Source organism: Micromonospora sp. NPDC048868, assembly GCF_043198195.1.
Lineage (GTDB): Bacteria > Actinomycetota > Actinomycetes > Mycobacteriales > Micromonosporaceae > Micromonospora > Micromonospora reichwaldensis.
Window position 1 is genome coordinate 1 of record NZ_JBICUN010000004.1, and the last position, 450,857, is coordinate 450,857.

Consider the following 450,857-nt stretch of genomic DNA (forward strand, 5'->3'; position numbering starts at 1 on the left):
GGGGGCGTGACCCCGGGGGGGGCGCTGGGGCGGGGCGTCGGCCTCTACGTCCTTGATGTTCCCATTTTTTGCCCCTTCGACGCCCCGGCCCCCCGGCCCGGCGCGCCGGCCGGGGGCCACGACACTGATCGGTTGCTTACTTCTCGATGACCGCGAGGACGTCGCGGGCGGAGAGCACCAGGTACTCCTCGCCGGCGTACTTAACCTCGGTGCCGCCGTACTTCGAGTAGAGGACGGTGTCGCCGACCTTCACGTCGACCGGCACGCGGTTGCCCTTGTCGTCGATCCGGCCCGGGCCGACAGCGAGGACGGTGCCCTCCTGCGGCTTCTCCTTGGCGGTGTCGGGGATCACGATGCCGGAGGCGGTGGTGGTCTCGGCCTCGTTCGCCTGGACCACGATGCGGTCCTCGAGCGGCTTGATCGCAACCTTGGTCGCGGTAGTCACGGGCATACCCTCCCGGGTACTTGGTTTCGTTACCGGCCGGCATGCCGACCAGCGTCAATCTGCCACATGCCACCGGGCGGGGCCGTCGTCGCGGGTGCCGGTCCGCCTGGCGTTCAGCGCCCGGACCATGGGGCCCGGAAGCTGGCACCCTCGGGGTGAGAGTGCTAATCGCAGGTTATTCCTCGGCTAGCACTCCGTCAAGGAGAGTGCCAACCCGCCGGCCGGCGCGTCGGGTCCGCCGACCACAATGACCGGGTGAATCTCGACCAGTTCGCCGCCCTGCGTACGCCCGAGGGGTCGGCCGCGCTCGCCGCCGCCGCGCGGGTGGCCGGCGGCGATCCGCTGACCGCGGCGGCCGCGCTCCGCTCAACGGGGCTGCCGGCCGGCCTGGCGTCGGCCGCCCTCACCCAGGCCGAGCTGCGCCGCCGGGCGGTCGGCAAGTTCGGGCCGGCGGCGGCCGGGATGTTCCTCACCCGGGCCGGGCTGGAGCAGGCCACGCGGGGCGTCGTCGCGGCACGGCGGGCCGAGCGGCTGCGGGCCGCCGGGGTGCGCGTCCTCGCCGACCTCGGCTGCGGCCTCGGCGCGGACGCGCTCGCCGCCGCCCGCGCCGGCATCCGGGTGTACGGCGTGGAGGCCGACCCGCTGACCGCCGCGATGGCCGCCGCGAACGCCGAGGCGGCCGGGCTGGCCGAGGTGTTCACGGTGGAGTGCGGTGACGCCACGGCGTTCGACGTGGACCGGGTCGACGGGGTGTTCTGCGACCCGGCGCGCCGGAAGGCGGGCACCGGGCGGCGGATCTTCGACCCGAACGCCTACTCGCCGCCATGGGACTTCGTCGTCGGGCTGGCGGAGCGGGTGCCGCACACCGTCGTGAAGGTGGCGCCCGGCATCGACCACGCGCTGGTCCCGGCGGGCGCCGAGGCGGAGTGGGTGAGCGTCGACGGCGACCTGGTCGAGGCGGCCCTGTGGTGCGGCGAACTGGCGCAGGTCCCCCGCCGCGCCACCCTGCTGCGCGGCAAGGAAGGGCCCCCTGTCGACGCTTCCGGTAGCGGAAGGGTCCCCTGCCGTCAGGTGACGGGCTCCGGGGACGCCGAAGCAGCGGTCGGCCCGGCGCGCCGCTTCCTGTACGACCCCGACCCGGCGGTGGTCCGCGCGCACCTGGTCGCGGAGCTGGCCGAGACGCTGGGCGCGACGCTGGCCGACCCGAGCATCGCCTACCTCTACGCGGACGCGCCGACGCCGACGCCGTTCGCCCGCTGCCTGGAGGTCACCGACGTGCTGCCGTTCTCGCTCAAGCGGCTGCGGGCGCTGCTGCGGGAGCGCCGGGTCGGCCGGGTGGAGATCCTCAAGCGCGGGTCCGCGTTGGAGCCGGAGAAGCTGCGCCGGGACCTGCGGCTGACCGGGGACCAGGCGGCCAGCCTGGTGCTGACCCGGGTCGCCGGGGCGCCGACGGTGCTGGTCTGCCGGCCGGTCGGGTAGCGCGCGGAGGCGGCCGGGCGGCGGGCCCGTACCCGTGCCGGCAGCGTCCGGCCTTTTCGACTCGCGGGTCGTACGGGGTCGGGTTAGCTTGACCGTCATGGCGGGACAGGGCACTCCGGCGACCGCGCTGCTGACGAAGCGGAAGATCACCCACAGCACCCATCCGTACGACGTCTCCCCGGACGCGCCCCACTACGGCGCGCTCGTCGCGGCGGCCCTGGGGGTGCCGCCGGAGCGGGTCTTCAAGTCGTTGGTCGCCGAGGTCGACGGCGCGCTGACGGTGGCGGTCGTGCCGGTCACCGGCGAGCTGGACCTCAAGGCGCTCGCCGCGGCGGTCGGGGGCAAGCGGGCCGCCATGGCCGACCGGGCGGTCGCCGAACGGGCCACCGGCTACGTGCGCGGCGGGATCAGCCCGCTCGGCCAGCGCCGGCGGCTGCCCACGGTGCTCGATTCGTCGGCGCTCGACCATCCCACCGTCTACGTCTCGGCGGGCCGGCGCGGGCTCCAGCTCCAGCTCGCCCCGCAGGACCTCGTCGCCCTCACCGGGGCGGTCACGGCCCCGCTGTCGGCCCGCTGAGCTGCGCCGCTCCCGTCGTCTGCGGGAGAGCGCTCCCCGGTGGACGACGGCCGGGTGTCAGGGACGTTGCTGAATTGTTACTGCCGACAACAAACTCGCCACCTCGGCGCTCTTGTGCCCACGGCGCGAATCGGAATACGTTGCCGGACACAACAAACCAACATCATCCCCCACCCCCGAAAGGACCCTGCTGATGCGCAAGGGCTTCCTCACCTTCGCCGCCGTGGGCCTGCTGGCCGCCGGCGGCCTGACCGCCTGCGGCGACGACTCCGGTTCCGATGCCGGCGGCTCCACCGAGAAGAAGCCGAAGATCGGCGTGATCCTGCCGGACAGCAAGTCCTCCGCCCGCTGGGAGGGCGCGGACCGCAAGTTCCTGGAGGAGGCGTTCAAGGCCGCCGGCGTCGACTACGACATCCAGAACGCCCAGGGCGACAAGACGGCGTTCCAGACCATCGCCGACCAGATGATCACCAACGGCGTGACCGCCCTGATGATCGTCAACCTGGACTCCGGCACCGGCAAGGCCGTGCTCGACAAGGCGAAGTCCCAGGGCGTGGCGACCATCGACTACGACCGGCTCACGCTGGGCGGCTCGGCCACCTACTACGTCAGCTTCGACAACGAGGTCGTCGGCAAGCTCCAGGGCGAGGGCCTGAGCAAGTGCCTGACCGACAAGGGCGCCAAGAACCCGGTGGTGGCGTACCTCAACGGCTCGCCGACCGACAACAACGCCACCCTGTTCAAGAACGGGTACGACTCGGTGCTCAAGCCGAAGTTCGACTCGAAGGAGTACACCAAGGGCCCGGACCAGAACGTTCCGGAGTGGGACAACGCCCAGGCGGCCACCATCTTCGAGCAGATGCTGACCCAGACCGGCGGCAAGATCGACGGCGTGCTCGCCGCCAACGACGGCCTCGGCAACGCGGCCATCTCGGTGCTGAAGAAGAACAAGCTCAACGGCAAGGTCCCGGTGACCGGCCAGGACGCCACCCCGCAGGGCCTGCAGAACATCCTCTCCGGCGACCAGTGCATGACCGTCTACAAGGCGATCAAGGAGGAGGCGAAGGCCGCCTCGGACCTGGCCATCGCGGTCGCCAAGGGTGAGAAGAAGGAGACCGGCCAGACGGTCAAGGACCCGGAGGGCGGCCGGGACGTCCCGTCGGTCCTGCTGACCCCGAAGCTGATCTTCAAGGAGAACGTCAAGGACGTCATCGCCGACGGCTTCGTCACCAAGGACGAGGTCTGCGCCGGGGCGTACGCCAAGCTCTGCGCCGACGCCGGCATCAGCTGACCCGTACCCGATTCCACGCGCACGCCGCCCGGCACGGACCTGTGCCGGGCGGCGGTTCGCGCCGGACGGGATCCGAGACCTCCCCTCCACCTGAAGGAGCCCCCGTGTCCGCAACCCCCCTGCTGGAACTACGCGGGATCGACAAGAGCTTCGGTCCCGTCCAGGTCCTGCGCGACGTCGCCTTCACCGCCCACGCGGGCGAGGTGACCGCGCTGGTCGGCGACAACGGCGCCGGCAAGTCGACCCTCGTCAAGTGCATCAGCGGCATCCACCCCACCGACGCCGGCGAGTTCCGCTTCGACGGCCGGCCGGTGAGCATCAACAGCCCCCGCGACGCCGCCGCGCTCGGCATCGAGGTCGTCTACCAGGACCTCGCGCTCTGCGACAACCTCGACATCGTGCAGAACATGTTCCTCGGCCGGGAGAAGCGCAGCGGCATCGTGCTCGACGAGCCGACCATGGAGCAGATGGCCGCCGACACCCTCGCCGGGTTGAGCGTGCGGACCGTGAAGTCGCTGCGCCAGCACGTCTCCAGCCTCTCCGGCGGCCAGCGCCAGACCGTCGCGATCGCCAAGGCCGTGCTCTGGAACAGCAAGCTCGTCATCCTCGACGAGCCGACCGCCGCGCTCGGCGTCGCGCAGACCGCCCAGGTGCTCGAACTGGTCCGGCGGCTCGCCGACAACGGCCTCGCCGTGGTGCTCATCTCGCACAACATGAACGACGTCTTCGCCGTCTCCGACCGGATCGCCGCGCTCTACCTCGGCCAGATGGTCGCCCAGGTGAAGACCACCGACATCACCCACTCACAGGTCGTCGAGCTGATCACCGCCGGCCGCTCCGGCGGGCTCGGGCTCGCCGCCGAGCCGGCCAACGGCGGCAACGGGCACGGCGCGGAGCCGACCGAGAGCAACGCAGGAGGCGTCCGATGACCACCACCGTCGTGCAGAAGGACGGCCCGGGGGCCGTCACACCGCCGCCCACCCTCGGCAGCCACGTCCGCAACTACGTCAGCCGGGTACGGGGCGGCGACATCGGTGCGCTGCCCGCCGTACTCGGACTGGTCGTGCTCTGCACGGTCTTCTCGATCATGCGGCCGTCGTTCCTCACCGCCGGCAACTTCGCCAACCTGTTCACCCAGGGCGCCGCGGTCACGCTGATCGCCATGGGGCTGGTCTTCGTCCTGCTGCTCGGCGAGATCGACCTCTCCGCCGGCTTCGCCAGCGGGGTCTGCGCCGCCATCCTCGCCAACGTCGTCACCGTCCTCGGCTACCCGTGGTACGTGGCCGTGCTCGCCGCCATCGTCACCGGCGTGGCGATCGGCACCACCCTCGGCTTCCTGGTGGCGAAGATCGGCATCCCGTCGTTCGTGGTGACCCTCGCCGGGTTCCTCGCCTTCCAGGGCATCGTGCTGATGCTCATGGAGGAGGGCACAAACATCTCGGTCCGCGACGACGTGCTGGTCGCCATCGCCAACCGCAACCTCTCCCCCGTACTCGGCTGGGTGCTGGCCGCCGTGGCGGTCGCCGGCTACGCGGCCGTGCAACTGCTCCGGCACCGTACGCGGGCCGCCCGGGGCCTGGTGACCGACCCGATCGCGGTGGTGTTCGCCCGGATCGGCGGGTTGGCGCTCATCCTCGGCGCGGCGGTCTTCATCCTCAACCTGGAGCGCAGCCGCAACATCGTGATCAGCTCCCTCAAGGGCGTGCCGATCGTGGTGCCGATCATCGCCGTGCTGCTGGTCTTCTGGACCTTCGTGCTCCAGCGCACCAGCTACGGCCGGCACGTCTACGCGGTGGGCGGCAACAAGGAGGCGGCCCGCCGGGCGGGCATCAACGTGGACCGCATCCGCATCTCGGTCTTCGTGATCTGCTCCTCGATGGCCGCCGTCGGCGGCATCGTCGCCGCCAGCCGGGCCAACTCGGTGGACCCCAACACGGGTGGCAGTAACGTACTGCTCTACGCGGTCGGCGCGGCCGTCATCGGAGGCACCAGCCTCTTCGGCGGCAAGGGCCGGGTGCTGGACGCCGTCCTCGGTGGCGCGGTCGTCGCGGTCATCGACAACGGGATGGGCCTGATGGGATACAGCTCGGGGGTGAAGTACGTGGTCACCGGCGTGGTGCTGCTGCTCGCCGCGAGCGTGGACGCGTTCTCCCGCCGGCGTTCCACCGCCACCGGCAACCGCTGACCGCGCGGCACCGGAAGTGACGACGGCGATGCGCGCAGGACCGAGCCAGGACGAGATCCGCCGGCAGAACCTGGGCGCGTTGCTGCGGTACGTGCACGTGCACGGGGCCACCACCCGTGCCGAGCTCACCACCACGCTGGGGCTCAACCGCAGCACCATCGGCGCGCTGACCGCCGACCTGGCCGGCGCCGGGCTGGTCAGCGAGGGGACGCCGAAGGAGACCGGCCGGGCCGGGCGGCCGTCGCTGGTCGTCCGGCCCGAGTCGGACCGGGTGCACGCGTACGCGTACAGCATCGAGGTGGACCGGCTGCGCGCCGCGCGGATCGGTCTCGGCGGCGCGGTGCTCGACCGCCGGGAGCTGGACCGCCCCCGGGGCCTGACCGCCGCGGAGGCCGCCCCGCTGCTGGCCGGGGCGGTCAAGGAGATGCAGCAGAGCGCGCCGGCGGACGCCGTCTGCGTCGGCGCGGGCGTCGCGGTCTGCGGCATGGTCCGCCGCGACGACGGGCTGGTCCGGCTGGGCCCGACCACCGGATGGGTGGACGAGCCGATCGGCGCGGCACTCGGCGCCGAGCTGGGCTGCGACGTGCCGGTCACGGTCGGCAACGTGGCCGACGTGGCGGCCTTCGCCGAGCACGCCCGGGGCGCGGCGGCCGGCTGCGACAACGTCATCTACCTGTACGGGGACGTGGGCGTCGGCGCCGGCATCATCGCCGGTGGGCGCCGGCTGACCGGGCACGGCGGCTACGGCGGCGAGGTCGGCCACATGGTGGTCGTCCGCGACGGCGCGCCCTGCGAGTGCGGCTCCCGGGGCTGCTGGGAGACCGAGATCGGCGAGCACGCGCTGCTGCGCGCGGCCGGCCACTCCGACGCGCGGGGCCGCGACGCGCTGCTGGCCGTCTTCGACGCCGCCGACCGGGGCGACCTGCGGGCGCAGACGGCGGTACGCCAGGCCGGCGACTGGCTCGGCTTCGGAGTGGCCAACCTGGTGAACATCTTCAACCCGGAGATGGTCATCTTCGGCGGCGGCATGCGGGACCTCTACCTCGCGGCGGCGGCCCAGGTCCGCAGCCGGCTCAACTCGATGGCCCTGCCCGCCTGCCTGGAGCACGTCCGGCTGCGCACACCGAAGCTCGGGGACGACGCGGCGCTGATCGGCGCCGCCGAACTGGCCTTCGAACGCCTGCTGGCGGACCCCCTCGACGTCGGCTGACCGGCCCCGCCCGTGCCGTGCCGTGCCGTGCGGTGCCGTGCGGTGCCGTTCGGTTCCGTGCCGTGCCGTGCCGTGCCGGCGGATGGTGGACAGGTGCCGGCGCCGGCGGCCGGTCCGGTGAACCGATCGGTCGGTCCTTCCGTACCAGTGCGCGGACGGGCGAAGGCGGAGGCGTCGCCCGGCCCGGACTCGTTTCGGACCGGACCGAGGAGACACCACGGACATGACACCGCTCAGATCCGCCCGTCGCCGACAGGGACACCGCAGCAGTCGCCTGGCGGCGCTGCTCGTCACGATCGCCGCCGGGCTCGGGGTGCTGCCCGGCGTGGCCGTCGCCGCACCGGGCGGTCAACAGCTCAACGCGGCCGACGCCGCCCTGCTCAACGGGGTACGCCTGGCCGGGCTCTGGGAGATGCCGGCCGGGCAGCTGGCCGCCGACAAGGGGCAGAGCGCGAAGGTACGCGAGATCGGCGCCGGCATCGCCACCGAGCACGAGGAACTGGACCGGCTCACGGTCGAGGCGGCCAACAAGCTCGGGGCGAGCATCCCGAGCGACCCGACGGCCGAGCAGAAGGGCTGGCTGACGGAGATGCAGAACGCCTCCGGCGCCCGCTTCGACCAGATCTTCGTCACCCGGCTCCGGGTCGCCCACGGCAAGATCTTCCCGGTCATCGGGGCGGTCCGCGCCAGCACCCGCGACCCGGTGATCCGCAAGCTCGCCGACGACGCCAACCGGTTCGTCCTGCACCACATGCAGATGCTGGAGAGCACTGGGCTGGTGCGCTGGCCGGAACTGCCGCCGGCCGCCCTGCCCGCCCCCGGCGACGACGGCCTGCTCGCCGCCGCCTCCGCCAACTCCGGCCCGCCGATGGGAGTCAGCAGCACGGTGGTCTGGCTGGTCTTCCTCGCCGCGCTCGGCACGGGAGGCGTCGCCACGTACCGCATCCTGCGCCGCACCTGACCACGGCGTCCTCCGGCGGCCACGGCCGGGAGGCCGTCGAACCGCAGGGGATTCTGGCGCCCTGGCGGCCTGGCGGCTGGCGGCTGGCGTGCGGAGGCTTGGCGGTGTGGCAGCCTGGCACCTCGGCGGCCTGGCACCTCGGCGGTGTGGCGGCTGGGCGGTGTGGCTGCCTGGCTGTCGCGGCCCTGCTGCTGCCGTCCTTCTGTTCGCAGCCCGGCCACCGACGTTACTTTCGGTAATCGCCAGGGGTGTCACACCGTCGCCACCGGGCACTCGCCTCGCACCCTTTGCTCTGCAGCCATCCACGCACCAGCTACGGACGGTGGCTGGTGCATCTGCGGCTGCAGAGCAAAGGGCGCGTGAGCACAATCGGCCGGCTCGGTGATCGAGAGAAGAAATCGCTGGTCAGCGGACTAAGCGCTGAATCGTGGCCGCTTGCGCTTGAAAGCCGGACAGATTCGACTACCGTGCGTGACATTTTCGGCCCCTCACGAGCATCATCACGATGAGTTATCAGCGGCAGGGTCCGCGCAGCAGTCGGCCGCGTGCCGGCACGCCGGTGCGGCCCGCAGGCCCGCGCGACCCGCGCACCCGGCAGGCCCGCACACCCGCACGCCCCGGCTGCCCGCACGCCCCGGCTGCCCGCACGCCCCGGCACGCCCGCACGCCCGGCCCGCACGCCCGGTGCGACGGCCGGGCACGGCTACTCGTTGACCTCCGGGCCCAGCAGGCGGATCTCCTCGATGTCGAGGACGGCCTGCAGCTCCCGCAGGACGATGTCGTCGATCTCGTTCGTGTCCCGCAGCCTGGTGATCTCGCGCCGCTTGTGTTCGAGCACGGCCAGCCGCAGTCGCCGGTCGAGGTCCCGGGCCTGCTCCGCCGACCGGATCTCCTCGTCGGTGGAGCGGATGTCGTCGAGGTGCTGCTCGTAGTCCGCCCGGATCCGGTCGACCGCGTCCGGCGCCGCGCCGAGCCGGTCCGCGACCTCGGGCAGCACCGCCAGCGCGGCCTCGGTGGCCCGCACCCGGGCCAGCCGCAGCTCGCCGACCCGCCGGGTGTCGCCGACCAGGCCCGCCCACCCGACGACGGCGGGCAGCGTGGTGCCCTGGATCAGCATCGTCAGCAGGATGACCACGGCGGTGGCGAAGATGATCAGATCACGCTCGTGCACACGGGTGCCGGTGGGCGTGGTCACCGGCACCGCGAGGGCAGCCGCGAGAGAAACCGCGCCCCGGAACCCCGCCCACCCGGCCGCCGTCCGCACCCGCCAGTCGACCCGCTCGTCCTGCTCCGCCGCCCGGCGGTCGACGACCAGGAAGGCGAACGCCGCCAGGTGGACCCACACCATCCGGGTCAGCACGACCACGCCTGTCACCACCACCGCGATGGCCATCGCCCGCATCGCCGACAGGCTGGTCACGTCGCGCAGGGCGCGCGGGATCTGCATCCCCAGGAGCACGAAGAGCCCGCCGTTGATCAGGAACGTGGCGAGGTCCCAGAAGCCGTACGCCAGCACCCGGGAGCGGGCCCGGATGACCCGGGGGGCGGCGTACGCCAGCACGAGACCCGCGACCACCACCGCCAGGACGCCACTGGCGTGCACGAGCTCGGCGAGGAGGAACGCGACGAACGGCGTGAGGACGCTCAGCGCGCCCTCGCGCAGCGGATCGTCGAGCCGACGCCGGAGCAGGATCACCGCCCAGCCGACCAGCAGGCCGGCAACCACGCCACCGGTCGACGCGAGGACGAACCGCTCGGTCAGCCCGAGCAGCCCCGGCTCGGTGCCGCCCACGATCAGGCCCAACCCGACGGAGAAGAGCACCAGCGCGGTGCCGTCGTTGATCAGGCTCTCCGCGTGCAGGGTGGTCAGGATCCGGCGCGGCATCCGTTTGGCCAGGCCGGCGACCGCCGCCGCGTCGGTCGGCGCGAGCACCGCGCCGAGCACCCAGGCGGCGGCCGGGTCCACGCCGAACCGCTGCACGACGAGCGACACCGCCACCATCGTCGCCACCACCAGCCCCACCGCGAGCAACGCGATCGCGAGCAGGTTCTTGCGGATCTCGCGCAGGCTGGTGGTGATGCTCTCCTTGTAGAGGATCGCCGGCAGGAACAGCAGCAGCACCACGTCGGGCTCCAGCACCACGTGGGACAGCGGCGGCAGGAGCGCGAGCAGCGCGCCCATCGTGATGAGCAGGACCGGGGGCGCCACGCTGTACCGTCCGCCGAGGGTCGTGCCGACCAGCACCGTGACGCCCAGCACCACGATCAGTTCGAGACCGCCCACGCCGCACCCCCGTCACCGCCGACGGCACGGTGACGGGTACGCGCCGGTCGCCTGCCGCTCCACCATCGTGGTACGGCGGTCCGGCGCGGCACCCTCGAACAGGGAAACAGGCACCGCCCGCCGGCATCGACGGCGACGGCCCCGGACACGGCGCGCCGCGCGGCGCGTCAGGAGCCGGTGCCGTGCCAGGAGCGCCAGAGGGCCGCGTAGGAGCCGTCGGCTGCGACCAGTTCGTCGTGCGAGCCGATCTCGGCGATCCGGCCGTCCTCCACCACCGCCACCCGGTCGGCGTCGTGCGCCGAGAAGAGGCGGTGCGCGATGGCCACGACCGTACGGCCCTGGAGGACGGCCGCGAGGGACCGCTCCAGGTGCCGGGCGGCGCGGGGGTCGATCAGCGAGGTGGCCTCGTCCAGCACCAGGGTGTGCGGGTCGGCCAGCACCAGCCTCGCCAGCGCGAGCTGCTGCGCCTGCGCGGGCGACAGCGGGTGCCCGCCGGCACCGACCACGGTGTCCAGCCCGTCCGGCAGCCCGTCGGCCCACTCCAACGCGTCGACGGCGGCCAGCGCCGACCGCACGGCCGCCTCGTCGGCGCCCGGTCGCACCATCGCCACGTTCTCCCGCAGCGTGCCGATGAAGACGTGGTGCTCCTGGGTGACCAGGGCGACGTGCGTACGCAGCTCGGACAGGGGCAGCTCGTCGAGTCGCCGACCGGCCACCGTGACCGAGCCGGTACGGGGCGCGTGCACCCCGGCGAGCAGCCGGCCGAGCGTGGACTTGCCGGCGCCCGAGGGGCCCACCATGGCCAGCTTCTCCCCCGGCTCCGGCAGCAGGGTCACCCCGTGCAGCACGTCCCGGCCCTCCCGGTACGCGTACCGGACGTCCCGGGCGGCGAGCCGCCGCTCCCGGAGTGGCGGAGGATCGGGCGGGCCCGCAGGACCCGCGGCGGGCCGGGTCGGGGAGCCGGCCGGCGGGTCGGCGTCGGCCACCCCGAGCAGGCGCGCCATGGAGGCGCCGCCGACCTGCAACTCGTCCAGCCAGGAGAGCAGCCGGTCGACCGGGTCGATCAACGCCTGCACGTAGAGCGTCGCGGCGGTGACCTCGCCGAGGCTCACCCAGCCCTTCAGGTAAAACCAGCCGCCGATGATCAACGTGGCCACCACCGGCAGCACGTAGCCGATCTCGGCGATCGGGAAGAACACCGTGCGCAGCCGCAGGGTGTAACGCTCGGCCGCGTACGACCGGCGGATGTCGGCGTCGGTGCGGGCCCGGCGGCGCGCCTGCTGCCGCAGCGCCTCCGTGGTCCGCGAACCCTCGACGGTCTCGCTGATGCCGTCGGTGATGTCGGAGTAGGCGGCGTTCTCCCGCAGGTAGCCGGCGGGGGCGCGGCGCAGGTACCAGCGGGTGCCGGCCCACAGCAGCGGCACCGCGAGCAGGCAGGGCAGCGCGAACAGCGGATCGACGAGGAGCAGCGCGCCGACGATGAAGCAGCCGGTGACGATCGCGATCAGCGTCTCCGGCACCGCGAACCGGACCGTCCGCGACAGCGCCGAGACGTCCCGGGACGTCCGGGTGAGCAGGTCGCCCGTGCCGGCCCGCTCCACGGTGGCCAGCGGCAGCGCCAGGATCCGGTCGACGAACTCCTCGCGCAGCTCGGCCAGCACCCGCTCGCCGAGCCGGGCCGACGCCAGGTGGGCGAAGCGGACCAGCACCGACTGCACCAGCACGAACCCGGCGATCAGCAGGGCGATGCGGTCCACGGTGACGCCGGACGTGCCCCGGGAGATCCCCTCCACCAGGTCGCCGAGCAGCCACGGCGCGACCAGGCCGGCCGCGGCGGCCAGCGCGTGCAGGCCGAGCGCGGCCCCGAGCGCCCTCGGATGCCGGCGGGCCAGCGTGCGGGCGTAGCGGCGCACCTGGCGCCCGTCGGCGACCGGCAGTGCGGTGGCCATCAGTCCTCCCCTCGGCTGACCGTCGCCCGGTAGCGCGGCTCGCCGTCGAGCAGTGCGGTGTGCGTCCCCTCGGCCACCACCTTGCCGTCCTCCACGAAGATCACGTGGTCGGCGCGGTGCAGCACGAGCGGGCTGGTGGTGCAGACCAGGGTGGTCCGGCCCGCCCGGGCGGCGCCGAGCCGGTCCGCGATGCGGGCCTCGGTGTGCGCGTCCACGGCGCTGGTCGGCTCCACAAGCAGCAGGATCTCCGGGTCGGCGACCAGTGCCCGGGCCAGCCGCAGCCGCTGCTGCTGGCCGCCGGAGAACTCCCGGCCGCGCTCGGCGACCGCGCTGTCCAGCCCCGCCGGCAGGGCCTCGACGATGTCGGTCGCGCTCGCCGCCGTCAGCGCCGCCGCGACCGTCGCGTCGTCGACCCGGTCGTGCGGGTCCAGCTCCGCGCGGAGCGGGCCGGTGAACAGGTGCGCGTCGTTGTCGGCCACCAGGATCCGCTCCCGCACCGTCGCCAGCGCCACCTCCCGCAGCGGTACGCCGTGCAGCGTGGCGTCCGAGTCGACGTACCGGCCGAGGCGGTCCACGACCGCCGCCGCGTCCTCGGGGGCGGTGGCGGCGAGCGCGGTGAACCGGCCCGGCCGTATCGTCACGCCGGAGGCCACGTCGACCAGCTCGCCGGGGCCGTCCGGCAGGGCGGCCGGGCGGGCCGGGTCGAGCAGTTCCGGGGTGAGTCGCAGCAGCCGCACCACCCGCCGGGCGGCGACGTGCCCCCGGGTCAGCTTGTCCACCGCCTCGGTGAGCTGCCGCAGCGGGCTGACCAGGAACGCCGTGTAGCCGTAGAACGCCACCAGCTCACCGGCGCTGATCTCGCCGCGCAGCGCGAACCGGGCGCCCAGCCAGGTGACCAGCACCAGGAACGCCCCCGGGAGCAGCACCTGGGCCGCCTCCAGCAGCGACTCGATGCGGGCCACCCGCAGGCCGTCGGCGCGCAGCGCCTGCGACCGCGACCGGTAGCGGGCGGAGAGCATCGGCTCGCCGCCGACGCCGCGCAGCACCCGCAGCCCGGAGACGATGTCGCCGGCCCGGGCGGTCAGCGCCCCCTCCGAGTCCCGGTACGCCTGCTGCTGCCGGTGCAGCGGCCGGATGAGCAGCCCGACGACCGCCATCAGCAGCGGCACGCCGAGCACCACGACCAGCCCGAGCGGCACGGAGGCGCCGAGCAGGATCACCCCGACGGTCGCGATGGCGACGATCGCGCCGGTGCCCCGGGCGGTGATGTCGATCGCCGCACCGATCTGGCTGATGTCGGCCGTACCGATGCTCACCACCTCGCCGGCGGAGACCCGGCGGGGCAGCGCGGCGCCGAGCCGGTTCGCCGCGCCCACGGTCAACTGCACCGTCCGGTACGCCCCGGCGAGGAAGTTGTGCACCGCGCAGTAGTGCCGCAGGATCCCCGCGGCGGCCTGGAACACGCCCAGCCCGAGCAGCACCAGCCCCCAGGTGAGCAGCGCCTCCTCGTCGCGGCGGGTGAGCCCGTCGACGGCCCGGCCGACGGCCGCCGGCACCAGCGCCTGGGCGACCATCCAGACGACGCCCAGCAGGATGCCGACGGTGAGCAGCGCCTTGTGCCGCCCGGCCAGCCACACGAGGTAGCGGGTCGCCGAGCGGATGTCGGGTACGCCGGGGTCACCGGCCGGTGAGAAACGCATGGCCCACCGACGCTAGGTGGCGGGCCGGTCACCCCGCCAACCAATTACCGCCTCGGCGTGCCGCGGCTCACGTGTCCTCCGCCGTCGCCCGGCCGGCCCGGCCTCAGCGGTCGACCTGCGTGAAGTCCCAGGAGTGCGGCGGGCGGGCCAGCAGCGTCGCCGGCGGCTCCGGCAGCGGACGCGGGTTGCTGCGCCACTTGGAGATGACCACCACCCGGTGGTCGGTGGAGGAGAACACCTCGCTGGACAGGTGCATCGGGTCGTGCTCGAACTCCGGCAGGGCGGTGTCACACACCCAGGTGATCAGGTCCGCGGCGCCGTACGGCTCCGCCCGCGCCTCCCACATCCGCACGATCACGTCAGCCATCCTCGGGTTCAGACGCTGACTGTCGTCAGCGGCATGGCGGAGTCGGCGGGCAGGTCCAGCCGGCTCGGCGCGACACCCGAGGCGACCAGGTGCGAGCCGAGGGCGGCGACCATCGCGCCGTTGTCCGTGCAGAGCCCGGGGCGGGGCACCCGGACCCGGATGCCGTACGCGGCGGCGCGGTCCTCGGCCATCACCCGCAGCCGGGAGTTGGCCGCCACGCCCCCGCCGATCACCAGCGTCTCGACGCCGGTGGTCCGGCAGGCGTCCAGCGCCTTGCGTACCAGCACGTCGCAGACCGCCTCCTGGAAGGACGCGGCCACGTCGGCGACGGGCACCGGCTCGCCGGCACGCTGCCGCGCCTCGACCCACCGGGCCACCGCCGTCTTGAGCCCCGAGAAGGAGAAGTCGTAACGGTGGGCGGCGAGGTCCTTGGGGGCGGTCAGGCCGCGCGGGAAGCCGATGGCGGCCGGGTCGCCGGCCCGGGCCTCCCGGTCGATGTACGGGCCGCCGGGGAACGGCAGCCCGAGCAGCCGGGCCACCTTGTCGAACGCCTCGCCGGCCGCGTCGTCGATGGTGGCGCCGAGCGGGGTGACGCCCCGGGCCAGGTCGTCGACGAGCAGCAGGGAGGAGTGCCCGCCGGAGACCAGCAGGGCGATCGCCGGCTCGGGCAGCGGGCCGTGTTCCAGGGTGTCCACGGCGACGTGCGCGGCCAGGTGGTTGACGCCGTAGACCGGCTTCTCGGCGGCGAGCGCGTAGCCCTTCGCGGCGGCCACCCCCACCAGCAGCGCGCCGGCCAGCCCCGGCCCGGAGGTGACCGCGATCGCGTCGATGTCGGCGAGGGTCACCCCCGCCTCCTTCAACGCCCGGTCCATTGTCGGCACGATGGCCTCCAGGTGGGCCCGGCTGGCCACCTCGGGCACCACGCCGCCGAAGCGGGCGTGCTGCTCGACGCTGGAGGCGAGCGCGTCGGCCAGCAGGGTGTGCCCGCGCACGATGCCGACCCCGGTCTCGTCGCAGGAGGTCTCGATGCCGAGGATCAGGGGTTCGTCAGTCATCGCTCACATCCTGCGTGCGCTGCATGACCAGCGCGTCGGTGTTGCTCGGTTGGTAGTAGCCGCGCCGCACGCCGATCGGCTCGAAGCCGTACGTCGCGTAGAGCTTCTGGGCGGGGGCGTTGTCCGCCGCGACCTCCAGCAGGACGCTGCGGAGGCCGAGCCGGGCGGCCTCGGCGAGCAGCGCCTCCAACAGGATCCGCCCGACGCCGCGCCGCTGGGCGTCCCGGCGCACCGCGACGTTCTGCACCCACGCCTCGTCGGGCGGAGCCACGGCGAGCCCGGCGTAGCCGAGCAGGTCGCCGTCGTCGCCGGTGGCGACCAGGTAGAAGTGCCCGTTGGCCAGCTCGTTCCAGAACATCGCCGCCGACCACTGCTCGGCGCCGAACAGGTCCGCCTCGATCGGCAGCACCTCGTCGACGTGCCACCACCGGAACCGCTCCAGCCGAACCGTCACGGCAGCACCGGCTTGCGGGCCGTCGCCGCCACGGCGTCCGGGCGGCGCAGGTAGAGCGGGGTGAGCGCCTCCGAGGGGGCGCCGGCCCGGATGCGCTCGGCGGCCAGGGTCGCCAGCACGGCCGCGTCCGGGTAGCGGGGCTCGTCCCGCACGGGCAGGCCGAGCGCGTCCGCGTACCGGTGCGCGCCGTCGCCGACCGCGGCCGTGACGGCCAGGCCGCGGGCGCGCTCGGCGGCGACCGCCGGCACGGACACCTCCGGGCCGACGATCCGCTGGCCCGCGCCGTCGTAGACCGCCCAGTAGATCTCCCGGCGGCGCGCGTCGCTCGCCGCCAGCACCGGCTCGCCGGCGGCCGCCGGGTGACCGATGGCGTCCAGCGAGCAGACACCGTACGTCGGGACGCCCAGCACCTGGCCGATGGTGGCGGCGGTGACCAGCCCCACCCGCAGCCCGGTGAACGGGCCGGGGCCGAGGCCGGCGACGATCGCGCCCAGGTCGGCCGGGCGGGCACCCGCCTCGGTGAGCACGGCGTCGACCTGCGGCGCGAGCAGTTCACCGTGGGCGCGGGCGTCGACCGTGCAGCGGTACGCGCGGGTCGCGACACCGTCCGCCGCGACCTCCACCAGCGCCGCGGTCACCGCGGGGGTCGAGCTGTCCACCACCAGTACGAGCACGGTGAGCCAGCCTAGTCGCCCCCGTGGTCACCCCCGGTCACGCCCCGGCCAGGTGGGACGAGCGGCGAGGCCGGTGGCGCGGGCGGGCCGGCGAGCGGTTGACGGCAGGGCCGGCGGGCGGGACGGGCGGGCGGGGTCAACTCGGGGTGCGGAACTTGCGCAGGAAGGCCGGCGGGCGGGACGGGCGGGCGGGGTCAACTCGGGGTGCGGAACTTGCGCAGGAAGGCCGGCAGCAGCCAGGGGCGCCGCCCGCTGACGCGCACCTTGCCGGTGAGCAACGCCCGGGGGCGGCTGACCCGACCGAACATCATCAGGTTGAGCGTGCCGGGATCGTGGTGGATCCGGGCGTCGGCCCGTGCTCCGGGATCGGCGAACGTCATCCGCCCCCGGTGCAGCAGGAGCCGGACCGGGGCCGCGTACGCCGAGCGGAACTCGACCACGACGGGGCGTTCGCTCGGCGGCGCGCCGCCGTCGATGAGCCGCCCGTAGCCGTGCCGGACCACGCCGGCCACGAACAGCTCCATGAACAGCGCGGCGTCCCGGCCGGGGAGCGACCACGGCCGCCCGGCGACGCGGGCGACGTCGTGACCGTGGATGAGCAGCTCGTTGACCAGGTGCGCGCAGAGGCCGGCGAGGGGCACCCGGGCCCCGCCGAGCCAGGGCACCGTCTCGTCGGGGCGCTGCCCCTCGCAGACGGCCAGGAGCCGCCCGACGTCGGCCCGCAACCGGTCGGCCAGGGCCTGCGGCTCGCGCTCGGTGAGGTGCCGCAGCAGCACGTCGTTGAAGTCCGCCACCGTGTCGACGGTGACGTCCGGGAGCTGCCGGTGCAGACCCGGCACCGGCAGGGGCGGATGGTCCGGGTCCACGAGGCACGCGTAGTACCACGCCAGGGAGCCCACGTGGGCCAGCGTGTCGGCCACCGACCAGTGGGCGGTGGCCATGGCCCCGGGTGGGGTGGCGCGGACCAGGTCGAGGAAGCGGTCGGTCTGCTCCGCCAGCGCCGTCCGCGCCACCCGCCACCGCTGTTCGCTGACCGTCGCCGCCATCGCCGCCTCCCGGCTCGCGTCGCTGCTCGGCGAGGTCGGCACCGCCACGGCGTACGCGCCGACCGACCGCTCGCAGCACAGGCTACAACGGACGGTCACCGCCCGGTGACCGCGAAAGTGCGCAGCTGTCAGCCGGCGGAGCGCTCCCAGTCGACCGTGGGCAGGCCGGCGTCGGCGAGCGCCTTGTTGGCCGCGCTGAACGGGCGGCTGCCCAGGAAGCCGCGCGGGTTCATCGGGCTGGGGTGCCCGGCCTCCAGCACCACGTGCCGCGGGTTGGTGACCAGCGCCGCCTTCTTGCGCGCGTAGCCGCCCCAGAGCAGGAAGACCACGCGGGAGTCCAGCGCGTCGAGCGCCCGGATGGTGGCGTCGGTGAACTCCTCCCAGCCGCGGTTGGCGTGCGAGCCCGGCGTGGCCTCGCGGACGGTGAGCACGGCGTTGAGCAGCAGCACGCCCTGCGCCGCCCAGCCGCTCAGGTTGCCGCTGCGCGGCTTCGGCACGCCGAGGTCCTCGCCCAGCTCCTTGAAGACGTTGCGCAGCGACGGGGGCACGCTCACGCCCTCCCGGACGCTGAAGCTGAGCCCGTGCGCCTGGCCCGCCTTGTGGTAGGGGTCCTGCCCGAGGATCAGCACCCGGCAGTCGGCCGGCGCGCAGAGCCGGTAGGCCGAGAAGAGGTCCTCGACCGGCGGGAAGACGGTGCGGGTCGCGTACTGGCCCGCGACGAACTCGGCCAGCGCGGCGGTGCGGGCCGGGTCGAGGTGCGGGGTGAGCACGGCACGCCAGTCCTCCGGCAGCAGCGCCAGCAGGTCCAGGGTGGGGGCGTCGTCGGGCATCGGCAACCTTTCGCCTGTCGGGTCCGTCCCGCGCACTCTAGGCAGCCGGTACGACAGCGCTCACCCGAGGGCGGTCAGGCGCTGCGCCCAGTCGCCGCCGACCGGCTCCAGCTCGACCACCCGGGTGTCGTCGTCGCGCCGGTCGACGCGTACCCGCAGGTGGGCGTCGACGAGCTGCTCGACCAGGCCCTCGCCCCACTCGACAACGGTCACCGACTCGTCCACCGAGGCGTCCAGGTCGAGGTCGTCGATCTCGGCGCGCGGGTCGGCGGCGTCCCCCAGCCGGTACGCGTCGGCGTGCACCAGCGCCACCGTGCCGCCCCGGGCCGGGTCGGGCCGGTGCACCCGGGCGATCACGAAGGTGGGCGAGGTGACATCCCCGAGCACCCCGAGCCCGGCCCCGAGGCCCCGGGTCAGCGCGGTCTTGCCGGCGCCGAGCGGCCCGGTCAGCAGCAGCAGGTCGCCGGCGCGCAGCAGCCCGGCCAGCCGCCGCCCGAACTCGTGGGTGTCGTCGACGGTCGGCAGCTTCACGACGTGGCTCACAACGCCTCCAGGAACCGCAGCAGCGCCGCGTTGACCTCGTCGGCGTGCTCCAGCATCACCACGTGCCCGCTGTCGGAGATCTTGACGAACTCGGCGTGCGGCAGTCGCCGGACGATCTCCTCGGAGTGCGTCACGGGGGTGATCATGTCCTTGTCGCCGACGACCACCAGCACGGGGGTGTCCGCCAGCGCGGCGAGCGCCGGGAACCGGGAGTGCGTGGCCAGCGTCCGCAGGTAGCGCGTCACCGTGTCGGCGGAGGTGCGGGAGTTCATCGTCTCGACGTACGACACCAGGGCCGGGCTGGGCTGGCGGGTGCCGAAGCCGTACTTGCGGGTGAGCAGCCAGGCCACGTTGGTGGTGGATCTGCGCGCCCGGTCGATCACCGGGCCGCCGTAGCGGGTGACGTTGCCGACCATGTGCAGCACCGGCGCGCCGACCCGGCCGAGCAGGGCGGGCGCGACCAGCTTGGTCTCGGCGATCAGGCCGCCCGAGGTGGCCATCAGCACGGTGCCCACGACCCGGTCGCCGAACAGCTCCGGAAACAGTTCGGCGAACGCCATGATGGTCATTCCGCCCATCGAGTGGCCGACCAGCACCAGCGGCCCCTCCGGGGCGGTCCGGTCGATCACCTCGCGCAGCGTCCGGCCGAGGGCGGTCAGGTCGTACTCGCCGGTCTCCAGCCGCCCCGACCGGCCGTGCCCTGGCTGGTCGTAGGCGACGATCCGGTGCTCGCCCCGCTCGGCGAGCAGCTTGCGCTGGAAGTGGAAGGTGCCCATGTCGAGGCAGAAGCCGTGCACCAGCACCACGGTCGGGTTGCCGGGCACGGGCCGGGTCGGCTCCACCACCTCGACGTGGATGTCGGTGCCGTCGGGCATCTTCAGCCGGAAGGAGTCGTCGTACCGCTGCTCGCCGAAGACCTCTCCGGCGTACCGGTCGGTGGGGTCGGCCTTGAGCTTGCGGACCAGGGCGCGTTCGGTGGCGACGCCGGCCGCGAGCCCGGCGGCGGCGACCCCGACGGCGGCCAACGCGCCGATTGCCGCCTTGGCGTGTCCGGTACGCGGCAGCGGGATGCGGGAACGGGTCGTCACGGGCGCTCGCCGTCGTAGACGCGGGGCACCCGGGTGCTGCCGAACCGCGTGACGATCTCGTAGTTGATGGTGCCGACCGCCTCGGCCCAGTCGTCGGCGGTGGGCCCGCCGTCGGCCCCGCTGCCGAAGAGGGTGACCTCGTCGCCGGCGGCCACCGGGTCGTCGCCGCAGTCGAGCACGAACTGGTCCATGCAGACCCGGCCCGAGATCGTCCGGCGCTTGCCGCCGAGCTGCACCGGGCCGCTGTTGGAGGCGTGCCGGGGCACCCCGTCGGCGTAGCCGAGCGGCACCACCGCGAGGTTCGCCGCCCGCTCGGTGGTGTAGGTGTGCCCGTACGAGACGCCGGAGCCGGCGGGGACGCGCTTGGCGAGCATCACCCGGGCGCGGGCGGTCATCGCCGGGCGCAGCCCGTAGCGCTCGCCGGCCACCGGGGAGAGGCCGTAGACGGCCAGCCCCGGCCGGACCAGGTCGAAGTGGGTGTCCGGCCGGGTCAGGGTGGCCGCCGAGTTGGCCAGGTGCCGGTAGCGCGGCCGCAGGCCGGCCTGCTCGGCCATGCCCAGCCCCTCGTGGAAGACGGCGATCTGACGGTCGATGGTCGGGTGGCCGGGCGAGTCCGCGTACACGAAGTGGCTCCACACCCCGACCACCTCGACCAGGCCGTCGGCCTGCGCCTTGGCGGCGGCGTCGAGCAGGGCCGGCCAGTCGGCGACGGTCGCGCCACCCCGGGCCAGCCCGGTGTCGATCTTGAGGTGCAGCCGGGCCGGCCGACCGGCGGCGCGGCCCGCCGCGACCATCTCGTCGAGCTGGGGCAGGCTGGCGACGCCGAGGTCGACCCCGGCGGCGACGCCCTCGTGCAGCGGCAGCCCGGGCGCGAGGAGCCAGGCCAGCACCGGCACGGTGATCCCGGCCCGGCGCAGCGTGAGCGCCTCGTCGAGCGTGCAGACCCCCAGCCAGTCGGCTCCGGCGTCGAGGGCGGCGCGGGCGGCCGGGATCATGCCGTGGCCGTAGCCGTCGCCCTTCACCACCGCCATCAGCTCGGCGGCGGTGCCGGACCTCAGCCGGCTCACGTTCTCGCGGATCGCGTCCAGGTCCACGCGTACCTCGGCCTGCCACATGCCCCCAGCCTACTTTCCACGCCGATCCCCTCGGCCGAGGCCGGCGCAGCCGGTGCCGCCGGCACAGGAGCCACCGCCAGCGTGGCCGGTGCCGCCGGTTCAGCCGAGGCGGGCGAGGACCGGGCGGAGGGCGTCGGCCACGTCGGGCGCCGTCACCGGCCCGCCCCGGGCCGCCTCCCGGCCGGCCAGCCCGTGCAGGTACGCGGCGGCGGCCGCCGCCCGCTCCGGGGGCAGCCCGGCGGCGAGCAGCGAGCCGAGCAGCCCGGCCAGCACGTCGCCGGTGCCGCCGGTGGCCAGCGCCGGGGTGCCGGTCGGGTTGACGTACGCCCGGCCGTCCGGCGTGCCGATCACCGTGCGGTCGCCCTTGAGCAGCACCACCGCGTTCATCCAGGCGGCCAGCCGCAGGGTGGCGGCCACCCGGTCGGCGCCCGGTTCCTCCCCGCAGAGCCGGGTGAACTCGCGGTCGTGCGGGGTGACCACGATCGGGGCGTCCCGCGTGCGCAGCCGGCCGGCGAGCGAGCCGTCGACCAGCAGCGTCAACGCGTCGGCGTCGAGCACCACAGGCACCGGGGCGGCGAGCACCGCCCGCAGTTCCCCGGCGGCCTCCTCGCCGGTGCCGAGGCCGGAACCGCAGACCCACGCCTGCACCCGCCCGGCGTCGGCGACCCGGCCGGTCGCGATCACCGACGGGTGCCGGCGCAGCACGTCGGCCCGGGCCGAGCCGGCGTAGCGGACCAGGCCGGTCGGGCCGGCCAGCGCCCCCGCGACGGAGAGCACGGCCGCGCCAGGGTAGGTCGCTGAGCCGGTCGCGACGCCCACCACGCCCCGGCTGTACTTCTCCGAGGCCGGGCCGAGCCGGGGCCACCAGTCGACGACGTCCGACCACTCGGTCACGCCCAACGCCGGGCTGCCCCGCAGCCACGGCTCCAGCCCGATGTCGACCAGCTCCACCTCACCGGCGAGCGCGGCGGCCGGGCCCACCACCAGGGCGGGCTTCAGCGCGCCGAACGCCACCGTCACGTCGGCCCGCACCGCGCTGGGGCGGCCCGACGCGGTCAACGGCACTCCCCCGGTGTCGACCGCGACCCCGCTGGGCACGTCCACGGCGACCACGGCGGCCGGTGCGCCGTCGCGCCCCCGGTGCCGCACGAGGCTGGCGGCGAGCTGGTCGGCGGTGTCCCGCAGCCCGCCGCGCCCGCCGATCCCCACGATGCCGTCCAGCACCAGGTCGACGGTCCCCGGCGGCCGGTCGACGACCCGCCCGCCCGCGGCCCGCAGCGCGGCCAGCCCCTCCGCGTGCGCCCGGCCGGGGGCCAGCAGCAGCGCCGACACGGCGGCACCCCGCCGGGCCAGGTGCGCGCCCGCGAGGAGCGTGTCGCCGCCGTTGTCGCCCGAGCCGACCAGCAGCAGCACCCGCGCGGCGTAGACGCCGCCCCGGTCGGCCAGCAGCAGCGCGCAGCGGCGGGCCAGCCCGGCCGCCGCGCGCTTCATCAGCGTCCCGGGCGGCAGCGTGGCCATCAGGCCCGCCTCCGCAGCGCGTACGTCCGCGACCCGCCAGACCGATCTCATGCCACCCCGTCCCGTCCGACTCCCGGCGCGCCGCGACCCGGCACGCCCCCGATCACCGCTCCGCGACCACCATCGCCGAGGCGATCCCGCCGTCGTGCGACAACGAGAGATGCCAGCGGTTGACCCCGCGCTCGGTGGCCGCCGCCGCGACCGTGCCGGAGACGGTCAGCCAGGGCCGGCCGTCCGGGTCCGGCACGACCTCGCAGTCGTGCCAGCTCAGGCCGGCCGGGGCGCCGAGCGCCTTGGCGACCGCCTCCTTGGCCGCGAAGCGGGCGGCCAGCGACTCGGGCGAGCGCGGGTTGCCGGAGCGGGTGCACCGCTCGGCCTCCGTGAAGAGCCGGTCGGCGAGCAGCGGTGTCCGTGCCAGGGCCTTGGCGAACCGCTCGACGAGGACGACGTCGATGCCGACAGCGACGATCACCCGCTCACCCTACCGGCGCGGGCGGCCGCAGATTAGCCCTCGGCGCCGCGCGCGGCAACGCCTGTGGACGACGCGGCCGTACGCGGGCGGGCCGTCGTCCACAGGCCACGCGCGGGGGTGTGGACGACGCCTAGCGTCGCGGCCGTCGATGTTTTCGCGAGGCGGGGGGCCGAGGATGACCGATCAGCCGTTGACCGTACGACCGGACGCGCTGCGCCGGGCCGCGCGGGGGCTCGACGACGACGCGTACCGGCTGGCGCACGGGCTGGCCGGGGCGTCCGGGCTGGTGGTGCCGGCCCCGGAGTGGTCGACCGGGGCGGCGTCGGCCGGGCTGGAGTCGGCCGTGCACGCCTGGTTCGGCGGGCTCGGCGCCCGGGTGGCCCACACGGCCGGGGCGGTCCGTTCCGCCGCCGAGGCGTACGAGGCGGTGGACGACCGGGCGGCCGGCCGCCTCACCGCGCTGCCCCGGTGAACGCGCCGGCACCCCCGGCGCCGGGGCGGTCGGCCCCGGCCGGGCACGCGGCGCGCCCGGTCCCGCCGGCGCCCCCGGCACGCCCGGCGTCCCCGGCACGCCCTACGCCGCCGACGCGCCCGGCGCACCCCGCCGACCGCGCGGCGGACGTCGGCTACCGGCAACTGTGGGCCGCCGATCCCGACGCGTGGCGGGCGGCCGGGGTGGCCTGGCGGGGGCTGACCGGCCCGGTGGCGCGGCGGGCCGACGAGCTGGCCGCCGGCGCGGCGGTGCTGCGGTCCGGCTGGTCGGGCGGGGCCGGCGTCGCCGCCGACGCCCGGCTCGCGGCCCTGCGCACCGAGCTGACCGCCGTCTCCCCCGCCCTGATCGAGGCAGACCAGGTGCTGGCCGAGTTCGCCGGCCGGCTGGCCGCCGCCAAGGCCCGGCTCGCCGCCGCGGTGGCCCGCGCCGACGCGGCCGGACTGCTGGTCGACCGGCAGGGCCGGGTCACCGCCGACCCCGCCCGCGCACCGGCGACCGCACGCCCCGGGACGGGCGCGTCCGGGGCCGGCGCACCCGTGGTCCGCACGCCCGGGGCCGGGACGACCGGGGCCGGCGCGTCCGGAGCCGGAGCGCGCGGGGCCGGCGCACCCGGGGCCGGCGCGGGCGGAGCCAGCGCGGCCGGGGCGGGCGGAGCCGGGGCGGGAGAGGTGGGTGCGGCGATCCGGGCGGCGCTGGAGCTGGCCGGTGCGGCCGACCGGGAGGCCGCCGGCCGGCTGGACGCGCTGGCCGGCGCCGCCCGCGCGGGCTGGGCCGAGCGGCCGCCGCCCGGCCGCCCGAAGGCCGGCGCCGACCCGGCCTCGGTGCGGGCCTGGTGGGCCGGGCTCACCTCCGCGCAGCGCCGGTGGCTCGTCGCGCACGAGCCGGGGCTCCTCGGCCGCCTCGACGGGGTGCCGGTGGCCGCCCGCGACCAGGCCAACCGGCTGCTGCTCGGGGCGCGGCGGGAGGAACTGCTGGCCGCGCGGCGACGGCTGCTGGAGCGGGTGCCGCGCGGGCCGGTCGAGCTGGCCGGGCTGTCGCGGATCGGGAAGTCCCTGGCCGGGCTGGACGCGCTGGCCGCCCGCCTGGCGGGCGACGAGCAGCCCCGGGCGTACCTGCTGGGGCTGGGCACGGGCGGCGAGGGACAGGCGGTGGTGGCGCTGGGCAACCCCGACCGGTCGGCCCGGGTGCTGACCTACGTGCCGGGGATGACCGCCGGACTGCACGACGTGCCTGGCGAGTTGGGTCGCGCGGCCCGGGTGCTGGCCCGCTGCGCCGCCCTCGCCCCCGAGGAGGAGGCCGCCGCGGTGCTCTGGCTGGACTACGACGCCCCCGACTTCCTGCACGAGGCGGCGTGGCCGGGCCAGGCCCAGAACGCCGGCCCGGCGCTGCACCGGTTCCAGGAGGGGCTGCGGGAGACCCACGACGGGCCGCCGGGCCGGCAGACCGTGCTCGGGCACAGCTACGGCTCGCTGGTGGTCGGCACGGCCGCCCGCGACCACGGGCTGGCCGCCGACGCGCTGGTCTTCGTCGGCTCGCCCGGGGTGGGGGTCGCGCACGCGGGCGAGCTGGGCGTGCCGCCCGGGCAGGTCTGGGCGAGCACCGCGCCGGACGACGTGATCCGGTGGGCCCGGTCGCCGGACGAGCTGGCCCGCCGGTCCCTGCTGGGCGCGTCGCCGGTCGGCCCGGCGATCGGGGCGCTGCTCGGCGCGCCGGAGCGGGAGCTGTGGTTCGGGCAGGACCCGTCCCACCCGGGCTTCGGCGGGCGTACGTTCCCCAGCGGCCGGCACGGCCACACGGGCTACTGGGCGCCCGACAACCCGGCCCTCGACGGGATGGCCCGGGTGGTGCTCGGCCGCTGACCCGCGCAACGCGGCGGGCCCCGCCCACCGGCGCGGTGGACGGGGCCCGTCGTCGGGCGGCGCGACTACTCGACCGTGACCGACTTCGCCAGGTTGCGGGGCTGGTCCACGTCGTGCCCCCGGGCGGCGGCGATCTCGGCCGCCAGGACCTGCAACGGCACGGTGGTGACCAGCGGCGCGAGCAACGTCGGCGTACGCGGCACGTAGATCAGGTGGTCGGCGTAACGGACGACCGCCTCGTCGCCCTCCTCCGCGATCACGATGGTCCGGGCGCCGCGCGCGCGTACCTCCTGGATGTTGGAGACCACCTTGTCGTGCAGCATGCCCCGGCCGACCGGGGACGGCACGATGCAGATGACCGGGGTGCCCTTGTCGATGAGCGCGATCGGGCCGTGCTTCAGCTCGCCGGCGGCGAAGCCCTCGGCGTGCATGTACGCCAGCTCCTTGAGCTTGAGCGCGCCCTCCAGGGCCACCGGATAGCCCACGTGCCGACCGATGAAGAGCACGGTCGGCTCGGCCTTCAGGTCGCGGGCCAGCTCGCGGACGGGCTCGATCCGCTCCAGCAGCTCGCGCAGCTTGCCCGGCATCTCCTGGAGCTGGGCGACCACGGCGGCCACCTCGTCGGCGAACTTGATGCCGCGCACCTGGGCCAGGTGCAGGCCGATCAGGTAGCAGGCGACGAGCTGGGTGAGGAACGCCTTGGTGGACGCGACGGCGATCTCCGGCCCGCCGTGGGTGTAGAGGACCGCGTCGGACTCCCGGGGGATGGTGGAGCCGTTGGTGTTACAGATGGCCAGGACGCGGGCCTTCTGCTCCTTCGCGTGCCGCAGCGCCATCAGGGTGTCCATCGTCTCGCCGGACTGCGAGATCACCACGATCAGCGTGGACCGGTCGAGGACCGGGTCGCGGTAGCGGAACTCACTGGCCAGCTCCACCTCGCACGGGATCCGGGTCCAGTGCTCGATGGCGTACTTGGCGACCAGGCCGGAGTGGTACGCGGTGCCGCAGGCGACGATGAAGATCTTGTCGACGTCGCGCAGGTCCTGGTCGCTGAGGCGGACCTCGTCGAGCATGATCTCGCCGGAGTCGGTGAGCCGGCCGAGCAGCGTGTCCGCGATGGCCTGCGGCTGCTCCTCGATCTCCTTGAGCATGAACCAGTCGTAGCCGCCCTTCTCGGCGGCGGAGGAGTCCCAGTCGATGTGGAAGTCCTTGCCCCTCGCGGGCTCGCCGGCGAAGTCGGTGATCTCGATGGTGTCGCCGGTGATCAGGACGATCTGGTCCTGGCCCAGCTCCACCGCCTCCCGGGTGTGCTCGATGAACGCGGCCACGTCGCTGGCCAGGTAGTTCTCCCCTTCGCCCCGCCCGACGACGAGCGGCGAGTTGCGGCGGGCGCCGACGACCGCGCCGGGCACTGCGGCGTCGACGGCGAGCAGCGTGAACGCGCCCTCCAGCCGCTGGCAGACCACCCGCATGCCGGCGGCGAGCAGCTGCGGCCCGTCGGGGTGGCCGGCGGCGCGCAGGTCGGCCAGCGCGGCGGAGAGCAGGTGCGCGGCGCACTCGGTGTCGGTGTCGCTGGTGAACTGGACGCCGTCGGCCTCCAGCTCGGCGCGCAGCTTGGCGAAGTTCTCGATGATGCCGTTGTGGATCACGGCGACGCGGCCGTCGGGGGCCAGGTGCGGGTGGGCGTTGCGGTCGGTCGGGCCGCCGTGGGTGGCCCAGCGGGTGTGCCCGATGCCGGTGGTGCCGTCGCCGATGCCGATCGGGCTGGCCGCGCAGGACGTGGGATCCTCGGCGGCCCGCTCGGAGAGCACCTTCTCCAGGTTGGCCAGCTTGCCGGCCTTCTTCTCGGTCAGCAGCGCGCCGTCGCAGACGATGGCGACGCCGGCCGAGTCGTAGCCGCGGTATTCCAGCCGCCGCAGTCCGTCGAGCACGATGCCGAGCGCCGGGCGCGCGCCGGCGTAACCAACGATTCCACACATGTCCCGCAGCCTAACCTAGTTCCACTCATCGCGCGTGCGCGAAAGCCGGGTAAACGATCACCCAACTTGAGCGATCGGAGGGGAAGCGGCACTCTCCGTGACATAGCTCCGCCGGGCGACGGTGCTGCCGGCGACGGTCGCGGGCGGTCGGGGCCGCCCTCGGCGGGGGTTGAAGCCGCGCCGGGAGTCCGTAGGCTGGCGGGCGTGACGACCGCCGACGTGGATCCGCTGGTGGCCCGGATGCGCCCGTTCGGGACGACCGTCTTCGCCGAGATGTCCGCCCTCGCCGTGCGCACCGGCGCGGTCAACCTCGGTCAGGGCTTCCCCGACACCGACGGGCCGCCGGAGATGCTGGCCGCCGCCGCGGAGGCGCTGCGCACCGGGCAGAACCAGTACCCGCCGGGCCCGGGCGTCCCGGCGTTGCGCGCGGCGGTGGCGGCGCACCAGCGCCGGTTCTGGGGGCTGGAGTACGACCCGGACGGCGAGATCGTGGTGACGGCGGGCGCCACCGAGGCGATCGCGGCGACGATCCTCGGGCTCTGCGAGCCGGGCGACGAGGTCGTCTGCTTCGAGCCCTACTACGACTCGTACGCCGCCTCGATCGCGCTGGCCGGCGCGGTCCGGCGCCCGGTCACGCTGCGCCCCGCCGCCGACGGCCGGTACGCCTTCGACCCCGACGCCCTGCGCGCCGCGTTCGGCCCGCGCACCCGGCTCGTGCTGCTCAACTCCCCGCACAACCCGACCGGCAAGGTGTTCACCCCCGACGAGCTGGCCCTGGTCGCCGAGCTGTGCCGGGAGCACGGCGCGTACGCGGTGACCGACGAGGTGTACGAGCACCTGGTCTTCACCGACGCGTCCACCCCGCACGTCCCGCTGGCCACGCTGCCCGGCATGCGGGAGCGGACGCTGCGCATCTCGTCGGCCGGCAAGACGTTCTCCTGCACGGGCTGGAAGGTCGGCTGGGTGAGCGGGCCGGCGGCGCTGGTCTCGGCGGTGCTGCGGGTGAAGCAGTTCCTGACCTTCGTCAACGCCGCACCGCTCCAGCCGGCGGTCGCGGTGGCGCTGGCCCTGCCGGACGACTACTTCGCCGACTTCCGCGACGGCATGCAGGCCCGCCGCGACCAGCTCGTCGGCGGGCTCACCGACGCCGGGTTCGAGGTGCTCGCGCCGGAGGGCACGTACTTCGTCACCGCCGACGTCAGCGCGTTGGGTGGGCGGGACGGGGTGGAGTTCTGCCGGTCCCTGCCCGAGCGGTGCGGGGTGGTCGCCGTGCCGACGCAGGTCTTCTACGACGACGCCGAGGCCGGTCGGCACCTGATCCGCTTCGCCTTCTGCAAGCGCCCCGAGGTGCTGACCGAGGCCGTCACCCGGCTGCGTCGGCTGTCCGCGACCTGAGCCTCCCGGCGGCCGGCCGCGCTCGACGCCGTCCGCGCCGGGCCGGATCGGGTCGGGTCGGGTCGTACGCCTGAGCGTCAGCCGGCCGCCCGGGTCGGGCCGGTCCCCCGCTCCGGCGACGCCGCCTCGGAGCGGGGTGCCCGGAGCCGGGCGAGCGCCGCGCCGCCGTCGGCGAGCAGCACCTGCTCGGCGTCGTCGACGAAGGCCAGGTCCGCCTCGACGTGTCGACTCGCCGCCGAGAGCAGCAGGCCGACCACGGGGTCGTCGGCCCGGCGGCGCAGCCCGTCGAGGTTGCGCAGCTCACGCATCAGGTGACCGCGCTGGTTGCCGAGCACCGTGCGCACCGTGGCCGGCTCGCCGGAGCGGGCCGAGGCGGTCACCTTGAGGAAGAAGTCGTCCCGGAACCCGCCGCTGCGCGGGCTGGGCTCGCCGAGCCAGCGCGCCAGCTCGGCCCGGCCCTCCGGGGTGATCTCGTAGACCACCCGGTCGGGCTTGACCGGCTGGGGCTGCCGTTCGGCCACCACCAGGCCGTCGCGGGAGAGCCGGTCGAGGATCTGGTAGAGGTGCCCGATGTTGAGCGGTCCCCACTGCGGGCCGACCGCCTCCTCGAAGGCGCCCTTCAGCTCGTAGCCGTAGCTGGGGCCGCCGGCGAGCAGGGCCAGGACCGCGTGCTGTATCGCCACCGTCTACTCCGATCCGACCCGGGGGCTGACCGCCGCCGGGCCTTGCATTGTCACAATGTATCGCGCACAGTGTGCTCAGCACACGGGGAGGCGCGACATGCTCGACATCATCTGGAGACAGCTTCGCGGCCGTGCGGGACGGTCGGTGGCGCTGCTGCTCGGCGTACTGGTGGCGACCACCGGGTTCGTCGTGCTGACCGGCGCCACCACCACCTCCCGCCTCGACGTCACGGGCTCCGTCGAGCGGAACACCGACGCCGCCTACGACATCCTGGTCCGCCCGAAGGGCACGCGTACCCCGCTGGAGGCCGAACGCCGGCTGGTCCAGCCCAACTACCTCTCCGGCCTCTTCGGCGGCATCACCACCGCGCAGTACGACCAGGTGAAGGCGGTCACCGGGGTGGACGTCGCCGCCCCCATCGCGATGCTCGGCTACTCCACCGCCCCGGTGCCGACCCCGCTGGACCTGACCGACGCCGTCGACCGCTCGCTCGACCGGCAGGTCATCCGGATCGACCCGCGCTTCGTCGCCGAGCGCGGCCTGTCCGGCGCGCCGGGCCGGCCCCGCTTCGTGTACGTCACCACCCACCCGCTGATCTACCCCCGCACCGACGTCGCCCAGTCCAGCGACTCCACCCCGTACACCGACGGGCGAAGCTATCCGTGGGCCGCGTGCGGGTGGGCCGCGCCCCGCGAGGTGCTGCCCGACGGCCGCACCCAGGCCGTCTGCGACCCCCGCTCCACCCTGGGCAGCCCGGGCGCGTACTCCGAGCGCCAGGAGTGGTCGCTGGTGGCCGTACGGCTGCTCCCGGACGGCCGGTTCGAGGCCGGCGGGGGCGTCCTCGCCGACGGCGGGACGGAATCCTCGTCCACCTCGGACCGTTTGCGGATCGCGGTCAGTCTGACGGTGCCGCTCCTGCTCGCCGCCGTCGACCCGGCCGCCGAGGACCGCCTCGTGGGTCTCGGCGGCGCGCTGGTCGACGGGCGCGCGCTGGGTCAGGACGACGCCGTCGCCGTCAAACGGACGGGCGGGGCGGAGATGCACTCCGTGCCGGTGCTCGCCACCAGCAGCCCCTTCGTCGACGAGGAACTGCGTGCCAGCTTCACCCGGCTGCCCGCCGCCCGCCCGGCCGGGGTCGGGCTCGCCGAGCTGGAACAGGCCCTGGGGCGTGGTCCCGTCCTCCCCGCCGGGGAGGCTCACCACGACGTCGCCGCTGGCTGGCGTACCCGGCTCGCCACGGGTCTCTCCCCGGACGGCTGCTGCTTCGGCCAGCTCCAGACGATGGTGCAGGCCGGCCCGACGCGCTACGACCGGCTGCCCGACGGCACGCTGCGGGTCGGCGTCCTTCCCGCGGCCGATCCAGCGGTCTACGGCGACCAGGCCACGTTCAACCCCTACCCGCGTCCCTGGCTGGCCGAGGACACCGGGGCACGGTCGCTGCGCAGGCTTGCGCTGGAGAAGGCCGTGCCCGGCACCCTGTACCGGAGCTGGCGGGCCGTGGGGGTCTTCGACCCGGCGAAGCTGACCGGCTTCAGCGACGTCGGGCGGGTGCCGCTGGAGACGTACGAGCCGCCGTCGGCGCAGGGCGCGGACGCCCGCAGCCGCGACGCCCTGGGCGGGCGCCCGCTGGAGCCGGGCGGCAACCCGGCCGGCCACCTCTCCGCCCCGCCGCTGCTGCTGACCAGCCTCGCCAGCGTGCCGAAGCTGCTGGCGGGCGGCGGCAGTCCGCAGCTCGCCGCCCCGATCAGCGCGATCCGGGTCCGGGTCGCCGACGTGGGCGGCTACAGCGACCGCGCCGCCGAGCAGGTCAGGCTGGTCGCCGAGCGGATCGCCCAGGTCACCGGGCTCGACGTCGACATCACCCTCGGCTCGTCCCCCGCCCCGCAGGCCGTGGAGCTGCCCGCCGGGTCGTTCGGCCGGCCGGCGCTGCGGCTGACCGAGGAGTGGTCGGCGCTCGGGGTCGCCTCGGTGATCACGAAGGCGGTGGACCGCAAGAGCGTCGCGCTGTTCGTACTGGTGCTGGTGGTCTGCGCGCTCTTCCTCGGCAACGCGGTCGCCGCCGCCGTCCGGGACCGCCGGTCCGAGCTGGCGGTGCTCGCCTGCCTGGGCTGGCCCGCCCGGCGGATCGGCGCGCTGATCCTCGGCGAGGTGGCCGCCCTCGGGCTGGCCGCCGGTCTGCTCGCCCTGGCGCTGGCCGTCCCGCTCGGCGCCGCGCTCGGCATCGACGTGGGATGGCGGCGGGCGCTGCTGGCCGTACCGGTGGCACTGCTGCTGGCGCTGGTCGCCGGCCTGACGCCGGCCCTGCGGGCCGCGCGCGCCCACCCGGCCGCCGCGCTGCGCCCGGCGGTGGCGACGGCCCGGTGGGTACGCCGGCCGCGCACCCTGGTCGGCCTGGCCCTGGCCAACCTGGCCCGTACGCCCGGCCGCACCCTGCTCGGGGCCGGCGCGCTGGCCATCGGGGTGGCCGCGCTGACCCTGGTCGCCGCCGCCGGGTACGCGTTCCGGGGTGCCATCGTCGGCAGCCTGCTCGGCGACACGGTGTCGCTGAGCGTGCGGGGCGCGGACACCATGGCCGCCGTCGCGACGGTGCTGCTCGGTGCCGCCGCGGTCGCCGACGTGCTCTACCTGAACATCCGGGACCGGGCCGCCGAGCTGGCCACCCTGCGCGCGGTCGGCTGGAGCGACGCCGCGCTGGGCCGCCTCATCGCCTACGAGGGGCTGGCCCTGGGCCTGCTCGGCGCGGTCACCGGCGCCGGCCTCGGGCTGGCCGGGGCGGCCTGGCTGGTCGGCGCCCTGCCCGGCACGTTGGTCGCGGTCGCCGCGTCGGTGGCGGCGGCCGGTGTCCTGGTCACCTCGGTGGCCGCCCTGGTCCCGGCCGCGCTGCTGCGCCGGCTGCCGACCGCCCGACTGCTCGCGGAGGAGTGACGATGGAGACGACGACGGGCAGCACGGTCCGGGTCGCCGGGCTGGTCCGGCGCTTCGGGGCCGGCCCGCAGCAGGTGACGGCGGTCGACGACGTGTCCCTGGAGATCCCGGCGGGGGCGGTGGTGGCGCTGACCGGGCCCAGCGGATCCGGAAAGTCGACGCTGCTGCACATGATCGGCGCGATCGAGCAGGTGGACGCCGGCACGATCACCGTGGACGAGCAGGAGATCACCGCGCTCGGCCGGTCGGCCCTGACCCGGTACCGGCAGCGGGTCGGCTTCGTCTTCCAGCGCTACCACCTGCTGCCCGCGCTCACCGTGCTGGACAACGTGGTCGTGCCGGTGCTGCCCCGCCGGGGGCGGGCCGACCACGCCGCCCGGGCCCGGGAGCTGCTCGACGCGGTCGGCCTGGCCGGGCGGGAGCGGGCCCTGCCGGCCCAGCTCTCCGGCGGCCAGCAGCAGCGGGTCGCGATCGCCCGGGCGCTCATGGGCTCCCCCGGGCTGCTGCTCGCCGACGAGCCGACCGGCAACCTCGACTCGACCACCGGCGGGCAGATCCTCGACCTGCTGCTGGACCTGCGCGACCGGCACGGCATGACGGTCCTGCTCGCCACCCACGAACGGGCGGTGGCCGCCCGGTGCGACCGGCTGATCCGCCTCGGCGACGGGCGGATCGTCGAGGACGTGGACCTCACCGACGGCGAGGACCCGGCGGCCACCTTCCAGCGGGCCGCCGGCCTGCGCCTGTAGACCGGCCGGCCGGAACGGGCACCGTGGCCGGTCCCGAACGTCGGCGGGTGCGTGGCCGGTCCCGGACGTCGACGGTGCGTGGCCGGTTTCGGACGTCGGCGGTGCTGACGCGGGGGCTGCGCGGCATTCGGCCGCCGGACCGGTCCGGGAAAGGCGTCGGCCCGGGCCGCCGATGGCGGGCCCGGGCCGACGCGAAAGGTCAGGCGGTCGGGCTGGCGGTGCGGACCTGCTCGGCGATGCGCTCGGCGACGCTTCGGGCGACCTGCTCGGTGGCGGCCTCGACCATGACCCGGACCAGCGGTTCGGTGCCGGACGGGCGCAGCAGCACCCGGCCGGTCTCGCCCAGCTCCGCCTCGGCCCGCTCGACCTCGGCCCGGACGGCGGGTGCGGCCGCGCCGACCGTACGGTCGCCGACGGGGACGTTGATCAGCACCTGCGGCAGCCTGGTCACCACGCCGGCCAGCTCCGCGAGGGACTTGCCGGTGGCGGCCAGCCGGGACATCAGGTGCAGCCCGGTCAGCACGCCGTCGCCCGTGGTCGCGTACGCGGGCATCACGATGTGCCCGCTCTGCTCGCCGCCCAGCGCGAGGCCGGACGCGCGCAGCTCCTCCAGCACGTACCGGTCGCCGACCTTGGTCTCCAGGAGGCGGATGCCCTGCGCGGACATGGCCAGCCGCAGGCCGAGGTTGCTCATCACCGTGGCGACCAGGGTGTCGTCGGTGAGCGTGCCGGCCTCCCGCATCGCGAGCGCGAGGATCGCCATCACCTGGTCGCCGTCGACCTCGTCGCCGTCGGCGGTCACCGCGACGCAGCGGTCGGCGTCGCCGTCGTGGGCGATGCCGAGGTGCGCGCCGTGCTCGACCACCGCGGCCCGCAGGGCCTCGAGGTGGTTGGAGCCGCACTCGTCGTTGATGTTGAGGCCGTCCGGCTCGGCGTAGATGGCGACGACCTCGGCCCCGGCCTCCCGGTACACCACCGGCGCCACCTCGGCCGCCGCGCCGTTGGCGCAGTCGACCACGACCTTGAGCCCGTCGAGGCGGTGCGGCAGGGTGCCGATCAGGTGCTGCACGTAGTGGTCCGCGCCGTCGAGCAGGTCGTGCACCCGGCCGACGCCGGCGCCGACCGGCCGCTCCCAGGCGGTGGTGGCGTTCGCCTCGACGGCCGCCTCGATCCGCATCTCGATCTCGTCCGGCAGCTTGTGCCCGCCGGCGGCGAAGAGCTTGATCCCGTTGTCGGGCATCGGGTTGTGCGAGGCGGAGAGCATCACGCCGAGGTCGGCCTTGGCCTCGGCGGTGAGGAACGCCACGGCCGGGGTGGGCAGCACGCCCACCCGGACCACGTTGGCGCCGGCGCTGGTGAGCCCGGCGACCACGGCGGCCTCCAGCATCTCGCCGCTGGCCCGGGTGTCCCGCCCGACCACGGCCAGCGGGGGATGGCTCCGGTCCGACTCGGCGAGCGTGTGGGCGGCGGCGACCGCCACCGCCAGCGCCAACTCAGGCGTGAGATCCGCGTTCGCCCGCCCGCGTACGCCGTCCGTGCCGAACAACCGGCCCATACCCGCCAACCTCCGATGAAACGGTCCAGGAAAGGCGAACGGCCGGGCCACCTCCCGTCGAGGGGAGGTGAACCCGGCCGTCCGTCAGAAGTACAACGCGCCGCTGATGATCAGCGCTTCGAGTACTGGGGAGCCTTACGGGCCTTCTTGAGGCCGTACTTCTTGCTTTCCTTGACCCGGGCGTCCCGGGTGAGGAAGCCGGCCTTCTTCAGCGCCGGACGGTCGTCCGGCTCGCTGACGATCAGGGCCCGGGCGATGGCCAGGCGCAGCGCGCCGGCCTGACCGGTGGTGCCGCCGCCACGCAGGTTGGCGATGACGTCGAAGGCCTCCGGCTTCTCGGCGGTGACCAGCGGGTCCTTGATCAGCTGCTGGTGCACCTTGCTCGGGAAGTAGGCCTCAAGGTCACGGCCGTTGCACGTGATCTTGCCGCTGCCGGGGACGATGCGCACCCGGACGATGGCCTCCTTGCGCCGACCCACGGTCTGGATCGGGCGGTCACCACGCGGCGCGCGGGCGACGGGCGCCGGCGCCTCGGTGGCCTCCTCGGGGGCAACCTCGGTCTCGGTGATGTCGGTCATGCTGTTTCCTTCGCCCGCGCTCACTGCGCGATCTGCTTGATCTCGAACGGCACCGGCTGCTGCGCGCCGTGCGGGTGCTCGGCACCGGCGTAGACCTTCAGCTTCTTGATGAGCTGACGGCCGAGCTTGTTGTGCGGGAGCATGCCCTTGACGGCCAGCTCGATGGCCCGCTCGGGACGCTTGGTCAGCAGCTCGTCGTAGCCGACCTGCTTCAGACCACCCGGGTAGCCGGAGTGGCGGTAGGCGACCTTGGTGTGACGCTTGTTGCCGGTCAGCGCGACCTTGCCCGCGTTCACGATGACGACGAAGTCGCCCGTGTCGACGTGCGGCGCGAAAGTCGGCTTGTGCTTGCCGCGCAGCAGCGTGGCGGCGTGGGTGGCCAGGCGGCCCAGCACGACATCAGAGGCGTCGATGACGTGCCACTGACGCTCGATCTCACCCGGCTTCGGGCTGTACGTACGCACAGGTATACCTTGTCTCGTCGTCGGTCTGGGGTCGCGCGCCGAGGTTACCGGGCGCGCACGAACGACCAAGCGTACCTTAGGCGGCACGCCTCTGGATGTCGTACAACAGCAGGCAACGATACCCGCCGCCCCGTCGGCAGGTCAAAACGGGGTACCGCCCCCGCCTGGCCCCCCGAGGATACATGGCGGGGGTCACACGCCGGTCAGCCGGCGGGGGCCCGGCCGCAGGTACACCAGCCAGGTCACCCCGAAACAGAGCGCGTACGCGACGATGAAGGCGACGTACGCCGCGTCCGCGCTGCCCCCGGTCAGGAACGACTGCCGGAAGGCGATGTTCACCAGCACCCCGCCGGAGGCCCCGACAGCCCCGGCGATGCCGATCACCGAGCCGGTCATCCGCCCGGCCCGGCGCTGCGCCGCCACCGCCTCCCGCCGACCGGCGTCCACCTCCGCCGTCGCCCGGGCCCGGAAGATCGCCGGGATCATCTTGTAGGTCGAGCCGTTGCCGATCCCGGAGAAGACGAAGAGCGACAGGAAGCCGAGCAGGTAGAGCCCGAACGACCGCTCCCGGGCGGCGTGGAGCACCAGCGAGGCGCCGGCCGCCATCGCGACGAAGTTCCAGAAGGTCACCCGGGCCCCGCCGAGGCGGTCGGCGAGGTGCCCGCCGACCGGCCGGACCAGCGAGCCGACCAGCGGGCCGAGGAAGGTGAGCCAGGCGGCGTCGACCGGGGTCGGGAAGCGCTCGGCGAACTGGAGCTGGAGCACCTGGCCGAAGGCGAAGCAGAAGCCGATGAACGAGCCGAAGGTGCCGACGTAGAGCAGCGACATGATCCAGGTGTGCGGGTCGCGGGCCGCCTCGCGCAGCGCGCCGGGCTCGTTGCGCGCCCCGGAGATGTCGTCCAACCCGCGCGCCGCGGCGAGCGCGGCCAGCACGATCAGCGGCAGGTAGACCGCCGGCACCAGCCGGGGGTACGCGGCCCCCGCCGTCGCCAGCACCGCCAGGCCGACCAGCTGCACCGCCGGCACGCCGAGGTTGCCGCCGCCGGCGTTGAGCCCGAGCGCCCGGCCCTTGAGCCGGGACGGATAGAACAGGTTGATGTTCGCCATCGAGGAGGCGAAGTTGCCCCCGCCGACGCCGGTCAGGCAGGCCAGCACCATCAGGGTGGAGTAGGAGACGCCGGGCTCCAGCAGCACCGTCATCGGCACGGCCGGGACGAGCAGCAGCAGTGCGCTGACGATCGTCCAGGTCCGCCCGCCGAAGCGCGCCACGGCCAGCGTGTAGGGCAGCCGCAGCGCCGCCCCGAGGGCAGCCGGCACGGCGGTGAGCAGGAACTTCCCCGCCGGGTCGATGCCGTACTCGGGGCCGAGGAAGAGCACCGTCACCGACCAGAGGCTCCACACGGAGAAGCCCACGTGCTCGGCGAAGATCGAGACCCAGAGGTTGCGGCGGGCGACCGGCGCCCCGGTCGTACGCCAGAACTCGGGGTCCTCGGGCCGCCAGTCGTCGATGCGGTGCCGGCGGCCGGCGGCCGGCGCAACGGCCTCGGCCGGGGGTGTGGTGGGGGCCAGTGTGCTCACGGCGACTCCTCCTCGTCGGGTGCGACCTGGAGGAACGCTAGGAATCGGGCGTTACCCGACGGTGCCCGTCGCGGGTCGGGCGGGAAACGGAGACCGCACCGGGGGCGGATGCCGCCGGTGAGATGTCAGAGTTCCTGGAGGATGCGCAGTGCCCGGCCGACCCTGAGCATGGTCCCGGTGTCGGCGACGTCCACGCACTCGGTGAACCACTTCTTCATCGGCGAGGAGATCCGGTCGGGCATCACCACGTACGTGCCCATCGGCACCGCCAGGGGCGAGTCGCGCAGCAGCGCCTCCTCGACCACCTCCACCACGATCACGATCGGCACGTCGGTGGAGTTGTAGACGTCGGAGCTGATCACCAGTCCGAGCCGTTCCCGGGCGCCGTCGATGCGCCAGACCTCGCCCCTACGCAGCACGCGGGCGCCCGCCGAAGAGCGCGTCGTCGACCATGCCCACCTCGCGGGCGTCGGCGAGGGCGGCGGCTTCGAGGTCGAGCCCGGCCCGGCCGACGGCGGCGGCGTGCGCGGTGAAGACCTCGCGCAGCGCCTTCTCCCGGGCCGCCTGGTCCATCCACGCCGACAGGGAGAGCCCTTCGCGCTTGGCGAACCGCCGGGCCTCCTCGATCGTCTCGTCCGAGAACGACAGGGTCACCTTGGCAGTCATGCCGTGGAGACTACCCACCGGTATGACCGGCAGTCATCCCGTCGGCCCCGACTATTTGCGACGGCCGCCGAACACGGCAAACCGCCACTGCTTGAAGAAGCAGTCGACGTCGACCAGGCCGGCCTCGGCCAGCCAGCGGCACTGCGCGGCGACCGGCGCCGGCCGGTCGTACGCCATCCGGCCCTCGGCGGCGGCGATCTCGTCGGCGTCGGAGCCCAGCGCCGCGACCTGCCCCAGCCACACCTCGTGGTAGCGCCGGTCCAGCGCGGGGGTGGGGCCGGCGACCTGCTCGGCGTTGACGAAGACGCCGCCGGGGGCCAACGCCGCCGGCACCCGCCGGTAGAGCTCGCGCTTGCCCGCGTCGTCGAGGTGGTGGATGGCCAGCGCGCTGACCACGGCGTCGTAGCGGCCGGCGGGCAACTCCCCCGCCAGGTCGGCCCGGACCGTCCGGTGCGCGACACCGCGGGACCGCAGGTGGTCGGCGGCGACGGCGAGCATGGCCGGCGCGGCGTCGACCAGGGTCAGCCGGACCCCCGGCACCGCCGCCGCGAGCAGCAGCGACAGCAGCCCGGTGCCCGCGCCAAGGTCCAGCACCTCCGGGGTACGCCCCGAGGCGAGCGCGGCCCGCAGCGGCGGCGCGGCCACCTCGACGGCGGTGCCGTAGAAGGCGTCGAAGCAGGGCACCAGGCGCCGTCGGGCCTCGTCGTAGCTGCCCGCCACCGCGTCGAAGGCCTCGGCCACGTCCATCGCGCCTCCCAAATAACAGGATTGTTGTCCCATATTGTAAACGCCAGCCGGCCCGGTGCCCGCGTGCGGTGTGAGCGGCTCTTGACAGGACCGAAACAGACGGGACCCGGACCGGAAATCGCCCCCCGGCACGCTTTGCCGACATGACAGACGGTGCACACGCGGCGACCGGACCGGGGCGGACGCCCCGGGAGGTGGCGACGCACTGCCCGTACTGCGCCCTCCAGTGCGGGATGACGCTGCGCGAGGAGGCGGGCCGGGCCACGGTGCTCCCCCGCCAGTTCCCCACCAACCGGGGCAGCCTCTGCCAGAAGGGCTGGACCGCCGCCGAGCTGCTCGACCACCCCGAGCGGCTGACCACCCCGCTGCTGCGCGACCCGGCCAGCGGCGAGCTGCGCCCGGCGAGCTGGGCCGCCGCCCTCGACCGGATCGTCACCGGCCTGCGCACCGTCCAGCAGGGACACGGCCGCGACGCGGTCGCCGTCTTCGGCGGCGGCGGGCTCACCAACGAGAAGGCGTACGCGCTGGGGAAGTTCGCCCGGGTGTCGCTGCGCACGAAGCACATCGACTACAACGGACGGTTCTGCATGTCCTCGGCGGCGGCGGCCGGGATGCGCGCCTTCGGCATCGACCGGGGCCTGCCGTTCCCGCTGGCCGACCTGGGCCGGGCCGACACGCTGCTGCTGGTCGGCGCGAACCCCGCAGAGACCATGCCCCCGCTGGTGCGCTGGCTGACCGCGCAGCGCGAGCGCGGCGGCCGGCTGATCGTGGTCGACCCCCGGGTCACCGCCACCGCCCGCCAGGCCGACCTGCACCTGCAACCCCTGCCCGGCACCGACCTGGCGGTGGCGAACGCGCTGCTGCACATCGCGCTCACCGAGGGTTGGGTCGACAGGGAGTACGTGGCCGCCCGTACCACCGGATTCGACGCGGTCCGTCGCGGCGTGGCCGGCTGGTGGCCGGCCCGCGCCGAGGCGCTCTCCGGGGTGCCGGTGGCCGACCTGGAGGCGACCGCCCGGGCCCTCGGCACCGCCGAACGCGTGATCATCCTGACCGCGCGCGGCGCCGAGCAGCACGCCAAGGGCGTCGACACCGTCACCGCCTTCGTCAACCTGGCGCTCGCCCTCGGGCTGCCCGGCCGCCCCGGCTCCGGCTACGGCTGCCTGACCGGGCAGGGCAACGGGCAGGGCGGGCGGGAGCACGGGCAGAAGGCCGACCAGCTCCCCGGCTACCGCAGGATCGACGATCCGGCCGCCCGGGAACACGTCGCCGGGGTCTGGGGGGTGCCGGCCGACGAGCTGCCCGGGCCGGGCGTGCCGGCGTACGAGCTGCTGGACTCGCTGGGCACGCCCGCCGGGCCGAAGGCGCTGCTGGTCTTCGGCTCCAACCCGGTGGTCTCCGCGCCCCGGGCCGCCCGGATCGAGGGCCGACTCCGCGATCTCGACCTGCTGGTGGTCGCCGACTTCCTGCTCTCCGAGACCGCCGCGCTGGCCGACGTGGTGCTCCCCACCGCCCAGTGGGCCGAGGAGGACGGCACGATGACCAACCTGGAGGGCCGGGTGCTGCGCCGCCGCGCACTGCGCCCGCCGCCGCCCGGCGTCCGTACCGACCTGGAGATCCTCGCCGACCTCACCGCCCGCCTCCAGGTGCAAGGAAGGGCTGGGGCGGACGCCGGCGACCCGCGGGTCGTGTTCGCGGAGCTGCGGCGGGCCTCGGCGGGCGGGACCGCCGACTACGCCGGGGTGAGCTGGGAGCGGATCGACGAACGCGACGGGGTGTTCTGGCCCTGCCCGGCCGAGGACGGCCCGGACACCCCCCGGCTCTTCGCCGACCGCTTCCCCACCCCCGACGGGCGGGCCCGGTTCCACGCCGTGGAGCACCGGCCGGCGGCCGAGGAGGTGTGCGCCGAGTACCCGCTGCACTTCACCACCGGCCGGGTCCTCGCGCAGTACCAGTCGGGCACCCAGACCCGCCGGGTCGCCGCGCTGCGCCGGGCCGCCCCGGACGCGTTCGTCGAGCTGCACCCCGACCTGGCCGGGCGGCTCGGCATCGGCGACGGCGAGCCGGTGCGGGTGGTCTCCCGGCGGGGCGAGTTCTGCGCGCCCGCCCGGCTCAGCACCGCCATCCGGCCGGACACCGTCTTCGCGCCGTTCCACTGGGGCGGCGCCGCGCGGGCCAACTCGGTCACCAACGACGCCGTCGACCCGGTCTCCGGGATGCCGGAGTTCAAGATCTGCGCCGTCCGACTGGAGAGGGTGGACGAGCCGTGAGCGAGAGTGTCGTGATCGTCGGCAACGGGATGGCCGGTTCGCGGCTGGCCGGCGAGCTGCACGCCCGGGGCGGGGACCGGAAGGTCACCGTGCTCGGCGCGGAGCCGCACCGGGCGTACAACCGGATCATGCTCTCCACCCTGCTGGCGGGCAAGATCGGCGAGCCGGACGTGGAGCTGGCCGAGGCCGCCGGGCAGGGCGTCGACCTGCGTACGGGGGTGACGGTCACCGCCGTCGACCGCGCCGCCGGCACGGTCCACACCGACGACGGCGACCGCATCGCGTACGACCATCTGGTGCTCGCCACCGGCAGCCGGGCCGTGGTGCCGCCGCTGCCCGGGCTGGACGGGCCCGGGCTGCCGGAGCGGGTGGTGCCGTTCCGCACGCTTGACGACTGCCGCCGGATCCTCGCCGTGGCCGGCGGCGCGCGCAGCGCCCTGGTGCTCGGCGGCGGGCTGCTCGGGCTGGAGGCGGCGCGCGGGCTCGCCGCCCGGGGCCTCGACGTGGGCGTGGTGCACCCGGTGCCGTACCTGATGGAGCGGCAACTCGACCCGGCCGGCGCGGCCGTCCTGGCCGGCACGCTCGCGGGCCTCGGGGTGACCACCCACCTGGCCGTGTCGGCCACCGGGGTGGTCGCGGACGCCGACGGGGTACGCCTCGACCTGGCCGACGGCCGCTCACTCACCGCCGACCTGCTGGTCCTCTCCTGCGGGGTACGCCCCGACACCGCCCTCGCCCGCGCGGCCGGGCTGGCCGTGGAGCGGGGCGTGCTGGTCGACGACCGGCTGCGCACCAGCGACCCACGGATCTCGGCGATCGGCGACTGCGCCCAGCACGACGGCAACCTCACCGGGCTGGTCGCCCCGGCCTGGGCGCAGGCTCGGGTGGTGGCGCAGGTGCTCACCGGGGAGGAACCGCAGGCCCGCTACCGGCCCCGGCCGGCGGTGACCCGGCTCAAGGCGGCCGGCATCGACCTCGCCGCCATGGGCGACCCGGGCCACGGCGGGACCGGCGAGGAGCTGACCTTCGCCGACCCGTCCCGGGGCACGTACGCCCGGCTGCGCATCCACGACGAGCGGCTGACGGCCGCGATCCTGCTCGGCGACAACCCGGCGGTCGGCACGGTCATCCAGCTCTTCGACCGGGGCCAGCCGGTGCCGGCCGACCGGCGCTCGCTGCTGCTCGGCCGGGCGTTCGGCGCGGCGGCAGCGGCGCCGGCCGCGACGCCGGCCCTGATGCCGGACGCGGCGACCGTCTGCCAGTGCAACGACGTCAGCAAGGGAGCGCTGGTGGGCTGCTGGCTGGCCGGGGCCCGGACCGTCGACGCCGTGGTCGACGCGACCCGGGCCGGCACGGGGTGCGGCGGCTGCCGGGACGCGGTCGCCGGCATCGTCGGCTGGCTGTCCGAGGTGGATTCGGCGGAGGTGGCGTCATGAGCGAGCGAAGCGAGCGAATCATCAGGCTCAGTGCGGTGAAGCTTCATGACGGCACGCAGCGGAGCGGAGGGCCGTCATGAGCGAGCGAATCAGCAGGCTGGTGGTCGTCGGCAACGGGATGGTGGGGCAGCGCTTCGTGGACGCGCTCCGCGCCCGCGACCCCGAGGGGCGGTGGCGGGTCACCGTGCTCGCCGAGGAGAGCCGCCCGGCGTACGACCGGGTGCGGCTCTCGGCGTTCTTCGACGGGGTCGGCGCCGAGGAGCTGAACCTGCACACCCCCGACGACGGGGTGGAGCTGCGCCTCGGCGAGCCGGCCACGGAGATCGACCGGGAGCGGCGGCTGGTGCGCACCGCGACCGGCGAGCACCCGTACGACGCCCTGGTGCTCGCCACCGGCTCGTCCGCGTTCGTGCCGCCGGTGGACGGTGCGGCCCTGCCCGGGGTCTTCGTCTACCGGACGCTTGACGACCTGGAGGCGATCCGGGAGCACGCGCGCGGCCGGCGCACCGGGGCGGTGATCGGCGGCGGGCTGCTCGGGCTGGAGGCGGCGAACGCGCTGCGGCTGCTCGGGCTGGACACCAGCGTGGTGGAGTTCGCGCCGCGGCTGATGCCGGTGCAGGTGGACACGGCCGGTGGCGCGATGCTCCGCCGGTACGTCGACGAGATGGGCGTGGCCACCCGCCTGGGCGTGGCCACCACCGCGATCCGGTCCGGCCCGGAAGGCACGGTCGCCGGGCTGGAACTGGCGGACGGGACGGTGCTCGACGCCGACCTGGTGGTGGTCGCGGCGGGCATCCGGCCCCGCGACGAGTTGGCCCGGGCGGCCGGGCTCGCCCTGGGCCCGCGCGGCGGCGTACTAGTGGACGGCGCCTGCCGTACCGCCGACGAGCGGATCTGGGCGGTCGGCGAGTGCGCGGCGGTCGACGGCGTCTGCCACGGCCTGGTCGCCCCCGGGTACGCGATGGCCGAGGTCGTCGCCGACCGGCTGGTCGGCGGGGCGGCCACCTTCCCCGGCGCGGACACCGCCACCAAGCTGAAGCTGCTCGGCGTGGACGTGGCGTCGTTCGGCGACGCGCACGGCACGACGCCGGGCTGCCTCGACGTGACGTTCACCGACCCGGCCACCCGGGTCTACGCCAAGCTGGTCCTCTCCGACGACGCGCAGACCCTGCTCGGCGGGGTCCTGGTCGGCGACGCGAGCGCGTACCCGACGCTGCGGGCCAGCGTCGGCGGTCCGCTGCCCGGGCCGCCGCTGGCGCTGCTCGCCCCCGAGGGCGCGGCGGGCGGGGGTGCCGGCGCGCTGCCCGCCGCCGCGCAGGTCTGCTCCTGCAACGCGGTGACCCGCGCCGACATCGACACGGCGATCGCCGGCGGCTGCGCGGACGTGCCGGCGCTGAAGGCGTGCACCCGGGCGGGGACGAGCTGCGGCTCCTGCGTGCCGATGCTCAAGCAGCTCCTCGACGCGGCCGGGGTACGGCAGTCCACCGCGCTCTGCGAGCACTTCGACGCCAGCCGGCAGGAACTCTTCGACATCGTCAGGGTCCGGGGCATCCGCACCTTCTCGCAGCTCGTCGCCGAGCACGGGCGGGGACGCGGCTGCGACATCTGCAAGCCGGTGGTCGCCTCGATCCTCGCCTCCCTCGGCACCGGCCACGTGCTGGACGGCGAGCAGGCGTCGTTGCAGGACACCAACGACCACTTCCTGGCCAACCTGCAACGCGACGGCAGCTACTCGGTGGTGCCCCGGATCCCCGGCGGCGAGATCACCCCGGAGAAGCTCATCGTGATCGGCGAGGTGGCCCGGGACTTCCAGCTCTACACGAAGATCACCGGCGGGCAGCGGATCGACCTGTTCGGGGCCCGGGTCGACCAGCTGCCGCAGATCTGGCGCCGGCTCGTCGACGCCGGCTTCGAGTCCGGCCACGCGTACGGCAAGGCGCTGCGCACGGTGAAGTCCTGCGTCGGCGAGACGTGGTGCCGGTACGGGGTGCAGGACTCGGTCGGGCTGGCCATCGCCCTGGAGCTGCGCTACCGGGGGCTGCGCGGCCCACACAAGATCAAGTCGGCGGTGTCGGGCTGCGCCCGCGAGTGCGCCGAGGCCCGCAGCAAGGACTTCGGCATCATCGCCACCGAGACCGGCTGGAACCTCTACGTGGGCGGCAACGGCGGCTTCCGGCCCCGGCACGCCGACCTCTTCGCCACCGACCTGTCGACGGAGGCGCTGGTCCAGCTCATCGACAGGTTCCTGATGTACTACATCCGCACCGCCGACCGGCTGCAACGCACCGCCGCCTGGATCGAGGCGATGGAGGGCGGGCTGGACCACCTCCGCGCGGTGATCGTGGACGACTCGCTCGGCCTGTGCGCCGAACTCGACGCCGCGATGGCCCGGCACGTCGACGCCTACTCCGACGAGTGGCGCGACGTGCTGGAGGACCCGGTCCGGCTGCGCCGGTTCGACTCCTTCGTCAACGCCCCCGGGGTGCCCGACCCGTCCATCACGTTCGCGCGCGAACGGGGCCAGCCGGTCCCGGTGGGCCGGGCACCGGCCGGCGAGGGCCGGCAGCCGGTCACGCTGGGCATGCCGGAGGTGCGGCGATGACCACCACGACGCCCCGACTGCCGGAGGTACGGCGATGACCATCACGATGCCCAGCCCGACGCGTACCTGGACGCCGGTCTGCCCGCTCGACCGGCTGGACCCCGACCGGGGCGTGGCCGCGCTCGTCGACGGCGTGCAGGTGGCCCTCTTCCGCACCGCCGACGGGCTGTTCGCCCTCGACAACCGCGACCCGGTCGCCGGGGCGTACGTGCTGTCGCGGGGGATCGTCGGCAGCCGGGGCGGGGTGCCGACGGTCGCCTCGCCCCTGCACAAGCAGGTGTACGACCTGCGCACCGGGGTCTGCCTGGACCTGCCCGGCGTCGCCGCGTCCCGGCACGACGTGCGCTGCCGGGACGGCCTGGTCGAGGTGCGGCTGCGACAGGAGGAGTGAATGCGCGACGAACTGGCGGGCTTCACCATCGGGGTGACCGCCGACCGCCGGCGGGACGAACTCGCCGCGCTGCTCCAGCGGCGCGGCGCCCGGGTGGTGATCGCCCCGGCCCTGCGGATCGTGCCGCTGGCCGACGACACCGACCTGCGGGAGGCCACCCGGGCCTGCCTGGACCGGCCGCCGGACGTCCTGATGGCCAACACCGGCATCGGCATGCGCGGCTGGTTGGAGGCGGCCGAGGGCTGGGGGCTGGCCGAGCCGCTGCGCGCCGTGCTGGCGGACGCGTACGTGGTGGCCCGGGGTCCCAAGGCGCGCGGGGCCATCCGGGCCGCCGGCCTGCACGACCAGTGGTCACCCGACTCGGAGAGCTGCGACGAGGTCATCGAGCACCTGTGCCGGCGCGGCGTGGCCGGGCAGGTCGTCGCCATGCAACTGCACGGCGAGCGGCAGCCCGAGTGCACGCTGGCGCTGGAGGCGGCCGGGGCCACCGTCATCGAGGTGCCCGTCTACCGCTGGGCGCCGCCGACCGACCCGGCCCCGCTGCACCGGCTGATCGACCTGGTCGCCGGCCGGCTGGTCGACGCGGTCACCTTCACCTCGGCCCCGGCGGCCGAGGCGCTGCTGCGCGCCGCCGGGGACCGCTCCGAGGCCGTGCTGGACGCGTTCCGGGGCGACGTGCTCGCCAGTTGCGTGGGCGCGGTCACTGCGGAGCCGCTGCTGCGGCGCGGGGTGCCGGTGAGCGCGCCGGCACGGGCCCGGCTGGGTGCCCTCGTGCGGACCATCGTCGACGAACTGCCGCGCCGGACGGTCACCCTGAAGGTGGCCGGTCACCTGCTCACGCTGCGCGGGCACGCCGCCGTGGTCGACGGCGAACTGCGTCCGCTCGCGCCGGCGCCGATGGCGGTGCTGCGGGCGCTGTGCGGCTCGCCGGGTCGGGTGCTGTCCCGGACCGCCCTGCTGCGTACGCTGCCGCGCGGCGCCGACGAGCACGCCGTGGAGATGGCGGTGGCCCGGCTGCGCGCCGGGTTGCGCGCGCCCCGGGTGGTGCAGACGGTCGTCAAGCGCGGCTACCGCCTCCGGGTCGACTGACGCGACCCGGAGGCGGGAACCGTCCCGATCAGCCGACCGGTGCCGGGTAGCCCCGGCCGTGCTCGGCCTCGAGGCGGAGCATGGCGTGCTCCACGACGGTCACCAGCACCTGCTTGACCGCGTCCCGGTGCCGGGCGTCGGTCAGCACCAACGGCACGTCCGGCGAGATGGCCAGCGCCTCGCGGACCTCCTCCAGCTCGTACTGCGGCGCGCCGTCGAAGCGGTTCAACGCCACGACGTACGGCAGCCGGCGGTTCTCGAAGTAGTCCAGCGGCGCGAAGGCGTCGGTGATCCGGCGGGTGTCCACCAGCACGGCCGCCCCCACGGCGCCCTTGATGATCTCGTCCCACATGAACCAGAACCGGGTCTGGCCGGGCGTGCCGAAGAGGTACAGGATCAGGTCCTCGGCCATGGTGATCCGGCCGAAGTCCATGGCGACCGTGGTGGTCTGCTTCCCCGGCACCTTGGACGGGTCGTCGATGCCGACACCGGCCGCGGTCATCACCGCCTCGGTTCTCAGCGGGGTGATCTCCGAGATCGCGCCGACCAGGGTCGTCTTGCCCACGCCGAAGCCACCCGCGACCACGATCTTCGCGGAGATGATTCCCCGGTTTCGGCGGGCCCCGGCGGGGTCATAGCCTGCGAAGTCCACTTAGCACCCTTCCAAGGATTTCCATCCGCTCCTCGAACCCCTCGGCGGGAGCGGCAGTGTGTAGCGTCAGCAGGCTCTCGGCCACCATGTCGGCGACCAGCACCCGGGTGACGCCCAGCGGCATCCGGGTGTACGCGGAGATCTCGGCCAGCGACTGCGCCCGGCCCTCACAAACGGTGGCGATGCGGTGCTTGTCGTGCCCCGCGAAGCGGGCCTCCGCAGCCTGGGTCGCGCTGGCCGTCAGGACCGCCTCCAGGGCGATGTCCATTCGGGCCTCGGTCCGGCCGCGGGTGACCGCGTACGGCCGTACCAGCGCACCACGTGGGTCCGCGCGCCGTTGGTCCATCGACGATCACCTCCTCTCCCGGCCGGGCCCCTGGTCGGGCACCGGATCCTCTCGTTCCTGCGACGCACGGTCCGCGCGTCGCGCCCGCTAGGACCGCACCGCGTCCCGGGGCAGCGGCACCAGGGCCGCACCCACGCGCTCGACCAGCAGCGCCATCTCGTAACCCACCTGACCGACGTCGCAGCTGCGGGCCGCCAGCACGGCCATCGACGAGCCGTCGCTGATCGACATCAGGAACAGGTAGCCGCTGTCCATCTCGATGACCGTCTGGAGCACACCGCCGGCGCTGAACATCCGGGCGGCGCCCTCGGTCAGGCTGACCACGCCCGAGGTGATCGCCGCGAGCTGGTCCGCCCGGTCCGCGGGCAGGTCCCGCGAGGAGGCGAGCAGCAGCCCGTCGGCGGACACCGCCACCACGTGGGCGATCCCCGCCACGCTGTCGGCGAAGTTGGTGAGCAACCAACTCATGTCCTGCATGGCCGCTGGCCTGTTCATCGACTCGTCTCCTTGGTCGAGGTGCTGTCCTGGTCCGTGCCGGCCGCCCGGCCGCGCTGCACGCCGCGGTGGTAGGCCGACAACAGGCCCCGAACTTCGTCCGGGGTACGCCGGCTGCGGTCGCGGCCGCTCCGGGGTTCGATCCCGCCGGGCACGAGCTGTGCCTGCGGCTGCCGCTTGGGCAGCCCCGAGCGGGTGGTGCCGGCGGTGGCGGGGGCCGCCGCCCGGCTGGCCCGGGACCAGCCCTCGTCTGCCGCCGTCCGCCAGGCGTCCGTGTCGGACGCGGGCGCCGCCGGGGGCGGGTCCGCGACCGGCGCGGCGGGGGGCGCCGCGGGAGGCGCGGCGGGGGGTGTGTCCGGCGTGGCGGGTCGCGCCGCGGCCGGCGGCGTGTACGCCGGCGGTGCCGGCTGCACGGGCAGCGGAGCGGTGTCGGTGCTGCCCGGCGTACGCGTGGGCAGTCGGGGCGCGCGGGGCTGTGCCGGTGCCGGCGGGGCGGCGGCCGGCTGGGCGGCGGGTGCTGCGGCGCTGGGCGCTCCGGCGGCCTGCTGGGCCGCGGCCGACTGACTGAAGTCGGGGCGGGTGAAGATGGCCGTGGCGTCGTTACCGTGCGACCGGAACCACACCGCCTCCATCTCCCGGAAGATCGGTGCCTCGGCCGGCAGTTCGGCGCGCGGGGTGATCGGCGCGGCGGGGGCGGGCGGGGCCGTGGCGGCCAGGCCGGCCCCGAGGCCGCGCCCGGCGCCCGGGTCGGTGCCGAAGCCGGTCTCCCGGGCGGAGCCGGCGAACCCCGCCGACAGCCCGGTGGCCGGCGAGCCGGCGATCGGGCCGACCGGCAGCGCCGGTGCGCCCGGCGCTTGCACGTCCCCGCCGGGGACGCGCTTGGGCAGCGCGTCGACCGTGGGGTACGCGACGGTCGGCGTACCGACCGAGGGGACTCCGCCGGCGAAGGCCGGCCGGGCCGGGGGTGCCGCCGGGGGCGGCGACGTCAGGCCGCCGGCCTGCACCGGGGCCGCGGTGTCCCGCGCCTGCTCCGGGGCCTGCCACGGCGTCGGGGCGGCGGACCGCCACTGGTCGGTGAGGGTCGCCGAGGCGGTACGCCCCGCGCCGGCCGGCTCGCCGAGGCCGGCCGGGGTGAGCGGGTTCTGCTCGACCGCGAGCGGCTGCCGGGGCCGGGTGATCTGCTGGTCCCGGCTGTGCACGGGCGGCAGCACCACCGTCGCGGCGGGGAGCGTCACCTGGGCGACGGTGCCGCCCTCCACGTTGCGGCGCAGCTCCACGCGGATGCTGTAGCGGGAGGCCAGCCGGCTGACCACGGCCAGACCCATCAGCCGGAACGCCGCGACGTCGACGCTCGGCGGGGCGGCCAGTCGCCGGTTGAGCGAGTCGAGCTGGTCGTCGGTCAGGCCGAGGCCCCGGTCCTCGACCTGGATCAGGACGTAGTCCCGGATCCGTCGGGCGTCGGCGACCACGGTGGTGGTCGGCGGCGAGAAGCGGGTGGCGTTGTCGAGCAGCTCGGCGACGAGCCGCACCACGTCGTTGACCGCGTGCGCCGCCACCGAGATGTCGGTGTCGACGGTGCCGAACTCGATCCGGTTGTAGAGCTCCACCTCGGACTGCGCGGCCCGCAGCACGTCCACCAGGAGGGCGTCGTCGCGGCGCGGCACGGCCGAGTCGGCGCCGGCCAGGACGAGCAGGTTCTCGTCGTTACGGCGCATCCGGGTGGCGAGGTGGTCCAGCTCGAAGAGCTGCGCGAGCCGCTTCGGGTCCTCCTCGCCGCGCTCGATCGCGTCCAGCTCGCCGATCATGCGGTCGACCAGGGTCTGACTGCGGCGGGCCAGGTTGAGGAACATCGCCGAGACGCTGGTACGCAGCGCGGCCTGCTCGGCCGCCACCCGGACCGCCTCGCGGTGTACGACGTTGAAGGCGAGCGCGACCTGGCCCACCTCGTCGCGGTTGTTGAGCTGGATCGGGTCGCGTACCTGCCGGACGATCTCCTCGACGCCGCCGTCGCCGACGTTGCCGACGTTCTGCAGCCGCTTGACCGCGTCCGGCAGGTCGTGGTTCGCCACCGAGAGGGCGCCCTCCCGCAGCCGGCGCAGCGAGTGGTTGAGCGAGCGGGCCAGCACCACGGCGAGGGTCACGGCGACGATGAGGGTGAGCAGCACCAGCCCGGTCTCGATGAAGGCCTGCCGGATGACGTCCGAGCGGGCCTGGTCGGCCTGGCTGAGCAGCCGCTCCTGGAGCCGGATCTCGGCCCACCGCATGAGGTCGTTGACCGCGCCGATGGCGGCGGTGGCGTCCTGGGCGGTCACCGGCGCGGCCTGCCCGACCGAGCGGGTGATGTCGGCGGCCACCCGGTCGGCGAGGGTCACCGCGTCGCCGGAGACCGTGCTGTCGACGAGGGCACGCTGGGTCGGGTCGGCGGCCAGGGAGAAGGCGACCAGCGCCTCCTGCTGGCTGGTCAGCGTGGCCACGAAGGAGGAGAACTGCTCCTCGTCGAGCTGGCGGGAGAGGAGGGCGGTGTAGACGACCGCCTGTTCCTCGGCGACGGCCGCCTTGGCGCGGGCGAACGCGGCGACCGCGCGCCGGGCGTCCGCGAGCCGCTCGTCACCGGGCAGCTGGGCCAGCCCGTCGCCGTACGCGACCAGGTCCGTGATGATGATCCCGTAGCGCAGCGCCGCCTCGGCGACCGCCATCTGCTGGCGGTCCAGCACCTCCTGCCGGGTGCTGGCGAGCGTCTCCAGGTGCTCGTCGATGGTCGCCAGCCGCTCCCGTACGGCGGCCGGCACCTGGTCGACCCGTCCGCGCTCCGCCCGGTACGCCGCGACCCGCTCGTCGGTGCTGCGCACCCGCAGGTTGTAGGCGTCGGCCTTCTGCTGCGGCGTCGACAGGAAGGCGGCAGCGGCCATCCGCTCGGCGTGCAGGTCCTGCGTCAGCGCGGAGACGTCGATGGAGAGCGCCGTCAGCGCCCGGGCCTGGTTGGCGTCGAAGGTGTTCTCACCGACGGCGACGAGTCGGACCGTGGCCAACGCGAGCACCGCGGCGACCGGCACGACCAGGATCAGGGCGAGCTTGGAGCGGATCCGCACGTCGCGGAGCCGGGGCAGCCGACGCCGCTTGGGCTGTTCGGTGTCGCCACTCGCGGGCAGGGTCGTCGGTCCGGTGCTCACGACATCGCCTCCGTCGTTTCTTCCACGCCTGCCCCGCCGACTCGCGCCCGGTGCAGCGGACTGCGCCACACGCGGCACGGCCGCGATTTCATCAGAACTGATCCTGTTTGGGAAGTCGCGACGGGGTAGGAAACGGTCTGAGGGCTCGCATCCCGTGATCCGGTCAACTAATACCTTCAATTCTCCATGCCCGTGAACAGGGCATGTAACTCCAGAGTGGTCATCCGTGTCGTATTAGTAAGCGCTTGCAAACTTCCCGTTGCCCCACCATGTGGGATACGTGTCCCGAAACGCATCCGAGGCTCCGCTTGACCGCGGGGCCCGGCGTTGGCAAGGTTTTGCAGGCTTCGCGCACACCGTACGGCAGACCGATCCCGTTCCTCTACTGAGGACGGACAACCCGGCGGTGACCGGGTACCGCCCGGGCCGCATCTGGAGGACTGAGTTGAGCCCCATCCGCTCCGCGACCGCCGCGGCGCTCGCATCGGCCGTGCTGGCCACCACGCTCACCGGCTGCCAGTTCGGGGCGGACGAGCAGGACACGAGTCCCATCGTCATCGCCGCGGACCTCGAACTCTCCGGCGCGGCCGCGCCCGTCGGCAAGGCGTACCAGCGGGCGCTGGAACTGAAGGTCGAGCAGCTGAACTCCTCCGGCGCGCTCAACGGCCGGAAGGTCGAGCTGCGGGTGAAGGACAACCGGTCGGACGCGAGCGAGTCGCTGCGCAACATCGGTGACTTCAGCGCTGATTCCCAAGTCAGCGCCATCATCATGGGCGGCTGCAACGAATGCGCCGTCGGCGCCGTCCGCACCATCAACGAGAAGCGAATTCCCACCATTGCGCTCGCCGCCTCCAGCGCCGTCTCCACCCCGGTCGCCGAACGGCGGTACGTGTTCAAGCTCTCCCCGAACGCGGCCGACAGCGCCGCCGCCCTCGCCGGCGAGATGCGCCTCAAGGGCGTCCGCAAGGCGGCCGTGCTGCACAGCGACGACGCCTACGGCCGCGAGGGGTTGACCGCGCTGCGCGCCGAGTTCGCGAAGGCCGGCGTCAAGCTGCTGCGCGAGGAGGCCGTGCGCACCACCGACACCGACGTCGCCAAGCCGGTCAAGGACCTGCTCGACAAGAAGCCGGACGCGCTGGTCGTCTGGACCCCGGCGGAGCAGGCGACGCTGGCCGCCACCGCCGCCCAGCAGGCCAAGTTCAAGGGCGAACTCTTCTTCGACGCGACGGCGGCCGGCGACCTCTTCCTCGGCGCCGCGTCCGCGGCGACCGAACGCACCACGCTGGTCTTCACCCAGACCATGGTGATCGACGACGTCATCGCCACCACCCCGGCCAAGGCGGCCCGCCGCCAGTGGTTCCAGGACTACACCGCCCGCTTCGGCGGCTACAACGGATCCTCCTCGTTCGCAGCCGACGCGGTGCAGCTCATCGCCGACGCCGAACTCCGCTCGGGCGGCGAGCCCGGCGAGGTCGACCGCGACGGCGTCCGCAACGTGCTGGAGACGACCCAGTTGGACGGTCTCTCCGGGCCGATCCGGATGACCCCCGACAACCACTCCGGCCTGATGCCGCAGGCCCTCACCACCCTGGTCGCGCGCAACGGGCGCTGGCGCCTCGCGGGCTGACCGGCCGGTCGGTGGTGGACGGGATCCGGCGCACGGGACCGCGTCGGACCAGCGCGTCGGTGTGGCCCGCCGTACCCCGGCGGGCCACACCATCGACCGTTGCGACGGGTCAGCGGGCCGACGTGGTGGCGCGGACCCACGGCAGGGCGAGCCGCTCGACCAGGGACAGTGCGCTGTAGAGCAGGATGCTCATCAGCGCGATCAGCACGATCGCCGCCCAGGCGGTCGCGGTGTCCCCCACGCCGTTGTACTGCAGGATCTGGTAGCCCAGCCCCGGCTTGTCGGAGTAGAACTCGCCGATCACCGCGCCGATCGCGGCCAGCGGCATCGCCACCTTGAGCCCCACGAAGATCTGCGGCAGCGCGGCGGGGAAGCGCACCTTGCGGAACGCCTGCCACCACGAGGCGTTCAGCGACCGGGCCAGCTCGGCCAGGTCGTTGGGGGTGGTGGTGAGACCGGTCGCCGTGGAGAGCACGACCGGGAAGAAGCAGAGCAGGAACACCATGGTCAGGATCGGCTTCGCACCCCAGCCGACCGAGACCACCAGCAGCGGCCCGAGGGCGATCTTCGGCACCGCGTTGACCGCCACCAGCAGCGGCGCGAACATCCGCTCGACGCGGCGGGATCCGGCCAGGGCCATCCCGATCAGCACCCCGGCCACCGCCGACAGCAGGAAGCCGACCACCGTCATCATGGTGGTGACGCCCAGCGCCGGCAGCAGCACTTCGGCGCCCGCGACCAGTGCCTTCCACACCGCCTGCGGCGGGGGCAGCGACACCGGGTGCACCAGTTGCAGACCCGACGTGACCAGCCACCAGGCGGCCAGCGTGATCACCGCGCCGAGCAGCGGCAGCCCGACGGCCGCCGGGCGTACGCCGGAGCGGCGCGGGGCCGCGGGCCGGGGCGCGGGCTCCGTCCCGGTGCGGACGGACCGGGTACCGGTCGTCTCCGTCACGGATTCTCCTCTCCTGCCGGCCGGGCCGGCACGCGACGGGGGGGGTGCGGTCCACCGGGTCGCCCCGGTCGACCGCACCCCCCGTGCCACGGTGGGCGGCTGTCAGGCCTTCGGCGCGAGGCTGAAGTCGATGATCTGGTCGGGGGTGATGTTCTGCTTGAGCGCGCCGGCGCCCTGCAGGATCGCGATGCTCTTGGCGACCCGGCCGCTGTCCAGGGTGCCGAGCTGGGTGCCGGAGTTGTTGGAGCGCACGTAGCCGGCCATGAGCTGGAGCTCGGCGGCGGCCGCGGCGGGGTTGGCGGCGTCGACGTTCTTCTTCAGCAGCTCGCCCGCCTCCTGCGGGTTGGTCAGCGCGTAGTCCAGGCCCTTCAACAAGGCCCCGGTGAACCGCTTGACCATCTCCGGCTTCTCCTTGGCGATCTTGGAGGAGGTGATCAGCACGTTGCCGTAGAGGTCCTGCATCACGTTGCTGTAGGGCAGCATGACGGCCTTCTGCTTGGTCACCGTCTCGATCGTGGGCTGGCCGACGACGAACTGGCCGATGCCGTCCACCGTGCCGTTGCCGAGCATGCCCATCAGGGCCTGCGCCTGGCCGTTGACCCACTGCACCTTGCTGGCGTCCACGCCGGCCATCCGGGCGTACGTCGGGAAGAGGTTGCGCACGACGGAGCCCTCGGTGTCGGCGAGCTTCTTGCCCTCCAGGTCCTTGGGCGACGCGATGCCCTTGCCCTCGACGGTGGCGATGGCGGCCATGGTGCGCTGCTGGATCGCCGCGACCGCGACGAAGTCCTTGGCCTGGCCGCCGCCGAGCTGGAGCAGACCGCCGGTGAGGTCGATCGGGCCGAACTGGGCCTGCCCGCCGACGACCTGCTGGATCACCGCGCCTGTGCCCTGACCCGGCTTGATGTCGACGTCGAACCCGGCCTCCTTGAAGAAGCCCTTCTCCTTAGCGACCCAGGCGTAGGAGTCACGGCCGAAGTTGCCGAACGAGGTGAGGTAGGTCACCTTCTCCAACGCCGCGCCGTTGCCGCCCTTGGCGTCGGCGCCGGAGTCCGAGTCGCCGCTGCACCCGGAGACCAGGGCGAGGGCGGTGGCCAGCGCAGCGGCAGCGACCGTACGGGTCAGCCTTCTCATCAGTGCACCATGTCCTTTCCGACCGGAGCGGCGCGCCGCCGCCGGAGGGGGTTGTCTGACGGACCGGCCGAGGGGTTGGGCCGGCAGACCGTCGTGAGGGGACTCTTAGCTGGCACAGCGTACGAGAAACCGGCCCCGACAATGCCCGGCGTATGGGTTTCGTTACGGAAAAATCCTCGCTTCCACCCCGGACGTCGTCTCGTCCACACCAGGCGGTTACCCTGGGCCGCGATCGCTGATCGCCCACTCAGGAGGTCGCCGGAGATGATCAAGCTTTCCGGGGTGTCCCGCACCTTCGACGGCCGCAGCGGCCGGGTCGAGGCGCTGCGCGGCATCGACCTCGACGTGGCGGCGGGCGAGTTCGTCGCCATACTCGGCCGCTCCGGTTGCGGCAAGTCCACGCTGCTGCGTCTGATCGCCGGCCTGCTCCCGGTCAGCGAAGGCAGGATCACCGTGGCCGGTGCGCCGATCACCAAGCCCCGCCCGGACATCGCGATGCTCTTCCAGCGGCCGGCCCTGCTCCCCTGGCGCACCGTCCTGGACAACGTCCTGCTCCCGGTCGAGATGTTCGGCTGGAAGCGGGCCAAGCACCGCGACCGGGCCCGGCAACTGCTGGAACTCGCCGGGCTGGGCGGCTTCGAGAAGCGGCTGCCGCACGAACTCTCCGGCGGCATGCAGCAGCGGGTCTCGCTGTGCCGGTCGCTGATCGGCGAGCCCCGGGTGATGCTGATGGACGAGCCGTTCTCCGCGCTCGACGCGCTCACCCGCGAGGAACTCTCCGGCGAGTTGCAGCGCGTGCACATGACGTCCGGGGCCACCGTCGTCTTCGTCACCCACTCGATCGACGAGGCCGTGCTGCTGGCCGACCGGGTGGTCGTACTCAGCCCCCGCCCCGGCCGGATCCGCAAGGTGGTCGACGTGAACATCCCGCGACCGCGCACCCTCGGCCGCAACGCGCACCTGGCGGACGTCGCCCGGGTCAGCGCCGACCTGCACGAACTCCTCATGGAGCGGGATCTGCCGGTGACAGCCGGCGCGGAAACACGATGAGCATGCGGGTCACCGTCTTCACCGAGCCGCACCGGGGCGCCAGCTACGACGACCAGCTCCGCTTCGCCCGGCTGGCCGAGGACGGCGGCTTCGAGGGCTTCCTCCGCGCCGACCACTACCAGGCGATGGGTGACGATCCCGCGCCGCCCGGCCCGACCGACGCCTGGCTGACGCTGGCCGCGCTGGCCCGCGAGACCAGCCGGATCCGGCTCGGCACCCTGGTCACCTCCGCCACCTTCCGGCTGCCCGGCCCGCTGGCCGTGATGGTGGCCCAGGTGGACCAGATGAGCGGCGGCCGGGTCGACCTCGGCATCGGCGCCGGCTGGTACGAACGCGAGCACACCTCCTACGGCATCCCGTTCCCCGGCGTCGGCGAGCGCTTCGACCGGCTGGCCGAGCAGTTGGAGATCATCACCGGGCTGTGGCGGACGCCGCCGGGCGAGACGTACAGCTTCACCGGCGACCACTACCGGCTGGTGGACGCGCCCGCCCTGCCGAAGCCGGTGCAGGTGCCCGGCCCACCGGTCATCGTGGGCGGACGCGGCCCGAAGCGCACCCCCGACCTCGCCGCCCGGTACGCCGACGAGTTCAACATGCCGTTCAAGACGGTCGCGGAGACCGCCGCCGCGTACGGGCGGGTGCGGGAGGCCTGCGACCGGGCCGGCCGGGCCGAGTCGGGACGCGCACCGCTCACCCTCTCCGCCGGCATCGTCGTGGCGATCGGTCGCACCGACGCCGAGGCGCAGCGCCGCGCCGCCCCGCTGCACGTCACGAGCGCGCTGCCGCCGGAGGACGCGGTGGTCGGCTCGCCCGCGCAGCTCGTCGACCGGATCGGGGAGTTCGCCGCCGTCGGCGCCACCCGGGTGCACCTGCGCCTGATCGACTTCGCCGACCTCGACCACCTGGAGCTCATCGCCGCCGAGGTGCTCCCCCGACTGGACGGAACCCGATGACCGACGCACACCTCGAACTCGGCCCGGTGGGCCAGGAGATCGTGTACGAGAACGACCGCGTCCGCGTCTGGCACATCCGGCTGGAGCCGGGCGAACGACAGCCGCTGCACCGGCACGACCACCCGTACCTCGTGGTGGCGATCCAGGGCGCGAAGAACGTCGTACAGACGATCGACGGCACCCTCATCGACGCAGACGAGCCGACCGGCGGGGTGGTCTACCGGGATCCGGGCGCCGTGCACATGCTGACCAACGTGGGCGACACGACGTACCTGGCCCGGCTGGTCGAACTGAAGTAACCGCCGGCCGGCGGGTCGCCCCCCGCTCGCGGCGCGCCGGTGGCGGCCTGGTCAACAGGTGCGTAACGTGCCGGACATGGCCTTTCGGACCTGGGGCAGACTGCTGCTCACCGCGCTCGGGGTGAGCCTGCTGGCCGGGGCCGGTCAGCTCGGCATCGCCTTCGGCTTCGGCATCGTCCGGCTCTCCGGCACCTTCACCGGCGCCACCGTCAACCAGTGGCCGGCCCAGCTCGTCTGGGCGGGCTGGTTCGCGGCGAACGCCGCCGTGGTGGGCGCGGTGCTCACCGAGCGCCTGGCCCGCAGGGACGGTGGGCTGGCCGGCACCGGGCGCCTGCTCGCCGTCGCCGGCGCCGCCGCGCTTGGCGCCACCGTCGTCGCGCCGCTCTGCATGCAGCCGGCCCGGGCGGCCGAACTCGTCTCGATGGACCCGGTCTGGGCCGTCGGCATCTGCGCGGTCCTCGGTGCGCTGGTGGGTGCGGGCGCGGCCGTCGCCGTCCTGCTCCAGCCGCCGGTGGGATGGAACGTGGCGGCGATCGCGGGCGCGGTCTGGCTGCTGGCCCTGGTCTCGGTGGCCCCGTCGCTGATCTCGACCGGCCCGCTGGACACCGTACGACTGGGGGTGCTGGAGCCCGCGTCCCTCGACGCCGGCACGGTGCAGGGGCTGGCCCTGGTGGTCCTGCCGCTGGTGGCGCTGCTGGCTGGCGCGGCGACCGGCGGGCTGGCCCGGTGGCGGGGCCACCCGCCGCTGGTCAGCGGCGCGACGGGAGTGGCGGGACCGGCGCTGGTCGCGTTCGCCTACCTGACCGCCGGTCCGGGCGACACCGCCGACCGCTACCAACTCACGCCGTACTACGCGGCGCTGCTCGCGGTGGCCGTCGGCGCGCTCGGGTCGGCCGCAGCCGCGCTGCTGCGCTGGCCGCTCGTCACGCGCACCGCCCCCACCGGGGCCATCGAGCCGACCGACATCCTCCGGCCGCTGCCCACCGGTCCGGCCCTGCCGCATACCCCGGCGCCCACCAACAGCGACGAGCCGGAGACGGTCGACCTGGCCGGCGCCAGCCTGGTCGTCGCCGACCAGGCCGGCAGCGGTACGGGCTCCGGCGCGGTCACCGCCGCCACCGGCGACGGCCCGGCACCCCGGGCCGTGCCCCCGCACTGGGACTGGCCCGCCGACGGAGGAACCGTCCCGGCCGCACCGGTGACACCGGCTGCCCCGGTGGCCCCGCTGGCATCGACCGTCCCAGCAACCCCGACCGTCCCGGCCACACCGGTCACCGACGAGGCGCCGCCGGCCGGGAAGACGACGCCCGGCGTGCAGCCCGCCGGGGAGATGACGGCCGCCGCACGGTCGACCGGAGGGGCGACGACTGCGGCACAGCCGGTCGGGGCTGCGGCGCCCGCAGGACAGCCGGCAGAGGGACCAACACAGCCGGCCGAGGGACCCGCACCCGCAGGGCAGCCGGCAGAGGCGGTCGCCGACCAGCGGGTCGTCCCGAACGCGCCCAAGCCCCGCCGCACCCGTAAGCCCCGCTCGACGCGCCAGCCCGCCGCTCCGGCGGCACCGGAGGCTGCGGGCCCGGGACCCGTCGCCACGGGCGCCCCCGAGACCGGCGCCACCGCGCCCGGCGCGGCGATGTCGTCGCCATCCCCGGACGCCTCCGCCGCGCCCGGCACCACGCCCAGCACGACCGCACCCGGCACGACGACCAGCCCCCAGCCCGGTGCCCCGGCCGGAACCGGGCCCGACACCGCGACCGGCCCCGCGCTCGACAACACGGCCGGGTCCGAGTCCGGCACCACCATCGGGTCCGAGTCCGGCACCACGACCGGGTCCGGGTCCGGCACCACGACCGGGGCCAGGTCCGGCACCACGGCCGGGGCCAGGTCCGGCAACACGACCGACGCCGAGCCCAGCAGCACGACTGGTCCCGAGTTCGGCGCCGCGGCCGACGCCACGCCCGGCAGCACGGCCGCCGCGGGTTCCGGCGTACCGCGGCCGGACGACAGCGGCCACCACGCGGTGCCGCTCTTCGCGGCGGACGGCGAGGCGGCTCCCGGCCGGGCCGTCGGGCCGGACGCCGGCACCGCGCCCCCGCCCGCCCCGGCCTGGCCCGTCTCGCCCCGGCCCCAGGCCGACGGCACGGCCGAGGCGGCACAGCCCGCCACAGAACCCGCGCCCGACCCGGCACCCCGGCCCCGCCACCGGGCCCCGATGCCCGACCTGGCCCGGGCCGCGAACTGGGAGGCGCTCGCCACCGCACGGCGGGGCGGTCCCGTCCCGGCGCCCGTCGACGCCGCGCCGGAGAACGGCATCCCCACCGCCCGGGCGGAGGCGCCGGCGCCCGGCTCCCCGTCGCCCGCCGAGGCCGAGCAGCCCACCGGGCGGGGCCGGGGCCGGCTGGGTCTGTTCCGCCGCAACCGGCCCCGGGCCGAGGACGCCCCGGCCGACCGGGAGTCCGAGCCGCTGCCGGCGCAGGACGAGGAGTACGTGGACTGGGTCGCCGGCCTCAGCAAGCCGGTCCCGGACAACGAACCCGAGCAGGAGAGCGGCCGGCGGTCGTTGCGCTCCACCGGCCGCCACCACCGCGACTGACCCGACCGGGCGACGCCCGCCCCGCCCGGGGTGACCGGAGCCGGGGCGGCGCCGCTCTTTCTCCCGAACGTCGGCGGGGACGGGCGTCGTCGTCGGACGCGCGGTCGCGCCGCTCAGGCGAGCGGCAGGTAGACCCGGCCGCCGGAGGAGAGGAACTCCTCCGACTTGTCCTGCATGCCGCGCGCCGCGTACTCCTTCAGCTCCTGGGTGATCTTCATTGAGCAGAACTTCGGGCCGCACATCGAGCAGAAGTGGGCGGTCTTCGCCGGCTCCGCCGGCAGGGTCGCGTCGTGGTACGAGCGCGCGGTCTCCGGGTCCAGCGACAGGTTGAACTGGTCCTCCCAGCGGAACTCGAACCGCGCCCTGGAGAGCGCGTCGTCCCACGCCTGCGCGCCCGGGTGCCCCTTGGCCAGGTCGGCCGCGTGCGCCGCGATCTTGTACGCGATCACGCCGGCCTTCACGTCGTCGCGGTCCGGCAGCCCCAGGTGCTCCTTCGGGGTCACGTAGCAGAGCATCGCGGTGCCGAACATACCGATCATCGCCGCGCCGATCGCCGACGTGATGTGGTCGTACGCGGGGGCGATGTCGGTGGTCAGCGGGCCGAGGGTGTAGAACGGTGCCTCGTGGCACCACTCCTGCTGGAGGTCCACGTTCTCCTTGATCTTGTGCATCGGCACGTGGCCGGGGCCCTCGATCATCACCTGCACGTCGTGCTCCCAGGCGATCTCCGTCAGCTCGCCGAGGGTGCGCAGCTCAGCGAACTGCGCCTCGTCGTTGGCGTCCGCGATCGAGCCGGGGCGCAGCCCGTCACCGAGCGAGAACGTCACGTCGTAGCGCGCGAGCAGCGCACACAGCTCGGCGAAGTTCGTGTAGAGGAAGTTCTCCTCGTGGTGCGCCAGGCACCAGGCCGCCATGATCGAGCCGCCCCGCGACACGATCCCGGTCACCCGATCCACCGCCAGCGGCACGTACGGCAGCAGCACCCCCGCGTGCACCGTCATGTAGTCGACGCCCTGCTCGGCCTGCTCGACCACGGTCTCCCGGAACACCTCCCAGCTCAGCTTCACCGGATCGCCGCCGACCTTCTCCAGCGCCTGGTAGATCGGCACGGTGCCGATCGGCACCGGCGAGTTCCGCACGATCGCCTCGCGGGTCTCGTGGATCCGCTTCCCCGTCGACAGGTCCATCACGGTGTCCGCGCCCCACCGGGTCGCCCAGGTCAGCTTCTCCACCTCCTCGGCGACGGAAGAGGAGACCGCCGAGGTACCGATGTTGGCGTTCACCTTCACCAGGAACGCCTTGCCGATGATGGCCGGCTCGCACTCGGGGTGGTTGACGTTGAGCGGCAGCACGGCCCGCCCGGCGGCGATCTCGTCCCGGACGAACTCCGGCGCCATCCCCTCCCGCACCGCCACGAACTCCATCTCCGGCGTCACCACGCCCGCCCGCGCGTACGCGAGCTGGGTGGGGCGGCGGCCGTCCGCGCCCGCGAGCGGGGTGCCCGCGCCCCGCACCGGTGCCACGTCGCCGCGCTCGGCGATCCATGCCGCACGCAGCGGCGGCAGCCCGACCTCCGGATCGGAGCCGGGGCCGGAGGTGTCGTAGAGCCGCAGCGGCGGGTTGTCGCCGGCCAGTTCCACCTCGGCGAACGGCACCCGCACGTCCGGCCGGGACCCCTCCACGTACACCTTGCGACGTGCCTGCATGACAGCCTCCCTGGTGATCAAGCGGACCAGCCGAAGTGGTCCAGCGGGCCGCGTCCCGCGCCCAGCTCCCAGTCCCGCGCGCCGGTCAGCGCGCGGAGGACGTACTCCTTGGCGGCGGCGACCGCCGTCGGCACCTCGTCGCCGAGCGCCAGCCGGACCGCGATCGCCGCCGAGAACGAGCACCCGGTGCCGTGGTTGTGCCGGGTGTCGACCCGCGGCGCGCGCAGCAGGGTGGTGACGCCGCGGCCGTGCAGCACGTCGACCGCCTCACCGTCGGCGTCCACGTCGCCGCCGGTCACCACCACGTGCGCCGGCCCGCCGGCCGCCAGGGCCTCGGCGGCGGCCACCATCTCCTCGACCGTGGTCACCGGGCGTCCGGTGATGGCCGCGGCCTCCGCGCAGTTCGGCGTCGCCACCTGCGCGTACGGCAACAGCCGCTCCACGGCGGCGACCACGCCCAGCCGGTGCCCGCTGGTGGCGACGAGCACCGGGTCGACGACGAGGTGCGGCAGCCGGCCGCCCCTGGCGGCGTCCGCCACCGCGTCGGCGACCGCCGGGGTGCCGAGCACCCCCGTCTTCACGGCGCGGACGGTGAAGTCGGCGAGCACGCTGTCGAGCTGCTCGGTGACGGTGCGCGGCGGCAGGGGCAGCACGGCGTCGACGCCCCTCGTGTTCTGCGCGGTGACCGCGGTGAGCACGCTGGTGCCGTACGCGCCGAGGGCCGCGAAGACCTTCAGGTCGGCCTGGATGCCGGCACCGGCGCCGGAGTCGGAGCCGGCGATGGTGAGCACGGTCGTCGGGGTCATCGTTCCTCTTCCGTGATGGCGTACGGGATCTCGCGCCGGGCCTGCGTGGTCGTCGCGTTTGGGGGCTGCGGCCGACCGTGCCCACTCCGGGCGGTCAGGCTTGATCCCTCCGTGGGCACGGTCGGCCGCAGCCCCGTCCCTGAGACCTCCGTGCGGTCCCGCCGGCTGCGCGTCGTCCCAGCAGGAGCTGAGCTGCCGTGCCCAGTCCGGCTCGCCGCGTTGGTGGCTGCCGTGAGGGTGGCTGCTGCCGCCTCGGGGTCGTCGGCGCGCATGATCGCGCCCAGCACCGCCACGCCGACGGCTCCCGCCTCGACGCAGGCGGCCACCTGGTCCGGGCTCTGCACTCCACCGAGCGCCAGGACCGGCACGGGGCTGTGCCGGATCAGCGTGCCGAGCCCGTCCGGGCGCAGGGGTGGGCCGTAGCCGGGCTTGGTGCTGGTCGGGTAGACGGGCGAGAGGGTGGCGTAGTCCTCGGTGGTCAGTCGCGCCAGCTCCGCCCGGTCGTGGCAGGAGCGGCCCACCAGGCCGAGCCTCGGCGGCGGGTACGGCCCTGCCGACGGCAGGTGCACCGCGTCGCCGTCGAGCGGGTCGGGGCCGGCGACGATCAGGCTGCCGCCCGCCTCGGCGAGGATCGCGCGCAGCTCGGCGGCGAGGGCGGCGCGCTCGGCCCACGGGAGGTCCTTCTCCCGCAGCACCACCCACCGCACTCCCCCGGCCACCGCCCCGGCAACGACCTCGGCCAACGGCCGCCGAGCCTGCCGCCGGTCGGTCAGCAACAGGACGCCGGCCGGCCCGCCCGAGATCTTGGTAGGAAACGGCCCCTCCAGGGGCTCTTCCGTACCAAGATCCAAAGCCGAAGCCGAAACAGCGCCCGGAGCCGGCGCGGCACCCGGGGGCGAAGCGGAACCGGGGCCGGGGGCGGGGGCGGGGGCGGGGTGGGTCACAGGTCCGGCCGTCCCTCGTCCGGGGTGGAGGCGAGCGCGTGGAAGCGGCGGGCGATCCGACCCGCCCCGTACGCGAGCCGGCCCGCCTCGACCGCGTACCGCATCGCGGTGGCCATCGCCACCGGGTCGGCGGCGCGGGTGACGGCGCTGGCGAGCAGCACCGCGTCGCAGCCCAGCTCCATGGCCAGCGCGGCGTCCGAGGCGGTGCCGATGCCGGCGTCCAGGATCACCGGCACGTCGACGCCCTGCCGGATCAGCCGGATGTGGTGCGGGTTCGACACGCCCAGGCCGGAGCCGATCGGCGCGCCCGCCGGCATCACCGCCGCGCAGCCGACGTCGGCCAGCCGGCGGGCCAGGATCGGGTCGTCCGACGTGTACGGCAGCACCACGAACCCGTCGTCGACGAGTTCCTCGGCGGCGCGCAGCAGCTCCACCCCGTCGGGCAGCAGCGTGCGCTCGTCGCCGATCACCTCCAGCTTCACCCAGTCCGTGCCGAACGCCTCCCGGGCCAGGTGCGCCACCTTGACCGCCTCGCCCGCCGTGTAGCAGCCGGCGGTGTTCGGCAGCAGCCGTACGCCGCACCGGTCCAGCAGGTCCAGCAGCCCGCCGGCGGTGCCGGGGGCGGTGTCGACGCGGCGCAGGGCCAGGGTGACGAGTTCGGTGCCGGAGGCACGGATGGCGTCCTCCAGCACGCGCAGGTTGGCCGCGCCGCCGGTGCCGAGGATCAGCCGGGACGTGAAGCTCACGCCGCCCAGGTCGAAGCTCACCGTGTCACCCGCCCTGGGCGGCGCTGAGCACCTCGACGCGGTCGCCGTCGCGCAGCACGGTCGCCGGCCAGCCCGTACGCGGCACCACCTCCCCGTTGACCGCGACGGCGAGGCCGCGCTGCTGGTCGGTGACCGCGCGGACCAGGTCCGCCACGGTCGAGCCGCCGGGCAGGCTGCGCCCGGCACCGTTCACCGTCAGTTCCACGTGTGCTCCTCCTCGGACGACAGGGGGCCGGACCGACCATCGGCGGCCATGACGCCCGGTTCCCCACCGGCCGCCCGCATCGCCCCGGCCACCGGCGACGGCGTGACCGGCGGCGGAAACCGGGCCGGGGTGAAGGGGGCGAGCAGTGGGTCCGCCACACCCGTGACGACCAGCTCGGCGATCAGGTCGGCGGTGACCGGGGTGAGCACGATGCCGTGCCGGTGGTGTCCGGTGGCGGCGAGCACGCCGGGCCGGCCGGGCAGCGGGCCGAGGATCGGGGCGTTGTCGGGGGTGCCGGGGCGCAGGCCGGCGAGCGCCTCCACCAGGTCGTACTCGGCCAGCTCCGGCAGCAGGTCGACGGCGGCGCGGAGCAGGCGCAGCACCGCCCCGGCGGACACGTCGGTGTCGGAGCGCTCCTCGACGGTCGCGCCCACCACCACCTCCCCGTCGGCGCGGGGCACGAGGTAGACGTGCTCGCCGTCGGCGTACCCCCGGATGACGTGCCGGAAGCCCGGCGCGCCGCCGCCGGGCGCGCGGAGCCGGACCACCTGCCCCTTCACCGGCCGCACGGGCAGCCCCGTCAGGACCGCCGCGCCGCAGCCGGCCGCGACCACGGTGACTGCGGCGTCCACGTCGGACAGGGAGCGCACGGCGGCGGGCACCAGCGTGGCGCCGGCCCGCTCGGCGGCTGTGCGCAGCGCGGGCACGAGCCGGCGCGGGTCGACCTGGTGGTCGGTTCCGGCGAGCGCGCCGCCGCGCACCCGGGGCGCCAGCGCCGGCTCGCGGTCCCGCAGCGCCGAGGGGCGCAGCGGCGTCACCGGCAGCCCGATCCCCTGCTGGTACGCCCACAGCCGGCGCGCCTCGGCCAGGTCGTCGGCGGTCAGCCCGACCATCAGGGTGCCCTCGGTCCGGTAGCCGGCGTCCACGCCCGTGGCGGCGGTCAGCTCGGCGGCGAAGGCCGGCCAGCGGGCGGCGGAGGCGGTCAGCAGCCCGGTCAGCTCGTGCTCGCCGAAGTACGCCTCGGCGACCGGGGCGAGCATCCCGGCGGCGACGTGGGACGCGCCGGAGCCCGGGGCGGGATCGTGCACGACGACCCGCAGTCCGCGCTGCGCGCAGCGCCAGGCGATCGCCAGCCCGACCGGTCCCGCCCCCACCACGGCGACGTCCGGTCGGTTCAGCACCCCAGCGCTCCCAGCAGCTCCGCCGTCGCCCGACCCGGATCCGCCGCCCCGGAGAGGGCCCCCACCACCGCCACCCCGTACGCCCCGGCGGCCAGCAGCGCGGGCACCTTCGCGGCGGTCACGCCGCCGATCGCGACGACGGGCACGTCCACGGCGTCGGCGACGGCGCGTACCCCGGCCGGGCCGATCGGCGCCGGCAGCCCCGCCTTGGTGCCGGTGGCGTGGCAGGGGCCCACGCCCAGGTAGCTGGCCCCGGCGGCGACCGCCTCGGCAGCCGTCCCCGGCTCGCGGGCCGTGGCACCGAGCACGGCGGTCGCGCCGAGCACCCCGCGGGCCGCCCCCACCGGCAGGTCGTCCGCGCCGACGTGCCCACCTGCGGCACCCGCCGCCAGCGCCACGTGCAGCCGGTCGTTCACCAGGCAGGTGACGTCGTACGGGGCACAGAGCGCGACCACCCGACGGGTCAGGTCGTACGCCTCCCGGTCGGTGGCGTCGTCCTCCACCCGGACCTGCACGACCAGTTCCGCGCGGGCCACCGCAAGGGCGGCCCGCAGCACGGTGAGCGGGTCCCGCCCGGGTCGGGTGTCGGTGATGAGATGCAGTCGCCCGAGGGACGGCACGGCAACACTCCTCCCTGCGCCGGCATTACCCGGATCAGGTTCGACGGTCGGGGGCTCACAGCCCCCCTCTCAGCCCGGTCCACCGGGCTCCCGTGGGTCACTTGCGGGTGTCACCGTACGACGGATCGCCGGATCCGCCAAGGTCGGGACGCGGATTTCACATCGACCGCCCGAACCCGAGGGACGGGGCGGCGGGTGACCGTCCCGTCACGCGACGCTGTCCGGATGCCCTCCGCCGCCCGGGTTCCACCCCGCCTGGCCTTCCTGCCGTTCCGGGCCAGCGCCGCCATCGCCGACGGCCTCCTGACCTGGACGATGCTGCGCGGGCCATCCTGGCGGCGCCTCCTGCCCGACGTCCACGTGCACCGTGACGGCTACCGCGCGGACGACCACCGGATGTGGTGCGACGCGGTCGCGCTGTCGCTGCCGGTCGGCGGGGCGATCGCCGGCCGCAGCGCCGCGTACCTGTGGGGCGTCGACCTGCTCCGCCGGGACGCGCCGGTCACCGTGCTGCTGCCACGCGCCGCGCGGATGCGCGCCCACCCACGTCTTCGGGTGCACCGGTCGGTGGTGCCGGATTCCGATCGCACCCGCCTCGGCGGGCTGCCCGTCACCACTCCCCTGCGCACCGCCTTCGACCTGGGCCGCCAGGCCCCTCGGGACGAGGCCCTGGTCGCCGTCGACGCGCTGCTGCACCGCCGGGTGGTGAAGCTCCCCGCACTACGCGCGTACGCCGACGCGCGGCCGGGCTGGCCCGGCCTGCCCCTGCTGCGGGAGATCCTGGCGCTGGCGGAATCCCCGATGGAGACCCGCCTACGGCTGCTCCTGCTCGACGCGGGATTGCCGCCCGCGATCGCCCAGCACGACGTGCGCGACGCCGACGGGCGCTTCGTCGGCCGGGTGGACCTGGCGTGGCCGACCCTGCGTGTCGCGGTCGAGTACGACGGCGACCACCACCGCGAGCGCGCCCATTTCCACCAGGACGTCGCCCGGCTGAACGCCCTGCGCGCGGCCGGCTGGATCGTCCTCCGCTTCACCGCCGACGACGTGCTCCGACACCCCACCCGCACCGCCGCCCTGGTGAGCCAGGCCCTCCGCGAGCGCCACCCCTCCGCCTGACCCCCGCCGCCAGGCCACGGGCAACCGGCCGGCCCGGCAGCCGGTAGGTAGGCCGAGTGGCCGGGTGGCCGGGTGGCCGGGTGGCCGGGTGGCCGGGTGGAACACCATGGGTGCCTCCGCCGCCCCTTGACACCCATGACGTTCCATCGACGGGTGCGGTAGGGGTGTGTCCCCCGATCTCGGGCACCGGCACCGGCACCCGCATCGGCATCGGCATCGGCATCGGTGGAACATGGCGGGTGTCTCCGAGGCCAGGTGACACCCATGACGTTCCACTCACCCACCCACAGACCCCACAGCCGGCAGTCGCCGGGGTGACGGGTGGCGCACCGCCCCCCGATGGCGCACCACCCGCGATGCCGCAGTGCTGCGGTGTCCGGGCGAGTGGAGGCTCAGAAGGTTGCGCGCAGGGCTTCGAGGTCCTCGTCGGTGGGCTGCCAGGTGCCCGCCGCCGCGTTGGCGCGTACCTGCTCGGGCGTGGTGGCACCGGCGATCACCGAGGTCACCGCCGGCTGGGCGGCCAGCCCGCCGATCGCCACCTGGAGCATCGACAGTCCCCGTTCGGCGGCGTACGCCTCGATCGCCTCGATGGTGTCCCAGTCGGCGGCGGCGAGCCGTTCGGCGTACCGGCCGCCACCGGCGAGGCGGCTGCCTGCCGGCGGGGTCTCGTTGCGCTTGTACTTGCCGGTGAGCAGCCCGTTGGCGAGCGGGAAGAACGGCAGCAGCCCGAGGCCGAAGCGCTCGCACGCCGGCACCACCTCGGCCTCGACGCCGCGCTCCAGCAGGCTGTAGTGGTTCTGTGCGCTGATGAACCGGGACCGTCCGTTCGACGAGGCCACCCAGTCGGCGTCGGCGATCTGCCAGCCGGCGAAGTTGGAGTTGCCCAGGTAGCGGACCTTGCCGGCGCGGACGAGGTCGTCGAGCGCGGCGAGCGTCTCGTCGATCGGGGTGCCCGGGTCGGGTTCGTGCATCTGGTACAGGTCGATGTGATCGGTGCCGAGCCGACGCAGCGACGCCTCCACCGCCCGGGCGATGTAGCGGCGGGCGCCCCGGGCGCCGAAGTCGGGGCCGTTCATGCCGTTCATGTCCATGCCGAACTTGGTGGCCACCACCACGTCGTCGCGCCGGCCCTTGAGCGCCTGGCCCAGCAGTTCCTCGGAGCCGCCCTGCGGCTCTCCGTAGATGTCGGCGGTGTCGAAGAAGTTGATCCCGGCGTCGAGCGCGGCGTCGACCACCGCCCGGGTGCCGTCGAGGTCGAGCTTGCGGCCGAAGTTGTTGCAGCCGACGCCGACCACGGACACCACGAGCCCGGAGTCGCCCAACCGGCGGAAATTCATCTCAGTCACGAGATCCACCCTATGCCGGCCGGTCCGGGGCGGCGGGAGTCACGCCACGTCCCAGACCGGCTCCGGTGTCTCCACCACCTCGTTGTCGCCCCGGAAGAGCACGAACCGGTCGAAGGTGCGGGTGAACCAGCGGTCGTGGGTCACCGCCACCACGGTCCCCTCGAACGCGGTCAGCCCGGCCTCCAGCGCCTCCGCCGAGGCCAGGTCGAGGTTGTCGGTGGGCTCGTCGAGCAGCAGCAGCGTCGCGCCGGACAGCTCCAGCAGCAGCACCAGGAAGCGCGCCTGCTGACCGCCGGAGAGCGTGCCGAAGCGCTGGTCGCCCTGCCCCGCCAGCTCGTACCGGCTCAGCGCCGCCATCGCGGCGTGCCGGTCCATGCCGGTCCGGTGCTCGTCGCCCCGCCAGAGGATCTCGACGAGGGTCTTCGTCATCAGTTCCGGCCGGTCGTGGGTCTGCGAGAAGTGCCCGGGGCGCACGCGCGCGCCGAGCCGGGCCACCCCGTCGTGCACCACCGGCGCGAGCGCGGCGGCGCCGTCGACCGGCCCGTTGGCCGGGTCGGGGTCGGTGCCGCCCCGGGCGAGCAGCCGCAGGAAGTGCGACTTGCCCGTGCCGTTGGCGCCGAGCACCGCGACCCGGTCGCCGTACCAGATCTCCAGGTCGAACGGGAAGGTCAGGCCGTCGAGCTCCAGCTGCTCGCAGATCACCGCGCGCTTGCCGGTCCGCCCGCCGGTGAGCTGCATCCGGATGTCCTGGTCCTTCGGCGGTACGGGCGGCGGCCCGGCCTCCTCGAACTTGCGCAACCGGGTCTGCGCGGCCTGGTAGCGCGACGCCAGCCCGTCGTTGTACGCGGCCTTCTGCTTGTACATCAGCATCAGCTCGCGCAGCTTCTGGTGCTCCTCGTCCCACCGCCTGCGCAGCTCGTCGAGGCGGGCGTGCCGGGCCAGCCGGGCGGAGTGCCAGCTCGCGAAGCCGCCCGGGTGCACCCAGGCGCTGCCACCCTCCACGGCGACCACCCGGTCGGCGGTCTGGGCGAGCAGCTCCCGGTCGTGCGAGACGTAGAGCACCGACTTGGTCGACTCCCGCAGCCGCCCCTCCAGCCACCGTTTGCCGGGCACGTCGAGGAAGTTGTCCGGCTCGTCGAGGAGCAGCACCTCGTCGGGGCCGCGCAGCAGCAGTTCGAGGGCGAAGCGCTTCTGCTGACCGCCGGACAGGGTCCGGACGGGTCGTTCCCGGGCGCTCTCCCAGGGCAGGCCGAGCACGATGGTGGCGACCGTGTCGAAGAGCACCTCGGCGTCGTACCCGCCGACCTCGCCCCAGGCCGCGAGCGCGTCCGCGTACGCCAGCTGGGCCTTGCCGGCGGCGGTGCTGTACTTGCCGCGGACCTCGGCGGCGCGCATGGCCGCCTCGGTCTCGACCAGCCGGCGGCCGGCGTCGCGCAGCGCGGGCGGGGCCAGCGACAGGGCCAGGTCGGCCAGCGTCGACTCGTCGCCGATCATTCCGATGAACTGGCGCATCACGCCCAGCCCGCCGGCGCGCGCGATCGCGCCGGTCTTCACCGGCAGGTCGCCGGCGACCATCCGCAGCAACGTCGTCTTGCCCGCGCCGTTCGGCCCGACCAGGGCCACCTTGGCACCCTCCCCGACCCGGAACGACACGTCAGAGAAGAGTTCCCGGCCGTCGGGAAGGATGTGCCCGACCGCTGCCACGTCCACGTATCCCACGTCGGCATCCTGCCCGAGCACGGGCCGGGCGGCCCAACCAATTACCGGGTGACCCGCAGCACCCGGTAGCCCTTCTGGCTGGCGTGGCGCCCCACCTGCCAGCCCTGCTCGACCAGCCAGCGCTGCAACGAGTCCCCGCCGAGGTAGCGGGCCACCACCAGCCAGGCGACACCGTCCGGGGCGAGCCGGGGCAGCCAGCGCAGCAGGATCGCGTGCAGCTCGTCCTTGCCGACGTGGATCGGGGGGTTGGACCAGATCTCCGCGAAGGTCAGCTCGGCGGGTACGTCGTCCGGCGCGGCGACGTGCACCCGGTCGGCCGCACCGACCCGCGCGGCGTTGGCCGCGGTGAGCTCCCGGGCCCGTTCGTTGACGTCGACGGCCCACACGGTCGCCGTGGGGGCGGAATCCGCGAGTACGCAGGTGATCGGGCCGAAGCCGCAGCCGAGGTCGAGCAGGGCGCCGGTGGTGTCGGTGGCCGGCAGGTCGGCCTTGCGCAGCAGCACGGCCGTGCCGGGGTCGAGGCGGGCGGCGGAGAAGACCCCGGCGGAGGAGGCCAGGGTGTAGTCGCGGCCGGCGACGGAGAACTCGACCTCGCGCGGGTTGGCGGCGGTCGTCGGTTCAGCGGTGAAGTAGTGTTCGCCGGTCACGCCGGCAATTCTCGCACCGCCGCCGCCCACGCCGTCGCGGGCCCGACCCGGCACGGCCCGGCACAGGCTCGCCACGTCGGCGCGGGCCCGGCACAGCCAACGCAGGCCCGGCACAGGCTCGCCACGTCGGCGCGGCCCCGGCTCAGCCAACGCAGGCCCGGCGCGGCCCAGGCGCGCCACGCCGACGGAGGCCCTGGCAGGTCCGGCACGCCGGCACAGGCTCGGCGCCGGTGCCCAGCACGAGCCGAAACGACTCCGCCCACAATTTCCTATTATTAGCACCTAAAGGGACAATGCCTCCTACTCTGGGCGGCATGGTGTATCGGTACGAGTCCGATGAGGACGCATTCATGGAGTACCCGGAGCCCGGGTCCGACGGGCCGGTGCTCGGTGCTGGTCCGCCTCCCCCCGCCGGCCCCTCCCCTTCCCGCTTCCCGACGCCGTCGCTGCCCCGCGCCAACCGGGTCGTGCTGCCCTCCGCCGCGCCGGAGCCGGTCCGGGCCGCGGCGCAGGTGTCGCCGCCGCCCGTCGCGCCGGAGCCGGTCCGCGCCGCGGTGCAGGTGTCGCCACCGCCGTCCGCCCACGTGCGGGCGCCCGCCGAGGGGCAGTCGCCGACCCGACCGCCCGCGCCGGTCGAGCCCCCTCCGCCGATCGCGCCGGCCGCGCCGGCCGCGCCGGTCGAGCCGCCGCCCTCAGCCGGGCGGTCGCAGCGGGGTGGCGGCGGCAGGTGGTGGCAGGTCGTGGTCGGCGGCGCGGCCGTCCTCGCGCTGCTGGCGCTCTGCGGCCTCGGTGCCGCCGCCCTGCTGGCCGAGCGCAACGGGACGCCGCAGAACACGCCCACCTCCCGGCCGGAGGCGGCCGAGTCCGCCGACGTCGAGGCGCAGCCGCTCGACTCGCGGGACACCGACCAGGCGCCGCTGACCGCCAAGGAACTCTTCCCCGGCAAGCAGCTCGTCGTCGCGGACGGGGAGCCCGCCTACAAGGTGTTGAAGAGCCAGTCCAGCGCCGCCTGCGCGGTGGCGGCCACCGGAGAGGTCGCCGACCTGCTGGTCCGCCTCGGCTGCACCCAGGTGGTCCGGGCCACGCTGCGGACGCCCGACGGCGGCCACCTCGTCACCACCGGCTTGTTCAACCTGACCGACCGGGCCAACGCCGAACGCGCCCGGGACCGGATCCGGCTGCTGCTCGACGAGCGGGAGGGCCGGTTCCGGGGCATGGCGGCCGACGAGGACAGCGCGGCCATCGCCACCGCGCCGGCCCGCGTCGGCTGGCAGGTGCGCGGCCACTACCTCGCGTACGCGGTGGTCACCCGCAGCGACGGCGAGACGATCAGGTCCGGCGACACGAAGGCCCGGGAGATCCTCTTCGACATGATCGAGCTGCACCTCAACCGGGGCGTGCTGGAGCGCCGGGCGGACGGCGGCACGGCCGGCCAGCCGACCGACGGGGGCGCGAGCGACACCGGCAGGCAGGACGGGGGCGACTGACCGGGCCGCGACGGCGAGCGCGCGCAACGGGTACGTGGGCCACGGCCGCGTACCCGTTCCGCGTCCCGCCACCGGCCGCCTACGTCCGGAGCTCGACCCGGTGTGCCCGCAACAGGTCGAGCATCCGGGCGTGCGGGACCGCGTACTTGACCCGCCCCTTGACGCCGACGGTGGTGCGCGCCATGAACAGCGAGTTCAGCAGTGCCTCCTCCGTGGCCTCCAGCACCGCCGCGAAGACCGGCTCCAGGTCGGACTCCGGCGCCGTCGGCGCCTGCGTGTCGGCGGTGGAGAACGCCAGGGCGTAGTCGCCGCTGCCGCCGGCGAAGTCCGAACCGACCCGCGCCATGGCGAAGATGGCCCGGCGGGCCACCCGACCCAGTTGCCGCGCGTCGAGGCGGCCGTCCGTGGCGACCACGATGACACAGGAGTTCCCCGGTTGCTCCGGCCGGCCCGGCAGCGACAGGCTAGGCACCCCCACCTGCTCGGGCCGGATCGGCACCCCGCACACCTGTAGCAGGCCGGAGAAGTTGGACTGCACCAGCACACCGACGGTGACGGCGCCCCGGGAGGTCGTGGCGAGCCGCGAGGACGTGCCGATGCCGGCCTTGAAGCCGAGGGCGGCCGTGCCCGTACCGGCGCCGACGGCACCCTCCGCGGGCAGTCCGCCGCGGGCCTCCGCCAGCGCCGCGAGGACGTGCTGCTCCCGCACCGGCCGCGCCCGGATGTCGGACAGGAACCCGTCGTTGGTCTCCGCCACCACCGGGTTCAGCGACTCGACCGTCTCCCGGCCCGGCTGCCCGAGCATGTACGTGACCAGCGCGTCCGCGGCCCGGAACGTCGACAGCGTCGCGGTCAGCACCACCGGCGTCTCGATCTCGCCCAGCTCGGCCACCTGGGTCGAGCCGACCATCTTGCCGTGCCCGTTGCCCACGAACAGCCCCGCGGGCAGCGACCGGCGGTCGGTCAGCTGGTCCGGGACGATCGCCGTCACCCCGCTGCGGATGCCGTCCCCCTCGACCAGCGTGGTGTGGCCCACCCGTACGCCGGGCACGTCGGTGACGGCGTTCAGCGGTCCCGTCGGCAGCGTCCCGACGACGATGCCGAGGTCCCGTCCACGGCGAGGTTCCTGCACGGCTTCCACTCCCTTGACGCTCGACGATGCTGGCCGGGTACCGGGGCCTGGGCCGGGCGGTCAGCCCTCCACGGGTACGCGCAGCTGCCGGGTCGCCTCGGCGCGGCGGGCGTACTCGGCCGGGTCCTCGGGGTAGCCGACGGCGACCAGGGTCAGCCCGTGCGCCGGCGCCACGGTCACCTCGCTGGAGCGTTCCCGGCGGGCCAGCAGGCTGCCCGGCCACTCGGCCGGCCGGCGCCCGTCGCCGGCGACCAGCATGGCGCCGACGAGGCTGCGCACCATCGCCTGGCAGAACGCGTCGGCCTGCACGGTGGCCACGAGGATCCCGTCCGGGTCCCGCCGCCAGTCCAGCCGGGTCACCTCGCGCAGCGTGGTGGCGTTCTCCTTGCGCCGGCAGTACGCGGCGAAGTCGTGCTCCCCCACCAGCCCGGCGGCGGCGGCGTTCAACGCGGCCAGGTCGAGCGGCTTCGGCCAGGCCAGGATCTCGTGCCGGCGCAGCGGCTCGGCACCCCAGGTGGCGTCGGTGACCCGGTACTCGTAGCGGCGGAAGGTGGCCGAGAACCGGGCGTCGAAGTCGGCGGGCACCTCGGCCATCGCGCGTACCCGGACGTCGGTGGGGAGCAGCCGGGCCAGTCGGCGCAGCAGCCGTCCGTCGTGTTCCCGCCACACGGCGGCCGGCAGGTCGAGGTGGCAGACCTGCCCGGTGGCGTGCACCCCGGCGTCGGTGCGGCCCGCCACGGTCAGGCCGGTCGCCGTACCCGCGCCGAGGACCAGGTCGAGGGTCTCCACGAGCACCCCGGCGACCGTGCGCCGGGTGGGCTGGGCGGCCCAGCCGGAGAAGCCCGACCCGTCGTACGCGACGTCCAGCCGCAGCCGGGTGCGCTCGTCCACTCGTACCTCCGCCTCACGGGTCGGGCCCGGCACCCCACGAAGGGGTGCCGGGCCCGACGGTGGCCTGGATCAGGCCTTGTCGTTCTCGCCGGCCTCGTCGCTGTCCTCGCGGGCGGCGGCGGTGTCGCCGGACGCCGACACGGGCGCCTCGGCGTCCTGGTCGCCCGAGTTCGACTTCGGGGCCTCCTCGGCCGGGGCGAGTGCCTCGACCTTGTCCTGCTGCGCGGCCTTGCGGGCGGCGGTCTTCTTGTTCGCCTTCGGCTCGGCGACCTGAAGCTCCTCGACCAGCTCGATGATCGCCATCGGCGCGTTGTCACCCTTGCGCGGACCGGTCTTCACGATCCGGGTGTAGCCACCGTTGCGGGTGGCGAACCGGGGGGCGATCTGGTCGAACAGGGCGTAGACCACGTCCTTGTCCTTGACGACGCCCAGCACCCGCCGGCGGGACGCCAGGTCGCCGCGCTTGGCCTTGGTGATGAGCTGCTCGGCCAGCGGACGCAGCCGCCGGGCCTTCGTCTCGGTGGTCTTGATCTTGCCGTGCTGGAACAGCGCAGTGGCCAGGTTGGCCAGCATCAGCCGCTCGTGCGCGGGGCTGCCGCCGAGGCGGGGGCCCTTGGTGGGCGTGGGCATGCTTGGTGCTCCTCAGGTGTGGCGGCAGCGCGGACTAGAGCTGCTCGGTCTCGCGATAGTCGTCGGTGTCGTAGTCGGCCTCGCCGAAGGCGTCCACGACGTGCGCCGGGTCGAAGTTCGGGGCCGAGTCCTTCAGCCCCAGACCCATCCCGGCGAGCTTCATCTTGACCTCGTCGATCGACTTCTGCCCGAAGTTGCGGATGTCGAGGAGGTCGGCCTCGGTACGCCCGATGAGCTCACCAACGGAGTTGATGCCCTCGCGCTTGAGGCAGTTGTAGGAGCGGACGGTCAGGTCCAGCTCCTCGATCGGCAGCGCCAGGTCGGCCGCGAGCTGGGCGTCCTGCGGGGACGGCCCGATGTCGATGCCCTCGGCGGTCTCGTCCAGCTCCCGGGCCAGACCGAACAGCTCCACCAGCGTCGAGCCGGCGGAGGCCAGCGCGGTACGCGGGCCCATCGACGGCTTGGTCTCGACGTCGATGATCAGCCGGTCGAAGTCGGTCCGCTGCTCGACACGGGTCGCCTCGACGCGGTACGTCACCTTCAGCACCGGCGAGTAGATCGAGTCGACCGGGATCCGGCCGATCTCGGCGCCGGCCTGCTTGTTCTGCGCCGCCGTGACGTAGCCGCGACCCCGCTCGACGGTCAGCTCCATGTCGAGCCGGCCCTTGCCGTTGAGGGTGGCGAGCTTCAGGTCCGGGTTGTGCACCGAGACGCCGGCCGGCGGCTGGATGTCGCCCGCCGTCACGTCGCCCGGGCCCTGCTTGCGCAGGTACATGCTGACCGGCTCGTCGTGCTCGGAGCTGACGCACAGCTCCTTGATGTTCATGACGAGCTCGACCACGTCCTCCTTGACACCGGGGATCGTGGTGAACTCGTGCAGCACGCCGTCGATCTTGATCGAGGTGACCGCCGCACCCGGGATCGACGACAGCAGCGTGCGCCGCAGCGAGTTGCCCAGGGTGTACCCGAAGCCCGGCTCCAGCGGCTCGATGGTGAACCGGGACCGGGTCTCGTTGATCGACTCCTCGGAGAGAGTCGGTCGCTGGCTGATGAGCATGTCTTCTCTTCTCTTCCGGGGCGCCCGCCATATGACGCCCACGACAAAGTGTTCCGGTGGCCCGCCCCGGAAGGGCGGGCCACCGCAACGAGCTCCGACTACTTGGAGTAGAGCTCGACGATCAGCTGCTCCTGGACCTGCGTGTCGATGACCTGGCGGGCCGGGAGCGAGTGCACGAGCACCTTCATCTGGCTGGGGATAGCCTCCAGCCACGCCGGAACCGACTTCGAGCCGGCCTGAGCCTGCGCGACGATGAACGGGGTGAGCTCCTTGCTCTTGCCCCGGACCTCGATGATGTCGTGCTCCTTGACGCGGAACGACGGGATGTCGACCTTCTTGCCGTTCACGGTGAAGTGGCCGTGCTTGACCAGCTGGCGGGCCATGTCCCGGGACTGGGCGTAGCCGGCCCGGTAGACCACGTTGTCCAGCCGCGACTCGAGGATCTGCAGGAGAACCTCGCCGGTCTTGGCCTTCTTGCCCACGGCCTCTTCGTAGTAGCCGCGGAACTGCTTCTCCAGCACGCCGTACACGCGGCGGGCCTTCTGCTTCTCACGGAGCTGGAGCAGGTACTCCGTCTCCTTCGTGCGGCCGCGGCCGTGCTGCCCGGGCGGGAACGGCCGGGACTCGAACGGGCACTTCGGACCATCGCACTTGCTGCCCTTGAGGAACAGCTTCATCTTCTCCCGCCGGCAACGGCGGCAGTCAGCACCGGTGTAACGAGCCATCTCTCTCTAACCTCTCAGACCCGGCGACGCTTCGGCGGACGGCACCCGTTGTGCGGCTGCGGCGTGACGTCGGAGATCTGCCCGACCTCGAGCCCGGCTGCCTGCAGCGAACGGATGGCGGTCTCCCGGCCGGAGCCGGGTCCCTTGACGAACACGTCGACCTTGCGCATGCCGTGCTCCATCGCCCGACGCGCCGCGGCCTCGGCGGCCAGCTGCGCGGCGAACGGGGTCGACTTGCGGGAGCCCTTGAAGCCCACCTGGCCCGAGGAGGCCCAGGAGATGACCGCACCGGTCGGGTCGGTGATCGACACGATGGTGTTGTTGAAGGTGCTCTTGATGTGCGCCTGCCCGTGGGCGACGTTCTTGCGTTCCTTGCGCCGGACCTTCTTGACAGCGGCTCCGGCACGAGCCTTCGGTGGCATAAGTCTGTGCGCTCCTATTACTTCTTGCCGGGCTTCTTCTTGCCGGCGACGGTCCGCTTCGGGCCCTTGCGGGTCCGCGCGTTGGTCTTGGTCCGCTGGCCACGAACGGGCAGGCCCCGGCGGTGCCGGATACCCGCGTAGCAGCCGATCTCGACCTTGCGGCGGATGTCAGCGGCGACCTCGCGGCGCAGGTCGCCTTCAACCTTGTAGTTGCCCTCGATGTGGTTACGGAGCTGGACCAGCTCCTCGTCCGTGAGGTCCCGGACGCGCTTGTCCGGCGAGATGCCGGTGGCAGAGAGCGTCTCCAGGGCCCGGGTGCGACCCACGCCGAAGATGTAGGTGAGCGCGATCTCCATCCGCTTCTCGCGGGGGAGGTCGACGCCGACTAGACGTGCCATGTGCGGGCGTACTCCTCGTGATGTTCTGGCGGAGGTGTGGACCCGTCCCACCCCGCTACCGACCGTTCCGTCACCGGCGTCGTGCGCCGGCGACCAGGTCGGTCGCTGCCCGAGCGGGCCCCGGCCTCCGACCGGGGGTCAACCACGATGAGGTACGCGATGCGCACCGCCCGCGGCTGGGACGAGCATGTGATTCGGTGTCTGGATCTGCGGCCCGGACCGATTTCGACCGACCGTTGTCACACGGCCGGCCGGAACTGGTTCAGCCCTGGCGCTGCTTGTGGCGCGGGTCGGTGCAGATGACCATGACCCGGCCGTGCCGGCGAATGACCCGGCACTTGTTGCAGATCCTCTTGACGCTCGGCTTGACCTTCACGGTTGCCTTACTTCCCATCTGGCCCGACGACGCGCCGAGGCGCGACACCGGACGTCGAAGACGGACACGGGGACGTCCCGGCCGCCGTCAGGCTTACTTGTAGCGGTAGACGATGCGCCCGCGGGTCAGGTCGTACGGCGAGAGTTCGACGACGACCCGGTCCTCCGGCAGGATGCGGATGTAGTGCTGCCGCATCTTGCCGCTGATGTGAGCCAGCACCTTGTGGCCGTTCGCGAGCTCCACCCGGAACATGGCGTTCGGCAGGGGCTCGATGACCCGACCCTCGATCTCGATGGCTCCGTCTTTTTTCGGCATGTACTCCGCTGTCCTGACGTCGGTTACTCCGGACGGCCCACAACGTCTTACACGGGCCACCGATCAAGATCAGGTTGCCCGCGCCAGCCGCGGCTCCGGCTCCCACCGAAGCGCAGGGTGGGCATGCCGGAGTGGACGCTGTGCGCCGATCAGAAAGTGTACGCCCGCCTGCGGGCCGTCGCCAAACCGGCCGGGAATCGGTGCGTCGAACCGGACGGAACGGGCCAATCACACCTCGGCGTCGGCCTCGCCGGGCCGGCCTTCCCGCTGGGCCGGCGGCAGCTCCCGCACCGGGCTCCGGTGCCCCTCCTCGGCGGCAGCCAACTCGCGCTTGCGCGCCCGCTTCGCCCGCCGGCGCTCACGCCGCCGCTCCCGCTGCTCAGCCTGCCGCCGCGGCTCCCCGCCGGCGAGACCGGCGACCGTGCGCACCACGAGCACCGCTCCCCACGGCCCGGCCACCCAGACGGGCCAGAAGTAGAGCAGATCCGTGGAGAGCGCGGACGTCACCGCCCAGACGGTCACCGTGATCGCGACCACCCGCAGGTACGGCAGCCACACCTCGGCCAGCCACCGGGCCGTCACCGACGAGGTCGCCGGCGACCGGACACCCTCCGCCGGCGACGGGACGGTCTCCAGCCGCGTGGCGAGCTCCGACGCCGCCGGGGCCGCCTGCGCCGGCAAATCGACCACCAGCACGTCCAGCTCGCCGTACGTGCGTGCGGCGTACGCCCGCTGCAACCGCTCGTCGTACTCGTGCAGGTCCAGCCGGCCCTCGTCGACGGCCACCCGCAGCCGCTCCGCCACCGCCTGGCGGTCGGCGTCGGCGGCCCGCATCCCGTCGCGTCCCTCCATGCCCGCAAGCATGCCACCGCTCCACCAGCCGCTGCCCCTCCCGCCGCGGCCCCTCCCGAGGCTCCGGGCCCGAGGCGAGGGCGGGTCCCGGCCGGCGGTCGGGGCGGCGGGGCGCCGCATCCGGACGCGGGCCGGGCCGGCATCGCGCAGCCGGGCCCCGCGACTCCGGCCCTCCGTGCGCATCGCCGTTGGGTCCTGTGGGCGGTCGCCCTCGGGCCCTCGGTGCGCGTCGCCGTCCAGGCCCTCGGTGCGATCACCCATCCGGGCCCTGGGAACGGTCGCCGTCGAGGCTCTCGGTGCGCGTCGCCCTCCGACCCCTCGGTGCGGCTGGTGCGCGCCTCAGGGGGCGGGAGAGGACGGGACGCGGCGCCCGGCGGAGCGCTGCTGAGGGCTCAGCGAGCCGGCGAGTCCGCGGGCTGCCGGGAGGTGACCAGCTCGCCCAGGCGGGCGCGCCCGCCGTCCGGCGCGGTCAGCACCCAGACGCCGTCCGGGAGCAGCGCCATCGTGTGTTCGACGTGCACCGCCATCGACCGGTCCCGGGTGATCACGGTCCAGCCGTCGGAGAGTTCGACCGTCCGGGGTGAGCCCATCGTGATCATCGGCTCGATGGCCAGCGCCATGCCCGGCACCAGACGCGGGCCCTTCCCCGGCCGTCCGTGGTTGAGCACGTGCGGGTCCTGGTGCATCTCGGTGCCGATGCCGTGCCCGCCGTAGCCGTCGACGATGCCGTACCGCCCGCCCTTGCGGACCGCGTCCTCGACGGCGTGCGAGATGTCGGTGAGCCGGCCCTTGCCGCTGGCCGCGCCGCGGGCGGCTGCGGCGATGCCCGCCCACATGGCGTCCTCGGCCACCGCCGCCATCTTCAGCAGCGCCGGTTCGACCTCGCCCACCCCGACGGTGATGGCGGCGTCGCCGTGCCAGCCGTCGAGCACCGCACCGCAGTCGATGGAGATCATGTCCCCGTCGCGGAGCACCTGCCGCGCCGACGGGATGGCGTGCACGACCTGCTCGTTGACCGACGAGCAGATCGACGCGGGAAAGCCGTGGTAGCCCTTGAAGGAGGGGACGGCGCCGGCCTCGCGGATGGTCGACTCGGCGATGGCGTCCAGGTCGGCGGTGCTGACCCCTGGGGCGACCGCCTCCCGCATCCGACGCAGCGCCTCGGCGACCACCAGCCCGGCGGCCCGCATCTTCTCGATCTGGTCAGGGGTCTTCAGCTGGATGTCCAGCTGGGGACGACGCATGGAGCCGTTACCTTTCGGTTGCAGATGCCGAAGAGCGGGGCACGTCAGGCGTACCCCGCTCTTCGCACTCTATCCGCCGGAACCCGGCGGGACGTCAGCCGCCGTACGAGCGCAGGGCGTCGATGGCGCGGACGGTGACGTCCTCCACCGGGCCGGTGGCGTCGATGCCCACCAGCTTGCCCTGGGCGCCGTAGTAGTCGACCAGCGGCGCGGTCTTGTCCGCGTACTCGCGCAGGCGGGTGGCGATGGTCTCCGGCTTGTCGTCGTCGCGCTGGAACAGCTCGGCGCCGCACCGGTCGCAGATGCCCTCACGCGAGGTGGCGTCGAACTCGACGTGCCAGATCTTGCCGCAGCCCCGGCAGGTACGCCGACCGGAGAGCCGCCGGATCACCTCGTCGTCGTCGACGACCAGCTCCAGCACCAGGTCCAGCGCGGTGCCCAGGTCGGCGAGGAGCTTGTCCAGCGCGGCGGCCTGCGGCGTCGTCCGCGGGAAGCCGTCGAGCAGGAAGCCCTCGGAGGCGTCCGGCTCGGCGAGCCGGTCCCGCACCATGTTGATGGTGACCTCGTCGGGCACCAGCTCGCCGGCGTCCATGTAGCGCTTCGCCTCGACGCCGAGCGGGGTGCCCTGCGAGACGTTCGACCGGAAGATGTCGCCGGTCGAGATCTTCGGGACCGAGAGGTGCGCGGCGATGAACTCGGCCTGCGTGCCCTTGCCCGCACCCGGCGGGCCAACCAGAACGAGTCTCATCTACCGCAGGAACCCTTCGTAGTTCCGCTGCATGAGTTGGCTCTCGATCTGCTTCGTGGTCTCCAGACCGACGCCGACCATGATCAGCACAGCGGTGCCGCCGAACGGGAAGTTCAGGTACTGCTGCTTGTCCAGCCAGATGAAGAAGAAGTTCGGCAGGATCGAGATGATGCCCAGGTAGAGGGCGCCCGGCAGCGTGATCCGACTGAGGATGAAGTCGAGGTAGTCGGCGGTCGGCTTGCCCGGGCGGATGCCCGGCACGAAGCCGCCGTACTTCTTCATGTTGTCCGCGACCTCGGTCGGGTTGAACGTGATCGAGACGTAGAAGTACGTGAAGAAGATGATCAGCAGGAAGTAGACCGCGATGTAGATCGGGCTGGTCGGGTCCACCAGGTTGTTCTGGATCCACGCCTGCGTCTTGCCCGGGTTGTTCTGGTCGAAGAACTGCAGCGCCAGCTGGGGCAGGTAGAGCAGCGAGGAGCCGAAGATGACCGGGATGACACCCGCCTGGTTGACCTTCAGCGGGATGTAGGTCGAGGTGCCGCCGTACATCCGCCGGCCGATCATGCGCTTGGCGTACTGCACCGGGATCCGGCGCTGCGCCTGCTCGATGAAGGTGACCGCGGTGATGACCACCAGGACCAGCGCGATGACGAGGAGGAACTTGCCCCAGCCACCGGTCTGCTTGATCTGCCAGCCCTCGCTGGGGAGCCGGGCGGCGATCGAGGTGAAGATCAGGACGGACATGCCGTTGCCGACGCCCCGGTCGGTGATCAGCTCACCGAGCCACATCACCACGCCGGTGCCGGCGGTCATCGTCATGACCAGGAGGCTGAGGGTCAGCCAGTCCGGGATCCCGGTCCCCTCGGGGATGATCGGGAACTGGTCGCACTGGTTGTTGAAGAGCTGCCCGGAGCGGGCCAGCGCCACGAACGCCGACGCCTGGAGGACACCCAGGCCCAGGGTCAGGTAGCGGGTGTACTGGGTGATCTTCGCCTGGCCGGACTGGCCCTCCTTGCGGAGCTGCTCCAGCCGGGGGATCACCACCGTCAGCAGCTGCAGGATGATCGACGCTGTGATGTAGGGCATGATGCCCAGCGCGAAGACCGAGAGCTGCAGCAGCGCGCCACCGGAGAAGAGGTTGAGCAGGTTCATCACGCCCGTGGAGCCGTTCTCCATGGCGTCGATGCACTTCTGGACGTTGCCGTACGAGACACCCGGGCTGGGCAGCGTCGCCCCGAGCCGGTAGACCGCAATGATGCCTACTGTGAACAGCAGCTTCTTGCGCAGGTCAGGCGTACGGAACGCACTGAGAAAGGCGGACAGCAACTTCTTCCTCCTGCGCGAGGCGGGCCGCCGGTGATCCCTGGCGGGGCGGGTTGGGTGCCGGGCGAGTGCCCGATATCCATGGCTGGGAAGGGACTCTAACAGCCCGATCCCCGTCCGGGCAGATCTGCCCGGCTACATAAACCGAATCCGATGTTACCCGGCGCACACATGCCAGGCAGACCATGACGCCCGCCCAGTTGCGACAACTGAGCGGGCGCCGTGGATCGTGCAGCCCTTACAGCTCGGTGACGGAGCCACCGGCGGCGGTGATCTTCTCCTTGGCCGACGCGCTGAACGCGTGCGCCGACACCTGGAGAGCGACCCCGCCCAGGTCCCCGGTGCCGAGGACCTTGACCGGGTGGCCCTTGCGGACCGCGCCGGCCTCGACCAGCTCGAGCGGGCCGACCTGGCCGCCGTTCGGGAACAGCTCGGCGAGCCGGTCCAGGTTGACCACCTGGAAGACCACCTTGAACTTGTTCTTGAAGCCCTTCATCTTCGGCAGGCGCATGTGGATGGGCATCTGCCCACCCTCGAACGCCGCCGAGATGTTCTTACGGGCCTTGGAACCCTTGGTACCGCGACCGGCGGTCTTGCCCTTGGAGCCCTCACCGCGACCCACACGGGTCTTCGCGGTCTTGGCACCGGGCGCCGGGCGCAGGTGGTGGACCTTGATCGTCATTACTCGACCTCCTCGACCTTCACGAGGTGGTTGACCGTGAAGATCATGCCGCGGATCTCCGGACGGTCCTCCTTGACCACCACGTCGTTGATCCGCTTGAGACCGAGCGAACGCAGCGAGTCACGCTGGTTCTGCTTGGTCCCGATCCCGGACCGGACCTGGGTGACCTTCAGGCGAGCCATCAGGAAGCCACCCCCGCCCGCGACGCCAGCATGGCGGCCGGCGCGACGTCCTCGACCGGCAGGCCACGACGGGCGGCGACGGCCTCGGGGGACTCGAGCCCCTTCAGCGCCGCCACGGTGGCGTGCACGATGTTGATCGGGTTCGACGAACCGAGGCTCTTGGAGAGCACGTCGTGGATACCCGCGCACTCCAGCACGGCACGCACCGGGCCACCGGCGATGACACCCGTACCGGCGGACGCCGGCTTGAGCAGCACCACACCGGCCGCGGCCTCACCCGTCACCGGGTGCGGGATCGACGCGGCGATCCGCGGCACCTTGAAGAAGTGCTTCTTGGCCTCCTCGACGCCCTTGGCGATCGCCGCGGGCACCTCCTTGGCCTTTCCGTAGCCCACACCGACGGTGCCGTCGCCGTCGCCCACGATCACCAGGGCGGTGAAGCTGAAGCGACGACCGCCCTTCACGACCTTGGCGACGCGGTTGATCGCGACGACCCGCTCGAGGTGCGGGGTCTTCTCGACGGGCGCGTTTCCGCGGCCGCCCTCACGGCGGTTGTCGCGGCGACCACCCTCGTTGCCACCGGACCCGCCGCCACGGCGCTGTTGACCTGGCATCAGCAGCCTTCCTTCTCTCTCGTGACGGGGTTTCTAGAACTCGAGCCCGGCTTCGCGGGCGGCGTCGGCAAGCGCGGCGACCCGCCCCGCGTACCGGTTGCCACCGCGGTCGAAGACGACCTTGGAGACGCCGGCGGCCTTGGCGCGCTCGGCGAGCAGGGCGCCGACCTTGCCGGCCAGGGCGCTCTTGTCGCCCTCCGTGCCGCGCAGCGAGGCGTCCAGGGTCGAGGCCGACGCCAGGGTGTGACCCTTGGTGTCGTCCACGATCTGGGCGACGATGTGCCGCAGGGAGCGGGTGACCACGAGGCGGGGACGCTCGGCGGTGCCGCTGACGTTCTTGCGGACCCGGAAGTGCCGGCGCGCACGCCCGACGGCACGCTTGGCGGCGACGCCGCGGCGGCGCTTGAGCAGCGTGGCGCTCACTTCTTACCTGCCTTTCCAGCCTTGCGGCGGATGACCTCGCCCTGGTACTTCACGCCCTTGCCCTTGTAGGGCTCCGGCGGGCGGATCTTCCGGATGTTGGCGGCAACCTCACCGACGAGCTGCTTGTCGATGCCGGCCACGTGGAACAGCGTCGGCCTCTCCACCGTGAAGGTGATGCCGTCCGGCGCCGGCACGTGCACCGGGTGCGAGAACCCGAGCGCGAACTCCAGGTCCTTGCCCTTGGCGGTCACGCGGTAACCGGTGCCGGCGATCTCCAGGCTCTTGCGGTAGCCCTCGGTGACGCCGACGATCATGTTGGCGACCAGGGTACGGCTGAGGCCGTGCAGTTCCTTGGCCTTGCGCTCGTCGTTCGGGCGGTTGACGTTCAGCTGCCCGTCCTCGGCCCGGTCGATCGTGATCGGCTCGGCCAGGGTGTGCGAGAGCTCGCCCTTCGGGCCCTTGACCTTGACGGTCTGCCCGTCGATCGTGATGTCGACGCCGGTCGGCACCGGGATCGACTTACGTCCAATACGCGACATTTCTACCTGTCTCCCGTTACCAGACGAAGGCGAGGACTTCCCCGCCAACGCTCCGCTTGCGGGCCTGCCGGTCGGTGAGCAGCCCCTGGGACGTCGAAATGATCGCCACGCCCAGCCCGCCGAGCACCCGCGGGAGCCCGTCCGACTTGGCGTAAACCCGCAGACCGGGCTTGGACACTCGCTTGATGCCGGCCAGGCTCCGCTCCCGGTTCTGGCCGTACTTCAGCTCGACGACCAGTCGCTTGCCGACGGCGCCCTCCTCGGGCTCCTCGACCGACCAGGTGGCGATGTAGCCCTCGGCCTTGAGGACCTCGGCGATGTTCGCCTTGATCTTCGAGTAGGGCATCGTCACCTGGTCGTGGTACGCCTGGTTGGCGTTACGCAGACGCGTGAGCATGTCTGCGATCGGGTCGGTCATCGTCATGGATTTCGTCAGCCTTTCTCGCCGGGGTTCCCGAGGCGATGCACGCCGGGCCTACGGCGAAGAGCAATACGTGATCGGTGCAAGGGGTCCCGGCCCGAAGGCCGGGACGCGGTCGCCCTTACCAGGAAGCCTTGGACACGCCCGGCAGCTCACCGCGGTGGGCCATCTCCCGGATGCAGACCCGGCAGAGACCGAACTTGCGGTAGACCGCCTTGGGACGCCCGCACCGCTGGCAGCGGGTGTACGCGCGAACCGAGAACTTCGGCTTCGCGGCCGCCTTGATGATCAGCGCCTTCTTGGCCATCTCAGTTCTCCTTGAACGGGAAGCCCAGGAGCTTGAGCAGCGCCCGGCCCTCGTCGTCGGTCGTGGCGGTCGTGACCACCGTGATGTCCATGCCCCGCTGCCGATCGATCTTGTCCTGGTCGATCTCGTGGAACACCGACTGCTCGGTCAGACCGAACGTGTAGTTGCCGTGCCCGTCGAGCTTGCGCCCGTCCAGACCGCGGAAGTCACGGATACGCGGCAGCGCGATCGAGAGCAGCCGGTCCAGGAACTCCCACATCCGGTCGCCGCGGAGGGTCACCTTCGCGCCGATCGGCATGCCCTCGCGGAGCTTGAACTGCGCGATGGACTTGGTCGCCCGCCGCACCTGCGGCTTCTGGCCGGTGATGGTGGCCAGGTCCCGGACGGCGCCGTCGATCAGCTTGGCGTCCCGGGCGGCCTCGCCGACACCCATGTTGACGACGATCTTGACGAGCCGCGGCACCTGCATCGGGTTGCCGAACTGGTGCTGCTCCTGCAGCTGCGCCACGATCTCGTTGCGGTACCGCTCCTTGAGGCGCGGCATGGTCTTGGTTTCGGTAGCCGTGGTCATCACAGGTCCTTACCGGTGCTACGCGCGATGCGGACCTTCTGGCCGTTGTCGTCGATCCGGTAACCGACGCGGGTCGGCTTGCCGTCGGAGTCCAGGACCTGCACGTTCGAGACGTGGATCGGGGCCTCCTGGGTGACGATGCCACCGGTCTTGGCGCCACGCTGGGTGGTGCTGATGCGGGTGTGCTTCTTGACCCGGTTCACGCCCTCGACCAGGACCTTGTCCTGCCGCGGGTAGGCCGCGATGACCTTACCCTTGGCACCCTTGTCCTTGCCGGCGATGACGACGACCGTGTCGCCCTTCTTGACCTTCACGGTCACAACACCTCCGGCGCGAGAGAGATGATCTTCATGAACCGCTTGTCCCGCAGCTCCCGGCCCACCGGGCCGAAGATGCGGGTACCGCGCGGGTCCCCGCCGTCCTTGATGATGACGGCGGCGTTCTCGTCGAAGCGGATGTACGAACCGTCCGGCCGCCGCCTCTCCTTGGCGGTGCGAACGACGACGGCCTTGACGACGTCGCCCTTCTTCACACCGGCACCCGGGATCGCGTCCTTGACGGTGGCCACGATGACGTCGCCGATACTCGCGTAGCGCCGACCGGAGCCACCGAGAACCCGGATGCACAGGATCTCCCGGGCACCCGTGTTGTCGGCGACGCGCAGTCGCGACTCCTGCTGAATCACGTCTATCTCCTATGTCTGCCGGTTCTCCGGCCGCGCACGGCGGCCGGAGCCTGGCGGAACCCGCGCCCGACTGACGCCGGGCGAGCTCGAGCCTTCGCTACTTGGCCTTTTCCAGGATCTCCACGAGCCGCCACCGCTTCGTGGCGGACAGCGGCCGGGTCTCCATGATCAGGACCCGGTCGCCGATGCCGGCGGTGTTCTGCTCGTCGTGCACCTTCAACTTGCTGGTACGACGCATGATCTTGCCGTACAGCGCGTGCTTGACCCGGTCCTCGACCTCGACGACGACGGTCTTTTCCATCTTGTCGCTGACCACGAGGCCCTCACGCACCTTGCGGCGGGCCCGCGCGGCGGCGGTGGTGGTGTTCTCGCTCATGATGCAGTCACCTCAGTCGGCGCGGCCGAGAGACCCAGCTCGCGCTCACGCATGATCGTGTAGATCCGGGCGATCTCCCGACGGATGACCTGCAACCGCCGGTTGTTGTCCAGCTGGCCGGTCGCGGCCTGCACGCGGAGGTTGAACAGCTCCGCCTTGGCCTCGCGCAGCTTCGTGACCAGCTCCTCCTCGGAGAGCTCACGCAGCTCGGAGGCCTTAACGCCCGCTGCCATCAGGATTCACCCACTTCGCGCGTAACAATGCGGCACTTCATCGGGAGCTTGTGGATCGCGCGACGCATCGCCTCTCGCGCGATCTGCTCGTTGGGGAAGGACATCTCGAAGAGAACCCGCCCCGGCTTGACGTTGGCGACCCACCACTCGGGCGAGCCCTTACCGGAACCCATCCGGGTCTCGGCCGGCTTCTTGGTGAGAGCCTGGTCCGGGAAGATCGTGATCCAGACCTTGCCACCACGCTTGATGTGGCGGGTCATCGCGATACGCGCCGACTCGATCTGGCGGTTCGTCACGTACGCCGGCTCGAGAGCCTGGATCCCGAACTCGCCGAACACCACCCGGTTACCACCCTTGGACGCGCCACTGCGGTCCGGGTGGTGCGGCTTGCGGAAGCCCTTCGGGGGCTTGCGCGGCATCAGCATCTGTCAGCCCTCCTGCTGCGTTTCTGCCGCGGCGGCGACGGCGGCGGGATCCACCGCGTCCCCACTCGGCGTCTCGGCCTGCTGCGCGATGGTCGTCGCGGCGGCGGCCCGGCCGGCCTCGGTACCGCCGGCGGTCGTGCCGGACGAGCCGGACCGGCCACGGCGCGGCCGCTCGGGGCGGTCGCCACGGTCACGGCGCGGACGCGACGGCGCCTCGGCCGGAGTCTCCCGACCCGGCACCGCGTCGCCCTTGTAGATCCAGACCTTCACGCCGATCCGGCCGAAGCTCGTACGGGCCTCGAAGAAGCCGTACTCGATGTTGGCCCGCAGCGTGTGCAGCGGAACCCGGCCCTCGCGGTAGAACTCGGTCCGGCTCATCTCAGCGCCGCCGAGACGACCCGAGACCTGGACCCGGATGCCCTTGCAGACCGGGTTCTTCATCGCGGACTGCATGGCCTTGCGCATCGCCCGACGGAAGCTGACCCGGCTGGAGAGCTGCTCGGCCACACCCTGTGCGACGAGCTGCGCGTCCGACTCGGGGTTCTTCACCTCGATGATGTTCAGCTGGACCTGCTTGCCGGTCAGCTTCTCGAGCTCGCCGCGGATCCGGTCGGCCTCCGCACCCTTACGGCCGATGACGATGCCCGGCCGGGCGGTGTGGATGTCGACGCGGACCCGGTCCCGGGTGCGCTCGATGTCGACCTTGGAGATGCCGGCGCGCTCGAGGCCCTTGGACATCATGCGGCGGATCTTGACGTCCTCGCCGATGTAGTCCTTGTAGAGCTTGTCCGCGAACCAGCGGGACTTCCAGTCGGTCGAGATGCCGAGCCGGAACCCGTGCGGGTGAACCTTCTGACCCATTACTCGGCGCCCTCCGTCTTGCTCTGCGTCTCGGCCGGCTCCGCCTGCTTCGCGGGGGCCGCCTTCTTCGCGGCCGCCTTCTTCGGCGCGGCCGGCGCCACCGCCTCCACCGCGACGGTGATGTGGCAGGTGCGCTTGCGGATCCGGTACGCCCGGCCCTGCGCCCGCGGCTGGAACCGCTTCATGGTCGGGCCCTCGTCCACGAACGCCTCGCTGACGAGCAGCGCGTCGGGGTCCAGCCGCTCGTTGTTCTCCGCGTTGGCGATGGCGCTCGCGAGCACCTTGTACACCTGCTCGCTCGCAGCCTGCGGCGCGAACTGCAGCACCGTGAGCGCCTCCTTCGCGGGCAGGCCGCGGACGAGGTTGACCACCCGGCGCGCCTTCATCGGCGAGATGCGCACGTGCCGCGCAACCGCCCGCGCGCCCGGAAGCACCGGAGCGTCGCCCTTTCCTGGCATCGCTGTAACCCCTTGTTCCTCTATCCGTATGCCCGCGGCGTCAGCGCCGACGGCTCTTCCGGTCGTCCTTCTCGTGACCCTTGAACGTGCGGGTCAGCGCGAACTCGCCGAGCTTGTGCCCGACCATCGCCTCAGTCACGAACACCGGGACGTGCTTGCGTCCGTCGTGCACGGCGATCGTGTGGCCCAGCATCTCGGGGATGATCGTCGAGCGCCGCGACCAGGTCTTGATGACGTTCTTCGAGCCCTTGTCGTTCTGCGTCTCCACCTTCTTGAGCAGGTGGTCGTCGATGAACGGGCCCTTCTTCAGGCTGCGAGGCATGTCTTATCTCCCTCAGCCGCGCTTACGCGTGGCGTAGCGGCGGCGGACGATCAGCCGGTCACTCGGCTGGCCCTTACGACGGGTGCGGCCCTCGGGCTTACCCTGCGGGTTGACCGGGTGGCGACCACCGGAGGTCTTACCCTCACCACCACCGTGCGGGTGGTCGACCGGGTTCATGGCGACACCACGGACAGTCGGGCGCTTGCCCTTCCACCGCATACGGCCGGCCTTGCCCCAGTTGATGTTCGACTGGTCGGCGTTGCCGATCTCGCCGATGCTGGCGCGGCAGCGGACGTCGACCCGCCGGATCTCGCCGGACGGCATGCGCAGGGTCGCGTAGACACCCTCACGGCCGAGCAGCTGGATGCCGACGCCGGCCGAGCGGGCCAGCTTGGCGCCGCCGCCGGGACGCAGCTCCACGTTGTGGATCGTGGTACCGACCGGGATGTTGCGCAGCGGCAGGTTGTTGCCCGGCTTGATGTCGGCGCCCGGACCCGACTCGACGCGGTCGCCCTGCTTCATGTCCTTCGGCGCGAGGATGTAGCGCTTCTCGCCGTCGGCGTAGTGCAGCAGCGCGATGCGCGCGGTGCGGTTCGGGTCGTACTCGATGTGGGCGACCTTCGCCGGCACGCCGTCCTTGTCGACCCGCTTGAAGTCGATCAGACGGTACTGGCGCTTGTGACCGCCACCGTGGTGCCGCGCGGTGATCCGGCCGTGGGCGTTACGCCCGCCCTTCTTCGGCAGCGGAGCCAGCAGCGACTTCTCGGGCGTCGACCGGGTGATCTCAGCGAAGTCGGCGACGCTGGAGCCACGCCGGCCCGGCGTCGTCGGCTTGTACTTACGGATAGCCATTGTCTACACCCCTCAGCTGACCGGGCCGCCGAAGGCCTCGATACGGTCACCGTCAGCCAGCTTCACGATCGCCCGCTTGGTGGCCTTACGCTGCCCGAAACCGGTCTTGGTCCGCTTGCGCTTGCCCTGGCGGTTGAGCGTGTTGACCGTCAGGACGCGGACGTCGAAGATCTGCTGGATCGCGATCTTGATCTCGGTCTTGTTCGCGTCCGGGTGCACCAGGAAGGTGTACCAGTTGCGGTTCAGCTCGCTGTAGCTCTTCTCCGAGACGACCGGCGCCACGATGATGTCGCGCGGGTCGGCGATCGTGCTCACTTGCCACCCTCCTCGGTGGTCTCGGCGGGAACACCCAGGAACTCGTCCAGGGCGTCCTTGGTGAAGACCACGTCGTCGGCCACCAGCACGTCGTACGTGTTGAGCTGGCCGGCCTCGATCAGGTGCACCCGCGGCTCGTTGCGCAGCGACACCCAGTTCAGCTCGTCGGTGCTGCTCAGCACGACCAGGACCCGACGGGCCTCGGTCAGCTTCGCCAGCGTGGCCAGAGCGGCCTTGGTCGACGGCTTCTCGCTCGAGACGAACGCCTCGACGACGTGCACCTGCCCGGCGCGGGCCCGGTCGGAGAGGGCGCCACGCAGGGCGGCGGCCTTCATCTTCTTCGGGGTCCGCTGGCTGTAGTCGCGCGGCACGGGGCCGTGCACGACGCCACCGCCGGCGAACTGCGGCGCGCGGATCGAGCCCTGCCGGGCGCGACCGGTGCCCTTCTGCTTGTACGGCTTCTTGCCGCCGCCGGCGACCTCGCCGCGGGTCTTGACCTTGTGCGTGCCCTGCCGGGCCGCCGCGAGCTGGGCCACCACGACCTGGTGCATCAGCGCGACGTTGGCCTGGACGTCGAAGATGTCGGCGGGCAGCTCGACGGAGCCGCTCTTGGAGCCTTCGACGGTGAGGACGTCAACGGTGGTCACTTGGCCGCACCGCCCTTCTTCGCCTTGGTCTTGGCCGCGGTACGGACCAGGACCAGCGCGCCCTTGGGGCCGGGAATGGCGCCACGGACGAGCAGGAGGTTGTTCTCGGTGTCGACCGCCTGGACGGTCAGGTTCTGCACGGTGTAGCGCACGCCACCCATGCGGCCGGCCATCCGGGTGCCCTTGAAGACACGACCCGGGGTGGCGCAGGCGCCGATGGAGCCGGGCGAGCGGTGCTTGCGCTCGACACCGTGGCTGGCGCGCAGACCGTGGAAGCCGTGCCGCTTCATCGGGCCGGCGTAGCCCTTGCCCTTGGTCTTGCCGGTCACGTCGATGGAGACGCCGGCCGGGAACTCCTCGACCGTGATCTCCTGGCCGAGCGAGTAGTCGGCGGCGTCGGCGGTGCGCAGCTCGACGATGTGGCGGCGCGGCGCGACGTCGGCCTTCGCGTAGTGCCCGCTGATCGGCTTCTTGACCTTGCGCGGGTCGATCGTGCCGTACGCGAGCTGGACCGCGGAGTAACCGTCCTTCTCGGCGCTACGAACCTGGCTGATGACGCACGGGCCGGCCTCGACCACGGTCACCGGGACAACACGGTTGTTGTCCCAGACCTGGGTCATGCCGAGCTTGGCGCCCAGGATCCCCTTGACTTGCCTGTCCATTTGTCCGGTCCCTACAGCTTGATCTCGATGTCGACGCCAGCCGGCAGGTCGAGGCGCATGAGCGAGTCGACCGTCTTCGGGGTCGGGTCGATGATGTCGATCAGCCGCTTGTGCGTGCGCATCTCGAAGTGCTCGCGCGAGTCCTTGTACTTGTGCGGCGAGCGGATAACGCAGAAACGGTTGATCTCCGTGGGCAGCGGCACCGGGCCCGCGACCTGCGCCCCGGTACGCGTCACCGTCTCGACGATCTTCCGAGCCGAGGAGTCGACGACCTCGTGGTCATAGGCCTTGAGCCGGATGCGGATCTTCTGTCCCGCCATGGTGGCTTCTGTTCCTTCTCTCGATGCCGCTGTGTTGCGGGCGCCTGTACCGGCTGGCACAGGCCCACTTCGCCGACCCCCGCGGTCGGGCGTGTCGCGCCCTCGGGCCAGGCTCCGCCCCGGGACTCCGGAGCGACTCTGACCGCGCGGTGGGTCAAGGCGTCGATCGCACTACCGCGACCTGAACGCCGTGCGAGGGTGGTTGGCGGACGGGCCGCCAACCACCCTACGCTCGACTGCTCTGCCACCCGGAGGTTCAGCGAAAGCCGAACACAGGCAGCGAACTGTCGTTACGCAACCTGACTAGTATGCCGCACGACCGGCGGCGGGTCTAATCGGGGTTACCTAGCTCACTTGATGATCTTGGTGACGAACCCGGCGCCGACGGTGCGGCCACCCTCGCGGATCGCGAACTTGAGGTTCTCCTCCATGGCGATGGGCTGGATCAGCTTCACCGTCATGGTGGTGTTGTCACCCGGCATGACCATCTCGGTGCCCTCGGGGAGGGTGACGACACCGGTGACGTCCGTGGTCCGGAAGTAGAACTGCGGACGGTAGTTCTGGAAGAACGGGGTGTGGCGGCCACCCTCCTCCTTGGAGAGGATGTAGACCGTCGCCTCGAACTCCGTGTGCGGGGTCGTGGTGCCCGGCTTGATGACGACCATGCCGCGCTCGACGTCCTCGCGCTTGATGCCACGCAGCAGCAGACCGACGTTCTCGCCCGCGCGGGCCTCGTCGAGCAGCTTGCGGAACATCTCGATGCCGGTGCAGGTGGTCTTCATCGACTTCTCGCGGATGCCGACGATCTCCACCTCCTCGTTCGGCTTGAGCACGCCACGCTCGGCGCGGCCGGTGACGACCGTGCCACGACCGGTGATCGTGAAGACGTCCTCGATGGGCATGAGGAACGGCTTCTCGGTCTCGCGCTCCGGCTGCGGGATCGCGGTGTCGACCGCGGTCATCAGGTCCAGCAGCTTGCCGGTCCACTCGGGGTCACCCTCGAGGGCCTTCAGCGCGGAGACACGCACGACCGGCAGGTCGTCGCCCGGGTACTCCTGGTTCGACAGCAGCTCACGGACCTCGAGCTCGACGAGCTCCAGGAGCTCCTCGTCGTCGACCATGTCGCTCTTGTTGAGCGCCACGACGATGTACGGCACGCCGACCTGGCGGGCCAGCAGCACGTGCTCGCGGGTCTGCGGCATCGGGCCGTCGGTCGCCGCGACCACCAGGATCGCGCCGTCCATCTGGGCGGCACCGGTGATCATGTTCTTGATGTAGTCGGCGTGACCGGGGCAGTCGACGTGCGCGTAGTGCCGCGCCTCGGTCTGGTACTCGACGTGCGCGATGGAGATCGTGATGCCGCGGGCCTTCTCCTCCGGCGCCTTGTCGATCTCGTCGAACGGCGTGTACGGGTTCAGGTCCGGGTACTGGTCGTGCAGGACCTTGGTGATGGCCGCCGTCAGCGTCGTCTTACCGTGGTCGATGTGACCAATGGTGCCGATGTTGACGTGCGGCTTAGTCCGCTCGAACTTCGCCTTCGCCACTGGGTCCTCCTGTGGACTTCTTGGTTCGTACGCCCGGCGCGCCGGTCGGCGCTTAGGACTCTGTCGACAGCCTTTCCGGCCTGACGGCCGGAGAGCTTTGGTGGGTTCTGCGGCGATGAAGCCTACAGGCCCGGTCTCACGCGTTCCGACCGAGGTGGTCGCGGGCGGGAGCACCCTCCCGCGACCGCCTCGGATCATCGATCACGTCAGGTGAGGGTCACTCACCCGTCGCCTTGGCGATGATCTCCTTCGCGACCGAGGACGGAACCTCGGCGTAGGAGTCGAACTGCATGCTGTAGCTAGCCCGGCCCTGGGTCTTCGACCGCAGGTCGCCGACGTAGCCGAACATCTCCGACAACGGCACCAGAGCCTTGACGACGCGGGCGCCGCTGCGCTCCTCCATCGCCTGGATGATGCCGCGGCGGGAGTTGAGGTCGCCGATGACGTCACCCATGTTCTCCTCAGGAGTGGTGACCTCAACGGCCATCATCGGCTCGAGGAGCGCGGGGTCGGCCTTGCGGGCCGCCTCCTTCATCACCATCGAGCCGGCGATCTTGAATGCCATTTCCGACGAGTCGACCTCGTGGTACTGGCCGTCCAGCAGGGTGAGCTTGACACCCACCAGCGGGAAGCCGGCGAGGATGCCGTACTGCATGGCGTCCTGCGCGCCCGCGTCCACCGACGGGATGAACTCCCGGGGGATGCGGCCACCGGTGACGGCGTTGGCGAACTCGTAGGTCGGGGCGTCGTTGCCGAGCGGCAGCGGCTCCAGGCTGATGATCACCCGGGCGTACTGGCCGGAACCACCGGTCTGCTTCTTGTGGGTGTACTCGACCTTGTCCACCTTGCGGCGGATGGTCTCGCGGTACGCCACCTGCGGCTTACCGATGTTGGCCTCGACGTTGAACTCGCGGCGCATCCGGTCGACCAGGATGTCCAGGTGCAGCTCGCCCATGCCGGAGATGACCGTCTGACCGGTCTGGTCGTCCAGCTTGACGCGGAAGGTCGGGTCCTCCTCGGCCAGCCGCTGGATGGCGGTGCTGAGCTTCTCCTGGTCGGCCTTGGTCTTCGGCTCGATGGCGACCTCGATGACCGGCTCCGGGAAGGTCATCGACTCCAGGATGACCGGGTTCGCCGGGTCGCACAGGGTGTCACCGGTGGTGGTCTGCTTGAGACCCTGCACCGCGATGATGTCGCCAGCCTGGGCCGAGCTGCGCTCTTCCCGCTTGTTGGCGTGCATCTGGTAGATCTTGCCGATCCGCTCCTTGCGGTCCTTGGTGGAGTTGACCACCTGGGAGCCGGACTCGAGCGTGCCGGAGTAGATCCGCACGTAGGTGAGCTTGCCGAGGTGCTTGTCCGTCTGGATCTTGAAGGCGAGGCCCGAGAAGGGCTCCGACTTCGACGGCTTGCGCTGCAGCGGGGTCTCGCCGTCGGTGGCCGTACCCTCGATCGCCGGGATGTCCAGCGGCGACGGCAGGTACGCGATGACCGCGTCCAGCATCGGCTGGATGCCCTTGTTCTTGAAGGCGGTGCCGGTGAGGACCGGGTTGGCCTTGCCGGCGATGGTGGCCCGACGGATGGCGTCCTTCATCTCCTCGACGGAGATCTCCTCGCCCTCCAGGTACTTCTCCATCACCGCGTCGTCGACGTCGGCCAGGGTCTCCACCAGCTTCTCGCGCCACTCCGCGGCGGAGTCGGCGAGGTCGGCCGGGATCTCCTCGATCGCGTAGTCCTCACCCTTCTGCGTCTCGCCGCGCCAGGTGAGGGCCCGCATCTCGACCAGGTCGACCACGCCGATGAAGTCGGACTCGGCGCCGATCGGGATCTGGAGGACCAGCGGGGTGGCGTTGAGCCGGTCGATCATCATCTGCACGCAGCGGAAGAAGTCGGCACCGGTCCGGTCGAGCTTGTTGACGAAGCACATCCGGGGGACGTTGTACTTGTCCGCCTGCCGCCAGACGTTCTCCGTCTGCGGCTCCACGCCGGCGACACCGTCGTAGACCGCGACCGCGCCGTCCAGCACCCGCAGCGACCGCTCGACCTCGACCGTGAAGTCGACGTGACCGGGCGTGTCGATGATCTGGATCGTGTGGCCCTTCCACTCACACTTGGTAGCAGCGGAGGTGATGGTGATACCACGCTCCTGCTCCTGCTCCATCCAGTCCATGACGGCACCGCCCTCGTGGACCTCACCGATCTTGTACGTGATGCCGGTGTAGAACAGGATCCGCTCGGTGGTGGTGGTCTTACCGGCATCGATGTGGGCCATGATGCCGATGTTGCGTACGTTGGCGAGCGCGTCTGCGGCGGCCACTTCAATCCCTACTTATCGTCGTCTCGACACAACTGGTGGCGGTTCCGGCGCCCGTGGGGGCGCCGGAACCAGGGTGTTACCAGCGGTAGTGCGCGAAGGCCTTGTTGGACTCGGCCATCTTGTGCGTGTCCTCGCGCCGCTTGACGGCGGCACCGAGGCCGTTGCTCGCGTCCAGCAGCTCGTTCATCAGCCGCTCGATCATGGTCTTCTCGCGACGGGCGCGGGAGTAGGTGACCAGCCAGCGCAGGCCCAGGGTGGTCGCCCGGGCGGGGCGGACCTCGACCGGGACCTGGTAGGTGGCGCCACCGACGCGGCGGCTACGCACCTCGAGGGTCGGCTTGACGTTGTCCATCGCCCGCTTGAGGGTGACGACCGGGTCGGTGCCGGACTTCTCACGGCAGCCCTCGAGGGCGGCGTAGACGATGCGCTCGGCGAGCTGACGCTTACCGCGCAGGAGGATCTTGTTCACCAACTGGGTGACCAGCGGCGAGTTGTACACCGGGTCAGCGACCAGCGGCTTCCGCGGAGCGGGTCCCTTACGCGGCATGTCAGCTCTTCTCCTTCTTCGCGCCGTAACGGCTGCGCGCCTGCTTGCGGTTGCGGACACCCTGGGTGTCCAGCGAGCCGCGGACGATCTTGTAACGCACGCCGGGGAGGTCCTTCACCCGGCCGCCGCGGACGAGCACGATCGAGTGCTCCTGCAGGTTGTGGCCGACGCCCGGGATGTAGGCGGTCACCTCGATCTGGCTGCTGAGCTTGACACGAGCGACCTTGCGCAGCGCCGAGTTCGGCTTCTTCGGGGTGGTGGTGTACACGCGGGTGCACACGCCGCGCCGCTGAGGGGAACCCTTCAGCGCCGGGGTCTTGGTCTTACTCGTCTTAGCCTGGCGGCCCTTTCGGACCAGCTGCTGGATCGTGGGCACCGGGTTTCTCCGCTCCCTTCGACCGCCTGGTGGCGGCCGCACCGTCTGCCGTAGCCGACCAGATGGTCGACTCTCCTACATTCCGACCAGGGCCACCTCGCGGTGGTCCCGGCACCCGCGGTCGGGCGTGTCGCCCAGCTCACGGCCCCGGCGCCGACGCTCGCGCGTTGTCGACGGGGTCTTGCACCGGCGCACGGCAGGCCGCGCGCCGGATCTTTGGCTTTGTCGTGCTCCCACGCGATCTCCGGCTCACCGGATCCAGCGCACGCACGAGTTGCCCGGGCTTGCCCGGGCACAAGGGGAAAGAGTACCTACCACAACCGCACAGGTCAAAACGGAGCGGCCTGCGGAGCGTCCACCGCCTGCCGATCGAACCCGTCGCGCCTACCCGCCCGTGGTGGGCACCTACGGCCCCAAGTGTACCGGCTTCCCCGCGGACCGGCCCGTCGACCCCGTCACGCCCGCCGTCACGCCCCACGGGCGGGCGCGGGCGTCACCCGAGCGTCAGCAGCAACGCCAGTCCCAGGCCGAGCAGGCTGAGCAGCAGCCCCGCCCCGCCGCAGCTGACGCCGGCCACCGCCAGGCCCCGCCCGGTGAACCGGACCGCCGGCGGGGCGGCCGGGCGCCGGATCTGCCGCATTCCCAGCAGGCCGGCCACGACGGCGCCCGCGCCGGCCAGGACGCCCAGCACCGTGAACGCGCCGGCCGCCCAGGCGCCACCCACGCCGCCGACCGCGCCGACACAGATCACGAGCAGCGCGACAAGCGTCGAGACGATCCCGGCCACCAGCGAACCCACGGCCAGGCCGGAGGTGACCGGCGGCACGTCGAGGTGCACCACGCCGAAGGACGTGCCCGCGACCGGGTCGACCCGCTTCGGCGGCCGGGCGGCCTCGCGCGGCGGCGGGGGCGGGGCGACCGGGCCCGGACCCCAGCCCGGCGCCGGCGACGGGCCCGCTGCCGCGGGCGAGGCGCCCCACGGGGACACCGACGACGGGCCCGGGCCCTCTGCCCCGGGCGAGGTGCCCCAGGGCGACGCCGACGACGGGCCCGGGACCCCCGCCCCGGGCGGGGCGTTCCAGGGCGCCACCGGCGGCGGGTACCCCGGCGCGACGGACGGCGCGCCCGCGTCGGGTCGCGCCCACTGCGTCCCGCCGGGCGGGGCGTCGGGATTCGCGGCGGGGTGCGCCACGGGATCACCGCCCGGGTAGCGCGCCGGTTCCGTCACGGGTCCTCCTGTCGACGTCTCGGCGTCCACCGCCGCGCGACGGACACCGGGCCAGGCTACCGCCGCCGGCCCGACGGCCCGCGCCCGGCGCGAGACCCGTTCCCCTCGGGCGGGCGGTCAGTCCATGTTCGGTGCGAAGTCCTGCCCGTAGGGCGTGTCGGCGAGCCGGACCACCCCGAGCACCACCGCGGCCACCACGCTGACGGCGACGAGCACCAGGCCCGTCCAGGCCAGCCGCTCCCCGCGCCGCAGCCAGGCGGAGCCGGTCAGGAAACCCCCCGAGGCGTACGCCTCCCGGCGCGCCTGGCGGGCGAGCTGGAGCGCCACCGTGGCCGGTACCACGCCGCCGATGAACAGGCCGGTCAGCGCGCCGATCAGGCCGAGCGCGAAGACCGCCCGCGCCTTGGTGGCCCGGGCCGGGTCCGGGTCGAGCGGGTGGCGGGGCAGCCCCGGCTGGGCGACGGGCGCCTGCCCGGGTGCGGTCGTCATGCCCCCCATCATGCCCCGGTCCGCTCCGCCGCGGCGCCCGCACGGGCCACCCCGGCCCCGGGACGCGACGAGGCCCCCGGCGCGTTGCCGGGGGCCTCGTCGATCGTGCTGCTTAGCGGTACGACCCGAAGTCGAAGTCGTCCAGCGGAACCGCCTGGCCGCTGGCCGGCCCGAAGCCGTAGTCGGTCTCCGGGTAGCCGGTCATCGAGTAGACCTTGGCCTTCGCCTCCTCGGTCGGCTCGACCCGGACGTTGCGGTACTTGCTGATGCCCGTACCGGCCGGGATGAGCTTACCGATGATCACGTTCTCCTTGAGGCCGACGAGCGAGTCGCTGCGCGAGTTGATCGCCGCGTCGGTCAGCACCCGGGTGGTCTCCTGGAAGGAGGCCGCCGAGAGCCAGGAGTCGGTGGCCAGCGAGGCCTTGGTGATACCCATCAGCACCGGACGGCCGGCGGCGGGCTCGCCGCCCTCGGAGACGAGTCGGCGGTTCTCCGACTCGAACAGCGCCCGGTCGACCAGCACGCCCGGCAGGAACTCGGTCGAGCCGGAGTCGATGACCGTCACCCGCTTGAGCATCTGGCGGATGATGATCTCGATGTGCTTGTCGTGGATGAGCACACCCTGCGAGCGGTAGACCTCCTGGACCTCACTGGTCAGGTGGACCTGGACCGCCCGCGGACCCATGATCCGCAGAAGCTCGTGCGGGTCGATGGTGCCCTCGGTCAGCTTCTCGCCGACCGCGACGTGACCGCCGTCGTGGGTCCGCAGCCGGACCCGCTTGGAGATCTTGTCGTAGACGATCTCGTCGCTGCCGTCGTCCGGCACCACGATGATCTTCCGCGAGCGCTCGCCGTCCTCGATCCGGATCCGACCCGGGGTGTCGGCGATGGGCGCCTTACCCTTCGGGACCCGGGCCTCGAAGATCTCCTGGACACGGGGCAGACCCTGGGTGATGTCCTCACCCGCGACGCCACCGGTGTGGAAGGTACGCATCGTCAGCTGCGTACCCGGCTCACCGATCGACTGGGCGGCGATGATGCCGACCGCCTCGCCGACGTCCACGGTCTTGCCGGTCGGCAGCGAGCGGCCGTAGCACGCACCGCAGACGCCCAGCTTCGACTCGCAGGTGAGCACGCTGCGCACCCGGACCGTCTCCGTCCCGGCGGCGACGATCTTGTCGACCAGGATCGAGTTGATGTCCTGACCCCGCTCGGCGACGACGACGCCGTCCGGCCCCTTGATGTCGTCGGCCAGCGTCCGCGCGTGCACGCTGGTCTCGGCGTGCTCGTGCACGACCAGCTTGCCGTCGATCCGCTCGCCGATCTGCATCGGGATGGCGCGGTCGGTGCCGCAGTCCTCCTCGCGGATGATGACGTCCTGCGAGACGTCCACCAGACGACGGGTCAGGTAACCCGAGTCGGCGGTACGCAGGGCGGTGTCCGCGAGACCCTTACGGGCACCGTGCGTGGAGATGAAGTACTCCAGCACGGACAGACCCTCCCGGTAGCTGGCCTTGATCGGCCGCGGGATGATCTCGCCCTTCGGGTTGGCCACCAGACCACGGATCGCCGCGATCTGCCGGAGCTGGAGGAGGTTACCGCGGGCACCCGAGTTGATCATCTTCCACAGCGGGTTCTCCTGCGGCAGGGCGGTGTCCATCTCCTTGGCGACCTCGTTGGTCGCCTTGGTCCAGATCTGGATGAGCTCGCCGCGACGCTCCTCCGGGGTCATCAGACCGCGCTGGTACTGCTTGTCGATCTGGTCGGCTTCCTTCTCGTACCGCTCCAGGATCTCCCGCTTGCGCGGCGGGGCGATGACGTCCTCCATGCCGATCGTCACGCCGGACCAGGTGGCCCAGTGGAAGCCGGCCTCCTTGAGCCCGTCCAGGGTGGCGGCCAGCGCCACCTTGGGGAAGCGCTCGGCGAGGTCGTTGACGATCGCGGAGAGCTGACCCTTGCGGATCTCGTAGTTCACGAAGCGGTAGCCCTGCGGCAGCGTCTCGTTGAACAGCACCCGACCGAGGGTCGTCTCCACGGTCAGCGGCTCGCCCTCGACCCAGCCCTCCGGGGCGGTCCACGCCTCGGCGCCGGCGCCGTTGTCGACCCCGATCACGCCCCGCAGGCGGATCTTCACCGGGGCCTGCAGGTGCAGCTCGCCGTTGTCGTACGCCATCCGCGCCTCGGCGTCCGAGCTGAACGCCCGGCCCTCGCCCTTCTCGCCCGCCGTGAGGTGGGTGAGGTGGTAGAGGCCGATGACCATGTCCTGGGTGGGCATGGTGACGGGCTTGCCGTCGGCCGGCTTGAGGATGTTGTTCGACGACAGCATCAGGATCCGCGCCTCGGCCTGGGCCTCGGCGGACAGCGGCACGTGCACCGCCATCTGGTCACCGTCGAAGTCGGCGTTGAACGCGGTGCAGACCAGCGGGTGGATCTGGATGGCCTTGCCCTCGACGAGCTGCGGCTCGAAGGCCTGGATGCCCAGGCGGTGCAGGGTCGGCGCCCGGTTCAGCAGGACCGGGTGCTCGCCGATGACCTCTTCGAGCACGTCCCACACGACCGGGCGCTGCCGCTCGACCATCCGCTTGGCGGACTTGATGTTCTGCGCGTGGTTGAGGTCGACCAGCCGCTTCATCACGAACGGCTTGAACAGCTCCAGCGCCATCTGCTTGGGCAGGCCGCACTGGTGCAGCTTCAGCTTCGGGCCGACGACGATTACCGAACGGCCGGAGTAGTCGACGCGCTTGCCAAGCAGGTTCTGCCGGAACCGGCCCTGCTTGCCCTTGAGCATGTCGGAGAGCGACTTCAGCGGGCGGTTGCCCGGCCCGGTGACCGGCCGGCCGCGGCGGCCGTTGTCGAACAGCGCGTCGACGGCCTCCTGGAGCATCCGCTTCTCGTTGTTGACGATGATCTCGGGCGCGCCGAGGTCGATCAGCCGCTTGAGGCGGTTGTTCCGGTTGATCACGCGGCGGTACAGGTCGTTCAGGTCGGAGGTCGCGAAGCGGCCACCGTCGAGCTGCACCATCGGGCGCAGGTCCGGCGGAATGACCGGCACGCAGTCGAGCACCATGCCGAGCGGCGAGTTGCGGGTGTTCAGGAACGCCGCGACGACCTTGAGCCGCTTGAGCGCCCGGATCTTCCGCTGTCCCTTGCCGGAGCGGATGGTCTCGCGCAGGTTCTCGGCCTCGGCGTCGAGGTCCATGTTCTGGACCAGCGCCTTGATGGCCTCGGCGCCCATGCCACCGGTGAAGTACTCGCCGAACCGGTCCCGCAGCTCGCGGTAGAGCAGTTCGTCGGTGACGAGCTGCTTCGGCTCCAGCTTGCGGAAGGTGTCCAGCACCTCGTCCAGGCGGTCGATCTCGCGCTGGGCCCGGTCGCGGATCTGGCGCATCTCGCGCTCTCCGCCCTCCTTGACCTTGCGCCGGACGTCCGCCTTGGCACCCTCGGCCTCCAGCTCGGCCAGGTCGGCCTCGAGCTTGGTGGCCCGCTTCTCGATCTCCGAGTCGCGGCTGTTCTCGGCCTGCCGCTTCTCGGCCAGGATCTCGTTCTCGATCGTCGAGAGGTCACGGTGACGCGACTCGGCGTCCACGCTCGTCACGACGTACGAGGCGAAGTAGATGATCTTTTCGAGGTCCTTGGGGGCGAGGTCCAGCAGGTAGCCCAGCCGGCTCGGCACGCCCTTGAAGTACCAGATGTGGGTCACCGGCGCGGCGAGCTCGATGTGCCCCATCCGCTCGCGGCGGACCTTCGACCGCGTCACCTCGACACCGCAGCGCTCGCAGATGATGCCCTTGAACCGGACCCGCTTGTACTTACCGCAGTAGCACTCCCAGTCCCGCTGCGGACCGAAGATCTTCTCGCAGAAGAGCCCGTCCTTTTCCGGCTTCAGGGTGCGGTAGTTGATCGTCTCAGGCTTCTTGACCTCACCGTGCGACCACTGACGGATGTCGTCAGCGGTGGCGAGGCCGATGCGCAGCTCGTCGAAGAAGTTGACGTCGAGCACTATGTCCCCTATGTCGTCGTCTGTACTGCTAGCTAGTGGGTGGGGTCGGGAGCCGGCGAGCCGGCCCCCGACCGCTCACCTCAGACCTCTTCGACCGAGCTCGGCTCGCGCCGGGACAGGTCGATGCCCAGCTCCTCCGCGGCGCGGAACACCTCGTCGTCGGTCTCGCGCATCTCCAGGGCCACGCCGTCGCTGGACAGCACCTCGACGTTGAGGCACAGCGACTGCAGCTCCTTGAGCAGCACCTTGAACGACTCGGGGATGCCCGGCTCCGGGATGTTCTCGCCCTTGACGATGGCCTCGTAGACCTTGACCCGGCCGAGGACGTCGTCGGACTTGATCGTCAACAGCTCCTGCAGGGCGTACGCGGCGCCGTACGCCTGCATCGCCCAGCACTCCATCTCGCCGAAGCGCTGGCCACCGAACTGCGCCTTACCACCCAGCGGCTGCTGCGTGATCATCGAGTACGGACCGGTCGACCGGGCGTGGATCTTGTCGTCGACCAGGTGGTTGAGCTTCAGGATGTAGATGTAGCCGACCGCGATCGGGTCCGGCAGCGGCTCGCCGGAGCGACCGTCGAACAGCTGCGCCTTGCCGGTGGAACCGATCAGCTGCTTGCCGTCCCGGTTGGGCAGGGTCGACGCCAGCAGGCCGGAGATCTCCTCCTCGCGGGCACCGTCGAAGACCGGCGTGGCCACGTTGGTGTCCGGCTCCGACTCGTGCGCCTCGATGGAGCGCAGCTGGCGCTTCCACTCGGCGTCGTCGCCGTCGACGCTCCAGCCCGTCTTCGCCACCCAGCCGAGGTGCGTCTCCAGCACCTGGCCGATGTTCATCCGGGACGGCACACCCAGCGGGTTGAGCACGATGTCGACGGGCGTGCCGTCCTCCAGGAACGGCATGTCCTCGATCGGCAGGATCTTGGAGATGACGCCCTTGTTGCCGTGCCGGCCGGCGAGCTTGTCGCCGTCCTGGATCTTCCGCTTCTGGGCGACGTAGACCCGGACCAGCTCGTTGACGCCCGGCGGCAGCTCGTCGCCGTCCTCGCGGGAGAAGGTACGCACGCCGATGACCGTGCCGGTCTCGCCGTGCGGCACCTTCAGCGAGGTGTCCCGGACCTCGCGCGCCTTCTCACCGAAGATCGCGCGGAGCAGCCGCTCCTCCGGGGTCAGCTCGGTCTCGCCCTTGGGCGTGACCTTGCCGACCAGGATGTCGCCGGGGACGACCTCGGCGCCGATCCGGATGATGCCGCGCTCGTCGAGGTCGGCGAGCATCTCCTCGCTGACGTTCGGGATGTCGCGGGTGATCTCCTCCGGGCCCAGCTTGGTGTCCCGGGCGTCGACCTCGTGCTCCTCGATGTGGATCGAGGTGAGCACGTCCTGCTGCACGAGGCGCTGCGACAGGATGATCGCGTCCTCGTAGTTGTGGCCCTCCCAGCACATGAACGCCACGAGCAGGTTGCGCCCGAGCGCCATCTCGCCCTCGTCGGTGCACGGACCGTCGGCGATGACCTGGCCGGCCTCGACGCGGTCGCCCTCGAAGACGACCGGCTTCTGGTTCACGCAGGAGCCGGCGTTGGAGCGGCGGAACTTGTGCAGCAGGTACGTGCGGCGGTGGCCGTCGTCCTGGTGGATGGTGATGTAGTCGGCGCAGAGGTCCTCGATGACGCCGCCGACCTCGGCGACGACCACGTCACCGGCGTCGACCGCGGCACGGTATTCCATGCCGGTGCCGACGAGCGGGGACTCGGCCTTGACCAGCGGCACCGCCTGGCGCTGCATGTTCGCGCCCATCAGCGCCCGGTTGGCGTCGTCGTGCTCGAGGAACGGGATCATCGCGGTCGCGACCGAGGTCATCTGCCGCGGCGACACGTCCATGTAGTCGACGGCGCTCGGCACCACGTCCTCGGTCTCGCCGCCCTTACGGCGGCACAGGACCCGGTCCTCGGCGAACGTGCCGTCGGCCTTCAGCGGCGCGTTGGCCTGCGCCTTGACGAACCGGTCCTCCTCGTCCGCGGTCAGGTAGTCGATCTGGTCGGTGACCCGACCGTCGACGACCTTCCGGTACGGCGTCTCGATGAAGCCGAACGGGTTGACCCGGGCGAAGGTGGACAGCGCGCCGATCAGACCGATGTTCGGGCCTTCCGGCGTCTCGATCGGGCACATCCGGCCGTAGTGGGACGGGTGCACGTCGCGGACCTCGAAGCCGGCCCGCTCCCGGGACAGACCACCCGGGCCGAGCGCGCTCAGCCGGCGCCGGTGGGTCAGGCCCGCCAGCGGGTTGGTCTGGTCCATGAACTGGGACAGCTGCGACGTGCCGAAGAACTCCTTGATCGCCGCCACCACGGGACGGATGTTGATCAGGGTCTGCGGCGTGATCGCCTCGACGTCCTGGGTGGTCATCCGCTCGCGGACGACGCGCTCCATCCGGGACAGACCGACCCGGACCTGGTTCTGGATCAGCTCACCCACGGTACGCAGGCGCCGGTTGCCGAAGTGGTCGATGTCGTCGGCCTCGTAGCCGTCCTCACCGGCGTGCAGCCGGCAGAGGTACTCCACGGTGGCGACGATGTCGTCCTCGGTCAGGGTGCCGGTCGTGATCGGCACCTCCAGCTCGAGCTTCTTGTTGAACTTGTAACGACCGACCTTGGCGACGTCGTACCGCTTCGGGTTGAAGAAGAGGTTGTCGAGCAGGGTCTGGGCGTTCTCGCGGGTCGGCGGCTCGCCAGGGCGGAGCTTCCGGTAGATGTCGAGCAACGCCTCGTCCGCGCCGGCGATGTGGTCCTTCTCGAGCGTGGTCATCATCAGCTCGGACCAGCCGAACCGCTCGCGGATGCGCTCGGCCGACCAACCGACGGCCTTGAGCAGGACGGTGACGGCCTGCCGGCGCTTGCGGTCGATGCGGACGCCGACCGTGTCGCGCTTGTCGATGTCGAACTCCAGCCAGGCGCCCCGGCTGGGAATGACCTTGACGCTGGTGAGGTCGCGGTCGGAGGTCTTGTCCGGCTGCTTGTCGAAGTAGACGCCCGGGGACCGGACGAGCTGGCTGACCACGACGCGCTCGGTGCCGTTGATGATGAAGGTGCCCTTCGGCGTCATCATCGGGAAGTCACCCATGAACACCGTCTGGCTCTTGATCTCGCCGGTGGTGTTGTTGGTGAACTCCGCGGTCACGAAGAGCGGGGCGCAGTAGGTCAGGTCCTTCTCCTTGCACTCCTCGATCGAGGCCTTGACCTCGTCGAAGCGCGGAGCCGAGAAGGAGAGCGACATGGTGCCGGAGAAGTCCTCAATGGGACTGATCTCGTCGAGGATCTCCGCGAGACCCGAGCGTGCGTGCGGGTCGTCCGCCGACCGGCCCTGCCAAGCCTCGTTGCCGACGAGCCAGTCGAAGGACTCGTTCTGGATGGCGAGGAGGTTGGGGACCTCGAGGTGTTCGGTGATCCTGCCGAATGAAACTCGGCGGGGAGCGAATGCGCTCGACGTACGACTGGTCTTCGCAGGGCGGGAAGCTGCCAAGATGCGTCCTTCCGAGGACCGGTGCTGCAGAACGGCTGGTACGCGTGCACTCCAATGACCCCACCAGAAATATCCGTAAACGGACATTTCCGAGCAGGGGTCAAGTCGGAAGGCAGCGCAAACTAGCAGTGTAGCCGAGAGGCTAACCGCTGTCCAGCCCAACCCGCAGGTCGTCGCGGAACGTGCCTCGGGACCCCTGAACCGGGGTCGAACCGGGCCGCTCGGAACGCGACGTTCCTGCCGGGCCGCTCAGGTGCCGCGGCCGATGGTGTCGCCGCTGCCATTACCCAAGTGGTGGCCGTTGCAAGCGCGGAAGGTCTTGCTGTGTCAGCGTGCCTGTCAGTGCGGGGCCGCGTCAAGGCCCGGCATCCGGGTCGCCGCTTCTTTCCCACCGACGGGCTACTCCCGGGCCCCGGTCGCCGACCGTGGCGGCGCGTCGACGCCCTGCTCACCGCCCCTGTCGCCGGATCCACCACGAAGGCGGGCGGCGATCCAGTGTCGGATCACCGCCCGCCGTGACGCGGTGTGCCCCGGCTCACGGAGCCGGACACGCGCCTGGTGGTACGTCAGGTCACTTGAGGGTGACCTTGGCGCCCTCGCCCTCGAGCTTGGTCTTCGCCTTCTCGGCGGTCTCCTTGTTGGCCTTCTCCAGGACGGCCTTTGGAGCGGCCTCGACCAGGTCCTTGGCCTCCTTGAGGCCCAGGCCGGTCAGCTCGCGCACGACCTTGATGACCTGGATCTTCTTGCCGCCGTCAGCCTCGAGGATGACGTCGAACTCGTCCTTCTCCTCCTCGACCGGGGCGGCGGCGGCCGGGCCGGCCGGGCCGGCGACGGCGACCGGAGCGGCCGCGGTGACCTCGAAGGTCTCCTCGAACTGCTTCACGAACTCGGAGAGCTCGATCAGCGTCATCTCCTTGAACGCGTCGAGCAGCTCGTCGGTGCTGAGCTTCGCCATGTCTGGCGTCCTTTCCTGAATCTGTTAGGTAAGAACTGGGTGCGCCGCGGGGCCTCAGGCCGCCTCGGCGCCCTCCTTCTCGCGCTTGTCCTGCAGGGCGGCCGCCAGACGGGCGGTCTTCGACAGCGGGGCCTGGAACAGGGCCGCGGCCTTGCTCAGGTTGCCCTTCATCGCGCCGGCCAGCTTGGCCAGCAGCACCTCACGGGACTCCAGGTCGGCGAGCTTCGTGACCTCGGCCGCGGTAATGGCCTTGCCCTCGAAGACACCGCCCTTGATGACGAGCTTCGGGTTGGCCTTCGCGAAGTCGCGAAGCCCCTTCGCCGCCTCGACGACGTCGCCCGAAACGAAAGTCAGCGCGGTAGGACCGGAGAACATCTCGTCGAGGCCGGAGATACCAGCGTCGGTCGCGGCACGCTTCGCGAGCGTGTTCTTCGCGACGGTGTAGCTGGTCTCCTTGCCGAGCGAGCGCCGCAGCTGGGTGAGCTGGGAAACCGTCAGACCGCGGTACTCGGTCAGCACCGTGGCACCCGCGTTGCGGAAGCTCTCGGTCAGCTCAGCGACGGCCGTGGCCTTGTCGGCCCGGATCGGCTTGTCCGCCATGTCCCTCCTCTCTCGTTACTCGAGGCCGGTCACCGTCGTCGGCCGGAGCTTTCGACGGGGGCGCAGGTGCCACGACAACGAGAAAGGCCCCGGCGCAGGGCGCACGGGGCGAGGGCCGGCACACGGACACGGTCGGCGGACCATGCTCAGCACCGATTTTCGCTTACCGCCCTGCGCGGGTCGCCCGTAGTCGCGGGACCTTCGACCGTGCCGGGGCACGGTGACCAGCGGTCTCTGGGTGGAACTTCGCGGCCAAGGTTACGCGAGGAGCCCCGCGACCACCAAATCGGCCCCCGGTGGGCCGGGTCACTCCCCCGCGCCCCGAGGGGCCGACGGTCAGGGCCGGTGGCGCCGCCGCCACAGGTACGCCGCTGCGGCCGCCGCGCTCCAGGCCGCGGCCCAGGCGGTGAGCAGGCCCACCGTCGACGCGGCCAGGCCGTCGGCGGCGGCCCGCGCGGTGGCCATCACCGGCGGCGCCAGCCACGGCGCCACCGAGCCGCTCAGGCCGAGGACGACCGCGCCGACCCCGCCGAGCGCGAGCACCGCGACGCCGTAGCCGGCGCTGCCCGTGGAGGCGCGGCTGGCCAGCGCCCCGAGCGCCACCGCCGCGGGTACGGCCAGCAGGTGCGCCCACAGCCCGACGGCGATCCCCACCGGCACCGACCGGTCGCCCGGCCCCACCGGACCGGCGACCCCGCCCACCAGCCACGGGAAGACCAGCGCGACGGCCACCGTGCCGAGCCCGGCCACGCCGGCCGCAAGCAGCCCGGCCAGTCGCTCCCGGCGCACCCCGACGAGCGCCTGCGCCAGCCGGCGCTGCACGTCCGGCTCGACGTCCAGCAGCACCTTGGTCTGCCAGGCGAGCACCGGGAAGAGCACCATCGCCGAGACGCCGTACGCCTCCCCCGGCTGCGCCCGGCCGCCGCCGTAGAGGACGCCGAGAGCCACGAGGCCGGCCAGCAGCGGGGCCAGCGCCCGTCCCGTACGCAGGAAGCCCGCCAGCCGCAGCCGGAGCAGTGCGGTCACCGCGGCCCCCCGGTGGTCCCGCCCGTGGCCTCCGGCGCCCGGGCGACGGGCGGCGCGGCGGGGTCCACGGTCCCCGCCGCCGGCCCCTCCCCCGCCGCCGGTAGCGCAGCCAGACGTTCTCCAGGCGCACCGGCCGAGCATGCCACAACCGACACGGAACGGGGCGCCGCCACGATGTGGCGACGCCCCGTCACGGGTACGGGTGCTCAGGCCTCGGCCGGAGCCTCCTGCAGGTTCTTCACCACGTTGGGGTCGACCGGGACGCCCGGGCCCATGGTGGTGGTGAGGGTGACCTTCTTGAGGTACTTGCCCTTCGCGGCGGACGGCTTGGCCCGCAGGACCTCGTCGAGGACCGCCGCGTAGTTGTCGATCAGCTGGGTCTCGGAGAACGAGGCCTTGCCGATGATCAGGTGCAGGTTGGAGTGCTTGTCCACCCGGAAGGTGATCTTACCGCCCTTGATGTCCGAGACGGCCTTGGTGACGTCCATGGTCACCGTGCCGGTCTTCGGGTTCGGCATGAGACCGCGCGGGCCCAGGATCCGCGCGATCCGGCCGATCTTGGCCATCTGGTCCGGCGTGGCGATCGCCGCGTCGAAGTCGAGCCAACCGCCCTGGATCCGGGCGACCAGCTCGTCGGTGCCCACCTCGTCCGCACCGGCGGCGACGGCCTCCTCGGCCTTCGCACCGGCGGCGAAGACGATCACGCGGGCGGTCTTACCGGTGCCGTGCGGCAGGTTGACCACGCCACGGACCATCTGGTCCGCCTTGCGGGGGTCGACGCCGAGGCGCATGGCGACCTCGACCGTGGCGTCGAACTTGGCGGAGGTGGTGTCCTTGGCCAGCTTCACGGCCTCGGCGGGGGTGTAGAGCTTCGACCGGTCGATGACCTCGGCGGCCTTGCGGTAGCTCTTGCTGCGCTGCATTTTCTACGTACTCCTGTGGTCTATGGCGGGCCGCGGCTTCCCGCGCGCCCTCCCACGAACTGGATCTGGCGGTGACCGAGGTCAGTCGTTGACGACGATGCCCATCGACCGGGCGGTGCCGGCGATGATCTTCGCGGCCTGGTCGATGTCGTTGGCGTTGAGGTCGACCATCTTCTTCTCGGCGATCTCACGCACCTGGGCCTGCGACACCGAGCCGACCTTGTCCTTCTGCGGGACGCCCGAGCCCTTCTCCACCCCGGCGGCCTTGAGCAGCAGCCGGGCGGCGGGCGGGGTCTTCAGGACGAAGGTGAAGCTGCGGTCCTCGTAGACGCTGATCTCGGCGGGGACGATGTCGCCCCGCTGGGACTCGGTCTGCGCGTTGTAGGACTTGCAGAACTCCATGATGTTCACGCCGTGCTGGCCGAGCGCGGGGCCGACCGGCGGCGCCGGCGTGGCCTGGCCCGCCTTCAGCTGAAGCGTGAAAGTCTTGACGAGCTTCTTCTTCGGAGGCATGTCTCTTCCTGGGGCTTGGAACTGGGAAAGGTGCCGGCCGCAGGCGCGCACGGTCAGCGCGGTGACAGCGGCGACGTTCTAGAGTAGCGCAGCGTCCCGCCGCCGCCTGCGCCGAGGTCGGGCGGGGGCGGAACAGGTACGCCGGCGGCGGGCCGCTGCCCACCGCCGGCGCTCCCGACGTCAGATCTTGGCGACCTGGTTGAAGTTCAGCTCCACCGGAGTCTCGCGACCGAAGATCGACACCAGCACCTTGAGCTTCTGCTGGTCGGCGTTGATCTCGCTGATCGTCGCCGGCAGCGAGGCGAAGGCGCCGTCGGTGACGGTGACCGAGTCGCCGACCTCGAAGTCGAGGACCTTGATCTCGGGCTTGGCCTTCTTCTGCTCGGTCTCGACGGCCGGCGCCAGCCACTTCAGCACCTCGTCGAGGGAGAGCGGGGCCGGGCGGTCGGCCCGGTCCGTCGCGCCCACGAAGCCGGTGACACCCGGCGTGTTGCGCACGCAGGAGTAGGACTCGGCGGTCAGCTCCATCCGGACCAGGATGTAGCCCGGGAAGACCTTGGCCTGGATCTGCGACCGCTTCCCGTTCTTGACCTCCACCTCTTCCCGGGTCGGCACCTCGACCTGGTAGATGTAGTCCTCCATGTCGAGGCTCGTGATCCGGGTCTCGAGGTTGGTCTTGACCTTGTTCTCGTAGCCGGCGTACGAGTGCACCACGTACCAGTCGCCCGGCGCGTAGCGCAGCTTCTGCCGCAGCTCGGCGACCGGGTCGTAGTCCTCGTCCGGCGCGGGCTCGGTGGTGGGGAACTCCGGCTCGCTGGCGGCCTCGACCGACTCGTCACCAGCCGCCGTCGCCACCGTGGACTGCTCGTCCGTGGTCTCGGCGGTCTCGTCGTACTCAGGCACGCTCGCTCACTTCCGTCACTATCGGCTCAGTCGGCCGGTCAGCTGGGGTTGCCGAAGACCCACAGCACGCCCTTCGCGAAGGCGAAGTCAAGGCCGGCCACGATCGTCAGCATCACCGCGACGAAGGCGACCACCACGGCCGTGTAGGTCAGCAGCTCCTTGCGGGTCGGCCAGATGACCTTACGCAGTTCCGCCACGACCTCGCGGATGAATCGGGCGATGCGGCCGAACAGGCCGACCCGGTCGGTTTCCGCCTTGGTCTTCGGCTTGCTGTCCGCCGAATCCGCCTTCGCCCGCGAGCGCGTCGCGGTGCCGCCCCGGGATACCGGTTCCTCGGCGTCGGTGGCGTCGTCGTCGGCCACGTCGTCGACGACCTCGTCGTTCAGACGGTCGTCGCCGGCGTCCTCGCCGCGCCGCTTCTTGTCGGCCACTTCGCCCTCCGTCGCGGGATGTCGGGGTCGCACGCTGTCGGGCGTGCGCGGCGCTTGGTCACGCCGGCCGGACCAACCGTCCCGCGACGGGCCGCGGCCGGCGGATCAGCCGGGAGGGCCCGAATGCCTCGGGGCCACCCCGCCGATGCCACCACCACGGGCCGGACGCCGCCGTACGGCGGCGCGACCCACGGGAACGGTCAGGCCTGAGGCGCAGGGGTGACAGGACTTGAACCTGCAGCCTGCGGTTTTGGAGACCGCTGCTCTGCCAATTGAGCTACACCCCTGTGCGGCAATGCTCACCCTGCCCGGTCATGCACGACCGTGCAGGGGTTACTTGCCCCACGGCGGACCAGTGTACGGGTAGCGGCACCACTTTCCCAACCGGTCTGCCCCTCGCGCGTCGGAAGCCTGGTCAGCGGGCCGTCCGGACGGTCGCGCGAGCCTGCGAGAGCACCTTCTCCCCCCGGCAGACGGCGGTCACGTCGAGCCTGGTCAGGCCGTCCTCGGTGACCTCCCGGACCACGGCCGTGACCTCGATCTCGGTGCCCTCGTCGTCGTCCGGGACGACCACCGGCCGGGTGAAGCGGATGTTGTAGTCGACGATCGCGTCGGGCGCCCCGGCCCACTCCGCCACCGCGCGGCCGACCAGCGCCATGGTGAACATGCCGTGGGCGATCACGCCGGGCAGACCCACCTTCGTGGCGGTCCGGTCGTTCCAGTGGATCGGGTTGAAGTCCCCCGAGGCGCCGGCGTAGCGGACCAGGTCCGCGCGCGTCACCCGGAACGTCCTGGCTGGCAGCTCCATCTCAGCCCTCCCCGCGTACGACGAGCTTCGACCAGACGGTCACGACCGGCTCACCGGCCGGGGTGGCGACCTCGGTGCGGGTGGTCAGGAAGCCGTGCCCGCCACGGCTGCTGACGTCGTCGATGACGCTGACGCAGACCAGCTCGTCCCCCGCCACCACCGGCCGGGTGTAGGCGAAGCGCTGGTCGCCGTGGACGACGCGGCTGTAGTCGACGCCGAGGGCCGGGTCGTCGATGATCTGCTGGTTGGCCGCCATCGTGAGCACGATGGGGAAGGTCGGCGGGGCGACCACGTCCGGGTGGCCGAGCGCGCGGGCGGCCTCCGGGTCGTGGTGGGCCGGATCGGCGGCGCCGATCGCCGTGGCGAACTCGCGGATCTTTTCTCGGCCCACCTGGTAGGGGGCGGTCGGCGGATACGTCCGGCCGACGAAGGACGGGTCCAGGGACATGCCGCGAACCTACACGCAAACGCCGATCGCCGATCCGTACGGTCGGCGGCGGCCGGAGCCGCGCCGTCCCTACGGACCGGCGATCGGGAAGTGCCTGAGGACCGGGCCGGCGGTGCCGGCCGTGGGTCAGCGGGTCTCGCGGTGGACCGTGTGCTTGCCGTCCCGCGGGCAGAACTTCTTCAGCTCGATGCGGTCGGGGTCGTTACGACGGTTCTTGCGCGTGATGTAGTTGCGCTCCTTGCACTCCACACACGCCAAAGTGATCTTCGGCCGGACATCGGTCGCCTTCGCCACGGCGGAGTGCCTTCCTCGCTACGGGTAACAACTACGACGCATCAGCCTACGCGCTGACGGCGCGGACATGCAAAGTGGGCGCCAGTGGCGCCCATCCCACCGACCGCCGGGAGCTGGCCCGGTGGACGAGAGTAGCGGTGGCCGGACTTGAACCGGCGACACAGCGATTATGAGCCGCTTGCTCTACCATCTGAGCTACACCGCCGTGGCGGGTCCAGCCGGACCCTCTGAGCCCCCTTACGGAATCGAACCGTAGACCTTCTCCTTACCATGGAGACGCTCTGCCGACTGAGCTAAGGGGGCCTGCGCGATCTCCCCGGGGGGTGACGCGCAGGGGATACATTACACGGCCGTGCGGCGGAGAAGAAATCGGATCCCCTACCGGGGCGTCTCCGCAGTTCAGGGCACGGCACGCAGCCGGGGAAGCTCCCCTGGGGAGATCGTCTCCGGGTCCACCTGGGCGCCGAACCAGGCCTCCAGCCGCTCGTACGGCAACGGGCGGCTGAACAGGAAGCCCTGGCCGATCTCGCAGCCGATGTCCTGGAGCAGCTCCAGGGTCAGCTCGCTCTCCACGCCCTCGGCGACCACGGCCAGGCCGAACTGCTGGGAGAGCGTGACCACCGCGTTGACGATCGCCAGGTCGCCCGGGTCCGTCGCCATGCCCTGCACGAAGGAGCGGTCGACCTTCACCTCGTGCACCGGCAGGCGGCGCAGGTGGGCCAGGGACGAGTCGCCGGTGCCGAAGTCGTCCACCGACAGCCGTACGCCGAGGTCCCGCAGTCGCCGCAGGGTCGGGATGGGCCGGTCGGTGCCGTCCAGCACCCCGGCCTCCTTGATCTCCAGCGTGAGCAGCTGCGGCGGCACGCCGTACTCGTCGAGCAGCTCCTTGACGCTGGCCGGGAAGTGCTGGTCGGTGAGCGTACGCGCGGAGAGGTTGACCGCGACGGCGAGCGGCTGGCCGGCGTGCGTCCAGTCCCGGCTGCGCCGCAGCCCCTCGCGGAGCACGAACTCGGTGAACCGGCCGAGCTGGCCGGTGTGCTCGGCCACCGCGACGAAGTCCTCCGGGGCGACCGTGCCGTGCGCCGGGTGCTCCCAGCGGGCCAGGCACTCCACGCCGACCAGCCGGCGGTCGCGCAGCGTCACCTTGGGCTGGAAGTAGACCTCCAGCTCGTCGGCGTCCAGCGCGCGCCGCAGGTCGCCGGCGAGGCCGAGCCGCCGCAGCGACCGCGACTCCAGCGTCGGGCTGAACAGCTGCACGCTGCCCGGCACGGACTTGGCCGCCGTGGCTGCCAGATCCACCCGTTGCAGCAGGGCGACGGCGTCGCTGCCGTGGTCGGGGTACACGGCGACACCGACCGCCGTGTCCACGTCGAGGGTGAGCGCGTCGAAGACCATCTCGTCGCGGATCTGCTCGCGCAGCTGCGCGGCCAGCTCCATCGCCGCCTCGGCGCTCTCCAGGCGCAGCGTCACCAGGAACTCGTCCCCGCCGGCCCGCCCGACCAGAGCCGACGAGGGTACGCAGGAGCGCAGCCGGTTGGCGACCTCCACCAGGACCTTGTCGCCGGCGGCGTGCCCGAGCGACTCGTTGACCTGGCGCAGCCGGTCGACGTCGAACAGCAGCAGGGCCACCACCTCGCCGGGCGCCCGGATCTTGACGGCCTCCTCCAGCGCGCCCGTGATCCGTCGCCGGTTCGGCAGCCTGGTCAGCGTGTCGTGACTGGCGTCGTGCCGGAGCCGGTCGACCAGCCGCGAATTCTCCAACGCCACCGCCGCGTGCGCCGCCACCGTCTCGAAGAGCGGCACGTCGGTGCGGACGAAGTAGTTGCTGTCCCCCAGCCGGTTGGCCACCTCCAGCGTCCCGATGACCGCCTGGCCGGACCGCAGCGGAAGGACGATCACGTCCTTGACCCGGTGCGTCGAGAGGGGGGCGCGCAGGTCGCCGTCGGTCGTCAGTCCTCGACCGACGGCCACGGTGCGGCCCTCGTCGCGGGCCCGTTCCCGCAGGGCGGCCGGGGTCTTGGCGAAGTCGAGCAGCCCGGGGGCGTCGTTGCGGGCAGTCAGCAGCACCTCGGGATGCCGGCCCTGGGCGGGCAGCCAGAGCGTCGCGTACTCCGCCTGCATGAGCGCCCGTACGCGGCCCAGCAGGGCGTCGGGCAGCGTGCCGTACTCACCGCTCTCGCTGACCGCGCGGCTCAGCTCGTACATGTCGGTGAGGGTGCGGTGCTGCCGGAAGAACTGCGCGTACGCCCGGTAGACGAGGGCCATCGCGACGAGGAGGGCCCCCAGCAGCAGCAGCGACCACCAGGTGGCCGCGATGAGGATGAGGACGATCATGCCGCTGGCGATGTTGATCATCGCGGCCAGGAGCGCGGGCGGCGACTGCCGGAGCGCGCCCCGGCCGGCCTGCCAGCCCTGCAACAGCGTGTGCACGCCGGCGACCGAGGCGAGGCTCAACAGGTTGACCATGCTGGCCGCGAGGGACAGTTTGAGCCAGGTGGCCGGGCCGACGCCCTCGACGGGCGGCATCGCCTCGAGCACGAGGACGGCCAACGACGAACCCGCGGCCGCCCGGCCCACGTTGAACCAGAACTTCGTCGCGCCGAACCGGTGCCGCAGGTGGGTCGCCGCCGACGCGACCGTGTAGATCACGACGACCGTCAGCGGTTCGACGAGGAAGAACGCGAGGACCAGCGGGATCTCGGTCAGGGTCACGCCGAGGGACTGCCGCCGGACGGTGAAGTTCAGCACCGGGAGCCCGGCGGCCACCATGGCCACGAGGAGTGGCAGCGCTAGCGACCACCCGCCGAACGGCTGCGGCGCGACGAGGCTGACCGTCGTCGTGCAGACGATGGCGATCAGGGCCAACGGCCCGGTGATCAGCCACGCGTACTCAGTCGAGCGGGGGCCGGTGGGGCCACGACCCGCCATCCCGTGCCCCCTTACCGGCCCGCCGGTCTCACGTCATCGAGCGGTGGTTGCTCAGCGAGGTGCGGGCATGTTCCAGATGATGTCGCCAAGCTGGGCATCTGCGGAGCCCCAGGCGTCACCGACCCAGACGACGCTCGCGAGGGCTGCGAGTACGAAAAGCGAGCCAAGCAGCCGGCCCAGCCTTCGACCAGACATGTTTGCTCCTGTCAGGAAGTGTCACGGGGATGGTGGAGGTTCCACGATCGTGCCACAAGGCAGGTACCCAGAAAAGCGGTGCGCGTACCGCCGGACCGAGCGTCGACGACGTTCCGCCGTTCGGCCACCGGGCCGCCCCGGCCGAGCCCTGATCACGGGGCTGAGCGGGCACCGTGCACTTCGCACATTGCGGATTGCGACCTTCCGCGCAATTGGGGAAGGTCCGGGAGTCCGAGCGTACCCACTCTCACCGTGGGTGACCTCCTGCCCGGGAGGAGGTCCGGCCGGACATCGACCACCATACTCGTTCTGTGCCAGCGCGCCAGGGCTGAGACGAGGGACCGACAAAAGCTCCGCCACGGACTCGGGCGGGACCATCGGGACGGCGGCAGGAAGCAGGTGGGAAGGCAGCGGGCGGGGTGCTAGCCGCGTTGCTCGATGCTGACCAGCAGCTGCGTAACCCGGGTCCTGATGTCGTCGCGGACCTGGCGGACGATGTCGAGGGGTTGGCCGGCGGGGTCGGTGAGCTTCCAGTCTTCGTAGCGCTTGCCGGGGAAGACGGGGCAGGCGTCGCCGCAGCCCATGGTGATGATGACGTCGCTGGCTTCGGCCGCGTCCCAGGTGAGTTTGGCCGGGGTCTGGTCGACGATGTCGATGCCGATCTCCCGCATGGCGTCGACGGCGACGGGGTTGATCTGGTCGGCGGGTGCGCTGCCGGCGGAGCGGACCTCGATGGTGTCTCCGGCGAGGTGGCGCAGCCAGGCGGCGGCCATCTGGGAGCGGCCGGCGTTGTGGACGCAGACGAACAGGACGCTGGGCTTGTCGCTCATGATGTTCTTCCTGTCAGCTGACGATCGGACTGCGGCGCTCGATGAGGGTGACGTCGCGCCAGGTTCCGTGGTGGCGGCCGACGCGTTCGCGGGTGCCGACGGTGCGGAAGCCGCAGGCGGTATGCAGGGCGAGGCTGGCGGTGTTCTCGGGAAAGACGCCGGATTGGATGGTCCAGATGCCGGCCTGCTCGGTGGAGGCGATCAGGGCGTCGAGCAGGAGGCGGCCGACTCCCTGGCCGCGGGCTTCGGGGTGGACGTAGACGGAGTGCTCGACGACCCCGGCGTAGACGCACCGGTCGGAGACGGCGGAGCAGGCGACCCAGCCGAGGACCCGGCCGGTGGGGTCGACGGCCACCCAGCGGTGACCGGGCAGCCGGCTGGCGGTGAACTGCTCCCAGGTGGGCGGCTCGGTCTCGAAGGTGGCGTTGCCGGTGGCGATGCCGAGCCGGTAGATGTCCAGTACGGCGTCGGCGTGCTGGACGCCCATGGCAGCGATGGAGATGCCGGTGGCGGGGGCGGTCATCGGTTCTCCCGGGCGAGGTGCGGCACGACGACGGCGTCGGCGGAGTCGGCGGCGTGGGGATACCAGGCGGCGAGGGCCGCGACGGCGACCAGGCCGCCGACGAGCTGGGCGGCGACGAAGCCGGGCACCGACGCCGGGGCGATGCCGGCGAAGGTGTCGGTGAACGCGCGACCGATGGTGACAGCGGGGTTGGCGAACGAGGTCGACGAGGTGAACCAGTAGGCCGCGCCGATGTAGGCGCCCACGGCGGCAGGGGCCACAGTCGTACGGCCGGAGTGGGCGAGGGCGAAGACCAGGACGACGAGACCCGCGGTGGCGACCACCTCGGCCAGCCACAGGTTCCCGCCGGTCCGCACGGTACGCGACCAGACCACGGCTGGCAGGTCGAACATCAGGCCAGCCAGCACCGCCCCGGTGATGGCTCCGCCGGTCTGGGCGGCGGCGTAGGCGGCGAGGTCCCGGGCGGTCAGGCCGGTGCCGGCGCGGCGGCCGAGCCACCAGTCGACGGCGGAGACGACCGGGTTGAAGTGCGCCCCGGACACCGGCCCGAACATGAGGATCAGCGCGCCCAGGGCGAGGGCGGTGGCGATCGCGTTCTCCAGGAGTTGGAGCCCGACGTCGTTCGGAGAGAGCCGGGAGGCGGCGATCCCGGAGCCGACGACGGCGGCGACCAGCAGGGCCGTACCCGTGAACTCAGCCGATGCCCGGCGGGCCAGGGTGAGAGTCACGCGGTGGCCTGGGCGGACCCGGCGGGGAGGTCCAGCAGCGCGCCGAGCTGCCGAAATGCTTCCGGGCGGGCCCGGTACCACACCCAGGTGCCGCGACGGTCGGCGTCGACCAGGCCGGCCTCGCGCAACACCTTGAGGTGGTGGGAGATGGTCGGCCCGGACAGGTCGAACGCCGGGGTCAGGTCGCAGACGCAGATCTCCGGCACGGAGGCGATCATCGACATCAGCCGCAGCCGGATCGGGTCGCCCAGCGCCTTGAACATCGGCGCGACCACCGCCGCCTGCGCGGCCTCCAGCGGGCGGACCGCGATCGGGGAGCAGCAGGCCACGGCTTGGAGGTCCACCACCGGCAGCGCTTGTTTCGACATGCCTCTAGGTTGACAGATCTCGAAACAGGGTGCAACGTAGGGCCTGCTTCGAAAAACATCTAGGCAAGGGCGAAGTGATGCTCAAGTTGTTCTCCCGTCGTCGCCACACCCACGTTCGCGGCGTGACGCTCTGCGAGCCGTGCGGGCAGGTCTGCACTGCGGACTGCCGCGCCGACGCCCGTCACGAGCGCACCCGCACCACCGCTCTCACCAGCCACATCCGCTGAATCCGTCAGGAGGGGAACCATGTCCCGCGTCCAGCTCGCCCTGCGTGTATCCGACCTCGAAGGCTCCATCGCCTTCTACTCGAAGCTGTTCGACACCGAGCCGGCCAAACGTCGCCCTGGCTACGCCAACTTCGCCATCGAGAACCCGCCGCTGAAGCTCGTGCTCCTGGAGGGCGAAGCCGACCAGCCCACCGTGATGGACCACCTGGGCGTCGAGGTGTTCAGCACCGACGAGGTCAACGCCGCCACCAGGCGCCTCACCGACTCCGGCCTGATCACCCTGGAGGAGAACAGCACCGAATGCTGCTACGCCCTCCAGGACAAGGTCTGGGTACGCGGCCCCGGCAACGAGCCCTGGGAGGTCTACACCGTCAAGGCCGACTCCGACCAACTGGACAAGGCCACCGAGAGCGCGTGCTGCACCCCCGCCACCGACAGGGAAACGGCCACCGCCGGGGTGCAGGCAAACTGCTGCTGACCGCTGCGAATCCGCGCCCGCCCTCGGTTCGAGGGTGGGCGCGATTGCTCGGGTAGGCACAACTCCACGGACAGCATCGGCCAGTGGTTGCGGGCGAGAGCGTCTATCGCAGCCCTCCGCCAAGATCACCTGTTCCTGCGGTCCCTGCGGAGAGCCTGATCAGGTTGGACTCCGCCGGTCTGAACGAGAACGGCCCCCGGAGTGCGTTCGCAGTTCCCTGGGGCCGCCCGTACTCCTGCTTGGCGGGTAGCGGATTCGAACCTCTGTAGCCCTCGCGACAGATTTACAGGGGCGTCCGTGATCTTGGCTGGGGCAAAGTAACTGAGCTGCCGTTTCTGCCTTCCAATCGTCCGTCCGGGGAGGGCCACCCACCATCTGCCCCTTGGATGGAACCTTGCCCCGAGGAGGCCGCTCGTGGCTACAGCGTCATCCGAACCGACTCGATGAAATGCCAACTCGCGATGCTCGCCACCGTCGACACCGCGGCGGCCATCAAGAAGACCCGCAGTGAGATCGGTGGCCGACGGAGCCGTAACACAACGAGCGCGGCTGCTGCCGCAAGGAGAAGTTGTACCGCTGCCGTCCCCAGCCTCGTCCAGACGAAGGAATCCATGGGACCGACCCAGGCGAACGCGATGTAGAGGACGGTGTAGGCCGCCTCCCCGACAAGCAGCCCGAGCGCTACGCCGAGAGCAACGCCGGCGTTGCGGGTCGTGCCTGTCCTGAAAACGTGGGCAAGGTAGCCAAGCACCAATCCGCCAAACAACGAGCCAGCCAGCCAGAAGGTCGACGCGCGCATGATGGAGCCGAGCCCGTCCGGTGGTGGCGCCGAACCGCTGATCCACTGCCGGCTCAGTACAGCGATGAGGCCGTAATAGGTCAGAGTCGCCCCGGCGAGTGTGCCGACCCCAGCGACCAGAGCTGATCTCAAGGTCGCGGCGTAGTAGCTCACGGCGAGGGACACCACGGCCCAGGCGAATCCCGAACTGAAGGCTGGCACGAGGACCCTGCCCACAGCTTCCGGCACGAGGTCGGCAGCGAACGCCGCCATCCCCAAGGCGACTCCCGCAAGGACCGGGGGAAGCACCTCTCGCCACGCCCTTCGTCTACCGAGGGTCTTCGAATCCGTCACCTGAACACCGCCGGGACGATCAAGGTTCACTGTTGCGCTCTCATCCGCGCTGCCCACGGGCGGTCGATCGCGTACATCACCTGACGCGCGGCGAACTCCTCGAACGCGTCGACCCGGACCATGCCAAGGGCTTCCAAGAGGCGGACCGATCGGGTGTTCGCCTCCTGAGTGACAGCGATCAGCCGGGCGGCGTCCGGGAACCGGTCGAAGGCCAACCCGATGGCCGCCGCGCATGCCTCCCGGGCGTACCCACTCCCCCACCACTCCGGTAGGAAGACGTAAGACAACTCAAGATCACCTGTGCGGTACCGGCCCAGGTGGCACCTACCGACGGCCTCCCCGGAGTGCGTCGCCACCATCAGTCCGCCCGCCTGGTCATACCTCCGACGCTCGGCCACTTCCACATCGGACACCGGACCACCGAGGTATCGCCGCATCACCGGGTCACGCCACATCCGTTCGATGACAGCCATGTCGGACGAGTGAACCTCTCGCAGTACGAGCCTGTCCGTCACTGCCAGTGGCGAACCCACTTCACCAGTCATCGACTCAGTCTGCACTTATCCCGCGCTCACCCGAGGGCGTCGCCGATCTTGTCGTTCATGATCACGGCCGCGTGCGAGGTGGTGTCCCACTACGGCCCGCAGTGCGTGCTGGCCCCGACTTCCGGGTGCACCCACCGGACTCGCGCCCAGCTACGAGCGACAGACGTCAACTACTCCAAGTAGCCGCCTTCGCGATCATCGAGCCTTGACCCATACGTCGACCATCTGCTTATGTTGATGACATGACTGGTTCCTTCGCGTCGATGCGCGAACCCACCTACTTCATCTTGGCCGCGTTGCAGGACGAACCCTTGCACGGCTACGCGATCGTCAAGCGGGCGCAGGAGTTGTCCGACGGGCGGGTGCGCCTCACGACGGGCACCCTCTACGCCGCTCTGGACCGGCTCACCCGTGAAGAGATGGTGCGGGTGGCCGAGGAAACGGTGGTCAACGGCCGCGCCCGCCGCACCTACGAGCTCACCCAGCTAGGTATGTCCGCACTACGTGCGGAAGCAGAGCGGATGGCTGCGGCGGCCAGCGTCGTTCGTGACCGTTCCGTCCGCTCGACGCTTGCGGCTTGGGTGGTGCCGGCATGACTGAACTGGAGCGCCGCTACCGGTGGCTACTGCGGGCCTACCCTCGCGCCTACCAGCAGTATCGCGCCGACGAGATGCTCGAAACCCTGCTCGCCACGGCTGACGACGAGCGGCAGCGGCCGCACCTTCGAGAAGCGGCGGCGCTCGTGGTCGGAGGGCTACGCGCCCGCACCGGTGTCGACCGTCTCGGCTCGCGATCAGCGCTGGGATACTCCGCGCTGCGACTGTCCGCGCTGTCCCTACTCGTGTACGGCATGACGCTCTGGGCCGGGGGCCCGATCTCATTCTTGGTGTCGACGCTGTCGGATGGCCCATACAAACCCGACACGTGGTGGTTCATGCTCATCGTCATTCCGACGGTGCTGGCCATCGCGCTTTTCGCTACGGCATGGGGCAGCTACCGACTGGCATTCGCTGCGACAATATTGGCCGTGGCCGCGCAACTCTGGTCGGCAAGTTGGTTTGCCCAATCGCTTTGGTTGGTTTTTAGCCTCCAGGGTTCGATTGTTCCCAGGTTTTGGCCAGCGCTGCTGGCTTCGCTGGCCTTGCTGCCACTGCTCCGCGCACCCCGAACGCCCGTGACCAAACCATGGGCCTGGCCCGTCCTCGGGGCACTGGCAGTCGTCGCTTTGACGCCGAGCCCGATCAACGGCTGGTCGGACGCACCACTTATGTCCCTGTACGCGTTCGCCGCACTGGCCGTCATCGCCGCGCCCATCGATGCACGGATGCCCATCGTCGCCTCGGTGCTCCTCCTGGCGCCAGCCTTGGCGCAAGCCACCTACCAGCTCTATTTCAAACAAGCAGGGTGGGAACTGGACATTTCCATCACCACGATCCTCATCCTCACGGCGGTCATGGTGATCACGCTTGCAGCCGGCACAATCGCAGGCCGCCGCCAAGCCCGCATGTAGACACGGAAGCGCCCCCGCCACCCACTTCTCGTGGATAGCTGGAAGCCGAGCCGGCTGCGGGACGGTCTGCCTACGACGAGTCACAACGGCTGGATTCAGCCGGACGACAACGGCCCCCGATCAGCATTCCTGCTGGTCAGGGGCCGTTGGTGCTCCTGGTGGCGGGTAGAGGATTCGAACCTCTGTAGCTTTCGCGACGGATTTACAGGGCGTCCGCGATCTTGGAAAGACCGCCGCTCTGAGCTGCGGACTCTCCTCGTCCACCCGGCCCAAACCGACGGGTCGCCCACGATCTGCCCACAACCCCCAGGCCGCGGCGGCCAATGGCCCCTGGACGTCGAGTAGCAGCGGTCAGGTCCAATGAACGGGTGCCAAGCATTCTTGACCGCATCGCCGCTGCCCGCGCAGGCTGGAGCACGGGGGCTTCCCTCACCACCGCGTCACCACCTCCGCGCCGCACCCGGCTCGCTAGCCGCCGCACAAGCCATGCCGTCCCCCGGCGACTGCGAACCGGCTCCGCACGGACAGCCCGCCTTGAGATTGCTCCTGTCGCACCTCTCGATCTCAAGCCCGATCCCTGGCAACGACTGCTTGCCATTGGCAGCATCCTCTCGGTGATCATCCTTGCCGTTGGCCTCTTCATCACGAACTCGGCCAACCGACATCAGCAGGAGGCCACTCGCCAGCAGCAAAACCTCACCGCTTCGGGACAGATCACCGATCGATTCGCCAAGGCTGTCGAGCAACTTGGTCAGCCTGGCAGAGACAAGATGGATGTCCGCCTCGGGGCCATCTACTCTCTTGAGCGCATCATGCGTGACTCTGCCGTTGACCATCCTGCCGTCGTAGAAGTCCTTGCCGCCTTCATCCGCGTACACGCTCGGGCATCCGACGCTGGCCCGATACGACCGGTTACAGCCGCGGGTACCTTCGTTCGTCCAGACATGCCGGAGGACATCCAGGCCGCACTTACGGTTCTTGGCCGCCGAAACACCAGACACGATCAGTTACCTGAAGGGCTGAATCTAGCCGCTACCAATCTCGGCGGCGCAAGGCTAAGCAAAGCCGTCCTTGAAGGGGCATACCTCGACAATGCGGACCTCCGAGGAGCCTTCCTGGGAGCGGCCAAGTTGAGAAAGGCCTTCATGGGACGAGCGAACCTCTACGCAGCTGAACTCGGTAACGCTGACCTCAGCGAAGCCTTCCTAGGTAGCGCTGATCTTCGTTTCGTACGCCTGCACGGCACTGACCTCCAAGGCGCCGACTTGCGAGGCGCCGATCTTCGCAGCGCCGATCTACAGGGCGCTTCTCTAGTGGCGGCAGACTTGAGCGGAGCAGACCTGCGCGGCGCCGTAGGACTGACGTCTGCACGAATTCGGTGCACTGCCATGGACGACCTGACGCAACTTCCTGCGGGAGTCTCCCGTCCTGCTCCCCTAACGGACCTACAGAGAGAGGCATGTCGGTTCTCGTAGTGTCGTGGAGACGAGCTGGATTCACCCGAGTGCACCGCCGATCTTGTCGTTGACGGTGTCGTCTCCGCCGTCGATGCAGTTGGCGTAGACGCGGAGCAGGACGGCGACGCCGTGGCCCAGGCGCCGGGCGACCTCGGTCGGCGGGACCCCGGCATTCAGCCACAGCGAGGCCGCCGCATGACGCAGGTCGTAAGGACGGCGTACAAGGGGCGAGGCGACCTGGGGTGCGGTCAGCGCCTTCTCTCGGGCAAGTTTCCACCACCGGTCATAGACCGACTCGGAGAGCGGACCGCCGTGCAGGCCCCGGAAGAAGCGACCGTCCGGGCCGACGCCGTGGTTCTCGACGTGCGCGCACAGCAGCTCGACCAGCCGGGGCGGGATGGGGACCGTCCGGGTTTCCTGCCGGCCCCGGTGCTTGAGGCCGCGCCGCTCGTGGGAGCCGCCGTCATCGGTCCAGTGCGACCCGGCGCGCGGGGCGGTTCCGGCGAGCACCAAACGGCCCCAGCGGTATTCGATCTTCTCGTGGTCGCAGGACGCCGAAGGCTTCACCGCCGCCAGGTCGTCGAAGTCCGTCCGGCAGCCCAGGCAGCGCCCGGGAAGGTCGCAGTCCTCCCGCCGCAGGTCCGCCGCTTCGGAAGGTCGCATGCCCGCGTAGTAGAGGCAGCCGAAGAACGCTGTCACCTTGTCGGCCCGTTTGCCGAGAGATTTCACCGCCTCCAGCAGCGTGGCGACCTGGGCAGGATTCGCCACCACCCGCCGGTCGATGGACTGCGCCACCTCGGGGGCGGTCCACTGCACCCGGTCGACCGGGTTGGAGGCGATCAGCTCCAGCTCGACGGCATACCCAAGCGCGTTGTAGAAGGTGGCCCGCTTGCGCTGGACGGTGGAGGCAGCCGCGGGCTTGCCGTCGAGGCGTACGCACAGGCTGTCGAGGACGCGGCGGACCATCGCGGGCGAGTCCAGCTCGACTACCGGGAGCGAGGCGGTTTCCAGCCAGGTGAGTGCCGCCGCGTGGTCGGCCGGGATCTCGTCGGACCAGCGGCGCGGGTTGAGACCGTAGAGGTACAGCGCCTCACGGAGCAGGGCGTCATCCGGTCGGCCCCGCTTTGTCGGCCGGGTCAGGGTCACCGTGATGGAGGTCAGCGCCTCCACGATCGACCGCCGGGTCTTGGCCGCCGCCCGGGGCCACTTCATCTCGACGTACGCGCGGCTGTGCGCGTACCACGTAGTGGGGTTCTTGGTTCTGGCCTCCGAGACCGGGCGGCCGGTGGCAGGGTCGAAGGGCTCCCCCGCGTTGGCCGCCTGGACCAGCTCGGCGCGGAACGAGTGCGCCAGAGCCTTGGTACGGAACATCTCCTCGAAGCGCTGGTTGCTCACCGCCCAGCGGACCCGCCATGGCCGAGCCTTCCGGTCAACGCGCTTGCCGATCTCCCAGATCTGGACCTCGTAACTCTTCACGCCGCGTCCTGCTCCAGGTCACCGAGCCACCGACCGAGCGCCGATCGGCGGACCCGCAGTTGCCCATTCGGGAGCTTGATCACCCGCGGTCCCTTGCCGGTCTGCCGCCAGTAGAACCAGGTCGAGCGCGGTACGCGCAGCTCGGCGAGCACTTCCGGCACGGTCAACAACTCCTCGTTCACTGCGTTTCCTCCCCGTGGTGCTGTGCGCTGTGCTGAGTTGCCGAAAGATCTGGCGCCCCCTGCGCAGCCCGGTCCTTGGCGGCGAGCAGTTCGGAGCGCCAGCGGGCGCGTTCGCTGATCGACCGCATGAGCCGGTGGGACAGCGGTCCCACGTCGGGATCGTCGGGTCGGGCGAGTTCCCAGGCGTGCCGGACCCGTTCGGCGGTGGCGCCCTGGTCATCGACCAGCTGCCCGGTCTCGCCGGCCGTGACGCTGTCGGTGGTGGCACCAAGCAGGGCACGCACCCAGGCCCGCGCGTCGTGCTTGTGGTCGGCGAGGGTCTTGCCGGACCAGTCGCGGGAGATGAGGATGCGCCGGCCACCGATGCCGAGGGTGTCCCGCTGGTGCACCTTGCCCTTGCAGCGGCCCGGCTTGAGCTTTGCGTTCGCCCTCTTCGGCTGGACGCCGTACAGCAGCCAGTTCGCGCAGCGATCGGTACACGGCGTGAGCTGAAGTTGGTGCCAGAGCCGGTCGAGGTGCTTGCGCTGCCGGTCGGTGGTCGCCTTGTGGCAGTCGCCGGTGTGCTTGGTGATGTACTTCGTGACGTACCGGATGGTCCGCTCAGCGTCCTCGGTGCCGGGCATGACGCCGCGGGCGTCGACCTGGGCGCCGAAGCGGACGACGTGCACCGGCTCGGCGTCCGGGTCGTCGTCGATGGCGTCGAGGGCTTCCGCCCAGGTGGTCAGCGGCTCGTGGGTGTCCGGGTCGACCCACGCCGCCGCCTGCTCGTCCCAGACCGGGAGCCGGTCGAGGCTGTACCGCTGGACATCCACGCTCGGCCACCAGACCTGGTGATAGGTCGCGGCGGCCACGGTGCGCAGCACGTCGCGCGGGATGGTGCCCCGGATCGCGAAGTGCGCGTGTGGGGCGAGGCGACGTTGGGGCTCGACGCAGCCGGCGTACTGGACGTTCCAGCCCTCGCAGCGGCGCAGGTTCTGCCAGAACCGGTCGAGCAGCCGGGGGAAGTGCACGGCGTCCCAGGCGGCGCGGCGGTAGTCGTACCGGTCGGGGTTGACCGGGGTGCCGTCGGGGCGGACCGGCCCGTAGGAGTCGAGGGTGAGCGTGAGCCACATGGACGGCCGGAAGGTCGAGCCGTCCGGGGCGGTGTAGGTCTTGCCGACGGTGCGCCGCTCGACCTTGCGCCGGGGCAGGTCGGGGGCATCCTGGCGCCGCTTGGTGGAGCGCTTGCGCCGGCGGCCGGGCTCATCGTCCTGGTCCTCGTCGACGTTGCCGTGGGGTGGTCCGACGCGCCCGCGCAGACCTTCGGCGGCGATGGCTTCCTCTACCTCGCGGATGGCCTCGTCGATGTCGGTGACCTGGTCCCACTGGGCGGCGCGTACCGCTTCGTCGCGGGAGAACTCTAGGTGTGCGCGGAACAGGATCAGCGACTTCTGCGCCTCGGTCGCGGGTTCCGGGCCGGGTAGCGGCTCGTCGTCGCGGTGCCAGCCCTCGCGGATCTGGGCCTGCCGCAGCCGGCGGTTCTTCTTCGCGCACGGCCCGCACTTGTCCTCACGGGTCGCCCCGCAGGGCAGGTCGATGACCTCGGTCAGGCCGGTGTCGAGGTCGGTGCGGCGCATTGCCAGGGGGCGGACGCAGACGCCGTACTCAGCGGCGATCTCTTTCAGCACGTCGACCGAGCGGGGTAGCGCCATGCGGGCCGCCCGCGACCCCGGCCGAGGAACAGCAACCGGGGCCGGGGCGGCGGGGGCAAGGCCAGGCAGGGTCGCAACCGTCATCGAATGATCCCGACGACGTGTGGCCGGTTCGGCTGGACGACACGTGGAGGCAGCACCGCCGCCGGGGCAGAGATGACAGCCGGAGCCGGGACAGCCGGCGGTACGGGGTCGGCCGGACGCTGGGGTTCGGGGTCGGGGGTGGCCTGCTCGGGCACCTCGTACCAGTCGGCCTGCGGCTGGTCCGGTTCGGGAGCCGGCGGGGTGACCGGGGCGTTGGACAGGACGACCTTCACCAGGGCGAGGAACGCCAGGGACGGTACGGCCGCCACGATCCAGCCCCACACCGAGGGTTCCGCTTCGGCGACCTGGACGGCGAGGGAAAGCAGAGCGAACGCGACGAGCAGCGCCGCGACCAGGCCGACCGGGCGACCAGCACGGCGGCGGGCGCGGAGTTCGAGGCCGAGGTAGATCGCCATCAGCTCGACGGCTACGGCATTGGCCCAGCCGATCCAGTGCGGTTGGCCGTGGGCCACGGACAGGTCGTGAACGTGGGTGAAGGCAGCGGCGCCGGCCATCGTGCCGATGGCGAGCAGGATCACCAGGCGTACGGCGGATTCGGTGCGCTCGGTCATCGCCACTCCTCCAACGGCTTCTCGCGGATGGTGACGTCGATGCGGATTCGCCGGTCGTTCATGTCGCGTCGGCGGTTGACCATCTGCGCCAGGCCGTGGAGGGCGGCGGCGGTCTGGTCGGCGGGGCCGACGAGCTGGATACGCAGCGGACGCCGGAGCCGGTTGATGAAGCGGGTGAGGGTGTTCATGGCGGTTACCTCCGGGCAGGTCGGATATCGGTGCGGATGTAGTCGGGAGGGGTGCCGAGCGTGGCGACAGCTTCGGAGAGGCAGCGCCACAGCGCCCATGCCTCGTCGGGGGTCAGGGACATCCGTCGCCGGCCCGCACCGACCGCCAGATAGACCGGGTACGGGTCAGGCCGTTCGGGGTCGACCCGGACGGAGACGGCGGTAGTCGGTTCGGGGGTACGGAGCCGGTAGAAGCGGCGGCCGTTCGGGGTGCCGGTCACTTGAGATCACCCCCGCTGTCGCGGTCGAGCAGGTTGCGCAGCGCGTCGGGCAGCAGCGGCCCGGACGGCTTGCGGGGCAGCGGAGGGCGTACCGGTTCGGTGGCGGTTTCCCGGCCGACCTGGGCGAGGATGTCCGACGCGTCGACCGGCGCCGGGTACTGCCGCGCCATGTCGCGGATGTCGTCGTCGCTGACGTACGAGAACCGGACGCGCATCGGTTCGGGGGTGCCGTCGAGGATCACGTACCCGACGCCCTTGGCCCACCGGGGCATCTGGTCGGCCAGGGCACCCCGGTTGCGGGCACCCTCGCCCAACACGAGGTCGACCTGTGCCGCCTCCGTGAGCCCGAGCGCGATCCGGGTCGGGAACAGGTCCCGGAACGGCAGCACCTCCTTGCGGGGGTCCTGCAACGCGGCCACCACCAGGACGCCGACGCCGGCCCCCTGGGACAGCAGCAGGCCCAGCGAGCCGGCGATGCGCTTGCGCAGGTCGGCGTCTTGCAGGTACGCGGTGAGCGCGGCCATCTCGTCGACGACGACCACGACCAGGGGGTCAGCTTCGGTCGGCGTGTGCACCCGGACCGTGCCGGCGAGCCGGGTCTGACGTTCCCGCATCACCGTCACGGCCTCGTCGAGGAGGTCGGCCATGGCCTCGAAGGACTTGCAGGCGAACCGGGCGAACAGCGGCCGACCCATGGCGAACTCCATCCCGCCCTTGGGATCGATCACCCATAGCCGCACCAGGCCAGAAGTGATTCCGCCGGCCAGCGAGCGAACCAGCGACCAGAGCACCGAGCCCTTGCCAGACCGGGTGGCCCCGCCGATGAGGACGTGCGTTGCGAGCAGGTGCAGGGACCAGGTGCCCAGGTCTTCCCGCCGAGCCAGCGGCAGAGCGGTGAAGTCGGGGACTGCCGGAGCATCGAAGGGGGCCACGACCGGCCGCAGGGCGTCGGTGCGGACGAGCACCAGGTAGACCACGGTCGGCCGATCCCGGAACCGCACCCGGTCCACCCACCCCAGCACCAACGCCCAATAGCCGGTTCGAATCGGTGCATCGTCGGGCCGCTCGGAGTAGACCCGGGCGTGCCGCCGGCCGAAGGCGTACGCGAGGTTCGCCGTCACCTTCTGGAAGTCGGCTGGGGTCTGCCCGCGGACCATGCGGATGGTCAGCACGTCGAGGGCCTGATCCGAACGCACGCGAAGCAGCTCGGGAAAGACGGCCCGATGGTCATACGTCTCGGCGAGACCGCACAGGGTCATGGCCTCATACCACGCCCGCCGGTACACGAACACCTGACGGAACCGGCCGAGCAGCGGCCCCGCGCACCACCGCCACCAGGACGCCTCGTCGCGCCACCGCCACACCGCAGACAGCGCTAACGCCAGGACCAGCGGTACGACCAGACCCGCCCAGCCGTAGTCGGCGTAGAGGACGACGGCGAGCACGGCCAGGCCCACGGCGACCGGGTGACGGAGGCACCACCAGCAGGCCAGGGCGAGCCAGCGCAGCACCAGGCCGAGCATGACCGCCCACATCGGCAGCTTGAACCGCTTCGGCCGGATCACCATCAGATCCCCGGCGGTCACCATCACCACCCCGCCACGGGGCCGGCGCATCATCGCGCACCCCGCAGCGACACGAACCGACCCGACGCATCGCGGACCGCAGGGAGGGGAAGAACGAGCTGCCCGACGCAGAGCGGGCAGCGGTCAGCCGCGCCGCCGGCCGGGTCGAATCGGGACTGACACACGCCGCACCGAGGCTGAGCCGGGGCAGCCGAACGCCTACGCTTGGACACGTCACTACCTCTCTCGACAGAGCAGGGGGAAGAGACAGAGGGCGGGGCTGCCGTCCGCCAAGACCTGACAGCCCCGCCCCCACCTGATGCGGCTACGCCGCCGCCTTGCCGGCCACGCCCGCCGGGGCGCGCATCCCGGTCGCCCGCAGCGAGTACGCCATCCGACCGTTGTTCGACACGTAGGGCGTGACCGTCATGCCCTCGAACTCCACCGCCTCGAACGGGGCGCCCGTCGGCGGAACCGGCTGGTAGTCAGCCGAGATCTTCACCGTCGTCTCCCGGGAACGCTTTCCAAGCTCCGGGTCCAGGTCCATCACGCGGACCTGCCACACACGCTGGCCGGTCAGCTTGTCCTTCGCCGGGCTACGCCGGCCGGTCTTCTCGTCGTAGTCCTCGACCTCACCGAGGGACTCGGGGACCAGGGCGCATCCCGCCGGGAACACGTCCTCACAACGCACGGCGAACCTCGTACCGCCACGCAGAGCCATCGCTCAACCTCCAGGTTGTTGGCATGTCTGCCAAGTTGAGACTCCAAGGTAGACGGCACTTGGCAGACAAGTCAACAAGTCTGCTGGAGCCCCTGCGGGCTGGATGGCTTCTCGCGCTGCTGGGATCGCAAACCTTCACAGCAGCCCCATCGGCGGTCTTCGTGACCGCGACACCGAGGCGCTAACCGACCTAACCAACGCCGCCGGAGAAGCCGCACATGACCGAGCTGCTCGCTGGCACCTCATACGTGATTGGTTTAGAGACTTCTAAAACGGCGCGTATAACATCTACCCATGGCGGCGAGTGTGTAAGTTGGAGCAAGGTCCGAAGCTAAGGTTTGGACTGTTAGGTGCGTTGATCGCTCAACGCAACACCGAGCGGAAAGGTCTTCAACCCGCAGCAGTGCCGCCGTTCCTTCGGATCTGAGATGGAGGAAGCCCCCGCGCACCGTAGGCAAACGAGAGGCGAGGGCAACCCCCACCGGGTGAGCCCGTCTTTAGGCGGGCTCATCTTCCTTGAGGACTGCACCAAGCCCGACGACGAGCGGCGCCAGCAACCTCAGGGCGAGAACTGCCAGCTCAATCACGTTGCTGAGGCACCCCCAGCCGGACTTGCGGTGCCTACCAACCCTGCGCTGTCCGCAGATCTGGCAACCCTCGATCGGCATTACACCGGCCTCCCTTCTCCGTGGGACGGCTTTCGCCCCTTGAGGGGCCTGAAGACGACTTCCGCCCCACGGCTGGCCGGTCAATGCCTTCGTGATGGTACCGGGAAATGCGAGGTAGCCAGGAAGACGCGCTGGGCGCATGAATCGAAGAGGACTGTGCCTCGATGGCTAGCACGAATGGAAGCACGCGGGTTGGGTACTGGTGACGCCGTGAACGACGAGAACCGGTCCGTGGATGAAGAGCACTCGCGTCCAGTAGGCGTAGATGACACCACGGTCGAGGCATTGGGAGAGTTGAGCAAGGCGCTGGAGACGATCCACCGGGTGCGGGGGCACCTGTACTCGGCGCACCAGCTCGTCGGCGGCGCGGACCTCACGCTCGATCGGGTGGTGAAGCTGCTCCGCGAGGCCGGGCACGCCGAGGTGGCCGACCGGGTCGAGCACGAGCTGTTGGGGCGCAACGTGCTACCCGGGCGGTGGACGTTCCAGATCATGGAGGAGTTCGACGACGGCTACTACGCGGCGTTCCAGGAGATCGAGCGGGACGCACGGGAGAAGTTGGCCGGCGGGCGGCGGCACATCTACGAAGCAGAGATGAAGCAGCGGCGGCGTACCCACGGGATGCCGGGGCACGAGGCTACGCCGGAGGCGTGAGCGGCAATCCGTTAGGCAGCATCGAGGCCAGGGCGTTGGCTCTGGCCTCGATGATCTTCATCCGTCCCTGGTACTCCGCAGGTTCCCGGTGCGCGGGCTGGCTGGTCACCTGGCCGGGCCACTTCCGGTAGAGCAAGCCGTATTCGCGGGTGAAGTAGCCCTCGCTGACCGCGTTGGCGGCGAGCAGAAGGCCGGTGTCCTCGGAGGCGGGCAGGGCCATCCAGCCGCCCAGGGCGAAGACGAGATCCCGCCGTAGGCACAGCGTCGCCGGGTGCACGGACGCGCGATAGCCGTTTGCCTGCCAGAACGACAGGACCGAACCGCGGTCGACGAGTCCGCCGGCCGGATCTTGGTCCCATCCGGCCGTCGACCCGTCGGGCAGCAAATCGAGCACGCGGGAAGTAGCCCAGCCGATGTGAGGATGCGCGGCGAACGCGGCGATGTCCCGGGCGAGCGCACTGGGGGTCAACTGGTCATCGGCGTCCAGGACCTTGATGAGCTTCCCGGAAACCCGGGACAGCGCGAGGGTACGAGCTACGCCAGGCCCGCCGGGACGGCCGGTTCCGTGACTGATCCGGGGATCGTCGGGCAGCACGTTGACCAGGGCGCCGGTCTGCCCGTCCTCCTGGACGAGCCATTGCCAGTCCCAGCCGTCAGGCATCTCCTGCTTGACCAACGACTCGTAGGCGCCAGCAAGGTACTCGATGCTGGGCGCGTGGACCGGAGTGATGACCGAGACGAGCTGCGTCAAGTTTTCCACCGCTGGAGTTTGTGGGAGTAGACAAGCTCGGTGCGGTCACCCGGCATCACCACGTCGGCGACCTCGACGACGCGCCCGTTGGTGTCGACCGAGGTCTTCCGCACCGTGAGCACGGAGACGCCCGGGTCGATGTCGAGCAACTCGGCCTCATCCGGCGACGGCGGACGCGCGCGAACCTCGTCGTCGATCCGATCCAACTCGATGCCCAGCGTGTAGAGCTGATGCTGTGTACCGCCCGGCCACGGCTCCTTGCCCTCATCGAGCAGGTCCGGGTTCGCGGCCACCAGGTCATACGGCAGGTAGGAGTACGACACGGTCAGCGGCGCGTTCTCGTGCCGGGAGGACGTCCAGTAGACCCGGCGCAGCAGCGGCGTACCCGGTTCGACGCGCAAGGCCGCCGCCATCTCCTCGTCGGCGTTCACCCGCGAGTATTCGGCGTGGAACTTGAGATCATCAACTGTCAGGCCGGTGTCGTGCTCGGTGGCGCCAGTCTTCAGCCGCTCCGCCTCGTCGAGCAGAACGCGATCCTTCTCCCACTGGTACCGTTCGGTGTTGCGACGGCGTACCCGCTGGCGGGGTGCCCGCACGTAGGTGCCGCGCCCCTGCTCTGCCCGAACCAGACCCCATTCCCGAAGCTGCCGGATGGCGTTGCGGACGCTAGTGCGGGACAGGCCGGACGACTCGGCCAACTCGGTCTCGCTCGGCATCAGGATGCCCGGTGGCAGCTCCCCGTTCATGATCTTCGCCCGCAACTCCTCAGCGAGTTGCAGGTAACGAGGGCGCCAGTCCCGGCTATGCACACCGGTCACCGTACCCCCTAGACGTTCCAACGTCTGCCAGGTGGTCCCCCCAACGGGCCGTTCGGGAACCGGAGGGATCGCTACCGCCGCTCGCGGTGACTGACCACGGCGAGGGCCGGGAGTACGAGGGGCGGCTACGCCACGCCGGCTGTGGCTGTTGGTGGTCACTGCGTCTCCCCCGCCCGTCCCTGCCGGCCAACCGGCGCCAGCATCGCCAGCCGGGTTCGCGTCAGCTCGTCAATGAGCCGGTCCATTTGCTCCGGTGACATGAGCACGGTCTGCGTTGCGCCATAGCGGGTCGCGTCGAGCTTGATGGCCAGGTCCCGGCGCTCGAACCGGTCGACAAGCAGTTGAACGGTGACCCAGCCGGTCCGCTCCCGCCCGATGGTGGATGGCAAGCCCCGGTGCATCGGATCGTTCGGTCCGCATCCCCGGCACCACATCGGGCACACGACCGGCGCGATCGAGGACAACCGACGCTCCGTCATGGGTTCGCCCTCACTCATCGTCGGCCCCCGGGTGGCCGCCAGCTTGCTTCAGTAGCCCGCGGAGATGCTCGACCAGTTGGACAACCTGCGGCAACGGCAACTCCGCCCAGCTCATCCCGGCCCGGCACGTCGCGTGAACCGCGATCAAGGGCGTCCGAGCGTCGGCACCGATGAGGTACGTGACGATGTGGCCGCTCGCTCGGGTGTCGCCGACCCGATACATCGGGCCGCGATGGCGGCGGGCCATGTGCGTCATCAGCGGTGGCACCAGGTGGCCGCAGCGATCCGGGGCGCACCAGTCCGGGTGGCTCGTGACGTCAGCCGGTTTGCTTGTGCGGCTCATCGCGGCCACCGCCCACTGTTGCCCCGGTAGAGCTGCGCCCGCGTCATCGGTGGCGCGTACCGCAGCGCGGGCAACTCCCGCGTCGGCCCTGAGGGCCACCGATGCGACGGCGGGACAGAAGCCGGGCGTGAACTCGACAGAGCGTTCAAGCTGACAGCCCGAATCGATGGACGCCACCAGGACCACCAGGACGAGAACCAGCGGCGCCGACGATGAGAGCCGGACATCGCACCTCCACAGGTAGGCGGGGACCGGTGGCCAGCCGCGGGGGAATGCAGCCAGCCACCGGCCCGGATGAAGGCACGGCGCACCGTCCGACACAGACGGGTCGGGTATCGCCGAGCCAACTTGTACGCGCGGCTACCGCAACCGGTCCGACAGGACGCCGCGCATCAGATGCGGCCAGGGCCGACACGACACCACCCCTGACACGAGCCGTCACTCTGGCCGCACATAGGGAAACGTACCTACAAGTGGACGAGTTGTCTATACGTCAAATCGCGCTGCTTGCTTGTTACTTGGTAAGACAAGTGCCGGGTACGGTGAGCGGGTGCCCACCCCGCACTACGGACTGCCCCGCTATCGCGTCATCGCCGACCAACTGAGGGAACGCATCGAGAACGGCGCCATACCGCCCGGAGCACTCTTGCCAGCCGAGACCGCCCTTACCGCCGAGTTCCGGGCAAGCCGCGGCACAATCCGTCAAGCAATCGCCGCCCTGCGAGAGGCCGGCTTAGCTACCACCGAACATGGTAGGGGCACTTACGCAAATGCCTACCCTGACCGGTTCAGCGACGCGCAGACGAGGCGACGTGAAATTGCTGCCGATGCGGAGCTAGCAGCCCTGTTCGATGTCGAGGTCGGAGCGACATTGGTCGAGCACCAGAGTGTTACGCGAACAGAAAGCAAGGTTGAAACGGTCATGAGGGTGTATCGGCTACGCCAGACGGGTCCATAGCGATTCCGACCCTCGCCACGTTCAGCAACGGCCCATCAGGTCTAGTGTTTTTGTGTATCCCCAAGGCGGCCCTGCGCAGGACGGCCGGACGCGGGCACTGCCTGGGAGCCCGCCGAGTTTCTGGCGATCATCATGATGACGATGGCGCGTGGGCTCCTACCCTCCAGACTCGCTACCCCTTGTTGTCGCCGGCACGAACTGCTACCTAACGTGATATGACGCAGAACAAGACGACTAGGAAGACACACTTGATGAGATAGCGGGCGCGGGCAGCAACACCTTCACGGCCTCGCCTAGAGCCTGCGCCATTCGGACCGGTACAGCATTCCCTATCTGGCGTTCGATCGATCCGAAGTCCCCTGAAAAGCGGTAGGAGAAGGGGAAGGTCTGGAAAGTCGCCGCTTCCCGAAGTGTCAGTCCGCGGTGTTCGGTCGGGTGAATGAACGAACCGCAGGCTGGCGTTGTGCACCGAGTGGTCATCGTTGGTGCGGGCTCATCCAAGCGCACTCGGCCATACGAGGCGGTGGCGTTTCTCCTGCCAAGGTTGACGTGACAAGCCAGCTGGTGTTCCGGAGGCAGGTCGAAACGATTGCCACCTATTGGCACAGCTGAAATGCGAGCCATAACCTTGGGCGAGTGTGCGCGGTGTTTGTTGAGGGAATCACCAGGACTAATCGCCAAAGCTAGGTCAGCCAGCGCCTCTCGTACTGTTCGTGGCTGGTCAACAAACCACTCACCAAGTAGATCGCGCAGCGTAGCTGGGATTTCGACCTTGCGTCCCCGGATCGCAATCATGATCAATCGACGTCGCCGCTGCGGCACCCCAACCGAAGCGGCATCAAGCTTGAACGAATTCAAAGCGTAGCCGAGATCCGATATCGACTTCTTGATACGACTGAATCTGAAGTCACGTTCAAGTCCCGGAACATTCTCCAAGATAATGGCAGCAGGCCGAAGTGCGCGGACGAAGCGTACGACATCCAAAACTAGATCGTTCCGGTCGTTACTGCTATTAGAGTCATCGCCGCGAGCTAGGGTCGAAAACCCTTGGCACGGGGGGCACGCCTTTAGCAGGGTGAGTTCCCCTATGGCAAGCCCGCTTTCCTGCCGTAGCTTCCTGGCTGGCAGCGATCGAATATCGCGCTGCCAGAGCTTTGTTCCAGGGTGATTCAATCGGTACGAGGCTGCAGCGGCTGGGTCAACCTCTACCGCACCGACGACATCGTAGCCAGCGGCTCGCAGACCCTCCGTGGCACCGCCAGCACCGGCAAACAGGTCGATGCATGTCAGACGGTCCACGGGGGCATGCTACATGATCTTTGCTCCACAGACGACCGCGACTTTCCGTAGCCACCGGATCTACGATGGGGTGGCGCCGTGTGTCTCCGTGGGTGACGATGCTCACCTACGTCCACACGGGAGGTCGCGTGCAAGACAGACAGCAACCATCTCCAGGCGCTGCGGGGCCCTCGTCTCACCCAAGCGACCTAACTGCGGCCCAAGTGCCGGCTGCTCGGCCTCCTAGTGACGCCGCCCCTGGGGCTCCGAAGTACACGATGAGGATCAGCCGCCTCACGATCGACAAACTGGGCATCAAGCTCTACGACAGGGTCACGGCTGTTCTAGCGGAGCTGATCGCCAACTCGTACGACGCAGATGCGGAAACCGTAGAGATCACTTTGCCGTGGGGCGCGTTCCTTAGCTCTGCTGCCGCCAAGTCGGGACCTGATGAAGTCGAACCAGCGGCCGACACAGCGCCTCCTGAGGAGAGCGTCGGACGAGATGAGTGGCTCGGCTCAGGCCAAATCCCGCTGGTCCCGTTTGAACAGATTCAGGCCGTGTCACAACATTATGAGATCATCATCTCGGATGATGGCCATGGAATGACGGATGAGGAACTGAACCGTCACTACCTGTCGGTTGGGGCAGATCGACGCAAGCGAACAGGCAGCGATAAGTCGCGTTTGAAGCTGCGTCCCGTGATGGGCCGCAAGGGCATCGGCAAGCTCGCACCTTTCGGCATCTGTGAAACCGTTGAGGTTATAACGGCTGGAGGCGAGGAGACTCCCAACGGCTGGCGAGTATCTCACATTGTGCTGCGGCTGGCAGACATAATTGCCGACACTGACGAGGAGTACAACCCGGAGCCCGGCCCACTTGATGGAACGTTCTCGGATTCCTCAGGGACAGTCATCAGGCTACGCGACTTCTTCCGTAAGAAAGTGCCGAGTCGTGAAGAGTTGGACCGGCAGCTGTCGGCTCGGTTTGGAATCTCGCGCGACGACTGGGTAGTGACCGTTCATGATTCGCTGAAGAGCGGAGAGCCGTTCCAGCTTGGAAGCTTGAAGATCGATTACCTTGAGGATACATATATCGACCTAGCCGACCGACCTGTGCGCTTCGAGGATGGCTACCTTCCAGTTACGGGGTTCGTTGCTTTCTCCCGGAAACCGTACAAGGACCCGGCGATGGCGGGAGTTCGAGTTTACGCGCGCGGAAAGATCGTCGCTCAAACCCGGGACTTCGATATTGGCGCCGGCTTCACAGGCGAATACAAGATGCGGTCATATCTTGTGGGCGAACTTCATGCGGAATGGCTCGACGAGGAAGACGACCTCGTTCGGTCGGACCGCCAAGACATCTTATGGTCATCGGATCAGGGGGAGGCGCTTAAGGTTTGGGGCCAAAAACTCATTAAGGACCTCGGCAAACGCGCCGAGAAGGCGGTTCGCAACCAGAAGTGGAAGGACTTTGAGAAGAAGTCTGACCTCAAGCAGCGTCTAGACAAGGCGGCACCGAGCGAGCCAGAACTGAGAGAGTCGGTTACGGAGGCCGCGAAGCTTCTGGTGAAAGACCTAGATCCCGAGGCGCTGGATGACCAAGACCATATCGACCAAATCGCGAATCTTGCAATGTCGATTGGCCCCCACCGCACCCTGCTAGGGACACTTCGGGAAGTAGCTGAAACTACTGCTACGACCATCGACGCAGTGATGGCGCTCTTCCATCGAGCGCGTCTGGCGGAGATGTATTCGCTGGGGCAGGTTGCCGAGGAGCGACTTGAGGTCATTGCAAAGCTTGAAGAGCTCATCTCGGATGGCACAACGCTGGAACGCCCTCTACAGGAGCTGATCGAACAGGCACCTTGGCTCCTCTCGCCTGAGTGGACTCCATTGGGCATGAACGAGTCCTTGAAGCGAGTCCGGGCAAGCTTTGAGACTTGGTATGCCAAGAACTACGGTGAAACTATCGTGACGTCGGCAATCGAGAACCCAAAGAGAGAGCCTGACTTTGTCATGCTAAATGACGCCGGTCAGCTCTGGATCGTCGAGATTAAGAGGCTCCAATACCGGCTCACCGACTACGAGTATGGCCGGGGAATCGATTATCTCCAAGCGCTCAGCAACTTTCTGGATGCCAACCCCGAACTCGGTAACCAGTTTCCGATACGGCGGCTAACGTTCGTAGTCGACCACATTGACCGCCTAGGCTCAGTGGCGCTTTCCTCGCTAAGGTCTGACTCCCGCGTTGCCCATCAGACCTGGCATGGCTTACTCGATCTAACGAAGCGCGCCCACAAGGACTTCTTGGCAAAAGTGGCAGCAATAAGAGTCGGATCATCCGCTACCGGCTTGGGAAGCTCTACTTCTGGAAACTCGGAAGAGTCCGCCGGTCAAGGCCAGCTCGACTTCGGCTCTACAGAAGGAAGTCCCAGTTGAGGTAACAGTGCTGCAGTGTGGAGAGCAGTTAAGGGGTTTCGTTAACCGCCTCCCTGGCAGTCCATAGCTTCCGAGCAAGGGCCGCAACTGCCGATTTATTCTGTTTTGGATCAAGGCGCCGCGCTTCGCGCGGCGCGGGGGCGGTGAGCCGGCCGGCGGCAAGCCGCCCCGGCCGCCTTCGGCGCCGGGGCGGAGAGCCACCGACTGCCGCCGGACCGCCGCCCCCAAGGGCGACACGATCACGGCCAGGCGGTACGGAAGCCGAACGGGTCGACCTGGTCGACGGTCCGGGCTTCCGACTGCCGCGCCAGTCCAACCCCGGGACTGGCTTGCCCCCGGCCTACCTCCCGCAGCCAACGACACCCAGCCGCAGAGGCCCTCAGCCGGTCTCTACGGTCGCGGCCCGCACCTACCCGGCGAGCGCCACCAACACCCACAGATGCAGCCCCAGGGACGCGCTCAAAGGCAAGATCGACCTGCCCACCATCTGCCCACAACCAGTCGTCAACGGCTGGACTCAGCCGGACTCGGCCAGACAAACGACAACGGCCCCCGATCAGCATTCCTGCTGGTCAGGGGCCGTTGGTGCTCCTGGTGGCGGGTAGAGGATTCGAACCTCTGTAGCTTTCGCGACGGATTTACAGTCCGCTCCCATTGGCCGCTCGGGCAACCCGCCAGGGCACCCCACCGCGTCGTAACGCGGCAGCGGAAGCAAGGATAGCGGCTCACCCTGGCCTCGGCGCAACCGGGTACCGTCAGGGGGTCGTACCGCTGGTCAGCGGGGGACGAAGGACCACAGACCGCCGGACAGCAGGAGCATGAGCATGGCAGCGAACCCGTCGTTCGACATCGTGAGCAAGGTCGACCGCCAGGAGGTCGACAACGCTCTCCGCCAGGCGGAGAAGGAGCTCGCGACGCGGTTCGACTTCCGGGGCACCGGCGCCGAGATCTCCTGGTCGGGCGAGGAGGCGATCAGCCTCCAGGCGGAGACCGAGGAGCGGGTGCGGGCGGCGCTGGAGGTCTTCAAGGAGAAGGTGATCAAGCGGAACATCTCGCTGAAGTCGCTGGACGCCGGCGACCCGCGTTCGTCCGGCAAGATCTTCAAGATCGACTGCAAGGTGATCCAGGGCATCGACTCGGACAAGGCCAAGGCGATCAGCAAGAAGATCCGCGACGAGGGTCCGAAGGGCGTCCAGGCCCAGATCCAGGGCGACCAGCTCCGCGTCACCGGCAAGAAGAGGGACGACCTCCAGGCCGTCATCGCGCTGCTCAAGGGCGAGGACTTCGGCGTCGCCCTCCAGTTCACCAACTACCGCTGACGGTGTCCGGTCGGCCCCGCCGCGGTGGGGCCGACCGGGTCAGAACCCGTAGGCGTCAGGCCGGCAGCAGCTCTTCGGTGCGTACCGCCGTGGCCTCCGCGCGGGAGATGGGCCCGGCGGGCAGGGCCGCGACCCCGGCCCCGACGGCGACCGCGGCCCCGGCGAAGACGAACGCCCAGGGCACCCCGCCGACGTGGTCGACGATCAGGCCGGCCACCGCCCCACCGGCGGCGCTGGCCCCCACCGACATGGTCACCACCCAGGTGTACGCCTCGTTCAGCATGCTGGTCGGGGAGATCCGGCCGACCAGGGTGTTCTCCAGGGTGAGCGCGGGCGCGATCATGGCGCCCCCGATCACCAGGGCGGTGCCCAGCGCCACGGGGGTGGGCATCACCGCGAAGACGGCGAAGCTGGCGGCCACGCCGCCGAGCAGCAGCGAGAACAGCCGGGTCATGTTCCGGGCCGGCTTGCGGACGCCGAACCAGAAACCGCCCACGGCGCTGCCGACGCCCCAGACGGCCAGCAGCACCCCGGCCAGGCTGTCGGGGTCCTCGGAGGTGTAGGCGGTGGCGAACGCCGGCACGGTCACGCCGGCCGCGCCGAAGGCGATGCCCAGGCTGGCGACGCAGAGCAGCAGCGCCGGGAAGCCGGGCACGCGCAGCGGGCCGAGCCCCCTGGTCTGGTGTTCGCGCGGGTGTGGCTGCCAGCCGCGCATGACCCGGCCGAGGGCCACCGCCATGGTGCCGACCAGGGTCACCACGGCCGAACCGACCAGGGCCGCCCCGGCGTCGGCGAACAGGATGAAGCCGGCGACCAGCAGCGGACCGAGCACGAAGACGATCTCGAAGAGCGTGGTCTCGGCGGCGAGGGCGGTGTTGCGCAGCTGCCACCGGCCGGACGACGGCGAGGTGAGGTCGTTCCAGGCACCCCGGATCGCGGCGGTCAGTGGCGGGTAGGTGGCGCCAGCGACCCCGGAGGCCACGAAGACCAGCGTCAGGCTGCCGGCGTCGGAGCGGGCGGACCAGAGCAGGCCGAGCAGGGCGAACGGGTGGGCGATCGCGGTGCCGACGAGCACCGGGGTGGGGCCGATCCGGTCGGCGATCCGGCCCGCCACGGGGCTGAGCGCGGCGCCGGAGAGGGCGTAGATGCCCCCGGCGACGGCCGCCAGCGAGTAGCGGCCGGTGACCTGCTCGACGACCAGTAGCAGCGCCAGCGGGGTCATGCCGATCCCGAGCCGGCCGACGATGCCGGTGAGCAGCAGCATCGGCGCTCCGGGGATCCGCCAGACGCCCAGGTACTGGCGCAGTGCGGCCACGGTCGACCTCCAGGGGATGTAACGAGCGGGGAACCTTTCGACCCTAACGCCGCCGGAGGCGTGGAAGGAACGGTTAACGCGCTCACACGGCGTTCCGCCCGTGTCCGGCGGACCGGACACGGGCGGAAAGGTGATCAGCGCCTCAGCGCTGGAACTGCACGGGGCCGCTGTTCGCGGCCATCCGCTCCAGCCGGGCGACCCGCTCCTCCATCTTCGGGTGGGTGGAGAAGAGCGCCGCCACGCCGCCGCCCTTGAACGGGTTGGCGATCATCAGGTGGGCGGTGCTGGTGAGCTGCCCCTGGGCCGGCAGCGGCCGACGCTGGGCGCCCATGTGGATCTTCCGCAGGGCGCTGGCCAGCGCCAGCGGGTCCTTCGTGAGCGTGGCCCCGGAGGCGTCCGCCTGGAACTCACGGCTGCGGCTGATCGCCAGCTGGATGACGGTGGCCGCGATCGGCCCCAGGATGATGGTGAGCAGCAGCACGGCCGGGTTCGGGGAGTCCTCGTCGTCGCCCCCGCCCAGCGGGATGAACCAGGCGATGTTCGCCAGCATGGTGATGATGCCGGCCAGACCGGCCGCCACGCTGGAGATGAGGATGTCCCGGTTGTAGACGTGCGACAGCTCGTGCCCGATCACGCCCCGCAGCTCCCGGTAGTCGAGGATCTCGGTGATCCCCTGGGTCACGCAGACGGCCGCGTGCTGCGGGTTCCGCCCGGTGGCGAACGCGTTGGGCTGCGACGTCGGGCTCACGTAGAGGCGCGGCATCGGCTGTCCGGCCTCGGTGGCCAGTTCGCGGACCATCCGGTACAGCTCGGGGAACTGTGCCTCGCTGACCGGTTGCGCCCGCATGGAGCGCAGCGCGAGCTTGTCGGAGTAGAAGTAGGTGACGCCGTTCATGAGCAGCGACACGACGACGGCGATGACCAGGCCGCCACTGCCGCCGAACCAGTAGCCCACCGCCAGGATCAGCGAGGTGAGCAGGCCGAGCAGCGCGGCGGTCTTCAGACGGTTGTGGTGCACGATCACTCCTTCGGTGCAGCACGGATCGCTCGGGATCCGCTGACCGGTTCAACAACCCGGTACCCGCCAACCATCCGTCTCATGGCTGTGAGTTGCCTGAGATGTCCGAAGTGCCCGTCGGGACTGAAGCCCCCGAAGACGGGAAGACCGTCCGACGCGAACCGCCGCGTCAGCGGGCGGCGACGTCGAGCACGAGCTGCGGCGCGAAGCCGAGCACCAGCGCCGCCGCCGTCGCCACGGCCAGCACCACGCCGACCGTCCGGGCCCGCACGGGGGCCACGTGGGCCACGGTCGCGGCGCCGCCGGCGGCGGCGCCCACCGGAACGGCCGGCCCCTCGGCCGGCGCGGCCCACAGGGCGGCGGTGAGACGCAGGTAGTAGGCCAGGCCGATCACCGCGTTCACGGCCACCACCACGGCCAGCCAGCCCGCGCCGCCGTCCAGCAGCGAACGGACCACTGTCACCTTCGCGAAGAGCCCGGCCAGGCCCGGCGGCAGGCCGGCGAGCCCGATCAGCGCCAGCCCGAGCGCCGCCGCCCGCCACGGGTGACGCCGGGCCGCCCCGCGCAGGTCGTCGACCGTGCCGCCGTCCGCGCCCGCCGGGCGCAACGCCACCACGGCCGCGAAGGCCGCCAGTTCCAGCACCACGAAGAAGACGGCGTACGCCACGGCGGCCGCGTACGCGGCGGTGCGGGCGTCGGCGGTGCGCCCAGCGGTCAGCGCCAGCGCGCCGAGCGGGGCGAGGATGTAGCCGGCCTGGGCGACCGAGGACCAGGCGAGCAGCCGGACCGTACGCCGCTGGCGCAGCGCCACCAGGTTGCCGACGGTCATCGTCAGCACCGCGAGCAGGGCGAGCACCGGGCCGGTCACGTCGGCGGGCAGCGCGTGCTGCACGACGGCGAGCAGGGCCACCACGCCGCCCAGCTTGGAGGCGGTGGACAGGTACGCCGCCACCGGCAGGGGCGCGCCGTCGTAGGCGGCCGGCGCCCAGGCGTGGAACGGCACCGCCGCCACCTTGAACGCCAGCCCCAGCACCACAAGCGCCACGGCGGCGGTGGTCAGCGGCAGGTCGAGCAGGTCCGCGCGCTCTGCGAGGATCGCGCCGATCCGGCCCAGGTGCAGTCCGCCGGTGGTCGCGTAGAGCAGCGCCGCCCCGAGCAGCGTCAGCGTGGTGGCGACCACGCTGACCACGAAGAAGGTGACGGCCGCCTCGGCGCTGGCCAGGCTGTCCCGGCGCAGCCCCACGAGGACGTAGAGCGGGAGGGTGAGCGTCTCCAGCGCCACGATCAGGGTGATCAGGTCGCCGGCCGCGCCGAGCACCACGCCGCCCGTCATCGAGCAGGCGAGCAGGAAGCAGTACTCCCCCGCCGGCGACTGCCCCGCCCGCAGCAGCGGGCCGGACAGCGCGAGCACGCCGAGGGTGAGCAGGGCGACGACGACGGCGACCAGGGCGGCCCGGCCGCCGAAGACGTACGAGCAGTCGGGGCCCACGCAGAACGTGCGGCGCTCGTCCCCGGCGCCGACCAGGGCCGCGCCGAGCGCCGTGGCCGCCGCGCCGATCGCGGCCGTGGCCAGCGTGACCCGGGCGCGGGCCACCAGCAGGTCGGCGAGCAGCACCAGCACGGCCGTGCCGGCGGCCAGGTACACCGGGAGCAGCGCCACGTTGTCGACGCTCTGCACCACGCTCATGCCGGCACTCCGCTCCGCCGCGTGCCGTCACGAGACACCAGCGCACAGAGCCCGATGATCCGCTCGCTCACCGCAGCACCTCCACGAGGGCGTCGACGGGGGCCTCGGCGACGCCGAGCACCAGGGTCGGGGCCAGGCCGACCGCGAGGGCGAGCAGCACCAGCGGCGCCCACGCGAGCAGTTCCGCGCCGGCCAGGCCGGGGGTCAGCCGTGCGACCGCCGGGCTGGGTCGCCCGTGCGTCACCCTGCGCAGCAGCCGCAGCAGGTACGCCGCGGTGAGCGCCCCGCCGATCGCCGCCAGCACGCCCAGGGTGGTCCAGAGCGCCCCGCCGACCTCGACGGCGGCGACCACGGCGAACGCCTCGCCCCAGAAGCCGGCCAGCCCGGGCAGGCCGAGCGAGGCGACGGCGGCGAAGCCGAGCAGCCCGGCGAGGCGGGGGGCGGTCTCCCGCAGCCCGGACAGCTCGTCCAGCGACCCGGTGTGCGTACGGTCCTTGACCGCGCCGGCGAGGAAGAAGAGCAGGCCGGTGATCACCCCGTGCGCGACGTTGCCGATCAGGGCCGCCTGGATGCCGGTGGTGGTGAGCGTGGCGACCCCGAGCAGCACGAAGCCCATGTGCCCGACGCTCGAGTACGCGATCAGCCGCTTCAGCTCCCGCTGCGCGAGGCAGACCAGCGACCCGACGAGGATCGCCGCCACCGCCAGCACGCCGAGCACCGGGGCGGCCCAGCGGGCGCCCTCCGGGGCCACCCCGACCGCGATCCGGACCAGCCCGTACGTGCCCATCTTGAGCAGCACCCCGGCGAGCACGACGCTGCCGACGGTGGGTGCCTGGGTGTGCGCGTCGGGCAGCCAGGAGTGCAGCGGCCAGAGCGGGCTCTTCACCGCGAAGGCCAGCGCCAGCAGCGTGAACGCCGCGAGCTGGGTGCCCCGGGACAGGCCCGTGCCGCCGGTGAGCGCCACCACGTCGGCCGTCCCGGCGGCGGCCACCACCACGAACACGCCGACAAGCAGCAGCACCGAGCCGAACAGCGTGTAGAGGGCGAACTTGCGGGCCGCCCGCCGCCGGTCCGCGCCGCCCCAGCCGGCGATGATCGCGTACATGGGGAGCAGGACGACCTCGAAGAAGACGAAGAAGAGCACGAGGTCGAGAGCGAGGAAGGTGCCGAGGATGCCGACCTCGACGACCAGCAGCAGGGCCACCAGCGCCCGGCCGCTGCCGCCGTCGGGCACCTTCCACAGCGTGTACGCGCAGCAGAGCAGGGTGAGCAGGGCGGTCAGCACGACGAGCGGCCAGGAGATGCCGTCCACGCCGAGGTGGAAGCGCAGGTCGAGGCCGGGCACCCAGGGCAGGTCGAGCCGGTGCCAGGGGCGCACGGCGGGGGCGTCCGCCGCGTAGCTGGTCCAGCCGCGGTCGCCGAGGAAGAGCAGCGCGGCGGCCACCAGGGTCAGCGCGGCGACGGCCGTGCCGACCGCCCGGGCCGCCCGGTCCCGGGGCGTCGCCGCCACCGCCAGCGCGCCGAGCGCCGGCAGCGCCAGCACCGCCACCAGCAGGAACTCCCCCAACCTCATGGCGATACCTCAGTTCGCGACTGCGGGGCTCGCAAAACCGGCTCACTCCTCGCGCTCACGGTACGGCCACTCCGATCACGACGGCCGCCAGGCCGATCAGCAGCGCCCCGGCGAGCACGCCGGCCGCCGCGCGCGGCAGCGCCGCGCGGTGCAGCGACGCGAGGCCGCCGCCGAGGCCGAGCGCGGCCCGGCCGCTGCCCTCGACCGCGCCGTCCACCACCACCTCGTCGGCCGTACGCGTGGCGCGGGCCAGCGCCTTCGCCGGGCGTACGACCAGGGCGCGCTGGACGTCGTCGAGCCGGAACGCGGCGGCGAAGACCGGCCGCAGCGGACCCAGCCCGGTCGCCGGGTCGGCGGCCGGGTCCCGCCGCCAGCGCAGCCAGGCGAGCCCCGCCCCGACGGCGAGCAACGCCAGCGGCAGCAGCAGTTCCGGGCCGACGTGGATCAGCAGATGCTCCGGCGCGCTGGCGGTGGGCGTCAGCAGCAACCGGCGGGCGAAGGCCCAGTCGAAGCCGGCGAGGCCGAGCAGGGCGGCCGGCACGGCGAGAAGCAGCAGCGGCCAGCGCATCACCGCGGGCGGGTCGTGCGGGTGGGCCAGCGGCATCCGCGCCTCGCCGAAGAAGGTGCGCAGCAGCAGGCGGGTGGCGTACCAGGCGGTGACCGCGACGCCGACCAGCCCGGCCAGCCAGACCAGCCAGCCGACCCAGGCCGGGGCCGGGCCGGTGCCGTGCAGGGCGGCGTCCTGGGCGACGGTGAGCACGCCGTCCTTGCTCCAGAAGCCCGACAGCGGCGGCACCCCGGCCAGCGCCCCGAGCCCGATCACCGTGCACCAGAAGGTGACCGGCATGCTGCGGCGCAGCCCGCCCATGCGGGACATCAGCGTGGTGCCGACGGCGTGGATCACCGCACCGGCAGCGAGGAAGAGCAGCGCCTTGAACGCGGCGTGGGTGAGCAGGTGGAACAGGGCGGCCGGGGTGGAGCCGACCGCCAGCGCGCCCGTCATGTAGCCGATCTGCGAGACCGTCGACCAGGCCAGCACCCGCTTGAGGTCGTCCTGGGCGGTGGCGGCGAACGCGCCGAGCAGCAGGGTGACCGAGGCCATGACGCCGAGCACCGCCAGCGCGGCCGGGGTCACCTCGAACAGCGGGTAGAGCCGGGTCACCGCGTACACGCCGGCGGCGACCATGGTGGCGGCGTGGATCAGCGCGGAGATCGGCGTTGGGCCGGCCATCGCGTCCGGCAGCCAGGTGTGCAGCGGGAACTGGGCGCTCTTGCCGGCCACCCCGGCGAGCAGCAGCAGGCAGGCGGCGGTCAGCGTACCGGTGGCGTGGTCGTGGGCGAGCACGTCGGCGATCCGGAAGCTGCCGGCCGAGACGCCGAGCAGCGCGATGCCGAGCAGGAAGCCGACGTCGCCGACCCGGGTCACCAGGAACGCCTTCATCGCGGCGGCCGGTGCCTCCGGCAGCCGGCGGTCGTGGGCGATGAGCAGGTAGGAGCAGATGCCCATCACCTCCCAGCCGACCAGCAGCAGGATCAGGTCGCCGGCGACCACCACCAGCAGCATGGCGGCGGTGAAGAGGCTGATCTGCGCCGCGTACGGCGGGTAGCGGTGGTCGGTGTCGACGTCGTCGTGCGGGCCCCGGCGCAGGTAGCCGACCGAGTAGACCTGCACGGCCAGGGCCACCGCGGCAACCGCGACGGCGACCAGCGCGGCGGCGGAGTCCAGCCGCACCCCGAGGCTCACCGTCAGCCCGCCCAGGTCCACCCAGGTGGTGGACGCCTCCGCGGGCCGGTCGAGGGTGACCAGCAGGGCGACGGCGAGCGCCAGCGCCCCGGCCGCCCCGGCCACGCCGAGCGCGATCGCCACCCGCCGGGCCCGGCCCCCGTCCGTGCCGGCCTCGCGCGGCGCGGGTGGCAGCAGCAGACCGAGCAGACCCGCCACCAACGGTACGGCCGGCAGCAGCACGCCGAGCAGGGTGGTCGTGCTCACCGTTCCCCCTCCGGGCGGTCGGCGGACCCGGGCCGGGCGTCGGTCCCGGCAGCGTTGCCCGGATCGGCCCCGGCAGTGGCGGCGACCGTGACCGGCTCGGTCAGCGGCACCTCGTCGACGGCGACGGTGGCCCGCAGCCGGTAGAGCTGGAGCACGATCGCCAGGCCCACCCCGATCTCGGCGGCGGCCAGCACGATCACGAAGAGCGCGAAGACCTGACCGCCGTGCGGCAGTTGCGCGCGCACCGTGGTGTCGGCGGTGACCAGGATCAGGTTGACCGCGTTGAGCATCAGCTCGACGGCCATCAGCACCAGCACCGCGTTGCGCCGGCGCAGCACGCCGTAGACGCCGAGGCCGAACAGCAGCGCGGCGGTGACGTACGGGATGACGGGTCTCACCGCGACCGCCCCTCGGTGCCCGCCCGGTCGATGCCCCGCTGGTCGGCCCTCGGCCGGCCGATGTCGGGGCGGGAGATCACGATGGCGCCGACCAGGGCGGACAGCAGCAGCACCGAGAGCACCTCGAAGGGCAGCACCCAGCTACGGAAGATCTGGTCGCCGAGGCGTTCCGCGGTGCCCGCGTCGGGCAGTTCCACGGCCGTCCAGCGGTACGCGTCGACGAGCAGGGCGGCCAGCCCGAGCCCGGTGCCGCCGCCGATCAGCGCCGCCGCCCAGCCGGGCCGGTCCAGGTCGTCGGAGGCGCCGATCGGGGCGCGGGTGAGCATCACCGCGAAGAGCAGCAGCACCACCACAGCGCCCACGTAGATCAGCACCTGGACCCAGGCCACCAGCTCGGCGGTGAGCACCAGGTACATCCCGGCCAGCGCGCCAAGGCAGAGCACCAGGTAGAGGCCGGCGCGCACCAGGTGCCGGGTCGCCACCACCAGCACCCCCGAACCGACCGCCAGCGCGCCGAGGGCGAGCAGCAGCACGTCCGCACCGGTCATGCGCCGGCCTCGGGCTCGGGTCGTACGGCCGGGGCGGCGGGACGGGCGGCCGGGGCGGCGGGACGGGCGGCGGGCGCGGCCGGGACCGCGGCCTTGCGCGCGGCGGCGGTCTCCTCCTTCGCCGGCTCACCGTTCGGGTCGTGCGCGGGCGGCGGCGGCACGGTGGCCATCCACTGCCCGAGGTGGTCCTTGTCGTGCAGCAGGTCCTTGATGTCGTACTCGGAGTATTCGAACTCCGGCGACCAGTAGAGGGCGTCGAAGGGGCAGACCTCCACGCAGATGCCGCAGTACATGCAGAGCGAGAAGTCGATGTCGAACTTGTCGAGCACGTTGCGCTGGCGGGGGCGGGCGGCGCCGGGCACCGCCACCTCCTCCTTGTGCGAGTCGATGTAGATGCACCAGTCCGGACACTCCCGGGCGCACAGCATGCAGACCGTGCAGTTCTCCTCCAGCAGCGCGATCACCCCGCGCGAGCGGGGCGGCAGCTCGGGGGCGACGTCCGGGTACTGCTGGGTGGTCGAGCGGCGGGTCATCGTCTTCAACGTGACCGCGAGCCCCTTCACCAGGCCCGCGCCCGGCAGGCCACGGTCTCCGCCGGCGCCGCCCGGCTCGCTGCGCTCGCTGCGGTCGGTCATGCCGACCATCCTGCCCTGTGGCCGCGGCGCGCGCGACCACCACCCGGGGTCTGCCGGCGGTACGGTGAGGCGGGGAGAACGACGCACCGGAAAGGGCTCGCCATGACCGCCGCGCTGCACGACGAGTTTCCGCCGCCGGGCGAGTGGACGGCCGACGACCTCGACCGCCTGCCCGACGACGGCCGCCGCCACGAACTCCTGGACGGAAACCTCATCATGTCGCCCTCCCCCACGCGACTCCACCAGTCCATCGCCGGTCGTCTCATGGCCGCGCTCGAGGAAAGCTGCCCCACCGACCTCGACGTCACGCAGGGCGTCGAGGTGCGGCTCTCCCGCACCCGGGCGTTCATCCCCGACGTGCTGGTCACGGAGCTGGACTCGGCCTCGCGCAACCCGTCGCACTACCGGCCCCACGAGGTGATGCTGGTGGTCGAGATCGTCTCCGAGGGGTCGCGGAGCATCGACCGGGTGCTCAAGCCCGCGCTCTACGCCGAGGCCGACATCCCCTACTTCTGGCGGATCGAGACCGAGGCCGGGATCGTGGTGCACGCCCACAAGCTCGACCCGGCAAAGGGCGTCTACGTCGAGCAGGCCCGGATGACCGACGGCATCCTCGTCCCGGAGCCGTGGGAGATCGACATCCCGCTCGGCAGGATCACGCCCCGGTCCCGCTGATCCCACCGGGCGCGGGCGGGAGCATCTCGACGCCGAGCTGCTGGAGGAGCTGGAACAGCTCGTTGCAGCTCCACACGTCGACGATCCGGCCCGCGTCGTCGAAGCGCAGGAAGCTCGCCCCCGAGTAGCTGACCACCTGCCCGGTCGGCGGCACCGGCCCGAACGGCCCGGCCTGGGTGCCCGCCGCTCGCCAGTGCACCGCCACCCGGTCCCCCGCGGCCACCACGTCCACGAGCTTGTAGCGCAGGTCGGGGAAGGCGGCGCGGCGCTCCCGGTGCCACGCCAGCGTCGCCTCCGGCCCCTCGCCGCCCAGCCCGGGGCACTCCGGCGACACCAGTTCGTACGCCGACTCCTCCCGCGCGCCGTTCCACACGTCGGCGATGAAGCGTCGGGCCGCCGCCTCCACATCGGTCATCGCGGCAGCCTAACCGGCCACCGGGGCCGGCCGGCCGGTCCCGGCGCGCCACCTCCGGCAGCGGCGGCCGGCACACCGCGCGCCCGGCGGCGGTGGTCGGCACACCGCGAGCCCAGCGGCGGAGGTCGGCACTCGGCGCGCCCGGGGGCGGTGTAGCCGCCATGATGGGACGAGCGACGGACGACGGCGGAGGGGGCGGGCATGGGCGGCACGACCGAGGGCGGCGCGGCGACCAACGCGGACGAGGTGCTGATGCGCACCGGCGGCCGGTACGTCGAGCCGGGCGGCGAGTTCACCCGGGACCAGCGCTACATCGCCACCCGGATCACCGCCGACGCCCGCGACGGCTGGCCCGTGGAGCCCGGCCGCTACCGGCTGGCGGTCAGCCGCGCCTGTCCCTGGGCGAACCGGCTGATCATCGTACGGCGACTGCTCGGGCTGGAGGACGCGATCTCGCTGGCGGTGGCCGGCCCGACCCACGACAAGCGGAGCTGGACGTTCGACCTCGACCCGGGCGGGCGCGACCCCGTGCTCGGCATCGAGCGGCTGGCCGAGGCGTACTTCGCCCGGTTCCCCGGCTACGAGCGGGGCATCACCGTGCCGGCGATCGTGGACGTGCCCACCGGGCAGGTGGTCACCAACGACTTCGGGCCGATGAGCCTCGACCTGTCCACCGAGTGGACGGCGTACCACCGTGAGGGCGCGCCCGAGCTCTACCCCGAGCGGCTGCGCGACGAGATCGACGAGGTGAGCACGCTGCTCTTCCGGGACGTCAACAACGGCGTCTACCGGTGCGGCTTCGCCGGCGACCAGGCGGCGTACGAGAAGGCGTACCACCTGCTGTTCGACCGGCTGGACTGGCTCAGCGAGCGGCTGGCCGGGCAGCGCTACCTGGTCGGGGACACCATCACCGAGGCGGACGTGCGGCTGTTCACCACGCTGGTCCGCTTCGACCCGGTCTACCACGGGCACTTCAAGTGCAACCGGAGCAAGCTGACCGAGATGCCGGTGCTCTGGGCGTACGCCCGGGACCTGTTCCAGACGCCGGGCTTCGGCGACACGGTCGACTTCGACCACATCAAGCGGCACTACTACGAGGTGCACCGCGACATCAACCCGACCGGGATGGTGCCGCTCGGCCCCGACCTGGCGAACTGGCTCACCCCGCACGGCCGCGAGGCCCTCGGCGGTCGTCCCTTCGGCGACGGCACCCCGCCCCCGCCGCCCCCGCCCGCCGAGCGCGTCGACCCCGCCCACACCCCGCTGCCCTGACGGCGCGCCCCACCGCGCGACGCGGACGGCGCGCCCCTACAGCGCGACGCGGACGGCGGCGGTGAGAACCAGTTGGCCCAGGGAGACGGGGACCAGGACTAGCCAGCAGAGACGCTGGAGCTGGTCCTCGCGCAGGCGGGGGTAGGACACCCGGAGCCAGATGATCAGGAACGAGACGGCGAAGACCTTCAGCAGGGTCCACAGCCAGCCGAGCTGCGCGTCGGCGAAGGGGCCCTGCCAGCCCCCGAGGAAGAGCACGGTGGTGAGCGCGGCGATCACCACGATCCCGACGTACTCGGCGAGCAGGAAGAACGCGAACCGCAGGCCCGTGTACTCCGTCATGTAGCCGAAGACCAGCTCCGAGTCGGCGACCGGCATGTCGAACGGCGGGCGGCGGATCTCGGCGAGCCCGGCGAGGAAGAAGACGACCATGGCGGGGGCCTGCCAGAGCAGCCACCACGGCTGCCACGCCTCGACGATGCCGGAGAGGCTGAGCGTCCCGGCCGCCATCGCCACCGACGCGGCGGCCAGCACCAGCGGCAGCTCGTAGCCGAGCAGCTGGGCCGCGCCGCGGATCCCGCCGAGGAGGCTGTACTTGTTGGCCGACGCCCACGCCGACATCAGCACCGCCACCACGCCCACGCCCACCACGGCCAGCACGAAGAACAGGCCGATGTCCAGCGGCTGCCCGACCAGGTCGTCCGGGCCGAGCGGGATCACCAGCAGGACCAGCAGGTAGGGCACCAGGGCGACCGCCGGGGCGAGCCGGAAGACCGCCCGGTCCGCCTCCCGGGGCGTGACGTCCTCCTTCTGCACGAACTTCACGCCGTCGGCGACCAGCTGGGCCCAGCCGTGGAAGCCGCCCGCGTACATCGGGCCGAGCCGGCCCTGCATGTGCGCCATCACCTTGTGCTCGGCCTGCCCGACCAGCAACGGCAGGGTGAGGAAGGCGACGAGCACGCCCCCCACCCGGATGACCAGCTCCAACCACAGTGGCATCAGGGCGTACCTCCGTCGTCGCCGGAACGCTCCGACGCTGCCGGGCCCTCGGACGCGGGCCGGTCCGCCGGCGGGCCGGGGCGGGCCGTCCGGCCGCCGGGCCCGCCGGGTGACTGACCGGCATCGCCCGCCGGGTCGGCGGGACCGGTGACCGCCGGGTCGGCAGGCGCCGGACCGTCGACAGGTGCGGCGGGCGGCGGACCGGCGTCGGCCACCGGGTCGGCGGGACGGGTGACCGCCGGGTCGGCGGGTGCCGGGCCGTCGGCGGGTGCCGGGCCGTCGGCGGTGGCGGCGGGCCGGGCGGTACGGGGTGGACGGGCCCCCGGGGCCGGTCGGGCAGGCCGCTCCCGGGCCGGGCGGGCCGGGGTGCCGCCGCGCGGCCCCTCGCCGACCCCGCCCGCGCCGGCAGGTGTCGGCGTCGTCCCCCACTCCCCCGGCGCGGGTACGCCCGGCGGGCGGATCGGGCGGCGCCCGCCGCCGGCCTCGGACTCGCCCGGTTCCTTCGCGCCCGGCCAGGGCTTCGCCACCCGGGAGGCGAGCACGACCTCCTTGCGCAGTGGATGCCCCTCGAACTCGGGCGGCAGCAGCAGCGGTGCCAGCCCGGCGTGACCGGGAAAGTCGATGCCGAACATCTCGTGCGTCTCCCGCTCGTGCCATGCGGCGCCCGGGTAGACGTCGACGACCGAGGCGACCGCCGGGGCGTCCCGGGGCACCCGGGTCCGCAGCAGGATCCCGTGCCGGCGGGTGGTGGACCAGAGGTGCGCCACCACGTCGAAGCCGCCGGCGAGTTCGTCGACGGCGGAGAGCCAGTCGAAGTAGTCGCAGGCCAGCTCGGCGTCGTCGCGGGCCGCGCGGAGCGCGTCCGGCCAGTTCGCCGGCGGTACGTCGACGGTGGCGCGGGCGTACGCCTGGCCGCCGGAGACCGACGGGGTCACCTCGGCGGGCGCGAGCAGCGCCACCATCCGCTGGCCGACCTCTTCCGGAGTCATGCCGCTGATCCTAGGTCCTCCCCCGCACCCCCCACCCAACCGAACGCCCCACGCCCCGCGCCCACCCCACCCCCGATCCCCCGCCCTTCCGCCGCCCCTCCGCCGGGACGATCATGCAGTCGTGGTGCCCGGTTCGGCAGGGAAGGCGACCTTCGTCCCCCACCACAACTGCATGATCGAGCGGACGCGGCGTGCGGGCGGAGCTGCGGGGCACGGGGCACGGGGCACGGGGCACGGGGCACGGGGCACGAGAGCGTGGGGTGCGGGGTGCGGGCGCGGGTGCGGGGCGCGGAGGTGCGGGGTGGATGTCGGGCTTTGGCGGCGGGGGATACCGGGGGCGGGGAAGGATGGGGGCGTGCGCGCTGTGACTGTCATTCCGGGTGTCGCCGACTCGCTGCGGCTGATCGACGATCATCCGGAGCCACCGCCCGAGGAGGGCGCGATCCTGGTCGAGGCGCTGGCGGTGGGGATCTGCGGCACCGACCACGAGATCATCGCCGGCGACTACGGCGAGGCGCCGCCCGGCGCGGACCGGCTGGTGCTGGGGCACGAGTCGCTGGGCCGGGTGCTGGAGGACCCGTCGGGCACGCTGCAACCCGGCGACCTGGTGGCGGGCGTCGTCCGGCACCCCGACCCGGTGCCCTGCCCGAACTGCGCGGTCGGCGAGTGGGACATGTGCCGCAACGGTCGGTTCACCGAGCACGGCATCAAGGCCCTGCCCGGCTTCGCCCGGGACCGCTGGCGGCTGCAACCCCGGTTCGCCGTGGGACTGGACCGGGCCCTCGCCCCGGTCGGCATGCTGCTCGAGCCGACCAGCGTGGTGGCGAAGGCGTGGGAGCACATCGAGCGCATCGGTGCCCGCGCCGAGTGGCAGCCGCAGACCGTACTGGTCACCGGGGCCGGGCCGATCGGCCTGCTGGCCGCGCTGCTGGCCACGCAGCGCGGGCTCGCCGTGCACGTGCTGGACCGCAACACCACCGGGCCGAAGCCGGACCTGGTCCGGGCGCTCGGGGCGACCTACCACACCGTGCCCGTCAGCGAGCTGGACTTCGAGCCGGACGTGGTGCTGGAGTGCACCGGGGCGCCGGTCGTCGTCCTCGACGTGATGTACAAGGCCGCGCCGACCGGCATCGTCTGCCTGACCGGCGTCTCCAGCGGCGGGCGGACCATCGACCTCGACGCCGGGGCGCTCAACCGCGCGCTCGTGCTGGAGAACAACGTCGTGTTCGGCTCGGTGAACGCCAACCGCCGGCACTGGGACCTCGCCGCTGCCGCGCTGGCCCGCGCCGACCGGTCGTGGCTCGACGCGCTGATCACCCGCCGGGTGCCGGTGGAGGCGTACGCCGGGGCGTACACCTCCGAGCCGGACGACATCAAGGTGGTGCTGGAGTTCGGTTCCTGACTCCGCTCAGAGGCCGGGCAGCCGGCCGTTGCGGAACAGGTCGACGAAGAGCTGGTGGTCCTGCCGGGCGCGGACGCCGTACGCGTGGGCGAAGTCGACCAGGTGCGTCACGAAGCCCGCCTCGTCGGCGTCCACCGCCGCCACGATCGCCTCCTCCGTGGAGTAGTCGACCAGGTCGTGGCTGGACTCGTCGTCGGCCACCGAGTGCATCCGGGCGACCGCCCGGCCCAGGTCGGTCAGCACGCCGGCCAACTCCTCCGGCTCGTTCACGTCCGCCCAGTCGAGGTCGGCCGCGTACGGGGAGACCTCGGCGACGAGCTGCCCGGCCCCGTCCAGCTCGGTGAAGCCCAGCCACGGGTCGGCGTGCGCCTGGAGTGCCCGCTGCGACTCGGCCGTGCGGTGCCCCTGGTGCTGGAAGTAGCCCGCGACCGCCTCGTCGGCGATGTGCCGGGCCACCGCCGGCACCTGGGCCTGCTTCATGTAGATGACGACGTCGTTCTCCAGCGCCTGGGTGTGCCCCTCCAGCAGCAGGTTGTACGACGGCAGCCCGGCCGAGCCGATGCCCACCCCCTTGCGCAGCACCACGTCCTTGATCTGGGTGGCCACGGGACGGAGCTGGGCGGAGGAGGCGGGCAGCGTGCCGAGGTAGTCCTCGAACGCGGCGCAGACCCGTTCCCGGGTCTCGGCGTCGATCTCGTAGACGCCGTCGCCCAGCGAGAACCGGCGTTCGTAGTTGTCGATGGTGGTCTGCGTGGCGAGCAGGTCGACCCGGGTGTTGAGCCGCGCCTGCTGGAGCACCCGGCGGAGCACCCCGTCGGCGTTGTCCAGGGTGATCGAGCCGATCGCGTCGTCGCCCCCCTCGGCGATGGCGCGCAGCTCGGTCAGGTACGACCGGGCGAAGCCGGTGACCAGGTCGCTGATCGCCCGGTCGGAGAGCGCCTTGGCGTAGCCGATCAGCGCCACGCTGGCCGCCAGCCGCTTCAGGTCCCAGCTGAACGGCCCCACGTACGCCTCGTCGAAGTCGTTGACGTTGAACACGAGCTGCCCGGACGCGTTCATGTACGTGCCGAAGTTCTCCGCGTGCAGGTCGCCGTGGATCCACACCCGGCTGGTCCGGTCGTCGAGGAACCGGTCGTCGGCGAAGTCACCGACCTGGTCGGCGTAGAAGAGCGAGGCGCTGCCCCGGTAGAAGGCGAACGGGGACGCGGCCATCTTGCGGAACTTGCGGCGGAAGGCGGCCGGGTCGAGAGCCATCGACGCGCCGAACTCCTCGGTGAGCACGTCGGCGATGTGGGCGGAACGCTGGTCGGCGGAGTGGTTCATGGTGCGCAGGCTAGCCCCCGCCAGCCAACCGGGGTTCTCGGCCGACCGGACCGTACGGCTCAGGAGGTGGGCGGGCGGACCGGCGGGGCGGTCAGCGACTCCGCCGAGCGGGGACGCATACCGGTCGAGCCGGCGTCGGCCAGCGGGGCGTCGACCGGCGGGGCGAGCGCGTCCGGCCGGGGCACGCCGCCGATCCCGGACTGCTCGGCGGCGATCTTCTCCTGGAGGCGCAGGATGCCGTGCAGGAGCGCCTCGGGCCGGGGCGGGCAGCCGGGCACGTAGACGTCGACCGGGATGAGCTGGTCGACGCCCTTGGTCACCGAGTACGAGTCCCAGTAGGGGCCGCCGCAGTTGGAGCACGCGCCGAACGAGATGACGTACTTCGGCTCGGGCATCTGGTCGTAGAGCCGCTTGATCGCGGGGGCCATCTTGTCGGTGACCGTCCCGGAGACGACCATGAGGTCGGCCTGCCGGGGCCCGTGCGCGAACGGGATCACGCCCAGCCGCATGAAGTCGTGCCGGCCCATGCTGGTGGCGATGAACTCGATCGCGCAGCAGGCCAGGCCGAAGTTGAAGACCCAGAGCGAGTAGCGGCGGCCCCAGTTCAGCACGAACCGGATCGGCTCACCGAGCACTCCCGGCACCTGCACGACCGCCCCCTTCCCGAGCACCGCCACAAGTCAACCACAGCCCACGGCGGCGCCGGTCGACCCGTCGGTGCCCCGTTCCGCCGTCGGATCCACGACCGCGCCGGCCGCAACCGGCCGCGACCCGGTGGAGTGTTACCGCCGCCAGACACCCACGGCGGCCCGAACGGGGAGGGACAGTGACTGTGACGATGGGGGCCCGCGCCAACGAACCACCTCCGACGGTCGACGCGCGGACCGGCGAGGGCGCGGCGACGATCACCTTCGACGACTTCTACCACGCGCACTTCCGCAGCGTGACCGCGCAGCTCTGCGCGTACACCGGAGACCTGGGCCAGGCCCAGGACCTGGCGCAGGAGGCGTTCTGCCGGGCGCTCGCCCGGTGGGACCGGCTGGCCCGCTACGACGACCCGGTGGCCTGGATCCGGCGGGTGGCCTGGAACCTCGCCCGCAGCAGGTGGCGTCGGCTGCGTACCGCCCGCGGCCACCTGCTGCGGCAGCGGCGGGTGGAGGCGCAGGTGCCGGGCCCGACGCCGGACCGGGTGGCCATCGACAGGGCGCTCGCGGCGCTGCCCGAGAAACACCGGCGGGCCGTGGTCCTGCACTACCTCGCCGACATGTCCGTCGCCCAGATCGCCGTCCAGGAGGGGGTGGCCGAGGGAACGGTCAAGTCGTGGCTGCACCGGGGCCGCGCCGTCCTGGCCACCCTGCTCGACGAGAACCCGGAGGGAGTCGGCCATGCCTGAGCAGGACCCGCTGCGGGCGCGCTTCGCCGCGTACCGCGGAGACCTGACGGACCGGATCGACGGTCCGGGCCCGGACGCGGCCCGGCGCACGCTGCGGCGTCGCCGCCGCGCCGCCGTCGCGACCGGGGCGGTCGCCGTCGCGCTGGTGGTGGCCCCGATCGCCGCCGTCGCGGCGCTGCGGGACGCCCCGCCGCCGGCACCGCCGGCGGCGACGCCGACGGCCGACCCGACGTGGTCCCCGTCGCCCCGACCCTCACCCGACGTGTCGCGGTCGCCGTCGTCGTCGCCGTCGTCACCGGCCGCGCCGGACGGCCGGATCACCGAGCGCCAGCTGCGCGCCGCCCGACCCGACCTGCCGGCCTGGGCCGGCCGCAACTGCGCCGACACCACGCGGGTCGCCCTGCTGCCGGCCACCACGCCGGAGGTGGACCGGCCGTACCTGATCAGCGTCACGCACGGCGACGTCGACGCCGACGGCGCCACCGAGACGCTGGCCCTGGTCGGCTGCCGCATCGGCGAGGCGTCGGCGAAGCAGGTGGTCGCCTTCGACCGGGACGCCGCCGGGCGGATCGTCACGCTGGGGCGGGTGGCCCGGACGCACGAGGAGGGTGACGGCGGCTTCGAGGACGTCCGCGCCGTCGCCGTGGCCGACGGGAAGGTCCGCGTCCAGGTCGCCGACATCCAGCCCTGTTGCAGCATTCCGGCGTACTGGGCGCGCCAGCAGTGGCGGACGTACGGCTGGAACGGCGAACGGTTCGCCCAGACCGGCGGCCCGACCACCTTCGGCCGGGACTCCCGCCTCACCGACCTCGCGATCTCCGCCGGGCCGTTCGTCCTCGGACCGGCGGACGAGCATGGCCGGTTCCAGGGCACGCTGACGGTGACCGTGACCAACCGGGGGTCCCTCGACGCGGACCGCGTCGCCTTCCGGCACCTGGAGGCCTTCGGCACGCCCGCCGGCGGCGACTGGGACCGGTGTGAGCCGGCCCGCGTGCAGCCGGAGTGGCCGTCGTGCCTGACCGAGGGGGTGCCGGCCGGGGAGCGCCGGAGCTGGACCTTCCGCTTCCGCCTCGGGCCGGAGAGCCTTGAGACGGGCCTGTCGGTCTGGCTGGTCCACTACGGCGCCGACCACCGCTACTGGCCGGACCTGACCCCCGGGGACAACCACGTCGCCGTCCGGGTGGAGAGGTGATCCGGCGGCGGCGTCCACCCGGCGGGGTGGACGCCGCCGCTCACCAGGTGGGACGTTGCAGCAGGCCGACGAACTCCACCAGCAGCCGTTCCCGCAGCGCCGGCGGCGCGGCGTCGAGCAGGGTGTTCACCACCGCCATCCGCCCTACCGGCGCACCACCGGTGCCGGCGGCGTCGGCGCCGTCGGCGTCGTCGTCGGGACCGGCCGCGTCGTCGGAACCGGCCGCGTCGTCGGGACCGGCGGAGCGGCCTGGACCGGGCGCGTCGGCGGGGGCGGTCAGGCCCAGGCCGGCGGCCAGGCCCGCGACCAGGTCGGGGGTGAGCGCGTCGGGGGTCAGCGTGGTCGCGAGGGCGAGCAGCTCGGCGGGGAGCGCCACCGGTCCGGCGGCCCGGGCGGCGGCCACGGCGTCGGCCAGGTCCGGGCCGAACTCCGCCACCCGGGGCGCCACCGCGGCGGTCACCGTCAGGTGCACGCTCGGCGGCAGGTCGGCGTACGACAGCTGGGGCTGGGTGTGCCAGCCGCGGGCGGCCAGCTCGTCGACCAGGACGAAGAGGTCGAGGCCCGCATCGGTGGCGGTGAAGCAGATGACTGTCGACTCCGGCTCGGCCATCAGCCGCAGCCCGTCGACCGCGCGGACGGCGTCGGCCAGGCCGGCGACGGCGTCCCGGGTGGCCGCCGCGAGCCGCAGGTACCCGTCGTCGCCGAGGTGCCGCAGGGTGGCGTACGCGGCGGCGATCGGTCCGCCGGAGCGGGTGGAGGCGATGACCGGGTTGACCATCGTGTAGCCGGGCCAGTCCGCGTACGCGAAGTACTGCGGGGCGCGCAGCGCCGGGTCACGGTGCAGCAGCACCGACACGCCCTTCGGGGCGTACGCGTACTTGTGCAGGTCCACCGAGATCGAGGTGACCCCCGCGAGCGCGAAGTCGAACGGCGGCACGTCCGCCCCGAGGCGGCGCAGGTACGGCAGGGTCCAGCCCCCGAAGCAGGCGTCCACGTGGCAGCGCACCCCGGCCTCGGCCGCCGCCGCCGCGATCTCGGCGACCGGGTCGACGACGCCGTGCGCGTACGAGGGGGCGGAGCAGGCCACCAGCACGGTCTCCGGGCCGATGGCGGCGGCCACGTCGGCGGCGGCCGGCCGCAGCGTCGACGCCGACACGGGCACCGTGTCCACGGCGACCCGCAGGTAGTGCGCCGCCTTGGCGAACGCGGCGTGCGCGCTGGCCGGCACCACGATCCGGGGTGCCGCGATCTCCGGGTGGGCGTCCCGGGCGGTCTTGACGGCGAGGATCAGCGACTCGGTGCCGCCGCTGGTGACGCTGCCGACGACGTCCGGCGCGGCGCTGCCGGGGCCGCCGCCGAGCAGCCGGGCGGCAGCGCCGACCAGCGCGTTCTCCATCGCCAGCAGCGACGGGAAGGCGGTCGGGTCGAGCCCGTTGACGTGCGCGCTGCCGGCGTACGCGGCGGCGGCCAGCTCGTCCAGCCCCGGCACCGCCGGGTCGTAGACGTACGCGAACAGCCGCCCCCCGTGCGTCGGCCGGTCGGCGCAGCGCAGCGCCGACACCTCCGCCAGCACCTGCTCGGCGGGCAGCCCGTTCCCGGGCAGCGCCCGCCGCTCGGTTCCCTCGTCGATCATGGAGTCGTGGTGCCCTTTCCGTGGGGGTCAGCGGCTTTCCTCCCCACCACAACCGCATGATCGGCGGGGTGGGTGCGGGGGTGCGGGGTCGGGGCGGGGGCGGCGGCGGCCAGGCGGGCCGGGGTCAGGTCGTAGGGGCGGAGGGCCAGGACCGCCAGGCCGACCAGGAGGGCGGGGAGGACCGTGAAGCCGAGCAGGATGCCGAGGCGGGCGGTGCCGGACTGGGTGGCCGCCGTGCCGGTGTCGGAGGAGACGTAGCCGCTGAGCTGGAGCACCAGGCCGAAGATGCCCGGCCCGAGGGCCAGCCCGAAGGTCTCGCCGGCCGTCCAGAGGCCGGTGAAGACGCCCGCCTGCCGCCGGCCGGTGCGCGCCGTGTCGTACGCGATGCAGTCCGGGAGCATGGCGAGGGCGAACACCTGCTGTCCGGCGTAGCCGACGCCGATCAGCGCGACCAGCAGGTAGACCGCGAGCGGGGGCAGCACCGGGGCGGCGACCAGGGCAAGCGCGCCCGCCGCGAAGATCAGCGAGGCGGCGACCAGCGCGGCGAGCTTGCCGACCCGCGCCCCGACCCGGGTCCAGAGCGGCATCACCAGCAGCGCCGGCCCGACGAAGCAGGCGAACAGGACGGTCGGCCCGCCCTTGGGATCGCGCAGGATCTGGTCGGCGAAGTAGTTGACCCCGGCGAGGACGGTGGCCACCCCGGCGGACTGCACCACGAAGCAGACCAGCAGCGCCCGGAACGGTCGGTTGCGGGCGGCGACGGCGAGCTGGGCGCGCAGCGTCGGCTCGCTCTCCCCCACCGTGCCGGAGGGCGCGGACCGGGTGCCGAGGAAGGCGCCGACCGCCCCGAGCACGATCAGCCCGGCGACGAAGAGCCCCATCCAGCGGTGCCCCGGGACGCCTCCGCCACCGGCGTCGCGCACCAGCGGGGCCACCGCGCCGGAGACCAGGATGGCCAGCGCCAGCACCGCGATCCGCCAGCTCATCATCCGGGTACGTTCGGCGTAGTCGCCGGTCAGCTCCGCCGGCATCGCCACGTACGGCACCTGGAAGAAGGCGAACGCGGTGGCGGTGGCGAGGAAGGCCAGCGCCACGTACGCCCCGGCGGCCGGCCCGGCCCCGAACGGCGCGGCGAAGATGGCGGCGAAGAGCACGCCGAGCGCGAGCCCGGCGACCAGCAGGTACGGCCGGCGGGCGCCCCAGCGCGACCGGGTGCGGTCGGAGATCCGGCCGGCGACCGGGTTGACCAGCACGTCCCACGCCTTCGGCAGGAGCACCAGCAGGGCCGCCGCGCCCGCCGCGACGCCGAGGGTGTCGGTCAGGTACGGCAGCAGGAGCAGGCCGGGCACGGTGCCGAACGCGCCGGTCGCCAGCGATCCGAGCGCATAGCCGGCGTGCACCCGGCGCGGCAGCACGCCCGGCGCGGACGTCGGGCCGGCGGCGGGCGGCGCGGCGGGCGGGGAGCCGGCTCCACCCGGCGGCGCGTCCATGACGCCGAATGTTACTCATGTTATGGCGCGGGTCACATCCCCTCCTCGGGGGACCAGCTCGCCCTCATGTCCACCCCGTCGCCGCGCAGCGGCGTCCCCTCGGCGCGCAGCCGGGCCCGCGCCTCCCGCTCGTGCCCGGGTGGCAGCCGGCCGGCCGCGTTCACGACCCGGTGCCAGGGCACTCCCCCGCCGTGCCGGGCCATGATCGAGCCGACCAGCCGGGCCGACGCCCGCCCCGAGCGTTCGGCCAGCGCGCCGGCCACCGCCCCGTACGACATCACCCGGCCCGGCGGGATCCGCTCGACGAGCTCCAGCACCGCTTCGACGTACTCGTCAGGTCTCACGACCGGCCACGATATGAGAACGCGCCGGGGCGTGCCGGGACCGACCACGCAGAATGGGCGGGTGCGTGACATGGTCACGGCGGCCCGGCGGGTCGTCGTCAAGATCGGATCCTCCTCGTTGACCACCGCCGAAGGCGGGCTGGACGACGGGCGGGTCGGCGCGCTCGTCGGCACCCTGGGCGCGCTCGCCGCCGAGGGCCGGGAGGTCGTGCTGGTCAGCTCCGGCGCGATCGCCGCCGGCCTCGCGCCGCTGGGGCTGTCCCGGCGCCCGCGCGACCTGGCCACCCAGCAGGCCGCCGCCAGCGTCGGGCAGGGCCTGCTGATCGGCCGGTACGCGGCCGCCTTCGCCCGGCACGGGCTGACCGTCGGGCAGGTCCTGCTCACCGTCGACGACGTGACCCGGCGGGCGCACTACCGCAACGCGTACCGCACGCTGCGCAAGCTGCTCGACCTGCGGGCGGTGCCGATCGTCAACGAGAACGACACGGTCGCCACCGAGGAGATCCGGTTCGGCGACAACGACCGGCTGGCCGCCCTCGTCGCCGCCCTGGTCCACGCCGACCTGCTGGTCCTCCTCTCCGACGTGGACGCCCTCTGGACCGGCGACCCCACCCGCCCGGGCTCCAGCCGGATCAGCGAGGTGCACGACGAGCGGGACCTGACCGGGGTCGACATCGGCGGCGCAGGCCGGGCCGGCGTGGGCACCGGCGGCATGGTGACGAAGGTGGAGGCGGCCCGGATCGCGACCGGGTTCGGCATCCCGGTGGTGCTGACCGCCGCGCCGCTGGCCGCCCCCGTGCTGGCCGGCGAGCCCGTCGGCACCCTGTTCCACCCGAGCCGCCGCCGCCCGACGGCCCGGCTCTTCTGGCTGGCCCACGCCACCACTCCCCGGGGGCGGCTGCACCTCGACCCGGGCGCGGTCGCGGCGGTGGTGGGTCGCCGCAAGTCGCTGCTGCCCGCCGGCATCACGGCCGTGGACGGGGCGTTCACCGCGGGCGACCCGGTCGACCTGGTGGACGTCGAGGGCGCGCCTGTCGCCCGGGGACTGGTCAACTACGACGCGGTCGAGCTGCCCGGGCTGCTCGGCCGGTCGACCACGGAACTCGCCGCGGCGCTCGGCCCGGCGTACGAACGGGAGGTCGTCCACCGCGACGACCTCGTACTGCTGTGAGGAGTGCGGCGATGAGCGTGAGCGAACAGGCCCGGCGGGCGCGTACGGCGGCGGAGGCGCTGGCCGTCGCCACGCGTACCGCCAAGGACGCCGCGCTGGTGGCGATGGCCGACGCGCTGGTGGCGCGTACGCCGGAAATCCTCGCCGCGAACGCGACGGACCTGGCGGCCGGGCGCGAGGCCGGGCTGAGCGCGGCCGTGCTGGACCGGCTGGCCCTCGACGCGGGGCGGGTGGCCGGCATCGCCGACGCGTTGCGGCAGATGGCCGCGCTGCCGGACCCGGTGGGCGAGGTGGTCCGGGGCTCGACCCTGCCCAACGGGCTGGAGCTGCGCCAGATCCGGGTGCCGTTCGGCGTGGTGGGGATCATCTACGAGGCCCGGCCGAACGTGACTGTCGACGCCGCCGGCATCTGCCTGAAGTCCGGCAACGCGGCGCTGCTGCGCGGCTCGTCGTCGGCGGCCCACTCCAACGCCGCCCTGGTCGCGGTGCTGCGCGACGCCGTTGCCGAGGCTGGCCTGCCGGCGGACGCGGTGCAGCTGCTCGACGCCAGCAGCCGCGACTCGGTCAAGGAGCTGATGCGCGCCCGGGGCCTGGTCGACGTGCTGATCCCGCGCGGCGGCGCGTCCCTGATCCGCACGGTGGTCGAGGAGTCCACCGTGCCGGTCATCGAGACCGGCGTGGGCAACTGCCACGTCTACGTCGACGCCGCCGCCGACGTGGCGAAGGCCCTCGCGATCGCGCTCAACGCCAAGACCCAGCGGCTCTCCACCTGCAACACCGCCGAGTCGCTGCTCGTGCACGCGGCGGTCGCCGACGCCTTCCTGCCGCCGATGCTGGCCGCCTTCGCCGAGGCCGGCGTCACCGTGCACGGCGACGAGCGGGTCGCCGCCCACTCGGCCGCCGTGCGGCCGGCCACCGACGAGGACTTCGCCACCGAGTACCTCTCCGCCGACATCTCGGTCGCCGTCGTCGACTCGCTCGACGCGGCGGTCGCGCACATCCGGCGGTACGGCACCGGGCACACCGAGGCGATCGTCACCGACTCGACCACCGCCGCCCGTGAGTTCGTGGCCCGGGTGGACGCGGCGGCCGTGATGGTCAACGCCTCGACCCGGTTCACCGACGGCGGCGAGTTCGGCTTCGGCGCCGAGATCGGCATCTCCACGCAGAAGCTGCACGCGCGCGGCCCGATGGGCCTGCCCGAGCTGACCTCCACCAAGTACGTGGTGACCGGGGACGGCCACCTGCGCGGCTGAACCACCGCCGACGCTCGCGGGTGCCCGGACGGCCGTGGGCGGGGCCACCGCCGGATTGCGGGTGACCGCTAGTCTGGGTCGGGTTCGGCACGGCTTGTCTTGGGGAGGCGGCATGCTGGGCGAGAGTGCCCTGGAACAGCAACTGGCACAGGCGCGGGCAGCGCTGCGCGAGGTGGGCGGCGCCGCCGCGCCCCGGGAGCGGGTGGAGTCGGTGGCCGAGGCCGCCGAGGGCCGCATCCGGGTCACGCTCGGCACCGACGGCCGGGTGAGCGCCGTCGACATCGACCCCCGGGTGCTCCGGGAGGGCTCGGAATACCTCGCCGCCGAGCTGCGCCAGGCGGTCAACGCTGCGCTCGACGGCCAGGACGACGGGGTCGCCGCCACCGAGCCGATGCCCGACCTCGCCGCGATGACCGCCACCATCGAACGCCTCCAGGACCAGGGCCTGCGGCAGATGCGGGAGATCAGCCAGGCCGTCAGCGAGACAATGCGGAAACTGCACGGGAGCTGAGCGTGGAGAGCCTCGACGTCGACCTCGACGCGCTGGGTCGCGGCGCGGACGAGCTGGAACGAGCCAAGGAGTCCGTCCGCCAGGTCTTCGAGGGCTTTCAGGCGGCGGCCGGCGGTTACGCGGCGGCCTTCGGCGGCGACGACATCGGGTCCTTGCTCGGCGTCGCCCACCAGGCGTGCGTGGACGCGCTGGCCGAGTGCCTCGGCACCAACATCACCGAGTTGGAGAGCTACGTCGACGGCCTGCGCGGGATGGCCGACGGCTACCGCGCCGCCGAGGAGAACGCGGCCGCGTCCTTCCGCTCGATCCTCGGCTCGCTGGGTGCCTGAGCCGCCGGCCTCGGCTCCGCCCCGGGTGGCTGAGCCGCCCGCCCTCGGCTCGCCCTGGTGGCTGAGCCGCCCGATCTACGAAAGGAGTCGCGGTGGGACTGACGCTCCCGGGTGAGCTCGCCTCCCTGCTCTCGATGCTCGGCTACGAGTGGCCACAGTCGGACGAGACGGCGATCTTCCAGCTCGCCGGGGAGTGGACCGGCATGGCCGGCCAGATCTCCGGATCGGTCGCGCAGCTGGAGGCGGCGGCGCGGACGGTGCTCGACAACAACCGGGGCGAGAGCTTCACCGCCTTCGCGGGCGAGTGGAACGACGGCGAGTCGGCCGCGCGCAACATCGCCGACGTCGCCCGCCCGGCCACCGTCATCGGCGTCGGGCTGATGGTCGCGGCGGGCGTGGTGCTGGCCCTGAAGATCCAGGTGATCATCCAGCTGGCCCTGCTGGCGATCCAGATCGCGCAGGCCATCGTGACGGCGGCGGTCACCTTCGGGGCGTCCCTCCTCCAGATCCCGATCTTCAAGATGATCACCGGTTTCATCATCGACCAGCTCATCGGCATGGCCGTGGAGACGGTGCTCAATGGCTAGGAAGCGGACCAGCCCGCCCCGGCAGACGCAGGCCAAGGGCGCCCGCGTCGTCTCGGCCTACCTGGAGAACGCCGACGTCTTCCGCACCGCCAAGTCGGCCGGCACGAAGCCGAAGGGCCCGGCGGTGCTGGTGCTGAAGAACCGGCCGGACTTCGACCGGCGGGACTTCGACCGCAAGGCCCGCGACCTGCAACGGCTCGGCCAGGACGGGGCGCTGAAGAAGGCGCCGTCGGACCGGGACAGCAACAAGGTGTACGACCCGTCGACCGGCAAGCGCCGCACCCGTACCAACATCTACCGGGACCGGATGATCCGCAGCCTCACCAAGGACGGCCGCCTGACCCAGGACATGGGCACCCCGGAGACGAACAAGTACCTGGCCAACAAGAACGTGGTCGAGCGCCTCTACGCGGGCAAGGGGCCGATCACCGCCCGGGGCCAGGGCTACGACCCCGACCACATCCAGGAGCTGCAACTGGACGGAACGGACACGTACGATAACCTCAGGCCGATGGACGCCTGGACGAATCGCCAGCTCGGCAGCGACATCTCCGTCGCGCTGCGGGACGTTCCCGAGGGCACCCCGGTCATCGTGAAGGTGATCCCGTGACCGCCCCCCGGGACCCGGCGCGCCTTGACCGGATCCGGGAGAAGCTCACGCTGCTGCGGCGCCTGGAGGCCGAGCACGGCTTCGGCGTGGTCATCGGCGAGCCGACCCCGCTGGAGCCGATCCCCGACCTGCCCGGCGTGGCCGAGGTCTACGGTCTGTTCGGCCGGCTGGCCGGCGACAACTTCCGGTTCGACCCGCCCGAGGAGATCCGCAGCCCGGCGGCCTGGGCGGCCCGCACGGTGGACGAGGACGACCCGATGGGCAGCCCGCTCGCGGTCGGCCACGAGGTGCACAGCATCCCGCCCCGGCTGCGCGGCGAGATCGGGGCGGGGGCGCCGATCCGCCTCGACACCGAGGACCTCGACGTCTACTGGATGGAGCCCGACGACTACGTCTTCCAGTACGGGCACCCCGACGAGGACGTGGAGTTCACCGTCGTCGCGCCCGACGTGGCCACGTTCTTCGACGAGCACGTGCTCGGCCCCGGCTACCCGGAGCTGGTCGCCGTCGTCCTCGGGCCGGGCGTCCGGGACCAGCGGCTCCGCAAGGGCCGGCACGCCGGCGAGTACGCCGACAACTGGCGGCGCCTGCTGATCGCCGCCGACCTGGCGTCCTGACGCCGCTGCGCATCCGGCGTCCCGGCCCCGCCACCTGCGGCGCCCGCACCCCCTCCACACCCGAGACGCAAAGGACCACCGATGGCCGCTGACCCCCGGTTCCGCTCACTGTGGAACGAGGACGAGCTCATCCCGTACCCGCGCGAGGCGTGGCTGGAGGGGGGTTTCGACGCCGACCTGCTGCCCGCCGGCGACGAGATCCCGCTCGACGTGGCGGTCGTCTACACCGCGTTCCTCGAAGGCGACATCGAGCTGTTCGACACGATCCAGCTGAGCACCGAGGACGGCTCCCTGGACATCCGGCTGATCGTGGTCGGCGCGGTCGCCGACAACCCGGACCTGCTCTACGTGCTCGACCCGGGGACCGGCGAGATCCTCCAGTTCGACCTGGAGCAGCAGGACATCCAGGCCGTCAACAGCACCTTCCGCACCTTCGTCGAGTTCCTCTACCAGTTCGCGCTCTTCGTGGAGGCCGACGAGGGCAAGCCGGGCCGGGCCGAGCGGGCGGAGACGCTGCGCACCGTCCTGGAGAGCATCGACCGCGCCGCGTTCGCCCCGGACGCCTGGTGGCCGCTGGTGATCAGCCAGCTCAAGTGAGGTCGGCGGTGGAGCCTCAGCGGCAGGCCCGGATCGCGCTCAGCGTGGTGTGCACGTCGAACTGGGGCCCGTCGTCGCTCTCCCACCCGCCGTCGCTGCGCTGGGTCTCGGCCAGCCGCCGCCGCGCCCGCCCCAGCAGCCAGTCCTGCCCGTCGATGCCGACGCGGCGCAGCGTCGCGGCCAGCCAGGCCACGTCGCCCGGGGACAGCTCCGGCACCCGCTCGGCGAGGATCACCTGGATCCGCGCCGCCTCGTGGAACATCTCCTGCCGGTGCAGGACCGCCGCGCTCAGCCAGCCGGCGGGCAGGAAGGACGGCCAGCTACCGTCCGGGCGCAGCCGCGCGACGAGCGACTGGGCGGCGGCGTGCACGACGCCCGCGTACGCGCCGCCGACCCGGTGGTCGAGCGGCCCGGCCGCCCGCGCGTCCAGACCGGCGACGGTCAGCCAGAACCCGGCGTTAGCGGTCAGGTGGAACCCCGCTTCGGGGTCGCCCGGTCGGGCCCACTCGGGGGCCACGTCGGCCAGCGCCGGGTCCTCCTCCCAGCCGCCGTCGGGCGACTGCCGCGCGGCCAGCCAGTCCAGGGCCCGGCGGGCGGCCGGACGACCGAGCGCGCCGAGATCGTCCAACTCGGACAGGCGGAAGCAGGTGGCGTCCACGGAGGAGACTCCCCCGCCCAGCGTCGCCGGCCAGCCGCCGTCGGGCGCCTGGCCGACCTCGGCGTCGTCGAGCAGTCCGGGAGGTGGCGGCGCGCCGGTGCGCAGCCGGGACAGCCGGGCGCGGTCCACCGCGTCCCCGTGTGCCACGACGAACCCGACCGCCGCATCGATGTCGACCACGGCGGCAACGCTACCTGCGCAAACGTGATCACGCCTCGGCGAATCGGCCGAGGCCGCGGGGGTCGGGACGGCCCGCCGCGACCTCGGCCGACGGCGCCGGTCAGTACGCCGGCAGCGACTGGTCGATCTGCTTGATCCAGGAGAGCACGCCGCCCTGCACGTGCACCGAGTCGCGGAAGCCGGCCGCCTTGAGCGCGGCGAGCGCCTCCGCCGAGCGGACCCCGGACTTGCAGTGCAGCACGATCTGCCGGTCCTGCGGCAGCTTGGCGAGCGCCTCGCCCGAGATGATCTCGCCCTTGGGGATCAGCGTCGCGCCGGGGATCCGGACGATCTCGTACTCGGCCGGCTCGCGGACGTCGACGAGGAAGATGTCCTTGCCCGCGTCCTGCCACTCCTTGAGCTCCAGCGCGGTGATGGTCGCGTCGACCACCGCCTCCTGGGCCTCCACCGACACCGCGCCGCAGAAGTCCTCGTAGTCCTCCAGCAGGTCGGTGACCGTGGGGTTCTCGCCGCAGAGCACGCAGTTCGGGTCCTTGCGGACCTTGATCTTGCGGTAGCTCATCTCCAGGGCGTCGTAGACCATCAGCCGGCCGACCAGCGGCTCCCCGATGCCGGCGAGCAGCTTGATCGCCTCGTTGACCTGGATGGAGCCGATCGACGCGCAGAGCACGCCGAGCACGCCACCCTCGGCGCAGGAGGGGACCATGCCGGGCGGCGGGGGCTCCGGGTAGAGGCAGCGGTAGCAGGGGCCGTGCTCGGCCCAGAACACCGACGCCTGGCCGTCGAAGCGGTAGATCGACCCCCAGACGTACGGCTTGCCGAGCAGCACGGCCGCGTCGTTGACCATGTAGCGGGTGGCGAAGTTGTCGGTGCCGTCGACGATCAGGTCGTAGCGGGAGAAGATGTCCCGCACGTTCTCCCGGTCCAGCGCCGTGTTGTGGATCTCCACGTTCACCAGGGGGTTGATCTCGCGGATCGAAGCCGCGGCAGACTCGGCCTTGGAACGGCCGACGTCGGAGACGCCGTGGATGATCTGGCGCTGGAGGTTGGACTCGTCGACGGTGTCGAAGTCGATGATGCCGAGCGTGCCGACCCCGGCGGCGGCGAGGTACATCAGGGCCGGCGAGCCGAGGCCGCCGGCGCCGACACAGAGCACCCTGGCGTTCTTCAGCCGCTTCTGCCCCTCGACCCCGACGTCCGGGATGATCAGGTGGCGCGAGTAGCGGCGGATCTCGTCAACGGTCAGCTCGGCGGCGGGCTCGACGAGCGGGGGCAACGACACGGTGGACTCCCCGGGATCGGCTGAAGGCGAACCGGCCCATTGTCGCTCGCACCGGCCTCGATCGGCCATGAGGAGCGACACGTCGCCCGAACTGCGGGAAGGGGAATAACTCAGGTGCCGGGAACGAGCTCGCCGTCGTAGCGCGAGCCGTCGACGTACGGCCAGGCGTTCGCGACGCAGCCGTCCAGGCCGTACGTCTGCTGCTGCATCACCGGCGCCGGCTCGCCGGGCGCCGGGCAGGCCTGGTGTTCCTCGCCGAGCTCGTGGCCCACCTCGTGGTTGACCACGTAGGCGCGGTAGATCTCCAGCGGCGCCCCGTAGTCGGGGACCGCCTCCAGCCAGCGCTCCAGGTTGATGATCACCTGCCCGGGGAGCCGGCAGGAGGTGTAACCCTCGGTGCTGAGCCCGCCCTCGGCGCACATCCGCTCCGAGGTCTCCGGGGTGGCGAGGTAGACGGTGAAGTCGGCGACGTCCGCCTCCGCCACCCGCCGCAGCCGCAGCTCCTCCGAGGCGATCCAGCTGCGGGGGTCGCCCAGCACCTCGTCCACGGTGGCGGCGAAGGCGGCGACGTCCTGGTCGGTGCCCTGCTCCACGGCCACCCGGTAGTACCGGAGCGGCCCGTCGGTGCCCCGCACCGGGGAGTCACCGGGCGCGGTGGTGAAGTCGCCCGTACCCGTACGGGGGTAGGCGGAGGGCCGTGCCCGCTCGTCCGTTCCCGCCGCGTACGACGTGCGGTTCCCGTCGCCCGTGGTCGGCACGGGCGCGCGGTCGCCGGCCCGGGCCAGCGTCACGGCGGCGGTCGCCGCGAGCAGGAGGGTGACGCCGAGCCCCGCCATCCGGCGGTTCCGGAGCGGGGCCGGCGGCCGCCACCAGCGCGTCGGCCGAGGTGACGACGGTCGGGTCGGCGTCGGGCGGCGGGCCGGGCCGGTCGGGTCGGAAGGGGACGACGACGTCATGGACCGAGCGTCCCACACTAATCGGGCATTACGCCGTGAAAAACGCGAACCTCGCTCATGCCCCCAGGGGTGAGCTCAGCCGGCGCACGACGCCCGATCGCCGCAGGTCAGAGCCGCGGGCCCGCGTACCGGCGACCGTCCCGGTACGGCCAGGGATTGGCGACACAGCCGTTCAGGAAGAGCGTCTGCTGCATCATCACCGGTGCCACCCGGCCCCGGCCGGGGCAGCGCTCGTGCCGGTGCCCCAACTGGTGCCCGACCTCGTGGTTCACCACGTACGTCCGGTAGACCGACAGCGGCACCTTCGCGCTCACGAAGTGCGGCACCGAGAGCCGCCAGCGGTCCAGGTTGATGATCACCTTTCCGGGTGCCCGGCACGACGTGTAGGGCTTCCCGCCCACCCGGATGTCCACCCCTCCGGCGGCGCACAGCCGGCCCGCCGTCCTGGCCGTGGCGAGGTAGACCGTGAAGTCGTGCCGGGAGGCGGCGCGTACCTGCTGCAACCGCAGCTCGCCGTCGACCCAGCTCCCCGGCCCGGCGAGCGCCCGCTCGACGGCGGCGGCGAACTCGCCCGCGTCCTCGCCGGCGCCCGACTCCACGGCGACCCGGTAGCGGCGCAGCGTGCCCGCGTCACCCAGCACCGGGCCCGCCCGGTCGTCGTAGCCGAAGCTGCCCCGCCCCGCCGACGGCACCGGCCCGGGCAGCCGGAGCACGGCCGGCGGTGGCTCGACGGCCGAGGGCGTCGCGGCCGGCGCCGACGGCAGCGGCGAGGCCGCCCCCGGCGCGAGCATCGGCGCGGGAGCCAGTTCCCCGGCGGTGAGCGCCTCCGCCCCGACGTCGGCGCCCCGCCGGTCGGCGATCACCGCGACCGCCGCGCCGACGGCGAGCACCAGCGCCACCAGCCCCGTGAGGCGCCGCCGACGCTCCGGACGGCGGTGCCGCGGGCGGGTCAGGTCCACGCCGCCGTCCCGTGGGGGCGACGTGGCCTGGGCGCGACGGCGGCCCTCGACGGGGGCCGGGGCACGACGGGTCGGGGTGGGGTGACGGGCAGGGGGCATCCCGGTCAGCCTGCCATGTCGGACCGCCTGAGCGTGTCCCCCGTTTCGGTGAGCAGGCCCAGCACGGCCCGGGCCACCAGGCGCGGCACCTCCAGTTGCGCCACGTGCCCGACCCCGTCGAGCATCAGTAGCCGGCTGTCCGGGACGACGCGGGCCGTCTGCGGGGCCACCCGCACGTCCACCAGCCGGTCGGCCCGCCCGCCGACGACCAGGGTGGGTGCCTCGACCGTCGCGGCGAGCCGCCACAGCGACCCCGACCCCGGCAGGTACGACCGCAGGAAGCTGGAGACCAGGCCCCGGAACGTCCGGACGTACGCGGCGGCGTAGTGCGCGGCCTCGTGCCGCACCCGGATCTCCTCCAGCGCCTCCTCCCGGCGCTGGTCGCAGATCCGGGTGAGGTCTGCCACGCAGGACTCCATCACCTGCTGGGCCATCACCTCGGGCGCGATCTGGGCCAGCCGCCAGGCGGCCAGGCGCTCGCCCCGGGGGATCGCCAGCAGCGGCAGCATCCGGCCCTGCAACGAGCGCCGGAAGTCCAGGAACGGCAGCGCCGGCGAGATCAGGGTCAGGCTCCGGACCAGATCCGGCCGTACCGCCGCCACCTGCACCGAGACCGCCCCGCCCAGCGAGTTGCCGAACAGGTGCACCGGCCCCCGGCCGGAGTGCTCGATCCAGCGGATCACCCGGTCGGCGAAGGACGGGACGGTGTACCGGCGGCCCGGCTCACTGCGGCCGAACCCCGGCAGGTCGATGGCCTGCCCGTCGAGGTGGTCGGCGAGCAGGTACGCCAGGTCGGTCCAGTTCTGCGACGAACCGCCGAGCCCGTGCACGTAGAGCGCCGGCTCCGCGTCGGGCGTGGTGGCCGGCGTGTCCCGGACGTACGTCACCGTGCCGTCGAGGCGTACCTCCCGCCCCGGCCAGGGCGGTGGGACGGAGTGCTCGGGAAGGAGGTGGTCCGGCCGGAGGGTGGCGCGCTTCATGACTCCAGTCTGCCCGGGGCCGCAACGACCGGCAGCGCTCAGGCCAGCAGCGCCTCGATCCGGCGGTTGACCGCGGCCAGGGTGGCCCGGACGACCGCCTGCCGGGGGTCACCGGCGACCAGCGCGGAGCCGACGAGCTGCTCCACCCAGCCGTCGCAGACCAGCAGCACCACGACCGTGGCCACGTCGCAGTTGCCGAAGGGCACCACGGCGGCGTGCTCGACGAAGCAGCGTCCACGGTCGGGGCCGGCGTCGGGGCCGGGCTCGCCGCCGCGCAGCAGCTCGTCCACCGCCGCCGCCGCGGCCACCGCGCAGAGCCTCAGCACGTACCCGTCGACGGCCGGCCCGGTCGAGTAGCCGGCGGCGCTCTCCCCGCCAGCGAGCAGGCGCACCTCCACGGTGGCGTCGAGCCCGAAGGTGCTCACCTGGACGTGGTCGATCACCACCCGGGGACCCACCGCGCCGCCGGTGTCCAGCGGCCGGGACGGTGCGGTCTCCGTCGTCGTCACCTGCCCACCGGAGTACGACGTACCGACGGTCGCCGGGGCACCGGCCGGAGTCCCGGCCGGGGCGGCGGAGACCGAGCCGGGCTCCTCCACCGTGGCCCGGCCCCGGTGCGGGGCGACGGGCTGCCGGCGCCGACGCGGGGTCTCGGGCGCCGCCTCGGGACGTTGTTCGGCCCGGGTCGACGCGGCCTCCGACGGGCCGCCGGTCACCCTGGCGCCGGGCACCCGGGGCTCTGCGGAGGACGGCTCGGCGGGGCGTGCCGCGACGCCCGCCGACCTGGGGTCGGCGCCGCGCGGCTCCGCCGACCGGCGGCGCACCGGCGGGGCGGGTGCCGCCGGCATGCCCGGCAGGTTCTGCGGCGCGGCGGCCAGCCCCATCCGGTCCTGGAGCAGGCGGGCGACCTGCCGGCTCACCTCGGCCGGGTCGGCCCCGTCGGCGAGGTCGAGCCGCAGGCTGTGCGCGCCGGCCGGGGTACGGCGCAGCGCCGCGTCGCGGACCCCGGCCACGCCACGGACGGCGTCGAGGATGGCGTTGACGTCGAAGCCCTCCGGGCGCTCCCGCGGCGGGGCGGGCTCGTCCTCGCGGCGCAGATGGGTGGCGATGCGGGCGAGTTCGGGGGTTTCGGCGGGTGGCTCCACGGCTGGCGGCTCCGGCACGACGGGCACGTCCGGCTCGGCGGGGACGCGCTGCGGCAACACCGCCGGTGCGGACTCCGACGCCTGGTCGGCGGCGGTCGGCGGGGCCGCCGGGGCCGGCTCGGGTGCGGACCGGCGGGCCGCGTAGGGGGGTGCGCTCGTCGGGGCGGGCCCCGACGGGGTGCGCTCTCGCCGCCCGAACCCGCTGGTGGCGGCCTCGGCGGCGGGCTGCGGGCCGCCCGGCGGCCTCGGGGCCGGCTCCGCGCTCTCCGGCCGGAGCCGGAACGGCCGGGTGACCCGGTCCGGGGTGTCCTCGGCGCGGGCCGCCGCGGCGGCGGTCTCCGGGGCGTACGCGAGCGGGGGCGCGCCCGCCGGCGCGGGGACCGACCCGCCCGACGCCCAGGCCGGTCGCTCGGTCGGGGCCGGCGGTTCGGCCTCGGGCCGCGTGAGCCGGTCGGCGGGGGCGGACGGTCGCTCGTACGCCGGCCGGGGCACCGGCGCGGTCTGGGCGACGTCGTAGGGGCGGCCGGGCTCGCGGGGCGGGTCGTAGGGGCGGGGAGACTCGGCGCGCGACGGCTCGTGCGGTCGTTGCGGCTCACCGGCCCAGGCCGGCGGCTGTTCCTCGCGGGACCGGCGGCCGACGGGCTCGGGCTCCTCGCGGGCTCGGCGCCCCGCCGGTTCGGCGTCCTCCCGGGAGCGACGACCCACCGGCTCGGCCTCCTCCCGGGACCAGGGCGGCGCCCACGCGGCGCCCCAGCTCGGGCGGTTCCAGTTCGGGCCGGTCCAGTCCGGTTCGGTGCTCGGCGGCCACTCCGCCGCCGACTGTCGCGAACCGCCCGGTTCCGACCGGGACGACGGTTCCCGGTCACCGCCCGGAACGTGCTGCGCACCGGCCACCGGTTCGGCGACCGGGGACCGGTCGGCACCCGGGTCCGCGCCGAAGCCACGCCCGACCCGCTCGTGCCCCGCGGCGTGCGGCGCGCGCTCCTGCTCGAACCCGCCCGGCGCACGCTCCTGCTCGAACCCGGCCGCCGTGCGGTCCTGGTCCAACCCGGCGGCCGCGCGGTCCCGGTCGAAACCGGGCGCCCTGCGGTCCTCATCGAATCCGGCCGCCGTGCGGTCCCGGTCGAAACCGCCCGGCGCGCGGTCCTGGCCGGGGGCGCCCAGCGTCCGCTCCGCGTGGGGGCCGTCCGGGGCGCGGCCCTGGCCCGGTCGGCTGGCGGCGCGGTCCTGGCCGAACTCCCCCGGTGCGCCGTCCGTGCCGGCGGCGACCGGGTCGGCGTCCCGGTCCTCGCGGAAGGCGCGGTCCGCGCCCAGCGCTCGGTCGACGTCGGCGAGCCGGTCACTGGCGGTCGCGCGGTCGCCGGTGGCGGGCCCGGCGTCGGCCGGGCGCTCGGTGGGCGCGCGCTCGGTGGGCGGCGGCGGGAAGTGGCGCGGGTCGGGGGCCGACGGCTCCGGCGCGTAGTGGTCGCTCCAGCCGCGCGTCGGGCCGGCGGCCGGCGGGGGCTCGTCGGCGGCGGCACGGTCGGCCGTCGGCGCGTGGAAGCCGGGCGGCACCTCGAAGCCGCTGGCGGCGGTGCCCACCGGCGGGACCTGGACGGCGGGGGGCGCCGACGTCGGCAGCCCCGGCTCCGACCAGCGGTTCTGGCGGCCGGCCGACGGGTCCTCGGCGGAGCGCCGGACCGGACGGGACTCGGGGTCGGTGAACCCGTGCTGCGTCCCGGGCGGTTGCTCGGCCGTCGGCGCCGGGCGCTGCGCGGGCACCACCAGCCGATCGTTGCCCGGGTCGCGACGCTGGTCGCCGGGAATGCCGGGCGGGGCGCTCACCGGGACCTGGCGGTTGACCGGCGCGTCGTCGGCGGCGTGGTCGACGCCGTTGGCGTGGTGGCCGTTGACCCGGGCCGGCGGCTCGGTCGCGGCCGGCGGGCCGGGCAGCGGTGGCGGCAGGTCGCCGTGCCGCGGGGACGAGGCGGCCCAACCGGGGGACGGCTCGGGCGGACCCCATGGCGAGGCCGGCTCGCGGGGGCCGGAGATCTCCCCGCCCCGGGACCAACTGGCCGCCGGGGGAGCCCACCCGCTGCCGGAACGGGCCAGGTCGTCCTGCGGACCCGTCCCGTCGCCGTGCTCCCCCGGGTTGGCGGCACCGGGTTGCCCTGTTTCACTCACCGCGCGCTCCTTGGTCGCCCCCGCTGAGGCTACCGTGTGGTGACAGTGGCGATAAGTTACAGCGGCGGGCCAATTCCGCGACGGGTCCCCGGGCCCCGACCGGTTCGGGTGAATTGCCGGCTCGTACGAAGAGACTCGGAGGTTCCCATGACCGCTGTGGGGAACGGTGCCCAGACCGCCGGCCGGCCCACCCGCCTGCCCCGTTCCGCGCGCCGTAAGCAGCTGCTCGCCGCAGCCCAGGAGGTGTTCGTCGCCCAGGGCTACCACGCGGCCGCGATGGACGACATCGCCGAGCGGGCGGGAGTCTCCAAGCCCGTGCTCTACCAGCACTTCCCCGGCAAGATGGACCTCTACCTCGCCCTGCTGGACACGCACTGCGACGCGATCCTCGCGAAGGTCGACGACGCCATGCGCGGCACCAACGACAACAAGGAGCGCGTCGGCGCGTCGGTGCGGGCGTACTTCGACTTCGTCGACCACGAGAGCGAGGCGTTCCGCCTCGTCTTCGAGTCGGACCTGCGCAACGACCCGGCAGTGCGCCAGCGCGTCGAGCGGGTGGAGCAGGGCTGCATCGCGGCGATCACCGACACCATCATCTCCGACACCGGGATCAGCCGGGCGCACGCCGAACTGCTCGCCTCCGGCCTGGTCGGCGCGGCCGAGACCGCCGCGCAGTTCTGGCTGGCCCGTGGCCGGCAGCTGCCCAAGGCCGAGGCGGAGGCACTGGTCGCTGCGCTCTCCTGGCGGGGCATCGCCAGCTTCCCGCTGCAAGGTGAGTCAGCCTGAACATCCGGCCCCGAGATCGGATAGCCTTCCCAACGGCGGCTCTTTCGCCCGAATGAGGAGGCACAGTGGAGGTCAAGATCGGCGTGCAGTACGCGCCCCGCGAGCTGGTCCTGGAGAGCGCGCAGTCGCCGGCCGAGATCGAGCAGATCGTGACCGACGCCTTCGGCAAGGACGAGGGCACCCTCTCCCTGACCGACGAGAAGGGCCGGCGGGTGATCGTGCCGGTCAACAAGGTCGCCTACGTCGAGATCGCCGAGGCGTCGCCGCGCGCGGTCGGGTTCACCGTCCGCTGAGTGGTCCGGTCGGCCGCGACGGGTGACCCGACGATCGCCCGTCGCGGACGCCCGGTCGCGGTCAGTTGTTCAGCCCGGCGGCGGCCATCCGCGTGGCGTGCGCCGCGGTCAGCCGCCCGAACAGCCCCGGCACGTCCACCCGCCCGCTCTGTGCGACGAGCGCGGTGAGCGCCCCCCGCTCGGCGGCGGCCACCCGGCCGGCCTGTGACAGCGCCTCGCCGACCAGTCGCCGCGCCCACATCGAGAGCCGGCCGGCCACCCTCGGATCGGCCTCGACGGCCGCCCGGATCTCGGCGACGGCGAAGTCGGCGTACGACGAGTCGTGCAGCACGTCGAGGACGAGCTGACGGTCCGGCTCGGCCAGGGCCGCGGCGATCTCCCGGAGGAAGTCGTCGGTGATGGCGTCGCCCACGTACGCCTTCGTCACCGCCTCCGCCCAGTCCCTCGGCTCGGTCGAGTCGTGGTACGCCTGGAGCGGCTCGACGTACGGCGCCATGGCGTCGTCGGGCAGCACGCCGAGCGCGGCGAGCCGGTCGGCCAGCCGCCGGTAGTTGCCGATCTCGGCGGCGGCCATCTCGCCCAGGGCCGCCCGCCGGCGCAGGTCGGGGGCGAGCCGGGCGTCGACGGCCATCCGTTCGAAGGCGAGCAGCTCACCGAAGGCCACCAGGCCGAGCAGGTCGACGACGGCGCGGTCGGGCAGATCGGTCGCGGGCACGAGCGCAGGCTACCGCCCGCCGGCAAACCGACCAGAAGTGACACAGGTCACATGGGTGGCCCCCGGCGTGGCGCGTGCGAATGGAATCGGGACGCCCCCGGGTCGGTTCAGGTAGCATGGAGCAGTTGCCGCGGGCGCCGACCTGACCCAGGCTGATCCGAGCGATCAGCCGGCCCGGTCGAAGTGTGAGGCCCGCGGCGCGCGTGCGGCCCGGTCCGGCAGAGGCTTTCAGCCGCCGACCGTGTGGCCCGCGCCACGCCGAACGCGCCCTGAGGACATGACGGGGCGCACCCACGAGAGGGCACCCCCAAATCCATATGAGCGAGCTGACTCAAGACCTCATGGACGGCCAGGAACTGGCCGCCACCGCTCCGGTGCGCCCGGAGGCACCCACCTTCGCCGAGCTGGGCGCGCGTCAGGAGACCGTCGACGCGCTGGCCGCGGCCGGCATCACCCGCGCCTTCGCCATCCAGGAGTACGCGATCCCGATCGCGATGCGCGGCATCGACATGATCGGCCAGGCGCCCACCGGCACCGGCAAGACCCTCGGCTTCGGCGTACCGCTGCTGGAGCGGGTCTTCGCGCCGGGCGAGGGCAGCGACGGTGTGCCGCAGGCGCTGGTCGTCGTACCCACCCGTGAGCTGGGCATCCAGGTGGCCAAGGACCTCGCCGCCGCGGGCCGGACCCGGGGCGTCCGGGTGCTGCCCATCTACGGTGGCGTGGCGTACGAGCCGCAGATCGACGCGCTGCGCAAGGGCGTGGAGATCCTGGTCGGCACCCCCGGCCGCCTGATGGACCTGCAGAAGCAGAAGCACCTGCGGCTGGACCGGGTCCGCGCGCTGGTGCTGGACGAGGCCGACCGGATGCTCGACCTGGGCTTCCTCGACGACGTCGAGAAGATCCTGGCGATGCTGCCGGAGGACCGGCAGACCATGCTCTTCTCGGCGACCATGCCGGACCCGATCGTCACCCTCTCCCGGCGCTTCCTGCGCCAGCCGATGACGATCCACGCCGGGCACACCGCCGAAACCGGCCCGTCGCCGCAGACCGAGCAGCTGGCCTACCGCACCCACTCGATGAACAAGGTCGAGATCGTGGCCCGGATCCTCCAGGCCGAGGGGCGCGGGCTGACCATGATCTTCACCCGCACCAAGCGGGCCGCCGACCGGGTCGCCGAGGACCTCGACTTCCGTGGCTTCGCGGTCGCCGCCGTGCACGGTGACCTCGGGCAGGGCGCGCGTGAGCGGGCGCTGCGGGCGTTCCGCGCCGGCAAGATCGACACTCTGGTCGCCACGGACGTGGCCGCCCGGGGCATCGACGTCAGCGGCGTCACCCACGTCATCAACTACGACTGCCCCGAGGACCAGGACACCTACACCCACCGGATCGGTCGTACCGGCCGGGCCGGGGCGACGGGCGTCGCGGTGACCTTCGTCGACTGGGACGACATGCCCCGCTGGCGGATCATCGACAAGACGCTGGGCCTGGACATGCCGGAGCCCGCGGAGACGTACCACACGTCCCCGCACCTCTACACCGACCTGCACATCCCCACCGACGTCAGCGGCACCCTGCCGACCGCCGAGCGCACCCGCGCCGGGCTGTCGGCCGAGGTCGAGGAGGACCTCGGCGGCGGACGGCCCCGCCGGGGCGAGGGCGGCCGGGGCTCCCGGCGCGGCGAGCGTGGCGAACGCGGCGAGGGCCGTGGTCGCGGCGAGCGCCGCCCGGCCCGCGCCAGCGGTGCGACCGACGCGCCCGAGGCCGACGCGCCGACCGACACCGCCGAGGAGGGTCCCCGCGTCCCGCGTCGTCGTCGGCGTCGCCGCGCCGGCGAGACCGTCGCGGGCGAGCCGACCACGGTGATCACCGCCGAGGCCAGCGAGGCTCCGGCCGCCGCCGAGGGCGAGGCCGCGAAGCCCCGCCGCCGCCGGCGCCGTCGTGGTGGTGGCTCCGCCGCCGGTGCGCCGGCCGAGGCGACCGCCGACTGATCGACGTACGTCACCCGAGATCCCCCGGACCGGTGCACCCGGTGCCGGGGGATCTCCTCGTCCGGGCCGTGATCGGCGGGCTGGGCGGACGCGACACCACCGGCGAGAACCCCCCGCCGGACACCGCCGCCGGGACGCGTGCCGGTCAGACCGCCGGTCGACGAGGAAGATGGAGCAATGCCCGAACCACTGGACACCGCCCTGACCGAGGTCCGGGCACTGCTGCTCGACCCGGCGCTCACCCGTGCGGTGGCCGCCGGGCGCCGGCGTGGACACCGCCCCTCGATGGTCCGCGCCGAACTGCGGCCGGTCGCGCTCAAGGCGGGCCCCCGGTTGCAGATCGCCACCTCCGACGGCTCCCGCCCGTACACCCGCAACGTCGCCCCCGGCCCGGAGGCGGACGCGGCGGTAGACGCGCTGCTGGCCGAGCCGTTCGGCAACTGGCACGTGGAGACGGCCGACGCGACGCTCCAGCTGCGGGTCACCAAGTCCGGCGAGGCGCAGGTGCACCGGGCCGCCGCGGCCCGGCCCGCCGCCGAGCCGGGTGGGCACGACCGGGCGAAGGAGTACCTGCTCGACCCCGGTGACCCGATCTTCGCCGAGATCGGCGGCTCGGCGGCGAAGCGGCGGCAGGTCGACGCGTTCCTGCGGGCGCTGGCGGCGACCCTCCCGGACGACCTGACCGGCCCGCTGCGGGTGGTCGACCTGGGCTGCGGCAACGCGTACCTGACCTTCGCCGCGTACCGGTGGCTGGCGCAGCGAGGGGTCGACGTCGAACTGGTCGGCGTGGACGTCCGGGAGGACCAGCGGCGACGCAACACCGAGCTGGCCGAGCGGCTGGGCTGGGCCGACCGGGTCAGCTTCGTGGCCGGGACGATCGCCGAGGCCGTCGTGGAGCCCGCCCCGGACCTGGTGCTGGCCCTGCACGCCTGCGACACCGCCACCGACGAGGCGCTGGCCCGGGCGGTGCGCTGGCAGGCCCGCTGGGTGCTCGCCGCACCGTGCTGCCACCACGACGTCGCGGCCCAGCTGCGCGCGCGGCCGGCCCCGGCCCCGTACGAGCTGCTGACCCGGCAGGGCATCCTCCGGGAGCGCTTCGCGGACGTCCTCACCGACGCGCTGCGGGCCGGGCTGCTCCGGCTGCACGGCTACCGGGCCGAGGTGGTGGAGTTCGTCGACTCCCGGCACACCCCGCGCAACCTGCTCATCCGGGCACGACGTACCGGCACCGCGCCCACCGCCGCCCAGCGGACGGAGTACCGGGAACTCGTCGACCAGTGGGCGGTCACCCCACGGCTGGCGGCACTGCTGCCGCCGGTGCCAGTGCCCGACGAGCGTGGTCGAGCGGTCACGGAGGCGACCAGCCGCGTGTGATCCACGCCATTCCGCAGGGTGCGGAGTCCCGCTCACGAGACGGTCTGGTCGATCAGTCAACTGTTTCGCTGCCTTTCCGTACTACCCTCGGAGGCGCACCGCCGGGTGCCGGTCGGGAGGGAAGACCCGCAGGGATGGGTTCCGTAGAGGTTTCTCCGCAGATGGCCTTCGCACGTTTCGTACGGCGCGCCATCGACGACGCCCGCGAGGAACGCGGCTGGACCGTCACCGACCTGGCGTCCCACACCGGCGTCGGTCGGTCGACCGTGTTCCGTTGGCTCGCCGGAGACTGGCAGGACTACCCCGAGCTGGCCAAGGTGCGCGGCTTCTGCGCCGCGCTGGACCTGCCGGTCGCGGCCGCGTTCCGCGCGCTCGGCCTGCCCGACGCCGGTCCCGCGCCCCGCCGGCGCGTCGACGACGGCCCGGTCGAGGCGGACGTCCGGGTGATCCTGCAACGGCTGGCCGACCCGACCGTGCCGGCCGAGGAGAAGCACCACATCCGCGACCTGCTGCGCTACCTGGCCCGCCGCCCCATCCGCCGCGCCGGCTGAGCGCCCACCGGCGCAACCGTGCCTCACCCGGCTTCGGGCGGCAGCCGCGAGGTCAGGGCACGGTCAGCGTGAACTCGGCGGTGCGCACCGCGCCGGCGACCTGGAAGTCCAGGTAGAGCCGGTACCGGCCCGGGTCGGGCGTGGTCACCCAGAACGTCACCGCCCCGTCGACCGGCTGCGGCTCGGGGTGGACGTGCAGGTAGCCGAGATCCCCCTCGCGCAGGGCGACCAGGTGTCCGTACGCGCCGAGGTAACGCTCCAGCGCCGGGGGCCCGCCGGCCGAGTCGACACGGAAGGTCAGCGGCACGGTCACGCCGGCCTGCGGGGTGCCCTGGTAGCTGACGGTGAAGCCGTCGACCGTGGCCGAGGACGCCGGCGCCGGCAGCGGCGTCGGCTGGTAGCCGCCCGGCGCGGTCAGGTCCACCCCGAGGGTCACGGCGGTCTGCCGGCCGTCGTCGGCGAGCGCGGTGAAGTCGGCGTACGCCCGCCAGACGCCCGGCTGCGGCAGGGTCAGCGGCACCGACCAGGTGCCGTCGGCCGCCATCGTGGGGTGCAGGTGCTGGTAGCCGGTCAGGTCGCGACGCACCACGATGAGGTGCATCGGCTTCTCGTGCACGACCGCGAACCGGGTCACCGGGCGGCGTTGCGCGTCCCGGACCAGGAAGCGCAGCTCGCCCGCGCGGCCGGCGGTGAACGTGGCGGCCAGGGGGGTGAGCGTGTAGCCCGCCGAGCTGATCGAGAGACCGGCGGCCTGCGCCGCCGCGGCCTGGTCGACGCCGTGCTCGTGGGCGCCCGTGCCCGGCGGGTGGCTGTGGCCGGTGAGGGCGCTGTCCGGCCCCGCCGGCGCGGACGGGCCGCCGCCGTTCAGCCGACCGAGGCCGAAGCCGAGCAGGACGGCGAGCACCAACCCGCCGACGACCAGCGCCAGCCGGACGGTGCCACGGTCCGGCACGGCCGACACGTGCTCCGGCCCGGCGGACGCCTGATCCGGCCCGGCGGGCGCCTGCTCCGACGAGACCAGCGCACCCTCGGACGCGACCGGCGCCTGGTCCGGCGGGGTCGGCCCGCCGTCGGGCGCGGTCGGCACGTGCTCCGGGGCCGTCGAGGCGTGCTCCGGCGCGGCCGACACCTGGTCAGGCACCGCCGCCGTCCCGGTCACGAACGGGCTGCTCATCGGTCATGCCGCCCACGCTACCGCCCGTCGGCACCGGGCCGGCCCGCCGGTGGCGCGGCGTGGCGACGGTCGCAGTCCGCCCCCCACCGGGAACTTCCCCGGCCGGGCCGGTCACGACGCCGGGCAGCCGGCGGTGGGTGGGCGGCGCCGGTGGCTCAGCCGGCCACGGCCAGGGCGAGCGGGAGCACGTCGGGGGCGCCGGCCCGGCGCAGCTCGCGGGCGGCCATCGTCATCGTCCAGCCCGAGTCGACCAGGTCGTCGACGAGGAGCACGGGCCCATCGAGCCCGGCGAGGGCGTCGGCCAGGTCCTCCGGCACGGCGAAGGCGCCGTGCAGGGCGCGTACCCGCTGGGCGCTGTTGCCGCGCGGGCCGCCGGCCGGCGCGCCGGTCGGCGTCACCGCACCGAGCAGCGGCAGCCGGCCCACGGCGGCGATCCGCTCGGCGAGCGAGCCGACCAGCCGGGGCCGGCGGCGCGAGCCGACCGCGACCACCCCGACCGGGCGGCGCGGCCACCGCTCGTCGCCGTGCGCCCACGCCTTCAACACCTCGACCACGGCGGCGGCCACGTCGTCGGGGACGGCGACGTCCGCCGCCTCCGGCGCGACCAGGTCGCGCAGCCGGCCGCCCCACCCCAGGTCGGACAGCCGCCCCACGGCGCGCCCCGGCAGCGCCTGCTCCGCCGGGGCGATCCGCCCCTTCAGCGGTACGCCCACCGCCTCCAGCCCCGTCGGCCAGAGTTTCTTCGGCGTGATCTCCACCCCGGGCCGGCCGAGGAAGGTCTGCGCGGCGGTCTGCGCCACGTCCGACACGTCGGCCGCGAACAGCGGGCCGGCGCAACGGTCACAGCGGCCACAGTCGGCGGCCCCGGCGTCGTCCAGGCACTCGCGCAGGTAGCGCAGCCGGCAGTCGGAGGTGGTCGCGTACTCCCGCATGGCCTGCTGCTCGGCGGTGCGCGCCTCGGCGACGCGGCGCAACCGGGCCTCGTCGTAGACCCAGGGCTCCCCGGTGGCGAGCCAGCCGCCGCGCACCCGGCGGACCGCGCCGTCGACGTCGAGCACCTTGAGCATCAGCTCCAGCCGGGCCCGGCGCAGGTCGACGATCGGTTCGAGCGCCTGGGTGGAGAGCGGACGGTCGGTGTGCAGGGCGGCCAGGACGGCGCGGACCTGTGCCTCGGGCGGGAAGGCGAGCGAGGCGAAGTAGCGCCAGATCGCGGCGTCCTCGGTGCCGGGCAGCAGCAGCACCTCGGCGTGCGCGACGGCCCGGCCGGCACGGCCGACCTGCTGGTAGTACGCGATCGGGGATGGCGGCGCGCCGAGGTGCACGACGAAGCCGAGGTCCGGCTTGTCGAAGCCCATGCCCAGCGCGCTCGTGGCGACGAGCGCCTTGATCTTGTTGTCCAGCAGGTCCTGCTCGGCGGCCCGCCGGTCGGCGTCCTCGGCCTGCCCGGTGTAGGAGGCGACGGCGTAGCCCCGGGAACGCAGGAACTCGGCGGTCTCCCCCGCCGCGGCGACCGTCAGCGTGTAGACGATGCCCGAGCCGGGGAGCCGGTCCAGGTGGTCGGCGAGCCACGCCAGCCGGTGTGCCGGGCTCGGCAGCTCGACCACGCCGAGGCGCAGCGACTCGCGGTCCAGGCTGCCGCGCAGCACGAGGGCGTCGCCCAACTGCTCCGCCACGTCGGCGGTGACCCGGGCGTTGGCGGTGGCCGTGGTGGCCAGCACCGGGGTGCGCTCGGGCAGGTTGCCGAGGAAGGTGCGCAGCCGGCGGTAGTCCGGCCGGAAGTCGTGCCCCCAGTCGGAGACGCAGTGCGCCTCGTCGACCACCAGCAGGCCGGTCGTGGCGGCCAGCTTCGGCAGCACGGTGTCCCGGAAGTCCGGATTGTTGAGCCGCTCCGGGCTGATCAGCAGCACGTCCACGGCGCCGGCGTGGATCTCGGCGGTGATCTCGTCCCACTCGTCGAGGTTGGCGGAGTTGATCGTGCGCGCCCGGATGCCGGCGCGGGCCGCCGACTCGACCTGGTTGCGCATGAGCGCCAGCAGCGGCGAAACGATCACGGTGGGCCCGGCGACGCCTTCTGCGCCGGCCGCCTCCCGGTCCCGCAGCAGGGCGGTGGCCACGAAGTAGACCGCCGACTTGCCCCACCCGGTGCGCTGCACGCAGAGGACCCGACGTCGGTCGACCACCAGCGCCTCGATCGCCCGCCACTGGTCCTCCCGGAGCCGGGCGTGCTCGCCGGCCAACCGCCGCAGCACCGCCTCGGCCCGCTCCCGTACCGCCGTCCGATCCTGGCTCATCCGGCATTTCTACCAGCTACGGCGGACGTTCCCCGCTCCCGCCGAGACGGCGGACCGCCCGGGGCATGCCGCCCGACCGCCCTCGGACGGGGACGGTCCGCGTGCGGGTCGGCCACCGGTGAGGCCGAGGACCCGCGTCACCACCACGCTCGGCCGGTCGGCGGTGTGCCGGACGACCGCGCGGACGGCCGGGCGGGTCCTCAGGGCCAACGCGGCGGCACCGGCGCGTGCCAAGATCTGCGGCGGCAACAGTCCAGCTAGGAAAGAGAATCATGCGAATCACGCAGCAGACCGGCCCCGCCGGCAGGGCCCGGCGGGTCGCGGCGGCAGCCGTCTCCCTGGTGGCCGCGACCTCCCTGGTGGCCGGGTGTGGCAACGACGACGCCCAGGACACCCCGGCGGCCTCCTCGCCGGTCCCGTCGGCGTCCCCGTCGGCCAACCCGACGAGCACGCTCCTGGCGGCGGTGCCGGACGAGGAGGACCCGGCCTTCCGGTTCAGCGGCAGCGACCCGACCGGCGTCGTCACCGGCGTGGTGGACCCGGCGGGCAAGGGCATGGACCTCACCGTGACCGAGAAGGACAAGGAGCTCGACTTCACGATGAAGCTCTCCTTCCGCCTGATCGAGCAGCGCTCCTGGATGAAGGTGAGCTTCGACGGCGCCGAGGAGCTCAGCAGCATGCTCAAGCTGCCGAAGAAGTGGATGGAGCTGGACCACGCGAAGCTGACCGACCCGGCCAGCGTGCCCTACTACGAGGGTGCCGACCCGGGCAACACCGGCGCGATCCTCGGGGCGATGGGAGACACCGTGACGGACCAGGGCGGCGGGACCTACACCGGGACCGTGGACCTGACCCACGGCGAGCACGTGCGCCAGGCCATGGCCGACGCCGTGGACGTCGACGCGCTGGGCGCCGCGGCGAAGACGATCCCGTTCACGGCCGTCATCGGGGCGGACGGGAACCTCACCTCGCTGACCCTGGAGATCCCGGCGGTCGGCAAGCTCAAGGCCACGAAGTACGTCGTGAAGTACTTCGACTTCGGCAAGGCCCCGAAGGTCACCGTGCCGACGGGCAGCCAGGCGCAGAAGGCTCCGGAGTCGGCGTACGAGCTGCTGAACAGCTGACGTACGAGGACGGGAGACGGGGTCGCGGTCGCACGAGGGGGCCGCGGCCCCGACGCCCGCGGGCCGTCGGTCCCCGCCCACGCGCAGGCCCCGCCGATGACGAGCCGTCGCCGGGCGGCGGCTGCGTCATCGGCGGGGCCTGGGCCCGCGCCGTCAGGGGCGGCGGGACGGGGTGCGCAGGGAGTGCTTGAGGAGTGCCAGGCGCGGGGCGAGGCTGGCCAGGCCGCCGGGGAAGAAGTAGACGGCCAGGATGAAGACCGTGCCGAGCACGAAGAGCGGCTGGGACAGCGGGTTGCTCAGGAACGCCGGCAGGGCCTCCACCGCGTCGGACGTGCCGAACGCGACCAGCCGGTGGTCCAGGTACATGTAGAGGATCCCGCCGATCACCGGTCCCCACCGGGTGCCCGGCCCGCCCAGCACCACCATGACCAGCAGCGCCAGGGTCCACTCGGATGAGGTGATGTGCGGCGAGGCGCCGCCGACGATCAGGACGTAGACCGCGCCCCCGGCCGCCGCCAGGCCGCCGGCCAGGGTGAACGCCACCAGCTTGAACCGGTACGGGTCGAGCCCGAGCACCCCGATCCGCCGCTCGTCGTCGCGCAGGCCGGCGAGCACCCGCCCGGTCGGCGAGCCGGAGACCCGGTGCACCACGAAGACCACCACTACCAGGTACGCCAGCGCCAGCCAGTAGAGGTTGACGGTGTTGGTGACCCCGACCAGCCCCTCGGGCAGCCCGGAGACGTCCAGCGGCAGCCCTTCCTCGCCGCCGGTGAGCCCGCCGAAGTCGCGGGCCACCAGGATCGCCCCGACCTGGGCGAAGGCGAGCGTCACCATGGCGAACGCGATGCCGACGGTACGCAGCGCCACCGCCCCGAGCAGCGCGGCGAGGATCGTCCCGCCGGTGGTCGCGAGCAGCGCGGCCTGCCACAGCGGCAGCCCCGCCTTGGTGACCAGGATGTCGGTGCCGTAGACGCCGGCGGCGAAGTAGAGGGCGTGCCCGAAGGAGAGCATCCCGGTCCGGCCGAAGAGCAGGTCGTACCCGGCGGCCAGACCGCCGAAGACCAGGCAGACGGCGAGCAGTTGCAGGGTCCCCGGGGAGTTCAGCGCCCCCTCGAAGATCCCCGGCAGGTGCAGCGTCGAGTACGGCAGGATCAGCGCGACCACCAGCGCGACCAGCGGCAGGTACGGGCGCAGCCCGTGCCACCGTCGGCGCCCCGGCGTCAGCTCGTCGGGCACGGCGGCCGGCGGCGCCGGCACCTCGGGGCTCTTGACCTCGGTCATGCCGTTGCCACCTTTCCGGCGATGCCCTGCGGGCGCAGCAGCAGCACCACGGCCAGCAGCGCGACCACGCAGATGTCGCCCAGCCCGGAGGTGCCGTAGTAGTTGACGAACTGTTGGGTCAGGCCGACGGCGACGGCCGCGTACGCGGACCCGATCACCGAGCCCATCCCGCCGATGACCACCACGATGAACGCGAAGATCAGCAGCGAGCCGCCCTGGCCGGGCGAGACGGTGCCGAAGTAGACGCCGCCGAGCGCGCCGGCCAGCGCCGCCGCCGCCCCGCCGATCGCGAAGACCAGGGTGAACGCCTTGCGCACGTCGATGCCGAGCGCGGTGACCATCTCCCGGTTCTCCACGCCGGCCCGGATGATCAGGCCGTAGCGGGTCCAGCGGAGGAAGGCCAGGATCGCGCCGAGCACCAGCACCGCGGCGATGATCAGCAGCAGGCCGCCGTTCGGCACGTTGGCGCCGAGGATCGAGGTGACCTGCCGGCTCCACTCGGGGCGCGGGAACGGCCGGGCGTCCGCGCCCCAGGTGGCCTGGAGCAGCGCCACGCCGGCCAGCGAGAGGCCGACGGTGACGAGCACCTGCTCGATGGTGCGGGAGTAGAGCGGCCGGATCAGCACCAGCTCGACGAGCACCGCGACCAGCGTGCCGGCGGCCACCCCGAAGGCGACCGCGACCACGAAGCCGAAGCCGTCCGACCCGGCGCCCGGCAGGTTGTGCGCCGCCCACCAGGTCCCGTACGCGCCGACGCCGAGGAAGACGCCGTGCGCGAAGTTGAGCACGTCGGCCAGGCCGAAGACCAGGGAGAGCCCGCTGGCGACCAGGAAGTAGAGCGCCGCCAGGCCGAGCCCGGTCAGCGTCAACAGGATGACGGTGTCCATCAGTGCTCGTCCTTCCGTGCGCCGGCCGGCGTACCGGCGGGGTGGTGTCCCTCCGCCGAGCCGACGCCCAGCAGCGACTTGGTCAGGGCGGTCTCCAGCAGCAGTTCCTGCGCGTCGCCGGTCCAGGCGACCTGGCCGGCGGCCAGCACGACCGCGTCCCGGGCGAGCCGCCGGACCACTGCCAGGTTCTGCTCGACGAGCAGCACCGGAACGGATTCGGCGACCCGTTCCAGCACCTCGGCCACCTCGGTCACCACCTTCGGCGCGAGCCCCTTGGTCGGCTCGTCGACCAGCAGCAGCCGGTTGTCGTTGAGCAGCACCCGGCCGATCGCGAGCATCTGCTGCTGCCCGCCGGAGAGCGAGCCGGCCCGTTGCCGTCCGCGCCGGTCCAGCTCGGGGAAGAGCGCGAACACCTTGTCGTACGCCGGGGTGCTGCCCCGCCGCTCGGCGAGCCGGAGGTTCTCCGCGACGGTGAGCCCGGCGAAGACGCACCGGTCCTCCGGCACGTAGCCCAGCCCGCCGCGGACCAGCCGGTGGGTGGGCCGGGCCAGCAGGCTCTGGGCGCCCATCCGGACGGCGCCGCGCACCTCGCCGGCGGGCGGGGTGAGGCCGACGATCGCGCGCAGCGTGGTCGTCTTGCCCACGCCGTTGCGCCCGAGCAGGACGGTGACGCCGGTCGGGGCGACCGTGAAGGACACCCCCTGGAGGATGTGCAGCCCGGCGATGCGGACCGACAAGTTCTCCACACTGAGAATGGGTTCCATCATGAGCCGCCTTTCGTTCGCGACTGCGGGACTCGCAAACCCGGCTCATTCCTCGCGCTCACAGAGCCGCCTTTCGTTCGCGACTGCGGGACTCGCAAACCCGGCTCATTCCTCGCGCTCACAGAGCCTCCCCCAGGTAGGCCTCTTGCACGGTGGGGTTGGCCATCACCGTCTCCGGGGTGTCGCAGGCCAGCAGCGCGCCGTGGTGCATCACGGCGATCCGGTCGGCCAGTTCCAGGATGACGTCCATGTGGTGCTCGACCATCAGCACCGACCGGCCGCTGTCGCCGGTGAGCGAGCGGATCACCGAGACCAGCTCGGGCACGTCCTCGGCGCTGACCCCGGCCATCGGCTCGTCGAGCAGCATGACCCGGGGCTCCCCGGCGAGCAGCAGGGCGATCTCCAGCTTCCGCTTCTCGCCGTGGGCGAGGGTGCCGGCCAGCGCCGTACCCCGGTGGGCGAGGCCGACCCGGTCGAGCGCCGCGTCGGCGGCGGCGGCGACCTCCCGGTCGGCCGCCGCCCGCCGCCACAGCTTCATCGAGCCCCCGCGGTGCGCCTGCACGGCGAGCCGGACGTTCTCCCGCACGCTGAGCGAGCCGAAGACCGAGCTTGCCTGGAAGGTACGGCCGAGGCCGAGACGGGCCCGCTGGTGCGGCGGCAGGGAGCCGATGTCCTGCCCGTCGAGGGTGATCCGTCCTTCCGTGGCCCGGCGGATGCCGGTGATCAGGTTGAACAGTGAGGTCTTGCCGGCGCCGTTGGGCCCGATGACGCCGAGGAACTCCCCGGGCGCCAGGTCGAGGTAGACGCTGTCGACGATGGCGACCTCACCGATCCGCCAGGTCAGACCGCGGGTGGCGAGCATCTGGTGTCAGCCCTTCATCGCCACGGCCGGCGGCGCGGACTCGTCCCCGGTCAGCGCCTTCTGGGCGGTGGCCGTGAACGCGGTGCCGCTGCCGGAGAGCTTGGCCTGGAACATCGGCTGGAGCAGCGCGTGGTCCTCGGCGCGGATGGTCATCTTGCCCTTGACCCCGTCGAAGCTCCAGCCCTCCAGCGCCTTCACCATCTTCTCGACGTCGTCGCCGCCCTCCTCGATGGCCCGTACGACCATCTGCGCGGCGGCGAAGCCGTCCGGGTGGAACAGGTCGACAGTGCCGACCTTGGCCTTCAGCGCCTTCACGGCCTCGTTGTCGGAGGCCCCGTCGAAGTAGTGCGACAGGAAGGAGATCTTGCTGCCGGCGGCGCCGAAGGTCGGCCACGAGGCGCGGATGTCCAGGCCCGTGACGACCGTGGTGGAGGAGAGCACGCCCTGCTGGTCGAGCGTCTGCCACATCGCGGGGGCGGTGGTGCCGGCCCAGGCGACGAAGAGCAGGTCCGGCTTGGCGGACTTGATCTGGCTGGCGAACGGGGTGAACTCGGTGGCGCTGGCCGGCGCCCGGACGCTGCTGACGGCCGCGCCCGCGCCGCCGATGACGGCCTTCACGGCCGCCTCGTTGGCGTCGCCGAAGGCGCCGTCCTGGGCGAACACCACGACCTTCTTGCCGGCCGGGTCGCCGATGAACGACTTGGCGGTGACCACGTCCTGGTACGACTGCCGGCCGGACCGGAACGTGTACTTGTTGGCGCCGGTCACCGCGTCGGTGGCGGCGGGCCCGGAGATGAAGAGGACCTTGTTCTGGGCGGCGATCGGGGCGACCTGGAGGGCCACGCCGGAGGCCGTCGAGCCCGCGATGATCTTGTTGCCCTTGCCGATCAGGTCCTTGGCCGCGGAGACCGCCTTCGCCGGGTCACCCGCGTCGTCGACCTCGGTGACCTCGACGGCCCGGTCGCCCACCTTGTTGGTGCCCTTGGTGGCGAAGTCGAGGCCGGCCTTGAATCCCTCGATGTACTGCTTGCCGTAGCTGGCGAGGGCTCCCGACTGGGAGTAGACCAGGCCAACCTTCACCGGGGCGGCGCTGTCGCCGCCACCGGAGGCGGTGTCCTGCGGGCTGCCACAGGCCGTGGCGGCGAGCGCCGCGGCCATCATCGTGGCGGCGGAGAGGAACACCCGCCGCGTCGTCCGGACCGTCATTGCGACTCCACGTGAGGACTCGGAGGTAGGGAACTCATATGACGGCTCACGCTAGAAGTGACGTCACCCACGGGCTATGTGGCCGAAACACACAAGTAACAGGGGTGGGGTGGTCGGGGGTTACAACGATCACGACGCGGTGGCGACCCCACCCGTCCGCGATGGGCGCCCGCCCCATCGACGGAAGTGATGCTGTGTCGCTCCGCGCCACCGATACCACACCGGGCCGGTCGGGACCGTCCAGATCTTGGTAGGAAAGTGCCCCCTGATGGGCCGTTTCCTACCAAGATCTGCGGCGTACGCCGCTTGAGGGGTGGTCAGCGGCGGGCGAGGCCCTCGCGGGCGGCGACGGCGGTGTCCGGGTGGTCGGTGAAGACGCCGTCGAGGCCGAGGGCGAGGAACAGCTCGTACTCGGCCTGGATGTCGCCGCGAGCGTTGGGGTCGGCGCCGATGCGCAGGTCGGTCGGCAGGAACTGGTTCTCGGCCCGGAACGTCCAGGCGTGCACGATCAGCCGCTCGCGGTGACCTCCTGGAGGGTGGGCACCTGGAACCGGCCGTCGAAGGCGGTGTTGGCGACACGCACCTTGGGCAGCCGCTCCTTGGCCCGCAGGGTCCGCAGCTCCGCGAGGGTGAAGTCCTCGGTGAACCAGCCGGTGACCGCGACGCCGTCGATGGTCTTCGTGGCCCGGCGCGCGGCGAACTCGGGGCGGGCGGCCACGTCGGTCGTACCGCTGATCTCGTTCTCGTGCCGCGCGACCAGCGCGCCGTCGCGGGTGGCGACCAGGTCCGGCTCGATGTAGTCCGCGCCCTGCCGGATCGCCAACCGGTAGGCCTCCAGGGTGTGCTCGGGCCGGTAGCCGCTGGCGCCCCGGTGACCGATCACGAGCGGCCGGTCCGCCGCCCGGGCACGCTCGGCGGCGGGTGCCGGGGCGGCCGAGGCCGTCAGCGCCGGCACGGCCACGGCCGCCGCGAGCAGGGCGCCGGCCAGGCCGAGGGCGGAAAGGGTACGTCGCAACGCAGTCTCCTTGTCGTCGAGGAATCCGCCTCAGCAGACAGGCCCGCGTTGACGGCGAGTTGGTCGCTGCCTGGCCGGCGGATGAACCCTCGGGATGCCGGTTTCCACACCCGATCCGCAGCGGAAAAGGAAGATTGTCTGGTGCGCCGGCTTCTTCGTCACCCCGTGCGGCTCGTGCCGCTCGGCTTCCTGGTGACGATCCTGGTCGGCACCGGACTGCTGATGCTGCCCTGGGCCACCAGCGAGTACCGGCACACCCCGTTCCTGACCGCCCTCTTCACCGCCACCTCGGCGGTCTCGGTGACCGGGATGGCGGTGGTCGACACCCCGAACTACTGGAACGGGTTCGGGCTCGTGATGATCACCGTGCTCACCCAGGTCGGCGGCCTCGGCATCGTGACCGGTGCGACCCTGGTGATCCTCGTGGTGGCCCGGCGGCTGGGGCTGCGCAGCCGGCTGCTGGTGCAGGCCGAGACCGCCGAGTTCGGCATCGGCGACGTACGCCGGCTGCTGCTGCGCATCGCCGGCCTCGCGCTGGCCTGCGAGGCGGTCATCACCGCGATCCTGACCGCCCGGCTGTGGATCACCTACGACTACCCGTTCGGCCGGGCCCTCTGGGGCAGCGTCTTCCACGCCGTCCAGGCGTTCAACAACGGCGGGTTCGCCCTCCACACCGACAGCCTGGTCGCCTTCTCCACCGACGCCTGGGTCACCCTGCCGCTGGCCTTCGGCACGATCGTCGGCGGGCTGGGCTTCCCGGCGCTCTTCGAGGCGGTGCGGGAGTGGCGGCGCCCCGCCCGGTGGGCGGTCGCCACCAAGCTGACCGTCTGGGGCAGCCTGGCACTGCTGGCGGTGGGCTTCACCGCCCTGCTGACCATCGAGTGGGCCAACCCGCGCACCCTGGGCATCTACACCTGGCCGGACAAGCTCCTGGTGGCGTTCGCCCAGAACTCGTACATCCGCACCGGCGGTTTCAACGTCCTGAACGTGGACGGCCTGGAGGAGGAGAGCTATCCCCTCCTTATCGCGCTGATGTTCATCGGCGGCGGCAGCGCCAGCACGGCCGGCGGGATCAAGGTGGCGACGTTCTTCCTGCTCGCCTTCGTGATGTGGGCGGAACTACGGGGAGAGCCGGACGTGACGGTCGGCAAGCGCCGGGTGGCCACCGCCAGCCAGCGGCAGGCCATCACCGTCACCCTGCTCAGCGTCGCGCTGGTGGTCTGCGGCACGGTGCTCCTGGTCTTCCTCACCGAGGGAGTCCGCTACTACGAGGCGCTGTTCGAGGTGACCTCGGCGTTCACCACCACGGGCCTCAGCGTCGGGGTCGCCGCCGCGCTGCCGGAGAGCGGCCAGCTCGCCCTGATCGTCCTCATGTTCGTCGGCCGGATCGGGCCGCTGACCCTCGGGTCGGCGCTCGCCCTGAACACCCGCCGTCGGCTGTACCGCTACCCGGAGGAGCAACCCATTGTCGGCTAGGAGGACGGACGAGGGCAGTGTCGTGGTGATCGGACTGGGCCGGTTCGGATGTCACCTGTCCAGCGCGCTGGCCGCGATGAACCACGAGGTGCTGGCCATCGACCGCAACCCGGAGCAGGTGCAGCGGTGGTCGGCGCAGCTCGACCGCGTCGTGCAGGCCGACTCCACCGAGGAAGGGGCGCTGCGCCAACTCGGCGTGGCGGACTTCGGCCGGGCGGTGGTCGCCATCGGTGCCTCGTTGGAGGCGAGCGTGCTGACGGTGCTGGCGCTTGTCGAGCTGGGCGTACCGCAGATCTGGGCGCGGGCCACCTCGACGAAGCACGCCAAGATCCTGGACTCGGTCGGCGCGCACCACGTGATCTTTCCCGAGGCGGAGACCGGGGAGCGGCTGGCCCACCTCATCGTCAGCAGGATGCTCGACTTCATCGAGTTCGGCGACGACTTCGCCATCGCCAAGGTGTGCGCCCCGGAGGCGATGCTCGGCCGGCCGCTCTCGGAACTGACGCCCACCGGGCGCTACGGGGTGCGCGTGGTGGGCGTGAAGCTGCCCGGGGAACGCTTCCGGTACGCCACCGACGCCACCGTGATCGCCCCGGGCAGCATGCTGATCGTCGAGGGGGACATCGAGCAGGTGCAACGGTTCTCGGAGTTCAGCTGACCCCGGCGGGCTCAGTCGTCGTCATCGTCCCTTTCCGTGTCCCTTTCCCTTTCCGTTTCCTGGCTTACTTTTTTTCCACCACCCGCCTTGCCCTTGCCCTTGCCGGAGTTGTCGGCCTTGGCCTTCGACCCGCCGGAACTCCCGGCCGACGTGCCGGCCTTCTTCGTCGGGGCCTTGACGGTGGGTGCCTTGGCCGGCGCCTTGGTGGGTGCCACGCTGGGTGCCGCGCCGGCCACCCCGGAGACCTGCGCGCCGCAGGTCTCGTCGCCGAGGCGGAACTCCAGCGGCAGCGGGTTGGCCCCGCCGTGGCGGCCGGTCAGGGTGAGTTTCTCGGACGCGCCGGGGGCCAGCGCGGCCCGTTCCGGAGCCGCCTCCACGAGCACCGTGCGCCCCTGCTGGCGCACCGGGACGGGGGTCGCCTTCGTCACCGTCTGCTGGCTGGGGAAGGTGAAGCTCAGCCGCCAGTCGCGCAACTCCCGCAGGCCGGTGTTGGTCAGGGTCAGCTCGGCGGCGAAGTCCTTGCCGGAGTCCGTGCGCAGCGCGTACGTGACCCGGCAGGGCGGCGGCGTCTCCGCCCCCATCCGCGCCTCCGTCGGCTGGTCGATGCCGCCGCTGGCGGGGCTGTGCGAGGTCACCCCCCACAGCGCCGCGGTCACCGCCACCAGCCCGGCGGCGGCCACCCCCGCCTCGATCCGCCGGCGCCGGGTCGCCGCGCGCCGGTTGCGCGTACGGGAGAACGGCAGCGCGTCGGTCGCGGCGGACCAGGGCAGGATCGTGGTGCCGGCGGCGGCCAGCGCGTCCTCGTCCACGGGCCCCGATGCGGGGGAGACCGGCACCGGGGCGATCATGCCGGCGGCCTCGGCGAGCGTACGCGCGACCTCGGCGGTGGCGGGCCGGTCACCCGGGCGCTTGGCCAGGCAGCGGCTCACGAGCTCGCGCACCTCGTCGGGCAGCCCCGGCACCGGCGGCATCGGCTCCGGCTCGTTGTACATGTGCGCGCGCAGCATCTGCGTGGTGGTGCTCGCCTGCCACGGCAGCCGGCCGGTGAGCATCCGGTAGAGCAGCAGGCCGACCGCGTACACGTCGGTGGCCGGGGAGACCTGACCGTTGTCGAGCCGCTCCGGGGCGAGGTACGCGGGGGTGCCGAGCAGCGCGCCGTCCGGCCCCTTCTCCTTCTCCCCCACCAGGGCGGAGATGCCGAAGTCGACCACCTTCACGCCGGTGGCGGTAAGCATGACGTTGCCCGGGGTGACGTCGCGGTGCACCACGCCACGGGCGTGCGCGGTGGCCAGCGCCGAGGTGACCTCCGCGCCGATCGTCACCGCCTCCCGCCAGGGCAGGCTGCCCCGGCGCAGCCGGCCGGTCAGCGACTCCCCGTCGACCAGCTCCATGACGACGTACGGCACGGTCAGGCCGACCTGCTCCGACTCGCCGTAGTCGTAGACGTTTGTGATGTTGGGGTGGCACAGCCGGGCGGCGGCCTGCGCCTCGATCCGGATGCGGTGCCGGAACGCGCGGTCGGCGGCCAGCCGCGACGCGAGCACCTTGACCGCCACCTGCCGGCCCAGCACCTCGTCGTAGCCACGCCAGACGACGGACATGCCGCCCGCCCCCAGCTGCTCGATCAGCCGGTACCGCTCGCCCAGCAGTTGTGCGCCGTCCCGGATCGGTCCACCCATGAGGGTCGTAGTTGCCCCGGACCGACCCGGCTACACCTGAAGGGTCGGAATCGGTCAGCGATTCACCCGTTCAGGCGGTGGCGAGGAGCTGGTCCACGGGCGCGTAGTCGTCGGTCAGCACCAGCGCCTCGCCGACGAACGCGGTGAGGTCGGCGCCCGCCAGCAGGCTGGCGTCCTCCCGCAGCTCGGCCAGCCGGGCGCGGACCGCCTCCAGCGGCAGCGGGGCGTCGGAGGCGACGATGAGGAAGTTCGAGCCCTCCCGACCGGCGAGCGCCGCCGCCGGGGCGATCAGGGCGACGTGCCGGAACTCGGCGGCGACGGTGGCCAGCTCGCTGCGGATGAAGCGCAGCGGCGGGTAGTCGATGACGTTCTGCACGTAGACGCCGCCCGGGCGGGTCACCCGGCGGACCTCGGCGGCCATCTCCCGGGTGGCGAGGTGCCAGGGCACCACCAGGTGCCCGAACGCGTCGCCGACCACGAGGTCGCGGCTGTCGGTGGCCTCCCCCGCGACGAGCAGCCGGGCGTCACCCACGACCGCCCGCAGGTCCGGCCCCTGGCGTACGCCGAGCTGGCGCTCGCCCAGCTCCACCAGCCCGCCGTCGATCTCGAACACGACGTTGTCGGTGCCCGGGCGGGTGGCGGTCAGGTAGCGGGGCACGGTGAACCCGCCCCCGCCCAGGTGCAGCGCGTCGAGCCGCTGACCCTTCGGGGCGACCACGTCGGCCACCGCCCCGATCCACCGGGTGTACGCGTACTCCAGGTGGGTCGGGTCGGCGAGGTCCACGTACGAGTGCTGGGCCGAGTTGAGCAGCAGGGTGCGGCCGGAGTCCCGGGCGGGATCGACCTCCACGCTGGCGCAGTGGTAGGCGGTCTCGATGTCGCACGGGTTCGGGGCGACGGTGGTCAGCCCGGCGCCGACGAGACCGAGCACCGCCAGGGCGGCCTTGGCGCGGGCGGGGCCGGGCAGCTCCGCGCGGTCCTGGCGGCGCAGCCACACCCCGAGGCCGAGCCCGGTGAGCCCGAGGGAGGCCGCCAGGGCGAACAGGATGACCGTGCTGGGCAGCGCGGCCACCAGCACGAAACCGGTGACCAGGGTGGCCGTGACCGCGCCCAGCGTGCCCACGCTGGAGAGCCGGCCGACCACCTGGCCGGTGCGCCGCAGGTCGGCGAGCTGGAGCTTGACAACCAGCGGGGTGACGGCGGCGAGCAGGGCCGCCGGCACGAAGACGGCGAGTGCGACGAGCAGCAGGATGGCCGAGGCCGCCCCGCCGCGCAGCACCTCGCCGGCGTACCGGACGACGGGCAGGGTGACGGCCGTGGCGATGCCGGCCAGCACCAGCGCCGGGGCCAGCATCGCCCTCGGGTTGCGCCGGTCGGCCAGCCAGCCGCCCGTCCACGCACCGTAGGCGATGGCGGCCAGGGCGATGCCGATGACCGAGCTGGTCACCTGGAGGGTCACCCCGACGTACGGCCCGACCAGCCGCAGCGCGGCGGTCTCCAGCACCAGGACGGCTCCGCTGGAGAAGAAGACCAGGAACGCGGCGAGGCCGTTGGGCAGGGCCCGGGCGGTCGAGGCCGCCGGCTGGGCGGGCGGGACCGTGACGTCGGAGGATGGGGAGCTCACCCGCGCGATGGTACGCAGGAAAACTGGACCCCCGGGTCAGTACATCGAGAGATGAACATGGTTCGTGTGGTCGGCGGCGGGGCTGCCGCTGCCGCCGTACGCCCGCCAGCCGGTGCCGGGGTGCCAGATCTGCCGGTACCAGATCACGTAGAGCACGCCCAGCCGGCTGGCGTTGCGCACGTGCCAGGCGGCGAGGCTGTCCCCGTACGACTTGTCCCCGCCGGTGGCGGTCTTGTCCTCGAACCCGCCCGTGGCGGCCGAGAAGTCGCAGGCCCGGCCCTTGGGGTGCTCGCCGGAGCCGCCGCTGCGGTAGCAGGAGACGTGCCGCTTGTAGCCCGCGGCCTGGGTCTGCTTGAGGGCGTTGAGCGTGCGCGGGGTGATGCAGCCGGAGGTGGTCGGGTCGTTCACCGAGCAGGACTCCGACGGCCAGGACCCGTCCGAGTTGCGGGGGGCCGGCTTCGCCGAGGAGGAGTTGCCGCCGCTGAAGCCGCCGCTGCTGCCCGAGCTGACCTCCGCGAGCGCCGCCTCGGCCTCCTTCTTCTTCTTCGCCATCACGGCGAGCTGCTTCTGCTGCTCCCGGACCTCGGTGTCGATGGCGATCTTGGCCTGTCGCGCCTGCTCCCGCGCCTCGATCATGCTGCGCAGCCGCCTGCTGTCGCGCTGCGCCATCATGTCGAGGCTGGCCGCCCGGTCCAGGAACGCCTCCGGGGAGGCGCTGTTGAGCAGCATCGACGTGGGCGTCAGCCGGCCCAGCCGGTAGGACTGGGCGGCCACCTCGCCGACCTGGGCGGTCAGCTCGACCAGCCGGACCTCCACCGCGCCCAGCTGCACGGCCAGCCGCTTCTGCCGGACCTTGGAGTTCTCCAGCTTCCCCTTGGCCTCGATGTGCGCCTTGGCGGTGGCTTCCAGGGCGTCCCGGAGCTTCTTGGTGCCGCCCTCGTTGGGCTCCGCGTACGCCGGCACGGCGCCCACGCCGAAGAGCAGCGTGACGGCGACGAGCAGGGCGGTCAGCGGACGGCGGGCACGCCGCCCGGCCGACAGGGCGGTCAGCGGGCGGCGGCCGCGACGCCCGACGGGCATGGTCCTGCGCACGAAAGCATCCTTCCGTCGGCCGCCGGCCCCGGATGACAACACGGCGCGGCGGCGGCCCCCGCCGGGCGCCGGTCGGCGGCCTGCTGGCGGAGACCGGCGGTCAGGATACCGGACGGAGCACGCCGGGCCAGGCCCGCGAACGCCCGAACCGTGGGACCTCCACGCAGGGTCGCACCGACGTCACGCGCCGTCGAGCAGGGCCTCGCGCACGCCCACCCAGATCTGCTCGCTCGCGGCGACCAGGAGGCCGTGGCCGTCGTCCCCAGGGCGGTAGTCGGTGCCGTCGAAGCGCCGCGCGACCCCGCCCGCCGCCCGGACCAGCAGGGCGCCCGGGGCGTGGTCCCACGGCAGGGTGCGCCAGAAGAGCACGAAATCCTGGTCCCCGGTCAGCACGTCCAGGTATTCCCGGCCGGCGCAGTGCTGGCCGGGCAGCATCTCGCCCAGCCGCGCGCCGCCCGCCTCGACCAGCGCGCGCGGCGCGGCCGGCAGGGCGTGCGACATCGCGGCGCCGCGCACCGCGTCGAGCGCGGGCGTCCGGTCGCCGGTACGCACCGGCCGGCCGTCGAGCCAGGTGCCCTCGCCGGCCCGCGCGACGGCCAGCGTCCCCGCGAGCGGGTCGAGCACCCACGCGGCGACGGGATCCCCGTCGGTCAGCAGCGCCACCATCAGTGCGAACGGCTGCCGGCCGGCGGCGAAGTTCGAGGTGCCGTCGACCGGGTCGACGAGCCACACGTCGCCGGAGCCGCCCAGGTGCTCCAGCAGGGCCGGGTCGTCGGCGACCGCCTCCTCGCCCACCACGACCGAGCCGGGACGCAGCCGGCGCAGGGCCGCCGAGATCACCTCCTCGGCGCGGCGGTCGGCGACGGTGACGAGGTCACCCGGCGCCTTCTCGCTCACGTCGGCGTCGTCGAGCTTGCGGAACAGCGGAAGCACGACCTGGTCGGCGGTCTCGCGCAGCAGACCACCGACGTCGTCGAGCAGGGTGTCAGCCACGCGGCGGCAGCTTCACCACGCTGACGAAGAACTCGTCGATCTGCCGGACCACGGAGATGAAGCGCTCGAAGTCCACCGGCTTCGTCACGTACGCGTTGGCGTGCAGCTGGTAGCTGCGCAGGATGTCCTCGTCGGCCTGGGACGTCGTCAGCACCACCACCGGGATCCGGCAGAGCTGCTCGTCCTTCTTGATCTCCTCCAGCACCTCCCGGCCGTCGCGGCGCGGCAGGTTCAGGTCGAGCAGGATCAGGTCCGGCTGCACCACGTCGGCGTACTGGCCCTCCCGCCGCAGGTAGGCGAGCGCCTCGGCGCCGTCGGAGACGACGGTCAGCCGGTTGCGGAGCTTGTGCTCCTCGAACGCCTCCTGGGTCATCAACACGTCACCCGGATCGTCCTCGACCAGCAGGACCTCGATCGGGCTCTTGCCGTCCGCCGGCGCGGTCATCCCACCGTCTCCCTCATGTCACCCGTTCTACCGCCTTCCGGTGCCCGGCCGGGCCCGTCCGTGGTCTCCGTCTCGTCGTCGCGCCGGTCGGCCTGCGCCGGGACACCGCCCGTGCCGGCCCCGGCGGCGGACTCGACGGCGTCCCCGGGCGTCCCGTCGCCGTCCCCGGCCACGCCGTCCCCGGCCGCCGGCTCGTCCGATGCCGACGCGGTGGCCGCCTCGATGTCCTCGGGGAGCGCCGGGAGGGTGAAGCGGATCGCCGTGCCCTCCTCGACGCCCGTGTCCACCCAGACCCGACCGCCGTGGTACTCCACGATCTTCTTGACGATCGCCAGCCCGATCCCGGTGCCCGGGTACGCGTCCTTGGCGTGCAGCCGCTGGAAGATGACGAAGATCTTGTCGGCGAACTCCGGCTCGATCCCGATGCCGTTGTCCTGGCAGCTGATCTCCCACTCGTCGCCCACGAGACGGGCCGAGACGTGCACCTTCGGGGGCACGTCGGGGCGGCGGAACTTGACCGAGTTGCTGACCAGGTTGGCCAGCAGGTTCGTCAGCAGCGGCTCCTCGCCACGGATGACAGGCAGCTCGCCCCAGGTCAGCTCCGCGTCGGCGTACTGCCGGGCCGCCTCGGTCTGGCCGGCGACGTCGCCCATGACCTTGTTCATGTCGACCTCGGTGAAGCCGGTGGTGAGCCGGCCGATCCGGGAGAAGGCGAGCAGGTCGTTGATCAGACGCTGCATCCGCTGCGCGCCGTCGACCGCGAACGCGATGTACTGGTCGGCCCGCTCGTCCAACTGCCCCGCGTAGCGGCGCTGGAGGAGCTGGCAGAAGCTGGCCACCTTGCGCAGCGGCTCCTGGAGGTCGTGCGAGGCGACGTACGCGAACTGCTCCAGGTCACGGTTGGAGCGGGTGAGCTCCTCGGCCTGCTTCTGGAGCTGGCTGTTGACCCACTCGATCCGCTCCCGGGCCTCCCGTACCTCGGCCAGGTCCTTGGCGATCTTGCGCCGCATGGCGTCCACGTCCTCGGCGAGCCGGAGGAACTCGGGCGGGCCGGCGCCGGCGATCCCGTGCTGGTAGTCGCCCTCGGCCACCTCGCGGACCTGGTCGGCGAGGCCGGTCAGCGGGCGGATCACCATCTTGTCCAGGGAGACCAGCAGCATGCTGCCGGCGATGATCACCACCGCGAGGGCGGCGATCAGCAGGACGACCAGCAGGTTGCTCGTCCGCAGGACGTCCTCGGCACTGCGCTGCCGGGCCTCGAAGATCTCCTGCTGGAGGTGGTCGACGGCGCCGCGTACCTCGTCGAACTGCTCCCGCGCCTGGTCGGTGATGAGCGCCTGCCCCGCGGTCGTGCCGTTCTGCTGCGTCGTGGTGACCACCGGCACCGCCACCGCCTGGCGCCACGCCTCGGCCCGCTCCTCGACCAGCCGGATCTCCTGCCGAAGCTCCGGATAGTCGTCGACCAGCCGCTGCATCGAGGCGACCAGGTCCTGCTCGCGCTTGCGGCCCGCCTCGTACGGCGTCAGGTCGGCCGGGTTGCCGCTGACCGCGTAGCCGCGGACCGCCGTCTCCTGGTCCAGCAACGCGTTCAGCAGCTCCTGCGCCTGCACCCGCAGCGGGCCGGTCTTGTTCAGGATCGCGTCGATGTGCGTCCGGTTCTTCGCCGCCAGCGCCACCTCGCCGCCAGCCAGCCCGATCAGCAGGACCGCGACGACGGTGAGCAGCGTGACGACCCGCCGGCGCAGGGTCCAGTCGCCGACGCGCGTCACCGGCCACCGCCCCGGCTGACCAGGAGCATGGCGACGTCGTCGGCGAACGGACCGCCGTTGAGCTGCTCGGCGCGCCCGACCAGCCAGGCCGGCAGCTCCGACAGCGGCACGGCGAGGGTCGCCGGATCGGCGAGCAGTCCGCTGAGGCCCGGCACGTCGAGGCGCTCGTCGCCCTCGCCGATCCGGCCCTCGATGAGTCCGTCGGTGTACATCAGCAGGGACCAGTCATCGGTGTCGAACTCCAGGTCGTAGGCCACGGGCCGGCGGGGTCGTACGCCGAGCAGCAGGCCGCCCGGTGCCGGAACCGGCACCACCTTGCCCCCGGCGAGCAGCAGCGGCGGCGGGTGCCCGGCCAGCCGGACGGTGGCCCGGTTGGCGTCGAGGTCCAGCCGCACGGTCGCGACGGTCGCGAAGATCTCCTGGAGCCGGCGCTCGCTCATCAGCACCTGTTCCAGCGCCGGGAGCACCTCGTCGTCGGGCACACCCGCGAGGATCAGCGCCCGCCAGGCGACCCGGAGCTCGACGCCGAGCGCCGCCTCGTCCACGCCGTGCCCGCAGACGTCGCCGACGATCAGGTCGAGCCGGTCGGGCCGGGTCTGCACCACGTCGTAGAAGTCACCGCCGATCAGGGCGGCGTGCCGGCCGGGCCGGTAGAAGGTGTGCACCGCGACCACGTCGGTGGTCATCAGCGGCTGGGGCAGCAGGCCCCGTTCGAGGCGGGCGGACTCGGCCTGGCGCAGCTCGACCTCGCGCAGCCGCCGGGCGTTCTCGTCGGCCCGCTTACGCTCCACCGCGTAGCGCAGCGCCCGGGTCAGCAGCACCCCGTCGACCTGACCCTTGACCAGGTAGTCCTGGGCGCCCTCGGCGACCGCGACGATGCCGAGGTGCTCGTCGGAGCGGCCGGTCAGCACGCAGACGGCGGCGCCGCTGGACATCTCCAGCACCTGACGCAGCCCGTCGAGGCCCTGCGCGTCGGGCAGGCCCAGATCGAGCAGGACGCAGTCGACGCCCATCACGCGCTGCCGGGCCTCGCTGAGGCTGGTCGCCACCAGCAGGTCGATCATCGAGTTGGTCTCGGCGAGCAGCTCACCGACCAGGAAGGCGTCGCCCTCGTCGTCCTCCACCAGCAGCACCCGCAGCCGCTCGCCGGGAGGCAGGTTGGGATGACGTCCCATGCCGCCGTGCGGATACGGCGCGACGGAGGAACCGGCCATGCCGGTCCCCCGGTGCGGCCGGGTCACCGCCGCGAGACGCGGGAGATCACTGGTGATGTCGGGCTCCTTCCGAGTGCCCTGCTGATCCTGTATTAGACAACGTTCGCACACAACACGACGGGCTCCGCATGCGCGGGCATGGGTCGGATCACTGTGCGGCGAGGGGCAAAGCGGGCGTCCGCGCTCCCCCGGCCCACACCGGGAGTCCCGCCGACGGCCGCCGGGGTGCAGGATGGTGCCCACCTGAGACCAGTCCCGAGGAGACCCCGTGGGCGCACCCCCCACCCGCCCCGCCGACCGCGCGCTGGCCCGGCCCCGTCGCCGGCTGGCCGCCGCCACGGCGGCGCTCGCCGCGCTCGTCGCCGTCGGCGCCGGCACCCTGCTCGACCTGCGCACCCCCGCGCCGCGCCCGGCCGACGCGCCGCCGGGCGAGTTCAGCGCCGCCCGGGCGTACGAGCACGTCGAGGTCGTCGCCGCGCGGACGCACATGGCGGGCAGCCCCGCCAACGACCAGGTCCGCGCCCACGTCGAGGGCGTGCTGCGCGGCCTCGGCCTGGAGACCGAGGTGCAGGACACCGTCGCGCCCGAGGCCGGCCAGCTCAGCGGGGCGGCCGGCGGGGCCACCCTGGCCCGGGTCCGCAACGTGGTGGCCCGGCTGCCCGGCACCGACCCCACCGGCAAGGTCTTCCTCGTCTCGCACTACGACTCGGTGCAGTCCGGGCCGGGCGGCAACGACGACGCCGCCGGCACCTCGGCCATCCTGGAGGTGGCCCGCGCCCTAACCGCCGGCCCCCGGCCGCGCAACGACATCGTCTTCGTGCTCACCGACGCCGAGGAGGCGTGCCTGTGCGGGGCGGCGGCGTTCGCGTCCAGCCACCCGCTGGCCGCCGGCGGTGGCGTCGTGCTCAACCTGGAGGCACGCGGCTCGACCGGCCCGGTGATCATGTTCGAGACGTCGCGGGACAACGCCGCCCTGGTGGACGCCTTCGGCCGGGCCGCCCCGCACCCCGTGGGCACCTCGTTCGCCGTGGAGATCTACCGCGCGCTGCCCAACGACACCGACTTCACCGCGTTCCTCGACAACGACTTCGTCGGGCTGAACTCGGCGTACATCGACGGCGGGGCGATCTACCACACCCCCCTGGACACTCCCGCCGCCATGGACCGGGCCAGCCTCCAGCACCACGGCGACAACGCCCTCGGCCTGGCCCGCGAGTTCGGCCGGGTCGACCTGAGGGCGCTGGACTCCGGGCACGACGCCACCTACTTCCCCGTCCCGGGCGGGCTGGTCCGCTACCCCGGCTGGCTGGTCCTGCCCCTGGCGCTGCTCGCGCTCGCCGCCGTGGCGGCCCTCGGCTGGCTCACCCTGCGGCGGGGCCGCACCACCGGGGGCCGGCTCGCCGCCGGGTTCGGGCTGGCGCTGCTGCCGCTCGTGCTCGCCCCGCTCGCCGCGCAGCTGCTCTGGGCGGCGATCACCGCGCTGCGGCCCGGCTACGCCGAGCTGCTCGACCCGTACCGGCCCACCTGGTACCGGCTGGCCGTGGTGGCGCTCGCCGCCGCCATCCTGTGCACCTGGTACGCGCTCACCCGCCGCCGGGTCGGCCCGGCCGCGCTCGCCGTCGGCGGGCTGGGCTGGCTGGCCGTACTCGGGGTGCTGCTCGCCGTGCTGGTGCCCGGCGGGGCGTACCTGGTCACCCTCCCGGCCCTGGCCGGCGCGCTGGCCGGGCTGGTCGCGCTGAGGGTGCGGATCGACGGTCCGTGGCCGGTGGTCGCGACGACCCTGGCTGCCGCGGTGGCCGTGGTGATCCTGCTGCCCACCGTCGTCCTGCTCTTCCCGGCGCTCGGCATGGCCATGGGCGGGGTCGCGGCGCTGGTCGCGGTGCTGCTCGGCCTCGCCGCGCTGCCGGTCGTCGACCTGCTGCACCCGCAGGCCGGCGGGCAGCGCGGACTGCTCGCCGTGCGCGCGCGCCGACTCGGCGCGCTGCCGGCCGCCGCCACAACGCTGGCGGCCGTGGTGTTCGCCGGGGTCGGGCTGGCCGTCGACCGCTTCGACGCCGCGCACCCCGCGCCCACCCACCTGATGTACGCCCTCGACGCCGGCACCGGCCAGGCCCGCTGGCTCAGCCACGAGGAGGACCCCCAGCCCTGGACCGACGGTTACGTCGACGGGGTGACCGAGGTCGCCGACTTCCCCGGCCTGGGCGACGCCGAGCTGCGCGCCGGCCCGGCGCAGGCGGCGAACCTGCCCGCCCCGAAGCTGGAGGTGCTCGCGGACACCACCGCCGGCACCGAGCGCACCCTGCGCCTGCGGCTCGTCCCGCAACGCCAGGTCCGGCTGACCACCCTGCACGTCGACGCGGCGACGGCGACGGTGCTGCGGGCGGAGGTGGCCGGCCGGGCGGTGCCGGTGGAGGGCCGGGAGGGCCGCTGGGGCTTCGGCCTGGTCTTCCACGCCCCGCCGCCGGAGGGGATCGAGGTGACGCTCACCGTGACGCCGAAGGCGGGGCAGGTGGCGCTGCGCGCGATGGACGCCAGCGACGGCCTGGACGCGCTGCCGGGCTTCCGGCCCCGCCCGCCGGGCGTGGGGATCGTCGGCTCGCACAGCTCGGAGATGCTGGCGGTGGCCCGCACCTATCCGCTCTAGGCGAGGTGGCGGCGGCCTGCGGGTGTGGCTCGGGGAACGATCGGTTCCCGAGCCACACCCGCACCTGTCAGGTGACTCAGCCTCGGGTGACCGTGACCTCGGCGGTGAAGGCGCCGCTGCCGTTGCCCGGCGCGTCGTCGTTGATTCGCAGGTACAGCGTGCTGCCGGAGCCGTAGTAGGTGAACGTCGTGCCCGTCCCGGCGTACCGGTAGTTGCCGTTGGTCTTGGCCAGCAGCGAGAAGGCGCGGGCGTTCGACATCGGGAACTTCGAGTCGCCGGCCATGTTCGTCCAGCCCTGCGGCCCGTTGTTCCCGGTGAACCACACGCCGGACCAGATCGACCCGTAGGCGCTGATCTGGACCCGGTCGCCGTCCTGCAACCAGCAGCCGGAGTTGACGTCGTACGACGCTTCCTCGACCTGCTTGGTCTCCTGGCAGACGACGGTGCTGGTGGTCGCCGCCTGTGCCGGCGTCACACCGACCAGCGCGCTGCCCGCCACGGCCGCCGCCACCGCCAGCCGGGCCGATACCGTCTTGAACCTCATGTGGTCCCCCCTCGAAATGGTTGCCGTTACGGAGATCAACACTAGGAATCCGAACGTCGGGGCACCTCAGTGCAAGCACGTAATTGATGTCGGCCAGGGGTCAGTCCGGGTCAGTCCGCCAGGAAGGTCAGCACCGCGAGCACCCGCCGGTGGGTGTCCGGCTCGTCGGCCAGTCCGAGCTTGGTGAAGATGCTGCGTACGTGGGTCTCCACGGTGCGCTCGGAGAGGTGGAGTTCGGCGGAGATGCCCCGGTTGGCCCGACCCGCGGCCATCCGCGCCAGGATCTCCCGCTCACGCGGTGACAGCGCGCCGACGCCGACCGACACGCGCGGGCGGCGCAACAGCCGGTCGACCACGATCGGATCGATCGCCGTGCCCGCCGCCGCGACTCTGCGCACGTCGCGGAGGAACCCGGCGACGTCGGTGATCCTGTCCTTGAGCAGATAGCCGACCCCGCCGCCGGGCTGCTGGAGCAGCGCCAGGGCCTCCCGGTGCTCGAGGTGCTGGGACAGCAGCAGCACGGCGACTCCGGGATGACGGCGGCGTACGGCCAACGCGGCGCGGACGCCCTCCACGGTGAAGCTGGGCGGCATGCGGATGTCGACGATCGCGATGTCCGGCTGGTGCTCGGCGACAGCGGCCAGCAGCTGCTCGCCGTCGCCCACCTCGGCCACGACCGCGATGCCGTGCTGCTGAAGCAACAGCGCCAGGCCGCTGCGCAGCAGTACGGAGTCGTCGGCCAGAACGGCCCGGATCATGACGCCGCGAGTGGCATGACGGCGCGTACCGCCGTGCCACGCCCCCGGGTACTCGACACCCGCAGGGTCCCGCCGCACGACTCGACACGCTCCCGCAGGCCGTGCAGCCCGCCACCCGGCACCGCGAGCGCGCCACCGATCCCGTCGTCGTGGACGGTGACCTCGACCCGACCCCCGCTGGCGGCGAGCGTGACGGACACCCGGCCCGCCCGGGCGTGCTTCTGACTGTTCGTGACCGCCTCCATGGTGACGAAGTAGGCGGCGACCGCGACCGGTTCGGGCAGCGTGAGGTGGCTGACCCGATCGTCGACCAGGACGGGGACCGCCGCCCGCTCGGCGATGGCGGCCACCGCCCCGGAGAGGCCGTGGCACACCAGGGCCGCCGGGTTCATGCCCCGGACGAGATCGCGCAGATCGGCGATCGCCTGTTCGACCTCCGCCGCGCCGCGCGCGACCAGGGCGGGATCCTCCTGCCGCAGCATCATGGCGGCGACGAGCAGCCGCTGTTGCACTCCGTCGTGCACGTCACGCTCCACCCGACGGCGCTCCCGGTCGCGAGCCCGGATCAGGTGGCGGCGCTCGGCGCGGTGCATGCTGAGCGCGGCCCCGACCGGGATCAGCGCCGCACCGAGGGCGTAGAGCGTGGTCGGCCAGTGCCCGGAGCCGTAGGCGACTGTGCTCAGCATCGCCGTGCACAGGCCGTTCACTGCCAACGCGGCCCAGAACGGGGCGTACACGTGCCGTTCGGCGCGGTCAGCCCGGCGGTACCGCACGATGAACAACCCGGCGAGGAACACGCCGACCAGCGGATAGGACCACGCCCGCAGGTGCAGCAGATAGCCGGTGCTCAGCGTCCCGACCATCACGCCCCCGGCCACGATCACCGGCCAGTACGCGTAGCCGGCCGCGGCGACGAGCCGCTCCCACCGTCCCCGCAGTCGGCCCGACGACACGACGAGACCGGCGTGCAGGTGCATCGGGTCGTGCACGATGCTCAGCATCATGCCGGCGGTGAACAGGGCGGGCAGGGTGACGCGACCCCAGGCGTCCAGCAGCCACACCAGGCCGCAGACCACCAGCAGCGGCCCGATGCGGTTGTCGGGGCGCTCCCGCCACAGCCGCAGTCCCACCTCGACGTGCAGGACCCCGGTGACGGCGAGGCAGGCCAGTTCCCAGGGATCCGTCCAGTACAGCGCCAGCAGCGGTCCGCACAGCAGCGCCGCGGTCGCGACGCGGAGCGGCCACCGTAGAAGTTCCATGATCAGGATGGTGCCGCGTTGTCGCAAGCATCGGTGGGTGTCCGTCGGCAGCCCGACTTTTCCGCCCCCGAGTGGGTCGGGAAGCGGGAATTCCTACTTCCAGCGGAAGTGGACGAAGAGGCGGCCGAAGTTCTTCGAGTCCTTCTCGACGCGGTGGTAGAGCTGCTTGACGTCCTTCTGGTCGAGGAAGCGCAGCACCCGCTTCTTGAGCTGGCCGGAGCCCTTGCCGGGGATGATCTCGACCAGGGTGGCCTTCTTCGCCACGGCCTCGTCCATGATCCCGCGCAGGGCCCGGTCGATGTCCTGGCCCTTGTTGAAGATGTCGTGCAGATCCAGCTTCAGCTTCATCGCGCACCCGCCGCCGGCTCACGTCCCATGACGCCGATGGTAGGCCGCCCGCCGCCGCCGGCGCACCGACCGGTGATCAGGACGCCATGGACGTCATCCGACGACTTTGACGTCCATGGCGTCCTGATCACCCCGCCGCTCGGCGTTGCGTCCCCGTGACGGACGCGAGGGCGGAGCAGCTGGGTGGAGCTGCCCCGCCCGTGTGCCCGCATCCGGGCGTCGATCCGGCCGCCGTCAGCGGGTGCCCTCGACCCGGGTCTGCACCCGGTCCAGGGCGGTGCGGTAGTCGTCGTTGCCGCTGTGCATGGCCGCCGCGATGCGCAGGTGCCGCAGCGCGTCGGCGGGCCGGTTGAGCCGCTCCAACGTGCGACCCAGCACGTGGTGGGCGTAGTGGTCGGCGGGGTCCCGGTCGATCAGCTCCCGCAGCTGCGCCTCGGCACGGTTGAGCTGGGCCGACTGGAAGTACGCGCGGGCGAGCAGCTGGCGTACCGAGGCGTTGCCGGGCTCGGCCTCGACGATCGGCTCGAGCAGCCGGGCAGCCCCGGTCGGGTCACCGGCCTCGAAGAACATGGTCGCCCGCCGGTACTCGGCCAGAAGGTCCATCCGACCCACCCCCTCGTGTCGCGCCGCTGTCCCGACGCTGGCACAACATCAGCCGTACCGCGACTGTTCCCGGGGCCCGGGAGCCGCGCGGGCCGGGTCAGGTGGGGGCGCCGTGCCGGCCGGCGGCCAGCTCCCAGGCGCGTACGCCGCCGACGATGCCGGCGGTGTTGGGCACCACCACCACGTCGTCGCCCATCCGCACGAGCTGCTCGGGCCGGATCAGCCGGGAGTTGCCGCCGCCCAGGTAGAGCCGGTCCCAGCGGAACACCGGGCGCAGCCCGTCCACGACCTGGCGGATGCGGCGGGACCAGAACGCGTCCCCGAGGCGGCGCCGCTCCGGCTCCCCCACGTACGTGTCGTAGGTGGTGTTCCAGCGCACCGGCGCGTGGGACAGCTCCAGGTGCGGGGCGAGCACCCCGCCGTCGAAGAGCGCGCTGCCCAGCCCGGTGCCGAGGGTCAGCACCAGCTCGCAGCCGGTCCCGGCGACCACGCCGGCGCCGTGCACCTCGGCGTCGTTGAGCACCAGCGCCGGCACCCCGAACGCCTCGGCGAGCGCGGTCCGCGCGTCGTACCCGGACCACTGGGCGACCAGGCCCGGGTCGACCTTCGACCGGGGGCCGGAGCGGGTCACGTAGTGCGGGGTGGCGACCACCACCCCGTGCCGGATCATGCCCGGCAGGCCGACGGTGAGCCGGTCCGCCGTGGGCAGCCGGCCGGCGAGGTCCAGCAGCGTCTTCACGAAGAGCGCCGGCGGCAGGGGGTACGGCGTGGGCACCCGCAGCGGCCGGGCGCGCATAGTGCCCGCCTCGTCCAGCACGGATGCCTTGATCCCGCCGCCGCCACAGTCGATCGCCAGTGTGGTCACCACCCGAGCAGTGTGCCGCGTACCTCCCGGGGCGCGAAGCGAGGGTGGGCCAACGAGGCGGATAGGGTCGGGGGTTGATGAGCGCGACGATGATCGTCAAGGGGCTGGCCGCGGGGCACGGGGACCGGGCACTGTTCGCCGGGCTGGACCTGGTGGTCGCACCGGGGGACGTGGTGGGGCTGGTCGGGCCGAACGGGGCCGGCAAGTCGACGCTGCTGCGTACCCTCGCCGGGCTGCTGCCGGTGGAGGCCGGCAGCGTGACGCTCAGCCCGCCCACGGCGAGCGTCGGGCACCTGCCGCAGGAGCCGGAGCGGCGGCCCGGCGAGACCGTGCGGGACTTCCTGGCCCGGCGCACCGGGGTCACCGCCGCGCAGGCGGCGCTGGACGCGGCGACGGCCGCGCTCACCGACGGCGCGCCCGGCGCCGACGACGCCTACGCCGAGTCCCTGGAGCGCTGGCTCGCCCTCGGCGGGGCGGACCTGGAGGAACGGGCCGAGCAGGTGGCCGCCGAGCTGGGGCTCACGGTCGACCTGGAGCACCCGATGACGGGCCTCTCCGGCGGCCAGGCGGCCCGGGCCGGGCTGGCCTCGCTGCTGCTCAGCCGCTACGACGTGTTCCTGCTCGACGAGCCGACCAACGACCTGGACCTGGCCGGCCTGGAGCGGCTGGAGGAGTTCGTCACCGGGCTGCGCGCCGGCACGGTGCTGGTCAGCCACGACCGGGAGTTCCTCGCCCGCACGGTCACCCGCGTGCTGGAACTGGACCTGCACCAGCAGCAGGTCCGGCACTACGGCGGCGGCTACGCGGGCTACCTGGAGGAGCGCGAGGTCGCCCGCCGGCACGCGCGGGAGGACTACGAGGAGTACGCCGACACCCGGGCCGGCCTGGAGGCGCGCGCCCGCACCCAGCGGGCCTGGATGGAGAAGGGCGTGAAGAACGCCCGCCGCAAGGCCACCGACAACGACAAGATCGGCCGCAAGTTCCGCGCCGAGTCGACCGAGAAGCAGGCGGCCAAGGCCAAGCAGACCGAGCGCCTGATCGAGCGGCTGGAGGTGGTCGAGGAGCCGCGCAAGGAGTGGGAGCTGCGGATGGAGATCGCCGCCGCGCCCCGCGCCGGCGCCGTCGTGGCCTCACTGCGCGACGCCGTCGTACGCCGGGGCGACTTCACCCTCGGCCCGGTGACCCTCCAGATCGACTGGGCCGACAAGGTGGCGGTGACCGGGGCGAACGGCTCCGGCAAGTCCACCCTGCTCGCCGCCCTGCTGGGCCGGCTCCCCCTCGACTCCGGGCACGCCGCGCTCGGCCCGGGCGTGGTGGTCGGCGAGGTGGACCAGGCCCGAGGGCTGTTCCTCGGCGACGTGCCGCTTATCGACGCGTTCGGCGCCGCCGTACCGCAGCTGTCGCCGGCGGACGCGCGCACGCTGCTGGCCAAGTTCGGCCTGCGCGCGGGGCACGTGCTGCGGCCGGCGGCGACCCTGTCGCCGGGCGAGCGGACCCGGGCGGCGCTGGCGCTGCTGCAGGGGCGCGGGGTGAACCTGCTGGTGCTGGACGAACCGACGAACCACCTGGACCTGCCCGCCATCGAGCAGCTGGAGTCGGCGCTGGCCAGCTACCCGGGCACGCTGCTGCTGGTCACCCACGACCGGCGGATGCTCGACGCCGTGACCACGAACCGGCGGCTGCGGGTGGCCGCCGGGCGGATCGCCGAGGATTGATCCGTGCCGACCCGCTCGCGGCGGGTGAGAATGACCCCATGCTCAAGTGGGAGTACGCGCTGCTGGTCCGCCGCCGCCAGGCGGCCACCACCGACATCGGCTGGGAGATCGTCTTCGTCTGGTACGGCCCCGACGGCTCGATGGTCGACGTGACGCCCTACGGCGACACCGCGCTGGCCCATCTGAACCGGGCCGGTGACCAGGGCTGGGAGCTGGTCGCGATGAGCGAGGACCCGTCCATGCCCGGCAACAGCGAGCTGCACCGCTACCACCTCAAGCGGCCCAAGGCGGCCGCCCCGCCGCCCCGGCAGCGGATGCGCGGCGGCGGACGCCCCCGGCGGACGATCGGCGGCTGACCGCCCGCCCTGTTCGGGGCGTCCGGGGCATAACGGGCGGGGATCCGGGTATCGGCCGGCGGGAGGTGGCCCGGATGGTCGCGCTGGCACAGAATCCGCCCTCGGCCGAGCGGCTGCGGGCGGTCGACGGATTCCTCGCCGAGGCCTGGGTCGACCAGGCCCGGCACGACGACCGGCTGCGCGACCTCGCGGTCGAGGTGCGCTTCGACCGGGGGGTGGCCCACCTCAGCGGCGAGGTCGCCGGGCAGGACGAGCTGCGCCTGGTCCGGGACCGGGTCGGCCGGCTCGCCGGGGTGCTCGGCGTCTGGTGCCGGGTACGCGTCGGCGGGCGCGACCCGGTGGTGGTCGACCTGGGCTGCGGCGCCACCAAGCAGTGGCCGGGCAACCTGGGGCTGGACATCTTCCCGGCCCAGGGGGTGGACGCGGTGGCGGACCTCTCCGGCTCGCTGCCGCTGGCCGACGACTCGGTGGACGTCTTCTTCGCGGTGCACATCCTGGAGCACCTGATCGACTTCCTGCCGCTTGTCGACGAGTGCCACCGGGCGCTCCGGCCGGGCGGCGTGCTGCACGTGATGAGCCCGTGGTGGCGGCACGTGAACGCCGTCGCCGACCCGACCCACGTCCGGCTGCTCGACGTGCAGACGTTCAAGGGCGTCTGCCTCCAGCGCCCGCCGGGCACCCCGCGCTGGTATCCCCTGCACGTCGGCTGCGACGGCGCCTCGATCTTCGCCGACCTCACCCCGCTGCCCCCGGACGCGGACGGCCCCACCCCCGCCCACCTGGCCCGTTTCTTCGACTGACCGCCACCCCTGCCAGCCGGGGGTCAGCGGCCGAGGGTGCTCTCGCGGGGGGCCAGGCGCCAGGGGGCCGAGAGTTCCCGGGGCGGGGCGGTGCGGTCGCCGTCGATCCGGCCGGCGAGCAGTTCCACCGCCAACCGGGCGATGCGCTCCTTGTCCGGCGCGATGGTGCTCAGGGTGGGCACGGAGAAGCGGCCGTCCTCGATGTCGTCGAAACCGGCCACCGCCACGTCCTCGGGGACGCGCAGGCCCGCCTCGTGCAGGGCGCGCAGGACGCCCAGGGCGAGGGTGTCGTTGAAGCAGAAGACCGCGTCGGGGCGTACGCCGGAGGTCAGCAGGCCGCGCATCGCGGCGGCGCCGTCCGCGCGGTGCCAGGCCGTCGCGGGCGCCACCAGCCGCTCGTCGTACGGAAGGCCGGCGTCGGCGAGCGCGGCGGTGTAGCCGGCGAGCCGCAGCCGGGCGCTGGCTCCCTCGGGGGTGCGCTGCGAGCCGATGGCGGCGATCCGGCGCCGGCCGAGGCCGGCCAGGTGGGCGGTGATCTCCCGGGCGGCGCCCACGTTGTCGATCCCGACGTGGTCGGCGGGACCGTGGTCGACCCGCTCGCCGAGCAGCACCATCGGGGTGCCGGCCAGCCCGGTGAGGTCCTCGGCGGTGAGCGCCAGCGGGCTGAAGATCAGCCCGTCGATCAGGTGCTCGGTGATGCCCGACGCGGCCACCCGCTCCTGCTCCCGACCACCGCCGGTCTGGTCGATCAGCACCGTCCAGCCCAGCTCGGCCGCGGCCGTGACGACGTGCCGGGCCAGCTCGGCGAAGTAGGGGATGTCCAGTTCGGGGACCGCGAACGCGATGATCCCGGTGCGCCCCTTGCGGAGGTTGCGCGCGGAGAGGTTGGGCCGGTAGTTCAGCTCGGCGATGGCCTCCTCGACCCGGGCCCGGGTGTCGGGCCGGACGTGCACGTAGCCGTTGACCACGTTGGAGACGGTCTTCACCGACACGCCGGCGCGCTCCGCCACGTCCTTCAGCCTGTGCCGCACCACGTCACCCTCCCCCATGGCGCGCACTTTACCGCGTGGGCGGCTCTTTACAACGTTGCTTACAACGTTGTACAAACCAGGAGCACCAGGTGACCACGGTCACCCGGGACCGGCAACGAGGAAAGGTGGCACCCCTTGCGGACCGCGCAGCTCACCATCGACCCGGCCTTCGCCGTCGGACCGGCCGACCGGCGGCTCTTCGGCTCGTTCGTCGAGCACATGGGTCGCTGCGTCTACGGCGGGGTCTACGAGCCCGGGCACCCCACCGCCGACCCGCGCGGCCTGCGCGGCGACGTGCTGGAGCTGACCCGGGAGCTGGGCGTCTCCGTGGTCCGCTACCCCGGCGGCAACTTCGTCTCCGGCTACCGCTGGGAGGACGGCGTCGGCCCGGTCGGTGACCGCCCCCGCCGGCTCGACCTGGCCTGGAAGACCGTCGAGACAAACGCCTTCGGGCTCGACGAGTTCATGACCTGGGCCGCCGAGGCGGGCGTCGAGCCGATGATGGCCGTCAACCTCGGCACCCGGGGCGTGCAGGAGGCCTGCGACCTGCTGGAGTACACGAACCATCCGGGCGGGACCCAGCTGTCCGACCTGCGCCGCAAGCACGGCGCCGAGGAGCCGTACGGGGTGCGGCTCTGGTGCCTGGGCAACGAGCTGGACGGCCCGTGGCAGGTCGGCCACAAGACCGCCGACGAGTACGGCCGGCTCGCCGCCGAGACCGCCCGCGCCATGAAGATGATCGACCCGTCGATCAGCCTGGTGGCCTGCGGCAGCTCCAACCGGACGATGTCCACCTTCGCCTCCTGGGAGGCGACCGTGCTGGAGCACACCTACGAGCACGTCGACTACATCTCCGCGCACACCTACTACGACCCGTCCGACGGCGACCGGGCCAGCATCCTGGCCTCCGCCGTCGACATGGACAACTTCATCCGCGAGGTCGTCGCCACGGCCGACCACGTGGCCGCCAAGCAGCGGCACCGGCGGAAGCTCAAGATCTCCTTCGACGAGTGGAACGTCTGGTACCAGTCCCGTCTCCAGACCGACCTGGACCGGCGCGGCTGGGTGGAGGCACCGGCGCTGATCGAGGACGACTTCACCGCCGTCGACGCGGTGGTGGTCGGCGACCTGCTCATCACCCTGCTCCGGCACGCCGACCGGGTCGGGGTGGCCTGCCAGGCCCAGCTCGCCAACGTGATCGCCCCGATCCGCACCCGCACCGGCGGCCCCGCCTGGCGGCAGAGCATCTTCCACCCGTTCGCGCTGACCGCCCGGCACGCCCGCGGCACCGTGCTGCGCACCGAGCCGGTCGGCCCGACCTACGAGACGAAGCGGTACGGCGAGGTCCCCGTGCTCGACACGGTCGCCGTGCACGACGAGGAGACCGGCGAGCTGACCGTGTTCGCGGTCAACCGGGGCTCGGACGACCTCCCCCTGGACATCGACCTGCGCGGGCTGCCGGGGCTGTCCGGTAAGTCCCACCTGAGCCTCGCCGCCGGGGACGACCCGACGGCGACGAACACCGAGGCCGAGCCCGACCGGGTGACGCCCCGGCAGCTGCCCGACCCCACCACCGACGGCGGCCGGTGCTCCGTGCGCCTTCCGGCCGTCTCCTGGAACGTGCTGCGCTTCTCCCCCACCGGCGGCTGACACCGCACAGGTCCTGAGCAGGCACACTTCATCCCGTCCCCCAAGGAGCGAAACCCCATGATGCAGAACGAAATGAGCCGGCGGCGCCTGCTCGGCCTCGGCCTCGGGCTCGGCGCCGCGGCCTCGTTGACCCTGGCCGGGTGCGGCGGCGGCGGCGACAGTTCGGGCCCGGCGGCCGGCAACGGCGGCAAGGACTACACCGGCCCGAAGGTGGACCTGAAGCTGTGGAACGGCTTCACCGGCGGCGACGGCGACATCTTCAAGGCGCTGGTGAACCAGTTCAACACCGAGCACCAGAACATCGCCGTCTCGATCGCCACGTACCAGTGGGAGGACTACTACAACAAGCTCCCCGGCGCGGCCTCCAGCGGCGCCGGCCCGGACATCGCGGTCATGCACATGGACCAGCTCGCCACCTTCGCCGCGCGCGGCGTGATCACCGAGCTGGACGACGTCGCCAAGACCCTGGAGCTGTCGGAGGGCGACTTCGCCCCCACCGTCTGGAAGGGCGGGCTCTACAACTCCAAGCGGTACGGCATCCCACTGGACATGCACCCCCTCGGCTTCTACTACAACAAGGGGGTCATGCAGAAGGCCGGCCTGGACCCGAACAAGCCGCCGACGACGAAGGACGAGTACACCGCCGCGCTGACCGAGCTGAAGAAGTCCGGGGTGCAGGGCTTCTGGGTCAGCCCGTTCCAGTTCACCGGCGGCATGACGTTCTATTCGCTGCTGCACCAGTGGGGCGGCAGCGTCTTCGACGCCGAGGCCACCAAGGCCACCTTCAACTCCGACCAGGCCGTCGAGGCGTGCACCTGGCTGACCGACCTGATCAAGCAGGGCCACTCCCCGGCCAACGTCGGCCAGGACGCCGACTACCTGGCGTTCAAGAGCGGCAAGAACGCCTTCAACTGGAACGGCATCTGGCAGATCAACGACCTCAAGAAGAGCCCGGACATCCAGTGGGGCGTCGCGCCCCTGCCGCAGATCGGCACGCAGCCGGCCGCCTGGGCCAACTCGCACAACTTCACGATCGTCAAGCAGCGGGCCAACGACGCCAACAAGGTCTCCGCGGCGAAGGTCTTCATCAACTGGCTCAGCCAGCACTCCCTCGACTGGGCCAAGGGCGGCCAGGTTCCGGCCCGCAAGGCCGTGCGGGACGGCGCCGACTTCAAGGCGCTGGCCGAGGTCAACGCGCTCGCGCCCGAGCTGGAGTACGCGGCCTTCCCGCCGGCGGCCCCGGGCCTGGGCGAGGTCATGACGACCTTCTACAACTCGTTCAACGAGGCGGCGCTGGGCAAGAAGTCGCCGAAGCAGGCGCTGGACGACGGGGTGACCAAGGCGAACAAGCAGCTGGAGGACAACCGCAAGAAGTACGGGAGCTGAGTCCCCGTGGCGGACGTGATCGAGGCGGGGGCGGCGCGTGCTGACGCGCCGCCCCCGGCGGCCGACGCCCCCCGTGGCGGCGCCCGGGCGGGCCGGGCCGGGCGGGCGACGCCGTACCTCTTCCTCGCCCCGTACCTGCTCCTGTTCGGGGTCTTCGGGCTGCTGCCGATCCTGCTCGGTCTCTGGCTCTCCGTGCACCAGTGGGACTTCCAGCTGCCGAACCGGCCCTTCGTCGGGCTGGACAACTACCAGGAGCTGTTCTCCAGCGACTCGGCCGTCTACGGCGACTGGTGGCAGAGCGTCCGGGCGACGGCGATCTTCACCGTCTTCGCGGTGCCGCTGCTGGTGGTCGTCCCGCTCGGGCTGGCGCTGCTGCTGAACCGCTCGTTCCCCGGCCGGACCTTCTTCCGGGCGATCTACTTCGCTCCGTACGTGCTGGGCGTGGCGGTGATCGGCCTGCTCTGGCGGTTCCTGCTCGACGCCAACCTGGGCCTGGTCAACCGGATCGCCGGGATGGTCGGGCTGCCGGCCGACACCCCGTGGGTGACGGACGTGCCGTGGGCCTGGGTCTCGCTGGTCGGGGTGACCGTGTGGTGGACCTCCGGCTTCAACGCGGTGATCTACCTGGCCGGGCTCCAGGACATCCCGCAGGAGCTGTACGAGGCGGCGAAGGTGGACGGCGCGAGCGCCTGGGAACGGTTCCGCCACGTCACGCTCCCCGGGCTGCGTCCGGTGCTGCTCTTCGTGATCACCACGACCGTGCTCGCCTCGGCGAACGTGTTCGGCCAGTCGTTCCTGATCACCCAGGGCGCGCCGGGCACGGAGACCCGCACGGTGGTCTGGTTCATCGTCGAGGAGGGGCTGCGGGACAACGACGCCGGCCGTGCCGCCGCGATGAGCATCGTGTTCGCGCTGATGCTGGCGGTCGTGAGCATCGCCAACTTCCGCCTCTTCCGCTACCGGGAAGACTGAGGGGACCGCCATGACGACGCCCACGCGCACCACGCGCGCCCCCGCGCCGACCCGCGCCCCGGCGACCGGCCGCGCCCCGGGTAGCGCGCTGCGCCGGACCGCGCTCTACGCCACCCTGGTCGCGCTCGCCCTGGTCTTCCTGCTGCCGCTGGGGTGGATGGTCATCACCTCGCTGAAGACCTACACCGGGGCCCAGCAGATCCCGCCGACCTGGCTGCCGGAGCCGATCTCCGGGTACGGCTACGAGCAGATCCTGAACAACACCGCCAACCCCGTGCTGCGCTGGTTCGCCAACAGCATGCTGGCCGCCACCGCGCACGCGCTGCTGGTGCTGGCGACGGCCTCGATGGCCGCGTACGCCCTGGCCCGGATGCGGTTCCGCGGCCGCGGGGTGCTCTTCGCGCTGATCGTCGGGACGCTCTTCATCCCGCCGACCTCGCTGATCATCCCGAACTTCCTGATCGTCGACGAGCTGAACTGGATCGACACCCTGGCCGTGGTGATCGTCCCCGGGGCGGCGAGCGCGTTCGGGGTGTTCTTCCTGCGGCAGTTCTTCCTCTCCCTGCCCAGGGAGTTGGAGGAGGCCGCGGTGCTGGACGGGGCCAACCAGTGGCAGATCTTCTGGAAGGTGGTGCTGCCGCTGTCCAGGCCGGCGCTGGCCACGCTGGCGGTGCTGTCGTTCCTCACCAACTGGAACGACTTCCTCTGGCCGATCTTCGTGCTGTTCAGCCCGGAGACGCTCACCCTGCCGCCGGGCCTGGGCCTGCTCCAGGGCTCCTACGTCACCGACTACCCGGTGATCATGGCGGGGGCGGTGCTGGCCAGTGTGCCGGTGCTGATCCTCTTCGTGCTCGCCCAGCGGCACATCATCCAGGGCGTCTCCCGCAGCGGGCTGAAGGGATGACGGTCGGGACGACCCGGCGGCGCGGCGCGGCGGCGGTGCTCGCCGCCGCGCTGCTCGCCGCCGGTTGCGGTGGTGGAGAAGGACCTTCGAGCACGGGAGACGACGCGCGCATGTTCACCAACCCGGTCGTACGCACCGACGCGCCCGACCCGCAGGCCATCCGGGTGGGCGACACCTGGTACCTGTTCCACACGAACGCCGGTGGCCGCAACGTCCCGGTGCTCACCTCCCCGGACCTGGTCGACTGGACCCCGGCCGGGGACGCGCTGCCGGAACTGCCGGCGTGGGCGGACGCCGGGAAGACCTGGGCACCCGAGGCGATCGAGCTGGCCCCGGACCGGTTCGCGCTCTACTACACGGTCGCCGGGCGCGAGTCGGGGCGGCAGTGCGTCGGGCGGGCCGTGGCGGGCGCGCCGCAGGGGCCGTACCGGGACGACTCGGCCGGTCCGCTGATCTGCCAGGCGGAGCTGGGCGGGGCGATCGACGCCAGCCCCTTCCGGGACGCCGACGGCAGCCTCTGGCTGCTGTGGAAGAACGACGGCAACGCCATCGGGGTGGACACCTGGATCTGGTCGCAGCGCCTCTCCGACGACGGGCTGCGCCTGGTCGGCGAGCCGACGAAGCTGCTGAAGCAGACCGAGCCGTGGGAGGGCACCCTCATCGAGGGCCCGTTCCTGCACCGCCACGACGGCAGGCTGTTCCTGTTCTTCGCCGCGAACGCCTACGACCGGGCCGAGTACGCGGAGGGCTACGCGATCTGCGAGTCGCCCGCCGGGCCGTGCGTGAAGGCCCCGGAGAACCCGATCCTGAAGACCAACGAGGTCGCCTCCGGGCCGGGGCACGCCTCGATGGTGGTCGAGGACGGGCGCACCTGGCTGCTCTACCACGCCTGGCCGCCCGGCCAGGAGGGCACCGTCGACCCGGGCCGCCAGGTCTGGCTCGACGAGGTCGTCTGGACCGACGGCAAGCCCGTCGTCAAGGGCCCGACGGCGGGGCCGCAACAGAAACCCTGACGTCTCGGGCTATTCGGGCCAGCACCCGCCGTGTGCGCCACGCCACGGCGCGTCCCGTGAGCCCGGCCACTAGGGGGAGCCGGTGTGGACGGACGGATCGATCGCGCCCAGACTCTTGCGCAGAGCCCGTGAGGTGTGAAAATTTCCTACCAGCGGCAGAATGTCAACGGCGAATCTTGCCGTCTGCGCCGCGATGAACCCCTGACACGGGAGCCCCAACGAAGGGACACACCGCATGAAGGCAACTCGGCTCGGAGCCGCCGGGCTGGCCGCCGCACTGCTCGGCGCGCTCGTCGCCGCCACCCCGGCGAGCGCGGCACCCGACGCGGCGACCACCGCCGCCTCCACCACCTCCTGCGTCACCGACCCGGCCACGCCGAAGCGGCAGTTCCGGGCCATGTGGATCTCCTCGGTCGTCAACATCGACTGGCCGAGCAAGGCGTCCCAGACGTCGCCGGACCGCGTATCCGCGCAGCAGGCCGAGTACCGCCAGCTGCTCGACCTCGCCGAGCGGCTCAACCACAACGCCGTGGTCGTCCAGATCCGGCCGACCGCCGACGCGTTCTGGCCCTCGCCCCACGAGCCCTGGTCGGAGTACCTGACCGGGGTCCGCGGCGAGAACCCGGGCTGGGACCCGCTGAAGTTCGTCGTCGAGGAGGCGCACAAGCGCAACCTGGAGTTCCACGCCTGGTTCAACCCGTACCGCATCTCCATGCCCGCCCCGGGCGGCGCCGGCGCCGACATCAACCAGCTCGCGCCCAACCACCCGGTCCGCGAGCACCCCGAGTGGACCTTCGCCTACCCGCCGGCCGGGGTGGCCGGCAGCCGGCTCTACTACAACCCCGGCATCCCCGAGGTCCGCGAGTTCGTGCAGACCGCGATGATGGACGCGGTCAAGCGGTACGACGTCGACGGCGTGCACTTCGACGACTACTTCTACCCCTACCCGAGCGGCACCCACCAGGTGCCCGACGACGCCACCTTCGCGGCGCACAACCGGGGCTTCACCGACAAGGCCGACTGGCGGCGGGACAACATCAACCTGCTGGTCCAGGAGATGAACGCCAAGATCAAGGCCGAGAAGCCGTGGGTGAAGTTCGGCGTCAGCCCGTTCGGCATCTGGCGCAACCAGTCGGCCGACCCGCTGGGCTCGGACACCACCGGCAGCCAGTCGTACGACATCATCTCCGCCGACACCCGCAAGTGGGTCAAGGAGGAGTGGATCGACTACATCGTGCCGCAGCTCTACTGGTACATGGGCCAGTACCCGGCCGCCGACTACACCCGGCTGGTGCCGTGGTGGGCGGACGTGGTCAAGGGCACCCGGGTGCAGCTCTACATCGGGCAGGCCGACTACAAGAGCGGTGACCCGGCCTACGGCTCCTTCTGGATGAACCCGCAGGAGCTGTCCAACCACCTGACGCTGAACCGGCAGTACCCGGAGGTCCTGGGCAACGTCCACTTCTCGGCCGTGCAGGTGCGGGCCAACCGGCTCGGCGCGACCGACATCTACGCCGCCGAGCACTACTCCCGCCCGGCGCTGATCCCGACCATGACGCACCTGCCGAAGAAGCCGCTGCTCATGCCGGTGGTCACCAAGGCCGCGCGGCAGTCCGACGGGGTCCGCCTGAACTGGCTCCAGCCGGCTGACGGCGTGGGCCCGCTCGGCACCGCCACGTCGTACGCGGTCTACCGCTTCGACGGGACCGGCCTGGCCGGCCGGTGCGACTTCGCCGACGCGGCGCACCTCGTCGACACGGTCCGCGCCGACGCGGACAGCCGGACGCAGTCCTGGGTGGACACCACCGCCGAGGCCGGCAAGCGGTACACCTACTACGTGACCGCGCTCGACCGACTGGCGAACGAGAGCCCGGCCAGCCCGCCGGCGTTCGTCCGCTGACGTGACACCGAATGCCCCGGGTGCCCCTGGCGCCCGGGGCATTCGTCTGTTTCGACGCCTGTCACCAAATGTCGGTGGGCACCGCATCCCCCGGAACCATTCATGATCGACACTGTTCGGCACTCCGGTGACCCGCCGGTAACCCCCGTCCCCACCCGCACATCCCCCGCGGAGGTACCCGTGCCCAAACGCCTCACCACCCTGCTCGCCTCGGCCGCGCTGACGATGCTCTTCGTGTTCGGGGTCTCCTCCCCCGCCGCCGCCGTCACGACCTCGCAGAAGCTGTCCGTCCTCTCCAGCTGGACGCAGACGAGCGCCACCAGCTACAACTCCTGGAACTCCGGCCGGCTCAACCAGGGCGCCTGGGCGGCGTACGCGTTCAACTGGTCGACCGACTACTGCTCGTCCAGCCCGGACAACCCGCTCGGCTTCAGCTTCAACCTCTCCTGCTACCGGCACGACTTCGGCTACCGCAACTACAAGGCGATGGGCCGGTTCTCTGCGAACAAGGCCCGTCTCGACGACGCCTTCTACGCCGACCTGAAGCGGGTCTGTGCCACGTACAACGCGGCCGTGCGTCCCGCCTGCACCAGCCTCGCCTGGACGTACTACCAGGCAGTCAAGAACTTCGGCTCCGTCGCCGCCGTGCAGCAGGCCGACATCGACCGCGCCGCCCGGATCAAGGCCGACGGCGAGCGCCGCGCCGGCCTGCGCTGACCGCGCCCGTGACGCCCAGGGGTTCGCGTCCCCGGCCCGCCCGATGACGCGGACCCCGACCGGCGGGTCCCACCCCGCCGTCAGGCGTGGCCGGTGTGGTGACGGCGACGGTCCGGGGCGACGGACTGGCGGGGAGCCACGCGGGCGTGACCGGCGCCGAACCTCGCCGAGCCGACCGCCAGGTCCGGATGCTCGACGGCGAGGGCCAGCGCCGCCGCCTCCTCCAGCCCCAGCTCGGTCCCCTCGCCGTACGCGCCGTCGAAGGTCGCGTCGCCCAACTCCTGGCGCAGCTCCCCCTGCCGTTGCGCCCAGTACCCGCCGTAGATGCCCGGGGCGCAGCGCATGCTCGCCCGGGTCGCCCCCGCCGCGCCGAAGAGGCGGGCCGCCGTGAGCCCGTCACCGCCGGCCGCGCAGCGCACGGCCATCGCGTTGAGCGTGTCGCAGGCCCGACCGTGGAAGCCGTGGCTCATCCGCGAGCGCAGCGCCACCTGGAGATGCTCGTGCGCGGCGACCAGGTCGCCGCGCGCCAGGGCGACCATCCCGAGCAGCATGTCGACCGAGCGCCGCCCCCGCTCCACCGGGCGGGCCGCCTCCACCGGGCGGGCCGCGCCCAGCAGCTCGGCCGCCTCGTCCAGGGCGCCCCGCCGCCAGAGCAGCTCGGCCAGGCTGAACACCCCGAAGAGCGCGTCGCCGAGCACCTCCTGGCCGGACGCCCAGTCGATCACCTCGCGGCAGATCCGCTCCGCCTCCGCGAACTGTCCCATGTCGACCAGCGGGGCCGCCCGCCCGGCGAGCACCCGGGCGAGCAGGCCGGCGTCGCCCGCCTGCCGGGCCGCCGCCTCCGCCCGCTGGGAGTAGCGCAGCTCCTCGGCGAACTCGCCGTCCGCGCCGGCGTGCAGCGAGTGCATGTGGTACGCCGCCGCCAGCTCGGCCTCCGGGATCCGCTCCCCCGTCTCGGCGATCCGCCCGTACAGCCGGAACAGCCAGAGCCGCCCCTCCCGGGCCAGGCCCCGCTCCCGCCACCACTGGTCGAGTCCCCCGGCCAGCCGCAGTCCGGCCCGGGCACTGCCGCCGGTGGCGCACCAGCGCAGCGCGGCGCGCAACTCGCCGGCGAGCGGGTCGAGGGCGTAGAGCGACAGGGTCACCGGCCGCCCGTCCGGGCCCAGGTGGGCGCGCTCCATCGCGTGCGTCGACCACGCCACGTGCCGGTTGCGGGCCGACCTCTCCTCCCCCGCCTCCGCCAGCCGCCGCGCCGCGTACGCCCGGATCGGGTCGAGCATCCGGTAGGTGCTGCCCGAGGCGTGCGGCTCCGCCAGCACCATCGACTTGTCGACAAGCACCGAGAGCGGATCGAGCGGGTCGTCGCCGAGCAGCCACTCCACCGTCGCCAGGTCGACCGGGCCGGCGAAGACCGCCAGCCAGCGCAGCAGCCGGGCGGCGCGCGGCCCCAGCGTGCGGTACGACCAGGTGACAGTGGCCTGCATCGTCAGGTGCCGCTCGGTGGCGGAACGCTGCACCGCCCGGACGGCCGGGCTGGGCGGCACCATCCCCACGGCCGCCGCCACCAGGTCCACCGTGTCCGGCCGACCGCCCGGCGAGTCGGGCTCCACCGGCGCATCCGGCTCCACCGGCCAGTCCGGGTCCGCCGGCGAGTCCGGGTCCGCACGGCCCGCGTCGAGGGTGCCCAGCACGTCGTCGAGGCGCTCGGCGAGCTGCCCGACGGAGAGCACCCGCAGCCGGGCGGCGGCCAGCTCTATGGCGAGCGGCAGCCCGTCCAACCGCCGCACCACCCGCCGCAGGTCGGCCGACTCCCCCGGGTCCGGCGGCCGGCCGCCCCGGGCCGCCGCCGTCCGGTCCAGCAGCAGCGCGACCGCGTCGCTCTCCGCCCCGCCCACCGGCGGGTCGACCGACAGCGACGGGATCCGCCAGACCACCTCGCCCGGCAGGCCAAACGACTCCCGGCTGGTGGCGAGCACCCGGACGCCCACCCCGCCGGCGAGCAGCCGGGAGATCACGTCGGCCGAGGCGGCCGGCTGGGCGTCGCAGGTGTCCAGCAGGACGAGCATCCGGCGCGCGGCCGCGTACTCCACAAGCGTGTCGACCATCGGGCGGCCCGGCTCGGGACGCAGACCGAGCACGGCGGCGACCTCGAACGCCACCAGCCCCGGGTCGGTGACCGCGGCGACGTCGACGAACCAGACACCGTCCGGATGCGACTCCACCAGGTCGACGGCGAGCTCCACGGCCAACCGCGTCTTGCCCGCACCCCCCGCGCCGAGGACGGTGACCAGCCGGTGCGCCTCCACCAGCCGCTTCAGCTCGGTCCGCTCGGCGTGCCGGCCGACGAACGAGGTGACCGGGGTCGGCAGGTTGTGCGCGGACGCGTCGGCGGTGCGGGGCCGCGGGAACTGCCGCTCCAGGCCGGGGGCGACCAGTTGGAAGAGCCGCTCCCGGTCGTCGAAGCCGCGCAGCCGGTGCAGGCCCAGGTCGTGCAGGGACGCGTCGGGCGGCAGCGGCTGGGCGTGCCGCTCCGTCGACGCCGAGCAGAGCACCTGACCGCCGTGGGCGGCGGCGGCGATCCGGGCCGCGCGGTGCACCTCCGGGCTGACGTACTCGCCGTCGCGCGGCTCCGCCCAGCCGGTGTGCAGCCCCATCCGGACCCGGGGCATGGCGTCGGCGGTGGGCCACTCGTGGCTCGCCAGCGCCCGCTGCGCGGTCAGGCAGGCGGTCAGCGCGGCGGTCGCGTCGGGAAAGACGAGGAAGAACGAGTCCCCCTCGGTCAGCAGCTCCGCGCCCTCGGTCGCGGCGATCGTGCGGCGCAGCAGGCGGCGGTGCTCCCGCAGCACCGGGCGGTAGTCCGGGCCGAGCAGCTGGGCCAGCCGGGTGGAACCCTCGATGTCGGTGAAGACGAAGGTCACCAACCCGCTCGGAAGGTGGATCCGTGGCGACATGGTGGAACCTCCGCCCGTGACGTCGGACTCATGCTGCCTGATATCGGACCATCACGCATCGTGAGAACGGTCGGCCGGAACCGACTACGGGCCCGCAGGTCAGCAGCCGCAGCCGCCGCCGCAACAACCCCCACCGGCCGGCGCCGGCGCGCCACCGGCCGCACCGCCGCCGCCTCGGCCCGTGACCGCGACGGTGGAGAGGAGCTTGACGGTGTCGGCGTGCCCCTGCGGGCAGGACGCCGGCTCAGCGGCCTGCGACATCGGACGGTTGACCTCGAAGGTGTCGCCGCAGGCGCGGCAACGGAACTCGTACCGGGGCATGGCACCAGGGTACGACCGGTCCTGACGTACGGGGGGACATGGGTGATACTCAACTTGTGGTGGACGGCGAGGACAGGACGACCCTTCGGCCTCTGCGGCCGGCGGCACCGATCGACGGGCCGCTCGCCGGTTCCGGCGCCGCGCCCGAACCCGCGACGCGGTTGCCGCGTCCGCGCCGCCCCTGGCTGAGATCCACCGCCGCCGGCGACACGAAGCCGGCCACGGAAACCAGGCCGGCCACCGAGCCCACCGCCGACACGAAGCCGGCCACCGAGGCCAAGCCAGCGACCGAGGCCACCGGCGCCAAGCCGGCGACCGAGGCCACCGCCGAGAAGGCGAAGCCGGCCGACGACGCGAAGCCAGCCACGACCGGGAAGCCGGGCGACAGCGCCGGCACGGGCGCGAAGCCGGGCGACGCAACCGCCTCCGACACGAAGGCCGGCGGCGCGGCCGGAGCCTCCACGACCGGGCCCGGGGCGAAGACCGGTGACGACGCCGGCGCGGCGTCGGCCACGGGCGACCTCGCGGAAACGAAGGTCGACGTGCCCACCACGAAACCGGCCACCGGGCCCCGGCGCCGCCGGGTGCAGTTCGCGCACGCCGTACGCCGGCCGCCGCACCGCGTCGCGATGGGCGCCGCCCGCGCGACCCGGGACTGGTCGCGGCGGCCCAGCGGGCGGCTCACCCTGCCCGGGGTGTTCCTGCTCGCCCTGGTCGCGGCGACGGCTGCGGCGGGTGCGCTGCTGGTGCCCGCGACGGCCCGGGGACCCCGTCCGGTCGCGGTCGACGCCACCTCCACCGCGCCGACCACCGTTCCGCAGGCACCGCTGCCCGGCGGGACCCCGCTGCCCGGCGGTCCGGTGCTGCCCGGTCAGACGCCACTGCCCGGCGGCACGGTGCTGCCCGGCGGGACGATGCCGCCCGGTCCGCTCCCCGGCGGGATCACCGGTCGGCCGTCGGACGCGCTGGCCGGCTGGGCCGCCCAGGTCGGGCCGAAGGTCGGCATCTCGCCGGTGGCCATGCAGGCGTACGGCTACGCCGAGGTGGTGCTCGCCCAGACCAACCGCAGCTGCGGGCTGAGCTGGACCACCCTGGCGGCCATCGGGTTCGTCGAGTCGGGGCACGGCCAGGCCAACAACGCGACGCTCCGCCCGGACGGCAAGGCGCTGCCCGAGATCATCGGCTTGCCGCTCGACGGGCAGGGCGGCCGGATGCGGATCCCCGACACGGACCGCGGTGTGATGGACAAGGACCCGGTCCTCGACCGGGCGGTCGGGCCGATGCAGTTCATCCCGACGACCTGGCAGGAGATCGGCGCCGACGCCGACAACGACGGCGTCAAGGACCCGCACGACCTGGACGACGCCGCCCTCGCCGCCGGCAACTACCTCTGCAAGGGCGGCCGGAACCTGACCATCCCCGCCGACTGGTGGAACGCGATCCTGTCCTACAACGACGTCCGCCGGTACGCCCAGGACGTCTACGACACCGCCAACCGGTACGGACAGGCGAGCCGCACGTGAAGTGATCGTCTGCATACATTGGAGAACTGGACACTTCCCCCGGGCAGCGGTTAGCGGCAAGCTAGACGGGTGATGGTGCGCGAGTGGGACCCCAGGACCGCGTCGTCCGCCGAGATCGCGTCGCTGCTGGACACGCTGAACGCGGTCCTGGCGGCCGATCTGCCGCAGGACCCGCCGTGGCGGGAGACTTCCATGCGGGAATACCTCGCCGAGGTGATGCCCGGCGAGCGGCGGATCTCCTGGGTCGCCCAGGCGGAGCCGGCGGCCGACGGCAGCCCGGGGGCGATCCTGGGCCACGTGCACGTGCTGCTGCTCGGTGACATCGGGGTGCTGGAGGTGCTGGTACACCCGGCACAACGGCGCACGGGCCTCGGGCGGGACCTCGTCCTGACCGCCGCCAGGCGGGTCTACCAGGAGGGCTTCCAGTCGATCGGGGTCGAGGTGGTCGGCGACACGCCGGCCGTCGCCTTCTACGAGTCGCTCGGCTTCTCGAAGGAGTACGTCGAGACCCGCAGCGTGCTGGACCTGTCCGGGGTGGACTGGGCCGAGCTGTCCGAGATGGCCACCGGCATCGGCGCGGGCTACCACCTGGAGTTCCACCCCGGCGGCCCGCCGGACGAGCTGATCGAGACGTACGCGCGGGCCAAGGCGGAGGTGCGCGACGTCGAGGACGGCGAGCTGCGCCCCAGCTCCTACGACCCGCAGCGGCTGCGCGACAGTCTGGACTGCCTGCACCGGCGGGGCATGAAGCCCTACATCGTGCTCGCCCTGCACGAGCAGACCGGGGAGGTGGCGGGGCTGACCGAGGTGGTCGTGCCGGTCCAGCATCCCACCCGCGCCGACCAGTACGACACCATCGTCGTGCAGGACCACCGGGGCTACGGCATCGACCGGGCGATCAAGGCCCGGATGCTGATGGAGCTGCGCTCGGCGGAGGCGGAACTGACCGAGGTGCAGACCTGGAACGCGCAGGCCAACGAGGCCATGCTCAAGGTCAACGCCGAGTTGGGCTACCGCCCGGACCGCGAATGGTGCGAATACAGCATCGACGTGGCCGAGCTGGTGCACCGCCTCGACGCCGGACGCTGACCGGAACGTTCACGAAACTGTCCGGTGGGGGATGGACGGCGGTCAGCACCGCCCCTTAACGTGCGTTAGTTCCCCGCCCACCCATCGTGGAGGCCTCATGCGCCCGCGCCGCACTCTTGCCGCGCTCGCGACCGCCACCGCCGCCGTGACCGTCGCGGCTGTCGGCGTCGCACCCACCGCGGCCAGCGCCGCGCCCACCGACCTCTTCATCTCCGAGTACGTCGAAGGCTCGTCGAACAACAAAGCGATCGAGCTGTTCAACGGCACCGGCGCCGCCGTCGACCTGGCCGCCAGCGGCTACCAGATCCAGTTGCACTTCAACGGCTCCACCACGCCGACGAACCTGGCACTCACCGGCACCGTCGCGGCCGGCGACGCCTTCGTCCTCGCCGCCGCCTCGGCCGCGCCAGGCATCCTGGACCGGGCCGACCAGACCACCAGTGCCAGCCTGTTCAACGGCGACGATGCGATCGTGCTGCGTCGGGGCGGCACCGTGCTCGACTCGATCGGCCAGGTCGGCGTCGACCCGGGCACCGAGTGGGGCACCGGCGTCACCAGCACCGCCGACAACACGCTGCGCCGGTCGGCCGCCGTGACCTCGGGCGACACCGACCCCTCCGACGCGTTCGACCCGGCCGCGCAGTGGGCCGGCTTCCCCGTCGACACGTTCGACGGCCTCGGCGCGCACGCCGTCGACGGCGGCGGCCCGGTCGACGCGCCCGCCACGCTCACCTGTGGCCCGGCGCTGGTGACCTCGGTCGGCACGGCGGCCGCCCGGGAGGTCACCGCCACCGACCCGGACGACCGGATCGTCGACCTGGCGGTCACCTCGGTCAGCCCGACCCCGGCGACCGGCTCCGTCAGCCGCTCGGCGGTCACGCCGGCCGACGCGGTCGGCGGCACCGCCCGCGCCACGGTCGGCACGAGCGCCGACCTGGCCGCCGGGGCGTACACCGTGGTGCTGACCGCCACCGACGCGGACGGCGACACCGCCACCTGCACCCTGGCCGTGCAGGTGACCCGGGAGCTGACCGTCGGCGAGGTGCAGGGCCCGACCACCGACGCCGAGTCCGGCCCCGCCGACCGGTCGCCGCTCGCGCCGGCCTCCGGCAACGGCACCAGCAGCACGCTGTACGACGTACGCGGCGTGATCACCCAGCGGACCCTCGCGCGCGACTCGTCGGGCCGCGACCAGCACGGGTTCTTCCTGCAGAGCCGCAAGGACGCCACCGACGGCGACCCGACCAGCTCGGACGGCATCTTCGTCTTCATGGGCTCGTTCACCTCCCTGATCGGCGGCTACGTGCCGACGGTCGGCGACGAGGTGGTGCTGCGCGCCCGGGTCTCCGAGTACTTCAACTTCACCCAGCTCTCCGGTGCGTCGCTGGTGCGCCGGATCGCCTCCGGCGTGGACGTGAACGCCGAGGTCCAGGTGACCGACGCCGTGCCGCCGGTCGAGGTGGCGGCGGCGCAGCGCTTCTTCGAGCGGCACGAGGGCACCCGGCTGCGCGTACGTGCCGGCAGCGGCGCGGTGAGCGGGCGCAACGTCTTCGCCTCCACCGCCGACGCCGAGATCTTCGTGATCGACCGGGACGACCCGCTGCTCGACCGCGCCGACCCGTACGCCCGCCGGGTGTTCCGGGACGCGCACCCGCTCGACAACGACCCGACCCGCCGCTTCGACGACGGCAACGGGCAGCGCGTCCTGCTCGGCAGCATGGGCGTGAAGGGCACCACGGGCGACAGCGCCGCGCTGCTCCCGCCAGCGCGCACGTTCGACACGCTGACCACCGACGCGGTCGGCGGGCTCTACTACTCGTTCGAGAAGTACGGCGTGCAGGTCGAGGCGGCGGCGTTCACCGGCGGGGCCGACCCGTCGGCGAACAACCCGCCGAAGCCGGCCAACCGGTCGGAGGAGGTCGCGGTCGCGACCTACAACGTCGAGAACCTGTACGACTACCGTGACGACCCGTTCGACGGCTGCGACTTCGCCGGCAACGCCGGCTGCACCGGGGTGCGCCCGCCGTTCGACTACGTCCCCGGCAGCGAGCAGGAGTACCGCGAGCAGCTCGCCGCGCTGGCCGACCAGATCACCACCGACCTGCACTCCCCGGACCTGATCCTGGTGCAGGAGGCCGAGGACCAGGACATCTGCTCGGTCTCCGGCACCGAGCTGGTCTGCGGCACCACGGACAACGCCGACGGCGCGCCGGACAGCCTCCAGGACCTGGCGCTGGCCATCACGGCCGCCGGCGGCCCCGCCTACCAGGCCGCGTACGACCGCACCGGCGCGGACGCCCGGGGCATCACCGCGGCGTTCCTGTTCCGCACCGACCGGGTGTCGCTGGCGGCGCCCACCGCCGGCGACCCGCTGCTGGGCTCGGCGCCGACCGTCGAGTACCGGGGGGCGGCGCTGCCGGGCAACGCGGACGTGCAGAACCCGAAGGCGCTCAACGCGGTGCTGCCGGACGACGTGGACACGTCCACCGGCAAGGACGGGAACAACGTCTTCACCCGCGCACCGCAGCTCGGCAAGTTCACGGTCGCCGCCGCGCCCGGCTCCGCCGAGCGTTACACGCTCTGGGCCGCCAGCAACCACTACTCGTCCGGGCCGGACAGCCGGGTCGGGCAGCGCCGGGAGCAGGCCGCGTACGGGGCCGCGATCGTCACCGCGATCGAGGCGTCGGACCCGCACGCGCGGGTGGTCTACGGCGGGGACCTGAACGTCTTCCCCCGCCCCGACGATCCCATCGCGACGGCGGCGGATCCCACCCCGTCGGACCAGCTCGGGCCGCTGTACGGGGCGGGCATGCGCAACCTGTGGGACGACCTGCTCGCCGACGCGCCGTCGTCCGCCTACTCGTACAGCTTCGAGGGGCAGGCGCAGACGCTGGACCACCTGTTCGTGAACGGCGCGCTGCACCGGGACCTGGTGGAGATGCGGGCCGCGCACGTCAACGCCGACTGGCCGGCCGACCACGCGGCCGACGGCAGCCGGGGTTCCAGCGACCACGACCCGCAGGTGGCCCGCTTCCGCTCCCGGGCGTCGCTGAGCGTCGGCGACGCCTCGGTGGTCGAGGGCGACCGGGGCACCCGGCCGCTGACCTACACGGTCACCGTGTCGCGCCCGCTGTCCCAGCCGGTGCTGCTCTGTGCCGCCACCTACGGCACCACGGCCCAGGCCGGCGCCGACTACGACCCGTACGTCGGCTGCAAGGTCCTGGCCGCCGGGCAGACGTCGCTGGCCTTCCCGGTGACCGTACGCGGTGACCGGAAGCGGGAGGCCGACGAGAAGGTGAACCTGGTCGTGGCCGGAGTGCCCGGCCTGCGGCTGGCCGATCCTCTCGCCGTGGGCACCATCACCGACGACGACTGACGTCACACCGGAGCCCACCCCGACGGCCCGCCGCCCAGGAACGTCCTGGCCGGCGGGCCGTCCGCTCACCACGTCAAGCCCGGGCCGGGCAGCCGCTGCGGCGGGGGCACGCGCGGCGGTGGAGGCACGCGCGGCGGCGGGGGCACGCTGCGGTACTTCGCCACCCGCACCTCCCACTGGCTGCGCCGCCGCATGGCGTCGCGGACCCGGCGGTCGCGGTAGAACGTCTCCGGCGGCCGGGCCAGCCCGTAGATGTCCGCCCACCACTCGCCCGGCTCGGGGTCGAGAATGGTGTCCAGGTGCGAGGGGTATCGACGCCCCGCCCCGTCGCGGGTGTCCTGCCAGTCCCGCATCGGCTTCAGCACCCGCCCGAACTCGTCGACGACGGCCAGCCGGAACCCGGCGACCCCGATGATGCGGCGCAGGAGCAGGATGCTCGGCACCATCCGGCCCGCCTCGATCCGCCCGACGGTGGAATGGTTCACCCCGGCCCACCGGGCCAGCTCCCGCTGGCTGAGGCTGGCATGCCGCCGGACCGCCCGGACGATGCCCGCAGCCGGCCACGGGGTGTCGAACGGCTCGGTCAGCAGCACGGGCGGCTCGCGCGATCCCGCCCCCTGATCGGTACCCACCGCCTGGTCACCGCCCGACGGCCCGGCGCCGCCCGACGGCCTGACGTCGCCCGACAGCCCCGCGGGTCCCGACAGCTCAGCGCCGCCCGGCGGCCCAACGGCACCCGCCGGCCCAGCGCCGCCCGACAGCCCCGCGGGTCCCGACGGCCCGGCGGCACCGGACAACTGGTCGAAGCCAGCCGGTCGGCCCGAATCCCGGTCAATTTCCGGTTCGGCGGGAAGCTCGGTCATCCCGTCACGCTCCCGGCTGCGATGCCTCTCCCGCAATCCCGCCCGCTCCACCTGTGGATAACTCAGCCACCTGTGGAAAACCGACGGCCGGTCCTTCCCCCACACCCCTGGGCGCACCCAGCCAGACAGTAACGCGCTGTAACAGGAGCGGTCTTTCCGCCGCTGCCTACGCTAAGTGATGGCATATCCGGCCCTGAACGACGCTCGATCACCGCCGCTGACGGCTGCAGCTCCATGACCAGCGACTTCAGTGTTGGCCCTCCGAAGGACCGACGAACCTCTGCACGCCCTTTGCTCTGCATCCCCATATGCAACAGGCACTCCGGGTTACTGGCGCATATGGGGATGCAGAGCAAAGCGTCCGAAGGGCGGTAGGATCCGGTGCGCAGGTCGAGTACTCAGCGTTACGGTCAGGAATGCTCCGCATGCGGAGCGGGCGTCTACTCGAAGCCGGCGACTAGCACTGACGCCTGCGTATGCCTGCAAGGGACGACACGCCACGCACCAGCACATCGCACTGGACGGCGAGTGGGCAGGTGATGATCCGGCGAGTGTCCCGAGACGGGCGGCAGAGGAATGAGTTGGCTCGATTAGAACCCGCTCCGCTGCCCCGACCGGGTCGGAGATTGAAGGGGTCGGACCGGATCAGGGCGCGCCCGAACAGGCCACGCCGGGCAGGACCCGCACGCGCCGGGTCGCGCCGCACTGGGCCAAGCCGGGGCGGGTCGCGCTGGGGCGGGTCTCGCTGGGGCGGGTTGGGTCAGTAGCGCTGGCGGAGGAGTCCGGCAGCCTCGACCGCCCAGTAGGTGAGGATGACCTGCGCGCCGGCCCGACGGATGGAGGTGAGCGTCTCCAGCATCACCCGCTCCCGGTCGATCCAGCCGTTGGCGGCGGCCGCCTCGACCATCGCGTACTCGCCGGAGACCTGGTAGGCGGCGACCGGGACGTCCACCGCCGCGCGGACCGCCGACACCACGTCGAGATAGGGCAGGGCAGGCTTGACCATCACCATGTCGGCGCCCTCGGCGACGTCCAGCTCGACCTCGCGCAGCGACTCCCGCAGGTTGGCGGGGTCCTGCTGGTAGGTGCGCCGGTCACCCTCCAGGGCCGACTCCACCGCGTCCCGGAACGGGCCATAGAAGGCCGAGGCGTACTTGACGGCGTACGCCAGCACGGCGACGTCCTGGTGGCCCGCGGCGTCGAGCGCCCGGCGTACGACACCGACCTGGCCGTCCATCATGCCGGACGGCCCGACCACACCGACCCCGGCGGCGGCCTGGGCGACCGCCATCTCGGCGTACGCCTCCAGCGTGGCGTCGTTGTCGACGCCACCGTCGGGGGTGAGCAGGCCGCAGTGCCCGTGCGAGGTGAACTCGTCCAGGCAGAGGTCGCTCATCACCACAGTGGCGTCGCCCACCTCGGCGACGACGTCGCGGATCGCGACGTTGAGGATGCCGTTCGGGTCGATCCCGCCGGAGCCGGTGGCGTCCCGCCGCTCCGGCACGCCGAAGAGCATGATCCCGCCGACGCCCGCCTGGACCGCCTCGGCCGCGGCCTTGCGGAGCGAGTCCCGGGAGTGCTGGAGCACCCCCGGGAGCGACGCGATGGCCCGCGGTTCCGTCAACCCCTCCCTGACGAACATCGGCACGACCAGCTCGGCCGGGTCGACACGGGTCTCGGAGACCAGCCGCCGGATGGCCGCGTTGCGGCGCAGCCGGCGGGGCCGGATCTCGGGGTACGGCATCACGGACCTCCTGCTACGACTACCGGAACCTCAGGGCGGTCGGCCCCTGCACCTTCGAGCCACGGCGCTGCTTCGCCGGCATGGCGGCGAGCTTCTCGCGCAGCTCGACGGCGTAGGCGGCGAGCGCCTCCACCAGATCGGGGACCGAGGCGTGCGGCGGCTGGACGTCGACCCGCAGGCCGAACTCCGTCGCGGTCTCCGCCGTCTTGGGCCCGATCACTGCAACGACGGTACGGGCGTGCGGCTTCCCCGCGATACCCACCAGATTGCGCACCGTCGAGCTGGACGTGAAGAGCACCGCGTCGAAGCCACCCGACTTGATCGCGTCCCGGATCTCGGCGGGCGGCGGGGCGGCGCGGACCGTCCGGTAGGCGGTCACGTCGTCGACCTCCCAGCCGCGCTCGGTGAGCCCGGCGGCGAGGGTCTCGGTGGCGATGTCGGCGCGCGGCAGCAGCACCCGACCGACCGGGTCGAGGATCTCGTCGTGCGGCGAGAACTCGGCCAGCAGCCCCTCGGAGGACTGCTCCCCCGACGGGATCAGCTCGGGCTGGATGCCGAACGCGCGGACGGCGTCGGCGGTCGCCTCACCGATACAGGCGATCTTGACGCCGCCGAAGTGCCGGGCGTCGAGGCCGTGCTCGGCGAACTTCTCCCAGACCGCGCGGACCGCGTTGACGGAGGTGAAGATCACCCAGGCGTACCGGCCGTCGACCAGGCCCTTGACCGCCCGCTCCATCTGGGCCGGGGTGCGTGGCGGCTCGACCGCGATCGTCGGCACCTCGCAGGGGATGGCCCCGTACGCGCGCAGCCGCGCGCTCATCACGCCGGCCTGCTCCTTGGTGCGGGGCACGAGGACCTTCCAGCCGTACAGCGGCCGGTTCTCCCACCAGCTCAGCTTGTCCCGCTGGCCCACGCCCTCGCCGACGGTGAGGACCACCCGGCCGGTGAAGCCGAGCGCCGCCGCGACGAACGAGTCCACGGTCGACGTGGTGGTGTACTGCGTCTCGCCGGTGCCGTCGCCGGTCACCCCGACGCCGGTGGTGCCCTCCACCCCGGCCGCGAGCAGCCCGTCGCGGATCGCGGCGAGGTCGCCGGCGTCCACGGCCAGGGCCAGCGAGCCCCGGCCGACGGCTGCGGCCAGCGCGTCGAAGTCCAGCGTGCTGACGTCCTCGACGTCGGCCGCCGTCCGTACGCCCGGCAGCGGCACGCCCGCGTAGGTCGCCACCCCCTCGGCCTGGCCGACCCCGGGAACCACCTCGAAGTGTGCGGCGGTCCGCGCGACCGCCTGCACCTCCTTGACGACCGAATCGTGGCCGAACGGGTCGCCGGCGACCAGGTGCACCGCGTTCAGCCCGGAACGGGCCGCCGAGATCAGCACCTTCGCCACGTCACCCGGCGCGCCCTCCGCCGGGGTGAACTGGGCGTCTTCCCTGGCCTGGGCGCGGACGGCGTCGAGCAGCGACTCGGGGACTCCCCGGTCGTACACCACCTGGTCGGCGTCGACCAGAGCGTCGTGCGCCCGGCGGGTCAGCAGGCCCGGGTCGCCGGGACCGGCCCCGACGAAGGCGATGCGGCCTACGGGCTTACGGGTGCGGGTCATTCTGTGCTCCCAAATTGCTGGGTCCCCGGGCCGGCGTGTCCATCGTGGCCGAGGATCGAGTCGGCGCCGAGGTCGAGGAGTTCGGCGGCGAGTGCCTTGCCGATCTCCGCCGCGTCGGCGAGCGTTCCGGTGCGGGACAGCCGGAGGTCTCTCGTGCCGTCCGGACTGATCACCGCCCCGCGCAGATAGATCTCCTGGACGAAGTCACCCTCGACGCCCGAGCCGGTTGGCTCTCCTTCGGCGACGACGGCGTAGGCGGCGACCGGGGCGGAGCATCCGGCCTCCAGGGTGGCCAGCAGCGCCCGTTCCGCGGTGACCGCGGCGTGGGACGGTGCGTGGTCGAGCACGGCGAGCAGCTCGACCAGGTCCGTGTCGTCGGCCCGGCACTCCACCGCCAGCGCGCCCTGGGCGGGCGCGGGCAGCATCAGCATCGGGTCGAGCGTCTCGGTGATCACGTCGGTACGCCCGAGCCGGGCCAACCCGGCCCGGGCCAGGACGACCGCGTCGAGGTCGGCCTCCGGGCCGAGCACCCGCGCGAGGCGGCTGTCGACGTTGCCGCGGATCGGGGTGACCTCCAGCTGCATCCCGAGGGCGTGCAGCTGGGCGATGCGGCGCAGCGCTCCGGTGCCCACGGTCGCGCCGGAGGGCAGCTCGGCGAGCGTCCGGCCGTCCCGGGCGACAAGCGCGTCCCGCGGGTCCTGCCGCATCGGCACCGCCGCGATGTGCAGCCCGGCCGCCGCCGCGGTGGGCAGGTCCTTGTAGGAGTGCACCGCGAAGTCGATGGTGCCGGCGGTCAGGGCGTCCCGCAGGGCGGAGACGAAGACGCCGACGCCGAGCCGGTGCACCGGCGCGGACGAGCGGTCGCCGGCGGTGACCACCTCGACCAGCTCGACGGGCCGGCCGGTGGCGGCGGTCAGGGCCTCCGCGACGTGGCCGGACTGGGCCATCGCCAGTTTGCTGCCCCGGGTACCGAGGCGCAGGGGCGTGCTCATCGCTCACCTCCGAGGGGCGGGACGTCGGCGGAACCCGTCGACGGCAGATTGTCGGCGAGGCCGCCGGGTGGCGGGACGTCGGCTAGGCCGAACGGCGGCGGGACGTCCGTGAGGCCGAACGGCGGCGCGGCGTCGCCGGCCACGATGTCTGGGACGTTGTCGACCGGGGACGTCTGCGGCACCTTGAGGTCGAACAGCTCGCGCAGCAGGGCCGCGTACTGGTCGCCGCCGGGTTCGGCCGCCAACTGGCGCACCCGCACGGTCGGCTGGTGCAGCAGCCGCTGCACCACCCGGTGCACCGTCCGGGCCACCTCGGCGCGCTGGTCGTCCGTGAGGTCCGGGCGGCGCTGGGCGAGCCGGCGCAGCTCGGCGCCGACCACGTCGTCGGCGCGGCCACGCAGGGCGGCCACCGTGGGCGCCACGTCGGCGCCGCGCAGCCAGGTCAGGAAGGCGTCGACCTCGCCGGCCACGATCCGCTCGACGGCGGCGGCGTCGGCGGCGGCGGGCCCGTCGGCGAGCAGCGTCGCCATCCGGTCGATGTCGATGACCTCGACGCCGGGCAGCTCGGCGACGCCGGCCTCCACGTCGCGCGGCACGGCCAGGTCGAGCAGGACGAGCGGCCCCCGGCCGGGGTCGCGCCCGGCGAGCGCCCGGGTCACCACGTCACGGGTGAGGACCGCTTCGGTGGCCGCGGTGGCGGCCACTACGATGTCCACTGTGGAGAGCACGGTGGTCAGCTCCGCCATCGGCGTCGCGCTGGCCCCGTACGCCTCGGCCAGCCGGACGGCCCGGTCGGCGCCCCGGTTGGTGACCGTGAGCGGCCCGGCGCCCAGCCGGGACAGCGTGGCGACGCCCAGCGACCCCATCGCGCCCGCGCCGACCACCAGCGCGGGACGGCCGGCGAGGTCGCCGTCGAGGTGCCCGGCGGCCAGCTCCAGCGCGGCGGTCACCACGCTCTGGCCGGCCCGGTCGATCCCGGTCTCCGCGTGCGCCCGTTTGCCGACCCGCAGCGCCTGCTGCATCAGCTCGTGCAGCAGCCGCCCGGCGGTGTCGGCCCCGGTCGCGGAATGGTAGGCGTCCCGGAGCTGGCCGAGGATCTGCGCCTCGCCGACGACCATCGAGTCGAGCCCGGCGGCGACCCGGAAGACGTGGTCCACGGCGGCGGCGTCGAAGTGCACGTAGAGGTGGCTGGCGAGCGCGGCGGGCTGGCAGCCGGCCTGGTCGGCCAGCACCGCGCAGATGTCGCCGAGGCCGCCGTGGAAGCCGGACACGGCGGCGTAGACCTCCACCCGGTTGCAGGTGGAGACGATCACGGCCTCGGTCACGTACGGCTGGGCGACCAGGCGGTCCAGTGTGCGGGTGAGGTCCGCGGGGCCGACCGCGAGCTGCTCCAGCGTGGCGACGGGAGCGGTGCGGTAGGACGCGCCGACGACGAGCAGTTTCACGTGCCGATCGCCTCCTGCGGGTCGGTGACGGCGAGCCCCCCGGGCAGGGCGGTCAGGGCGGACCCACCGGTGGCGGGCAGCGCGGTCAGCGATGCCTTGCGGTGCTCGTGGAAGGACAGGATCTGCAGCTCGATCGCGAGGTCGACCTTGCGCACGTCGACCCCCTCCGGAACCGAGAGTACGCACGGGGCGAAGTTCAGGATGCTCGTCACACCGACGGCCACGAGCTGGTCCGCCACCGCCTGGGCCGCCGGGGCCGGGGTGGCGATCACGCCGATGGCGATGGCCTCCTCGACGGCGACCCGGGGCAGCTCGTCGATGTGCCGGACGACCAGCCCGCTGATCTCCTCGCCGACCCGGGCGGGGTCGGCGTCGAAGAGGGCGGCGATCCGGAAGCCGCGGCTGGCGAAGCCGTCGTAGCCGGCGAGGGCGTGACCGAGATTACCCACGCCGACCAGGGCGACGGCCCGCCGCTGGGTGAGCCCGAGCACGTACTCGATCTGGTCGACCAGCAGCGCCACGTCGTAGCCGACGCCACGGGTCCCGTACGAGCCGAGGTGTGAGAGGTCCTTGCGGAGCTTCGCGGAGTTCACGCCGGCGGCGCTGGCCAGCCCCTCGCTGGACACGGTCTCGTGGCCGGTTTCGGCGAGGTTGTGCAGGGCACGAAGGTATTCCGGGAGCCGCGCGACGGTCGCCTCCGGCAGATCCGGGAGCGCCGGTACGGCACCGGCGCGGCCGGGCGCGCCAGGGTGACGGTGCTGACTCATGAGACTCCGTGCGGTGCGATCCTCGGCCAACTCGGGCGGCCGGCCGTTTGGGGATCCCCGCTGGCGACCGAGATTGCCGGCTGTGCTAGCAGGGCGCGTCGGAACTACAGAGTAGGCGCTTGTGAACGCGTGCACAAATCGCGATCTTGAAAGCTCGCGACGCGGCTTCACCAGCGCCTCCATTCCGCAAGATCGATCCAGTGGCCGCCGCCGGCCACCGCCCGACCTCGGGGCGGTGGCGATGGTGCCGGTAGCGCCGATTATTGCTCAATTACGACTTCTCTGACCAATCGCGCGGCCCACGGCTCGCCCACGATCCGGTCACGGTAGGGCCAGCCCTACGCCGCAGAGGCGGGCCGACGGGATGGGTCGGCGACCCCGCGCTGCCTAGCCTCTTGACATGACCGCCGTACCCGTCGCCGCCGATCAGCCCGTGCCGGCGCCGACCATCTCCCGACAGCTCCTGCTGGACTCCGGCTACGTGCTGCTGGGCCTCCCGCTGGCCCTGGCCAGCTTCGTCGTCCTGCTGGTCGGCCTCGCTGCCGGGCTGGGGCTGGTCGTGACGGTGATCGGCCTGCCGATCCTCAGCGGCACCCTCTACGCCGCCCGGGGCCTCGCCGACATCGAGCGCCTCCGCCTGCCCACCGTGCTCCACCAGGCCCGGATCCGCCCCCAGTACCGGCTCCCGGAGCCCGGCGCGAGCGCCTGGCGGCGGATCTTCGTGCCGATGGGGGACGCGCAGTCCTGGCTCGACCTGGCGCACGGCATCCTCAAGCTGATCGTGGCCATCGTCACCTTCGTGGTCACGCTGGTCTGGTGGGCCGGCGCCGTCGCCGGCACCCTCTACTGGGCGTACGACTGGACGCTGCCGCACGGCGACCCGGAGGACGTCGGCCTCCCCCAGCTCCTCGGCCTCGGCAACTCGACAGTCGTCCGGATCGGGCTGCACACCGCGATCGGGCTGTTCTTCCTGATCACCCTGCCGATCGTGGCCCGGGGCTGCGCGCTGCTGCAGGCCGGCTTCGGCCGGGCCCTGCTCACCGGCGTGGCCGAGATGCGCAACCGGATCACCGTGTTGGAGGAACAGAAGCGGGCCGCCGTCTCCGCCGAGGCGAGCGCGCTGCGCCGACTGGAGCGGGACATCCACGACGGCCCGCAGCAGCGCCTCGTCCGGCTCGCGATGGACCTCAGCCGGGCCCGCCAGCAACTCGCCACCGACCCGCGGGCCGCCGGGCGCACCCTGGACGAGGCGGTCACCCAGACCCGGGAGACGCTCGCCGAGCTGCGCGCCCTGTCCCGGGGCATCGCGCCGCCGATCCTTGTCGACCGGGGGCTGCCCAGCGCCCTGGCGGCACTGGCCGGGCGCGGCCTGATCCCGATCGAGCTGCGGGTGGACCCGGAACTGGCCAGCCCGGCCGGCCGGCTCGACCCGGCGGTCGAGAGCACCGCCTACTTCGTGGTGTCCGAGGCGCTGACCAACGTCGCCAAGCACAGCCGGGCGACCGAGTGCCAGGTCACCGTGGCCCGGCACGACGGGCGGCTGGAGGTCGACGTCGACGACGACGGGCAGGGCGGCGCCCACCTGGCCAAGGGTCACGGGCTGGTCGGCATCGCCGACCGGGTACGCGCCGCCGGGGGCCGGCTCTCCGTGGTCAGCCCGGCCGGCGGGCCCACCAAGATCCGCGCGGAACTCCCGCTGTGAGCCGTACGTGGTAGACAACAGGACATGCGGATCGTGATCGCGGACGACGCGGTGCTGCTCCGGGAGGGGCTGGTACGGCTGCTCACCGAGCGCGGGCACGAGGTGGTGGCCGCCGTGGCCGACGGCGACGCGCTGGTGGTGGCGGTGGTGGCGCACCGGCCGGACGTGTCGATCGTCGACGTCCGGATGCCGCCGTCGCACACCGACGAGGGGCTGCGCGCGGCGGTGGAGGCCCGCCGCCTGGTGCCCCGCACCCCGATCCTGGTCCTCTCCCAGTACGTCGAGGTGTCGTACGCCGACGACCTGCTCGCCACCACCGGCGGCGGCGGAGGCGGGATCGGCTACCTGCTCAAGGACCGGGTGGCCGCGATCGACGAGTTCCTCGACGCGCTGGACCGGGTGGCCGCCGGCGGGACGGTGCTCGACCCCGAGGTGGTCGGCCAGCTCTTCGCCCGGCGGCGGCGCGACGACCCGCTGCGCGAGCTCACCCCGCGCGAACGCGAGGTGCTCGCGCTGATGGCCGAGGGCCGCTCCAACACGGCGATCGCGAAGACCCTGGTGGTCACCGACGGCGCCGTCGAGAAGCACGTCCGGAACATCTTCACCAAGCTCCAGCTCCCGCCCGACACGGAGCAGCACCGCCGGGTCCTGGCGGTGCTGGCCTACCTGCGCAACTGACCCGCCGCCCGGCCCTGCCACCAGCGCACGGACCGGCCGCCGGTCTGCCGCCGGGGCCCGGACGGAGGCCGGGACCGGTCAGGGCAGCGTGCCCGCCAGGCTGACCGCCTCGCTGAGGGTGTCGGCGACCGGGTGGCCGGAGGCGCGCAGCCGTGCCGCGTCGGTGAACCCGCCGGTGTAGAGGACGGCGCGGCCCCCCACCGACACGGCGGCGTCGGCGTCGTCGACGGAGTCCCCGATCAGCACCACGTCCCGGCCGTCCACGCCCAGCTCCGTCAGGTGCCGCCGGAGCGACTCGGCCTTGCGGTCGCCGCCGACGGTCGCCCGCAGCCCGTCCACCCGGACGAAGTGCCCGGTGAGCCCGTACGTGTGCACGGTCGGCACCAGCTCCTCGTGGAACCACATGGACAGCAGGGACTGGCTGCCCGACCAGGCGGCCATCGCGACCGTGGCGTCGTGCGCCAGCTCGCAGGTCGTCAGCCCGGTGCGGTACGCGTCGTGGAAGATCCGGTCCAGCCGGCCGAACGCGTCGTCGTCGACCGCCCGGCCGAGCACCTCGGCGTAGTAGTCGGCGATCGGGCGGCGGAACCGTACCCGGTGCTCGTCGGCGGTCACGGCGGGCCCGCCGACGCTGGCGAAGGCGGCGTTGGTGCAGGCGACCACCAGACTCAGGTCGTTGAGCAGGGTGCCGTTCCAGTCCCACACCAGGTGGTTGCGTGCCGGGGTCATGGCAGCACCATAGCGCCCGGCACTACAGCTGCGGCGTGGTCAGGTCCCGCAGCAGCCGCTCCTCCTCCACCCGCCAGTAGCCGTGCTCCTTGCCGTCGAGCAGCACCACGGGCAGCCGGTCGCCGTACTCGCGTTCCAGCTCGATGTCGTCGGTGACGTCCTTCTCGGTCCACCGGTCCCCGGTGACCGCCACCACCCGGTCCAGCGCCAGCTTCGCCTCGTCGCAGAGGTGGCAGCCGGGGCGGGTGATCAGGGTGAGTCGGGGCTCACGCATCGGTCTCCTCCGTCGTGCTGGCGCCGGCCGGGGCCGGCGGGCGGGTCTCCGGCGACGCCGCCGGGGACGGCACCGGGGACGCCGGGGACGACGCCGTCCGGAGCAGGGTCTTGCGCACCTTGCCGATCACCGAGTGCGGCAACTCGTCGACGAACTCGACGGCGGTCGGGCACTTGAACCGGGCCAGGTTGCGGGCGCAGTGGGCGAGCAGCTCCTCACCGGTCACCGGACGCCCCGGCGCCGGCACCACGTACGCCCGGACAGTCTCGCCGGTCCGCGGGTGCGGCACACCCAGTACCGCCGACTCGGCCACCCCCGGGTGCGCGGAGAGCACCAGCTCGACCTCGTGCGGGTACACGTTGAACCCGTTGACCAGGATCAGCTCGCCGATCCGGTCGACCAGGAAGAGGTCGCCGTCGGAGTCGGCGTACGCCACGTCGCCGGTGGGCCACCAGCCGTCGGCGTCCGGGCCGCCCCGGCCGTCCGGCCAGTAGCCGGCGAAGACGTTCGCCCCGCGCACCACGACCTGGCCCGGGTCGGTGCCGGGCGTGACGTCGGAGAGGTCCAGCTCGTCGGCGTCGTCCTCCGGCTCGGCCACGCCGTCGCGCCACAGGTCGGCCCCGTCGGTCCCGACCAGACGCAACTCGACGCCGGGCAGCGGCCGGCCGATCGAGCCGGGTTTCGGCTCCCCGCCGACCAGGGTGGAGGTGAGCACCGGCGCGGTCTCGGTGAGGCCGTACCCGACGTGCACCGGGCGGCCGGCGACCTCGGCGAAGCGGGCCGCGACGGCCGGCTCCAGCGGCGCCGCGCCGCAGACCACGGCCCGGACCGACGCCATCGCCGCGGCGAGGGCGGCGCCGTCCGCCGTGGACCAGGCGGCCACCATCGACGGTACGCCGACCAGCACGGTGACCCGGTGCCGGGCGATCACGGCCAGCCCCGCGTCGGAGCCGAGGTCGTCGACGAGCACCCCTGTCGCGCCATGGTGGACGACCGCGCCGAGCCCCGCGTTCAGCCCGTACGCGTGGAACAGCGGCAGCGCCAGCAGCACGGTGTCGTCCGGGCCGACGACGGGCGGGTCGATGCGGCCGACCTGCTCGTGGTTGGCCGCCAGCGCCCGGTGCGTCAGCATCGCGCCCTTGGGCCGCCCCTCGGTGCCGGAGGTGTAGAGCAGCAGCGCCAGGTCGTCGCCGCCCCGGTCGGGGAACGGGTGACCGGCGTCGGCCACCGGCGGCGCGGTGTGCACGGCGACGAGCGCGGGCAGGTCCCCGGCGGCGTCGGCGACCAGGTCGCGTACCCGCTCGGTGCAGATCAGCACCGAGGCGCCGGAGTCGGCCAGCACGTGCCGCAGCTCGGGGGCGGTGAGGCCGGGGTTGACCGGCACCGCGACCAGCCCTGCGCGCAGCGCGGCCAGGCAGCTCACCACGAAGTCCGGCGAGTTGCCGAGCGCGACGGCGATCCGGGGCGGGTGCGGGTCGGCGGCTCCCGGCGTCGGGCCGGGCCCGGCGGGTCGCGCCCCGGTGAGGGCCGCCAGGGCGTGGGCGGTGGCCGTCACCGACGCGTCCAGTTCGGACCAGGTGACGGTCCGCTCGCGCCAGTGCAGCGCGGGTCGGTCGCCGTGGGCGGCGGCCGCCCGGTGGAGCCGCTCGACGAGGGTCGAGGCGGAGCTGTCGGTTGCGTCCTGCACGGTGGCTGAGTCTGGCACAGCGCGGGGCCTGTGGGCCATGCCCGCCGGAGGCCTGAGGGGACACCCCGGTCGGCGGCAACGGCGGCCCGGGCAAGTCCCGCCGGCGGGACGACCGCTGGACGCGGGCGGGACGCGACCGGTCCCGTCCACAGGACACGCCGGGACCCGTCGGACGTCCCGGACGGTCCTGGATCGACACCCGCGCCGCCGTTCCGCCCAAGCCCCGTGACCCGCCCGCTGACCTGGAATTTCTTTCGCAACCACGAGGTAATCCGAAAGTCAACCGCACACGACGGACAACCGGTCCGCCAGGTGTGCGGCGCGGCGGGAAATACTTCCGCCCTGTGTAACGGACTTGCCACGCGTGGGTGACGTTGGCCCTATCATCACTCGGGTCGGCTCACCCCATTTGCCGTGAGTCGACACCCCTCAGCCCGAGGAGGCCCCCGTGCCTGTGAGCGCATTGGACCAGCACCTCAAGGGGATCTGCCGCCCGTCGGCACACCCCGAGCCAGCCCTGCCCGGCCCAGCCGGCCGGGCCACGACGGCGACGCGCCGACCGGCGTGGTCGGCCGACGGGACGGAGGCGGCGCGGTGACCACCTTCGGATACGCGGAACGGCCGGCCGGCCTGACCAACCCGGTGATCCGCGGCGCGCTCAACGAACGGCCCGCCGCCCGGGGTCCGCTGGACGACACGGGCAGCCTCGCCGTCCGGGGGGAGGGCGCGTCGAGCCGGACCCGCAGCCGGCCACATCAGAACGAACCGCCGCCCCGCTCCGCGACACCGGGCGGCAACGCCAAGTCGGCCGGCGGCCGGGTCGCCGTCCCCCGGCCCACCATGCCGGCGCAGGGCCGCCGCACCACGGAGCCGGCCAAGGCGCCCGACGAGTCGGGCGCGGAGACGGCGGTGCTCCCGGCGGTGCCGGCCGCCGCCGCGCCGGTCAACACGTCGACGGGCTTCCCCAGCCGTCCCGACCCGTCCGACCCCGCCACTGAGGTCTGGGGGCTGGTCGAGCGGGCCCAGGCCGGCGAGTCCGAGGCGTTCGGGCTGATCTACGACCGGTACGTCGACACGGTGTTCCGGTTCGTCTACTTCCGGGTGGGCAACCGGCAACTCGCCGAGGACCTCACCTCCGACACCTTCCTGCGCGCCCTCAAGCGGATCGGCAGCTTCACCTGGCAGGGGCGCGACCTGGGGGCCTGGCTGGTCACCATCGCCCGGAACCTGGTGGCGGACCACTTCAAGTCCGGCCGCTACCGGCTGGAGGTCACCACCGGGGACGTGCTGGACGCCGACCGCGAGGACCGGGGCCCGGAGGGCAGCCCGGAGGCTGCGGTCGTCGAGCACATCACCAACGTGGCCCTGCTCAGCGCCGTCAAGCAGCTCAACCCGGAGCAGCAGGAGTGCATCGTGCTCCGCTTCCTGCAGGGCTTCTCCGTGGCCGAGACGGCCCGCACGATGGGCAAGAACGAGGGCGCGATCAAGGCGCTCCAGTACCGCGCGGTACGAGCGCTGGCCCGGCTGCTGCCGGACGGCTTCCAACCGTAGTCCCGGACAGAAGGAACGCCGTGCATCGATGCGATGTACGCGCAGGTCCGTGGCGTCGCGACCCCGTGACAGCGATCACTTTCCGTGATTTCGCCTCCGCCGGCCCCGTAACCCATGTCCGGTGCGGACCGTTTCTCCGGGTGCGACCGGTGGTAGCCCCGGCATCCCCCGGGCCCCCGAGGCCCGGCAGCGCGGCCGGCCACGACCTTCGTCCGTGGTGTCCCGCCGTCACCGGTCGCTGTCGAAGACAGCGGCCGACCGGCCGCGACCAGCGAGAGGAGGTGCCCGCGGTGGACAGCAACCTCTTCTCCCGTCGGCGCGCGGAGCGCTTCGCGCAGCTTCTCGACGAGGCCAACGGGGGCCGGCGACACCACGTCCGTTCCCGGGCCGACGACCAGTTGGCCACGCTCGTCGCGGTGGGTCAGCGGCTGTCCGCCGCCCCGCCCGCCGTGGAGGTGGACCCGGAGTTCCGCACCGGGCTGCGGGCCATGCTCCTGGCCACGGCCGAACGCGAGGGCATCGGCGCCCCGGCCGCCGTCACCACCGAGCCGTCGTCCCGGCGCTCCGCCGCCGACGCCGGCCGCAACCGGCTGCTGCCGGCGGTGACCGCCCGCCGGGCCCGCGCCCGGGGCGCCATCCTGGTCGGCGTCGCCGCCGGCGCCGTCGCCCTCTCGGGCATCTCGGCCGCCAGCGAGAACGCCGTCCCCGGCGACGCGCTGTACGGCATGAAGCGCTCCACCGAACGCGCCCAGCTCGCGCTGGCCAGCTCCGACGTCAGCCGGGGCCAACTGTCACTGGACTTCGCCCGTACCCGGCTCGCCGAGGCGGCCGCGCTGCGCGGCAACGAGGACGGCTTCAGCGCCGTGCTGGACGACATGGACGCCGACACCCGCCAGGGCGTACGCCTGCTGACCACCGCCGCGACGCAGCGCTCGGACCCGGCGGCGCTGGACGCGGTCAACTCCTTCCTCACCGGCCAGCGCCGGGCGGTCGGCGGGCTCCTCGACGACGCCAGCCGGGCCGAACGCGACCGGACCCGCCGCTCGCTCGCCCTGCTCGACGCGGCCCGCAAGCGCTCCGACGCGCTGCGCGCGACGATCGCCTGCGGCGGGCCCGCACCCGTCGGCAGCGACGCCCTCGGCCCGGCCCCGGCCACCTGCCCCGGCGACCGCTGACCCGACGTCGGCCGGAACCGGCCGAGACGTCCACGCCACAGTTCTCCCCATGGGCGGCCGTCCGCCAGGCGCGCCCGGCTACCCTCGCGGAAGCACACGTCGCGCCGGTCGAGCGGAGGGAGGTCGCGTGGTCCGCAGCCGCAAGGTGACCGTCAGCACCGACGCCCACGGTCACACCGCCGGCTGGGCGGAGACCGACTTCGCGCCTCTCGCTCCCCCGGAACCCGATCCGACCGCGGCGGCCTTCTTCGACGTCGACAACACGATGATGCGGGGCGCGTCGATCTACTGGTTCGCCCGGGGCCTCGCCGCGCGCGACTACTTCACCACCGCGGACCTGGCCCGGTTCGCCTGGCAGCAGCTGCGGTTCCGGCTGCTCGCCACCGAGCACGCCGGCGACATGTCGCAGGCCAAGGAGGCCGCCCTCGCCTTCGTCGAGGGCTGGCGGGTGGACGACGTCGAGCGCCTCGCGGAGGAGATCTTCGACGAGCTGATGGCGCCGCGGATCTGGGCCGGCACCCGCCAGCTCGCCCAGCGCCACCTGGACGCCGGCGAGCGGGTCTGGCTGGTCAGCGCCGCGCCCGTGGAGATCGGCCGGGTGATCGCCGCGCGGCTGGGCCTGACCGGCGCGGTCGGCACGGTCGCCGAGATCGTCGACGGCGCGTACACCGGCCGGCTGGTCGGCGACCTGATGCACGGCCCGGCCAAGGCGGAGGCGGTCACCCAGCTCGCCGCGGTCGAGGGGCTGGACCTGCGCCGCTGCACCGCCTACAGCGACTCGTGCAACGACCTGCCGATGCTCTCCATGGTGGGCCGGGGCGTGGCGGTGAACCCGGACGCGGCCCTGTTCAAGGAGGCCCGGCAGCGCGGCTGGGACGTCCGCGACTTCCGCACCGGCCGCCGCGCCGTCAAGATCGCCGTACCGTCCACCGCGGCGGCCGGCCTGGTCGCCGGGGCGGTGGGCGCCGGGCTGGCGCTGCACCGGCGCCGCCGCGACGGCTGACGACACCGGCCGCCCGCGCCGTCAGCCGCACCGGCCGCCTGCGCCCTCAGCGACCCGGGCCGGCCGCGTCCGTCAGGGGCCGAACGGGTCCGGGCGCCGCTCCAGCAGCTGGTGCAGGGTCTGCTGGATGGTCTCCCGCACCTGGTCCGCGAGGTTGAACACGACAAGCGGGTCGTCGGCGGAGTCGATCAGGTGCGCGGTGGGGATCGGCGGGCAGAACTCGATCAGCCACTTGCTCGGCAGCGGCACCATGCCGAGCGGTCCCAGCAGGGGGAACGTCGGCGTGACCGGGAAGTAGGGCAGCTTGAGCAGCCGCGCCAGGGGCTTGATGTCGGCGAGCATCGGATAGGTCTCCTCGCCGCCGACGATGGCGACCGGCACGATCGGGGTGCCCGTGCGCAGCGCCGCCGAGACGAACCCGCCCCGGCCGAAGCGTTGCAGCTTGTAGCGCTCGGAGTAGAGCTTGCCGATGCCCTTGAAGCCCTCGGGGAAGACGCCGACCAGCTCGCCGTTGCCGAGCAGCCGCTCCGCGTCCGGGTTGCAGGCGACCGTCCCGCCCGTCTTGCGGGCCAGCTCGGAGACCACCGGCATCCGGAAGACCAGGTCGGCGCCGAGCAGCCGCAGGTAGCGGCGGGCCGGGTGCTGGTCGTGCAGCGCGGCCGAGAGGATCAGCGCGTCCAGCGCCACGGTGCCCGAGTGGTTGCCGACCACCAGGCCGGCACCCTCGGTGGGCACGTGCTCCAGGCCGGTGACCTCGGTGCGGAACCAGTCGCGGTAGAGCATCCGCAGCAGCGGGTGGAAGACCGCGTCGGTGATCTCGGGATCGAAGCCGAACTCGTCGACCTCGTAGTCGCCGGAGAGCCGCCGACGCAGGAACGCCAGGCCCTTGGCGACCTTGCGGTCCCAGTGGTCGCCGGGCCGGTCCGGCACCGCCGGCCCGCCCACCGGGGCCGGCGCGTCGTGCGTGACCGTCTCGTCGGTGGCGGACGTGTCGGGCTCGTCGGGCGTGCCGAGCTGGTGTCCGTTCGCCCGCGCGGGCTCCGCGTCCGGCGCGGCCACGGTCAGCGGTACGTCGTAGCGGCCGTCGCGCCGCTCCTCGGGCCCGTTCACGAGCCCTCCCGCACGGCAGCCCGAACCTGCCGGATGCCGTCCAGCACGAGCTGCTCCGCGACCGCCAACTGGTCCCGGTTCACGACGACACCGCCGTAGTGGGCGTGGATGAAGTCGTCGAAGGCGGCGGCGGTGGAGCGGGGCGTGAAGCCGTACTCCCGCTCCAGCCGGCTGGTGTCGACGACCCGGCCGTGCACGAAGAGGTCGACCTGGTCCAGGCCGTAGCGGCCGAAGCCGAGGTTGCGGGCGATCGCGGCGGCGCTGGAGAGGCCGGGCTCCAGCACCGGCACGGCCACCCGGCCGGCCCGCCGGATCGCCTGCGACAGGGAGAGCACGCCCGGCCCGGCCACGTTGTACGTCCCCGGATGGTCCTCGACGATCGACCGGTGCAGCACCTCCAGCGCGTCGTCGAAGTGCAGGAACTGCAACCGGGGGTCCCGCCCGAACACGGTGGGCACCACCGGCCGGGAGAAGTAGCGGGTGAGGGTGGTGTCGGCGGTCGAGCCGATGAACGGCGCGAAGCGCAGCACGGTCGCGGTGACGTCGGGCCGGCGGCGGCGGAAGCCGCGGACGTACCCCTCGATGTCGAGGATGTCGCGGCCGAACCCGCCGCGCGGCACCTCGCGCGGCTCGGTCTCCTCGGTGAAGACGGCCGGGTCGCGGAAGGACGCCCCGTAGGCGGCCGTCGAGGAGCGGACCACGAGCTTGCGCAGCCGGGGCGCGCGCTGGCAGGCGGCGAGGAGCTGCATCGTGCCGATGACGTTCTGTTCCTTCATCGCCGAGCGGCCGCCGTGCTGCGGGTCCGGCGAGGTCACCAGCGCGAGGTGGACCACCGCGTCGACGTCGAGGTCGGCGAGGAGGCCGCCGAGCGAGCCGGCGTCGACGCGGACGCGCTCGACCCGGTCGAGCAGGTCGGAGAACTCGGCGCCGGGCTCGGGCTGGTCCACGCCGATGACCCGCTCGATGCGGGGGTCGGCCGCGAGCCGGGCCGCGACGTGTGCGCCGAGGTAGCGGCTGACCCCGGTGACGACGACGACCCCCGGGGCACCTGTGGTGCCACCGGGGGTCATGTCGCGCACCTTCCCCGGCAGGAGGGATCGAACCGGGACATCCGCGGCGTGATCACCTGAGCCTCCGAGGGTCGACAGTTGGCAAGTGAAGACGGGAGCCGGGTCGGAACCCGGCCCCGGTCACTTGCCGAGACGGCGACGCTGGACGCGGGTCTTGCGCAGCAGCTTGCGGTGCTTCTTCTTAGCCATGCGCTTGCGGCGCTTCTTGACCACCGAGCCCATACGAAAGCCTTTCGATGCAACGTGCGGGGCGACCGGATGACGCCACGGTGTGGCGTCGGCGACCGCTTGCGGACAACGGACCGGACCAGCGGGGTAGGCGGCAGGGCCCACCTGCGGTCACGGTCGGGGTCCAGGGTAGCCGGAGAGCGTCAGCAGGACCAACGCGCCCCCGTCGATGCCCGTTACGTCATGCTCGGACGACGGCCCGCGGGAGGGTCAGGCGGTTTCCTGAAAGGCGCCCCGCAGGTATTCGTGCACCGCGTGTTCGGGCACCCGGAACGACCGGCCGACCCGGACCGCAGTGAGCTCACCGCTGTGCACCAGGCGGTAGACCGTCATCTTCGACACCCGCATCACCGTCGCCACCTCGGCGACGGTGAGGAACTTGACCTCCGACAGCCGTCCGTCGGACTGCGACCCGGCCATGGCTCACCGACCAATCCCATGCCCGGCGCGTGCCACCGGACGGGTTCGTCCCGCCCGGACCGGCGACGCGCGTGTTACCAGTACGGTAGCGGGACGGCTGTGACCGGCGCGATCCCTTCGTACAACTGATCATGATTCTCGCCGGTGTCCACCCGACCGGTCGGTTCGTTGTCGAACCTGTTGCGCCCGGCGTCCGATCGGTCCTCGTCCGGGACACGCCGTCCGGGCCCGGGGCGGTCGGGACGCTGCCCGACGCACGTGGACGCCGCGACGGTCGGAACCGGGCCGCCGCGCGGAAGGCGTCCGGTGGCTCCGGTGGCGCCACCGGAGCCACCGGACGGGTGCCCCGGGCCGCTTCCGGACGCGGACCGGGGCTCCGCGCTGGGAGCGGGCACCAGTGTGTCAGGTCGCCCGGCGCGGCCCGACAGCGGTCGATCATGAATGTCGGGGGCCGCCCCGACCGGCGACGGCGGGGGCCACGGCGCCTCCCGGCCCGTCAGCCGACCACGGCCCGGACGTACCCGACGCACTCGTCGTGCAGGGCGGACCAGGGTTCGCCGAGGGCCTGCTCGGCCGCCCGGTCCACCGGCGTGCGCTCGTGCACCACGGCCGCGAAGAAGGCGAGCAGCCGCTCCGGGCCGAACCGGTCGACCAGGTGCCGGACCGCCAGGTAGGAGATGCCGTAGCTGCCGCTGACCCGGTCGGCCGGGGCGTCGTCGGCCGGGCTGAGGCTGTCGAGCCGGCCGTCCCAGCCGCCGCCGAGCAGGCGCCGCACCTCGTCCAGTCCCGCGTACCGGTCGATCGGCTCGCCGTCGGCGCCCGCGTACTCGGCCAGCCCCTCCACCAGCCACCAGGTGCCCTTGCCCGGGTAGCCCCGCTCGGGCAGGGACGCGGCGTGGGTCAGCTCGTGCCGGAGCAGGTCGTCCACCCCGCCGGGGACGAGCCCGTCGGCGTTGAGCACCACCTCGTGGTGGCCGCCGCCGACCGTGACCGCGTACCCGCCCGTCCACTTCGGTCGGCCGCCGCCGTACCAGCGCTGCCACTCGCCCCGGCCCGCGTAGAAGATCCGGTACCGGTCCGGCGTGCGGCCGCCCACGGCGTACGTGTCGGCCACCCGGGCCGCGGCCTCCGCCTGGGCCAGCAGGTCGGGCAGTTCCTTGCGCAGGGTGGGAGTGGTGGCCACGAGCGTACGCCGACCGACGGCCACGGCCAGTGCGCTGACCTCCCAGGGCCGGGTGCCGGTCTCGGCGGACCGGGACGGCTCCACGGCGAGCAGCCGGGGCCGCTCCCCCGCCCGCCACCGGGTGCCGGTCAGCACACGGCTGGTGCGGCAGTCCGGCGTGACGAAGCAGTAGCGGAACTCGACAAGCAACCGCCACTCGCCCGGCCGGCCCTCCACCGGGGTGGGCAGGCCGTTGGCGCCGGCCTGCCAGGCGGTCACCCGCAGCGCGCGCAGCGCGGCGTACCGGCGGCGCAGGTCCGGATGCGCGACCGGCTCCGCGACCGCCAGGAACCCGGCGCGGTCCCCGCCGAGCAGGGCGGCGGACTGCCGGGCCAGTTCCGCCGTCATCCGCTCGCCGAGCCGGCGGGCGGCCGCGGTGGCGGGGTCGTCGTCCGGCGCGGCGGACGCCCCCGGGGCCGGCGGGTCACCGGCGCGCACCAGGCCGGCCACCAGCGCCGCGGGCAGGCCGCAGGCCAGCAGCAGTACGACCACCGCCAGCGCCACCCCGAGCGGCCGGATCCGCCGCGACGGCCGCACGGTGCCCGCTGCCACCGGAACGGCCGGCGCGGCGGGCTCGATCGTCCCGGCGGGGCCAGTGGGCTCGGCCCTCCCAGTGGGCGCGGCTTCCTCGGCGGGCTCGGCCCCCTCTACGGGCGCGGCCCTCTCGGCGGGGCCAGCCGGCTCGGCGGGCTCGGCGGGCTCGGCGGGCTCGGCGGGCTCGGCGGGCTCGGCGGGGTCAGCCAACTCGGCCCTCTCGGCGGGCTCAGCCTCAACCTCGGACTCGGCCTCGACAATGGACTCGGCGCCGTCAGCCGGCTCGGCCCCGACCGTGGGCCCGGGGCCGTCAGCGGGCTCGGCGCCGCCAGCCGGCTCGACCTCGACCGTGGGCCCGGCCCCGTCAGTGGGCTCAGCGCCGTCAGTGGGCTCAGCGCCGTCAGTGGGCTCAGCGCCGTCAGTGGGCTCGGTCTCTTCTGTCGCGGCGGCCGGCGTGCCGTCCGTCACCGGTCGGCCGTCCGTTCCGGGCTGCCCGTCAGTCACCCGCCGAAGGGTACGACCATCGGGCCGGCCGGGCGACCACGGCCCGGCGAGCCGCGCCGCCTGGCAGGCCGGAGCGCGGCGGTAAACGGCGGCACGGCGACGGCGGCGCCCACCCGGACGGGCGTCGCCGCGTCCAGGGACCAGCCCACCGGCCGCCGACGGCCGGCACGGCCAGGTCCAGCGGGAAGAGCGGCGGCAGGCCCAGGGCCGTCAGCTGCCGTCCGCGCGGGGCCAGGACCGGAACGCGCCGTCCAGCGCGGCGACCAGGTTGTCGAACGTGGCGCCTACGGCGCGGGGCATGCCGAAGCCGCCGGTCGCCTCCAGCGAGACGAACCCGTGCAGGGTGCTACGCAGCATCCGGGTCGCGTCGACGGCGTCGTCGCCGTCGAGCCCGTAGCCCCGCAGGGTGGCCCGGATCGCCCCGACGGCCCGCTCGCCGGCGGCGACGTGTTCCGGGTCGGCCGGGTCCGGCACCCGCTGGGTGGCCGGGTAGCGACCGGGGTGCCGGTGCGCGTACGCCCGGTAGGCGGCGGCGACGGCCCGCAGCGCGTCCCCGCCGGCCCGGCCCGCGGCGGCGGCGGTCAGTTCGTCGGCGAGCTCGGCGGTGGCCAGCGCGGAGAGCTTCTGGGCGAGCGCGTCGGCCCCCCGCACGTGCTTGTAGAGGCTCGGCAGCGCGACGCCGAGCCGGTTGGCCAGCGCGGCGAGGGTGAGCTGGTCGGCGCCGACCTCGTCGGCCAGCCGGGCCGCCTCGCGCACCACGCTCGCCTGGGTAAGCCCGGCCCTAGGCACCGGTGACCGCCAGGAACTCGGCGAGCTGGGCGGCGGTGCGCGCCGGCTGGTCGGCGTGCGGGTAGTGGCCGGAGTCGTCGATCATCCGTGCCTCGGCGGTGGCGAAGAGCCGGCGGGCTGCCCGCGCCCCGGCACCCGGGTCGCGGAAGTCCGGGTCCTTCGTGCCCATCAGCACCAGCACCGGCTGCCGGACCTCGCGGGCGCGGGCCGTCCAGTGCGGGTCGGCCGGCGCGATCACGCCGCGCATCGCCGCCATCCGGCCAGGCTCGCGCAGGGTGGCGACCATCGCCCTGCGGTACGCGGCGTCGTCGGCCGGCCGCTCGCACGGGAAGAGCGTGCGGTGGAAGAGCCCGAACAGCCGGGGGCTGCGCAGCACGGCGGCCAGGGCCACCCGCATGAACGGGTTGAGCTTCGGCTCCTCGGCGAACGGGGCGAGCTGGACGATGCCGTTGACCAGCGCGGGATCGTCGGCGGCGGCGAAGACCACTGCCGCCGCGCTGGACGAGCTGCCGACGAGGGTGGCCGGTCCGCCGCCGAGGTCGCGGACCACCGCGAGCAGGTCGGCACCGACCTCCGCCGGGGCGTACGACGGCCAGCCGGCGCTGGACGCGCCGTGCCCCCGGACGTCCACCGCCGCCACCCGGTGCCCGGCCGCGACGAGCAGCGGGACCAGGTGGCGGAACGAGCCGCGGTTCTCCCCCATGCCGTGCGAGAGGACGACGAGCGGCCCCCGCCCGTGCACCTCGTAGGCGATCCGCCCGCCGTCCCGCTCCACATAGCTAACCGTCATAACTTAAAAGCTAATGCAGTTAGCCAACGCCGTCAAGGGCTTGACCTCACGCCGGGTTCAGGTCGCACGATCGGGTCATGTCGCTCGCCCCCACGCGACGGGCTGGTCCGGGAACTGGAACGGGCCGGCGGGACGAGGGTCTCCGCCGGCCCGTACTGGGACCGCTGGGGGGTGACAGTGGCCGATCCGGACGGCTACCGCCTGGTGCTGAGCACCCGGGGCTGGCCGAACGGCTGACCTACTTCTTCGACAGCACGGCCCGGCCGAAGAACATCAGGTTGGCCGGGCGCTCGGCGAGCCGGCGCATCAGGTAGCCGTACCAGTCCTCGCCGTAGGGCAGGTAGGTGCGCACGGTGTAGCCCTCGCCGGCCAGCCGGGCCTGCTCCTCCGGGCGGATGCCGTAGAGCATCTGGAACTCGAAGCGCTCGGGGCCGCGGTCGAACCAGCGGGCCCGGTCCTCCCCGATGGCGATCAGGCGGGGGTCGTGGGTGGCCAGCATCGGGTAGCCGTCGCCGGACATGAGGATGTTCATGCACCGCACGTAGGACTTGTCCACCTCGCGCGCGGACTGGTAGGCCACCGACTCCGGCTCCTTGTACGCGCCCTTGCACAGCCGCACCCGGGAACCGGCCGTGGCCAGCTCGCGGCAGTCCGACTCCGTCCGCCGCAGGTACGCCTGGAGCACGGCCCCGGTCGACGGGTGGTCCTTGCGCAGCTTGGCGAGGATGTCGAGCGTCGAGTCGGTGGTGGTGTGGTCCTCCATGTCCAGGGTGACCGTGGTGCCCGCCTCCTCGGCGGCGGCGCAGATCGCCCGCGCGTTGTCGTAGGCGAGCTGCTCGTCGAACATCTGGCCCAGCGCCGACAGCTTGACGCTCACCTCGGCGGCCGGGGTGAGCCCCGCCTCGGCGAGCCGCCGGAGCAGCCCGACGTACTCGTCGCGGGTGGCGGTGGCCTGCTCGGGGGTGACGGTGTCCTCGCCGAGGTTGTCGAGGGTGACCGCGAGACCGTCGTCGACGAGTTCGCGGGTCGCGCGCAACGCGTCGTCGGTCTTGGCGCCGGCGACGAACCGGCGGACGAGGTCCCGCGTGAACGGGGCCGTCGCGACGAGCCGCTCGACCTGGGGTGACCGGGAGGCGGCGAGGATGACGGTACGGAGCATGGACCGAGCGTAACGCCCGCCGGTGGCCCCGCGCGGGGCAGCGGGCGCAGCCTCGGTCGCCAGGTCCCAACACCGTCACAGGCACCGACCGGGGGCGGACGGCGGTGGCTTCCATCGGTTACAACGATGACGTGGAACAACGCCCCCGCCGCCGACTCCGGTCGGCCTCCGTGCAGCTCGGCGCGCTCACCGTCCTCGCGCTCACCCTCTCCGGCTGCAACATGTCCTCGGACGACGACGATGACGACTGCGCCCTCGGCCCCGTGGGCGGCGGCGAGACGGTGGCCCTGGCGCTGCGGGCGCCCACGGTGACCGCCGGACGCACCGCGCCGGAGCCGGCCGCCGCGGCGGTGCCCGACCGGGGCGGCTTCGGCACCCACCTCGCCTCCTGCGGCGGCTGAGGTGCGCCGGGAGTCGGTCACCCCCCGCCCGGACTGGGACGCCACGATCCGCTCACAGGGCCTGGTGTACGTCGACACCGAGCTGCCCGACGGCGGCATCATGTCGTACTGGGACGAGACCGCCGCGTACGCGTTCGAGCTGGACGAGGTGCTGCGGCTGGAGGAGGCGACCGAGGAGCTGCACCGGATGTCGGTCGCCGCCGCCGAGCACGTCGTCGCGCGCAACCGCTACGCCGAGTTCGGCATCCCCGCCTGGGCGGCCGAGGCCGTGGCCCGGTCGCTGCGCGAGGCGCCGCCCACCCTCTACGGGCGCTTCGACCTCGCCTACGACGGCAGCTGGCCGCCGAAGATGCTGGAATACAACGCCGACACCCCCACCGCGCTGGTCGAGGCGAGCATCATCCAGTGGTACTGGCTGGAGCACACCCGGCCGGAGCTGGACCAGTGGAACAGCCTGCACGAGCGCCTCGTCGAGGCCTGGGCGAAGATCGGCGCGGGGCTGCACGACCGCCGGGTGCACGTGCTCTGGTCCAACGAGGAGGAGTCCGGCGAGGACCACATGACCGCCGGCTACCTCGCCGAGACCGCCCGCCAGGCCGGGCTGGAGGTCACGCTCCAGCCGATCCAGCGGCTCGGCTGGGACGGCCGCCGCTTCGTCGACGCCGCCGACCAGCCGGTCACCACCTGCTTCAAGCTCTATCCCTGGGAGTGGATGCTCGCCGAGCCGTACGGGCCGCTGGCGCTGGAGCCGGGCACCCCGACGACCTGGATCGAGCCGGCGTGGAAGCTGCTGCTGTCGAACAAGGCGCTGCTCGCCGTGCTCTGGGAGCTGTACCCGGGCCACGAGCTGCTGCTGCCGGCGTACCTCGACTCGCCGCGCGGCATGACCGAGTACGTGGCCAAGCCGCTGCTCGGCCGCGAGGGCGGCTCGGTGCGGATCGTCACCGGCGACACCGAGATCACCAACCCGGGGATCTACGGCGACGAGGGCTGGTGCTACCAGGAGTTCCGGGCGCTGCCGGAGTTCGCCGGCAACCGGGTGGTGCTGGGCAGCTGGATCGTCGACGGCGAGTCTGCCGGGGTGGGGGTGCGGGAGAGCGCGAGCCTCATCACCGACGGCTACGCGCGGTTCCTGCCGCACTACATCGACGCGCCACGGGTCCCCTGAGTCGTCTACGGTTGTGGGCGTGAACTTCGACGCGTACGCCCGGACCGGCGTTGACCTCGTCAACGCCCGCCTGGACGACCTCGACGACCTCCGGGCCCTCTTCCCCGACGACAACGCGTGGATGCGCGACGAGGTGGCGGAACGGGACCTCGCGACATTCCGGCGGGCGCAGAAGCGCTTGCGCGACGTCTTCGAGTACGGCACATCCGGGCGGGACGCCCAGGCGGTGACCGAGCTCAACGCGCTGCTGGAGGCGTTCCCGGTGCAGCCCCGCATCTCCGGGCACGACTCCAGCGACTGGCACATGCACGTGACCAGCCGGGGCGCCTCGGTGAGTGCCGAATACCTGGCCGGCGCCGCCTGGGGGCTGTCGGTCTGGCTCTGCGAGTACGGCAGCGCCCGGTTCGGGGTGTGTGCCGACGACCGCTGCGGCAACGTCTACCTGGACACCTCGTCCAACTGCTGCCGGCGGTTCTGCTCGGAACGCTGCGCCACCCGCTCGCACGTGGCCGCCCACCGCGCCCGCAAGCGCGCGGCCATCGGCGAGCAGGCCGGCGTGAGCAGCAAGGAATCGCTCAGCACGACCGTCTGACGCCGTACCCGGCCGGCGCCCTCGCGCCGGCCGGGCGCGGCGCGGCGGCACTCCGGGCGGCCACCGGGCACGGCGCGGCCTTCAGGCGTCTACCCGGCGCGGCGCGGCGTTCAGGCGTCTACCTGGCGCGGCGGTCAGGCGTCGACCGGGGACGGGGTGCCGAGGTGCTGGCGGGCGAACGCCAGCGACTCCCGTAGGTCGGCCTCCCGCACGGCGCGGCTCTTCGCGCCCCGGGTGGTGACCTCCACGGCGACCGAGCCGGTGAAGCCGCGCCCGGCCAGCGAGGAGAGCAGCTCGCCGCAGGGCTGGGTGCCGCGCCCCGGCACCAGGTGCTCGTCGCGGCCCTCGCCGGTGCCGTCGCCGAGGTGCACGTGGGCCAGGTTGGCCCCCATCCGGTCGGCCATCGCCAGCGAGTCGGTGTGCGAGGCGGCGCAGTGCGACAGGTCGAGCGTGTAGGAGTCGTACCCCGTCTCGGTCGGGTCCCAGCCCGGGACGTACGGCACGAACTGCCGCCCCGCCATCCGGACCGGGTACATGTTCTCGACCGGGAAGCGCAGGTCGGGGTGGTCGGCGGCGATCGCGGCGAGCCCGTCGGCGAAGTTGCGCGCGTAGTCCCGCTGCCAGGTGAACGGCGGGTGCACCACCACGGTGGGCGCCCCGAGCGTCGCCGCCAGCTCCGCGGAGCGGCGCAGCCGCTCCCACGGGTCGGGGCTCCACACCCGCTGCGTGACCAGCAGGCAGGGCGCGTGGACGGAGAGCACCGGGACGCCGTAGTGCTCGGCGAGCCCGCGCAGCGCGCCGGCGTCCTGGCTGACGGCGTCGGTCCAGACCATCACCTCGACGCCGTCGTAGCCGAGCGCGGCGGCCAACTGGAACGCCGCCGCGGTCCGCTCAGGGAAGACCGAGGACGTGGACAGGAGCACGGGGACGCGGGAAGTCACACCATCGAGGGTAGCCGGGGTCGATCGACACCTCGTGACGAGAGACCGCAAACCGCCCAGATCACACCGGACTGGCTATCGTTCGCGACTGCGGGGCTCGCAAGCTCACTCCTCGCGCTCACACCGAGCCGGCTTTCGTTCGCGACTGCGGGGCTCGCAAGCTCACTCCTCGCGCTCACACCGAGCCGCCTCTTACACCGGGCCGAGCTGGTCCAGGTGGCGCAGGATCACGCCCTCGCGCAGCGCCCAGGGGCAGATGTCCAGCGCGTCCACGTCCAGCTGGCGCAGCACGGCCTCGGCGACGACCGCCCCGGCGAGCAGCTGGTGGGCCCGGCCGGCGCTGACCCCCTCCAGCTCGACGAGCTGGGCCGGCGGGATGTGCCGGATGAAGCCGAGCACCTGGCGCAGCCCGGCGCGGGTGAGCCTGCGGGGCGCCCACAGTCCGGCGCCGGAGGGCGCCGCGCCGGCCAGCCGGGCCAGCGTCCGGAACGTCTTCGAGGTGGCCACCGGCCGCTCCCAGCCCACCGCGGTCAGCTGCGCGACGACCGGTTCCAGCAGCCCGTCGACGTACGCCCGCAGCTCGTCGACCGCCTCGGCCGGCGGCGGCGCCGCGCTGTCGGGGGCCACCCGGAGCCGGTCCCGGGTGAGCCGGCCGGCGCCGAGCGGCAGGGAGACCGCCACGGCCGGGTCCTCGTCGATGCCGGCCGCGAGCTCCAGCGAGCCGCCGCCGATGTCCAGCACCAGCAGCCGGCCCGCCGACCAGCCGAACCAGCGCCGCACCGCGAGGAAGGTCAGCCGCGCCTCGTCCGCACCCGGCAGCACCTCCAGGCGTACGTCGGTCTCGTCGCGCACCCGCGCCAGCACCTCGGCGGCGTTTGTGGCGTCGCGGACGGCGGAGGTGGCGAACGCGATCAGGTCCTCGGCTCCCAGCCCGGCGGCGGCCGCCTTGGCCATGCCGACCGCCTTGACCAGGCCGTCCGCGCCGGCCTCGGTGAGCGCGCCGTCCGGGCCGATCTGCTCGGCCAGCCGCAGCACGACCTTCTCCGAGTGCGCCGGCCAGGGGTGCGCCCCGTGATGGGCGTCGACCACCAGCAGATGCACCGTGTTGGAACCGACGTCGAGGACACCCAGTCGCATGCTGAAGACACTAGGGCCAACCGGATTGCGCGGCTCGGCGGACCGGCGGGGGCCCCGGGCGTACGCTGGGCCGGGTGACAGGCCAGATCGAACTCCGTGTGCTGGTGGACGACCCGGACGACCCCCGCAGCCGCGAGGTGCCCCTGGACTTTCCCCGGGAGTGGATCGAGTTCGCCGACCCGGCGGACGACAACCATCTCATCCGGGCCGACCTGACGTGGCTGCTCTCCCGCTGGACGTGCGTCTTCGGGCGGGGCTGCCACGGCATCGTCGCCGGTCGGGCCGCCGACGGCTGCTGCTCGCACGGCGCGTTCTTCACCGACTCCGACGACGAGCAGCGGGTCCGGGCCGCGGTGAAGCGGCTGACCCCGGCGACGTGGCAGCACTTCCGGCGCGGGTTCAAGAACTGGACCGAGAACGACACGATCGACGGCAAGAACTCCGCCCGCCGCACCGCCACCCAGGAGGCGGACGGGCCGTGCGTCTTCCTCAACGACGCCGGCTTCCCGGGCGGCGCCGGCTGCGCCCTGCACGCGCAGGCGCTGCGCGACGGGGTGCACCCGCTGGAATACAAGCCCGACGTCTGCTGGCAGCTGCCGATCCGCCGCGACCAGGAGTGGGTCAAGCGGCCGGACAACACGAAGGTGCTGGTCTCCACGCTCTCCGAGTTCGACCGGCGGGGCTGGGGTGCCGGCGGGCACGACCTGGACTGGTGGTGCACGTCCTCCACCGACGCGCACGTCGGCAGCGAGCCGATGTACGTCTCGTACGGCCCGGAGCTGACCGCGCTCGTGGGCGCCCCCGCGTACGCGAAGCTGGCCGAGGTGTGCGGGGCACGCAGGCGGCAGGGCATGGTCGCCCCGCACCCCGCCGACGGCGCCTGACCGACCGACGACGACGGGGCCCGCGCGCGGCGCGGGCCCCGTCGTGCGTACGCCGGTCAGGGCTCGAACTTGTAGCCCAGACCCCGCACGGTGACGATGAAGCGCGGCGCGGACGGCTCCGGCTCGACCTTGGAGCGCAGCCGCTTGACGTGCACGTCGAGGGTCTTGGTGTCGCCGACGTAGTCGGCCCCCCAGACCCGGTCGATGAGCTGGCCCCGGGTGAGCACCCGGCCTGCGTTGCGCAGCAGCAGCTCCAGCAGCTCGAACTCCTTGAGCGGTAGCTGGACCGGGGCGCCGTCGACGGTCACCACGTGCCGTTCGATGTCCATCCGGACCGGGCCGGCGGCCAGCGTCGGCCCGCCCGACTCGGCGGCCTCGGCGCTCTGCCGCCGCAGCACCGCCCGGATCCGGGCGACCAGTTCCCGGGGCGAGTACGGCTTGGTCACGTAGTCGTCGGCGCCGATCTCCAGGCCGACCACCTTGTCGATCTCACTGTCCCGGGCGGTGACCATGATGATCGGCACGTGCGAGCGCTGCCGGAGCTGCCGGCACACCTCGGTGCCGGACATCTCGGGCAGCATCAGGTCGAGCAGCACGATGTCGGCGCCGGTCCGGTCGAACTCGGTGAGGGCGTCGGTCCCCGTCGCGGCGACGGACACCTCGAAACCCTCCTTGCGGAGCATGTACGACAGGGCGTCGGAGAACGACTCCTCGTCCTCGACCACCAGTACGCGGCTCAACGGGACTTCCTTTCCATGTGCTGTCAGGCCTGCCGGAGCTCGGCCGGACCGGCCTCGATCCCAGCGGGCGGCGGTGTCGCCAGGCCCTCGTCGGGGGGACGGGTGGGCAGCCGGAGGGTGAACGTCGATCCACCACCAAGAGTGCTCGACACCTCCACCCTTCCGCCATGGTTGCCGGCGATGTGTTTCACGATGGCCAGCCCGAGGCCGGTGCCGCCGGTCGACCGGGACCGGGCCTGGTCGGCCCGGTAGAACCGTTCGAAGATCCGGTCGACGTCGGTCGGGGCGATCCCGATGCCCTGGTCGGCGACGGAGATCTCCACGTGTTCGTCGGCGGCGCGGGCGGTGATCCGGACGGTGGTGTCCTCGCCCGAGTAGTTGACGGCGTTCTCCACCAGGTTCGACACGGCCGTGGCGAGCTGGGTGTCGCTGCCGTGGACGGTCAGGCCCCGTTCGGCGTCGACGGCCACCTCGATCCGGCGGGCGGCGGCGGAGGTGCGGGTCCGGTCGATGACCTCGGCGATCACCCAGTCGATCGCAACCGGCTCCGGGGGCGGCTGCGGCTCGGCGCCCTGGAGGCGGGTCAGCTCCAGCAACTCCTGCACCAGGCGGCCCAGCCGGGTCGACTCGTGCTGGATGCGCTCGGCGAACCGACGCGCGGCGACCAGGTCCTCGGAGAGGTCGGGCGCGCCCGCCCCGGCGGGCTCGGTGGCGTCCAGCAGCGCCTCGGCGAGGAGTTGCAGGGCCCCGATGGGGGTCTTGAGCTCGTGGCTGACGTTGGCGACGAAGTCGCGGCGGACCCGGGCCAGCCGGTGCGACTCGGTCACGTCCGAGGCCTCGACGGCGATGAAGCCCGCCCCGATCCCCATCGCCCGCAGGTGCACCCCGAGCGGGTTCACCCCGGCGTTGTCGCGGCCCCGCGGCAGGTCCAGCTCGATCTCGCGCCGCACGCCGGTGCGGCGGACCTGCCCGGCGAGCGTACGGATCAGCGGGTGGGCGGCGATCGAGCCCTGGGTGGCGCCGGTGCGGAGCAGCCCCATCGCGCGGGCGGCCGGGTTGACCAGGACGGGCAGGTCGTCGGGGTCGAGCACGACCACGCCGGCCCGCAGGGAGTCGATGGTCCGGCGGCCGATGCCGGACTGCGGATCCTCGGCTATCGGGAGCCTCCCGGAGGTGTGGGGGTAGCCGGACCGGCTCCCCGCCCGCGTGGCGCGTTCGCCCAGCGCCGGAACGAGCCGGGGCAGCAGCACCCCGGCGACCAGTCCGACCGCCAGCCCCACGGCCACCGCGACCGTCACCGCCCATTCCACTCGGCGATCGTAGGGTCATTGTTAACCTGGCAACCACCACAAATAGGATGAATCACCTTCGCTTCCGGCAAAGTTCACTCCCGCGTCCGGCGTCGTTCACCGAGGTTCACCTCGGGTCTCCCCGCCCGACCTACCGTGGGCGGCGTACCTGCTCCCGGCCGGTCCGGGGGCGGCGCACCTGCTCCCGCCGGTCCCGGCCGGCGACCATCGACCCTCGCATGCGCCACGGAGCCGGCGACCGGCGACCGTTGCGCCGGCCCCGGCGGGGCGACCGACAACCAGCGACCACAGGACGTGACAATGCGCGACGAGTTCCGGGCTGACCTCCAGATCGTCAGCCAACTGCTGGTGGACATGGCGGAAGGGGTCCGGGCCGCGATGCGGCAGGCCACCCACGCCCTGCTCACCGCGGACCGCCGGGCGGCCGAGACGGTGATCGAGCGGGACGCCGAGATCGACGAGCTCTACCGGCACGTCGAGGAGCGGGTCTGCGACCTGCTCGCCCGGCAGGCCCCCGTCGCCTCCGACCTGCGCGCGATGATCACCGCGCTGCACGTCGCGGCCGACCTGGAGCGGATGGGCGACCTGGCCGACCACGTCGCCAAGACCGCCCTGCGCCGGCACCCCTCGCCGGCCGTACCGGCGGAGCTGCGGCCGACCTTCACCGACATGGCCGCCATCGCCGACCGGATGGCCATCAAGATCGGCTCGGTGCTCGCCAAGCCCGACGCCGACCTCGCCGCCGAACTCGACGGCGACGACGACGCCATGGACGACCTGCACCGCAGCCTGTTCGGGCTGCTGCTCGGCGAGGACTGGCCGTACGGGGTGGAGACCGCCATCGACGCCACCCTGCTCGGCCGCTTCTACGAGCGCTTCGCCGACCACGCCGTCAACGCCGGCGAACACGTGGTCTACCTGATCACCGGCCAGACCACCCCCACGGCGGGCTGAGCGCACAGAAAGGGCCCCTTCCCACGCGCGTCGCGCCGGGAAGGGGCCCTTTCCGTGGCTACGTCAGCGGCCCTGGTTGGCCACCGCGGCGGCGGCTGCCTTGGCGGCGGTCGGGTCCAGGTACGTGCCGCCCAGGGTGAGCGGGCGCAGCTGCGGGTCCAGGTCGTAGCGCAGCGGGATGCCGGTGGGGATGTTCAGCTTGGCGATCGCCTCGTCGGAGATCTGGTCCAGGTGCTTCACCAGGGCGCGCAACGAGTTGCCGTGCGCGGCCACCAGCACCGTACGGCCGGCCAGGATGTCCGGCACGATCGAGTCGTACCAGTACGGCAGCATCCGCTCGACGACGTCCTTGAGACATTCGGTACGCGGCATCAGCTCGCCCGGCAGCAGCGCGTAACGCGGGTCGCCGACCTGCGAGAACTCGTCGTCGTCCGCGATCGGCGGCGGCGGGGTGTCGTACGAACGGCGCCAGAGCATGAACTGCTCCTCGCCGTACTCCTCCAGGGTCTGCTTCTTGTTCTTGCCCTGGAGGGCGCCGTAGTGCCGCTCGTTGAGCCGCCACGACCGGCGCACGGCGATCCAGTGCCGGTCGGCGGCGTTGAGCGCCAGCTCGGCGGTGCGGATCGCGCGGCGCATCACGCTGGTGTGCACCACGTCCGGCAGCAGGTCGTGCTCGCGCAGCAGTTCGCCGCCGCGGCGCGCCTCGGTCTCGCCCTTCTCGGTCAGGTCGACGTCGACCCAGCCGGTGAAGAGGTTCTTGGCGTTCCAGTCGCTCTCGCCGTGCCGCAGCAGGACCAGCGTCCCGACGGTGGGCCCCTCGCTAGCAGTCATGCCGATCATCCTGCCGCACGCCGCCGGGCGACGCGCGGGCGGTGGTCGTGACGACCACCACGTGGAAAATGCGCTGCCCGGAGATCCGGCCTGACACTAGGTTGTAAGGTGCAACAATCAAGACGGTCATTACGGGCGGGGACGCCGACGTGCGGACGATGCGGGGTTGGTTCCGGGACACCACCGGCGGCCTGCCAGTCAGCTTCTGGTACCTGTGGGCCGGCACCCTGATCAACCGGCTCGGCTCGTTCGTCCTGGTCTTCCTGGCCATCTACCTGACCCAGGAGCGCGGCTTCTCCGCGTCGCAGGCGGGGCTGGTGCTCGGCCTGTGGGGCGTCGGCGGCGCGCTCGGCACCACCGCCGGCGGCACGCTGAGCGACCGCTGGGGCCGCCGGCCCACCCTGCTCACCGCGCATCTCGGCGCGGCCGCCATGATGCTCGCCCTCGGCTTCGCCCGGGAACTGTGGGCCGTGGCGCTCGGCGCCCTACTGCTCGGCATGTTCGCCGAGGCGGCCCGACCCGCGTTCGGCGCGATGGTGATCGACGTGGTGCCGGAGAAGGACCGGCTGCGCGCCTTCTCGCTGAACTACTGGGCGATCAACCTCGGCTTCGCCAGCGCGGCGATCCTCGCCGGCCTCGCCGCCGAGGCCGGCTTCCTGCTGCTCTTCGTGGTCGACGCGACCACCACCGTGATCACCGCACTGGTCATCTTCCTCAAGGTCGGCGAGACCCGGCGGGCCCCCGCCGTCGGGGGCGGCCACCGGGGCGCCGGCGCCCCGGTCGGGGCGTTGCGCACCATCCTGCGCGACCGGGTCTTCCTCGGCTTCGTGACGCTCAACCTGTTCGCCGCGCTGGTCTTCCTCCAGCACATCTCGATGCTGCCGATCGCCATGGGCGACTCCGGGCTCAGCCCCACCACCTACGGCTCGGTCATCGCGCTCAACGGGGTGCTGATCGTGGTCGGCCAACTCTTCGTACCCCGGCTGATCAGGGGCCGGAGCCGGTCACACGTGCTCGCCCTGGCCTCGGTGGTGATGGGCGTCGGGTTCGGGCTCACCGCCTTCGCCGACACCGCCTGGTTCTACGGCCTGACCGTGCTGGTCTGGACCGTCGGCGAGATGCTCAACTCGCCGTCCAACGCCACCCTGATCGCCGAACTCTCCCCCGCCGAGCTGCGCGGCCGCTACCAGGGCGTCTTCTCGCTCTCCTGGCAGGGGGCCGCCGCGGTCGCGCCGGTCCTCGGCGGCCTGGTCCGGGAGCAGGCCGGCAACGCCCAGCTCTGGTTCGGCTGCGCCGCCATCGGCGGGCTGATGGCGCTCGCCCACCTGATCTCCGGCCCGGCCCGGGAGCGGCGGGCCACGCTGTTGCGGGCCACCACCGGTCCCGTCGTGCCGGTGGTGGCGATCCGCCCGCCCGCCCCGCAGGCCGCCGAGGCAGCGGCGACGGCCCCCGCCGAGCCGGTCGGTCCGGCAGGGGACGACGGCCTGCCGGACAAGGGGCCGGGGCGGGCGGCCGGTCCGGCACAGGGCGACGGCCTGCCGGACAAGGGCCCGCGACGGCCGGCCGGTCCGGCACAGGGCGACGGCCTGCCGGACAAGGGCCCGGGACGGGCGGTCGGCCCGGCACAGGGCGACGGCCTGCCGGACAGGGGCAAGGGGCGGGTGGTCGGCCCGGCACGAGGCGACGGCCTGCCGGACAGGGGCCCTGGACGGGCGCCGGAGCCGACGGGAGCACGGTGACCAGCGACACGCTGGCGCGGCAGCCCTCGGGTTCCTACGGTCGAGGACGCTTCGGTTAGGAAACAGAACTGTCAGGAGGACGGGTGCGGGCCCTGCGCCGCTGGCTGGACGACACCGCAGGCGGGCTGCCCGCCACCTTCTGGTACCTCTGGGCCGGCCTGCTGATCAACCGGGCCGGCGCCTTCGCGATGCTCTTCCTGTCGCTCTACCTGACCGCGGCGCGGGGAGCGAGCGAGGCGCTCGCCGGGACGGTCGTCGGGGCGTACGGGCTGGGCGGGGCGGGCGGCGTGCTGCTCGGCGGGGTGCTGGCCGACCGGTGGGGGCGGCGGTCCACCCTGCTCGCCGCCCACCTGGCCACCGCCGGACTGATGGTCGGGCTGGCCTTCAGCCGGCACCTGGTGATGATCGCGGCGCTCGCCGCCCTGGTCGGGGTGGCCCACTCGATGCCCAGCCCCGCCTTCGTGGCGGCGATCGTCGACGTGGTGCCCGAGCGGCGGCGCTCCCGAGCCTTCAACCTCCAGTTCTGGGCGTTCAACCTGGGCATGGCCGTGGCCTCGCTGCTGGCCGGCCTGCTCGCCGAGGCGAGCTTCGTCGCGCTCTTCCTGGTCGACGCCGCCGCCACCGCGCTCGCGGCGGCGGTCATCGCCTGGAAGGTCCCGGAGACGCTCCCCCGCCGCGCCGCCAAGGCTGCCCCGATCTTGGACACTTCCCGCTCCGACCGGACGGAAAGTGTCCAAGATCTTCGGCTGGCACCGGTCCGCGACAGCGGCACGGTGACGCGGCGGGTGGGGCGCGCGCAGCGGGCGGGGTGGCGGCGGCCAGCGGGGCCAGAGCAGCGGGTGGGGCGGGAGCGGCAGCCGGGGTTGCACACGGCGCTGACCGACCGCACCTTCCTCACCTTCGTGGGCCTGACCTTCGTGTTGGCCGTGCTGACCATGCAGACGTCGACGATCATGCCCCTGGCGATGCGGTCGGACGGCCTGCGCCCGTCGGCGTACGGGGCGGTGGTGGCGCTCGGCGGAGTCCTGATCGTGCTCGGGCAGCTCTTCGTGCCGCGGCTGATCGAACGGCACCGCAAGGACCGCGTCCTGGCCGTCTCCACCGCGCTGCTGGCGCTCGGCTTCGCCACCCTCGCGTTCGCCGACGACGTGGCGGTCTACCTGGCCGCGGCGGTGGTCTGGACGGTCGGCCAGATGCTCGCCGCGCCGCCCAACGCGCAGATCAACGCCGACCTCGCCCCGCTCGAGCTGCGGGCCCGCTACCAGTCGGTGTTCTACCTGGCCTTCCCGGCGGCGTCGTTCGTGGCGCCCACCCTGGGCGGGGTCAGCCTCCAGTACCTCGGGGACCGGCACTGGCTCATCGTCGGCGGGCTCGGGCTGCTGGCCGCCGGCTGCCATCTGCTCGCCGGCCCACCCCGCGAACGCCGCGTAGCCGCCCTCCGCCAGCTCTCCACTCCCCTTCCCCCATCCCCGACCTCCACCGTGTCCTCGGTGCGGTGATCATCAGGTTGGCGGTGCCCTTGGGAGATCGACATCGCCGCCGACATCATGATCAACGCCAGCGGCGTGCGGGGAGGGGTGGCAGGGGGTGGGGACAGCAGAACGCCCACCGCGACTCGTGATCGCGATGGGCGTTCGCACCGTATGACCGGCGGCGGCGGGCGATGCCCACCCCCGTAGGCGTCGCCCGCTCGCGCCGCCGGTCCAAACAGGTGGCCACCGTCCCCCAACGGTGTTGTTCCACCCGTCCCCTGCGCCTCACTCGGTGCACGGATCTGATCGATCCACCGCTCCCCCGAACGGTTCCAAGCGTGGCGCGGTGCAATAAAGTTAGTTCGCCCGGGATTAGGAAGACAACCTGGAGGGGCTGTCTCGCCGGTCACAGCTCCGGTGTCCCACCGGGAGTACCGTCACTTCGGGCCTCGGTGGTGGCCAACAGCGCTTACCCGTCGACCATTCCCTGAAACACGTCAGGCGTCCTCACGATCGGGCGATTCCGTACGGAAGAAGTTGCTCGGCCGGCCGTCACGGAGCTGCTCCTGGTAGATCAGGTTCAGCTTCCGCTCGTCGAAGGTCCGGAACCACTCGTCCCAGGTGATCTCACGTACCCGGCTGCTCTCGCGGTAACCGGGCATGTTGAAGGTGAGCACGCCGACCCGCCCCTCCCGCTCGGTCCCCGCGATCGTCGCCGGTGCGGCGCCGCGCTCCTGCGCCCAGTTGCGGATCACGTCGTGGTTGGTGGTCACCAGGCTTCGGCCGGGGCGCTCCGGCCGGTCGGCGGTGGACGAGATGAGCTGCGAGGAGCGCACCGACCGCGAGGTGCTCCGCCCGGTCCGGACACCGGTCGCCGTACCGCCGCGCGTCGTGCCCGCCCGCGACGACGCCGACGCGGACGCGCGGGCCGCCGTGGACTTCCGGGCCGCCGACGTGGCCTTCTTCGCCGGGGCCGCCTTCGCGGCGGCCTTCCTGGCCGGAGCCCGCTTCGCCGACGGAGCCGTCTTCCTCGCCGCCGCCTTCGCCGGCGGGGCCGTCTTCCTCGCCGCCGTCTTCTTCGCCGCCGGAGCCCTCTTCGCCGCAGCCGTCTTCTTCGCCGCCGGGGCCGTCTTCTTCGCCGCGGGTGCCTTCTTCGCCGCTGCCTTCTTCGCAGCCGCCTTCTTCGCCGGAGCGGCCTTGTTCGCCGCCTGTGCCCGGCCCGGGGCGGCCTTGTTCGCCGCCCGGCCCGACGCCGCCTTCTTCGTGGCGGCGGCCCGACCGGCGGACGCCCGCGTCCCCGTCGCCCGACCGGCGGGCCCGGTGCTGCGACGCGCGGCACCGCCCGAGGGACGCTCCGCCCGCAGGGTCTTCGCCAGCGTCTTCACCAGTTCCGGCTTGCGCAGGGCGGAGATGCCGGAGACCCCGCGCTTGCGCAGTTGCCCCCGGATCTCGTCCACCTTCATCCCGGAGATCTCGGATTCGGAGATCGACGGGGTGTTCGGGGTCTGGTTGCCCGGCTGCCGTTTCGTCCTGGTCGCAGTCCCGCCGCGACCTGAGCTGTTCCGCTGAGCCATGGGACGCTCACGCTCCTCGACAGTTGGTCCTCGGCGCGCGGCGGGTCCCAGTGCCGCACCGCGCGGTGCGGCATACCCGTCAGGACCGGTCCGAACCTCCGACCGGGGCACCCGTGGTCCAGGCCCGGGCGACGAGCGCGGCCAGGACCATCCCGGCGAGCACGACCCGAGGCGGTCGCCGGCGACACTCCCGGTCGGCCCGGCGGCACCGGTACGGCCCGACGGCCTCCGACTGCCCGACGGTACCCAGGCTGCCCGACGGCATCCAACTGCCGACGGCACCGGGCTGCCCGGCAGCGCCCGACTGCCGACGACGTCCGAAAGCCCGACGGCGCCCGACTGCCCGACGGCGCTCCACTACCCGGCCGCGCCCGACTGCCGACGGCATCGGAAAGCCCGACGGCGCCCGACTACCCAGCAGCGCCCGACTGCCCGACTACCCGGCAGCGCCCGGCTGCCCGGCCGTGCCCGGGGACGGCTCGAAGAGGTGGGCGAACGCCGCGAGGTTGGCGGTGGACTCGCCCCGCTTGACCCGCCACTCCCACTCCCGCCGGATCGAGCTGCCGAAGCCGATCTCCAGCATCGTGTCGAAGGACTCGTCGGCGTACGTCAGCACCGCGCCCAGGAGCCGGTCCAGTTCGTCGGCGTCGATCCCGGCCGGGTTGACGCGACCGGTCAGGTAGACGTCGCCGACCGCGTCGACGGAGAAGGACACGCCGTACATGCGGGCGTTGCGCTGCAACAGCCAGGCCCACAGCTCCTCGCGCCGCTCGTCCGGCTGGCGCATCACGAACGCCTCGATCCGCAGGGCGTGCTCGCCGAGGATGAGGTTGCAGACCGTCTTCAGCTTGTGGGTGCCCGGCAGCGTGACCGCGTACGAGCCCGGGCCGGTCGACTCCCAGGCCAGCTCCCGCTCGTCGCAGACCGACTCGATCAGGGCCGCAAGATCACTCTTCCCGCTCATCGGATCCACTCTACGGCCGGCACCGCCCCGGCACCGGACGACGACGGCCGGCACGACAGCAGCCGGCACGACAGCAACCGGCACCAGGCAACGACTGGCCCAGGCGACGACGGCCGGCACCAGGCAATGGGGGTCGGCGCGCGACCGCGGGCCGGCAGGCAGGCGCGCGAGCGGTCACCAGGAGCAGGACATCGCCGGGCCGCAGGCCAGCTCGGAGGCGAGCCGGGCCCGGTGCGCGGCGATCGCCTCGCCGTAGACGGTGAGCAGCCCGGAGGCGGTGCGGTGCCAGGAGAAGTTGCGGGCGTGCCGCGCGGCGCCCCGGGCCAGCTCGGCGCGGTGGGGCCGGTCCGGCAGCAGGCGGCCCAGGGTACGGGCCCAGTCGGCCGGGTCGTGGCCGTCGATCAGCACGCCGCTGACCTGGTCCCGCACGGCGGTCACGAGGCCGCCGACGGCGGCGGCCACCACCGGCGTACCGCAGGCCTGCGCCTCCAGCGCGACCAGGCCGAAGGACTCGTTGTACGACGGCACCGCGACCAGGTCGGCGGCCCGGTACAGGGCGGGCAGGTCGTCACCGGTCTGCGGGGGCAGGAAACACACCCGGTCGGCGACGCCGAGCGTGCCGGCCAGCTCCATCAGGGCGGTCGGCCGGTCCAGCCCGCTGCCGCTGGGGCCCCCGCAGATCACCACGGTCACCTCGTCGGCGAGGACCGGGTCGCGTTCGCGCAGCGCGGCCACCGCGCGGATGAGCACGTCCGGGGCCTTCAGCGGCTGGATGCGGCCGACGAAGGCCACCACGTAGCCGGTGGCGGGCAGCCCGAGCCGGCGGCGGGCCTCGACGGTGACGCGGTCGCGGTTGCCCGGGGCCGGGCGGAACCGGTCCAGGTCCACGCCGGGCTCGACCACGGCGACGCGGGCCGGATCGGCGTCGTACCGGTCGATGAGGTCACGGGCCTCGACCGTCGTGTTCGCGACCAGCCGGTCGGCCTCGGTGACCACCTGTTCCTCGCCGATGACGCGGGCCTTCGGTTCGGGGCGGTCCCCGGCGGCGAGCTGGGCGTTCTTGACCTTCGCCAGCGTGTGCGCGGTGTGCACCAGCGGCACCCCCCAGCGCTCCTTGGCCAGCCAGCCGACCTGGCCGGAGAGCCAGTAGTGGGAGTGGATCAGGTCGTAGTGGCCCGGGGGCCGGGACGCCTCGGTGCGGAGCACGCCGGCGGTGAAGGCGCAGAGCTGCCCCGGCAGCTCCTCCTTGGTGAGCCCTTCGAGGGGGCCGGAGGTGACGTGCCGGACGTGCACGCCGGGCGCCGTCTCGACCACCGGGGGCAGGTCGCCGGAGGTGGCCCGGGTGAAGATCTCCACCTCGACGTCCGCCTCGGCCAGCCGCCGGGCGACCTCCAGGATGTAGACGTTCATGCCGCCGGCGTCGCCGGTGCCCGGCTGGTGCAGGGGTGAGGTGTGCACCGAGAGCGTCGCGATCCGTCGGGGGCGGGGCCACGGGCGCGCACCGCGCTGACGACCCACACCGGTGTGCAACTCCGCCACGTCCGCTCCCCTTTGTCACGGTTTATGCCGTCCGCACGCCCGGCGCCCTTCGGACAACGTCCCCGGCCGATGTCATCTTCCCCATCGGGCACCCGAAATGCGCCGGGGCGGCGCCCGGGCGTGACGGACCTCATCACCACGCCGCCGGCACCCGCCCCGGTGGCCCGGGGGAGAATGGCCGGATGACCTCTGTCGCCGTCGTCACCGGAGCTTCCAGCGGGATCGGGGCGGCCACCGCCCGCCGGCTCGCCGCCGAGGGGTTCCACGTCCTCGCCGCCGCGCGGCGTACCGACCGGTTGGCCGCCCTGGTGGCCGAGATCGAGGCCGCGGGAGGCGCGGCCACCGCCGTGGCCTGCGACGTCACCTCCGACGAGTCGGTGGCCGGCCTGGCCGGTGCGGCGGCGGCCCTGGGCCCGGTCACCCTCCTGGTCAACAACGCCGGCGGCGCGCGCGGCCTGGACCCGGTCGAGTCCGGGTCGGTCGGCGACTGGCAGTGGATGTACGACGTCAACGTGCTCGGCACGCTGCGCGTCACCCAGGCGCTGCTGCCCGCCCTGGAGGCGTCCGGGGCCGGCACCATCGTGGTCGTCTCCTCGACCGCCGGCTTCACCGTGTACGAGGGCGGGGGCGGCTACGCCGCGGCGAAGCACGCGCAGACGGCGATCGCCGGCACGCTGCGGCTGGAACTCTGCGGCCGACCCGTGCGCGTGATCGAGATCGACCCGGGCATGGTCCGCACCGACGAGTTCGGGCTGGTCCGCTTCGCGGGGGACGCCGAGCGGGCGGCGGCGGTCTACGCCGGGGTCGCCGAGCCGCTGGTCGCCGAGGACGTCGCCGACTGCGTCGCCTGGTGCGCGACGCGCCCGCAGCACGTCAACGTGGACCGCCTCGTCGTACGGCCGCTGGCCCAGGCCGCCCAGCACAAGGTGCACCGGGTCGGCTGAGCCGGCCCCAACGGTCGCGGACGATGGCGGGCACGGCGCGGCACCGGCCGCTGGGCGTGGTGACCCGGGGGACGACGAACCCGAACCGGCTCCGCCGGGTGGACAACTGGATCGTCGAGACCTGCGGGGAGGCGCTGCGCGAGGCGGCCGACCCGCTGGTGGTGGACCTCGGCTACGGCGCCAGCCCGGTGACCGCCGTCGAACTGCGCGCCAGGCTCGCCACCGCGGTCCGCCCCGACGTGCGGGTCGTCGGGCTGGAGATCGATCCGGTACGCGTCGCCGCCGCCCAGCCGTCCGCCGACCCGCCCCGACTCACCTTCGCCCGGGGCGGGTTCGAGCTGGCCGGGCTGCGGCCCGCTCTGGTCCGCGCGTTCAACGTCCTGCGCCAGTACGACGAGCGCGAGGTCACCGACGCCTGGCGCACCATGACCGCCGGGCTGGCCCCGGGCGGGCTGCTGGTCGAGGGCACCTGCGACGAGTTGGGGCGGCTCGGCGGCTGGCTGCTGATCGACGCCGACGGCCCCCGTACGCTCACCCTCGCCGCGAAGCTCACCACCCTGGACACCCCGGCGGAGCTGGCCGAACGGCTGCCCAAGGCGCTGATCCACCGCAACGTCCCCGGCGAGCGGATCCACGACCTGATCCGGGCGCTCGACGACGCCTGGCACGCCGCCGCCGGCTACGCCCCGTACGGCCCGCGCCAACGCTGGCTGCGCGCGGTCGCCGCGGTGCGTGCGGCAGGTTGGCCGGTCCTGGACGGCCCCCGCCGCTGGCGCCACGGCGAACTCACCCTCCCCTGGCCCAAGATCGCCCCCACCTGACGGCTGCCCGGCGGCGGGTCAGATGGTGCAGTTGACGAGGACCGGTTCGGGGTGCAGGGTCACGCCGAAGCGGTCGTGGACGCCGTCGCGGATCTCCCGGGCCAGCTCGACCAGGGACGCGGTGCTGGCGGTGCCGCTGCGGTTGGTCAGGGCGAGGGTGTGCTTGCTGGAGATGGCGACGCCCTCGGGCCCCGGGTGGCCCTTGCCGAAGCCGGCCCGGTCGATCAGCCAGGCGGCGCTGACCTTGACCATGTCCCCGGGGCAGGGCCAGGACGGCGGCTCGCCGAGGTCGGCGGCGCGCTCGCGCAGCAGCTCGTACGCGGCGGCGGCGAGCACGGGGTTGGTGAAGAACGAGCCGACGGAGCGGGTGTCCGGGTCGGTCGCGTCGAGCACCATGCCCTTGCCGGCGCGCAGCCGCAGGACCGTGGCCCGGGCGTCGGCCAGCGGCACCCGGTCCCCCACCTGCACCCCGAGCGACCGGGCCAGTTCCGCGTAGCGCACGGGGCCGGACAGCGGCGAGCGGGCGAGCCGGAAGTCGACGGAGAGCACCACCCAGCGGTCGCTGTACTTGAAGATGCTGGACCGGTACGCGAACCCGCAGTCGGCGGCGTCGATCCGCCCGACGGTCCCCTCGACCCGGTCGTGGACTCCGACGCCGACGATGGTCTCGGCGACCTCCTGGCCGTACGCGCCGACGTTCTGGATGGGGGTGGCGCCGGTCGAGCCGGGGATGCCGGAGAGGCACTCCAGGCCGGACCAGCCGTTGGCGACGGTGGTGGCGACCAGCTCGTCCCAGGGCTCGCCGGCCTCGACGCGTACGGTGACGGTGTCGGCGTCCTCGGCGACCACCCGCACGCCCCGGGAGCGCACCAGGACGACGGTGCCGGGGAAGCCCGCGTCCCCGATCACGACGTTGCTGCCCCCGGCGAGGAGCAGGACCTGCTCGTCGCGGCCGGCCGCCTCCCGCACGGCCCGCACGATCGCGTCGGCGTCGGTGCCGGCGACGACACGGCCGGCGGGACCGCCCAGGCGTAGGGTGGTGTATCGCGCCAGGTCGCACGTCGTGGCGGGTTCGGTTCCGGTTGTCGGCTGGGCGTAGACGTCTGACACGCCTTTCACCCTAGGCTGAGGGGTAGCCGTGGCGCCCACTGGTGGCCCGGTCACCCCCGGGAGGATGGCGATGAGCAGACTGCACGCAACGAAGGACTTCTGGTTGGGAGCGCTCCGGGCGGAGGGCCCGGCGTTCGCCGCCGCCGTGGCGGAAGCCCCGCCGGAGACACCGGTGCTGTCCTGTCCCGGCTGGACGGTCGCCGACCTGACCCTGCACCTCACCTCCCTCTACCGCTGGGTGCACTCGGTCGCGGGCACCGGCGCGGCCACCCCGTCGCCCGGCGGGTCCGAGCCGGTCGAGCTGGAGCCGGGCGTCACCCCGCTCCAACTCTGGCAGCAGGCGTACGACCGGCTGATGACCCTCTTCGACGGCCTCGACCCGGAGGCCCCGGCGTGGAACTGGGCGCCGCAGCCGAAGAAGGCGGGCTTCTGGCCGCGCCGGATGGCGCACGAGACCGCGGTGCACCGGTGGGACGCCCAGCTCGCCATCGCGGCGGGCGAGCCGGTCGAGGCGAAGCTCGCCGCCGACGGGGTGAGCGAGATCCTGGACACCTGGCTGCCGGCCGGTCGGCGCCGCACGGCTGGCCAGTGGCGCGGGGTGGTGCAGATCTCCGCGGTCGACGCCGGTCAGGAGTGGTTCCTGCGGCTGCGCGGCGAGGGCGTGGCGCTGCTCGACACGGCCACCATCTTCGACCACGACGACCACCACGCGCGGGCGCAGGTCAGCGGCACCGCGAGCGACCTGCTGCTGGCGCTCTGGGGCCGGGTCGGCCTCGACACGCTTGACGTGGCCGGCGACCGGGCCCTGCTGGAGGGCCTCCGCGTCGGCTGATCCACCGCCGCGCGGAGCCGGGCCCCGAGGGCTCCGCGCAGTCCCACCGCACGTGAGAGCGCAGTCCCACCGCACGTGAGAAGAGAGTGGCCGCCCCGGCACAGGCGGCCACTCTCTTTGCGTCCGGTCTCGATCGGCAACCAGCGGAGAGCGCTCTCTTGACACCGGACCGGACCAACCACCACCCTGTCGTGAGAGCGCTCTCTCAGCTCTGCTCCACCACCTGCCTCACCACCTCAGACGACCTGAGAGGGGTCCGACCGATATGGGTGTCTTTCCGCGCCGCCGCCTGGCGGCGGTGGCCCTCGTCGCCGCCACCGCGCTGTTCGCCACCGCCGGCTGCGCTGGCGACGAACCCGCCAAGGACGGCAAGATCACGTTGACCGTGGACGTGTTCAGCCAGTTCGGCTATGAAGAGCTCTACAAGGAGTACATGGCCAGCCACCCGAACGTGAAGATCGTCGAGCGTGGCACCGGCACCAATCTCGACGACTACTCGCCGAAGCTGACCCAGTGGCTCGCCGCCGGCAAGGGCGCGGGCGACGTCGTCGCCATCGAAGAGGGGTTGATGGTCGAGTACAAGGCCAACCCCGACAACTTCGTCAACCTGCTCGACCACGGCGGGGCCGAACTCCAGGGCAACTTCCTGGAGTGGAAGTGGAAGGGCGGGATGACCCAGGACGGCAAGCTGATCGGCCTGGGCACCGACGTCGGCGGCATGGCCATGTGCTACCGCACGGACCTGTTCGCCAAGGCCGGCCTGCCCACCGACCGCGAGGCCGTGTCGAAGCTCTGGCCGACCTGGCAGGACTACGTCAAGGTCGGTGAGCAGTTCAAGGCGAAGAACACCGGCGCCTCGTTCCTGGACGCCGCGACCAACATCTTCAACACGATCGTGCTCCAGACGGCCGGCAACGCGCAGGGCTACCACTACTACGACACCAGCGGAAACCTGGTGGTGGACAGCAACCCGGCGGTCCGGCAGGCCTGGGACACCACCATGGACATCATCGACTCCGGCCTCTCCGGCAAGTACGGCTCCTGGTCCGAGGAGTGGGTGTCCGCCTTCAAGCAGGCCAAGTTCGCCACCATCGCCTGCCCGGCCTGGATGACGGGCGTCATCGAGGGCAACGCCGGCGCCGAGGCCAAGGGCAAGTGGGACATCGCCCGGGTGCCCGGCAACGGCGGCAACTGGGGCGGCTCGTGGCTCGCCGTGCCGACCCAGAGCAAGCACCGCGCCGAGGCGATCGAGCTGGCGAAGTTCCTGACCAGCGCCAAGGGCCAGATCGGGGCGTTCAAGGCCAAGGGCCCGCTGCCCTCCTCGCCGCAGGCGCTGGCCGACCCCGCGATCGTCGACGCCAAGAACGCGTACTTCTCCGACGCCCCCGTCGGGCAGATCTTCGGCGAGGGCGCCAAGACGCTGAAGCCCGTCTACATGGGGCCGAAGAACCAGGCCGTCCGCACCGAGGTCGAGAACGCCGTCCGGACGGTGGAACTGGGTCAGCGCAAGCCCGAACAGGGCTGGACGGACGCGGTCAACAACGCGAAGAAGGCCGCCGCCAAGTAGCCCGAGCCGGAGTGCGGGCGGGAGGGCGCCGGGGGCGCCGGTCCCGCCCGCACCCGGGAAAGGAGTGGTCCGGGCATGACCGTCCAGCTCGACCCGCGCCCGCCGGTCGCACCGGCGCCCCGCACCGGTCGACGCACACCGGCGATGCGGTTCAGCCGCCTCGACACGAAGTACTCGCCCTACCTGTTCATCGCCCCGTTCTTCGTGCTCTTCGGGGTGTTCGGGGCGTACCCGCTGATCTACACGTTCTGGGTCTCCCTGCACGACTGGGACCTGCTCGGCAGCAACCACCCGTTCGTCGGGCTGGAGAACTACAGCCGGCTGCTGGAGGACCCCGACTTCTGGCACTCCGTCGTCAACACCCTCGGCATCTTCGTCATCTCCACCGTCCCGCAGCTGCTGGCCGCGCTCTGGCTGGCCAACCTGCTCAACCGGCAACTGCGGGCCCGGACGACGTTCCGGATGGCGGTGCTGATCCCGAACATCACGTCGACGGCGGCGGTCGCGATCGTCTTCGGGGTGCTCTTCGGCCGCGAGTTCGGCATGGTCAACTGGCTGCTCGACCTGGTCGGGATCGACGCGATCGAGTGGAAGTCGAACCGGTTCGCGTCCTGGGTGGCCATCTCCACGATGGTCGACTGGCGGTGGACCGGCTACAACGCGCTGATCTTCCTGGCCGCGATGCAGGCCATCCCGCGCGACCTCTACGAGTCGGCCGCCATCGACGGGGCCGGCCGGGCCCGCCAGTTCTGGTCGATCACCGTGCCGCTGCTCAAGCCGACGATCATCTTCACCGTCATCATCTCCACCATCGGCGGGCTCCAGCTCTTCACCGAGCCCCGGCTGTTCCACTCCGGAACCAACCCGATCCGGGGCGGCACGCTACGGGAGTCGCAGACCGTGACCATGTACATGTTCGAGAACGCCTTCGCGCCCCACTACAACTTCGGCTACGGCTCGGCGGTGGCGTGGCTGCTCTTCGCCCTGATCGCGGTCGTCGCGGCGATCAACGTGCTGCTCCTGCGCCGGCTCGGCGACGCGAAGCCCCCGAAGGATCACGCGAAGTCGAAGGAGGGAGCGCGATGAGCCGCCTCTGGGCCGCCAGCCGGCTCACCTACGCCGCGCTGATCGCCGCCGGGGTCCTGTCGATCTTCCCGATCTACTGGATGTTCGTGGTGGCGAGCCGCTCCAACGACGCGATGGGCCAACTGCCACCACCGGTCACCCCCGGCGGCAACTTCGGCGCGAACGTGTCCCGGCTGCTGAACAACACCGACGCGTACTTCGTCGCCGGCCTGGTCAACTCGGCGATCGTGGCGGTCACGGTCACCGTCTCGGTGGTCTTCTTCTCCACGCTGGCCGGGTTCGCCTTCGCCAAGCTGCGGTTCCGGGGTCGCAACGCGCTGCTCATGGTGATCATCGCGACGATGATGGTGCCCACCCAGCTCGGCGTCATCCCGCTCTACCTGCTGATGACGAAGCTCAACTGGAACGACCGGCTGCCGGCGGTGATCGTACCGGCCCTGGTCACGGGCTTCGGGGTGTTCATGATGCGGCAGTACGCGGGCCAGGCGGTCAGCAACGAGCTGATCGAGGCGGCCCGGGTGGACGGCTGCAACACCGCGCGGATCTACTGGAACGTCGTGCTGCCGGCACTGCGCCCGGCCGCCGCCGTGCTGGGGCTGCTCACGTTCATGACCACCTGGAACGACTTCCTGTGGCCGTACGCTGTCCTCAACGACCCGGAGAACCCCACCGTGCAGCTCGCCCTGCGCACGCTGTCCGACGGGTACTACACGGACATGTCCCAGGTGTTCACGGGAACGGCCATCGCCACCCTCCCGCTGTTGCTGGTCTTCGTCCTGTTCGGCCGCCAGATCATCGGCGGCATCATGGAAGGTGCGGTCAAGGCGTGAGCACTCTGCGATTCCCCGACAACTTCGTCTGGGGGGCGGCCACCGCCGCGTACCAGATCGAGGGCGCGGCCACCGACGACGGTCGCGGCCCGTCGATCTGGGACACCTTCAGCCGTACGCCGGGCAAGGTCCACCACGGCCACACCGGCGACGTCGCCTGCGACCACTACCACCGGTACGCCGACGACGTGGCGCTGATGGCGGAGCTGGGGCTGAAGGCGTACCGCTTCTCGGTGGCCTGGCCCCGGATCCAGCCGGACGGCACCGGCCCGGTCAACCCGCGCGGCCTGGACTTCTACGACCGGCTGACCGACACGCTGCTGGCCCGGGGCATCGACCCGATCGTCACCCTCTACCACTGGGACCTGCCGCAGGCGCTGGAGGACCGGGGCGGCTGGACCAACCGCGAGACCGCCGAGCACTTCGCCACGTACGCCACGGCGGTGCACACCCGGCTCGGCGACCGGATCCGCACCTGGACGACCCTCAACGAGCCGTGGTGCTCGGCCTACCTCGGCTACGGCAACGGGGTCCACGCCCCCGGCGAGCAGGACGCGGGCGCGGCCTTCACCGCCGTACACCATCTGCTGCTCGGGCACGGCCTGGCGGCCCGCGCGCTGCGCGCGGCCGGCGCGCAGACCGTCGGGATCACGGTCAACCCGGCCGACGTACGCGCGGCCGACCCGGACAGCACCGCGGACGCGGCGGCGGTCCGCCTCGTCGACGGCCTGCACAACCGGATCTTCCTCGACCCGCTGCTGCGTGCGGCCTACCCCGACGACGTGCTGGAGCACGTGGCCCGCATCGTCGAGCCGACGTTCATCCGCGACGGCGACGAGAAGCTGATCGCCGCCCCGATCGACCTGCTCGGCGTCAACTACTACGCCCCCACCTACGTCGCCGGCCGGCCGGACGGCGGGGGCGGCAGCGCCTACCCGGGCACCGAGGGCGCGGTGGAGTTCCTCCCGCCGACCGGGCCGCTGACCGACATGGGGTGGATGATCGAACCGGCCGGGCTGACCCGGCTGCTGGAACGCATCGCCACGGACTACCCCGGCGTGCCGCTGATGGTCACCGAGAACGGCGCGGCGTTCCCCGACAAGGCCGACGCCGACGGTGCCGGGCAGGTGATGGACGCGGACCGCATCGCCTACCTCGACGGGCACCTGCGCGCCGTGCACGAGGCGATCTCCCGGGGCGTGGACCTCCGGGGCTATCTCGTATGGTCGTTACTGGACAACTTCGAGTGGGCCGAGGGCTACCGTCGACGGTTCGGGATCATCCACGTCGACTACCTGACCCAGCGCCGCACACCGAAGTCCAGCGCCCGGTGGTACCAGGAGGTGATCTCCCGGAACGGGCTGTGACGAGGCGGTGGTTACGGGGATGACGACGGCGCAGCGGCCGACGCTGGAGGCGGTGGCCCGGCGGGCGGGGGTCTCACGGGCGACCGTGTCCCGGGTGGTGAACGGCTCCACCACGGTCGCCGAGCCCATCCGGGACGCGGTCCGCCGGGCGGTGGCCGAGCTGGGGTACGTGCCGAACCTGGCCGCCCGCAGCCTGGTCACCCAGCGGACCGACTCCATCGCCCTGGTGATGCCGGAGGCCGCCACCCGGGTCTTCTCCGACGACCAGGTCTTCCCCGGCATCATCCGGGGCGCGGCGCAGGAGTTGGAGGCGGCCGACAAGCAGCTCGTGCTGATGTTGGCCGGCTCCCCCGCCGGGCACGACCGGGTCGAGCGCTACACGACCGGCCGGCACGTCGACGGGGTGCTCTTCGCCTCCCTGCACGGCGAGGACCCGCTGCCCGGCCGGCTCGCCCGGCTGGGCATTCCCGTCGTGTGCAGCGGCCGGCCGCTCGACGGCGGCGACGTGCCCTACGTCGACGTCGACCACGTCGGCGGGGTGGCCACGGCGATCCGGCATCTGCTGGACACCGGGCGCCGACGCATCGCCACCATCGCCGGCCCGCAGGACATGGTGGGCGGCATCGAGCGCCTCGTCGGCTACCGGAACACGATCGCCGAGGCCGGGCTGCCGGAGCTGGTGGCGACCGGCGACTTCACCCGCGAGTCCGGGGCGACGGCGATGCGGCAGCTCCTCGCCGAGCACCCCGACCTGGACGCGGTCTTCGCCGCCTCCGACCTGATGGCGCACGCAGCCCTGCGTACGCTGCGCGAGGCGGGGCGGCGGGTGCCGGACGACGTGGCGGTGATCGGCTTCGACGACATCGAGACGGCCGCGTACACCGACCCGCCGCTGACCACCGTCCGCCAGCCGATCGTGCAGCTGGGCCGGCAGATGACCCGGCTGCTGCTGCGGCTGGCCGCCGGCGAGGCGATCGAACCCCTGGTGCTCCCCACCGAGCTGATCGTCCGCGAGTCGGCCTGAGGTGTGAGGAAGGGCCCCTTCCCAACGCCTCCCGACGGGTGCCGGAGTTAATCCGTGGAGGCGCGGTGCGGGCATCGGTAGCGTCGCGCGCGTGACCGTGAACCTGATCCGCGTGCCCGCCCTCTCCGACGTCGCCGAGTACGCGTACGCGGCCACGGTCGAGCCACCGGCCCGGCTCGTTTACACCGCCGGCGCCTGCCCGCTCGACGCCGAGGGCCGGACGGTCTCGCCCGGCGACCCCGTCGGCCAGGCCCGGCAGGTGATGGCCAACCTGGAGACCGCCCTCGCGGCGGCCGGCGCCCGGCTCACCGACGTCGTCAAGACCACCGTGTACGTGGCGTCATCCCGCCAGGAGGACCTGGTGGCCGTGTGGGAGGTGGTGCGCGACGCGTTCGGCGACCACGACCCGCCCAGCACCCTGCTCGGGGTGGCCGTGCTGGGCTACTCCGACCAGTTCGTCGAGGTCGAGGCCGTCGCCGCCGTACGCGGGGAGGCCTGACATGCGGATCCGGACCGCCCGCCCCGACGACGCGCCCGCCGTGGTGGCGCTGCGCGCGCTCGTGTACCCCTACCTGGTGCGCGGCGTCGAGTCGACCCGGAAGATGATCGCCCAGCCCCCGCCCGGCGAGCAGTGGACCGCGTACGTGGTCGAGGTGGACGACACGGTGGTCGGCTGGGTGTCGGCGTACCGCAACGACCAGACCTCCGAGCGCGACGTCGGGGAGGTCGCCATCCTGCACGTGCACCCGGAGCACCGGGGCCGGGGCGCCGGCACCGCGCTGCTGGCCGCCGCGCTGGAGCACCTGCGCGACATCGGGGTGCGCCGGGTGCGTACCTGGGCGCTGCCGGAGTCGCTGCCGTTCGCCCGCCGGCACGGCTTCACGCCGAGCCGGGAGCTGCGCTACTCGGCGCTGGACCTGCGGCCGGCCCCGCCGATGCCGCAACCGCCGCCGGGCGTACGGCTGCTCCCGCTGACCGACGTCGAGCCGCGCCGGGTCTACCTGGTCAACCTGGCGGCGGCGGCCGACGAGCCGGGGGACGTGCCCGTCGACTCGATGAGCTACGAGAACTGGTCCTCCGAGGTCTGGGACAACCTGGGCCTGGACCGCGCGGCCAGCACGGTGGCCGAGACCGGCGGCGAGCTGGTGGCCCTCAGCCTCGTCAAGCGTGACGGCGACCGGATGTGGTCGGACTACACCGGCACGCTGCCGACGCACCGGGGGCGCGGGCTGGCCCGCCTGGTCAAGACGGCGGCGCTGCACCGGGCCGCAGCCGGCGGGGTACGCACCGCCTACACCTCGAACGACGAGGCGAACGCGCCGATGCTGGCAATCAACGTCGGGCTCGGCTACCGCCCGGTCGGTTCGAGCTGGTCCTGCCTGCGCGAACTCGCCTGACGGTCCGGGTCAGCCGGGCGGCCCGCCCGAGGCCCAGGGCGCCAGCCGGCGGCCCGCCCCGAGGTCCAGGGTCAGCCGGCGGCCCGCACCCGCTGGGCGACCGCCAGGGTCTCGGCGCCGAAGAGCACCAGCCGGGCCTCGGTGACGTGCGCCGGGGTGGCCGAGCTGAGCACCGCCAGGGCCTGCCGGACGGCGTCCTCGACCGGCCAGCCGTAGACGCCGGCCGAGATCAGCGGAAACGCCACGGTGCCCGCGCCCAGCTCGTCGGCGACCCGCAGGCTGTTCGCGTAGCAGTCGCGCAGCAGCGGCGAGCGGTCCTCGTCGGTCGACCAGACCGGCCCGACGGTGTGCACGACCCAGCGGGCCGGCAGGTCGCCCGCGGTGGTGGCCACCGCCTGGCCGGTCGGCAGGCCGCGGCCGTACCGGGAGGCGCGCAGCGCCCGGCACTCGTCGAGGATGGCCGGCCCGCCCCGCCGGTGGATGGCGCCGTCCACTCCCCCGCCGCCGAGCAGCGACGAGTTGGCGGCGTTGACGATCACGTCCACCCGCTGCGTCGTGATGTCGCCCCCGACCAGGGTGATCTCCACGTCAGCCCTCCGTGACGGACTGGCCGAGCGAGCGGCGGGCCAGCAGGGTCGCCCCGGCGACGGCAGCCGGCATGACGAGCACCGCGCCGAGCGGGATCAGGAAGCAGACGAAGACCGCCACGCCGAAGCCGAGCGTGGTCGGCCGGTCCGCCTTGAGGTGCGCCCGCCGCTCCGGCAGCCGCATCCCGCGCCGGTAGAAGGGGGCGCCGACCAACTCCACGGCGAGCAGCCAGCCGCCGACCGCCGCCCCGATGACCGGCACCACGGTCTGGCCGACCACCGGGATGAACCCGGCGGCGAAGAGCGGGATGCCGAAGAGGATCGACAGGCCCACCAGCCGTACCGAGTCGGCGAGGCTGCGCCGCAGCGACGGCCAGAACGGCACGTCGACCGCGCCGGGCGTGCCACCGAGACGCTCCTCGACCCGTTCGGAGATCTTCTCGTAGAACGGGTCGCCGATGACCAGGGTGACGGCGGTGAAGGTGACCACCGCGAGCAGGCCGCCGATGCCGAGGAAGGCCAGTCCGGCAACCACTCGGACGAGGCTGCGCGAGGTGGTCGACCAGTCGTCGGCGAACGGGGTGACCAGTGCGGCCAGGTCCTCGACGAAGTACGCCAGGGTGGCGAACGCGGTCACGAAGAGCGCGCCCGAGATCAACGCCGGGATGACGCCGAGCAGCATCAGCCCGGGGCTGCGGACGTAGAGACCGAGGCCGCGCAGGAGCAGGCCCACGCCGGTGAAGAACCGGCTGGCGGCACCGGTCACGGGCGCGGCGATGGCGGGTGCGTTCACGACCGCAGAGCCTAGTGGGCACGGGCGACCGGGCAGGATGGACGGGTGCGGGCGGCCCGGTTGATCTCGTTGGTCCTGCTGCTCCAGGCGCGGGAGACGATGACCGCGGCGGAGCTGGCGCGGGAGCTGGAGGTCTCCGAGCGGACCGTCTACCGGGACGTGCTGGCGCTCTCCGCCGCCGGGGTGCCGGTCTACGCCGACCGGGGCCGCGCCGGCGGCTACCGGCTGCTCGGCGGCTACCGGACCCGGCTGACCGGGCTGACCCGCGACGAGGCGGAGGCGCTCTTCCTGGCCGGGCTGCCCGGGCCGGCGGGCGACATGGGGCTCGCCGACGCGGTGGCCTCGGCCGAGCTGAAGGTGCTCGCCGCGCTCCCACCGAGCCTGCGCGACGCGCCGGTGCGCACCGGGCAGCGCTTCCACCTGGACGTGCCGGGCTGGTTCCGGGAGGCCGGGCCACCGCCGTGGCTGGCCGAGCTGGCCGGCGCGGTGTGGCGGGACCGGACCGTCGAGCTGCGCTACCGGCGCGGCGACCGCGAGGTCGAACGGGAGGCGCACCCGTACGGGCTGGTCCTCAAGAGCGGGGTCTGGTATCTCGTCGGCCGGGTCGGCGGCGCGTACCGCACGTACCGGGTGGACCGGGTCACCCACGTCGGGGTCCAGACCGCGACCTTCGACCGGGACGCCGGCTTCGACCTGGCCGGCTACTGGCGGGAGCAGGCCGAGGAGTTCCTGCGCGGCATGCTCCGGGCCGAGGTCACGGTGCGGCTGAGCCCCGTCGGCCTGCGCCGGCTCCGCTTCGTCGCCGACGCCCCCTTCGCGTACGAGGAGGCGCTCGCCGCGGCCGGCGAGCCCGACGGGCAGGGGTGGGTGGTGACCCGCCTGCCCGTCGAGTCCGTCGACGTCGCGTACCCCCAGTTGCTGTCCCTGGGGCCGGAGGTGGAGGTGCTCGACCCGCCGGACCTGCGGGAGCTGATGGTCGACGCCGCCAGGCGGTCCGCCGCGGTCTACCGGGTGGCGCCCGGTCAGCGGTAGCCGGTCACGTCGGCCGGTCTGTTCGTCTCCACCACCTCGGTGATGTAGCGGAACCCGTCCGGCCGGCTGCCGTCGACGTCGGTGAACCCGTACACCTGGGACAGCGCGCCGGCCGAGACGGACGCCTGGTTCCAGCGGGCCCGGTCCTCGTCGGCGGCGAGCGCGGCGACCGCGCGCCCGACGAAGGCCGGGGTCTCCGAGATGAGGAAGTGCGGATCCTTTGCGGCGCCGTCGCGCCAGTTCTCCTCGGTGACCCCGAAGTGCTCCAGCATCGCCTCGGACCGGATCCAGCCCGGCGTCAGCGCCACGGCGGTGCCGCCGTGCGGCTTCAGCTCGTGCCCCCAGACGTACGCGAGCCGGTTGACCGACGTCTTCGCGAGGTCGTAGAAGACCGACAGCCGGTAGTGGTCGTCGTTGTACGCCTTCGTGCCGTCGCCGACCTCGACGACCAGCCCGCCGGGGCGGCGGACCATCAGCGGCAGCGCGAAGTGCGCGGTGACGATGTGCGTGTCGATCGCCAGGCGCAGGCTGCGGAAGCCGGCCTCCAGCGGCTGCTCCCAGACCGGCTTCTCCCAGGTGGTCAGGGGGTCGCCGCCCCAGATGTCGTTGACCAGCACGTCGAGTCGGCCCTGCTCGGCGTCGATCCTGGCGACGAGGTCGCGGACCTGCTCGGGGACGAGGTGGTCGACCCGGACCGCGATGCCGGTGCCACCGGCGGCGGTGACCAGTTCGGCGGTCTCCTCGATGGTCTCCGGGCGGTCCATCTCGGAGCGGCCGGCCCGGCTGCTGCGGCCGGTGGCGTAGACCGTGGCGCCGGCGGCGCCGAGTTGCACCGCGATCTGCCGGCCGGCGCCCCGTGTCGCCCCGGCGACGAGCGCGATCTTTCCTGTCAGCGGTTTCGTCATGCGGCGAGCCTGTCAGCGATACCTGACAGCCGAAGTCCGGTTTCGCGAAGCCGTGTCGTCCGGCATGCTCGCCGGCATGCACCTGCTGCTCTCCGGGATCGTCGGCTCGGTCGCGTACGGGCTGGCCGGGCCGGGCTCCGACGTCGACCGGATCGGCGTCTTCGCCGCGCCCACCGTCGCCTTCCACGGGCTGCGCCCGCCCCGCGAGTCGGTGGTGACCACCGATCCCGACATCACCCTGCACGAGGCGGCGAAGTGGTGCCGCCTGGCGCTGAGCGGCAACCCGACCGCCACCGAGCTGGCCTGGTTGCCGGAGGACTGCTACGAGACCCGTACGGAGTTCGGCGACCGGCTGGTCGCCATCCGCTCGGCGTTCCTCAGCGCGCCCCGCGTCCGCGACGCCTACCTGGGCTACGCCGGCCAGCAGTTCCGCAAGCTGGAGTCCCGGGGCGACGGCACGTTCTCGGCCGACACCCGGCGGCGCACCGCCAAGCACGCCCGGCACCTGGCGCGGCTGGTGCACCAGGGCCGGCTGCTCTACGCCACCGGCGTGCTGGAGATCCGGCTCGCCGACCCGCAGTGGTTCCGCAGCTTCGGCGAGCGGGTGGCCGGCGGCGCGTTGGCCGAGGCACGGGCCCTGATCGCCGAGGCGGAACGCGACTTCGACCGGATCCGTACCCCGCTGCCGGACCGCCCGGACGAGGCGGCCGTGGAACGCTGGCTGCTCGACGTGCGCGCCGCCCACCTGCCGCCAGGTCCCGCCACGCCCTGACCCACCCGCCCCCGGTCCGGGTCACTGCACGTCGAACTCGTTGCCCTCCGGGTCGGCCATGGTGGTGTGCACGCTGCCGAAGTCGGCCACCTCGCGCAGCACGGTGGCGCCGAGGCCCTCCAGCCGCCTCACCGTCGCCTCCCGCTCGGCGGGGCCGACGTGCAGGTCGACGTGGAGCCGGTTCTTGACCTGCTTGCGCTCGGGAACGTGGTGGAACAGCAGCCGGCGGCCCAGCCCGGTGCCGCTGGCCGGGTCGACCGGATCGTCGGGGTGGCGCACGGCGGCCAACTGCCGCCACGCCTTGCGGCCGTCGATCTCGAGGTACGCCTCCGGCCCGATCGCGCCGCCGGCTAGCAGGCGCTCGATCAGCACGCCGTTGTCCTCGACCGCGTAATCCAGGGCGGCGGCCCAGAACCGGGCCTGCGCGTTCGGGTCGGCGCAGTCGACGACGAGCTTCCATTCCACGGCCATGGCGTCCTCCTCGGTGTCCGGCGACCGCCAGCACGGCCCGCCTCCGTAACCAGTTATAGTGGTTACGTGATCGACGCCGCAAGCGGACTCACCCTGACCTCGCCGGAGGGCACCCGCTACCTCTTCGACCCCGGTGCGCTCTGTCTGGAGTTCCTGACCACCGGCGGCCCGGGCGCGCTGGCCCGTTACGACGTGCTGCACCGACCCGGCGACCTCGCCGACTGGCTGGCGCTGTCCCGGTTGCGCCTCGACCCGGCGCGGGTGGAGGTGACCGCCGACGAGTTGGCCGCCGCCCGACGGCTACGGGACGCGCTGTGGCGGCTGGTCTGCGTACGCACCGGGGCCCGGCCACCGGCCGCCGATCCGGCCGACTTCGACGCCACGCCCGACGACCTCGCCACCCTCAACCGACTGGCGGCCGGCGCCCCGCTGGCACCGCAGCTCACCGCCGACGGGACCCGCCGCTGGGCGCTGCCGGCCCGCGGCGGGCAGGCCCTCGCCACCATCGCCCGGGACGCCGTCGACCTCTTCACCGGCCCGCACCGCGACCGCGTCCGCGAATGCGCCACGCACGACTGCTACCTGGTCTTCGTGGACACCTCGCGCCCCGGCCGGCGGCGCTGGTGCGCGATGGAGCGCTGCGGCAACCGGCACAAGGTCCGCTCGCTGCGGGCCCGCCGCGCCGCCGACTGACCCCGTGCGGGGCTCAGTCCGCCAGGCGTACGCGGACCCGACGGTTGGCCCGCCCCTTGCTCTCCACCTTGACCACCTGCACCTTGCCGATCTGCGCGGTGGAGGCGACGTGCGTGCCGCCGTCGGCCTGGACGTCCAGCCCGACGATGTCGACGATCCGCACCTCCTGCTCCTCCGGCGGGATCAGGTTCGACTGGGTACGGATGATGTCGGGCAGGGCGAGCGCCTCGTCGCGGGGCAGCACCCGCACGGCCACCGCCCGGTCGGCGGCGACCTCGGCGTTGACCAGCTCCTCGATGCGGCTCTTGAAGTCGGACGGCACCTCGGGCAGGTTGAAGTCCATCCGGGCCTCGCCCGGTTCCATGTTGCCGCCCGTGACGAGCGCGCCGAAGTCGCGGAACACCACCCCGCAGAGCACGTGCAGCCCGGAGTGGGTCCGCATCAGCCGGGTGCGCCGGTCGTCCTCGACCGCGCCGGTGACCGCCGTGCCGGCCGGCGGCAACGGGTCGCCCTCGACCGGGATCAGCCAGAGGTCGTCGCCCTTGCGGGTGCCGGCGATCCGGGTCTGCACCCCCTGCCAGAGCAGTACGCCGTGGTCCGGCGGCTGCCCGCCGCCGCCCGGATAGAACGCCGACCGGTCCAGCACGATGCCCTGCTCGGGATCGGCGTGCAGCACCGTGCACTCCCACTCCCGCAGTGTCGGATCGGCGAGGTCCAGCCGGTGCGTACGACCGTGGTGTGTGACGCCCATGTCAGGGCACGTTACTCGTTGAGGAAGGCGGATATCCGGCTTCGCAGGTCGGCGCGTTCCGTCCAGAGGACGCCGGGCCGGTCGTACACGTGCAGGGTGGCCCGGGGCAGCGCGGCGGCGAGCTGCTCGGCGACCTCGACCGGGTGCAGGTCGTCGCCGGCACAGCCGATCACCAGGGCCGGCGCGGTGACGGCGGCCAGCGCACCGGCGTCGCGCAGGGGTGCCTGCTCGGGCAGGCTCGCCAGTCCCGGGGCGAGCCCGTCGCGCAGGAGCTGGTCGAGGCGCTGGCGCAGGTAGGCCCAGCCGGCAGGGGTGTTGCGTACGGCGGGCGGCAGCTCGGCCTGGACCACGTCGGCCACGGCGGCGGCGTCGCCGCTCTCCACGGCCTCGAACAGCGCGGTCAGCCGGGCCCGGGCGACCTCGCCGCGCGGCCGGTCGAGCGCCGCGGGCAGGAAGACGACGAGTCGCTCGAAGCGTTCGGGGCTCTCGGCGAGCAGCCGGCAGAGCGCACCCGCGCCGAGGCTGGCGCCGAAGGCCCGGGTGGCGCCGCCGAGGTCGGCGACCGCGCGCAGGTCGCGGGCGAGGTCCAGGTAGCTCCACGGGCCGGGCGGCGCGTCGGAGCGGCCGTGCCCGCGGAACTGGAAGAACAGCTTGCGGCCCGTCACCCCGCTGCCGAAGGGCCGGGTGGTGGCGATGCCGTTGCCCAGCCCGTGGGCGAACACCGTGACCGGGTCACCCGCGCCGGTGACGAGCTGCTCCAGGTGTACGCCGTGCGGCGTGGCGACCAGCTCGGTGTCCGGCTCCGGCAGGGCCGGTCGGCCGGTACGCGGGGCGCCCGGGCCCGGCCCCCAGGTGCGGGGCCCGCCGTCCGGTGGGGGCGGCCAGCGGAAACCCCTCACCAGAAGCCTTTGCCGTCGCTCAGGTCGCGCAGCCCCACCCGGACGTCGAGCAGGTAGATCAGGCCGGCGGCGATGCCGACGAGCCCGAAGAGACTGATCGGGCCGAAACCGAGCAGGGTCAGCACCAGACAGACGGCGAGGATCGCGATCCAGCCGCCCTTGGGCAGGGTGCCGATGGCGGAGAAGGCGTCGGAACGCTGGGTGATGGCGTGCACCAGGGCGATGCCCTGCACGATCAACGCGAAGACGAGCAGGATCAGCTCGATCACGTAGCGAACATCGAAGGCGAAGAGCGGCGCGGCGTAGGCCATGTCGGCAAGCTTATGCCGGTGACCCCGGATACGTCCGACAGGACGCATCCGGGGTCACCGGCGGAACGAACTACTCGGCGGCCGGGCGGGTCCGCTTGGTGGCCCGGGGCAGCTTCGCCGACGGGGTGGCGGCCGGCTCGGCGGCGGCCTTGGCGGCCTTGGTGGCCCGGGTCGTCGCCTTCTTCGCGGCGGCCGGCTTGGCCTCCAGCACCTCGGCCACGTCGGCCGGGGTCGGCACCTCGTCGGTCACGGCCGGGGTCGGCACCTCGTCGGTCACGGCCGGGGTCGGCACGTCGGTGGTCACGGCCTGGGTCGGCACGTCGGCGGTCACGGCCCGGGTCGGCACGTCGGCGGTGACGGACCGCACGGTGGCCGGCTTCGCGACGGCCTCGGCCGGCTCGGTCTCGGCCCCGGTCGCCTCGATGTCGGCGTTCACGGTCTCGGCGGCCTCCAGCACGCCGGCTCCGACGACCCGCTCACCCCGGGCGACAAGCGCGACGTACGCGGCCTGCGCCCGCTCCTGCGCGGCCTGGGCGCCGGCGACCACCACGGCGGCGTTGCGGGTGGCCAGCGCACGGAGCCGGTCGAGGTCGGCGACCTCGCGCAGCCGCTCCAGGTCGGCGACCTCACGCAGCTTGTTCAGGTCGGCGGCCTCGCGCAGGCGCTTCAGGTCCAGCTCGGCCGGGACGGCCTTCTCGCGCAGGCCCTCGGCGGTCAGGTTCGCCGTACGCAGCGTGTCGTTGGCCTTCTGACGCAGCTCGACGCCGGTGACGACGGCCTTGCCACCCAGGTCGGCGACGACCTTGGTGCCGAGGTCGGTCACCACGGCGGGGAGCTTGCGCAGCTGCTGGAGGGCGAGCTCGCCCGCGCCCGCGGCGGCGTAGATCGGGGCCGGGATGCGGTTGGTCTTCGGCTGGGTCATCACTTCTCCTCTTCGGCCACGTCGGCGGCCTTCCGGGCCGCGTCGCGGGCGGCCTTCTTCTCGGGGGTGTCGATCGGTGCGGGGGCGGGGCCGGCCTCGGTGACGGCGACCGACTCCAGCACGGCCTCGGTCGGGGTGCCCTCCGGCGTGGTGGGGCCCGTGGCGGCGAGGTTGGCCAGGTCGGGCGCGGCCTCGACGGGATCCGGCGTGCCCGCGCCGGCGGCGGCGTCGGTGCCGGCGGTGGGCGTCGCGCCGGTGGCCGCCGCGGTCGCCTCGGCGAGCCGCGCGTTCTCCCGGCGGAACGTCTCGTAGATCTGGGTGAGCGACTGCTTCTGCGCCATCGTCAGGTCGGGGTCGACGGAGATGGCCGCGAGCACGCCCTGGCCCTCCTTGTCGTCGAGCAGCCCGGCCCGCAGGTACATCGCGGGGGTGGAGACGCGCAGCGCGCTGGCGAGCTGCTGGAGCACCTCCGCGCTCGGCTTGCGCAGACCGCGCTCGATCTGACTGAGGTACGGGTTGCTGACCCCCGCCTGCTCGGCGAGCTGCCGCAGTGAGATCTTCGCGTTGCGGCGCAGGTCGCGAATGAACCCGCCGACGTCGGGAAGGTCCTTACCAGTGGCCATGGCCCGACGCTAACGCGCCCTGCTAGCTCCTGCAAGCAGAACGCTAACCAGAGTTAGCGACGTCTCATCCCGCCGACCCGGCCACGCCCGCCCAGGGTGCGGCGGACCGGTCGCCGTCGGTAAACCGGTGGCGTCGCAGGGCCCCGATCGTCACGATCGAGCCCGTGCTCGCCGACCTGTGGCCCCTGTACGGCCTCACCATCTCCACGCCACGACTTGAGCTTCGCCTGCCCCGCGAGGAGGAACTGGCGGAACTCGCGCATCTCGCGGGCCGGGGCGTACACCGCCCGGACGAACGCCCGTTCCTGACGCCGTGGACCGACGGCGGCCCGGAGGATCGGGCGCGCGCCGTGTTGCAGGGGCACTGGGGCCGGCTCGGCGAATGGAGTGACTCGGCGTGGCGGCTCGGGCTCGGGGTCTTCCGGCTCGGGCATCCGCTCGGCGTGGTCACGCTCGGCGCACGCGACTTCCGGGTCGTCCGGCAGGTCACGACGTCGTCGTGGCTCGGGATCGAACACCAGGGCAGGGGCTACGGCACCGAGGCCCGCGCCGGCCTGCTCACGCTGGCCTTCGACCACCTCGGCGCCGATGCCGCGCTCACCGAGGTCTTCCAGGACAACCACTCGTCCCAGGGGGTCTCCCGCAAGCTCGGCTACGAGCACGACGGCGTCTCCGTCGACGCCCGCGGTGACGAGGCACTCGTGTCCGATCGCCTACGGCTCACCCGCGCGAAGTGGCGCCGGCAGGAGCGGCCGGCGGCGACGGTCCACGGCGTGGCGGCCTGCCTGCCGATGTTCGGCCTCTGACCGGGATTCCCGCACCACCCGGCGGTCGCGCCCGGGACCGCTCGCCCGACGCCCGCGCCGGCACAAGGCGGTTGCGCCCCGGTCTCCCGGTGCGTACCTTGCCGCAGTGACCAAGATCGAGGTGAACGGCGCCCTGCTCGCGTACGACGACACCGGCAGCGGCACGCCCGTCGTCCTGCTGCACGCCGGCATCGCGGACCGGCGGATGTGGCGGGAGCAGGTCGGCCCGCTGGCCGCGCGGCACCGGGTGATCGCCCTCGACCTGCGCGGCTACGGGGACTCCGAGCTGCCGCCGACCCCGTTCGCCCACCACGACGACGTGGCCGGACTGCTCGACGCGCTCGACCTCCCCCGGGCCGCCCTGGTCGGCTGCTCGTTCGGCGGCGCCGTCGCCATCGACACCGCGCTGGCCCACCCGGAGCGGGTGAGCGCGCTCGCCCTCCTCGGCACCGCCGCCTCGGGCCACGAATGGTCGGACGAGGCGAACGACCTCTGGGAGAGCCTGGTGGGCGAGGTCGACCCGGAGGACTTCGCCGCCAGCGCCGCCGGCGAGGTGCGCTTCTGGGTGGTCGGCCCGGGCCGCGAGCCCGCCGACGTCGACCCGGAGCTGCTCGCCTTCGCCCGCGAGATGGACCAGCGGGCGCTCGCCGCCGAGTTGGCGCTCAGCGCGGTCGACGTCGCCGAACTCGACCCGCCCGCGATCGGTCGCCTGCACGAGCTGCGGATGCCCGTCCTGGTCGGCGCCGGCGCGGCCGACGTGCCCGACATCAGCCGCCTCGCCGACCGGATCGCCGCCGAGGCGCCCGACGCTGTCCGCCTGCCCGACGTGCCCGACGCCGGCCACCTGCTGCCGCTGGAGCGACCCGCCCCGGTCAACGCCGCCCTGCTCGACTTCCTGCCCTGACACCCGCCCCGTCGTCCGCCTTCGCTGCGGGCGTCACCGTCCGCGCTCCCGGCGGAATCTTGGACAGTTGCCGTTCCGCGAGAACGGCAACTGTCCAAGATTCACGCCTCGGGGCGCCAGCCGCCGGCCGTCAGGGCGCGGCGGAGGGAGTCGACCACCTCGTCGGGGCGGGCGCGGATCAGCCACGCCGGGAAGCGCAGGATGCGGTCCCCCGAGGTCCAGACCGCCAGGCTCGGAGCGGAGGCGGTCCTTGCCGATCAGCCGGCCAGCTCTCGGCCCGGACCCAACGGGTGCAGGGGATAATTGGATTGCACGGGCGTCGGGCTGGGAGTTTGACTGCTCGCCATGTCTCCTTCCCCCGCACCCGTCTTCGTAGCGGGTACGGGTCGTTCGGGAACGTCACGGCTCGCCGACATCATCGGTGAGCATCCGCTGATCCACCGGATTCCCATGGAGACCAGGTTCCTCGTCGACCCGGGCGGCCTGCGGGACCTGGCCGACGCGCTCACCGGTCGATACGACCCCACCGTCGGCGAGGACGCCCTGCGGCGGCTGAGCGACTTCCTCACCGTACGAGTGCCCGGCCGGCGCGACGATCGCGGCAAGACCGTTCCCGAACTGGTCGGCGAGCGGCGCTATCGGGACGCGGTGGAACAACTCTGGCCGCAGTTGATCGCGTGCACCTTCGACGAACCTGCGCCCGCCGAAGGCTTCGGCGACGCCGACCGGCCTGCCGGACCGTTCGAGCCGCTGAGCCGCCGGCGGGTTGTTCCCAGGTACTTCGGCGACCGGGGCGAACTGCTCGGAATCCTGCGTAGCCTGGTCGACACCATCTTCGGCGGAGCAGCCGCCGACGCGGGCAAGCCGACCTGGTGCGAGAAGACGCCGTTCAACCTGCTGTGCATGGAGTTCCTCTGGGAACTGGTCCCCGAGGCGACCATCGTGCACATCAAGCGTCACCCGGTGTCGGTGCTCGCATCCCACCTGGCCCAGCCATGGGCGCCGTCCACTGTCGACGGCGCGCTCGCCTACCTCAAGCCGATCTACGATCGGTGGCTCACCTGGAAGGACACGGTCGACCTGACGGGCAGGCGATACGTCGAGGTGAGGGCGGAAGATCTCGCAGCCGACTGGCCCGGGCAGCGCCGCGCCCTGTTCGAGCGGCTCGACGTCGACGACTTCGAGACCCGTTCGACGTTCCAGGCGCACAAGCTGGCGCAGCGCAACGACCAGTTCGACGACGAAACCCGCGAGTTCATCGAAGAAGCACTCGGCAAGGTCGTCCCGGCCATGGGATACGAGTGACGACAATGGCCCTCCACCCTGACGACGCCGCGTCGCGCCCCTCGAACGCCCGGTGAACGTCGCGACGACGGGCGTAACGGCTACCAGAGGGGCCGGACGGCGCCGACCGGCAGGCCGCCGCCGAAGAGCGGCAGTTCGGCGTACTCGGTCAGCACCGGCGCGTCCAGCCCGAGGCGGCGCAGGGCGGAGACCAGCACCGGCATCCGGGCGCGGCCCGCGCCGTCGTCGATCTTGATGGCGACCGCGCCGACCCCGGGCACCGCCGCCGCGACGACCCCCTCGGCACCGATCTTGGCGAGCAGCCCGGGCACGCCCCGCATCAGCCGGCTGTCCTCGGCCCGGGTGCCGCCGACCAGGTCCGGGTGGGCGCGCATCGCGTCGGCCACCGTCCGCGGCTCGGAGCCGGGCTCCGCCGAGACGAGCCGGAGGTACGCCCCGGCGAGCCCGGTCAGCGAGACGGCGAGCACCGGGGCGCCGCAGCCGTCCACGCCGACCGCCGCAGCCGGCTCGCCCGTGAACTCCTCCACCGCGTCCCGCAGCCGCTGCTGCAACGGGTGCTCCGGACGCCAGTACCCGTCGAGCGGCCAGCCGGCGGCCAGGCAGGTCAGCAGCATCCCGCTGTGCTTGCCGGAGCAGTTCATCTGCGTACGGGTGGGGCCGCCGCCGGCGCGCAGCACGGCCGTCCGCGCCTCGTCGCCCACGGGCAGGTCCGGCGGGCAGTGCAGGGCCGACTCGTCCAGCCCGGCGCGGGCGAGCAGGGCCCCGACCCGGGCCAGGTGGAACTCCTCCCCGGCGTGGCTGGCCGAGACCAGCGCCACGTCGGCGGGGTCGGCCAGCGTCAGCCCGGCGCGGAGCATCCCGACCGTCTGCATCGGCTTGTTGGACGAGCGTGGGAAGACCGGGGAGGTCACGTCCCCGGCGCCGGCCACCGTCCGCCCCGAGGCGTCGAGCACCACCACCGAGCCCCGGTGCACGCCCTCGACGAACCCCGACCGGACCACCTCGGCGAGCGGCGCGCCGCCCTCGTACGTCTTTCCCACAGGGTGGACGGTACCGGCACCGCCGGCAGCGGTCGGCGGGCGGGTGAGCAGGTCGTCGACGACCAGGTGTACAGCAGCGCCGGCCCGGGTCGCCGCTTACCGCCCGGCGGCCGGCACGCCGAGCAGCCCGCGCGCCTCGGCGGTGGTCAGCGGCGGCCGCTGGGCGAGCTGGGCGAAGCCGACCGCCCGGGCGACGAGCTGCATGTTGGACTCGACCGGGCGGCCCTTGGCGTAGGTCACCGTGTCCTCCATGCCGACGCGCAGGTGCCCGCCGGCCGAGAGCGAGGCCAGCATTACCGGGATGGTGCTGCGGCCGATGCCGGTGGCGGAGAAGGTGGTGCCCTCGGGCAGGTCGCGCAGTGCCTGGTGGGCGGCGACCAGGGCCGGGGTGGTGCCCGGCATGCCGCCCGGTACGCCCATCACGAAGTCGACGTGCACGTGCCCGCCGGCCGGCAGGCCGTACTTGCCGAGCAGCCGTTGCAGCGCCGTCAGGTGGCCGAGGTCGAAGATCTCGTACTCGGGCACGATGCCGCGCTCCTGCATGCGGGTGTGCAGGTCGACGATGAACTCCCACCGGTTGAGGAAGACGTCGTCACCGAAGTTGAGCGTGCCCATCGTGCAGGAGGCCATGTCCGGCCCGGCGTCGAGCACGGCGAGCCGGTCGGCCTCCGGGTCGGTCACCGCGCCGCCCGAGGAGAGCTGCACGACGAGGTCGGTGCTCTCCCGCAGCGCCGTCACGGTCTCCCGCAGCCGCCCCTGGTCCAGGGTGGGCCTGGCCTCGTCGTCGCGGATGTGGACGTGGATCACGGCGGCGCCGAGCGCCTCGCACTCCTTGGCGGTCAGCAGCAGCTCGTCGAGCGTCACCGGCAGCGCCGGCACCTCGGCCTTGGCCGACTCCGCGCCGGTGGGGGCAACCGTGATCAACGTCCCTGTCGTCATGCCCGGATCCTAGACCGAGGTCAGCGAGCCAGTCGACCGGAACTTTTCCGGCCTCAGCGCCACGAAGCAGAGATTCTTTCGCCGAGGGGCGGTCAGGCCGGATCGATCGCGGCGGCGGTCTCCCCGATCAGGAGGCGGGTGTCGTCGGCGACGTTGCGCTTGACCACGGCCAGGGCGACCTGGCCCAGCTCGTGGTGGTGCACGGCCGTGCCGACGAAGCCGACCGCCCGGCCGTCGAGGGTCACCGGCGTGCCGGCGACCGGCGGCTGGTCGGTGGTCACCCCGTCCAGGTGCAGGAGTACGAGCCGACGCGGCGGCCGGCCCATGTTGTGCACCCGGGCCACGGTCTCCTGGCCCCGGTAGCAGCCCTTGTCCAGGTGCACGGCCGGGGCGACCAGGTCCACCTCGGCCGGGATCGTCCGGTGGTCGGTGTCCACCCCGACCCGGGCCCGCCGGGCGGCCACCCGCACCGCCTCGTACGCCCACAGCCCGGCGACCGGCACCCCGTTGCCCCGCAGCTCGGTGACCACCTGCTCCATCGCGGCCCGGGGCACCAGCAGGTCCACGCCGATCGGGCCCCGGCGGGCCCAGCCGCCCACGGGCAGCGGGCGCACGTCGTACAGCGCGGTCGGCCGTGGCGGCAGCTCGCCGGAGCGGAACTTCGGGCCCGGCACCGCGACCACGTCGGGCGCGGCCAGCCCGGTCGCACCGAGCGTCTCCGCCGCGGCGGGCGCCTCCGGCCCGACGAGGGAGAGCAGCGCGTGCTCGGGCGTCACGTCGCGCGGCTCGACCTTGCTGAAGAACCGCATCCGCTCCAGGTACGACAGCAGGCCGGCGGTGGCGCCCGGCTCGGTGTCGAGCCAGGTGGTGATGCCGTCCTCGGCGACCATGGCGTGCTGCTCGACGTGCCCGTGCGGGGAGAGCACCAGCAGCTCGGTGCCCTGGCCGGCGCCGAGCTGCGCCAGGTGCTGGCTGGTGAGGGTGTGCAGCCAGCCGATCCGTTCCTCGCCCGGCACCGCGACGACGCCCCGGTGTGAGCGGTCGACCAGGCCGACCGCCGTGTCGAGGGTGCGCTGCTCGCGCATCGGGTCGCCGTAGTGCGCCGCCACGCCCCGCACGCCGGCCGCCGCGTGCGCCGGCTCGGGCTGGTCGCGGCTGGCCTCGTCGATGCTCTCGACGCTCACCGCGCCCGCGATGTCGATCATTTCCGGTCCCCGTTCTCACAGCGGACGCAGAGGCCGAAGAACGAGACGTGGCCGATGTCCACCCGGAACCCGCGCTGGCTCGCCAACTGGTCGGCCAGCGGGCGCAGCAGCTCCGGATCGATCTCGTCGATCGCGCCGCAGCCCCGGCAGACGAGGTGGACGTGCTGGTCCTCGCCGGCCGCGTGATAGGTCGGCGAGCCGTGCGAGAGGTGGGTGTGGGTGACCAGGCCGAGCCGTTCCAGCAGCTCCAGCGTGCGGTAGATGGTGGTGATGTTGACTCCTGCGGCCACCTCCCGGACGGCGGTGTGCACCTGCTCCGGGGTGGCGTGCCCCAGGTCCAGCACGGCCTGGAGGATCAACTGCCGTTGCGCCGTCAGCCGTAGCCCACGGGCGCGGAGCATTTCCGCGAGGGAGGATTCGGACACCGTCCGATCATAGTTCGCCCCGCACGCGCGCCGCCGGTGTCGACCGGCCCGCCGCTAGGCTCGGCGGTCATGGTGGCGTCGAGGATCGCCGTGCCGGGTCGCGGGCTGGTGCCGCCCGGCGAGCCGGTGCTGCGCGGCGACGACCGGGGCGTGCTGCACGGCGACGGGCTCTTCGAGACGATGCACCTGCGGGACGGGCGGCCGTGGCTGCGCGACGCGCACCTGGCCCGGCTCGCCCGGGCGGCGGCGGCCGTCGACCTGCTGCTGCCCGCCGCCGACGTGCTGGTCGAACTGCTGGACGCCGTCCGCGCCGGCTGGCCCGCCGAGGTGGAGGGGGCGCTGCGCCTGGTCTGCACCCGGGGCCCGGAGGGCGGGGGCCCGCCCACCGGCTACGCCACGCTGGGCGAGGTGCCGGCGGCGACCCGGGCGGCGCGCCGGGACGGAATCACCGTGGCGACCCTGCCGCTCGGCGTCGCGGCGCGGGCCCGCGCCGAACTCGACTGGCTGCCGGCCGGGGTCAAGTCCATCTCGTACGCGGTGAGCACCGCCGCCCGCCGGTGGACCGCCCGCGCCGGCGTGGACGACGCGCTCTGGGTCTCCTCCGACGGATACGCGCTGGAGGGGCCCACGGCCAACCTGGTCTGGCTGGCCGGTGACACCCTCTGCACGGTGCCCGCCGCCGAGACCGGCATCCTGCCGGGCGTGACCGCCGCCTGGCTCCTCGCGCACGCCCATGCGCTCGGCCTGCGCGCCGAGGAGCGCCTGGTCACCCCGGCCGAGCTGCGTACCGCCGACGGCGTCTGGCTCAGCTCGTCCGTCCGTGGCCTCGCGGAGATCCGCACCCTGGACGCCGTCCCGCTGCGCCGCTGCGCGCGCACCCCCGCCCTCCAGGCGCTCCTGGGCTTTCCCCGCCCGTGACCCCCGGGAGGAGGGTCAGCCGGCCACCCGGGTGAGGCGGGCGGAGAGGTGCGGGGAGAGGGAGTGGCCCAGGGCCGCCATCTCCTGGGCGTAGAGCAGCGCGCCCTCGACGATGCCGAAGAGGCGGTGACCGGCGGTGACCTCCTTGGCGGTCGCCGTGCGGACCACCGCGTCGGTGACGAACTCGATCTGGGTGCCCTTGCGCTTGCCGATGTGCAGCTCCATCACGCCGGTGGGCACGGTCATCAGCGCCTCCAGCTCGTCGGTGACCCGGTCGCCGTCCATCACCGGCCGCCACCAGCCGACCTCGCGACCCGCCGGGCGGACCGGGCGGCTCTGCTCGTCGAGCAGCCAGGCGCGCGACTCGTAGGACAGGAACGGCCGGCCGTCGTGGCTGATCCGGATCTCCTGCGCGAAGTCGAAGTCCTCGATGGTGGGGAAGCCGCCCCGCCCCCGGCCGCGCCACACCCCGACGTACGGCAGCAGGCCGTCCAGCGCGGGATGCAGCTTCGGGCCGACGCGCAGGTCGTGGCTCTCCTCGTAGGGGTACGGGTCGACCGGCGGCGCGTTCAGCCACGGCGGTGGCTGCAGGGGGTTCTCGTCGCTCACCAGTTACCTCTCGATATGCGTACGGCCAGGTAGACCAGGCCACCGGCGAGCGCGCCCAGGCCGGCGACCAGCAGGCTGACGAACCCGATCTCGGTAACCATCGTGACCATTCTATGCTGGGCCCCATGGCCCGCACTCTCGTCGTCAAGGCCACCGCCGGCGCGGACGCCCCGGAGCGGTGCGCCCAGGCATTCACCGTCGCCGCCACCGCGGCCGCCGCCGGGGTGCACGTGTCGCTCTGGCTGACCGGGGAGTCGACCTGGTTCGCGCTGCCGGGCAAGGCACAGGAGTTCGAGCTGCCGCACTCGGCCCCGCTGGCCGAGCTGCTGCACGTGATCCTCACCACGGGCACGGTGACCGCCTGCACGCAGTGCGCCGCCCGGCGGGACATCGGGCCGGACGACGTGCTGCCGGGTGTCCGCATCGCCGGCGCCGCGGTCTTCGTCGAGGAGGCGACGGCCGAAGGGGCCCAGGCCCTGGTCTACTGACCGCCGCCGGGCCGATACCGGCCCGGCAGGTCGGACAGATGCCTACGATTCGGGTATGACCGAGGCGACGGAGCGATTCTTCGAATCACTGCCGGCGCGCGCCCCCGAGGTACTGGTCAGCCCGGTCAGCGGGACGATGCAGATCGACCTCGCGCAGGGCGGTCAGACGGTGCACTGGCTGGTCCGCCTTCGTCCGGGCGAGATCGAGGTGAGCCGCGACCGGGGGCCCGCCGACGCGATCTGGTACACCAGCGCCGACCTGTTCGACCGGCTCGTCACCGGCCGGGCCCAGGCGATCTCGTCGGTGCTGCGCAACGAGAGCAGCTTCAGCGGCGACATCGTGCTCTTCCTGCTGTTCCACCGGTTCTTCCCCGACCCGCCCGGCACCCGGGACCCCCGCACGGTCGCCCGCAGACAGGCCGGGCGGCTGCCGTGAAGGAACTGGTCAGCATCCTCGACGGCAACACCTTCCTGGTCAGCGACAAGCGCGGCAACGTCGAGCCGTCCCTCGACTTCCCGAGCGGGCTCTTCTCGTTCGACACCCGGCACCTCTCCACCTGGGTGCTGACCCTCGACGGCGAACAGCTGCACGCCCTCTCCGTCGACACCGCGGAGTCCTTCCGCACCCGCTTCTTCCTCGTGCCCGGCGAACCGACGCACTACCTGGACGCGAAGGTCTCGATGATCCGCAGCCGGGCCATCGGCGGCAGCTTCGAGGAGGAGCTGACGCTGCTCAACCACTCCGGCGAGGAGATGGAGTTCGTCGTCCACCTCGCCATGGGCGCCGACTTCGCGGACCTGTTCGAGATCAAGCACGTCCGACGCAAGGAGGGCCACTCCACCGCCACCGTCGGCGAGAACGAGCTGCGCCTGACCTACCGCCGGGAGAGGTTCCACCGCGAGACGGTCATCCGCACCAGCATGCCCGCGCACATCGAGGTCTCCGGCATGACCTACCGGGTCCGGGTCGGCCCGCGCGGCGAGTGGACGACGCGGCTGCACGTGTCGACAGTCGTCTACGGCGCGCGCGGCGAGGACATCCGGGCCAACCTGCCGCAGTACGGGGGCAGCCGCGCCTCGGACGCCATCCGGGCCGAGCAGGAGGACCTGGTCGCCCGGGCGCCGAAGCTCGGCTGCGACTGCGAGCCGCTGGGCGGGGCGTACCAGCAGAGCCTCCGCGACCTGGCGGCGTTGCGCTATGAGTCGATCACCCTCGGCGTACGCCTGGTGGCCGCCGGCCTGCCGTGGTTCATGACGCTGTTCGGCCGGGACAGCCTCATCACCTCGCTCCAGGCGGTGCCCTTCCTGCCGGAGCTGATCCCGCCGACCCTCATGATGCTGGCCGGCCTCCAGGGGCACCGGATCGACGACTTCCGGGACGAGGAGCCGGGCAAGATCCTGCACGAGCTGCGCTACGGCGAGACGGCGGGCTTCGAGGAACAGCCCCACTCGCCGTACTACGGCTCGGCGGACTCGACGCCGCTGTTCGTCATCCTGCTCGACGAGTACGAGCGGTGGACCGGCGACGACCGGCTGGTACGGGGACTGGAGGCCCAGACCCGGGCCGCCCTCGCCTGGATCGACACGTACGGGGACCTGCTCGGCACGGGCTACCTCTGGTACCAGACCCGCAACCCGCAGACCGGGCTGGCGAACCAGTGCTGGAAGGACTCCTGGGACTCGATCTCGTACCGCGACGGCCGGCTCCCCGGCTTCCCGCGCGCCACCTGCGAACTCCAGGGCTACGCGTACGACGCGAAGATGCGCGGCGCCCGACTGGCCCGGGAGTTCTGGGGCGACCCCGCGTACGCCGACCGGCTGGAGCGGGAGGCGGCCGAGCTGAAGATCCGGTTCAACCGGGACTTCTGGATCCCGGAACGGGAGTACTACGCGCTCGCCCTGGACGCCGACGGCCGGCAGGTCGACGCGCTCACCTCCAACATCGGGCACCTGCTGTGGAGCGGCATCGTCGACGAGTCGCGGGCCGGCCGGATCGCCGAACACCTGATGGGGCCGCGGCTCTACTCCGGTTGGGGCGTCCGGACCCTCGCCGACGACCAGGGGCGGTACAACCCCGTCGGCTACCACGTCGGGACGGTGTGGCCGTTCGACAACTCGATCATCGCCTGGGGGCTGTGGCGGTACGGCTTCCGCCGGGAGGCCGGGCAGATCTGCGACGCGATGCTGGCCGCGTCCCCGTTCTTCGGCGGACGGCTGCCGGAGGCCTTCGCCGGCTATGAGCGCAGCCTCACCGACTACCCGGTGGAGTACCCCACGGCGTGCAGCCCGCAGGCCTGGTCGGCGGGCACGCCGCTGCTGCTGCTACGCGTGATGCTGGGGCTGGAGCCGCAGGGCGACCACCTGATCATCGACCCCGCCGTGCCCGACGGCATGGGGCGCGTCGAACTGCTCGACATCCCCGGCCGCTGGGGCCACGTCGACGCCCTGGGCCGCAGCCGCGCGCACGACCACCCGGGCAGCCGCTGACCCACTCCTCAGGCAGGGCAGCCGGTGCTGGCCGAGACGACGGCCCGGTCCCCCGAGAGGTCGGCGACGACTGTCACCGGGCCACGACGGTAGGCGTACGCCTGCGGGTCGTCCAGCACCGGAAGGCGGGTGACGGGGGCCAGGGCGGCGGCCGGGGACGCGGGGGCCGGGAAGCCGGCGGAGCGCGCGGAGCGGGCGGTGCCGCCGCCGGGGCAGGGCGCCGTGACCACCTGGACGGCCGGACCGGCCGGGGCCCCGAGGGCCCGCAGGGCCTCCTTCAGGGCGTCGGCCTCCGCGCCGGCGGCACCGGTCGCGGGTACGTCGTAGCCGTCGCCCACCGGCCGGCAGCCGGTGTCGACGGTCAGCCGGACCCGACCGTCCCCCGCGACCCCGCCGGAGACGGTGACGAACTCGCCCGCGTCGCCGCGCAACCGGGGACCGTTCGAGGTGACCCGGACCCCGGCCCGCCAGTCCGCCGGCAGCCGGCCGGCGACCCGCTCCAACAGCGTCGCCTCCCCGCCCGCCGCGACGAAGACGTCCACCCCGCGCGACAGGTCGGCGCCGGCGGCGAACGGGGTGACCCGGCAGCCCCGATCGACCACGGGCGGGGTCAGCACGGCGGTCTCGCCGGCCGCCGCGACCAGTGCGCCGACCGCGCGGTCGACGACGCCACCGGCCTCGGTCAGGGTGCGCTGCTCCCGGACGGTCGGGGGATCGTTGCGCACCGAGAGCCAGGTCAGCGCCGCCAGCAGCACCGCCCACGCCACCGTGCCGGCGAGCAGCCAGGGCAGCCACCGTCGGGGGGCCGCCGGCCGATCGGGACCGGTAGGCGGGGCCTGCCCCGCCGCTTCCACGCCGTTCACGGGGGCAATCGTGTCACGCCGGTCGACAGTGCCCGGAGACGGTCGCGGCCCGCCACCTGCGAAGGCGACGGGCCACGGGCCGATCAGAGCGGGGGAAGGGTCAGGAGGCGACCGTGACGGCGACCTCGTTGATGCCCCGGGCGGCGGTCACGGCGGTGTCGCCGTTGCCGTGCCGGGAGAGCGCCCGCAGGGTCCAGGCGCCCGGCGCGGCGAAGAACCGGAACTGGCCGGCCGGCGAGGTCACCACCTCGGCGGTGAACTCACCGGTCGAGTCGAGCAGCCGGACGTACGCGCCCGGGACGGCCTCGCCCGCGTCGGAGCGGACGACGCCGGTGATCACGGTTTCCTTCTCCAGGTCCAGACTCGCGGGCAGCGGGGCGGCCTGGTCGGGCGCGGCGCAGCCGGCAGCGGTGGGTGCGGTCATGGCTCAGGCCTCCCCGGGCTCGTCGCCGAGCGCGACCGGCACGCCGACCAGCGAGCCGTACTCGGTCCAGGATCCGTCGTAGTTCTTCACGTTGCGGTGGCCGAGCAGCTCCTGGAGCACGAACCAGGAGTGCGAGGAGCGCTCGCCGATCCGGCAGTACGCGATGGTCTCGCGGCCGTCGTCCAGCCCGGCGTCGGCGTAGATCTTGCGCAGCTCGTCGTCGGACTTGAAGGTGCCGTCCTCGTTGGCCGCCTTGGACCACGGCACGCTGATCGCCGTGGGGATGTGCCCGGCCCGCTGCGCCTGCTCCTGCGGCAGGTGGGCGGGGGCGAGCAGCCGGCCGGCGAACTCGTCGGGGCTGCGCACGTCGACCAGGTTCTTGGTGCCGATGGCGGCCACGACCTCGTCCCGGAAGGCCCGGATCGAGGTGTCCGGCTCCTGCGCCACGTACTGCGTCGCCGGGCGGGTCACCGCGTCCCGGACCAGCGGACGGGCGTCGAGCTCCCACTTCTTGCGACCGCCGTCGAGCAGCTTCACGTCGCGGTGGCCGTAGAGCTTGAAGTACCAGTACGCGTACGCGGCGAACCAGTTGTTGTTGCCGCCGTAGAGGATGACGGTGTCGTCGTTGCTGATGCCCCGCTCGGAGAGCAGCGCCTCGAACTGGCTCTTGTTGACGAAGTCCCGGCGCACCTGGTCCTGGAGGTCGGTCTTCCAGTCCAGCTTGATCGCGCCGGCGATGTGGCCGGTGTCGTAGGCCGAGGTGTCCTCGTCGACCTCGACGAAGACGACGCCCGGGGCGTCGAGGTTCTTCTCGGCCCATTCGGCCGAGACGAGTGCGGTGTCGCGACTCATCAGATCACTCCCTGGTGAGGATGGATGGTGAACCAGCACGGGGGCATCGAAAGTCGTGACGATCGCACCACGCGCGGGATCCACCGTATGGACGGATCACGGGTTCGTGCGACGGCGCCGCTGCCGGGCGTTGAAAGAGAGCACGGGAGAAGAAAAATCCCTGCCTGCCGGTGGCCGCTAGGCGGCCGAGGACAGCCCCGCCGTCAGATGACGGGGCGACACAGGCAGGTGGCCACGCGGCACAGGTCGACCGCGCGCCGTTTGGTGAGGAGCGTCCCCATGAGCAGGGAGCCTACCAGCCGGGCGCGGGCACACCAGGGGACCGACCAGCATCCGGGACGCGCGTACTGGTAGCCCGGGGTGCAGGGAAGGGCACCTTCCTATCGCAATCGGTGGAGGAAGGGGCCCTTCCTGACCGGCAGGCGCGGCCGGGGCGGACGCGGACGCAGGCGCGGGCGGGGCGGGGGCCGGAGGCGGTGGGTCGGTCGGGTCGGTCAGCCGGCGGCGGAGTTGATCGGCACGTTCCGGGCGTCCGCGGTGACGGCCAGCCCCTCGGGCAGCGGCCGGACCTCCCGGACGGCGAGCTGGAACGGCAGCTCGGGCAGGGGCACGTCGATGGAGATGCTGCGGGCGTAGTTGCCGAGCAGCGTCCGGGCCAGCGGCAGGTTCGGCAGGCCGTCGGCGGTCAGGTCGTTGAACTTCAGCGCCACCTGCCCCTCCTTGCCGACCGTGATGTCGGCGGTGCCGGTCACGGTGAGGCGCTGACCGAGGATGTCGACCGGGGCGGTGACGGCCAGCCGGCCGTTCTGCTCGCCGAGGGTCAGCCCCGGCCGGTCGAGCAGCTTGGCGAGGCTGTCGTAGCTGATGGTGCCCGTCCCGTCGACGGTCTCGGCGACCACGTCGCCCTGCCCCGAACGGATGGTGTCGAGCGAGGCGCGCACGTTGCGGGCGTCCACGTCGAGCTTCGGCAGCGCGACCGCGTCGCCGCGCACCGAGCCCTGCACGTCGCGCAGCGCGATGGAGATGCGCTCGTACCGGCCGTCGAGCACCTGGGTGAGGAACGGGACCCCGCCGACCTCCACCTCCGGCGGCGAGGACTGCGCCCCCTGCTTGGCGATCTCCTGCCGGACCTGGTCGGCGATGGCCCGCTCGGCCACCCCCACGGCGACCCGGTCGGCCACCACGATCAGTCCGCCCAGGACCAGCAGCAGCACGACGAGGGTGATGAGCACCTTGCGCCCGCGTCGCCGGGGCCGCTCCTCGTACGTCTCGTCGTGCGCCACGCCGCCTCCTGTCGTCAGTGCCGAGGGTGCCGCGGAGCGGCCCACCGGTGGTACCCGATCGGGGAAAAGCTCAACCGCCGCGTCAGAGAACGAGCTTGCACATGGCGTACGCGGCCGGCGCGGCCAGGGCGAAGCCACCGAGGGGCCCCTGCATGTGCCGGGCCACCCACATGGTCGGCGGCTCCCCCGCCATCAGCCGGCCCGCCTCGGCGTAGCCCACGGCAAGGTCGGCCAGCACGGCGGTGACCGCCGCGACCAGCCCGATGATCGCGGCCCGGGTGGGGGTGAAGGGCGTCACCAGGTAGCTGCCGAGGACGGCGCTGACCAGCGTGCCGACCATCGCGCCAGCGACCACGCCGGCCGCGCCCCGGGGCACCTGGGGGGCCAGCCGCGGCCACGGCGCGACCGCGTCGGTCAGCCGGGCGACGGTGAGCGCGACCGCGCTGGCGGTGAGGCACACCGTGATGGCCTGGGTGCCCGCCGGGATCCGGCTGAGCACGATCAGGGTGGCGAAGGCGACGACGCCGACCACGATCAGCAGGGTGCTGCCGAGCGAGTCGGTCACCCGCACCCGGTCGACCCGCCGGACGAGCTGGCCGAGCACCCCGAGGGCGAAGCCGCCCGCCGCGACGTAGCCCAGTGGTGCCAGGCCGGCGACGTCCGTCTGCACGGCCGCGGTGTCGGCCGCCACCGCGGCGGCGGCGCTGACGGCGGCCACCAGCAGCAGCGCGGGCGGTCGCATGGCCATCGTCCAGGCCAGCACGAAGAGCAACTGCACGCCGAAGACGACGAACGCGAAGGGCAGGCGGTGCCCCGGGCCGGCGGTCTGCGCCCCGAGCACCAGACCCACCCCGAGCAGCGCGGCGAACCCGGCGACGGTCAGCGCGAGCTGGCGGCGTACCTCGACCGGCTCCACCACCTCCTCGTCCGGCTCGTCGTCCGGCTCGTCGTCGGGTCGCCGGGCCGGCTCACCGGCCCGCCGGGCGCGGCGCGGGCCGCTGCGCTCCCGGCGCTCGCCGTCGTCGTCGGGGGCCGGCCCGGTGCGCGGCGCCGGCGGCTGGCCACTGGACGGGCCGGACGGTCCGGGGCGGGGCCCGTCGGGCCACTGGTCGCGGCCGGTCTCGGGCGAGCTGGAGGGAAACACGCCCCGATCGTGCCAGACCCGCCGGCCGACGCGGGGGCCACGGTTTCGGCAACGTTAAAACCTGGGGTCACGATCAGGGGCAAGCCGGGCAAACGGGAAAGGACGCGGAGGCGCGACCGGGGCCTTCGGTTACGCTCAAGCCGTTACCCGCCCGTCAGCGACGCCGGGACCCACGCAAGTTCATCAGCGTCACGCCCCGCCACGGAGTGCGCTGGTCGCGCGCGGCCGACGGCCGCCGGGACGGAGGTGATCGTGGAGATCCTGCTGCTGGTGACCGCGCGCGCAGGCGAACCATCCGCAGTGCTGCCGGCACTCGACCTGCTGCCGCACTCGGTCCGCACCGCGCCACGCGACGTCCGCACCCTGGTCGCCGGCCCCAGCCCGGACGCGGTGCTGGTCGACGCCCGCTCCGAGCTGAGCGAGGCGCGGGCGACCTGCCGGATGCTGCACGCCACCGGGCTCGGGGTGCCCCTGATCGCGGTGGTCACCGAGGCCGGCCTGATCGCGCTCAACGCCGACTGGGGCGTCGACGACGTCATCCTCGCCGCCGCCGGGCCGGCCGAGGTGGAGGCCCGGCTGCGGCTCGCCGTCGGGCGGCTGAGCAACGCCACCTCCGGGGCCGGCGGCTCGATCCGCGCCGGCGAACTGACGATCGACCCGGACACCTACGCCGCGAAGCTCAAGGGCCGGCCCCTCGACCTCACCTACAAGGAGTTCGAGCTGCTGAAGTTCCTGGCCCAGCACCCGGGCCGGGTGTTCACCCGGGACCAGCTCCTGCGCGAGGTGTGGGGCTACGACTACTTCGGTGGCACGCGCACCGTGGACGTGCACGTCCGGCGGCTGCGCGCCAAGCTCGGCTCCGAGTACGAGTCGATGATCGGCACGGTGCGGCAGGTGGGTTACAAGTTCGTCGTACCGCCCTCGCGGTCCCTGCCGGAGAGCGAGCACGCGCCCCTGCCGGTCTGACCTCCGCGTCCCTTCAGGGACGGTTTCGCATATGCCCTTTTTGTGTGGCTCGCCGGTTCTATTCTGACTGCCGGGTTTGCGACAAAAAGGGGGCGGCGGAGTGCGTATCGACCACGGGGGCGGCGGCGGTTCGACACGGTGGGGCCCGCTGATCCGGGATCCCTCGGCCGCGCGCACCATCGGGCTCGTCACGCTGGTGGTCGCCGCGCTGCTCGGTTCCGCGTACGCCCTCGGGCGCAGCCTGGTCCCCGACCCGTCGACGTCGCGGTCCAGCGTGACCACCAGCGCCACCGGCCCGCACTACGCCGACCAGCCGCCGACGAAGGACGCTCCGCGCCGTACCCCGGAGGGTGGGCCGAGCACCAGCCCGTCGGAGGCCGGACAGGACGGCGGCGCCAGCCCCGACGGCACGCCGTCGCCGGGACCGGCCGACGGGCCGTTCGGCGCGCAGACCACAAGCGGCACCTCGCTGGTCGCGCTGACCTTCGACGACGGGCCGGACCCGCGGTACACGCCGCAGGTGCTCGCCCTGCTCCGCGAGCACCAGGTGCGGGCCACCTTCTGCGTGGTCGGCGAGAACGCGCAGCGCCACCCGGACCTGATCCGGGCCATCGCGGCCGACGGGCACACCCTGTGCAACCACAGCTGGAGCCACGACGTCGACCTCGGCCGCCGGTCGCCCGCCGTCATCCGGGCGGACCTGCTGCGCACCAGCGAGGCGATCCGGGCGGCCGTGCCCGACGCGCCGATCGCGTACTACCGGCAGCCCGGCGGTGCCTGGACGGGCCCGGTGGTGTCGGTGTCCCACGAACTCGGCATGACGCCGCTGCACTGGACCGTGGACCCGGCGGACTGGGAGCTGCCCGGAGCCGGCCGGATCGCGGCGACGGTCGTGGCGGGCGTCGTACCCGGCTCGGTCGTGCTGTTGCACGACGCCGGCGGCGACCGGCAGGGCACGGTGGACGCGCTGCACCGCATCCTGCCCGACCTGACCAGCCGGTTCGAGGTGGAGGCGCTGCCCGACGGGCGAACGTGAGCCGACCAGACCACGGGCGGTCCGGCCCGGCGACCGCCGCACCGCCCCGGCGACCGGCCGAGCGCGACGGCGCCGGGGATCGACGGGACTACGGTGACGTCATGAGCAACCCCGAAGCGAGCAGCGGCCGGGTGACCCGGGCCGACCGCCTCAGCCCCACGGAGATCGCCGACGTGACGACCCTCGCCCGGGTCGCCGGCGACGCGGACGGGGCGGACCCGTTCGACGAGCACGTCCTGCTCCGGCTGCGTGACCCGGACGCGCCCGCCGTGCACCTGACCACCCGGGCGGACGACGGCACCCTGACCGGGTACGCGCACCTGGACACCACCGACCCGGGCGCGGGGGTCGGGGTGGAACTGGTGGTGCACCCGGCGTACCGGCGGCGCGGGACGGGCCGCGCGCTGGCCCGGGGCGTCCTGGCGGCGGCCGACGGCCCGCTGCGGGTCTGGGCGCACGGCGACCACCCCTCCGCCGCCGCGCTCGGCGTCGACCTGGGCCTGCGCCGGGCCCGGGTGCTCTGGCAGCTGCGCCGGCCGCTGACCGCCCCGGTCCCCGACCACCCGCTGCCGGACGGGGTGACGCTGCGCGCGTTCCGGCCCGGCGCCGACGACGAGGAGTGGCTGGCGCTCAACGCGCGGGCCTTCGCCGAGCACCCGGAACAGGGCCGCTGGTCCCCCGCCGACCTGCGGGTACGCCTCGACGAGCCGTGGTTCGACCCGGAGGGCTTCCTGCTCGCCGTCGACGGGTCCACCGGCCGGCTGCTCGGCTTCCACTGGACGAAGGTCCACGAACGACCCGGCTCGGCCCGGATCGGCGAGGTCTACGTCCTCGGCGTGGACCCGTCGGCCCACCGCGGCGGGCTCGGCCGGGCGCTGACCGCGGCCGGCCTGGCGTACCTGCGGGACCGGCGGGACCTGGACCGGGTCATGCTCTACGTCGACGAGTCGAACGCCGCCGCCGTCGCGCTCTACGAGCGGCTCGGCTTCGCCCGCTGGTCGGCGCACGTCAACTACCAGTCGGCCTGACGCCAGAACGGGCCCGGGTCGCGACGGCCCGGGCCCGTGCCGCGCGCGCCGCCGCCCCGGAAGATCCCCATCCTTCCGACAGCGGCAGCCGAGTTCACACAACGGACAACCCGCCCTCAGCGAGCGGTCATCTGCCCTGTCGCACCTGTTCACTCCCCGTTCACTTCCGACCGGCGAACCGGCTACCTGGCGCTCCTAACTTTTGGATCAGCCGGTGAGCGCCGGTACCCCGGCCCCCCAATCCGGGGGCGAAGTCAGACGTGAAGGGAAACCCCTCAGGTGAAGCTCCAGCGGCACGGCACCCTCGCCTGCCTCGCTCTTACCGCGACGCTCGCTCTCAGCGCATGCGGCTCGGACAACAACGAGCCCGCGAGCAGCGCCTCCGCCTCCGGGTCGGCCGCCGCCGACTGCGCCACCGGCACGCTGAACACCCAGGGCTCGTCGGCGCAGAAGAACGCCATGGACGAGTGGATCAAGGCCTACCAGCAGAAGTGCTCCGGCGCCAAGATCAACTACGAGCCGTCCGGCTCGGGCGCCGGCATCCAGGCCTTCATCGCCGGCACCGCCGACTTCGCCGGCTCGGACTCCGCCCTCAAGGAGGAGGAGCAGCCGCAGGCCGACGCCAAGTGCGTCGGCGGCGCCGCGATCAACCTGCCGATGGTCATCGGCCCGGTCGCCATCGCCTACAACGTCAACGGCGTGGACAACCTCCAGCTCAAGCCGGCCACCCTGGCGAAGATCTTCGCCGGCAAGGTGACCAAGTGGGACGACCCGGCGATCAAGGCCGACAACCCGGACGCCAAGCTGCCGTCGACCGCCATCAACGCGGTGCACCGCTCGGACTCCTCCGGCACCACCGACAACTTCACCGACTTCCTGACCAAGACCGCCGCGTCCGACTGGACGTTCGGCAAGGCCAAGGAGTGGAAGGCCCCCGGCGGCACCGGCGCGGCGAAGTCCGACGGCATGGCCAGCGCCATCAAGGGTCAGGACGGCACCATCGGCTACGTCGAGTGGTCGTACGCCGAGAACGGCGGTCTGAAGACCGCCAAGGTCGGCAACGGCGCGGGCGAGTTCGCCGAGCTGACCGCCGAGTCGGCCGGCAAGACCATCGCCGGCGCCGAGGTGGTCGGCCAGGGCGACGACCTCAAGATGAAGATCGACTACAACACCAAGGAGGCCGGGGCCTACCCGATCGTCCTGGTGACCTACGAGATCGTCTGCTCCAAGGGCCTCGCCGCCGACAAGCTCCCGCTGGTCAAGGGCTTCCTCGGCCACGCCGCGAGCACCGCGGGCCAGGCCGACCTGACCGAGCTGGGCTACGCCCCGCTGCCCGAGACGGTCCGCGCCAAGGTCGAGGCCGCGGTCAAGAACCTCGCCTGAGCCGCCCGCACCGACACCGTCACCACCACCTCAACCCGAAGCGAGCGAGCAGATGGGTGAAACCCCCCACCGCTCGGCCCACGCCGGCACCGGCGGGACGCGCGTGACCGAAGGTCACGACCGGCCCGCCGGTGCCTCGGCGCGTCCGGCCGAGGCACCAGTCAGCACCCGTACCCCGGGCGGAGCCGGGTTGGGCGGCGGCGGCGCGCTGCCCCGGGCCCGGGCGTTCGGCGCCGAACGGGCCTTCCGCGCCCTCACCCTGGGCGCCGGCGCCACAGTCCTGGTCGTCATCGCCGCGATCGCGGTCTTCCTCGTCGCCAAGGCGGTACCGGCGCTGGGAGCCAACACCGAGAGCTTCTGGACCTTCGAGGGCTGGTTCCCGAACGACGCGGAGCCGAGGTTCGGCATCGGGGCGCTCGCCTTCGGCACCGTGTTCAGCTCCGCGCTGGCCCTGCTGATCGCGGTGCCGGTGGCCCTGGGCATCGCGCTCTACCTGTCCCACTACGCGCCGCGCCGGCTCGGCACCACGCTGGGCTTCCTGATCGACCTGTTGGCCGCGGTGCCGAGCGTGGTCTTCGGCCTCTGGGGCCGCGACGTCTTCATCAACCCGGTACGCGACTTCTCCGCCTGGCTGAACACGTACTTCGGCTGGATCCCGATCTTCGGCGGCGACGGACCGTTCGGGAAGTCCATCATGCTGGGCGCGCTGGTCCTGGCGATCATGGTGCTGCCGATCATCACGTCGCTCTCCCGCGAGGTGTTCCTGCAGACCCCGACCGCCAACGAGGAGGCGGCCCTCGCCCTCGGCGCCACCCGCTGGGAGATGATCCGCACCGCCGTGCTGCCGTACGGCCGCCCTGGCATCGTCGCCGCGGTGATGCTCGGCCTGGGCCGGGCGCTCGGCGAGACCATCGCCCTGGCGATGACCCTCGGCATCACCTTCGGCATCTCGTTCAACCTCATCTCCAGCGGCGGCAACACCATCGCCGCCAACATCGCCAACACGTTCGGCGAGGCGAACGACACGGGGCGGGGCGCGCTGATCGCCTCCGGCCTGGTGCTCTTCGCCATCACGCTGATCGTCAACATCACGGCGCGGGCGATCATCCACCGCCGCCGGGAGTTCACGGAGTCGGCCGCATGACCACAGTCGTTACGTCGCACCGGACCCGCCCGCCCGCGCAGCCGCCCACCCTCAAGGCCCGGCGCCTGCCCAGGTACGCCGCGCCGGCCATCGCCGCAGCCGCCCTGCTGGTCGCCGCCGCCTTCGTGTACGGCACCGGCACCGGCGGCCCGGTGCTGGTCGTGGTGGTCGCCGCGCTGCTCTACCTGGCCGGCCTGTTCGCCGCCGCGAACCGGGTCGAGGGGCGGCGGTCGGCCCGCAACCGCACCTGGAGCGCGCTGATCCACTCCGCCTTCGTGCTGGCCGTCCTGCCGCTGGCCTCGGTGGTCTGGACGCTGGTCAGCAAGGGCGCCGAGCGCCTGGACGGCGACTTCTTCCTCACCTCGATGAACAACATCGGCGCGCGGGACCCGAACGGCGGCGCCTACCACGCGATCGTCGGCACGCTCCAGCAGGTCGGCATCGCCGCCCTGATCACCGTCCCGCTCGGCATCCTCTGCGCGATCTACATCGTCGAGTACGGCCGGGGCCGGTTCGCCGCCGCGATCCGGTTCTTCGTGGACGTGATGACGGGCATCCCGTCGATCGTCGCCGGCCTGTTCGTGCTGGCGTTCTGGGTGCTGATCGTCTCGCCGTGGTTCAACGACGGGCGGCCCAGCTTCTCCGGCTTCGCCGCCGCGCTCGCGCTGAGCGTGCTGATGCTGCCCACCGTGGTCCGTTCCACCGAGGAGATGCTGCGTCTCGTCCCGGCGCCGCTGCGCGAGGGGGCGTACGCCCTCGGCGTGCCGAAGTGGAAGACCATCCTGCGGGTCGTACTGCCGACCGCCCTGCCGGGCATCGTCACCGGCGTCATGCTCGCCATCGCGCGCGCGGCCGGCGAGACCGCCCCGGTGCTGCTCGTCGCCGGTGGCGGCGCGGCGATCAACTTCAACCCGTTCGAGAACAACCAGTCGTCGCTGGCCCTCTTCGTCTACCAGCAGGCCGGTGACGCGTCCCGGTACGCGCCGGCACGGGCGTGGACCGCGGCACTCACCCTGGTCGCCCTCGTGCTGATCCTGACCGTCGCGGCGAAGCTGCTGGCCCGTCGCAACCGGCTCGGCCGATGAACCCCGGAGGTACCACCACCATGGCCAAGCGCATCGAAGCCTCGGGCGTCACCGCCTACTACGGCGCCTTCAAGGCGATCGAGAACATCAACCTGACGGTCGAGCCGAAGACGGTGACCGCCCTGATCGGCCCGTCCGGCTGCGGCAAGTCCACCTTCCTGCGGTCGATCAACCGGATGCACGAGGTGCTGCCCGGCGCCCGGGTCGAGGGCAGCCTCACCATCGACGACCAGGACATCTACGACCGGGACGTGGACGTCACCGCCGTCCGGCGCATGATCGGCATGGTCTTCCAGCGGCCGAACCCGTTCCCCACCATGAGCATCTTCGAGAACGTGGTGGCCGGGCTGCGGCTCAACGGGGTCCGGAGGAAGTGGATCCTGGAGGAGGCGGCCGAGAAGGCGCTCCGCTCGGCCAACCTGTGGGACGAGGTGAAGGACCGGCTGGGCAAGCCCGGCGCCGGCCTCTCCGGCGGTCAGCAGCAGCGGCTCTGCATCGCCCGGACGATCGCCGTCGAGCCGCAGGTGGTGCTGATGGACGAGCCCTGCTCGGCGCTCGACCCGATCTCCACGCTGGCCATCGAGGACCTGATGTTCCAGCTCAAGGACAAGTTCACCATCATCATCGTCACGCACAACATGCAGCAGGCCGCCCGTGTCTCGGACCGGACCGCCTTCTTCTCCATCGAGAAGACCGGCGACCCGGGCCGCCTCATCGAGTACGACAACACGCAGAAGATCTTCAGCAACCCCGGCGTGAAGAAGACCGAGGACTACATCACCGGCCGCTTCGGCTGATCCGTGAGGCGGGGGCCCTCTCGCTTTCTCGAAAGGAAGGGCCCACGCTGGCGAATCCGGCAGCACCGGAGGATCCGGTCTAGGGTCGGGTCGGAAAACGCCCACCGGTCGCTGCGGAGGACGGGCATGTCTGGATATCCCCGGTTGCTGCACACCGTGCTCGACAGCACGAACCCACGGGAGCTCGCCGAGTTCTACCGGCAACTGCTCGGGCTGCGGTACCGGCCCGGTGACGAACCGCCGACGGACGGGACGGCCGACGACCGGGACTGGCTCGTGCTCAGAGACTCCGACGGGGCGGCCCAGCTCGCCTTCCAACTCGTCGACCGCCTGCCTCGGACCACCTGGCCCCGGCACGACGTGCCGATGCAGTTGCACCTCGACTTCACGGTCCCGGACGCGTCCGAGCTGGAGAGTCAGCGTGCGCGGGCGGAGGCCCTGGGCGCGGAACTCCTGATCGACCGGACCGACGACCCCGACGAGCCGCTGTACGTCTTCGCCGACCCGTCCGGTCACCCGTTCTGCATCTTCGTGGCCTAGCGCCGCCGCCCTCCCCGGCCCTGGTCCGGCGAGAGATCCTGGCAGGAACCGGCCCTTCCTCGGGGCCGCTTCCTGCCAGGATCCGTAACGGGTCAGGCCAGCACGAAGCGGGGCTCGCCGTCGTCGGGCACGTCGAGGCGCGGAGTGACCGGGGTCGACGCGTCCCGGGTCGCCGCCGCGCGGGCGACGCCGGCCAGGTCGCCGCCGGCCGCCACCTGGGCCAGGTTCACCAGGGTGGGCGGGAGCATGGTCAGCTCGCCGGCCTCCGCCCGGGCCAGGGCGTCCGCCGGGCGGGCCCACAGGGTGTGGTCGGCCTCCCCGGAGACGTCCCGGGTCCGCTGCCCCTCCGGCAGCAGGGCTACGAAGAAGTACGTGTCGAAGCGGCGCGGCTCGAACTCCGGCGTGATCCACCGGCTCCACGGCAGCAGCAGGTCCGACCGGAGAGTGAGCCCGCGCCGGGCGAGCAGGTCCGCGAAGCCGCCCCGGCGCTGCTCCAGCGCCACCCGGTCGGCCTCCCAGTCGTCGCCGCTCACGTCGCCGACCACGGTCTGCGTGTCGGGGCCCGCGAGCAGGACCCCGGCCTCCTCGAAGACCTCCCGGGCCGCGGCGCAGACGACCGCCTGCGCGGCCTCCGGCGTCAGTCCCAGCCGCTCGCCCCAGCCGGCCGGCGTCGGGCCGGCCCAGTCCAGGTGCGCCTGCGAGTCCGAGGGGTCGACCCCGCCGCCGGGGAAGGCGTACATGCCGCCGAAGGCCATCGCGGCGACCCGCCGGATCAGGTAGACCTCGAAGTCGTCGCCGGCGGGCCGGAGCAGCAGGACGGTCGCCGCGACCCGGGGCGGGGCCGGGGTGCCGCCCTCGGCGTGGAACCGGCGGGCGTGCGCCACGAGCGCCGGGGGTGCGGGGAAGCCGTCGGCGTCGATCGTCATGCGCCGAGCCTAGTTCCCGACGGGTGGATGACCACGCCGACGTCCGGTGATCTTCGCTAGCGTGGCCGCCATGACTCGTTGGGGCATCCTGTCCACCGGCCAGATCGCCGCCCGCTTCGCCGAGGACCTCCGGCTGGTGCCGGGCGCCGAACTGGTGGCGGTCGGCTCACGTACCGCCGAGAGCGCGCAACGGTTCGCGGCCCGGCACGGCGTGCCGCGCGCGTACGCCTCCTGGGCGGAACTCGCCGCGGACGACGAGCTGGACGTCGTCTACGTCGCCACCCCGCACGCCGCGCACCACCAGGCGGCCATGACCTGCCTCACGGCCGCGCGCGCGGTGCTGCTGGAGAAGCCGTTCACCCTCGACCTGGCGACCAGCGTCGAGCTGGTCGACACCGCCCGCGCGGCCGGGGTCTTCCTCATGGAGGCCATGTGGATGCGGACGAATCCACTGATCCGCCGGATCTGCGAGCTGGTCGCGGACGGGGCGATCGGCACGGTGACGAACGTGCGGGCCGACTTCGGGTTGGCGGGGCCGTTCCCGCCGGAGCACCGGCTGCGGGCCCGTACGCTGGGCGGCGGCGCCCTGCTCGACCTCGGCGTCTATCCGGTCAGCCTGGCCCACCTGCTGCTCGGCGTGCCCGATCACGTCCGGTCCTGGGCGAAGCTCAGCCCCGAGCGGGTCGACGAGAACACCGGGATCGTCCTCGGCTACGACTCGGGGGCGGTGGCCACGCTGACCTGCGGCCTGGTCGGGGCGACCCCGGTGACCGCCGCCGTCACCGGCACCGCCGGGCGGATCGACCTGCCCGAGCTGTTCTTCCGCCCCGGCTCGGTGACCCTGCACCGGGCCGGCGCCGAGCCGGAGACGATCACCGGTGAGCTGGTCGGCGGCGGCTACCAGTACGAGGCCGCCGAGGTCCAGCGCTGCCTCGCCGAGGGACTGCTGGAGAGCCCTCTGGTCCCCCACGCCGCCACGCTGGAGGTGATGGCGCTCCTCGACACCATCCGGGCCCAGATCGGCGTCTCCTACACCTGAGGTGTGAGGAAGGGCCCCTTGCCAACGCACAGCGTTGGCAAGGGGCCCTTCCTTCACCTGTCGGCCGCTCAGCCTCAGCTGAAGAGCGGGCGGACCAGGAAGTACATCAGGGCGCCGATCGAGCCGGCGGCCGGGAAGGTGAGGATCCACGCCCCGACGATGTTGCCGGCCACGCCCCACCGGACGGCGGAGAGCCGCTTGGTGGCGCCGACGCCCATGATCGCCGAGGTGATCGTGTGGGTCGTCGAGATCGGCGCGCCGAGGACCAGCGCGTTGAAGTAGAGCACCCCGCTGGCGACGGTCTCGGCGGCGAAGCCCTCCGGCGGCCGGAGGTCGATGATCTTACGACCCAGGGTCCGGATGATCCGCCAACCACCGGCGTACGTGCCGGCGGCCAGCACGGCGGCCGACGTCCAGAACGCCCACTCCGGGATGAAGCTGGGGTCGTCCTGGTAGCCGCCGACGTAGAGGGCGAGCACCACGATGCCGATGGTCTTGGCGGCGTCCTGCATGCCGTGGCCGACCGACATGGCGGCGGCGGACGCGGTCTGCGCCCAGCGGAAGCCGCGGTTGAGCCGGCCCGGGTGCCCCTTCCGGAAGATCCACTGCACGGCGATCATGACGATGTAGCCGAGCACGAAGCCGACCATCGGCGAGAGGACCATCGGGATGATCACGCTCTCCCCGATGCCGGTCCAGAGGACCGTGCCGGACGCGGCGACGGTCGAGCCGACCAGGCCGCCGATCAGCGCGTGCGACGAGGACGACGGCAGGCCGAAGTACCAGGTGACCAGGTTCCACACGATCGCGCCGATCACGCCGGCGAAGACGATGCCGAGGCTCGCCGTGCCGGTGGGTAGTTTCACCAGCCCGCTGCCGACGGTCTTGGCGACCTCGGCGCCGAAGTGGGCGCCGATGAAGTTGCCGACCGCCGCCATGGCCAGGGCCACCCGGGGTGTGAGCGCCCGGGTGGAGATGCTGGTCGCGATCGCGTTGGCGGCGTCGTGGAAGCCGTTGGTGTAGTCGAACGCCAACGCCACCGCGATCACCGCCAGCACGGCGATGAGTTCGGGACTCACAGGATCAGGACTCCTTGACCGCGATGGTCTCGACGGTGTTGGCCACGTGCTCGAAGGCGTCGCAGGCGGCCTCCAGCTCGTCGGCGACCTCCTTCATCTTCAGCACGGTCAGCGCGTCGTACTCGCCGGAGAAGAGGCGGACCAGCAGCATCCGGTACACCTGGTCGCCGTCGTTCTCCAGCCGGTTGCACTCGATCCAGTAGTCCTCGAGATCCTTCATCGACCTCAGGCGCGGCATCGCGTCGGCGGTCAGCTTCGCCTGCGCGTCCAGGACGTTGACCATCTCGTGCATCTCGCGCGGCAGCGAGGGGAGCTTGGTCAGGCCGTAGAGGTAGAGCAGGTTGCCGACCGCTTCGAGGTGGTCCATCACGTCGTCGAGCAGCGACCCGAGCCGGTAGATGTCCTCCCGGTCGAACGGCGTGATGAAGGTCGAGTTGATCTTCTTGTACAGCTCGTGGGTGATCTGGTCGCTGTCGTGCTCCACCTCGGTGAGCCGCTCGCTGACCGACTGCACCTCCACCCCGGGCAGGGCCAGCTCGTTGAGCAGCTCGGTGCCCTTCACCAGGTTCTGCGCGGCCCTGGTGAAGAGCTCGTAGAAGGCGCCCTCGTTCGGGCGGAAGGAAAACTTCACAGCACGGACCTCGTCGTGTCGGTGGAAGGGTGACGGCCGCCCGGAGGGTGCCCGCCTGGGAATGCTAGAAAACGACGGAACCGGGAATCGCGCGGCCTCCCCCAGGTCAGGCCACATTCACCGGTCGTTCACCTGCTGTTCACCTACGCCGTTCTCTCCGATCCCAGCAGCCGCTCCCGTTCGCGCCGGACGTCGAAACCGGCAGGCGGATACCCGAGATCGAGGGTGTCGAACGTCTCGCGGAGCAGGTGCGCGACGGCCCAGTCGCGGTACCACTTGCGGTCCGCCGGCACCACGTACCAGGGCGCGGCGTCCGTGCCGCACCGGCCCAGGGCTTCGGCGTACGCGGCCTGGTAGTCGTCCCAGCGGGCGCGGGCGTCGACGTCCGAGGGGTCGTACTTCCAGTGCTTGCGCGGCTCGTCCAGCCGCTCCAGCAGCCGCCGGCCCTGCTCGGCGTACGAGATGTGCAGGAACACCTTCACCAGGGCCACCCCGGCGTCGGCCTGCTCCCGCTCGAAGGCGTTGATCTCGTCGTACCGGGCCTGCCAGATCGACTCGGGCACCAGCGACTCGACGCGCGCCACGAGCACGTCCTCGTAGTGCGAGCGGTTGAAGACCCCGACGTACCCGGGCGGCGGCAGCGCCCGCCGGATCCGCCACAGGAAGTCGTGCCGCAACTCCTCGGGAGTGGGCGGGCCGAACGAGCGGACGTGCAGGCCCAGCGGGTTCATCGCGCCGGCCACGCGCTTGACGGTGCCGTCCTTGCCCCCGCTGTCCATCGCCTGGAGCACCAGCAGCACCCGGCGCCCGCCCGCCCCACCGGCCCGGTCGACGCCACCAGCCGCCGACTGCCGGGCCTTGGCCTCGGCGAAGAGCATCTCCTGCTGCCTGCCCAGTTCCGCGCCGATCAGCGTGAGCTGGCCACGGGCCCACTCCTTGCGCTGCGGGCCGGTCACCTCCCGCCCCGGCAGCCCGGGCGTCGACCGGGGATCGACCGCCCCGAGATCGACCGCCCCGCCGGGCGCCACCCGGAGCAGCTCCCGCATCGTCCCTCCGACCGGCCCCACGACGACGTCGGCCCGACCCACGGCATCGCGGCCCACGCCGCTTCCCTCGACCCCTCGCATCACCGGATCATCACCCACATCCGCCCCACCCGCCCGCCAACCCAGACCCCAGCCTCCGCCTCCGGCCCGCCCCATGAGCCGCCGATCATGCACCTGTTGTGGGCGGAATCGCCTGCTTGGTCCGTTACGCGGGGCGCCACGACTGCATGATCGACGGCGGTCTTGGGGGTGCCGGGGTCGGGGCGGGAGAATCGCGGGCGGGCGGGGCGGTACGCGCCCCGGCAGTGGAGCGGGGGCACCGTGCGGGAGATGGTGGCGGAGTTCGAGGCCGAGCGGGGGCGGCTGCTGGGGGTGGCGCACCGGATGCTGGGCAGCCGCAGCGAGGCCGAGGACGCCGTGCAGGAGACCTGGCTGCGGTACGCCGCCGCGCTCGCCGACCCGGCGGCCCGCGCCGAGATCCGGCACCTCGGCGCCTGGCTGACCACCACCTGCGCCCGGATCTGCCTCGATGTGCTCCGCTCGGCGCGGGTACGGCGGGAGGCGTACCCCGGCCAGTGGCTGCCGGAGCCGGTGGTGACACCGCTCGACCAGGGCCCGCGCCCCGACGGCTTCGCGCCCGACCCCGCGGAGCGGGCGGTCCGCGCCGATCAGGTCGGCACCGCCCTGCTGGTGGTGCTGGAACGCCTCGCGCCGGAGCAGCGGGTGGCCTTCGTGCTGCACGACGTCTTCGCCGTGCCGTTCGCCCAGATCGCCGAGGTGCTCGGTACGACCGACGCCGCCGCCCGCCAGCTCGCCTCCCGGGCCCGCCGGGCGGTGCACGCGCCCGACGCGCCCCGACACACCGCCGACGCGGTCGAGCAGCGTCACGTGCTCGCCGCCTTCGTGACCGCCGTCGAGTCGGGCGACCTTGCCGCGCTGGTGCGGGTGCTCGCCCCGGACGTGGTCGCCGTCGGCGACAGCGGCGGCCACTTCCCGGCGGCCCGGCGGCCGGTGCTCGGGGCCGACGCGGTGGCCCGCTTCCTCCTGGGCCTGTTCGGGCGTGCCGGGCGCTACGGCGGGACGCTGCGCTCCCGTCGGGTGCTCGTCGACGGCGTCGAGGGCCTGCACCTGGAGACCCGGCACTCGGACGGGCGGCCGCTGCGGGTGGTGGCCGCCCTCACGGTGGACGGGGGCCGGGTGACCGGGGTCTTCCACCAGCTGAATCCGGAGAAGCTGGGCGACCTGCCGCCGCTGGCGGAGGAGGACGGCTGGCCGCCGCGCTGGTGACGGCCCGGGGCCGGTGCCGGCGGGTCAGACCACCAGGGCCAGCCACTTGCGGTACGACGTGGCGAACGGCTCGGTGCCGTCGCCCAGTGCCCCGAGCAGCCACCGGGCCGCCGCCTCGGCCTGCGCCACGACGTCGTCCGGGTAGCCGAAGCGGGCCCGGTGCTCGGCGAACTCGTCCTCGTCGCGCAGCTCCACCAGGCCGGTGCTCCGGCGGCGCACCACGTCGAGGTCGAGGTCGATGAGGTGGACCGTGTCGTCGTTCTCCCAGCGGGCCGGGCTGGCGATGTCGCAGTAGACCTCGCTGGTCCGTGGCGGCGGGTTGAACATGCCGGTCCACCAGGCGTGGTGCGGCACCAGGAGGACGAACGGGATCTGCTCCACCGACGGCCGGCCGTGGTAGACGGACTTCGTGCCCTCGGTCACGCCGAGCCAGACGCCGAGCTCGTCCTCGGCCAGCCGGCGGGCCGGGTAGTCGCGGTGGGCGCTGCCGTCGTACTTGCGGTAGATCACGCGGACCACGTCGCTCGGCATGAGTCGCACCCTAACCGATACCGCCCATCCGTCGCCGCACGGAAGTAACCGGACGCGGTCGGTGGGAGACCGTACCGTGACGACGCCACGCCCGGATCGGCGCGGCCGGTGTCGGGGACGGCGGGTACCGTCGCACGGTGACTCCGCGCCTCGCCACCGGTTCCGCCGCCCCCTCGCCCCGCACCGGAGGCCGGCGGCGGGGCACCCGGCCGAGCGGGGTGGAGCTGCTCGCCGCCGCGGTCGGCGCGGTGCCGGGCGGGGCGGCGCGCCCCGGCCAGCAGCAGATGGCGACCGCCATCGAGGAGTGCGTGCAGGCGCGGGAGCACCTGCTGGTGCAGGCCGGCACGGGCACCGGCAAGTCGCTGGCCTACCTGACGCCCGCGCTGACCGTGGACGGCCCGGTGGTGGTCTCCACGGCCACCCTGGCGTTGCAGTCCCAGCTGGTCGACCACGACCTGCCCCGGCTCGCCGACGCCGTGGAGCCGGTGCTCGGCCGGCGGCCCACCTTCGCGGTGCTGAAGGGGCGGCACCACTACCTCTGCCTGGCCCGGCTGGACAACTCCACGGAGGACGAGCCGGAGGACACCCTCTTCGACGCCCCGGCGGCGCGCCCCAGCGGCGGCACGAAGTGGCTCGGCGAGGCGGGTCGGCTCGGCAAGCAGGTGCAGCGGCTGCGCGACTGGGCGGAGAAGACCGACACCGGCGACCGGGACGAGCTGGACCCGGGCGTCGACGACCAGGCCTGGCGGCTGGTCTCCATGCCGGCCCGGGAGTGCGTGGGCGCGTCCCGCTGCCCGTTCGGCGCGGAGTGCTTCGCCGAGGCGTCCCGGGCCCGCGCCCGGGAGGCCGACATCGTGGTCACCAACCACAGCCTGCTCGCGGTGGACATGCTGGCCGGCCGGCACATCGTGCCGCCGCACAAGCTGCTCATCGTCGACGAGGCGCACGAGCTGGCCGACCGGGTCTCCTCCGCCGCGCAGGCCGAGCTGGTGCCGGAGCTGATCGACCGCTCCGCGAAGCGGGCCCGCCCGCTGCTGCGGCCGGACGTCGCCGAGTCGCTGACCGCGGCCGGCGACGCCCTGGCCGTCGGGCTGGCCGAGGCGCCGGCCGGGCGGATCACCTCGGGGCTGCCGTCCCCGCTGCGCGAGGCGTGCACCCTGCTCGACGCGGCCACCCGGGCGGCGCTCGACGCGATCGGCGACGTCAAGTCCGACGACCCGGACCCGGTACGCAAGCAGCAGGCCAAGGCGGTGCTCGACGAGCTCTCGGCCACCGCGCAGCGGCTGCTGGAGGAGGCCGACCACGACGTCGCCTGGGTGGAGAAGAACGACAACACCGGTCGCCGGGCGCTGGTGGTCGCGCCGCTCTCGGTCGCCGGCACGCTCGCCACCCACCTGTACGAGGAGCGCACGGTCGTCGCCACCTCGGCGACGCTGACGCTGGGCGGCCGGTTCGACACGGTGGCCCGGGCGCTGGGCCTGGAGGCGCCCCCGGCCGACCCGCCGTCACCGGCCGCCGCCGCCATGGCCGCCCGGTCGGCCGGGCGCACCGGCGGCACCGGCCCGGCGGAGGGCAGCGGAGCGACCGGGGTCGGTACGGCGACCGGCACGGCGGGGGCGCCGGCCACCTCGGGGCCGGGCTGGCGCTCCCTCGACGTCGGCTCGCCGTTCGACTACCCCCGGCAGGGCATCCTGTACGTCGCCGCGCACCTGCCCCGGCCCAGCGTCTCCGGGCTGCCCGACGCGGCCGGCGAGGAGTTGCTCGAGCTGGTCACCGCGCTCGGCGGGCGTACCCTCGGCCTCTTCTCCTCCCGGCGGGCCGCGCAGCAGGCGGCGGAGCTGCTGCGCGCGCGGACCGACCTGCCGGTCCTGCTCCAGGGTGAGGAGGCGCTGCCGCTGCTGGTACGCCGGTTCCGGGAGGAGAAGTCCAGCTGCCTGTTCGGGGTGATGTCGCTCTGGCAGGGCGTCGACGTGCCGGGCGACTCCTGCCAGCTGGTGGTCATCGACCGGCTGCCCTTCCCCCGGCCGGACGAGCCGCTGGCGGCGGCGCGGGCCGCGGCGGTGGACGCCGGCGGGGGGTCGGGCTTCGCGGCGGTCAGCGTGCCGATCGCCGCGATCCGGCTGGCCCAGGGGGTGGGGCGGCTGATCCGGTCGACGGGCGACAAGGGCGTGGTGGCGGTCCTCGACTCGCGCCTGGAGACGGCCCGGGGCTACGGGCCGTTCCTGCGCCGGTCGCTGCCGCCGTTCTGGTACACCACCCGGCCGGAGGTCGCCCGGGGCGCCCTCGACCGCCTCGCCAAGGTCTGACCCGTCAGGGCGCCTGGGAGGCGACGACGACGGCGTCGGGCGGGGTGTCCGGAACGGTGCGGGCGGCGAGCCGGCGGACGGCCGTGTTGAGCACGGCGATCAGCGGCACCGAGACCAGCGCGCCGGTGATCCCGGCGAGGACCACGCCGGCCGCGATGCCGATGATGACCGCGAGCGGGTGGATGGCCACCGCCCGGCCCATGATCAGCGGCTGGAGGAGGTGCCCCTCCACCTGCTGCACCCCGATCACCGCGCCGAGGATGATCAGCGCGGTCACCGGGCCGCTGTCGACAAGCGCGACCAGGACCGCGACGACGCCCGACAGGGTCGCACCGACGATCGGGATGAACGCACCGAGGAAGACGAGCGCGGCGAGCGGGAAGGCGAACGGGATGTCGAAGATGACCAGGAAGACACCGATGCCGACCGCGTCGATGAAGGCGACAAGCACGGTCGCCCGGACGTAGGCGACAAGCGTCGCCCAGGACGCCCGCCCGGCGTCGTCGACCTTCCAGCGGGCGGCCACCGGCAGGAGCCGGACCAGGAAGCGCCAGATCTTGTTGCCGTCGCGCAGGAAGAAGAACGTGGCGAAGAGCACCAGCAGCGTGCCGGTCAGCACCTCAGCCAGCGTGGCGGCCGTGGAGAGGGCGCCACTGGTGAACTTCTCGGTGTTGTTGTTGATCCACTTCTGGCCCTCCTCGATGTAGTTGTCGAGTTGGCCGTCGGAGAGGTGCAGCGGGCCGGTCTTCAGCCAGTCCTGGATCTGCCGGACGCCCTCGGAGGACTTCTTGCTCAGCTCCGGCACGCCCTGGATGAACTCGTTCACCACCAGGGTCAGCGTCCCGATCACCGCGGCCAGGCCGCCCACCAGCACCACCGCCGTCGCCATGGACCGGGGAAGGCGGGCCCGCAGCAGCCAGCCGACCGCCGGCGCGAGCAGCGCCGAGAGCAGCAACGCGACGGCCAGCGGGATGACCACGATCCGGACGGTGCCGACGACCTTCAGCAGCGCCCAGGCCACGACGCCGATCACGATCAGCCGCCAGGACCACGCGGCGGCGATCCGCAGCGCGTGCGGCACGTCCGCGTCGTCCCGGCTGGAGGTGGAGTTGTGCATCGCCCCGGGCGGCGGGGCGCCGACGACGGTCGCGGAGGGCGCCGCCACCGGGCCGGGGGACGTCGGCGAGGCCACGCCGGCCGACTCGGGGCCGTCGACCGGATCCGTACGGCGTGCCCGCGCCGTCTCCCGGCCCGACTCGTACGCGCGACGGAGCCGTCCGCGGATCTGCTCGAAGCGGCTCAAGCGCACCTCCTGGCAAGAGACCGGCCCGCCCACGCCGGTGGGCGGACAGGATACGTCCGACGACGCCACCGTAGGGCAGGTCCGCCACACATTGCCCCCGGCCCCCGGCGCGTAACCGCCCACGGCCCGCCGACCGGGACACGGTAGCGTCTGCGGCGTGACCGCCGACGAGAATCTCGACTCCAAGCTGCCGATCCGCCTGCTGCACGACCGTGTGCTGGTGCGGATGGAGGGGAGCGAGGGTGAGCGACGCTCGACCGCCGGCATCGTGATTCCGGCGACCGCCGCCGTGGGCAAGCGGCTGGCCTGGGCCACGGCCGTGGGCGTGGGGCCGAACGTGCGCGCCATCGTCTCGGGCGACCGGGTCCTCTTCGACCCCGACGACCGCTCCGAGGTCGAACTGCACGGCCGCGGGTACGTGCTGCTGCGCGAACGCGACGTGCACGCCGTGGCCGCCGAGCGGGTCGAGAACGACTCCACCGGCCTCTACCTCTGAGCCCACCCCCGCCCCACCCGCCCGGATGAGGGCGCCGGTGCCGTTTGCGTCGCCTCCCGCCGGGAAGCCAGCCGCATCACCGGCCCTGGGGAGGGACGCGATGCCGGTACTAGTGAAGAAGATTCTGCTCTGGGGGAGCGTCGCGTTCCTGATCTACTTCATGGCCTTCCGGCCGGAGGGCGCGGCGGAGATGTTCAAGGCGATCGGGGCGGGACTGATGGCGATGGCGCAGGGCCTCGGTGACTTCCTCACCAGCCTGATGACCTGACGACCGGGCTCAGGGGCGGCCGGGGTGCCACGGCGCCGGCGGCTGCTGGCCGTACCAGCCGGGCGGGGGCGGCGGGGGCGGCGGTACGAGCACCACCGGGATCGGCACGACGGGATCGTCCGGCGCCTCGACCGACCGCTGCGTGCCGTCCGGGAACCGCAGGTGGTAGCGGTGCCCGTCCCAGATTCCCGCCGGCACCTGCGGGTCCCGGCCCACGAAGAACGACCGGTACGCGCCGATCGCCTCCAGCAGCTCCCGTTCCTCCCGCGCGGTCCGCTCCCGGTCCGCCGGACGCCGGTCCAGGCCGCGCAGTGCGCCGTCGCGCAGCAGCGCCAGCCGGGTCGCCGCGAACTGGTAGCCGCGCATCGCCCTCAGCCCGCCGTCGCCGGCCACCCGCTTGGCCCACACCCGGGCCGCGTGCCGCCGCCCCAGGCTGCTCAGCGCCGCCACCTCCGGCGGGGTCAGCCAGCCCGCCCGCACGTAGTCCGGCAGCGTCCGCTCGGTGAGCCGCCCCTCCCAGGCCCGGAGCCACAGGGCGAGCCCGACCATGGCGAAGAAGACCGGCACCATCACGCCGATGAAGCCGTACAGCATGATCAACGTCTGGCCGGTGGCCTGGGTGAGCGTCGGCAGCAGGTTCCACAGCCCGTGCAGCATCATCGCCAGCAGCAGCCCGGCGAGCGGGGCTAGCACCCGGACCCACCGGCTGGCGGTGCGCGCGGCGATGCCCAGCCCCACCCCCGTCATGGAGGTGAAGAGCGGGTGGGCGAAGCCGAAGAGCAGGATCCGGACGATGAAGATGGCGATCACCTGCTGGGTGCCGGTCGCCGGCCCGTACCGCTCCACTCCGCTGGCATAGCCGTGGCCGCCCAGGTAGAGGATGTTCTCCACCATGGCGAAACCGACGGCGGAGAGCCCGCAGTAGACCAGGGCGTCAGTGATGCCCGAGATCTCCCGCCGGCGGAAGATCAGCAGCAGGATCGGCCCGAGCGCCTTGGTCAACTCCTCGATGAACGGCGCGACCAGCACCGCGGTCAGCGCGGTCGGCAGCCCCCAGTCCTCGAAGAGCCCGGCGGAGAAGTTGTTGACCTTGTAGGAGGCGGCGGTGGAGACGAACGCGCCCCAGGCGAAGCAGAAGATCAGGTACTTCAGGGGCTCCGGTTCGTAGCGGTCCAGCCAGAGGAAACAGGCCACCAGGACCGGAACCGGGAGGAGCGCGGCGACCAGCCCGATCAGCAGCGCCTCGACGCCGAGATTGAAACCGAGTTCGAAGACCATGTACACCGCGCAGGCCGCGATGAACAGAACGGCCCCGACCAGTACCAGGATCCGACGCCAGTCGAGCCCGCGTAACGGCATCCGGGGCCCGGCCCCGCCCGGCGGCGGGACGGCGGGCGCGGTCGGCGACGGCGGCAGGGGTGCGCCGGGCGGGGTGTCGGCCATGCGGTCAGCGTAGCCATCCCCGGCCGCCTGGTCCGGCCGCATTCACCCGGCTATGCTGCCGGCAGGTCACGAGCGCCAGCGTCAAGCCCCGGCTTGCTGGCCGGCAACCCTCGTCGAGTTCGCGGTGGGGTGCCCCGGGTGATGACCGGGCCCGGCCCGATCGCGTGCCGGGCAAGCGCGGACCCCGCCCGTGTGCGCCCACCCGGGGTCCCTGGACCCGGAGGTCGGCCATGACCGTCACCCTCGTACCCCCGCCCGCGCCGCAGCCGCCCGCCGTCGCCGACCCGCTCGACGTGCTCGGCGTAGCCGGCCAGGTGAACCTCGACTACGCGGCCACCGCACCCTGCGCGCGGGCCGCGGCCGACGCGGTGGCCGAGCTGCTGCCCTGGTACGCCAGCGTGCACCGCGGCGCCGGGGCGCTGTCGCGGCGCTGCACCCTCGCCTACGAGCGCGCCCGGCAGACGGTCGGCGACTTCCTCGGCGCCCGCGCCGACGACCACGTGGTCTTCACCCGCAACACCACCGACGCGCTGAACCTGCTGGCCCGGGCGCTGCCCGCCGGCACGACGGTGGTCACCTTCGGCGGGGAGCACCACGCCAACCTGCTGCCCTGGCCGCGTGGCTCGGTGCGGCTGCCGGTGCCCCCGGATCCCGCCGGGGCGGTCCGCGCGCTCGACGCGGCGCTCGGCGAGCTGCGCAGGCAGGCCCCGTCGGGCCCCCGCGGCGCGCAGCAGGGCCCGCCCGTGCTGGTGGCGGTGACCGCAGCGAGCAACGTGACCGGTGAGCGCTGGCCGGTGGCCGAGCTGGCCCGGGTGGCCCGGCGGCACGGCGCCCGGATCGCGGTGGACGCCGCGCAGCTCGCCCCGCACGCGCCGGTGGACGTCGCCGCCCTCGACGTCGACTACCTCACGCTCTCCGGCCACAAGCTGTACGCCCCCTTCGGCGCGGGCGTGCTCGTCGGGCGCGCGGACTGGCTGGACGCCGCGCCGCCGTACCTGGCCGGCGGGGGCGCCACCAGCCACGTCGGGGCGGCCACCCACGACGTACGGTGGGCGACCGGCCCGGCCCGGCACGAGGCGGGCACCCCGAACCTGCTCGGCGCGGTCGCCCTGGCGGCGGTCTGCACCGCGCTGGCCGACGCGGACCGGGCCGCCCTGCACGACGCCGAGCAGGCTCTGCTGACCCGGCTGCGCGAAGGCCTCGCGGCCCTGCCGCACGTGCTGGAGCTGCGCATGTTCGGGCCGGCGGCGCCCCGGGTGGGGATCGTGTCGTTCGTGGTGGCCGGCCGGGACTCGACGGAGGTGGCGGCGGAACTCGCGACGACGTACGACATCGGGGTGCGCGACGGCCTGTTCTGCGCCCACCCGCTGGCCCGGCGGCTGCTCGACGAGGCGGCCGCCCGCGCCGGCCAGCGGGACCTGCCGCCGACCGCCCTGCGCGCCAGCATCGGCCTGGGCAGCACGACCGGGCACGTGGACCGGCTGCTCGCCGCCCTCGCCGCGCTGGCCTGACCGACCCGGGAGCGCCCGCCGGCCCGCTCCCCCGGGCCGGCGGGACGGCACGGGCCCCGCACCGCCCCGGGACTGGCCGCGTCTCCCGTCAGGCCTTGCCCACCGCGGGTGCCGGCGCGCGGTCGCGGGTGCGCTGGATCAGCACCACACACGCCAGCACGGCCACCGCCGCCGCGATCGAGGCACCGGTGACGGCCTCGCCGAGCAGCAGCGCCGACCAGGCCAGGGTGAGCACCGGCTGGGCGAGCTGGATCTGCCCGACCTGCGCGATGCCGCCCCGGGCCAGGCCCGCGTACCAGGCGAAGAAGCCCAGGAACATCGAGACCACGGTGAGGTAGCCGAACGCCGACCAGGCGACGGGGTCGGCGCGCGGCGGGGCGGCCACGGCGGCGACGACCATGACGGGCACGGTGACGGGCAGCGAGAGCAGCAACGCCCAGCAGATCGTCCGGGCGCCGCCCAGCTCGCGGGCGAGCGCGCCGCCCTCGGCGTACCCCAGGCCGCAGAGCACGACCGCCGCGAGCAGGAACAGGTCGGGTGGGGCGAGGGCCCCGCGTACCGCGCCGCTGGCGCCGAGGAAGGTGAGCACCGCCAGCAGCCCGCCGGCGCTGGCGGCCCAGAACAGCGGCGGCGGTCGCTCGCCGGCCCGCAGCACCGCGAACACGGCGGTCATGGCGGGCAGCACGGTGATGACGACCGCGCCGTGCGCGGAGGTCTGGGTGCTGAGCGCCAGCGAGGTGAACAGCGGGAAACCGACGACGACGCCGAGGGCGACGACCGTCAGCCGCCGCCACTGACCACGCGTGGGCCGCGGGGCGCGGGTGGATCGCAGGTACGCCCAGGCCAGCAGCGCCGCGCCGACGGCCCGGCCGAAGGCGACGAACCACGGGTCGAGCTGTTGCACGGCGACGCGGGTCGCGGGCAGCGACATGCTGAAGGCGAGCACGCCCAGCGCGCCGAGGGCGAGACCGACCGTCCGGTCCGCCGTTACCGTGGTCCTGACAGTAGCGCTACTGTTCCCGTTCATGAATGACGGTAACGCAGCCGACCGCGTCGTCCAAGACCTGCGCGGGCTCGCGGCTGCCGCGGATCCCGGCACGCGGCTGCCCTCGGTGCGCGAGCTGACGGCCCGGCACCAGGCCTCCCCGGTCACCGTCGCCGAGGCCATCCGCCAGCTCGTGGCCCAGGGACTGGTCGAGACGCGAGCCGGCAGGGGCACCTTCGTGGCCGCCCCGCCTCGCGAGTGGCGCGCCCCCGACCTGTCGTGGCAGACCGTGGCGCTCGGCCCCCGCCGGCCGGGCGAGGACGAGATGCAGGCGCTACTGGCGTTACCGCCCGCCGGAGCGATCCCGCTGTCCGGGGGCTACCTGGACGGGGAGCTGCAACCCGCCGCCGCGCTCGGGGCCGCGCTCAGCCGCGCCGCCCGGCAGCCCGCGTCCTGGCAGCGCGGGCCGGCCGAGGGGCGTGAAGACCTGCGCGCCTGGTTCGCCCGCGAGGCCGGGGCCGGGCTGCGCGCCGAGGACATGGTGGTCTGCCCGGGCGGACAGGCCGCCCTGTCGTCCGCGCTGCGGGCGCTCGCCGCGCCCGGCGACACCCTGCTCGTCGAGTCGCCGACCTACCTGGGCGCGCTGGCCGCCGCCCGGGCGGCCGGCCTCCGGGTGGTGCCCGTGCCCGCCGACGCCGACGGGGTACGCCCCGACCAGCTCGCCGCCGCGTTCGCCCGCACCGGCGCCCGGCTGTTCTACTGCCAGCCGCTGTACGCCAACCCGCACGGCGCGACGCTCGCGGAGGACCGCCGGGCCCGGGTCGCCGAGGCCGTACGCGACGCCGGGGCGTTCCTCATCGAGGACGACTACGCCCGCGACCTCACCATCGACGGCCAGGCCCCGCCACCGCTGGCCGCCGACGACCCCGACGGGCACGTCGTCTACCTGCGGTCGCTGACCAAGTCGACCGCTCCCGGGTTGCGCGTCGCCGCGATCGGCGCCCGCGGTCCCGCCGGCGCCCGGCTGCGGGCGGCCCGGCTGCTCGACGACTTCTTCGTCGCCGGGCCACTGCAACAGGCCACGATCGAGTTCGTCACCACCCCGGCCTGGGCGCGTCACCGCCGCGCCCTGCGCACCGCGCTGCGGACCCGCCGCGAGGCGCTGCTGACCGCGCTCCGCCGGCACCTGCCGGAACTGGCCCGGCAGCCGGTCCCGCGCGGCGGCATGCACCTCTGGGTACGCCTGCCGGAGGGCACCGACGACGTCGCGCTGGCCGCCGCCGCGGCCGCCGAAGGCGTCGTCGTCCTCCCCGGCCGCCCCTGGTACGCCGCCGAGCCCCCGGCCCCCCACCTCCGCCTCACCTACGCCGCCGCCCCGTCCGACCTCATGGACGAGGCCGTCCGCCGCCTGGCCCGCGCCCTGCGGGCCTGACCGGGTCGACGGGGTGGGGCATCCGCCCACGCCCCGCGGCCTGGGCGGGTCGACGGGGGTGCGGGTCAGCCGAGCGGCGGGGCGGCGGGCGGCTTCGGGGCTTCGTCCCGCTCCCCCTCGCCGCCCGGCCGGTCCGGGTCGCCGAAGGACTGCCGGACCCCGCGGTTCGCCTCCTCCTGGCTGATGCCGGAGGCCACCATCAGGTCGCTGGCGGTGGTCCGCACCTGCGCGATCACCACGCTGCCGGAGAAGCCGACCCCTTCGGCGTACGCCCGGCCGGCCTCGCTGACCGCGCGCAGCGCCCGCTCCCGGGCCTGCTCGGGCTCCTCGCCCACGGCGAACTCGTGCTTGAGCAGGCGTACCGACTCGGCGAGATGGGCCACCGCGTCCGGCATCGTCTCCGGGATGGGCTCCTCGTCCTCGATCAGGGTCACCGCGCGCCGGGTCAGCGTGCCGGCGTTGCGCATCGCCCGGTCGATCGGGTCGGCGGCCTCGGCGTAGTGGGTGAGCTCGTCCCGCCGGTGCCACCGGGCGGGCGAGAGCGTGGTGGTCTCCTTCGCCCCCTCGATGGCCTCGGTGAAGGTGGCCATCTCCTCCTGGTTGTTGCGGAGCCGGTCCAGGGCCCGCTGGGCCTTGCCCCGGTCCCGGTCCCGCAGGGCCTCCGCGGTCACGTCGAGCTGGGCGGCGAGCAGGTCCAGGGCTGGCCGGGCGGCCCGGTTGATGACCCGCAGCGGATTGAGCGGCAGCAGGATCGCGGTGACCAGCAGCGCGATGCCGCCACCGATGAACGCGTCGATGAACCGGGGGATCTCCAGGTTCTCGGTCGACGGGCTGAGCGTGACGATCAGCACCGCCGTGGCCGCCGCCTGGATGACGATGGCCACGCTGGCGCCCGCGAAGATGGTCAGCATGATGGCCAGGGTGACCACCAGCCCGAGCTGCCACGGGCCGGTGCCGAGCAGGTAGATGAGGAAGTCGCCGACGGCGACCCCGATCGCCACTCCGACGATCAACTCCACCGTGCGGCGGAACCGCTGGCCGACCGAGGCGGCGAGGGTGCCGACCGCGGAGATCGGCGCGAAGACCGGCTGCGGGTTGCCGAGCAGCTCGTGCGCCGCCAGCCAGGACAGTCCGGCGGCGAGGCCGGCCTGCACGGCGAGGCCCATCGCCATCCGCAGCCGGTGCAGGCGGTCGTGCAGGGTGGCCTTGCCGCGGTGCCGCAGGCGCTCCGCCACCTCGGCGATCCGGGCGCCGTCGACGTCCGTCGCCCGGTCGCGCAGTATGGCGCGTCGCACCAGTGAGGGTCGACGGTCCCGGGCCACGGCCATGGCGGGGACTACCCGTGCCGCGCCGGGTGAATCCTCGCCGGCGACGGCGGTAGGGCAGACTCGGCCGGGTGGTCGACCTTCTCGACCGGTGGCGGGCCGCGGCCCGGGGCGCCGGAATGACCGACGCGGCGGAGCTGAGCCGGGTCGGCGAGGACCTGCTGGCCCGCTGGCACGAGCCGCACCGGCACTACCACGACGCCGACCACCTGACGGCCGTCCTCGACGTGGTCGACGCCCACGCGCCGGTCGCCGGGCGGCCGGACCTGGTGCGCCTCGCGGCCTGGTGCCACGACGCCGTCTACGACCCGCGCGCGGGGGGCGACGCCAACGAGCGCGACAGCGCGGCGCTCGCCGGGACGCTGCTCACCCGGGCGGGCCTGCCGGCCGACGCCGTGGCCGAGGTGCGCCGGCTGGTGCTGCTCACCGCCGGCCACGCCGTGGAGCCGGGCGACGCCGACGGTGCGTTGCTCTGCGACGCCGACCTCGCCGTCCTGGCGACGCCGCCCGAGGCGTACGACCGCTACGCCGCCGCGATCCGCCGGGAGTACGCGCACGTGCCCGAGGCCGACTTCCGGGTCGGCCGCGCCCGGGTGCTCGCCGGGCTGCTCGCCCTGCCGGCGCTGTTCCGGCTGCCGCCGCTGGCACGGCGCTGGGAGCCCCGGGCCCGTGCCAACCTGACCCGCGAGCTGTCCACGCTCCGCTAGCCCTCCGCCCCCACCCGCACCCCACGCGGGCGGGCCAGGTGCTTGGGGCGGCGCAGCCCGGCCTGCCGGAGCAGGCGCACCAGCTCCCGGCTCGGCACCACCCGGGCGCCCAGCCAGACCGCCATCGCGAACCGGTCGGCCGGGATGTCGTAGTGGTCCCGGTCGAACCCCCGGCGGGGCGCGCCCAGCATCTCGGCGAAGGCGTGCAGCTCAGCGGGGGAGACGTCGCTGATCAGGTGGGACCAGAGCCGCCCCCGCCACGGCCAGGCGGGCCGGTCCAGGTAGAGCATGTCGGCCAAGGTACCCCGCAGCGGGGACCGGTTGGTGATCGCGCGGGACCGACCGTAGCCTCGGCGACATGGCCGGATCCCCCCTCCTCGACGATCTGCGGGCGGCGCTCGGCGACGACGCCGTCCTGACCGACCCGGACCTGTTGCGGATGCACGAGCGGGACGAGGCCGACCTCTGCGCCGCCGCTACGCCCCTGGTCGTGGTCCGTCCCCGCACCACCGCGCAGGTGGCCGCCGCGCTGCGGGCGGCCGCGCGGCACGGCGTACCGGTGGTGCCGCAGGGGGCGCGCACGGGGCTGGCCGGCGCGGCCAACGCCGTCGACGGCGCGATGGTGGTCAGCATGGTCGCGATGGACGCCGTGCTGGAGATCGACCCGGTGAACCGGATCGCGGTGGTGCAGCCCGGCGTGGTCAACGCGACGCTCGCCGCCGCCGTGACGGAGCAGGGGCTCTGGTACCCGCCCGACCCGGGCTCGTGGGAGTCGTCCACGATCGGCGGGAACGTCGCCACCAACGCCGGCGGCATGTGCTGCGTCAAGTACGGCGTCACCACCGAGTACGTGCTGGGCCTGGAGGTGGTGCTCGCCTCCGGCGAGGTGCTGCGCACCGGCCGGCGTACCGCCAAGGGGGTGGCCGGGTACGACCTCACCCGGCTCTTCGTGGGTTCCGAGGGCACCCTCGGCGTGATCACGGAGGTGACGGTGGCGCTGCGGCCCGCCCCGGCGGAGTCGCTGACCATGGTGGCGGTCTTCCCGACCACCGCCGCCGCCGGCGCGGCCGTGGCCGGGATCGCTGCCCGGGGGCTCTCCCCCAGCCTGCTGGAGCTGCTCGACCGGACGCACCTGCGGGCGATCGAGGCGTACCGGCCGATGGGGCTGCGGACGGACGCCCAGGCGCTGCTGCTGGCCGCCGCCGACACCGGCTCCCGCGCGGCCGACGACCTGGCCGGCCTGGCCGCGGTCTGCGAGGCGGCCGGCGCCGACGAGGTCTACGCGGCCACCGACGCCGTGGAGGCGGCGGCCCTGTTGCAGGCGCGCCGGCTCGCGCACCCGGCGATGGAGAAGTTCGCGGCGGAGACCTACCCGGGCGGCAACGGCGGCCTGGTCATCGACGACGTGGCGGTCCCCCGGGGCGCGCTGGCGGCGCTGCTCGACGGGGTGGCCCGGATCGCGGCGGAGTGCGACGTGCCGATCGGCGTGGTCGGCCACGCCGGCGACGGCAACATGCACCCGAACATCGTGGTGGACCGGGCCGACCCGGCGAGCCTCGAACGCGGCCGGCGCGCGTTCGACGAGATCATGCGCCTCGGCCTCGAACTGGGCGGCACCTGCACCGGCGAGCACGGCGTGGGCCTGCTCAAGCGCGACTGGCTCGCCCGCGAGATCGGCCCGGTGAGCCTGCGGGTGCACCAGGCGATCAAGGCCGCCCTCGACCCGGCCGGCCTGCTCAACCCCGGCAAGGTCCTCTGACGGGCCCGGCGCGACGGCCTTCCGCCGGCCGCGGTCCGGACGCCGGTGGCGCCGGTCCCGGGCGGGCCTCCGCCGGGGGCGCGGCCGTCAGGCGGTCATCTCGGCCGGGGTGGCCTGGGTGAGCAGCAGCAGGATCTCGTTGGCGATGGGCGGGTGCTCCTCGCCCGGGCAGTCCTGCGACGTGACCAGGCCGGTCGAGGTGAGCAGGCTGGAGGTCAGCGCGTCGATGCAGGTGACCTGGTAGCGCCGGACCTGGTCGGTCTCCTTCGCCAGCCCCGGGTCGGCGAGCAGCTCCTGGAGCCGGGCGACGTGTTCCGGGCCGAGCACCCCGGTCGACGTCACGCCGTCGCCGGCGCAGTCGACACACTCCCACCTGCCGTCCGGTTCCACGTTGAGCGTGCGCAGCGGCCCGTCCGTGCCGACCCGCTGGAGGAGGCTGACCTCGCCCCTTCCGGCGGTCGCCGCGCCGCCGGGCCCCGGCTGCGACAGCCCGGTGCCGGCCGGACCCGGCGCGGGGCCGTCGTCGGCGTTTCCGGGCAGCGAGCAGCCGGCGAGGGCGGCGGCCATCAGGGCCGCGACGGACACGCGGACCGGACGCGACCAGGAAGCGGAGGGCACGGGCCGGAACCTATCCCACAGTGGGTGAGGGCCGTAACCGCTCTCCGGGGTGGGGCGGGCGAATGTAGGGGTGACCGGGGCCGGGCCGTCAGCGGGACGAGGACGGCAGTTCGGCCTGGTCGTCGTCCGCGCCGCGGTCCGCCGCGAAGCCCCGTACGTCGGGCGCGCCGAGCCGGGCGGCGTCGGCGGTGGCGTCGTCGGGCATCAGCTGGGACTCGCGTTCCGCCTCCACCCGGGCGCGGTAGTGCTCCACCTCGCGGGCCCGGGTGGCCTCGTCCCAGCCGAGCACCGCGCCCATCAGCTCGGCCGCGTGGCCCGCCGACTCCAGGCCCCGGTGCGCCGTCTCGAAGGAGATCCGGGTCCGCCGGGTGAGCACGTCCTCCAGGTGCAGCGCCCCCTCGGCCCGGGCCGCGTACGTCACCTCGGCGGCCAGGTACTCCGGTGCGCCGGCCAGCGGGGACGCCAGCAGCGGGTCCGCGTCGATCAGCGCGAGCAGGTCGCGGGTGAGGGTGCCGTAGCGCTCCAGCAGGTGCTCGACCACCCCGACCGGCATCCCGTGCCGGCGGGCGAGGTCCGCCCGGTCCCGCCACGTCGCCGGGTAGCCGTCAGCGCCGAGCAGCGGCAGGTCGGCGGTGCGGGAGGGGCGTACGGCGCCGAGCCGGTGAGCGGCCCGGTCGACCACGTCGGAGGCCATCACCCGGTACGTCGTGTACTTGCCGCCGGCGACCAGCAGCAGCCCGAGCATCGGCTCGAAGACGGCGTGCTCCCGGGACAGCTTGGAGGTGGAGTCGGCCTCGCCGGCCAGCAGCGGCCGCAGCCCGGCGTAGACGCCCTCGATGTCGGCCGTCGTGAGCGGCCGGTCGAGCACCGTGTTGACCTGCTCCAGCAGGTATTCGATGTCCCGGGCGGAGGCCGCCGGGTGGGACCGGTCCAGCCGCCAGTCGGTGTCGGTGGTGCCGATGATCCAGTGCCCGCCCCACGGGATCACGAAGAGCACGCTGGTGGCCGTACGCAGGATCAGCCCGGCCTCGCCGGTGATCGCTGAGCGGGGCACCACCAGGTGCACGCCCTTGGAGGCCCGGACGCGGATGCCGGGGCGCAGCCCGACGTCGTTCAGCATCCGCGACATGTCGTCGCTCCACACCCCGGTGGCGGCGATGACGGTGCGGGCGCGTACCTCGAACTCGGCGTCCGGGGAGCCGGCGGGTGCCTCCAGGTCGCGGACCCGGACGCCGGTGACCTCGCGGGCCTGCCGGATGAGCCCGACCGCCCGGGTGCTGTTCACCACGGTCGCGCCGAGGCTGGCCGCCGTGCGGGCCAGGGTAACCACCAGCCGCGCGTCGTCGACCTGCCCGTCGTAGTAGCGGATCGCGCCGGCCACCGCGTCGGCGCGCAGGCTGGGGAAGACGCGGCGGGCGCCCTCGCGGGTCAGGTGCCGGTGCAGCGGCATGCCGCGCCCGCCGCCGAAGACCCCGGCGAAGGCGTCGTACGCCGCGACGCCGGCGCCGTAGTAGGAGCGGCGGAACACCCGGGCCGGCAGGCCGCGTACTCCCCGCCCGTCGGGCAGCGGGACCAGGATGGGCACCGGCCGGACCAGGTGCGGGGCCAGCCGGGTGGCGAGCAGCCCGCGCTCGGTGAGCGCCTCGTGCACCAGGTGGAACTCCAACTGCTCCAGGTAGCGCAGGCCCCCGTGGATGAGCTTGCTGGAGCGGCTGGAGGTGCCGGCGGCGTAGTCGCGCGCCTCCACCAGGGCCACCTTCAGCCCTCGCGAGGCGGCGTCCAGGGCGGCACCCGCCCCGGTCGCGCCACCGCCGATGACCAGCACGTCGAAGCGTTCGGCGCGCAGGCGGCGCAGGTCGGCGGCCCGGCGCTCGGGGGAGAGCTGGCCGGCCGTCGTTCGGGACACGTTGGGGTCACGCACCCGTCCACGGTAACCGTCGCCGCCACCCGGCGGGACAGCCCGTCCGCGCCGTACTGTCGCAGGATGGAGGTCGGCCCCCCGTTCCCCGCTGGTCAACCCGTTCCAAGGCCCTTGGCCACGCCGGGCCCGCCGAGCCCCTGGGCGGTGGTGGCGGCGGCGGTGACGGGCTGCTGGACGGTCGGGCTCGTCGTCGTCGGCCAGCTCGGCGGCTGGCTGGCCGACCAGGTCCTGCTGGCCTCCGGGCTGGACCGCGTGGTCTGGCTCTGGCCGGCGACGGTGCTGTTCACCGTGCTGCTGGTCGGGGCGCCCGCGCTGACGCTGGCCCTGCTGCCCCGCTCGGCGGCGGTCCGCACCACCGGCCGGACCTGGCTGGCGGCGGCGCTCGCGCTCGGCGCGCTGGGGCTGCTCCGGGCGCTCCCGCCGGTGCACCACGAGGCGTACCTCGCCGCGCTCGCCGCCACGGCCGCCCTGGCCGCCCTCGTCCTGCGGGTGCTGGCCCGGCGCGCGGCGGTCGCGACCCCCCGGGTGCCCGCCTCGGCCGCCCCGCGCCGGGCGCCCGCGTCGGCCGCCACGCTGCTCGGGGTGACCGGCGGGCTGGCGCTGCTGCTGCCCTGGGTCTGGCTGGGCGCCCTCGGTGGGCTGCTGGAGACGGTGCTCGCCGGGGTCGCCGCCGCCGCGCTGGGCGTGCTGGCCGGGGCGCTGCTGGACGACGCCTTCTGGTCTCGCTTCACCGTCGGCGAACCGCCCCGACCGGCCCGGTTGGTGCTGGTCGGCGGCCTGGTCGCCGGGGTCACGCTGCTGCTGCTCGCCGCCGGGGTCGGCCAGTCCGGGGCCCAGCTTCCCCTGCTGCTGACCCTGCCGCCGGCCGGCTTCGCGCTGGCGGCCCTGCACGCGGCGGCCCGCCGCCCGGACCCGGCCGGCCCGCCGGACGCCGCCCCCGTCGGCTCCCCGGGTGCCGCTCCGGCCGGCCCCTCCGGTCCGCTCCCCGCCGGTCCCGCCGGCGCTGACGGCCGGGAGCCGGCCGGGCGACCGGGGACAGGTGCCCTGCGGCCCGCGGTCCGTTGGCTGGTGGGGCTCGGCGTGCTCGGCCCGCTGGCCTTCACCGACCCCGAGGAGATCACCCTCCTCCTGGCCAGCACCCGCGACGTGCCGTTCTGGGTGGCCGCCGCCGCCGGCGCCGGGCTCGCCGTCGCGGCCGTCCTCGCCGTGACGTACGGCGTGCTGCTGGGCCGGGGCCGGCGGCCGAGCCGGCGGATGGCCGGGGTGACCGCCGCCGCCCTGCTGCTGGCGGTCGGCGTGGTGGCCGTCGGCGTGGGGCAGCCCGGCCTGCACGGCGAGCGGCTGTTCGTGGTGCTCCGCGAGCAGGCCGACCTCGCCGGCGTCCCGGGGACGACCGGTCGGGCCGGCCGGGACGCCCGGGTCGCCGAGGTCCACCGGCGGCTGGTCGCGACGGCCGAGCGGACCCAGGCCGACCTGCGCCGGGACCTGCGGCGGCTGCGGCTCGACCACACCCCCTACTACCTCGTCAACGCCGTCGAGGTGGACGGCGGGCCGGCGGTGCGGGCCTGGCTGTCGCGCCGGCCGGAGGTCGCCCGGGTGCTGGTCAGCCAGCGGGTACGACCGCTGCCCGCGCCGGCCGGCCGCAGTCGCGGCACCGCGCCCGCGCCCGCCGGCCCCGAGTGGAACGTCCGGATGCTCGGTGCGGACCGGGTCTGGTCCCAGCTCGGGGTGGACGGCTCCGGGATCGTGGTGGGCAGCTCGGACTCGGGCGTGGACGGTGGGCACCCCGCGCTGGCGGGCGGCTTCCGGGGCGGCGACGACTCCTGGCACGACCCGTGGAACGGCACCCGGGCGCCGACCGACCAGGGCGGGCACGGCACCCACACGGCGGGCAGCGCGGTGGGCCGGGGCGGCATCGGGGTCGCCCCGGGCGCCCGGTGGGCCGGCTGCGTCAACCTGGACCGCAACCTCGGCAACCCCGCGTACTACCTGGACTGCCTCCAGTTCATGCTGGCGCCCTTCCCGGCGGGCGGGGACCCGTTCACCGACGGGCGCCCGGCGCGCGCGCCGGACATCCTCACCAACTCGTGGGGCTGCCCGGCGCTCGAAGGCTGCGACCCGGGCGTGCTCGGGCCGGCCACCGCCGCCCTGGACGCTGCCGGCGTCATGGTGGTGGCAGCGGCCGGCAACACCGGGCCGTACTGCCGCTCGATCGACGACCCGCCCGCCCCGTACGCGGACGTGCTGACCGTCGGCGCGGTGGACCGGCAGCGTAAGGTCACCCTGTTCTCGTCGCGGGGACCGGTGCCGGGGGCGGCCAAGCCGGACCTGGTCGCGCCGGGCGACGAGGTGCTGTCGGCGATGCCGGGCGGCGGGTACGCCGTCCTGAGCGGCACCTCGATGGCGACGCCGCAGGTGGCCGGCGTGGTGGCGCTGATGTGGTCGGCCAACCCGGCGCTGGTCGGCGACCTGCCCCGCACCCGGCAGATCCTCCGGGACACCGCGACCCCGGCCGTGGCCACGTACGCCACCCGGACGCAGACCTGCGGGGGCGACCGGAACATCACCGGCGCCGGCCTGGTCGACGCGTACGCCGCCGTTCAGGCGGCGCGGGGGTGAGGGTCGGCACGGAGCGCCGGTTCACCCCAGCCGGTCGAGGAACTCCCGCGAGCGCCGCAGCACCAGTGCCGTGGCCTCCGCGTCGTACGACGGCAGCGTGCTGTCGGTGAACAGGTGCTGGTCGCCCGGGTAGACGAACAGCTCGCCGAGGTCGGGGCCGACGATGCCGACCAGCTCGCGGGCGGCTTCGATGTCGCCCTCCAGGGCGAAGAACGGGTCGGCGTCCATGCCGTGGATCTGCACCGGAACCCCGGCGGGCCAGGGGCCGACGGCCCACTCGCCGGTGACGGGCAGGCAGGATTCGTAGAGCAGCGCGCCACGGGCGCCGGGCCGGGTCTGGGCGAGCCGCTGGGCGGTGGCGGCGCCCCAGGAGAAGCCCGCGTACACCAGCCCGTCGGGCAGCTCGGCCACGGCCCGGTCGGCGCGCTCGCCCAGCACCTCGCGCCCGATGCTCTTCGTGAGCGCGAAGCCCTCGTCGAGGGTCGCCGGGAGTTCACCGTCGAACAGGTCGGGGGCGTGCACGGTGTGCCCGCCCGCCCGCAGCTGTTCGGCGAACCCGCGCAGCCCGTCGGTGAGCCCGCGCAGATGGTGGAACAGGACCACGTCGGCCATCTCTACACTCCTGTCAACAGACGACAACGATCGAATGATCCATGATTCTAGAACGGTCGAGAAATGTCGAGCAATGAGCGGATCCCGGACTACGACCTCGACGACCTGCTCGTGGTCACCGCGCCCGCGCAGCTTCGCGCGCTGGCCGATCCCCTGCGCGCCACCCTCCTGGAGCTGCTCCTGGAGCGGGCCGCCACGGTGACCGAGCTGGCCCGGGCGGTCGACCGGCCGAAGAGCAGCGTCGCCTACCACGTGACCGCGCTCGTCGACGCCGGCCTGCTCAGGGTGGTGCGGACCCGGCGGGTGCGGGCGATCGACGAGCGGTACTACGGCCGGGTCGCCCGCACGCTCTACATCGGCGCGCTCACCCGTCCCGAGGACAGACAGGTCGCGACCGCCGTCAACGGGCTCGCGGAGGCCGTCGCCGAATCCGCCGCCGCCCACGCCGCCGACGACCTGCGCTGCACCCTCGTGCACGCCCGCATCCCGATCGAGGAGGTACGCGCGTTCTGGGCCGAGGTGCAGGCGCTGGCCCGCCGCTTCGCCCAGATCCCCCGGTCCGGCGACCAGGTGTACGGGTTCGTCGCCGGCCTCTACCCCACCGACGCGCCGACCCTCCCCGACCCCGACCCAGGCGCCGACACGGGCTCTGCTTAACAGAAACGCCCCGGTGACCTAGGGTCGGCGTCCATGGACCTGAAGATCGTCGAGCTGGGGCCCGACCGGCGGCCCGCCGTGGTGGAGCTCTGCGGGCGGGCACTGGACCTGCCGGAGGACGCGGCCGAGGCGCCCGCCGTCGTGGACACCCTCTGGGCGCGGGCCGCCCCCCACCGCCCGGTGTTCGTGTGGGGCGCGTACCGGCAGGGGCGCCTCGTCGGTGCGCTCATCGGCTCCCTCGCCGCCGGCGACGGCGACGCCCGTGGCCACGTCGACCTGGTCGCGGTGGCACCGGAGGAGCGGCGACGCGGTGTCGGGAGGGCCCTGCTGGCGACCGCCGAGGCGCGGCTCGCCGAGCGCGGCGCGGTGGAGGTGCTGCTCGCCGGCAATCCGCCGTACTACGCCTGGCCCGGCATCGACGTGCGCTACACCCCGGCGGTCTGCGCCGCGCTGGCGCTCGGCTACCGGCAGGACCGGACGGCGTGGAACATGACCGCCGACCTGTCGTACGACGGCTCGCCCGCGCTGCGCCCGACGGAGCCGGCGGAGGCGCGGCTGGCCGGGCAGGGGGTGGTGGTCCGCCGCGCCGAGGCGGGTGACCTGCCGGCGCTGGCGGAGTTCGCCCGCGCCACCTTCGGCGGGGCCTGGGACGCCGAACTGACCGGTTCGGTGGGCCGGGAGGGGGCGGGCTGTCACCTGGCCGAGCGCGACGGCGAGGTGCTCGGCTTCGCCGCGTACGGGTCGTCGCGGCCGAGCTGGTTCGGCCCGATGGGCACCGCCCCGGCGGCCGAGGGCTCGGGGATCGGCGGGGTGCTGCTGCGCCGCTGCCTGCGCGAGCAGCGGGCGGCGGGCGTGACGGCGGCGCAGATCGGCTGGGTCGGGCCGGTGCCGTTCTACTCGGGCAGCGCGGGTGCCCGGATCGAGCGCGTCTTCTTCCTGTACCGCAGGACGCTCGGGGACTGACAACGGGGCGAACGGGATATAGACCCTCATAACGCCATTCGCCCGCATTGGTGATCGTCGCGCCCTACCGTTTCCGGTAGAGGAGGCAGCCATGACCACGGACGACGAACGCCCCGGCCCGTTGCCGTTCGACCGGCTCGACTACGGCGACGCCGAGCAGCAGGCGGAGATGGCCGGCGTCGACGAGCCGGCCGACGAGCCGGTGACGCTGGTCGACGAGCCGGTGCAGATCCCGCAGCCGTACGACCGGGCGCAGAAGAGACGCAACCAACGGCCACTGCCGACGTGACAGCGCAAGGGGCGGACCGCTGACGCGGCCCGCCCCTCACTGCGTTGTTGGAGCTGGACTCAGAAGTCCATGTCCCCGCCACCCGGACCAGCCGGGGCGGCCGGGGTCTTCTCCGGCTTGTCCGCCACGACGGCCTCGGTGGTGAGGAAGAGCGCCGCGATCGACGAGGCGTTCTGCAGCGCCGAGCGCGTCACCTTGGCCGGGTCGATGATGCCCGCGGCCAGCAGGTCGACGTACTCGCCGTTGGCGGCGTTGAGGCCGTGACCCGGGTTCAGGTTACGGACCTTCTCCACCACGACGCCGCCCTCGAGGCCGGCGTTGACGGCGATCTGCCGCAGCGGGGCGTCCAGCGCGACCTTGACGATGTTCGCACCGGTCGCCTCGTCGCCGACCAGGTCCAGCTTGTCGAAGGCGGTCTTGCCGGCCTGCACCAGCGCGACGCCACCACCCGGGACGATGCCCTCCTCGACGGCGGCCTTCGCGTTGCGCACGGCGTCCTCGATGCGGTGCTTGCGCTCCTTGAGCTCGACCTCGGTGGCCGCGCCGACCTTGATCACCGCGACGCCGCCGGCCAGCTTGGCCAGCCGCTCCTGCAGCTTCTCGCGGTCGTAGTCGGAGTCGCTCTTGTCGATCTCGGCCCGGATCTGGTTGACCCGGCCCTGGATCTGCTCGGCGTCGCCGGCACCGTCGACGATGGTGGTCTCGTCCTTGGTCACCACGACCTTGCGGGCGCGGCCCAGCATGTCGAGGCCGACGGCGTCCAGCTTGAGGCCGACCTCCTCGCTGATGACCTGGCCACCGGTGAGGATGGCGATGTCGGCCAGCATGGCCTTGCGGCGGTCACCGAAGCCCGGCGCCTTGACGGCGACGGACTTGAAGGTGCCCCGGACCTTGTTGACGACCAGGGTGGCCAGGGCCTCGCCCTCGATGTCCTCGGAGATGATCAGCAGCGGCTTGCCCGACTGCATGACCTTCTCGAGGATCGGGAGCAGGTCCTTGACCGACGAGATCTTGCTGTTGACGATCAGGAGGTAGGGGTCGTCGAAGACGGCCTCCATGCGCTCCGGGTCGGTCATGAAGTAGGCCGAGATGTAGCCCTTGTCGAAGCGCATACCCTCGGTGAGCTCCAGCTCCAGCCCGAAGGTGTTGCTCTCCTCGACGGTGATGACGCCTTCCTTGCCCACCTTGTCCATCGCCTCGGCGATGATCTCGCCGACGCTGGTGTCACCGGCGGAGATGGAGGCGGTGGAGGCGATCTGCTCCTTGGTCTCGACGTCCTTGGCGAGCTTGAGCAGCTCCTCCGAGACGCTGGCCACGGCGGCCTCGATGCCCCGCTTCAGGGCCATCGGGTTGGCACCGGCGGCCACGTTGCGCAGGCCCTCGCGGACCAGGGCCTGGGCCAGGACAGTCGCCGTCGTCGTGCCGTCACCGGCGACGTCGTCGGTCTTCTTCGCGACCTCCTTGACCAGCTCGGCGCCGATCTTCTCGTAGGGGTCCTCGAGCTCGATCTCCTTGGCGATGCTCACACCATCGTTGGTGATGGTGGGGGCACCCCACTTCTTCTCGAGGACGACGTTGCGGCCCTTGGGGCCGAGGGTCACCTTCACGGCGTCGGCGAGCTGGTTCATGCCCCGCTCGAGGCCGCGGCGCGCCTCTTCGTCGAACGCGATCATCTTGGCCATACGGCGTTGTCCTCCTGGACACTCACGGGCCACCCGGAGTGTGTGTCCCGGATGGGCCGCCTGGTGTACGCACCTTGGGACGTCGCCACCTGGCGACGACGACGTCTCCTCGGCCGGGCCGGATAGCCCGCGACGACCGGCCATGTGCCGCAGCCGCGTCTGGACGCCGCTACGACCGTGGCCCTACCGCCCCGACCATTGGCACTCGCGGTATGCGAGTGCCAATGACTTGTTTAGCACTCTCCCCTGCCGAGTGCAAGCACGATCGCCCCGGTCAGCCGAGTTCACCGGCCAGCCGGGCGCTGTCCACCGGCCCCTCGTGGGCACGCTGCTCGGCGTACGTGACGACCAGGCCGACCAGCTGGGCGAGGTGGGTCGGCAGGGCCAGCACCGCGCCCACCAGCGTCACCACGAGCACACCGACCGCCGTGCCGGGCGACTCCAGCGGGGTGGTGCCGAACGGCAGCGTGCCGATGCCCTCCACCATGCTGGCGGCCCCGCTGCCGACGATCACCGCCGCCGCCACCAGCGCCACCCGGCCGAGCAGCAGACCGAGCCGGTCGTGGAACATGCGGAAGGAACGGCCGATCGGGTGCTGCCGCTCGAACAGGTAGACCGGGCCGGCCATGCTCAGCGCGAAGGCGAAGTAGATGCCGGGGATCACGCAGAGACAGACCCCGAGCCCGATGATGACGCTCATCAGCAGGGTCCAGCCCCAGAGGCCCAGCGCCCGGCGCACCCCGTAGGAGAGGGCGGCACCCACGCTCGCCGGCTGACCTGCCGCCTGCCGGGTGACCACCCAGGTGCCGGCCGCCCAGCCCAGGCTCTGCACGAAGCCGAAGACGAGGGCGCTGCCGAGCACCACGGACAGCAGGACGACCGTGTCGGTCAGGAAGGTGTCGGGCAGCGCGGCGGGGTCGCCGGCCATCGACTCCTCCCACTTGGCGCTCGGGTCGACGACCAGCGAGAGCATCGACACCACCATGGCCGGCAGCACCTGGGTGAGCAGCAGGATCGGCAGCAGCAGCCGCCAGCCCCGACGCACCGCGCCGACGCACCGGCCGAACCAGCCGTTGACGCCCGCGCCGGGCGGGGTGACGAGCAGGTCGGCCGGATCGAGGCCGTGCCCCGGCGGGTACCACCCGTGGACCGGCTGCCCGGGATAGGCGACCGGGGCGCCCGGGTACCACGGCTGCCCGCCGTACGGGCCGGAGCCGGCCGGGTACCCACCGGTGGGCGGGAAGACCCAGCCCTGCGGCTGTTGCGGGCCCGTCGGCGCAGCACCGCCCGGGCCGACGGGTGGCGTCGCGGAGGGGTCGGGATCTCCCGGGGGCGGCGCGGCCTGGGGCGGCTGGTCGGACATGAACCCTCCTCAGCGATGGCTGGAACGGCTCACGATCCTCCCCTGCCGACGCAACCGCGCCGAAGCCCGCCCCCGTGGAGCGGACCGGCAGACTGCCCGCCCCCGTGGAGCGGACCGGCCGGCGACCGCCCGGGGCACCGGGCCGCCCCCGGCCGGCGCCCCACGACCGGTGGTCGGGAGGTCGGTCGGCGCGGGGGCCGCGGGAGGGACGCCCGTCAGGCGATGACGCGCACGCGCTCGGCCTGGGGGCCCTTCTGGCCCTGGGCGATCTCGAACTCGACCCGCTGGCCGTCGTCCAACGCCTTGTAGCCGTCCATCTCGATCGCCGAGAAGTGGACGAAGACGTCCTGCCCACCGTCGACGGCGATGAAGCCGTAGCCCTTTTCGGAGTTGAACCACTTCACGGTGCCCTCTGCCACGGTGCACTTCCTCACTCTGCGCGGCGTTCCACGACCCCGGAGGCCGGGCGGGCCGGCACCGGAGGACCACCGGCTCGGCGATCGACGAGGGCCGCTGAAACGGTGACCGAAATCGCACGCTACACGAAGCGTGACGACGGCGCACGACCACAAATCGGACATACGCCGATCGACAGCCATCGGTCGTCATCGCTGTGATAGGCATTCGGCATGACGAGCACGCCCGACGGTCCGGGGCCGACGCGGCGGGCCGAGATCCGGCGGGTCCGACCCCCGGACGCTGCTCGGATGCGGGCGCTGCGGCTGGAGATGCTCGCCGACGCCCCGCTGGCCTTCCTGGAGACCCTCGCCGACGCGGCGGCCCGGTCGCACGCCGACTACGCGGCCAGGATCGCGTCCGTCTCCGCCGGGGCGGGCACCGCCCAGTTCGTCGCGGACCCGGGTGGCCGGCTCGTCGGGCACGCCGGCGGCACGGTGGCCCCGGGGGAGCCGGGGCTGACCGTGGTGTACGCCGTCTACGTCACCCCGCCCTGGCGGGGCACGGGCCTCCTCGGCGACCTCGTCGACGCGGTCGCGGCCTGGTCCCGCGCCTGCGGGCGCCCCGAACTGATGCTGGAGGTCGTGGTCGGCAACGACCGGGCCTACCGCGCGTACCGGCGGCTGGGCTTCGTCGACACCGGCGTACGCGTCCCGCACCCCACGGTCCCGGCGCTCACCGAGCTCCAGATGCGCCGCCCGGCCTGACCCGCGCCGGCGACCCGTTCCCCCAGGCCCGGAACGGCCGCCCGGGGCGGCCCGTGCGGGGCCGACCCGGGCAGCCGGAACTCTCAGGCGTGCCGGCGGGACTGCACGATGCGGAACCGGTTGGCCACGTAGGCGCCGTCGGTGAGCGCCGAGTTGGCCGCCGCGTTGGCGCCGCTGCCGTGGAAGTCGGAGAAGGCCGCCGACTGGTTCACGAAGACCCCGCCGGTCAGGTTGCAGGACAGGTGCACCCCGACCTCGATCGCCGCGGCCTCGGCCGCGTCGAGGACCGCCTCGTCGGTGGAGTAGACCGCCGCGGTGAGCGCGCCCTTCTCGCCGACCGTGGCGCGCAGGATCTCCAGGCTGTGCGCGGTGGAGTCCGTGGCGATGGCGAACGAGATCGGCCCGAACCACTCCTTCGAGTAGGTCGCGGTGTCGTCGGCCGCCAGCCTGACCACCGTCGGGGTGCGGACCACCGCGCCGGGGAAGGCCGGGTGCTCGACCGTACGCGACTCCAGCACCGCCTCGCCGACCTTGGTGACCTCGTCGAGGCGCTCCAGCACCCCGTCGTTGACGATCGCGCCGGTCATCTCCACCCCGCGCGCCGGGTCGGCGGTGACCTTGGCGACCGCCGCGGCGATCCCGCCCGCCACCTCGTCGAAGCTCTTGTGCCCCTGGTCGGTCTCGATGCCGTTGCCGGGGATCAGGATGTTCTGCGACGTGGTGCACATCTGGCCGCTGTAGAGGCTCAGGGTGAAGCCGAGGTTGCGGCACATCCCGGCGAAGTCGTCGGTGGAGTCGATCACCACCGTGTTCAGCCCGGCCTTCTCGGTGTAGACCGCCGCCTGCCGCGCGTTGGCCTCCAGCCAGTCGCCGTACTCGGTGGAACCGGTGAAGTCGATGATCTTCACGGCCGGGTGCAGGGCCAGCGTGGAGGCGAGCTTCTCCCCGGGAGCCTCGGGGGCGAGCAGCACCAGGTTCGGGTCGAAGCCGGCCTCGGCGAGCACCTCCCGGGCGTACTTCACCGTGATCGCCAGCGGCAGCACCGCGCGCGGGTGCGGCTTGACGACCACCGGATTGCCGGTGACCAGCGAGGCGAACAGCCCCGGGTACGAGTTCCAGGTCGGGAAGGTGTTGCAGCCGATCACCAGCGCCACGCCACGGGGCACCACGTGGAAGGTCTTGCTCATCCGCAGCGGGTCGCCCTTGCCGGCCGCCTTCTCCCAGCCCGCCGTCCCCGGGTGCCGGGTCATCTCCGCGTACGCGTAGGCGACCGCCTCCAGCGCGCGGTCCAGCGCGTGCGCGCCGCCGGCCTGGAAGGCCATCACGAAGGCCTGGCCGCTGGTGAACTGCACCGCGTTGGCCAGCTCGAAGATGTGCTTGTGCAGCCGGTCGAGGATCTCCAGGCAGACCCCCGCCCGGGCCTGCGGGCCGGCGTCGCGCCAGGCGGGCAGGGCGGCGGAGGCGGCGGCGACCAGCTCGTCGGCGCCGGCGTGCGGGTAGCGGACGTTCAGCTCGACGCCGAACGGGCTGCTCTCGGTGGCGACCCGGTCGGCCGCGCCCGGCTGGTCGAGGGGGAAGTCACCGCCGAGGTACGCCTCGAAGGCGGCCTTGCCGTCGGCGGCGGCGGTCTCGCCGTAGACCCGGGGGCTGGGCGACTCGGGATAGGCGGACCAGTACCCGCGCTCCGTGATCGCGGTCAGCGCCCGGTTGAGGGTGTCGGCGTGCCTGTCGTACAGGGGGTGCGGGGTCTCCGTCATGCCCGCCATCATGCAACAGGAACCCCTCAGATCAGTAGGGGCGTGTCACAACTCAGATGGTGAGCTGCCAGTCGGTCCAACCGTCGACGGGACGGAACCCGAGCTGCTCGTTGATCCGCACCATGTGGGCGTTCTCCGCCGCGTTGAACGTGTCGATCGCGCGTACCGCCGGTTCGTGGGCCAGCAGGTGGCGCAGGTTCTCGACCTTGGTGAGCAGGCCGAGGCGGCGGCCACGGTGCTCCGGGTCGACGATGGTGATCTGCTGGAACGCGTGCCAGTCGGCCGACGCTCCGACGTCGAGCAGGGTCCAGGCAACCTCCGGCCGGACGCCTCGTGGCGCACCGCCGTGTGGTAGCGCCGCCGCCCCCGCGCCCGCAGTGCCCGCTCGATGCCGCGGACGCGTTCGACGTCGATCCGCTCCGGCTCCCACTCCACGTCGCCCAGGGGCGCGTCGGCCATCAGCCGGCCGTCGAGGTAGGCGATGTCGGCGACGTACTCCTGCGGGGTGTCTCCCTGCCAGCGCACGACGTCGTAGCCGGCGGCCCGGCTCCGGGCGTCGGCCAGCGCGGCGGCCAGGCCGTCGTGGTCGAGCCGGGTGGTGTCGAGCCGACGGCGGACCTCGGCGAGCGCCGGCCGGGCGCCGGTCGACGCGGCGAAGGCGGCGGCGGCCCCGGAGCGGGCCGGGCCGCCGGGAAGCGCGGAGACCGCCATCGCCAGCACCCGCTTGCGACCCCGCTCCCGCAGGAGGCGTACGCCGTGCTCGTGCAGCGCGCGCCCGACGCCGCGGCGCCGGCGCTCCGGGTGCACGACCAGGTCGGCCTCGGCGTTCTCGGTGTTGTCGAGCTGCGGCAGGTCCAACGCGAGGTAGCCGGCGGGCACGCCGTCGAGCCGGGCCAGCGCCCAGAGCGGCTCGTTGCCCGGCATCGGGTGCCGGATCGCCGCCTCGAAGCGCCGCCGGCAGAAGGGCGGGAAGTCCGGCAGGTCGACAGCGTTGGCCGCCGCGCCGATCCGGTAAGCCTCGTCAACGGCGGCCTGGTCGGCGGCGTCGAGCGGCGCGATCGCGATGCTCATCGGCTGAGGGTGCGCCACCGGACGACGATCGGGCCAGCGAATTAACGCTGGCCCGATCGGAAGTTGGTCGGGAGGGACGCTCGCACAACGCCTCCGGCGTTGGGTCGCAAGAACTGAAAGTCTCCGGCGAAACGCCCTCCCGCACGGAGCATCTTGCGCCGTCCGGTTCCTGCCGTCAAGTCCTTGTCGGCGCGTTTTCCGCACTCACAGCGAAATCCCAGTTACGCCGCGAATCCCCCGCCCTCCTGCCCGCGACCCCCTCGACACGCCGGCTTCCGGCCCGCCGAGGACCCCGCCATGCTCACAGTCAGCCGAGGAGGCCGGCGTCGCGGGCGGCGCGGAGCGAGGGCTTGATGCGGTGGGTGGGGCCGACCTCGCCGGCCACCGCGTCGAGGGTCTTGAGGCCCTCGCCGGTGTTGAAGACGACGGTCTCGGCGGTCGGGTCGAGGCGGCCGGACTCGACCAGCTTGCGCAGCACGGCCACGGTCACCCCGCCGGCCGTCTCGGCGAAGACACCGGTGGTCCGGGCCAGCAGCCGGATGCCGGCGCGGATCTCGTCGTCGTCGACGTACTCCATCCAGCCCCCGGTGCGGCGCACCGCCTCCAGCGCGTAGATGCCGGCGGCCGGGTCGCCGATGTTGAGGGACTTGGCGATGCCGGTCGGCTTGACGGGCGTGATGGTGTCGGTGTCGGCGTGCAGGGCGGTGGCGATGGGATTGCAGCCCGCAGACTGCGCGCCGAACACCTTCCAGCCGCCCGCCGGCGCCTCGACCAGGCCGATCTCGACCAGCTCGGCGAACGCCTTGTCGATCTTGGTGAGCAGCTCGCCGGAGGCCATCGGGATCACCACCTGCGCGGGGATCCGCCAGCCGAGCTGCTCGGCGACCTCGTAGCCGAGCGTCTTCGAGCCCTCGGCGTAGTAGGGGCGCACGTTGACGTTGACGAACGCGGTGTCCTCGAACTCGTCCGTCTCCACCAACTCGCCGCAGAGCCGGTTCACGTCGTCGTACGAGCCGTCGATGGCGACCAGCTCGCCGCCGTAGACGGCGGTGGTGATGACCTTGCCCTGCTCCAGGTCGCCGGGGATGAAGACCACCGACGGCGCGCCGGCCCGGGCCGCGTGCGCGGCGACCGAGTTGGCCAGGTTTCCGGTGGAGGCGCAGGCGTAGCGGCTGAAGCCGAGGGCGTGGGCGGCCGTCAACGCCACCGAGACGACCCGGTCCTTGAACGAGTGGGTCGGATTGGCGCTGTCGTCCTTGACCCAGAGCGGGGCGGTGATGCCCAGCTCGGCGGCGAGGTGCGGGGCGGCCACCAGCGGGGTGAAACCGGGGTCGAGGGTGACCCGGGTGGCCGGGTCCTGGCCGGCGGGCAGCAGCGCCGCGTACCGCCAGATGTTCTGCGGGCCCGCCTCGATCTGCTCCCGGGTGACCGTCGCGAGCGCGGCGGCGTCGTAGTCGACCTCCAGCGGGCCGAAACACTCGTAGCAGGCGTGCTGGGCGGCGAGCGGGTAGCGCGCCGAACAGGCGCGGCAGACCAGGGCGCGGGCGGGGCTGGCGGTGGTGTCGATGCCGGAGGGGGCGAACGTCGACGTCATGTCGCGGGTCCTCTCATCTTTCCCCGCATCGCACCCTGCGGCGGGGACGGAATTGGCACCTGCCCCGCCGGTCGCTCTGCGATGAGCGCGCGGGGTGGTTGCCGGGGCGTCGTCGGGCCGTATCCCTCAGCCCCTCTGGATGAGGTATGCAGTTGTGCCGTCGAGTCTAAGCACCGAGGCCGCCCGGACCGACGCGAGATCCCACGCTGTGAGCGATCCCGCAGTCGCCGTGGGCGGCCGGCGGACCTTCCTCGACGGTACGGATTCAGGCGGTCACCGAGCGGGAGTCGGCGGGGCGTCGGGCCCGCAGCGCGGTGTCGAGCGCCCACGCGCCGGGGCCGAACACGGCGATCAGCAGGAACGACCAGCAGAACAGAACGGCCAGCTCACCGCCGTTGCGCAGCGGGAGCAGCGCGTCGGGCTGGTGCACCACGAAGTACGCGTAGGCCATCGAGCCGGACGCCAGCAGGGCCGCCGCCCGGGTCAACAGCCCGACGAGCACCAGCCCGCCGCAGACAGCCTGGATCAGCGCGGCCCACCACCCCGGCCACTCGCCGAGCGGGACCGCCTCGCCGGTGCCCCGGCTGCCGCCGAGGACCCCGAGCAGTGAGGCCAGGCCGTGGCAGAGGAAGAGCAGGCCGACGACGGCACGGAACAGGGACAGGGCCGGGCCGCCGATCCGGTCAGCGAGCATCAGGGCACCTCCGGTCAGGAATAGGGGACGACACCAGGATGCCGCCGGACATTTGACGTTGTCGATTGATTCCCTCTCTATGGGAACGCTCCCATCAACGTAGGCACGCCGTCCACGAGGGCGTTGGCGCGGGCCCGTTACGGTGCGGGCACATCGACGGAAAGGAACGCGCGATGCGTCGCAAGCTCGTCCCGGTCGTGGCGCTCTCCATGGCCTGCCTGTTGGCGTTCACCACCGCCTGCTCCACCGGCAACCGCAAGAAGCGGAACCGGTCCGCCGACCGGACCGCCGGCACCGCCGCGAAGCGTGACGACGTCGACGCCACCCCGGCGACCACCCGGGCGACCCCCACCCCGCGCCGCACCGGCGACCAGCTCACCTGCCTGGAACTGCGCGACACCCGGGTCGGCAGCCGGAAGGTCCGCTACCGCGGGTACGCCGCCCCGCTCCGCCTCTCCGACGGCCGGTGGTCCGACCGGGACGGCACGACGGTGGAGTTGCAGCGACCGTGCGCCGTCGGCGACCTCGACGGCGACGGCGCGGGCGACGCGATCGGCGTGGTCGCGCTCGACGGCGGCGGCACCGGCCGTTTCTTCACCCTCGCCGCCTGGCGCAACGTCAGGGGCGAGCCGGACTACCAGGCCCAGGTCGACCTCGGCGACCGTACGCCGGTGGAGAGCGTCAGCGTGCGTGACGGCAGGGCGACGGTGGTCTACCTGACCCGGCCGGCGGGCGGCCCGATGGCGGAGCTGAGCATCCGGCGCACCGCCGTCTACCAGCTCAGAGGCGCGACACTGGCCGAGCTGAGCCACACCGACGCCCGGGTGACCGACGCGCCCGACGACGGGGACACCGCCGACTCGGGCACCGCGCCGGACTCCCCCGACTCCCCCACCCGCAAGCGCAGGCCCCGTTCCCGCTGACGTCCCCGCGACCGGGCCGCCTCAGTCGGGGACCGGTCGGTGGGTCGGCGGCCTCGGTAGCCGTATGGATCCGGTGGCCGTGCAGCCCTGCTGACCCACCTCGCCGAGGCAGCCCCACCCCGAGGTCGGAACCCGCTCGAAGTACTGCACGGGCTGCGCCGGAACGGCCTCGGTGGTGAACGTGCCGGCACCGCTCGGGATGCGTTGCTCGTGGGAACCGGTCGTGTCGGTGTACGAGGCGACGATGTGCCACTGGCAGGTGTGGCTGCTCACCTCCGGCTGGACCCGGAACGCCATGTTCGACTGGCCGTTGCCCAGCTCGACGACATTGCGGCGGAAGTACAGCTGACCTTCCTTCGGCTCGCCCTCGTCCAGGACGTACGGGCCGTGCGGTTTGTCCGTCGGCCCGCCGGTCAGGTCCCACAGCAGGCCCTGCCGGGACTCGGCACCCCCCGGGGGGATGGTGACGACGGTCTGCGCCGTGGGTGCGTGGCACGAGTCCTTGACGGCGACCATGTTGTTGATCGTGAGTCCGGCGACGCGATCGCTGTTCAGGTTCAGGTCGAACGTCTGGGCATTGCCGCGATTCTCGTTGCCGTCCTCGAAGGGCGCCACGTAGGACGCACTCTCGACGACCCGGCCGCCGAGCGGCTTCATGAACTCCCACACCCGCGACGCATCACCGTTCAGGGCGGTGAGGGTGGCCTGCTCGCCCTCGGTCAGCGGCCGATCGAGCAGCACGCGGAAGGCCTCGGGGAGGTCCCGGTCGTAGTCCAGGGGCGTGACGGTGGACACGAAGGCGGGTTGCTCACGGTCGACCGCTTCCTGAGCCTGCTTGTCCGAGCGGGCCCGATCGGTGGCCGTCGACCGGTCCAGGAGGAAGTTGGCCTGGTAGGCGAACAGCGCGCCGACCACGAGGATGACGACGGCGGCGGTCGCGTACACCGCACGCTGCCTGGGCGGGAGCCCGCGAAATCCGGGCAGGCGTTCATCGGCCAGCACGGCCCAGGCCTTCGTCCTTGACGGGGGCCCGGACGGCTGCTCCGGTGGCGGCACGGGCGGGGAAGCGGACGACGGCTCAGCCGGTGGCCCAGGCGGAGACGTGGACGACGGCTCAGCCGGTGGCCCAGGCGGAGACGTGGACGAGCGCTCGGTCGGCGGCTCGGGTGGCGGCCCGGCGGGCGGAGTGGCCATACCCGATTCTCACTCACAGGCGCCATGCCGTCACAGAAGCCGCCCGGCGGTGTCCAGTCAGGAGCATCGCCCCGGTCGCCGCGGCCAGGTCGGGGGTACGCGCCTCCCCGCTGAAGTGGGCAGTGGCGCAGCCGACCGGGGGGACGTTCCAGAGTCGACGGGCCAGGGGCTCCATCATCAACCGGGCGCCCATGGTGCGGCTCGAACCGGTGGCCGGCTGCAGCCGGGCTGCGACCGACGCTCCGATCACCTCACCCCGGGTGGCGCGGGCCGAGTGATGTCGTAGGCGATTCAGCTCGACAGGCACCGCCCGGGGTGGCCCGGCCCGCTGGCCCCGCAGGTGGGGCAGCTCGACAGCGCCACCGGATCCCCACCGGGCGGGTGTCAGAGAATCGGCGGCGCACCGGCCGGTGCGATGATCGGGCGATGGCCCACCCCGCACCCCGACCCGCGAGCCGACCCGCACCCCGACCCGCGGGCGGACCCGCACCGCGTCCTCGCGACGGCATCGCAGGTCCGGCACGGGCGGTCGGACTCGCGATCGCCGGCCTCGTCCTGCTCGGCGCCTGTGCGCCGGCGATCGACCCGCCGTCGGCCGACCTGCCGCCAGCCGGATCAGCGCCGGCCACGATGCCGACCGCGACCGCATCGGCGACGGCGTTCTGGGCCACTCCCACGACCGAGTGCCCGGCAGCCGGCGTCCGGATCAGTTCGCCGGGCAGCAACGCCGCGATGGGTCTGCGTGCGCTCGGCCTGGAGCTGGTCAACTGCGGCACGAAGCCCTACCGGCTCCACGGCTACCCCGTGCTGCGCCTGTTCGACGGCGACGGCGACCCCATCCCGGTCCGGGTGGTCCACGGGGCCAAGGAAATCACCTCGGGCTTCGACGACCCGCCCCGGCCACTGACCCTGCAGCCCGGCGAGCGGGCCGGCGCCGCCGTGCTCTGGCGCAACCTGGTCACCGATCCGACGGTCGTCGCCACCGATGGCGAGCGCCTGGAGGTCGCGCCCGCAGTGGGCGGGGCCGCGCAGGTCGTCGGCCTGGACGGGCCCGTCGACCTCGGCAACACGGGCCGGATCGGCGTCAGCGCCTGGAAGAAGGCGACCGACCCGGCACCGACGCCGGCCCGGCCGGGCAGACCGGTGCCGAGCAGGTCGGCGCCGAGCAGGTCGGCGCCGAGCAGCCCTCGGCCGCTGCCGTGAGGCGCCCGGCGTCTCAGCTGGTGACGTCCTTGCGGGTGAAGCGCCAGAACGCCAGGCCCCAGAACAGCGTCGCGTAGCTGATCGCCGAGATCGCCCCGCGTACCACGTCGTCGGTCTGCACCGGCGTCGACAGCAGCCCCAGCCAGGCGGTGCTGTAGTGCGTCGGCAGGAACGCGCGCAGCGCGCCCAGGGCGGTGATCTGGTCGAGGATGCTGGAGAGGATCCAGAGCAGCACCGCGCCGCCGACCGCGCCCAGCGCGGCGTCCGTCACCACGGACAGCAGGAACGCCAGGCCGGCCACCACCAGGAGTACGACCGCCAGGTAGCCGAGCACGCCCAGCAGCCGCAGCAGCCCCTCGCCCGGTTCGAGCTGGGCCGCCACCGTGCTGCGCAGCGGCTCCCAGCCGTAGCGGAGGGTGCCGATCAGCAGGGCGGTGCCGGCGAGCAGCAGCAGTGCCAGGGCCGAGTAGACGAGCGCGACGAGCAGCTTCACCGTCAGCAGGCGGGCCCGGGGCACCGGCACCGCCAGCAGGTAGCGCAGGCTGCCCCAGCTCGCCTCGCTGGCCACCGTGTCCCCGCAGAACAGCGCCACCACCACGACCATCAGGAACGACGCCGAGACGAAGATGGTGAAGAGCGTGAAGTTCAGCCCGCCCGACGTGGCGAACTCCACCAGGCTGCCGAACTCCCCGCGCCCGTTGTCGTCGTCGCCGCTTGTGTCGAACTGGAACGCGATCAGGATGATCAACGGCAGCAGCACCATGAACCCGAGCGCGAGCTGCGTACGCCGCCGGGAGGCCTGCCGCCGGAACTCGGCGCCGAACGGCAGGGTCGCCGAGGGCCGGTAGCCGGCCGCCGCTCCCGCCGTGGGTGACGTGCCCGCCATCATCGGTCCCCGCTTCCCCGAGAGTTCTCGCCCACCAGGGCGAGGAACGCGTCCTCCAGGCGGCGCCGCGGCACCACCCGGTCCACCCCGATGCCGGCCCGGACCAGCTCGGCGACCACCTCGCTGCGGGCGGTGCCGTTCGTGTCCACCACGAGCTGCCCCTCACCGTCGGGAAGCACCCGCACCCCGTCCAGACCGTCCAGCACCGCCCGGGCGGCCTCCGGGTCGGTCACGTCGAAGAGCACGCTGGGCGACTCGCCCACGATCTCCTCGACCGGTCCCGAGGCGACGATGCGGCCCTTGTTCACCACCACCGCGTGGGTGCAGGTCTGCTCCACCTCGGCGAGCAGGTGGCTGGAGACCAGCACCGCCCGGCCGTCGGTGGCGTAGCGCTGGAGCACCCGGCGCATCTCCGCGATCTGCGGCGGGTCGAGCCCGTCGGTCGGCTCGTCGAGCACCAGCAGCTCGGGCAGGCCCAGCATCGCCTGCGCGATGGCGAGGCGCTGCCGCATGCCGTGGCTGTAGTTGTTGGTCCTGCGGTGCACGGAGTCGCCCAGGCCGGCGATCTCCAGGGCCTCCTCGAAGTGCGCGTCCTCGGCGGGCCGTCCGGTGGCCCGCCAGTACGCCTTCAGGTTGTCCAGTCCCGACAGGTGCGGCAGGAAGCCCGGCCCCTCGACGAGCGCGCCGATCCGGGACAGCACCGGCGATCCGGGCACCAGCCGGTGCCCGAAGACGTAGATCTCGCCGGCGGTGGGCTGGGTCAGCCCCATCAGCACCCGCAGCGTGGTGGTCTTGCCCGCGCCGTTCGGGCCGAGCAGGCCGACGACCTGACCGGGGTGCACCTCGAAGTCCACGTTGGAGACGGCGACGAAGCCGTCCGCGTACTCCTTGCGGAGCTGCCGCACGGCCAGCGGGACGCCCGCGTACGCCGGGTGGATGGAGCTGTCCTGGCGGCGGTGCCGGCGGCGGACCACGGCGACGACCACGACGAGCCCGACGACGATCGCGGCGACCAGGCCGGCCAGCACCCAGCGCCACACGGTGGCGGAGGTGGGAATCGGGTCGCCGGCGACGGTCGGCAGGCTGACCGCGCCGGTGGCCGCGACGGTGTGCACGGCCGGCTCGACCGGGGTGGCGTACGCCTGGTCGGAGGTCGCCACCACCACGCGCAGCCGGTGCCCGGCCTCGATCCTGCGCACGATCGCCGGCAGGGTGACGGTGACCGGGCGTGCCGCGTCGATCGTCGGCGGCAGGCCGGTGAGGCGGACCGGGGCGACCAGGCCGTTGGGCAGGGTGGCCGCGCCGTTGGGGTCGACGTCGTAGAGCTTGACGAAGAGCACCGCCTCCCCCGTCGGCGACGCCGCCCGCACGTCGACCGTCGGGGCGCCGACGACGTCCACCGCCTCGGCCAGCGGCTGCGACTCGAACCGGGCGTGCTGGCCGGGAATGTCGCCGGCCACGCCGCCGAGCAGCGACGACAACTCACCGGCGAAGGGCACCGAGGAGATGGCGGCCGGGTTGCGTGACGGCGGGTTGGCGACGGGCTGGGCGGGGCCGGCCACCGGTACGCTCCGGCGGGCCGTGCCGGCGACGCCGGGATAGTCGGCGTAGCGGTAGCCAGTCGCCACCAGCCCCCGGTCGAGGGCGTCGAAGCCGGCGATCCGCGACCAGGTGAAGTCGTCGCCCGGGGCCTCGCCCTCGCCCTTGACGTAGTGGTCGAGCCACTGCACGGTCAGGAACTTCACCCGGTCCGAGTCGGTCTTCGGGCCCTCGCCGCCGTCGTGGCCGCCGGTGAACCAGGCCACCCGGACGGGCGTGCCGGCGGCGGCGATGCCGTTCGCGTTCGCGTTCGCCTCGCCGAGCGGGAAGAGGGTGTCGGCCTCGCCCTGCACGAGCAGGGTCGGCGCCTTGATCCGGTCGAGCACCCCGGCCGGGCTGGAGCGGCGCAGCAGGTCCACGGCGGCCTGGTCGGCCCGACCCGTGGTGGCGATGCGCAGGTACGCGGCGCAGATGTCGGCGGCGAATCGGCCGCATGCCGGGTCTCCCGCCCCGGCGGGGGCGCGCCCGGGACCCGTCCCCGGGCCGGCGCCCGGCCCCGGGCTGGGCGGGCCGGCGGAGGCGGGCGCCCCCTCGGGCTGCGCGGCGCTGGTCCCGGAGAGCCCGGCCGGCCCGGAGCCGACGTTGCCGCCGCCGCCGAAGAACAGCCCGGCCCAGCCGGACTTGAACACGCCCTCGGTGGGCTCCTTGCCGCTGCTCTCCGGCAGGAAGGAGCGGGACAGGTCGTTCCAGGTGATCATCGGCACGATCGCGTCGACGCGCTGGTCCTGCGCGGCGAGCAGGAGCGCCAGGGCGCCGCCGTACGAGCCGCCGACGACGCCGACCTTCGGGTCCCCGGCGGCGTCGGTACGGATCTCGGGCCGGGCGGCGAGCCAGTCCAGCAGCCGTTCGGCGTCCCGGACCTCGTAGTCCGGGTGGTCCAGGTGGATCTGCCCGCCGCTGCGGCCGAAGCCCCGCGCGGTCCAGGTGAGCACCGCGTAGCCGCGCCCGGCGAACTCCTCGGCGTCGGCGCGGACGGAGTCCTTCGTGCCACCGAAGCCGTGCGCCAGCAGCACGGCCGGCACCTTGTTCGCCGCCGACGCGTCCTCGGGCAGGTAGAAGGTGGTGTCCAGGTCGACGGGCTCGTCCCCGCCCGGCCCGGAGCGGACGTTCACGAACGCCGCCTCGGTGCGGACGGCCGGCCCCTGCGGCAGGACTGCCCAGGTCACGGCGGCGGCGAGTAGCACGACGACCACCGTCGCGGCGACGGCGCGCCGGCGGGTGGGCAGGGCACGCCGGATCCACGCGGCCGACAACGGCGATCTCATTGGGCACACGGTACGGCCCGGATCCTGAGCGTTGGCTGAGATCCTCCGTACGTCCGTCCGGTTGATCCGATCGGCGTCGCACCGGCGCGGTCCAGACCGTCTCACGGAGATGAATTCGGATCATGTGAATTCCGATGTTCGTCGGAAATCCACTCCGATCCATCCTTGTCACTCTCTGGCCCGGCACGGACGGTGCCCGGCGAGTGACCCTGCGGTTACTTCGGGCTTCGTGACGCAAAGCTGACCGTCCGGCGGCCGGAACGGCCCCCGCTGGTCGGTTAGTTTTCCGGTCCGGTGCACGGGACTTCGCCGCCGACCCCCGACACCCCCACCGATCCCGTGCTCCCGCCGGAGGAGACAGACATGACCGTCCCCGCACCGCCGGCCCGCCGGCGGCCCACCGCGGTGGGCCGCGTACTGCCGCTGCTGCTCCTCGTCGCCCTGCTCGCGCCGATGACCCTGCTGTTCGTCCAGACCTGGCGACTCACGGCCGACGACCGGGACCTGGCCGGCCGGGAACGGCTGGGCGTGGAGTACCTGCGCGCCCTCGCCCCGGTCACCCACGCCCTGGTCGAGGCCCAGTCCGCCGCCGTCGCCGCCCGGCCCGTCACCAGCGAGGCGCTGACCCGCGCGGTCGAGGCCGCCGCCTCCGTGGACGCGCGGATCGGCGACGAGTTGCGCACCAAGGAACGCTGGGCGGGCCTGCGGGCCAGGATCGAGGCGCTGGGCGCCCGCGGCCCCGCCGACCCGGAGGCGGCCTTCACCGCGTACGGCGAGGCCACCGACCTGCTGCTGGCGCTGCACGGCAAGGTCCGGGAGACGTCCGGGCTCGTCCGCGACCCCCGGCCCGACTCCTTCTTCCTCCAGCACGCGAGCCGGGACCTGCCCGAGGCGGTCGTGGCGGCCGGCCGGCTGGCCGACCTGGCCGTGCTCGCCGACCGCCGGCCCGCCGCCGAGCGCAACCGCACCGCCGTCGAGATCGCCACCCTCCGGGTGGGCGTGCTCACCCCGGCCGGTGACCTGGTCGCCGACCTCCGGGCCGCCGTGGACAGCTCGGAGAGCGCCGACCTCGGCCCGAGCGTGCTGAACCCGCTCGACACCTACCAGCGGGCCGTCGAGACGTTGGCGGCCCACTCGGCACCGGCCGGTCGCGACGCGGAGACCGACCAGGCGCGGATCGCCGGCGCCCGGCTGAACGCGCAGGCCGCCGCCGAGCAGCTCCAGCCCGTCATCCTGGACGAACTCGACGCGCTCCTCGCCGGACGCTCCCGCGACCTGGACCGGGACCGCTGGCTGACCGTGGGGGCCGGGGCGCTGGCCGTCCTGCTGTGGGCGGCACTGGGCGCGGTGTGGCTCACCGCCGCCCGGCGGGCCCCGGGGCGCGCGGCACAGGCCCGACGCGAGCGGTACGGCGCCGACGCCCCGCCGGAGGACACGCCGTGGCAGCCGGCCGCCGGCCGGGGTGCCGAACCGCGTCAGCTCCAGCCGGCGGGATCGGCCCGCGAACGCGGCGGCGCGCAGTGGGGGCCCTCCGATGCTGCTCGCTAGGCTCCGCATCCGGGGCAAGCTCGCGCTGCTCGTGGTCATCCCGCTGCTCAGCATGGTGGCGCTCGCCGTGCCGGCGGTGCTCGACCGCGTGGCCGCCGCGCAACGGGCCGGCGACATCGCCGACCGGGTCCGCATCGCCAGCCGGATCGGCAGCCTCGTGCAGGACCTGCAACAGGAGCGCGTCCTCTCGGTCGGGCTGCTGCTCGGCCGGGTCACCCGGAGCGAGCTGATGCAGCGGACCGCTGGCGTGGACGACCGGGTCGCCGACCTGCGGGCCACCCCGGCAGGCCTGCTGCCGCCGGAGGTGACCGAGGCCCTGCACGGCGTACGCGGGCTGACGGACGTGCGTGCCGCGGTGCTCGCCGGCACCGCCACCCCGGACCAGATCATGGCTGCGTACGGGCCGGTCAGCACGGGACTGATCGACGCGCTGCGGCTGCCGTTCGGGGTGGACACCGACACGGCGGCCGGGCGGCAGGTGCTGGCCCTGGACGGGTTGCTCCGCGTCGACGAGGCGATGGGCGCCTGCGCCACCCTCATCGTGCTCGTCAAGGCCACCGGCTCGCCCCGGGTGAGCGCCTCGTACGTCGCCTGCATGGCGGGGCTACGGGCGGACAACCAGGGGTTCCGCAGCCTGATCACGCCGGAGCAGTTGAAGCTGGTGACCCTGAACGACGCGGCCGTGGCCGCCCGGACCAGCGCGGACTTCCTCACCAGGAGCGCGCTGGACCCGGCCGGCGCGACCAGGGACATCCCGCTGGACGCGCTCTTCCCGTCGGTCCGCTCGATGATCACCTTCGGGCAGTTCATCGAGAAGAAGCTCGTCGCCGACGTCATCGCCGAGGTGAGCGGGCAGCAACGCCGGGCGCTGACCGAGGCGTACCTGGTGGCGGGGATCGTCACCCTGATCCTCGCCGTGGTGGTGCTGCTCAGTGCGGCCGTCGCCCGGACGGTGGCCCGGCCGCTGACCCGGCTCACCCGCTCCGCCGACCGGGTGGCCCGGGTCGCCGAGGCGGAGCTGACCCGGGTCGCCGACGACGAGACCGAGGGTGCCGCGCCGGTACGCCTCGACCCGGTCGACGTACGGGCCCGCGACGAGATCGGCGACCTGGCCCGCGCGTTCGACCGGGTGCAGAGCACCGCCGCCCGGCTCGTGGAACGGCAGGTCGCCGGCCGACGCAACGTGGCCCAGATGTTCGGCCACGTCGGCCGCCGTACGCAGAACCTCGTGGGCCGGCAGATCGCGCTGATCGACCGGCTGGAGCGGCAGGAGACCGACCCCGGCCGGCTGGAGCACCTGTACCGGCTCGACCACATCTCCAGCCGCCTGCGCCGCAACGCCGGCAGCCTGGTGGTGCTCTCCGGATCGGCCGGCGCCGACCCCCACGTGGCGCCGGTGCCGCTCGCGGACGTGGTCCGGCTGGCGCTCGGCGAGATCGAGGACTACACCCGGGTCGACGTGCAGGTCCCGCCCGGCGTGTCGGTGGCACCCGGCACCGTCGGCGACCTCGTCCTGGCGCTGGCCGAGCTGATGGAGAACGCGACGGTCTTCTCCCCGCCGCACACCCGGGTCACCGTGGGCGGCGAGCCGACCGGCTCCGGCGCCCGGCTGACCGTGGTGGACCGGGGCATCGGCATGGCCCCGGAGCGGCTGGCGGAGGAGAACGCCCGGCTCACCCGGCGGGAGCGGCTGGACCTCGCGCCGACCGAGGTGCTGGGGCTCTTCGTGGTGGGCCGCCTGGCCCGCCGGCACGGCTGGCAGGTGCGGCTGACGCCGACCGCCGGTGGCGGGGTGACCGCGCACCTGGACGTCCCGGAGACGTCGCTGGTCGTGCACCGCGCCGAGCGGGCCGGCGTGACCGTGGCCCGGGCCGCCGTACCCGTCCGCGACCGGCGCTCGCCCGACGAGCCGGAGGCCGCCCGGCCTCCCGCAGCGGTCGGCACGGCGCGCTCCGAACCCCGCGCGACGGTCGGCGCGGCGCCGTCGGAGGTCGGCGCGGCGGCGGAGGCGGTGCCGTCGGAGGTCGGCGCGGCGGCGGAGGCGGTGCCGTCCGGCTTCGACGCGGCGCTGCTGAGCCGCGCCACCCGCAGCTTGGAGTCCGGCGCCTCCTGGGACGCGTTCAGGTTCAGTGGGGAGCCGACCGGCGTCGAACTGCGGGCGCCGGCCGGCACCGGGCCACGGGCACCGGCAGCCGCCCCGCCGGGCATCCGGCAGCGGGTACCCGGCGCCACCCTGCGCCCGGCCGGGCCGCCGGCCCCGTCGGCCGCCCCGCCGGCGAGCGGGCCGGTGCCGGTCACCGACGCGGACCCGGCCGCCGCCCGCGCCCTCGTCGAGGCCGTCGAGTCGGGCGTACGCCGGGCCGAGCTGGGCCGGGGCACCCCGGACGGCACCGCGCCGGCCGGGCTGACCCGGCGGGTGCCCGGGGCCAACCTGACCGCCACCCCGGCCCGTCAGCCCGACAGCCCGCCGGAGAACCCGGACGAGGTCCGCGACCTCCTCACCGAGTTCGAGGCGGGCGTCGCCCGCGCCCTGCGCGAAGTCAGCCAAGACCACCGCTACGAAGAGGGAACATCACGGTGACCAGCCCCTTCCTGCACGACAACGTCGACCACCAGAACCCGGGCGCCGGGGACCTGAGCCCGGAGGCGCGCACCTTCAACTGGCTGCTGGACTCCTTCACCTCCAGTACGGCCGGCGTGCTGGAGGCGATCGCCGTCTCGTCGGACGGGCTGCTGATGGCCATGTCGGCGATCAAGGACCGCTCCAACGCGGAACGGCTCGCCGCCGTGGTCTCCGGCATGACGAGCCTCGCCGGCGGCGCCGCGAGCTGGTACGCCCTCGGCGGGCTCAACCGGGTGGTCGTGGACATGGCCGAGGGCTACCTGCTGATCAGTGCCATCAGCAGCGGCTCCGTGCTCGGGGTGGTCGCCGACCGCTCGGCGAACCTCGGCACCGTCGCCTACGAGATGACGCTCTTCGCCGGGCGGGCCGGTGGCGCCCTCACCCCGAGACTGATCGCCGAACTGAAGAACGCCGCCCAGCAATGACCCCCGAGGTCGCCGGCGAGGGACCGGACCCGGAACCCACGGTCCGGATCCGGCCCTACCTGCGCGCGTCGTCCCCGCACGACGCCCGGCCCGGCCTGCCGGCGACCACGGCCGCGCCGGCGACCGAGGACGGGCCCGCCGGTCCGCGCCCGTTCGTGCTCACCGCCGGGCGGGTGGCCGGCGCCGACCCGGCGATCGGGCTGGAGACGCAGGTGACCGCCCGGCCGGCGACCGACCGGCCGGCGTCGCTGACCTGGCTGGCACCCGAGTTGCAGGCGATCGTCTCGCTCTGCGACGAGCCGATCTCGGTCGCCGAGATATCCGCCCGGACCCGGTTGCACTTCGGCGTGACCCGGGTGCTGGTCGGCGACCTCCGCGCCGCGGGCCACCTCGACGTGCACGACGGCGCCGACGCCCTCGACCCCGACATCATCCTGCGAGTGATTGATGGACTCCGTGCGATCTCCTGAATGGCCGGTCGCCCCGCTGGGCGGGATCGCCGCCAACAGCGCCGCCACCCGGTACGGCTCCCCGACGGGGCCGCAACCCGCCGCGTCCGCTCCGCCGCCGCACCGGACGCCGGCGACCGGGGTGGCCGCGGTGCCCCGGCCCGCGCCGGCCGCCGCACCGCCGATCCCGGTCAAGATCCTCATCGCCGGCGGCTTCGGGGTGGGCAAGACCACCACGGTCGGCGCGATCTCCGAGATCGCCCCGCTGACCACCGAGGCGGAGATGACCACCGCCGGGATCGGCGTCGACGACCCCGGCGTACGCTCCGCGAAGACCACCACCACGGTGGCGATGGACTTCGGCTGCGTCACCATCGACCGCAGCCTGAAGCTGTACCTGTTCGGCACGCCGGGGCAGGCCCGGTTCGGTTTCATGTGGGACGACCTGGCCCGGGGGGCGCTCGGCGCGCTCGTCGTGGTGGACAGCGCCCGGCTCGACGACTGCTACCCGGCGATCGACTTCTTCGAGCGGGCCGGCCTGCCCTTCGTGGTCGGCGTGAACGCCTTCGACGGGCGGCTGGCGCACGACCTCGACGCGATCCGGTGGGCGCTGGCCGTCGGCGACCACGTGCCCCTGGTGCAGTTCGACGCCCGGGACCGGCTCTCGGTGCGGGACGCCCTGCTGGTCGTCCTCGACCGCGCACTGGAGCGGGCCACCCGGGAGGGAAGGTCCTGAGCCGCTGCGGCGGTTCGACCCGTTTCACGAGAAGGGGTGGTTCGTGATGAGAGGTGGACTGGACGAGACACTGGCCCGGATGGCGCGCCGCGAGGAGGCGTTGCGGCGGCGGGCCGCCGAGACGGAGCCGGCGGGCGGGGAGGCCGTCGGGGCGCCGGAGGCGCGGGGCGGATCCGAGCCGGGGCGCGCCGACGTCCGGGGCGAGGGGCGCAACGCCGGGCCCGGCTGGACCGACGCGCGGCGGGGCGCGGAGCACCGCGACCCCGTGGTGGAGGTCGCCGAGGCGGTCCGTCGCGTGGTGGCCGGCCACCCCGGCACGGCGGTCAGCATCCGGGTCGAGCACGACGGGCAGGCGTACCCGCTGCGGGTCGCCTGGACCGACGCGGGCGTGACGGTCGACGTGGAGGCCCCCGCGCCGCCGCCGGCGTGGCCGATGTCGGTCAAGACGGTGCCGGCCTGGACGCCGGCCCAGGAGGGGCTGACCCCCGACCCGGCGGCGCGGCTGGCCGAGCTGATCCGCCGCGACCCCTCCCTGCTCGGGGACGGTGACGCTCCTCGCGGAGCACGGAACGCCCCGGGAGCGGGCAGGGCGTGACCACGGCGGCTAGGGTCGGGCGGTGGCGGAACCCGACCTGACCCTGACCGCGAGCCTGCGGCCGGCGGCCCTCGACGCCCGACGGGGCGTCGTCCGGCTGCACCCGGAGGTGCTCACCGCGCTGGCGCTGCGCCCCGGCGACCCGGTGCGGCTGGCGGGCCGGCGGGTGACCGCCGGCATCGTCGCGCCGGCCGAGCCGACCGCCAGCACCGCGCTGCTCTACGCCGACGACCTCATGCTGGGCAACCTCGGCATCCGCGACGGCGCCCAGGTGACGGTGAGCCGCCTGCCGGTCACGCCGGCCCGTCGGGTGCTTCTCGCCGGTCCGGCGCAGATCGCCGCCGTGGTCTCGCCCGAGATGCTCCGGCTGGCCCTGCTCGGCAAGGTGGTGACGACCGGGGACGACGTGTCGCTGCTGCCGCAGGACGTGCTGCCCGACGCCTCGGTGCGCAGCCTCGTGGAGGCCGCCCGCCGCAGCCTCTCCAACAGCGTCGGGTACGCCTGGACCAGCACCCTGCTCGCCGTGGCCGCCGCCGAGCCCGACACCGGCTCGCTGGTCACCATGGACACCGTCGTCGGCTGGGAGCACGGCCAGGCGACCCACGGCTCCGCCGGCACCGGACCCGCCCCGCAGGGGCGACGCCTCGACGCGGGCCCGACCCCGAACGGGACCGCAGCGGGCCGGGCGGCTGCCACGGGTGGCGTACGCCTCCCGGGCGCCGTGGACGCCACGGGACGCACCGCCGGGAGCGTCGACGAAGCGCCGCCCGCGGTGGACGAGCTGCCCGGGCTGCGGTCGCAGGCCGAGGAGCTGACCGAGCTGCTCGACCTCGGCTTCCACCACCGGGAGGTGCTGGGCCGGCTGGGCACGACCGTCTCGCTGGGCGTGCTGATCGCCGGGCCGGCCGGCTCCGGCAAGGCGGCGCTCGTACGGGCCGTGGCCGCCCGGGTCGGGGCCCGGGTCAGCCCGCTCTGGGCTCCCGAGGTGGCCGCGCTGACCAACCAGGCTGCCGCCGACCGGCTGCGCGCCGCCGCCGCCGAGGCGCGCGCGGACGGCCCCGGGGTGCTGCTGGTCACCGACGTGGAGGCGCTCGCCCCGGCGGACGGGCCGGGGCCGGTGGCGACCGTGTTCCGGCAGGTGGTCGCCGAGACCGTACGGGCGGGGGCGGCGGTCGTCTGCACCACCGGCCGGCCCGAGGCCGTCGACCCCGCGCTGCGTGCCCCGGACCTGCTCTCGCTGCGGATCAGCGTGCCGCTGCCGGACGCGGCCCTGCGCCGGGAGCAGTTGACGGTGCTGACCCGGCAGGTCCCGCTCGCCGACGACGTGCGGCTCGACGAGGTCGCCGGGCGCACCCCCGGCTTCGTCGCCGCCGACCTGGCCGCGCTGCTGCGCGAGGCCGGGGTGCGCGCGGCGCTGCGCCAGAAGTCGGCCGAGACGCCGACGGTGGCGATGGCCGACTTCACCGCCGCGCTGGAGGTGGTCCGCCCCACCACCATGGCCGCCTCCACCCTGGAGCTGGCCTCGGTGACGCTTGACGACGTGGGCGACCTGACGGAGGTCAAGGAGACGCTGACCGAGTCGGTGCTCTGGCCGCTGACCTACCCGGACACCTTCGCCCGGCTCGGCGTGCAGCCGCCGCGCGGGGTGCTCCTCTACGGCCCACCGGGCTGCGGCAAGACCTACCTGGTCACGGCGCTGGCCGGCTCGGGGCGGGCGAACGTGCTCTCGGTGAAGGGCGCGGAACTGCTGTCGAAGTGGGTCGGTGAGAGCGAGCGCGCGGTCCGCGAGCTGTTCCGCCGGGCCCGGGAGGCCGCGCCAACCCTGATCTTCCTGGATGAGGTGGACGCGCTCGCCCCCGTACGCGGCCAGGCCAGCGACGGCGGCACCACCGACCGGGTGGTGGCCGCGCTGCTGACCGAGCTGGACGGCGTGGAGACGCTGCGCAACGTGGTGGTGGTCGGCGCGACGAACCGCCCCGACCTGGTGGACCCGGCGCTGCTGCGCCCGGGACGGCTGGAACGGCTGGTCTACGTGCCGCCGCCGGACGGGCCGGCGCGGGCGGAGATCCTGCGCGCCTCGGCCCGGAACGTGCCGCTGGCACCCGAGGTGGACCTCGTGGAGCTGGGCGGGGAGCTGGACGGCTTCTCGGCGGCGGACTGTGCCGCGCTGGTGCGCGAGGCGGCCCTGGCCGCCATGCGGGAGTCGCTGACGGCGTCCACGGTCACGGCCGCGCACGTGGCGGCGGCCCGCGCCCGGGTCCGCCCGTCCCTGGACCCGGCCCAGGTCGCCTGGCTCGCCGCGTACGCCGAGAAGCGGGCCGGCTGAGCGCCCGTGCCCCCGGCGCGGCCGGGGGTGACGGGCGCTGTCGGGTCGACGTCGTGGGCGGCTCGTCAGTCGGTGGGCAGGAGGGGGCCGAGGGGCCCGAGGTCGAGATTGAGGTCCTCGGGCGTGAGGCCGAAGTACTCGCGCAGCCCCGCCATCTGCTCCTCCAGGGCCATCAGCGTGGTGCCGATCCGTTCGACCTGCTCCTCGGTGAGGTCGCCGAGGTCGACCCGGCGCAGCGCCTGTCGCTCCATGAGCTGCCGCAGCAGCTCGATCACGGTGAGCACGAGGCTGGCCAGCCCCCGCTCGACGCCGTCCCGGTCGACGGCGAGCCGACGGTCCAGCGGCGTCACCCGGGGCGGCTGCCACCGGGTGTCGCCGAGCGCGGCGGCGAGCTCGGCCGCCTCGTCCCGCCGGCCGCCACCGCCGCCCGCCTCGTCCCGGCGGGTGCCGCCGCCGCCCGATCTGCCCACGCCCACTCCCCCGCCCCCGCTACCCCTGCCGGTCGCGCCGTCCGGGCGGCCGTCCGGGGCGGTCACGGCCACGTCCCCGGCGTCCCGGCGGCGGCGCTCGGGGCGGCATCCCGCAGTTCCGGCGGGGCGAGCGCGCCGACGGAGGCCACCAGCGCACGCAGGGAGATCCGGACCAGGTCGATGTCGGCGATGGCGATCGTGATGTCGCCGCTGATCACCACCCCGGTGGCGAGGACCCGGTCGAGCAGGTCGACCAGGGCCACCGGCCGGTAGGCCAGCGGGTCGTCGGCGCTGCTGGGGGCGAGCGACGTGGTCACCACGCCCGCCCCCGGGCCGTCAGCACGCCGGCTCCCGTACGGTGAGCGCCGGCTCGGCGGGCCGCTCCTCGGCGAAGGAGTACGGCGGCCACGGGCCGGTCAGCTCCAGCCGGATCTCCGGGTGCCGCCCGGCGAGCGCGCCGACCAGCTGGCGGAATCCGGCGACCGACCCCTGGCCGACCAGGTACGCCCCGTTCAGCACCATGGCGGTGGGCGCGCCGGAGAGCCGGCGGTCCTGCGGGGGGTGCCGCCGGACGGCCACCGCGTGTCCGGCCAGTGCCTCGTGCACGGCGGAGGCGGCGTCGGCGGCGATCCGCTGCCCCTCCTCGCGGGCGGTGAGCTGGGCCCGGCGCCGCCGCAGGTACGCCGCCCCGGCGCCGCCCGACCCGGCGGGCTCCGCCGCGCGGGGCGTCGCGCCCGGCACGACGTACCCCTTCACGCCCCACTCGTCGTGGCCGGCGAGCCGGTCCAGGACGGTGGTCAGCTCGACCCGCCGGGCGGTGAGCTGCGCCGCCACCCGGGCGTCGTCGTGGTGGACGGTGGCCAGCCGGGCGGGCACCACGGCACCGTGGCGGGACAGGGCCGCGACCACCGCGTGGTGCGTCCGGGCCGCCCGCTCCAGCCAGGCCAGGTCCTCCAGGTTCCGGCGCAGCGCCTCCTCGCCGTACTCGGACAGCGGCGCGGCGCTGACGACGGCGACCAGGCCCGCGGCCCGCACCGCGCGCACCGGAGCCCCGTCCATCCCGGCAGTCGCGGCGAGCAGTGCGGGATCGACCTCCCGCGCCACGCCGTGCAGCCACACCCCGAGGCCGGAGCTCGCCGGCCCGGTGGCGGGCGCGAGGTCAGCCGTCGAACTCATCCCACTCCTCCCTGCGGGCGGCCGTCCGGGCGACCCGGGGGCGGCGTTCCGCCTCCACCTGCTCCGGGTCCCGTGGGCCGGGCTCCACCGGCGGCCTCGCCCGGGAGCTGAGCCACGGGTCGTGCTCCCACCAGTCGATGCCGATCTGCCGGGCCGTGTCGACAGAGGCGATGACCAGTCGCAGCTTGAGCGTCAGCAGCTCGATGTCGAGCAGGCTGACCCGGATGTCGCCGGCGATCACGATGCCCCGGTCGAGCACGCGTTCCAGGATGTCGCCGAGATTGGCCGGCTCGTGCCCTGCGGGCAGGACCTGGCCGGAGTTCTGCACCACCGGGGGCGGCTGCACGCTCACCTCAACCCACCTCGCCCTTCCCGCGCTGGTAGCGCCGCACCCGCCGGTAGCCGAGCAGGCCACCCTCCAGGTCCAGCTCCACCTCGTAGAGGCCGAGCAGGTCGGTGGAGCTGGGGATACGCCGGTCCTCGATCACCTCCACCCCGATCAGCCAGCCGTCCCGCGACGACTTCAGCGAGGTGGTCCCCACCGGATCCCGGCCGGTCAACTCGACGATCTGCCGCATCCCCTCGCGCGCCGCCTCGGCGGCCGTGATGGGTTCGAGGTACTCCTCCTCGTCGTCGTACCGGTCGTCGTCGACGGGCTCGCTCCTACGCGCCCGACCGCCGTCGCCGCGGATCAGACCCCCCATCGCGCTCACCTCCCTCGCCGCCGCCGCGCGACACCCGCCGCGAGCGTTCGGTGCCGACCTGCCGCGCCCGGTCCGCGCCGGACTGGTGCCGGGTCCCGCCGTTCTGCCGACGGGACCCGGGGCCGTTCCGGGCCGGAGCCCGGCCCTGGGCGGGCGCCGGCCGCTGGACGCCGCCGGTCAGCCGCTCCAGCACCTGCTGCTGCCCCCGGTCCCGTTCCCCGGCGCTGATCTCGCCCGCCGCCGCCGCCGCGTCCAGCGCCTCCAGCTCGCGCCGGACGTCGACGGGGTTGCGCTGCCGCGACTCCGCCTCCCGGGCGATCACCTTCACCACCGCGGTCAGCCCCCGCACCGGCGCGTACGGCAGGGTCAGCAGCGTCCACAGGATGTCCACCGGTCACCCCATCAACTGGTGGGCGCTGACGAAGTCGTACGGCGCGAGCGGGCCGAGCAGCCGCATCCGGATCAGCTCCCGGCGCTGCTCGGCGTACTCCTCGACCGCCGAGACGAACTCGTCCTCCCGGTCCTGTTCGACCAGGAAGGCGGCGTTCGACGCGTCCAGCTCGTTGCTCGGCGGCCGGGGCGCGCTCGCCACGACGAGGGGACCGAGCGTGTCGACCAGTTGCCGGTTCTCCGCCTCCCGGCGCAGCTCCACCGCCTGGCTGATGATCTCGCCGAGCCGGATCCGCTGCGTCCGGGTGGCCGCCTCCGGCTGCCCACGCACCTGGTCCGCCAGGTCGGCGGCGCCCGGGTTGTCCGCCAGCACCGCCGCGATGAGGTTCGCCTCGTCGTAGCGCCCGTGCACCGTGTACTGGATCCGGCCCTCGAACTCGTCGAGGGCGGCGGCGAACCGGTCGTGGTGCGCGTCCAGCAGGTCGGCGACCGCGTCGGGCCCGGTGACGACCGTGCCGAAACGCACCGGCAGCACCGGCGCCACCGCCGCCGTGCCGTCCACCAGTTCCTGGTACGCGGTCAGGTCCGCCGGCCGGCCGAGCGGCTCGGTCAGGCTCACATCGCTGACCAGCGCGGCCAGGTCCTCGTGCCGCACCGCCGTCACCTCTCCGGGCGGGTCGCCGACCCCGGCGGCGTCCGGGGTCGGCTCCACGTCGGAGGGCACGATGCCGTAGATGAACAGTCCGGTCTCCTCGGCCATGCTCACCGCTCCTCGTCCCGTCGCCGCCGGGGCCGGTCGCGATCCCGGTCCCGATCCCGGTCCTGGTCGTCCGGACCCAGCTCGCCGACGGCGTCCTTGATCGCGCCGACCGTCTTGCCGATGCCCGAGACCGCCTTGCCGGCGCCGACCGCCCCCGAGGCCCCCTCGACCAGGTCGGGCAGCCCCTTCTGGCCCTTCGGGGTGATGTCGAACCGGTCGACCGCCTCGGCGAAGCGCAGGTAGGTCTCCACGCTGGCGATGACGATCCGGGCGTTGATCTCGACCAGCTGGATGCCGACCACCGCGATCGAGACCTGGGCGTCGATCACCACGCCCTTGTCCAGCACGGTCTCCACGACATCGGCCAGGCCGGAGCCCCCTCCGCCGCGTTGCAGGGCGCCGCCGCCCTGAGCCTCACTCGTCGCGATTGTCACTCCCGCTCCTCCCGTCGACGGCGGACCACCGGGCGCCGGGGTGCTTCCGGGGAGCGGCGGGCCCGGGGCTCCTCACGGGAACGCGGCTCCTCACGGGAACGCGGCTCCTCGCGGGGCTGCGGGCGGCGGGCCCGCTCAGGGGCACGGCGGCGCGGCGGGGGCTGTTCCTCCTCCGGCTCCTCCTCCTCGTACTCGTCGTAGTCGCCCTCGTCGTACTCGTCCTCGTACTCCTCGTCCTCGGCCGGGCGACGGCGCTGGGGCGGTCGGCGGCGGCCACGCTCGGCGGTCCTGCGCTTCTCGCGCGGCTCCTCCTCGGCCTCCTCCTCCTCGGGCTCGGGCTCGGGCTCGCGCCGGCCGCGCTGCTCGCGCTGCTGTCGCTCCTCGCCCTCCTCCTGCCCCTGGCGCTCCTGCTCCTCGCGCTCCTGTTGCTCGCGCTCCTCCTGCTCCTCGCGCAGCGCGGTCTCGTGGTCGCGGACCACCTGCGAGTCCTCGATCTCGCCGCGCCAGCCCTGCACCGAGTCCGGGTCGAGGACCGTGTGGGTCATCACGTGCCGGACGAAGTGCTTCAGTTCCAGTCGGGCGCGGCGGCCCTGGGCCCGCCACAGGTTGCCGGTGTGCTCGAAGAGGCCCTGCGGGTGGTACTCCAGCACCACCAGGATCCGGGTCAGGTCGGGCGACAGCTCGTGGAAACTGACGGTGCCGTCGACGGAGCCCTTCTCGCCCTTCGAGCGCCAGTGGATCAGCTTGTCCGGGATCTGCCGGACGATTGTGGACTCCCAGGTGCGGTGCGACCAGAAGACCTGCGCCTTCCAGGTCAGCTTCTCGTCCGACTCGGTGTCGACGTTCTCGACCTTCTTCATGAAGCTCGGGAAGTCGCCGAACTGGGTCCACTGGTCGTACGCGACCCGGACCGGCACGCCGACCTCGATCGCCTCGACGATGTTGGTGACCTTGACCTTCTTGCCGCCGCCCTTGCCACCCTTGCCGCCCTTGCCGAGCGCCGACATGACCTTCTCCTTACCGCCGGCCAGTCCGGCATGGACCATCGCCTTCACCGGTGAACCGCCCTCCGCGAGCTTCTGCGCGCCGGTGGCAGCGGCGATCAGGCCGGGACCGCCGCCCTGCTTCGCGTAGTCGCTGAGCCGGCCGGTCGCGCCCGTGATCCGCTCCGTCACCACCCGCATCGCGCGTTCGCCGATGGCGCTGGCCAGGTTGCGCGCCTCGCCGGCGAGTTGGCCCCGGACCTTGTCCCCGAGTCCGCCGGGGTTCTTCGTGTCCGGCATGGTCACCGCCCCCGCCGCTGGTCGCCGGCGTCGCGGTTCCGCTGCTCGCCGTCGTCGTCGCGGTCCTGCCCGCCGTCGTCGTCGCGGTCCCGCTGCCCGCCGTCGTCGTCGCGCCCCTGCTGCTCGGCGTCGTCGCGCCCCTGCTGCTCGGCGTCGGTGTCCCGGTCCGGCCGGTCGCCGTCGCCGCTGGCGCCGGCCCCGCCCTTGCGGCGCAGCGCGTCGGCCGAGCCGCGCAGCTTGCCGCTGATGGCATCGATGCCGCTGCCGGCAGCGGCGGTCGCAGCCGCCTTGGAGGCGGCGGCGAGCGGGCCGCCCAGGCGGCCGAGGTTGCTCAGGTGGGGAGACGACTGAAGCAGGTTTCCGCCCGCCTTCAGCAGTCCGCCGGGCTCCCGACTGGCCCGGCCGGCCGCGACCGCGGCGGCCAGGGTGAGGGCGGTACGCAGCTTGCGCCGCCGGCCCAGCAGGTAGCCGAAGCCGACCGCGAGCCCGATTCGTGCTCCGCTCTTCATCAGTTCTCCTTCGCTCCCCGGAGCGCCGGACACCTGACGGCAATGGTCGAAAGAATGGCCGCCGGGGATCAGCACGCGCCGGACCGCACATCAGGTGTCCCGTTTAATCGGACCAGACGGGCAGTACCCGTTGGCCTATCGGCGAAACACTCCCGCGCTTTGTCGGAACCATTCACCCGGGCCGGCGGGCGCGCCCCACAAACCGCGCAAAGCCGACATGGAGGCAGCGCCGAGCAGGAAGAACGTCAGAAAGGAAATAAATGCAGAACGGCCGTCACATGGCCGGCAGCGTCGAATCGAGGCATATCTCGGCGTGCACCGCACCGCCACTTTCGCGCAATTTGGCGCCACACTTCTTCAGCACGGAAACGGCACCGTGGTTGTCGACGGTGGTCTCCGCGACCACCAGGCGCATTCCGGCCGCCGCCGCCTCGTTCAACAGTTCGCGCAGGGCGGCCGCGCCGATTCCCTGGCCCCGGGCGGAGCGGCCCAGCCACATCCCGGTCTCGACCGTGCCCGGCTCGTCGCGGCGGGCCATCCGGATCATGCCGACCACCTCGCCGCCGGCCAGGATCGCGTACATGCAGGTGCCGGTCGGGCCGTCCAGACCGCCGAAGCTCGCCCGGTGGAACTCCCGGAACGCCTCCCGCCGGGCGCACGACCAGCCCGCAGGGGCCTCCACCGGCGGCATCACGTCGCCGGGCTCCGCTTCCGCAGCCGCTACGGAGAGCAATGGTTCCAGGTTCTGCTCGTCCACCGGCTCCAGCCGCACCGTTCCCGCCACGTGCCGCAGTCTGCCGGCCCCACCGGCCCAAGTCCACCCCATCGGGCCTCGACTGGCGGTCCGGCGGAAGGTACCGGCCGGTCGGCCCGCATCGTGTTCCGCCTCACGCTCCGCTGTCGACCGCCCGTCCGGCCCAGGTGACGGGCGGCGGAACCGCCCCGCCCCCGGGGCCGGTCAGGGTGCCTCGGCGTCGAACTCGCAGAGCACCACGGAGGCGTCGTCGGCCGGCTTGTGCCGGCGCAACCGGTCCGGATGGTCGCGCTCGGCGACGCGTACCCGGTCGATCAGCGCGGCGGGGTCCTCGGCGGTCGCCACGTCCAGCAGCCCCGCCCAGTCGAGGACGCCGAACTGCTCCACCAGGGCCGACGCGCCGTCGCTGAGCAGTGCCGCCCGGCGTACCGCACCCGGCCCCCGCAGCGGCAGGGTCCCGGTCACCGCGTGGAACGCCGCGTCCGGGTCGGCGGCCGCCACCCAGTAACCGTGGGTGCGGTTCATCCGCGCCCGCTGCATGTCGACCGCCTGCCGCATCCGGGTCACCCGGTCGGCGCCGCCGGCCGGCAGGGCCGCGACCATGGCGCGCAGCTCCGCCGTGGCGGTGTCCAGTCGGTCGTCGGTGACCACGCCGACCTGACCGCCGGCGTCGAGCACCAGCGGGCTGTCGCAGAGCACGAGGTAGTCGAGGTGGTCGCCCCCGTCGCGCAGCAGGCAGACCGTGCTCGACGGGGTGCCCGGATGGTCGAGGTCGCACCCGTCGCCGTGGTCGGCCCGGACCGCGAGGATCGCCGCCGCCAGGTTGCTCATCAGGGTCGCCGTCGGGCGGACCGCCTCCGCCAGCCCGAGCCGGGCCGCGAGGTGCCGGACGTACCAGGCGGTGCCGTGCGCGCAGCCCGTGTCGAAGCCCTCCGGCACGCTGGCGCCGTCCAGTACGCCGACCAGCGGCCCGAACCGGAAGACCAGGTCCTCGTTGACCGCCCGGCCGGGGGGCGGCGCGGACGCGGAGCGTACCCGCATCGTCCGCGCCGCCCCGACCACCCGGGTCGCCTCAGCGGCGACGGAGGTCGTCGGCGGTCTCATGCGCCTGCCCCTGCATCTGGTGGGCGGCCGACCGGCCCTGATCCCGGACGGCGGACGCGCCACTGGCGGCCGTCGAACCGACCGCCCGGGCCGCCTCCTGCGCCGGTCCGCGCATGTTGTGGCTGACCTCGTGGCCCATCTCGCGGCCCACCTCGCCGGCCTGCTCCCGCAGGTGTCTGGCCTGCGCCCGGAGCTGGTCGGAATGCTCGCCGACCATGTCCTTGGCCTGCCCGGCCCAGTGCCGTTCGGGGCGGCTGGGCGGGATCAGCGACGAGACCAGCAGACCGGCGCCGAAGGCGATCAGGCCGGCCGCCAGGGGGTTGCCCTGCGCCTGCTGGCGGGACTGCTGCCCGAGCGAGCGGGCCTCCTCCCGCACCGACCCGGCCATGTGCGACATCTGCTCCCGGGACTGCTCCCCGAACGCCCGCGCCGAATCGGCCGCGTGCGACACCCGTTCCCGGGACTGCCCGCCGAACTCCCGCGCCGAATCGGCCGCGTGCGACATCCGCTGACCTGTCGCCTGCGACATCCGCTGTGCGGTGCCCTGCCCGTCAGACTGCACGCCCATCACCTTCTCCCTGGCCCGGGTGAACGCGCCACGGGCCTGCCCGACGCGCTCACCGGCGATCCGCCGCGGGTTGACCTTGTCGGCCAGCGCGTCGACGTCGCTGCTCAGTTCGTTCCGGGTGTTCTCGATCTCCCACCGGATCCGGTCCGGATCGTTGGACATGATCTGCTCCCTCCCGGCTGGTTCACCGGCCGCGCGCCGCCTTCGGAATCTCCTGTGCGGTCTGCCTCGTCCGGGGCAGCACCGAGCGGAGCTGCTCCTTCTCCTTGCGCGCCCTGGAGAGCAGGACACCCGTGACGACACCCCAGATGACGGCCACGATCAGCGCCGCCCAGCTCTGGTCCATCACGTTGGACAGCCCCCACCACAGCGCGTACGACACGAACAGCACCGTCAGGAAACCGGCCAGCGAGGCCCCGCCGAACATGCCGGCGAGCCTGCCGACCTGACCCGCCTCCTCGCGCAGCTCCGCCTTGGCCAGTTCGACCTCCTTGCGGACCAGCACGGAGAAGTCCCGGGTCACGTCGCCCAGCAGGTCGCCGACCGACTGCGTCCGCTCCTTCTCGGGGGCACTCACGGCGCCACCCCGCCCGGGATGTCCGGCCCCTGCCGACCCGACGGCGAGGCGTTGCGCACCCGGGCCGTCCCGGTGTACGCCCCCTCGGGCATGTACGGCGCCTCGGCCGTCCGCTCGTACGGCTGCGGCCCGGCCGCGGTACCCGGCCCGGTCGGCGGCATCGACGGCTGGCCCTCGGCCCGCGCCCCGTCGCCCGACGCGGTCAGGTTCCGGGTGAGCCGCCCGACCAGCATGCCGGCCAGGGCCGCGCCGGCCAGGAAGGTGCCCGGGTGCCGGCGCGCGTACGACCGCACGTCGTGGAGCATCGCCCCGGGTTCGCGCTCGTCGAGCCAGCCCGCCGCCTGCTGGGCGGCGTCGGCGGCCCGGCGGACCGCCTGGGCGGCCATCCCGGAGTCCTCGCTCCGCTCCGCCATCGAGCTGAGTTCGCGCCCGATGCCGCGCAGCCCGTCGGCGGCCCGGTGCTGCTGCGCCCGGGCCTGGTCACGCAACTGCGTGCCGGCCTCGCCGGTCAGGTGGCGCGCCTGCCGCCCGGCCTCCGACGCCACGTGTCCGCCCTGTTCGGCGGCGGCGTGCGCGACGTGTCCGCCCTTCTCGGCGGCGGTGTGCGCAGCGTGTGCGCCCTTTTCCGCGGCGGTGTGCGCGAGGTGTCCGCCGGCCTGGGCCGCCTGGTGCCCGACCCGGGACGCCTCCTGCCGGGTCTGCTGTGCGGTGCCGGTCGCACCGTCCGGTGGCCGGCTCGGGTTGATCTGCGTCATCGCCCGCTCCCTCCGTCGGCCCCGGGCCGCAGGTCACGGCCCGGAACGTGAACCGGCCGCGAGATGCGGCCCGGAACGACACCCGCGTACCCGCGCGGATCGCCGACATTCCGCACGGGCGTCGGGGGTAGGAGCGGCGGTCCGCCTGGGCGCGCCGCCACGAGGCTCGTTCGTGGTGGCCACCGCCGGGCACGTCGACCACGGCAAGCCGGGCGGCACCGACCGGTCGGTCGGAACGGGGTCGGCGGGGCCGGGACCGGTCGCGGGGTACGACAGCGGTCAGCGGCGGCGGTTGCGGGCCCGGGAGGACCGCAGCCGGCGCAGCCGCCCGATCAGCACCGGCTCGGCGGCGAGGGCGGCCGGGTTGTCGAGCAGCCCGTTGAGCAACTGGTAGTAGCGGGTGGCCGAGAGGCCGAAGGTGTCCCGGATGGCCTGTTCCTTGGCGCCGGCGTGCCGCCACCACTGCTGTTCGAAGGCGAGGATGCCGCGCTCACGCTCGGTGAGGCCACTCTCGGGCCCGGCGTCCGCCGGGGCGTCGGCGTCGGTGCCAGCCCCGTTCGGCGGGGCGGTGGCCTCGGGGGGCGCCGCCCCGGCGGCGTCCGGCTCCGGCGCCGAGCGTGGCTGCGGGACCGTCGGCGTCGCGGCGCCCGGACCGGTACGCGGCTGGGGAACGACGCTGGCGGTGTCCCGCGCCTCCCCGGTGGCCTCCGCCCCGACGGTCGCGCCGGCCTCGCCGGGCCGGCCCGGCACGGGCGGCTCGGTGGCGGCCGGGGCGGCGTCGGCGGGCTGCATGGCGCTCCTCGTGGGGCTGGCGGGCGGCACACCACGACGCCGACCGGTGGGGGACTCCCAGCCTAACCAGGGCAGACCCGGTTCGCATCGGACGACAGTGCCGGAACGTGACCGCTCCGGTTCACGTCGTGTCCGACCCGCGAACCCCACCGCGCTCCGCCCGGAGTGCGCCGGTTCGTCATCCCCCGTCGAGGCACGGCGGTGCGACCGGGGCCGGGGAGAGCCGCCGGCCGCACCGCCGACGGTCAGGAGATGTCGCGCCGGCGCATCGCCCAGAGGGCCGCGCCGAGGATCACCACGAACCCGACCGCCATCATCACCGAGGACTGCTGCCAGGTGATGTCGAGCGTGTCCGGTTTGCACTCGCCGAAGTAGGTGGCCTGGCAGGTGTTCCAGTCCTCCAGGGTCACCTTCTTCTGCATCCACGCCACGGCGTAGGTCGGCAGCAGCCAGGCCTCGGCGAAGCGCACGCCGGCCATCGCCAGCAGGATGCCGAGGCCGAACTGCCCGACGACCATCAGGGCGATCACCCCGCCCAGGGCCATCGCGGTGTGCCGCCCCAGCGAGGCGAGCGCGAAGCCGATGGTCGCGGTGACCAGCGCGAGCACCAGCCCGCGCAGCCCGGTCAGGGCGAAGGACTGCCATGCCCCGGAGGTCATCTTCGCCGTGCTGCCACGGAACGTGGCGACCAGCCAGAAACTGCCGAACCAGAGCGCCGTCGTGGGCACCGCCAGGGCGACCAGCCCGGTGAGCAGCGCCGCCAGCTTCGTCAGCAGTACGGTCAGCCGCTTCGGCCGCCACAGCAGCAGGTTCATCATGCCGCCGGTGTTCCACTCCGCCCCGACGAACGAGGCCCCCACGACGAACCCGACCAGCGCGAGGATCGCCGCGAGCGGCAGCAGCGTGTCGCCGAAGTTCTCCCGGAAGTCGAACGTGGACGGCAGGAACCAGTCCGCCTGGATCGCGTCCCGGGGCGGGGGCTGGATCATCGCGCAGTCGTCGGGGAACTCCCCGGACTGGGCCGTGCCGGCCGCCTTCGCCTTCTCGCACGCCGCGCGGTACTCCGTGTTGTGGCGGACGTCCCGCTGCCACTGCTGGTCGGCGGCGCGCTCGGCCTTCGCCAGCGCGCTGGCGTCGATCTTCTCGTTGGTGAAGAAGACCCCGACCACCACGGCCGCGAGCACCAGCAGGCCCAGCAGGCCCATCCAGCGGGTGAAGCGCCGCTTGGCGAGCCGGCGCAACTCCGTACGGTAGAGGCTCACGCGCCCCACCCTCCCCCGGTGGGACCGGGCTGCCCCGCGCCACCGACCTTCGTGGACTGGTCGACCTGCCGGTGCTGGCCGGGTACCGGCGCGGTGGCGGTCAGTTCGAGGAAGACGCTCTCCAGGTCGACGGCGACCGGGGCGAGCTCGCTGACGTAGAGGCCCTGCTCGGCGAGGAGCCGGGTCACCGTGGCCGGCTTGTCGACCCCGGCGAGCATCAGGTGGTCGGCCTGACCCGCCACCCGGATCCCGGCCCTGGTCAGCGCGTCGGCGGCGACCGGCAGGTCGGTGACCGCCTCCAGCCGCACCCGGACCGCGCCCGAGGAGTGCTGGGCGAGCACCTGCTCGACCGGGCCGAAGGCCACCCGCCGGCCCAGCGAGATGATGGTGACCGAGTCGCAGATCAGTTGGATCTCGCCGAGGATGTGGCTGGAGAGCACCACTGTCATCCCCGACTCCGCGAGGTTGCGCGTCAGGGTGCGCATCTCCCGGATGCCGCCCGGGTCGAGGCCGTTGGCCGGCTCGTCCAGGATCAGCAGCTTCGGGTTCTTCAGCAGGGCCGAGGCGACGGCGAGCCGCTGCTTCATGCCGAGCGAGTAGGTCTTGACCCGCTCGCCGGCGCGGTCGCGCAGCCCGACCAGCTCCAGCACCTCGTCGACGCGGTGCTGCGGCACGTCGCCCGCGCCCGCGAGCAGGGACAGGGTGTCCCGCGCGGTGAAGTGCGGAAAGAACTGCGGGCTCTCCACGATCGCGCCGACCTGACCGGCGACGGCGGGCAGCGCCGCCGGCACCTCGTGGCCGAGGATCGTCATCCGGCCGCCGTTGGGCCGGATCAGGCCGAGCAGCGTACGCAGCGTGGTGGTCTTGCCCGACCCGTTGGGGCCGAGGAAGCCGTGCACCTGCCCCTGTTCGACCCGCATGTCGAAACCGTCGAGCGCGTTGCGGGTGCCGCGCCGACGGCTCTTGTACGTCTTGCGGAGACCTTCGATCTCCAGGACAGCTGGCAAGCTGCACCTCCCCCGATGGGTGTATGACACGCGACACCATACGCGGTATGCAGGCACCCGCAATACCCGGTATGCATGCGACGCGCCGATCAGGTGAAAGGAAGGGCCCCTTCCTGTGCACCAGGCGTCAGGAAGGTGCCCTTCCTTTCAACGTCAGGCGCAGATGACCGTGACGCCGGCGGCGCGGAACGCCTCCACCACCTCGGGGTTGGCTCCGGAGTCGGTGACCAGCGTCTCCACCCGGTCCACCGGGCAGATCCGGGCGAAGGCGTGACCGCCCAACTTGGACGAGTCGGCGATGATGACGACCCGCTTGGCCCGGGCCACCATCAGGTTGTTCATCGCCGCCTCGCCCTCGTGGTGGGCGGCGGCGCCGAGCTGCGGGTCGATCGCGTCCACGCCGAGCAGGGCCACGTCGAGGGTGACCTCGCGTAGCAGCGCCCCGCCCAGCGGGCCGACCAGCTCGAACGACTTCGGGCGGACCACGCCGCCGGCCACCACGACCTTCATCCGGGAACGGACCAGCAGCTCGTTGGCGATGTTCAGCGCGTTGGTGACCACGGTGAGCTGGGCGCCCTCGGCGCTGGTGTTCAGGTCGGGCCGGACGGCGAGGGCCCGGGCCACCTCCGTGCTGGTGGTGCCGCCGTTGAGGCCCACCACGGTGCCCGGCGAGACCAGCGCGGCGGCGGCGGCGCCGATCCGCTGCTTCTCCGCCGAGTGCTTGGCCGTCTTGTAGCGCAGCGGCAGGTCGTACGAGACGCCGTTGGCGACCGCGCCACCCCGGGTCCGGGTGATCATCTGCTGCTGGGCGAGCTGGTCGAAGTCGCGCCGGATGGTGGCCTGGGAGACGTCCAGCCGCTCGGCCGCCTCCTCGACGCTGACCCGGCCGTTGTCGGTCAGCATCTCGAGCAGGGCGTTCCATCTGGCGTACCGGTCCACCCGGGCCCTCCAGTTACTGCGCGGTCGGTGATTGATTGCGTGCACAGTAGTGCGCGAAACTACGAGGGCGCAAAACCCCGTCTTGCGCGATGCCGGGGCTGGTTGCCACAGCCAGCCGCTTTCGCGCAGAATAACGCGCGAAAGGCGGCTCTAACGAGCCGTATTGCGCACCGCTCCCCTGCGTAGGAGTTCTCATGTCGTACGTCGACGCCGAGATCGCGAGCCAGCCCGACTGCTGGCGGGAGGCGGCGCTACTCGCCGCCACCGCGACGGACCACCTCCCCCGCCCCGGGGAGCGGGTCGCCGTCGTGGGTTGCGGCACGTCGTGGTTCATGGCGATGGCGTACGCGGCCCGCCGCGAGCACCTCGGCCAGGGCGAGACCGACGCCTTCCAGGCCTCCGAGTTCCCGATTAGCCGGCGCTACGACCGGCTCGTCGCGATCACCCGCTCCGGCACCACCACCGAGGTCACCGAGCTGATCGCCGCCCTGCGCGGGCGGGTGCCGAGCACCGTCCTGGTCGGCGACCCCGACTCCCCCGCCGTCGCGCTGGCCGACGCGGCGGTGACCATGCCCTTCGCCGACGAGCGCTCGGTGGTGCAGACCCGCTTCGCGACCACCGCCCTGGCCCTGCTCCGCGCCCACCTCGGCGACAACATCGACGCGCTCGCCGCCGACGCGGAGGTGGCCGTACGCGCCCCGCTGCCGATCGACCCGACCCGCATCGAGCAGGCCACCTTCCTCGGCCGGGGCTGGACGGTCGGGCTCGCCCAGGAGGCCGCGCTGAAGTGCCGCGAGGCGGCCACCTTCTGGGCCGAGGCGTACCCGGCGATGGACTACCGGCACGGGCCCATCTCGATCGCCGCGCCGGGCCGGCTGGTCTGGGCGTTCGGCGAGCTGCCCGACGGGCTGCCGGAGGACGTGGCGGCGACGGGAGCGGCGTTCGTGCACAGCCGCACCCACGGCTGCCGCACGGTGCTCGGCAGCTGGGCGGCCGGGCGTACGCCCGTCGACCCGATGGCCGACCTGATCCTGGCGCAGCGCTTCGCCGTCGCGCTCGCCACCAGCCGGGGCCTCGACCCGGACGCGCCCCGGCACCTGACCCGTTCCGTGGTCCTCGCGTGAGGCCAGCCGACGTCGTCGTCGCGCTGGACGTCGGCGGCACCGGGATGAAGTGCGCCCTGGTCCGGGCCGACGGTGCCGTGCTGCACACCGAGCGGCACCCCACCGACGCGGAGCGCGGCCCGGACGCCGTCGTCGACACGGTCCTGGGGGTCGCCGAGGGGCTGGCCGGCAAGGCCCGCGCCGACGGGCTCGGCCCGGTCGCGATCGGCATCGCCGTACCCGGGGTGATCGACGAGGCGCGCGGGGTCGCCGTCTGGTCGGCGAACGTCGGCTTCCGGGACGTACCGCTGCGGGACCTGGCGCAGGCGCGGCTCGGACTGCCGACGGCGGTCGGCCACGACGTGCGCGCCGGCGGCCTGGCCGAGGCCCGGCTCGGCGCGGGCAGCGACGCCGCGCACGTCCTCTTCGTCGCGATCGGCACCGGCATCGCCGCCGCGCACCTGGTCGGTGGTGCGGCGGCCACCGGCGCGCACGGCGCCGCCGGCGAGATCGGCCACATTCTGGTACGCCCCGGCGGGCCTCGCTGCGGCTGCGGCCGTCCCGGGTGCCTGGAGGCGGTCTCCTCCGCCTCCGCGATCGGCCGGCTCTACTCGGCGCGGGCCGGCGTCCCGGCGACCGCCGCCGAGGTGGCCGACCGGGCGGCAGCCGGCGAGCCGCTGGCGGCGGACGTCTGGCGGGAGGCAGTGGAGGCGCTCGCCGACGGCCTCGCCACCGGCCAGGCCCTCTTCGACGTGGAGACCGTCGTGATCGGCGGCGGGCTGGCGCGGGCCGGCGCGCTGCTGTTCGACCCGCTGCGGGCCGCGCTGCACGAGCGGATGACGTTCCACCGGGAGCCGCGCCTGGTCGCGGCGGCCCTCGGCGACGAGGCCGGCTGCCTCGGCGCCGCCCTGCTCGCCCTCGACAGTCTGGAGAAGTGATGGCTCTTCGGGTGAACGGCAAGGTGGTGACCCCGACCGGCGTGATCCGGCAGGGCTGCGTGGAGGTGCACGAGGGCCGGATCCGGGCGGTGGCCGAGTACCCGTCGGTCCGCGACGGGCACTGGATCGTGCCGGGCTTCGTCGACATGCACACGCACGGCGGCGGCGGGCACACCTTCACCACCGGCGACGCCGAGCAGGCCCGACAGGCCGCCGACTTCCACCTGCGGCACGGCACCACCACCCTGCTGGCCAGCCTCGTCAGCTCGCCGTTCGTCCTCATGCGCTCGGCCACCGAGGCGTTCGCCCCGCTGGTCGCCGAGGGGGTGCTGGCCGGCATCCACTTCGAGGGCCCGTACCTCTCCTCCGCCCGCTGCGGCGCGCAGAACCCCGAGCACCTCCGCGACCCGTCCACCGACGAGCTGGCCGAGCTGATCGAGCTGGGCGGCGGGGCGGTCCGGATGGTCACCCTCGCCCCCGAGCGGGACGGCGCCCTGGAGGCGATCAAGCTGCTCACCGCGCACCGGGTGGTCGCCGCGGTCGGCCACACCGACGCCACGTACGACGAGACCCGCGCCGCCGTCGCGGCGGGCGCGAGCGTCGGCACCCACCTGTTCAACGGGATGCGGCCGGTGCACCACCGCGAGCCCGGCCCGGTGGTGGCCCTGCTGGACGCCCCGAACGTGGTCTGCGAACTGGTCGCCGACGGCGTGCACCTGCACGACGGGATGCTGGCCTTCGCCACCTCGACGGCGGGCCCCGAGCGGTCCGCCCTGATCACCGACGCGATGGCCGCCGCCGGCATGGCCGACGGCGAGTACGACCTGGGCGGCCAGACGGTCACGGTGGCGGACGGCGTGGCCCGGTTGGCCCGCGACGGCGCGATCGCGGGCAGCACCCTGACCATGGACGCCGCGCTGCGGCACGCGGTGGGCGCCGGGATCCCGATCGCGGACGCCGTACGGATGGCGGCCACCACCCCGGCCCGCGCCATCGGCCTCGGCGACCAGCTGGGCGCGCTCCAGGTCGGACTCCGGGCCGACCTGGTGGTGCTCGACGACGACCTGAACGTGGTACGGGTGATGCGCGGCGGCTCCTGGCTGGAGTGACGCAGCGAGGCGACAGCCACCCGTGCAGAGAGGCTCGCGTCGACGCTGTCGAGCTGAATCGTCTGCGACATCACACGGGACGCACAGGCCGAATCGTCTACGACATCAGCTCGACAGCGGCCGCGGAGACAGTCCGCCGGAAGGACCATCACCGTCCGCCACCACGTCGCCGAGCACGGCCTGCTCGTCGGGGCGGTGCACCAGCACGTCGGAGAGGAACGACTGCACGGCCGGGGCCATCCCGACATCCCGGCCGGCTCGCTCGGAGAGCAGCCACTTGTGCTCGATGATCTGGGCGAAGAGCTCCTGCGGCTCCAGCTTGCGGCGCAGGTGCGCCGGCACGGCCCGGACCACCGGCTCGAAGACCTCGGTCAGCCAGCGGTGCGCGGCCTGCTGCTCGTCCATCAGGTAGCTCTCCGCCCGGTAGGCGTCCAGGTCGTTGAGCAGCCGGCGGGCCTGGTTCTCCTCGGCGTCGAGGCCGGTCAGGCGGAGCAGCCGCCGGGTGTGGTAGCCGGCGTCGACCACCTTCGGCCGGACCAGGTAGCGCCCGTTGTCGATCGTGGACATGGCCACCTCGGCGACGTCGAAGCCCAGCTCGTTGAGGCGGCGGATCCGCCCCTCGATGTCGTGCCGGGCCTCCCGCTCGACCTGCTGCTCGTAGGTGATCTCGTGCCACAACCGCTCGTAGCGCTGCACGACCTCCTCGCAGACCACCTCCGGGTCGATCGACTCGTGCAGCAGCCCGGCGGCCTGGAGGTCGAGCGCCTCGCCGAAGATGTTGACCCGGGCGATCTCCAGGTCCTCGCCGCGCTGGCCGTTGGAGAGGGAGTTGTGCAGCGCCCCGGTCTCGGCGTCCACCAGATACGCGGCGAACGCCCCCGCGTCCCGCCGGAACAGGGTGTTCGACAGCGAGCAGTCGCCCCAGAAGAAGCCCGTCAGGTGCATCCGGACGATCAGGGCGGCGAGCGCGTCGAGCAGCCGGCCCATCGTCTCCGGGCGCAGGGTGTGCGAGAAGAGTGCCCGGTAGGGCAGCGAGAACTGCAGGTGCCGGGTGATCAGCACCGGGTCGAGCGGCTCGCCGTCGTCGGTCAGCCGGTCGGCGACGATCGCCACCGCCTCCACCGACGGGAAGTCGATCCGCTCCAGGGCGCGCAGCAGGTCGTACTCCCGCTCGGCGACCCGCTCACCCGTCTCCTTGACCGCGTAGACGTAGCCGCCGAGGCGGACGAAGCGGACGATGTGCCGGGAGATGCCCTGCGGCAACGCCACCAGGTGTTGGGCAGGCCACTCCTCCAGCGGGGTCGACCAGGGGAGGTCGAGCAGCGCCGGGTCCACGAGGGCCGAGGTGATCCGCACGGGGACAAGTCTGACGGGTACCCCCCGCCGAGCGCCTCCCTTCGTGGCTCGGCACACAGGCGGCCCCGGCCCGTCCCCATCCGGCGCCGAGCGGGGCCGGTAGCGTGGTCGGGGTGCGGGAGACCACGACGGTACGGGCGAAGGTGCAGCTTCGGCCGGTCCGGCCGGCCGGCTGGTGGTTCGACGCGCTGCTGCTCGCCGGGTTCGCCGTGCTGACCCTGGCGCTCGCCCGGGGCCGGCTCCACGATCTCGACCTGGCGGTCAGCGAGTGGGCGTTCACGCACGACCCGGCACCGCTGTACTGGACCGCCCGGGTGTTCAACCTGCTCGGGCAGGGCGGCTGGCTGTTGATGCCGCTGTCCGGGGCGCTCGCCCTCGCGGTGGGGTGGCGTCGGCACTCCGTCCGGCCGCTGTTGCTGGTGGCGGGCGCTTTCGTGCTGACCTACCTGACCATCGGCCCCCTCAAACTGTGGACCGACCGGGCCGCGCCGAGCGCGACGGTCAAGGACCCGTTCCTGCCGCCCGGCGAGGCGGTGGAGATCTTCAACCAGTTGCCGGCCGGGGCCTACTCGATGTCCTACCCGTCGGGGCACGTCGCCAACGCGATCGTCTGGTACGGGGTGATCGCGGTGCTGCTGACCGCGCTGACCGCCGGGCGGCTGTCCCCGATCGCGTACCGGCTGGTCCGGTTCGCGCCGCCGGCGATCCTGCTGGTTACGACCACCTATCTGAACTTCCACTGGCTGACCGACGGGCTGGCCGCCCTGATGCTCGGTCTTGTCCTGGACCGGCTGCTGCACCGGGTGCCGTGGGACGACCTGCCGTTGCCGGGAGCACTGCGGGACTGGAACCGTCCGTTCATCTCCGCCCCCTAGGGTCGCGCCGTGGAGCAACTGGCGCGCCGGCTCGGCGTACGGGATGCGGTGGTCATCGGTCTGGGGTCGATGCTCGGCGCGGGCGTCTTCGTGGTCTTCGCGCCCGCCGCGGCGGCGGCCGGCGGGGCCGGCCTGCTGGCGGCGCTGGTGCTGGCCGGCTTCATCGCCTTCTGCAACGCGACCAGCTCGGCCCGGCTCGCAGCCCGCTACCCCGAGTCCGGCGGCACCTACGTCTACGGGCGGGAGCGGCTCGGCCCGTTCGCCGGGTTCCTGGCCGGCTGGGGCTTCGTGGCCGGCAAGACGGCGAGCTGCGCGGCGATGGCGCTGACCATCGGGGCGTACCTCTGGCCGGGGCAGGCCCGGCTCGTCGCCGTCGGCGCGGTGGCGGCGGTGACCGCCGTGAACCTGCGCGGCATCGGCAAGACCGCCACCGCGACGAAGGTCCTGGTGGGCGTGGTGCTGGCGGTGCTGGCCCTGGTCGCGGTGGCCGGCGCGGTCGGCGGCGACGTCTCGCTGGACCGGCTCGGCGACCTCGGCGGCGGCGGGCGGGGCGTGCTCACGGCCGCCGGGCTGCTCTTCTTCGCCTTCGCCGGGTACGCCCGGATCGCCACCCTCGGCGAGGAGGTACGCGACCCGGCGCGGACCATCCCCCGGGCGGTCCCGCTGGCCCTCGGCGTGGTGCTGGCGGTCTACCTGGTGCTCGCCGTGGTCACGGTCGGCGTGCTCGGGGCCGACCGGCTGGCCGGTTCCGCCGCGCCCCTGGCCGACGTGGTGACCGCCGCCGGGCTGCCCGGCCTGGCCTGGCTGGTGCGGGCCGGGGCGACGGTGGCGGTGACCGGGGTGCTGCTCTCCCTGCTCGCCGGGGTGGGGCGCACCGCGCTGGCGATGGCCCGCCGCCGCGACCTGCCGGGGGCGCTCGCCGCCGTCCACCCCGTGCACCGGGTGCCGCACCGGGCGGAGCTGGCCGTGGCCGCCGTGGTGGTGGTGATCGTGCTGCTGGGCGACGTACGCGGCGCGATCGGCTTCTCCAGCTGCACCGTGCTGGTCTACTACGCGATCACCAACGCCGCCGCGCTGACGCTGGGCCGGGACCCGGGCCGGCGGCTGCCGGTGCGGACGCTGGCCGTGCTGGGGCTGGCCGGCTGCCTGCTGCTCGCGGTCAACCTGCCGCCGGCCAGCGTGCTCGCCGGCGTCGCCGTGCTCGCCGTCGGCGCCCTCTGGTACGCCGTGCGCCCCCGGAAGGGCTGACGGTCATTCCTCCGGCTGGCGGGGCGCGGGCGTGACCGGGTCCTCCGGCGGGGGCGCGGCCTCGCGGAGCAGGGCGTTCAGGCCGGCCCGGCGGGCCACCACCGTCAGCCGGTCGCCCGCGACGATCACCAGCCGCGCATCGGGCGCCCAGTCGAGGCGCTGGCCGGCCCGGGCGTGCGCCAGCAGGCGTACGCTCTCGGCCCGCCCGACGGCGGCGAGCGGCCTGCCGTCCAGCGACGACCCGGCGGCGACGGAGACCTCGGTGACCAGCAGCGCGTGCCGGCCGACCGGGATGGTGGCGATCACGGCGCGGTCCAGCAGCGCGGCGGAGAACGAGAACGCGGCGAGGTACGACACGCTGCGCGAGACGCCGATGCCGAACGCCTGCTGGATGCGTTCGGCGAAGTGGCCGTCGAAGAGGCGCAGCACCACCTGGAGTTCCGGGTTGACGGCCCGGCCGATGAGCGCCGCCTGGAGGTTGGTCTCGTCGTCGGTGGAGACCACCACCAGCGCCTGGCAGCCGCCCACGGACGCCGACTGGAGGGTCTCCTCCAGCGCGGCGTCGCCCACGATCAGCGGTACGCCGAGCCGCCGGGCCAGCGCGCCACCGCGCGGCTCGGGCACCTTGTCGATCGCCACCACCTCGACGCCGAAGTCGCAGAGCTGGGCCATCACCCGGGTGCCGACGTTGCCCAGCCCGACCACCACCACGTGCCCGGAGCGTTCGGGCTGGATGCGGCCGGAGTGCAGGGCCAGCCGGGCGTTGACGATGCCGTCCACCACCACGGCGGTGATCAGCGGGATCAGCGCCAGCCCGGCCAGGTTGAGCACCACCTGCATGACCTGCTCGGCGGCCGACTTGTCCGGGTTCGGATCCTGCCCGGTCAGCGTGGTCACCAGCGTCAGGTAGAGCGAGTCGGCCCAGTCCTCGTGCGCGGCGTAGCCGTTGAGCGAGCCGAGCACCCCGATCACCGCCAGCAGCACGATCACCGCGACGCCGATCTTGCGGGTGGCGAAGCTGCGTACCGCGCGCAGCAGCACCGTCAGGGGTCGGCGGCGCCGCCGGGCGCGCCTCAGCCGGCGGGCGGCCAGCTCCGTGCCCGGCGGCGTCCCGGTCGCCTCGGCGATCACCAGGTCGGCCGCGCGCCCGTCGGCGGGGAGCAGCCGGACCTGCTGCGGGTCGCGGGTGTCGGCGACCCCGCAGACCACGTCGGGCGGGCGTACGTCCTCGCGGCGGGCCACGTAGAGGGTGCGCCCGCCGTGCCGGAAGTGGGTGGGGGCGACCTCGCCCAACGCGGCGGCCACGAAGGCGGGGGCGGCCATGGAGGCGTCGGAGAGCACCGCCGAGTCGGGGAAGATCTGCCGCACCCCGTTGGCGAGGCCGGTGTTGAACATCCGCACCACCAGCCGCAGCCCGGGCTCGACCTCCTGCGCGCAGAGCGCGGCGTGCATGTTGCCGACGTCGTCCTGGTGCAGCAGGGCCAGCCCGTCGGCGCCGGCCAGCCCGGCCCGGCGGAAGGTCACCTCGTCCAGCCGGTCGGCGCGGACGACCTCGACGCCCTGGAGGTCCCGCCCGTCGGGCTCGTCCGAGCGCGGCCGTTCGGGCACGACCAGGGTTATCCGGACGCGGCCGGCCTGGAGCTCGGTGGCGAGCAGCGCCCGCACCACCCAGTAGGCGAGGGCGTCGCGACCACAGATCACGTAGTGCGCCCGTGCGTCCCCGTTGACCCGGAGCCGCCGGCCGGCACGCCGCGCACGATCCAGCAGGGGCTCCGCCATGTGCCGCATCGTAGTCAGCCGGTCGCGCCGGACGCAGCCCCGTGATCATGAACGCTGGTCGCGCCGGCATGTCCCTCCCGGTGACGGGTAGAGCACCGGCATGCAGACGTTCCTGCCGTACCCGGACTTCCTGGCCAGCGCCCGGACGCTGGACCAGAAGCGGCTGGGCAAGCAGCGGGTGGAGACCATCCAGGTGCTGCGCGGTCTGACCTGGCCCACGTACGGCTGGCGCAACCACCCGGCGGTGAAGATGTGGGCCGGGTACGAGGAGGCCCTCACCCGGTACGGGCTGGACGTCTGCGCGGTCTGGTGCGAGCCCGGCCGGGCCGACACCTGCGCGACCACGATGACCGCCGACCTCGCCGCCGCCTGCGGCCTGACCCGGGTCCGCACCCAGGCCGAGCTGGCCGAGGCCGGTGAGCTGCCGCCCTGGCTGGGCCGCGACGACCTGCACCTGAGCCACCGCTCGTCGCTGCTGCGCAAGGACCCCGGCCACTACGGACCGCTCTTCGGCGACGACGTCCCGCCCGACCTGGAGTACGTCTGGCCCACCTCGGACCGCGAACGCCGCTGCCTCCCGCCGCCGGAGTGAAGGCGGGGCTCGTCAGGCGCTTCCCGCGGGAAAGGGTTCCCGCGATGGCTGAGCGGGCAGACTGGAGACCCACCCGGCGGGAAGGTGCACATGGCGCTGTCGAAAGTGGTCGGTCGACTCATCGGCGTACGCGAGCACGAGGTGGACCCGGGCGGTGGTGGCGCCCCCCGCGTGCCGGGCCGGGTCGAGGCGGTGGTGGTCGGCGGCGGGATCGCCGGCATGTCGGCGGCGGTGGTGCTGGCGGAGCGCGGGGTGGCGGTGACGGTGCTGGAGGCCGCGCCGACGCTCGGCGGCCGGCTGGGCGCCTGGCCGGAGACGCTCGCCGACGGCACCCGGCAGATGAACGAGCACGGCTTCCACGCGTTCTTCCGGCAGTACTACAACTGGCGCTCCATCCTGCGCCGCGCCGACCCGGGGCTGGGCTTCCTCAAGCCGGTCCCCGGCTATCCGATCCTCAGCGAGCGGTGGCCCACCGAGGAGTTCGGCAAGCTGCCGCCCGCGCCGCCGGCGAACCTGCTGGCGCTGCTGTTGCGCAGCCCCAGCCTGCGCCTGCGCGACCTGCGGGGCATGGACCGGGACGCGGCGCTGCCACTGCTCACCTACGACCCGGTGCGCACCTACGCCGAGTTCGACGACAGCACCGCCGACGCGCTGCTCACCTCGCTGCGGCTGCCCGACCGGGCCCGCGCGATGCTCTTCGAGGTCTTCTCCCACTCGTTCTTCAACCACGAGGCGGAGATGTCGGCGGCGGAGATGATCGCCCAGTTCCACTTCTACCTGCTCGGCAACCCGGAGGGGCTCGCCTTCGACTGCCCCGACGAGGACTACGCGACGGCGATCTGGGAGCCGCTGGCGCGGCACGTGGAGAAGCACGGCGGCCGGGTGGTGACGGGCGCCGCCGCCACCGCCCTGACCCGCGACAGCGCCGGCTGGCGGGTGACGACCGCCGACGGCACGGCGTACCCGGCTGGGCACGTGGTGCTCGCCGTCGATCCGCCCGCCCTGGCCGCGCTGGTCGCGGCCTCGCCCGGCCTGGCCGACCACGCGCCCCGGCTGGCGGCGCGGATGCCCGCATTCGGCCGGCCCGGTCCGCCGTACGCGGTGGCGCGCTTCTGGTGCGACGGGGACGTCTCCGCTGACCGGGCGGTGTTCAGCGGGGTGTCCCGGCAGCCCACTCTGGACTCGGTGACCCTCTACCACCGGCTGGAGCACGAGTCCCGCCGCTGGGCCGAGCGCACCGGCGGCTCGGTCGTGGAGCTGCACGCGTACGCCTGCGACGCGGGCGTGCCCGCCGAGGAGCTGGCCGAACGGATGCGGGTCGAGCTGACCGCGCTCTGGCCGGAGGCGGCCCGGCTGCGGGTCCGCGAGCTGCGCGCCCGGGTGGAGGCGCAGGCGCCGGCGTTCACGCCCGGCAGCCACGCCTGGCGGCCGGGGGTACGCACCGACGCCGACGGGCTCTACCTGGCCGGCGACGGCATCCGGACGGACTTCCCGAGCGCGCTGATGGAGCGGTCGGCGGCGACCGGGATCATCGCCGCCAATCACGTCCTGCGGGCCGAGGGCGGCGCGGCGGAGCGGGTCCGCTCGATCCGGCCCCGGGGCCTGCTCGCCGGACGGGGCTGACCGGCCCCCGGGCCTGCTCGCCCGGCGATGAGGAGCAAAACGGGCAAATAGGCCGTTCAGTTCACCTAGGCTGATCTTCTGGGGTGAGCCGGGAGGTCAGCGGGATGTCGCCGCGCACGGACGACGGCCCGCTCGTCGCCGACGTGCCGCGGGACGACGCGTACCCGCTGATCCGCGACGAGCGGGCCTGCGTCGCGACCGCCCTGCGGCTCGGCTGGTGGATGGCGGACGCCTACCACCACGCGCGGACCGCCGAGCTGCGCGACCCCGGGACCGACCGGTCGGCGGGCGCACCGGCGAAGCTGTCCAACCTGACCGAGATGTCGGGGCGGCGGCGCATGCAGATGTACCTGGACGGCGTGGAGGTCGCGCTCACCCAGATCGCCGAGCTGACCCGGCGCGTCGGCCCCGTGCCCGCCACCGCCGACGCGCGGGGCCGGGTGGCCGACGGGTCCGCCGACGCCCTGCTGCTCGCCCTCGACGACCTGAACGTGGAACTGCTGCGCTGGACGATGGCCACCAACCAGCGGGTGGGGCTGGCGTACCGGCTGGGACGCTCGCTGGCCGACACCGTCCGGTACGGCGACGCCGTGCGGAACGGCGACGCCGGACAGGTGGCCCAGCGCTTCGGCGGGCGGCAGTTCGAGATCGGCCGTTGGCTGGGCGAGCTGGCCAGCGTGCTGCCACCGTACTCGGCCGTGGTGGTCCGCCACTCGCTGTCGGCGTGGGCGACGGCGGTCACCCGGGCGGGCGTGGGCGACCCGACCGAGGCGGGGCTGCCCGAGCTGGCCCGCGAGCTGCGCAACCAGGGCGAGCTGTGGCAGGGCGTACTCACCGGCGGGCTGCACCCGAGGGACCTGCTCGACGAGGAGGACTACGCCATCGTCGCCCGGAACCTGATCGTGCGGGACCGGAGGCTGGTGGTGCAGGCCGTCCGGGGGATCTTCTGGCCGGTGCTCGTACCGCTGCTCGCCGTGCTGTTCGCCGTGGTGGGGGTGAGCGCGCTCGCCGCCGCCGGCCCGCCGGTGACCCGGGCCGCCGTGGCCCTGCTCGGGCTGGGCGCCGGGCTGGCCGCGATCTGGCGCACCGTCTCGGGGCCGGCGCTCGCGGTCGCCGGGGAGGTCAACCGGCCGCTGCTGGAGAGCGAGCTGACGGCGCGGATGGCCGTACGCATCGACCGGCCCCTGGCCGCCGCGCGGGCCGCCGGCCGGGCCCGCCGGCAGCGCCGCCCCGACGAGCCGGGGCCTCGATCGAAATCCGTTGCCCCTCTGTCCCCCGCGGACCTACCGTGATCGCGCAAGGTCAACCACCGCCGCGGGAGCTGGTCATGTCGATGTCGCACGTCACAGGTGTGCCGTCGTGCCTGCCCACGCGTCCGGCATCGCCGGCCGGCGGCGGTCGTCACCGTGCCGAAGACCCCGGGGGCGGCCGGCCCGACTGACGCGTGCCCGCACGACGTCGAGCCGCCCGTCCGTAACCCGGACCGGGCGGCTCTTTCGCGCTCCGGCCCGCCCAGCTCGTCACCGCCACGAAGGGAGACACCGGTGGACGCCGTCCTCGTCGTCAACGCCGACCTCGGCCCGCTGCACCGGGTCACCGTCCAGCACGCGATCCGGATGCTCTGCCGGCGGGTCGCCGAGATCCACGAGGCCGAGCCGGATCGGGTGATCGGGGTGTTCCCGATGCCCCGGGTGGTGCGCCTGGTCCGCTACGTGGTGACCCGGTGGCGGTTCAGCGCCGGCCCGGCCTGGTCCCGCGCGGGCGTGCTGCGCCGCGACGGGCGCTGCTGCGCGTACTGCGGGGGGCCGGCCGGCACCATCGACCACATCCTGCCCCGCTCGCGCGGCGGCCGGAACACCTGGCGGAACACGACGGCCGCCTGCTACGGCTGCAATCAGCACAAGGGCGACCGGACGCCGGCCGAGGCGGGCATGCCGCTGCGGCGTGAGCCGGCCGTGCCGAGCTGGGCGGCGCTGGCGGGGCGGTGACGGACCGGCCGGCGGGAACGGGGGGCCGCGTCGGGGGTACGCCCTCGGCGCGGCACCCGTCGGCCCCCCACCCACGGGAGGTGGAGCGGTTAGTGCCGGGCGGGCGGGGTCCAGCCGAAGCGGGCCGGGCGGCGCTCGTGGAAGGCGGCCACGCCCTCGCGGGCCTCGCCGCTGGCCCGGACCTGCCCGTGCCACCAGGCGATCCGGTCCTCGTCCGCCCGCCCGTCGACGATCTCCTTGGCGGCGGCGACGCTGAGCTGCGACCGGGCGACCACGGCGGCGGTGAGCTCGGCCACCCGGGCGGCGAGCCCGTCGCCCGGCAGCACCTCGTCGACCAGGCCCACCCGCAGCGCCCGCTCGGCGTCGATCAGCTCGGCGGTGAAGAGCAGGTGCTTGGCCGCGGCCGGGCCGACCAGCCGGGCCAGCCGGCGGGTGGTGGGCGCCGGATACACCAGGCCCAGCCGCGCCGGCGGCACGCCGAACCGCGCGTCGGTGGTGGCGACCCGCAGGTCGCAGGCGACGGCGAGCTGACAGCCGCCGCCCACGCACGCGCCCCGGACGGCGGCGACGGTGGGCTTGGCGAAGGCGGCGAGCCGCTCCTCGGCGGCCACCGCGATGCTGGCGTCACCGGCGTCCAGCAGCTCGTCCAGGTCGCCCAGGTCCGCGCCGGCGCAGAAGGTGTCCCCCGCGCCGGTGAGCACCAGCGCCCGGACGGCCGGGTCGGCCTCCAGCCCGTCGAGCAGCTCCGGCAGCCGCCGCCACATGGCGGTGGTCATCGCGTTGCGCCGCGCCGGGTTGCGGATCACCACCGTCGCCACCGGCCCGGCCACCTCGACGAGGAGTTCCGCGTCCGCCACCGTCACCACCCCTTCGACGTACCGCCCGGCCGCCGGGAGCGGCGACGCGTGCGGCGACCATAACGGCGCCGGCCCGGCGACCACCCTGGCGGGGTGGTCGCCGGGCCGGCGACGGTACGGCTACGTCAGGAGACGTTCAGCGCGGTGTCGTCCACGACGAAGGACGTCTGGAGCGACGAGTCCTCGACGCCGGTGAACTTCAGGGTCACGGTCTGCCCCTTGTACGCGGCCAGCGAGAACGACTTCTGGCTGTAGCCCGCGGCCTTGTTCAGGTTCGAGTACGTGGCGAGGGTCGCCAGCACCGTCCCGGAGGAGTTGAGCACCTGCACCCGCAGCGTGTCGTACGCGGTGCTGCTGGTGGTCTCCGCCGAGTCGATGTGCAGCCAGAAGCTGAAGTTGTACGACGTGCACCCGGCCGGCAGGCTCACCGACTGGGCGAGCGTGTCGGTGCGGGTGGTCCCGTACCCGTTCAGCCACGCGCTCCACGTGCCGGTGCGGGCCGGCTGCGAGGTGCCGTGCTGGCCGATCACGCCGGAGGTCTGCGTCCAGGTGGTGACCCCGGACTCGAAGCCCGCGTTGGCGAGCTTCTGACCCGGGCTGGTGCAGCCGCCGCCGGTGCCGTTGACGGTCAGCGTGTAGGTGGCGCTGCGGGTGACCGAGCCGGCGCCGTTCACGGTGACCGTGTAGGTGCCGGGCGCCGTGGCGGCCGTGGTGGCGACGGTGAGGGTCGACGAGCCGCCCGAGGTCACCGAGGCCGGGCTGAACGAGGCGGTCGCCCCGCTCGGCAGACCGGACGCCGACAGCGTCACGGTCTGCGCCGAGCCGCTGGTGGTGGCCGTTGCCACGGTGGTGGAGACCGAGCCGCCCGGGTTCACCGCGCCGGAGGTCGGCGAGAGCGAGACCGAGAAGTCGTTGCCGGTCGAGCACGGCGCGTCGTTGCCGGCCACGTTCACCGCGGTCCAGGCCGCCTGGACGGTCTTGTACTCGGTGGAGCAGCTGCCGTACAGGTCGGTCGCGGCGCGCAGGCTGTACGCCCGGGCGGTGTTGGCCGGGTTGCTGGTGTTGACGTACGAGGTGTTGGAGGTGAAGTACGCGTCCAGCGCCCGCCACCAGATCTTCTCGGCCTTGGCGCGGCCGATGCCGGTCACCGCCGGGGCGGAGCCGCAGACCGGCGAGGTGCCGTACGAGGTGGCCCCGGTGCCCTCGGCAAGGTTGAAGAAGAAGTGGTTGGCGACACCGGACGAGTAGTGCACGTCCTTGCTCCTGGTCGCGGTGGACCAGCAGCTGTCGCTCGAACCGTCCAGGGACGGGTTGTACATGTAGCGCAGCGGCGTACCGTTGCCGTTGATGTTGATCTTCTCACCGACCTGGTAGTCGCCCGGGTCGGCGGAGCTGTTGGCGTAGAACTCGACCATGTTGCCGAAGATGTCGCTGGTGGCCTCGTTGAGGCCGCCGGACTCGCCGGAGTAGGTCAGGCCGCCGGGGACGACGTTCTCGGTCACGCCGTGGCTCATCTCGTGGGCGGCCACGTCGATGGAGACCAGCGGCCGGGAGTTGCCGCTGCCGTCGCCGTAGGTCATCCGGGAGCCGTCCCAGAAGGCGTTGACGTAGTTGTTGCCGTAGTGCACCCGGCTCGGCACGCCCCGGCCGTCGCCGAAGATGCCGTTACGGCCGTGCACGTTCTTGAAGTAGTCGAAGGTCTTGGCGGCGCCGTGGTGCGCGTCCACGGCGGCGGACTGCCGGTTGGAGGCGGCGCCGGTGCCCCAGGTGTTGTCGGCGTCGGTGAACGTGGTGCACGTCGACGTGCCGTTGTTCATGTCGCACGTGGAGCCGTTGCCGCGCAGCGGGTCGATCATCTGGTACGTGCTGCCGGAGAGCGTGGTGTCCACGGTGACGGTGCCCGAGTAGACGCTGTTGCCTGTGCCGGCGACGGCCTCGATCTCGTCGTACGAGCCGACGACCTTGCCCGTGGTGGCGTCGGTGACGACGTGGAACCGCGACGGCGTCTGCCCGTCCGGGTGCCAGCCGGTGACGACGGTCTCCCAGGCGAGCCGGCCCTTGCCGGAGCTGGCGTCGACGAAGAGTTCCGGGGTGCCCACGGCGGTGAGCGTGCCGGAGAACTCGGCGCGGGCGGCCTTCTTCGCCGCCGCGGCGGGGACCTTCGCCGTGGTGGGCAGGGTCAGCGGGGCGTCCAGACCGACCGAGGAGCCGGCGTAGCCGCCCGTCGGGGTCGTGTGGATGACGAAGTCACCGCCGTACACCCGCAGACCCTGGTAGGTCCGGGTGTAGCGGGTGTGTGCGGCGCCGTTGGCGTCGACCTTGGTGCTGTGCACCTGGTAGGCCTCGGCGCCGGTGCCCTGCACGGCGCCGGGGTTGGTCCGCAGGACGCTCGCCGCGGCGGCGGCGGGCCCGCCCGGGGCGGGGGCGGTGGGGGGTGCCGCGAGCGCCGGGGTGGCGACGCCGGTCAGCAGGCCGCTGGTGAGCAGGGCCGTACCGACGGCGGCAATGGGTCTTTTCACGTGCCCTCCTGAACGGGGGTATGCGCGACAGGGATAGTCACGCATGTAGATATAACGATGTGACGACCCAAAAGAGAAGAGGTGATCCGGATTCCGCCCGGGACACTGACCGTTCGGTGGAACCGGGGCCGGTGGGAACCGCGCCGTCGCGCCGCGCGTCCGAGCGGAATGAGATCAGTTTCGATGGCTTGCGTCAAGATCGCGCTGCTGGTCACGGCCCTGTCCGGCTGCGCGACGACCGAGCCGCCCCGGGTGCCGCCGCCGAAGAGCTTCCCGGCGGGCCCGTCCGCGCCGACCGTGGCGCCGCCCACCCCCGCACCGACGGCCGCGACGGCACGCGTCGTGCTGACCCGGTCGGGCGGGTTCGCCGGACGCGGCGACACCGTGACGGTGGAACCCGACGGACGATGGAGCGCGGTCGACCGCGCCGGGTCGCGCCGCACGGGTCGGCTCTCCGGCGCGGACCTGGACCGGCTGCGCCGGCTCGTCGTCGACCCCGGGCTCACCGCGGAGGCGGGCCGCCCGTCGGCGCCCACCGCCTGCCAGGACGCCTTCAGCTACCGGCTGACGATCGGAGAGGTGGAGACCGGCTACGTGGACTGCCCGGCCGACGGTGCCGCGCCGGCCGCGACCCGTGCGGTCGTGGAACTCCTGCTCGGGGCCACGGGCTGAGCGAGCACAGGCCCGTCGGTCGGGGTCAGAACCGGTGGTCCGCCGGCAGGCCGGTGCCTCGCAGTTCGGGCGGCAGGTGGGCGGTGTCGTTGATCGCGAGCAGGGTCGGCGGGTTGCCCTGGCCGTAGCGGATCACCGTCAGCCCGCAGTGGTGCGCGTTGAACCCCAGCCAGCGCTGCTCCGGCGCGTCGAGCGCATGCCGGACGAACCAGGCGATCAGGAACGTGTGCGTGACGACCAGGTCCCGCCGGTCCCCGTCCACCGGCGCGGTGGCGAAGCGCCGCAGGGCCGCCGCCGTCAGCCGCGGCCCGTCGGCCCGCTCCGCCGGGGAGAAACCCGCCAACAGCCGGGCGTACGCGGGCGGCAGGCCGGCCGGATCGGTGTCGTGCGGCAGGTGGTCGCCGACCTCCTCGGCGGCGTACACGCCGATCCCGGGCAGCGACGCCGCGACCAGCTCGGCGGTCTCGACGGCGCGCCGCAGCGGGCCGTGGTGGACGGCGTCGACGGGCACGCCGCGCAGCCGCTCGCCGAGCAGGGTCGCCTGCCGGCGGCCCCGGTCGGACAGGCCGGTCTCCGGCGGGTCGACGCCCGACGGGGTTCCCGGCGGGCGGTCCTGCTCGCCGTGCCGGGCCAGGTAGAGCAGGCGGGTCCCCACGTCGTCCCCTCCTACGCGATCGAAAGGCGTGCCACCGGCGGCACGCCTCCCGATCATGACTCCCCGCCGCCAGGGTCAGCCCCTGGGGAACATCTGGCCGATGCGGATCTTGTTGCCGAACGGGTCGCGGATGCCGAAGTCGATCCCGTACGGGCGCTCCATCGGCTCGTCGGTGATCTCGACGCCCTTGGCCACGAGGTCCTCGTACGTCTTCTGCGCGTCGTCGGTGGTCATGAAGAGGTACCCGCCCAGCGCCCCCTTGGTGAGCAGCTCACGGACCTGGTCGGCGGTCGCCGGGTCCAGCGCCGGCGGGCCCGGCTTCTCCAGCAGGATCTCGCGCTCCGGGTCGCCGGGCAGGTTCACCGTCAACCAGCGCATGAAGCCGAGGTCCTGGTCGGTGTTGACCTCCAGGCCGAGCTTGCCGACATAGAAGTCGAGGGCCTCGTCCTGGTCGAGCACGTAGATCTGGGAGCGGCTGATCGCGTTCATCGTCATGCCCGGAACGCTACGGGGCTCCCCTGACCTGCTGCTTATCCAAAACTGACCTCTGCTGCCCGAAGCTGCTGGGCCGGGTCCAGGCCTTGGTGAAGCACACCGGCACGGCGGCGGTGGGCGCCTTGCGCCTGCGGTACTCCGACGGCGACTCCCCGACGATCTGCCGGAACGTGCGGCTGAACGTGCCCAGGCTGGCGAAGCCGACCGCGTAGCAGACGTCGGTGACGTCCCGGTCGGTGTGCAGCAGCAGGTACATGGCCCGCTCCACCCGCCGCCGCTGGAGGTAGCGGTGCGGGGTCTCGCCGAAGGTCGCCCGGAAGGTGCGGATGAAGTGCGCCTCGGAGACGTACGCGATCCGGGCCAGGGCGGGGATGTCCAGCGGCTGGTCGTACGCGCGGTCCATGGCGTCGCGGGCGCGCAGCATGGCCCGGTTCGACTCCTCCGTCGCCCTGCTCACGCCGCCCAGCATAGGTCCGCCTGGGGCCCACGCGGCGCGACACCGCGCCGGCCCACGGGACCTCCGCAGTCCGACCAGGAGTCCGCTTGCGCCAACGCGCCACCATGCATCCATGGATGGCGATGAAGAGGGTCTGACCCGGCTTGTGCAACAACTATATGACGCGACGATGGCCCTCGAATTCATCGCCAAGTTCTCGGTCCGACCCGAGGATTTCGATGAGTGCCTCAGGGCTCGCGACGAACTGGCGCACGACGTCCTGGTCAATGCCGCCGAGAGGCTGACCCTGCTGCTGAATCGGCAGATTTCGGTAGATGACCTGTGGAAACTGGGCCGGAGCGAGGCGCTGAGCCTGCTGACTCCTGGGCTTGTGCGACGGCAGGCCGAGACACTGAAGGCGCTGGAGCGGGCACTTGACCATCAGCCCCGCCGCGAGCGGACCGTCCGGGACGTCACAGATCCGGCTCCAGGACGGGGCTCGGACGGCCCGTCTCCGATCGCTGGCATCGCGCTAGCCGTCGGTATCGCGGTCCTGGCGGCAACCGCCGCCGCGCCGATCGCCGCTCTCGCTGTGCAGGAGTCGATTGCGAAGGAGATCGTGAAGGCAGCCATCAACGGCTTGGTGGCCGGCACGGTGACAGAACTGGCCCTGCGAACCGCGCGCCCTGGTCAGCGAGCCGAAGAAGCCCCCAGGGTGTCTGATCAAGATCAGGTGCCGAAAGGTGGGCAGCGTAGCCCGATGCCTGTTCCAAAGCGGGGTGCGCTTCCGCCGGAGCTGCTGCGGAAGGTGGAGGACCGCCGGCACGCCACCCGACAGCCGAAACGGCCGGAAGGCCCGCACAGAGGTGCCAGTGGGCCTGGCATCACCGGCCCATGACGCGCGGGTGCCCGATCGTCAACAACGGTCGATCTGGCATGGCGGGGGCGGGCCGGCCGCCCCGTCACAGAACGTCTGATGGAATTGGAGCCCCCGGCCGGGATCGAACCGGCGACATCTCGCTTACAAGGCGAGTGCTCTGGCCAGCTGAGCTACAGGGGCGTGTGGTGCCGACGCCAGCATAGCGACTGACGTCCGGATTTCCGCCGCGGCAGGCCCCCCGACCACCGGAAACGTCTCCGCCCTCCTGCGGCGGACCGACATTGACGGTCGATTGATGTCCGCCCGTGCCCGAGTGACCGGAATGTCTATGCGGTCCGTCCCATCCCGTGCGCCCCGCCTTGGCAGGTGGCGGAAAGCCGTTTACCGTGCAGTGACACGGACGACATCTCGATCACCGAGAGGCTGCCCGTGGGCTGGCGCGTCCCGTGCCGGCCGCTCCTTCACTCGGATCGTCCGGCACGTTCCTGCCGGTGAAAGGAAGCACCCCACCATGGCTACGGTCACCTACTCCAAGGCGTCCCGGATCTACCCGGGCACGGAGCGTCCCGCCGTCAACCAGCTCGACCTGGAGATCGGCGACGGTGAGTTCCTCGTCCTGGTCGGCCCCTCCGGTTGCGGCAAGTCCACCAGCCTGCGCATGCTCGCCGGCCTGGAGGACGTCGACCAGGGCTCGATCCACATCGACGACCGGGACGTCACCCACCTGCCGCCGAAGGCCCGCGACATCGCGATGGTCTTCCAGAACTACGCCCTCTACCCGCACATGACGGTGTACGAGAACATGGCGTTCGCGCTCAAGCTGCGCAAGACCTCGAAGGCCGAGATCGACCGGCGGGTCAAGGAGGCGGCGGCGCTACTCCAGCTGGAGGAGTACCTCGGCCGCAAGCCGAAGGCCCTCTCCGGCGGTCAGCGCCAGCGGGTGGCCATGGGCCGGGCGATCGTCCGCGAGCCGCAGGTCTTCCTCATGGACGAGCCGCTGTCGAACCTCGACGCGAAGCTGCGTGTGCAGACCCGTACCCAGATCGCGTCGCTCCAGGCGAAGCTGGGCGTCACCACCGTCTACGTCACCCACGACCAGGTCGAGGCCATGACCATGGGTCACCGGGTGGCGGTCATGCTCGACGGCGAGCTCCAGCAGGTGGACACCCCGCGGGCGCTCTACGACACCCCGGCCAACGTCTTCGTCGCCGGCTTCATGGGCTCCCCCGCCATGAACATCAAGACCGTGCCGCTGAACGAGCGGGGCGCCGCCTTCGCCGACCTGCAGATCCCGCTCACCCGTGAGCAGGTCGAGGCGGCCCGCGCCGACGGCGGCGACAACAAGGTGACCGTCGGCTTCCGCCCCGAGGACTGCGACCTGGTCAGCCCGACCGAGGGCGGCATGCCCGTCGTCGTCGAACTGGTCGAGGACCTCGGCTCGGACGCCAACATCTACGGCCACGCCGCGCTCGAGGGCAGCAACGAGCGCTTCGTGGTCCGTACCGACCGGCGCACCATGCCGAACATGGGCGACACCGTGTTCGTCAAGCCGCGCGAGGGCCGCAGCCACGTCTTCAACGCGGGCACCGGCAACCGCATCTGACGTACGACGAGATGGGGGTGCCCGCCGACCGGCGGGCGCCCCCATCGTCGTCTCCGGCTATAGGCCCCCGGACAGGCGAAGGGGCGGCCCGCCATCGGCGGACCGCCCCTTCTCCGTGTCTGCGGATCAGCCCTCGGCGGCCCGGCGGCGCGCCACCTCGGCGAGGGTGACGGCCGCGGCGACGCTGGCGTTGAGCGACTCGACGTCGGAGACCATCGGGATGCTTACCGTCAGGTCGCAGGTCTCGCCGACCAGGCGGGAGAGCCCCCGGCCCTCGGAGCCGACGACCACGACCAGCGGGCCGACGGCGGCCTCCAGGTCGTAGAGGTCGGTCTCGCCGTCGGCGTCCAGGCCCACCACCAGGAAGCCGGCGTCCTGACAGGCCTTCAGCGACCGGGTCAGGTTGGTCACCTGGGCGACCGGCACCCGCGCCGCCGCGCCGGCACTGGTCCGCCAGGCGGTCGCGGTGATCCCGGCAGCCCGCCGCTCCGGTACGAAGACACCCTGCGCGCCGAAGGCGGCGGCGGACCGGATCACCGCGCCGAGGTTGCGCGGGTCGGTCACCCCGTCCAGCGCCACCAGCAGCGGGGCGGTCTGCTCCAGCGCCGCCGCGACGAGGTCCTCGAAGGGCTCGTACGCGAACGCCGGCACCTGGAGCCCGATGCCCTGGTGCAGCACGCCGCCGGTCATCCGGTCCAGCTCGGCCCGGCTGACCTCCAGGATCGCGATGCCCCGGTCGGCGGCCGTCCGGACGATCTCGTTGATCCGGTCGTCGGCGTCGATGCCCTGCGCGGTGTAGAGCGCGGTCGCCGGCACCTGGGCGCGCAGTGACTCCAGCACCGGGTTGCGCCCGACCAGCAGCTCCGGCGTGTCCTTGGACGGGTTGGACTTGCGGCCCGGCGCGACCCGGGGGCCGCCACGACCGGTGGGCCTGGCGCCCCGACCGCCCGTACCGCGCCCGCCGCCGGTCGGCACGCCCCGGCCACCGCCCTTGCCCCAGGTGGTGTCCTTGCTGCCCGGCTGGCCGATCTTGGGGGCGCGCCCCTCCTCGGCCGCCGCCCGGCGCTCCTTGTCCTGCTTCCAGGCGGTGCGCTGGGGCAGCTTCTCGGTGCCCGAGTAGGCCTTGTGCCAGGGCCGCTCGTCGGCGGGCAGGGTCTTGCCCCGCCCGGCGAGGGAGTCCTTGTTCTTGCCACCGGAGCCCTTCGGGGCTCCCGCCTTCGGCGTCAGACGCCGGCCACGGCGCTGCGAGTTGCCGGCCATCAGTCCTGCTCTCCAATAGTCCAACGGGGGCCCTGGGGGGTGTCCTCGACCACCACGCCGGCCTGCTTGAGCTGGTCGCGTACGGCGTCCGCGGCGGCCCAGTCCTTGCGACCGCGGGCCTGTGCGCGCTGCTCCAGGGCCAGCGCGACCAGCGAGTCCACCACGCCGCGCAGGTCGTCCGTGCGGCCGCCACCGGTCCACGCCGGGTCGAGGGGGTCGACCCCGAGGATATCCAGCATGGCGCGCGCGGAGGCCAGCGCCGTGCGGACGGTCACATCGTCGCCGCCGGTCAGCGCGGTGTTGCCGTCGCGGACCACCTCGTGCAGGACCGCGAACGCGGCGGAGGTGTTCAGATCGTCGTCCATGGCCGCCGCGAACGCACCAGGCAGCTCGCCAAGCTGGCCGGCGCCGACGCGCTCGACGGCCCGCTGCACGAAGCCCTCGATCCGGCGGTACGCGACGGCGGCCTCACGCAGCGCGTCCTCCGAGTAGTCGATCCGGGACCGGTAGTGCGCGGCGGCGTAGTAGTAACGCAGCTCCACCGGGCGCACCCCGAGCGAGTCGACGTACGTCAGGTCGAGGGCGTTGCCGAGCGACTTGCCCATCTTGGCGCCGCCGATGCTGAGCAGCCCGTGGTGCACCCAGTAGCGGGCGAACGGCAGGCCGGCGGCCTGCGACTGGGCGATCTCGTTCTCGTGGTGGGGGAAGGTGAGGTCCAGTCCGCCGCCGTGGATGTCGAACTCGGCCCCGAGGTAGCGCCGGCACATCGCCGAGCACTCGATGTGCCAGCCCGGCCGGCCCCGCCCCCACGGCGACGGCCAGTAGGCGTCCGCCGGCTCGTCGGGCTTGGCGCCCTTCCACAGCGCGAAGTCGCGCGGGTCGCGCTTGCCCCGGTCGGGCGCGTCCCCGGCGGACTGCATCGCGTCCGGCGACTGCCCCGACAGGGAGCCGTAGGCCGGCCAGGAGCAGACGTCGAAGTAGACGTCGCCGGAGTCGTCGGTGGCCGGGTAGGCGTGCCCGTCGGCGATCAGCTTGGCGATCAGCTCGTGCATCTCCGGGATGTGCCCGGTGGCCCGCGGCTCGTACGTCGGGGGCAGCACGTTGAGCGCCCGGTAGGACTCGGCCAGGACCAGCTCGTTGGCGTACGCGATCGACCAGAAGGGCTGACCCCGCTCCATGGCCTTGACCAGGATCTTGTCGTCGATGTCGGTCACGTTGCGGATGAAGGTGACCTCGTAGCCGGCGGCGAGCAGCCAGCGGCGCAGCACGTCGTAGTTGACGCCGGAGCGAAGGTGACCGATGTGCGGCGGGGCCTGGAGGGTGAGACCACACAGGTAGACCCCCACCTTGCCGGCTTCCCGCGGGACGAAGTCCCGCACCGATCGGGTGGCGGTGTCATACAGGCGTAGCGTCACCGTACAAGGGTAGCCGTCCCCGCATTCCTGGGTTGTCCGGAGCCGGGTCGTACGCTGCTGGGCGTGGATACGACGGCGCGGGGCGGGGAGACGGCGCAGACGCTGGACCGGGGGCTGCGGCTGCTGCACCTCGTCGCCGACGCGCCGGGCGGGCTGACCGTCACCGAGGCGGCGAACCGGTTGGGCATCGGCCGGGCGGCGGTGTACCGGCTGGTCGGCGCGCTCGCCGCGCACGGCATGCTGCGCCGCGACGGCGAGGGCCGGCTGCGCCTCGGCGCCGGGGTGCTGCACCTGGCCCGGCGGGCCCAGCCGCTGCTCGCCGAGGGGGCGCTGCCCGCGTTACGCCGCCTCGCGGAGCAGGCCGGCGCGACCGCCCACCTGACCGTGGTCGAGGGTGGCGAGGGGGTCGCGCTCGTCGTGGTCGAGCCGAGCTGGACGTCGTTCCACGTCGCGTACCGGACGGGGGCGCGGCACCCGCTGGAGCGCGGGGCGGCCGGGCGGGCCATCCTCGCCGGCCGGGCGGGCGCCGCCGGCCCGGTGAGCACCGCCGGGGAGTTGCAATCCGGGGCGTACGGCGTGGCCGCCCCGGTGCTCGGCGTGCCGGGCCTGGAGGCGAGCGTCGGGGTGGTGGCGCTGGCCCCGCTGGACGCCGAGGTGGTCGGCGCGCAGGTCCTCACCGCCGCCACCGCCATCGCCACCGCCCTCTCCTGAGCCGTCACTCTGTCCTGAGCCGCCGCCCTGTCCTGAGCCGCCGCCCTGTTCGGAGCCACCGGCCCTTTCCGAACCGTCGCCCGTCCTCGGGCGCGGACGGGTGCTCTACCACATCCGCGCCCCGCCGTGCCGGTTGTCCACAGTCGGCATTGACCGGGGTGGCCCCGGTTGTCCACAGGGCTGTCGGGCGGGGCCGGACGGCGGGCACGCTGCCCACATGCCACCTCCACCGCACCGTCCCGGCGTACTGGCCTGGCAGGTCTTCCGCGGCTCAGACGCGATCCGACAGGCACTGGTCACCGAGCACCAGCTGCGCAGTTCGGCCTGGCTGCGCCTGCGCCACGACGTCTACGCCGACGCCCGGCTGGACCGGGACCACGCCCTCGCCTGCCGGGCCGCCGCCCTGCGGCTGCCGCCCGAGGCGGTCGTCGCCGGCCCTTCGGCGGCCTACCTGCACGGCGTCGAGCACGCCGCCTCCTTCGCCGACGACGTGCACGTCCTCGTCCCCAGGGCGATGCGCCTCGGCCCGCAGCGGGGCCTGCGCGTGCACTCCACGGGCCCGGCCACGTCGCCGTCGTACGCGTCCGCCCGGTCCCGAGGGACGGGCTGCGGTCCGGGCACGGCGGTCGGCCAGCCCGCTGGAAGCCTGGGCGCCGCGGTCCGCCAGCCCGCCGTCCGCCGGGACGTCCCGGTCAGCCCGGGCGCTGGAAGCCTGGGCACGGCTGTCCGTCAGCACGCGGGCGGCAGCCGGCGCACCGCGGTCCGCCCGTCCCCGGGCGGCCTGCGGGTGGCGGACCTGCGGACCGCCGGCGTGCCGGTCGCCACGGACCCGACCTCGGCGGCGTGGGAGACGGCGGTCTGGTTGGAACCGCTCCGTGCGGTCGGCATCGTCGACTCGCTGCTCCGGCAGGGATCGACCAGCCGCGAGGCACTCGCCGACGTCGCCGACCGCAACGCCGACCGGCCCGGCGGCCGCCGGGCGCGCTGGGTGTTCGGGTTGGCGGATCCGGGCGCCCGGTCGCCGGCCGAGTCCGAGCTGCGGGTGCGGCTGGTGCTGTCCGGGCTGCCGCGCCCCACCGCCCGGCACCCCGTCCGGGTCGCCTCCGGGCTGGTGCTGCACGCCGACCTGGCGTGGCCGGCGTACCGCGTCGCCGTCGCTCAGGACGGGCAGCACGCCGAGGCCGGCGGCGGGCACCTCGACCGGATCGCCACGCTGGTCGGTGCCGGCTGGCTCGTGCTGCCCGTGACCGGCAGGCGACTGCGCCAGGACTTTCCCGGTGTCCTGCGCGAGGTTCGCGCCGCGCTCGGGGCCCGGGGCTGGCGCCAGTGACCGGGGCGCTCCCGCCACCGTCCGGCGGGTCGGCCGCCCACCGCCGGACATGCGAGGGGCCCGGCCGAACGAGTCGGCCGGGCCCCTGCCGTCCACCCCTACGGGCGGGCGTTGGGCTTGAGCGGGGTCTTCACCGCCGCGTACGCGTCGACGATGCCGTAACCGTAGAAGCCGTTGAAGTTCAGCCCTCCGGCGCAGTAGGCGTCGAACTCGGCGTCCCGGCCCTCGTTGGCGTACGACTGCAGGCGCGGCTCCGGGCAGGCGTGCTCGGCCGCCGTCCGGTAGAGGTGCTGCTCCACCAGCTTCGGCGCCATGCCGAAGCCGCCGTGCCGCTCCTTCTTGCCGTGCTTGCTGACGATCAGCGCGGCGACGCCGGAGGCGTGCGGGGCCGCCATGGAGGTGCCCTGAAGGTAGGTGTAGTACCCGCACTCACCGTTGGCCTTGCACTCCTTGAAGACCGTCTCCTCGAACCCGGCGACGATGTTGCCGTCCGCGTCGACCGAGCCCTCCTCCTGGAGCACCTTCTTCGGGTACGTCGAGAGGATCATGTTGGCGTCGGTGCGGAAGGTGTCCGTGCCGAAGCCGTCACGGAACCAGCCGCCGGGGGCCGCCACGGCGGTCTGCTCGGTGCCGTAGTTCGAGAAGTCCGACTTCTTGCCCGACGGCCCGACCGCCGACACGCTGATCACGTTGGGGCCCTCGGTGGGCAGGTCCCAGCAGCTGTCGTTGTCGATCTCGCGGGGGTAGGGCGCGGTGTCGCCGTAGTCCGGGCTCGACACGTCGGTACGCGGGGCGCCCAGGTCCTCGTGGTTGTTGCCCAGCGCGCCGACCAGCGTGACGCCCCGGTCGTGGGCGAAGTTCAGCGCCCGCTTCATGGCCTTGATGGTGGCCCGCTGCTCGGCCTGGTCCTCCGGGGAGTCGGCCGGGTTGGCGGTGCAGTTGTAGAGCCAGGGGTCGACGTAGAAGGACATGTTGACCACATCCAGGCCGACCTTGCCGGCGTGCAGCAGGCTGTTGACCACCGGCTCCAGGAAGAAGTAGCCGGAGTCCTGGCCGCCCTTGAGCTCGACCAGGGAGATGTTCGGGGCGACGCCGGAGAGGCCGAAGCCGTTGGCGGCGGCGCCGATCGTGCCGGCCACGTGGGTGCCGTGCCCGCCGTCGTCGGTGCCGACCGGGTCGAGGCAGCTCGCCACCTCGCACGGGCCGTCGACGTCCACCATGTCCGGGGCGAAGTTGCGGGACAGCGCCCAGTTGAAGTTCGGCGCGATGTCGGGGTTGCTGGCGTCGACGCCGGTGTCCAGCACGCCGACGGTGACCCGGCGGTCGCCCGGCTCGACCTTGCGGGCCTGGTCCGCCCGGATCATCTCCAGGCCCCAGAGCTTGTCGTCCAGCGGATCCATCTTCTTGCCACGCTTGGCGCCCGCGCCCTTGGCCGCGGCGGCGGCCAGCAGGTGCTCCTGCTCGACCCGGTCCAGCTTGGGCTTGCGGCCGATGGCCTTCTGCTCGGTGGCGCCGATCAGCGCGGTCGCGGCGGTGGCCTTCGCCGCGAAGTCGGCCCGGTCGCTGGTCACCCGGAACATGCCGACGTCGTCGGAGCGGGAGACCACCGTGCCGCCGGCCGACCGGATGGCGGCGATCGCGGCGTCCGCCGAGACGCCGTCCTCGGCGACGACGGTGAAGGTACGGGCACTGCTCGGCTCGGCGCTGGCCGGCACGCTCATGCCGGTCACCGCAAGTGCCAGTGCCGTCGCGGACGCGACGGCACCGGCGGTGAAGCGCTTGCTCACCACATCGGATCCTCTCGTTGAGGGACGTGGCAGCCATCAGACAACACCGCGGCACTTTCCGCCACAGCAAGGTCGGGCTGTGGCGCGAATCTGTCTTTCATCCGTGGTGGGCGCCGTCGGACGGCCCGTTCGAGTCACGGCAGGGCGGGCTCGGCGACCTGCGGCCGCGGGTCGTCGGCACGGGGAGCGCGCAGCTCGTCGACGCGTACCAGGGCGACACCGGCGACGATCAGAGCGCCGCCGAGCAGTTGCACCACGGTGGGCAGTTCGCCCAGCACCAGCCAGGCGATCAGCACGGCGAACATCACCTCGGTCAGCCCGACGAACGACGACAGCCGGGCGCCGAGGATCCGGGTGCCGGCGATCCCGGCGAGGTACGCGACGACGGCGGCGACCAGCGACAGGCCGATCACCGGCACCAGCCAACTGGTGCGCTGCCCGGCGAAGGTGACCTCGCCGAGGGACACCCGCAGCGGCAGCGCGCCGACGGCGCCGAGCAGCAGCAGGACGGCGGCCCCGACGGCCATGCCGCCGCTGGCCATGGCCACTGAGGGCAGCTCCTCGTCGACCCGTCCGGCGAGCACGAAGTAGCCGGCGAGGCCGACCGCCGCCCCCAGCCCCCAGAGCACGCCCACCGGGTCGAGCCCGCCGGCGCCGGTCAGGTCCAGGACGAAGAACAGGCCGGCGAGGGCCGCCACCGAGCCGACGACGGTCAGCCGGCGGGGACGCTGCCGGTGGACCAGCCACATCCAGCCCACCACGAGCACGATCCCGAGGTACTCCAGCAGCAGCGCGACGCCGACCGGCAGGTAGCGGACCGCGTTGAAGAAGCAGACCTGTGCCGTGGCGACCCCGAGCAGCCCGAACACGCCGATCGCGGCGAGGTTGCGGCGCAGCACGCCCCATTTGCCGCGCAGGGACAGCACGGCCGGGACCGCCACGACCAGCGCGGCGACGCCGACCCGGGCGGCCACGGCGGCTTCGGCCGACCAGCCGGCGTCGATGAGGGACCGGGCGAACGTGCCGGACGTGGCGAAGGTGACGGCGGAGAGCAGGGCGAGGCCGAGACCGAGCCCGGCGGCGGGTGGTTGACGCATCGATCCACTCCCACTGTCATGAGTAAACTGCCACTATGCTCATGACGCTAGGCGGGCGCCACGACAGGAGTCAAGTTGCTCTTCACCCATGACACGGAATGCTCCCTGACTGCCGTGGCCGCGCTGGTCAACACCGACGGCCGCGCCGGTGAGGGCCTGCCCGACGTCGCCGCCCTGGACGCCTTCTTCGTCGCCCACACCTACAGCGGGCGGCACGAGCACAGCGAGGACGAACTGCGGGCGGTACGCGACCTCCGACCCCGGCTGCGCCGCGTCTGGTACGCCGACACCGAGGGGATCGTCGCCATCGTCAACGGGCTGCTGCGCGAGAACGACGCGCTGCCCCAGCTCATCACGCATGACGACGAGCCGTACCACATCCACGCCGTGCCGCGTGACGCGCCGCTGGCGACCCGGATGGCAGTCGAGGCCGCGATGGCGCTGGCGGATCTCGTACGCACCGGCGAGCTGCGCCGGCTGCGGATCTGCGACCACCCGGACTGCGAGAACGTGCTGGTCGACCTGTCGAAGAACCGGTCCCGACGGTTCTGCGACGCGGGCTGCGGCAACCGCGCCGCCGTCACCGCCTACCGTGCCCGCAAGACCGCCAGCCGGAACTGAGCCGACCACGCGCACCGCCGGCACTGCGCCCCCCGGCGCCCACCGGAAGTGTTTCCATGCCTGTCGAGCTGCCCCATCTGTGCGACCGGGCGGACCTGGCGCCACTGGCCGGTGCGGACACCGGCCGTCGCGCGTCACCAAGGCGCAAGACGGACAACTGGTCCCATGCACAAGGCAGCTCGACAGTGATGCGACGCCCAGCCTCAGGCCGAGCCGAGCCGAGCCAGGCCAGGCCAGGCCGAGCCAGGTCCAGCCGGGCCAGGTTCAGGGGTGGGTCATCCGGAGCAGGTCGAGTGCCTCGTCGAGCTGGGTCTCGCTCAGCTTGCCTGAGTCGACGTGCCCCCGGGAGACGACCACCTCGCGGATCGAGACCTGCTTGGCCAGCGCCTCCTTGGCGATGGAGGCGGCCTCGTCGTACCCGAGGTAACGGTTGAGCGGGGTGACGATCGACGGCGAGCCCTCCGCGTACGCCAGGCAGACCTCGGCGTCCGCGACCAGGCCGACCACCAGTCGGTCGGCGAAGAGCCGGCTCGACGCGGCGAGCAGGCGGACCGACTCCAGCAGGTTGCGGCCCATCACGGGGAGCATGACGTTCAGCTCGAAGTCGCCCTGGGAGCCGGCGAACCCGACGGCGGCGTCGTTGCCGATCACCTGGGCGCAGACCTGCCGCACCGCCTCGGCGACCACCGGGTTGACCTTGCCCGGCATGATCGACGAGCCGGGCTGGAGGTCGGGGATGCGCAGCTCGCGCAGGCCGGCGCGGGGGCCGGAGCCCATCCAGCGGATGTCGTTGGCGATCTTGTAGAGACCGACGGCGACCGTACGCAGCTGCCCGGAGGTCTCCACCAGCGCGTCCCGGGCGCCCTGCGCCTCGAAGTGGTTGCGCGCCTCGGTCAGCGGCAGCCCGGTCGAGCCACGCAGCTTCTCGATGACCTTCGCGGCGAAGCCGAGCGGGGTGTTGATGCCGGTGCCCACCGCCGTGCCGCCCAGCGGCAGCTCGGCCAGCCGGGGCAGCGCCCCCTCCAGCCGCTCGATGCCGTAGCGGACCTGGGCGGCGTACCCGCCGAACTCCTGTCCGAGGGTGACCGGGGTGGCGTCCATCAGGTGCGTACGCCCGGCCTTCACCACGGTCTCGAACTCCGCCGCCTTGCCCTCTAGCGCCTCCGCCAGGTGGGCCAGCGCGGGCAGCAGGTCCCGCGCGACCGCCTCGGTGGCGGCCAGGTGGATCGAGGACGGGAAGACGTCGTTGCTGGACTGCGAGGCGTTCACGTCGTCGTTCGGGTGCACGTCCCGGCCCAGCTCCCGGCTGGCCAGCGTGGCGATGACCTCGTTGGTGTTCATGTTCGACGACGTGCCGGAACCGGTCTGGAACACGTCGATCGGGAACTGGTCGTCGTAGCCGCCCTCGGCCACGTGCGCGGCGGCGGCGGCGATGGCTGCGGCCACGTTCGCGTCGATCACGCCCAACTCGCCGTTGACCTCGGCCGCCGCCCCCTTGATCTGGGCCAGCGCCCGGATCTGGGTCGGCTCGATGCCCCGGCCGGAGATCGGGAAGTTCTGCACCGCGCGCTGGGTCTGCGCCCGCCACAGCGCCTCGGCGGGCACCTCCACCTCGCCCATCGAGTCGCGTTCGATCCGGTAACCCGTCGCCTCTGGAGTCGTCACGCGTACCATCCTGCCGCCTCGACGAGGGACTCGCAGATGATCGCCCAGTCCAGCCCGGCCGAAAGTCTGGCGCCCGGCGTCGACTCATCGATTTAAACTCACGAAAATTTTGCCTCTTCGATGGAGGACTCCGACTTGCACGACAACGGGGGTACCACCGGCGTGCCCGCCGCACGCCAACGGCGCGTTGCGCGCCGACTCCTGGCCACCGGCCTCGCCACCCTGCTCGCCGCCACCGGCGCGTTGGCCGTCACCGCACAGCCCGCCTCGGCCGGCTCCACCTTCCTCCGGCCCACCAGCGTCGCCGTCACGGACGCCGAGCGCCCCACCGGTACGTTCCCCTCCACCGACGGCACCGTGCCGGTCGGCACGTGGAAGGACCCGGACGGCGACCGGCACACGTCCCGGGCGTACTTCACCTTCGACCTGACCCGGTACCACGGGCAGCGCATCATCAGCGCCCGCGCCATCACCGGCGAGCACTCGGTCAACAACTGCGACAAGCCACGACAGCTGGAACTGTGGCGGACCGACACCCCCGCCACCCCGCCGACGTGGAAGGACGCGCCGACCGCCCGGGCGAAGATCGCCGATCTGAGCCTGCCGGAGGCGCCCTGCCCCTGGAGCTACCTTTCCAGGCTGATCACCGAGACCGTCGCCACGGCGGTCACCGGACAGCAGGACACCCTGACCCTCATGATCCGGGTCGGCGACGCGGAGGAGTCCCTCCACTACGGGCGGCGGATCACCAACCTCGGCCTTGCGCTGGAGCACAACGCCACTCCGGACGCGCCCGGCAAGCTGAGCGTCGGCGGCGTCGCCTGCACGGAGGCCACCTTCGTCGGCACCACCACGCCCGAGCTCCAGGCCGAACTGACCGACCCGGACGTCAACGAGACCGGCGGCGGCGACCAGGTGACGGCGACCTTCGCCTGGTGGCCGGTGGACCGGCCCACCGAGCGGACCGAATACACGTGGCCCAGCTCGATGTACGCGCCCGCCCGGTTCCGGTACGTCGTACCGCAGGGGCAACTGGTCGACGGCGGACATTACGCCTTCGCCGTCCGCGCGGCCGACCAGTACGGGGACACCTCGGCCTGGTCGCCGGAGTGCTGGTTCACGGTCGACACCCGCAAGCCGGCGGAGCCGACGGTCGTCTCGACGGACTTCCCGCGCTACCCGGAACAGTCCGTCAGCGGGCCGAACGTCCCCGGTCGGTTCACCCTGGGCGCCAACGGCTCCGACGATGTCGTCCGCTACCAGTACTGGGGTTACGACGGATCCGGGCAGGTCGCCGCCGACGGGCTCGGCGGCGGCGCCACCTTCACCTACATCCCGAAGCGTTCCGGTCCGCACCGGATCGAGGTGTACAGCGTGGACCGCACCGGCAACCGGTCCACCACGGTCAGCTACGAGTTCTGGGTCCGGGACACCGCGCCCCGGATCACCGACGGCAACCCCGAGGGTCGGCTGGGCCAGCCACGGGAGATCACCTTCTCGCCGATGATGGCGGGCGTCACCGAGTACGTGTGGTGGTTCAACGGCGAGGAGCACACCGTCGCGGCCGACGCCGACGGCGTCGCCAGGGTGACGGTGACCCCCACCGAGATCCAGAACACGCTGCGGGTGCGCAGCCGCACCAGCGGCGGCGTGCCCTCCGGCGACGCGCAGTACGCCTTCCACGTCCGGACGTCGCCGTTCGTCACCTCCCCGAACTGGCCGGACAACGGGTGGCCCGGTACGCCGGCGGGCACCGAGGGGACCTTCGTGTTCCGGCCGGCGATGGACGACGTCGTCGAGTACGTCTACAGCTTCGACGGCGGCGACCCGCAGACCGTGGCGGCCGGCCCGGACGGCAGCGCGACGATCACCTACACCCCGCGCGACGTGTCGAATCAGACCCTCGAGGTGTTCAGCCGGACCGGAGCCGGGGTGCAGTCGGAATCCACCTACTACGCGTTCCACGCGGCCTCCGTCGCCCCCGGGGTGGATTCGCAGGTGTACCCGCGGAACCTGACCGGTGGCGGGCCCGGGGTCCCGGGCACGTTCACCTTCACGCCGCACGCCGGCACGAGCGGGGTCACCTCGTACGTCTACCGGTTCGCGGACGAGCCGGAGCGGACGGTCGAGGCCGGCGCCGACGGCACCGCCACCGTGGAGTGGACGCCACGGAGCGTCGACAGCGGGTTCGGTGGCTGGGTCCATCTCCAGGTGCGGGCCAGGACGGCCGGCGGGATCGTCACGGACGCCCAGTACTACTCGTTCCGGGTCGACCCGAAGAGCCCGCTGGTCACCTCGGACGTGTTCGGCCCCCAGGGCGGGGCGGTGGTCGGCCAGACCGGCGAGTTCGTGTTCACCAGCCAACTGGCCGGCAGCACCGAGTTCGTCTACTCCATCGACAGCGGCCCGGAACGCACCGTCGCGGTCGGCGCGGACGGCACGGCCAGGGTGACGTGGACGGCGGACTCGCCCTACAGCCACAACATGACCGTCCGGAGCCGGACGGCGACCGGGGTGGTCTCCGGCGAGGCGTACTACGGCATCTGGATCGACTGGAGCTGACCACGGGAACGTCGAGGGGGCGTCGGGCGGCAGGCCCGGCGCCCCCTTCGCGTACGCGGCAGGGACCGGCCGGCGCACGGAGTCGGTCGAAAGTCGGGCGCCGGCACCGGGACCAGGCACTTAAGATCGTGGAAGTACTCGCACTCCATCGGAGGGTCTTCCACCTTGCACGGACAACGGGGTTCCACCGGCGTGCCCGCCGTACGCCGTCGGCGCGCTCCGCGCCGGTTCCTCACCACGGGGCTCACCGCGCTGCTGACCGCCACCGGGGCGGTCGTCGTCACCGCCCAGCCCGCCGCCGCCGCACCGGTCCGCTGGGTCCTGCCGACGAGCGTGAGCTACACGGACGCGCGGCAGCAGGGCGCGGCCTTCACCGCCACCGAGGCGGACGTCCCGGTCGGCACCCTGGTGACCGCCGGGGTCAAGCACACGACCAGGGCCTACCTCACGTTCGACCTGACGCCCTACCGGGGCAAGGAGATCATCGACGCCACGTTGCGCACCGGGGAGTCGGCGGTCGCGGACTGCGACCGGCCGCGCGAGCTGGAACTGTGGCGCACGGACTCGCCGGCGGCCGCGCCGACCTGGGACGACGCGCCGACCGTACGGGAGAAGGTCGGCGACCTCGGTCCCACCGCGCCCTGCCCGGCCGCCCACCTCGAACTGCCGCTCACGCGGACCGTGCAGCAGGCGGTCGACGCCGGGCGGGACTCGCTCACGCTGATGATCCGGGTCCCCGGGGACCACGAGGAGAACAAGCACCACGGCCGGCGGCTGCGGATACCGGGCATCTCGCTGACCGCGAACGCCGCCCCCGACGTGCCGGGTGCCCTCACCGTCGCCGGTCGGGCCTGCGGCGGTGACCAGGTGGTCGGCACCGCCACGCCGACCATCTCGGCCGAGGTCACCGACCCGGATGCGGCACCGTCGAACGCCGAGCCGGTGACCGCCACCTTCGCCTGGTGGCCGGTGACCGATCCGACCAGGCGGACCGAGTCGACATCCCCGGCCAAGGCCGCCGGGTCGATCTTCCAGTACACGGTGCCCGCCGACGCGATGGTCGACGGCGGCAGCTACGCCTTCGCGGTCCGCGCGGCCGACCAGCACGCCAGCTCCGCCTGGTCGGCGGAGTGCCGGTTCACGGTCGACACCACCAGCCCCGCCCAGCCGACGGTCAGCTCCACCGACTACCCGGCCGACGACGGCTGGTACGGCGGCCCCGGCATCCCGGGCCAGTTCACCTTCTCGGCCGGCGGCGACACCGACACGGTGCGATTCCGCTACAGCATATCCGGGCAGCCGGCGACCGACGTGGCGGCCGACGTCCCGGGCAGCTCGGCGACCGTCACCATCACGCCGGACCGGGACGGGCCGAGGACGCTCACCGTCGAGGCGATCGACCTCGCGGGCAACCGCTCCCCCGCCACGAGCTACGTGTTCCGGGTGCGCACCACCAGCCCGACGATCACCGACGCCAACCCGACGGCCGGGTACGGCCAGCCGCGCACCCTGACGTTCGCGCCCCGCATGGAGGACGTCATCGAGTACACGTACCGGCTCGACGACGGGCCGGAGCAGACCGTGCCGGCGGCCGCCGACGGCACGGCCACCGTCACGATCACGCCGGCGAAGCCGGGCTACACCACCGTGTACGTGCGCAGCCGGACGGCCGGCGACCTGCCGTCCGGCGAGGGCACCTACCGGTTCCACCTGGCGACCAAGCCCACGGTCAGCTCGGTCGAGTACCCGATCAACAAGTTCCAGGGGGCGGTCGCCGGCACGCCGGGGACGTTCGTCTTCCAGGCCGGCATGCCCGGGGTGACGGAGTTCGTCTACTCCCTCGACGGCCGCCCGGCCGAGACGGTCGCGGCGGGCGCCGACGGGTCGGCGTCGGTGGCTTACACCCCCATGACCGCCGGAATCCGCCGGGTCACCGTCTACACGCGGACCGGCGACGGGACCGTGTCGGAGACCTTCAGCGGCACGTTCTACGTCAGCCGGGCGAGCTGACGTAGGAAGACGACGAGGGGCGCCGGGCCACTGCCCGGCGCCCCTTCGCGTACGCGTGGATCAGCGGCGACCGACCGTCAGCACCGGCTTGGTGACCTCGGCGAAGAAGTCGTTGCCCTTGTCGTCGACCACGATGAAGGCCGGGAAGTCCTCGACCTCGATCTTCCAGACCGCCTCCATGCCCAGCTCCGCGTATTCCAGGACCTCGACGTGCTTGATGCAGTCCTGCGCGAGCCGGGCGGCCGGGCCGCCGATCGAGCCGAGGTAGAAGCCGCCGTGCTGCTGGCAGGAGCGGGTGACCTGGGCGGACCGGTTGCCCTTGGCGAGCATGACCTGCGAGCCGCCCGCGGCCTGGAACTTCTCCACGTACGCGTCCATCCGACCGGCGGTGGTCGGACCGAACGAGCCGGACGCGTAGCCCTCCGGGGTCTTGGCCGGGCCGGCGTAGTAGACCGCGTGGTCGCGCAGGTACTGCGGCATCGGCTCGCCGGCGTCCAGCCGCTCCGCGATCTTGGCGTGCGCGATGTCGCGGGCCACCACGAGCGGGCCGGTCAGCGACAACCGGGTCTTCACCGGGTACTTCGACAGCTCGGCGCGGATCTCGTCCATCGGCCGGTTGAGGTCGACACGGACCACCTCGGACGCGTCGAGGGTCTCGTCGGTGACGTCGGGCAGGAAGCGCGCCGGGTCGGTCTCGAGCCGCTCCAGCCACACGCCCGACGGGGTGATCTTGGCGACCGCCTGCCGGTCGGCGGAGCAGGAGACGGCGATCGCCACCGGGCACGAGGCGCCGTGCCGGGGCAGCCGGACCACCCGCACGTCGTGGCAGAAGTAGCGCCCGCCGAACTGCGCGCCGATGCCGAAGTTGCGGGTCAGCTCCAGCACCTCCGCCTCCAACTCCAGGTCCCGGAAGCCGTGCGCGCTCATCGAGCCGGAGGTGGGCAGCGCGTCGAGGTACTTGGCGCTGGCGTACTTGGCGGTCTTCAGCGCGTACTCGGCGGAGGTGCCGCCGATGACGATGGCGAGGTGGTACGGCGGGCAGGCGGCGGTGCCGATCAGCCGCAGCTTCTCCTCCAGGAACTGCATCATCCGCGTGGGGTTCAGCAGCGCCTTGGTCTCCTGGTAGAGGTACGACTTGTTGGCCGAGCCGCCGCCCTTGGCCATGAAGAGGAACTTGTACGCGTCGGGCTGCCCGTCCGGATCCTCCGCATAGAGCTCGACCTGGGCCGGCAGGTTGCTGCCGGTGTTGCGCTCCTCCCACATGGTCAGCGGGGCGAGCTGCGAGTAGCGCAGGTTGAGCCGGGTGTAGGCCTGGTAGACGCCGCGCGAGACGGCCTCGGCGTCGCTGCCGTCGGTGAGCACGTGCCGGCCGCGCTTGCCCATCACGATGGCGGTGCCGGTGTCCTGGCACATCGGCAGCACGCCGCCGGCCGCGATGTTGGCGTTGCGCAGCAGGTCGAGCGCGACGAACCGGTCGTTCGGCGAGGCCGCCGGATCGTCGATGATCGCCCGCAGCTGGGCCAGGTGCGCGGGGCGCAGGTAGTGCGCGATGTCGTGCATCGCCTCGGCGGTCAGCGCGGTGAGCGCGGTCGGCTCCACGGTGAGGAACCGGCGACCCCCTGGCCCGTTGACGACGTCGACGCCCTCGTCGGTGACCAGGCGGTATTCCGTCTGGTCAGGGCCGGTCGGCAGCAAGGGAGCGTACGAGAACGCGGCGGCACTGCTCATGAGCGGAAAGCCTAGGGCAGAAGGGTCGATCAGTCCCACCCGCCGGGTGGGTCCTGGGACGACGCTCTCACCCGGGGCAGAGCTCCCGCTTCGGGCCGCAGGTGTCCTCCGGCCCGGGTACGCCCGCCGTGCCGCCGGGACCGGGTACGCCGCCGTCGCGCGGCGGGACGGGGGCGCCCGGCACCCCGCCGAAGCGGACGTAGCCGATCTCCCGCCCCTCGCCGATGATCATGCCCCTCGGGCCGACCGCGAGGGCGTTCGCGGAGCTGCGCAGGCTCGCCAGTTCCCGCCCGGTACGCGGGTCCAGCGCCACCAGCCGGGACGGCTTCTCGTCGGCGATCACGGCCGCGTACGGGGTGAGCGCCGCGCCGGCCTTCGGCCCGGTCGGACGGGTCCACCGGACCCGCCCGGCGCCCAACTCCCGGCCGACCACCGCGCGCTTGTCGGCCGGCCGGACCAGGGCGTACCGGTCGTCGACCGCGAGCAGCTTCTCCCCGGCGGAGGTGACCAGCAGCAGCCGTCCGTCGTAGCCGTCGAGGACCGCCTCGCGGGCGTCCGGGGCCACCCCGATCAGCACGTTGCGCGCGCCGTGCGGGTCCTCCCGCTGCACGCAGCCGGCGTTGTCGGCGGTCCGCAGGTTGATCCCGGCCCGCTGCCACGTCTCCTGGCCGGTCGCCGCGTCCCGGCCGGAGATGGCGAAGTAGCAGGTGCCGTCCTGGGAGCGGGCGGTGATCCGCAGCAGCCGGCCGCCGACCACCGACAGCCGTTCGTCCCGGCCGGGCTCGACGTCCTGGAGCACCCGCCCGGTGGCGGTGTCGAGGACGTGCACCCGGCCGTCGATGGGGAAGCCGAGCAGCGGCGGTACGGGCTCCGGGCCGGCCACCCCGTCGTCGATGCGGACGGCGTCGAGCCGGCGGGTGTCGAGCAGCCCCGGGTTGTCGCCGAGCAGCCCGCTGCGCACCCCGGGCACGAAGGCCGTCCAGAGCGGGGCGGTGCCGCGCGCGTCCCAGGCGCTGACCGTGCAGTCGGTGGCCTCGACGCAGCGGGCGTCGAGCAACATGTTGCGGTACGTCCAGACGGCCACCGCGTCGCCGTTGCGCCGCCGGGTGGCGCCGGTCGTCGGGTCCAGCACCTCGTAGCCCTTGACCAGCAGCTTGCCCACCACGACGACGGAGTCCCGGTCGCCGCCGGCCACCGCGGCCCAGTCGGCCTTGCGCTCCCACAGCTGGGCGCCGGTGGCCAGGCTGCGCGCCTCCACGCGGGTGCGCTGCTCGACCACGACGGTCTCGCCGGCGATTGTCACGCTGCGCGGGGTGCCGCCGACGCGCTGCTGCCAGACCACGTCCGGCTCGGAGATGGGCTGGCTCCGGTTCACCCAGTCCCACATCCCGGGGAACGGGTTCCACACTCCGGTCGCGGCGAGCGCGACGACGACGACGAGCGCGAGCAGCAGCCCGCCACGCCACCCCCCGAGGCCGCCCGCCTTCGCCACACGCACACGGTAGCGACGACCGCCGCGCCGCCGCCGTCCCGCGCCGCCGTGTCGCCGCCCTTTCTCGCGCGCCCCGGGTGCTCAGCGTTGGGCGGCGGAGCGGATCAGGGGGAGGGTGCGGTAGGTGATCTGTTCGGCCAGGGCGATGATCGTCGAGGCGCGGCGGATGCCCTCGTACGAGACGATCTGGTCGATCACCCGCTGGAGGTCGGTGTTCGATCGGGCCACGATCCGGCAGAGCAGGTCGCTGGAGCCGGTGATGGTGTGCGCCTCCAGCACCTCCGGGATCGCGGCCAGGTGCGCGGCGACCAGGTCGTGCCCGTCCCGCTGGCTGATCTCCAGGGTGACGAAGCTGGTCACCCCGAACCCGATCGCCGCCGGGGAGATCTCCGGCCCGAAGCCCGAGATGACGCCCCGCTCGACGAGCTTGTCCAGCCGGGCCTGCACGGTGCCCCGGGCGACCCCGAGGCGCCGGGAGCACTCCAGCACCCCGATCCGCGGTTCCTCGGCGAGCAGTTCGATCAACCGCGCGTCGAGGGCGTCGAGCTGTACACCCTGTCCAGCACTCATGGCAGATCACCCTACTGAATGCGCAACCTGACCAGGCTTGGGCGCGACAGTTGCCCAGTGCGGCACTTCCCCGCGATCCTCGCCACAGCACCACCGCACACGACCGACGGCGGCGGCCACGGGGCCGACCGGAACTTGAGGGAGACCGCGATGACCCAGGCGATCGACCGACCCCAGGCGACCGACGACGTCGACGTCGACGTGCTCGTCGGCGCCGTCGACCACGACATCAGCCGCGACCCGTTCCCGGTCAAGGGCCTCGACCACGTGCACTTCCTGGTGGGCAACGCCAAGCAGGCCGCGCACTACTACTCCACCGCGTTCGGCATGACCTGCGTGGCGTACCGGGGCCCCGAGCAGGGCTACCGGGACCACGCCCAGTACGTGCTGACCAGCGGCTCGGCGCGGTTCGTGCTGACCGGCGCGGTCCGCCCGGACGCCCCGGGCGCCGAGCACGTGACCAGGCACAGCGACGGCGTCTCCGACATCGCGCTGGAGGTGCCGGACGTCGACGCCGCGTACGCGCACGCGACCGCGCAGGGCGCCACCGGCCTGACCGAGCCGCACGACGTCAGCGACGAGCACGGCACCGTCCGGATGGCCTCCATCGCCGCGTACGGCGACACGGCGCACACGCTTGTCGACCGCTCCCGCTACACCGGCCCGTTCCTGCCCGGCTTCGTGGCCCGCAAGCCGATCGTGGACCGGCAGCCGATGATCGACGCCGGCCTCCAGCCGAAGCGCTTCTTCCAGGCCGTCGACCACGTGGTCGGCAACGTCGAGCTCGGCCGGATGGACGAGTGGGTCGAGTTCTACAAGCGCGTCATGGGCTTCTCGAACATGGCCGAGTTCATCGGCGACGACATCGCCACCGACTACTCGGCGCTGATGAGCAAGGTCGTCGCGAACGGCACCCGCAAGGTGAAGTTCCCGCTCAACGAGCCGGCGATCGCCCGCAAGAAGTCGCAGATCGACGAGTACCTGGAGTTCTACCGGGGCCCGGGCGCCCAGCACATCGCCGTGGCCACCAACGACATCCTGGCCAGCGTCGACGCCATGCGCGCCGCCGGCGTCGAGTTCCTCGACACCCCGGACTCGTACTACGACGACCCGGAGCTGCGCGCCCGGATCGGCCAGGTGCGGGTGCCGATCGAGGAGCTGAAGGCCCGCAAGATCCTGGTGGACCGGGACGAGGACGGCTACCTGCTCCAGATCTTCACCAAGCCGGTGCAGGACCGCCCGACGGTCTTCTTCGAGCTGATCGAGCGGCACGGCTCGCTCGGCTTCGGCAAGGGCAACTTCAAGGCGCTCTTCGAGGCGATCGAGCGGGAGCAGGAAGCGCGCGGCAACCTGTAACACTGACGAGCGTGACGCAGCCTCCGACGTACCCGACGCCGCCGGCCGGTGGGCCTCCGCCCGCCGCCGGCGGCTTCGCGCCGCCTTCCGGTCCCTCCAGTCAGGGGTACGCGGTGCCACCGCAACACGCCCCGTCGCCCGGTCAGGTCCCGCCCCCGGGCTGGACCCCGCCGCCCCCGGGCTGGGCCGGGCCGCCCCGTCCGGCCCCGGCGCTCGGGCCGGGCGGCCAGCCGCTCGCCAGCTTCGGGGACCGGCTGCTCGCCGCGCTGATCGACGCCGCGCTGAGCACGGCGGTGGCGATGGTGCTCTTCCTGCCGCCGTTCCTGATCGTGATCTGGAACATGATGGACGACCTGACCCGGACCAACCCGGACGGCACCCTCGCCGATCCCGACCCCACGTCGTTCCTGACCGACTTCATGCTGCCGATCCTGCTGCTCGAACTGGGCCTGATGGTGGTCATGCTCGGGCTCTACTGGCTCTACCACGTGGAGTACATGAAGCGCACCGGGCAGACGTACGGCAAGCGGGTGATGAAGCTGCGGGTCGTGCCGCTCGACCCGGCCGCCACGCTGGACCGGCGGATGGCTGGCAAGCGGTACGCCGTGCAGTACGTCGCCGCCATGTTCCTGCCCGGCCTCAGCTACCTCGACGGGCTCTGGCAGTTGTGGGACAAGCCCTGGCAGCAGTGCCTCCACGACAAGTTCGCCGGCACCGTCGTCGTTAAGGTGTCTGCGTGAGCGAGCGCAGCGAGGCCAGGCCATGAGTGTCGGACCGGGATGGTACGTCGACCCGGCTGATCCGGAGACCCGACGTTACTGGGACGGCGAGGGCTGGATCGGCGCACCGATCCCCGTCGACGCCACCCCGCCCGAGGGGCCGCCGCCGGCCGAGCCGCCACCCGCACCCGCCCCGACGTCACCCGCGGCCCCGGCGCCCGTGTCGGGCGCCCCCGCGGGCGGGCAGCCCTTCCCGGGGCAGCCGCACCCGGGGCAGCCGCACCCGGGGCAGCCGCACCCGGGGCAGGCCTATCCCTGGCAGCCGCCGCAGGGTCACGGCCACCCGCAGGGGCCGGGCCACCCGCAGGGGCCTCCGCCCGGCTGGCCGCCCGGTGGCGGTCCGCCGCCCGGCTGGCCGCCCGGTGGCTGGCCCGGACGGCCGCCGGAGCCGCGCCCGCACGGGCTCCCGCTGGCCGGGTTCGGTGCCCGGCTGGTCGCCCGGCTGATCGACTTCACGGTCGTCTTCGCGCTGAACGCCGTGGTGAACGGCTGGTTCGTCTGGCGGCTGGTCGAGGAAACCACGCCGTACTGGCGGGAGGTGTTCCGGCGGGCGATGGCGGGCGACAGCTCCACCGACAACCTGCCGCAGCCCAGCGAGCAGGCCGGCGGCCTCCAGGTCGTCATCCTGCTGATCGCCACCGCCCTCTGGCTCGCGTACGAGGTGCCGACGACGGCCTCGGGCGGGCAGACCTTCGGCAAGCGGCTGGTGGGCGTCAAGGTGCTGCCGGTGAGCGCGGACGAGCCGCTCGGCTTCGGCCGGGCGCTGCGCCGGTGGAACACCCTCGGCCTGCCCACCCTGCTCTGGTACTGCTGCGGCCTGGGCCTGCTGCTCCAGCTCGTCGACGCGCTCTCCCCGCTCTTCGACCACCCGCTGCGCCAGGCGCTGCACGACAAGCGGGCGCAGACCGTGGTGGTCCAGCTCCCCCGCAGCAGGCGCGGCACCACGGGCGAGCGCGGCACGCCGGACGACCGCACCAGCACGCGCGAGCCCACCACCACGGACGACCGCACCCCCGACGACCGCACCGACCCCTCGGGAGACACCCCATGACCGACCCCGGACGTCACCAGCCGGAGCTGCGGCTGACCCGCCCCGACCTGAACGCGCTGCCCAACTACGTGCCCGGCCGCAGCCCGGCCGATCTGGCCCGCGAGCTCGGCCTCCCCGAGGCGATCAAGCTGGCCAGCAACGAGGTGCCGTACGGGCCGCTGCCCGGCGTCGTGGAGGCCGTCGCCGGGGCCGCCGCCGGGGTGCACCGCTACCCGGACATGGGCGCGCTCGCGCTGCGCGAGGCGCTGTCCGAGCGGTACGGCGTGCACGTCGACCAGATCGCCACCGGCTGCGGGTCGGTGGCGCTGGCCGAGCACCTCGTCCGGGCCACCTGCCTGCCCGGCGACGAGTTCCTCTACGCGTGGCGCTCCTTCGAGGCGTACCCCATCATCGCGGCGACCAGCGGCGCGACAAGCGTGCGGGTGCCCAACGACGCCGGGCACGGGCACGACCTGGCGGCGATGGCGGCGGCGGTGACCGACCGGACCCGGCTGATCGTGGTCTGCAACCCGAACAACCCCACCGGGACGTCGGTGCGCCGGGCGGAGCTGGACCGGTTCCTGGACACGGTCGGCGAGGACGTGCTGGTCGTGATCGACGAGGCGTACCGCGAGTTCGTCACCGACCCGGACGTGCCGGACGGCCTCACCTACCTCGACCGGCCGAACGTGGTCGTGCTGCGCACGCTCTCCAAGGCCTGGGGCCTGGCCGGCCTGCGGATCGGCTTCCTGGTCGGCCAGCCGGCGGTGGCGGCGGCGATCCGCAAGGTCGTGACGCCGTTCTCCAGCAACATGGCCGCGCAGGCGGGCGCGCTGGCCGCGCTGGCCCAGGAGGACGAGGTACGGCGGCGGTGCGCCCTCGTGGTCAGCGAGCGCGACCGTGTGACGGAGGCGTTGCGCAAGCTCGTCCCGGACGTGCCGGACAGCCAGGCGAACTTCGTCTGGCTGCCGCTGGGCGACCGGGCGGTGGACTTCGGCAAGGCGTGCGAGGCGCGGGGCGTGATCGTCCGGCCGTTCGCGGGCGACGGGGTCCGGGTCACCATCGGCACCCCGGCCGAGAACGACGCCTTCCTGGCAGCGGCGGAGACCGCGCTGGCCTGAGGCAGGTGCCGGTCCGGTCCGCCATCCCCTCGCGGACCGGACCGGACTCTCAGGCGGCCTCCACCGGTTGCCGGATCCGGGCCCGACGGCGGTACGCGTGGACCGCGAACAGCAGCAGGACCAGTCCCGAGGTGGTCAGCCCTCCGGCGAGCACCTGCCCGGAGCGGTCGACGGCGCTGGTGGCCGCCACCGGTACGGGCCCGAAGCTGACCCTGCCGGTGGCGGAACGCTTCGTCCAGCCGCTGGCCAGGTCGAGCTTCGCCGCCCAGGGTCCGTCCGGCAGCCGGCGGTCCAGGGCGACCCGGACGGTGCTGCTGCCGTCCAGCGCGAGGGTGCCCGCCTCCACCTTCACCGGTCCCGCCGAGAGCCCGCCGGGCCCCTCGGTGAGCCGCAGCTCGCCTGCCAGGTCGAGCGCCCGCCTGCCGGTGTTGCGGACCTCCGCGGTGAGGACGGGGGTGCCGTCCTTCTCCCGCTTGCCGGTCAGCGGACCGATCTCGAAGCCGGAGGGCGGCTCCCCGCCTGGGCCGACTGAGAGGTAGACCCGGATCCCCGCCCGGCCGACGTTGCGCACGTTCTGTCCGTCCACGCCGGCGACCTCGGCCCAGATCACCGCGTACCGCTCGCCGGCCTCTGCCCTGCGCGGCACGGCGATGGTGACCAGGGCCTCCACCTCCTCGTCGGGTGCCAGCACCTCCTCCGCCGGCGCGACGTCGATCCAGCTGCTCAGCTCGTTCCCGGTACGGTCCGGGGCGAGGACGAACCCCTTCTTCGTGACGTCGGCGGCGGCGGAGTAGAGGGCGACCGTCCGCCTCACCCGCGAACTGTTCTGCACCATGATCCGCCGCTTGATCGTGGTGCCGGGGCGGACGTGGTCGACGATGTACCTGTGCGCCCGGGTGTCGTCCCGGCGGTCGACGGGGGCATCGAGCAGGCGTACCCCGACCGTGGTCGAGGGACCACTCGGGCTCGGCTGCGGCGAGGGCCTGGTGGAGGATCCGGGCGAGGGCTTGACGGAGGGCCCGGGCCAGCCCCTCCCCCCGTCCGGCGCGACGGCCGACACGCCCGCCTCGGGGACCTCCGGCGCGGCGAACAGCGGCGGGACCACGGCCGACGCCGGCGCGGGCCGCGCGGCCGACGCGGGCGCCCCGGCAGTGACCAGGACGGTCACCGCCAGGGCGAGGGCGCGGGCCCGGTCATGCCACCGAATGGGTGATCACCCCCCGGTAGGTGCCACCGACGGCGGTGGCCGGAACGGCGATCCGGATGTTCGGCTCCCAGGTGGCGGTGTTGTCGCCGCTGCCTGAGGTCTTCGAGAAGGCGGTGCGGGGCACGCTCAGGCTGACCGCGGCGGCCTGGGTGGGCTGCCCTGGCACGAGGGTGCCGGTGCCGGTTCTGCCGGTCTCGGTGCCGGACCAGTACTCCACCAGGGACGGCAGGATGGTCTCCTCGGGCGTGCCGCCGCCGGTGGTGAAGGAGCTGGCCGTCACCGTGACGATCCAGGTGGCGTTGAGCGCCGCCCGCTCGTCGGTGACCACGACGGTGCCGAGTTCCCCGGTGAGGACGCCACCGGGGAAGGCGGAGCCGAGGTTCACCGACGGAGGCACTCTGATGTTCAGGTCGGCGGTGGCGACGGTGAAGGTGACGATGGTGTCGCCGGTCGGCGCGGCCGCGGCGGGCGCCGCCATGGCCACCAGGGCGGCCGCGGCGGCGGTCAGGGTAAGAAGTGGCTTCCTCATGAGACGCACATTAAGCACTGCGATAGGGACAAGACCCCACATTTCAGACAATTCACCTATCAGGCGACAGAATGGGTGATCGCGCCTTGGTAGACGCCCCCGACGATGCCGGTCGGGAGGGCGATCCGGATGGTCGGCACCCAGGCCACCGTGTTGTTGCCGTTTCCGGCGGTCTTGCGGAACGCCTCGCGGGCGACGTTCAGGGTCACCGCCTGGGCGGAGGTGGGCTGGCCGGGCACCAGCGTCCCGCCGCCCGTGCTCCGCGTCGCCGGCCCGGACCAGTAGGAGACCCGGTCGCTTCCGATCGTCCGCTGCGCTCCGCCTGCGCCGGTGACGAAGAGGGTGGCGGAGACCGTGGCGACCCACAGGTTGGGGTTGACCTGGCCACGCGAGTCACGCACCTCGACCGTGCCCAACTGCCGGGTGAGCGTGCCGCCGGTGAACCCGCTGCCGAGGTTGACGGAGGCGGGCACCGTGATGTCCACCCCCACCGTCCGGGCCAGCCGGACCGTCCGGCCCGACGGCGCGGCGTCGGCCGGCGAGGCGGTGATGAGGATCAGGATCGCGCCCAACAGGGCTGCCAGGAAGCGCACAGTGGGACTATAAATAACTTATGTCCGATTTGTCGAGCAGCCGAGCCGGTCGGGGGTGTCACGACGCGACGCGGATCGCCGCTCACGTCGCCGCGAGGATCAGCGGCTCCGAGGTCAGGTAGTAACGCTGGTCGTCCGCCGTCGGGTCGACCGGCTTGCGGAGCCGCTCGACGGCCACGAAACCGCCGGCCGCGTACACCGCGCCGGGCACCCAGCCGATCCCGTCCGAGCCCACGTTGAGCGCGAAGAAGGACCGCTGCGCCCCCGTCGCCGGGTCCAGCGTCAGCAGGTCGTTCGTCTCCGTCAGCAGGTGCACCCGGTCGGGCTGGACGGCGAGCAGCCGCGCCTGCGCCAGGCCGGAACGGCGCCACAGCTCCGCGCCCGTACGCGCCGAGCGGCCGACCGCCACCCCGTCCACGACCGCCACGGCCGTCCCGCCGACGAGTTCGGCGTCCGGCCGGTCCAGGGCCGGGGCGGCGACCGGTTCCCCGGCACCGAGCAGCCAACCCCGGCCCGCGTCGTCGCCCGGCCTCGCCGTCCGCAACCCGGTGCACCCCGTCCGGCCGGTGCCGCAGCCCAGCAGGGTCGCCACCAGCTCGTCGCCGGCATCCGGCGGCCGCCAGCGCAGGCCCACCACCCCGGTCGCGGCGTCGCGGAACTCCACCGTCGCCGGCCCCGCGCAGGAGTCGACGGTGATCAGGTGTCCCGACGCGGTCGTGCCGAGCGCGTCCCGGCACCCGGCGACCGTGTCGCCCGGTGGCAGCGTGACGGTGACGTGCGACCGCCACAGTTCGCGGCCGTCGGCCAGGTCCACGGCACGCGCCCACTCCGCCCCGGCCGCCACCACCACCTGCCGCCCGTCGGGCGCGGGGGCCACGAAGATGCCCTGCGGATCCCAGACCGTCGCCGCGCCGGTGCGCCGGACCGCCCGCTGTCCGACCGGCGCCGGCCCGTCCGCTCGCCAGGCGACCCGGCCCGTCCGCGCGTCCAGCGCCACGAGCCGCCCGTCGGACCAGCGGGTGACCACCGTCGTCCCGCTCGCCACGACCCCGTCGAGCGCCGCCGGCCAGCGGCGGTACGACCAGTACGGGGTCGTCCGGTGCCGGCCGTCGACCGGGCGGTCGGCGTAGACCTGACGGTGGGCCGCGTAGACCCGCAGCCGGCCGTCCACGACGAGCGGGGCCACGGGAAGCCGGCCGATCACGCCGGCTGAGGGGGACGCGGCAGCCGGGTACCCGGCCCGCGCGGGCGTGCTGACCTCGGCGGGGGCGAGCACCCGGTAGACCGTTGCCGCGACGGCGACGGTGCCGAGCAGCGCCGCGACCGCCACCGCGATCCGCCGCCGGCCGTTCGGGAACCCCATGCCGCACCTCCGCCCGGCACCCTACCCAGCGGAACCGGTCAGGGCCCTGTCAGGTCACCGACGCCCGGGCGCTCCGGCGGTGACGTGCCGGGGGCATCCACGAAGCGCCCTGGGCATGCGCCTCGGTGCGCCTCAGACCGCCCGCCTCAGGCCGCCCCGCGTGCGCCTCAGGCCGCCCGCGGGCGCCTCGGACCGCCCCGCGTGCGCCTCGGACCAGCCCCGCGTGCGCCTCAGGCCGCCTCGGTCGCGTTGGCGGCCGCCGCGGCGGCGGCCAGGTCGGCGAGGTCCTGCCGCAGCGCGCGCTCGACCGCCCGGGCCGCCAGCCCGCCGAGCAGCAGCGCGACCACCCGACCGTACGGGGCGGTCGGCACCGCCTCCTGCTCGACCGTGACGGCGGTGCAGCCCCGGCGACGCCGCTCGACCGGGCGAAGCGCCCAGGTGATCCGGTAGTCCACGCCGGCGCCCCGCGAGCCGAGCACCAACCGTCGGGGCGGCTCGGCCTCGATGACGAGAAACTCCTCGACCAGCGCGGTGCCGTCGGGCTGGGAACGGGTCTCCCGCCACACGGTGCCTGGGCCGAACGGGCCGGCGGTGAGCACCTCCACCGGGCCGGTGAAGCGCCGGGTGCGGGTGGTCAGGTCGGTCAGCAGCCGCCAGAGGTCGACGTCGTGCGCCTCCACGAACTCCGTGACCGCCACCGTCGACATGCCACCTCCCGTGGCCCTGACGGTACGCCGGGTGAGCGCGGATCGGGGCCCCCGGAGCGGATTTTCCACCGCCGGGAGCCCCGATCCGGAGCGGTCGACCCGTCAGCGACCGAACTGGCCCGCCCGGATCGCGCCGACGAAGGCCGCCCACCCCGGCGGGCTGACCGCCAGCGTGGGGCCCGCCTGGTCCTTCGAGTCGCGTACGCCCACCACGCCGAGGTCGGCGACCAGGTTGTCCGCCACCTCCACGCAGAGGCCCTGGTCGTTGGAGCGGCTGCTGGTACGCCAGACCGCGCCCGGGAGATCGTTCATCGTCGTCACCTTCCTGTCGTCGGTACGCCAACCGGCGGCCGGGCCGGAACCGGAAGGGGGCGTCCGGCCCGGCCCGGCGCGGCATGGCGACGGAATCCGCGACGATCAACGCGCAAGCAACGGTCCCCGGTCGCACCAACTGTGCGACCGGGGACCGTCGATGATCGGAAGGTGGGTCAGCGGGCGGCGAGGACCTGCCCGGTCACCTCGCCCAGGGCGATCGTGGTGCCGTCCGGGCCGGGGGCGGTGGCGGTGATCGTCACCGTGTCGCCGTCCTCCAGGAAGGTGCGGGTCCCGCCATCGGCGAACTTCACCGGCTCGCTGCCGCCCCAGGTGAGTTCCAGGAACGAGCCGACCTGTCCCCGTTCCGGCCCGGAGACGGTGCCCGAGGCGTAGAGGTCGCCGGTACGCAGCGAGGCGCCGTTGACCGTGAGGTGGGCCAACTGTTGGGCCGGCGTCCAGTACATGGTCGCGAACGGCGGCTCGCTGACCCGCTCGCCGTTCCACTCCACCGACAGCCGCAGGTTCAGCCCGAGGTGCGGCACGTCGCGCAGGTAGGCGGCGACCGGCGGGTCCTGGTCGGGGGCGGGGACGAAGGCGTCGCCCAGCGCGTCCAGCGGGGTCACCCAGGCCGCGACCGAGGTGGCGAAGGACTTGCCCAGGAACGGGCCGAGAGGCTGATACTCCCAGGCCTGGATGTCGCGGGCCGACCAGTCGTTGACCAGCACGACACCGAAGACGTGGTCGGCGAAGTCGTCGACGGAGACCCGATCGCCCAGCGGGCTGGGCACGCCGACCACGAAGCCGACCTCGGCCTCGATGTCGAGGCGTACGGACGGGCCGGTGACCGGGCCCTGCGGGGTGGCCCGCTGCCCGCTCGGCCGCACCACCGGCGTGCCGGAGACGACCACCGTGCCGGCCCGACCGTGGTAGCCGATCGGCAGGTGCTTCCAGTTGGGCAGCAGCGGCGGCTGACCGGGGCGGAAGATCTGGCCGACGTTGGACGCGTGGTGCTCGGAGGAGTAGAAGTCGACGTAGTCGGCGACCTCGAACGGCAGCTGCATCCGCACCTCGGCCAGCGGCACCAGCAGCGGCTCCACCGCCGGCCGGTGGGCGGCGTCGGTGAGCAGCTCGGTCACCCGCTGCCGGACGGCCGTCCACTGTGGGCGACCGAGGGCCATGAAGTCGTTGAGGGTGGGCCGACCCAGCGTCCCGGCGGCCAGCACCAGGCCGGCCTCCTCCGCGCCGGCCAGGTCGAGCACGAAGTCGCCGATGCGTACGCCGACGCGCGGCGCGCCCTCCCCGCGGCGGAACACCCCGTACGGGAGGTTGGCGACCCCGTACGACGAACCGTCGGCACCCGTCACCCAGGTCATGCTTGAAAGCCCCCGTTCACCAGCCCCAGCCGGATCAGATCGGTAAGTGGTTCCAGGATGCTGCACGAGCCGAAGCCGATCCACAGCGGGCGCGGGGCGTCCAGCCCGGCCTCGGCGTACTGCACGAGCGGGCGCGGGTCGGTCGCGGTGAGCAGCTCGGCGACCGACTCCACGGTGGCGCCCCCGGCGGCGGCCAGCGTCGCGGCAAGCACGTTGACGAAGCCGTGGTGGGTGAAGCCGGTCTCCGGGTCGAGGTGCCGGACCGCCTGGTGCAGCCCGGCGGTCAGCTTGAACGGCAGGGCCCGGTCCCGGCAGGCGCAGATCACGGCGGCCAGCTCCGCCGGGGTGGGGAACAGCTCGGCCGCCAGCCCGCCGGTGCGGAACTTCGCGGCGATCGGCAGGCCGTCGGCGCGGGCGGCGGCGAGCGCGTCCAGCGCCCCCATCAGCCCGAACGTGAGCGGCAGCTCGGCGTAGACGGCGTCGAGGGTGGCCGGACCGGCACCGGCGCGGCGGGCCAGCGCCACCAGCTCGGTCAGGCCGGGCAGCGGGTCCTCGCCGCGCTTGGCGACCGCCGCCTCCACCTGGCGCACGTGGATGCGCGGGTCGGCCGTGGCCCGCACCTCGTCGAGCCGGTCGAGGGGCACGTCGCCGATCACCCCGACCGCGATCCGCTCGTCGGCGCCGAGCAGGCCCGCCACCTCGGGCAGCCTCGTGGCCGGGACCAGGAGCGGGCCGACCAGGTCGGCGTACCAGGAGGTGCGGTGCCGCCGGTGCGCGGCGACGGCGGCGGGCAGCGGCGCGCTGCCGGGCGGGAAGACGGCGGCGTCGTCGACGAGGCCGTCGACGAGCGCGGGCACCTGCGTTGACACGAGACAAGAATGTACGGGACGCTACAAGGAACGGACAACAGCGTCCGACTATCGGACGCCGTTGGATCGGTGAACGGGACGAACCGGGAGGCGAGATGCCGTACTACCGCAGCGTCGGCGAGGTGCCGCGCAAGCGCCACACCCAGTTCCGCCAGCCCGACGGCAGCCTCTACGCCGAGGAGCTGATGGGGCAGGAGGGCTTCTCCTCCGACTCGTCCCTGCTCTACCACCGGCACGCGCCGACCGCGATCGTGGCCGCCGAGGAGTTCACCCCGCCGGCGTTCACCCGGGTGCCGAACCTTCCGCTCAAGCCCCGCCACCTGCGCACCCACAAGCTCGCCGGCGCCGGCGCCGACCCGGTGCTCGGCCGGCAGTACCTGCTCGCCAACGACGACGTGCGCATCGCGTACGTGCTGGCGGACCGGCCGTCCCCGCTGTTCCGCGACGCCACCGGCGACCACTGCCTCTACGTGGAGTCGGGCACCCTGCGGGTCGAGTCCACGTTCGGCGTGCTCGACGCGGTGCCCGGCGACTACGTCGTCATCCCCACCTCGACCATCCACCGGCTGGTGCCCACCGGCGACGCGCCGACCCGGCTGCTCGCCGTCGAGGCGGCGGGGCACATCGGCCCGCCCAAGCGCTACCTCTCCGTGCGGGGCCAGTTCCTGGAGCACTCGCCCTACTGCGAGCGCGACGTCCGGGGGCCGGACGCGCCGCTGCTGGTCGACGGCGAGGACGTGGAGGTGCTGGTCCGGCACCGCCGCGGCTGGACCCGCTACACCTACGCCCACCACCCGTTCGACGTGGTCGGCTGGGACGGGCACATGTACCCGTGGGCGTTCTCCATCCACGACTTCGAGCCGATCACCGGCCGGATCCACCAGCCGCCGCCCGTGCACCAGACCTTCCAGGGCCCCAACTTCGTGATCTGCTCGTTCGTGCCCCGCAAGGTCGACTACCACCCCGACGCGATCCCGGTGCCGTACAACCACCACAACGTCGACTCCGACGAGATGCTCTTCTACACCGGCGGCAACTACGAGGCCCGGCGCGGCTCCGGCATCGAGCAGGGCTCGATCTCGCTGCACCCGTCCGGCTTCACCCACGGCCCGCAGCCGGGCGCCGCCGAGCGTTCCATCGGTGCGGACTTCTTCGACGAACTCGCCGTCATGGTCGACACCTTCCGGCCGCTGGACCTCTGCGACGCCGCGACCGCGTGCGAGGACGACGGCTACGCCTGGACCTGGGCCCGCCGGCCCTAGGCGGACGGTTCCGGGTGAGCGGTGCCGCGGTCCGGCAGAAGCGGACCGCGGCACCTTCGTTGCGCGCGGGGGCGGGCGGGCGTCGGCAGCCGCGTCCGCAGTGCCTCCTGCCTCCCGCGCATCAGCCGCGGGAGCGCACTTCCTTCTCATCGTCCGTCCACAGCCGTCGTACGGCCATCGGCGACTGGACGCTCGGACGAATAGTTCGTGGGCGGAGCTGACTAACATCTTGCGCACTGTCCATCTTGTCATCGACAAGTGCGCTTGTTAGTCGACGACATCCCCTGGAATCGGAGTACCCGATGCGCGACATGACGGCCACGCTGGCCGACCTCGAAGACCTCAACCTGGCCGACCTGGAGGTGTCCGACCTGCTGGAGGTGCACGCCGTGCGCGACGCGGTGGCCCTGCCGGAGACCGGCGCCTCGGCGAGCACCTCCGCCGTCTGGCAGTGGCTGGGCTACTCGTCCTGCGCCGCCCAGCTTCCCCAGTAGTCGTACCGGACCGGGGCTGACCGGTGGGGCCGGGAACGCCGACACGGGCGTTCCGCGGCCTCACCGGCTCGACCGGGGTCGGTGCCGACGACCGCGTACGGAGGAGACCGTGACAACCACCCGCCAATCCCCTGCCCCGCCGGTGTCCCCGGCACCGGGCGGCCGAGTCGCGCCGGAGGTCCAGGTCGCCCCGTACGTGCTGATCCGCAGGACGGCTGTCGACCTGCCGGCTGCCGGTCCGGCCGGACGGCACCTGCGTCGCCTCCAGGACCAGCTCGTCGATCGACTCATCGAGTGCCGGGCCCTCGGACCCGAACTCACCGAGGAGCTGTACCGGCTCGGCGGTCAGGCGCCGACGGCGTACCGCCGGTCGGTCCTGCTACCGCTGCGGCGGGACGTACACAACGACCGGTCGCCAGCCAGCGACCTGCGCGCCCGGCTCGGCGACCTGCCCGACCGGCTGCCGGCGCTGGGGCGCTGGTTGCGGGCCCGGGCCGAGATCGACCGGCTCACCGGCGCCGTCGACGCCGGGTCGGCTGCGGCGCTGGCCGAGGAGCGCGTCGCACTCGCCGCCCTGTGCGGCAGCGAGCCGTTCGGCCGGGCGGTCGCGTTGACCAGCCCTGAGCTGCTGGCAGCGGTGCAGCGGACGGCGGCGCGCGGCGGCGAGCCGGACGCCCGGGGTCGCAAGTCCGAACCCACCGTGCTCCGTTACGCGTTGCGGGCAACCACCCGGACCAGCCCGCTCTCCTGGTTCACCATCGTCGGCTGGGCCCCCTGGCCGGACGCGGAAGCCGTCCCCGCCCCGCTGGCGTCCCCGCCCGGCGGGGCGCTGCCGACCCACCTGGACCTCGCGGCGGGCCTGGACGTGACGGCAGCGGGAGAGCCGGTGGCGGTGACCCGTCCCCCCGCCAGCCTGGTCGCCAGCCTCTTCCTGGCCGGGACCAGCCGCCCGGACCAGATGCTGCGCACCCCGCACCGGCTCGCGCCCGGCACCCGCGTGCAGGACGGCCACGTGGTGTTCTACCGCGAGCACCCGACGACCGGCGCCGACGGCACGCCGGTGATCCGGGAGGAACGGGTCCGGATGCCGCTGCGGCCCGCGCTGGGCGCGATCATCCGGGTGCTCCGCGCCGCACCCGACGGACACCCGCCGGCGGAGCTCGTGGCGGCCCTCGGCCGAGGCGCCGCGCGCCCCGCCACGGATGCCGCCGAGGCCGAGCGGCTCGCGCGGCGTCTCGTCACCCAGCTCTGCGACGAACGCCTGCTGGTCCCGGTACCGCCGACCACCGAGCACGACCCGGCGGCGCTGGCGGCGATCGCCGACTGGCTCGGCGACACCGGTGCCCCCGCCCTCGCCGACCAGGTACGGCACCTCGACAAGGACATCCGGGCGCTGGCGGACGTCGACGCGGCGCGGCGCGGCCCGCTAGTACGTCGGATCGACGCCGGCTGGCACGAGGCCCTGCGGCAGCTCGGGGCCGCCGCACCGGCCCAGGCGCCCGTCACCGAGGATGTCGTGCTACCCGGGCCGGCACGCCTGACCCGCCGGCCCGCGGACACCGCCGACCTGACCGCGCTGACCAGCCTCGCGCTGCTGTTCGACGAGGACCAGGTGCTGCGTCGGCTCCTGCGACACCGGTTCGTCGAGCGCTACGGTCCCGGGGCCCGCTGTGCCGACCTCGGCCAGTTCTTCGCCGAGATCGGTGCCGGCTTCGACGACCTGCCGACGGTGACCCCGGACGGGGCCCTGGTGGGCGGTCCGATCGCCCGGGTGCCCGAGCTGGCCCAGCTGGCCACGCTGCGGCAGGAGGTGGTCCGGGCGGTACGCGCCGACGGCGGGAACGACGGCGTGGAGACCGTCATCGGTGCCGATCTGGTCGCCGAGGCGGCCGCGGCACTGCCCCGCTGGCTGCGGGCCCGGCCGGTGTCGTACGCCTTCTTCGGTCAGCACGGCCCGGACGGGTCGCTGCACCTCAACCACGTCTACGGCGGCTGGGGCCGGTTCACCAGCCGCTTCCTGGACCTCTTCGGCGACCCCGGCATGCGCGCCGCGGTGACCGCCCAGCTCCGCCGGGTGCTGCCCGGCCGGGTGGCCCAGTTCCGGCCGGTGCACGGCTTCAACGCGAACCTGCACCCGCTGCTGCTCGGCGAGGACATCGGCGACGACCAGCGGTTGGGCGGGCTCGACCTCGCCTCGGTCGAACTGGTGCACGACCTGGCCGGCGACCAGATCCGGCTGCGCGATCCGGCCACCGGCGACCTGCTCGACGTGCTGTACCTCGGGTTCCTCTCGCCGCCGGCGCTGCCGGCCCGGGTGGCCGCGCTGCTCGGCGACCTGGGCAGCGGCGAGGTGGGGCTCCGTCACCTGGCCGCGACCCGGACGGTGGCCGGCCCTGGCGGACATGCTGTCGTCTCCGACCGGCTCCGCTGTGGCCGCGTCGTCCTCGCCCGCCGGAGCTGGCGCTTCGACGAGGGCGCCGAAGAGCACCTGCGCGGGCTCGGCTCGCCGTCGGTCGCCGCCGCCGCGGCGCTGCGGGCGGGCTGGGACCTGCCCGACCAGGTCTTCCTCAACCAGGGCAGCCGGCACGGCGGGCAGCCGCCCGCACCGGGCAACGCCGCGCAGCACCCCGGCGCCCCGGCGCGGCAGCCGTCGGAACGTCCGTCCGCCCTGCCGCCTCCCCCGGCGATCGCCGGGCTCCGGGAGGCGATCGCCCGGCCCAAGCCGCAGTTCGTCGACCTGGCCAGCCCGCTGCACCTGCGCTGCGTGCCCCGATGGCTCGGGCGGATCGCCGGCCGGCTGGTCGTCGAGGAGGCCCTGCCCCGCCCCGCCGGCCACGACCGGCCGCACCGGGTCACCGAACTGGTCGTCGAGACCTACCTCCCGGCGGCCTCCCGTGACTGACCGGCGCCGGCCGTCCGACCGCAGCATCGAGCCGAGTGGAGCCCAGCCATGACCGAGCCGAGCACGACCGGACTGACTCCGACCACCGACGTCGTGTGCCACTACCACGAGGAGGCCAAGGCATCGCTGCTGCGCGACGCCGTCCTGCCCGTCGCGGAGCGGTTGCGCGGTGCCGGGCTGGCCGTCCACCTGGAACGGCACTGGTTGCACGGCCCGCACGTGCGCCTGCGGCTACGCGGCCCCGAGGCGCAACGGGCCACGGCCGCCGCCGAGGCCGCCGAACGGTTGCGTGGTCACCTGGCGGTGGCGCCGTCCCGGGCCGGGCTCGACGAGGAGCTGCTGCTGCGCCGGTCCGAGGCGGCCGGCCGGGCGGAACTCGTGCCGCCCCCGTACGACCCGATCCACCCGGACAACACGGTGCTGGTGACCGACGGCGACCAGAGTGCGCTGGCCGCGCTGCTCGGCACGCCGGGTGCGGTCGATTGCCGTGCCGACGTCCTCGCCGCCGGGCTGGCTCCGGTGCGGGTGTCGCTCGACCAGCTCGCCCTCGTCGGGGACGCCCAGGCCGCCCGGGTGGGCGTCGTGGTCACCGCCATGGCCGCGCACGCCGACACCTGGCCGGGACGGCTGCTGTCCGGCTACCACACCTTCCTGTCACACCTGGAGGATTTCCTCTTCGGCGAGCGGGACGACCTCCTGCGCCCGCGCTTCGCCGCCTTCGCCGACCGGGCCGGCGGGAGGTACCACGACCTGGTCCGCCAGGCGTCCACGCCGGACACCGCCGAGCCGGTGGCGGCGGCGTGGCGGGCGTGGAGCTCGGCCGCGTGGCGGATCGCCGAGCGGGCGTACGACGCGGGCGCGCTCGACGGGGCGTTCTCCGCCGAGTTCCGGCGACGCACCACCTCGTTCGACGACGCCACCGCGATCCGGTGGGACCTGAGCCGTCGCGGGGCGAGCGCCTACCACCAGGCGCTGGAGGCGTCGGGCTTCCAACGGGTCGCCGCGAGCCGCGAGTTCCAGGTCTACCGGTTCTGCACGAACATGCTCTACCAGCTGCTGACGCTCTGCGACGTCGCGCCGCTGGAGCGGTACCTCGGGGCCTATCTGCTCGCCGAGGCCACCCAGGAGATCCACGGCGTGACATGGCAGGACGCCCTCCCCGCCCGCACCGGGTGACCCGGGTGGAGGCGACGTGGGTGAGGTGACCCTGCGACCGGGCACCCTGGTCCGGGCGGTCGAGGACGGGCTCCTCGTCAGCGGCTGGCGGTCCAGCTCGGTGGTGACCTGCCCGCCGGTCGCCGGCGAGCTGTGGCAACGGCTGGAGCCCTCCCTCCGCCGGGGGCTCGATCCGGCGACCGCCACCCTGGGACTGCCCGACCGGACCGCCAGGGCGGTGGGCTGGCTGCTCGGCCTCCTCGCCGAGCACGGCGTCCTGGTCGACGTCCGGGTGCCGCTGGACGGCCATCCGTTGGCGGCCTGGCTGGCGGGGTTCGCGCAGGATCCGGCCGACGCGCTGGACGCGGTGTCGAGGTGCGCGGTCGCGGTCACCGGCGAAGGCGACCTTCCCCCGGCCGTACGGGCGGCGCTGGCCGCCTCCGGGCTCTCCACCGCACCCGGAGAGGCTCTCCACGCCCTCCGGAAGGTGCCCGGGGACGGCGGCGGCGCGGACCTGGTCGTGTGGGTCCGGACGGAGGACCCCGGCGGGCGTCGGGAGCCGCCCGTTCCCCCGTGGCCGGGGACGGCACCACGGCAGCCCGGCTCCCTGCGGCCTGCGGTGCTGCCGGTGACGATCCGTCCGGACGGCGCGCTGATCGGCCCGCTGGACCCGGCCGGTGACCCCGCCGCCGCAGGTCACACCGCCCCAGGTCACACCGCCCCAGGCCAGGCCGCCGCAGGCCAGGCCGCCGCAGCCACAGACGCCGGTCCGGCCGTGTCGGCGACCGACCACCGGCTGCTGCCGTTCCTCGTGGCGCACGAGGTGGTACGCGTGCTGGCCGGGCTCGCCGACGGCACGGCGCTGTCGCTGCGCGGCGGGGTCGTCCAGCGCGTCGGCGAGCCGACCGGCCCACAGCCCTGGCCACCCGCCGCGCGGGCCGGAGCACCCGCCGCGCGGGCCGGAGCACCCGCCGCGCGGGCCGGAGCACCCGCCGCGCAGGCCGGGGAACCCGCCGCGCGGACCGGGGCGCTCGCCGGGAACGGGGCGCCGGGCACCGGACCGACGGCGGGAGCGGTGCCGGCCCGCCCACCGGTCGACCCCGGCACCGCGTCCCTCGGTTCGGGCGCAGCGGAGGACGGCCCGGTGCGGGTCGTCGGGGACGACGACCGCCTGGTCCGGGCGATCGCCGTCAGCGCCTCGACCGTACGGCGGGCGGGTCGGCCCGTGGTGGTGGGCGTCGCGGCGGACTGGCCGGTGGCCCGGCACCTGGCCGAGCAGCGGGCCGCCCACGCGGTAGGCAGGGCGTACCTGCCGGTGCGGGGACGCGGGACGGCGGTCGAGATCGGCCCGTTGAGCGGCCCCGGTGCCGGCGGCTGCCTGCGGTGCGCCGACACCCGGCAGGAGGCCGTCCTCGGCGCCGGCAGCATCGCCACGCTGCTCGCCGGTGGCCGGCCGCTGCCGCTGCCGCCGTACTGGCACGGGCTGGTCGGCGAGCTGGTCGCCGGCCAGCTCGCCGACGACGCCGACCCGCGCCTGGCCAGCGTGCTGGCGGCCCGCGACGGTGTGATCAGTCGGCACCTGATCCGGGCGGTGCCGGACTGTCCGGACTGCGGTGCCCTGCCACCCGACTCGGCCGGGGCCGCCACGATCGCCCTGCGCCCCCGCCGGCAGGCCGCACCCGACCGCCTCCGGGTCCGTCCCGGACCGCCGGACCTGGCCGTGCTCCGCGCCGAACTGGTCGATCCCCGCTACGGGCCGGTGACGCACGTCCACACCGACCGGCAGGGCCCCCTCGCGCTGGCGGCGGCCGAGATGCCAGTCCCCGGCCGCTCCGGTCGGGTCGGTGGATACGGTCGCGCGGCGGACCAATCGACCGCGCAGGTGCTGGCCCTGCTGGAGGCGGTCGAACGGGAGACCGGACGCTACCCGCAGGCCCGCCGGACGACCACGCTGGGCAGCTACCGGGAACTCGCCGCCGACGCCGTCGACCCCGCCCGGCTGGGCCTGCCGGAGCCGGACGCGGTCCGCCACCCCGGGTACCGGCTGGACCCCTTCACCCCGGACACGGTGACGTCCTGGGTGTGGGCGTACGACCTGGTGGGTGACCGGCCCGTCCTCGTGCCGGAGCACGCCGCCTACTACGGGGTGGACCGTGCCGGGGCCGCCCGGTTCCTCTACGAGTCCTCCAGCGGCTGCGCCGTCGGTGGCTGCCTGGAGGAGGCGATCCTGCACGCCTGCCTGGAGACGATCGAGCGGGACGCCTTCCTGCTCACCTGGTACGCCGGCCGTACGCCGCCGGCTCTGGCGCTGCCCCCCGACGTCGATCCGCTGACCCGGCACCTCGCGGACCGGATCGCGGCGGAGGGCTACCGGCTGCACCTGCTCGACATCACCAGCGACGTCGGGATACCGACCGTCTGGGCCCTCGCCGTCACCGACCGACCCGGCCGGGGCGCGACCTTCTCCGCCGCCGGGGCGCATCCCGATCCCCGCCGGGCCGCCGCGGCGGCGGTCCTGGAGGTCGGCGTGAACGTGACCGTCGCGCCGAAGGTGGCCCGCCCGCCGCGGGACCGGCTGCTCGCCATGCTCGCCGATGCCGACCTGGTGGGGGAACTGGGGGACCACGCCGCCCTGCACCTGCTGCCGCAGACCCTGCCCCGGTTCGACTTCGCGCTGCGGGAGGCCGCCGCCGGCCCGGCGCGACCGTTCGACGAGCACTTCGCCGGCTGGCGCGAGCGGTGGCTGCACCCCGACCTGACCGGGGTGCTGCGCAGGGTCGTCGACGCGATGGCCGCCGCCGGGACGCCGCCGCTGGTGGTGGACCAGACCGGGGCGGCCGAACGTCGCCTCGGCCTGGCCGCCGTGAAGGTCCTCGCGCCCGGGGCCGTGCCGATGACCTTCGGGCACCTCAACCGGCGGGTCGACCTGCCCCGCCTGCGGCAGGCCCGGCTCGCCGCCCCCGACCACCTGATCCTGCCCCACCCGTTCCCCTGAAGGAGAGCCGAGCATGGCTCGCTGGTCCGCCCTGCACGTCCACCTGCACGCCGGCCCCGAGTGCACCGAGACGGTGCTGCGGGAGCACATCGTGCCGACCACGACGGACCTGCTCGCCCGGGGGCAGATCTCCTCCTGGTTCTTCGTCCGGTACTGGGAGGGCGGCCCGCACCTGCGCTGGCGGGTCGCGGACGCGACGCCGGAGACGGTACGGCGGATGCGCGCCGGGCTGGTCGAAGCGGTGGCCGCGCTGCCGCCACCGGCCCGGGAACTGCGTCCGGCGGACTGGTACGCCCAGTTCGGAGTGCACACCCCCGACCGGCCCGACCGGCCCGGCGTTGGGCAAGAGACCGGAGTGGGGCCGGGGCTGGGCTGGCACCCGCACGGCACCGTGGTCGAACAGCCGTACCGGCCGGAGGTCGACCGGTACGGCGGCCCGGACGCGATCGGCGCGGCCGAGGAACTCTTCGCCGCGTCCAGCCGGGTCGCCGCGGCCCTGCTCGGCGCGCCACCCGCCCGCCGCCGGTCGACGGCCGTGGACCTGCTGTTCGGGTTCCTCGCCGCCAGCGGCCTCACCGGGCACGAGGCGGTCCGGTTCCTGCGCGGCTACGCCAACGGGTGGACGCTGGTGCCCGAGGCGAACGGCCAGGACCTCGGCCTGGCCCTGATCGCGGCGGAACGCGACTTCCACGCCGACGCGTCCGTCTACCCGGCCCGGCAGCGACTCATCGCCGACATCGTCACACGTGGCAGGGGCTCCGCCACCTCCGTGAACTTCTGGGCGGACGAGGTCGCCGCCTACGTCGAGCGGCTACGGGCGCTCGACGGGCAGGGCCGGCTGCACGGCACGGTGCCCGGCATCCTCGCGTCGCAGCTGCACATGCTGCACAACCGTCTCGGGCTGAGCATCCCGGCCGAGTGCCACCTCGCCTGGCTGGCGTCGCTGGCGTACGGCGCACCGGCCGCAACGCCGGACTTCCACGCCGACGGGATCGACGCCCCGGACCGCGCGTACCACGAGGCGTCGAAGTTCGTCCGTACGCGGTGGCCGAGCCAGCGTCCCCGTAGCGTCGAGCCCGCACCGGGTGGCCCCCTCCCGTCCGACGCCGTGACCCTGGCACTGCCGGAGCCGACGCCGGGCGCGCTCGCCGACACCACGCTCGCCACGGTGTTGCTCGACCGCCGCACCCGGTACGACTTCGGCCGAGGGGAGACCGGCGTGGCGGACCTGGGCCGGCTGCTGCGCTACGCGGCGGGTGACACCGCGCCGGCGGTCGACGGCCAGCGACGACTGGCGTACCCGACGCCGGGCGCCCTGGCGACCACCCGGCTGCTGGTGCTTCCCCGCCGGATCGCCTCGGTGCGGGCGGCACTCTACGAGTACCTGCCGGAGCGGCACGCCCTCCGGCGGGTGGCACCCGATCCGGGCACCGACCGGCTGTCCCGGGTCGCCCCGCAGTTCGCGCCCACCGGTCCCGACGTCGTCCCCGACGCCGACGGGCTCGACGTCGAGACGGTGCCGCTCTGGCTGTTCGTGGTCGCGGACCTGCGCCGGGCCCGGGCCAGGTACGGGCTGCGCGGCTACCGGTTCTCCGCCATGGAGACCGGCCACGTCGCCCAGAACCTGCTGCTCGCCGCGACGGCCCTCGGGCTCTCCGCCGCCCCGCTCGGCGGGTTCTTCGACGACGAGCTCAACCACCTGCTGCTGCTCGACGGGCTGGACGCCAGCGCCTTCTACGCCCTCGCCCTCGGCTGAGAGCGGCCGCCAGAGCCAGCCGACGGACCGGGCGGCCCCCGTCGGACCAGCCGACAACATCAGGTGGTCCCGACGGGCCAGCCGAGGGATCAGGTGGTCCCGACCGGCCAGCCGACGGATGAGGTGGTGCCGACCGGCCGGTGCCGGCTCACGCCGTGGTGCGGGACAGCACGGCGAGTTCGGCGGCGACCGCGGCGAGGATGGCGAGGACCAGCGGCCACGGGGTGCCGACCAGGGCGTAGAGCAGGATCAGGGCCGGGGCGGCGGCCGCCGCGTAGACGGCCAGGGCCAGCGTGCGGTCGGAGCGGAGCAGGCTCGGCAGGATGGTCCGGGACAGGCCGGGCAGCCGGGCGGCGAAGCGCCAGACCACCAGCGCCCCGCCGAGCGCCGCGAACGCCGCCGCGATGCGGGACAGCCCGGCGCTGCCCGGCGCCATGCAGGCGATCAGCACGGCGGTGATCATCGTCCAGCCCGCGCCGTAGACCACGAGCTGGCGCAGGCCGAGCGAGATGGTCCGGCCGGAGTCGACCCGCCCGGGGCTCATCGACGCGGCCTCGGCAAGGTGTTCCAGCGCCTCGCTCCAGCGCCGCTGCTCCAGCCGGAGCACGCCGATGTCGTGGCGGGCCTCGGCGAGCTGCGGGTCCAGCCGCAACGCCTCCCGGTAGGCGCGCTCGGCCAGGTCGAACATCTGCATGTTCGCCGCCACCAGCCCGAGCACCAGGTGCGCCTGGGGATTCTCGGGGGCCAGCTCGACCCCGCGCCAGGCCGCGTTCAGCGCCGGCTGCCCGTTGCGTGAGCCGGCCAGGATCGCCGCGGCGCTGCTCTGCGCGTACGCGTCGTCGGGGCCCAGCGCCAGGATCCGGTCGGCGGTGCGGGCCGCCTCGGCGTACTCCTCCAGATCGCCGAGGGCGAGGGCGCGGGCGACCAGCGCCGGAACGCTGTCGGGGGCGGCGGCGACCGCGGCGTCGGCGGCGGTGCGCGCCTCCGTCGGCCGGCCGGCCGCGAGGTGGACCCGGGACAGCATGGTCAGCGCCCCGGCGTCGGCCGGGTCCAGGGCGACGGCGTAGGAGACCTCGGCCGCGGCCTCGTCGTAGCGGCCCAGCTCGGCGAGGAGCTGGGCGCGTTGGAGGTAGCCGTCGGCGGCGGACCGGTCTGAGGTGGCGTCGCTGGACATCGCGGCGAGCCTAGGCGGCCGGAGCCTCGTACACCAGGGCCACCGCGATGCCGGTGAGCCCCTCGCCGCGCCCGGGGAAGCCGAGGCCGTCGGTGGTGGCCGCGGAGACGGTCACCGGTGCGCCGACCGCCTCGGAGAGCACCCGCTGGGCCTCCTCGCGGCGCGGGCCGATCTTGGGCCGGTTGCCGACCACCTGCACGGACACGTTGCCGATCGCGAAGCCGGCGGCCCGCACGCGGCGGGCGCTCTCGGTGAGCAGGGCGACGCCCGACGCGCCGGCCCACTCGGGCTGGCCCACGCCGAAGTTGGCGCCCAGGTCCCCGAGGCCGGCCGCCGAGAGCAGCGCGTTGCAGGCGGCGTGCGCGGCCACGTCGGCGTCCGAGTGCCCGGCCAGGCCGTCCTGGTCGGGCCAGTGCAGGCCGGCCACCCAGCACGGCCGGCCCGCCTCGAAGGCGTGCACGTCGGTGCCGATGGCCACCCGGGGAACGATCATGAGAAGAGGGTACGCGTCAGGCGCCCGTGGCGAGCAGGTGCTCGGCCAGCGCCAGGTCGAACGGGCGGGTGACCTTCAGCGCGTACTCGGAGCCGGGGACGCAGGACACCGGGACGCCCTGCTTCTCGACCAGGCCCGCGTCGTCGGTGAGCGGGTCACCGGCGGCGGCGTGCGCGGCCGTCAGCACCGCCCGACGGAAGCCCTGCGGGGTCTGCACCGCGCGCAGGGCGGAGCGGTCGACGGTGCCGAGGACGACCTCGTCGGCGCCGACCTCCTTGATCGTGTCGACGACGGGCAGCACCGGGATCACCGCGTCGTGCCCGGCGCGGACGGCCGCCGCGACGGATTCCACCAGGTCAGGCGGGGTCAGCGCCCGGGCGGCGTCGTGCACGAGGACGATCTCCGGGCCGGCGGGCACCGCCGCGAGGGCGACGGCCACCGACGCCTGCCGCTCGGCACCACCGGGCACCACGGTCACCGGGGCGACCGGGGCGAGCAGCTCGCGTACCGCCGCCACCTCGGAGGCCGGGGCGGCCACGACGATGGTGTGCACCGACGGCGCGGCGGCGAGCCGGCGGACCGCGTGCACCAGCAGGGGTTCCCCGCCGAGCAGGCGCAACGCCTTGGGGCGGCCGGGGCCGAGCCGTACGCCGGCACCGGCCGCAGGCACGAGGACCGCGACGTCACCGCACGGATTGAGCTGCGCGGTCACGTCGCGGTCCTCGGTGGTTTGTTCGCTACGAATCGGGTACGACGATGCTGCGGGGACTAGGCCTCGGTCAGGACCTTGTCGAGCAGCGTCTCCGCCTCGTCCTTGGTGCTCTTCTCGGCCAGCGCGACCTCGCCGACGAGAATGTCGCGGGCCTTCGCGAGCATGCGCTTCTCACCCGCGGAGAGACCCCGCTCCCGCTCCCGACGCCACAGGTCGCGCACGACCTCGGCGACCTTCAGCGGGTTACCGGAGGCCAGCTTCTCCAGATTCGCCTTGTAACGCCGCGACCAGTTGGTCGGCTCCTCGGTGTGCGGTGCACGGAGCACGTCGAAGACCTTACCGAGGCCCTCTTCGCCGACCACCTCGCGCACACCCACGATCTCGGCGTTCTCGGCGGGCACCCGGACCGTCAGGTCACCCTGTGCGACCCTCAGGACGAGGTATTGCTTAGGCTCGCCCTTGATCACCCGAGTCTCGATTGCCTCGATGAGTGCGGCCCCGTGGTGGGGGTAAACAACGGTCTCGCCGACACTGAAAACCATAGGTTCGAAACCCCTTTCGCTGTGTCTAGGGTAACACGCTCAGGCACCGATGTCTCACCGCTGTCCTGACCGTTGGCGCAGCTCAGGGGCCCTGTGAGAGGTCTTTCTTCAGCTTGACAGACCGCCAAACCAGTGGTTTGACCACGCTCCGTAACGCTCGGATGACGTCCCGGTACGAGTGACGCGAACGTCGAGATCAAGGGCTATGCGCTCCTCCCATGGTAGCCCGCCGGCCGGGTACGCGCCCAGGTGTAGCGGCAGCCCGCCCCGTGCGGGACGCTGGAGGCTGAGCCGCTGTCCGCTCGCCGAGACGTCCTGGGGGTCCGATGGGCAAGCCCGACGCAGACGGCCCCGGACTGCCCGACCTGCCACCGGAGTGGGGTCGGGTGGTCGTGCCGGACGACGCCTCCGCGCTGGCCGCCGAGGCCGAACAGCTCCGCCGCGAGCTGGGTGGCAAGCTCCGGCGCGCCGTCCCGCCTCCGCAGACCCGGTCCCCGTACGCCCTCGCCCTGCTGGTGCTGCTCGTGGCAGTGCTGACCACCCTCGCCGGCCTCGCGGCGGTCACCTGGCCCCGGCCCGGCCGGTCCACCCCGGAGCCCGCCCCCACCCCGTACGCGCCGCCGGCCGGGGCGGCCGGTCGACCGCTGCCCGCGCTGGACCTGGTCGACACCGGCCAGTCACCGGTACCCCTGCGCGGACTCGTGCCAGCGATGATCATCCTCGTGGACGGCTGCCCCTGCCCGGCTCACGTGGCCACCGCCGCCGCCCTGGCACCCGCCGGCGTCACGGTGGTCACCGTCGCCGGCACCCGGCCCGTACGCGCCACGCCACCGCCCGCCGGGGCCACAGTGCGATCGCTCGCCGACCCGGCCGGCGGGCTGCGCTCGTTCCTGCACCTGCCGGCCCGCCCCGGCGCCGTCACCGCGCTGCTGGTGGACCGGACCGGCGTCCTCGTCAAGGTGGTCCCCGAGATCCACTCCGCCGAGGACTACCGCGCCGACCTGACCCGCCTCGCCGCCTGAGCCGCCCCGCCGGGAGGGGGTCAGGGCAGGGCGACCAGCTGCGCCTCGACCTGCAGCGGCTCCGCGTTGGCGCTCGACAGCGAGACCTGGAACGGCCCGCCCCTGCCGGTGACCTCCGTCGACGTGACCGAGCCGTCGCAGGCGTTGGTGATCGGGTCGGCCGCCCAGGCCCCCTCGACCACGATCAGCAGCTCTCCCGGGCCGACACAGCGGTACTGGAGCAGGTGACGCGCCCCGCCCTCGGCGGAGGCCCTCTTGACGAGACCCTCCGCCGGACTGAGCACGGCCCGGGCGGTCCAGACCGTGTCGGGGAAGCTGGCCAGCCTGCCCCGACGCCCGTCGCCCGCCTGGAGCGGGTCGTCCCCGGCGCGGCGCCGCTCCGGGTCCTCGGCGTCCGCCCGGACCGTCGCGTCGCCGCGCGGGTCCACCCGCACCACCGCGCCGCCACGCGGGTCCGTCCGCACCGCCGCGCCGCCACGCGGGTCCGTCCGCACCGTCGCGCCGCTGCGCGGGTCGACGAGCCAGAAGCTGGCGGGCCGCCCGGATCCCTCAGCGGGAACCACGAACCGGACGTGGGCGTCCGGCGGGGCGGCGAGCCGGGCCCGGTCCGCCGGTGCGACGTTCGACAGGTCCGGCACGGGGCCGGTGCGGGGCGCCTCGGCCTGCCACCAGAAGCCGCCGCCGATCAGCGCGGCCAGCCCCGCCACGGCCAGTACGGCGCCACGCAGCCGATCGTCGGCCCCGACGCCAGCCGGGTGCCCACCCGCGTCCGGCCCGGTCTCCGGCCGGTCTGCCGCATCGGCGTCCATCAGCAGAGGGTAACCGCGCCTGGCGAACCGCTCACTCCTGTCCGTTCCAGCAACGCGGCGAAGAGGGTCAGGCCGGGGCCGAACGCCAGCATCACCACCCGCCGCGGCGGCGACGCGGCCCGACGTAGCCGGTCCAGGATCAGCAGCACCGTCGGCGACGAACAGTTGCCGTGCTCGTCCAGGGTCGCCCGGGAGGCCGCGAGGCCCTCCGGCGGCAGGGCCAGCTCCCGCTCGACCACGTTCAGGATGCGCGGGCCGCCCGGGTGCACCGCCCAGCCGTCCACCTCGGACAGCGTCGCGCCGTGCCGGGCCAGCAGCCCCTCGACCAGGCCCCGGACGTGCGTGGAGAGCACCTGCGGCACCTTCGGCGACAGCCCCATCCGGAAACCCGTGTCCGTGACGTCCCAGGTCATGTGGTCGGCCGTCGAGGTGTCCGTGACGGAGGTGACCTCGCGCAGCGCGTACCCCCGGCCGCCGGGAACGACCACGGCGGCGACCGCGGCGTCCGAGAAGAGCGCGTGGGAGACGATCTGCTGGGTGTCCACCCGGGCGCTGGAGGGCTGGATGTGCAGGCTGGTCAGCTCCGCGCAGAGCAGCAGCGCGGGCCGGCCCCGGGCGGTGACGAAGTCGCTCGCCGCGCCCAGGCCCGGCAGCGCGGCGTAGCAGCCCATGTGCCCGACGAACAGGCGCTGCATGTCCGGGGCCATGCCCAGGTCCCGGGCGAGCAGGATGTCCAGCCCCGGGGTGGCGTACCCGGTGCACGAACAGACGACGAAGAGCCCGACGTCGCCGGCGGAGAGGCCGGCGGCCGTCAGCGCCCGGCCCACCGCCTCCTTGCCCAGCGGCAGCGCCTCGACCAGGTAGCGGCGCATCCGCCGCTCCGTGGGCCAGTCGGAGACGTCCTCCAGCAACGGGTTCACGGCAGCCTGCCGGCGGGTGACCCCCGAGTGCGCGAAGATCCGCTGCGCCAGCGCCCGCGTGCTGCCGGAGAAGTGCTTCGAGAAGAAGCCCTCCCACAGGTCGTCCTGCGCGGCCGACGGCGGGTGCGCCGTCCCCAGCCCCGCGATCACCGGTACGGCCACCATGCCCACCTCTCGTCCGGCCTTGCGCACCGGGCGGTCGAACCCGCCCCTGGACGGGCCGCGCGCCCGCGCGTCCGCCGAGGCGGCGGACCCCCCACGCTCACCAACGAGGCACCGTTCCGTCGCGGTCCGGGTCACCGCCCAGCGCGGCGACGCCCAGCCAGTCCGCGCAGACGTCCGAGGTCGCCGGGTGCAGCGAGCCGCAGCGGGCATCCCGGTAGAGCCGCTCCAGCGGATGTCCCCGCCGGGTCGCGGACGTACCGGCCGCCTCCAGCACGGACGCCGCCACGTCGGCGGCGGTGGTGCCGGCGAGCAGCTTCGCCCGCCAGACCCAGCGGTTGGTCTCCGCGTCGCCCGGCGCCTCGTCCACCCGGCGGGCCGCCTCCGCGACCACCAGCTGGGCCGCCGCCACCGCCGCGTCGGCCCGGCCCAGGCGGGACCGGACCGCCGGCAGGCCGGCGAGGTTGCGGGCGTTCAGGTGCTCGGCCGCCGCGTCGACGGCCGCCCGGGCGACCCCGACGTAGACGGCGGCGTAGCTGGCCACCAGCCAGTGCGGCATGAGCTGGGCGACCACCAGGGCCAGCCCCTCCACGCCGCCGAGCAGCCGGTCGGCCGGCACGGTCACGTCCAGGTGCAGGTCGTGCGAGGAGGTCGCCCGCATGCCGAGCGAGTCCCACGTGGGCTCGACGGTCAGCCCGTTGCCGGCCGGCACCAGGAACTGGGAGACCACCGACTGGTCGGCGGCGCTGCGGGCGGCCACCAGATAGCCGTCCGCGTGCCCGGCCCCGGAACAGAACGTCTTGCTGCCCTTGAGGTGCCAACCGCCGTCGGCCGGCTCGTAGACGGTGCTGAGCTGGGAGAGCCGGGCGCCGGCGCCGCGCTCGCTCATCGCCACGGCGTACCAGGAGCCCTGGGCGGCGGCGGTGAGCAGCCGGTCCCGGGCGGCCAGCGCCTCATCCGGGACCCCGAGCGCCTCGGCCAGTTCCTCGGTCACCGCGCCGAGCGCACCGGTGACCGAGGCGTGCA

General features: G+C 73.4%; 431 protein-coding genes, 5 tRNA genes, 10 pseudogenes and 3 riboswitches (1 of these 449 running past the window's edge). Of the genes and pseudogenes, 160 read left to right on the plus strand and 286 right to left on the minus strand.

Annotated elements, in window-relative coordinates:
• Positions 1-136 precede the first annotated feature (136 nt).
• Positions 137-451: a co-chaperone GroES gene (gene groES / locus ACGFNF_RS07195; RefSeq protein ID WP_088998427.1), complete on the minus strand. Its 315-nt coding sequence runs from the start codon at positions 449-451 to the stop codon at positions 137-139.
• A gap of 249 nt (positions 452-700) precedes the next feature.
• On the opposite strand from groES, the gene ACGFNF_RS07200 reads away from it, so the two are divergent.
• From ACGFNF_RS07200 to ACGFNF_RS07230, 7 genes are all read left to right on the plus strand, one after another.
• Positions 701-1,924: a methyltransferase domain-containing protein gene (locus ACGFNF_RS07200; protein ID WP_393166396.1), complete on the plus strand. Its 1,224-nt coding sequence runs from the start codon at positions 701-703 to the stop codon at positions 1,922-1,924.
• Positions 1,925-2,021: 97 nt separating this feature from the next.
• On the plus strand, positions 2,022-2,501 hold the full coding sequence (gene ybaK / locus ACGFNF_RS07205) for a Cys-tRNA(Pro) deacylase (protein WP_393166398.1): 480 nt from the start codon (positions 2,022-2,024) through the stop codon (positions 2,499-2,501).
• A gap of 193 nt (positions 2,502-2,694) precedes the next feature.
• A complete protein-coding gene (locus ACGFNF_RS07210) occupies positions 2,695-3,792 on the plus strand; it encodes a sugar ABC transporter substrate-binding protein (RefSeq protein WP_393166400.1) in 1,098 nt (365 codons plus the stop codon).
• A 104-nt stretch (positions 3,793-3,896) separates the two neighbouring features.
• Positions 3,897-4,721: an ATP-binding cassette domain-containing protein gene (locus ACGFNF_RS07215; protein WP_393166402.1), complete on the plus strand. Its 825-nt coding sequence runs from the start codon at positions 3,897-3,899 to the stop codon at positions 4,719-4,721.
• Positions 4,718-5,977: a sugar ABC transporter permease gene (locus ACGFNF_RS07220; protein ID WP_393166405.1), complete on the plus strand. Its 1,260-nt coding sequence runs from the start codon at positions 4,718-4,720 to the stop codon at positions 5,975-5,977. The genes ACGFNF_RS07215 and ACGFNF_RS07220 overlap by 4 nt, the downstream gene beginning before the upstream one ends.
• Before the next feature lie 28 nt (positions 5,978-6,005).
• Positions 6,006-7,187, plus strand: a complete 1,182-nt coding sequence (locus ACGFNF_RS07225; RefSeq protein ID WP_393166407.1) for an ROK family protein — start codon at positions 6,006-6,008, stop codon at positions 7,185-7,187.
• 223 nt (positions 7,188-7,410) lie between these two features.
• The gene (locus tag ACGFNF_RS07230) at positions 7,411-8,148 is read left to right on the plus strand and encodes a DUF4142 domain-containing protein (RefSeq protein ID WP_393166410.1); all 738 of its coding nucleotides are present in this window, start codon (positions 7,411-7,413) and stop codon (positions 8,146-8,148) included.
• Positions 8,149-8,851: 703 nt separating this feature from the next.
• Here ACGFNF_RS07230 and ACGFNF_RS07235 read toward each other — a convergent pair.
• From ACGFNF_RS07235 to ACGFNF_RS07300, 14 genes are all read right to left on the minus strand, one after another.
• On the minus strand, positions 8,852-10,432 hold the full coding sequence (locus ACGFNF_RS07235; RefSeq protein WP_393166412.1) for a Na+/H+ antiporter: 1,581 nt from the start codon (positions 10,430-10,432) through the stop codon (positions 8,852-8,854).
• A 167-nt stretch (positions 10,433-10,599) separates the two neighbouring features.
• Positions 10,600-12,381 (minus strand): ABC transporter ATP-binding protein, encoded by a 1,782-nt coding sequence (locus ACGFNF_RS07240; protein WP_393166414.1) that lies wholly within the window; start codon positions 12,379-12,381, stop codon positions 10,600-10,602.
• Positions 12,381-14,081 carry an ABC transporter ATP-binding protein gene (locus tag ACGFNF_RS07245; protein WP_393166416.1) on the minus strand — a complete coding sequence of 567 codons (1,701 nt, stop codon included), beginning with the start codon at positions 14,079-14,081 and terminating at the stop codon, positions 12,381-12,383. The genes ACGFNF_RS07240 and ACGFNF_RS07245 overlap by 1 nt, the downstream gene beginning before the upstream one ends.
• Before the next feature lie 103 nt (positions 14,082-14,184).
• Positions 14,185-14,439, minus strand: a complete 255-nt coding sequence (locus ACGFNF_RS07250) for a hypothetical protein (RefSeq protein ID WP_091627865.1) — start codon at positions 14,437-14,439, stop codon at positions 14,185-14,187.
• Between the two features lie 17 nt (positions 14,440-14,456).
• Positions 14,457-15,503 carry a tRNA (adenosine(37)-N6)-threonylcarbamoyltransferase complex transferase subunit TsaD gene (gene tsaD / locus ACGFNF_RS07255; protein ID WP_393166418.1) on the minus strand — a complete coding sequence of 349 codons (1,047 nt, stop codon included), beginning with the start codon at positions 15,501-15,503 and terminating at the stop codon, positions 14,457-14,459.
• On the minus strand, positions 15,496-15,957 hold the full coding sequence (rimI, locus tag ACGFNF_RS07260; protein WP_393166420.1) for a ribosomal protein S18-alanine N-acetyltransferase: 462 nt from the start codon (positions 15,955-15,957) through the stop codon (positions 15,496-15,498). Before rimI ends, tsaD begins: the two co-directional genes overlap by 8 nt.
• Complete coding sequence (tsaB, locus tag ACGFNF_RS07265; protein ID WP_393166422.1) at positions 15,954-16,631, minus strand: tRNA (adenosine(37)-N6)-threonylcarbamoyltransferase complex dimerization subunit type 1 TsaB; 678 nt, start codon at positions 16,629-16,631, stop codon at positions 15,954-15,956. Before tsaB ends, rimI begins: the two co-directional genes overlap by 4 nt.
• A 194-nt stretch (positions 16,632-16,825) precedes the next feature.
• Entirely contained in the window at positions 16,826-17,776 is a 951-nt protein-coding gene (locus ACGFNF_RS07270) for a maleylpyruvate isomerase family mycothiol-dependent enzyme (protein WP_393166424.1), read from the minus strand.
• A gap of 29 nt (positions 17,777-17,805) precedes the next feature.
• Complete coding sequence (gene ung, locus ACGFNF_RS07275; protein ID WP_393166426.1) at positions 17,806-18,507, minus strand: uracil-DNA glycosylase; 702 nt, start codon at positions 18,505-18,507, stop codon at positions 17,806-17,808.
• A 60-nt stretch (positions 18,508-18,567) separates the two neighbouring features.
• Entirely contained in the window at positions 18,568-19,050 is a 483-nt protein-coding gene (gene tsaE / locus ACGFNF_RS07280) for a tRNA (adenosine(37)-N6)-threonylcarbamoyltransferase complex ATPase subunit type 1 TsaE (RefSeq protein WP_151455726.1), read from the minus strand.
• On the minus strand, positions 19,047-20,138 hold the full coding sequence (locus ACGFNF_RS07285; protein ID WP_393166428.1) for an alpha/beta fold hydrolase: 1,092 nt from the start codon (positions 20,136-20,138) through the stop codon (positions 19,047-19,049). Before ACGFNF_RS07285 ends, tsaE begins: the two co-directional genes overlap by 4 nt.
• A complete protein-coding gene (alr, locus tag ACGFNF_RS07290) occupies positions 20,135-21,253 on the minus strand; it encodes an alanine racemase (RefSeq protein WP_393166430.1) in 1,119 nt (372 codons plus the stop codon). Before alr ends, ACGFNF_RS07285 begins: the two co-directional genes overlap by 4 nt.
• Before the next feature lie 99 nt (positions 21,254-21,352).
• Complete coding sequence (locus tag ACGFNF_RS07295) at positions 21,353-22,822, minus strand: NAD(P)H-hydrate dehydratase (protein ID WP_393166432.1); 1,470 nt, start codon at positions 22,820-22,822, stop codon at positions 21,353-21,355.
• A 52-nt stretch (positions 22,823-22,874) separates the two neighbouring features.
• Positions 22,875-23,243 (minus strand): holo-ACP synthase, encoded by a 369-nt coding sequence (locus tag ACGFNF_RS07300; RefSeq protein WP_132230942.1) that lies wholly within the window; start codon positions 23,241-23,243, stop codon positions 22,875-22,877.
• 175 nt (positions 23,244-23,418) lie between these two features.
• Here ACGFNF_RS07300 and ACGFNF_RS07305 point away from each other — a divergent pair, with 175 nt between their 5' ends.
• Complete coding sequence (locus ACGFNF_RS07305) at positions 23,419-23,715, plus strand: type VII secretion target (protein WP_393166434.1); 297 nt, start codon at positions 23,419-23,421, stop codon at positions 23,713-23,715.
• Entirely contained in the window at positions 23,712-25,595 is a 1,884-nt protein-coding gene (locus tag ACGFNF_RS07310; protein WP_393166436.1) for an alpha/beta hydrolase, read from the plus strand. The genes ACGFNF_RS07305 and ACGFNF_RS07310 overlap by 4 nt, the downstream gene beginning before the upstream one ends.
• 65 nt (positions 25,596-25,660) lie before the next feature.
• On the opposite strand, the gene glmS is transcribed toward ACGFNF_RS07310, so the two are convergent.
• A complete protein-coding gene (glmS, locus tag ACGFNF_RS07315; RefSeq protein WP_393166438.1) occupies positions 25,661-27,574 on the minus strand; it encodes a glutamine--fructose-6-phosphate transaminase (isomerizing) in 1,914 nt (637 codons plus the stop codon).
• Positions 27,575-27,778: 204 nt separating this feature from the next.
• Between glmS and ACGFNF_RS07320 the strand changes: the two genes are divergently transcribed.
• Positions 27,779-28,969 carry a pyridoxal phosphate-dependent aminotransferase gene (locus tag ACGFNF_RS07320; RefSeq protein ID WP_393166439.1) on the plus strand — a complete coding sequence of 397 codons (1,191 nt, stop codon included), beginning with the start codon at positions 27,779-27,781 and terminating at the stop codon, positions 28,967-28,969.
• Positions 28,970-29,046: 77 nt separating this feature from the next.
• On the opposite strand, the gene ACGFNF_RS07325 is transcribed toward ACGFNF_RS07320, so the two are convergent.
• Positions 29,047-29,652 carry a helix-turn-helix transcriptional regulator gene (locus ACGFNF_RS07325; RefSeq protein ID WP_393166441.1) on the minus strand — a complete coding sequence of 202 codons (606 nt, stop codon included), beginning with the start codon at positions 29,650-29,652 and terminating at the stop codon, positions 29,047-29,049.
• Between the two features lie 97 nt (positions 29,653-29,749).
• Between ACGFNF_RS07325 and ACGFNF_RS07330 the strand changes: the two genes are divergently transcribed.
• Together ACGFNF_RS07330 and ACGFNF_RS07335 are read left to right on the plus strand one after the other, a co-directional pair.
• Entirely contained in the window at positions 29,750-32,578 is a 2,829-nt protein-coding gene (locus ACGFNF_RS07330; RefSeq protein ID WP_393166443.1) for an FtsX-like permease family protein, read from the plus strand.
• Positions 32,579-32,580: 2 nt separating this feature from the next.
• Complete coding sequence (locus ACGFNF_RS07335; protein WP_357579636.1) at positions 32,581-33,327, plus strand: ABC transporter ATP-binding protein; 747 nt, start codon at positions 32,581-32,583, stop codon at positions 33,325-33,327.
• Positions 33,328-33,526: 199 nt separating this feature from the next.
• Here ACGFNF_RS07335 and glmM read toward each other — a convergent pair whose 3' ends face one another.
• The 7 genes from glmM to ACGFNF_RS07370 all read right to left on the minus strand — a co-directional run bounded on the left by glmM (position 33,527) and on the right by ACGFNF_RS07370 (position 38,915).
• A complete protein-coding gene (gene glmM, locus ACGFNF_RS07340; protein WP_393166445.1) occupies positions 33,527-34,882 on the minus strand; it encodes a phosphoglucosamine mutase in 1,356 nt (451 codons plus the stop codon).
• A gap of 110 nt (positions 34,883-34,992) precedes the next feature.
• The gene (gene rpsI / locus ACGFNF_RS07345; protein ID WP_121399850.1) at positions 34,993-35,460 is read right to left on the minus strand and encodes a 30S ribosomal protein S9; all 468 of its coding nucleotides are present in this window, start codon (positions 35,458-35,460) and stop codon (positions 34,993-34,995) included.
• A 20-nt stretch (positions 35,461-35,480) separates the two neighbouring features.
• A complete protein-coding gene (gene rplM / locus ACGFNF_RS07350; RefSeq protein ID WP_088998398.1) occupies positions 35,481-35,924 on the minus strand; it encodes a 50S ribosomal protein L13 in 444 nt (147 codons plus the stop codon).
• A gap of 192 nt (positions 35,925-36,116) precedes the next feature.
• Positions 36,117-37,502: an MFS transporter gene (locus ACGFNF_RS07355; protein ID WP_393166447.1), complete on the minus strand. Its 1,386-nt coding sequence runs from the start codon at positions 37,500-37,502 to the stop codon at positions 36,117-36,119.
• A gap of 125 nt (positions 37,503-37,627) precedes the next feature.
• Positions 37,628-37,921 (minus strand): hypothetical protein, encoded by a 294-nt coding sequence (locus ACGFNF_RS07360; protein ID WP_357579634.1) that lies wholly within the window; start codon positions 37,919-37,921, stop codon positions 37,628-37,630.
• The gene (locus ACGFNF_RS07365) at positions 37,911-38,168 is read right to left on the minus strand and encodes a DUF6364 family protein (protein WP_132230932.1); all 258 of its coding nucleotides are present in this window, start codon (positions 38,166-38,168) and stop codon (positions 37,911-37,913) included. The genes ACGFNF_RS07360 and ACGFNF_RS07365 overlap by 11 nt, the downstream gene beginning before the upstream one ends.
• A 51-nt stretch (positions 38,169-38,219) precedes the next feature.
• Positions 38,220-38,915, minus strand: coding sequence for a class I SAM-dependent methyltransferase (locus ACGFNF_RS07370; RefSeq protein ID WP_393166450.1), 696 nt, complete (start codon positions 38,913-38,915; stop codon positions 38,220-38,222).
• A 233-nt stretch (positions 38,916-39,148) separates the two neighbouring features.
• Between ACGFNF_RS07370 and ACGFNF_RS07375 the strand changes: the two genes are divergently transcribed.
• The 5 genes from ACGFNF_RS07375 (at position 39,149) to ACGFNF_RS07395 (ending at position 46,703) form a co-directional block, all read left to right on the plus strand.
• Positions 39,149-41,185, plus strand: coding sequence for a molybdopterin oxidoreductase family protein (locus tag ACGFNF_RS07375; protein ID WP_393166855.1), 2,037 nt, complete (start codon positions 39,149-39,151; stop codon positions 41,183-41,185).
• Positions 41,182-42,621 carry an FAD-dependent oxidoreductase gene (locus ACGFNF_RS07380; protein ID WP_393166453.1) on the plus strand — a complete coding sequence of 480 codons (1,440 nt, stop codon included), beginning with the start codon at positions 41,182-41,184 and terminating at the stop codon, positions 42,619-42,621. Before ACGFNF_RS07375 ends, ACGFNF_RS07380 begins: the two co-directional genes overlap by 4 nt.
• 76 nt (positions 42,622-42,697) lie before the next feature.
• Entirely contained in the window at positions 42,698-45,223 is a 2,526-nt protein-coding gene (gene nirB / locus ACGFNF_RS07385; RefSeq protein WP_393166456.1) for a nitrite reductase large subunit NirB, read from the plus strand.
• A 46-nt stretch (positions 45,224-45,269) separates the two neighbouring features.
• Positions 45,270-45,614: a nitrite reductase small subunit NirD gene (gene nirD, locus ACGFNF_RS07390; RefSeq protein WP_357579643.1), complete on the plus strand. Its 345-nt coding sequence runs from the start codon at positions 45,270-45,272 to the stop codon at positions 45,612-45,614.
• Positions 45,615-46,703 carry a uroporphyrinogen-III synthase gene (locus ACGFNF_RS07395; protein ID WP_311410805.1) on the plus strand — a complete coding sequence of 363 codons (1,089 nt, stop codon included), beginning with the start codon at positions 45,615-45,617 and terminating at the stop codon, positions 46,701-46,703.
• Between the two features lie 28 nt (positions 46,704-46,731).
• On the opposite strand, the gene ACGFNF_RS07400 is transcribed toward ACGFNF_RS07395, so the two are convergent.
• The 4 genes from ACGFNF_RS07400 to ACGFNF_RS07415 all read right to left on the minus strand — a co-directional run bounded on the left by ACGFNF_RS07400 (position 46,732) and on the right by ACGFNF_RS07415 (position 51,366).
• The gene (locus ACGFNF_RS07400) at positions 46,732-47,355 is read right to left on the minus strand and encodes an ATP/GTP-binding protein (RefSeq protein WP_088998389.1); all 624 of its coding nucleotides are present in this window, start codon (positions 47,353-47,355) and stop codon (positions 46,732-46,734) included.
• Positions 47,336-47,701: a DUF742 domain-containing protein gene (locus ACGFNF_RS07405; protein WP_393166458.1), complete on the minus strand. Its 366-nt coding sequence runs from the start codon at positions 47,699-47,701 to the stop codon at positions 47,336-47,338. Before ACGFNF_RS07405 ends, ACGFNF_RS07400 begins: the two co-directional genes overlap by 20 nt.
• Positions 47,702-47,788: 87 nt before the next feature.
• A complete protein-coding gene (locus ACGFNF_RS07410) occupies positions 47,789-48,196 on the minus strand; it encodes a roadblock/LC7 domain-containing protein (protein WP_067359650.1) in 408 nt (135 codons plus the stop codon).
• Positions 48,193-51,366 (minus strand): nitrate- and nitrite sensing domain-containing protein, encoded by a 3,174-nt coding sequence (locus ACGFNF_RS07415; protein ID WP_393166460.1) that lies wholly within the window; start codon positions 51,364-51,366, stop codon positions 48,193-48,195. Before ACGFNF_RS07415 ends, ACGFNF_RS07410 begins: the two co-directional genes overlap by 4 nt.
• Before the next feature lie 445 nt (positions 51,367-51,811).
• Between ACGFNF_RS07415 and ACGFNF_RS07420 the strand changes: the two genes are divergently transcribed.
• Positions 51,812-52,993 (plus strand): ABC transporter substrate-binding protein, encoded by a 1,182-nt coding sequence (locus ACGFNF_RS07420; RefSeq protein ID WP_393166462.1) that lies wholly within the window; start codon positions 51,812-51,814, stop codon positions 52,991-52,993.
• Positions 52,994-53,102: 109 nt separating this feature from the next.
• Here ACGFNF_RS07420 and ACGFNF_RS07425 read toward each other — a convergent pair whose 3' ends face one another.
• Together ACGFNF_RS07425 and ACGFNF_RS07430 are read right to left on the minus strand one after the other, a co-directional pair.
• Positions 53,103-53,948, minus strand: a complete 846-nt coding sequence (locus tag ACGFNF_RS07425) for an ABC transporter permease (protein ID WP_393166464.1) — start codon at positions 53,946-53,948, stop codon at positions 53,103-53,105.
• 102 nt (positions 53,949-54,050) lie between these two features.
• Positions 54,051-55,082 carry an ABC transporter substrate-binding protein gene (locus ACGFNF_RS07430; RefSeq protein WP_393166466.1) on the minus strand — a complete coding sequence of 344 codons (1,032 nt, stop codon included), beginning with the start codon at positions 55,080-55,082 and terminating at the stop codon, positions 54,051-54,053.
• Between the two features lie 264 nt (positions 55,083-55,346).
• On the opposite strand from ACGFNF_RS07430, the gene ACGFNF_RS07435 reads away from it, so the two are divergent.
• From ACGFNF_RS07435 to ACGFNF_RS07450, 4 genes are all read left to right on the plus strand, one after another.
• Positions 55,347-56,132, plus strand: coding sequence for an ABC transporter ATP-binding protein (locus ACGFNF_RS07435; RefSeq protein WP_393166468.1), 786 nt, complete (start codon positions 55,347-55,349; stop codon positions 56,130-56,132).
• A gap of 2 nt (positions 56,133-56,134) precedes the next feature.
• The gene (locus tag ACGFNF_RS07440) at positions 56,135-57,085 is read left to right on the plus strand and encodes an LLM class F420-dependent oxidoreductase (RefSeq protein ID WP_393166857.1); all 951 of its coding nucleotides are present in this window, start codon (positions 56,135-56,137) and stop codon (positions 57,083-57,085) included.
• Entirely contained in the window at positions 57,082-57,384 is a 303-nt protein-coding gene (locus ACGFNF_RS07445) for a cupin (protein WP_088998381.1), read from the plus strand. Before ACGFNF_RS07440 ends, ACGFNF_RS07445 begins: the two co-directional genes overlap by 4 nt.
• Positions 57,385-57,460: 76 nt before the next feature.
• A complete protein-coding gene (locus tag ACGFNF_RS07450; protein WP_393166470.1) occupies positions 57,461-59,977 on the plus strand; it encodes a hypothetical protein in 2,517 nt (838 codons plus the stop codon).
• Positions 59,978-60,090: 113 nt separating this feature from the next.
• Here the strand turns inward: ACGFNF_RS07450 and thiC are convergent, their stop codons facing one another.
• From thiC to thiE, 7 genes are all read right to left on the minus strand, one after another.
• A complete protein-coding gene (gene thiC / locus ACGFNF_RS07455; RefSeq protein WP_393166472.1) occupies positions 60,091-61,683 on the minus strand; it encodes a phosphomethylpyrimidine synthase ThiC in 1,593 nt (530 codons plus the stop codon).
• A 17-nt stretch (positions 61,684-61,700) separates the two neighbouring features.
• Positions 61,701-62,489 (minus strand): bifunctional hydroxymethylpyrimidine kinase/phosphomethylpyrimidine kinase, encoded by a 789-nt coding sequence (thiD, locus tag ACGFNF_RS07460; RefSeq protein WP_393166474.1) that lies wholly within the window; start codon positions 62,487-62,489, stop codon positions 61,701-61,703.
• A complete protein-coding gene (locus ACGFNF_RS07465) occupies positions 62,486-63,316 on the minus strand; it encodes a thiamine phosphate synthase (protein ID WP_393166859.1) in 831 nt (276 codons plus the stop codon). Before ACGFNF_RS07465 ends, thiD begins: the two co-directional genes overlap by 4 nt.
• A 113-nt stretch (positions 63,317-63,429) precedes the next feature.
• The gene (locus tag ACGFNF_RS07470) at positions 63,430-64,200 is read right to left on the minus strand and encodes a thiazole synthase (RefSeq protein WP_088998377.1); all 771 of its coding nucleotides are present in this window, start codon (positions 64,198-64,200) and stop codon (positions 63,430-63,432) included.
• 4 nt (positions 64,201-64,204) lie between these two features.
• Positions 64,205-64,405, minus strand: coding sequence for a sulfur carrier protein ThiS (gene thiS, locus ACGFNF_RS07475; RefSeq protein WP_132230919.1), 201 nt, complete (start codon positions 64,403-64,405; stop codon positions 64,205-64,207).
• On the minus strand, positions 64,396-65,586 hold the full coding sequence (thiO, locus tag ACGFNF_RS07480; protein WP_393166476.1) for a glycine oxidase ThiO: 1,191 nt from the start codon (positions 65,584-65,586) through the stop codon (positions 64,396-64,398). Before thiO ends, thiS begins: the two co-directional genes overlap by 10 nt.
• Positions 65,580-66,206 carry a thiamine phosphate synthase gene (gene thiE / locus ACGFNF_RS07485; protein WP_393166478.1) on the minus strand — a complete coding sequence of 209 codons (627 nt, stop codon included), beginning with the start codon at positions 66,204-66,206 and terminating at the stop codon, positions 65,580-65,582. The genes thiO and thiE overlap by 7 nt, the downstream gene beginning before the upstream one ends.
• A riboswitch (TPP riboswitch) is annotated at positions 66,201-66,309 on the minus strand. (Overlaps the previous gene by 6 nt.)
• 122 nt (positions 66,310-66,431) lie before the next feature.
• Here thiE and ACGFNF_RS07490 point away from each other — a divergent pair.
• Positions 66,432-67,325: a DUF559 domain-containing protein gene (locus ACGFNF_RS07490; protein ID WP_393166480.1), complete on the plus strand. Its 894-nt coding sequence runs from the start codon at positions 66,432-66,434 to the stop codon at positions 67,323-67,325.
• Between the two features lie 392 nt (positions 67,326-67,717).
• Here ACGFNF_RS07490 and ACGFNF_RS07495 read toward each other — a convergent pair whose 3' ends face one another.
• The 3 genes from ACGFNF_RS07495 to ACGFNF_RS07505 are packed head-to-tail and all read right to left on the minus strand — an operon-like array spanning position 67,718 to position 71,037.
• Positions 67,718-68,680: an aldo/keto reductase gene (locus ACGFNF_RS07495; protein ID WP_393166482.1), complete on the minus strand. Its 963-nt coding sequence runs from the start codon at positions 68,678-68,680 to the stop codon at positions 67,718-67,720.
• Positions 68,681-68,710: 30 nt separating this feature from the next.
• The gene (locus ACGFNF_RS07500) at positions 68,711-70,390 is read right to left on the minus strand and encodes an ABC-F family ATP-binding cassette domain-containing protein (protein WP_393166483.1); all 1,680 of its coding nucleotides are present in this window, start codon (positions 70,388-70,390) and stop codon (positions 68,711-68,713) included.
• A 41-nt stretch (positions 70,391-70,431) separates the two neighbouring features.
• Positions 70,432-71,037, minus strand: a complete 606-nt coding sequence (locus ACGFNF_RS07505) for a methyltransferase (protein ID WP_357580667.1) — start codon at positions 71,035-71,037, stop codon at positions 70,432-70,434.
• A gap of 314 nt (positions 71,038-71,351) precedes the next feature.
• Between ACGFNF_RS07505 and ACGFNF_RS07510 the strand changes: the two genes are divergently transcribed.
• On the plus strand, positions 71,352-72,524 hold the full coding sequence (locus ACGFNF_RS07510) for a hypothetical protein (RefSeq protein ID WP_393166485.1): 1,173 nt from the start codon (positions 71,352-71,354) through the stop codon (positions 72,522-72,524).
• A 79-nt stretch (positions 72,525-72,603) separates the two neighbouring features.
• On the opposite strand, the gene ACGFNF_RS07515 is transcribed toward ACGFNF_RS07510, so the two are convergent.
• The 60 genes and pseudogenes from ACGFNF_RS07515 to ACGFNF_RS07810 all read right to left on the minus strand — a co-directional run bounded on the left by ACGFNF_RS07515 (position 72,604) and on the right by ACGFNF_RS07810 (position 119,018).
• Positions 72,604-73,656, minus strand: coding sequence for a P1 family peptidase (locus tag ACGFNF_RS07515; RefSeq protein WP_393166487.1), 1,053 nt, complete (start codon positions 73,654-73,656; stop codon positions 72,604-72,606).
• Positions 73,657-73,716: 60 nt separating this feature from the next.
• Positions 73,717-74,547, minus strand: coding sequence for a tRNA pseudouridine(38-40) synthase TruA (gene truA / locus ACGFNF_RS07520; RefSeq protein WP_357580664.1), 831 nt, complete (start codon positions 74,545-74,547; stop codon positions 73,717-73,719).
• Between the two features lie 69 nt (positions 74,548-74,616).
• A complete protein-coding gene (rplQ, locus tag ACGFNF_RS07525; RefSeq protein ID WP_132230911.1) occupies positions 74,617-75,177 on the minus strand; it encodes a 50S ribosomal protein L17 in 561 nt (186 codons plus the stop codon).
• A gap of 34 nt (positions 75,178-75,211) precedes the next feature.
• Positions 75,212-76,234 (minus strand): DNA-directed RNA polymerase subunit alpha, encoded by a 1,023-nt coding sequence (locus ACGFNF_RS07530; RefSeq protein ID WP_013735931.1) that lies wholly within the window; start codon positions 76,232-76,234, stop codon positions 75,212-75,214.
• Between the two features lie 98 nt (positions 76,235-76,332).
• Positions 76,333-76,959, minus strand: coding sequence for a 30S ribosomal protein S4 (rpsD, locus tag ACGFNF_RS07535; protein ID WP_327029600.1), 627 nt, complete (start codon positions 76,957-76,959; stop codon positions 76,333-76,335).
• A gap of 14 nt (positions 76,960-76,973) precedes the next feature.
• Positions 76,974-77,381: a 30S ribosomal protein S11 gene (gene rpsK, locus ACGFNF_RS07540; RefSeq protein ID WP_014440747.1), complete on the minus strand. Its 408-nt coding sequence runs from the start codon at positions 77,379-77,381 to the stop codon at positions 76,974-76,976.
• A gap of 17 nt (positions 77,382-77,398) precedes the next feature.
• Positions 77,399-77,779, minus strand: a complete 381-nt coding sequence (gene rpsM / locus ACGFNF_RS07545; RefSeq protein ID WP_088998365.1) for a 30S ribosomal protein S13 — start codon at positions 77,777-77,779, stop codon at positions 77,399-77,401.
• 262 nt (positions 77,780-78,041) lie between these two features.
• The gene (rpmJ, locus tag ACGFNF_RS07550) at positions 78,042-78,155 is read right to left on the minus strand and encodes a 50S ribosomal protein L36 (RefSeq protein ID WP_012184307.1); all 114 of its coding nucleotides are present in this window, start codon (positions 78,153-78,155) and stop codon (positions 78,042-78,044) included.
• Positions 78,156-78,248: 93 nt separating this feature from the next.
• The gene (infA, locus tag ACGFNF_RS07555; RefSeq protein ID WP_007073013.1) at positions 78,249-78,470 is read right to left on the minus strand and encodes a translation initiation factor IF-1; all 222 of its coding nucleotides are present in this window, start codon (positions 78,468-78,470) and stop codon (positions 78,249-78,251) included.
• 228 nt (positions 78,471-78,698) lie between these two features.
• Positions 78,699-79,322 (minus strand): DUF1707 domain-containing protein, encoded by a 624-nt coding sequence (locus tag ACGFNF_RS07560; RefSeq protein ID WP_357581000.1) that lies wholly within the window; start codon positions 79,320-79,322, stop codon positions 78,699-78,701.
• Between the two features lie 392 nt (positions 79,323-79,714).
• Complete coding sequence (gene map, locus ACGFNF_RS07565; RefSeq protein WP_357581001.1) at positions 79,715-80,566, minus strand: type I methionyl aminopeptidase; 852 nt, start codon at positions 80,564-80,566, stop codon at positions 79,715-79,717.
• A 94-nt stretch (positions 80,567-80,660) separates the two neighbouring features.
• A complete protein-coding gene (locus tag ACGFNF_RS07570) occupies positions 80,661-81,314 on the minus strand; it encodes an adenylate kinase (protein WP_091627746.1) in 654 nt (217 codons plus the stop codon).
• Entirely contained in the window at positions 81,315-82,643 is a 1,329-nt protein-coding gene (secY, locus tag ACGFNF_RS07575) for a preprotein translocase subunit SecY (protein ID WP_132230908.1), read from the minus strand.
• A 235-nt stretch (positions 82,644-82,878) separates the two neighbouring features.
• Positions 82,879-83,322: a 50S ribosomal protein L15 gene (rplO, locus tag ACGFNF_RS07580; RefSeq protein WP_121399885.1), complete on the minus strand. Its 444-nt coding sequence runs from the start codon at positions 83,320-83,322 to the stop codon at positions 82,879-82,881.
• Positions 83,322-83,504 (minus strand): 50S ribosomal protein L30, encoded by a 183-nt coding sequence (gene rpmD, locus ACGFNF_RS07585; RefSeq protein WP_074314584.1) that lies wholly within the window; start codon positions 83,502-83,504, stop codon positions 83,322-83,324. The genes rplO and rpmD overlap by 1 nt, the downstream gene beginning before the upstream one ends.
• Positions 83,504-84,118: a 30S ribosomal protein S5 gene (gene rpsE / locus ACGFNF_RS07590; RefSeq protein WP_132230907.1), complete on the minus strand. Its 615-nt coding sequence runs from the start codon at positions 84,116-84,118 to the stop codon at positions 83,504-83,506. The genes rpmD and rpsE overlap by 1 nt, the downstream gene beginning before the upstream one ends.
• Positions 84,119-84,151: 33 nt before the next feature.
• Positions 84,152-84,529 carry a 50S ribosomal protein L18 gene (gene rplR / locus ACGFNF_RS07595; protein ID WP_172896629.1) on the minus strand — a complete coding sequence of 126 codons (378 nt, stop codon included), beginning with the start codon at positions 84,527-84,529 and terminating at the stop codon, positions 84,152-84,154.
• Positions 84,530-84,537: 8 nt separating this feature from the next.
• On the minus strand, positions 84,538-85,080 hold the full coding sequence (rplF, locus tag ACGFNF_RS07600; protein WP_132230906.1) for a 50S ribosomal protein L6: 543 nt from the start codon (positions 85,078-85,080) through the stop codon (positions 84,538-84,540).
• A gap of 16 nt (positions 85,081-85,096) precedes the next feature.
• On the minus strand, positions 85,097-85,504 hold the full coding sequence (gene rpsH / locus ACGFNF_RS07605; RefSeq protein WP_073828943.1) for a 30S ribosomal protein S8: 408 nt from the start codon (positions 85,502-85,504) through the stop codon (positions 85,097-85,099).
• 118 nt (positions 85,505-85,622) lie between these two features.
• Entirely contained in the window at positions 85,623-85,808 is a 186-nt protein-coding gene (locus ACGFNF_RS07610) for a type Z 30S ribosomal protein S14 (RefSeq protein WP_007465272.1), read from the minus strand.
• 1 nt (position 85,809) lies between these two features.
• The gene (gene rplE / locus ACGFNF_RS07615) at positions 85,810-86,379 is read right to left on the minus strand and encodes a 50S ribosomal protein L5 (RefSeq protein ID WP_132230905.1); all 570 of its coding nucleotides are present in this window, start codon (positions 86,377-86,379) and stop codon (positions 85,810-85,812) included.
• Complete coding sequence (gene rplX, locus ACGFNF_RS07620) at positions 86,379-86,699, minus strand: 50S ribosomal protein L24 (RefSeq protein ID WP_007465276.1); 321 nt, start codon at positions 86,697-86,699, stop codon at positions 86,379-86,381. Before rplX ends, rplE begins: the two co-directional genes overlap by 1 nt.
• Positions 86,696-87,064 carry a 50S ribosomal protein L14 gene (gene rplN / locus ACGFNF_RS07625; RefSeq protein WP_007465279.1) on the minus strand — a complete coding sequence of 123 codons (369 nt, stop codon included), beginning with the start codon at positions 87,062-87,064 and terminating at the stop codon, positions 86,696-86,698. Before rplN ends, rplX begins: the two co-directional genes overlap by 4 nt.
• 97 nt (positions 87,065-87,161) lie before the next feature.
• Complete coding sequence (rpsQ, locus tag ACGFNF_RS07630) at positions 87,162-87,440, minus strand: 30S ribosomal protein S17 (RefSeq protein ID WP_132230904.1); 279 nt, start codon at positions 87,438-87,440, stop codon at positions 87,162-87,164.
• A complete protein-coding gene (gene rpmC, locus ACGFNF_RS07635; RefSeq protein WP_007073028.1) occupies positions 87,437-87,673 on the minus strand; it encodes a 50S ribosomal protein L29 in 237 nt (78 codons plus the stop codon). Before rpmC ends, rpsQ begins: the two co-directional genes overlap by 4 nt.
• The gene (gene rplP / locus ACGFNF_RS07640) at positions 87,673-88,098 is read right to left on the minus strand and encodes a 50S ribosomal protein L16 (protein WP_007465292.1); all 426 of its coding nucleotides are present in this window, start codon (positions 88,096-88,098) and stop codon (positions 87,673-87,675) included. The genes rpmC and rplP overlap by 1 nt, the downstream gene beginning before the upstream one ends.
• Before the next feature lie 3 nt (positions 88,099-88,101).
• Positions 88,102-88,959, minus strand: coding sequence for a 30S ribosomal protein S3 (gene rpsC, locus ACGFNF_RS07645; RefSeq protein ID WP_088998355.1), 858 nt, complete (start codon positions 88,957-88,959; stop codon positions 88,102-88,104).
• Positions 88,959-89,417: a 50S ribosomal protein L22 gene (gene rplV / locus ACGFNF_RS07650; RefSeq protein ID WP_132230903.1), complete on the minus strand. Its 459-nt coding sequence runs from the start codon at positions 89,415-89,417 to the stop codon at positions 88,959-88,961. The genes rpsC and rplV overlap by 1 nt, the downstream gene beginning before the upstream one ends.
• A gap of 40 nt (positions 89,418-89,457) precedes the next feature.
• A complete protein-coding gene (rpsS, locus tag ACGFNF_RS07655) occupies positions 89,458-89,739 on the minus strand; it encodes a 30S ribosomal protein S19 (protein ID WP_088647003.1) in 282 nt (93 codons plus the stop codon).
• A 12-nt stretch (positions 89,740-89,751) separates the two neighbouring features.
• On the minus strand, positions 89,752-90,591 hold the full coding sequence (gene rplB, locus ACGFNF_RS07660; protein ID WP_091627702.1) for a 50S ribosomal protein L2: 840 nt from the start codon (positions 90,589-90,591) through the stop codon (positions 89,752-89,754).
• Positions 90,592-90,603: 12 nt separating this feature from the next.
• Positions 90,604-90,906 (minus strand): 50S ribosomal protein L23, encoded by a 303-nt coding sequence (gene rplW / locus ACGFNF_RS07665; RefSeq protein ID WP_088998352.1) that lies wholly within the window; start codon positions 90,904-90,906, stop codon positions 90,604-90,606.
• On the minus strand, positions 90,903-91,553 hold the full coding sequence (gene rplD / locus ACGFNF_RS07670; protein ID WP_088998351.1) for a 50S ribosomal protein L4: 651 nt from the start codon (positions 91,551-91,553) through the stop codon (positions 90,903-90,905). The genes rplW and rplD overlap by 4 nt, the downstream gene beginning before the upstream one ends.
• The gene (gene rplC / locus ACGFNF_RS07675) at positions 91,550-92,215 is read right to left on the minus strand and encodes a 50S ribosomal protein L3 (RefSeq protein ID WP_121399890.1); all 666 of its coding nucleotides are present in this window, start codon (positions 92,213-92,215) and stop codon (positions 91,550-91,552) included. Before rplC ends, rplD begins: the two co-directional genes overlap by 4 nt.
• Positions 92,216-92,226: 11 nt before the next feature.
• Positions 92,227-92,535: a 30S ribosomal protein S10 gene (gene rpsJ / locus ACGFNF_RS07680; RefSeq protein ID WP_007073037.1), complete on the minus strand. Its 309-nt coding sequence runs from the start codon at positions 92,533-92,535 to the stop codon at positions 92,227-92,229.
• A gap of 350 nt (positions 92,536-92,885) precedes the next feature.
• The gene (tuf, locus tag ACGFNF_RS07685; protein ID WP_151453326.1) at positions 92,886-94,079 is read right to left on the minus strand and encodes an elongation factor Tu; all 1,194 of its coding nucleotides are present in this window, start codon (positions 94,077-94,079) and stop codon (positions 92,886-92,888) included.
• Positions 94,080-94,296: 217 nt separating this feature from the next.
• Entirely contained in the window at positions 94,297-96,393 is a 2,097-nt protein-coding gene (gene fusA, locus ACGFNF_RS07690; protein WP_151453325.1) for an elongation factor G, read from the minus strand.
• 76 nt (positions 96,394-96,469) lie between these two features.
• Complete coding sequence (gene rpsG, locus ACGFNF_RS07695) at positions 96,470-96,940, minus strand: 30S ribosomal protein S7 (protein WP_077938296.1); 471 nt, start codon at positions 96,938-96,940, stop codon at positions 96,470-96,472.
• Between the two features lies 1 nt (position 96,941).
• Positions 96,942-97,316 (minus strand): 30S ribosomal protein S12, encoded by a 375-nt coding sequence (gene rpsL / locus ACGFNF_RS07700; RefSeq protein WP_014440718.1) that lies wholly within the window; start codon positions 97,314-97,316, stop codon positions 96,942-96,944.
• Positions 97,317-97,809: 493 nt separating this feature from the next.
• The gene (locus ACGFNF_RS07705) at positions 97,810-98,157 is read right to left on the minus strand and encodes a hypothetical protein (RefSeq protein WP_327029603.1); all 348 of its coding nucleotides are present in this window, start codon (positions 98,155-98,157) and stop codon (positions 97,810-97,812) included.
• Positions 98,158-98,661: 504 nt separating this feature from the next.
• Positions 98,662-99,033 (minus strand): hypothetical protein, encoded by a 372-nt coding sequence (locus ACGFNF_RS07710; protein WP_132230900.1) that lies wholly within the window; start codon positions 99,031-99,033, stop codon positions 98,662-98,664.
• Between the two features lie 112 nt (positions 99,034-99,145).
• Positions 99,146-103,033 (minus strand): DNA-directed RNA polymerase subunit beta', encoded by a 3,888-nt coding sequence (locus tag ACGFNF_RS07715; protein WP_357579609.1) that lies wholly within the window; start codon positions 103,031-103,033, stop codon positions 99,146-99,148.
• Between the two features lie 80 nt (positions 103,034-103,113).
• The gene (locus ACGFNF_RS07720; protein WP_132230898.1) at positions 103,114-106,545 is read right to left on the minus strand and encodes a DNA-directed RNA polymerase subunit beta; all 3,432 of its coding nucleotides are present in this window, start codon (positions 106,543-106,545) and stop codon (positions 103,114-103,116) included.
• A gap of 571 nt (positions 106,546-107,116) precedes the next feature.
• The gene (gene rplL, locus ACGFNF_RS07725; RefSeq protein WP_132230897.1) at positions 107,117-107,500 is read right to left on the minus strand and encodes a 50S ribosomal protein L7/L12; all 384 of its coding nucleotides are present in this window, start codon (positions 107,498-107,500) and stop codon (positions 107,117-107,119) included.
• 54 nt (positions 107,501-107,554) lie between these two features.
• Positions 107,555-108,100 carry a 50S ribosomal protein L10 gene (gene rplJ, locus ACGFNF_RS07730; protein WP_132230896.1) on the minus strand — a complete coding sequence of 182 codons (546 nt, stop codon included), beginning with the start codon at positions 108,098-108,100 and terminating at the stop codon, positions 107,555-107,557.
• A gap of 336 nt (positions 108,101-108,436) precedes the next feature.
• The gene (locus ACGFNF_RS07735; RefSeq protein WP_357579610.1) at positions 108,437-109,126 is read right to left on the minus strand and encodes a hypothetical protein; all 690 of its coding nucleotides are present in this window, start codon (positions 109,124-109,126) and stop codon (positions 108,437-108,439) included.
• 206 nt (positions 109,127-109,332) lie between these two features.
• Positions 109,333-110,049, minus strand: a complete 717-nt coding sequence (gene rplA / locus ACGFNF_RS07740; protein WP_132230893.1) for a 50S ribosomal protein L1 — start codon at positions 110,047-110,049, stop codon at positions 109,333-109,335.
• Positions 110,050-110,130: 81 nt separating this feature from the next.
• Complete coding sequence (rplK, locus tag ACGFNF_RS07745) at positions 110,131-110,562, minus strand: 50S ribosomal protein L11 (RefSeq protein ID WP_132230892.1); 432 nt, start codon at positions 110,560-110,562, stop codon at positions 110,131-110,133.
• Positions 110,563-110,742: 180 nt separating this feature from the next.
• A complete protein-coding gene (nusG, locus tag ACGFNF_RS07750) occupies positions 110,743-111,465 on the minus strand; it encodes a transcription termination/antitermination protein NusG (protein ID WP_088998338.1) in 723 nt (240 codons plus the stop codon).
• Between the two features lie 38 nt (positions 111,466-111,503).
• Positions 111,504-111,896 (minus strand): preprotein translocase subunit SecE, encoded by a 393-nt coding sequence (secE, locus tag ACGFNF_RS07755; protein ID WP_357579611.1) that lies wholly within the window; start codon positions 111,894-111,896, stop codon positions 111,504-111,506.
• 214 nt (positions 111,897-112,110) lie between these two features.
• A tRNA-Trp gene (locus tag ACGFNF_RS07760) sits at positions 112,111-112,183 on the minus strand.
• Positions 112,184-112,311: 128 nt separating this feature from the next.
• Complete coding sequence (locus ACGFNF_RS07765) at positions 112,312-112,704, minus strand: MaoC family dehydratase (RefSeq protein WP_393166497.1); 393 nt, start codon at positions 112,702-112,704, stop codon at positions 112,312-112,314.
• 1 nt (position 112,705) lies between these two features.
• On the minus strand, positions 112,706-113,152 hold the full coding sequence (locus tag ACGFNF_RS07770) for a MaoC family dehydratase N-terminal domain-containing protein (RefSeq protein ID WP_121399901.1): 447 nt from the start codon (positions 113,150-113,152) through the stop codon (positions 112,706-112,708).
• A 126-nt stretch (positions 113,153-113,278) separates the two neighbouring features.
• Complete coding sequence (gene rpmG / locus ACGFNF_RS07775; RefSeq protein ID WP_013288652.1) at positions 113,279-113,446, minus strand: 50S ribosomal protein L33; 168 nt, start codon at positions 113,444-113,446, stop codon at positions 113,279-113,281.
• A 132-nt stretch (positions 113,447-113,578) separates the two neighbouring features.
• Positions 113,579-113,651 (minus strand) — tRNA-Met (locus tag ACGFNF_RS07780).
• Between the two features lie 25 nt (positions 113,652-113,676).
• Positions 113,677-113,749, minus strand: a tRNA-Thr gene (locus ACGFNF_RS07785).
• A 96-nt stretch (positions 113,750-113,845) separates the two neighbouring features.
• Positions 113,846-116,374: a bifunctional diguanylate cyclase/phosphodiesterase gene (locus tag ACGFNF_RS07790; protein ID WP_357579612.1), complete on the minus strand. Its 2,529-nt coding sequence runs from the start codon at positions 116,372-116,374 to the stop codon at positions 113,846-113,848.
• 617 nt (positions 116,375-116,991) lie between these two features.
• Positions 116,992-117,399, minus strand: a complete 408-nt coding sequence (locus tag ACGFNF_RS07795) for an arsenate reductase ArsC (RefSeq protein WP_393166499.1) — start codon at positions 117,397-117,399, stop codon at positions 116,992-116,994.
• 13 nt (positions 117,400-117,412) lie between these two features.
• Positions 117,413-117,922 carry a GNAT family N-acetyltransferase gene (locus tag ACGFNF_RS07800; protein WP_393166501.1) on the minus strand — a complete coding sequence of 170 codons (510 nt, stop codon included), beginning with the start codon at positions 117,920-117,922 and terminating at the stop codon, positions 117,413-117,415.
• Positions 117,923-117,942: 20 nt separating this feature from the next.
• Positions 117,943-118,650 (minus strand): annotated as a pseudogene (locus ACGFNF_RS07805) (aquaporin); the annotation flags it as partial.
• Positions 118,647-119,018, minus strand: coding sequence for an ArsR/SmtB family transcription factor (locus ACGFNF_RS07810; protein WP_393166503.1), 372 nt, complete (start codon positions 119,016-119,018; stop codon positions 118,647-118,649). The gene ACGFNF_RS07810 and the pseudogene ACGFNF_RS07805, both read right to left, overlap by 4 nt.
• 246 nt (positions 119,019-119,264) lie before the next feature.
• On the opposite strand from ACGFNF_RS07810, the gene ACGFNF_RS07815 reads away from it, so the two are divergent.
• On the plus strand, positions 119,265-119,723 hold the full coding sequence (locus ACGFNF_RS07815; protein ID WP_393166505.1) for an ArsI/CadI family heavy metal resistance metalloenzyme: 459 nt from the start codon (positions 119,265-119,267) through the stop codon (positions 119,721-119,723).
• A 418-nt stretch (positions 119,724-120,141) separates the two neighbouring features.
• On the opposite strand, the gene ACGFNF_RS07820 is transcribed toward ACGFNF_RS07815, so the two are convergent.
• Positions 120,142-120,912 (minus strand): DUF6518 family protein, encoded by a 771-nt coding sequence (locus ACGFNF_RS07820; protein ID WP_393166507.1) that lies wholly within the window; start codon positions 120,910-120,912, stop codon positions 120,142-120,144.
• On the minus strand, positions 120,882-121,400 hold the full coding sequence (locus ACGFNF_RS07825; RefSeq protein ID WP_393166509.1) for a GNAT family N-acetyltransferase: 519 nt from the start codon (positions 121,398-121,400) through the stop codon (positions 120,882-120,884). The genes ACGFNF_RS07820 and ACGFNF_RS07825 overlap by 31 nt, the downstream gene beginning before the upstream one ends.
• Positions 121,401-121,642: 242 nt before the next feature.
• On the opposite strand from ACGFNF_RS07825, the gene ACGFNF_RS07830 reads away from it, so the two are divergent.
• Both ACGFNF_RS07830 and ACGFNF_RS07835 read left to right on the plus strand, forming a co-directional pair.
• Positions 121,643-121,996 carry a PadR family transcriptional regulator gene (locus tag ACGFNF_RS07830; protein ID WP_393166511.1) on the plus strand — a complete coding sequence of 118 codons (354 nt, stop codon included), beginning with the start codon at positions 121,643-121,645 and terminating at the stop codon, positions 121,994-121,996.
• Positions 121,993-122,910, plus strand: a complete 918-nt coding sequence (locus ACGFNF_RS07835) for a hypothetical protein (protein ID WP_393166513.1) — start codon at positions 121,993-121,995, stop codon at positions 122,908-122,910. The genes ACGFNF_RS07830 and ACGFNF_RS07835 overlap by 4 nt, the downstream gene beginning before the upstream one ends.
• A gap of 440 nt (positions 122,911-123,350) precedes the next feature.
• Here the strand turns inward: ACGFNF_RS07835 and ACGFNF_RS07840 are convergent, their stop codons facing one another.
• Positions 123,351-123,788, minus strand: coding sequence for a hypothetical protein (locus ACGFNF_RS07840; protein ID WP_393166896.1), 438 nt, complete (start codon positions 123,786-123,788; stop codon positions 123,351-123,353).
• 66 nt (positions 123,789-123,854) lie between these two features.
• Between ACGFNF_RS07840 and ACGFNF_RS07845 the strand changes: the two genes are divergently transcribed.
• Complete coding sequence (locus tag ACGFNF_RS07845) at positions 123,855-124,385, plus strand: pentapeptide repeat-containing protein (RefSeq protein ID WP_393166861.1); 531 nt, start codon at positions 123,855-123,857, stop codon at positions 124,383-124,385.
• Between the two features lie 21 nt (positions 124,386-124,406).
• Here ACGFNF_RS07845 and ACGFNF_RS07850 read toward each other — a convergent pair whose 3' ends face one another.
• From ACGFNF_RS07850 to ACGFNF_RS07885, 8 genes are all read right to left on the minus strand, one after another.
• Positions 124,407-125,843 carry a tyrosine-type recombinase/integrase gene (locus tag ACGFNF_RS07850; RefSeq protein ID WP_393166515.1) on the minus strand — a complete coding sequence of 479 codons (1,437 nt, stop codon included), beginning with the start codon at positions 125,841-125,843 and terminating at the stop codon, positions 124,407-124,409.
• Complete coding sequence (locus ACGFNF_RS07855) at positions 125,840-126,025, minus strand: AlpA family transcriptional regulator (protein WP_030329852.1); 186 nt, start codon at positions 126,023-126,025, stop codon at positions 125,840-125,842. Before ACGFNF_RS07855 ends, ACGFNF_RS07850 begins: the two co-directional genes overlap by 4 nt.
• Positions 126,022-127,800: a replication initiator gene (locus ACGFNF_RS07860; protein WP_393166517.1), complete on the minus strand. Its 1,779-nt coding sequence runs from the start codon at positions 127,798-127,800 to the stop codon at positions 126,022-126,024. The genes ACGFNF_RS07855 and ACGFNF_RS07860 overlap by 4 nt, the downstream gene beginning before the upstream one ends.
• Positions 127,797-128,372 (minus strand): DUF2637 domain-containing protein, encoded by a 576-nt coding sequence (locus ACGFNF_RS07865; protein WP_393166519.1) that lies wholly within the window; start codon positions 128,370-128,372, stop codon positions 127,797-127,799. The genes ACGFNF_RS07860 and ACGFNF_RS07865 overlap by 4 nt, the downstream gene beginning before the upstream one ends.
• A complete protein-coding gene (locus ACGFNF_RS07870; RefSeq protein WP_393166521.1) occupies positions 128,369-128,560 on the minus strand; it encodes a hypothetical protein in 192 nt (63 codons plus the stop codon). Before ACGFNF_RS07870 ends, ACGFNF_RS07865 begins: the two co-directional genes overlap by 4 nt.
• 5 nt (positions 128,561-128,565) lie before the next feature.
• On the minus strand, positions 128,566-128,820 hold the full coding sequence (locus ACGFNF_RS07875; RefSeq protein ID WP_358164290.1) for a hypothetical protein: 255 nt from the start codon (positions 128,818-128,820) through the stop codon (positions 128,566-128,568).
• On the minus strand, positions 128,817-130,436 hold the full coding sequence (locus ACGFNF_RS07880; protein ID WP_393166523.1) for an FtsK/SpoIIIE domain-containing protein: 1,620 nt from the start codon (positions 130,434-130,436) through the stop codon (positions 128,817-128,819). The genes ACGFNF_RS07875 and ACGFNF_RS07880 overlap by 4 nt, the downstream gene beginning before the upstream one ends.
• 274 nt (positions 130,437-130,710) lie before the next feature.
• A complete protein-coding gene (locus ACGFNF_RS07885) occupies positions 130,711-131,106 on the minus strand; it encodes a transcriptional regulator (protein ID WP_151453817.1) in 396 nt (131 codons plus the stop codon).
• 845 nt (positions 131,107-131,951) lie between these two features.
• On the opposite strand from ACGFNF_RS07885, the gene ACGFNF_RS07890 reads away from it, so the two are divergent.
• A complete protein-coding gene (locus ACGFNF_RS07890) occupies positions 131,952-132,428 on the plus strand; it encodes a hypothetical protein (RefSeq protein WP_393166525.1) in 477 nt (158 codons plus the stop codon).
• Here ACGFNF_RS07890 and ACGFNF_RS07895 read toward each other — a convergent pair.
• From ACGFNF_RS07895 to ACGFNF_RS07910, 4 genes are all read right to left on the minus strand, one after another.
• Positions 132,412-133,188: a glycosyltransferase family 2 protein gene (locus ACGFNF_RS07895; protein ID WP_393166527.1), complete on the minus strand. Its 777-nt coding sequence runs from the start codon at positions 133,186-133,188 to the stop codon at positions 132,412-132,414. The two genes, ACGFNF_RS07890 and ACGFNF_RS07895, sit on opposite strands and share 17 nt — an antisense overlap.
• On the minus strand, positions 133,176-133,997 hold the full coding sequence (locus ACGFNF_RS07900) for a GntR family transcriptional regulator (protein WP_393166529.1): 822 nt from the start codon (positions 133,995-133,997) through the stop codon (positions 133,176-133,178). Before ACGFNF_RS07900 ends, ACGFNF_RS07895 begins: the two co-directional genes overlap by 13 nt.
• Positions 133,998-134,152: 155 nt before the next feature.
• Positions 134,153-134,476 carry a precorrin-4 C11-methyltransferase gene (locus ACGFNF_RS07905; RefSeq protein ID WP_393166532.1) on the minus strand — a complete coding sequence of 108 codons (324 nt, stop codon included), beginning with the start codon at positions 134,474-134,476 and terminating at the stop codon, positions 134,153-134,155.
• Between the two features lie 10 nt (positions 134,477-134,486).
• Positions 134,487-134,996, minus strand: a complete 510-nt coding sequence (locus tag ACGFNF_RS07910; protein ID WP_393166534.1) for a hypothetical protein — start codon at positions 134,994-134,996, stop codon at positions 134,487-134,489.
• Positions 134,997-135,369: 373 nt separating this feature from the next.
• Between ACGFNF_RS07910 and ACGFNF_RS07915 the strand changes: the two genes are divergently transcribed.
• Complete coding sequence (locus ACGFNF_RS07915; protein WP_393166536.1) at positions 135,370-135,777, plus strand: GntR family transcriptional regulator; 408 nt, start codon at positions 135,370-135,372, stop codon at positions 135,775-135,777.
• Positions 135,778-136,011: 234 nt separating this feature from the next.
• Here the strand turns inward: ACGFNF_RS07915 and ACGFNF_RS07920 are convergent, their stop codons facing one another.
• Positions 136,012-137,076 (minus strand): DNA cytosine methyltransferase, encoded by a 1,065-nt coding sequence (locus ACGFNF_RS07920; protein ID WP_393166538.1) that lies wholly within the window; start codon positions 137,074-137,076, stop codon positions 136,012-136,014.
• Positions 137,077-137,333: 257 nt separating this feature from the next.
• Between ACGFNF_RS07920 and ACGFNF_RS07925 the strand changes: the two genes are divergently transcribed.
• Positions 137,334-139,496, plus strand: a complete 2,163-nt coding sequence (locus ACGFNF_RS07925) for an ATP-binding protein (protein WP_393166540.1) — start codon at positions 137,334-137,336, stop codon at positions 139,494-139,496.
• A 592-nt stretch (positions 139,497-140,088) separates the two neighbouring features.
• On the opposite strand, the gene ACGFNF_RS07930 is transcribed toward ACGFNF_RS07925, so the two are convergent.
• A tRNA-Tyr gene (locus tag ACGFNF_RS07930) sits at positions 140,089-140,172 on the minus strand.
• A 148-nt stretch (positions 140,173-140,320) separates the two neighbouring features.
• Here ACGFNF_RS07930 and ACGFNF_RS07935 point away from each other — a divergent pair.
• A complete protein-coding gene (locus ACGFNF_RS07935) occupies positions 140,321-140,815 on the plus strand; it encodes a YajQ family cyclic di-GMP-binding protein (protein WP_089003198.1) in 495 nt (164 codons plus the stop codon).
• A gap of 55 nt (positions 140,816-140,870) precedes the next feature.
• On the opposite strand, the gene ACGFNF_RS07940 is transcribed toward ACGFNF_RS07935, so the two are convergent.
• The 8 genes from ACGFNF_RS07940 to ACGFNF_RS07975 form a co-directional block, all read right to left on the minus strand.
• Entirely contained in the window at positions 140,871-142,130 is a 1,260-nt protein-coding gene (locus ACGFNF_RS07940; protein WP_393166542.1) for an MFS transporter, read from the minus strand.
• 142 nt (positions 142,131-142,272) lie between these two features.
• A complete protein-coding gene (gene htpX, locus ACGFNF_RS07945) occupies positions 142,273-143,148 on the minus strand; it encodes a zinc metalloprotease HtpX (RefSeq protein ID WP_311410853.1) in 876 nt (291 codons plus the stop codon).
• A gap of 169 nt (positions 143,149-143,317) precedes the next feature.
• A complete protein-coding gene (locus ACGFNF_RS07950) occupies positions 143,318-144,835 on the minus strand; it encodes an NADH-quinone oxidoreductase subunit N (protein ID WP_393166545.1) in 1,518 nt (505 codons plus the stop codon).
• Between the two features lie 67 nt (positions 144,836-144,902).
• On the minus strand, positions 144,903-146,408 hold the full coding sequence (locus tag ACGFNF_RS07955) for a NuoM family protein (protein ID WP_393166547.1): 1,506 nt from the start codon (positions 146,406-146,408) through the stop codon (positions 144,903-144,905).
• A 55-nt stretch (positions 146,409-146,463) separates the two neighbouring features.
• Positions 146,464-148,398: an NADH-quinone oxidoreductase subunit L gene (locus ACGFNF_RS07960; RefSeq protein ID WP_357580416.1), complete on the minus strand. Its 1,935-nt coding sequence runs from the start codon at positions 148,396-148,398 to the stop codon at positions 146,464-146,466.
• Entirely contained in the window at positions 148,395-148,796 is a 402-nt protein-coding gene (nuoK, locus tag ACGFNF_RS07965) for an NADH-quinone oxidoreductase subunit NuoK (RefSeq protein WP_357580417.1), read from the minus strand. The genes ACGFNF_RS07960 and nuoK overlap by 4 nt, the downstream gene beginning before the upstream one ends.
• Positions 148,793-149,344, minus strand: coding sequence for an NADH-quinone oxidoreductase subunit J (locus ACGFNF_RS07970; RefSeq protein ID WP_357580418.1), 552 nt, complete (start codon positions 149,342-149,344; stop codon positions 148,793-148,795). Before ACGFNF_RS07970 ends, nuoK begins: the two co-directional genes overlap by 4 nt.
• Positions 149,341-149,988 carry an NADH-quinone oxidoreductase subunit I gene (locus ACGFNF_RS07975; protein WP_357580419.1) on the minus strand — a complete coding sequence of 216 codons (648 nt, stop codon included), beginning with the start codon at positions 149,986-149,988 and terminating at the stop codon, positions 149,341-149,343. The genes ACGFNF_RS07970 and ACGFNF_RS07975 overlap by 4 nt, the downstream gene beginning before the upstream one ends.
• Positions 149,989-150,081: 93 nt before the next feature.
• Between ACGFNF_RS07975 and ACGFNF_RS07980 the strand changes: the two genes are divergently transcribed.
• Complete coding sequence (locus tag ACGFNF_RS07980; protein ID WP_357580420.1) at positions 150,082-150,654, plus strand: Uma2 family endonuclease; 573 nt, start codon at positions 150,082-150,084, stop codon at positions 150,652-150,654.
• Here ACGFNF_RS07980 and ACGFNF_RS07985 read toward each other — a convergent pair.
• The gene (locus ACGFNF_RS07985; protein ID WP_357580421.1) at positions 150,635-151,069 is read right to left on the minus strand and encodes an ester cyclase; all 435 of its coding nucleotides are present in this window, start codon (positions 151,067-151,069) and stop codon (positions 150,635-150,637) included. The two genes, ACGFNF_RS07980 and ACGFNF_RS07985, sit on opposite strands and share 20 nt — an antisense overlap.
• A gap of 201 nt (positions 151,070-151,270) precedes the next feature.
• Between ACGFNF_RS07985 and ACGFNF_RS07990 the strand changes: the two genes are divergently transcribed.
• Positions 151,271-152,341 carry a glutathione S-transferase family protein gene (locus ACGFNF_RS07990; protein ID WP_393166550.1) on the plus strand — a complete coding sequence of 357 codons (1,071 nt, stop codon included), beginning with the start codon at positions 151,271-151,273 and terminating at the stop codon, positions 152,339-152,341.
• A 36-nt stretch (positions 152,342-152,377) separates the two neighbouring features.
• Here the strand turns inward: ACGFNF_RS07990 and ACGFNF_RS07995 are convergent, their stop codons facing one another.
• On the minus strand, positions 152,378-153,340 hold the full coding sequence (locus tag ACGFNF_RS07995; protein ID WP_132230869.1) for a complex I subunit 1 family protein: 963 nt from the start codon (positions 153,338-153,340) through the stop codon (positions 152,378-152,380).
• 392 nt (positions 153,341-153,732) lie between these two features.
• Positions 153,733-154,329, minus strand: a pseudogene (locus ACGFNF_RS08000) (NADH-quinone oxidoreductase subunit C); the annotation flags it as partial.
• Between the two features lie 355 nt (positions 154,330-154,684).
• Between ACGFNF_RS08000 and ACGFNF_RS08005 the strand changes: the two are divergent.
• Positions 154,685-155,731 carry a glucose 1-dehydrogenase gene (locus ACGFNF_RS08005; RefSeq protein WP_357580423.1) on the plus strand — a complete coding sequence of 349 codons (1,047 nt, stop codon included), beginning with the start codon at positions 154,685-154,687 and terminating at the stop codon, positions 155,729-155,731.
• Positions 155,732-155,737: 6 nt separating this feature from the next.
• Here the strand turns inward: ACGFNF_RS08005 and ACGFNF_RS08010 are convergent, their stop codons facing one another.
• Both ACGFNF_RS08010 and ACGFNF_RS08015 read right to left on the minus strand, forming a co-directional pair.
• A complete protein-coding gene (locus tag ACGFNF_RS08010; protein ID WP_357580424.1) occupies positions 155,738-157,054 on the minus strand; it encodes a DUF2252 domain-containing protein in 1,317 nt (438 codons plus the stop codon).
• Between the two features lie 59 nt (positions 157,055-157,113).
• Positions 157,114-157,704, minus strand: a complete 591-nt coding sequence (locus ACGFNF_RS08015) for an NADH-quinone oxidoreductase subunit B family protein (RefSeq protein ID WP_357580428.1) — start codon at positions 157,702-157,704, stop codon at positions 157,114-157,116.
• 176 nt (positions 157,705-157,880) lie between these two features.
• Between ACGFNF_RS08015 and ACGFNF_RS08020 the strand changes: the two genes are divergently transcribed.
• Together ACGFNF_RS08020 and ACGFNF_RS08025 are read left to right on the plus strand one after the other, a co-directional pair.
• Positions 157,881-158,447, plus strand: a complete 567-nt coding sequence (locus tag ACGFNF_RS08020) for a SigE family RNA polymerase sigma factor (RefSeq protein WP_357580425.1) — start codon at positions 157,881-157,883, stop codon at positions 158,445-158,447.
• The gene (locus ACGFNF_RS08025) at positions 158,440-159,639 is read left to right on the plus strand and encodes a hypothetical protein (protein WP_393166552.1); all 1,200 of its coding nucleotides are present in this window, start codon (positions 158,440-158,442) and stop codon (positions 159,637-159,639) included. Before ACGFNF_RS08020 ends, ACGFNF_RS08025 begins: the two co-directional genes overlap by 8 nt.
• A gap of 40 nt (positions 159,640-159,679) precedes the next feature.
• On the opposite strand, the gene ACGFNF_RS08030 is transcribed toward ACGFNF_RS08025, so the two are convergent.
• From ACGFNF_RS08030 to ACGFNF_RS08040, 3 genes are read right to left on the minus strand one after another with little or no spacing between them, the layout of a single operon-like run.
• Positions 159,680-161,272: a pyridoxal phosphate-dependent decarboxylase family protein gene (locus tag ACGFNF_RS08030; RefSeq protein ID WP_393166554.1), complete on the minus strand. Its 1,593-nt coding sequence runs from the start codon at positions 161,270-161,272 to the stop codon at positions 159,680-159,682.
• Positions 161,269-162,762 (minus strand): MFS transporter, encoded by a 1,494-nt coding sequence (locus ACGFNF_RS08035; protein ID WP_357578980.1) that lies wholly within the window; start codon positions 162,760-162,762, stop codon positions 161,269-161,271. Before ACGFNF_RS08035 ends, ACGFNF_RS08030 begins: the two co-directional genes overlap by 4 nt.
• Before the next feature lie 32 nt (positions 162,763-162,794).
• Positions 162,795-163,106 (minus strand): MGMT family protein, encoded by a 312-nt coding sequence (locus tag ACGFNF_RS08040; protein ID WP_357578979.1) that lies wholly within the window; start codon positions 163,104-163,106, stop codon positions 162,795-162,797.
• A gap of 13 nt (positions 163,107-163,119) precedes the next feature.
• Here ACGFNF_RS08040 and proB point away from each other — a divergent pair, with 13 nt between their 5' ends.
• The 8 genes from proB to ACGFNF_RS08080 all read left to right on the plus strand — a co-directional run bounded on the left by proB (position 163,120) and on the right by ACGFNF_RS08080 (position 168,784).
• Entirely contained in the window at positions 163,120-164,277 is a 1,158-nt protein-coding gene (gene proB, locus ACGFNF_RS08045; protein ID WP_151456506.1) for a glutamate 5-kinase, read from the plus strand.
• An 11-nt stretch (positions 164,278-164,288) separates the two neighbouring features.
• A complete protein-coding gene (locus ACGFNF_RS08050) occupies positions 164,289-165,533 on the plus strand; it encodes a glutamate-5-semialdehyde dehydrogenase (protein WP_357578978.1) in 1,245 nt (414 codons plus the stop codon).
• Between the two features lie 112 nt (positions 165,534-165,645).
• Positions 165,646-166,044 (plus strand): YbaB/EbfC family nucleoid-associated protein, encoded by a 399-nt coding sequence (locus tag ACGFNF_RS08055; RefSeq protein ID WP_357578977.1) that lies wholly within the window; start codon positions 165,646-165,648, stop codon positions 166,042-166,044.
• Positions 166,045-166,046: 2 nt separating this feature from the next.
• The gene (locus tag ACGFNF_RS08060) at positions 166,047-166,373 is read left to right on the plus strand and encodes a hypothetical protein (RefSeq protein ID WP_132230860.1); all 327 of its coding nucleotides are present in this window, start codon (positions 166,047-166,049) and stop codon (positions 166,371-166,373) included.
• Positions 166,374-166,465: 92 nt separating this feature from the next.
• Positions 166,466-166,960: a hypothetical protein gene (locus ACGFNF_RS08065; RefSeq protein WP_393166557.1), complete on the plus strand. Its 495-nt coding sequence runs from the start codon at positions 166,466-166,468 to the stop codon at positions 166,958-166,960.
• Entirely contained in the window at positions 166,953-167,570 is a 618-nt protein-coding gene (locus tag ACGFNF_RS08070; RefSeq protein ID WP_151456502.1) for a hypothetical protein, read from the plus strand. Before ACGFNF_RS08065 ends, ACGFNF_RS08070 begins: the two co-directional genes overlap by 8 nt.
• A complete protein-coding gene (locus ACGFNF_RS08075; protein WP_393166559.1) occupies positions 167,567-168,187 on the plus strand; it encodes a hypothetical protein in 621 nt (206 codons plus the stop codon). Before ACGFNF_RS08070 ends, ACGFNF_RS08075 begins: the two co-directional genes overlap by 4 nt.
• A gap of 81 nt (positions 168,188-168,268) precedes the next feature.
• Positions 168,269-168,784 carry an SUKH-4 family immunity protein gene (locus tag ACGFNF_RS08080; RefSeq protein ID WP_357578974.1) on the plus strand — a complete coding sequence of 172 codons (516 nt, stop codon included), beginning with the start codon at positions 168,269-168,271 and terminating at the stop codon, positions 168,782-168,784.
• A 16-nt stretch (positions 168,785-168,800) separates the two neighbouring features.
• Here ACGFNF_RS08080 and ACGFNF_RS08085 read toward each other — a convergent pair whose 3' ends face one another.
• The 6 genes from ACGFNF_RS08085 to ACGFNF_RS08110 form a co-directional block, all read right to left on the minus strand.
• On the minus strand, positions 168,801-169,622 hold the full coding sequence (locus ACGFNF_RS08085) for a prenyltransferase/squalene oxidase repeat-containing protein (protein ID WP_393166562.1): 822 nt from the start codon (positions 169,620-169,622) through the stop codon (positions 168,801-168,803).
• A 100-nt stretch (positions 169,623-169,722) separates the two neighbouring features.
• Complete coding sequence (gene moeZ / locus ACGFNF_RS08090) at positions 169,723-170,973, minus strand: adenylyltransferase/sulfurtransferase MoeZ (RefSeq protein WP_393166564.1); 1,251 nt, start codon at positions 170,971-170,973, stop codon at positions 169,723-169,725.
• Between the two features lie 41 nt (positions 170,974-171,014).
• Positions 171,015-171,740 (minus strand): DUF3152 domain-containing protein, encoded by a 726-nt coding sequence (locus ACGFNF_RS08095; protein ID WP_393166566.1) that lies wholly within the window; start codon positions 171,738-171,740, stop codon positions 171,015-171,017.
• A gap of 227 nt (positions 171,741-171,967) precedes the next feature.
• Positions 171,968-172,819 (minus strand): DUF3152 domain-containing protein, encoded by an 852-nt coding sequence (locus ACGFNF_RS08100; RefSeq protein WP_393166568.1) that lies wholly within the window; start codon positions 172,817-172,819, stop codon positions 171,968-171,970.
• 104 nt (positions 172,820-172,923) lie between these two features.
• Positions 172,924-173,898, minus strand: coding sequence for an alpha/beta hydrolase (locus ACGFNF_RS08105; protein WP_357578969.1), 975 nt, complete (start codon positions 173,896-173,898; stop codon positions 172,924-172,926).
• Positions 173,899-173,936: 38 nt separating this feature from the next.
• Positions 173,937-175,937, minus strand: coding sequence for a hypothetical protein (locus tag ACGFNF_RS08110; protein WP_393166864.1), 2,001 nt, complete (start codon positions 175,935-175,937; stop codon positions 173,937-173,939).
• A gap of 1,416 nt (positions 175,938-177,353) precedes the next feature.
• Between ACGFNF_RS08110 and ACGFNF_RS08115 the strand changes: the two genes are divergently transcribed.
• Together ACGFNF_RS08115 and ACGFNF_RS08120 are read left to right on the plus strand one after the other, a co-directional pair.
• Complete coding sequence (locus ACGFNF_RS08115) at positions 177,354-177,992, plus strand: TetR/AcrR family transcriptional regulator (RefSeq protein ID WP_132230849.1); 639 nt, start codon at positions 177,354-177,356, stop codon at positions 177,990-177,992.
• A gap of 65 nt (positions 177,993-178,057) precedes the next feature.
• Positions 178,058-178,285 carry a DUF3107 domain-containing protein gene (locus ACGFNF_RS08120; protein WP_088960194.1) on the plus strand — a complete coding sequence of 76 codons (228 nt, stop codon included), beginning with the start codon at positions 178,058-178,060 and terminating at the stop codon, positions 178,283-178,285.
• Positions 178,286-178,346: 61 nt separating this feature from the next.
• Here the strand turns inward: ACGFNF_RS08120 and ACGFNF_RS08125 are convergent, their stop codons facing one another.
• Entirely contained in the window at positions 178,347-179,000 is a 654-nt protein-coding gene (locus ACGFNF_RS08125; RefSeq protein WP_357578968.1) for a ferritin-like fold-containing protein, read from the minus strand.
• A gap of 317 nt (positions 179,001-179,317) precedes the next feature.
• On the opposite strand from ACGFNF_RS08125, the gene ACGFNF_RS08130 reads away from it, so the two are divergent.
• The 3 genes from ACGFNF_RS08130 to ACGFNF_RS08140 all read left to right on the plus strand — a co-directional run bounded on the left by ACGFNF_RS08130 (position 179,318) and on the right by ACGFNF_RS08140 (position 182,913).
• Positions 179,318-180,988 carry a DEAD/DEAH box helicase gene (locus ACGFNF_RS08130; RefSeq protein ID WP_393166570.1) on the plus strand — a complete coding sequence of 557 codons (1,671 nt, stop codon included), beginning with the start codon at positions 179,318-179,320 and terminating at the stop codon, positions 180,986-180,988.
• A 177-nt stretch (positions 180,989-181,165) separates the two neighbouring features.
• Positions 181,166-182,362, plus strand: coding sequence for a class I SAM-dependent methyltransferase (locus ACGFNF_RS08135; RefSeq protein WP_393166573.1), 1,197 nt, complete (start codon positions 181,166-181,168; stop codon positions 182,360-182,362).
• Positions 182,363-182,496: 134 nt separating this feature from the next.
• Positions 182,497-182,913: a helix-turn-helix domain-containing protein gene (locus ACGFNF_RS08140; protein ID WP_091627481.1), complete on the plus strand. Its 417-nt coding sequence runs from the start codon at positions 182,497-182,499 to the stop codon at positions 182,911-182,913.
• Between the two features lie 52 nt (positions 182,914-182,965).
• Here ACGFNF_RS08140 and ACGFNF_RS08145 read toward each other — a convergent pair whose 3' ends face one another.
• Together ACGFNF_RS08145 and ACGFNF_RS08150 are read right to left on the minus strand one after the other, a co-directional pair.
• On the minus strand, positions 182,966-184,087 hold the full coding sequence (locus ACGFNF_RS08145; RefSeq protein WP_393166575.1) for a hypothetical protein: 1,122 nt from the start codon (positions 184,085-184,087) through the stop codon (positions 182,966-182,968).
• Positions 184,088-184,242: 155 nt separating this feature from the next.
• A complete protein-coding gene (locus tag ACGFNF_RS08150; protein ID WP_393166577.1) occupies positions 184,243-186,378 on the minus strand; it encodes a DEAD/DEAH box helicase in 2,136 nt (711 codons plus the stop codon).
• Between the two features lie 278 nt (positions 186,379-186,656).
• On the opposite strand from ACGFNF_RS08150, the gene ACGFNF_RS08155 reads away from it, so the two are divergent.
• Complete coding sequence (locus ACGFNF_RS08155) at positions 186,657-187,502, plus strand: hypothetical protein (protein ID WP_393166866.1); 846 nt, start codon at positions 186,657-186,659, stop codon at positions 187,500-187,502.
• 153 nt (positions 187,503-187,655) lie between these two features.
• Here the strand turns inward: ACGFNF_RS08155 and ACGFNF_RS08160 are convergent, their stop codons facing one another.
• From ACGFNF_RS08160 to ACGFNF_RS08190, 7 genes are all read right to left on the minus strand, one after another.
• Positions 187,656-188,783 carry a branched-chain amino acid ABC transporter permease gene (locus tag ACGFNF_RS08160; RefSeq protein ID WP_311413118.1) on the minus strand — a complete coding sequence of 376 codons (1,128 nt, stop codon included), beginning with the start codon at positions 188,781-188,783 and terminating at the stop codon, positions 187,656-187,658.
• On the minus strand, positions 188,780-189,670 hold the full coding sequence (locus ACGFNF_RS08165) for a branched-chain amino acid ABC transporter permease (protein WP_357578963.1): 891 nt from the start codon (positions 189,668-189,670) through the stop codon (positions 188,780-188,782). Before ACGFNF_RS08165 ends, ACGFNF_RS08160 begins: the two co-directional genes overlap by 4 nt.
• Positions 189,670-190,437, minus strand: coding sequence for an ABC transporter ATP-binding protein (locus ACGFNF_RS08170; RefSeq protein WP_357578962.1), 768 nt, complete (start codon positions 190,435-190,437; stop codon positions 189,670-189,672). Before ACGFNF_RS08170 ends, ACGFNF_RS08165 begins: the two co-directional genes overlap by 1 nt.
• A gap of 115 nt (positions 190,438-190,552) precedes the next feature.
• The gene (locus tag ACGFNF_RS08175) at positions 190,553-191,296 is read right to left on the minus strand and encodes an ABC transporter ATP-binding protein (protein ID WP_393166580.1); all 744 of its coding nucleotides are present in this window, start codon (positions 191,294-191,296) and stop codon (positions 190,553-190,555) included.
• A gap of 6 nt (positions 191,297-191,302) precedes the next feature.
• Positions 191,303-192,502 carry a substrate-binding domain-containing protein gene (locus tag ACGFNF_RS08180; RefSeq protein WP_132230839.1) on the minus strand — a complete coding sequence of 400 codons (1,200 nt, stop codon included), beginning with the start codon at positions 192,500-192,502 and terminating at the stop codon, positions 191,303-191,305.
• Positions 192,503-192,819: 317 nt separating this feature from the next.
• Positions 192,820-193,008 carry a hypothetical protein gene (locus tag ACGFNF_RS08185; RefSeq protein ID WP_393166582.1) on the minus strand — a complete coding sequence of 63 codons (189 nt, stop codon included), beginning with the start codon at positions 193,006-193,008 and terminating at the stop codon, positions 192,820-192,822.
• A 2-nt stretch (positions 193,009-193,010) separates the two neighbouring features.
• Positions 193,011-193,517: a glycerophosphodiester phosphodiesterase family protein gene (locus tag ACGFNF_RS08190; RefSeq protein ID WP_393166584.1), complete on the minus strand. Its 507-nt coding sequence runs from the start codon at positions 193,515-193,517 to the stop codon at positions 193,011-193,013.
• A 141-nt stretch (positions 193,518-193,658) separates the two neighbouring features.
• Between ACGFNF_RS08190 and ACGFNF_RS08195 the strand changes: the two genes are divergently transcribed.
• Complete coding sequence (locus ACGFNF_RS08195; RefSeq protein ID WP_357578958.1) at positions 193,659-194,993, plus strand: potassium transporter TrkG; 1,335 nt, start codon at positions 193,659-193,661, stop codon at positions 194,991-194,993.
• Positions 194,983-195,651 (plus strand): TrkA family potassium uptake protein, encoded by a 669-nt coding sequence (locus tag ACGFNF_RS08200; RefSeq protein ID WP_357578957.1) that lies wholly within the window; start codon positions 194,983-194,985, stop codon positions 195,649-195,651. Before ACGFNF_RS08195 ends, ACGFNF_RS08200 begins: the two co-directional genes overlap by 11 nt.
• 11 nt (positions 195,652-195,662) lie before the next feature.
• On the opposite strand, the gene ACGFNF_RS08205 is transcribed toward ACGFNF_RS08200, so the two are convergent.
• The 7 genes from ACGFNF_RS08205 to ACGFNF_RS08235 form a co-directional block, all read right to left on the minus strand.
• The gene (locus ACGFNF_RS08205; protein WP_393166588.1) at positions 195,663-197,330 is read right to left on the minus strand and encodes a serine/threonine-protein kinase; all 1,668 of its coding nucleotides are present in this window, start codon (positions 197,328-197,330) and stop codon (positions 195,663-195,665) included.
• 70 nt (positions 197,331-197,400) lie between these two features.
• The gene (locus ACGFNF_RS08210; RefSeq protein ID WP_393166590.1) at positions 197,401-198,954 is read right to left on the minus strand and encodes a fused MFS/spermidine synthase; all 1,554 of its coding nucleotides are present in this window, start codon (positions 198,952-198,954) and stop codon (positions 197,401-197,403) included.
• A gap of 36 nt (positions 198,955-198,990) precedes the next feature.
• Positions 198,991-200,034 (minus strand): coiled-coil domain-containing protein, encoded by a 1,044-nt coding sequence (locus ACGFNF_RS08215; protein WP_393166868.1) that lies wholly within the window; start codon positions 200,032-200,034, stop codon positions 198,991-198,993.
• A gap of 192 nt (positions 200,035-200,226) precedes the next feature.
• Positions 200,227-201,039, minus strand: a complete 813-nt coding sequence (locus tag ACGFNF_RS08220; protein WP_357578954.1) for an inositol monophosphatase family protein — start codon at positions 201,037-201,039, stop codon at positions 200,227-200,229.
• Complete coding sequence (locus ACGFNF_RS08225; protein ID WP_311413128.1) at positions 201,032-201,484, minus strand: response regulator; 453 nt, start codon at positions 201,482-201,484, stop codon at positions 201,032-201,034. Before ACGFNF_RS08225 ends, ACGFNF_RS08220 begins: the two co-directional genes overlap by 8 nt.
• Positions 201,481-203,253, minus strand: coding sequence for an ATP-binding protein (locus tag ACGFNF_RS08230; protein WP_393166593.1), 1,773 nt, complete (start codon positions 203,251-203,253; stop codon positions 201,481-201,483). The genes ACGFNF_RS08225 and ACGFNF_RS08230 overlap by 4 nt, the downstream gene beginning before the upstream one ends.
• Positions 203,250-204,467, minus strand: a complete 1,218-nt coding sequence (locus ACGFNF_RS08235; RefSeq protein ID WP_393166595.1) for a PP2C family protein-serine/threonine phosphatase — start codon at positions 204,465-204,467, stop codon at positions 203,250-203,252. Before ACGFNF_RS08235 ends, ACGFNF_RS08230 begins: the two co-directional genes overlap by 4 nt.
• Before the next feature lie 268 nt (positions 204,468-204,735).
• Between ACGFNF_RS08235 and ACGFNF_RS08240 the strand changes: the two genes are divergently transcribed.
• Complete coding sequence (locus ACGFNF_RS08240) at positions 204,736-207,111, plus strand: M28 family peptidase (protein ID WP_393166597.1); 2,376 nt, start codon at positions 204,736-204,738, stop codon at positions 207,109-207,111.
• Between the two features lie 76 nt (positions 207,112-207,187).
• Here the strand turns inward: ACGFNF_RS08240 and ACGFNF_RS08245 are convergent, their stop codons facing one another.
• The 6 genes from ACGFNF_RS08245 to ACGFNF_RS08270 all read right to left on the minus strand — a co-directional run bounded on the left by ACGFNF_RS08245 (position 207,188) and on the right by ACGFNF_RS08270 (position 211,491).
• Positions 207,188-207,655 carry a hypothetical protein gene (locus tag ACGFNF_RS08245; protein WP_393166599.1) on the minus strand — a complete coding sequence of 156 codons (468 nt, stop codon included), beginning with the start codon at positions 207,653-207,655 and terminating at the stop codon, positions 207,188-207,190.
• A gap of 110 nt (positions 207,656-207,765) precedes the next feature.
• Positions 207,766-208,413, minus strand: a complete 648-nt coding sequence (locus tag ACGFNF_RS08250) for a LuxR C-terminal-related transcriptional regulator (RefSeq protein ID WP_393166601.1) — start codon at positions 208,411-208,413, stop codon at positions 207,766-207,768.
• On the minus strand, positions 208,410-209,672 hold the full coding sequence (locus ACGFNF_RS08255) for a sensor histidine kinase (RefSeq protein ID WP_393166603.1): 1,263 nt from the start codon (positions 209,670-209,672) through the stop codon (positions 208,410-208,412). Before ACGFNF_RS08255 ends, ACGFNF_RS08250 begins: the two co-directional genes overlap by 4 nt.
• A 93-nt stretch (positions 209,673-209,765) precedes the next feature.
• The gene (locus tag ACGFNF_RS08260; RefSeq protein ID WP_088987488.1) at positions 209,766-210,020 is read right to left on the minus strand and encodes a Smr/MutS family protein; all 255 of its coding nucleotides are present in this window, start codon (positions 210,018-210,020) and stop codon (positions 209,766-209,768) included.
• Between the two features lie 234 nt (positions 210,021-210,254).
• Entirely contained in the window at positions 210,255-210,623 is a 369-nt protein-coding gene (locus ACGFNF_RS08265) for a tetratricopeptide repeat protein (RefSeq protein ID WP_357579584.1), read from the minus strand.
• A gap of 97 nt (positions 210,624-210,720) precedes the next feature.
• Complete coding sequence (locus ACGFNF_RS08270) at positions 210,721-211,491, minus strand: ROK family protein (RefSeq protein ID WP_132230825.1); 771 nt, start codon at positions 211,489-211,491, stop codon at positions 210,721-210,723.
• A 74-nt stretch (positions 211,492-211,565) separates the two neighbouring features.
• Here ACGFNF_RS08270 and ACGFNF_RS08275 point away from each other — a divergent pair, with 74 nt between their 5' ends.
• The 3 genes from ACGFNF_RS08275 to ACGFNF_RS08285 all read left to right on the plus strand — a co-directional run bounded on the left by ACGFNF_RS08275 (position 211,566) and on the right by ACGFNF_RS08285 (position 214,359).
• Positions 211,566-213,203, plus strand: a complete 1,638-nt coding sequence (locus tag ACGFNF_RS08275; protein ID WP_393166605.1) for an ABC-F family ATP-binding cassette domain-containing protein — start codon at positions 211,566-211,568, stop codon at positions 213,201-213,203.
• A 38-nt stretch (positions 213,204-213,241) separates the two neighbouring features.
• Positions 213,242-213,559, plus strand: a complete 318-nt coding sequence (locus ACGFNF_RS08280; RefSeq protein WP_357579586.1) for a hypothetical protein — start codon at positions 213,242-213,244, stop codon at positions 213,557-213,559.
• Positions 213,560-213,633: 74 nt separating this feature from the next.
• Positions 213,634-214,359 (plus strand): methyltransferase domain-containing protein, encoded by a 726-nt coding sequence (locus ACGFNF_RS08285; protein WP_393166607.1) that lies wholly within the window; start codon positions 213,634-213,636, stop codon positions 214,357-214,359.
• Positions 214,360-214,382: 23 nt separating this feature from the next.
• Here the strand turns inward: ACGFNF_RS08285 and ACGFNF_RS08290 are convergent, their stop codons facing one another.
• The gene (locus tag ACGFNF_RS08290) at positions 214,383-215,390 is read right to left on the minus strand and encodes a LacI family DNA-binding transcriptional regulator (protein ID WP_357579605.1); all 1,008 of its coding nucleotides are present in this window, start codon (positions 215,388-215,390) and stop codon (positions 214,383-214,385) included.
• Positions 215,391-215,525: 135 nt separating this feature from the next.
• On the opposite strand from ACGFNF_RS08290, the gene ACGFNF_RS08295 reads away from it, so the two are divergent.
• From ACGFNF_RS08295 to ACGFNF_RS08325, 7 genes are all read left to right on the plus strand, one after another.
• On the plus strand, positions 215,526-217,040 hold the full coding sequence (locus ACGFNF_RS08295) for an alpha-N-arabinofuranosidase (protein ID WP_393166609.1): 1,515 nt from the start codon (positions 215,526-215,528) through the stop codon (positions 217,038-217,040).
• Between the two features lie 57 nt (positions 217,041-217,097).
• Positions 217,098-218,426 carry an ABC transporter substrate-binding protein gene (locus ACGFNF_RS08300; RefSeq protein WP_393166611.1) on the plus strand — a complete coding sequence of 443 codons (1,329 nt, stop codon included), beginning with the start codon at positions 217,098-217,100 and terminating at the stop codon, positions 218,424-218,426.
• Between the two features lie 6 nt (positions 218,427-218,432).
• Positions 218,433-219,398, plus strand: coding sequence for a carbohydrate ABC transporter permease (locus ACGFNF_RS08305; RefSeq protein ID WP_132230819.1), 966 nt, complete (start codon positions 218,433-218,435; stop codon positions 219,396-219,398).
• 10 nt (positions 219,399-219,408) lie between these two features.
• Positions 219,409-220,302 (plus strand): carbohydrate ABC transporter permease, encoded by an 894-nt coding sequence (locus tag ACGFNF_RS08310; protein ID WP_393166613.1) that lies wholly within the window; start codon positions 219,409-219,411, stop codon positions 220,300-220,302.
• The gene (locus ACGFNF_RS08315) at positions 220,299-221,315 is read left to right on the plus strand and encodes a glycoside hydrolase family 43 protein (RefSeq protein ID WP_393166615.1); all 1,017 of its coding nucleotides are present in this window, start codon (positions 220,299-220,301) and stop codon (positions 221,313-221,315) included. Before ACGFNF_RS08310 ends, ACGFNF_RS08315 begins: the two co-directional genes overlap by 4 nt.
• Before the next feature lie 235 nt (positions 221,316-221,550).
• Positions 221,551-223,215: a family 10 glycosylhydrolase gene (locus ACGFNF_RS08320; RefSeq protein ID WP_357579588.1), complete on the plus strand. Its 1,665-nt coding sequence runs from the start codon at positions 221,551-221,553 to the stop codon at positions 223,213-223,215.
• Between the two features lie 180 nt (positions 223,216-223,395).
• Entirely contained in the window at positions 223,396-223,932 is a 537-nt protein-coding gene (locus ACGFNF_RS08325; protein ID WP_393166617.1) for a phospholipase, read from the plus strand.
• A gap of 80 nt (positions 223,933-224,012) precedes the next feature.
• Here the strand turns inward: ACGFNF_RS08325 and ACGFNF_RS08330 are convergent, their stop codons facing one another.
• Both ACGFNF_RS08330 and ACGFNF_RS08335 read right to left on the minus strand, forming a co-directional pair.
• Entirely contained in the window at positions 224,013-226,883 is a 2,871-nt protein-coding gene (locus ACGFNF_RS08330) for an ATP-binding protein (RefSeq protein WP_393166619.1), read from the minus strand.
• Between the two features lie 99 nt (positions 226,884-226,982).
• Positions 226,983-227,204, minus strand: a complete 222-nt coding sequence (locus ACGFNF_RS08335; protein ID WP_393166621.1) for a zinc ribbon domain-containing protein — start codon at positions 227,202-227,204, stop codon at positions 226,983-226,985.
• 38 nt (positions 227,205-227,242) lie between these two features.
• On the opposite strand from ACGFNF_RS08335, the gene ACGFNF_RS08340 reads away from it, so the two are divergent.
• The 3 genes from ACGFNF_RS08340 (at position 227,243) to ACGFNF_RS08350 (ending at position 233,192) form a co-directional block, all read left to right on the plus strand.
• A complete protein-coding gene (locus tag ACGFNF_RS08340) occupies positions 227,243-228,727 on the plus strand; it encodes a lytic murein transglycosylase (protein WP_393166623.1) in 1,485 nt (494 codons plus the stop codon).
• Between the two features lie 72 nt (positions 228,728-228,799).
• Positions 228,800-229,816 (plus strand): GNAT family N-acetyltransferase, encoded by a 1,017-nt coding sequence (locus ACGFNF_RS08345; protein WP_393166870.1) that lies wholly within the window; start codon positions 228,800-228,802, stop codon positions 229,814-229,816.
• A 97-nt stretch (positions 229,817-229,913) separates the two neighbouring features.
• A complete protein-coding gene (locus ACGFNF_RS08350; protein WP_393166625.1) occupies positions 229,914-233,192 on the plus strand; it encodes a lamin tail domain-containing protein in 3,279 nt (1,092 codons plus the stop codon).
• Between the two features lie 65 nt (positions 233,193-233,257).
• On the opposite strand, the gene ACGFNF_RS08355 is transcribed toward ACGFNF_RS08350, so the two are convergent.
• The 6 genes from ACGFNF_RS08355 to ACGFNF_RS08380 form a co-directional block, all read right to left on the minus strand.
• Positions 233,258-233,824 carry a multiprotein-bridging factor 1 family protein gene (locus ACGFNF_RS08355; RefSeq protein ID WP_393166627.1) on the minus strand — a complete coding sequence of 189 codons (567 nt, stop codon included), beginning with the start codon at positions 233,822-233,824 and terminating at the stop codon, positions 233,258-233,260.
• Between the two features lie 991 nt (positions 233,825-234,815).
• Positions 234,816-235,799 carry a porphobilinogen synthase gene (gene hemB, locus ACGFNF_RS08360; RefSeq protein WP_393166629.1) on the minus strand — a complete coding sequence of 328 codons (984 nt, stop codon included), beginning with the start codon at positions 235,797-235,799 and terminating at the stop codon, positions 234,816-234,818.
• A 19-nt stretch (positions 235,800-235,818) separates the two neighbouring features.
• Positions 235,819-237,399 carry a uroporphyrinogen-III synthase gene (locus ACGFNF_RS08365; protein ID WP_151453400.1) on the minus strand — a complete coding sequence of 527 codons (1,581 nt, stop codon included), beginning with the start codon at positions 237,397-237,399 and terminating at the stop codon, positions 235,819-235,821.
• Positions 237,396-238,391, minus strand: a complete 996-nt coding sequence (gene hemC, locus ACGFNF_RS08370) for a hydroxymethylbilane synthase (RefSeq protein WP_357579596.1) — start codon at positions 238,389-238,391, stop codon at positions 237,396-237,398. Before hemC ends, ACGFNF_RS08365 begins: the two co-directional genes overlap by 4 nt.
• Entirely contained in the window at positions 238,388-239,836 is a 1,449-nt protein-coding gene (locus ACGFNF_RS08375) for a glutamyl-tRNA reductase (protein WP_393166631.1), read from the minus strand. Before ACGFNF_RS08375 ends, hemC begins: the two co-directional genes overlap by 4 nt.
• Complete coding sequence (locus tag ACGFNF_RS08380) at positions 239,833-240,603, minus strand: redox-sensing transcriptional repressor Rex (RefSeq protein WP_151453397.1); 771 nt, start codon at positions 240,601-240,603, stop codon at positions 239,833-239,835. The genes ACGFNF_RS08375 and ACGFNF_RS08380 overlap by 4 nt, the downstream gene beginning before the upstream one ends.
• Before the next feature lie 400 nt (positions 240,604-241,003).
• Here ACGFNF_RS08380 and ACGFNF_RS08385 point away from each other — a divergent pair, with 400 nt between their 5' ends.
• Positions 241,004-242,305 carry a sensor histidine kinase gene (locus ACGFNF_RS08385; protein ID WP_393166633.1) on the plus strand — a complete coding sequence of 434 codons (1,302 nt, stop codon included), beginning with the start codon at positions 241,004-241,006 and terminating at the stop codon, positions 242,303-242,305.
• A gap of 24 nt (positions 242,306-242,329) precedes the next feature.
• A complete protein-coding gene (locus ACGFNF_RS08390) occupies positions 242,330-242,983 on the plus strand; it encodes a response regulator transcription factor (protein ID WP_151453395.1) in 654 nt (217 codons plus the stop codon).
• A 78-nt stretch (positions 242,984-243,061) separates the two neighbouring features.
• Here ACGFNF_RS08390 and ACGFNF_RS08395 read toward each other — a convergent pair whose 3' ends face one another.
• The 3 genes from ACGFNF_RS08395 to ACGFNF_RS08405 are packed head-to-tail and all read right to left on the minus strand — an operon-like array spanning position 243,062 to position 245,712.
• Positions 243,062-243,712 carry an HAD family hydrolase gene (locus ACGFNF_RS08395; protein WP_393166635.1) on the minus strand — a complete coding sequence of 217 codons (651 nt, stop codon included), beginning with the start codon at positions 243,710-243,712 and terminating at the stop codon, positions 243,062-243,064.
• Positions 243,713-243,734: 22 nt separating this feature from the next.
• On the minus strand, positions 243,735-243,986 hold the full coding sequence (locus tag ACGFNF_RS08400) for a glutaredoxin family protein (RefSeq protein ID WP_121399981.1): 252 nt from the start codon (positions 243,984-243,986) through the stop codon (positions 243,735-243,737).
• A complete protein-coding gene (locus tag ACGFNF_RS08405) occupies positions 243,979-245,712 on the minus strand; it encodes an AMP-binding protein (RefSeq protein WP_393166637.1) in 1,734 nt (577 codons plus the stop codon). The genes ACGFNF_RS08400 and ACGFNF_RS08405 overlap by 8 nt, the downstream gene beginning before the upstream one ends.
• 555 nt (positions 245,713-246,267) lie before the next feature.
• Here ACGFNF_RS08405 and ACGFNF_RS08410 point away from each other — a divergent pair.
• From ACGFNF_RS08410 to ACGFNF_RS08420, 3 genes are all read left to right on the plus strand, one after another.
• Positions 246,268-247,224: an ECF subfamily RNA polymerase sigma factor, BldN family gene (locus ACGFNF_RS08410; protein ID WP_393166640.1), complete on the plus strand. Its 957-nt coding sequence runs from the start codon at positions 246,268-246,270 to the stop codon at positions 247,222-247,224.
• A 290-nt stretch (positions 247,225-247,514) separates the two neighbouring features.
• A complete protein-coding gene (locus ACGFNF_RS08415; protein ID WP_393166642.1) occupies positions 247,515-248,399 on the plus strand; it encodes a DUF5667 domain-containing protein in 885 nt (294 codons plus the stop codon).
• Positions 248,400-248,526: 127 nt separating this feature from the next.
• Positions 248,527-249,402 carry an HAD family phosphatase gene (locus ACGFNF_RS08420; RefSeq protein ID WP_225852020.1) on the plus strand — a complete coding sequence of 292 codons (876 nt, stop codon included), beginning with the start codon at positions 248,527-248,529 and terminating at the stop codon, positions 249,400-249,402.
• 72 nt (positions 249,403-249,474) lie between these two features.
• Here the strand turns inward: ACGFNF_RS08420 and ACGFNF_RS08425 are convergent, their stop codons facing one another.
• From ACGFNF_RS08425 to ACGFNF_RS08460, 8 genes and pseudogenes are all read right to left on the minus strand, one after another.
• Positions 249,475-250,347 (minus strand): lysophospholipid acyltransferase family protein, encoded by an 873-nt coding sequence (locus ACGFNF_RS08425; RefSeq protein ID WP_393166872.1) that lies wholly within the window; start codon positions 250,345-250,347, stop codon positions 249,475-249,477.
• A gap of 161 nt (positions 250,348-250,508) precedes the next feature.
• Positions 250,509-251,582: an NAD-dependent epimerase/dehydratase family protein gene (locus ACGFNF_RS08430; RefSeq protein ID WP_357579604.1), complete on the minus strand. Its 1,074-nt coding sequence runs from the start codon at positions 251,580-251,582 to the stop codon at positions 250,509-250,511.
• A gap of 120 nt (positions 251,583-251,702) precedes the next feature.
• Positions 251,703-251,804 (minus strand): 30S ribosomal protein bS22, encoded by a 102-nt coding sequence (locus tag ACGFNF_RS08435; protein ID WP_007465623.1) that lies wholly within the window; start codon positions 251,802-251,804, stop codon positions 251,703-251,705.
• Between the two features lie 216 nt (positions 251,805-252,020).
• Positions 252,021-252,230, minus strand: a complete 210-nt coding sequence (locus ACGFNF_RS08440) for a helix-turn-helix domain-containing protein (protein WP_007465625.1) — start codon at positions 252,228-252,230, stop codon at positions 252,021-252,023.
• 275 nt (positions 252,231-252,505) lie between these two features.
• A pseudogene (locus ACGFNF_RS08445) lies at positions 252,506-252,670 on the minus strand (ABC transporter ATP-binding protein); the annotation flags it as partial.
• Positions 252,671-252,726: 56 nt separating this feature from the next.
• Positions 252,727-254,004: a hypothetical protein gene (locus ACGFNF_RS08450; RefSeq protein WP_393166644.1), complete on the minus strand. Its 1,278-nt coding sequence runs from the start codon at positions 254,002-254,004 to the stop codon at positions 252,727-252,729.
• Between the two features lie 696 nt (positions 254,005-254,700).
• Entirely contained in the window at positions 254,701-255,249 is a 549-nt protein-coding gene (locus ACGFNF_RS08455; protein ID WP_393166646.1) for a TetR/AcrR family transcriptional regulator, read from the minus strand.
• 22 nt (positions 255,250-255,271) lie between these two features.
• On the minus strand, positions 255,272-256,069 hold the full coding sequence (locus tag ACGFNF_RS08460; protein WP_393166648.1) for an alpha/beta fold hydrolase: 798 nt from the start codon (positions 256,067-256,069) through the stop codon (positions 255,272-255,274).
• Positions 256,070-256,183: 114 nt separating this feature from the next.
• Here ACGFNF_RS08460 and ACGFNF_RS08465 point away from each other — a divergent pair.
• Positions 256,184-256,306, plus strand: a pseudogene (locus tag ACGFNF_RS08465) (VOC family protein); the annotation flags it as partial.
• 1 nt (position 256,307) lies between these two features.
• On the opposite strand, the gene ACGFNF_RS08470 reads toward ACGFNF_RS08465, so the two are convergent.
• On the minus strand, positions 256,308-257,228 hold the full coding sequence (locus ACGFNF_RS08470; protein WP_311413165.1) for a proline dehydrogenase family protein: 921 nt from the start codon (positions 257,226-257,228) through the stop codon (positions 256,308-256,310).
• A 131-nt stretch (positions 257,229-257,359) separates the two neighbouring features.
• On the opposite strand from ACGFNF_RS08470, the gene ACGFNF_RS08475 reads away from it, so the two are divergent.
• The 3 genes from ACGFNF_RS08475 to ACGFNF_RS08485 are packed head-to-tail and all read left to right on the plus strand — an operon-like array spanning position 257,360 to position 259,389.
• Positions 257,360-257,629: a hypothetical protein gene (locus tag ACGFNF_RS08475; RefSeq protein ID WP_225852019.1), complete on the plus strand. Its 270-nt coding sequence runs from the start codon at positions 257,360-257,362 to the stop codon at positions 257,627-257,629.
• Between the two features lies 1 nt (position 257,630).
• Complete coding sequence (locus tag ACGFNF_RS08480) at positions 257,631-258,797, plus strand: glutathionylspermidine synthase family protein (protein WP_357579314.1); 1,167 nt, start codon at positions 257,631-257,633, stop codon at positions 258,795-258,797.
• A gap of 19 nt (positions 258,798-258,816) precedes the next feature.
• Complete coding sequence (locus ACGFNF_RS08485) at positions 258,817-259,389, plus strand: CGNR zinc finger domain-containing protein (protein WP_132230792.1); 573 nt, start codon at positions 258,817-258,819, stop codon at positions 259,387-259,389.
• A 134-nt stretch (positions 259,390-259,523) separates the two neighbouring features.
• On the opposite strand, the gene ACGFNF_RS08490 is transcribed toward ACGFNF_RS08485, so the two are convergent.
• Both ACGFNF_RS08490 and ACGFNF_RS08495 read right to left on the minus strand, forming a co-directional pair.
• A complete protein-coding gene (locus ACGFNF_RS08490; protein ID WP_207913771.1) occupies positions 259,524-260,330 on the minus strand; it encodes a sugar phosphate isomerase/epimerase in 807 nt (268 codons plus the stop codon).
• Positions 260,331-260,522: 192 nt separating this feature from the next.
• Positions 260,523-261,467 carry a Ppx/GppA phosphatase family protein gene (locus tag ACGFNF_RS08495; protein WP_357579313.1) on the minus strand — a complete coding sequence of 315 codons (945 nt, stop codon included), beginning with the start codon at positions 261,465-261,467 and terminating at the stop codon, positions 260,523-260,525.
• A 74-nt stretch (positions 261,468-261,541) separates the two neighbouring features.
• Between ACGFNF_RS08495 and ACGFNF_RS08500 the strand changes: the two genes are divergently transcribed.
• Positions 261,542-262,351: a hypothetical protein gene (locus ACGFNF_RS08500; RefSeq protein ID WP_132230790.1), complete on the plus strand. Its 810-nt coding sequence runs from the start codon at positions 261,542-261,544 to the stop codon at positions 262,349-262,351.
• Positions 262,352-262,407: 56 nt separating this feature from the next.
• Here the strand turns inward: ACGFNF_RS08500 and ACGFNF_RS08505 are convergent, their stop codons facing one another.
• Together ACGFNF_RS08505 and ACGFNF_RS08510 are read right to left on the minus strand one after the other, a co-directional pair.
• Positions 262,408-263,091 (minus strand): response regulator, encoded by a 684-nt coding sequence (locus ACGFNF_RS08505; RefSeq protein WP_392998164.1) that lies wholly within the window; start codon positions 263,089-263,091, stop codon positions 262,408-262,410.
• 23 nt (positions 263,092-263,114) lie between these two features.
• Positions 263,115-264,401, minus strand: a complete 1,287-nt coding sequence (locus ACGFNF_RS08510) for a sensor histidine kinase (protein ID WP_393166652.1) — start codon at positions 264,399-264,401, stop codon at positions 263,115-263,117.
• 300 nt (positions 264,402-264,701) lie between these two features.
• Here ACGFNF_RS08510 and phoU point away from each other — a divergent pair, with 300 nt between their 5' ends.
• A complete protein-coding gene (gene phoU / locus ACGFNF_RS08515) occupies positions 264,702-265,355 on the plus strand; it encodes a phosphate signaling complex protein PhoU (RefSeq protein WP_132230787.1) in 654 nt (217 codons plus the stop codon).
• 63 nt (positions 265,356-265,418) lie between these two features.
• Here phoU and ACGFNF_RS08520 read toward each other — a convergent pair whose 3' ends face one another.
• Positions 265,419-266,186: a phosphoglyceromutase gene (locus ACGFNF_RS08520; RefSeq protein ID WP_151453377.1), complete on the minus strand. Its 768-nt coding sequence runs from the start codon at positions 266,184-266,186 to the stop codon at positions 265,419-265,421.
• Between the two features lie 149 nt (positions 266,187-266,335).
• Here ACGFNF_RS08520 and ACGFNF_RS08525 point away from each other — a divergent pair.
• Positions 266,336-267,658 (plus strand): annotated as a pseudogene (locus ACGFNF_RS08525) (MDR family MFS transporter); the annotation flags it as partial.
• A gap of 350 nt (positions 267,659-268,008) precedes the next feature.
• Positions 268,009-269,424, plus strand: coding sequence for an MFS transporter (locus tag ACGFNF_RS08530; protein ID WP_393166654.1), 1,416 nt, complete (start codon positions 268,009-268,011; stop codon positions 269,422-269,424).
• A 470-nt stretch (positions 269,425-269,894) separates the two neighbouring features.
• On the opposite strand, the gene ACGFNF_RS08535 is transcribed toward ACGFNF_RS08530, so the two are convergent.
• From ACGFNF_RS08535 to mshA, 3 genes are all read right to left on the minus strand, one after another.
• Positions 269,895-270,761, minus strand: a complete 867-nt coding sequence (locus ACGFNF_RS08535) for a hypothetical protein (protein ID WP_393166875.1) — start codon at positions 270,759-270,761, stop codon at positions 269,895-269,897.
• A gap of 646 nt (positions 270,762-271,407) precedes the next feature.
• A complete protein-coding gene (locus ACGFNF_RS08540; RefSeq protein ID WP_132230783.1) occupies positions 271,408-271,935 on the minus strand; it encodes a YbjN domain-containing protein in 528 nt (175 codons plus the stop codon).
• A gap of 174 nt (positions 271,936-272,109) precedes the next feature.
• Positions 272,110-273,474: a D-inositol-3-phosphate glycosyltransferase gene (mshA, locus tag ACGFNF_RS08545; RefSeq protein ID WP_393166657.1), complete on the minus strand. Its 1,365-nt coding sequence runs from the start codon at positions 273,472-273,474 to the stop codon at positions 272,110-272,112.
• A 182-nt stretch (positions 273,475-273,656) separates the two neighbouring features.
• Here mshA and ACGFNF_RS08550 point away from each other — a divergent pair, with 182 nt between their 5' ends.
• Together ACGFNF_RS08550 and ACGFNF_RS08555 are read left to right on the plus strand one after the other, a co-directional pair.
• Positions 273,657-274,418 (plus strand): SDR family NAD(P)-dependent oxidoreductase, encoded by a 762-nt coding sequence (locus tag ACGFNF_RS08550; RefSeq protein ID WP_132230781.1) that lies wholly within the window; start codon positions 273,657-273,659, stop codon positions 274,416-274,418.
• Between the two features lie 23 nt (positions 274,419-274,441).
• Complete coding sequence (locus ACGFNF_RS08555) at positions 274,442-275,239, plus strand: class I SAM-dependent methyltransferase (RefSeq protein ID WP_393166659.1); 798 nt, start codon at positions 274,442-274,444, stop codon at positions 275,237-275,239.
• Between the two features lie 18 nt (positions 275,240-275,257).
• Here ACGFNF_RS08555 and ACGFNF_RS08560 read toward each other — a convergent pair whose 3' ends face one another.
• Positions 275,258-276,349 (minus strand): UDP-N-acetylmuramate dehydrogenase, encoded by a 1,092-nt coding sequence (locus tag ACGFNF_RS08560; RefSeq protein WP_393166662.1) that lies wholly within the window; start codon positions 276,347-276,349, stop codon positions 275,258-275,260.
• 70 nt (positions 276,350-276,419) lie between these two features.
• On the opposite strand from ACGFNF_RS08560, the gene ACGFNF_RS08565 reads away from it, so the two are divergent.
• The 8 genes from ACGFNF_RS08565 (at position 276,420) to ACGFNF_RS08600 (ending at position 284,452) form a co-directional block, all read left to right on the plus strand.
• Positions 276,420-277,181, plus strand: coding sequence for a maleylpyruvate isomerase family mycothiol-dependent enzyme (locus tag ACGFNF_RS08565; RefSeq protein ID WP_357579307.1), 762 nt, complete (start codon positions 276,420-276,422; stop codon positions 277,179-277,181).
• A 265-nt stretch (positions 277,182-277,446) separates the two neighbouring features.
• Positions 277,447-278,748, plus strand: coding sequence for an extracellular solute-binding protein (locus ACGFNF_RS08570; RefSeq protein WP_357579306.1), 1,302 nt, complete (start codon positions 277,447-277,449; stop codon positions 278,746-278,748).
• Positions 278,749-278,823: 75 nt separating this feature from the next.
• Positions 278,824-279,834 (plus strand): sugar ABC transporter permease, encoded by a 1,011-nt coding sequence (locus tag ACGFNF_RS08575; protein WP_357579305.1) that lies wholly within the window; start codon positions 278,824-278,826, stop codon positions 279,832-279,834.
• A complete protein-coding gene (locus tag ACGFNF_RS08580; protein WP_357579304.1) occupies positions 279,831-280,664 on the plus strand; it encodes a carbohydrate ABC transporter permease in 834 nt (277 codons plus the stop codon). Before ACGFNF_RS08575 ends, ACGFNF_RS08580 begins: the two co-directional genes overlap by 4 nt.
• On the plus strand, positions 280,661-282,031 hold the full coding sequence (locus ACGFNF_RS08585; protein ID WP_393166665.1) for a GH1 family beta-glucosidase: 1,371 nt from the start codon (positions 280,661-280,663) through the stop codon (positions 282,029-282,031). Before ACGFNF_RS08580 ends, ACGFNF_RS08585 begins: the two co-directional genes overlap by 4 nt.
• Before the next feature lie 19 nt (positions 282,032-282,050).
• Positions 282,051-283,055, plus strand: coding sequence for a LacI family DNA-binding transcriptional regulator (locus ACGFNF_RS08590; protein WP_357579302.1), 1,005 nt, complete (start codon positions 282,051-282,053; stop codon positions 283,053-283,055).
• A gap of 97 nt (positions 283,056-283,152) precedes the next feature.
• A complete protein-coding gene (locus ACGFNF_RS08595; RefSeq protein ID WP_393166878.1) occupies positions 283,153-283,554 on the plus strand; it encodes a RidA family protein in 402 nt (133 codons plus the stop codon).
• Position 283,555: 1 nt separating this feature from the next.
• Positions 283,556-284,452, plus strand: coding sequence for a GNAT family N-acetyltransferase (locus ACGFNF_RS08600; RefSeq protein WP_393166667.1), 897 nt, complete (start codon positions 283,556-283,558; stop codon positions 284,450-284,452).
• Between the two features lie 71 nt (positions 284,453-284,523).
• On the opposite strand, the gene ACGFNF_RS08605 is transcribed toward ACGFNF_RS08600, so the two are convergent.
• Together ACGFNF_RS08605 and ACGFNF_RS08610 are read right to left on the minus strand one after the other, a co-directional pair.
• Positions 284,524-285,039, minus strand: a complete 516-nt coding sequence (locus ACGFNF_RS08605) for an O-acetyl-ADP-ribose deacetylase (RefSeq protein WP_393166669.1) — start codon at positions 285,037-285,039, stop codon at positions 284,524-284,526.
• Position 285,040: 1 nt separating this feature from the next.
• A complete protein-coding gene (locus ACGFNF_RS08610; protein ID WP_357579299.1) occupies positions 285,041-285,832 on the minus strand; it encodes an EI24 domain-containing protein in 792 nt (263 codons plus the stop codon).
• 45 nt (positions 285,833-285,877) lie between these two features.
• Between ACGFNF_RS08610 and ACGFNF_RS08615 the strand changes: the two genes are divergently transcribed.
• Positions 285,878-286,864, plus strand: a complete 987-nt coding sequence (locus ACGFNF_RS08615; protein ID WP_357579298.1) for a YafY family protein — start codon at positions 285,878-285,880, stop codon at positions 286,862-286,864.
• Here the strand turns inward: ACGFNF_RS08615 and ACGFNF_RS08620 are convergent.
• A complete protein-coding gene (locus ACGFNF_RS08620; protein ID WP_393166672.1) occupies positions 286,855-287,769 on the minus strand; it encodes an SDR family oxidoreductase in 915 nt (304 codons plus the stop codon). The two genes, ACGFNF_RS08615 and ACGFNF_RS08620, sit on opposite strands and share 10 nt — an antisense overlap.
• Positions 287,770-287,845: 76 nt before the next feature.
• Here ACGFNF_RS08620 and ACGFNF_RS08625 point away from each other — a divergent pair, with 76 nt between their 5' ends.
• Positions 287,846-288,541: a DNA polymerase beta superfamily protein gene (locus tag ACGFNF_RS08625; RefSeq protein WP_327031104.1), complete on the plus strand. Its 696-nt coding sequence runs from the start codon at positions 287,846-287,848 to the stop codon at positions 288,539-288,541.
• 21 nt (positions 288,542-288,562) lie between these two features.
• Here ACGFNF_RS08625 and ACGFNF_RS08630 read toward each other — a convergent pair whose 3' ends face one another.
• Complete coding sequence (locus ACGFNF_RS08630) at positions 288,563-289,012, minus strand: VOC family protein (RefSeq protein ID WP_393166674.1); 450 nt, start codon at positions 289,010-289,012, stop codon at positions 288,563-288,565.
• 66 nt (positions 289,013-289,078) lie between these two features.
• On the opposite strand from ACGFNF_RS08630, the gene ACGFNF_RS08635 reads away from it, so the two are divergent.
• Positions 289,079-289,705: an ABATE domain-containing protein gene (locus ACGFNF_RS08635; protein WP_357579295.1), complete on the plus strand. Its 627-nt coding sequence runs from the start codon at positions 289,079-289,081 to the stop codon at positions 289,703-289,705.
• A 13-nt stretch (positions 289,706-289,718) separates the two neighbouring features.
• On the opposite strand, the gene ACGFNF_RS08640 is transcribed toward ACGFNF_RS08635, so the two are convergent.
• The 5 genes from ACGFNF_RS08640 to ACGFNF_RS08660 form a co-directional block, all read right to left on the minus strand.
• Positions 289,719-290,456 (minus strand): alanyl-tRNA editing protein, encoded by a 738-nt coding sequence (locus ACGFNF_RS08640; protein ID WP_132230765.1) that lies wholly within the window; start codon positions 290,454-290,456, stop codon positions 289,719-289,721.
• 11 nt (positions 290,457-290,467) lie between these two features.
• Complete coding sequence (locus ACGFNF_RS08645; protein WP_393166676.1) at positions 290,468-291,355, minus strand: alpha/beta fold hydrolase; 888 nt, start codon at positions 291,353-291,355, stop codon at positions 290,468-290,470.
• On the minus strand, positions 291,352-291,666 hold the full coding sequence (locus ACGFNF_RS08650; protein WP_357579292.1) for a DUF2516 family protein: 315 nt from the start codon (positions 291,664-291,666) through the stop codon (positions 291,352-291,354). Before ACGFNF_RS08650 ends, ACGFNF_RS08645 begins: the two co-directional genes overlap by 4 nt.
• A 70-nt stretch (positions 291,667-291,736) precedes the next feature.
• Positions 291,737-292,588 carry a hypothetical protein gene (locus ACGFNF_RS08655; RefSeq protein ID WP_393166678.1) on the minus strand — a complete coding sequence of 284 codons (852 nt, stop codon included), beginning with the start codon at positions 292,586-292,588 and terminating at the stop codon, positions 291,737-291,739.
• Positions 292,588-293,211 carry a helix-turn-helix domain-containing protein gene (locus tag ACGFNF_RS08660; RefSeq protein ID WP_393166680.1) on the minus strand — a complete coding sequence of 208 codons (624 nt, stop codon included), beginning with the start codon at positions 293,209-293,211 and terminating at the stop codon, positions 292,588-292,590. Before ACGFNF_RS08660 ends, ACGFNF_RS08655 begins: the two co-directional genes overlap by 1 nt.
• A gap of 164 nt (positions 293,212-293,375) precedes the next feature.
• Between ACGFNF_RS08660 and ACGFNF_RS08665 the strand changes: the two genes are divergently transcribed.
• From ACGFNF_RS08665 to ACGFNF_RS08675, 3 genes are all read left to right on the plus strand, one after another.
• Positions 293,376-294,017: a GNAT family N-acetyltransferase gene (locus ACGFNF_RS08665; RefSeq protein WP_393166682.1), complete on the plus strand. Its 642-nt coding sequence runs from the start codon at positions 293,376-293,378 to the stop codon at positions 294,015-294,017.
• A gap of 106 nt (positions 294,018-294,123) precedes the next feature.
• Complete coding sequence (locus ACGFNF_RS08670) at positions 294,124-294,921, plus strand: alpha/beta fold hydrolase (RefSeq protein WP_132230759.1); 798 nt, start codon at positions 294,124-294,126, stop codon at positions 294,919-294,921.
• Positions 294,922-295,266: 345 nt separating this feature from the next.
• Positions 295,267-296,226 carry a sulfotransferase family protein gene (locus ACGFNF_RS08675; protein ID WP_393166684.1) on the plus strand — a complete coding sequence of 320 codons (960 nt, stop codon included), beginning with the start codon at positions 295,267-295,269 and terminating at the stop codon, positions 296,224-296,226.
• An 80-nt stretch (positions 296,227-296,306) separates the two neighbouring features.
• Here the strand turns inward: ACGFNF_RS08675 and ACGFNF_RS08680 are convergent, their stop codons facing one another.
• The 4 genes from ACGFNF_RS08680 to ACGFNF_RS08695 form a co-directional block, all read right to left on the minus strand.
• Positions 296,307-297,266, minus strand: a complete 960-nt coding sequence (locus tag ACGFNF_RS08680) for an asparaginase (protein WP_393166686.1) — start codon at positions 297,264-297,266, stop codon at positions 296,307-296,309.
• A gap of 96 nt (positions 297,267-297,362) precedes the next feature.
• Positions 297,363-298,205: a 3-keto-5-aminohexanoate cleavage protein gene (locus ACGFNF_RS08685; protein ID WP_311411788.1), complete on the minus strand. Its 843-nt coding sequence runs from the start codon at positions 298,203-298,205 to the stop codon at positions 297,363-297,365.
• 92 nt (positions 298,206-298,297) lie between these two features.
• A complete protein-coding gene (locus ACGFNF_RS08690; protein ID WP_393166688.1) occupies positions 298,298-299,410 on the minus strand; it encodes a YgfZ/GcvT domain-containing protein in 1,113 nt (370 codons plus the stop codon).
• Positions 299,407-299,835 (minus strand): Fur family transcriptional regulator, encoded by a 429-nt coding sequence (locus ACGFNF_RS08695; protein WP_132230754.1) that lies wholly within the window; start codon positions 299,833-299,835, stop codon positions 299,407-299,409. The genes ACGFNF_RS08690 and ACGFNF_RS08695 overlap by 4 nt, the downstream gene beginning before the upstream one ends.
• 69 nt (positions 299,836-299,904) lie before the next feature.
• On the opposite strand from ACGFNF_RS08695, the gene ACGFNF_RS08700 reads away from it, so the two are divergent.
• Complete coding sequence (locus tag ACGFNF_RS08700; RefSeq protein ID WP_393166690.1) at positions 299,905-300,753, plus strand: aminotransferase class IV; 849 nt, start codon at positions 299,905-299,907, stop codon at positions 300,751-300,753.
• A gap of 15 nt (positions 300,754-300,768) precedes the next feature.
• Here ACGFNF_RS08700 and ACGFNF_RS08705 read toward each other — a convergent pair whose 3' ends face one another.
• Positions 300,769-301,362 (minus strand): FABP family protein, encoded by a 594-nt coding sequence (locus ACGFNF_RS08705; protein WP_357580343.1) that lies wholly within the window; start codon positions 301,360-301,362, stop codon positions 300,769-300,771.
• Positions 301,359-301,463 carry a small membrane protein MtfM gene (mtfM, locus tag ACGFNF_RS08710; RefSeq protein WP_266320062.1) on the minus strand — a complete coding sequence of 35 codons (105 nt, stop codon included), beginning with the start codon at positions 301,461-301,463 and terminating at the stop codon, positions 301,359-301,361. The genes ACGFNF_RS08705 and mtfM overlap by 4 nt, the downstream gene beginning before the upstream one ends.
• A gap of 12 nt (positions 301,464-301,475) precedes the next feature.
• Here mtfM and ACGFNF_RS08715 point away from each other — a divergent pair, with 12 nt between their 5' ends.
• The 3 genes from ACGFNF_RS08715 to ACGFNF_RS08725 are packed head-to-tail and all read left to right on the plus strand — an operon-like array spanning position 301,476 to position 304,337.
• The gene (locus ACGFNF_RS08715; protein WP_357580342.1) at positions 301,476-301,850 is read left to right on the plus strand and encodes a DsrE family protein; all 375 of its coding nucleotides are present in this window, start codon (positions 301,476-301,478) and stop codon (positions 301,848-301,850) included.
• A 55-nt stretch (positions 301,851-301,905) separates the two neighbouring features.
• Entirely contained in the window at positions 301,906-302,286 is a 381-nt protein-coding gene (locus tag ACGFNF_RS08720; RefSeq protein ID WP_357580341.1) for an SCP2 sterol-binding domain-containing protein, read from the plus strand.
• Positions 302,283-304,337 carry a glycogen debranching N-terminal domain-containing protein gene (locus ACGFNF_RS08725; RefSeq protein ID WP_357580340.1) on the plus strand — a complete coding sequence of 685 codons (2,055 nt, stop codon included), beginning with the start codon at positions 302,283-302,285 and terminating at the stop codon, positions 304,335-304,337. The genes ACGFNF_RS08720 and ACGFNF_RS08725 overlap by 4 nt, the downstream gene beginning before the upstream one ends.
• A gap of 8 nt (positions 304,338-304,345) precedes the next feature.
• Here ACGFNF_RS08725 and ACGFNF_RS08730 read toward each other — a convergent pair whose 3' ends face one another.
• From ACGFNF_RS08730 to ACGFNF_RS08755, 6 genes are all read right to left on the minus strand, one after another.
• Positions 304,346-305,200 (minus strand): hypothetical protein, encoded by an 855-nt coding sequence (locus ACGFNF_RS08730; protein WP_393166693.1) that lies wholly within the window; start codon positions 305,198-305,200, stop codon positions 304,346-304,348.
• A 100-nt stretch (positions 305,201-305,300) separates the two neighbouring features.
• On the minus strand, positions 305,301-305,624 hold the full coding sequence (locus ACGFNF_RS08735) for a DUF1416 domain-containing protein (RefSeq protein ID WP_132230747.1): 324 nt from the start codon (positions 305,622-305,624) through the stop codon (positions 305,301-305,303).
• Positions 305,625-305,627: 3 nt separating this feature from the next.
• Positions 305,628-306,476 carry a sulfurtransferase gene (locus ACGFNF_RS08740; RefSeq protein ID WP_357580338.1) on the minus strand — a complete coding sequence of 283 codons (849 nt, stop codon included), beginning with the start codon at positions 306,474-306,476 and terminating at the stop codon, positions 305,628-305,630.
• 203 nt (positions 306,477-306,679) lie between these two features.
• Positions 306,680-306,757 (minus strand): Ms5788A family Cys-rich leader peptide, encoded by a 78-nt coding sequence (locus ACGFNF_RS08745; RefSeq protein WP_311202345.1) that lies wholly within the window; start codon positions 306,755-306,757, stop codon positions 306,680-306,682.
• 213 nt (positions 306,758-306,970) lie between these two features.
• Positions 306,971-307,759, minus strand: coding sequence for a DUF2993 domain-containing protein (locus ACGFNF_RS08750; RefSeq protein ID WP_393166695.1), 789 nt, complete (start codon positions 307,757-307,759; stop codon positions 306,971-306,973).
• A gap of 82 nt (positions 307,760-307,841) precedes the next feature.
• Positions 307,842-308,903: a hypothetical protein gene (locus tag ACGFNF_RS08755; protein WP_357580336.1), complete on the minus strand. Its 1,062-nt coding sequence runs from the start codon at positions 308,901-308,903 to the stop codon at positions 307,842-307,844.
• Between the two features lie 246 nt (positions 308,904-309,149).
• Here ACGFNF_RS08755 and ACGFNF_RS08760 point away from each other — a divergent pair, with 246 nt between their 5' ends.
• From ACGFNF_RS08760 to ACGFNF_RS08795, 8 genes are all read left to right on the plus strand, one after another.
• On the plus strand, positions 309,150-309,869 hold the full coding sequence (locus ACGFNF_RS08760) for a response regulator transcription factor (protein WP_357580335.1): 720 nt from the start codon (positions 309,150-309,152) through the stop codon (positions 309,867-309,869).
• A gap of 106 nt (positions 309,870-309,975) precedes the next feature.
• On the plus strand, positions 309,976-310,905 hold the full coding sequence (locus ACGFNF_RS08765) for a polysaccharide deacetylase family protein (RefSeq protein ID WP_393166880.1): 930 nt from the start codon (positions 309,976-309,978) through the stop codon (positions 310,903-310,905).
• A gap of 101 nt (positions 310,906-311,006) precedes the next feature.
• Positions 311,007-311,933 (plus strand): mycothiol synthase, encoded by a 927-nt coding sequence (gene mshD, locus ACGFNF_RS08770; protein WP_393166697.1) that lies wholly within the window; start codon positions 311,007-311,009, stop codon positions 311,931-311,933.
• 279 nt (positions 311,934-312,212) lie between these two features.
• On the plus strand, positions 312,213-313,316 hold the full coding sequence (gene pstS, locus ACGFNF_RS08775; RefSeq protein ID WP_327029760.1) for a phosphate ABC transporter substrate-binding protein PstS: 1,104 nt from the start codon (positions 312,213-312,215) through the stop codon (positions 313,314-313,316).
• Positions 313,317-313,368: 52 nt separating this feature from the next.
• Entirely contained in the window at positions 313,369-314,460 is a 1,092-nt protein-coding gene (gene pstC / locus ACGFNF_RS08780; protein ID WP_393166699.1) for a phosphate ABC transporter permease subunit PstC, read from the plus strand.
• The gene (gene pstA, locus ACGFNF_RS08785) at positions 314,457-315,545 is read left to right on the plus strand and encodes a phosphate ABC transporter permease PstA (protein ID WP_357580332.1); all 1,089 of its coding nucleotides are present in this window, start codon (positions 314,457-314,459) and stop codon (positions 315,543-315,545) included. The genes pstC and pstA overlap by 4 nt, the downstream gene beginning before the upstream one ends.
• Positions 315,546-315,565: 20 nt before the next feature.
• A complete protein-coding gene (gene pstB, locus ACGFNF_RS08790; RefSeq protein WP_393166701.1) occupies positions 315,566-316,342 on the plus strand; it encodes a phosphate ABC transporter ATP-binding protein PstB in 777 nt (258 codons plus the stop codon).
• 126 nt (positions 316,343-316,468) lie between these two features.
• A complete protein-coding gene (locus tag ACGFNF_RS08795; RefSeq protein ID WP_393166703.1) occupies positions 316,469-316,882 on the plus strand; it encodes a VOC family protein in 414 nt (137 codons plus the stop codon).
• 92 nt (positions 316,883-316,974) lie between these two features.
• Here ACGFNF_RS08795 and ACGFNF_RS08800 read toward each other — a convergent pair whose 3' ends face one another.
• Positions 316,975-317,808, minus strand: coding sequence for an NUDIX domain-containing protein (locus ACGFNF_RS08800; RefSeq protein ID WP_151452958.1), 834 nt, complete (start codon positions 317,806-317,808; stop codon positions 316,975-316,977).
• Between the two features lie 70 nt (positions 317,809-317,878).
• On the opposite strand from ACGFNF_RS08800, the gene ACGFNF_RS08805 reads away from it, so the two are divergent.
• The gene (locus ACGFNF_RS08805; protein ID WP_393166705.1) at positions 317,879-318,847 is read left to right on the plus strand and encodes a Gfo/Idh/MocA family protein; all 969 of its coding nucleotides are present in this window, start codon (positions 317,879-317,881) and stop codon (positions 318,845-318,847) included.
• A gap of 74 nt (positions 318,848-318,921) precedes the next feature.
• Here ACGFNF_RS08805 and ACGFNF_RS08810 read toward each other — a convergent pair whose 3' ends face one another.
• The 3 genes from ACGFNF_RS08810 to ACGFNF_RS08820 all read right to left on the minus strand — a co-directional run bounded on the left by ACGFNF_RS08810 (position 318,922) and on the right by ACGFNF_RS08820 (position 321,603).
• Positions 318,922-319,926, minus strand: coding sequence for an inorganic phosphate transporter (locus tag ACGFNF_RS08810; RefSeq protein WP_132239992.1), 1,005 nt, complete (start codon positions 319,924-319,926; stop codon positions 318,922-318,924).
• Between the two features lie 4 nt (positions 319,927-319,930).
• Positions 319,931-320,557 (minus strand): DUF47 family protein, encoded by a 627-nt coding sequence (locus ACGFNF_RS08815; RefSeq protein ID WP_132239991.1) that lies wholly within the window; start codon positions 320,555-320,557, stop codon positions 319,931-319,933.
• A gap of 143 nt (positions 320,558-320,700) precedes the next feature.
• Positions 320,701-321,603, minus strand: a complete 903-nt coding sequence (locus ACGFNF_RS08820) for a PPK2 family polyphosphate kinase (RefSeq protein WP_393166708.1) — start codon at positions 321,601-321,603, stop codon at positions 320,701-320,703.
• 330 nt (positions 321,604-321,933) lie between these two features.
• Here ACGFNF_RS08820 and sigJ point away from each other — a divergent pair, with 330 nt between their 5' ends.
• Positions 321,934-322,890, plus strand: coding sequence for an RNA polymerase sigma factor SigJ (gene sigJ / locus ACGFNF_RS08825; RefSeq protein ID WP_393166710.1), 957 nt, complete (start codon positions 321,934-321,936; stop codon positions 322,888-322,890).
• 24 nt (positions 322,891-322,914) lie between these two features.
• Here the strand turns inward: sigJ and ACGFNF_RS08830 are convergent, their stop codons facing one another.
• Entirely contained in the window at positions 322,915-323,421 is a 507-nt protein-coding gene (locus ACGFNF_RS08830) for a DUF402 domain-containing protein (protein ID WP_357578699.1), read from the minus strand.
• A gap of 69 nt (positions 323,422-323,490) precedes the next feature.
• Here ACGFNF_RS08830 and ACGFNF_RS08835 point away from each other — a divergent pair.
• Together ACGFNF_RS08835 and ACGFNF_RS08840 are read left to right on the plus strand one after the other, a co-directional pair.
• Positions 323,491-324,911: pseudogene (locus tag ACGFNF_RS08835) on the plus strand (ATP-dependent DNA helicase); the annotation flags it as partial.
• 120 nt (positions 324,912-325,031) lie between these two features.
• Positions 325,032-325,727 (plus strand): annotated as a pseudogene (locus ACGFNF_RS08840) (ATP-dependent DNA helicase); the annotation flags it as partial.
• Between the two features lie 4 nt (positions 325,728-325,731).
• On the opposite strand, the gene ACGFNF_RS08845 reads toward ACGFNF_RS08840, so the two are convergent.
• Positions 325,732-327,099 (minus strand): AI-2E family transporter, encoded by a 1,368-nt coding sequence (locus tag ACGFNF_RS08845; protein WP_393166712.1) that lies wholly within the window; start codon positions 327,097-327,099, stop codon positions 325,732-325,734.
• 88 nt (positions 327,100-327,187) lie between these two features.
• Here ACGFNF_RS08845 and ACGFNF_RS08850 point away from each other — a divergent pair, with 88 nt between their 5' ends.
• Together ACGFNF_RS08850 and ACGFNF_RS08855 are read left to right on the plus strand one after the other, a co-directional pair.
• A complete protein-coding gene (locus ACGFNF_RS08850; RefSeq protein ID WP_151457098.1) occupies positions 327,188-327,526 on the plus strand; it encodes a co-chaperone GroES in 339 nt (112 codons plus the stop codon).
• Positions 327,527-327,626: 100 nt separating this feature from the next.
• A complete protein-coding gene (locus ACGFNF_RS08855) occupies positions 327,627-327,794 on the plus strand; it encodes a hypothetical protein (protein WP_165947924.1) in 168 nt (55 codons plus the stop codon).
• Between the two features lie 9 nt (positions 327,795-327,803).
• Here ACGFNF_RS08855 and ACGFNF_RS08860 read toward each other — a convergent pair whose 3' ends face one another.
• Positions 327,804-329,279 carry a PrsW family intramembrane metalloprotease gene (locus ACGFNF_RS08860; RefSeq protein ID WP_357578701.1) on the minus strand — a complete coding sequence of 492 codons (1,476 nt, stop codon included), beginning with the start codon at positions 329,277-329,279 and terminating at the stop codon, positions 327,804-327,806.
• Positions 329,280-329,301: 22 nt separating this feature from the next.
• Positions 329,302-329,421: riboswitch (SAM riboswitch) on the plus strand.
• Between the two features lie 46 nt (positions 329,422-329,467).
• Here ACGFNF_RS08860 and ACGFNF_RS08865 point away from each other — a divergent pair.
• Positions 329,468-330,748 (plus strand): aminotransferase class V-fold PLP-dependent enzyme, encoded by a 1,281-nt coding sequence (locus ACGFNF_RS08865; RefSeq protein WP_393166714.1) that lies wholly within the window; start codon positions 329,468-329,470, stop codon positions 330,746-330,748.
• An 88-nt stretch (positions 330,749-330,836) separates the two neighbouring features.
• Here ACGFNF_RS08865 and ACGFNF_RS08870 read toward each other — a convergent pair whose 3' ends face one another.
• Positions 330,837-331,775, minus strand: coding sequence for a DMT family transporter (locus ACGFNF_RS08870; protein ID WP_393166716.1), 939 nt, complete (start codon positions 331,773-331,775; stop codon positions 330,837-330,839).
• Here ACGFNF_RS08870 and ACGFNF_RS08875 point away from each other — a divergent pair.
• Complete coding sequence (locus ACGFNF_RS08875) at positions 331,774-333,165, plus strand: PLP-dependent aminotransferase family protein (RefSeq protein ID WP_393166718.1); 1,392 nt, start codon at positions 331,774-331,776, stop codon at positions 333,163-333,165. The genes ACGFNF_RS08870 and ACGFNF_RS08875 overlap by 2 nt on opposite strands.
• A 65-nt stretch (positions 333,166-333,230) precedes the next feature.
• Here ACGFNF_RS08875 and ACGFNF_RS08880 read toward each other — a convergent pair whose 3' ends face one another.
• Positions 333,231-334,487, minus strand: coding sequence for an aromatic acid exporter family protein (locus tag ACGFNF_RS08880; protein ID WP_393166883.1), 1,257 nt, complete (start codon positions 334,485-334,487; stop codon positions 333,231-333,233).
• 74 nt (positions 334,488-334,561) lie between these two features.
• Between ACGFNF_RS08880 and ACGFNF_RS08885 the strand changes: the two genes are divergently transcribed.
• Positions 334,562-335,197: a metal-dependent phosphohydrolase gene (locus ACGFNF_RS08885; protein WP_393166720.1), complete on the plus strand. Its 636-nt coding sequence runs from the start codon at positions 334,562-334,564 to the stop codon at positions 335,195-335,197.
• Here the strand turns inward: ACGFNF_RS08885 and ACGFNF_RS08890 are convergent.
• The gene (locus tag ACGFNF_RS08890) at positions 335,194-335,487 is read right to left on the minus strand and encodes a DUF4031 domain-containing protein (RefSeq protein ID WP_357578706.1); all 294 of its coding nucleotides are present in this window, start codon (positions 335,485-335,487) and stop codon (positions 335,194-335,196) included. The genes ACGFNF_RS08885 and ACGFNF_RS08890 overlap by 4 nt on opposite strands.
• A gap of 68 nt (positions 335,488-335,555) precedes the next feature.
• Here ACGFNF_RS08890 and ACGFNF_RS08895 point away from each other — a divergent pair, with 68 nt between their 5' ends.
• Positions 335,556-336,956 carry an FAD-binding oxidoreductase gene (locus ACGFNF_RS08895; protein WP_393166722.1) on the plus strand — a complete coding sequence of 467 codons (1,401 nt, stop codon included), beginning with the start codon at positions 335,556-335,558 and terminating at the stop codon, positions 336,954-336,956.
• 87 nt (positions 336,957-337,043) lie between these two features.
• On the opposite strand, the gene ACGFNF_RS08900 is transcribed toward ACGFNF_RS08895, so the two are convergent.
• Entirely contained in the window at positions 337,044-337,574 is a 531-nt protein-coding gene (locus ACGFNF_RS08900; protein WP_393166724.1) for a hypothetical protein, read from the minus strand.
• A gap of 88 nt (positions 337,575-337,662) precedes the next feature.
• Complete coding sequence (locus ACGFNF_RS08905) at positions 337,663-339,480, minus strand: glycerol-3-phosphate dehydrogenase/oxidase (protein WP_393166886.1); 1,818 nt, start codon at positions 339,478-339,480, stop codon at positions 337,663-337,665.
• Between the two features lie 78 nt (positions 339,481-339,558).
• Here ACGFNF_RS08905 and ACGFNF_RS08910 point away from each other — a divergent pair, with 78 nt between their 5' ends.
• Entirely contained in the window at positions 339,559-342,114 is a 2,556-nt protein-coding gene (locus ACGFNF_RS08910; protein ID WP_393166726.1) for a S8 family serine peptidase, read from the plus strand.
• Positions 342,115-342,135: 21 nt separating this feature from the next.
• On the opposite strand, the gene ACGFNF_RS08915 is transcribed toward ACGFNF_RS08910, so the two are convergent.
• A complete protein-coding gene (locus tag ACGFNF_RS08915) occupies positions 342,136-342,726 on the minus strand; it encodes a dienelactone hydrolase family protein (protein WP_393166728.1) in 591 nt (196 codons plus the stop codon).
• Between the two features lie 63 nt (positions 342,727-342,789).
• Between ACGFNF_RS08915 and ACGFNF_RS08920 the strand changes: the two genes are divergently transcribed.
• The 3 genes from ACGFNF_RS08920 to ACGFNF_RS08930 all read left to right on the plus strand — a co-directional run bounded on the left by ACGFNF_RS08920 (position 342,790) and on the right by ACGFNF_RS08930 (position 344,635).
• A complete protein-coding gene (locus tag ACGFNF_RS08920; protein WP_393166730.1) occupies positions 342,790-343,383 on the plus strand; it encodes a helix-turn-helix domain-containing protein in 594 nt (197 codons plus the stop codon).
• A gap of 33 nt (positions 343,384-343,416) precedes the next feature.
• The gene (locus ACGFNF_RS08925; protein WP_393166732.1) at positions 343,417-344,346 is read left to right on the plus strand and encodes a GNAT family N-acetyltransferase; all 930 of its coding nucleotides are present in this window, start codon (positions 343,417-343,419) and stop codon (positions 344,344-344,346) included.
• Between the two features lie 91 nt (positions 344,347-344,437).
• A complete protein-coding gene (locus ACGFNF_RS08930; protein WP_088998151.1) occupies positions 344,438-344,635 on the plus strand; it encodes a hypothetical protein in 198 nt (65 codons plus the stop codon).
• A gap of 59 nt (positions 344,636-344,694) precedes the next feature.
• On the opposite strand, the gene groL is transcribed toward ACGFNF_RS08930, so the two are convergent.
• From groL to ACGFNF_RS08945, 3 genes are all read right to left on the minus strand, one after another.
• Complete coding sequence (groL, locus tag ACGFNF_RS08935; protein ID WP_151456693.1) at positions 344,695-346,317, minus strand: chaperonin GroEL; 1,623 nt, start codon at positions 346,315-346,317, stop codon at positions 344,695-344,697.
• Positions 346,318-346,591: 274 nt separating this feature from the next.
• Entirely contained in the window at positions 346,592-347,680 is a 1,089-nt protein-coding gene (locus tag ACGFNF_RS08940; RefSeq protein ID WP_393166734.1) for a DUF3824 domain-containing protein, read from the minus strand.
• A gap of 215 nt (positions 347,681-347,895) precedes the next feature.
• On the minus strand, positions 347,896-348,099 hold the full coding sequence (locus ACGFNF_RS08945) for a cold-shock protein (RefSeq protein ID WP_121400069.1): 204 nt from the start codon (positions 348,097-348,099) through the stop codon (positions 347,896-347,898).
• 210 nt (positions 348,100-348,309) lie between these two features.
• Here ACGFNF_RS08945 and ACGFNF_RS08950 point away from each other — a divergent pair, with 210 nt between their 5' ends.
• Positions 348,310-348,843, plus strand: a complete 534-nt coding sequence (locus ACGFNF_RS08950; RefSeq protein WP_393166736.1) for a GNAT family N-acetyltransferase — start codon at positions 348,310-348,312, stop codon at positions 348,841-348,843.
• A gap of 83 nt (positions 348,844-348,926) precedes the next feature.
• Here the strand turns inward: ACGFNF_RS08950 and paaN are convergent, their stop codons facing one another.
• The 4 genes and pseudogenes from paaN to ACGFNF_RS08970 form a co-directional block, all read right to left on the minus strand.
• Entirely contained in the window at positions 348,927-350,600 is a 1,674-nt protein-coding gene (gene paaN, locus ACGFNF_RS08955) for a phenylacetic acid degradation protein PaaN (protein ID WP_393166738.1), read from the minus strand.
• A gap of 52 nt (positions 350,601-350,652) precedes the next feature.
• A pseudogene (locus ACGFNF_RS08960) lies at positions 350,653-351,671 on the minus strand (GNAT family N-acetyltransferase).
• A gap of 307 nt (positions 351,672-351,978) precedes the next feature.
• Positions 351,979-353,265, minus strand: coding sequence for a threonine synthase (gene thrC / locus ACGFNF_RS08965; RefSeq protein ID WP_357578718.1), 1,287 nt, complete (start codon positions 353,263-353,265; stop codon positions 351,979-351,981).
• Positions 353,266-353,275: 10 nt separating this feature from the next.
• A riboswitch (SAM riboswitch) is annotated at positions 353,276-353,411 on the minus strand.
• Positions 353,412-353,530: 119 nt separating this feature from the next.
• Entirely contained in the window at positions 353,531-353,959 is a 429-nt protein-coding gene (locus ACGFNF_RS08970) for a DoxX family protein (RefSeq protein WP_393166740.1), read from the minus strand.
• 173 nt (positions 353,960-354,132) lie between these two features.
• On the opposite strand from ACGFNF_RS08970, the gene ACGFNF_RS08975 reads away from it, so the two are divergent.
• A complete protein-coding gene (locus ACGFNF_RS08975) occupies positions 354,133-354,882 on the plus strand; it encodes a hypothetical protein (RefSeq protein WP_393166742.1) in 750 nt (249 codons plus the stop codon).
• A 21-nt stretch (positions 354,883-354,903) separates the two neighbouring features.
• Here ACGFNF_RS08975 and ACGFNF_RS08980 read toward each other — a convergent pair whose 3' ends face one another.
• The gene (locus tag ACGFNF_RS08980; RefSeq protein WP_393166744.1) at positions 354,904-355,827 is read right to left on the minus strand and encodes a hypothetical protein; all 924 of its coding nucleotides are present in this window, start codon (positions 355,825-355,827) and stop codon (positions 354,904-354,906) included.
• Between the two features lie 879 nt (positions 355,828-356,706).
• On the opposite strand from ACGFNF_RS08980, the gene ACGFNF_RS08985 reads away from it, so the two are divergent.
• On the plus strand, positions 356,707-357,279 hold the full coding sequence (locus ACGFNF_RS08985; protein ID WP_357578721.1) for a DUF4232 domain-containing protein: 573 nt from the start codon (positions 356,707-356,709) through the stop codon (positions 357,277-357,279).
• 13 nt (positions 357,280-357,292) lie between these two features.
• On the opposite strand, the gene ACGFNF_RS08990 is transcribed toward ACGFNF_RS08985, so the two are convergent.
• Positions 357,293-358,168: an ABC transporter permease subunit gene (locus ACGFNF_RS08990; protein ID WP_357578722.1), complete on the minus strand. Its 876-nt coding sequence runs from the start codon at positions 358,166-358,168 to the stop codon at positions 357,293-357,295.
• The gene (locus ACGFNF_RS08995; protein WP_357578723.1) at positions 358,165-361,029 is read right to left on the minus strand and encodes an alpha/beta fold hydrolase; all 2,865 of its coding nucleotides are present in this window, start codon (positions 361,027-361,029) and stop codon (positions 358,165-358,167) included. The genes ACGFNF_RS08990 and ACGFNF_RS08995 overlap by 4 nt, the downstream gene beginning before the upstream one ends.
• A 363-nt stretch (positions 361,030-361,392) precedes the next feature.
• Here ACGFNF_RS08995 and ACGFNF_RS09000 point away from each other — a divergent pair, with 363 nt between their 5' ends.
• The 7 genes from ACGFNF_RS09000 to ACGFNF_RS09030 are packed head-to-tail and all read left to right on the plus strand — an operon-like array spanning position 361,393 to position 369,731.
• Positions 361,393-362,577 (plus strand): hypothetical protein, encoded by a 1,185-nt coding sequence (locus ACGFNF_RS09000; protein WP_393166747.1) that lies wholly within the window; start codon positions 361,393-361,395, stop codon positions 362,575-362,577.
• On the plus strand, positions 362,564-365,158 hold the full coding sequence (locus ACGFNF_RS09005; protein WP_357578725.1) for a nitrate- and nitrite sensing domain-containing protein: 2,595 nt from the start codon (positions 362,564-362,566) through the stop codon (positions 365,156-365,158). Before ACGFNF_RS09000 ends, ACGFNF_RS09005 begins: the two co-directional genes overlap by 14 nt.
• Positions 365,155-365,625 (plus strand): roadblock/LC7 domain-containing protein, encoded by a 471-nt coding sequence (locus ACGFNF_RS09010; protein ID WP_088998136.1) that lies wholly within the window; start codon positions 365,155-365,157, stop codon positions 365,623-365,625. The genes ACGFNF_RS09005 and ACGFNF_RS09010 overlap by 4 nt, the downstream gene beginning before the upstream one ends.
• Complete coding sequence (locus ACGFNF_RS09015) at positions 365,622-366,095, plus strand: DUF742 domain-containing protein (protein ID WP_311411741.1); 474 nt, start codon at positions 365,622-365,624, stop codon at positions 366,093-366,095. Before ACGFNF_RS09010 ends, ACGFNF_RS09015 begins: the two co-directional genes overlap by 4 nt.
• The gene (locus tag ACGFNF_RS09020) at positions 366,073-366,810 is read left to right on the plus strand and encodes an ATP/GTP-binding protein (RefSeq protein WP_357578726.1); all 738 of its coding nucleotides are present in this window, start codon (positions 366,073-366,075) and stop codon (positions 366,808-366,810) included. Before ACGFNF_RS09015 ends, ACGFNF_RS09020 begins: the two co-directional genes overlap by 23 nt.
• A 46-nt stretch (positions 366,811-366,856) precedes the next feature.
• Positions 366,857-367,405: a hypothetical protein gene (locus ACGFNF_RS09025; protein WP_357578727.1), complete on the plus strand. Its 549-nt coding sequence runs from the start codon at positions 366,857-366,859 to the stop codon at positions 367,403-367,405.
• A gap of 22 nt (positions 367,406-367,427) precedes the next feature.
• On the plus strand, positions 367,428-369,731 hold the full coding sequence (locus tag ACGFNF_RS09030) for an AAA family ATPase (RefSeq protein WP_357578728.1): 2,304 nt from the start codon (positions 367,428-367,430) through the stop codon (positions 369,729-369,731).
• Between the two features lie 65 nt (positions 369,732-369,796).
• On the opposite strand, the gene ACGFNF_RS09035 is transcribed toward ACGFNF_RS09030, so the two are convergent.
• The 19 genes and pseudogenes from ACGFNF_RS09035 to ACGFNF_RS09125 form a co-directional block, all read right to left on the minus strand.
• Positions 369,797-370,201 (minus strand): gas vesicle protein K, encoded by a 405-nt coding sequence (locus tag ACGFNF_RS09035; protein WP_393166751.1) that lies wholly within the window; start codon positions 370,199-370,201, stop codon positions 369,797-369,799.
• Between the two features lie 62 nt (positions 370,202-370,263).
• Entirely contained in the window at positions 370,264-370,518 is a 255-nt protein-coding gene (locus ACGFNF_RS09040; protein WP_393166753.1) for a gas vesicle protein, read from the minus strand.
• 19 nt (positions 370,519-370,537) lie between these two features.
• A complete protein-coding gene (locus ACGFNF_RS09045; protein WP_357578731.1) occupies positions 370,538-371,377 on the minus strand; it encodes a GvpL/GvpF family gas vesicle protein in 840 nt (279 codons plus the stop codon).
• A gap of 154 nt (positions 371,378-371,531) precedes the next feature.
• Positions 371,532-371,684, minus strand: a pseudogene (gene gvpJ, locus ACGFNF_RS09050) (gas vesicle protein GvpJ); the annotation flags it as partial.
• 46 nt (positions 371,685-371,730) lie between these two features.
• Positions 371,731-372,081 carry a gas vesicle protein gene (locus ACGFNF_RS09055; protein WP_357578733.1) on the minus strand — a complete coding sequence of 117 codons (351 nt, stop codon included), beginning with the start codon at positions 372,079-372,081 and terminating at the stop codon, positions 371,731-371,733.
• Positions 372,041-372,472, minus strand: coding sequence for a gas vesicle protein GvpG (locus tag ACGFNF_RS09060; RefSeq protein WP_357578734.1), 432 nt, complete (start codon positions 372,470-372,472; stop codon positions 372,041-372,043). Before ACGFNF_RS09060 ends, ACGFNF_RS09055 begins: the two co-directional genes overlap by 41 nt.
• A gap of 3 nt (positions 372,473-372,475) precedes the next feature.
• Entirely contained in the window at positions 372,476-373,231 is a 756-nt protein-coding gene (locus ACGFNF_RS09065; RefSeq protein WP_357578735.1) for a GvpL/GvpF family gas vesicle protein, read from the minus strand.
• A 218-nt stretch (positions 373,232-373,449) separates the two neighbouring features.
• Positions 373,450-373,659, minus strand: a pseudogene (gvpJ, locus tag ACGFNF_RS09070) (gas vesicle protein GvpJ); the annotation flags it as partial.
• A 2-nt stretch (positions 373,660-373,661) separates the two neighbouring features.
• Positions 373,662-374,948, minus strand: a complete 1,287-nt coding sequence (locus ACGFNF_RS09075) for an SRPBCC family protein (RefSeq protein WP_393166755.1) — start codon at positions 374,946-374,948, stop codon at positions 373,662-373,664.
• A gap of 2 nt (positions 374,949-374,950) precedes the next feature.
• Positions 374,951-375,457, minus strand: coding sequence for a hypothetical protein (locus tag ACGFNF_RS09080; RefSeq protein WP_393166757.1), 507 nt, complete (start codon positions 375,455-375,457; stop codon positions 374,951-374,953).
• A gap of 274 nt (positions 375,458-375,731) precedes the next feature.
• Positions 375,732-376,241 (minus strand): GNAT family N-acetyltransferase, encoded by a 510-nt coding sequence (locus tag ACGFNF_RS09085; RefSeq protein WP_357578738.1) that lies wholly within the window; start codon positions 376,239-376,241, stop codon positions 375,732-375,734.
• Between the two features lie 174 nt (positions 376,242-376,415).
• Positions 376,416-377,315 (minus strand): hypothetical protein, encoded by a 900-nt coding sequence (locus ACGFNF_RS09090; protein ID WP_393166760.1) that lies wholly within the window; start codon positions 377,313-377,315, stop codon positions 376,416-376,418.
• A complete protein-coding gene (locus ACGFNF_RS09095; protein WP_357578740.1) occupies positions 377,284-378,045 on the minus strand; it encodes a DUF3618 domain-containing protein in 762 nt (253 codons plus the stop codon). The genes ACGFNF_RS09090 and ACGFNF_RS09095 overlap by 32 nt, the downstream gene beginning before the upstream one ends.
• A gap of 22 nt (positions 378,046-378,067) precedes the next feature.
• Entirely contained in the window at positions 378,068-378,460 is a 393-nt protein-coding gene (locus ACGFNF_RS09100) for a phage holin family protein (protein WP_393166762.1), read from the minus strand.
• Positions 378,457-379,215 carry a hypothetical protein gene (locus tag ACGFNF_RS09105; RefSeq protein WP_393166764.1) on the minus strand — a complete coding sequence of 253 codons (759 nt, stop codon included), beginning with the start codon at positions 379,213-379,215 and terminating at the stop codon, positions 378,457-378,459. Before ACGFNF_RS09105 ends, ACGFNF_RS09100 begins: the two co-directional genes overlap by 4 nt.
• 279 nt (positions 379,216-379,494) lie before the next feature.
• Positions 379,495-380,007, minus strand: a complete 513-nt coding sequence (locus ACGFNF_RS09110; protein WP_393166766.1) for a DUF3263 domain-containing protein — start codon at positions 380,005-380,007, stop codon at positions 379,495-379,497.
• Positions 380,008-380,252: 245 nt separating this feature from the next.
• Entirely contained in the window at positions 380,253-381,269 is a 1,017-nt protein-coding gene (locus tag ACGFNF_RS09115; RefSeq protein ID WP_357580699.1) for an ABC transporter permease subunit, read from the minus strand.
• Positions 381,266-382,276, minus strand: coding sequence for an ATP-binding cassette domain-containing protein (locus ACGFNF_RS09120; RefSeq protein WP_151454742.1), 1,011 nt, complete (start codon positions 382,274-382,276; stop codon positions 381,266-381,268). The genes ACGFNF_RS09115 and ACGFNF_RS09120 overlap by 4 nt, the downstream gene beginning before the upstream one ends.
• 153 nt (positions 382,277-382,429) lie before the next feature.
• Complete coding sequence (locus ACGFNF_RS09125) at positions 382,430-383,215, minus strand: DeoR/GlpR family DNA-binding transcription regulator (protein WP_091626905.1); 786 nt, start codon at positions 383,213-383,215, stop codon at positions 382,430-382,432.
• A gap of 194 nt (positions 383,216-383,409) precedes the next feature.
• Between ACGFNF_RS09125 and ACGFNF_RS09130 the strand changes: the two genes are divergently transcribed.
• The 3 genes from ACGFNF_RS09130 to nagA are packed head-to-tail and all read left to right on the plus strand — an operon-like array spanning position 383,410 to position 386,365.
• The gene (locus ACGFNF_RS09130; RefSeq protein WP_357580698.1) at positions 383,410-384,339 is read left to right on the plus strand and encodes an SIS domain-containing protein; all 930 of its coding nucleotides are present in this window, start codon (positions 383,410-383,412) and stop codon (positions 384,337-384,339) included.
• Positions 384,336-385,256, plus strand: coding sequence for an ROK family protein (locus ACGFNF_RS09135; protein WP_357580697.1), 921 nt, complete (start codon positions 384,336-384,338; stop codon positions 385,254-385,256). The genes ACGFNF_RS09130 and ACGFNF_RS09135 overlap by 4 nt, the downstream gene beginning before the upstream one ends.
• Positions 385,256-386,365, plus strand: a complete 1,110-nt coding sequence (gene nagA / locus ACGFNF_RS09140; protein ID WP_357580696.1) for an N-acetylglucosamine-6-phosphate deacetylase — start codon at positions 385,256-385,258, stop codon at positions 386,363-386,365. The genes ACGFNF_RS09135 and nagA overlap by 1 nt, the downstream gene beginning before the upstream one ends.
• Before the next feature lie 105 nt (positions 386,366-386,470).
• Here the strand turns inward: nagA and ACGFNF_RS09145 are convergent, their stop codons facing one another.
• Entirely contained in the window at positions 386,471-387,721 is a 1,251-nt protein-coding gene (locus tag ACGFNF_RS09145) for a DUF4032 domain-containing protein (protein ID WP_393166769.1), read from the minus strand.
• Positions 387,722-387,834: 113 nt separating this feature from the next.
• On the opposite strand from ACGFNF_RS09145, the gene ACGFNF_RS09150 reads away from it, so the two are divergent.
• Together ACGFNF_RS09150 and ACGFNF_RS09155 are read left to right on the plus strand one after the other, a co-directional pair.
• A complete protein-coding gene (locus tag ACGFNF_RS09150; RefSeq protein ID WP_357580694.1) occupies positions 387,835-388,596 on the plus strand; it encodes a phosphatase PAP2 family protein in 762 nt (253 codons plus the stop codon).
• 9 nt (positions 388,597-388,605) lie between these two features.
• Positions 388,606-389,844 carry an APC family permease gene (locus ACGFNF_RS09155; RefSeq protein WP_393166772.1) on the plus strand — a complete coding sequence of 413 codons (1,239 nt, stop codon included), beginning with the start codon at positions 388,606-388,608 and terminating at the stop codon, positions 389,842-389,844.
• Between the two features lie 3 nt (positions 389,845-389,847).
• Here ACGFNF_RS09155 and ACGFNF_RS09160 read toward each other — a convergent pair whose 3' ends face one another.
• Positions 389,848-391,632, minus strand: a complete 1,785-nt coding sequence (locus tag ACGFNF_RS09160) for an NAD-binding protein (protein ID WP_393166774.1) — start codon at positions 391,630-391,632, stop codon at positions 389,848-389,850.
• Positions 391,633-391,723: 91 nt separating this feature from the next.
• On the opposite strand from ACGFNF_RS09160, the gene ACGFNF_RS09165 reads away from it, so the two are divergent.
• From ACGFNF_RS09165 to ACGFNF_RS09180, 4 genes are all read left to right on the plus strand, one after another.
• Entirely contained in the window at positions 391,724-392,215 is a 492-nt protein-coding gene (locus tag ACGFNF_RS09165) for an MSMEG_6728 family protein (RefSeq protein ID WP_357580691.1), read from the plus strand.
• 90 nt (positions 392,216-392,305) lie between these two features.
• Positions 392,306-393,838 carry an FAD-dependent oxidoreductase gene (locus ACGFNF_RS09170; protein WP_393166776.1) on the plus strand — a complete coding sequence of 511 codons (1,533 nt, stop codon included), beginning with the start codon at positions 392,306-392,308 and terminating at the stop codon, positions 393,836-393,838.
• Positions 393,839-393,942: 104 nt separating this feature from the next.
• Positions 393,943-395,130: a hypothetical protein gene (locus tag ACGFNF_RS09175; protein ID WP_393166778.1), complete on the plus strand. Its 1,188-nt coding sequence runs from the start codon at positions 393,943-393,945 to the stop codon at positions 395,128-395,130.
• 252 nt (positions 395,131-395,382) lie between these two features.
• Positions 395,383-395,826, plus strand: coding sequence for an HNH endonuclease (locus tag ACGFNF_RS09180; protein ID WP_151454751.1), 444 nt, complete (start codon positions 395,383-395,385; stop codon positions 395,824-395,826).
• 89 nt (positions 395,827-395,915) lie between these two features.
• On the opposite strand, the gene ACGFNF_RS09185 is transcribed toward ACGFNF_RS09180, so the two are convergent.
• Together ACGFNF_RS09185 and ACGFNF_RS09190 are read right to left on the minus strand one after the other, a co-directional pair.
• Positions 395,916-396,689: an enoyl-CoA hydratase/isomerase family protein gene (locus ACGFNF_RS09185; RefSeq protein WP_393166889.1), complete on the minus strand. Its 774-nt coding sequence runs from the start codon at positions 396,687-396,689 to the stop codon at positions 395,916-395,918.
• A 119-nt stretch (positions 396,690-396,808) separates the two neighbouring features.
• Entirely contained in the window at positions 396,809-399,202 is a 2,394-nt protein-coding gene (locus tag ACGFNF_RS09190) for a M4 family metallopeptidase (protein WP_393166780.1), read from the minus strand.
• A gap of 183 nt (positions 399,203-399,385) precedes the next feature.
• Here ACGFNF_RS09190 and ACGFNF_RS09195 point away from each other — a divergent pair, with 183 nt between their 5' ends.
• Entirely contained in the window at positions 399,386-399,874 is a 489-nt protein-coding gene (locus ACGFNF_RS09195; protein WP_393166782.1) for a hypothetical protein, read from the plus strand.
• 25 nt (positions 399,875-399,899) lie between these two features.
• Here ACGFNF_RS09195 and ACGFNF_RS09200 read toward each other — a convergent pair whose 3' ends face one another.
• From ACGFNF_RS09200 to ACGFNF_RS09210, 3 genes are all read right to left on the minus strand, one after another.
• Positions 399,900-400,529: a histidine phosphatase family protein gene (locus tag ACGFNF_RS09200; protein ID WP_393166784.1), complete on the minus strand. Its 630-nt coding sequence runs from the start codon at positions 400,527-400,529 to the stop codon at positions 399,900-399,902.
• 75 nt (positions 400,530-400,604) lie between these two features.
• Entirely contained in the window at positions 400,605-401,024 is a 420-nt protein-coding gene (locus ACGFNF_RS09205) for a VOC family protein (protein WP_393166786.1), read from the minus strand.
• A 10-nt stretch (positions 401,025-401,034) separates the two neighbouring features.
• Positions 401,035-401,493, minus strand: coding sequence for a helix-turn-helix domain-containing protein (locus ACGFNF_RS09210; RefSeq protein WP_393166789.1), 459 nt, complete (start codon positions 401,491-401,493; stop codon positions 401,035-401,037).
• A gap of 100 nt (positions 401,494-401,593) precedes the next feature.
• Here ACGFNF_RS09210 and ACGFNF_RS09215 point away from each other — a divergent pair, with 100 nt between their 5' ends.
• Positions 401,594-402,358 (plus strand): hypothetical protein, encoded by a 765-nt coding sequence (locus ACGFNF_RS09215; protein WP_393166792.1) that lies wholly within the window; start codon positions 401,594-401,596, stop codon positions 402,356-402,358.
• 85 nt (positions 402,359-402,443) lie between these two features.
• Here ACGFNF_RS09215 and ACGFNF_RS09220 read toward each other — a convergent pair.
• Positions 402,444-402,520 (minus strand) — tRNA-Thr (locus ACGFNF_RS09220).
• 331 nt (positions 402,521-402,851) lie between these two features.
• Here ACGFNF_RS09220 and ACGFNF_RS09225 point away from each other — a divergent pair.
• The gene (locus tag ACGFNF_RS09225; RefSeq protein ID WP_357578607.1) at positions 402,852-403,943 is read left to right on the plus strand and encodes a sn-glycerol-3-phosphate ABC transporter ATP-binding protein UgpC; all 1,092 of its coding nucleotides are present in this window, start codon (positions 402,852-402,854) and stop codon (positions 403,941-403,943) included.
• 126 nt (positions 403,944-404,069) lie between these two features.
• Here ACGFNF_RS09225 and rlmB read toward each other — a convergent pair whose 3' ends face one another.
• Complete coding sequence (gene rlmB, locus ACGFNF_RS09230; protein ID WP_151455305.1) at positions 404,070-405,203, minus strand: 23S rRNA (guanosine(2251)-2'-O)-methyltransferase RlmB; 1,134 nt, start codon at positions 405,201-405,203, stop codon at positions 404,070-404,072.
• A complete protein-coding gene (gene cysS, locus ACGFNF_RS09235; RefSeq protein ID WP_357578608.1) occupies positions 405,203-406,618 on the minus strand; it encodes a cysteine--tRNA ligase in 1,416 nt (471 codons plus the stop codon). The genes rlmB and cysS overlap by 1 nt, the downstream gene beginning before the upstream one ends.
• A 63-nt stretch (positions 406,619-406,681) precedes the next feature.
• Here cysS and ACGFNF_RS09240 point away from each other — a divergent pair, with 63 nt between their 5' ends.
• A complete protein-coding gene (locus tag ACGFNF_RS09240; protein ID WP_393166794.1) occupies positions 406,682-407,329 on the plus strand; it encodes an IclR family transcriptional regulator in 648 nt (215 codons plus the stop codon).
• Positions 407,330-407,546: 217 nt separating this feature from the next.
• Positions 407,547-408,659, plus strand: coding sequence for a hypothetical protein (locus ACGFNF_RS09245; RefSeq protein ID WP_357578610.1), 1,113 nt, complete (start codon positions 407,547-407,549; stop codon positions 408,657-408,659).
• Positions 408,660-408,757: 98 nt separating this feature from the next.
• Here ACGFNF_RS09245 and ACGFNF_RS09250 read toward each other — a convergent pair whose 3' ends face one another.
• A complete protein-coding gene (locus tag ACGFNF_RS09250; RefSeq protein WP_357578611.1) occupies positions 408,758-410,446 on the minus strand; it encodes a S8 family serine peptidase in 1,689 nt (562 codons plus the stop codon).
• Positions 410,447-410,580: 134 nt separating this feature from the next.
• Positions 410,581-411,543, minus strand: coding sequence for an EamA family transporter (locus ACGFNF_RS09255; RefSeq protein ID WP_357578612.1), 963 nt, complete (start codon positions 411,541-411,543; stop codon positions 410,581-410,583).
• 75 nt (positions 411,544-411,618) lie between these two features.
• Here ACGFNF_RS09255 and ACGFNF_RS09260 point away from each other — a divergent pair, with 75 nt between their 5' ends.
• Entirely contained in the window at positions 411,619-412,164 is a 546-nt protein-coding gene (locus tag ACGFNF_RS09260; RefSeq protein ID WP_357578613.1) for a CGNR zinc finger domain-containing protein, read from the plus strand.
• Between the two features lie 264 nt (positions 412,165-412,428).
• Here ACGFNF_RS09260 and ACGFNF_RS09265 read toward each other — a convergent pair whose 3' ends face one another.
• Positions 412,429-413,838 carry a class II fumarate hydratase gene (locus ACGFNF_RS09265; protein ID WP_357578614.1) on the minus strand — a complete coding sequence of 470 codons (1,410 nt, stop codon included), beginning with the start codon at positions 413,836-413,838 and terminating at the stop codon, positions 412,429-412,431.
• A 153-nt stretch (positions 413,839-413,991) separates the two neighbouring features.
• Between ACGFNF_RS09265 and ACGFNF_RS09270 the strand changes: the two genes are divergently transcribed.
• Positions 413,992-416,391 carry a hypothetical protein gene (locus ACGFNF_RS09270; protein ID WP_393166797.1) on the plus strand — a complete coding sequence of 800 codons (2,400 nt, stop codon included), beginning with the start codon at positions 413,992-413,994 and terminating at the stop codon, positions 416,389-416,391.
• Between the two features lie 192 nt (positions 416,392-416,583).
• A complete protein-coding gene (locus ACGFNF_RS09275; RefSeq protein WP_393166799.1) occupies positions 416,584-418,401 on the plus strand; it encodes a hypothetical protein in 1,818 nt (605 codons plus the stop codon).
• A 60-nt stretch (positions 418,402-418,461) separates the two neighbouring features.
• Here ACGFNF_RS09275 and ACGFNF_RS09280 read toward each other — a convergent pair whose 3' ends face one another.
• The 3 genes from ACGFNF_RS09280 to ACGFNF_RS09290 form a co-directional block, all read right to left on the minus strand.
• A complete protein-coding gene (locus ACGFNF_RS09280; RefSeq protein WP_132239915.1) occupies positions 418,462-420,129 on the minus strand; it encodes a fumarate hydratase in 1,668 nt (555 codons plus the stop codon).
• Between the two features lie 67 nt (positions 420,130-420,196).
• Complete coding sequence (locus tag ACGFNF_RS09285; RefSeq protein WP_357578617.1) at positions 420,197-421,621, minus strand: PQQ-binding-like beta-propeller repeat protein; 1,425 nt, start codon at positions 421,619-421,621, stop codon at positions 420,197-420,199.
• 81 nt (positions 421,622-421,702) lie between these two features.
• Complete coding sequence (locus tag ACGFNF_RS09290; protein ID WP_132239914.1) at positions 421,703-422,191, minus strand: Lrp/AsnC family transcriptional regulator; 489 nt, start codon at positions 422,189-422,191, stop codon at positions 421,703-421,705.
• 150 nt (positions 422,192-422,341) lie between these two features.
• Here ACGFNF_RS09290 and hppD point away from each other — a divergent pair, with 150 nt between their 5' ends.
• The 4 genes from hppD (at position 422,342) to hisC (ending at position 426,477) form a co-directional block, all read left to right on the plus strand.
• Positions 422,342-423,547 (plus strand): 4-hydroxyphenylpyruvate dioxygenase, encoded by a 1,206-nt coding sequence (gene hppD, locus ACGFNF_RS09295; RefSeq protein ID WP_357578618.1) that lies wholly within the window; start codon positions 422,342-422,344, stop codon positions 423,545-423,547.
• A 113-nt stretch (positions 423,548-423,660) separates the two neighbouring features.
• Positions 423,661-424,287, plus strand: coding sequence for an RDD family protein (locus ACGFNF_RS09300; protein ID WP_393166802.1), 627 nt, complete (start codon positions 423,661-423,663; stop codon positions 424,285-424,287).
• Between the two features lie 22 nt (positions 424,288-424,309).
• Positions 424,310-425,377: an RDD family protein gene (locus tag ACGFNF_RS09305; protein ID WP_393166804.1), complete on the plus strand. Its 1,068-nt coding sequence runs from the start codon at positions 424,310-424,312 to the stop codon at positions 425,375-425,377.
• Positions 425,374-426,477 carry a histidinol-phosphate transaminase gene (gene hisC, locus ACGFNF_RS09310; protein ID WP_357578621.1) on the plus strand — a complete coding sequence of 368 codons (1,104 nt, stop codon included), beginning with the start codon at positions 425,374-425,376 and terminating at the stop codon, positions 426,475-426,477. Before ACGFNF_RS09305 ends, hisC begins: the two co-directional genes overlap by 4 nt.
• 49 nt (positions 426,478-426,526) lie before the next feature.
• Here hisC and ACGFNF_RS09315 read toward each other — a convergent pair whose 3' ends face one another.
• From ACGFNF_RS09315 to ACGFNF_RS09350, 8 genes are all read right to left on the minus strand, one after another.
• Positions 426,527-427,291: a hypothetical protein gene (locus tag ACGFNF_RS09315; protein ID WP_393166806.1), complete on the minus strand. Its 765-nt coding sequence runs from the start codon at positions 427,289-427,291 to the stop codon at positions 426,527-426,529.
• Between the two features lie 379 nt (positions 427,292-427,670).
• The gene (locus ACGFNF_RS09320) at positions 427,671-428,213 is read right to left on the minus strand and encodes a hypothetical protein (RefSeq protein WP_393166808.1); all 543 of its coding nucleotides are present in this window, start codon (positions 428,211-428,213) and stop codon (positions 427,671-427,673) included.
• Between the two features lie 59 nt (positions 428,214-428,272).
• Complete coding sequence (locus ACGFNF_RS09325) at positions 428,273-428,806, minus strand: hypothetical protein (RefSeq protein ID WP_393166811.1); 534 nt, start codon at positions 428,804-428,806, stop codon at positions 428,273-428,275.
• 82 nt (positions 428,807-428,888) lie between these two features.
• On the minus strand, positions 428,889-430,169 hold the full coding sequence (locus tag ACGFNF_RS09330; RefSeq protein WP_393166813.1) for a PQQ-binding-like beta-propeller repeat protein: 1,281 nt from the start codon (positions 430,167-430,169) through the stop codon (positions 428,889-428,891).
• 230 nt (positions 430,170-430,399) lie between these two features.
• A complete protein-coding gene (locus tag ACGFNF_RS09335; RefSeq protein WP_393166815.1) occupies positions 430,400-430,876 on the minus strand; it encodes an SRPBCC family protein in 477 nt (158 codons plus the stop codon).
• 102 nt (positions 430,877-430,978) lie between these two features.
• The gene (locus ACGFNF_RS09340) at positions 430,979-431,188 is read right to left on the minus strand and encodes a DUF397 domain-containing protein (RefSeq protein ID WP_393166816.1); all 210 of its coding nucleotides are present in this window, start codon (positions 431,186-431,188) and stop codon (positions 430,979-430,981) included.
• 176 nt (positions 431,189-431,364) lie between these two features.
• Positions 431,365-432,564 carry a fumarylacetoacetase gene (fahA, locus tag ACGFNF_RS09345; RefSeq protein ID WP_393166817.1) on the minus strand — a complete coding sequence of 400 codons (1,200 nt, stop codon included), beginning with the start codon at positions 432,562-432,564 and terminating at the stop codon, positions 431,365-431,367.
• Positions 432,561-433,433 (minus strand): hypothetical protein, encoded by an 873-nt coding sequence (locus ACGFNF_RS09350; protein ID WP_393166819.1) that lies wholly within the window; start codon positions 433,431-433,433, stop codon positions 432,561-432,563. Before ACGFNF_RS09350 ends, fahA begins: the two co-directional genes overlap by 4 nt.
• A 95-nt stretch (positions 433,434-433,528) precedes the next feature.
• Between ACGFNF_RS09350 and ACGFNF_RS09355 the strand changes: the two genes are divergently transcribed.
• From ACGFNF_RS09355 to ACGFNF_RS09380, 6 genes are all read left to right on the plus strand, one after another.
• On the plus strand, positions 433,529-434,695 hold the full coding sequence (locus tag ACGFNF_RS09355; protein ID WP_393166821.1) for a homogentisate 1,2-dioxygenase: 1,167 nt from the start codon (positions 433,529-433,531) through the stop codon (positions 434,693-434,695).
• Between the two features lie 302 nt (positions 434,696-434,997).
• Entirely contained in the window at positions 434,998-435,189 is a 192-nt protein-coding gene (locus ACGFNF_RS09360) for a thiopeptide-type bacteriocin (protein ID WP_393166823.1), read from the plus strand.
• Positions 435,190-435,298: 109 nt separating this feature from the next.
• Positions 435,299-438,091 (plus strand): lantibiotic dehydratase, encoded by a 2,793-nt coding sequence (locus tag ACGFNF_RS09365; RefSeq protein WP_393166824.1) that lies wholly within the window; start codon positions 435,299-435,301, stop codon positions 438,089-438,091.
• 48 nt (positions 438,092-438,139) lie between these two features.
• Complete coding sequence (locus ACGFNF_RS09370) at positions 438,140-439,267, plus strand: lantibiotic dehydratase C-terminal domain-containing protein (protein ID WP_393166826.1); 1,128 nt, start codon at positions 438,140-438,142, stop codon at positions 439,265-439,267.
• 16 nt (positions 439,268-439,283) lie between these two features.
• On the plus strand, positions 439,284-442,241 hold the full coding sequence (locus ACGFNF_RS09375) for a TOMM precursor leader peptide-binding protein (RefSeq protein ID WP_393166828.1): 2,958 nt from the start codon (positions 439,284-439,286) through the stop codon (positions 442,239-442,241).
• A 13-nt stretch (positions 442,242-442,254) separates the two neighbouring features.
• Positions 442,255-443,997 carry a thiopeptide-type bacteriocin biosynthesis protein gene (locus ACGFNF_RS09380; RefSeq protein ID WP_393166830.1) on the plus strand — a complete coding sequence of 581 codons (1,743 nt, stop codon included), beginning with the start codon at positions 442,255-442,257 and terminating at the stop codon, positions 443,995-443,997.
• A 148-nt stretch (positions 443,998-444,145) separates the two neighbouring features.
• Here ACGFNF_RS09380 and ACGFNF_RS09385 read toward each other — a convergent pair whose 3' ends face one another.
• From ACGFNF_RS09385 to ACGFNF_RS09400, 4 genes are read right to left on the minus strand one after another with little or no spacing between them, the layout of a single operon-like run.
• Positions 444,146-445,171, minus strand: coding sequence for a tetratricopeptide repeat protein (locus ACGFNF_RS09385; RefSeq protein ID WP_393166832.1), 1,026 nt, complete (start codon positions 445,169-445,171; stop codon positions 444,146-444,148).
• A gap of 10 nt (positions 445,172-445,181) precedes the next feature.
• Entirely contained in the window at positions 445,182-445,664 is a 483-nt protein-coding gene (gene ispF / locus ACGFNF_RS09390) for a 2-C-methyl-D-erythritol 2,4-cyclodiphosphate synthase (protein WP_089003124.1), read from the minus strand.
• A gap of 16 nt (positions 445,665-445,680) precedes the next feature.
• Positions 445,681-446,376 (minus strand): 2-C-methyl-D-erythritol 4-phosphate cytidylyltransferase, encoded by a 696-nt coding sequence (ispD, locus tag ACGFNF_RS09395; RefSeq protein ID WP_393166834.1) that lies wholly within the window; start codon positions 446,374-446,376, stop codon positions 445,681-445,683.
• A 56-nt stretch (positions 446,377-446,432) separates the two neighbouring features.
• Positions 446,433-446,918: a CarD family transcriptional regulator gene (locus tag ACGFNF_RS09400; RefSeq protein WP_007073334.1), complete on the minus strand. Its 486-nt coding sequence runs from the start codon at positions 446,916-446,918 to the stop codon at positions 446,433-446,435.
• 326 nt (positions 446,919-447,244) lie between these two features.
• Between ACGFNF_RS09400 and ACGFNF_RS09405 the strand changes: the two genes are divergently transcribed.
• The gene (locus ACGFNF_RS09405) at positions 447,245-447,940 is read left to right on the plus strand and encodes a hypothetical protein (RefSeq protein WP_393166836.1); all 696 of its coding nucleotides are present in this window, start codon (positions 447,245-447,247) and stop codon (positions 447,938-447,940) included.
• A gap of 20 nt (positions 447,941-447,960) precedes the next feature.
• Here the strand turns inward: ACGFNF_RS09405 and ACGFNF_RS09410 are convergent, their stop codons facing one another.
• The 3 genes from ACGFNF_RS09410 to ACGFNF_RS09420 form a co-directional block, all read right to left on the minus strand.
• Positions 447,961-448,749, minus strand: coding sequence for a hypothetical protein (locus tag ACGFNF_RS09410; protein WP_393166838.1), 789 nt, complete (start codon positions 448,747-448,749; stop codon positions 447,961-447,963).
• The gene (locus ACGFNF_RS09415) at positions 448,749-449,840 is read right to left on the minus strand and encodes a type III polyketide synthase (protein ID WP_393166892.1); all 1,092 of its coding nucleotides are present in this window, start codon (positions 449,838-449,840) and stop codon (positions 448,749-448,751) included. The genes ACGFNF_RS09410 and ACGFNF_RS09415 overlap by 1 nt, the downstream gene beginning before the upstream one ends.
• 91 nt (positions 449,841-449,931) lie before the next feature.
• On the minus strand, positions 449,932-450,857 hold the 3' portion of the coding sequence (locus ACGFNF_RS09420; RefSeq protein WP_393166841.1) for an acyl-CoA dehydrogenase family protein. The gene runs 241 nt beyond the window's last position; the window shows 926 of its 1,167 coding nt (coding positions 242-1,167); the start codon falls outside the window, past its right edge; it ends in the stop codon at positions 449,932-449,934.

What these genes read in the sequence shown, in the direction of transcription:
- ACGFNF_RS09055 (WP_357578733.1), bottom strand. Translation starts at nt 372,081, where the DNA reads ATGGGGGGTCTGATCCGCGGCGACGGCGGTCGGGCGCGTAGGAGCGAG.
- ACGFNF_RS08380 (WP_151453397.1), bottom strand. Translation starts at nt 240,603, where the DNA reads ATGAGTCAGCACCGTCACCCTGGCGCGCCCGGCCGCGCCGGTGCCGTA.
- rplJ (WP_132230896.1), bottom strand. Translation starts at nt 108,100, where the DNA reads ATGGCGGACAAGCCGATCCGGGCCGACAAGGCCACGGCCGTCGCTGAG.
- ACGFNF_RS08135 (WP_393166573.1), top strand. Translation starts at nt 181,166, where the DNA reads ATGCCCGAACCACTGGACACCGCCCTGACCGAGGTCCGGGCACTGCTG.
- rpsE (WP_132230907.1), bottom strand. Translation starts at nt 84,118, where the DNA reads ATGCCAGGTCAACAGCGCCGTGGCGGCGGGTCCGGTGGCAACGAGGGT.
- hemB (WP_393166629.1), bottom strand. Translation starts at nt 235,799, where the DNA reads ATGCCGTACCCCGAGATCCGGCCCCGCCGGCTGCGCCGCAACGCGGCC.
- map (WP_357581001.1), bottom strand. Translation starts at nt 80,566, where the DNA reads ATGCGTCGTCCCCAGCTGGACATCCAGCTGAAGACCCCTGACCAGATC.
- ACGFNF_RS07990 (WP_393166550.1), top strand. Translation starts at nt 151,271, where the DNA reads ATGGGCGGCACGACCGAGGGCGGCGCGGCGACCAACGCGGACGAGGTG.
- ACGFNF_RS08280 (WP_357579586.1), top strand. Translation starts at nt 213,242, where the DNA reads ATGCTCAAGTGGGAGTACGCGCTGCTGGTCCGCCGCCGCCAGGCGGCC.
- ACGFNF_RS08920 (WP_393166730.1), top strand. Translation starts at nt 342,790, where the DNA reads ATGTCGAGCAATGAGCGGATCCCGGACTACGACCTCGACGACCTGCTC.
- ACGFNF_RS08685 (WP_311411788.1), bottom strand. Translation starts at nt 298,205, where the DNA reads ATGACGACAGGGACGTTGATCACGGTTGCCCCCACCGGCGCGGAGTCG.
- thiC (WP_393166472.1), bottom strand. Translation starts at nt 61,683, where the DNA reads ATGCAGGCACGTCGCAAGGTGTACGTGGAGGGGTCCCGGCCGGACGTG.
- ACGFNF_RS07210 (WP_393166400.1), top strand. Translation starts at nt 2,695, where the DNA reads ATGCGCAAGGGCTTCCTCACCTTCGCCGCCGTGGGCCTGCTGGCCGCC.
- ACGFNF_RS08600 (WP_393166667.1), top strand. Translation starts at nt 283,556, where the DNA reads ATGCGGATCCGGACCGCCCGCCCCGACGACGCGCCCGCCGTGGTGGCG.
- rpsK (WP_014440747.1), bottom strand. Translation starts at nt 77,381, where the DNA reads ATGCCACCGAAGGCTCGTGCCGGAGCCGCTGTCAAGAAGGTCCGGCGC.
- ACGFNF_RS07370 (WP_393166450.1), bottom strand. Translation starts at nt 38,915, where the DNA reads ATGGACGTGGCCGAGGCCTTCGACGCGGTGGCGGGCAGCTACGACGAG.
- hppD (WP_357578618.1), top strand. Translation starts at nt 422,342, where the DNA reads ATGACCCAGGCGATCGACCGACCCCAGGCGACCGACGACGTCGACGTC.
- ACGFNF_RS07245 (WP_393166416.1), bottom strand. Translation starts at nt 14,081, where the DNA reads ATGCGTTTCTCACCGGCCGGTGACCCCGGCGTACCCGACATCCGCTCG.
- ACGFNF_RS08940 (WP_393166734.1), bottom strand. Translation starts at nt 347,680, where the DNA reads ATGTCCGACCAGCCGCCCCAGGCCGCGCCGCCCCCGGGAGATCCCGAC.
- nirB (WP_393166456.1), top strand. Translation starts at nt 42,698, where the DNA reads ATGAGCGAGCGAATCAGCAGGCTGGTGGTCGTCGGCAACGGGATGGTG.
- ACGFNF_RS08575 (WP_357579305.1), top strand. Translation starts at nt 278,824, where the DNA reads ATGACCGTCCAGCTCGACCCGCGCCCGCCGGTCGCACCGGCGCCCCGC.
- ACGFNF_RS09265 (WP_357578614.1), bottom strand. Translation starts at nt 413,838, where the DNA reads ATGGTACGCGTGACGACTCCAGAGGCGACGGGTTACCGGATCGAACGC.
- ACGFNF_RS08865 (WP_393166714.1), top strand. Translation starts at nt 329,468, where the DNA reads ATGACCGTCACCCTCGTACCCCCGCCCGCGCCGCAGCCGCCCGCCGTC.
- ACGFNF_RS08310 (WP_393166613.1), top strand. Translation starts at nt 219,409, where the DNA reads ATGACGACGCCCACGCGCACCACGCGCGCCCCCGCGCCGACCCGCGCC.
- mshD (WP_393166697.1), top strand. Translation starts at nt 311,007, where the DNA reads ATGAGCAACCCCGAAGCGAGCAGCGGCCGGGTGACCCGGGCCGACCGC.
- rplE (WP_132230905.1), bottom strand. Translation starts at nt 86,379, where the DNA reads ATGACCACGGCTACCGAAACCAAGACCATGCCGCGCCTCAAGGAGCGG.
- ACGFNF_RS07510 (WP_393166485.1), top strand. Translation starts at nt 71,352, where the DNA reads ATGGTGTATCGGTACGAGTCCGATGAGGACGCATTCATGGAGTACCCG.
- ACGFNF_RS08875 (WP_393166718.1), top strand. Translation starts at nt 331,774, where the DNA reads ATGAATGACGGTAACGCAGCCGACCGCGTCGTCCAAGACCTGCGCGGG.
- ACGFNF_RS08550 (WP_132230781.1), top strand. Translation starts at nt 273,657, where the DNA reads ATGACCTCTGTCGCCGTCGTCACCGGAGCTTCCAGCGGGATCGGGGCG.
- ACGFNF_RS09360 (WP_393166823.1), top strand. Translation starts at nt 434,998, where the DNA reads ATGCGCGACATGACGGCCACGCTGGCCGACCTCGAAGACCTCAACCTG.
- ACGFNF_RS08995 (WP_357578723.1), bottom strand. Translation starts at nt 361,029, where the DNA reads ATGAGATCGCCGTTGTCGGCCGCGTGGATCCGGCGTGCCCTGCCCACC.
- ACGFNF_RS09320 (WP_393166808.1), bottom strand. Translation starts at nt 428,213, where the DNA reads ATGAGGAAGCCACTTCTTACCCTGACCGCCGCCGCGGCCGCCCTGGTG.
- ACGFNF_RS07610 (WP_007465272.1), bottom strand. Translation starts at nt 85,808, where the DNA reads ATGGCCAAGAAGGCGCTGATCATCAAGGCGGCCGCGAAGCCGAAGTTC.
- rpsJ (WP_007073037.1), bottom strand. Translation starts at nt 92,535, where the DNA reads ATGGCGGGACAGAAGATCCGCATCCGGCTCAAGGCCTATGACCACGAG.
- ACGFNF_RS08010 (WP_357580424.1), bottom strand. Translation starts at nt 157,054, where the DNA reads ATGAACCACTCCGCCGACCAGCGTTCCGCCCACATCGCCGACGTGCTC.
- ACGFNF_RS07935 (WP_089003198.1), top strand. Translation starts at nt 140,321, where the DNA reads ATGGCAGCGAACCCGTCGTTCGACATCGTGAGCAAGGTCGACCGCCAG.
- ACGFNF_RS08115 (WP_132230849.1), top strand. Translation starts at nt 177,354, where the DNA reads ATGACCGCTGTGGGGAACGGTGCCCAGACCGCCGGCCGGCCCACCCGC.
- ispF (WP_089003124.1), bottom strand. Translation starts at nt 445,664, where the DNA reads ATGATCGTTCCCCGGGTGGCCATCGGCACCGACGTGCACGCCTTCGAG.
- ACGFNF_RS07770 (WP_121399901.1), bottom strand. Translation starts at nt 113,152, where the DNA reads ATGTCCCTGGACCCGTCCTTCGTCGGCCGGACGTATCCGCCGACCGCC.
- ACGFNF_RS08130 (WP_393166570.1), top strand. Translation starts at nt 179,318, where the DNA reads ATGAGCGAGCTGACTCAAGACCTCATGGACGGCCAGGAACTGGCCGCC.
- ACGFNF_RS08080 (WP_357578974.1), top strand. Translation starts at nt 168,269, where the DNA reads ATGGCCGCTGACCCCCGGTTCCGCTCACTGTGGAACGAGGACGAGCTC.
- glmM (WP_393166445.1), bottom strand. Translation starts at nt 34,882, where the DNA reads ATGGGCCGGTTGTTCGGCACGGACGGCGTACGCGGGCGGGCGAACGCG.
- rplV (WP_132230903.1), bottom strand. Translation starts at nt 89,417, where the DNA reads ATGCCAGGAAAGGGCGACGCTCCGGTGCTTCCGGGCGCGCGGGCGGTT.
- ACGFNF_RS09340 (WP_393166816.1), bottom strand. Translation starts at nt 431,188, where the DNA reads ATGAACGATCTCCCGGGCGCGGTCTGGCGTACCAGCAGCCGCTCCAAC.
- rplA (WP_132230893.1), bottom strand. Translation starts at nt 110,049, where the DNA reads ATGCAGCGCAGCAAGAGCTACCGCAAGGCCGCCGAGGTCATCGACCGG.
- ACGFNF_RS07925 (WP_393166540.1), top strand. Translation starts at nt 137,334, where the DNA reads ATGAGGATCAGCCGCCTCACGATCGACAAACTGGGCATCAAGCTCTAC.
- ACGFNF_RS07905 (WP_393166532.1), bottom strand. Translation starts at nt 134,476, where the DNA reads ATGACGGAGCGTCGGTTGTCCTCGATCGCGCCGGTCGTGTGCCCGATG.
- ACGFNF_RS09210 (WP_393166789.1), bottom strand. Translation starts at nt 401,493, where the DNA reads ATGCTGGGCGGCGTGAGCAGGGCGACGGAGGAGTCGAACCGGGCCATG.
- proB (WP_151456506.1), top strand. Translation starts at nt 163,120, where the DNA reads ATGAGAACGCGCCGGGGCGTGCCGGGACCGACCACGCAGAATGGGCGG.
- ACGFNF_RS08235 (WP_393166595.1), bottom strand. Translation starts at nt 204,467, where the DNA reads ATGGCCGGTTCCTCCGTCGCGCCGTATCCGCACGGCGGCATGGGACGT.
- ACGFNF_RS09095 (WP_357578740.1), bottom strand. Translation starts at nt 378,045, where the DNA reads ATGTCCAACGATCCGGACCGGATCCGGTGGGAGATCGAGAACACCCGG.
- ACGFNF_RS08350 (WP_393166625.1), top strand. Translation starts at nt 229,914, where the DNA reads ATGCGCCCGCGCCGCACTCTTGCCGCGCTCGCGACCGCCACCGCCGCC.
- rplC (WP_121399890.1), bottom strand. Translation starts at nt 92,215, where the DNA reads ATGGACAGGCAAGTCAAGGGGATCCTGGGCGCCAAGCTCGGCATGACC.
- ACGFNF_RS08655 (WP_393166678.1), bottom strand. Translation starts at nt 292,588, where the DNA reads ATGACCCAGCCGAAGACCAACCGCATCCCGGCCCCGATCTACGCCGCC.
- pstB (WP_393166701.1), top strand. Translation starts at nt 315,566, where the DNA reads ATGGCCAAGCGCATCGAAGCCTCGGGCGTCACCGCCTACTACGGCGCC.
- ACGFNF_RS08165 (WP_357578963.1), bottom strand. Translation starts at nt 189,670, where the DNA reads ATGGACACCGTCATCCTGTTGACGCTGACCGGGCTCGGCCTGGCGGCG.
- ACGFNF_RS08405 (WP_393166637.1), bottom strand. Translation starts at nt 245,712, where the DNA reads ATGGCCCACAGGCCCCGCGCTGTGCCAGACTCAGCCACCGTGCAGGAC.
- ACGFNF_RS08690 (WP_393166688.1), bottom strand. Translation starts at nt 299,410, where the DNA reads ATGATCGACATCGCGGGCGCGGTGAGCGTCGAGAGCATCGACGAGGCC.
- ACGFNF_RS07995 (WP_132230869.1), bottom strand. Translation starts at nt 153,340, where the DNA reads ATGCCACTGTGGTTGGAGCTGGTCATCCGGGTGGGGGGCGTGCTCGTC.
- hemC (WP_357579596.1), bottom strand. Translation starts at nt 238,391, where the DNA reads ATGAGCACGCCCCTGCGCCTCGGTACCCGGGGCAGCAAACTGGCGATG.
- ACGFNF_RS08700 (WP_393166690.1), top strand. Translation starts at nt 299,905, where the DNA reads ATGGTGGCGTCGAGGATCGCCGTGCCGGGTCGCGGGCTGGTGCCGCCC.
- rpsD (WP_327029600.1), bottom strand. Translation starts at nt 76,959, where the DNA reads ATGGCTCGTTACACCGGTGCTGACTGCCGCCGTTGCCGGCGGGAGAAG.
- ACGFNF_RS07865 (WP_393166519.1), bottom strand. Translation starts at nt 128,372, where the DNA reads ATGACCGAGCGCACCGAATCCGCCGTACGCCTGGTGATCCTGCTCGCC.
- nirD (WP_357579643.1), top strand. Translation starts at nt 45,270, where the DNA reads ATGCCCAGCCCGACGCGTACCTGGACGCCGGTCTGCCCGCTCGACCGG.
- ACGFNF_RS07230 (WP_393166410.1), top strand. Translation starts at nt 7,411, where the DNA reads ATGACACCGCTCAGATCCGCCCGTCGCCGACAGGGACACCGCAGCAGT.
- rpsG (WP_077938296.1), bottom strand. Translation starts at nt 96,940, where the DNA reads ATGCCGCGTAAGGGACCCGCTCCGCGGAAGCCGCTGGTCGCTGACCCG.
- ACGFNF_RS08540 (WP_132230783.1), bottom strand. Translation starts at nt 271,935, where the DNA reads ATGAGCGGGAAGAGTGATCTTGCGGCCCTGATCGAGTCGGTCTGCGAC.
- ybaK (WP_393166398.1), top strand. Translation starts at nt 2,022, where the DNA reads ATGGCGGGACAGGGCACTCCGGCGACCGCGCTGCTGACGAAGCGGAAG.
- ACGFNF_RS08460 (WP_393166648.1), bottom strand. Translation starts at nt 256,069, where the DNA reads ATGACGGTTAGCTATGTGGAGCGGGACGGCGGGCGGATCGCCTACGAG.
- ACGFNF_RS07305 (WP_393166434.1), top strand. Translation starts at nt 23,419, where the DNA reads ATGACCGATCAGCCGTTGACCGTACGACCGGACGCGCTGCGCCGGGCC.
- ACGFNF_RS08735 (WP_132230747.1), bottom strand. Translation starts at nt 305,624, where the DNA reads ATGACCGCACCCACCGCTGCCGGCTGCGCCGCGCCCGACCAGGCCGCC.
- ACGFNF_RS08070 (WP_151456502.1), top strand. Translation starts at nt 166,953, where the DNA reads ATGGCTAGGAAGCGGACCAGCCCGCCCCGGCAGACGCAGGCCAAGGGC.
- glmS (WP_393166438.1), bottom strand. Translation starts at nt 27,574, where the DNA reads ATGTGTGGAATCGTTGGTTACGCCGGCGCGCGCCCGGCGCTCGGCATC.
- ACGFNF_RS07885 (WP_151453817.1), bottom strand. Translation starts at nt 131,106, where the DNA reads ATGGCTCTGCGTGGCGGTACGAGGTTCGCCGTGCGTTGTGAGGACGTG.
- ACGFNF_RS07860 (WP_393166517.1), bottom strand. Translation starts at nt 127,800, where the DNA reads ATGACGGTTGCGACCCTGCCTGGCCTTGCCCCCGCCGCCCCGGCCCCG.
- ACGFNF_RS08050 (WP_357578978.1), top strand. Translation starts at nt 164,289, where the DNA reads ATGAGCGTGAGCGAACAGGCCCGGCGGGCGCGTACGGCGGCGGAGGCG.
- ACGFNF_RS08870 (WP_393166716.1), bottom strand. Translation starts at nt 331,775, where the DNA reads ATGAACGGGAACAGTAGCGCTACTGTCAGGACCACGGTAACGGCGGAC.
- rplL (WP_132230897.1), bottom strand. Translation starts at nt 107,500, where the DNA reads ATGGCGAAGCTCAGCACCGACGAGCTGCTCGACGCGTTCAAGGAGATG.
- hisC (WP_357578621.1), top strand. Translation starts at nt 425,374, where the DNA reads ATGACCGACCCCGGACGTCACCAGCCGGAGCTGCGGCTGACCCGCCCC.
- mtfM (WP_266320062.1), bottom strand. Translation starts at nt 301,463, where the DNA reads ATGGTTACCGAGATCGGGTTCGTCAGCCTGCTGGTCGCCGGCCTGGGC.
- tsaD (WP_393166418.1), bottom strand. Translation starts at nt 15,503, where the DNA reads ATGACTGACGAACCCCTGATCCTCGGCATCGAGACCTCCTGCGACGAG.
- ACGFNF_RS09380 (WP_393166830.1), top strand. Translation starts at nt 442,255, where the DNA reads ATGGCTCGCTGGTCCGCCCTGCACGTCCACCTGCACGCCGGCCCCGAG.
- ACGFNF_RS09020 (WP_357578726.1), top strand. Translation starts at nt 366,073, where the DNA reads ATGGACTCCGTGCGATCTCCTGAATGGCCGGTCGCCCCGCTGGGCGGG.
- ACGFNF_RS09025 (WP_357578727.1), top strand. Translation starts at nt 366,857, where the DNA reads ATGAGAGGTGGACTGGACGAGACACTGGCCCGGATGGCGCGCCGCGAG.
- ACGFNF_RS09225 (WP_357578607.1), top strand. Translation starts at nt 402,852, where the DNA reads ATGGCTACGGTCACCTACTCCAAGGCGTCCCGGATCTACCCGGGCACG.
- ACGFNF_RS08985 (WP_357578721.1), top strand. Translation starts at nt 356,707, where the DNA reads ATGCCGACCGCGACCGCATCGGCGACGGCGTTCTGGGCCACTCCCACG.
- alr (WP_393166430.1), bottom strand. Translation starts at nt 21,253, where the DNA reads ATGTGGCAGGCCGAGGTACGCGTGGACCTGGACGCGATCCGCGAGAAC.
- ACGFNF_RS08570 (WP_357579306.1), top strand. Translation starts at nt 277,447, where the DNA reads ATGGGTGTCTTTCCGCGCCGCCGCCTGGCGGCGGTGGCCCTCGTCGCC.
- thiD (WP_393166474.1), bottom strand. Translation starts at nt 62,489, where the DNA reads ATGACCCCGACGACCGTGCTCACCATCGCCGGCTCCGACTCCGGCGCC.
- ACGFNF_RS07970 (WP_357580418.1), bottom strand. Translation starts at nt 149,344, where the DNA reads ATGACCGGTGCGGACGTGCTGCTGCTCGCCCTCGGCGCGCTGGCGGTC.
- ACGFNF_RS08820 (WP_393166708.1), bottom strand. Translation starts at nt 321,603, where the DNA reads ATGCGGGAGCTGCTCCGGGTGGCGCCCGGCGGGGCGGTCGATCTCGGG.
- ACGFNF_RS08720 (WP_357580341.1), top strand. Translation starts at nt 301,906, where the DNA reads ATGACCGAGGCGACGGAGCGATTCTTCGAATCACTGCCGGCGCGCGCC.
- rpsI (WP_121399850.1), bottom strand. Translation starts at nt 35,460, where the DNA reads ATGACCGACATCACCGAGACCGAGGTTGCCCCCGAGGAGGCCACCGAG.
- ACGFNF_RS08260 (WP_088987488.1), bottom strand. Translation starts at nt 210,020, where the DNA reads ATGAAGCTGAAGCTGGATCTGCACGACATCTTCAACAAGGGCCAGGAC.
- rpsH (WP_073828943.1), bottom strand. Translation starts at nt 85,504, where the DNA reads ATGACGATGACCGACCCGATCGCAGACATGCTCACGCGTCTGCGTAAC.
- ACGFNF_RS07335 (WP_357579636.1), top strand. Translation starts at nt 32,581, where the DNA reads ATGGAGACGACGACGGGCAGCACGGTCCGGGTCGCCGGGCTGGTCCGG.
- ACGFNF_RS09410 (WP_393166838.1), bottom strand. Translation starts at nt 448,749, where the DNA reads ATGGACGCCGATGCGGCAGACCGGCCGGAGACCGGGCCGGACGCGGGT.
- ACGFNF_RS08330 (WP_393166619.1), bottom strand. Translation starts at nt 226,883, where the DNA reads ATGTCGCCACGGATCCACCTTCCGAGCGGGTTGGTGACCTTCGTCTTC.
- rpmC (WP_007073028.1), bottom strand. Translation starts at nt 87,673, where the DNA reads ATGGCAGCGGGCGTTAAGGCCTCCGAGCTGCGTGAGCTCTCCGAGGAG.
- ACGFNF_RS08745 (WP_311202345.1), bottom strand. Translation starts at nt 306,757, where the DNA reads ATGGGGACGCTCCTCACCAAACGGCGCGCGGTCGACCTGTGCCGCGTG.
- ACGFNF_RS08055 (WP_357578977.1), top strand. Translation starts at nt 165,646, where the DNA reads ATGCTGGGCGAGAGTGCCCTGGAACAGCAACTGGCACAGGCGCGGGCA.
- ACGFNF_RS07560 (WP_357581000.1), bottom strand. Translation starts at nt 79,322, where the DNA reads ATGGAGGGACGCGACGGGATGCGGGCCGCCGACGCCGACCGCCAGGCG.
- ACGFNF_RS09165 (WP_357580691.1), top strand. Translation starts at nt 391,724, where the DNA reads ATGCAGACGTTCCTGCCGTACCCGGACTTCCTGGCCAGCGCCCGGACG.
- ACGFNF_RS09195 (WP_393166782.1), top strand. Translation starts at nt 399,386, where the DNA reads ATGGCTTGCGTCAAGATCGCGCTGCTGGTCACGGCCCTGTCCGGCTGC.
- ACGFNF_RS08495 (WP_357579313.1), bottom strand. Translation starts at nt 261,467, where the DNA reads ATGCGACTGGGTGTCCTCGACGTCGGTTCCAACACGGTGCATCTGCTG.
- ACGFNF_RS08275 (WP_393166605.1), top strand. Translation starts at nt 211,566, where the DNA reads ATGAGCGCGACGATGATCGTCAAGGGGCTGGCCGCGGGGCACGGGGAC.
- ACGFNF_RS08860 (WP_357578701.1), bottom strand. Translation starts at nt 329,279, where the DNA reads ATGCGGCCGGACCAGGCGGCCGGGGATGGCTACGCTGACCGCATGGCC.
- ACGFNF_RS08140 (WP_091627481.1), top strand. Translation starts at nt 182,497, where the DNA reads ATGGGTTCCGTAGAGGTTTCTCCGCAGATGGCCTTCGCACGTTTCGTA.
- ACGFNF_RS07870 (WP_393166521.1), bottom strand. Translation starts at nt 128,560, where the DNA reads ATGAACACCCTCACCCGCTTCATCAACCGGCTCCGGCGTCCGCTGCGT.
- ACGFNF_RS07845 (WP_393166861.1), top strand. Translation starts at nt 123,855, where the DNA reads ATGCCGGAGGACATCCAGGCCGCACTTACGGTTCTTGGCCGCCGAAAC.
- ACGFNF_RS09405 (WP_393166836.1), top strand. Translation starts at nt 447,245, where the DNA reads ATGGGCAAGCCCGACGCAGACGGCCCCGGACTGCCCGACCTGCCACCG.
- rplB (WP_091627702.1), bottom strand. Translation starts at nt 90,591, where the DNA reads ATGGCTATCCGTAAGTACAAGCCGACGACGCCGGGCCGGCGTGGCTCC.
- ACGFNF_RS08025 (WP_393166552.1), top strand. Translation starts at nt 158,440, where the DNA reads ATGCCTGAGCAGGACCCGCTGCGGGCGCGCTTCGCCGCGTACCGCGGA.
- ACGFNF_RS09280 (WP_132239915.1), bottom strand. Translation starts at nt 420,129, where the DNA reads ATGAGCAGTGCCGCCGCGTTCTCGTACGCTCCCTTGCTGCCGACCGGC.
- ung (WP_393166426.1), bottom strand. Translation starts at nt 18,507, where the DNA reads ATGCCCGACGACGCCCCCACCCTGGACCTGCTGGCGCTGCTGCCGGAG.
- ACGFNF_RS09005 (WP_357578725.1), top strand. Translation starts at nt 362,564, where the DNA reads ATGCTGCTCGCTAGGCTCCGCATCCGGGGCAAGCTCGCGCTGCTCGTG.
- ACGFNF_RS07985 (WP_357580421.1), bottom strand. Translation starts at nt 151,069, where the DNA reads ATGACCGATGTGGAGGCGGCGGCCCGACGCTTCATCGCCGACGTGTGG.
- ACGFNF_RS07825 (WP_393166509.1), bottom strand. Translation starts at nt 121,400, where the DNA reads ATGACTGGTGAAGTGGGTTCGCCACTGGCAGTGACGGACAGGCTCGTA.
- ACGFNF_RS08170 (WP_357578962.1), bottom strand. Translation starts at nt 190,437, where the DNA reads ATGATGGAACCCATTCTCAGTGTGGAGAACTTGTCGGTCCGCATCGCC.
- rpsM (WP_088998365.1), bottom strand. Translation starts at nt 77,779, where the DNA reads ATGGCACGTCTAGTCGGCGTCGACCTCCCCCGCGAGAAGCGGATGGAG.
- ACGFNF_RS07815 (WP_393166505.1), top strand. Translation starts at nt 119,265, where the DNA reads ATGTCCCGCGTCCAGCTCGCCCTGCGTGTATCCGACCTCGAAGGCTCC.
- ACGFNF_RS07395 (WP_311410805.1), top strand. Translation starts at nt 45,615, where the DNA reads ATGCGCGACGAACTGGCGGGCTTCACCATCGGGGTGACCGCCGACCGC.
- ACGFNF_RS08915 (WP_393166728.1), bottom strand. Translation starts at nt 342,726, where the DNA reads ATGGCCGACGTGGTCCTGTTCCACCATCTGCGCGGGCTCACCGACGGG.
- ACGFNF_RS08255 (WP_393166603.1), bottom strand. Translation starts at nt 209,672, where the DNA reads ATGGAACTTCTACGGTGGCCGCTCCGCGTCGCGACCGCGGCGCTGCTG.
- ACGFNF_RS08990 (WP_357578722.1), bottom strand. Translation starts at nt 358,168, where the DNA reads ATGATGGCGGGCACGTCACCCACGGCGGGAGCGGCGGCCGGCTACCGG.
- ACGFNF_RS08095 (WP_393166566.1), bottom strand. Translation starts at nt 171,740, where the DNA reads ATGGCGGGGCTCGGCGTCACCCTCCTGCTCGCGGCGACCGCCGCCGTG.
- ACGFNF_RS09400 (WP_007073334.1), bottom strand. Translation starts at nt 446,918, where the DNA reads ATGGTTTTCAGTGTCGGCGAGACCGTTGTTTACCCCCACCACGGGGCC.
- rplP (WP_007465292.1), bottom strand. Translation starts at nt 88,098, where the DNA reads ATGCTGATGCCGCGCAAGCCCCCGAAGGGCTTCCGCAAGCCGCACCAC.
- ACGFNF_RS07570 (WP_091627746.1), bottom strand. Translation starts at nt 81,314, where the DNA reads ATGAGACTCGTTCTGGTTGGCCCGCCGGGTGCGGGCAAGGGCACGCAG.
- phoU (WP_132230787.1), top strand. Translation starts at nt 264,702, where the DNA reads ATGCGCGACGAGTTCCGGGCTGACCTCCAGATCGTCAGCCAACTGCTG.
- ACGFNF_RS07450 (WP_393166470.1), top strand. Translation starts at nt 57,461, where the DNA reads ATGGCCTTTCGGACCTGGGGCAGACTGCTGCTCACCGCGCTCGGGGTG.
- ACGFNF_RS08435 (WP_007465623.1), bottom strand. Translation starts at nt 251,804, where the DNA reads ATGGGCTCGGTGGTCAAGAAGCGCCGCAAGCGCATGGCTAAGAAGAAG.
- ACGFNF_RS07435 (WP_393166468.1), top strand. Translation starts at nt 55,347, where the DNA reads ATGATCAAGCTTTCCGGGGTGTCCCGCACCTTCGACGGCCGCAGCGGC.
- ACGFNF_RS09355 (WP_393166821.1), top strand. Translation starts at nt 433,529, where the DNA reads ATGCCGTACTACCGCAGCGTCGGCGAGGTGCCGCGCAAGCGCCACACC.
- fahA (WP_393166817.1), bottom strand. Translation starts at nt 432,564, where the DNA reads ATGACCTGGGTGACGGGTGCCGACGGTTCGTCGTACGGGGTCGCCAAC.
- ACGFNF_RS07490 (WP_393166480.1), top strand. Translation starts at nt 66,432, where the DNA reads ATGCCCTCCGCCGCCCGGGTTCCACCCCGCCTGGCCTTCCTGCCGTTC.
- ACGFNF_RS07830 (WP_393166511.1), top strand. Translation starts at nt 121,643, where the DNA reads ATGACTGGTTCCTTCGCGTCGATGCGCGAACCCACCTACTTCATCTTG.
- ACGFNF_RS09105 (WP_393166764.1), bottom strand. Translation starts at nt 379,215, where the DNA reads ATGACGCAGATCAACCCGAGCCGGCCACCGGACGGTGCGACCGGCACC.
- ACGFNF_RS08740 (WP_357580338.1), bottom strand. Translation starts at nt 306,476, where the DNA reads ATGAGTCGCGACACCGCACTCGTCTCGGCCGAATGGGCCGAGAAGAAC.
- ACGFNF_RS07880 (WP_393166523.1), bottom strand. Translation starts at nt 130,436, where the DNA reads ATGCGCCGGCCCCGTGGCGGGGTGGTGATGGTGACCGCCGGGGATCTG.
- ACGFNF_RS07405 (WP_393166458.1), bottom strand. Translation starts at nt 47,701, where the DNA reads ATGGACCAACGGCGCGCGGACCCACGTGGTGCGCTGGTACGGCCGTAC.
- ACGFNF_RS07240 (WP_393166414.1), bottom strand. Translation starts at nt 12,381, where the DNA reads ATGGCCACCGCACTGCCGGTCGCCGACGGGCGCCAGGTGCGCCGCTAC.
- ACGFNF_RS07790 (WP_357579612.1), bottom strand. Translation starts at nt 116,374, where the DNA reads ATGGCGGGTCGTGGCCCCACCGGCCCCCGCTCGACTGAGTACGCGTGG.
- ACGFNF_RS09015 (WP_311411741.1), top strand. Translation starts at nt 365,622, where the DNA reads ATGACCCCCGAGGTCGCCGGCGAGGGACCGGACCCGGAACCCACGGTC.
- ACGFNF_RS08675 (WP_393166684.1), top strand. Translation starts at nt 295,267, where the DNA reads ATGTCTCCTTCCCCCGCACCCGTCTTCGTAGCGGGTACGGGTCGTTCG.
- ACGFNF_RS08715 (WP_357580342.1), top strand. Translation starts at nt 301,476, where the DNA reads ATGCTGGGCCCCATGGCCCGCACTCTCGTCGTCAAGGCCACCGCCGGC.
- ACGFNF_RS08630 (WP_393166674.1), bottom strand. Translation starts at nt 289,012, where the DNA reads ATGGCCGTGGAATGGAAGCTCGTCGTCGACTGCGCCGACCCGAACGCG.
- rplQ (WP_132230911.1), bottom strand. Translation starts at nt 75,177, where the DNA reads ATGCCCACGCCCACCAAGGGCCCCCGCCTCGGCGGCAGCCCCGCGCAC.
- ACGFNF_RS08225 (WP_311413128.1), bottom strand. Translation starts at nt 201,484, where the DNA reads ATGACCGCGCCGGCGGACGGCAAGAGCCCGATCGAGGTCCTGCTGGTC.
- ACGFNF_RS07430 (WP_393166466.1), bottom strand. Translation starts at nt 55,082, where the DNA reads ATGAGAAGGCTGACCCGTACGGTCGCTGCCGCTGCGCTGGCCACCGCC.
- rpsQ (WP_132230904.1), bottom strand. Translation starts at nt 87,440, where the DNA reads ATGAGCGAGAACACCACCACCGCCGCCGCGCGGGCCCGCCGCAAGGTG.
- ACGFNF_RS08950 (WP_393166736.1), top strand. Translation starts at nt 348,310, where the DNA reads ATGACGAGCACGCCCGACGGTCCGGGGCCGACGCGGCGGGCCGAGATC.
- ACGFNF_RS08625 (WP_327031104.1), top strand. Translation starts at nt 287,846, where the DNA reads ATGCACCTGCTGCTCTCCGGGATCGTCGGCTCGGTCGCGTACGGGCTG.
- pstA (WP_357580332.1), top strand. Translation starts at nt 314,457, where the DNA reads ATGACCACAGTCGTTACGTCGCACCGGACCCGCCCGCCCGCGCAGCCG.
- ACGFNF_RS08145 (WP_393166575.1), bottom strand. Translation starts at nt 184,087, where the DNA reads ATGAGCAGCCCGTTCGTGACCGGGACGGCGGCGGTGCCTGACCAGGTG.
- ACGFNF_RS08250 (WP_393166601.1), bottom strand. Translation starts at nt 208,413, where the DNA reads ATGATCCGGGCCGTTCTGGCCGACGACTCCGTACTGCTGCGCAGCGGC.
- ACGFNF_RS07795 (WP_393166499.1), bottom strand. Translation starts at nt 117,399, where the DNA reads ATGAGCGACAAGCCCAGCGTCCTGTTCGTCTGCGTCCACAACGCCGGC.
- ACGFNF_RS08620 (WP_393166672.1), bottom strand. Translation starts at nt 287,769, where the DNA reads ATGACGAAACCGCTGACAGGAAAGATCGCGCTCGTCGCCGGGGCGACA.
- ACGFNF_RS08805 (WP_393166705.1), top strand. Translation starts at nt 317,879, where the DNA reads ATGACTCGTTGGGGCATCCTGTCCACCGGCCAGATCGCCGCCCGCTTC.
- ACGFNF_RS08400 (WP_121399981.1), bottom strand. Translation starts at nt 243,986, where the DNA reads ATGCGTGAGCCCCGACTCACCCTGATCACCCGCCCCGGCTGCCACCTC.
- ACGFNF_RS08150 (WP_393166577.1), bottom strand. Translation starts at nt 186,378, where the DNA reads ATGAGCCAGGATCGGACGGCGGTACGGGAGCGGGCCGAGGCGGTGCTG.
- rlmB (WP_151455305.1), bottom strand. Translation starts at nt 405,203, where the DNA reads ATGGCCGGCAACTCGCAGCGCCGTGGCCGGCGTCTGACGCCGAAGGCG.
- ACGFNF_RS08335 (WP_393166621.1), bottom strand. Translation starts at nt 227,204, where the DNA reads ATGCCCCGGTACGAGTTCCGTTGCCGCGCCTGCGGCGACACCTTCGAG.
- ACGFNF_RS07810 (WP_393166503.1), bottom strand. Translation starts at nt 119,018, where the DNA reads ATGTCGAAACAAGCGCTGCCGGTGGTGGACCTCCAAGCCGTGGCCTGC.
- ACGFNF_RS08930 (WP_088998151.1), top strand. Translation starts at nt 344,438, where the DNA reads ATGACCACGGACGACGAACGCCCCGGCCCGTTGCCGTTCGACCGGCTC.
- paaN (WP_393166738.1), bottom strand. Translation starts at nt 350,600, where the DNA reads ATGACGGAGACCCCGCACCCCCTGTACGACAGGCACGCCGACACCCTC.
- rpsS (WP_088647003.1), bottom strand. Translation starts at nt 89,739, where the DNA reads ATGCCTCGCAGCCTGAAGAAGGGCCCGTTCATCGACGACCACCTGCTC.
- ACGFNF_RS09255 (WP_357578612.1), bottom strand. Translation starts at nt 411,543, where the DNA reads ATGCGTCAACCACCCGCCGCCGGGCTCGGTCTCGGCCTCGCCCTGCTC.
- thrC (WP_357578718.1), bottom strand. Translation starts at nt 353,265, where the DNA reads ATGACGTCGACGTTCGCCCCCTCCGGCATCGACACCACCGCCAGCCCC.
- ACGFNF_RS09205 (WP_393166786.1), bottom strand. Translation starts at nt 401,024, where the DNA reads ATGACGATGAACGCGATCAGCCGCTCCCAGATCTACGTGCTCGACCAG.
- rplO (WP_121399885.1), bottom strand. Translation starts at nt 83,322, where the DNA reads ATGACGATCAAGGTCCACCACCTGCGCCCGGCGCCCGGTGCCAAGACC.
- ACGFNF_RS07800 (WP_393166501.1), bottom strand. Translation starts at nt 117,922, where the DNA reads ATGACCGCCCCCGCCACCGGCATCTCCATCGCTGCCATGGGCGTCCAG.
- ACGFNF_RS07530 (WP_013735931.1), bottom strand. Translation starts at nt 76,234, where the DNA reads ATGCTCATCAGCCAGCGACCGACTCTCTCCGAGGAGTCGATCAACGAG.
- rplK (WP_132230892.1), bottom strand. Translation starts at nt 110,562, where the DNA reads ATGCCTCCGAAGAAGAAGCTCGTCAAGACTTTCACGCTTCAGCTGAAG.
- ACGFNF_RS08320 (WP_357579588.1), top strand. Translation starts at nt 221,551, where the DNA reads ATGAAGGCAACTCGGCTCGGAGCCGCCGGGCTGGCCGCCGCACTGCTC.
- ACGFNF_RS07950 (WP_393166545.1), bottom strand. Translation starts at nt 144,835, where the DNA reads ATGAGCGTGGTGCAGAGCGTCGACAACGTGGCGCTGCTCCCGGTGTAC.
- moeZ (WP_393166564.1), bottom strand. Translation starts at nt 170,973, where the DNA reads ATGGCCGATCGAGGCCGGTGCGAGCGACAATGGGCCGGTTCGCCTTCA.
- ACGFNF_RS09110 (WP_393166766.1), bottom strand. Translation starts at nt 380,007, where the DNA reads ATGCAGCCCGCCGACGCCGCCCCGGCCGCCACCGAGCCGCCCGTGCCG.
- ACGFNF_RS08245 (WP_393166599.1), bottom strand. Translation starts at nt 207,655, where the DNA reads ATGAGGTTCAAGACGGTATCGGCCCGGCTGGCGGTGGCGGCGGCCGTG.
- ACGFNF_RS08925 (WP_393166732.1), top strand. Translation starts at nt 343,417, where the DNA reads ATGGACCTGAAGATCGTCGAGCTGGGGCCCGACCGGCGGCCCGCCGTG.
- ACGFNF_RS07330 (WP_393166443.1), top strand. Translation starts at nt 29,750, where the DNA reads ATGCTCGACATCATCTGGAGACAGCTTCGCGGCCGTGCGGGACGGTCG.
- ACGFNF_RS07445 (WP_088998381.1), top strand. Translation starts at nt 57,082, where the DNA reads ATGACCGACGCACACCTCGAACTCGGCCCGGTGGGCCAGGAGATCGTG.
- ACGFNF_RS08175 (WP_393166580.1), bottom strand. Translation starts at nt 191,296, where the DNA reads ATGCTCGCCACCCGCGGTCTGACCTGGCGGATCGGTGAGGTCGCCATC.
- ACGFNF_RS08300 (WP_393166611.1), top strand. Translation starts at nt 217,098, where the DNA reads ATGATGCAGAACGAAATGAGCCGGCGGCGCCTGCTCGGCCTCGGCCTC.
- ACGFNF_RS08640 (WP_132230765.1), bottom strand. Translation starts at nt 290,456, where the DNA reads ATGGGCGTCACACACCACGGTCGTACGCACCGGCTGGACCTCGCCGAT.
- ACGFNF_RS08395 (WP_393166635.1), bottom strand. Translation starts at nt 243,712, where the DNA reads ATGACCCCGGCACGCAACCACCTGGTGTGGGACTGGAACGGCACCCTG.
- nagA (WP_357580696.1), top strand. Translation starts at nt 385,256, where the DNA reads ATGGCTCTTCGGGTGAACGGCAAGGTGGTGACCCCGACCGGCGTGATC.
- ACGFNF_RS08660 (WP_393166680.1), bottom strand. Translation starts at nt 293,211, where the DNA reads ATGGCCACTGGTAAGGACCTTCCCGACGTCGGCGGGTTCATTCGCGAC.
- ACGFNF_RS07365 (WP_132230932.1), bottom strand. Translation starts at nt 38,168, where the DNA reads ATGACTGCCAAGGTGACCCTGTCGTTCTCGGACGAGACGATCGAGGAG.
- ACGFNF_RS07410 (WP_067359650.1), bottom strand. Translation starts at nt 48,196, where the DNA reads ATGAACAGGCCAGCGGCCATGCAGGACATGAGTTGGTTGCTCACCAAC.
- ACGFNF_RS08345 (WP_393166870.1), top strand. Translation starts at nt 228,800, where the DNA reads ATGGTGCGCGAGTGGGACCCCAGGACCGCGTCGTCCGCCGAGATCGCG.
- ACGFNF_RS09065 (WP_357578735.1), bottom strand. Translation starts at nt 373,231, where the DNA reads ATGGCCGAGGAGACCGGACTGTTCATCTACGGCATCGTGCCCTCCGAC.
- ACGFNF_RS07980 (WP_357580420.1), top strand. Translation starts at nt 150,082, where the DNA reads ATGACCGCCGCGCTGCACGACGAGTTTCCGCCGCCGGGCGAGTGGACG.
- ACGFNF_RS09000 (WP_393166747.1), top strand. Translation starts at nt 361,393, where the DNA reads ATGACCGTCCCCGCACCGCCGGCCCGCCGGCGGCCCACCGCGGTGGGC.
- ACGFNF_RS08215 (WP_393166868.1), bottom strand. Translation starts at nt 200,034, where the DNA reads ATGCCCGTCGGGCGTCGCGGCCGCCGCCCGCTGACCGCCCTGTCGGCC.
- groL (WP_151456693.1), bottom strand. Translation starts at nt 346,317, where the DNA reads ATGGCCAAGATGATCGCGTTCGACGAAGAGGCGCGCCGCGGCCTCGAG.
- ACGFNF_RS08580 (WP_357579304.1), top strand. Translation starts at nt 279,831, where the DNA reads ATGAGCCGCCTCTGGGCCGCCAGCCGGCTCACCTACGCCGCGCTGATC.
- ACGFNF_RS08205 (WP_393166588.1), bottom strand. Translation starts at nt 197,330, where the DNA reads ATGGGTGGACCGATCCGGGACGGCGCACAACTGCTGGGCGAGCGGTAC.
- rpmD (WP_074314584.1), bottom strand. Translation starts at nt 83,504, where the DNA reads ATGGCTCGCCTGAAGGTCACCCAGGTCCGGTCCGGGATCGGGACCAAG.
- ACGFNF_RS09045 (WP_357578731.1), bottom strand. Translation starts at nt 371,377, where the DNA reads ATGAGTTCGACGGCTGACCTCGCGCCCGCCACCGGGCCGGCGAGCTCC.
- ACGFNF_RS08160 (WP_311413118.1), bottom strand. Translation starts at nt 188,783, where the DNA reads ATGACCGAGGTCAAGAGCCCCGAGGTGCCGGCGCCGCCGGCCGCCGTG.
- ACGFNF_RS08650 (WP_357579292.1), bottom strand. Translation starts at nt 291,666, where the DNA reads ATGGCCTACGCCGCGCCGCTCTTCGCCTTCGATGTTCGCTACGTGATC.
- ACGFNF_RS08385 (WP_393166633.1), top strand. Translation starts at nt 241,004, where the DNA reads ATGACCGCCGTACCCGTCGCCGCCGATCAGCCCGTGCCGGCGCCGACC.
- ACGFNF_RS08035 (WP_357578980.1), bottom strand. Translation starts at nt 162,762, where the DNA reads ATGGACGCGCCGCCGGGTGGAGCCGGCTCCCCGCCCGCCGCGCCGCCC.
- ACGFNF_RS08340 (WP_393166623.1), top strand. Translation starts at nt 227,243, where the DNA reads ATGGGTGATACTCAACTTGTGGTGGACGGCGAGGACAGGACGACCCTT.
- ACGFNF_RS09385 (WP_393166832.1), bottom strand. Translation starts at nt 445,171, where the DNA reads ATGTCCAGCGACGCCACCTCAGACCGGTCCGCCGCCGACGGCTACCTC.
- ACGFNF_RS08265 (WP_357579584.1), bottom strand. Translation starts at nt 210,623, where the DNA reads ATGGACCTTCTGGCCGAGTACCGGCGGGCGACCATGTTCTTCGAGGCC.
- ACGFNF_RS09080 (WP_393166757.1), bottom strand. Translation starts at nt 375,457, where the DNA reads ATGAAGAGCGGAGCACGAATCGGGCTCGCGGTCGGCTTCGGCTACCTG.
- ACGFNF_RS07225 (WP_393166407.1), top strand. Translation starts at nt 6,006, where the DNA reads ATGCGCGCAGGACCGAGCCAGGACGAGATCCGCCGGCAGAACCTGGGC.
- ACGFNF_RS08390 (WP_151453395.1), top strand. Translation starts at nt 242,330, where the DNA reads ATGCGGATCGTGATCGCGGACGACGCGGTGCTGCTCCGGGAGGGGCTG.
- ACGFNF_RS09305 (WP_393166804.1), top strand. Translation starts at nt 424,310, where the DNA reads ATGAGTGTCGGACCGGGATGGTACGTCGACCCGGCTGATCCGGAGACC.
- sigJ (WP_393166710.1), top strand. Translation starts at nt 321,934, where the DNA reads ATGGTGGCGGAGTTCGAGGCCGAGCGGGGGCGGCTGCTGGGGGTGGCG.
- ACGFNF_RS08890 (WP_357578706.1), bottom strand. Translation starts at nt 335,487, where the DNA reads ATGCTCTACCTGGACCGGCCCGCCTGGCCGTGGCGGGGGCGGCTCTGG.
- ACGFNF_RS07440 (WP_393166857.1), top strand. Translation starts at nt 56,135, where the DNA reads ATGCGGGTCACCGTCTTCACCGAGCCGCACCGGGGCGCCAGCTACGAC.
- ACGFNF_RS07955 (WP_393166547.1), bottom strand. Translation starts at nt 146,408, where the DNA reads ATGAGGTTGGGGGAGTTCCTGCTGGTGGCGGTGCTGGCGCTGCCGGCG.
- ACGFNF_RS07220 (WP_393166405.1), top strand. Translation starts at nt 4,718, where the DNA reads ATGACCACCACCGTCGTGCAGAAGGACGGCCCGGGGGCCGTCACACCG.
- ACGFNF_RS09130 (WP_357580698.1), top strand. Translation starts at nt 383,410, where the DNA reads ATGTCGTACGTCGACGCCGAGATCGCGAGCCAGCCCGACTGCTGGCGG.
- ACGFNF_RS08910 (WP_393166726.1), top strand. Translation starts at nt 339,559, where the DNA reads ATGGAGGTCGGCCCCCCGTTCCCCGCTGGTCAACCCGTTCCAAGGCCC.
- ACGFNF_RS07710 (WP_132230900.1), bottom strand. Translation starts at nt 99,033, where the DNA reads ATGACGACCGCACCCGGGCAGGCGCCCGTCGCCCAGCCGGGGCTGCCC.
- infA (WP_007073013.1), bottom strand. Translation starts at nt 78,470, where the DNA reads ATGCCGAAAAAAGACGGAGCCATCGAGATCGAGGGTCGGGTCATCGAG.
- ACGFNF_RS09175 (WP_393166778.1), top strand. Translation starts at nt 393,943, where the DNA reads ATGTCGCCGCGCACGGACGACGGCCCGCTCGTCGCCGACGTGCCGCGG.
- ACGFNF_RS07835 (WP_393166513.1), top strand. Translation starts at nt 121,993, where the DNA reads ATGACTGAACTGGAGCGCCGCTACCGGTGGCTACTGCGGGCCTACCCT.
- rpsC (WP_088998355.1), bottom strand. Translation starts at nt 88,959, where the DNA reads ATGGGTCAGAAGGTTCACCCGCACGGGTTCCGGCTCGGCATCTCGACC.
- rplF (WP_132230906.1), bottom strand. Translation starts at nt 85,080, where the DNA reads ATGTCGCGTATTGGACGTAAGTCGATCCCGGTGCCGACCGGCGTCGAC.
- ACGFNF_RS08470 (WP_311413165.1), bottom strand. Translation starts at nt 257,228, where the DNA reads ATGCTCCGTACCGTCATCCTCGCCGCCTCCCGGTCACCCCAGGTCGAG.
- ACGFNF_RS07890 (WP_393166525.1), top strand. Translation starts at nt 131,952, where the DNA reads ATGGAAGCACGCGGGTTGGGTACTGGTGACGCCGTGAACGACGAGAAC.
- ACGFNF_RS08795 (WP_393166703.1), top strand. Translation starts at nt 316,469, where the DNA reads ATGTCTGGATATCCCCGGTTGCTGCACACCGTGCTCGACAGCACGAAC.
- ACGFNF_RS08555 (WP_393166659.1), top strand. Translation starts at nt 274,442, where the DNA reads ATGGCGGGCACGGCGCGGCACCGGCCGCTGGGCGTGGTGACCCGGGGG.
- ACGFNF_RS09370 (WP_393166826.1), top strand. Translation starts at nt 438,140, where the DNA reads ATGACCGAGCCGAGCACGACCGGACTGACTCCGACCACCGACGTCGTG.
- ACGFNF_RS07375 (WP_393166855.1), top strand. Translation starts at nt 39,149, where the DNA reads ATGACGCTGCGCGAGGAGGCGGGCCGGGCCACGGTGCTCCCCCGCCAG.
- ACGFNF_RS08105 (WP_357578969.1), bottom strand. Translation starts at nt 173,898, where the DNA reads ATGAAGCGCGCCACCCTCCGGCCGGACCACCTCCTTCCCGAGCACTCC.
- ACGFNF_RS09245 (WP_357578610.1), top strand. Translation starts at nt 407,547, where the DNA reads ATGCCACCTCCACCGCACCGTCCCGGCGTACTGGCCTGGCAGGTCTTC.
- ACGFNF_RS08365 (WP_151453400.1), bottom strand. Translation starts at nt 237,399, where the DNA reads ATGACCCGCACCCGTAAGCCCGTAGGCCGCATCGCCTTCGTCGGGGCC.
- ACGFNF_RS09170 (WP_393166776.1), top strand. Translation starts at nt 392,306, where the DNA reads ATGGCGCTGTCGAAAGTGGTCGGTCGACTCATCGGCGTACGCGAGCAC.
- ACGFNF_RS08520 (WP_151453377.1), bottom strand. Translation starts at nt 266,186, where the DNA reads ATGACTGCTAGCGAGGGGCCCACCGTCGGGACGCTGGTCCTGCTGCGG.
- ACGFNF_RS08855 (WP_165947924.1), top strand. Translation starts at nt 327,627, where the DNA reads ATGCCGGTACTAGTGAAGAAGATTCTGCTCTGGGGGAGCGTCGCGTTC.
- ACGFNF_RS07975 (WP_357580419.1), bottom strand. Translation starts at nt 149,988, where the DNA reads ATGGTCGGCATGACCGACCGCAGCGAGCGCAGCGAGCCGGGCGGCGCC.
- ACGFNF_RS09330 (WP_393166813.1), bottom strand. Translation starts at nt 430,169, where the DNA reads ATGGGGTTCCCGAACGGCCGGCGGCGGATCGCGGTGGCGGTCGCGGCG.
- ACGFNF_RS08970 (WP_393166740.1), bottom strand. Translation starts at nt 353,959, where the DNA reads ATGCTCGCTGACCGGATCGGCGGCCCGGCCCTGTCCCTGTTCCGTGCC.
- ACGFNF_RS08830 (WP_357578699.1), bottom strand. Translation starts at nt 323,421, where the DNA reads ATGCCGAGCGACGTGGTCCGCGTGATCTACCGCAAGTACGACGGCAGC.
- ACGFNF_RS08895 (WP_393166722.1), top strand. Translation starts at nt 335,556, where the DNA reads ATGGCCGGATCCCCCCTCCTCGACGATCTGCGGGCGGCGCTCGGCGAC.
- ACGFNF_RS08440 (WP_007465625.1), bottom strand. Translation starts at nt 252,230, where the DNA reads ATGGCCGGGTCGCAGTCCGACGGACGGCTGTCGGAGGTCAAGTTCCTC.
- ACGFNF_RS09215 (WP_393166792.1), top strand. Translation starts at nt 401,594, where the DNA reads ATGGATGGCGATGAAGAGGGTCTGACCCGGCTTGTGCAACAACTATAT.
- ACGFNF_RS07295 (WP_393166432.1), bottom strand. Translation starts at nt 22,822, where the DNA reads ATGAGATCGGTCTGGCGGGTCGCGGACGTACGCGCTGCGGAGGCGGGC.
- ACGFNF_RS08590 (WP_357579302.1), top strand. Translation starts at nt 282,051, where the DNA reads ATGACGACGGCGCAGCGGCCGACGCTGGAGGCGGTGGCCCGGCGGGCG.
- ACGFNF_RS09160 (WP_393166774.1), bottom strand. Translation starts at nt 391,632, where the DNA reads ATGCGGCACATGGCGGAGCCCCTGCTGGATCGTGCGCGGCGTGCCGGC.
- groES (WP_088998427.1), bottom strand. Translation starts at nt 451, where the DNA reads ATGCCCGTGACTACCGCGACCAAGGTTGCGATCAAGCCGCTCGAGGAC.
- ACGFNF_RS08285 (WP_393166607.1), top strand. Translation starts at nt 213,634, where the DNA reads ATGGTCGCGCTGGCACAGAATCCGCCCTCGGCCGAGCGGCTGCGGGCG.
- ACGFNF_RS09335 (WP_393166815.1), bottom strand. Translation starts at nt 430,876, where the DNA reads ATGTCGACGGTGGCGGTCACGGAGTTCGTGGAGGCGCACGACGTCGAC.
- pstC (WP_393166699.1), top strand. Translation starts at nt 313,369, where the DNA reads ATGGGTGAAACCCCCCACCGCTCGGCCCACGCCGGCACCGGCGGGACG.
- ACGFNF_RS08800 (WP_151452958.1), bottom strand. Translation starts at nt 317,808, where the DNA reads ATGACGATCGACGCCGACGGCTTCCCCGCACCCCCGGCGCTCGTGGCG.
- ACGFNF_RS08975 (WP_393166742.1), top strand. Translation starts at nt 354,133, where the DNA reads ATGCGTCGCAAGCTCGTCCCGGTCGTGGCGCTCTCCATGGCCTGCCTG.
- ACGFNF_RS08315 (WP_393166615.1), top strand. Translation starts at nt 220,299, where the DNA reads ATGACGGTCGGGACGACCCGGCGGCGCGGCGCGGCGGCGGTGCTCGCC.
- ACGFNF_RS09090 (WP_393166760.1), bottom strand. Translation starts at nt 377,315, where the DNA reads ATGAGACCGCCGACGACCTCCGTCGCCGCTGAGGCGACCCGGGTGGTC.
- ACGFNF_RS08030 (WP_393166554.1), bottom strand. Translation starts at nt 161,272, where the DNA reads ATGATCGACGAGGGAACCGAGCGGCGGGCGCTGCCCGGGAACGGGCTG.
- ACGFNF_RS09290 (WP_132239914.1), bottom strand. Translation starts at nt 422,191, where the DNA reads ATGAGTGCTGGACAGGGTGTACAGCTCGACGCCCTCGACGCGCGGTTG.
- ACGFNF_RS07765 (WP_393166497.1), bottom strand. Translation starts at nt 112,704, where the DNA reads ATGGAGCTGCCAGCCAGGACGTTCCGGGTGACGCGCGCGGACCTGGTC.
- ACGFNF_RS08180 (WP_132230839.1), bottom strand. Translation starts at nt 192,502, where the DNA reads ATGACGGTCCGGACGACGCGGCGGGTGTTCCTCTCCGCCGCCACGATG.
- ACGFNF_RS09075 (WP_393166755.1), bottom strand. Translation starts at nt 374,948, where the DNA reads ATGCCGGACACGAAGAACCCCGGCGGACTCGGGGACAAGGTCCGGGGC.
- ACGFNF_RS08430 (WP_357579604.1), bottom strand. Translation starts at nt 251,582, where the DNA reads ATGACCCCCGGTGGCACCACAGGTGCCCCGGGGGTCGTCGTCGTCACC.
- ACGFNF_RS08565 (WP_357579307.1), top strand. Translation starts at nt 276,420, where the DNA reads ATGAGCAGACTGCACGCAACGAAGGACTTCTGGTTGGGAGCGCTCCGG.